Origin of the sequence: Limnohabitans sp. (assembly GCF_040400975.1) — a bacterium.
Taxonomy (GTDB): domain Bacteria; phylum Pseudomonadota; class Gammaproteobacteria; order Burkholderiales; family Burkholderiaceae_C; genus Limnohabitans_A.
The window spans coordinates 1-378,515 of record NZ_JBBAPF010000001.1 but is presented as its reverse complement, the minus strand read 5'-3'; the positions used below and the strand labels follow the sequence as shown (position 1 = coordinate 378,515).

Sequence of the window (378,515 nt, the reverse complement as noted above, 5' to 3'; positions counted from 1 at the left end):
ACGACGTGTTGGACGACCTGGGCACGTTGGTTGAGAAGTTAGGCGGCCAAGTGCACGTTCTGGCGGCCGAACGCATGCCCACAACCACGGGGGTTGCAGCAAGTTATCGCCACTGAAGCCGCCAAGCCCCCTCACCATGGCATTCGTGGATGGTTTTTCCAATCAGTTCACGGGCCCGCTCAAACTCGGACGCTTGACCATCGTCAAAAACTTATCGAGGTCAGATTTTGAAGATGCCGCATGGCTTGACCGTTAACCTACCTGCCAAATAAACCTACTTGGTTATAATTTGCCATGGAGAAAAGTACCCCTCACTGCAAGCTGGCCGTTGTCCAGGCGCTGGTCGAGGGTGGTCATGTCAGGGCGACAGCGAGCGCGTTCAATGGGGCTCTTGAGATGGGCATCAGCGACTTGGCCGGAATGTGTGCTGTCGTTATGTCTCTGACTTCTGCCAACTTCTACAAGAGCATGACGACCCATGCGGATCACCGGATTTGGCAGGACGTGTACCACGCCAAGACCTCCAGCGGCGCTGAGGTGTATCTCAAGCTGACTGTCATCGACGACGTTTTGATTGTTTCATTCAAGGAGCTGTGACCATGAAATGCCCATGCTGTGGAGCGGCTGAACTGATCCACGATACCCGCGACATGCCCTATGTCTACAAGGGCGAAAGCACCACCATTCCCGACGTGACCGGTGATTTCTGTCCTGCCTGCGGTGAAGTCGTTTTGAGCCGCGAACACGGCGACCGATACAGCGAGTTGCTTGGGGTGCATCAAAGGCAAGTGAATGCTGCTTATGTTGACCCCAGCTACATTGCCAAAGTCCGCAAGAAGCTCGACCTGGATCAGCGTGAAGCTGCCGATATTTTTGGCGGTGGTGTGAATGCGTTTTCTCGTTACGAGAACGGCAAGACCAAACCGCCGCTGGCTTTGGTCAAGTTGCTCAAGGTGCTGGATCGCCACCCCGATTTGCTGAGCGAGGTCAGAGCTGCGTAAAGCCCTCCATTGATCTGGCAGAGGATTTGCGCAATGGTGGATTGGCGCAGCACCTCACAGATCAGGATGTTGGCATCCTGAACGATCGCTCAATCACTCATGTTGCTTTGAATTTGGGCTTCGCAATCGCCCACCCGGTAGCGCCAGAATCCTCCGTGCGGTCCGACCAATGCCTTGCCCGTGCTGCGGGGGTTTTCCTGTCCGGCAATACGCTCGTCCATAAAGTCAACGATGCGCCGCGCCATCTGTTTGTCGAGCTTGCGCAGCTGGCCTTTGGCCGTTTCGGCGTATTCAATTGTCCAGGCCAAGGTCTCGTCTCACATCGGCAGCGGAATGGACCTGTTCCTTCCCTTGACGGACACGCGCAAGCACATCGGCAGCGAGGTAGTAGTCTTCCATTTCTTGGATGCCCTGCTCGATGATTTCGCGCAGGTAAAAAGCCTTGGTGCGCCCAGTTTGGGATGCGAGATAGTCAAGCCTTTGCTCGGTCTCTGGAGCAAGACGAATTGAAGTTGCCATATCAAATCCTCCAATGAATACATGTATTCAATGTATCACAAGGAGCTTATCTTGGCCACCTCATGCGCTGAGCGGTAGCCCCCCCCCCACGCCCTTCACATACGCCAACAACTCCACAAAAAACGGATGGCGACAAAGCGTGGACGAATCGCCCACCAGCAACAACTTGCGCCGTGCGCGGGTCATGCCCACGTTCATGCGGCGGATGTCGGACAGGAAGCCGATCTCGCCTTGGGGGTTGCTGCGCGTCAAGGTGATGGCAATGATGTCGCGCTCTTGGCCCTGAAACGAATCGACGGTGCCCACGCTGAGCCTGCGTTGCAGCAGCAAGTCGTTCAGCACGGCGCTGTCTTCGATGGCGTCTTTCAAATAGTTGATTTGGGCGCGGTATGGTGCAATGACGCCGATGGTCAGCGGGCGCTGATCTGGGTCGGTGGGTTCGCCTGGTTCCGACAGTTTGGCCAGCAGCTGCGCCAGGCGCTCCAGTAGCAAGTGGACTTCTTCGGGGTTGGCGGTTGAACGGCTTTCGGGAATGGCCAGTTCTTCATAGCCGCAGCCTGCCGTGTCGATGAATTCCACGGGCAGGTCGGGCGAAAAACGTGGGTCATTAAAGCGCGTGTCGTAAGCGGCCAAGTCAGCATGGCGCACGCTGGCGTGCGGCACCAGCTGGCCGCCATAAAACTTCTCGGAGCTGAAGCCCATGATGTGCGCGTGCATGCGGTATTGCACCTTCAGCATGCGGGCCGTGCCCGGTTGGCGCTGGATGCACTTTTCAAACAGGGTTTCGCGCAGGCCTTCGCGGGCGGCTTTTTCGCTTTTGACGGTGGGTGGCAGCTGGTGGTGGTCGCCCGCCAACACCAGGCGCTGGCCCTTGGCAATCGGAATCCAGCAACCCGGCTCAAGGGCCTGGGCGGCTTCGTCGATGAAGACGGTCTCAAAGCCCAGGTGGCGAATGGCGCGGTGGCTGGCACCCACCAGCGTGCTGGTGATGACTTGCACCGATTCGAGCACGTCTTCGGTCATGAAGCGCTCCAAATCGTCGGCGGCTTGGCGCAGCGTGCGGGCTTCTTCCTTTAGCCATAGGCGGCGCTGTCGTTCCTCAAAACCAAAGTTGCGAACGCGTTCACTGGCAGCTTCTCGGTGCTGTTCAGCGGTTTGGCGCATCGCATGCATCTTGGCGTAGCTGGCGTGGGCCATCACCCCAGCATCCAACGTGTGTTTGAGCAGCAGTTCGGATACGCGGCTGGGGTTGCCCAGGCGGATCACATTCACACCGCGCTCGGCCAGCCTTTCGGTCAGCAGGTCCACGGCGGTATTCGAGGGGGCGCACACCAGCACGCGCCGCTCGCGGCGAATGGTTTCCAAAATGGCTTGCACCAGCGTGGTGGTTTTGCCCGTGCCGGGCGGGCCGTGGATGATGGCCACGTCTTGCGCCGTGACCACATGGCGCACAGCGGCCAGCTGCGAGTCGTTGAGCGCACTGGGGTAAAACAGGTCGTCGGCTTGGGACTCGCGAAAGCGGGCTGCCTGAGCACCCAGCAGCACGTCGCGCAGTTCGGCCAGGCGGTTGCCGTGGGCGACCATGACCGCGCTCAGGGCCTGGTTCATCTCGCGGTAGCTGACCTCGTCAAAGGTCAGGTCAATGCCTAGGGTGCTGCCGTCCCGCACCCAGTCGGGCAGCGCTTCTTTGGTGGTGGCCACCAGCAGCTTGTTGCGCCGCACGCGGGTCACCACGCCGCTGACCACGGGCCGGTCAGGCCCAGAGTAGCCGGGCGCACTGCTGAACAGCGCAGCCGCCGCCCCCACTTGGAACAAATGCAGGTCTTGCCGATGCGCCGGGCGCTCCAGCTCCAGCACCACCTTGCCCCCAAAACCAATGTCTTCTTGGGTGATGGTGACGGGGTACCAAGTCAGGCCACGCCGACGGCGCTCTTTGATGCTGGCACTGGCGTTTTTGAGCTTGAACTGCGCCTGGTCTTCCTGTTGCTCCAGCCGCATGAGGGCACGCACATGGCGTAACTCGTGTTCAACAGAAAGATGTGCAGTGGGGGTGGGGTCTTGGTCGGCCAAAAGGGAACGCAAAGGGAAAAAAGGGTGGACGCGACTCTAACCCAATGGGATGGTCTTTAACTCTGCACCTTGTGCGTGACGAATTTCACAAGGCCCTCACTGGCTTCTTCGATCAAATCCAGCACATGCTCAAAGCCCTGGTCTCCACCGTAGTAAGGGTCGGGGATGACCGAGGCCTGTGTGGTGAGCAAAAACTCCGCCAAGCCCCGGATCTTGTGTTGGTGCTGCGCGGGGCATCTTTCTTCCAAAAGGGCGCGGTTGTCCCAATCCATGGTCAAGAGCAAATCAAAGGTTTCAAAGTCTCTGTCCACCACAGGCCTGGCCCTCAGGTGCGCCAGCTCGTAGCCTCTTTTGAGGGCATGCTTTTGGCTGCGTTCATCGGGTGGTGCGTCGGGGTGAAAGTTGTGTGTGCCTGCCGAATCCACTTGGACTTTGTGCAAAAGGTTTTGCTCAGCCAGCCGTTTGAAGAAAACCGCTTCGGCTGTGGGGCTTCGGCAGATGTTGCCCATGCAGACAAACAGGATTTTGTAAGCAGTTTCGTTCATGTCGTACCGGGTGCTGGGTGGGTGGGGTCAAAAACTTGACCAAAGCAATCGCGGGAAACTCGGATCATCCACTCTGTTTGACATCGCCCGCCTGGGCAGAAGCAGGCAAGCCAAAGACCCGGTCGAAGCACCAAGTGAACGCGATGGCATAAAAGAAAAAGAACGCCAGCAGGCCCAAGTTGGCCAGCAAGGCGGCGGTGAGCGAAATGTCCAGCCACAGCGACATGACGGGCAAAAGAATGATGACCAAGCCGCCTTCAAAACCCGCCCCATGGGCCAGCCGCCTGACAAAGGAGCGGCCACGCACCGATTGGCGCGACTCCCAGCGCTCAAAGAGCCAGTTGAAGACGTAGTTCCACGTCAGTGCAATGCTCGACAAAACGACCGCCAGGCCCAATGTGGAGGCGGGCGACTTGTCAAAGGCCAGGCTCAACACAGGCCCGACCACGGCGATGGCAATGGCCTCGTACAACAAGGCTTGCGCAACGCGTCGGGTGGTGGGGGTCATGTTGGGGATCGCATTGAATGCGCTCACTGCCGCGCCGTGCGCACATTGGGCGGCAATGCACCCGGTGCGCTGGTGCGCCAGGGGTTGATGTCCAGCCCACCACGGCGGGTGTAGCGGGCATACACCGTGAGCTTGGTGGGTTTGCAGCGCGTCCAGATGTCCATGAAGATGCGCTCGACGCATTGCTCATGGAACTCGTTGTGGTTGCGAAAGCTCACGATGTATTGCAGCAAACCCGCTTGCTCGATCTGCGGGCCGCTGTAGGTGATTTGCACGCTGCCCCAGTCGGGCTGGCCCGTGACCAGGCAATTGCTTTTGAGCAAGTGGCTGATCAGGGTTTCACTGACCGGCTGCTCGTCTTGCTTGGCCGTGAGCAAGTCGGGCGCGGGCTGGTAGCGGCTGCACTCGATGTCCATGCGGTCGAGGTTCAGGCCGTCGAGCTCGTGCACGGGCTCGGCGTCAAACTGTTCTTGCAAAAGCAGCTTCACGCCCACGCTGGCCTGCATCGCGCCGCCGTGCCATATGGCCGCGCTGATGTCGCGGCGGATCATGTCGCGCACCACGTCGGCACTGTCCAGCCGGGTGTTGTTGAAGCTATTCAGATACAGCTTGAAGGACTTGCTCTCCACAATGTGCGTGCTTTCGGCCGGCACGGTGATGTGCGCCAGTGCGATCTGCGGTTTACCTTTGGTGTTGAGCCACGACAGCTCAAACGCGGTCCACAAGTCAGCCCCAAAAAACACGGGCTGCCCGGTGACGCCGATCTCGGCCCGCTTGGTGGCGCGGGGGATGGGGAACAGCAAGCTGGCGTCGTACTGGTCGACGTAGGCGCTGGACTTGCCGAGTTGGGATTGTTCTGGGGAGTTCATGCTCATGCTCGCACCTTGCGACGGAACACCAAACGGTCGGGTTCAGAAACGGCCGGGTCGTAGCCATAGCCTTCCAGGTCAAAACCCAGCAGGCCTTCGGGGTGGCTGATGCGGTTTTGAATGGCATAGCGGGCCATCAAGCCCCGCGCCCGTTTGGCGTTGAAGCTGATGATTTTGTATTTGCCGCCTTTGAAGTCTTCGAACACGCACTCGATCACGCGGGCCTTGAGGGTTTTGCGGTCGACCGACTTGAAATACTCTTGCGAGGCCAGGTTGACGATGACCGGAGTTTTGTCTTGGGCCAGCTGGGCGTTCAGGTGCTCGGCAATTTGCGGCCCCCAAAACTTGTACAGGTTGCTGCCCTTGTCGGTCTGCAGCGTGGTGCCCATCTCAAGACGGTAGGGCTGCATCCAGTCCAGCGGGCGCAGCACGCCGTACAGGCCACTCAAAATGCCCACATGGTTTTGCGCCCAGTCCAAGTCTTGCGCTGACAGGGTCTTGGCGTCCAGGCCTTCGTACACGTCGCCATTGAAGGCCAGCACGGCCTGCTTGGAATTTTTGGCGGTGAACTTCGGCGCCCAGGCTTCGTAGCGGGCCACGTTCAGGACCGACAGCGCGTCCGACAAGTCCATCAACTCGGCGATTTGCTGAGGCGACTTTTGGCGCAGCACCTCAATGAGGGCCTGCGATTGCGGCACAAACTGCGGCAGCGTGTGCGGCACGCCCGCAGCGGGGGTTTCGTAGTCCAGAGATTTGGCGGGTGACAATAAGAACAACATGCTCGACATCCTTTACCTGGACGATTATCTCGCCATCGTGCACAAGCCTGCGGGCTGGCTGGTGCATCGCACCCCGCTGGACAAGGGCGAAACCCGCTTTGTGCTGCAAACCCTGCGCGACCAGATCGGGCAGCATGTCTGGCCCGTGCACCGGCTCGACAAAGGCACCAGCGGCGTGCTGGTGTTTGCGCTGAGCGCCGAGGTGGCGCGCACGCTGGGCCTAGCTTTTGAGACCGGAGAGGGTCTGCACAAAATCTACCGCGCCGTGGTGCGTGGCTGGCCCGCCGACGAGGGCCTGATCGACCACCCCTTGAAGCGCATGCCCGATGACATGCGGTCTGAACGCGAAGAAATCCAGCCAGCCCAAACCCGTTACAGCACCTTGCGCCGGGGCGCGCTGCCCATTGCGCAAGGCGAATTCACGAGCCTGCGCTGGGCCGAGGTGGCACTGCAACCCATGACCGGCCGCCGCCACCAACTGCGCCGCCACATGAAGCACATCGCCCACCCGATATTGGGTGACGCCACGCACGGCAAAGGTCCCCTCAACCGCGCGGTGGCAGATTTGATCGGGTTGCAACGGCTGTGGCTGCATGCGCAAAGCCTGCAGCTGAACCACCCTGTCTCTGGCCAGCCGCTGGTCATCGATGCGCCATTGCCTGATGAATGGACACTTTGGGACGCATTTCGAAAATGTCCGAGTGCGGGCAGTGATTGATGTCACGCAGAGGATAAGCCTTGCCTCTTGATCTGCCTAAGATCGCACGTCTTGCGTTGGGATTGCTCCGCAAATCTCCCTGCCAAGCTGGCTAAGCCAGCGCCATTCTTGCCACCACCCACCTTCCCCCACACCATGAGTTTGCTGTTCACCCCCTTCACCTTCAATGCGCCCTCTGGCCCCCTCACCCTGCCCAACCGCATCGTGGTCGCCCCCATGTGCCAATACTCGGCCGACAACGGCCAAGCCACCGACTGGCACCTGACGCACTGGACCAACTTGCTCAACAGCGGCGCGGGCCTGTTCACCATCGAGGCCACGGCCGTGTCGGCGGTGGGTCGCATCAGCCCTGGCTGCTTGGGCCTGTGGGACGACGCCACGCAAGCGGCGCTGGGTGACAAACTGCACCGTGCCCGCCACTTGGCGCCAGCCATGCCCGTGTGCATCCAGATCGGCCATGCAGGCCGCAAGGCATCGAGCGCAGCCCCTTGGGACGGCGGCATGCTGATCGCCCCCGAAAACGGTGGCTGGCAGCCCGTGGCCCCCAGCGCCCTGCCCCACCTGCCCAATGAAGCGGCCCCCACAGAGATGAGTCTGGCCGACATCGCACAACTCAAGGCCGACTTTGTCAACACCGCCCGCCGCAGCCACGAACTGGGCATTGAGGCCATCGAGTTGCACGCCGCGCACGGTTATTTGCTGCACGAGTTTTTGTCGCCTTTGTCCAACCAGCGTACCGACGTGTATGGCGGCTCGTTTGAAAACCGCATTCGCTTGCCAATGGAAGTCTTCAAAGCCGTGCGCGAGGCCTTTGGTGGCACGTTGGGCATGCGCATTTCGGGCACCGACTGGGTGGACGGCGGCTGGACGGTCGAAGAAACCGCCGAACTGTCCGTGCAGCTCAAGCAAGCCGGGGCGCAGTTTGTACACATTTCGTCGGGCGGTGTTTCGCCTTTACAAAAAATCGTCTTAGGGCCGGAGTACCAAGTTCACTTGGCCAAAGCCGTGAAAGCCGCTTCTGACCTGACCACCATCGCCGTGGGCCTGATCACAGAGCCTGCCCAGGCCGAAGCGGTGCTGCAGCGCGGCGACGCCGACTTGGTGGCGCTGGCCCGTTCTTTCTTGTACAAGCCGCGCTGGGGCTGGGAAGCGGCGGTGGCGCTGGGCGGCACGGTCGACTCACAACACCAGTACTGGCGCAGCTTGCCCCGCGAAGCCAAAAACATTTTCAACGACTCAAAAATTGGCATGCGTTGATTTTTAAAACCCACCGACAAAGAGAGACAAACATGACAACTCGTCGCCAATTTTCCAAACTGCTGGCCCTGGCCAGCCTGTGCGCCCCCTTGGCTTTGATGGCCCAGGCCTTCCCCAGCAAGCAGATCACCCTGGTGGTGCCTGTGCCACCAGGCGGCTTGGTCGACACATCGGCCCGCTTGATCTCGGAGCCTTTGGGCCGTTTGATCGGCCAATCGGTCGTGATTGACAACAAGGGCGGTGCCAGCGGCAACTTGGCTTACCAACAAGTGGCGCGCAGCCCCAAAGATGGCCACACTTTGTTGGTGTCGTACTCGGGTTACCACATTGCCAACCCCATCCTCATGAGCAAACTGCCATGGGAGTTGAAAGATTTGACACCCGTGGGCCTGATCACTGTGGCCACCAACGTGGTGGCGGTGCACCCTTCGGTGCCTGCCAACAACATGCGTGATTTCATCGCGTTTTTGAAGCAAAACCCGGGCAAGCTGAACTACGCGTCTCAAGGCAATGGTTCGGTCTCTCACATCGGCACCGAAATCTTCAAGCAGCAAACGGCCGTGGATTTGGTGCATGTGCCTTACAAGGGTTCGGGCCAAGCCATTGCCGACGTGTTGGCGGGCCAGGTGCAGGTGTTCATGACGACACCGCCCTCGGTGATGCAACACATCCAGGCGGGCAAGCTCAAGGCGCTGGCGGTCACAGGCAAAAAACGCCACCCCGGCATGCCCCAAGTGCCCACCATGGCAGAGGCGGGTTACCCCAATATTGACCTGGAAGCTTGGGTGGCCCTGTACGCTCCAGCGGGCACGCCCACAGCCACCGTGAACCAATTGGCCGATGCCGTCAAACGCAGCTTGGACTTGCCCGAGAGCAAGCAGCGGGCCGACCAAGCGGGCATTGAGGTGCGCTTTCTCGCCCCCGCCGACATGACCAAACTGCTGGACCGCGAAATCGCAGACTGGACCCAGGCCATCAAGACCGCCAACATCAAGTTGGACTGAAAAAAAGCCCCGAAAGTTCGGGGCTAAAAGTTTGGTAGGTCGGTGGCTTCAGCCCCGACACTGCGGGCTGTGACGTAGGCTGCATGTCAAGGCTAAAGCCACCGACCTACGGGATACCGGTGACCAAGATTCAAACTTCAGCGTGCCGGATCAAGAAGCAGCAATCAGCTGCTTGGCCAGCGCATGCAAACGCGTGCCGGATCGGGTCAAATCGGTGACAATGCTGAAGTGGTTGAGACCTGCCAAGTCTTCGCAAACGGGCACGGTCTTGGGGCCCCAAGCTTGGTGAATCAAACGGTTGTGGCGCAAAAACTCGGGGCTCTCGTCACCCCCAGCCACGGTGTACAAAACGCCTTGACGTGGGCGCTGCCATTTGGCGGGGCTGGCCATGCGCACATGGGTCGGGGTGATGCGCAGGTCGGCCTGCACAAACGGCGTTTTGCGAATGGGATCCAAGTCAAACAGGCCCGAGATAGACAGGGCTTTGCGCACCAGGCCAGCGGGCAAATCGCGGCCAACTTTTTTCCAGTCGCAGCCAAGCAACATGGCCGCCAAATGACCCCCTGCTGAATGGCCCATCACGCTGATGTTCTTGCGGTCACCACCGTGCTCGGCAATGTGCCGCCAGACCCAAGCGGTGGCCTTGGCCATCTGCAAACCGATGTCGGGGATGGTGACGGGATGCTCGAGCGTACCGGGGCACAAGGCGTAATTGACCACCACCACACAGGCCCCGATGTCGCGCAAGGCTGGGGCCACAAAAGAGTGGTCTGATTTGTCGAGGCTGCGCCAGTAGCCGCCGTGGATGAAGATGACCACGGGCGCGTTGGCGTCTTGGGCAGGGAAGATGTCCAGCGTCTCGCCGGGGCCGTCGCCATAGGGCAAGTCAAGTGTTGACTTCAGTTGGGCGCGGGCGCTTGCCGATGCGTTTTGCCAATGGGCAAAGTGGTCAGCAAAGTCGGGCACCAAGGCCCGGTTGTTGTACATGCGATCGTGCCATTCGGCATTTTTGACGGCCATGCGGGTCTCCTTGAGATCAGATTTTCATTTCCAGACGCAACTGCACATTGCGCCAGTTGCGGTCGGTGGTGCGCGAGGACTCTTTGTAGGTGCCGTTGTCAAAGGTGCTGGCCGTGATGTAGTCGCGCGGCTGCAAATTGCTGACCGTCAGACGGATGGCGCTGGCGGGCGAAATGCGCCACAACCCATAAACATCGGCCACCCGTTTGACGCCTTGGTAAAAGAACTGCTGCTCGGTGCGGCGCGTGTCGTAGTCGGGGTTCCAATTGAGGTTGCCGCCCAAGGTCAGAGGAATGCGGCGAATGCGGTAATCGGCGCCCAAATTGGCCGTCATGTCAGGCTGTTGGTCCAGCCGGTTGTTGGGGCCGGGCACTTGCCTGACTTTGGAGCTGAAGAAGCTGACGTTGCTGCGGATGTCGATGGGCAAAGCATCGGTAATGGCTTGGTTGAGCCGGAACTTCGCTTCCAATTCCAGGCCTTGGGTCGATGCATCGCCAATGTTGATGGGGGAAGACACCCAACGGGCTTGATTCGGTGCCCAAAACAACCCCGTTTGCTCGCTCACGGTGTAACGAATCAGGTCGCTGATTTCACGGCGAAAGACGTTGGCACTGAGCACGCCGCCACCGGTCAGGTAGCGCTCAAAAGCCACATCGATGCCCGTGGCCATCTCAGGCCTGAGGTCTGGGTTGCCAATGCGGTCAGGACGGGTGGGTCGGCTGACCTCTTCACCCGAACTCACGGGACGGGCCATGAGGTTGTGCAAAGTGGGAGTGCGGTAGCTGCGGGTTAAGCTCATGCGCACCTGGTCGCGCTTGGCGGGGTCGGGTTTCCACAAGGCATGCAGCAAAGGGGTCCAAACAGAACTGGTGTTGGATTTCAGGCCCGAGGTGTCGGTCGCCTCGGTCGTGATGGCCTCGTAGCGCAGGCCGGTGTGGGCAGACCAATGGCGGTTGATTTTGAACTCGTCTTGCGCATAGGCGGCCCAGCGCATGGTGCGGGCCGTCAAATCGCCCGCGTTGTCATCGAGCAAGCCCCGGGCCTCTTCCACCCGGCGCACGCCTTCCAGTTCCAAGCCACTGACCACTTGGTGGCCGTTGTCCATGGCACGGGTCCACTTGCTGCTCAGGCTGCCGGAGCGATCGACAAAGTTTTGGAATTGCGTGGTGTTTCGTAACAAAGGGGGCGAGGCGCTGGGCGTGGTCAGGGTTTGGTCCAGACGCAGGTCGTACTCTGAGTGGCCCACACCGAAGCGCACTTCCAAGCGGTCATCGGCCGACAGGCGCTGGGCCCATTGACCGTTGAGACGCGCCATGGCAAAACGGCTTTGGTTCAGGGTTCGGGCCGCTTCAGAAGCCACAGCACCGGTGTCCAGTCGATCGGCTTGGATCAGGCCATTGCCCGTGAAATCCGAATACACCACAAAAGGGGTCAAGGTCAGGGTCTTGCCTTGTTCGCCCCGCCATTGCAGGCGCGCGTTGGCGTGCATGGCTTGGCGATGCCCCAGCGACTCGTTGTTGCGCGTGCTGTTGCCCAACACATTGGAGGAGATCACCGAGCTGCTCGAATCAGGTCTGTATTGGTCGGTCACCGACATGGTGAGCGTGCCCGTCAGGGGCTGGATGTTGAGGTTGTGCACCCAATTGAGCAAGGTGGAATCGTGGCCGTACTCGCGCGAGCGGGTGATTTTCAAATCATCGGGGTTGGCCTTTTGGCCTTCGCGCAACACGATGTTGATGGTGCCCGCAATGGCGCGAGCGCCTGTTTCTGCCGTGGGTGCCCGCAAAATTTCGATGCGCTCGACCTGTTCAGGCAACAAGCTGTCGATGGAAAAGCCTGGCGGCAAGCGCTCACCGTCAAGCAAGATTTGTGTGAAACCACCGCCCAGGCCGCGCATGCGGATCGCACCACCACGGCCGGGAGCGCCCTGCACCGTCACGCCGGGCAGGCGTTTGAGCACTTCGCCCAAATTGGCATCGCCTTGTTTTTGGATTTCTTCTCGGCCAATGACAATTTTGGCCACCGAGGACTCTCGACGCGTTTCGGTGTCGTTGTTGCGGTTGCCCCGCACCTCCACCTGGCCCAGATCGGTGGCCGTGGCGGCCCCTGCGGGAAGGTTGGCGTTTTGCGCCAAGGCAAGCCCAGGAAGAACGGCAAAGCCTGCCATGGCCCATTGGAGGGCCATCACAAGCGGTTTCAGACAGTGGTTTGTAGAGCGGTGCATGCTGCGATTTTGACAGGGGCCTGCGACTGTGGCGTGTCGCCCCCGTATAACCCAGCCCGCTCAGTGATCAATCGCCCGACTTGAACAAAGCGGCCACTTTGCGTTTGGGCTTGATGTTGGCTGAAATCGACGACCTGGCTGACCTGGGCGTGCTGGGCTCCCAACTCGGGGGCGTGTCTGCAGCCGCTGGCTCGTAAGGCTTTTGGAAAAACGGATCACGGTTGATCGGCGCTGGGCGGAATCCGCCGCGTCGCTCATTCGGTGCGTCCAAAGCATCTCGGGGGTCGTGCTCCCGGCGACGGCCTTCAGAGGCGCGTGAGCGAGGGCGGTCTTCTGGCCGTTCGCCCCACTTTTCTGGCGGTGGACCTGCGGGACGGGTGTCCAGCTGCAGGGTTTCGACCTCCAGCTTTTTCTTGATCAGCTTTTCAATGTCACCCACCAAACGCGTGTCCGACGGGCTGACCAAGGTGACGGCCAAACCCGAAGCCCCGGCGCGGCCTGTGCGGCCAATGCGGTGCACATAGTCTTCGGCGTTGAAAGGCACGTCAAAGTTGAACACCGCTGGCACGTCCTTGATGTCCAGACCGCGCGCGGCCACATCGGTACACACCAGCAAATCGACTTCGCCTTTCTTGAAGGCCTCTAAGGCTTTCAGGCGCTCGTCCTGGCTTTTGTCGCCATGCAAAGCGGCAGTGCGCAAGCCTTCGCGCTCCAAAGAACGGGCCAAGCGGCCGCAGCCGAGCTTGCTGTTCACAAAAATAAAGGCTTGCTTGATGCCCCGGTCGTCGAGCACTTTGCGGATCACGCGGCGCTTGTCGTCGTCTTGTGCGGCGTAAAAACGCTGCTCTACCGTCGAAGCGGTTTCGTTGGGACGGGCCACCTCGATGGTGATCGGGTTTTGCAGGTAGCTGCCGGCCAGACGCTTGATCTCGGGCGAGAACGTGGCCGAGAAGAGCAGCGTGGTGCGCTGCTTGGGCAAAAAGCTCAGGATGCGCTGCAAGTCGGGCAAGAAGCCGATGTCCAGCATGCGGTCGGCTTCGTCCAGCACCACATATTCGACCTGGTTGAGCACCGCATTTTTGGCCTCGATGTGGTCCAGCAAACGGCCTGGAGTGGCCACCAGCACCTCGACGCCTTGTTTCAGCTCCAGGGTCTGGGGCTTCATGTCCATGCCACCAAACACCACTGCGCTGCGCAGCTGGGTGTACTTGGCGTACATCTTGATTTGTTGAGCGACCTGGTCGGCCAGCTCACGTGTGGGCAAGAGCACCAAGGCGCGCACCGGGTGACGGGCGGGTGAGGTGGAGGGGTTTTCGTGCTTGAGCAGGCGCTGCAGCAAAGGCAGCGAAAACGCTGCGGTTTTGCCAGTGCCCGTTTGGGCTGCGCCCATGACATCCTGGCCTGTCAATACCACCGGAATGGCTTGGGCCTGGATAGGGGTCATGGATTCGTAGCCCATTTCGGCCACGGCTCGTGCCAGCGTCGGGGCCAGCGATAAATTGGAAAAAGAGTCGGTCATTAACCCGGTATTGTCGCATTTTGGGCTGAAGGGCCCAAAACAGGGTTTGACCCTCAGGTTTTGGGCAGCGTGACGCCGACTTGGCCCTGGTACTTGCCGCCCCGGTCCTTGTAGCTGGTCTCGCACACCTCGTCGCTCTCCAAGAAGAGCACCTGCGCGCAGCCTTCACCCGCGTAAATTTTGGCGGGCAGTGGCGTGGTGTTGCTGAACTCCAGCGTCACATAGCCTTCCCACTCGGGCTCAAACGGTGTGACGTTGACGATGATGCCGCAACGGGCGTAAGTGCTTTTGCCCAGGCAAATGGTCAGCACATTGCGGGGAATGCGGAAATATTCGACCGTGCGGGCCAGCGCAAAACTGTTGGGCGGGATGATGCAAACGTCGCCTTCGATGTCCACAAAACTGCGTTCATCAAAGTTCTTGGGGTCCACCACGGTGCTGTAGATGTTGGTGAACACTTTGAATTCAGGTGCGCAGCGGATGTCATAGCCGTAGCTGCTGGTGCCATAACTGACGATTTTCTGGCCAGCCGCGTTTTGGCGAATTTGGCCGGGCTCAAACGGCTCAATCATGCCGTGCTGTTCGGCCATGCGGCGGATCCATTTGTCGCTTTTGATGCTCATGTTTCAACCTTGGTGATTTGCCCGCATTTTAGAGCCCGATGCGCCAACCTGGTCATCGCACACAGACAGACCCTTCGACGCCCTGGCCTTGTGGCGCCCCCAGAGCAAGCCTGTGGACTTGGGTCGCGCACTGGACAAGAAGGCGCCCGGACGGATTGAATAACGTATACGATATCCAAAAACCTCACCCCACACCATGCTGCCTTGGATCAACGCCGACTCCTCTGATCGCCTCAAAACGATGCGAGACACTTCGCTGGCCAAGTTGGTTCGCGAGGACTTGCTGGAACACATCCTGAATGGGGACATCAAGCCCGGCGACCGCATCAGCGAGCCCGATGTGGCCAGCCGTCTTCAGGTGTCACGCGTGCCCGTGCGAGAGGCCTTGCGAGAGTTAGAAAGCTCCGGGTTGGTGGTCTCACGCAAACATGCGGGTGTGTTTGTCCGTGCCATCGAAGCCAAGGAAGTGCAGGACTTGTACGAAATCCGCAGTGTTCTGGACAGTTTTGCAGGCGCCAAAGCCGCCCAGTTGGCCACAGAACCCAGGCAGGAATTGGCCCAGGCCTTGGAGGCGTCGATCGCGGTGATGCAAGCCGCCCAAAAACAAGCCAATTTGGCCGCTTACTACTCCGAAAACCTGCACTTTCATTGGTTGATTGTGCAAGCGGCACACAACGAACAGCTGAGTCACACCTACCAAGAAGTGGTGCAAAAACTGCATTTGGCCCGCTTGCAAAGCTTGTCGCACGTGGCGGGCATGAAAACGTCGATCGCTGAACACCAAAGCATCACCCAGGCCATCGCCCAAGGCGATTCACAGCGCACCAAAGACATGCTGGCCACGCACGTGAGCAGCGCTTATGCCCGTTTGAAACAAAGCATGCCGACAGCCAGCATGCCAACCATCACCAACCCGAAGGAGACAACATGAAACGACGTACCCTGATCCAAGCAGCCCCTTTGCTGATGAGCCTGCCGGGCTTGGCCAGCGCGCAAGCGGCTTACCCGAATCGCCCCATCAAATACATCGTACCCGTGGCAGCGGGTGGCGGCTCCGACATGATTGGCCGCCAAGTTTGTGAGCGCCTGAGCAAAGTGCTTGGCCAAAGCATCGTGGTGGAAAACCACGGCGGCGGCGGCGGCGTGATCGCCTCGCAAATGACCACCAAAGCCGCACCCGATGGTTACACCTTGATGCAAGGCTATGTCGCGACGCACGGCACAGCGCCCGCCACCCGCAAACTCAACTACGACCCGATCAAAGACTTCACGCCCCTGGGCATGATCGGCACCACCCCCAATGTGCTGGTGGTCAACGCGAATACGCCCGTTAAGGACGTCAAGGAGTTCATCCAGTACGTCAAGAAAAATCCCGGCAAGTTCTCCTACGGCTCGGCTGGCGCAGGCTCCTTGACCCATTTAACGGCCGAGTTGTTCAAACTCCAAACCGGCGCTTTCATGGTGCACATCCCCTATCGCGGCATTGCACCCGCCACCACCGACCTCATCGCTGGGCAAACCCAAGCGATGTTCCCTGGACTGGCGGCCGCTTTGCCGCACATCCGCAGCGGACGCGTGCGTGCATTGGCCGTGACGGGCAACCAACGCCACCCGGCTCTCAAAGATGTGCCCACCATGGAAGAGGCCGGCCTCAAAGGCTTCGATGCCCAGCAGTGGTATGGCGTGGTAGGCCCGGCCGGCATGCCTGCGCCCATCGTCAAACAAATCAACGACGCCATCGCCCAGGTGCTGGCACAACCCGATTTCCGGGACAAGCTCAGCGCCGAAGCCGTGGAGCTGACACCCATGACCCCCAACCAATTCCTCGATTACATGAAGCGCGATTTGGCCCGCTGGACCGAACTGGCCCGCGAACGCAAGATCAACCTGGACGCCTGATTTTTTTGAAACCCTGACTGGACTGCATATGACGATCAATACCGCGGTGGCCGCTGACCACAACGCGCCCCCCATCACCGCCGAACTCGCCAAGTTCGTGGCCGAACACCCCTCCAAAGGCTGGAGCGATGCGGTGGAACACGAAGCGCACCGCACCTTCTTGAACTGGCTGGGCTGCGCCATCGGTGCGGCGAAACACGAGGCCGTGGAGTCGGCCTTGGCTGCTGTGAACATGCTGGCTCCCGCGCAACAAGCCACCATCGCCGGCCGTGCCGAACGCGTGGACATGGCCAATGCGGCCTTGCTCAACGGCATCTCTTCGCACACCTTTGACTTTGACGACACCCACCTCAAAACCATCATCCACCCTGCAGGCCCCGTGGCCTCGGCGGTGATGGCTTTGGCCGAAACCCAAAACAGCTCAGGCCGTCAGGTCATGGACGCGCTGGTGCTGGGCATTGACGTGGCTTGCCGCATGGGCAATCTTGTTTACCCACAACACTACGACCGCGGTTGGCACATCACGGGCTCGACAGGCACCTTGGGTGCGGCTGCCGCGTGTGCACGTTTGCTGGGCCTCAATGCACAGCAAACAGCCATGGCTTTGGGCATTGGGGCTTCGCAGCCCGTGGGCCTGCGCGAGCAGTTTGGCACCATGACCAAGCCCTTTCACCCCGGTGGCGCGGCCCGCGCTGGCTTGATGTCGGCCCTCATGGCCAAGCATGGCTTCACGTCCAGCGCCCGTGCGCTGGAAGCGCCGCGTGGCTGGGCACAAGTCTTGTCCACCAAATACGACTGGCGCGAGGCGCAAGACGAATTGGGCCAGCGTTTTGAAATCAGCTTCAACGCCTACAAGCCCTTTGCCTGCGGCATCGTGATCCACCCCAGCATCGACGCGTGTGCCCAACTGCGCGCGCAAGGCGTCAAAGCGGAAGAAGTCAAGAGCATCGAGCTGCGCGTGCACCCGTTGGTGCTGGAGCTGACCGGCAAGAAGACACCCCAAGACGGCTTGCAAGGCAAGTTCAGCGTGTACCACGGCTGTGCGGTGGGCCTGATCTTTGGGCGTGCGGGCGAAGAGGAGTTTTCAGACCACATCGTGCGTCGCGAAGACGTGGTGAGCCTGCGCGACAAGGTGCAAGCGGTGGTGGACACCTCGGTGCGCGAAGAAAGCGTCTACGTCACCGCCCACCTGAACGATGGCCGCAGCGTGAAGGTGCATGTGGAACACGCCATTGGCTCTTTGCAAAAGCCCATGACCGATGCCGACTTGGAAGGCAAGTTCCACGATCTGTCTGATCCGATTTTGGGTGCCGAGCGTGTCAACGCCATTTTGAAGAGCTGCTGGAATTTGGGCCAAGCGCCCAATCTGCAAAGCTTGCTGGCCTTGCTCAAGCCCTGAGTTGATCAGCGCTCAACAAAAAGCCGAGGCCTTACAGCCTCGGCTTTTTTCATTCAGCGTCACTGGGGTCTTGGCCCAGCCAGGCTTGAAAGCCTCAGCGCGTCACACGACCCTGCACGCCCTGCACCAGGTAATTCATGTTCAAGATCTGAACATCGCTCAGGCTTTGGCCCGCAGGTACCACCAGCTTGCCCTCGTTGTCGGTGATAGGGCCTGCGAAGGGCAGCAACTTGCCCGTGCCAACCAGCCTTTGCTTGGCCAGCACTTCGTCCTGAACGGGCTTGGGCACTTTGGGGCCGAATTCGCCCACTCGGATCATCCCGTCCTTGATGCCGCCCCACACATTGCCCGAAGTCCAGGTGCCGGACAAAGCAGCCCTGACACGTGAGGTGTAGTAGTCGCCCCACTGGTGCGTCACCGCGATGATCTGCGCGTCAGGCCCAACTTTGCGCATGTCAGAGTGGTAGGCCACGGCCAACTTGCCGCGCTCTTGCGCCGCCGCCATGACGGCAGTGGAGCCGGTGTGGAACGCGATCACGTCCACATCTTGGTTGAACAAGGCCATGGCCGCTTCGCGCTCTTTGGGTGGGTCAAACCAAGCGTTGAGCCAGAGCACCTTGACGGTGGCTTGAGGGTTGACCGAGCGCATGCCCAATGTGAAAGCGTTGATGCCTTGCAAGACCTCGGGTATCGGAAAACCGGCCACATAACCCGCCACGTTCGTTTGGCTCATGCGCCCAGCGGCGATGCCCGCCAGATAGCGGCCCTCGTAATAGCGGGCATTCGACGCGGCCACGTTGGGCGCGGTTTTGAAACCGGTGACCGACTCGAACTTCACGTTCGGAAAATCTCTGGCTACCCGCAGTGTGGGCTCCATGTAGCCAAAACTGGGTGTGAAGATGATCTGGTGGCCCTGGCTAGCGAGGTCGCGGATCACGCGCTCAGCGTCTGCACCTTCGGGCACATCGGCCACAAAGGTGGTCTTGACCTGATCGCCCAAAGCCCGCTCAACCGCCTTGCGGCCCTCGTCGTGCTGGCGCGTCCAGCCCGCTTCGGTGATGGGCGAGACATAGACAAAACCGGCCTTGATGGGGGCGGTGGATTTGGCTGGCGCTGTGGTGGAAGTTTGTGCCTGAACGGCAGATGATAAACAACAGGCGGCCACGAGCGTGGCTGCGAGGTTTTTATACATGGTAGTCCTCTACATGGCCCCGGGAATGGAACAAAACAAAGCCCGCCGGGGCGGCGGGCTTCGGGGTGGGATTCTAACTGCAGCCTAATCCCCATAGAACGTCTGGATTGCGTTCAGTACAAAAACACCAAGTCATGACCACCCGGTCAATCCCTCGCATCAAGCCCTTGGCATCCTGCCTGTTCTCAAAGCATGCGCCCAGTCATGCCGCAGGCGTTGTTCTGCCAAAAGTGCCATGGATTCGTGGTCATAAGGCACGCTGATCAACTCGCAACGCCATCGCCCATCCGATTTTTCGAGCACCGCATAACGGGCATCAGGGCTGCCGTTTTCAATGCGATGAAAGGAACTGAAGGGATGCGGGTGGTCGTCTTCAAAGGCAGGCAAACCGACACTGCCCGGGTTGACGATCAGCAAATCAGAACCGCAACGCACAGACCTTGGCACATGGCTGTGGCCACAGGCCAGCAAAGTGATGTGCCCTGGAACAAGTCCTGCCAATCGTTCTTCAATCTCTGCCAAGCTGGCCAGACGGGCCGATTCACCCACAGGGGTTTCCAGCAAATACTCGACATCGCTGCGAGGACTGCCATGGCACAGAGCGACATCGTCACCCAAATGCTGGGGCCACATTTGTGCTTGGTGCAAACGGGCGTCACACGGATCCGCGTGTTCCGCCAACCAATGGCGGGTCATGGGATTCAATTGCTTGGACGTGAAAGCATCGGATGAATTTTGACGCTCGATGGGCACACGCAACACCTGCCGTTCATGGTTACCTGCGACGTGCAACCAAGGCAAATTTTTCAGCCGGTCTGCGGTCTCAAGGGGCAGCAATGGGCCACTCAAGCTGTCACCCAAATTCACCACACACTGAATTTTTCGATGACTCATGTCGGCAATCACGGCCTCCAAAGCAGCCAAATTGCCATGAATATCTGAAACAAATGCCAAACGCATCATGAGCCTCGCTGGTGTTGTCAATCTTGCTCCGCAAACCCCTGAAAGCAAATCTTGAGTTCATGCATCCAGCGGTGCTTGTCTGCCTCGGGCGCAAAGCTGGCCTCGATGCTGTTGGCGGCCAGCTTGTAGGCTTGTTGGGCGCTCAGGTGCAGCGCGGCAAAGGTCTGCACATAGTTGTCGTTCAAGTAGCCGCCAAAGTAAGCAGGGTCGTCCGAGTTGATGGTGACGCACAGCCCGGCGTCCAGCATCTGGCCCAGGTTGTGGTCGGCCAGATTTTTGAACACGCACAGCTTGAGATTGGACAGCGGGCACACGGTGAGCGGCATGTGGCTGTTGGCCAAGCGTTGCATCAGCGCGGCATCGTGGATGGCTTGCACGCCGTGGTCGATGCGCTCCACTTTCAACACATCGAGTGCGCTCCAGATGTAAGCGGGCGGGCCTTCCTCGCCCGCATGGGCCACGACGTGCAGGCCCCGCTCGCGGGCGCGGGCAAAGGCGCGGGCAAACTTTTCGGGCGGGTGGCCCAGCTCGCTGGAGTCCAGCCCCACACCGATGAAGTGTTCGCGCCAGGGCAAGGCTTCTTCCAGCGTAGCCAGCGCGTCGTCTTCGGACAGGTGGCGCAAGAAGCACAAGATCAAATCGGCGCTGATGCCCAACTGCGTCTGCGCGTCTTGGCAGGCGCGGTGCAGGCCTTCGATGACCGCGCCCAAGGGCACGCCCCGTGCAGTGTGGGTTTGCGGGTCAAAAAACAGCTCAGCCCGCACGACGTGGTCGGCAGCGGCTTTTTGAAAATACGCCCAGGCCATGTCGTAAAAGTCCTGCTCGTGCAGCAACACGCTGGCCCCGGCGTAATACAAGTCCAAGAAGCTTTGCAGGTTGGTGAAGGCATAGGCACTGCGCAAGGCGGCCACATCGGCATAGGGCAGCTGCACGCCGTTGCGCTGGGCCAGGGCAAAGATCAGTTCGGGCTCCAATGAGCCTTCGATGTGGATGTGCAACTCAGCCTTGGGCATGGCGCGCAGCAACTCAGGCAAGCGCGCGGAAGGGATGGCGTGGACTTTGAACATCGTCAATCCTTGAAAAATTGGGACCGAATGATAGCTTCATCCAGCCGATCAAAGCGTGTGTTGTGCCGTTCGGTCAAAGGCCCATGACCGGGCATCACTTGGCCTTCAGGCCCGTAGCCGACGGCCTTGAATTTCCAATGGCCACCGACCCATTTGAAGTTGCCCACGTGCAAGCCCGAAGGGTCGTGTAATGCGCAGGAGGCTTCGGTCAACAGTGTCAAAAGGCTGGTGGACATGTAGCGCTTTCGGGGAGCATGAGCACTCAAACCAACTTGTCCACGGCACGTGAAAAGCTGACCTTCTTTTGGCTGAAGGCCTCGTGTTGCTCCTCCACTTTGTCCAGCTCATACAGGTAATTGACCATCAGGCCACCTGACTGCTGCAGCCCCTTTTTGGACAGGTCAGCGGCCCAATTGATTTGGTGCAAGGTCGCGCCATTGCTGAGGTGGAACTTGCCCACCGCATCGCCCCGGGCTTCGGGCGTTTTGTGCATGAGGTATAGCGCGCACAGACGCATGAGCGCGGTTTTTTCCACCTCATCGCAGCGATCGGGGTGCCAGCCCGCCTTCAGGCGTTCGGCCCAACTCAGGCCACCCAGCAACAAGGTTTTTTGGGCTTCTTGCCATTTGCGCGAATGCACAGCGCTGAGCTTGTCTTCGGGCAGGGGCGCACCCGAGTCGAGCCAGGCACTGAAGCCAGGAATGGGCGAAAGGGTGCAAAAGGTTTTGAGAGAGGGCATCTCTTCGATCAGTTTTTGCGCCACGCGCTTGATCAAAAAATTGCCCAAAGACACGCCTTTGAGGCCCGGCTGGCAATTGCTGATGGAGTAAAAAATCGCCGATTTGAAACTCTTGGCTTCGCCCACAGGTGCTTGCTTGTTGATCAGTCCTGCGATGTCTTTGGCAATGCCCGGCACCAGCGCCACCTCCACAAAAATCAAAGGCTCCCCCGGCAACTGGGGGTGAAAAAATGCAAAGCAACGGCGGTCCGGCTGCAAGCGACGGCGCAAGTCGTCCCAGCCATCGATGGCGTGCACCGATTCATGCTCAATGATTTTTTCGAGCAACTGCGCGGGCGAATTCCAGGTGATTTGGTGCAGCTCCAAAAAGCCGGGGTTGAACCAAGAGCTGAGCAAATGGTGCATGTCCGCGTCGGTGGCCCGAAAGGCGGGATGGTCCTTCAGGTACGACAACAGCGTCTGGCGCATCTTCAAAATCGTGGCGGTCCCGGCAGGCGCCCGGTTGACCCGGCGCAGCAGCTCTTGCCGAGGCGGCTCCACGGTCTGGAACAAATGGATGAGGCTGGCTTCATTGCGCTCGGTGTTGTAGCGGTTGGCGGCATCCATCACCATCGCCGGGTCTGGATTGAACTCGTTGGACAAGTGGTGAAAAAAGTCTGTTTGACTGCGCTTGTCCAGATGCTCGTAGTTGTCAATCAACTTGATGGCCATGCTTTGCGCATTGGCCTCACCCCGGGCGCTCAAGAGCTTTTTGGTCGCTTGCTTGGCGGCGTCGAGTTTTTTGTTTTGAATGAAGCGTTCCAGCATGGTGCCCTCTTGGGAAGCATTGTTCTGTCCAATGTGGCCAGAAACCAAAACTCAGCTTACACGGTCACCGAAGTCCTTGGGGGAAATGGCGCACATGCACTGCCGATCAGGTTTTTTGAAAATCAGCCCGCTCCATCCACCATGACACCGCGAACCCGGCCACCAGGCCCCAAAAAGCTGCGCCGATGTTGAACAGCCCAATGTCGGCCACCGTGACCAGCAAACTCACCAATGCGCCGAGTGAGAACTTGCCTGCACCAAACGAAGCCACAAACGCGCCCTGCAGCACGCGCAGCATGGCCAAGCCACCCAGCACCATGATGAACTCTTTAGGGGCCGCCAGCATCAGTCCGGTGAAGGTGGGCGCCATCAGGCCAAACAACAGCGCCAGCACGCCAAACATCAAGGCACCTGTGTAGTGGCGCGGTTTTTCGCCCGACGAAGTGAGCAAGCCGTTGGTTGGACCGGTCAAGCAAGTGCTGACAGCACCGAACACCGCACTGACGGCTGCACCCACACCACAGGCCACAGCGATCATGTTGACAGGGGGCTCATGTCCTGCGCTTTTGAGCACCGCAACGCCCTGCCCGTTTTGCACCACCAACACCGTGATGGCCAAGGGCACCACCAGCTCCAACATGGCGGCAAAGGACCACACCGGGGCCTGAATCACCGGTTGTGCCAAGGCCAGTTGGCCGACGGCAGCGCCATCCAAGCGGCCTGACAGCACCACCGCCAAAGCCCCCACCAGCAAAGCGCCAATGACGGGTGGCAGGCGCTTGCCCCAATCGGCCTTTGCCGACAGCAACAAAAACACAGCCACCATCGGGGCTGCGATGGCCACATCGCTTTCCAAAGCCCGCACGATGTCCAGACCAAAACGCAAGAAGACACCCGCCACCATGCCCATGACGATGGGCATGGGCAGGGCTGCCATGACGCGCTTGACCCAGCCGCTCAAACCCAGCACCAGCACCAAGGCACTGGTCAGGTAAAACGCCCCGATCACCTCGGCAAAACTCAGGTGCTGCAAGGCTGGCCCCACCAGCACAGTGCCGGGAATCGTCCAGCCAAAAGCCAAGGGCGTGGTGTAGCGCCAGCTCATCAACAAGGTGACCAAGCCATTGACAAAGAAAACACCGAACACCCAAGACGCCAATTCTTCAGGTGACAAGCCACCCCGCGTGCCGACCGACAAAATGACGGCCACTGGCCCGGTGGCCGCAAAAATAAAACCGATCAGCCCATTGGCGGCATAGGTGCTGCCAAAGTCCGACAGGATTTGCCGCCAGCTTCTGCGAGCGACGGCAGGGTATTCCATGTGTTTGAACACAACAAAGGCCTCTGAGAGAACGACACACCTTCAGGGTATCAAAAAAACCGCACAGGACTCCGTCTTCATCGTTCCAAAAAACACTTTTAAAACCATAAAAAAGCCGCCCGTTTTGCAACGGGCGGCTGGTCAGATCAGATCACAGTGAAGGGATCAGATCACTTCTTGCCAGGGATCTTGCCTTCCACGCCCTTGACGTAGAACATCACGCCGCCCAGGTACTTGTCGTCAGCCACCGCATCCTTGGCCAACATTTCCTTGCCGGACTGGTCCACGATCGGGCCTTTCCAGATGTGGAAGCTGCCGTCTTTCAGGCCAGCCTTGATCTCGGCGATGCGCTTTTTAGTGTCTTCTGGCACGTCAGCGGCCACGTTGACCATCTCGATCGCGCCTTCTTTCACGCCCCACCAGCTGGTGCCGGTGCTCCACTTGCCTTCGAGGGCTTCACCCACGGCCTTGACGTAGTAAGGACCCCAGTTGATCACAGCCGAACCCAGGTGAGCCTTGGGGCCGTAGGCGGTCATGTCGGAATCCCAACCAAAGGCACGCTTGCCCATTTTTTCAGCGGTTTGCAGCACAGCCGACGAATCGGTGTTTTGCATCAGCACGTCAGCGCCAGCGTTGATCAGCGAGGTGGCGGCTTCAGATTCTTTCGGTGGGTTGAACCACTCGTTGACCCAGACCACTTTGGTCTTGATCTTGGGGTTCACCGACTGCGCACCCATGGTGTAGCTGTTGATGTTGCGGATCACCTCAGGAATTGGGATCGAGGCGACCACACCCAGGGTGTTGGTCTTGGTCATCTTGCCTGCAATCACACCCGCCATGTACGCGCCTTCGTAGGTGCGGCTGTCGTAGGTGCGCATGTTTTCGGCGGTTTTGTAGCCGGTGGCGTGCTCAAACTTGATGCCTTTGTTGTCAGCGGCGACTTTGAGCATGGGCTCCATGTAGCCGAATGTGGTGCCAAAGATCAGCTTGTTGCCTTGGGCCGCCATGTCGCGGATCACGCGCTCGGCGTCAGCGCTTTCTGGCACTTTTTCAACGAAAGTGGTGACCACTTTGTCGCCGAAAGCTTTTTCGATTTCTTTGCGGCCGTTGTCGTGCGCAAAGGTCCAACCGCCATCGCCCACAGGGCCGACATAGGCAAACGCGATCTTCAGGGGCTCGGGCTTGGCAACCGCAGCTGGGGCAGCGGCCTTGGGCGCCTCTTCTTTTTTGCCACAACCGACCAATGCGGCGGCTGCCACAGCGGTCAGGGCCACCATCTTGACGATGGAGCGCTTGGAGATGTCTGTCATGTCAGTTCCTTTAAACAGGGTTACAGGGGTTGGAGAAAACGCAGATTATGAACCGGGGTAAAAGGGCTTACCCAAAGACGCCGGCATGTTGACCCGAATCCAAGTAGGGTTACGTGAGATCAGGGCCAGCACCACAATGGTGGCAATGTAAGGCAGCGCCGACAGCAACTGACTGGGCACCTCAACGCCCATGCCTTGCAAATGGAACTGCAGCATGGTCACGCCGCCAAACAGGTAGGCACCCAGCAAGACGCGTGCCGGACGCCAAGTGGCAAAAGTGGTCAGGGCCAAAGCAATCCAGCCTTTGCCCGCCACCATGCCTTCGACCCACAAGGGCGTGTAGCTCACAGAGATGTAAGCCCCCGCCAGCCCGCACAAAGCGCCGCCCGCCACCACCGCCGCCAGGCGAATGAGGCGCACTGGATAGCCCAATGCGTGTGCAGAAGCCGGTGATTCACCCACCGCCCGAAGCACCAAACCGGTGCGGCTTCGGTACAGGAACCAGATCAGTGCCAAAACCAACAAGATGGCGCCGTACACCAAGGGGTGCTGTTTGAAGAAAGCGGGGCCCAGCAAAGGAATGTCGGCCAGAAAGGGGATCTCGTAGTTCGGCCGCTCTGGCAACTTCTCTTGGACATAGCCAATGCCCACAAAGGCAGAAAAGCCCACCCCAAACAGACTCAGCGCCAGCCCGGTGGCGTACTGGTTGGTGTTGAGCCAAATCACCAGTACACCGAAGATGGCGGCCAGCAACGCACCCGCACCCATGCCCGCTGCAAAGCCCAGCCAGTCGTTGCCGGTGTGCACCACACAGGCAAAGCCCGCAATGGCCGCGCACAGCATCATGCCCTCGGCCCCCAGGTTGACCACGCCGGCCTTTTCATTGATCAGCAAGCCCAAAGCGGCGATGGCCAGCACCGTACCCGCGTTCAGGGTGGCTGCGATCAGCAATGCATACGACTCCATCACACGCCTCCTTTCTTGGCAGCAACCCAGCGCAAGCGGTAGGCCACCAAGGTGTCACACGCCAACAGGCAAAACAGCAGCAAACCCTGGAACACACCCGTGATCGACTTGGGCAGGCCCAAGCGCGATTGCGCCAACTCGCCGCCGATGTAGAACATGCTCATCAGCACGGCTGACAGCACCATGCCTGCTGGATGCAAGCGCCCGACAAAGGCCACAATGATGGCGGCAAAACCATAGCCCGCAGGCACGTAAGGCGTGAGCTGCCCGATGGGCCCGGCCACCTCCAAAGCGCCCGCCAGACCCGCCGCCCCGCCCGAGACCAAGAGCGCCACCCACAGCGCCTTGCGCGAAGAAAAGCCGGCATAACGTGCTGCATCCGGGGCCAAGCCACCCACTTGCTGGGCAAATCCCGCCCGGGTGCGGAACAGAAAAATCCACAACAAAACCGCACTCACCAACGCCAAAAGCAAGCCAATGCTTGCGCGGGAACCGTCCATCAAACGCGGAATTTGCGTCACTGACGCAAAAGTTTTGGACTGGGGAAAATTAAACCCATCTGGATCTTTCCAGGGTCCGAATACCAAGTAGTTCAGAACCATGACCGCCACGTACACCAGCATCAGGCTGACCAAAATCTCGTTGGCATTGAAGCGGTCACGCAAAAAACCCGTGATGCCCGCCCAAAACATACCGCCCAAAACACCTGCCAAAAGCACCGCCAGCACGATCCAGCGGCCCGTGTCTTTGTCCGCTAACAAGGCCACGCCCCCTGCACACACCGCGCCCATGACAAACTGCCCCTCGGCACCAATGTTCCAGACATTGGACCTGAAGCACACGGCCAAACCCAAGGCGATGATCAACAGCGGCGTGGCTTTGACCATCAACTCGCCTATGGCGTAGGTGGTTTTAATGGGCTCCCAAAAGAACATTTGCAAACCGCGCATAGGATCTTTGCCAAGCGCCATGAACAGCGCCACACCCAAGAGCACCGTGATCACCAGCGCCAGAACAGGCGAGGCATAGGTCCACAGACGCGAAGCCTGGGGCCGCAATTCAAGCTTGAGCATGCTGAGCCTCCTGGTCTTGACTTGTGGTCTCAGGCCACAAGCCACTCATCCAATCGCCGATCAGTGCCACCGTGGCCTCGGTCCGCGCCACCGAAGGCGACAAGCGCCCCTTGGCGATCACATGCAAACGGTCAGACAACTCGAACAATTCTTCCAACTCCTCAGACACCACCAGCACCGCGCAACCCGCGTCGCGCAGCGCCAAGATTTCGGCGCGGATCTGGGCCGCCGCGCCCACGTCCACGCCCCAGGTGGGTTGCGAGACGATGAGCAGTTTTGGGGCCGCACTGATCTCGCGCCCCACAATGAACTTTTGCAAATTTCCGCCCGACAGCGACTGCGCTGCGGCGTCCGGTCCAGAGGCCTTGACCTTGAAGCGGTCGATGATGCCGCGCGCCTGATCGGCCAACGCCCCCATGCGCACCCAGCCGCCCGCACCCACGGACTCGCTTCGCGTGAGCAACAGGTTTTGCGACAGGCTCAGGGATGGCACAGCCCCCCGACCGAGCCGCTCTTCGGGCACAAAGTGCAGGCCCATTTGCCTGCGCGGCATCGGCCCCCAAGCCGCCACCGGCTGACCCAACAAACGCACACTGGCTGCGCCGCACTGCTCGCCTGCGCGGGTGTCTTCACCCGACAAGGCCCACATCAACTCCTTTTGGCCATTGCCTGACACGCCGGCCAGACCCACCACCTCGCCCGCACGCACCTGCAAACTGATGCCGTCCAGGTCCACACCAAACGGGTCTTGCCGCGTGAGACTCAGGCCCTTGACCGACAAGACCACGTCGCCAGGCGCACGCGCCACATGCTGCAAGGCCGGGGGCTCGGCCCCGATCATCAAACGGCTGAGCGAGGCGTTGGACTCTTCACGCGGATCGCACACACCCGTGAGCTTGCCGCCGCGCAACACCGTGCAAACACTGCACAGTGCCCGAATTTCATGCAGCTTGTGCGAGATGTACAAAATGCTCACGCCCTGGCTGACCAATTGGTGCAGCACCACAAAGAGTTTCTCCACCGCCTGCGGTGTCAGCACCGAAGTGGGCTCATCCAAAATCAAGAGCTTGGGCTCGGTCAGCAAGGCGCGGATGATCTCCACCCGCTGCATCTCGCCCACGCTCAGGGTGTGCACCGGGCGTTCGGGTTCGAGGTCCAGGCCGTACTCGTTGGCCTTGGCCACGATGCGCTCGGTCACTTCGGCCAGGCTGAGCGACTTGTCCAGCCCCAGCCAGACGTTTTCGGCCACGGTCAGCGTGTCAAACAAGCTGAAGTGCTGGAACACCATGCTGATGCCCAGCTTGCGCGCTTCTTGCGGGTTGCGGATGTTGACGGGCTGACCGTTGAACACCACCTGGCCTTCGTCGGGTTTGACCGAGCCGTAGATGATTTTCATCAGGGTGGACTTGCCCGCGCCGTTTTCGCCCAGCACGGCATGGGCCTGGCCGGGCATCACGGTCAGCGACACGTCCTGATTGGCCACCACGCCCGGGTAGCGCTTGGTGATGCCTTGCAAAGACAAGAGGGGTGTGGTCATGTCGGGTTCAAGGGGTTCGGATGAGGTAACTGGGCTGCGCTGATTTTCACCTGTTCGCGCAGCCACCGGGCTGCAGCCGATGCATGGCTGCGCTCGTGCCAAAGTTGGTAATACACCATCTTGGGAAAAGCCACTGGACAGGGCAGCAAGCTCAAGCCGCGGGGCGCATCGGGGCCTTGCATAAAGCGTTGGCAATACTGCCGCCCCGTGGTCAGGACTAGCAAACTCGATGCCACCATGCGTGGCATCAAACCAAAGTGGGCACAGCGCGCCGAAACATTGCGCACCAGCCCCAACTGGTCCAGGTGTTCGTCGATCACCCCGCGCCACCCTGGGTAAGCGGGCGTGGGCGCAATGTGCTCGCAGGCCAGCCAGTCGTCCTGCGTCCAGCCCCGGCGCACCGCCGGGTGCTTGCTGCTGACCAGGCAGGCCACCTCGTCTTCAAACAGCTGAGCGCGGTGAAGTTCTTCGCTGGGCTGAGCCCAGTTGCCAATCACCACGTCGATCAGGCCTTGGCCCAGGTCGTGCGCGTATTGGGCCTGGGCCGACAAGGCATGCACCTCGACCCGGCAATGGGGCGCCAGCGCCTTGACGCGGGCCATGACAGACGGCAAGAACAAAGGGTCCAGCGTATCGCTGGCCGCGATGCGAAAAGTCTCATGCGCTTGGGCAGGCTCAAACACCCGGGCCGGAGTAAACAGACCTTCGGCCGCCTGCAGGATCTGCGAGACGGGGGCCAGCATCTTCAGGCCCTCATCGGTGGGCACCATGCCGGTGCCTGAGCGCACCAAAATCGGGTCGCCCGTCAACTCGCGCAGGCGTTTGAGCGCCACGGACACGGCAGGCTGCTGCTGGCCCAAGCGCATGGCGGTTTTGGAGACACTGCGTTCGGTGAGCAAGGTGTGAAGGGTGCGAATGAGTTGAAGGTCGATCTTGTCGAAAAGATGCGGCTGCTTCATGTTGGATTTCAGATAAGCGTTATGGCATCAGACCCATAGGTGAACCCCGGGTTTATCCTAGGATCAGAGGATCCTGAAAAGTGATTTGCCATGTCAAAAACGCTTGTCTCCTCTCTGAAATCTGCGCCGCTTGTGTCCAGTCCATTGCGGTTCTGGCATCGCGGTCAATTGATGAACCCGGGCAATGTACCACCAGACCGAACCCTGCTCGACCTCCTGCGCGAGGACCTGCGCCTGACGGCCACCAAAGAGGGCTGCGCTGCGGGCGACTGCGGGGCCTGCACCGTGGTGGTGGCCGAAGCGGTGGATGGGCGTTTGCAATACCGCGCCGTCAACAGCTGCATCAAACCCGCCCACGCCATCGACGGCCTGGCCCTGTGGACCGCCGCCGATCTGGCCCAGAGCGACGGCAAGCTGCACCCGGTGCAGCAGGCCATGGTCGCGTGCCACGGCTCGCAATGCGGCTTTTGCACACCGGGTTTTGTGATGAGCCTGTTTGCGCTCTACCAGCGCACCGTGGCCCAAGGCCAGGCCGCGGACAAGCACAGCGCCCATGAAGCCCTGTCGGGCAACTTGTGCCGCTGCACTGGCTACCGGCCCATCGTGCAAGCCGCTTGCAGCCTCCAGGCCGATGCCGCGCAGGCCGTGGATGAACAACCCATCGTGGCGGCGCTGCAAAAGCTCGCGACCACCGAAAAAACCGGCGGCAACTACCTGCGCCCCAACACCCTGAGGGCTTTGCTGCAAGCCCGCGCCCAGCACCCCCAAGCGCAGCTGATCGCCGGGGCCACCGACGCCGGGCTGTGGATCACGCAAGGCCTGCGCCGCCTGCCGCAAATCATCGACCTGACCCGCGTGGCCGAGCTGCGCCGGGTGGAGCGTTACCCGCAGCACATCGCGATCGGTGCTGCCGTGAATTTGCAAGACGCGTTTGAGGCGCTGGCCGCCGACCGACCGGTGATCGCGCCCTTTGGCGAGCGCTTTGCGGGCTGGCCGGTGCGCCAGTCTGGCACGCTGGGCGGCAACGTGGCCAACGGCTCGCCGATTGGCGACAGCATGCCGCTCTTGATCGCGCTGGGCGCACAGGTGGTGCTGATGGCTTGGAGAAAAGGACGCGCTGTGCACCGCCATGTGCAACTGGACCGGTTCTACACCGGCTACCGACAAAGCCTGCTGGCCCCGGACGAGGTCTTGGCTTGGGTGGTGGTGCCCCGCCCTGCCCCGGGCGAATGGCTGGGCGCTTACAAGGTGTCAAAACGTCAAGAAGACGACATCTCGGCCGTGTGTCTGGCTTTGCAACTGCAGGTGAATGCGGGGCGCATCACCGCCGCCCGCATCGGCGCGGGTGGGGTGGCCGCCACGCCTGCGCGTGCCGTAAAGACCGAGGCCACGCTGATCGGCCAGCCTTGGAAAGAAGCCACTTTACAAGCCGCACAGACCGCCATTGCGGATGAGTTTTCGCCGCTCAGCGATTTGCGCGCCAGCGCCGATTACCGCCGAACCATCTTGGGCCAACTGCTGCGCCGCGCTTGGTTGGAGAGCACCGGCCAAGCCACGGTTCGCTTGGAGGACCTCGCATGAACACGAATGCCCCAACCGCCAGCACCCACCGCTTCCACGAAAGCGCCAACGCGCAGGTGCAAGGCCGCGCCAGCTACATCGACGACCTGCCACTGGTCGAAGGCACGCTGCACGCCGCGCCCTTGATGAGCCCCTTGGCCAACGCGCAACTGATCGCCATGGACCTGGAGGCGGTGCTGGCAGCGCCAGGTGTGGTGGGCACGGTCACCGCGCAAGACATCCCGGGTGACCCGCTGCTGGCCACCTTTGTGCACGACGAGCCCATTTTTGCCGGGCCACAACTCATGCATGTGGGCCAGGTGATGGGCTTGGTGCTGGGGGACAGCCACACCCAAGCGCGCCACGCCGCCCGCCAGATGCGTCTGCAAACCACACAAGCCACTCCCCTGCTGCACGCCCGCGAGGCCATGCAAGCGGGCAGCTTTGTGCTGCCCAAGGTCACGGTGCAACGCGGTGACGCCACCGCGGCCTTGAACGCCGCACCCCACCAATTGCAAGGCTCGCTGGAGATCGGCGGGCAAGAACACTTTTATTTGGAAAGCCAGATCGCTTACGCCATCCCGCAAGAGAACGGCCACTGGCTGATCCACAGCGGCACGCAGCACCCGGGCGAGGTGCAGCATTGGGTGGCGCATGCGTTGCACATCCCGCTGTCACAGGTGCGCGTGGTGTGCCGGCGCATGGGTGGGGGCTTTGGCGGCAAAGAAACGCAGGCCGGGCACTTGGCCGTGTGGGCGGCGCTCGCCGCGCACAAATTCGGCCGCCCGGTCAAGATGCGGCTGGACCGGGGTGACGACATCCTGATCACCGGCAAGCGCCACCCCTTCAGCCATGACTGGCAGGTGGGCTTTGACGCGCAGGGCCGCGTGCTGGGGCTCGATTCGGTACAACTGGCCCATTGCGGCCACAGCGCCGACCTGAGCGGCCCAGTGGCCGATCGCGCGATATTTCACACCGACAACGCCTACTACCTCAGTGATCTTCACATCGCCTCGCACCGCTGCAAGACCCACACCCAAAGCCACACCGCGTTTCGCGGCTTTGGTGGACCGCAAGGCGTGCTGCTGATCGAGACCGTGATGGGCGACATCGCCCGCCACCTCGGTCTGGACGCACTCGATGTGCGCCTGGTCAATCTGTACGGTCTGGGCGAGCGCGACACCACGCCTTACGGCATGAAGGTCGAAGACAACATCTTGCACCCGTTGATGACGCAACTGGCCGAGCGCTGTGACTACCGTGCGCGGCGGCAAAACATCACAGATTGGAACGCCCAGCACAGCGTGATCAAAAAAGGTCTGGCGCTCACCCCGGTCAAGTTCGGCATCAGCTTCACCGCCACGCAGTTCAACCAAGCGGGTGCGGTGGTCTCGGTCTACACCGACGGCAGCGTGCGGGTGAACCACGGCGGCACCGAAATGGGCCAGGGCCTGCACACCAAGGTGTGTGGCTTGGTGGCCCGTGTGTTGGGCTTGCCCGCCGCTCAAGTGCACGCCAGCGCCAGCGACACCGACCAAGTGGCCAACGCCAGCGCCACGGCGGCTTCCAGCGGCACCGACCTCAATGGCCGCGCCGCCGAAAACGCCGCGCTTCAGGTGCGCCACAACATCGCCAGCTGCATCGCCAAGCTGGACAACTGCAGCGCCGAAGCCGTGCTTTTTGAAGGCGGCCAAGTCATCACACCGGTGCGCCAGCGCAGCTTCCCCGAGGCCGTGCAATATGCCTACGGCCAGCGCGTGCAGCTCTGGAGCGACGGTTTTTACGCCACGCCCAAAATCCACTACGACCGCACCACCCTGACCGGCCGACCCTTTTATTACTTCGCCTACGGCGCGGCCTGCAGCGAAGTGGCCATCGACACCTTGACAGGCGAGTACCGCGTGCTGCGCACCGACATCCTGCACGACGTAGGCCATTCGCTGCACCCCGAGATCGACATCGGTCAGATCGAAGGCGGCTTCGCGCAAGGCCTGGGCTGGCTCACCACCGAAGAGCTGGTTTGGAACGCCAAGGGCGAGCTGCTCACCAAGGGCGCGAGCACCTACAAAATCCCCACCGCCGCCGACATGCCCGCGCAGCTGAACATTGAGCTGTGGCACGAGGCCAACGTTGAGGGCAACGTGGGCGGCAGCAAAGCCGTGGGCGAGCCGCCCTTCATGCTGGCCATCAGCGTGGTGGAGGCGCTGCGCGACGCGATTGGTGTCACCCGACCCGGCAGCACCCCGATTAGACTGAACACCCCCGCCACCCCCGAGCGCGTGCTGAACGCTATCCTCGCCCCATGAAAACTTCTAATTGGGGTCATTTAATTGGGGTCAGATCCCAATTAATCCAACTTGAATTGACCGACCGATGACGGCCCTTCCCCCTGTTTCCAATTGGCAAGCTTGGCGAGCCAGCCTCCTGTGGTTCCCCGACCCGTCCAAGCCGCAAGTTCAGCACGAAACCGACGGCCTGCTGGTCACAGCTCAAGAACCCGATGGCATCGTCCGCGTCCAGGCCATCGGCCCCTACCGCGAGTTGGCTCCACACTACCCCGACCTGCCCACCACCCACTGGCCCGACCGGTGCATCGCCCCTGGCTTTGTCGATCTGCACATCCACTACCCGCAAACCGATGTGATCGGTTCGCCCGCCGACGGCCTGTTGCCTTGGCTGGAGCACTACACCTTCCCGCACGAAAAACAGTTCGGCAATCCGGCGTATGCCCAGGAAGTGAGCGCGTTTTTTCTGGACGAGTTGATGCGCCACGGTGTGACCACCGCCCTGTGCTTTGCCACCGCCCATCCCGAATCGGTCGATGTGTTCATGGCCGAGGCGCAAAAGCGCCGCCTGCGCATGATCACCGGCAAAGTGCTGCAAGACCGCCACAGCCCCGACGGCCTGCGCGACACCGACACGGCTTTGAGCCTGCGCCAGACCGAGGACCTGATCCGTCGTTGGCACGGCGTGGACCGCTTGGGCTACGCCATCACACCGCGCTTCGCACCCACCAGCACGCCAGCCCAGCTCCACGGTGCCGGCGAGATCGCGCAGCAATTTCCCGATGTGTGGATCCAATCGCATGTGGCGGAAAACTTGGATGAAATCCGCTGGGTACACGAACTCTTCCCCGATGCGCGCAGTTATCTGGATGTGTACGACCGCGCGGGCCTTTTGCAACAGCGCTCGGTGTATGCGCACTGCATTTACCTGGACGACACCGACCGCCGCCGCATGGCCGAGGTGGGTGCGACCGCCGCCGTCAGCCCCACCAGCAACCTGTTTTTGGGCAGTGGGTTCTTTGACTACACCTCATCAGACGCAGCCGGTCTGCGCTACGGACTGGCCAGCGATGTGGGCGGCGGCACCAGCTTCAGTCCGTTTCACACCATGCACGCGGCCTACACCGTGGCCAGACAAAACGTCGGCCGACCCGGCATCAGCTTGGCACCCGAACACCTGTGGTGGCAACACACGGCGGGCGCTGCCGCCGCGCTCGACCTGAATGGCCAAGTCGGCAACCTCTTGCCCGGCTGCGAAGCCGACTTTGTGGTGCTAAACCCCCAAGCCACGCCGCTGCTGGCACGCCGCACCGCACAAACCGAGACCCTGGCCGAATGGTTGTTTGCGATGATCGTTCTAGGCGATGAACGCTTGATTGCGCACACGGTCATCCAAGGCCAAAGTGTGAAGCCCAACCCATAGCCCAGCGACTTCAGCCCCACAAAAAGCGGACTCGCCTTGTCAGACAATACGGCATGAGCGCCGAGAACGAACACCCCATCATCGACCCCTATGCAGCCCAGCGCGCGTCCGTGCGCCGCGGCATTGCGCAATTTCAAGAACGCCTGCAGGCCGCCGGCCATGACTTCAGGGATCCACCACCCGAGCCCACCTCGTGCTGCGGGCGAGGTTGCAACGGTTGTGTGTGGGAAAGCTACGATGCGGCGCTGATGTTTTGGTACGAGGATGCTGGGGCTTTGCTGGCTTAAGGGCATCCAGCCCTCGTTGGATCAAACAGAGGCTGGCTGTTGGAACACCCGAATGCGTGGCGCAATCGTGTCAGTGAGCGTTCTCGCGGCCTGACGCATGTCGTACTCGGTTTGAAGGTTCAACCAAAACCGAGGCTCCATATTGAAAAACAGCCCCAAGCGCAAGGCAGTGTCTGCCGTAACGGGACGGTTCCCATTGACCAGATCGCTGATTCGGCTCGGCGAAACATCAATGTCAGCGGCCAGCTGACGCGCAGAAATGCCCATGGGCTTCATGAAGTCTTCCAACAAGATTTCACCAGGATGAATTTCGTCAAGTAATTCGGTCATCTTCAACTCCTCAGTGGTAGTCCACTATTTCGACTTGGTAAGCCCCGTTGTCGTGCCAGACAAAACAAATACGCCATTGGTCGTTGATCCGGATGCTGTGTTGTCCTTTTCGATCATCCTTCAAGGCCTCCAAGTGGTTACCGGGAGGGACTCTCAGACTGACCAATTCCGTGACAGCATGTAATTGCAAGAGCTTTCGCCGTGCCACCCTTTCGATTTTTCGGAAGCGGGGAACGGGCTGACTTTTGAACAAAGCTTCGGTATTGCCGCAGATGAACGAATGGATCATGTCTAAATTTTATTCCGCAATACGGAATCCGTCAAACGGATCTACTGTAAATCAGACCTCGGGCATCAAGTTCTGTATGACCTGCACGAATGCAGGCCTCACCAGCCGGCCCACTTCATGCCCATCGCGCAACAGCACCAGCGTGGGCCAGAGCTTGACCCGGTAACTGCGGCCCAGCGCACGGCCCGGCCCGTCTTCGATTTTGAGGTGCAGGCAGGGCGTCTGCGTGGCCAAAGCTTGCGCGATCAAGGGCTGAGCTGCACGGCAGTGGCCGCACCATTCGGTGCCAAACTCCAGCAGCACAATACCGGGCAGCGCCTGCACCTCGGCCAGGCTGGGCGCTTCGATGGCGCTCAAGTAAGGTTTGAAAGAGCTCATGGCTGGAACTCGATGGTGCTGAACAGTCGGGACACGGTGCCCCGCAACCACTGCAGGCAGGGATCTTTGTCAAAACGGGTGCTCCAATGCATCGACACGGTGAAGTCGCGCAGGGGCAACTCTGGCTCGATCAGGGCCAGCGCCCCGGCCTCGGCAAAGCCTTGCGCAAAAATGCGTGGCATCAAGACCGCCAAATCGCTGCTGCGCACAATGCCGGGCAGCGACAAGAAGTGGCTCACCGTCAGTCGCAAACGGTGCTGACAATGCATCAACTCGAGGATGCGCAGCGTGTCCGAGTGGGTGCGCACAGCGGCAAACTCCAACTCGGCCAGCAAAGCCTGTGCTGCTTCGGGCGCTGTACGTGCTTTTTCAAGTTGCGCCCAGCGCCGCGCCACCGGATGGCCTTGGCGCATCAGCACCACATAACGGTCATTGATCAAGGGTTGCTGCAAGGTGTCGCTCACCTCGGGCAAAAAACCCATCGCCAGGTCCAACTGGCCATTGTCCAGCGCGGGGGCAATTTTGTCGTGTGGCAGCGCCAAGGTTTCGAGCCGCATGCCTGGCGCGTGGCGTTGCAGCGCCAAGACCAGCTCGGGCAAAAAACGCGCCTCGCCAATGTCGCTCAGGTGCAGACGCAGCACGCGGGCCGAGCGCTGCGGGTCAAACACCTGCGAGACATTGAGCGCATCTTCAATGGTGCCCAGCGCCAATTGCACCGCCTGCGCCAGTCGGTCGGCCCGCGGGGTGGGCCGCACGCCCGCGCCGCTGCGCTCGAACAAGGCATCGCCCAGCACCGCCCGCAAACGCGCCAGGCCCTGGCTGGCCGCTGGCTGCGACATGCCCAGCTGGTGCGCGGCCAGGCTCACGCTGCGCGTGCGCCAGACCGCGTCAAACAAACGCAAGAGGTTCAGGTCCAGGTCTTTGATATTCATTTAGCGCATACCGTTTATTCGGAATATTTTATGCACTTATACGTAAAATGGTTTTGTCTGCCCCAATGCAGGAGCACACCCCGTGGGCGATGGTTTCTGAGGGCGTGTGACACGCCCATCGCCCACGGGGTGGGCTCCTACACAAAGGGAATGCCAGCGGGCGAATCAACGCAAGGAGCAGCTGTGGAAGTTTCATTTCACGAAGAAATCAAGGCCCTGCGCATGGGCGCGGGCAAGGTCTTTCATGGCGAGGGCATCCTGGCCATTACCAAGGGCCTGCTGCAGTCGGGCGTGAGTTATGTGGGCGGCTACCAAGGCGCGCCGGTCTCGCACTTGCTCGATGTGATGGTGCAGGCCAAGCCCTACATGGACGAGCTGGGCGTGCATGTGGAAGCCTGCTCGAACGAAGCGTCTGCTGCGGCCATGCTGGGCGCGTCCATTCACTACCCGATTCGCGGCGCAGTCACCTGGAAGTCGATTGTGGGCACCAACGTGGCGGCCGATGCGCTCTCCAATTTGTCATCGCCCGGCGTGACGGGCGGTGTGCTGATCGTGGTGGGCGAAGATTACGGCGAAGGCGCCAGCGTCATTCAAGAGCGCACGCACGCCTATGCGCTCAAGTCGGGCATGTGCCTGCTCGACCCCCGGCCCGAGCTGGGCCAGATGGTCAGCATGGTCGAGCATGGTTTCAGGTTGTCTGAAGCGTCCAACATGCCGGTGATGATGGAGCTGCGCATCCGCGCCTGCCATGTGCGCGGCCAGTTTGTGGCCAAGGACAACCAGGCCCCCAAGCTGTCCAAAAAACACTTGATCGACGAGCCCGCAGGCTTCAACTACATGCGCCTGGCGCACCCGCCTGTGACCTTTGCACAAGAAAAGCGCAAAGTCGAGCACCGCCTGCCCGCTGCCCGCCAATACATTGCCGAGCAGCGCCTGAACGAACACTTTGAAGGCACGACCCACCGCCACCTGGGCCTGATCGTGCAAGGCGGTCTTTACAACACGCTGATGCGCACCCTGCAGCAGTTCGACCTGGCCGATGCCTTTGGGGTGACCAGCTTGTCGGTGCTGGTGCTGAACGTGACCTACCCGCTGGTGCCCGACGAACTGGTGAATTTTTGCAAGGACAAATCGGCGGTGCTGCTGCTCGAAGAAGGCCAGCCCGAATACATCGAGCAAGAACTGGCCCTGATGCTGCGCCGCCTGGACCTGCAAACTCCGCTGCACGGCAAAGACATGCTGCCCTCGGGCGGCGAATACACCGCCGAGATCATGGCCCAAGGCCTGCTGAAGTTCTTGGACCGCCACCAAGCCGACGCCGTGCCCGAGGCCACACGCCAATGGCTGGCCACCAACGGCGAGCGCCGCCAGCAAGTGCAAACCCTTTTGGGCAGCCCTGTGCCCGCACGGCCGCCCGGCATGTGCATCGGTTGCCCCGAGCGGCCGGTGTTTTCTGCACTCAAACTGGCACAACAAGATGTGGGCCCGGTGCACATCGCAGGCGATATTGGCTGCCACGCACTGGCCACCTTTGAGCCTTTTTCTTTTGGCCACTCCATCCTGGGCTATGGCATGAGCCTGGCCAGCCGGGCGGGCGTGTCGCCCGTCATGAAGCGCCGCGTCCTGTCGGTGATGGGCGACGGCGGCTTCTGGCACAACGGCTTGCTCACCGGCGTGCAAAGTGCCTTGTTCAACGGCGACGACGCGGTGCTGCTGATTTTCAAAAACGGTTACACCTCGGCCACCGGCACGCAAGACATCATCAACACGCCGACCGACATCGCCAAGCAACTGGCGGGCGACAAACGCCAGAGCATGGTGCACACCAACCAGACCATCGAGTCCACCCTGAAAGGCCTGGGCGTGCAATGGCTGCGCACGGTGCACACCTATGAAGTGAGCCACATGCAGGCCACGCTGACCGAGGCCTTCACCACCGAGTTCCAGGGCCTGAAGGTGATCGTGGCCGAAGGCGAATGCCAGCTGGAGCGCCAGCGCCGCATCAAGCCCTGGCTGGCATCGCTATCGTCCAAAGGCGAACGGGTGGAACGTGTGAAATACGGCGTGGACGAGGACGTGTGCAACGGCGACCACGCTTGCATTCGCCTCTCGGGCTGCCCCACCCTCACGCTGAAAGACAACCCCGACCCGTTGAAAGTCGACCCGGTGGCCACCGTGATCGACGGCTGCGTGGGCTGCGGCCTGTGCGGCGAAAACGCGCATGCGGCCACGCTCTGCCCTTCTTTTTACCGCGCCGAAGTGGTGCAAAACCCCAAGCTGCACGAGCGTCTGTGGGCCCGCTGGCAAGGCCTGGCCACACGTTGGCTGCAACCTGCTTGAAACGCCCATTTCAGAGACTCACACCATGACCCAACCGATTTCCATTTTGCTGTGCGCTCTGGGCGGCGAAGGCGGCGGCGTGCTGGCCGACTGGCTGGTCGACGTGGCCCGCCACGCCGGCCACCCGGCGCAAGCCACCTCCATTCCCGGCGTGGCGCAACGCACCGGGGCCACCACCTATTACCTCGAGGTCTACCCCCTGCCGCACAGCCAGCTACAAGGCCGCTTGCCTGTGCTGGGCCTGAACCCGCTGCCGGGCAGGCTCGATGCGCTGGTGTCATCCGAGTTGCTGGAGACCGCACGCCAGATTGGCAACGGGCTGGCTTCAAACGACCGCACGCTGGTGATCAGCGCCTCATCGCGAGCGCTGACCACCGCCGAAAAAATGACCATGGGCGACGGCCGCCGCCCCGAAGGCCCGCTGCTCGATGTGGTGGCCGCGCACAGCCTGCGACACCATGTGATGGACATGGCCAGTCTGTGCCAGCAAAGCGGCACCATGGTCAGCGCCGTGATGCTGGGCGCCATTGCAGGCAGCGGCTTGCTGCCTTTTACACGCGGACATTACGAAACGGTGTTGGCAGGCCCGAGCAAAGCGGCGCAAGCCAGCATGCGCGGCTTTGCGCTGGCTTTTGATCTGGTCACGCGCCAACGCGAACAGGCGCAGTATGTCGAGCATGTGATGAAGCCTGCCTTGGCTGCTCCCTCTTCATCGGCTGCCCTGCCTGCCGATGTGGCCGCCAAGTTTCCAGCCGTGCTCCACCCCTTGATGGGCTTGGCACACCAACGATTGGTCGAGTACCAAGGCACCGCTTATGCCCGCCTGTATGTGCAGCGGCTCGAACGTTTGATGGCAACCGAATCCGCTTCAGCCAACGACACCTGCCCCGTCACGTTGGAGGCCACCCGCTGGTTGGCCTTGTGGATGGCGTTTGACGACATCATCCGCGTGGCCGATCTGAAAAGCCGCGCCAGCCGCTGGGACCGCGTGACGCAAGAAGTCAAGGCCCAAGATGGCGACGTGCTCAAGGTGTACGACCACTTCAAACCCGGCGTGCCCGAGTTGGCAGCCTTGTTGCCACAGGGCTTGGCCAACCGGCTGCTGCGCTGGGACCGGGCCCGCGTAACCCATGGCAAAACGCCTTGGTCCATGCCCCTGAAGGTGGCACGCCATGCGCTGTGGGGCATGGCCAGCTTGCGCCTCTTGGCCAGCCTGCGCGTGCTGCGCCCGCTGGGCAGCCGCTATGCCACCGAACAAGCCTTGATCGAAGAATGGTTGGGCGGCATCGAAGCCGCCACGCGCCTGTCACCCGCGCTGGGTCTGGAGCTGGCGCGTTGCGGACAGCTCATCAAAGGCTACGGCAGCACCAACGAGCGCGGCAAAGACAACCTGCTGCACATCCTGCGCCATGTGTGTGGCCCAGCCTCTCAAGTGCCTGTGGTCGAGCAAGCCGAGGCCGTGGCCCGCATCCGCAACGCAGCTTTGCAAGACGAAGCCGGTCAAGCGCTCGACCAGGCCTTGCTGCAACACGGTGCGCCAGCCCGCCCAGTCAAGGAACAACCCGTGCTGTGGATGAAAAATCCAAGGCTTAAAAAAGTCTGAAGCCTCAAGGACTCACACGCCGGCCAACTCGCGCAGGGCCTGCGGGTTAGGCAGGCCCAGCACGCGCCCGCCGCCGCTGATCAGCTGGCGATCGCGCAAATGGCGCAGCACGCGTGAAAACGTTTCTGGGGCGATGCCCAGTTGGGCGGCAATCGTGCGCTTGCGCTCCGTGAACTTCACGGCCAAGCCCCCCAAAAGTTCGTCCGGTTGGGCATGGCGCAACAGCCATTCGGCACAACGTGCATCGGCGTCTTTGGCCAAGCGGCTCACACCCATCTCGGTTTGTTGACGCTGCGAACGCGCCATGTCCATGAGCAGGTTTTTCGAGTCCTCCGGCAGCGCCTGCACCTGGGCCACAAAGTCCTGCACGGGCACGTTTTGCAATTGGATATCGGTTTCGGCCAGCGCATCGACCGCATGCGGCAAACCCAACAGACCCGAAGCCGCCTCCAGCCAGAACGGACCTTCGACCACACCCAGCTGATGGGCCATGACACCTTCGACCATCACCCCCAAGACCACCCGGCCCTGCAAAATGTGCAAGAGGTGTTCAACCGGTTCACCCCGGTGCAGCAACACGGTGCCTGCCGTCAGTGCAAAGGGCACAGTGCCCAGAGCGGCGGCAGAAAAAGGTGAATGGGGCAAGGTGTCGTCCAACATGATGGCCCCGAATGTGCCAGAGCACAGGACCTGCTGGTTTGACACACATCAACAGGGCGCAAGGCCATGGGCATCGCAGGCTTTCACAGCCTGCACCGAACCCCATCAGACCACCAGGATCGCCCGAAAATCGTTCACATTGGTGTGCGTGGGCCCGGTGATGACCAAGTCGCCCAAGGGCTCAAAGAAGCCATAAGCGTCGTTGCGCTGCAAATGATCGGCCACTTTATGCCCCAAAGCGGCAGCGCGCGACAGCGTATCGGGGGCCACTTGCGCCCCGGCGTTGTCTTCGATGCCGTCGATGCCGTCGGTGTCAGCCGCCAGTGCCCACACACCCGCTTGGCCTTGCAGGGCCTCCGCCAGGCCCATGCAAAACTCCCCTGCCCGCCCGCCGCGCCCGCGTGGCGTGCCCGCAAGCTGGGGCTTGATGGTCACGGTGGTTTCACCCCCACTCAAGATCACGCAGGGCTTGGTGAACGGCCCCAGACCCTTGGCAGCGGCACGGGCCAGCGCCGCGTGCACCTTGGCCACTTCGCGCGACTCGCCCTCGATCTCGTCGCTCAGGATGTAGGCATTCAGCCCCATGGCGCGCGCAGCAGCCGCTGCAGCCTCCAGCGACTGCTGGGGCGTGGCAATCATGTGCACGCTGTGTCCCGCAAACACCGGCGAGCCGGGCTTGGGTGTTTCCCAAACACCCGACTGCAAGGCCTGCAGCACCGAATCGGGCACGCTGATCGCATAACGCTTGAGAATGGCCAGCGCATCGGCGCAGGTGCTGGCATCCGGCACGGTGGGGCCACTGGCGATGATGGAGGGGTCGTCCCCCGGCACATCGCTGATGGTGAGCGTGACCACCCGCGCAGGCGCGCAAGCTGCCGCCAGGCGCCCGCCTTTGATGCGCGAGAGGTGTTTGCGCAGGCAGTTCATTTCAGAAATATTGGCCCCACTGGCCAACAGCTGGCGGTTGATGTCTTGCTTGATTTGCAAGTCCATGCCGTCAGCTGGCAAGGTCAGCAGCGACGAGCCGCCGCCCGAGATCAAGCACAGCACCAGATCGTCTGCGGTCAATCCTTGCGTGAGTTCCAAAATGCGCTCAGCCGCCTGCAAGCCCGCCGCATCGGGCACGGGGTGGGCTGCCTCGACCACTTCAACGCGCTCGGGCAAACCTGCCGGACGTGGCGGCGTGTGGCCGTAGCGGGTGACCACCAGACCCGACAGTGCCGCATCCAAAGGCCACAGGGCCTCGACCGCCTGCGCCATCGCGCCCCCGGCTTTGCCTGCACCCAGCACCAAGGTGCGCCCCTTGGGGGGTGTTGGCAAATGGGCGGCGGTGTTGTGCAGGGGCAAGGCACGCTGCACCGCCACATCGTAGAGGTGGCGCAACATGGTTTGGGGGTCGGTCATGGGTGTATCGGTTCAGGCCAAGAAAACCAGAGGATAAAGGGTTTCGCGCTTGCCAAAATCATGCCCATGGAGAGCAAGCCCTTCAATCGGCCGTGATCTTGGCTTCCTGGATCACACGACCCCAATAGGCCAACTCTTTGCGGGTGTAGTCGCCCAACTGTGCCGGCCCCATGTGCTCAATCAAAGTCCCCGCGTCTTCGGCTCGCTTTCTCAACTCTGGCGAGGTCAGAATCTTGGCGATCTCGGTGTTGAGCATTTGCACCACTTCGTTGGGTGTACCCGCAGGCGCATACAGGGCAAACCAAGAATCAAGCGTGAAATCCTTGAGGTCCACCTCGCGGGTGGTGGGCACCTGAGGCAATGAGCTCAGGCGTGTGGCGCTGGTGACCGCCACACCTTTGAGCTTGTCGGCCTTGATGTGTTGAACCACCGAGGCCGGCGTGGTGATGAAGAGGTCAACTTGGCCACCCAGCAAATCCTGCACCGCCGGTCCAGCGCCCTTGTAAGGCACATGGGTGATCGAGGTACCGGTCATCTGCTTGAAGAGTTCAGCCGCGATGTGGTGAATCGAGCCATTGCCCGATGAAGCATAGTTGAGTTTTCCCGGATTGGCCTTGGCAAAGGCGATCAGTTCGCGCATGTTGTTCACAGGCAAGTTACCTCTGATCGCAAACAATTGAGGCGCACGGGTGAGCAAGGAAACAGGTGCGAAATCCTTGATCGGATCCTAGCCCGTCTTGCTGAACAAATGCGGATTACCCACCTGGAAGCCGCTGTAGGCTAACAACAACGTGTAGCCATCTGGCCTGGCCTTGGCCACCAGTTGGTTGCCGATGTTGCCTGAGGCCCCTGGCTTGTTGTCCACCACCACCGCTTGTCCCAACGCTCGTGACAAGGGCTCGGCGATCAGCCGCGCCGTGAAATCGGTGGTGCCACCAGGTGCACTGGGCACCACGATGGTGATGGGCTTGTCCGGGAATTTCCCCTGGGCCATTGCGGCCTGACCACAAACCAGGGCCATCACGGCCCCTGCGGAGCTCATGATCCATTGACGTTTTTGCATGTTTGTCTCCTTGTGTGAAAAATAACGGAACAGAAAAGGACGGGGTGCAGCCTGGCGGTCACAACTCAATCGGTCGCACGCAACCATCGTGTCAGCGCGGATGTCACGGCTTCTGGTTGCTCGATCGTTGAGAGGTGGCCGCAGGACTCGATCACCTGCAGCTCAGCCCCGGGAACGCATGCGGCCATGGCCTCGTGGTCGGCCAACGGGGTGACAGGATCCTGCCGGCCACACATCACCAGTGTGGGAACGCGAACCTGCGCCAGATCGGCATGTGAATCGGGTCGGCCCAGCATGGCCGTCTGTTGGTTGAACTGCCCCACGGCACCCACACTGCGGGCCATGCCGCCCATCAATTCACCAAGTGCTGCGTTGCCGACATGGGCCGGCAACAACCAGCGTGATGGCAGCTCGGGAATCAGGGCCTCGATACCGCCCTGTCGCACCGTTGCGATGTCCTTGTGACGGCCTTCACGCCGCTGAGGGTGATCGGCCACCGCCGTGGTGTCGATGAGCACCAGACGTTCGATTCGGGGAAGTGCGCGGCGGATCGCTTCAAAAGCGACATAGCCGCCCAAGGACAAACCAATCCAGGTGAAGCGCTGGGGCATCGCCGATAGAACCTGCTCGGCCATGCCCGCCATCGAATCGTGTTCACGAAAAACGAACACACTGCAGTCGTACGCTGATTCAAGCGCCGCCAACTGATGCGCATAGAGCCTCTCGTCAGTCATGTGTGCGCAGGCCAGCGCCAATGCGGGTCGTCGGGTCATGGCAGTCTCACTTTCCAGGGAGTGCTCACGCCAACTCGGAGATTTCGATCAGGTTGAAGTCCGGGTCGCGAACATAAACCGAGCGGATTTTTTGTGTTGCCCCTGTGCGCATCACCGGCCCTTCAATGATCGGCCAAGGCGCGGCGTGCAAACGCTCGATCACTTGCGCCAAAGGAACCGAGGCGATGAAGCACAGATCCAATGCGCCAGGTACCGGCAGATGCGCCTTGGGCTCGAACTCTGAGCCCTGCACATGCAAATTGATCTTTTGGTTGCCAAACTTAAAAGCTCGGCGTTCGACAGGTGGCGTACCCCCAACGAAACTCTCAAGCTGCATACCCAGCACGCGGGTGTAAAAATCCACGCAAGCGGCTTCACGGGCAGTCGTCAACACCAGGTGGTCGAGGTGATCAATCATGAGAACTCCTTAATTAAGTGCGCCACCGATTCGGGCGCGGGATGCAAATCCGTGATCAGGCCACTCTTGGCTACCTGTCCTGGGACTTCGCGACCGACGATGGCAGGCAGCTGGCGTGCAATCGGCAGCAGGCGCTGAAGGTCGATGCCGGTGTCGCAGCCCATGGCATCGAGCATGTGAATGGCATCTTCGCTGCAGATGTTGCCGCTGGCCCCGGGCGCATAAGGGCATCCCCCCAGCCCGCCCAGCGAGCCATCGAAGCGGTCGATGCCCGACTGCACCGCCGCCAGTACGTTGGACAGGCCCATGCCACGGGTGTTGTGAAAGTGCAGCGTGAGCTGTAAGTCGGGGAACTTCTGGCGCAGGGCCTCGCACATGGCGGCCACCTGGCGTGGCTGCGCCATGCCGGTGGTGTCACAGATGGTCAAACCGCGCACACCCAGATCGGCAAAGCGCTGCGCCCAGCCCATCACTTCAGACTGCGGCACCTCACCTTCCATCGGGCAACCAAAACAAGCCGACAAAGACACATTGATGGGCACCTGCGCGCCAAAACGTTCGATCACTTCGCGCAGGGCGACGAAACTGTGTTCACGCGGCATGCGCAGATTCGCCAGGTTGTGCGTCTGCGAGGTGGACATGACCAGGTTGAACTCGTCTGGCTTCACCTCCATCGCCCGCTCGGCGCCGCGCAGATTGGGCACCAGCACGGTGTACTCGACCCCTGGCACCCGCTGGATGCGGCCCATCACCTCTTCGGCATCGCGCAGCATCGGAATGGCCTTGGCTGAGGTGAAAGAGGTCACCTCAATCTTGGCGTAGCCACACTGGCTCAAAGCATCGATCAGGGCAATCTTGGCTTCGGTGGCCACGAACTCGGGCTCCATCTGGAAACCGTCACGCGTGACCACCTCATTGAAATGAATCCGCTGTGTCATGCCTGACCTCCCACAATGCCGCGTTCGTGCAGCTCGGTAATTTGTTGCGGGCTCAAACCCATCTCCGCGAGGATCCGATCGGTGTCCTGCCCCAAGTGAGGTGCATTTCGCCGGTGGCTGCCCGGCGTGCGCGAGAGCTTGGGCACCACGCCCGGCACCACCAAGCTGCTGCCATTGTCCATCTGGACTTGCTGCAGCATGCCGCGCGCGGCGTAATGCGGATCGGTCGCGATGTCAGACACGCTGTATATTTTTCCGGCTGGCACCGAGGCCTGCTCCAGCGCCTCAAGGACCACCTGCACCGGGCGCTGCGCGGTCCAGGCACCAATCGCATCATCGAGCTCTTGCACCCGCGCCACACGCCCGGCGTTGTCGGCCAAGGTCGGATCAGCTGCCATATCGGGGCGGCCAATCAGGGCCATGAGCCGTTTGAAGATGCTGTCGCCATTGCCAGCGATGAGGGCATAAGCACCGTCTTGACAAAGGTAGGCGTTGGTGGGCGCGATGCCCGGCAACGCACTGCCCGCCGCTCCCCGCACCGCACCAAAGGCACTGAATTCGGGCAGCAGGCTTTCCATGCAGTTGAAGACAGCCTCGTAGAGCGCCACATCGATCACCTGACCTTGGCCGGTCGCATGCCGGTGCTGCAGCGCCAGCAAAATGCCAATGACGCCGTGCAGGGCCGCCAAAGTGTCACCGATGCTCACCCCCACCCGTACCGGGACACGGCCTGGCTCGGCCGTGAGGTGGCGCAAGCCGCCCATGGCCTCACCGATCACCCCAAAGCCGGGACGGTTGCGGTATGGACCTGTCTGTCCGTAGCCACTGATGCGCAGCACGATCAGGCGCGGGTTGCTGGCCACCAGATCTTCCGGTGCCAGCCCCCAGCCTTCCATGGCGCCGGGGCGAAAATTCTCGATCAAGACATCGGCTTCCTGGGCCAGTTGGCGCACCAGGGCTTGCCCTTCTGGCATGCGCAGGTCCAGCGCCAGCGAGCGCTTGTTGCGCGACTGCACTTGCCACCAGACCGAGGTATCGTCCTTGAGCATGCGCCATTTGCGCAGCGGGTCACCGCTGACGGGGGGCTCGATCTTGATGACCTCGGCACCGAAGTCGGCCAGGGTCTTGGCGGCGAAGGGGCCAGCAATCAGTTGACCCAACTCCAACACCTTCAAACCTGCCAAGGCACTGGGTGGGACCGATGCATGGGAAGATGGCTTTTGCGTATTCATACCCCGCAGTGTGCCGCGCAGGAGGGAAGGGGTCTATTTATTCCTTGATCAGTCAGCCTTCGCATTTTGCGAAGGCATATGCAGAAAATCCCTGAATTTTTGGACGACCGAATCGGCTTCCTTGGGGATCGCCACTTTCAGGCGCCGATGCGCCCAGGCATCGGTCAGAGGGCGCCAACCCAGCTTCATGGCTCGAACAATGGGCATCGCCGCCCGTTTGGGCAACAAAGCAATCCCCAAACCCGACACGACCATGTGACCCACGGCATCAAAGCTGCGCACCTGCATGCGCAATTTCAAAGTCCTACCCGCCGCCATGGCTGCACTTTGCTGCTGCTGCAACAGGGCGGCACCCGGGTTCAGACTGATCCAAGATTCGTCCAAGGTGTCCACAAAAGTGACCGCTGATTGGGCCATCAAGACATGGTCGCGCGGCAGGATCAACACCAACTCATCCATGCGGAAGTCCCGTACATCCAAACCCTCCGTATGCGGACCCTCTACAAAAACACCCACATCGGCTCGCCCCTCCCGCAAGGCCAACACCACCTGTTCCGAAACTTGCTCCTCCAAATCTATTTGCAGTTCTGGATGCAGGCCGCTGTACTCGGCGATCAAAGGGGGTAAAAACTGGTTGATGGCCGCTGTTCCCGCAAACAGCCTCAAATGCCGTACAACGCCCAGTTGCAAATCGGCCAATTCGGTCACCAAACCCTCCATTTCCTGCAGCAGTGTCAGGCCACGTCGCATGAAGATGCGCCCTGCTGCCGTCATGGTCAAGCCACGCGAATGCCGATCAAACAACTGGCACCCGATGGCGGCTTCCAACTCCCTTAGGCGACGACTGGCTGCTGGCAAGACCAGGTTGCAGTGACGCGCGGCCGTGGTCAGACTGCCCGTCTGAGCACACAGCACGGTCAATCGTATAGACACAAAATCGAATCTGGCCAGGTTGTAAACGGGTGATGCCATGGCGAAGCCTCAGGAAGATGCAAATCAATGCATTTTGACCTGAGGCCCATCCAACAAGCCGATGTCATCAGTGCCTGACCAGACACACGACAACATCAGCGTTCATGAACACCTCAATCCGCGTAAACGCCAGCAGCCCTGATGACTGGTGCCCACTTGGCCACTTCAGACATCACAAAATTTTTGTGCCCTGCAGGGTCATTGCGTGCATCTGTGATCACGGTGGCGCCACCCCCTTCTTGTTTGCGGATGAAGTCCGGGTCTTTGACGGCCGCCTTCAGGGCGTCATTGAGTTTCCTCAAGACCGGCGCAGGTGTGCCCTTGGGGGCGTACAAGCCTTGCCAGATGGTGACTGAAAAGTCCTTGAGTCCAGCCTCTTGCATGGTGGGTGAGTCTTTGAGGGCCGCGGCCGTCAATCGGGTGGGCGTGGTCACTGCGAATGACTTGACCTTTTTGCCTTCGATCTGCGGGATCGTGGTGGTGGTCTGATCGCACATCAAGTCGACCTGCCCGCCAATCAAATCGGTCATCGCAGGTGCTGTGCCTTTGTAGGGCACCGAAGTCATGTCCACCTTGATGGTGGATTGGAACAACATGCCGCACAGGTGCGAGGCCGATCCGGGCCCGGCGTTCGCGATGTTGATCTTGCCCTTGTTGGCTTGAATCCACCCCAACAGCTCGGTCATGTTGTTGGCTGGCAAACTGGGACGACCGATCAGGTTCATCGGGTTTTCGCTGACCAGACCGATGTACTCAAAGTCTCTTTCCACGTTGTAAGGCAAGTTGCGGAAAAAAGTGGGCAAGGTGGCCTGAGCAATGTGGGTGAACAGCAGCGTGTAGCCGTCGGCTGGGGCTTTGGCCACTTTGTTCGCGCCGATCGAGCCCGATGCACCTGCCGCATTGTCGATGACGATGCTGTGGCCACCCATGAACTTGCTCATGGATTGGGCCAAGTCACGCGCCGCCTTGTCGGTTGGGCCACCCGCCGCATAGGGCAAAACGAAGGTGATGGATTTGTTGGCGACAGGGTAATCCTGCGCCATCACATTGACAGAGGCCATGGCCGCACAGGCCAAGGCGATGGAGAGGAACTTGGAGCTCATGTTCAAACCTTTCGTGAGTAAGGGACGCAAAAAAATCGATCGGCCTTGCCAATGGCATGCGACGCAAAAAACGGAGGCAAAGACATCAAACCAAGGCCTTGCAAACGGCCGCCGTGACTTCGGCGGTGCGGGCTTTGCCACCCAAATCGCCGGTGTGCAATGCGGGATTGGCCGTGACGCTCTCGATGACGGCCATCAAGCGCTGCGCAGCGGCAGGCTCGCCAATGTGCTCAAGCAACATGACCACCGACCAGAACGTACCTACCGGGTTGGCCAAGCCCTTGCCCATGATGTCAAAGGCCGAGCCATGGATGGGTTCAAACATGCTGGGGTAGCGGCGCTCGGGGTCGATGTTGCCGGTGGGCGCAATGCCCAAGCTGCCCGCCAACGCGGCTGCCAGATCGCTCAGAATGTCGGCATGCAGGTTAGTGGCCACGATGGTGTCCAGGGTCGCCGGACGGTTGACCATGCGGGCCGTGGCAGCGTCCACCAATTCCTTGTCCCACTTCACGTCGGGGAACTCTTTGGACACCTGCACGGCGATCTCGTCCCACATGACCATGGCATGGCGCTGGGCATTGCTCTTGGTCACCACCGTCAGCAGTTGGCGTGGGCGCGACTGGGCCAACTTGAAGGCGTAGCGCAAGATGCGCTCCACCCCGGTGCGGGTCATGATGGACACATCGGTGGCCGCCTCGATCGGATGGCCTTGGTGCACACGACCGCCCACGCCCGAGTATTCGCCTTCGGAGTTTTCGCGCACGATGACCCAGTCCAGGTCCTTGGGGGTGCAGCGCTTCAAGGGCGCGTCGATGCCGGGCAGGATGCGCGTGGGACGCACGTTGGCGTACTGGTCAAAGCCCTGGCAAATTTTCAGGCGCAGGCCCCACAGGGTGATGTGATCGGGAATGTGCGGGTCACCGGCCGAGCCGAACAGGATGGCATCTTTGTCACGCAAGGCATCCAAGCCATCGGCGGGCATCATCACGCCGTGCTGGCGGTAGTAGTCACCACCCCAGTCAAAATTTTCAAACTCAAACGTGAATTGGCCACAGGCTTTGGCCAAGGCTTGCATGACTTCTTGCCCTGCGGGAACGACTTCTTTGCCAATGCCGTCTCCGGGGATGGTGGCGATGCGGTAATTTTTCATGGGGTACTGCGTTGAAAAGGAAAAAATCAAGGGTTCATTGTGTGACGTCAAACTCTCAACAAAAGCCATAAAATTCAATTCATCGTTAACTTTAATTCAACAATGGAACCCCGCCTGCAAGCCGCCGATCTGGGCTTTTTTTCCGCTTTGGCCATGGCCGGAAGTTTGAGCGCAGCCGCGCGAGAGATGCACATCACGACCGCCGCCGTCAGCAAACGCCTGTCGCAAATGGAGTCGCGCCTGGGTGTGCCCCTGGTCAACCGCACCACAAGGCGCATGAGCCTGACGGTGGAAGGCGAAACCGTGCTGCGCCACGCACGCAGCATCCTGGCCGAGATGGCCGACCTGGAGCAGCAGCTCGGTGCCAGCCGCTCCACGCCCAGCGGCCTGTTGCGGGTCAATGCGACCTTGGGTTTTGGGCGCAGCCACATCGGTCCGCTGATCAGCCGCTTTGTCCAGCAATACCCGCAAGTCGATGCACAGCTGCAGTTGTCGGCAGACCCTCCGTCACTCACCGACGATGCCTTTGATGTCTGCATCCGCTTTGGTCCACCGCCTGACACACGCGTCATCGCACGCAAAATTGCCGACAACCAACGGCTGCTGTGCGCATCACCGGCCTATGTCGCCCTGCATGGCGAGCCCAAAACACCCGCCGACCTGGCTCAGCACAACTTCATCAGCATTCGCCAAGGGGGGGAGGCTTATGGGGTGATCAAACTCGCCAAAGGCAGGCAGGGCAAAGCCGAGACGGTCAAAACACGCGGCAATTTGACCACCAACGACGGCAGCATTGCCGTGCAATGGGCGCTGGACGGTCACGGCATCTTGCTGCGTGCGGAATGGGACATCCGGCACCATTTGGCGCAAGGCCAACTGATTCAATTGATGCCCCAGTTCCACACACCCGATGCCGACATCTATGCCATTTACCCTGCGCAACACAAGTCTGCGGCCAGGGTCAGGGCCTTTATGGACTTTGTGGCCGAAGCGTTCAAGACAGCACGCACGGAACGCCCACCCCGCACCCCTAAAATCTGAGCTTCAGCACAGCCCGGTACGCTCGGCAACGCGGTGCTCGCCCTCCCCGCCTCGTGCGGACATCAGGGGATTCGGCCGCGACTTGTTTCACCACTCGCCCAGGACAAGTCCATGCCCACTTTGCTGATCCACCGCGCCCGCTGCATCGCCACACAAGACGATGCCAACACCGAACTGAAAGACGCCTCACTTCTGATCCGCGACGGCCGCATCGAGCGCATCATCCCGGCCAGTGAAAACGTCGACGAGCTGCTCACGCAAGTGGACGAGGTAATCGACGCTCGCCACCATGTGGTGGTGCCTGGCCTGATTAACACGCACCACCACATGTACCAGTCACTGACGCGGGCGATACCGGGCGTGCAAAACGCCGAGCTGTTCAGTTGGCTGAAGGGCCTGTACCCGATCTGGGTGGGCCTCACGCCCGAAATGGTGCGTGTATCAGGTCAAGTGGCCATGGCCGAGCTGCTGCTGAGCGGCTGCACCACCAGCAGTGACCACCTCTACATTTACCCCAATGGCGTGCGGCTGGACGACAGCATCGAAGCGGCGCACACCATCGGCATGCGCTTCACCGCCACACGCGGCAGCATGAGCGTGGGCGAGAGTCAAGGCGGTTTGCCACCCGACCGCGTGGTCGAGCAAGAGCCCGCCATCCTGAAAGAAACCCAGCGCTTGATCGAGACTTGGCACGACGCGAGCTTTGGCTCGATGACGCATGTGGCCGTGGCCCCCTGCTCGCCCTTCAGCGTGAGCCAAGACCTGATGCGTGAATCGGCCAAGCTGGCCCGCGCCCACGGCGTGCGCCTGCACACCCACTTGGCCGAAAACGACCACGACATTGCCTATACGAAAGAAAAATTCAATTGCACCCCAGCGCAATACGCGCAAGATTTGGGTTGGGTGGGTGAGGATGTGTGGCACGCCCACGGTGTGAAGCTGGACGAAGATGGCACCTACCTGTTCGCCAAAACCCGCACCGGCATCGCCCACTGCCCCTGCAGCAATATGCGCTTGGCCAGCGGCATCTTGCCGCTGCGCAAAATGCTGAACGCCGGTGTTCCAATTGGCCTGGGTGTGGACGGCAGCGCCAGCAACGACGCGGCGCACTTGCTGAACGAAGCCCGCCAGGCCATGCTGCTGGCGCGTGTGGGCCGCGCTTTAGAGCCGTTTGGTTGTGACCACGGCCCCGCCGAGATGACACCCCGCGACGCCCTGCGCTTGGCCACACGCGGCGGCGCCGAGGTGTTGGGCCGCGCCCATGAGTTGGGGCAAATTAAAGCGGGCTATTGCGCCGACATCGCCCTGTTCCGCACCGACACGCTCAGCATGGCGGGCGGCGCGGTGCACGATCCGGTGGGGGCGCTCTTGCTGTGCGCGAGCGACAACGCCGACTACACCCTCGTGAATGGCCGCGTGGTGGTGCGTCAAGGCCAGATCACCACCGTGGACATGGGGCCACTGATCGAGCGTCACAACCAGCTGGCGATGCAACTCGCCTTAGCTGTGAGTTGAACTAAGCGGACATACCCGCCAGCTCAACAGATTTGTAAAGCTTGAAGTTGCGCATGACCGTTTACATGCGCTCGGTTTAGGTCTGCTTGAATTCTGACGGCGCACACGCCAATTGCGTGCTGAGCTTGGCCAGTTGCTCAGGGCGTGATGCGTCACCATCGGATCGCGCCAATGCACATGCCGAAGATGCCAATTTGCTGTCCAAAAGTTCCACACACGAAGGCTTCGATGGATGCTGTGTCGGCTCTTGTTGTGCTTTAGCTAAAATAGCCATTTATCGGAGTTCACGCCATGCAAATCACCGCCACAGAAGCCAAAAACCGTTTTGGCAGCATTTGTGCTCTCGCCAAGCGTGAGCCTGTTTTTGTGGAAAAGGCGGGCCAGATCGATACCGTCATCCTGTCAGCCGATCACTACCGCGCTTTGCAAGCCAATCAAAACAACACCAGCCTGGCGACGCGAAAAAAAGAATTTGAAAATGAATTTCGTGACTGGATTGCAGCTCAAAACAGCTGGGTCGAAAAACACGGTATCCCGGGTGCAGACCTGCGCCCTTGGTGAACCGCGATGGCTCAGTTTGACGTTTATGTGAACCCCAGTAAAAGCGCTGCAAACGGCATTCCTTTTGTGGTTGTGGTGCAAAGCGACTTGCTTGATGCTTTGGCCACGCGCTTGAGCATCCCTTTGGCCTCCATTGAATTTTCTGAAAAATCTCCGGAAAAACTTTGCCCAATGGTCATGGTCAATGGCCAAAGCCTGCGTGCCTTGGCACACTATTCAGCGCCCTTGCCCACGCGCAGTTTGCGCGAACGGGTGGGCAATTTGGCACCGCAAGCCAGCCTTTTGATTGCAGCAATGGACGTGGTGGTCTCAGGTGTTTAAGCAGGACACTCGAATTGAGTGTGCGGTGTGGACCCCGTATCCAGTGGCCAGGTGCTTGGAATGGCGGTGTTGATGGACGCTATGGAGCGCTAACGTCAAAATTGGCAGTGTTGACAAAATTGGCAGACATAATCGGTGCATCCCGAGCCATGCACGCCCGTGTGTCGCACTCGCCAACTTCTGATGACCGACCTGCGCCATGCACCGCACCATTTTTGACACCCACATCGTCAACACCGCCCTTCGCGGCATATCGTTGGCATTTCTCAAAGTCACAGGCTGGAAGGTCGAGGGCAGTTTGCCTGCCGGTGTCACCAAATGCGTGGTCATTGCGGCGCCGCACACCAGCAACTGGGACCTGCCCTACACCCTGATGGTGGCGTATGTCTTGCGCCTGCAGATTTACTGGATGGGCAAAAGCAGCATCTTCTCTTTCCCCTTTGGCCCGGTCATGCGCTGGCTGGGCGGCATTGCGGTCAACCGCTCGCAAGCCTCCAACCTGGTGGACTCCTGCGCACAAGAATTGGTCAAAGCCGAAGGCTCGGTACACCTGGTGGTGCCCCCCGAAGGCACCCGCAGCAAAACCCGTTACTGGAAAACCGGCTTTTATTACATCGCGCTGCAAGCGCAGGTGCCCATCGTGATGGCCTACATGGACTATTCGCGCAAGCTCAGTGGCCTGGGGCCTTTGTTTTACCCCACGGGCGACATCGAGAAAGACATGATCGCCATCAAGGCGTTTTATGCCCCATTCAAGGGCAAGAACGCAGAGCAGTTCGAGACGCCGCCCGAAAACCCCTGAGCCTTGAAACTCAAGGCCACTCATGGGCCTTGACTGCGGCAGATCGGTCAACGTCGACATGGCTACTCGGGGCCATGTCGCTTGTTGTCTCAATCGGTCTTGGCCCCTGCCACAAACCAGCGCCCGATCATGGCGCGCTCTTCTTCGGTCATGCCCGTGGCGTTGCCCATGGGCATTTGCTTGGTCACCGCCACTTGCTGGTAGACGTTTTGCGCGTGCTGCTTGAGCTGTTCAGGGCTGTCCAGACGCACGTTTTTCATCTGCACCTGCGCGTTGTGGCAACTCAGGCAATGCTTGTCAACCAGCATCTGCACCTGGGCAAAGCTCACCGGTGCCGCAGGGGCAGCCGAGGCCACGGGGGTAGCCGGCTTCAAGGCCACGATCACGCCCAAAATCATCACCACGCCCACCGCCGCAAAAGGCCAAGGGTTGGATGCACGGCCCAGGTGGAAGGCGTGGCGCTGCACAAAGAACTGGCGAATCAAGGCACCGGCCAGCATCATCACAAACAGCAGCACCCAGCGGTGTTCGTGGGTGTACAAAAAGCTGTAGTGGTTGCTCAGCATCGCGAAGATGACGGGCAAGGTGAAATAGGTGTTGTGCACGCTGCGCTGCTTGCCGCGCTTGCCGTGGATGGCCAAAGCGTTGGCGTCATAGGTTTCGCCGCTGGTCATGGCCGCCACCACTTTGCGTTGGCCAGGGATGATCCAGAAGAACACGTTCGCGCTCATGGCAGTGGCGATCATGGCGCCGACCAGCAAGAAGGCAGCACGGCCTGCAAACAGTTCATTGGCCAGCCACGATGAAAAGGCCACCACCACGATCATCAGTCCCGCCACGATCAGCTCACCGTTTTGGCGAAAGCCAAACACCCGGCAAATGATGTCGTACACGAACCAAAAGGCCACCAACAAACCCACAGCGGCCGAGCCGGCCACCACAGGCGTCCAGTCCATCAAGGACTTGTCGATCAAGAACGTGCCCGCGTTGTAGAGGTACATCACCGTGAAGAGCGCAAAACCGCTCAACCAAGTGGAGTAACTTTCCCAATAAAACCAGTGCAGTTTGGTGTGGATCTTTTTGGGGGCCACCATGTATTTTTGGGGGTTGTAAAAACCACCCCCGTGCACCGCCCACATCGCGCCGCCCACGCCTTTTTCAAGCAGGTCGGGTGAATTGGGTTTTTGCAGGTTGTTGTCCAGAAAGACAAAGTAAAACGAGGAGCCAATCCAGGCGATGGCGGTGATGACATGCACCCATCGCAGCAACAAATTGGCCCATTCCAAGAAATACGGTTCCATCAAGGATTCTCCAACCCCCTCACCACCGCGGGCCCTGTGAGCGGGTATTCGGCCGCGAACATGTTCTAGGGTGAACCTGCGCCGCTGCGACCAGTGCACCGAAGTGTATACAGTTTACGTTTGGGATTCCAGTACCCCCAAGGCTTGGCGGCCTAGGGGAAACCAGCATCCCACAGTCAAAGTGACTGCAAGAGTTGCGCCGCCACGGCCACGGCAATGACTTCGGGCTCCTTGCCCGTGATACCGGGCACGCCTATCGGGCAGGTGATGTGCGCGATTTCGGCGGCACTGAACCCCCGGTCTTCCAGGCGGTGCCTGAATGTGGCCCATTTGGTCTGGCTGCCGATCAGACCCACAAAGGGCAAGTCGCCCTGCTCCCGCTGACGTTTCAAGCACGCGATCACGATGTCCAGGTCTTCGGCATGGCTGAAACTCATGATCAACACACGGCTGCCCGAGGCCAGATCGGCCACCGCAGCCTGCACCGGGTTGGAGTGTTCGCAGTCCACACCGTCGGGCACGTCGGCCGGAAAAATCTCGTCACGGCTGTCAATCCAACGCACGGCAAAGGGCAAAGGCGTCAAGGTCTCAACCAAGGCTTTGCCCACATGCCCACCACCAAAAAGCGCCAATGGGCTGCGCTGAGGCACCCACTGCTCTCGCAGGCGGGGCAAATCGGCCGCGCTGACTGGCTCAAAAGACAAATCCACCGCGCCACCACAGCACTGCCCCAGACTGGGCCCCAAGACTTGGCTCAAATGGTTTTGCACAGGCTGCCCAGACAAAATGAGCCGGGCATGCGCCAAGGCCTGAAACTCAAGATGCCCGCCGCCAATGGTGCCCAGCTCGCCCTGCGCAAACACCACCATCCAGGTGCCTGGCCCCCTGGGAACAGAACCTTTGTTCGCCACCACGGTCACCAACACGGCCGGCTCCCGCGACAAACGCCTCCATGCCTCATTGATCCAATTCACAAAGTTCCCATCCTTCATCAGAGACTCGCCAAGTTTGCCAGCCAATGCCACAATCACGCGAGCAAACGCTGAGTATGCCAAGGAGTCACATCGGTCATGACACACCAGACACGAATAAACCGCACTTTATGTGCCCGCATCGGCACGGCTCTGGGGGCCATTGGCTTGATCGGGTTAAGCGGCTGCAGCACGCCGCCTGCGCCAGTCCAGCAAGCTGTCACCGTTCCAGCTCAACCGGCGGTCTTGCCAGCGGTCTTGCCAGAGCCCCCACCACGCCCTTTCGTAGCCATGCCCGAACGCCTGATTCCGGAAACGCCGGCTTTCAGCCCTCCTCCCCCAACGGTCAAAAAATCTCTGGCACGCACTGCCAAAGAATACCGCCACGATGCCGCCAGCCATTTGTACGCCCAACACCAACAGCGCATCCTTAAAGGGCGCTTACCACCCATGCTGGAAGCCGTGGGCGTGATCAATGTCAACATTGACCAACGGGGCAGTGTCAAAGCCATCCAGTGGCAACGTGCCCCCAAGCATGCGCCACAGGTGATGCGAGAGATTGAACAAATGGTCAGAGCCGCAGCTCCCTACCCGGTGCCCTTGCACATGAGCCAGGTCACCTACACCGACGTGTGGTTATGGCACAAGAGCGGCAAGTTTCAGCTCGACACCCTGACCGAGGGACAGGACTGAAGACTGCGGCTCGGGCCCGAAGTTCGCGGGCCCAAGGGCTGAGACTTAGGAAGAAGCCAGTTGGCCTGCCTTGGCTTTGTCACGGGCCAGGGCCTCGCGGTCACTGCGGCGGCGAAAGACCATCGTCACCAAACTGCTGCTGATCACGATGAACAACGAGTACAGCACCGGGATCAGCAAGATGTCTTGCTGCATGGTGCCCGCAAAGCTCAGGGTCACGATCAACACTGCCAAGGGTCCATTCTGGATGCCCGTCTCCAGCGCGATCGTGCGGCTGCGGTTGGCATCTTGGCGCAGCAGCCTGGACAAGGCATAACCCAAAGCCATGCCAATCAAACCCAATCCGATGGCTGCAAAGTACACCACGAAAGGCGTCGTGGCCAGCAACTGGTGGTTGCGCGGAATCCAAGTCACAACCAAGAACAATATCACCATGATGCCCAAGAAGCCGCCCAACAACTCGATGGTGGCACCGATGTTGGGGCTCATCTTGCGCAAGCCCATGCCGATCAAGGTGGGTACCAAAAGCACCACCAACACCTGCGCCACATTGCTGGCCGGGATCTTGAAGTCACCGCTGATGCCAGCAGCCTGAGAGTAAAACTCCAGCAATGCAGGCACCATGACCAGCGCCACCAATGTCGACACGCTGGTCATCATGATGGACAGGGCCAAAACGCCCTTGCTGAAATAAGTGAAGATGTTCGAGGTGGTGCCACCCGGCATGCAAGCCATCAAGATCAGGCCGACCGCCAGCGCAGGTGGCAAGTCCAAAAGCACCGCCATGGAAAAACCCAGCAGCGGCATGATGCCGTACTGGCAAAAAACCCCCACCAACACGCCTTTGGGTTTGCGAAAAGCGATCAAAAAGTCGCGCCAGGTGAGCGATGCGCCCATACCGAGCATGATGATCATCATCATCACGCCCAGCAGTTTGGTTTCAAATTCGGTGACCATATCAAACTCCGCTGTGGCGCTCAGGCGCGGTTGAATTCATTTTTGACTTCGGCTTTCAGGTCCTTGCGCAGCACCTTGCCAATCGGGGACTTGGGCAGCTCGTCGCGCAACACGACTGAGCTTGGACGCTTGTACGCGGCTAGGTGTTGCTTGCAGTGCGCGAGCACGTCTTCGATGCTCAGTTGCCCAGCATGGTCGGGGTTCGGCACGACATAGGCGCGAACGGCCTCACCCGTGCGATCGTCGGGCGTACCGACCACCGCCACCTCAAGCACGGCGTCCATCTGCGCGATCACATCCTCCACTTCGTTGGGATAAACGTTGAAGCCCGAGACCAACACCATGTCTTTCTTGCGATCCACGATGCGGAAAAAGCCCTCGTCATCCATCGACCCGATGTCGCCCGTAGCGAACCAGCCGTTCTGCATGACGTGGGCGGTTTCGGCCTCGTTTTGCCAATAGCCTTGCATCACCTGCGGACCACGCACCCAGATCTCGCCAGGCTCGCCCACGGGCACGTCTTGACCGGTCTCAGACACCAAACGCACATCGGTGCCCGGTGCTGGAATACCGATGCTGCCCAAGCGGGGCTCACCACTCAATGGGTTGAAACTCACCACGGGCGAGGTTTCGGTCAGGCCATAACCTTCTGCAATGGGTGTGCCCGTCACCTCGCGCCAGCGTTGCGCCACCGCGCTGTGCAAGGCAGTACCCCCCGCGATTGAAGCCTTGAGGTGCTTAGGGGGATAAGCCAAAAACCACTCTTCATTGAGCAAGCCATTGAACAAGGTGTTCACGCCAGTCATCCAGGTCAAAGGGTAGTTTTCAACGGCACGTTGGAGGTTTTGCACTGGGCGCGGGCTGGGCACCAAAATGTTGTGTGCACCAATGGACAAGAAGCCCAACAAATTGGCCGTGAACGCGAAGATGTGGTACATGGGAAGCGCCGTCAGCACGCACTCTTTGCCAAGGCTCATGTGGGTCGCACCCATGGCCAGCATCTGCTGCACGTTGCTCAGCAAATTGCCGTGGCTGATCATGGCGCCCTTGCTCACACCCGTGGTGCCACCGGTGTATTGCAGCAGGGCCAGATCGTGCGGCTGCAAGTCTTGCCAATAGTTTTGGGCAGGCTGCTGTGTCAGTGTGACGCTGCCCAAAGCCAAGGCAGCCTGCAAACGCACATGCGGCACGGTCACGGGGGGCAATACCTTGCTCCAGACCTTTTGTACACCCCGGATGATGCCGCGCGGAATCACAGGGAAAAATTCGGGCACGCCCGCCAGCACGATGTGCTGCACACCCGTTTGCGCCAGCACCTCTGGGAGCTTGTCGGCAAACATGTCAACGACCACCAAAGCCTTGGCTTGGCAGTTGTTGAACTGGTGCACCATCTCATTGACGGTGTACAAGGGGTTGGTGTTGACCAGCACGCAACCGGCTTTGAGCACACCAAAAGCCACCACCGGAAAGGACAGGCTGTTGGGCAACTGCACCGCCACACGGTCGCCCCGGGCTAAACCCAGTGTGCCGCGAAGGTAGCTTGCAAACGCGTCCGACAAAGCATCGACTTGCGCAAAACTCAAACTCCCATTCATGCCGTTGGGCACCACGCAGGTGAAAGCCGCATTGGCCTCACTGTCGCGCGCCCAGCGGGTGCAGTGGTCGTGAATGAAGTGCGCCAAATTGTGGTGGGTGCTGGCGGGCAAATCAGGGGGAATGCCGACCTGGGGATAAACCGCTGACCACGGACGATGCGCGCTAGCGCTGTCGGGGTTGATGTTCATAGAACTCCTTGAATGGACCAGATGAGCTCATGCATGCACTCTGAAAAGGCAGCACATCGGGTCTTGTTGTGATTGTCTTTTTGGCGTTGTCAACGCTGCTTACAACGAGCCGCCATTATTCACGCAATCGGCGGTCAAACAGGGCGTAAGCACCCAACAATGACGGGTGTTTTCCCTGAGCAAAAACCTTGGCTTAAGAAGGTTTGATTTGTTCATGGGCTGCATTGGGCAGCCAGCTCAAAATCAGGCAGGTGGTCAAAGAAAAACCAGCCAACAAAAGCAGTGATTGACCAAAGCCCATGGCTTTGACCACCGGCCCCAAAGCCCAGACAGACAAGGAGCTCACGCCAAACGAAACACCCAGGCGCATGCCCGATACGCGCGAGCGCAAGCGATCGTCCACATACCGGGCAATCATGTAGTCGGTGAAAGGGATGGCGCCAAAGATGAACACCATCACGCCCGTCAATGCCACAAACAACCACCAACCTTGCGCTTGCGACGCGAAAACCAACATGGGGATCTGCGCCAACACCATGAACAGGAAAAAGGGTTTCAAGGCAAATCGGTTGATCAAGTGACCCACGATCAACTGAGCCAACGAGGCAACGGCGTAAACCACGGCCAACAGCAAGCCCAAAGCAGCAGGATCGTCCATCACCCCCACAAAGCGTTCCGTCAGCAGCAAGCCATTGCCATTGGTGGTGAAGTTGAACAGCACGCTGCTGGTCACTGCGGCTGCTGTCATCACCACCAGCGCACGCGCCAGCATGGGCGCAGGCAGGCTGACCTTGGCGCCGCCCTTGCGTTTGGCAGGCGAAGACACCTCAGGCGGGCAGGTACGTGCAAACAAGAGGCCGCACAAGAGTGCTCCCACGCCGGGCACCACAAAAGCTGCACGCCAACCGAACCACTGGATCAAAAAGCCCGTGAGCAAAGCCGCCACGGCCACGCCCAAATTACCCGCCAAGCCGTTGAAGCCGATCGTCGCGCCAGGATTGGACGAGCGCTCCAGCAGCATGGGTATGCCCACCGGGTGATAAATGGCGGCAAACACGCCGATCAGCGTCAGGCAAGCCGCCAACTGCCAGGGCGTTTGCACGAAGGCCGTCAAGATAGCGGCTGCGCCAATGCCAAAAAAGAAGATCAGCATCATGCTGCGGCGGCCCCACAAATCGCCCAAGCGACCGGCGGGCAAAGAGCCCAGACCGAACATGAAAAACGCCCCTGCACCATAGGGCATGAGGTCTTGCCATTGAGCCAGTCCCATGTCGGCCGCGATGGTGCTGACCGCCGCTGCAAAAATCAGCAAAAACAAATGGTCCAGCGCGTGAGCGATGTTCAGCAAGCCCCGCACCACGCGAGGGTGGTCAGCCACAACTTCGGTCACGGAAGTGTTCACGCTTTGAACGCCTTGGCCAGAGCCTCAGAGTTTGGTTTGTGTTGGTAAAACAGCTGCCGCCGGTTCATCCAAGGGGGTGGATGATTGGGCCTGCACCAAGGGCTCGGGGGCAAAACACATCTTCTCGCCATCCCAACGCTGGCCGCACCAGCACACGCCTTCGGAATTGATGATGCAAGTGCCGGTGCCGCAGCACCGTGGATCGTCTGACATGGATCTGCTCCTAAAAATCAAACCCTCACAGGCCTGCGCTTGCCTTGGCTTTTTCGCACGCCATCAGGATGCGCTCGGGCGTGGCTGGGGCGTCCATGTAGACCACCGCCTTGTGGTCGGCGCTGGCCGCCACCGCATCGCGCAAGGCAAAAAAGGCCGACAAGCCCAACATCAAAGGTGGCTCGCCCGTGGCTTTGCTGTTGAAAGGCGTGGGCTTCAAGTTGGCGTTGTCGAACAAGCTCACATTGAAGTGCTCTGGGATATCGCCCGCCACCGGAATCTTGTAAGTGCTAGGGCCATGCGTGAGCAGCTTGCCCTTTTTGTCCCAAATGCACTCTTCCATGGTGAGCCAGCCCATGCCTTGCACATACGCACCTTCGATCTGACCTTTGTCCAGCGCAGGGTTGATGCTGCGACCCACGTCGTGCACGATGTCCACCGCCTTGAGCCACCACTCGCCGGTGCGGGTGTCAATTTCCACTTCGCTCACGGCAGCGCCGTAGCAGTAGTAATAGAAAGCACGGCCATTCAGGGTCGCGAAGTCGTATTTGATTTCAGGTGTCATGTAGAAACCCGTCACCGACAAGCCCACACGTTCCATGTACGCTTGCTTGGTCACATCGGCCCACTTGACGGACTTGCCACCGCCGTGCAGCTCGTTGTTAGAGAAGCTCACCTCTTCGGCGGCGCAGCCCAGCATGCGGGCCGCCACAGGCTTCAAGCGCTCACGCATTTGCGCGGTGGCGTTCATGATGGCCGCGCCGTTGATGTCGGCACCGCTCGATGCGGAGGTTGCCGAAGCGTTGGGCACTTTTTGCGAGTCGGTGGCGGTGATGCGCACATGGCCGACGCTGATGCCCAGACCATCGGCGCACACCTGCGCCATCTTGGTGTTGAGGCCCTGGCCCATTTCGGTGCCACCGTGGTTGCAACTGACCGAGCCGTCCATGTAAACCACCAGTAGCGCGCCGCCTTGGTTCAGGTGGGTGGCGGTGAAGCTGATGCCAAACTTCAAGGGCACCAAGGCCATGCCGCGTTTGCGGGTTTTGTTCTTGGCGTTGAAGGCTTGCACTGCGGCGCGGCGTTCGGCGTATTTCGACTCCTGCTCCACCTGGTCGATCACCTGGTCACACACCCAATCTTCAATCAACTGGTTGTACTGGGTGGTCATGGTGTCGGGCGTGCCGCTGATGGCGGGGTCTTTGTAGAGGTTGAGCTTGCGCACTTGCAGTGGGTCTTTGCCCAAAGTCATGGCGATTTCGTCCATCACCGTCTCGATGCCGAACATGCCTTGGGGACCGCCAAAGCCCCGGAAAGCGGTAGCACTTTGGGTGTTGGTTTTGCAGCGGTGGCTGACCAGCTTGAGCGCTGGCAGGTGGTAGGTGTTGTCGATGTGCAAGCAAGCGCGGTCGTTCACCGGGCCCGAATAGTCGGTGCTGTAGCCGCAGCGCGACATGAGCGTGATGTTGGCGCCCAGTACGCGGCCGTTGTCGTCAAAGCCCACTTCGTAGTCGATGCGGAAATCGTGGCGCTTGCCGGTGATGGTCATGTCGTCGTCGCGGTTCACGCGCAGCTTGACGGGTTTTTGCAGCTTGTGAGCAGCCAGCGCGGCGCTCTGGCTGAAGATGCTGGCGTTGCCTTCTTTGCCACCGAAGCCGCCCCCCATGCGGCGGCAGATCACCTCCACATCGTTGGTGTGCAAGTTCAGGGCATGCGCGGCTTCGCGCTGGTTGCCGTCGGGGTGCTGGGTCGACACGTACAGCGTGAGCTGTCCGTCTTCCTTGGGCACCGCGTAGGTGATCTGGCCTTCCAGGTAAAACTGTTCTTGCTGACCGGTGTTGGTGCTGCCTTTGATTTTGTGGGGCGCGTTGGCAATGGCCGCTGCGGCGTCACCGCGCGTGATGCCCTTGGGCGGCATGATGAAGCTGTTTGCCGCCATCGCGTCTTCGATCGTCAAGATGGGCGTGAGTTCTTTCACCAGCACCTTGGCTTTTTTGGCGGCTTCGCGGGCGTAGAGCATCTCGCGCGCCACGACCACGGCCACGGCCTGGCCGACAAACTCGACCTTGCCAGCGGCGAGGAAGGGGTCATCGTGGATGATGGGGCCGCAGTTGTTTTCGCCGGGGATATCTTTGGCGGTGTAGACGGCAACGACGCCGTGTTCTTTGAGTATGGCGGCGCGGTCGATGCCGTCGCCAATCAACTCGCCATGCGCCACGGGCGACAAGATGAGTGCGGCATACAAAGTGCCCGCGTGCTCAGGGATGTCGTCGATGTAAGTGGCCGAGCCGGTGACGTGCAAGTGCGCTGACTCATGCACCAGCTCTTTGCCCTGCTGAACGTCAGAAGCAGGCAACAGGTTTTTGATGGGGGTAGGAGCGTTCATTCAAGCCACCTCTTTCTGTTCTTCAATGAATTCAAGCACCAGGTTGCGGGCGACCAAGGCGCGGTAGGCCCATGTGGCACGCAGACCGTCGCGGGCAGTGAAGCTGGCGGCAATCGCGGAGTCCAGATCGGAGGCTTTCACGTCCGAAGGCGACTTGCCCTCGAGCACGGCTTCAAGCTTGGGGGCTCGGCAAGGCGATGGGGCCAGGCCGTTGTAGGCCAGCTTCACGCCGCTCAGCTTGCCGCCTTTGAGCGTGTAGCTGATGGCCGCGCAGGTGGCCGAAATGTCTTGTTCAAAACGCTTGCTCACCTTGTGGGCGCGGAACACCTGGCCGGCCACGGGCTTGGGCAGTTCGATGGCTTCGATGAACTCACCGGGCTCCATCACGTTTTTCTTCATGCCGGTGTAGAAGTTATCCAGCAGCACCTTGCGGGTCTTGTCGCCCCGGCGCAGCACCAAGCTGGCGCCCAGCGCCATCAGGCAAGGCATGGTGTCGCCAATCGGCGAGCCGTTGGCGATGTTGCCCGCCAGCGTGGCAGTCGACCGGATGGGGGGCGAACCAAAGCGGCGCAGCACTTCGGTGAAGTCGGGGTAAGCCTGGGCCACCAGCGCTTCGACCTGCGTGAGCGACACGGCCGCACCAATGCGCCAGGCGCTGGCGGTCTCACTCACTTGACGCAGTTCTTTGACGTTGCCCAGGTACATGATGTGGTCGGGTCGGCTGAACTGCTTGTTCACCTGCAAGCCGATTTCGGTGCTGCCTGCCAAGAGCGTGGTGGTGGGGTTCTTGACCAGGTAGTCGGCCACTTCAGCCAAGGTGGCGGGCGAGACGAATTCGTTGCCTTTGCGGGTGCGCACCACGGGCTGCACGATGATGTCACCGTCCAGGCTGAGCGTGGGCACGCTGGCGCGTTTGATTTCTTTGAGCAGCGGCACATCGGCGCTGTCGTCGAGCTTGAGCGCCTCGGGCGTGGCACAAGCCTTGGTGGCCGATTCGATGATCGGCTTGTAGCCAGTGCAACGGCACAGGTTGCCGCTGAGCGAATCGGTGATCTGCTGGCGGTTGGGCATGGGCAGCACTTGCACCAGGTTCACCAAGCTCATCACGATGCCGGGGGTGCAAAAGCCGCACTGCGAACCGTGGCACTTGATTATTTCTTCCTGCACCGGGTGCAGCGTGCCATCGGCTTTTTTCAGGCTCTCGACGGTTTTGACCGATTTGCCGTCAAGTGAAGGCAGCAACTGTATGCAGGCGTTGGTCGCCACATAGTCCACGCCCGTGCCTGCGGCGTTGAGCTCGCCCACCATCACCACACAAGCGCCGCAATCGCCTTCAGCACAGCCTTCCTTGGTGCCGGTACGGTGCATTTGCTCGCGCAAATAGTCCAGAACGGTGGTGGTGCGGCGCTCGCCTTGGGCTTCGACGATGCGGCCGTCGAGCACAAAGCGCACGGTGTTGGTGACTTGGGTCATGGGAGGAGGGGGTAGGTAATCGGGAAAGCCTGATTTTAGAGAGGGAAAACCCGATGTGGGCTGCTTTTTCGACGAGAACGGGCAAATCAGCCCAATTACAACGAAGCTGCATCCCCATTGGGGCAGCTGTTGGGTACTTTGGCATCCACACCGTTGCGATATTTCCAAGGGGCCATGGCATCCCCGGCCCACAAACCCCTATTGGCTGCTCGGGCCTGTGCGTGAGCTGCGGCATAGTCTTGGCGCTGCCTGAGATCGATCTCACATTGAAACGCCTCGTAGTACCAAGCCGCGCCCTCTTGGACCATCTTCAGGTTCACATTGGCGCAGTCGGTCTTGAAAACTGTGCCCACCACCCTCTCGTAGCGGTCTTTTTGTGCGTAAGCAACGGTGACGGTCTGGCCCCAGACCATGGACGCCAAAGCCGCCCGAGATGGCTGGCCATAGGCCTGTTCCAGCTCGGGGGCATCGATGCTGGCAAGCCGAACGGATTCACCATCCACCGTGATCGTGTCGCCGTCATGCACCGAGGTCACCCTTCCCGTGAGGCGCTCCGTGCCCACATTCACGCCGCAATGCGTTGCAGCCGTTGGAGGCGCAAAACTGGCGCCATCACCCCCGCCACAGGCCGACAGAGCAACCACAAAAATGAGCAATAAAAGCCGCAACATGGCAAAAGCTTAGCCAAGTAGCCTAGCTGTGCCAAGCAAATCCTCAGGGGCCACCTAGAAACCCCAAACAATCGGGATCTGACCCCAATTGATTCAATCGGGATCTGACCCCAATTGATTTAATTGGGGTCAGATCCCGATTAATTTCAAGAGCCTCGATAGGTCGAATAGCTCCAAGGGCTGGCCAGCAGGGGCACGTGGTAATGCTGGTCTTCGTGGGCCACCCCGAAATCCAAGGACACGCGGTTCAGAAAATGGGGCTCGGGCAGCTCGACGCCTTTGGCCTTGAAGTAGTCGCTCACATTGAACACCAGACGGTAGGTGCCTTTGCGCAAGCTGGCGTGGTCGTAGAGCAAGCCGTCGGGGTTGCGACCATCATGGTTGAGTGTGAAGCTTTTGACCAAAGTGGCCTGCTCGCCTTGGGTGGTGTACAGGCTCACCTGCATGCCCGCAGCGGGGCAGCCGTGCATCGTGTCCAGAACGTGTGTGCTCAGTCCCATGGTTTTGCTCGCTTGTCTTGAATAAAGGTCAAAAAGGTGGTTTTGGCAAGACTTTGAATAGCCCCACAAACCGGTCGACCGAAGTGTATACAATTTTGCATTTGATGGCTATGATTTGAGTCAACCACACAAAAACACTTGGGCAACACCACCCCAAGGGACTGCGAGACATGGAAATTTCAACCACGCACCACATTGTCGAATCGCTGACCCGTGCCATCGTGGAGCATCGGCTTTTACCCGGCTCCAAACTGGCCGAGCAAAAACTGGCCGACCACTTTGGCGTCTCGCGCACGCTGGTGCGCCAAGCGCTGTTTCAGTTGTCCCAAAACCGCCTGATCCGTTTAGAGCCCGCACGCGGCGCGTTTGTGGCCGCCCCCTCGGTAGAAGAAGCCCAGCAGGTCTTTGCCGTGCGCCGCATGCTGGAAGCCGAAATGACCCGCGCTTTTGTGCAGCAGGTCACGCCCGAACAAATCGCCTCCCTCAAAGACCACATCAAGCAAGAGCGCGAAGCGGTGACGCAAGGCGACATCACGGGCCGCACCGAGTTGTTGGGCGACTTTCATGTGCGCATGGCCGAGCTGATGCATAACGATGTGCTGGCCCAGGTGCTGGGCGACTTGATCTCGCGCTGCGCCCTGATCACGCTGATGTACCAGTCGCGCAACGAAGCCGAGCACTCGACCGACGAACACGTGGCCATCGTGGCGGCGCTCGAGGTGCAGGACTCTGACTTGGCCGTGCGCCTGATGCAAGAGCACCTGTTGCACGTCGAAGCCAGCCTGACCTTTGACCGCAAAGTCCCCACCCACGACATTTCCCTGGCCTTGGCCTGAACCCATCGAGCACCACCCTTGAATAAGACCATGAGCATTTACGACAGCACCCTGACCTACCCCCGCGACCTGATTGGCTACGGCCGCCATGTGCCGCACGCCCAATGGCCGGGCGGCGCCCGCGTGGCGGTGCAGTTTGTCTTGAATTACGAAGAAGGCGGTGAAAACTCGGTGCTGCACGGCGATGCAGGCTCTGAGCAATTTTTGTCCGAGATGTTCAACCCCGCGTCCTTCCCCGAGCGGCACATCAGCATGGAAGGCATTTACGAATACGGCTCGCGTGCAGGCGTGTGGCGCATCCTGCGCGAGTTTGAAAAGCGCGGCCTGCCGCTCACCGTGTTTGGCGTGGCCACCGCGCTGCAAAAGCACCCCGAATTGACCGCCGCCTTCCAGGAACTGGGCTACGACATCGCCTGCCATGGCCTCAAGTGGATCCATTACCAAAACATCAACGAGGCCACCGAACGCGCCCACATGGCCGAGGCGATGGCGATCATTCAAAAGCTCACCGGTGAACGCCCCTTGGGCTGGTACACCGGGCGCGACAGCCCCAACACGCGCCGCCTGGTCGCTGACTTTGGCGGCTTTGAATACGACAGTGACTACTACGGCGAGGACCTGCCCTTCTGGATGAAAGTGCGCAGGTCAGACGGCACCGATGCGCCCCAGCTCATCGTGCCCTACACCCTGGACTGCAACGACATGCGCTTTGCGTTGCCCCAAGGCTATTCGCACGCCGACCCCTTCTTTCAGTACATGAAGGACACCTTTGACGCGCTGTACGCAGAGGGTGACCCGAGTGGTGACAACGCCCCCAAGATGATGAGCATCGGCATGCACTGCCGCCTGCTCGGCCGCCCCGGTCGCATCACCGCGCTGCAACGCTTTTTGGACCACATCCAGTCGCACGACAAGGTGTGGGTGGCCAGGCGCATTGACATTGCACGGCACTGGAAAGCCACACACCCCTACAAGGATTGAACATGGCCCTGACATTGGAACAACTCAACAGCGCCAGCCGCGAAAAAGCTGCGCAAATGCTCGACGGCCTGTACGAGCATTCGCCCTGGATTGCCGAGCAGGCGCTGAATGAACGCCCCTTCACATCGCTGGCGCACCTCAAGCACGCCATGTGCGAAGTGCTGGCACACGCCGGACGCGACGCGCAGCTGGGCCTGATCCGCGCCCACCCCGAGCTGGCGGGCAAAACCATGGTCAGCAAGTCGCTCACGGCCGAATCGACCAACGAACAAACCAAGGCGGGCCTGACCGACTGCACGCCCGAAGAGTTCGCCAAAATTCAAAAGCTCAACGCCGACTACAACACCAAGTTCGGCTGGCCCTTCATCCTGGCGGTGCGCGGCCCGCGTGGCGTGGGCATGAACAAAAAACAGATCATCGATGCCTTTGAACGCCGCCTGTTCGGCCACCCCGACATGGAGTTGCAAGAGTGCCTGCGCAACATCCACCGCATCGCCGAAATTCGCCTGAACGACAAATTTGGCGCAGAGCCCACGCTGGGCCACAGGGTCTGGGACTGGCAAGAACAACTGGCCCAACACAGTGACCCCGGCTTTGCCGAGTTGGGCCAACTCACCGTCACCTACCTCACCGACGCGCACCGCGCCTGCGCCCAGCGCATCACACAAAACATGCGCGACTGCGGTTTTGACGAGGTCTATACCGACGCCGTGGGCAACGTGGTGGGTCGCTACCACCCCGCCACAACGGGTGCCAAATACCTGATGACGGGCAGCCACTACGACACCGTGCGCAACGGTGGCAAGTACGACGGCCGCTTGGGCATCTTTGTGCCCATGGCCTGCGTGCAGCAGCTGCACCAGCAAGCCAAGCGCCTGCCCTTCGGCATCGAGGTCGTAGCCTTTGCCGAAGAAGAAGGCCAACGCTACAAGGCCACCTTTTTGGGCTCTGGCGCGCTCATTGGCCAGTTCAACCCCGCTTGGTTGGACCAGCAAGATGCGGACGGCATCACCATGCGCGCCGCCATGCAGCACGCGGGCTTGTGCGTGGACGACATCCCCAAAATCCAGCGCGACCCGGCGCAGTACCTCGGCTTTATCGAAGTGCACATCGAGCAGGGCCCGGTGCTCAACGAAGTCAACATCCCGCTGGGCGTGGTCACGTCCATCAACGGCAGCGTGCGCTACCTGTGCGAGGTCTTCGGCACCGCCAGCCACGCAGGCACCACCCCCATGGACCGCCGCCGCGACGCGGCATGCGCCGTGGCCGAACTGGCGCTGTACATGGAACAACGCGCCGCGAAAGACGGCGACAGTGTGGCCACCATGGGCCAGCTGCAAGTGCCCAACGGCTCGATCAACGTGGTGCCTGGCCGCTGCCTGTTCAGCCTGGACATGCGCGCGCCCACCGATGCACAGCGCGACGCGCTGGTGGCCGATGTGATGTCGCAATTGCAGGCCATTGCCGAGCGCCGTGGCGTGCGCGTGAAAACCGAGCTGACCATGAGCGCCGCAGCTGCGCCCAGCGCCCCCGAGTGGCAAGCGCATTGGGAACGCGCCGTGCGCGCCTTGGGTGTGCCGCTGTTCAAGTTGCCCAGCGGCGCAGGCCACGACGCGATGAAGCTGCATGAAGTCATGCCGCAAGCCATGCTGTTTGTGCGCGGCGAAAACGGGGGCATCAGCCACAACCCGCGCGAATCGACCACCAGCGACGACATGCAACTGTGTGTTGACGCCTTCACCCATGTTTTGAACCAACTCTCTCAGGAACTGTCATGAGCGCCCCCAACGTCAATCACTCACAACAATACGCACAACTCGACGCTTGGATCGACGCGCACTTTGATGAACAGGTCAAATTCATGCAGGCGCTGGTGCAAGTGCCCACCGACACCCCACCCGGCAACAACGCGCCCCACGCCGAGCGCACCGCCGAGCTGCTGGCCCCCATGGGCTTTGATGCAGAAAAGCACCCTGTGCCTGCCTCCGAAGTCAAAGCCTACGGCCTGGAGTCGGTCACCAACCTGATCGTGCGCCGCAAATATGGCGAAGGCAAAACCATTGCCCTGAACGCCCACGGCGATGTGGTGCCCCCAGGCGAAGGCTGGACACACCCGCCCTACGGCGGCGAAATCCACAACGGTGCGATGTATGGCCGCGCCACCGCCGTGAGCAAGTGCGACTTTTCCACCTTCACCTTTGCTACGCGTGCACTGGAATCACTCAAGGCCCCACTCAAAGGCGGTGTGGAACTGCACTTCACTTACGACGAAGAGTTTGGCGGCGAGATGGGCCCCGGCTGGCTGCTGGCCAAAGGCCTGACCAAGCCTGATTTGATGATCGCGGCAGGCTTTTCCTACCAGGTGGTCACCGCGCACAACGGTTGCCTGCAAATGGAAGTCACCGTGCAAGGCGAGATGTCGCACGCGGCCATTCCCGACAGCGGCACCGACGCGCTGCAAGGCGCGGTGCACATCTTGAATGCCCTGCTCGCGCTCAACACGCAATACCTCAAGGTCACATCCCAGGTCGAGGGCATCAGCCACCCCTATCTGAACGTGGGCCTGATCGAAGGCGGCACCAACACCAACGTGGTGCCCGGCAAAGTCAGCTTCAAGCTCGACCGCCGCATGATTCCCGAAGAGAACCCGGCCGAAGTGGAAGCCAGCATCCGTCAAACCATTACCGACGCCGCTACCAGCTTCAAGCCCCCACGCGGTGGCCATGTGCTGAAAGTGGATGTGCGCCGCATGCTGCTGGCCAACGCCATGAAACCCCTGCCCGGCAATAAGCCACTGGTGGACGCGATCCAGAAACACGGCAGTGAGGTCTTTGGTGAGCCCATCCCCGCCATCGGCACGCCGCTGTACACCGATGTGCGCCTGTACGTCGAGCGCGGCATCCCCGGCGTGATCTACGGCGCAGGCCCGCGCACTGTGCTCGAATCCAACGCCAAACGTGCCGACGAGCATGTGCAACTGGAAGACCTGCGACGCGCGACCAAGGTGATTGCCCGCACGCTGTTGGATTTGCTGGGCTGAAGGCAAATCTCTGAGGCGTACCCGTACGCCTCAAAGACACGCTTGACGAACAGGCCAAAGCTCACGCCTGCGGCCCCAACATGACGTCAACGGACAACTGCCATTACGGCTTGCACCAAGTGGCTTGGCAGCGCCTCGCCTCTAAAATGCAAACCTATGTTCGAACAAACCTTTAAAAATATCGATGACATCCTGCACAAAGACGCGGGGTGCACCAGCGAGCTGGACTACACCGAGCAATCCAGTTGGCTGCTGTTTTTAAAGTACCTCGACGCCCTCGAAGCCGATAAAGCCACCGAGGCGGTGCTGGAGGGGCGTGACCACCAATTCATCTTGAGCGAGCCCTACCGCTGGGCAGCATGGGCCGCCCCCAAAGGAGCAGACGGCAAGATCAACCACAACGCCGCCATGACGGGCGACGACCTCAAAGGCTTTGTCAACGCCAAGCTGTTTCCGTATCTGGCGGGCTTCAAGCAACGCGCCAGCGGGCCGCAGACCATCGAATACAAAATCGGTGAAGTCTTTGGCGAGATCACCAACAAAATCCAAAGCGGCTACAACCTGCGCGACGTGATCGACCGCATCGACGAACTGCGCTTTGGCAGCCAGGCGCAAAAGCACGAGCTGTCGCACCTGTACGAAGCCAAGATCAAAAACATGGGCAACGCCGGGCGCAACGGCGGCGAGTACTACACACCGCGCCCACTCATCCGCGCCATGATCGAGGTGATGCAGCCCCAAATTGGCGAACGCATTTACGACGCGGCCTGCGGCTCGGCCGGCTTTTTGTGCGAAGCCTTTGCGTACCTCAGCCCCAAAGCCACCAAGGCCGACGACCTGGACACCCTGCAAAAGCGCACCTTCTACGGCAAAGAGAAAAAGAGCCTTGCGTATGTGATCGGCATCATGAACATGATCCTGCACGGCATCGAGGCGCCCAACATCGTGCACACCAACACGCTGGGCGAAAACATCAACGATATCCAAGAGCGCGACCGCTACGACGTGATTTTGGCCAACCCTCCTTTCAGTGGGAAAGAGCGCAAAGAGGTACAGCAAAACTTCCCCATCAAAACTGGGCAGACTGCATCGCTGTTCATGCAGCACTTCATCAAAAGCCTCAAGCCCGGTGGCCGTGCGGCGGTGGTGATCATGAACACGTTCCTCAGTAACACCGACAACGCCAGCGTGGCCCTGCGCAAACAGCTGCTGACCGACTGCAACCTGTACACCGTGCTGGACTGCCCTGGCGGCACCTTTCAGGGCGCGGGTGTCAAAACCGTGGTGCTGTTTTTCACCAAAGGCGAGCCCACCCGCAAGACTTGGTTCTACCAACTCGACCCCGGCCGCAACATGGGCAAGACCAACCCGCTGAACGACGCGGACCTGGCAGAGTTTGTGCAGCTGCAAAAAACCTTTGCCGACTCGCCCAAAAGCTGGAGCGTGACCGCTGACAGCTTGAACCTGGACACGTTTGACCTGTCGGTGAAAAACCCGAACGGCGGTGAAGATGTGGTGCACCGCAGCCCGGCGGACATTCTGGATGAGATCGCGGCGCTGGACACCGAGGCGGCGCAAGTTCTGGCTAATATTGGCCAACTGCTGGCAGGAGCCCCCCATGACTGAAGACATCCGCTGGAAGCAACGCTTTCACAACTACACCAACGCCCTGCAAACCTTGACCGAAGCGATGGAGCTGGGACAACAACGCCCCCTGACCAAGCTTGAAAAACAAGGCCTGATTCAAGGCTTTGAATTCACTCACGAACTGGGTTGGAACGTGCTCAAGGACTACCTGGAAAGCAAAGGCTTCACAGGCATCATCGGCTCACGCGATACCACCCGCCTGGCTTTCAAAAATGCGCTCGTTGCGGATGGTGACGTGTGGATGGACATGATCAAAGACCGCAATCAGACATCGCACACCTACAACCTGGATGTGGCCGAACGCATTGCACAAGACATCCTTCAACGCTTTTACCCCGCCTTTGTGGCGCTGTCGGCCACCATGGTCGCACTGCGCGACGCACCAGACCCGCAAGCATGAGCGCTGACACCGCATTCGGCCTGAGCCCGAGCACACTGCAAAAAATCCGCGACACCCTGGCACAACACCCCCATGTCGAGCGCGCGGTCATCTACGGCTCGCGAGCCAAAGGCAACTACCGCCCAGGCTCCGACATCGACCTGACCTTGCACACTGCGGCGGGTGCGCAAATTGACCACCGTGAGCTGGGCAACATCCTCGATGAAATCGACGACCTGCTGCTGCCCTACACCGTGGACCTGTCGGTGTTTGAGCAACTCAACAACGACAGCCTGCGCGAACACATCGAGCGCGTGGGCCAGGTGTTTTATGTGCGTGGGGTTACGGGGGGGCGGGTGTGAAGGCGGGGTGGAAAACCAGGTCTCTGGGAGAGCTATTGCTCAAAACAGAAACAGTCAATCCGCTATCAGCGCCCGATGATGACTTCTCATACATCGATGTTTCATCTGTTTCCAACGAAACCTATGAAATTGAAGAGACACAGCGATTAAAAGGGAAAGATGCCCCAAGCAGGGCTCGACGGCTTGTCAAAGCTGGTGATGTGATCTTCGCGACCATTCGCCCAACACTCCAACGAATTGCGCGAGTGCCTGCAAGCCTTGACGGTCAAGTTTGCAGCACGGGCTATTTCGTCATGCGTCCTTGTCCCGAGTTGGATGCACAGTACCTTTTTTATTCGCTGTTCACAGAGCAGTTCATGAGCGGAATGGAGTCGCTTCAAAAAGGTGCGAGCTACCCAGCTGTGACCGATGCCGAAGTAAGGTCACAACAAATCAGTTACCCATCGCTACAAGAACAACGCCGCATCGTCACCCTCCTCGACGAAGCCTTTGCCGACATCGCCATCGCCAAAGCCAACGCCGAAAAGAACCTCCAAAACGCACGCGAATTATTCAACAGCCATCTCGATGCCATCGTTGTCCACGCACAAGAAAATGGCGAAATAGTTGCCTTGAGTGAGTTGGCCACCGACATCACCGATGGCGATCACATGCCTCCGCCGAAGGTTGAACATGGCTTACCGTTCATCACCATCGGGAACATCGATAAGCAGACAAGAAGCATCGATTTCGCAGATACGTTCAAAGTCCCTCGCGAATATTTTGATGGCCTGAAAGCCAACAAAAAGCCGATGCGCGGCGATGTGCTTTACACAGTCACAGGCTCATTTGGCATTCCCGTCTTGGTGGAGGACGATGCAGAGTTTTGCTTTCAACGGCACATTGGTCTGATTCGACCCAAAGCAGATGTTGACAGCACTTGGCTCCATTACCTGTTGCAATCACCGCAGGTGTTCAACCAAGCAGCCGATGGCGCTACCGGAACCGCACAAAAAACAGTGTCCCTCAAGGTTCTGCGTAATCTTCAAGTACCAAGGATTTTCCCCAAAGATCAATTAGCTCATGTCGAAACACTGAGAAGTGTCGAAGCTGAATGCCGCCGCCTCGAATCCATCTACCGCCAAAAACTCACCGCCCTCGACGACCTCAAAAAATCCCTTCTGCACCAAGCCTTCAGCGGGCAGCTTTGACGATGGGTAAAACCATTTTGTTGACATCAACAAAATGGTTGAAGGTAAGCACTCTTGATGTCCAGTCGGTGACAACTTGTCACCGACTGCAGCGATTCAACCGTGCGAGAAAAACGTCCAGTTGAACTGGTGACAAAGTGTCACCAGTTGCAAAGTTTCAGCCCCATAAAGTACGTTATTGACTGAATTCATGCGACATGAACGCCTGAGAAAGCGAAAAGCCCCGATGAACTCACCGAGGCTGTAACGCCGGCCGGGTACTCCCAACCCACTTGGCCGCAAGGATATCAAACAGAACGCGAGATTGACCAAACGTTGTCAATTCGACAACGTTGATGTATATTCGACAACATCGCTGTCAATTCAACATCAAATCATGAACGAATCCCAGCTCATCGAGGTTTTTGGCGGTCAGGCCCGATTCAAAGTGCTGCAAGCACTGTTTGCCGAACCGGGTCGGGGCTTTGGTCCGCGTGAGTTGGCTGCAGCATCAAGCATCGACCCCGGCAACACGGCGCGGTTACTTAAGCGCTGGACAGAGGCGGGCCTGGTGCAGCGCCGCCAGCAAGATGGCCTGCCCCGCTATTACGCCAGTACAGACCCTCAGTTGGCACCGTTGGTGACCCTCATGCAGCAAGACAGTACGCTAGTGCGTGCGCTGCGTGAAACCCTTGAGAAGCTGGTTGGGATCGAAGTGGCCTTGGTGTTTGGCTCGGTGGCCCGGGGTCAAGCCACAGCCAACAGCGATGTCGACGTGCTGATTCTGGGCACGGCTTCTGAACTCAAGGCCAACGCCGCACTCAGGCCTGCAGGTCGCCAGTTGGGCCGAAAAGTGCACGCCACTGCGTGTACGATAGAAGCATTCAGAAAACAGGTAATAGACCGTGAAAGCTTTGCCCAAGAGGTCGCTCAAAGCCCTCGCATTCCGCTGATTGGACATTTTGATGCTGCGATCTTTTCAGCGCCTGGCCAGTGAACCAGATGCCCCAGTCAAACAGCAAGCGACCAACACCAAAGACGCCCTCAAAAAAACCTGCTGCACCAGGCCTTCAGCGGGCAACTTTGAGTCCATTGGTTTACCCTGATGGGTTGGTCAGGGTCGTTCTATAAAATGAAGTCTATGGACCGCATCCAATCGATCAACCCTGCCCGCATTGCCTGGTGTTGTGCCGATCACGGCATCACGCCAGAGGCGCTTGCGGCTGAGGTAGGCATATCGACGGATCGTATGTCTGCTGTGATGCACGATGGCGAAGGATTGACCTTCAACCAACTGCGCAGCGTGGCCGATTTCTTTGGCCGTGGCGTGCTCTTTTTTCTGGAAGCGGAGCCGGTAGAGGCACCACAGGTCCACACGCCCCAGTATCGCACCCTGGCCAGCCAAAAGCCTGAACTCTCCCCTCGGCTCAAGAACCTAATCGAACGCGTTGAAAAGCAACGCCAGATTTTCCTGAGTCTGCAGGATGAGCTGGACAGCGACGCGTGGACGTCCTTTGAAGCACCCGACCTGCCCAGCCGCGATGTGGTCACTGCCGCCCGCCGTGTTCGCGAATGGCTAGGCTTGGGCGACAAAAACGATTTCGAGTCTTACCGAACAGCGGTCGAGGCCAAAGGCATTCTGGTGTTTCGCACCAACGGCTACAACGGCAAATGGCAGATCGCCAAGGAAAGCCCCATTGCCGGCTTTGCGCTGTACGACGAGCACTGCCCAGTCATCGTGGTCAAAAAAATGGCCAGCGAAGCCGCTCAAAACTTCACACTCATGCACGAGCTGGCCCATGTGCTGTTGCACAAGACCAGCTGGATCGACGAAGAAACCGACTTGCGCAGCAGCCAAGGCCGCGAGCGAGAAGCAAACCAGTTTGCCGGTCTGGTTTTGGTGCCAGACGCATTTCTCAAGCAAATCGACGACTTGAACCGCCCGGCAGAGGCGGCCATGCTGGACGAATGGCTCCGACCCCACCATTTGAAGTGGGGCGCGAGCACCGAAGTCATCTTGCGCAGGCTCATGGACGTGGGGCGACTGCCCCATGCTGTCTATGTGTCTTACCGTGAGTTGGTATCGGACAGAACCTATAACAACGAAGATCAGGGTGGGTCGCGCGCATACCGGTATCGCGAGCCCAGACACATGTTTGGTGATCGGTATGTGCGCACAGTGCTTGACTCCCTCAGCGCGCAGCACATCACGCTGTCCAAAGCCAGTGGCTACCTGGACGGCCTGAAGATTGCAGATGTGCACGCGCTGGAGCGGTTCTGTGCACACGCTTGACGCTTCATCCATCCTCCACGCGTGGGACAACTACCCACTCACCCAGTTTCCCGGTTTGTGGGTCTGGCTGGCAGGTGAGATACAGGCCCAGAGGCTGTCGATTCCTGCGGTCGCCCTTGAAGAGGTAGGTCACAAATCCCCCGATTGCGGCACATGGCTCAAGAACCAGAGCATTCGGAGCCTGCCCATGAGCAATGCTGTAGTCCAGGCCGCCAAGCAAATCAAGGATGACGTGGGCATCCAGAACGACAAGTACCACCCAAAGGGCGTTGACGAAAAAGACATCCTGATCATTGCCGCCGCACAGTACCACGGGGCAACCTTGGCCACCAATGAAGCACGGCAATCTTCCTCGCTGAAAGAGCCAACGAGACGGAAAATTCCGGCGGTGTGTGACCTGCCTGGTGTGGCCGTAGCGAACAAGAATTTTCTGGACTACATCCAGCAGTCTCAGCAGGTTTTCCGATAAGCATGAGCAAAAACGAAGCCGAAACCCGCGCCGAACACATCGACCCGGCCCTGGCCGCCGCAGGCTGGGGCCAGGTGGATGGCAGCCGCATCCTGCGGGAACACAACATCACCGCAGGCCGCCTCCAAGGCGCAGGCAAGCGGGCGCGGGCCGACATTGCGGACTATGTGCTGGTCTACCGCAACACCAAGTTGGCGGTGATCGAGGCAAAAGCTTGGGCCAAACCGCTGACCGAGGGCGTGGGCCAGGCCAAGAGCTACGCGGCCAAGCTGGCGATTCGCCACACCTATGCCACCAACGGCCAAAGCATTTACGGCATCGACATGCACACGGGGGCCGAGGCCGAAGTGGCCCGCTACCCCACGCCCGACGAGCTGTGGGACATGGCTTTTGGCGAGAGCGAGGCGCAAGCTGCCGCCTGGCGCAAACGCTTTGCCGCCGTGCCGCTCGAAGACAAAGGCGGCACCTGGATGGGCCGCTATTACCAAGAAAGCGCCATCACCCGCGTGCTGGAGGCGGTGGCCAACGGCAAAGACCGTGTGCTGCTGACGCTGGCAACAGGCACGGGCAAGACCTTCATCGCGTTTCAGCTGGCGTGGAAGCTGTTTCACAGCCGCTGGAATTTGAAGGATTGGAAAGACGGTACTGAACCCAGTCGCCGCCCACGCATTTTGTTTTTGGCCGACCGCAACATCCTGGCCGATCAGGCGTTCACCGCGTTCTCGCCCTTCCCCGAAGATGCGGTCGTGCGCATCGACCCCAGCGACATCAAGAAGAAAGGCCGCGTGCCCAAGAACGGCAGCGTGTTCTTCACGATCTTTCAGACCTTCATGAGTGGGCCTGGCGATACGCCCTACTTTGGCGAATACCCGCCAGACTTTTTTGACTTCATCATCATCGACGAGTGCCACCGGGGCGGCGCCAACGACGAAGGCAGCTGGCGGGCGATTCTGGAGTACTTCAGCCCCGCCGTGCAGCTGGGCCTCACTGCCACACCCAAGCGAACCATCAACGCCGACACCTATGGTTATTTTGGTGACCCGGTTTACACCTACTCGCTCAAGGACGGCATCAACGATGGTTTTTTGACGCCGTTTCGCGTCAAGCAGATCGTGACCACGCTGGACGATTACGTCTACACCGCCGACGACATGGTGCTTATGGGCGACGTGGAGGTAGGTAAGCGATACACAGAAAAAGACTTCAACCGCAGCATCGAGATCAAAGAGCGCGAGGCCTACCGCGTCAAGCTGTTCATGGACAGCATCGACCAGCGCGAAAAGACCATCGTGTTTTGCGCCACCCAACAGCACGCCCTGCTGGTACGCGATCTGATCAACCAGATCAAGACCAGCCACGCGCCCGACTACTGCGTGCGCGTGACCGCCAACGACGGCAAGCTGGGTGAGCAGCACCTGAGCCAGTTTCAGGACAACGAAAAAACGCTGCCCACCATCCTGACCACATCGCAAAAACTCTCCACAGGCGTGGACGCCCGCAACGTGCGCAACATCGTGCTGATGCGGCCAGTGAATTCGATGATCGAGTTCAAGCAAATCATCGGGCGCGGCACGCGCCTGTATGACGGCAAAGACTACTTCACGATCTATGACTTTGTGAAGGCGCACCACCTGTTCAGCGACCCGGAATGGGACGGCGAACCTGTGGAGCCCGAGCCACCCACCGACAAGCCTTTACCCCCAAGCTGGCAACCACAAGACCCGACCGAGCCACCCAAGGTGAGCATGCCGGGTGAAGACCGCCCGGCCAAGCTGGTGGTCAAACTGGCCGATGGCAAAACCCGCACCATCCAACACATCACATCCACCAGTTACTGGGGGCCAGACGGCAAGCCACTGTCGCCCGCGCAGTTTTTGGAAAGCCTGTTCGGCGCACTGCCCGAGTTCTTTAAAAACGAAGACGAACTGCGCACCCTGTGGGCCGACCCGACCACGCGCAAAGCACTGCTGGGCGGCTTGGCAGACAAAGGCTTTGGCCGCGACCCGCTGCGCGAAATGCAACGCATCATCGAAGCAGAAAAAAGCGACCTCTTCGACGTGCTGGCCTATGTGGCCTTTGCCCTGCCCACCGAAACCCGCGCCACCCGTGCAGATCGCGCCAAGGCTCACAACGCGGTGACTTATGGGCAAAAGCAACAAGCCTTCTTGGCCTTTGTGCTGGACCAGTACGTGAACCAAGGCGTGGATACGTTGGAGACTGAAAAGCTGAAGCTTTTGTTGAAGATGCGTTACACCGAGATCAATGACGCGATGGCGGATTTGGGGGATGCGGTGCAGGTGCGGCTGGCGTTTGTGGGGATGCAAAGATACTTGTATACGGATTGAACATGACGGCACCACACCACCTGATCCAAAGAGCAGCGCCATCTAAGCGAACACCTCTTCTAGAAGACCAAGCTAAGCACCTTGCCCAATTGATTGAACACCTGGCTAAAAGTGCCTGTGCCCATTTCGGTGTTCGCGACGTCAGTGAGTTACGGTGTGACCAGCATGAGGCTTTCTGCGAACTGCCCGCCTATGACATGTTTGTCGTTGGTGCCTATGCCTGTGGCTTTGTCATGAGAGATGCTCTTCCCAAAAATCCACTGGGAAAAATAGATAACCGACCACACGAAGCCATCGAATTGGTTGATCTTCCAACGCTTAGGCAGGTTGTCCATTTTCTGATCCGCGCCGAGCGCTGGTCGTTACCTTACGCAAGCGACATCCTGGGTGCCATGATCAATGGGATGCTGCCAGCCATAGCCGAGCGGCTACGAAGAGACGACAGCCTGTACGCACGTTGCTGAATTTTTCTGACTTTCCAATACCTGAACAAGTCGAACATCACCATGACATTTTTCTTGCTGAGCAACAACCCCATTTCAGAAGCGAAGAACGTGCCGAAAATGTCCATCAAGCAGGCTGGCTACACCGAGAATGAGGTCCGTGACTTGGTCGCATCAGACATAGGCAAGTTTTTCCCAGATTTAAAGACTGTCGCTACCGAATTCAGTCGGTGGGAGGACAGTTCACGCCGTGTAGACATATTGGCCATTGACAGGAAACGCAACCTACATGTCATTGAATTCAAGCGCGACAACGACGCGGCTCACGCCGAGTTACAGGCTCTTCGCTATGCGGCCATGCTGTCCGTTTTGAGCATCAATGACCTGGTGCAGGCAGGACTCAGCTACCGAAAAAAGAAAGACGCGGCCATCACCGAAGAGTCATGGAAAACCGAGTTGCTGGACTTTCTGGGCGAGAAGAACCTCAACGAAATTGAGTTGCCCGCCATACCTCGCATCGTCCTGGTGTCTAGCCAGTTCAACAAAGAGATCACCACCACGGTGCTATGGCTCAATGAACAGTTCGGCTCCACAGAGGAAGACGAGCCGGGGATGTACATCATGTGCATCGAGGTAGGCGTCTACGAATTAGGTGGCCAAAGGGTGCTGCACTTCGACCAAATCATCCCGATTTCACAGGCCGAGGAATATCAAGTCAAGGCCAGAGCCAAAGAAAAGGATTCCGCAAAAAAACAAGCTATGGCCAAGCGTGCAAGAACGGTCAACCTTCTGGAGGTCAGCGGAAAATTGCAAGTTGGCAGTCAAATTGTTTTGATAAGTGGAGCGTTCAAAACCCTCGTGAATATGACGCCTCAAGACCGCACGGCCTCTTTCGCCGGCAATGGGCGCTTCACATGGAGCGCAGACGGCCAGACCTACGACTCGCTCAATGCTCTCACCCGAGCACTATTTGAAAAACATGGGCAACAGATGGGCACGATTCAGGCAACCCAATATTGGCGTATGGATTCGAGCCAACACTCACTGGCAGATGAGGCTAATGCACTTGTTGTAACAGTGAAATAGCCCAACGACCAGAGACATGACACAGCGACCATCAAGCAGCGCAACATATTGTGTTCGCGATGCACTCGGCGAAATGTAGTAAGCAGATCGCAGCATCCTCAACAAGTTCTTCGAAGCCAGCACCTAGGTCCGCTACGATGACTTCGATAGGTATTGGTAGGATGTCGTAAGTACCAGATATGGCGATGCATTACAGGGAACGTAATATGGCTGACGAAGAGGAAATTCATCGGAATAAGCTCACGGGCAAGACCTATATCAGTCGGCAAGTACCAACGTTGAATGGGCCTCTTCGCATTGCCTCAAAGGTCGTTGACTCTGAAGGCGCCTATTACATGAGGGTGAAGAAGGAGGTTGTTCTTCGCCGCACACCTACTGCAAAAATTGAAATAGTTGCGAAGTTCCTTGAGGATGATCGAAAGCTGACAGTTCTCACTCTTCAGCAGTTCAACGGCAACAACGGTCAGCCACACAGAACAAACTTCTCTTTCGTTGGCAGTGAGATTCCAAAGCTCCTAGGATTTCTCAATGACATCGCTGAGGTGGAGTTCAAGCATACCGGTGCCGTGAACATCACGGACTCTGACCTACACAAACTCGTTCTCTCGAAAGCCCAAGCTGCATCCTTGGTTCACGACAATCAAGAAGTATTTTTAGAGGCGATCCGTGCTGAAGTCACCAAGGACGACATCGTCGCACTTGGGTATCGGAAAAAGCAACTTGGCATTTTTTCTCAACTACTAACCGATCCTGACTTCTTTGAGCTGTGCAAAAAGCAGAAGTCCATCAAAGGTGACGAATTGCTCTGGCAGGCATTTTTTGAAAAAAATCCATGGATATTTGGCTACGGGCTGAGCTACTTCTACGTAACGGGCTTCGAAGAGAAAAAGCTTGAACAATTTGTGCAAGGCTACGATCTGTTGAACAGGGGTAAGCGCGCCGATGCGGTGATGAAGACCAAGGGGATCATCAACTCCCTATGCTTTGCAGAAATCAAACACCACAACACAAAGCTGCTTGAAGCGGACTACTACAGAACAGGATGCTGGGCACCATCAAAGGAAATGGCAGGCGCCATCGCCCAAGTGCAGGCAACAGTGGCGATTGCCATGCACAAATTCCATGGAATGCAAAGAATATTGGATGACGATGGCGACCCCACGGGCGAAGAGGTCTTCAACTTCAAGCCACGAGCCTTCATCGTGATTGGCTCTTTGAGCGAATTCACAAGCGAGCATGGCGTCAACCAAGACAAGCTGCGTTCCTTTGAGCTCTATCGAACGAGCATCACAGGAATCGACATCTTGACCTTCGACGAACTCCATGAGCGCACCAAGTTCATTGTAGAAACGGCACAGCCATGATGAACTGGACCGCTCCATACAACCGCCTTTTTTCCTTGCTGGATCGGCAAGGCCCGACCTACCACAGCGGTCCTGCTTACATTCGCATCGCTCAGCAAGTCGCCCAAGACATCCCAAACTACAGGCAACTGCTGGATCAAAGGGCAAGCTTGGGCCAGAGCAGTTCACGGCGTGACTTTTACTGGGAAATCTTTAGAGCCTTTAGCGATGAACAGAAACTGCAGTTTTTCAAAATCTTGATCAATGAGCTTGAACCCCATGCCAAGGACGAGGTGGACGGAATCCGGGCCCTAGTTTTTGGAGGTGGATTTGCGGTTCCGGTAGCAGTGGTCCCCTTGGACTTGTGGAATTCCGAGAAGCTCAACAACAGTCTGCGCGACATTGATCATGCGATTGATGCACAACAGTTCAATCGTGCAGTAACGCTCGCCTATACCTGTCTTGAAGGTCTCTACAAAAGTTACGTGAGAAAGCACGTGCAAGTCAAGGCGGATCTCAACGATCTCATGCAGTTGTGCCGCGCGGTCAAGGATGACATTTCGGAAAAGCTCAAAACCCGCGGACCATTTCCGGTGGAAATTGTCAACGCGATTCCTACCATCACCAACGCTGTGGCCAACTCACGCAACAGTTTCAGCGAATCACACTTTGCTGATGATGCGCAGAAGTGGCTTGCCACGTTCGCAAGAGACATGACCAACTCCATTGGTCGGCTCCTGCTTCACTTCATTTGATGACGGCTTTTCGACAAAGGGGACGTTCAGCCTAGAAAGCTGACCGACAGCACCCAGCTTAAAGCTGACGATCAAACCCAATAAACGGGCATCAGTAACGAACTCTTCGTCTTTGATAATTCATCTACCCCCGTTTGATACCGACAAGCTGAGAGAAGCGCAGTTCTAGCAGCCAAATCAAACGCAGCAACCCGGTCACCCGGGTGCTGCGTTTTTACTTGTAAGCCCCCTCGGGCCTGCCCCTCAATACACCGGCTGGTGCAGCTTCAAACTCGCGATCACTTCCGCTGTCAGCGCAAAACCCGCGCCATACAGCGCCGCCAATTCCGCGCAACGCTTGGCAAACGCATCCACGCCTTGGCCATAGATGAACTGCAGCGCGCCACCCGTCCAAGCAGGGAAGCCGATGCCGAAGATCGAGCCGATGTTGCCGTCGTGCACCGAGGTCAGCACGCCTTCTTGCAGGCAGCGTGCGGTCTCTACCGCTTGGCGGTACAGCAGGCGGTCTTTGATGTCTTGCTGGCTATAGGCCACATCGGCTTTTTCAAAGCGGGTTTTCAGCTCGGGCCACAGCACTTTTTTCTGGCCAGCGGGGTAGTCGTAAAAACCACCGCCTGCGGCGCGGCCGGGGCGCTTGAGTTCTTTGACCATGCGCTCGACCAGCAGCTCGCCGGGTGTGGCGGTGTGGGTTTTGCCTTCTTTGGCAAAGTCTTCGCGGGTTTGGTCCAGCACATGCACCGACAGCGACAGCGCGGTTTCGTCCAGCACAGCCAGTGGCCCGACGGGCATGCCCACTTGCATGGCCAGGTTTTCGATCACGGGGGCGGGGATGCCCTCGCCCAGCATGGCCGCGCCTTCCATCACAAAGGTGCCAAAGGTGCGGCTGGTGTAAAAGCCGCGCGAGTCGTTCACCACAATCGGCAGCTTGCCCAGCGCCTGCACGTAGTCGTATGCGCGGGCGATGGTTTCGTCGTCGGTTTGTGCACCGCGAATGATCTCCACCAGCTGCATCTTGTCCACCGGGCTGAAGAAGTGGATGCCGACAAACTTTCTTGGATTGGCGCTGGCCGTGGCCAGGCCGCTGATGGGCAAGGTGGAGGTGTTGCTGGCAAAGAAGCCGCCTTCGGCGAGCATGGGCTCGGCCTCTTGCGTCACCTTGGCCTTGAGTTCGCGGTTTTCAAACACAGCCTCAATGATCAGGTCGCAACCCTTGAGGTCCGCAGCGCTGGCCGTGGGCTGGATCAATGACAACAAAGCCGCTTGTTTGTCCGCAGTCATGCGGCCTTTGTTCACGCGTTTTTGGGTGAGCTTGTGACTGTAGGCCTTGCCTTTTTCAGCGGCCTCTTGGCTCACATCTTTGAGCACGGTAGCAATGCCCCGGATGGCTTGTGAATAGGCAATGCCCGAGCCCATCATGCCTGCACCCAAGATGCCCACCTTTTGCGGTTTGTAGCGCGGTGCAGCCTTGGGGCGGCTTTGGCCGCCCTTGATGCTGTTCATGTTGAAGAAGAAGGTGTTGATCATGTTGCGCGCCACCTGGCTGGTCATGAGACCTGCGAGGTAACGGCTTTCGATGCGCATGGCGGTGTCAAAGTCCACCATCGCGCCTTCGACCATGGCGGCCAGCGCCGCTTCAGGCGCAGGGTAAAGGCCACGTGTTTTTTGCTTGAGCACGGCCGGGGCCACGCTCAACATGCCTGCGATCTTGGGGTTGCTGGGTGTGCCGCCGGGCATTTTGTAGTCCTTGCGGTCCCACAGGTGCTGGGCGGCTTCGGGCTGGCCTTGGGCTGCCGCGATGTGCGCCAGAGCGCGGGGGCGCAGCTGGTCGTCACTGGCCACCAGTTCGTGCACCAGGCCGAGCTTTTGCGCTTCTTCGGGGCCAAAGAGTTTGCTCTCCAGCACATAGGGCTGCGCGGCCAGCAGGCCCAGCTGGCGCGTCATCTTGGTGATGCCGCCAGCGCCGGGAATCAAACCCAGCGTGACTTCGGGGAGGCCAAACTGTGTTTTGGGGTTGGCGGTGGCGATGCGGTGGTGACCGATCAAAGCCACTTCCCAGCCGCCGCCCAGCGCCGCGCCATTCAGGCAGCTGACCACCGGCACGCCCAGCGTTTCGAGGGTGCGAAAGCTTTTCTTCATGCTTTCGATCTCGGCATAGACACGGACACCGTCAGAGGCTTGCGAGCGCATCACGCCCTTGAGGTCGGCGCCCGCAAAAAAGGTGGACTTGGCCGAGGCCAGGATGACGCCTTTTAAAGACGCCTTGTCTTTGGCCACCTGCTCGGCCGCTTGGGCCAGATCGGCCTGCCATTGCAGGCACATGGTGTTGACCGGCGAACCCTGCTCGTCAAAGGTGATGGTGGCGATGCCGTCCGCCAGTTCATAGCGCAGTGTTTTCAAAATCATGATGGTGTCTCCCCGGTCAAACGCGTTCAACGATGGTGGCAATGCCCATGCCGCCGCCCACACACAAAGTGGCCAAGCCGTAGCGCAGTTGGCGGCGGTGCAACTCGTCAATCAGGATGCCCAAAATCATTGCGCCTGTGGCCCCCAGCGGATGGCCCATGGCAATCGCGCCTCCGTTCACGTTCACCTTGTCGTGCGGCACATGCATCTCTTGCATGAACTTCATGGGCACAGCGGCAAAGGCTTCGTTGATCTCGAACAAATCGATCTGGTCAATCGTGAGGCCCGCCTTGGCCAGCGCCTTGCGGGCAGCGGGCATGGGGCCTGTCAGCATGATGGTGGGGTCAGCGCCCGACAAAGCCACTGACACGATGCGGGCACGCGGTGTGAGGCCATGGGTTTTGCCCGCGGCTTCCGAACCGATCAGCACCGCCGCCGCACCGTCCACGATGCCGGACGAATTGCCTGCGTGGTGCACATGGTGGATGCGCTCGACCTGCGGGTAGCGCTGGAGGGCCACTGCGTCAAAGCCCATGGCGCCCAGTTGTTCAAACGAGGCTTTGAGGCCGCCCAGTGTTTCCACCGTGGTGCTGGGTTTGATGAATTCGTCTTGCGCCAGGATGACCTGGCCGAGCTTGTCTTTGACAGGCACGACAGAGCCATCGAAGTAACCCGCCGCACGCGCGGCCGTGGCGCGCTTTTGCGACTCGACCGCGAAAGCGTCGACATCGTGACGACTGAAGCCGCTCATGGTGGCGATCAAATCGGCGCCAATGCCTTGGGGCACAAACAGCGTGGCGCTGTTGGTCTCGGGGTCTTGCGCCCATGCGCCGCCGTCCGAGCCAATCGGCACACGGCTCATGCTCTCCAGGCCCCCGGCCACGACCAGGTCCTCCCAGCCGCTGCGCACCTTCATGGCCGCGGTGTTGACCGCTTCCAGGCCCGAGGCGCAAAAGCGGTTGAGCTGCACGCCCGAGCAGCGCCAATCCCAGCCTGCAGCCAAGGCAGCCACTTTGGGGATGACCGCGCCCTGCTCGCCAATGGGCGAGACCACGCCCATGACCACATCGTCCACCGCAGCGGTGTCCAGGTCGTTGCGGCTTTGCAGCTCGCGCAACACGCCTGAGAGCAGGCTGATCGGTTTGACCTCGTGCAGGCTGCCGTCTTTTTTACCCTTGCCACGCGGGGTGCGTATGGCGTCATAAACAAATGCTTCGCTCATGCTGTCTCCTGGGGGTCATCAGGGGGTTTGCCCTGTGTTGCGGGGGTTTTTAAACAGTATAGACTTTTACCAAGCAAACGCTTTGTATAAATCTTTAATCTTCAGTCCAACAGGTGACAGCCATGATCGAACGCACACTTTTCAACGCTGACCACGAAGCCTTCCGAGACAGTTTTCGCCGCTTCATGGACAAGGAAATCGCCCCCCACCACGACGCCTGGGAAGAGCAGGGCTATGTGGACCGCGCCGTCTGGAGCAAAGCCGGTGAAAACGGCTTTTTGTGCATGACCCTGCCCGAGGCCTACGGTGGCTCGGATGCCGACAAGCTGTATTCGGTGGTACAGATGGAAGAACTCTCACGCGCAGGCTTCACTGGCATTGGCTATGGCCTGCACAGCGAGATCGTCGCGCCCTACATCTTGCATTACGGCACCGAAGCCCAAAAGCAAAAGTACCTGCCCAAGCTGGCCAGCGGCGAGATGGTGGGCGCGATTGCCATGAGCGAACCCGCAGCGGGCTCGGACCTGCAGGGCGTCAAAACGACAGCGATGCTCCAGCCTGATGGCACTTACCTGATCAACGGCAGCAAGACCTTCATCACCAACGGCTGGCTCGCCGACCTGGTGATCCTGGTGGCCAAGACCGACCCGGCCGCCGGAGCCAAGGGCACCAGCTTGTTTTTGATCGAGCGCGGCATGCCGGGCTTTGAAAAAGGCAAGCGCTTGAAGAAGCTGGGCCTCAAAGCGCAGGACACCTCCGAATTGTTTTTTGACAATGTGAAGGTCAGCGCCGACCAGCTGCTGGGCGGCACGGCCATGCAGGGCAAGGGCTTCATTTGCCTGATGGAGCAGCTGCCTTGGGAGCGTTTGCAAATCGCGATTGGTGGGATTGCCGCTGCACAAGCGGCCATCGACTGGACGGTGCAGTACGTGAAAGACCGCAAGGTGTTTGGTCAAGCCGTGGGCAACTACCAAAACACCCGCTACACCCTGGCCGAATTGCAGACCGAGGTTCAGGTGGCGCGTGTGTTTGTCGACAAATGCTCTGAACTGCTGCTGCAAGACCAACTCGACACCGCCACCGCCAGCATGGCCAAGTACTGGTGCTCGGACCTGCAATGCAAGGTGATGGACGAGTGTGTGCAACTGCATGGCGGCTACGGCTACATGTGGGAATACCCCATCACCCGCGCCTATGCCGACGCCCGCGTGCAACGCATCTACGGCGGCACCAACGAGATCATGAAAGAAGTGATCTCGCGCAGCATGGGTTTGGCGGGCCGCTGATCGCATGGCTGAGTTGGCTGAACCCAAACGCGCACGCGGTCGCCCACGCAAGACCGAGGGCGAGCGCGACGACGGCAACCGGCGTCAGGCGCTCATCTCGGCAGCAGCGCAGCTGTTTCACCGCAAGGGTTATGACGCCACCAGCACACGCGAAATCGCAGCGCTGGTAGGCATGCAGCCGGGCTCGCCGTTTTATCACTTCGGCAACAAACAAGACCTGTTGTTGGCGGTGATGGTCGAAGGCATGAAGCAGGCCAGCCAGCGCCAAGAAACCGCCCGCGCGGGTCTGCCGGATGACCTGCCGCCACGCGAACAACTGCGTGCCCTGATCCGCAACCAGTTCGATGTGCTGCTGGGGCCCGACAGCGATTTCATCCCGGTGATGCTGTACGAATGGCGATCACTCAATGCCGAGCAGCGCCAGACCATCACACAAATCAAAGACGACTACGAAGCCGCCTGGTCGCCTGTGCTGCAAGCGCTGCACGCCAGTGGCCAATTGCAGGCCCCGGTGCAGCTGGCGCGTTTGATGATTTTTGGCGCACTGAACTGGGCGGTGCAGTGGTATCAGCCGCCAACTCCAACAGCAGCCAACCGTGCAGCCAAAGCATCCCCCCAAACAACGCCCAAAAGCCCACCACGCGCCTCGCTGGACGATTTGACCGATGCCGCACTGGCCTTGTTTTTGAGAGACCCCACATGACCACACCCACGCCTTACCGATCTGTATTTGCACCCGGGCTCCTCAGGGGCCAAGTGATCCTGGTCACGGGCGGCGGTTCGGGCATTGGCCGCTGTACCGCGCACGAACTGGCCAGTCTGGGCGCACATGTGGTGCTGGTGGGCCGCAACCCCGACAAACTGACAGCCACCGCGCAAGAGATCGTGGGTGACGGCGGCCAGGCGAGTTGGCACAGCTGCGACATCCGGCGCGAGGACGATGTCAAAGCCCTGGTGGCTCAGGTGGTGCAGCAGCATGGGCGTATCCACGGCCTGGTCAACAACGCGGGCGGGCAATACATCTCGCCCTTGGCCAAGACCAGCGCCAAGGGTTGGCAAGCCGTCATCGACACCAACCTCACCGGTGGCTTTTTGGTGGCACGCGAGTGCTTCACTCAAAGCATGCAAGCGCACGGCGGCGCGGTGGTCAACATCGTGGCCGACATGTGGGGTTCCATGCCCGGCATGGGCCACAGCGGCGCGGCGCGGGCGGGCATGGTCAGTTTCACCGAAACCGCTGCATTGGAGTGGGCCGCGCAAGGCGTGCGCGTGAATGCCGTGGCACCGGGTTACATCGCCAGCAGCGGTATGGACCACTACCCAGCCGAAGCGGGCCCGATGTTGCGCGAAATGAGCAACACGGTGCCGCAAGGCCGCTTTGGCACCGAGGCCGAGACCTCGGCGGCCATTGTGTTCTTGCTCTCACCCGCCGCCAGCTTTGTGAGCGGCACCGTGCTGCGTGTGGACGGTGCCCGCCCGCAAATGCGCATGGGCTGGCAGCAAGCCGTAGCCAAGCCCGATGTGCAAACACGCGATGCGGTCAAACCGTTTAACGGCTTTCACCGCGCCGTCACACCCAAGGTATTCCAATGAATTTCGAATCCACCTGGAACCCCCACAGCCCCGTGGCGCAGCAAAGGCGCGAAGCGGCGCTGGCCCGCTTGGCGCAGTGGCAAGCTTTGCAAGAGCGGGCCGCAAAGGCCTCGTCCCAATCGAAACCGGTGTTCGACAAACGCGGGCAGTTGCTGCCGCGCGAACGAGTGGCCTTGCTGCTGGACCCTGGTGCGCCGTTCTTGCCGCTGTGTGCTTTAGCGGGTTTCATGCAGGACACCCCCGACCCCACCAAGTCGGTGCCCGGCGGCGGCATGATCGCGGGCATTGGTTTCATCACCGACGTGCGCTGCATGGTGGTGGCCAGCGACTCGGGCATCGAAGCCGGAGCCATTCAGGCACGCGGCCTAGAAAAGATTTTGCGGGTGCAAGAGCTGGCCCTGGAAAACAAACTGCCTTTTGTTCACCTGGTCGAAAGCGCCGGGGCCAATCTGATGCAATACAAGGTCGAGGGCTTTGTGTTGGGGGGCAGCTTGTTCCGAAACTTGGCGCGCCTGTCGGCAGCAGGCCTGCCGGTGCTCACGGTACAACACGGCTCGGGCACGGCGGGCGGGGCCTACATGCCGGGCTTGAGTGACACCGTGATCATGGTGCGCGGCAGGTCACGCGCGTTTCTGGCGGGGCCGCCTTTGCTCAAAGCCGCCACCGGCGAAGTGGCCAACGAAGAAGAGTTGGGCGGCGCCGAGATGCACACCAGCGTGTCGGGCCTGGGCGAATACCTGTGCGAAGACGACCGCCACGCGCTGGGCACGGCCCGGGATGTGGTGGCGCGTTGGGACTGGGCTGCGCACCAGGCACAGCGAGAGGCCAAGCCCCCACGCTGGGAAGCCGAAGAGTTGCTGGGCCTGATGCCTGCCCACCACCGCGAACCGATTGACATGCGCGAAGTCATCTTGCGGCTGGTGGACGACTCGGATTTTCTGGAGTTCAAGCCCCTGTTTGGTGCGGCCACCGTGTGCGCGCAAGCGCGCATCGGCGGCCATGCGGTGGGCATCATCAGCAACAACGGACCGATTGATGTGGCCGGCGCCAACAAGGCCACGCACTTCATCCAGTGGATGTGCCAACTGGGTCATCCCATCATTTACCTGCAAAACACCACGGGCTACATGGTGGGCAAAGACAGCGAGCAAGGCGGCATGATCAAGCACGGCTCCAAGATGATCCAGGCCGTGACCAGCGCCACCGTGCCGCAGATCACCATCCAGTGCGGCGCCTCGTTTGGTGCGGGCAATTACGGCATGTGCGGGCGGGGATATGCACCGCGCTTTTTGTTCAGCTGGCCGGGCGCTAAGACGGCCGTCATGGGCGGCGAGCAAGCCGCCCGCACCATGCAGATCGTGGCCGAAGCCGGCATGGCCCGCAAAGGCATCACGCCTGACCCCGACAAGATGCAGGCCCAGTTCGACAAGATCGTGGCCCTGTTCGAGGCCCAGGCCGACGCCTTCTACACCAGCGGTCTGGTGCTCGACGACGGCGTGATCGACCCGCGTGACACCCGCAGCGTGCTGAGCTTTTGCCTAGACACCTGCTTTGAAGCGACAGCCCGCCAACCCCGCGCCAGCACATTTGGCGTGGCGCGCATGTGAAACAAGCCCAACGGAGACCCACCATGCAATACACCCACGAACACCGCGAGATCCAGAACACGCTCAAGCGCTTCATCGAAGCCGAGATCAACCCCCATGTGGACGAATGGGAAGCGGCCGAGATTTTTCCGGCGCACGAGGTTTTCAAGAAGATGGGCAACTTGGGGCTCTTGGGCCTGACCAAGCCCGAGGCCTATGGCGGCGCGGGCTTGGATTATTCCTACAGCATGGCCATGGCCGAGGCGCTGGGGCACATCGATTGCGGCGGTATCCCCATGGCCATTGGCGTGCAGACCGACATGGCCACGCCCGCATTGGCGCGCTTTGGCAGCGACGAGTTGCGTGCGCAGTTTCTGGCCCCGGCCATTGCGGGCGACATGGTGGGCTGCATTGGCGTGAGCGAACCGGGTGCAGGCAGCGATGTGGCGGGCATCAAAACCGTGGCGCGCAAAGACGGCGACGACTACGTGATCAGCGGTCAAAAAATGTGGATCACCAACAGCCTGCAGGCCGACTGGATGTGCATGCTGATCAACACCGGTGAAGGACCCATCCACAAAAACAAAAGCCTGGTCATGGTGCCCATGCGCGAAAACGGCAAGCTGCTGCCCGGCATCGAAGTGGGCAAGAAGATCAAAAAGATCGGCATGAACAGCAGCGACACGGGCTTGATTTATTTTGACGAGGTGCGCGTGCCCCAGCGCTACCGCATCGGGGCCGAGGGGCAGGGCTTCATCTACCAGATGCAGCAGTTTCAGGAAGAGCGCCTGTGGTGCGCGGCCAGCACGCTGCAGTCGCTGACCAACTGCATCCAGTGGACGGTGGAGTGGGCGCAAGAGCGCAAGCTGTTTGGTTCCACCTTGGCCGACCAACAGTGGGTGCAGTTCAAACTGGCCGAACTCAAAGCCGAGGTGGAAAGCCTGCGCGCCCTGACCTACCAGGCCTGCGAGCATTACGTGGCCGGAGAAGACGTGACCGAATGGGCGACCATGGCCAAGCTCAAAGCAGGCCGTTTGAACCGCACTGTGCCCGACACCTGTTTGCAGTTCTGGGGTGGCATGGGTTTCACCTGGGAGAACAAGGTCTCGCGCATGTACCGCGATGGCCGCCTGGCCTCGATCGGTGGCGGCGCAGACGAGGTGATGCTCGGCATCCTGGCCAAGATGATGGGCATTGCCAAGCGGCAGCAGAAATGAGCAGCACTTTGTTGATCGAGCGCCAAGGCGCAGTCGAGACCTGGACGATGAACGACCCGGCCACGCGGAACGCCTTGAGCGACGCGGTGGTAGACGGTTTGCTGCAAGCCTGTGCGCGGGCCGCGCAAGACGCCACGCTGCGCATCGTGGTGCTGACCGGCGCAGGCGGTGCCTTTTGTGCGGGCGGCAGTTTGGGTGGCTTTGCCAACCTGATCGGCCAGCCCCTGCAGGCGGGTCAGACCGACCCGCTGCTGGCCATGAACAAAAGCTTCGGTGACCTGCTGCATGCTTTGAGCGCTCTGCCCCAGCTCTTGGTGTGCCGGGTCGATGGCGCGGCCATGGGCGGCGGCTTTGGCCTGGTGTGCTGCGCCGACCATGTGGTGGCCACAGCCCGCTCGGTGCTGGGCACGCCCGAAGTCACGCTGGGCTTGCCGCCAGCACAAATCGCGCCTTTTGTGTGGCAACGCCTGGGCGAGAGCGCCGCACGCCAATGTCTGTTGCAAGGCCTGAGCTACACCGCAGCACAAGCGCAACAAGTGGGCTTGGTGAACGAGGTGATCGAACAAGACACCGATGAAGCCTGGCAAAAAACGCTGACGCGCCTCATGCGTTCAGCACCCGGCGCGGTGGCCAGCACCAAACAATTGCTGCGGCAGCTGCGCGACCCGGTGCCAGATTTGCGCGATGCCGCTGCACAAGCCTTTGCGCACAGCTTGCGCAGCGCCGAGGCGGCTCAAGGCTTGGCCGCGTTTGCACGCAAACAGCCCGCGCCCTGGACACTTTCTGGCAAGGACACCGTATGACCACCAGCTTGTCTTCCACTTTGCCCCATAAGGTCACGAGATTGCTGATCGCCAACCGGGGCGAGATCGCCCTCCGCGTGATCCGCACCGCCCGCCTCATGGGCATCCAGACGGTGGCGGTTTATTCCGACGCCGACCGCGACGCCTTGCATGTGCACGAAGCCGACACCGCGTTCGCTTTGGGCGGCACCTTGTCGGCCGACTCGTATTTGCGCATCGACAAACTGCTGGCTGCAGCGCAGGCCACGGGGGCCGATGCGGTACACCCCGGCTATGGTTTTTTGAGCGAAAACGCCGAGTTTGCCCAAGCGGTGATCGACGCGGGCCTGACTTGGGTTGGGCCGCCGCCAGCGGCCATCCGGGCGCTGGGCAGCAAATCGGCCGCCAAGGCGCTGGCCCAACAACACGGCGTTCCTTGCCTACCGGGCTACTTTGGTGCGGACCAGAGCGATGCCACCTTCAAGGCACAAGCTGAGCAGCTGGGTTTGCCGCTGATGGTCAAAGCCGTGGCCGGAGGCGGCGGGCGCGGCATGCGCCTGGTCACCGACATGGCGCAGCTGCTGCCCGCAGTGCACAGCGCCCGCTCCGAAGCGCTGGCTGGATTTGGCAACGGCGACTTGTTGATGGAACGCGCCTTGCTGCGCCCCCGCCACATCGAGGTGCAGATCATGGCCGACCAGCACGGCAACTGCATCCACTTGGGCGAGCGCGACTGCTCGGTGCAGCGGCGGCACCAAAAGATCATCGAAGAATCCCCCAGCCCGGCCGTGACGCCTGCGCTGCGCGTACAACTCGGGCAGGCGGCGATTGCCCTCGCGCAATCGGCGGGCTATGTGGGCGCGGGCACGGTGGAGTTTTTGCTGGACGAAGCCCAAACTGACAAGCCTTTCTATTTGATGGAAATGAACACCCGCTTGCAGGTGGAACACCCGGTCACCGAAATGCTGACGGGCCTTGACTTGGTGGAATGGCAGCTGCGCATCGCGCGCGGAGAGCCGCTGCCGCTGGCGCAGGCCGATGTGAGCCTGCGAGGCCACGCCATCGAGGTGCGCTTGTGCGCCGAAGACGAAAACTTCACGCCGCAGACTGGCACGGTGCAAGCCTTTGCAGAGCCAGCAGGTTTGCGCTTTGACCATGCGCTGCATGTGGGCACGGTGGTCACGCCGCACTACGATTCGATGCTGGGCAAGCTGATCGCCCACGCGCCCACACGCGCCCAAGCCATCGACCGCCTGGGCACGGGCTTGGACCAAACCGCCTTGCTGGGCCTACCCACCAACCGCGCTTTTTTGGCCGCGTGCTTGAAGCACCCCATGTTCCGTGCGGGCGAGGCCTTGATTCCCTTCTTAGCCGAACATGCCGATGCGGTGCGCCAAAGCCTGCCAGCCACGAGCGAAGCCCGTACCGTGGCCACGCTGGCTGTGTTGTATGTCGGGCAAGCACCTGCAAACGCCATGCCCAGCCCCTTCACACGGCCGGTGCGCATGGGCATGGGTGCGGACACCCTCTCGCTGAACTTGCAGGAACGGGGTCAGGGACAAGTGCGCATCCAAACAGGCGATGCCACACACCAGGCCCGCGTGACGCGCAGCGCTGAGACGCTGCACATCGACCTGAACGGCCAGCGCTGGCATGCCCGCGCCGTCGCCTGCCAGGGCGCCCACACTGTGCAGTGGCATGTGCAGCTGCATGGCCCAGAAAACTTGGAGCTGTGGCTGAGCGACCAAAGCCACAGCGCACCCAGCACAGGCGCCAGCGCACAAGCCGTGCAGTCTTTGCGTGCGCCCTTCAACGGCAAGCTGATCGCGCTGCATGTGCAAGAAGGCCAAGCGGTCCAGCAAGGCGATGCCGTGCTGGTCATCGAATCCATGAAGCTCGAGCACATCTTGTGCGCCCCACGCGATGCGGTGGTGCACAGCCTTTCGGCCAACGTGGGCCAGCAAGTGGGCCCCGGCCAGGCGTTGGTGCAATGGAAGGACGCCGCATGAGCACCGCTGAACGCACACCCGACTTCACGACCGAAGACCTGCAAAGCCTGCAAGCCACGGTGGCGCGTTTTGCCAAACAGGCCATTGCCCCGCATGTGCCCGCCTGGGAAGAAGCCGGTCAATTTGACCGATCGCTTTACACCCAAGCTGCCGAGCTGGGTCTGCTGGGCTTGGGCTACCCCGAACACCTGGGCGGCACACCCGCCCCTTGGCGAGCGCGCAACTTGATGTCGCAAACCTTGGCACGCTATGGCGGCAGCGGCGGCGTCATGGCCAGCCTGTTCTCGCTCAACATCGGCCTGCCTCCGGTCATGGCGCATGGCAGTGCCGAATTGCAGGCCGAAGTGGTCCCCCCCGTGCTGCGCGGCGAGCGCATCGCAGCCTTGGCCATCACCGAGCCCGGTGGCGGCTCCGACGTGGCGGGCCTTCGCACCACGGCGCGTGCCGATGGCGCGGACTATGTGATCGACGGCGAGAAAGTTTTCATCACCTCGGGCTTGCGCGCCGACTGGATCACGCTGGCCGTGCGGACTGATGTGGCCAGCAAGGGTGCCAGCGGCATCTCCATGGTTTTGGTGCCCGGTGACACGCCCGGCATCTCGCGCACCCGCCTGCACAAAATGGGCTGGCACAGCTCCGACAACGCCCATCTGCGCTTTGACGGCGTGCGCGTGCCCCAGCGTTATCGGCTGGGCAACGAAGGCGCTGGCTTCAAGATGATCATGGGCAACTTCAATGGCGAGCGCTTGGCCATGTCGGCCATGGCGCTGGGTTTTGCGCAGGCTTGCTTTGACGAAGCGCTTGACTGGGCACGCCAGCGCCAGACCTTTGGCGCTGCATTGATCGAACGCCAAGCGGTCCGCCACAAACTGATGGACATGCAAATGCGCATTTCATCCACCCAGGCTTGGGTCGACGCCGTGACGCAACAAGCCGATGCAGGCCAAACCGGTGCCGAGTGGGTGGCGCAGGTGTGCCTGCTGAAAAACCACGCCACCCAAACCCTGCAGCACTGCGCAGATGCCGCCGTGCAACTGCTGGGCGGCATGGGCTACATGCGCGGCACCGTGAGTGAGCGGGTTTACCGCGAAGTCAAGGTGATGATGATCGGCGGCGGGGCTGAAGACATCATGAAAGAGCTGGCGGCCAAGCAACTGGGCTATTGAGACTTGGCTCAGACCACGCTCAAACGGTGCGAATCAGGCCGGTCTGGACTGGCCAGGGGGCAACTCGGAGCGAAACGCAAAAGCCATTTGCAGCATGCCGGCCAACAAACCCACCAGCACGCCCACTTGCACAGCCCGGTTGTAAGAACCCATGGCATCGAACACCAGACCGCCCCCCAAAGCCCCTATGAAACTGCCCAGCTGGTGGCTCATGAAAGCGATGCCGCCCAGCATGGCTTGCCAGCGCAGGCCAAAGGTTTCACCGATGTAGCCGGTCACCAAGGGGGCCACGCCCAGCCACAAAAAGCCCATGATGGCGGCGAACACCAGCGTGTTCTCAGGCGTTGGCACCGACAGAAAATACCAAGCCAGACCGAATGAGCGCAGCGCATAAATGCCGCCCAACAGCAGCAGCTTGTTGTAACGTCCACCCGCCCAACCGAAAAACAAGCTGCCCAAGACGTTGAAGCCACCAATCATGCCCAGCGCTTGGGCGCTGAGCATCGGGTCCATGCCGCACAAATCGAGGTAGGACGGCAGATGTGTGGTCAAAAAAACCAGCTGCATGCCACACACAAAATAGGCCATTGTCATCACCGCAAAAGGCGGGTGTTTCAAGGCAAACCGGGCCATGTCGAGCGCATTGTTTTTTTCGCCATGCGGTGAAGGCGGCACTGGCAAGGCGTCCACCCGTCCGGCATACCAGGCTGCAGGCAAGATGACCAAGGCCATGATGACGAAACCGCCCACGCCCACACGCCACCCATGGTCCTGCGACAGCAGCTGACCGATAGGCGCCGCCATCAATGCACCCAAAGAACCTGCGGCGGACACAATGCCCAGCACCGTGCTGCGCAGGGCAGGCGACACCGGTCTGGAGGCCACGGCCATGGCAATGGCCGATCCGTTGCAGGCCATGGCCGCACCAATGGCAAGCCCAGCGCCCAGAATCACGCCCAGCAAGCCCTGAGCCAGGCACAGCAAAGTCATGCCCAGGATGTACAGCAAAGCACCGGTCATCATGAGGGGTCGGTACCCGATGCGCACAGCCAACGCCCCGGCAAATGGCTGCAAAAATCCCCAGGCCAGGTTTTGCACCGCAATGGCCAATGTGAACTCGGACACAGAAATGCCGATGTCCTTGGTCAAGGCCGGCATGAACACACCCAGGCTTTGCCGCAAGCCCATGCTGACCGACAACATCAGCGCAGCGCCGATCAGGATGGGAAAGCCCGGGCGCAGTGCGGTCAAGAGGTTCATGGTGTGCAGTCGGTTGTGCTTGAGCACAATCTAACCGCAGAAGCTCAACACCAATGGCCTATTCGGGACAGGTCACCTGCAACACTCTGCGTTTCAGTCAAAAATGTCGTGCAATCCGGACTTCTTGCTTTTCAGTGAGCGACCAGACTCTCCGCACACTAGGGTTTTTTCTTAGATCGGCTCATCCTTTAGCCCCTCTTCTGACTCATAAAAAATCAGATAATTTAATAAAAATACTCTCACAAAAACTAAGCATGAAATCGCCCTTCAACTACAAACACTTGTATTACTTTTGGGTCGTGGCCAAAGAAGGCGGCATCACGCGGGCGGCCGACAAGCTCGACATGGCGGTGCAAACCGTGAGCGCGCAAGTGCGTGAATTGGAAAAATCGCTCGGTTATGCCTTGCTCAAGCCGGCAGGGCGTGGGCTGGTCTTGACCGATGCAGGCTTGGCTGCCATGCAACAGGCTGATCAAATTTTTCAGCTGGGTGAAGACCTGCCCTCGAAAGTGCGCGACGCCGTCAGCTCACCCACGGTGCGCTTGGCTGTTGGCATCTCGGATGGTTTGCCCAAACTGGTCGTACGCCAGTTGATGCAACCGGTCATGGGTGAGCCGCACCTTCGCTTGTTGTGCCATGAAGGGGAGTTTGACGAATTGTTGGGTGATCTGGCGCTGCACCGTTTGGATGTGGTGCTGTCGGACCGCCCTGCTCCCACCAATGCCAACCTCAAGCTTTACAACCATGCCTTGGGCTCATCGGCCGTGTCTTGGTATGGCAGCGCATCGCTGGTGAAAGCTGCGCGCAAAACATTCCCTGCCAGTCTGGCCTTGGTGCCCGTGCTGCTGCCCACTGAACACACCGCCGTGCGCACGCGCTTGGACCACTGGTTTGAGCACCAAGGCATACGCCCTCGCATCGTGGGCGAGTTCGAAGACAGCGCCTTACTCAAGACCTTTGGAGAAAGCGGCATGGGGGTGTTCCCGGCCGCCGAATGCATCCACGACGAATTGCTGGCGCACTACGCGGTGCAAAAACTAGGGGCCTGCGAAGGCGTGAAGGAAAACTTCTATGCCATCGGCACCGAAAAGAAAGTGCAACACCCGCTGGTGCAACGTTTGCTGCTGGCCAGCACCCTCAGCGCCCATTGAAGGCTGAGCTTGGCCTCCCGTCCATTCCCGGTTGAATCTCCGGGAATGGCCCTAGGCCCTTATGGTTTGGACGACGATGAGGAAGAAGAACGCACGCTCAGCAGCATGGTGATCGTCAAAATCGTCACCACCACACCCAGCGAGATGCCCACCGGGATTTTGAAGACGTCGATCAGGCACATCTTGGTGCCAATGAAGACCAGAATGACCGCCAAACCGTAGTTCAGCAGGTGGAACTTGCTGGCCACAGCTGCCAGCAAGAAGTACATGGCGCGCAGACCCAAAATAGCGAACACGTTGCTGGTCAACACGATGAAGGGGTCGGTCGTGATGGCGAAGATGGCGGGGATGGAGTCGACCGCAAAGATCACGTCGGTCAGGGCAATCAAGCAAATCACCATGAACAAGGGTGTCGCGATTTTCTGACCGTTCTCGATGGTCCAAAATTTTTCACCATCGTAGTCTTTGCTGACGGGCAAAATTCTGCGCAACAACTTGAGCGCAGGGTTATCGTCCAGGGAGGGCTCTTGACCAGCTGCCCACCACATCTTTACGCCAGTGAGGATCAGGAAAGCACCAAAAACGTACAAGATCCAATGGAACTGCTGGAGCAACCAGCCACCCACCAAAATCATGATGGTGCGCAGCACGATGGCCCCGATAATGCCGATCATCAAAACGCGCTTTTGGAATTGCGCAGGTACTGCGAAGTAGGTGAAGATCATCAAAAAGACAAATACATTGTCGACGGCCAGTGATTTTTCGATCAAGTAGCCGGTCAGGAATTCCAGCGACTTGGTGTTGGCCAATTCGAGCGAACCCGTGGTGTCCTTGATGGCCCACCAAAACAGGCCGTTGAACAAAAAGCTCAAGGCGATCCAGATCAGCGACCAATTGAGCGCTTCTTTGACGCCGATGTCGTGTGCGCCTTGCTTTTTCAGCACCACAAAATCCACAAAGAGCGACGCCAACACGATGGCCGCAAACGTCACCCACAGCCACAAGGGCGCCACGGTTTCCATAAACACCTTTCAGTTTGTTGTGATGACCCACCCACATCACTGCCTCAGCTCACCCATTCTTGCGGGTCATGCAAGGGCTGAAGTCTAGGGCAGAAACTGAAATTAAATACTGAATAAAATTGATTTTAAATTCGAAAAAAAGGGAGTATTCAACTGCTTTTTTTAAATGGCTTACGAACAGCACGGAATGGGTTGAATGCTTGCGCGTCACTGTGTTCAAAAACCATAAAAAAACCGCCAAAACCCATTCGGGTTTTGGCGGTTTCGAATCCGCTGACGCAGGTTTTTTATTTTTTGTCTGAGAAGTAGCCGGATGTGACCTTCCAGCGGCCATCGGTGATTTGCGACATGCGCGAGGCATTGCTGCCCAAACGCTTGGTGGGGCTGAAGGTCATCTCGCCAGTGCCGAAAATATCGGGCGGGATCACCATGGTGTCCATGGCCTTGATGATGCCCTCGGTGGTCACGTTGTTGCCGGCTTTCTCCACCGCGCGCAGGAAAGCGTCAATGGCGTTATAGCCATAGACCGAGAACACGGTCGGGTCTTCGTTGAACTTGGTCTTGTACTTGTTGGCCCAAAAACGGATGGGCTGTGCAGCCTCGTCCAGGTAGGGGTGCTGGGTGGACATGGTGGCATAAAAGCCGTTCATGGCGGGGCCACCCAATTTGTGAATCAGATCGGTATAAGCCGCGCTGGAGCCGAGGAATGTGGGGCTGAAACCCAAGCGACGCGCTGTGGCGATGCCGCCAATGGTCTCGCGAATGATGGTGCCCATGACCACAAAGTCGCACTTGGACGAGGCCAGCTTTTGCATTTGCGATGCAAAGTCGGTGGCGCCGCGTTTGTAAGTGGTGACTTCGGCAAACTGCATGCCGATGGACTTCAGACCCTCTTCGGCACCACGGAACACTTCCAGACCGAATTCATCGTCCTGGTGCATCGCGCAGATTTGCTTGGCGTTCTTTTCTTTGACCAAGATGGGCAAGCCCAGGCGCATTTGATCGTAATAGGTGGCGGCAAACGAGTACTTGAGCTTATGGAAAGGCTCGTACATTTCGCGCGCAGCCGTGACGGGGAAGAAGTTGATCACGTTCTTCTGGAACTGCACGGGCATGGCGGCCATGTTTTGCGCCGTGCCAATGTGGCCGATCATGGCAAAGATCTTGTCCTGGTTGACCAACTTTTGCGCGGCCAATACGGCGCGGCGCGGGTCATAAGCCGAGTCTTCCACCAGCAGCTTGAACTTGCGGCCATTGATACCGCCTTGCTCATTGGCTTCGTCCACGCGAAGCATCATGCCCAGGCGCACTTGCTTGCCAAAGCCCGCCAGCGGGCCGGACAAATCCTGAATCGAGCCGAGCGTGATTTCATTTTTTGTAACGCCCTGCGTCTGGGCCATGGCCGCGCCTGCGGTCAGGACCATCGCAGCGGCGACGAGGCTGAGTTTGATTTTCATATGGCAGGTCTCCTGTGGTGTAAAGGGTGATGAGGAAAGTGAGGGGAATCAGCGGTACATCGCCTCGATTTGGGGCGTGTATTTTTTCTCGACCAATTTGCGCTTGAGCTTCATGGTCGGGGTCAGTTCTTCGTCTTCGGCGCTCAGCTGGGTGTCGAGCAACCAGAATTTCTTGATCTGCTCGACGCGCGCGAATTTCTTATTGACCCGATCCACTTCGGTCTGGATCAGGTTTTGCACCTCGGCGCTGTGCGTGAGGCTGGCGTAGTTGGAGAAGGGCACATCATTGTCCTGTGCGTATTTCTCGACGTTCTCTTGGTCGATCATGACGATCACGGTCAGGTAAGGCCGTTTGTCGCCAATGACCACCGCGTCAGTGACATAGGGCGAGAATTTCAATTCGTTTTCCAACTCGCTGGGGGTGATGTTTTTGCCGCCTGCCGTGATGATGATGTCTTTCATCCGGTCCGTGATGCGGAAAAACCCTTCCTCGTCCACCACGCCCACGTCGCCCGTGTGCAGCCAGCCATCGGCATCGATGGTCTCGGCGGTTTTTTCAGGCAGGTTCAGGTAACCCATGAACACATTGGGGCCGCGCACCAAAATCTCGCCTGTCAACGGGTCCAAACGCATTTCGTTGTATTCGGCCGCTGGGCCGATCGAACCGGGCTTGATGCGGTCGGCGGGTACGCCCGTGGCTGCACCGCAGGTCTCGGTCATGCCCCAGACCTCCAGCATGGGCAAGCCCAGTGCCAAGTACCAGCGCACCAAATCGGGGGAAATGGGCGCAGCACCCGTGACCAAAAAGCGCGCGCGGTGGATGCCGATCATCTTGCGCACGTTGTTCAGCGCCAGCAAGCGGGCCACATGAAAACGCAGCTTGAGGCTGGCAGGAACCGGCTTTTGAGCCAAGACCAAATCGGCCACCTGCTGACCCACGCCAATGGCCCAGCCGTATGCAGCTTGCTGCAGCCCCCCGGCCTCTTTGAGGGCGATCATCACGCCCGAGTAAAACTTTTCCCACACGCGGGGCACAGCCGTGAACACGGTGGGTGCGATTTCGCGCACGTTTTCGGGCACGGTTTCGGGGTTCTCCACAAAGTTGAGTTTGGCACCGGTGTACATCGAGAAATACTCGCCCCCCATGCGCTCGGCAATGTGGCAAAGCGGCAAGAAGCACATGCACTCGTCGCGCTCATCTCGGGCAATCAAGGTGTTGTAGCCCCGCACTGTGAAAACCAGCCCGTGGTGGCTGTGCATGCCCCCCTTGGGTTTGCCGGTGGTGCCCGAGGTATAGACCAAAATGGCCAGCTCTTCGGGCTTGCAGGCAGCGCTGCGCTGCATGAGCATGTCGGGGTGTTGTTGGGCGTGCTCGCGGCCCAAGCTTTGCAGCTGTTTCAAGCTGATGACCATGGGATCCTGGAAGTCGCGCAGACCCTCCATGTCGAAAACCACGATCTTTTGCAGCAAGGGCAAGCTGTCACGCACGGCCAAGGCTTTGTCGAGCTGCTCGTCGTCTTCGACAAACAGCACGCGGGTACCCGAGTCTTCGCACAGGTAATGCACCTGCTCGGGCGCGTCGGTGGGGTAGATGCCGTTGGACACGCCTCCGGCACTGAGCACGGCCAGATCGCACAGCACCCATTCGATGTTGGTGTTGGACAAGATGGAGGCGGTGTGCCGCGCCTCAAAGCCAAGTGCCATCAGGCCATGGCCAATTTCGCGCACGGCTTGGGCGGTCTTGTCCCAAGTCCAACTGCGCCAGATGCCCAGTTCTTTTTGGCGCATCCAAATATTGGGGCCACGTGCGGCCACCGCATTCCAAAAAATGGCAGGGATGGTCTCTCCTGCCATGACGACATTTTTTTGTGGCGCAATGCCAGAGGTGTCCCAGAGTTGGCTCATGTTTTATCTCCAGGTTTTCTTCTTTTTCCAGCGGCGATCGGCACGCACGCCCTCTTCCTTCATGCCCAAGTAGAACTCCTTGATGTCCTCTTTTTCACGCAAACGGGCACAAGTGTCTTCCATCACGATGCGGCCGTTTTCCAGCACATAGCCATAGTCCGAGGCGTTGAGCGCCATGTTGGCGTTTTGCTCCACCAGCAAGATGGTGGTGCCGCGCTCGCGGTTGATGCGCACCACGATCTCGAAGATTTCTTTGGTCAGCTTTGGGGACAGGCCCAAGCTGGGCTCGTCCAGCAAGATCAGGTCGGGGTTGGCCATCAGGGCACGGCTGATCGCCAGCATCTGCTGCTGGCCACCCGAGAGCAAGCCCGCGTCTTGCACTGCCCGTTCGCGCAGGATGGGGAAATAGTTGTACACGGCTTCCATGTCGCGCGCCACGCCATCGCGGTCCTTGCGGGTGTAGGCGCCCATCAGCAGGTTGTCGCGAATCGACAGCAGCGGAAACACTTCGCGCCCTTCGGGCACATGCATCAGGCCGCTTTGCACAATAAAAGCAGGGTCTTGCGCGGTGATGCTCTGCCCCTTGAACTCGATCGAGCCCTTGCGCGGGTCGATGATGCCGCTGATGGTTTTCAAGATGGTGGTCTTGCCCGCGCCATTAGAGCCGAGCACGGTGGCGATCTCGCCGCGCCGCACCTGCAGGCTCACGCCACGAATCGCTTTGATCGGGCCGTAGGCACTCTCGACGTTGAGCAGCTTGAGCATGACATTCTCATCGGCTGCCTCAGGCGTTGTGCTCTGGGTCTGGGTGGCTGCGCTCATGCGGCACCTCCGGGCACATAGTTTTCGCGGCGCAAGGCAGACACGTCGTCCACCGAGCCCAGATAAGCCTCGATGACGCCGGGGTCGCTTTGCACCTGGCTGGGCGTGCCGGTGGCGAGTTCTTCACCCTGGCTCATGGCCAGCACGCGGTCAGACACTTTGGAGACCAAGCTCATGTCGTGCTCGACCATGAGCACGGTGATGCCCAGCTCATTTTTGATGTCCGAGATCCAGAACGCCATGTCGTCGGTTTCCTCGACGTTCAGACCCGAAGAAGGCTCGTCGAGCAGCAGCAGCTTGGGCTCGGTGCACAGGGCTCGGGCCAGTTCCACCACTTTGCGCACACCATAAGGCAGGCCCGCCACCATCGAATCGCGGTGGTGCTGCAAATCCAGGAAATCGATGACTTCCTCGACTTTTTCGCGTGCCTGGATTTCGGCGGCGCGGGTTTTGGCGCTGAAGAACATTTCACTCCACAAGCCCGTCTTGCGGTGCGTGTGGCGACCGATCAAAAGGTTTTGCAGTACGGTGGCGTGTTCGAACAGCTCGATATTCTGGAAAGTGCGGGCAATACCCAGACTTGCAATTTGGTGCGGCGGCTGATCGGTCAGGCGCAAGGTGCCCTGCGGCCCGGCATAGTCGATCACGCCCGTGGTGGGGGTGTAGATCCGGCTGATCAGGTTGAACACCGTGGTCTTGCCAGCCCCATTGGGGCCGATCAAGGTGAAGACTTCGCCGCGCTTGACGTCGAAGCTGACCTTGTTGACGGCCAGCACGCCACCAAAGCGCACGCTCAAGTCTTGGGCGGATAAAAGGATGTCTGCGTTCATTTCAGGCGGTCCGACTTCTGGAACGATTTTTGGCGCTTGAACAGGCCACGGCGGTAAAACGGGAACAGCTGGAACCAGGTGCGCACCTTGAGCCAGCGGCCATACAAGCCCATGGGTTCGAACAGCACAAAGGCGATCAAGACCATGCCGTAGACCGTGCCCTGCAAACCGGCGGCGCCGCCAATGGCGGCTGGTAAAAAGTCTTTGCCCAAAGAAATCAGCTGCGGCATGACGATCAAGAAGATGGCACCGAGGAACGCGCCGTGGATCGAGCCCAATCCGCCGATCACCACCATCAAGAGCAAGTCGATCGACTGGATGATGCTGAACTGCTCGGGCGAGAGAAACTGGATTTTGTGCGCGTACAAAGCACCGCCAATGCCCGCCAACGCCGCCGACAAGGCAAACGACAGCGTCTTGTATCGCGCCAGGTGGATGCCCATGCTTTGGGCAGAAATTTCAGAGTCTCGGATGGCCACAAAGGCTCGGCCCGTCGACGAGCGCAGCAGGTTCACGATGGCCAGCGTGGCCCCCACGGTGACCAGCAAGCACAGGAAATAAAACTCTTCAGTGCTGTCCAGCGTCCAGTCGCCCATTTTCGGGTAAGTGACCATCAGGCCCGCATTGCCGCCCGTGACGCTTTCCCAGCGGGCCATGCCTTCTTCGACAATGAAACCAAAGGCCAGCGTGGCCATGCCCAGGTAAATGCCTTTGACGCGCAGTGCAGGCAAACCCACGATGATGCCGACGATGGCCGAGAACACGCCCGCGCACACCAGCGCCAGCGGGAAAGGCACCCCGGCATTGACCATCACGGCCTGCGTGTAAGCCCCCACACCCAAAAACGCAGCGTGACCCAGCGAGAATAAGCCGGTAAAGCCCGCCAACAACATCAGGCCCAGGCCCACCACCGCATAGATCAGTACAAAGGTCAGCTGCGCCAGCCAATACTCGGCCACCACCCAAGGGGCGGCCACCAGAAACAAGCCCAGCAGGCTGTACCAAAACACATGGCCGCCGTGCTTGGCCAGCTTCACATCCTGGTTGTAGTCGGTTTTGAAGATGAAACGCATGCTGGGGCCTCAGACTTTCTTGCGCAATTGTTCGCCGAACAAGCCATTCGGCTTGAGCACCAGCATCAGCAACACCACGATATAGGGCGCGATGTCCTTGAAGCCCTCGGGCAGATAAAAACCCGAGAACGACTCGACGATGCCGATCACCAGACCGCCCACGATGGCACCGGGCAAACTGCCAAAACCACCCACCACCGCCGCCGGAAAGGCCTTCAGACCGATGAAACCCATGTTGGCGTGCACAAAGGTGATGGGGGCCAAGAGCAAACCCGCCACCGCGGCCACAGCAGCCGCCAAGCCCCAAACCAGACCGTTGATCTGCTTGACTGGGATGCCCATGTAATAGGCGGCCAATTGGTTTTGCGAGGCCGCCTGCATGGCAATGCCCAGCTTGCTGTACTTGAACATGGCAAACAAGCCCAGGCACAAAATGCCAGTGGCGCCGATCACCACCAATTGCTCTGACGCAATCACCAGACCACCTAAGCGCAAAACTTCGCCCGCATAGGGTACAGGCAGGGTGTGGGTGTCGGTGCCCACATCGGGAATCATGGTGATCAGGCCGCGCAGCACATAGCCCACGCCGATGGTGAGCATGACGATGGAGAAAGCTGGTTGCCCAAGGATGGGGCGGATGACCAAACGTTCGAGCAAGACCCCAAAAATGCCCATGGCCACAATGGCCGAGGGCACTGCAATCCAGAACGGGAAACCCAGCAGCGTCATGGCAGCCAGGCCCGAAAAGGCACCCACCATCATCAGGTCACCTTGGGCAAAGCTCACCGTTTCGGTGGCCTTGTAAATCAGCACGAAACCCAGGGCAATGAGTCCGTAAATACAGCCCTGGGCCACACCGCTGATCAGCAGTTGCAGCAATTGCACACCTGTCTCCTTTGGTTGAATGTCTTGCAACGCGCGTCAAAAGAGGGAGTCATGGAACCCACCGCATGAGGCCTCCAACTTTTACGAACGATCGTGCGATTATGGTTGTCTTAGAAGAGACTTTCCCTAGGGGTTGACCCCCATTACGGTCCATACACTTGGCTTCAATATCGCCCCATGACGCAATCCATTCGCATCGGTTCGGGCCTGGGCTTTTATGGCGACAACTGGGAACCCGTGGTGGCCAGCATCGAGCGCGGCCAAGTGCAATACATCGCCAGCGACCACCTGGCCGAACTCACATTGGCCATCTTGCAAAAAGATCGGCAACGCGACCCTGCTTTGGGCTATGCCCGCGATGTGGTGCCCATGCTGATGCGCCTGTGGCCTTTGATGCAGCCGCGCGGGATCCGATTCGTTTGCAACGCGGGCGGCCTCAACCCGATGGGCGCAGCGCGGGCGGTGCAAACGGCGCTAGCAGCCAAGGGCTGGCACCCGCGCATCGCGGTGGTCAGTGGCGACGATGTGCTGCCGCAACTGCAAACACCCGACACCCGCTTTGACCACCTGATGAACGGATCGGAGGTGACCAGCGTGCGCGAGCGGCTGGTCTTTGGCAACGCCTATTTGGGTGCACAACCCATCGTTGACGCCCTGGACCAAGGGGCCGACATCGTGATCACCGGGCGGGTGGCGGACGCGGCGCTGTTTCTGGGGCCACTGGTGCATGGCCTGGGCTGGAAACTGGCCGATGCGGCCACGCCCGAGGACTTCAACCGCTTGGCCCAGGGCCTGACGGTGGGGCATTTGCTCGAATGCTCGGGCCAAGGCAGCGGCGGCAATTTTGGCAGCCAAGGCCATTGGCAACAGATCCCTGACTTGGCACACATCGGTTACCCGATCGCCGAGGTCTTGGCAGACGGAACAGCCTTCATCACCAAAGCGCCCGGCACCGGGGGCTTGGTCAACTTTGACACCGTGCGCCAACAACTGCTGTACGAGGTGCACAACCCGCATGCGTATTTTTCGCCCGATGTGGTGCTTGACATGGGCCAGATCGAGTTGAACGAAGAAGGTGAACACCGTGTGCGTGTGACCGGTGCCCTGGGCCGCGCACCCACCGATCAGCTCAAGGTGGTGGCGGGCTTTCGCGATGGCTTCAAGGCCGAGGTCAGCTGGGGCTTTTCCTGGCCCGATGCTTGGGACAAGGTACAAGCCGCAGAGGCCATGATCCGCACACAATTGCAAGAGCGCCAAATGCCTTTTGACGAGCTGTTTGTCGAATACCCCGGCCTCAATTCGGCGCATGGCCCCCTGGCGCCTCTGCCGCCAGCGGCCGAACTGAATGAGCGGGCCGAGATTTGGGTGCGGATGGTGCTGCGCACACCCAGCAAATCGGCTGCAGATAGCTTTGGCCGATTGTTCCCCTGGATGGCGCTGAGTGGACCGGCTTTCACGTGCGGCTTTCAAGGCCTGAACAGCACGAGTGAATTGCTGGGCATCTGGCCCACCCTGATTCCACGCCAACGGGTGCCCGCCCAAATGGCGATCTTGGAGCCCAGCACATGAACACCACCCCTGTCGTCAAGATTCCACTGGCCCAGATTGCCCACGCCCGCAGCGGTGACAAGGCCGATTGGGTGGACTTTGGTCTGTTTGCCTGGAACGAGGCGGGTTACCGGATCCTTGAACGCGAAGTCACGGCTGCCAAAGTGCAGGCGCATTTCGCGCCCTGGCTCTCAGGCCAGGTCGATGCTTGGCCTCTGCCCAATATTTGGGCCCTGAAGTTCGTGCTGCACGGCGCACTGCAAGGCGGCGGGGCGCGCAACCTGCGCCTCGATAACCTGGGCAAAGCCATGGGCGCGGCGCTGCTGCGGCTGGACATTGAAATCAGTGCGCAAGAGCTGGCCCAAGCCCAAAAAACCACCCAGCGAATTGGTCAGTGAGCCCGCCTCCGCCAGCGAGGTGCATCAGGCAAAGCGGTACAAGTGCTGCGGATTGTCCACCAACAAGGCCTGTTGGCCTGCTGCATCGGGGACGATCATGGCGATCGCATTGACCAAGGCCGCGTCGTTCGGAATATGGGTGTGATTGGGGTGAGGCCAGTCGCTGCCCCAAACGCAGCGGTCACCGTGCGCACGCCACAACTGCTGCGCCAGCGCCACACCGTGGGTGTAGCGTTCATCCGGTGCAGCATGCGCATCGATGCGGTCTATGCCGCTGAGCTTGACCCAAAAATTAGGCGCATCCAGCAGGCGCATCAAGGCCTGAAAGTCCTCATGCTGCGCGCCCAAGCTTGCATCGACACGGCCCATGTGGTCAATCACCACAGGCACCTGGCTTTGCAACAGCCATGGTCCCAAATCATGGACCAAAGCCGACTCAAAATGAACCTGCAAATGGAGCCCATGGGCGGCCAAGCGGGGGGTCAGGGCCAAGACTTCGCGCACATCGGTTCCCGAGCCCAAATGACGCATGAAATTAAAGCGCACACCCCGCATACCGGCCAGGGCCAATCGGGCCAATTCGGCATCAGGCACATCGACAGGCACCAGCGCAACGCCCAGGTAACGGCCCTCACCGTGGGCGATCGCATCCTCCACCACGCTGTTGTCCATGCCATGCACCATGGATTGCACGATCACGCAGCGTTCAATGCCCAAAGTGCGGTGCAAGGCATACAAGGTGTCGCGCGGTGCCGGCACCGGGGTGATTTGGCGCAAAGGGTTGTAAGCAAAGCGCTCGGGGGGGCCGAACACATGGACATGCGCATCGCAGGCACCCGGTGGAGGCTGCCAGCCAGGTGTTTGTGGCTGCGCGTCGTAGGTCCTCACCGGCTGGGGCTGATCTTGTGAGGGGGTCATGTGGGGCCGTTCGGATGAATGAACAGGGTTCGGCGGGTGTTGCGAAACAGGGGTCGCACTCGGCTGCTCCACTGGGTGTGGCGCACGGCCAGCCACGGCTCGGACTCGGTCACTTGGGCACTCACCAGGTCATAACAGGCCACATGCAGGGGAAGCCCGGCAGGGCCATCTCGCCGCATCAAGCGGCGCGCCCTCAAGCAGCCAGGCACTTTGGACAAACCCGGCAAATGTTCTTGTTCGTACCAGGCGCGAAAATCATCTTCGCAACCATCAGCCACGTCGGTTTCGACCACGTAGTGAAAGGGGGCTTGAACCCTTGGCTGGGACACGCCAGGCCCCATGAGATCAGTCCCGGGCTCCAACGCTTCCCACATGGCACCCACAGGAGGGCTTGGACGCTGCTCAAGTGGACCTGACCAATAGTGCCGCCAAGCTTGCACATCGCCATGCCACGCGCGCCACGATTGCAGGTCTGGCAAAGCAGGCCTATGCCATGGGCCATCCTGATCGCAAAGCCAAATTGAACTCACATCACCTCCCTGTTGACCGACATCGACAGCCTTCGCCGGAGGCCAAGCCTGAAACATCTGAAAAACGCACAAATTCCGATCAAACCGTGGGTCGCCGACTCAAGAATCGAGGCGGATGTTGCGTGCCTTGATCAAGGCCGCCCACTTGCTCGTATCGGCCCTGAGCAAAGCAGCCATCTCCTCCGGTGTCGTGGCGCGTGGCTCCGCGCCAGACTGCAGCAAGCGATTGGCGACGGCGGGGTCGGCCAATGCCCGCCGCGTCGCCGCATTGAGCGCCTCGACGATCGGACGGGGAGTCTTTGAGGAGACAAAAAAGGCGTACCAATTGTTGGTGTCTACCGCTGGGAACCCCATCTCCTCAAAGGTTCTGACCTCGGGCAGTCCAGGGTGACGCACGCGCGAAGCCATGCCCAAAGCCTTGAGCCTGCCCGCCTTGATCTGACCCATCACTGCAGGCACATCGGCAAACACACCCGCCACCTGCCCGCCCAGCAAATTGGTCAATGCAGGCGCCATGCCGTTGAAGGGCACATGCAGCAAGTCCAACTTGGTGGCATCCTGCATTTGGAGCAAGGCTAAATGCGGAATGCTGCCCATGCCAGAAGACGCCATGGGAACCGGCACATTGGCGGCTCTGGCCCTTTGGACAAAATCGACGGCATCAGTGGCCGGGTTTTGCGCACTGGTGACCAGCACCTCCACGTTGTTGACAACCAAAGACACCGGCGTGAAATCGCGTACCATGTCATAGGGCAGTTTGTCGTAAAGCGCTGGATTGATGGCCGCGGCTCCCACGCTGGTGATCCACACAGTGCTGCCATCGGGTTCACCTTTGAGAGTCTCCATCGCACCGATCGCGCCGTTGGCACCCGGCTTGTTGTCGACCAGCACCGGACGCCCCAGTTCTCGCGACAAGGTTTCTGCCAATGTCCGCGCCACAAAATCCACCGGACCACCCGGGGCAAACGCCACGATCAAACGCACGGGTCGGTTGTTGATTTGCGCCCATGAGATGCCACCAAAACTGGTCGCCAATGCACCCGCACTGGTGCGCTGCAACCACTGTCGCCTGGAAATTTCTTGGCCCATGTGTGTCTCCTTTAGGTGTATGAATGGATGAGTGAGATATCAGCCGCAGCGCACGGTCATGCCACCGTCGACCACAATTTCAGTGCCGGTGATGAACCGCGCGTCTTCTGAGGCCAAGAACAGGGCAGCACTGGCACTGTCGCGCCCGTCACCCATGAAGCCCAAAGGGATCCTGGCCAGACGCTGTTTCAACAGCGCCTGCACATCACCACCCGAACGCTGGCCTGCCAGCCGAGACTCGACCATGGGGGTGTGCAACTGGCCCGGCACCACGGTGTTGACCCGGATGTGGTCTGCTGCGTGCTGTATGGCCATGACCTTGGACATCTGAATCACGCCGGCTTTGGCGGCTGCGTAGGCCACTTGGGCGCTGCCGGTCCAGCGTATGCCCGATGTCGAGGCCATGTTGACAATGGCGCCACCTCCGCGCGCTTTGAGCAAAGGCAAGGCATGCTTGCACGTCAAAAAAACACTTTTGAGGTTGAAGTTCATCTGAGCATCCCAGATGTCCTCGCTCATCTCCAAAGGGCCGCCAGGGGCTGACCCGCCCACATTGTTGATGAGGATATCGAGCCCTCCCAAACGCTCTGCGCAGGCGTGGACCATGCGGTTCACGCTGGCACTGTCCGTCACATCGCACTGAAACGGATGAATGGCGTGCGCATGCTCACCCGCCAAAGCCAGCGTCTGCGCCAAGCGCGAGGGATCGAAGTCAACCGCCCAGACCTGAGCGCCCTCTTGCGCCAAACGAACTGCCATGGCCCGCCCATTGCCCCAACCTGGCCCGACGCACCCAGCCCCTGTGACCAAGGCCACTTTGTTTGCAAATCTCATGCTCGAAAATCTCATTCCATAAGTCGCACAGTGTGCGGTGGTGACATGACCCTGTAAATGACAAAATGGCTATACCAGCTATAGAGTTATTAAATGGATGGATCAGGCCATGGACTTGCGACAACTTGAATCTTTTGCCATGGTGGTTGACAGCGGCAGTGTGAGTCGCGCAGCAACCGCTCTGCACTTGAGCCAGCCCAGCATCAGCCGTCAACTCAGTCTGCTCGAGGCGGACCTCGGGCAACGCCTGTTTGAGCGGCATGGGCGGGGGGTGCGTCCGACACCCGCCGGCCAAGCCCTGCTGGTGCATGCACGCAACTTGCTGGAAGGCGCGCGCCAAGCAAGACGCCAGTTGATGGACATGAACGAAGAACCCAATGGACGCGTGGTGGTGGGCTTACCGCACCGCGTAGCGACGGGCCTGTGTGTGCCCTTGGTCGAACGTTTTCGACAAACACTGCCGAACGCCATGATCAGCATCAGCGAAGGCCTGAGCCTGTCGCTGCGCGAAGACCTTTTGCAGGGCCGAATTGATTTGGCTTTGTTGTTTGACCCCGCCCCCACGCCCTTGATCGTCAGCGAACCGCTGATGCGTGAGAGGTTGATACTGGTGGCACCAGAAGGCACCCCCCTCAAATCCAGGATGTCCCTGGCAGAACTGGCACAGGTGTCCATGATTTTGCCCTCCGCCCCCAATCCGATCCGCAGCTTGGTGGATGCGGTCTTGCTGCCCCGCAGAATCGGCTTGCAAATCGTGGCCGAAGTGGGTGCTGTTCACAGCGCCATCGCTTTGGTGGAGCATGGGGTGGGCTGCTCCATCTTGCCGCAGAGCGCACTGTTGATGGCCCAGCAGGCGAAGCGTTTACCCACCGCCCTGATCGGGCCACCGGCCCTGTGGAATCGACTGGTGCTGGCCATGCCGGCCGCGCGTCCGCTTTCACGGTTGCAGCAAGCCACAGCAGCGCTACTGCGTCAGATGGACTTTCGCCAAACCTACTGACGAGCCACCAAGCACAACTTGTTCGGTGCTCAGACCCGCTCAATGATCAGTGCAATGCCCTGACCCACACCGATGCACATGGTGCACAGCGCATAGCGGCCCGCAGTTTGCTGCAGGCGATTGATGGCGGTGGTGGCCAAACGGGCACCGGATGCACCCAGCGGGTGACCCAGGGCAATCGCGCCACCCCAGGCGTTCACGCGGGCGTCGTCGTCTTTCAGGCCCAACATGCGCATCACGGCCAGGCCTTGTGCTGCAAAAGCTTCGTTCAACTCGATCACGTCCATGTGGTCAATGGTCAGACCAGTTTGCGCCAACACCTTGAGCGTGGCGGGCGCTGGGCCAATGCCCATCACGCGCGGGGCAACCCCTGCCGTGGCCATGCCCACGATTCGGGCCTTGGGCGTCAGGCCGTTTTTGGCGGCGGTGGCTTCGTCGGCCAGCAGCAAGGCACACGCACCGTCATTCACGCCAGAGGCATTGCCGGCGGTCACGGTGCCATCAGGGCTTACCACACCTTTGAGCTTGGCCAGCGCTTCCAGGCTGGTTTCGCGAGGGTGTTCGTCGGTGTCCACCAGGATGGCGTCGCCCTTCTTCTGGGGGATGCTCACGCCCACAATCTCACGTGCCAAATGCCCGGCCTTGATGGCGGCCACGGCGCGCAGTTGGCTGTTGTAGGCCATCAGGTCTTGCGCTTCGCGCTCGATCTTGTAATCGGTGGCCACGTTTTCTGCCGTCTCGGGCATGGAGTCCACACCGTACTGGGCTTTCATCAGTTTGTTGATGAAGCGCCAGCCAATGGTGGTGTCGTACACGGCGTTGGCGCGGCTGAAGGCGGTTTCGGCTTTGGGCATGACAAACGGGGCGCGGCTCATGCTTTCCACGCCGCCGGCAATCATCAAACCCGCTTCGCCCGCCTTGATGGCGCGGGCGGCCGTGCCAATGGCGTCCAGGCCCGAGCCGCACAAGCGGTTGATGGTGGCGCCGGGCACATCGATCGGCAAACCGGCGAGCAAGCTGGCCATGTGGGCCACGTTGCGGTTGTCTTCACCGGCTTGGTTAGCGCAACCGTACAGCACATCGGTCACGGCGGCCCAATCCACATTCGGGTTACGGGCCATCAGGGCACGCAGGGGCACCGCGCCCAGATCGTCGGTGCGCACGCTGCTCAAGGCACCGCCGTAACGGCCAAAGGGGGTACGGATCGCATCGCAAATGTAGGCTTGGTTCATGTGTCTGGTCTCTTCAGGGTGTAAAACGTGCATTATATTGCATGCACCGCGGGTGTTCTGTGACATTCTAGGGGGGCTTTGCGGGCTGGGGTGAGCTGTTGATGACTGCACACGGAAGAGGTGTCTCCCGTTTGGCCGCAAGGCGGGATGGCGGCGTTGGCCTGCATCAGAGGACCTTTGTACAAGGCAAAAATGTCAGTTTTTGTCCGCAAGGCGGGACGGCGGCGCTGGCCGGGCTCAGAGGCGCTTCGCTTTGCCACATCGCCCGACCAGCGCCGCCATCCCGCCTTGCTCGGGTGTTGGTGATTGTGCCCTGTCGCGTTTTAAACCCTCCGCGAAACGCCCACGTGAAAGGCCGGGGTGCGGGGCCGGGGCGATGTGGCAAAGCGAAGCGCCTCTGAGCCCTGGCCCCGCACCCCGGCCTCTCACTCCCAAAGCTCCAACAGACAACAGGCCAACAGTTAAGAGACAATCCACCCCATGCTGATTCAACCCTCACAAGCCGATGTCCGGCGCTTTTTTTGCGGCGTCTATGCCAAAGCTAAAACCGCCGAAACGCTTGAGCCCATGGAAATGCTCGTCAGCCAATGGATCGACGAACACCCCGAATACCATGCCGAACTCTCGGACGTCGATGCCGCACTGGCGAACATGCTCAACGACGACCCCAACCGAAGCAACCCGTTCTTGCACCTCTCGATGCACCTGTCCATCAGCGAGCAATGCAGCATCGACCAACCCCGGGGCATACGCCAAGCGGTAGAACTGTTGACGCACCGTCTCAACTCGCTGCACGACGCGCACCACCAGGCCATGGAATGCTTAGGGCGCATGATCTTTGAAAGCCAACGCTCGGGACGCATGCCCGACGGCGAGTCCTACATTGCCTGCGTGCAACGCAATGCAACCCAAGACTGAAACCCAGAGATCACGGTCAAAGCCAACAGGCAACAAAAAACCCGCCAAGGCGGGTTTTTTTGTTTGAGGTGAACCCTAGATCAGCGGAAACGCGACTGGGGAACGACTTTCATCTCGCCATCCAAAGAGGCGATGTAAGCGGACATGGCCTTCAACTCGGCGTTGGTGAACTGCTTGGCAATACCGCCCATGACACCGTTGTTGCGTCCCCAGGTGGACTGGTTTTCAACTTTGTAGGACTTGAGGGCCACAAACAAAAAGTCTTTGTGCTGGCCAGCCAGCTTGGGGTAGCTGGGGTCGATCGGCTTGTTGAAGTTGTCACCGTGGCAAGAAATACACGCGCCTTTTTGCAACAGGGCAGCAACTTTGGCATCGGGTGCCTTGGGGGCTGCGGTAACGGGCTTGGTGTTGCCATGCTGCTCGTAGTAAGCGCCCAAATCAGCCATGTCCTGCTCGGTCAGGGTGTCGGCGATGCCACGCATGGTGGGGTGCTTGCGCTCGCCCTTTTTGTAGGCGTTGAGTGAGGCCACGATGTATTTGGCGTTTTGACCCGAAATCATGGGCACGCGGTAGATCTCGGGGAAGCTGGCTTGGTAGCCTTTGATGCCGTGGCAACCAATGCACATGGCAATTTTTTGTTCGCCAGCTTTGGCGTCGCCCTTGATCTCTTGGGCATGGGCGGAAAAGGCGGTCACAGAAGCGACAGCCAAGGCAAACATCGAGGTCAACAGCTTGTTCATTTTGCTCACACAATCAAATGATTGATAAAAATCAACTGCGGATTATATCGGGCTGGCCCTCATAATCCTGACAAACCCTTTGCCCTTTTCCGAGAACTTGTTCACATGAAATTCCAAGGTACCGAAAACTACGTCGCCACGCCGGACTTGATGCTGGCCGTGAACGCCGCCATGACCCTCAAGCGCCCTTTGCTCGTCAAAGGTGAGCCCGGCACCGGCAAAACCATGTTGGCCGAAGAAGTCGCTGAGGCCTTGGGTCTGCCCCTGCTGCAGTGGCACATCAAGTCCACCACCAAAGCGCAGCAAGGCCTGTACGAATACGATGCCGTGAGCCGTCTGCGCGACAGCCAGCTGGGCGATGAAAAGGTCAAGGACATCGAAAACTACATCATCAAGGGCGTGCTCTGGCAGGCTTTCACGTCCGAGACGCCTGTGGCCATCCTGATTGACGAGATCGACAAGGCCGACATTGAATTTCCGAACGACCTGCTGCGCGAGATCGACCGCATGGAGTTCTATTGCTACGAGACGCGCCAGCTGATCAAGGCCAAGACCCGCCCGCTGGTGTTCATCACGTCCAACAACGAAAAAGAATTGCCCGACGCCTTTTTGCGTCGCTGCTTCTTTCACTACATCAAGTTCCCCGAAGCGGACACCATGCGCCAAATCGTGGATGTGCACTTCCCCACGCTCAAAAAAGACCTGCTGGCCCTGGCCCTCAAAACTTTTTACGACGTGCGCGGCCTGCCGGGCCTGAAGAAAAAGCCCTCGACCAGCGAACTGCTCGATTGGCTCAAGCTGCTGGTGGCCGAAGACATCCCGCTTGAAGCCCTGCAAAGCGCAGATCAAAAGGTCTCGGTGCCGCCGCTGGTGGGAGCCTTGCTCAAAAACGAGCAGGATGTGACCTTGTTTGAAAAACTGGTCTTCATGAACCAGCGCAACCGCTGAGCCCATGCCCGCTTTCGCTGCACCCACCACGCTGAGCGGAACACATGTCCGGCTGGAGCCTCTGCACGCCAGCCATGCGGCCGATTTGCAAGAAGCGGTGCGCGATGGTGAGCTTTGGCAGCTGTGGTACACCGCCATCCCCTCGCCTGAAGGCATGGCCGCAGAAATCGAGCGTCGCCTGGCCATGCAAGCCCAAGGCAGCATGTGCCCGTTTGCCGTGATCGACCCAGCCAGCGGCTGCGCTGTGGGCATGACCACCTACATGAACATCGACGCGGCCCACCGCCGGGTTGAAATCGGCTCGACCTGGTACCGCCGCAGCGTGCAACGCACCCCGCTCAACACCGAAGCCAAGCGCTTGCTGCTGACCCACGCTTTTGAGCACCTGAACTGCATCGCGGTGGAGTTCCGCACGCATTTCTTCAACCATCAAAGCCGTCGCGCCATCGAACGCCTGGGCGCCAAGCTCGATGGCGTGCTGCGCAGCCACCAGATCAACACCCACGCTTTGAGCGCTGGCGCACTGCGCGACACCTGCGTGTACAGCATCATTGCCAGCGAATGGCCCAATGTGCGTGCGCACCTGGACTTTCAATTGAGCCGCTCAGACCCAAAGGACACCCGGTCATGCTGATCGATTTTTTCTACACCCTGCGTGCTGCCAAGCTGCCTGTCTCGGTGCGCGAGTATCTGACGCTGCTCGAAGCCTTGCAGGCCAATGTGGTCGGCCCGGCGTCTGACGCCTGCAGCATCGACGATTTTTACCACCTGGCTCGCACGGTGATGGTCAAGGACGAAAAGCATTTCGACAAGTTCGACAAAGCTTTCGGCGCTTATTTCAAGGGCGTAGAAATGCTGACCGACTTCACCAAAGAAGTGCCGCTGGATTGGCTCGAAAAAATCCTGCAAAAGGAACTCACGCCCGAGCAAAAAGCCGCCATCGAGAAGATGGGCTGGGACGAGTTGATGGACACGCTCAAAAAACGCCTGGAAGAACAAAAAGAACGCCACGAAGGCGGCAACAAGTGGATCGGCACGGGCGGCACATCGCCCTTTGGCAACGGCGGCTACAACCCGCAAGGCATCCGCATTGGCGGCAAGGGCGGAAACAAGAGCGCCGTCAAGGTCTGGGACCAGCGGGCCTACAAAGACTACGACGACAGCCAGGAGCTGGGCACACGCAACATCAAAGTGGCCCTGCGCCGCCTGCGCCGCTTTGCGCGCGAGGGTTCGCAAGAAGAACTGGACCTGGACGGCACCATCCGCAAAACCGCAGCCAATGCGGGATACCTGGACATTCTGATGCGTCCGGAGCGCCACAACAATGTGAAAGTGCTGCTGCTCATGGACGTGGGCGGCACCATGGACGAGCACATCGCGCGGGTTGAAGAAATGTTTTCGGCCGTCAAGGCCGAGTTCAAACACCTGGATTTTTATTACTTCCACAACTGCGTCTATGACTTCATGTGGAAGAACAACAAGCGCCGCTACGCCGAGAAATTTCCGACCTGGGACATCCTGCGCAAGTACAACAAGGACTACAAGCTGATCTTCATTGGCGATGCCACCATGAGCCCCTATGAGATTTTGCAAAAGGGCGGCAGCGTTGAATACAACAACGAGGAAGCCGGGGCCGAGTGGCTACAACGCCTGACGCACACCTTTCCGAAGTACGCCTGGATCAACCCCGAGCCGCAGGGCGTGTGGCAATACCGCCAGAGCATTTCCATCATCCAGCAGCTCATGAGCCAGCGCATGTTCCCCTTGACCTTGAAAGGCTTGGAAGATGCGATGCGTTTGCTGAGCAAATGACATGGTTTCAGCGCGGTCAATGTTGTTCAGCGCTATTGCTGTGTCTGTGCGGGTTTGCAAGCGTTTGGAGCATCGCTGCGCACGCTGAAAGCGTGCCGACACAGGTCTTGAAATCGGCCGCATCCTCACTGGCTTTTTCGTGGGTGGTGAAAAGCGAAGACGAAGAGGTACGCGACTTCCTGTTGCAGCACATGGAACTTCGGCGATACCAAGCCCTGAGCGATTTGGACGAAACCGAGTTGACTCGCTTGTTGGAAGACGCCGATGAACAAGCGCGCGAGTTACTGGCCACTCAAGGATTTTTCAACCCCCAACTGAGTTGGCAAAAAAACCCCGCACAAGGCCCCAGCCCACTGGGGCAGGTCACACTGGCCGTGGACACCGGACCACCCGCGCGCATCACCCAAGTGCAGTGGCAATGGTTGGGTGAGCTGACACAAGCACCCACCGGCCCACGGCAGCAAACGAGCATCCAAAAGCAATGGGGCTTGCCACCCGGCGCCCCCTTCACCCAAGCCGCTTGGAGCCAGGCCAAAAACAATGCCCTGCGGCAACTCGTCTCAGAACATTACCCCTGGGGCCGCGTGGCCGAGAGCGAGGCCCGGGTGGACGCCGAGACCAACGGGGTGGTGCTGCGCTTGACGCTGGACTCGGGTCCTGCTGTTCGCTTGGGCGACTTGAACATCACAGGCGCTACCAAATACGGCGCCTTGCAAGTGGCGCGACTGGCCCGTTTGCCCCCCGATCAGCCCTACCGGCAAAGCGATTTGCTGGAAGCCCAACAGCGTTTGGTCCTGAGCGGGTTTTACGACTCGGTTTTTGTCAGCCTTGAGCCTGAAGGCAATTTGGCACGGCCGCCGGTCAACATCGAACTCAAAGAGACCCTGCGCCAAAGATGGCTCTTGGGTGTCGGCGTACGCAGTGACAGCGGCCCTCGCCTGAGCGCAGAACACACACACCACAGCGTCCCGGGTTTGAATTGGCGGGCCGTCAGCCGTCTGGCGATTGACAGAGACCTGCAAACCATGGGGCTCGATCTGCTGGCCCCACCCGACAGCAGCTTGTGGCGTTGGAACACCTCGGCTCAGTTCAATCGCCAACTGCGCGACAACGATGTGATCAGCAGCCAACGTTGGCGTGCAGGCCGACTGCAAACCGGCCCACGGATCGACCGCTCCTACTTTGCGCAATACGACATGGCTTCACAGCAAAGCAATGCCTTGGGCAACCTGGAATCGGTCAGTGGCAACTTCGCTTGGACTTGGCGCAACTTTGACAGTCTGCCCTTTCCAAGCCGTGGATGGGGCTTGGGACTGGAGCTGGGCTCTGGCGTCAGCCTGGGCGCCGTCAGCCAGCCCTATGTGCGCTGGCTGGCCAAGGGCCTGAGTTTTTGGCCCCTGGGTTCCAACAGCGGTCGCTTGGCGGTGCGGGCCTCTATGGGCAGTGTGGTCAGCCAAGACACCCGGTACTTGCCGACCACCCAACTGTTCCTCACCGGTGGTGACAACACGGTGAGGGGTTACGCTTTGAACAGCATTGGGGTGGATCTTGGCCAAGGGCTCATCGGCGCTGGCCGGTACCTGAGCACAGGCAGTGTGGAGTGGCAACGCCCCTTGCGCTGGAATGGGCAAATGACCGATTGGGAAACCGCTGTCTTTGCCGATGCTGGCGCGGTCGCCAACGAATTGCACTTGCTTCGCACCCAAACGAGTTATGGCATCGGGGCACGTTGGCGCAGTCCAGTTGGCCCGGTGCGCATGGACTTGGCACACGCCCAAGCTTTGCAAAAATGGCGTTTGCATTTGAGTGTGGGCTTCACGTTTTGAACCCGTCGCCAGCTTCCGACACCATGTCTGCGCCACCATCGCCGCCGACTTCGAAGCACCCGGTGCCTGCGCGCCTTTTTCGGCGCGCCGCGAGATGGCTGGGTGCCTGGTCGCTGGGCACCTTGTCGGCCTTGTTGGGCCCAATGATCTTGGTGGTCTTGGGGGCTTCTTTGTGGTTTTGGGCGGGAACAGAAGGATCTTTGGGCACGGCCTTGAAATGGGCAGACAAGGCCTTACCCGCCGGGCAACATCTGACCAGCAGCGATGTGCAAGGCAGCTTGCGCCAAGGCGGGCGAATCGGCCAACTGGCGTGGCGTGCACCCCAGCTGCAAGTGCAAACCCAAGATGCCGACATTGCTATCGACTGGTCACTGCTTTGGAGGCAACCTTGGCCCGTGCAAAGTGTTCACCTGAAATCACTGCAAATCCAGGACCAGCGGCCAGCCAAGCCTTTGACCCCTTGGCTGGACTTGAACTGGCCGCTGCCGGTGCAAATGACCCTGAAAGTGGACCACTTGGATTGGCAGGGCGCCAACCCGGTGACGCTCTCCGGCATTCAAGCGCATTACGCCTATGACGGGCGAACACATATCCTGAAAGTGCCCAAGCTGACCTTGGCCCAAGGCCAATACAGCCTGCAAGCCAGCCTGCAAGGCGCGGCACCCATGGCTTTGAAACTGGACATGGAAGGACGGGTCAAAACACCCGCCATGGACGGCACACCCGCTTTGGCCTTGCTGCTGCACGCCTCTGCACAAGGCAACTTGGCTGGGCCACAGGCCCAACTCGAGCTCAGTGCAGAACTGTCGCCTGCGCCCGATCAACCGACTTGGCCACAAGGCAAAGCCCCCGTGCACCTGAGCTTGCAGGCCGATGTGCGGCCATGGCAACAACCTGCCATCGTGCAGGCCAAAGGGCAATGGCAGGCTTTGAACTTGGCCCCTTTGTGGCCTCAAGCCCCGCAGACCCACTTGAATGGCCAAGCGCAACTCAAGCCCGACGGCCCAGACTGGTCTTTGCAAGCCGAGCTGCGCAACCTGCTGCCAGGCGCTTGGGATGTGCAGCGACTGCCCCTGACCCAGTTGTCACTCCACGCACGCCACCATCAAGGCCTGTGGCAAGTGTTGCCATCACAGGCCCAGCTGGCAGGCGGCCAAATGCAAGTTCAGGCCGCACAAAGCGCTTCGGGCTGGACCGGCAGCATGGCGTTGTCTGGCATCCACCCGGCTCAGCTGCACAGCGCGCTGACAGGCCCGCCTATTCAAGGCCAACTGCAGGCACAAGACACAGGGTCTGGGCCGATAGGCTTTGATGCCCAGTTGCAGTCGGCCGCAGCACCGAACCAACCTGCCAAAGCCTTGTCCAAGCTGGGCCCCGCTTCTGGATTGCACTTTGAACAACTGGCACTGTCAGGCCATTGGCAAGACGAGGTCTGGCACATCGACGCACTCAAGCTGAATGCCCGACAAGCGGCCATGGAGGGGCGTTTCAAGTACTCGCCAAGGCAAAAATCACTTCAAGGTCAATGGTCTGTGCAACTGCCGGGCCTGCGCGCCAAAGCCGAAGGACTGCTGGCACCCCTGGAGGGCCAAGGCCAACTCGACATCGATGTGCAAGATGCTGCGGCCAGTTGGGCTTGGGTCCAAAAATTGCCGGGCTGGGGAGATCGGTTTTCTGCCCTCAAGGCCTCAGGCCCGGGGCAACTCCAAGCCCAATGGCAAGGCGGTTATGCGCAAGCCCAAACCCCTTTCAAGCTGAACGCTCAATGGCCCCGCCTGACGTGGCAAACGCCCCAACAAGCTGCTTGGGTCTTGGACCCAGGCCAGCTGCAGGTGGTGGGCACACCGCTGACCTGGCAAGCCCAATGGCAAAGTCTCTTGACCCAAGGCCCCGCCACATCCCGGTTGCAAGCGCGGCTGAGCGCTGCACGGCCCCATTTACAAAGCCACCAATGGCGGGGTTTGTTGGACAGCCTGGACCTTCAGGCGCTGGGCACCCAGCCGCAAGCCGCTTGGCGTTTGCAACTCCAAAAAGCCATGGCCTGGCAAGCCGATCTGGGTCCGTCGGCCTTGGCACTGAGTTGGTCCAACGCCCACTTGCAAGTGCAAGGGCCCTCACCGGGCAACAGCCGCGTGCAAGTTGAACCTGGCCATTGGCGTTCGGCCAGCACCGGACAAACACCCAGCGCCCAGTTCGCTGCCAGCTGGGAAGACCTGCCACTGAACTGGTTACCCAGCGCATGGCGCATGGACATCCCCAACGATGTTCTGCTGCAAGGCCAGTTGCAACTGACGCAAAACGCCGACACCACCCTCAAGGCCCAAATTCGGCGCAGCCGAGGCGACTTGCGCATCCAAACTGAACCCTCACCGGGTCAACCCACCGCAGCGGGTTTGCGCGAGGCCAGCTTGGTGCTGCAGATTCACAACGAACGTCTGCAGGCCGATCTGCAATGGGACAGCGAGCAGATGGGCCAAGCGCAAGCGCAAGTGTTCAGCACACTCAGCCGCACACCACAAGGCTGGCAGTGGCCCGCCCAGGCGCCCTTGCGTGGTTCGGTCAAAGCCCGCTTGCCAAAAATCGGCGCTTGGTCTGTTTTGGCACCCCCTGGATGGCGCGTACAAGGCACCCTGGACGCCCAGTTTGACTTGGTCGGAACCCGCAGCCAACCCCAATGGCAAGGGCGCCTCAACGCCGATCAATTGGCCGTTCGTTCGGCCGTTCAAGGGATCTCTTTTGACCAAGGCCAGATGCAAGCTCGACTGCAAGGCCAAGAACTGATCCTTGACCATTTGAGTTTGCGCGGAGCCGGCCCCCAGGGCGGCGACATTGCGGCAAAGGGCCGCATCCAGTTGGCACCGAGCACCCTGCCCCCTTCGCCCACCCAGACCTACCCTTTGCATGCAGCGCAAATGAGCTTGCAGATCGACGCCAAGTCTCTTCGCGTCAGCAACCGGGCCGACCGCCGATTGGTCGTGTCAGGACAAGTCACTGCCCAAGTGCAAAAGGGCCAAATGCAAATCAGGGGACTGCTCAAGGCTGACCAAGCCCTGTTCCTTTTGCCCGATGAAAGCACCCCCAATTTGGGGGACGATGTGGTGATCGTGCGACCTCACTCGCCCCGGCCAAACACCCCATCAACGAATCCCCCTCGGCCTGTCAATCCGTCTTGGATCGGTACTCCTGATGTGCGCGTGACGCTGGATCTCGGGCCCGACTTTCAGCTCCAAGGCAAAGGCCTGAACACGCGTCTGACTGGACAACTGGATTTGGTCAGCAACGCCAGCACCCAAGGCTTGCCACGCCTGCATGGCCAAGTGCGCACTTTGGGCGGCCGCTACAAGGCTTATGGACAACAACTCAACATCAGCACCGGGGTCTTGCGTTTCAATGGCGCCTACGACAACCCAGGCCTCGAGATCATCGCCTTGCGGCCCCATTTGACCCAAAGTGTTGGGGTGCAGGTTTCAGGCAGCGCCTTGCTGCCCCGCATCCGTTTGTATGCCGACCCGGATATGCCCGACGCCGACAAACTGGCCTGGTTGGTGCTGGGGCGCTCGGCGGCCAACGGCGGCGCCGAATCGGCGGTGTTGCAGCAAGCCGCCATGGTTTTGCTCAGTGGCAATGGCAAAACATTCAGCAGCGAACTGGCTGGCAACTTGGGACTGGATGAGATCAGCTTGGGCACCAGCACACGCACAGGAACCACCGCCACGGGCGCCGCCGTCACGCTGGGTAAACGCTTGTCACAGGACTTTTACATGGCCTACGAAGCCAGCTTGAGCGGCACGATGGGCAGTCTGTTTATTTTTTACGACATCTCTCGCCGACTCACGCTGCGCGCGCAGGCGGCAGAACAAAGTGCGCTGGATTTGATCTTCACCATCCGAAAGGATTGAAGGCGCAGCCACTTTTCTCCGTCACTCTGGCTGTGACTGAGCCCGCACGGTATTGAGGTAGCCATGCACCGCCGCACCCAACTCCTGGCGCGAAGCCTGACGCGTTCGATCGCCCCGAAAAAATTTATGCACACCTAAGGTAACATAAGGCGGAATTTGACAATTATGGCCATTACCTCAAAAAAGCGCCTTCAATTGATCTTCGCGCATTTTGGGCATTTCTCAAACCCATGTCTTTTCCGCAGATGAACAACCAGCCCTGGGGCCCCGAAGACGGCAAGCTTTTGCAAAGCCTCAGGACATCCGCCGGGATCGATGCCTTGGTTTTTGCGCGCACCAACACCATTTCTGCGGCCCAGCTTCAAGAACTGGAAAGCGGTGAGGGACGGAGCTTTTACAACGAGCTGATCAAGCGAAATACCGGTAACAAGCTGCTCAAGAAACTGGGCTATGTATTTCCCGTTGCAGCAGTTCAAGCAACACCTACCGCCCCTGAAAATTTACCCGCAATGCCTGCCCTTGAAACTCAAGCGCTTGCTCAAGCTGATTCAACTGCCAGCCCGGTTTCTTCCTCAGACGTCTACAAAAAATCTTCTCCCCATCCGTTTTTGAGGCATCCATTGCTGGTGACGGGTGGCCTTCTGTCCATGGGTTTCTTGGGCTTCTTGGGCATCCAGCACCAAGACCAGACACCAAGACCAATACCCGCCGTGCTTCAAAGTGAGAGCGGCCAACCGACTGCCCCAGCATCGGCAGCACCAATCACTGAATCACCAGCTGCTTTGGTGATCGCCTCTGCGCCGCAAGCGCTGCCCAAGACAGCCAGCCCTTCGCCTGAGGTGCCCGCGATCGCTGCACCTGACAGGGACCAACTGGCATCGATCGCGTGCGACGACCAACACAGAAAAAACAGCACATCGCACACCCCCAACAACCCACTGAAACCTGGCAGTTACATCTACATTGAGGCCAAAGCCGACAGCGCTTTGTGTGTGCTCGACAGTGACAACAAATTGTCCTTGCTCAACCTGAAAGCTGGGATGAACCAAACGGTCAATGGCCTAGCACCTTTTCTTGTGCACACCAGCAATTGGCAAGGACTGCAGATCTTTTTCCAAGGACGGCTTGTGCGAGCCGACCTTGGCGACAGTGCGCACCTCTTGCTGCAAAGCTTGCCATTCTGAGCCCACATCAACAGATGTTGGCGTTACGCCTCTTGGGCATTGACGGTCGTTACAATCTCAGCTCTGAAAGCCACCGTAGTTCAATGGATAGAACTCTCCCCTCCTAAGGGAGTGATACAGGTTCGATTCCTGTCGGGGGCACCACACTTGAATCCGCACATGTTCGACACGGTGCGGATTTCTTTTTTAAAACGCGATTTTTTCAGCCTCCAAGTACGCCAAGCTGATGTACTTGCCAATGTTGCCTGCAAAACCATCCATGGTTTGGGCACGTGAGGCAACGCGAGGGTCCTTCATGACCGCCGCTCTCGCTTCGGCCTCGGATTTGCCATCTTCCACCGCCTTGAGACTCGGCTCCCAGATACCGGCCATGAAGTCGCCATAGGTCTTGAGCAGATCTTGGCGTGCACGGCCATGCCCGGGCACCCAGAGCTGCTCTCCGGTGGCCGCCATCAAAGCTTTGTAGTACTTGAATGTGCCGGGGTAGGAGCCATCGTCCATGTTGGCAATGCGGTTGGTCATGGCGATGTCGCCCACGGCCGTTACCTTGTCTTGCACGATTTCGACGCTCAGGTCTGAAGGTGTATGGGCTGTGCCGTAGTGGTGCATGCGCAAACTCACATCACCAAACTGGATCACCTGGCCATGCTGGACGGCAATGTTAGGAATGACCACTTTCGTGCCGATGGTCGACTGGTTGGTCCAGCGCTCCATCAGGCTGCGCCAAAGATTGCCCTCCGCCCCCTTGAGCTTTTCAATGCTGCTGGCCAGAGAGTAAATGGGCAGCTTGTCGCCGTAGGTTTTGACAAAAGCATGGTTACCCAGCCAATGGTCACCGTGGTAGTGGCTGTTGAACACGGCCACCACGGGCTTGTCGGTCACTTGGCGGATCATGCGAATGGCCATTTGGCCAATTTGCAAGGACGCGCCCGAGTCAATGACCACCACACCCACGGAGGTCACGACAAAGATGATGTTGGCCATCATGCCCCGGTTCTGCGGGGTCGGAAATCCATCCGGTGAATAAATCATCCAGACATGTTTGGACAACTGCTGCGCCGGGATATCGACGACAGCAGGCCCCTCAATGAAGTCCTGGGCTTGTTGTGCAAACAAGCGGGCCTCTGGCAAGAGCGTCACACCCGCTACTGCAGTACTGGCCAACAGCAAATGTCTTCTTTTCATGCGAATTCCTTCAAGGGAAACAGCGCACCGATGCGCTGCGTCCCTTAAACCACGTAACCCTTGTTAGGCAAAGCACCGATGATTTTGGGGGTGTTGAGTTGGCGTGGTTTGATGCGACCGCCTTGGGCTTTGAGCCAGGTTTCGACCACTTCCCAGACCTGCTTGTTGCCCTGGTTGCGCGCTTCTTCGGCCACGGGGGCCCAGCCAGCGACCTTGTACTTTTTGCCCGCCTCGATCAACTGCCCCTTCAATCGCATGTCGCTGATTCGGTTGCCCGCCGTGCCCACTGGGTTACAGCTGTAAGTCAAGCCCCCCACACGCACCATGTCACCGCCTTGCTGGTAATAAGGGTCTGGGTTAAACAAGTTGTCGGCCACGTCTTCCAGCACGGTTTTGATGGTCTCGCCCGTCATCTCGGTCACGGTGGCAAACGAGTAAGTGGTGGCGGTCATGTCGAGCAACCACTCACGCGTGATGGCTTGGCCTGGCAACAGCGTGGTGCCCCAACGGAAACCCGGCGAAAACGCCATGTCGGCACCTTGCACAGCCATCAAGGCATCCACCAAGAGCTGGTCGCCTGTGCCGTTGAAGTTGCCGCGGCGGTAAAGCAAACCATCGGTCACGGCCAATTTTTCGGCCAGCTTGGATTCGTAGGGCGCACGGATCTTGTTGATCAGCACATCCATCTCTTTGTCGGCGGGCAGCATGTTGGAGAAAACCGGCAGCAGCTTGTAACGGAAGTCGCTGACCTTTTTGTCCTTAACTTCAAAGTCAAGCACACCCAAAAACTTGCCATTCGAGCCCGCGTTGGTCACCAAGGTCTTGCCGCCCTTGTTGGAAACAATCGTGGCCACGGGCATGCCATCGTGCGTGTGACCACCCATGATGGCGTCGATGCCACTGACCCGGCTGGCCATCTTCAGGTCCACGTCCATGCCGTTGTGGCTGATGACAACGACCACTTGCGCACCTTTGCCACGGGCCTCGTTCACCATGGCCTGCATGTTTTCGTCTTGAATGCCAAAGGCCCAATCGGCCACCATGTAACGCGGGTTGGCAATCGGGGTGTACGGAAACGCCTGACCGATGATGGCGCAAGGCACACCATTGATTTCACGGATCACGTAGGGCTTGAACACCGGGTCACCAAAGTCATTGGTCTTGACGTTTTGAGCCACAAAATCGATCTTGCCGGCAAAGTCTTTTTCGATGATCTCTTTGACGCGCTCCATGCCCAGCGTGAATTCCCAGTGGCCCGTCATCACATCCACACCCAGCAATTTGCAGGCGTCCACCATGTCTTGGCCGTTGGTCCACAGGCTGGTGCCTGAGCCTTGCCAAGTGTCACCACCGTCGAGCAGCAAAGCACCAGGGCGGCTGGCCTTCATGCGCTTGACGAGCGTGGCCAAGTGGGCAAAACCACCCACTTTTCCGTAGCGCTTGGCGGCCTTTTCAAAGTCCAAAAAAGTCAGGGCATGAGCCTCTGCTGTGCCGGGTCGGATTTTGGCCACTTGCAGCAAATGCTCTCCCACCAAATGCGGCAAGTTGTTTTGCATCGAACCAATACCCAGGTTGATGCTGGGCTCGCGGAAGTAAATCGGCTTGAGCTGAGCATGGCAATCGGTCATGTGCAAGAAAGACACATTGCCAAATTTGGGAATGTCGTACAGGCCATTGGCCGCGGTGGCGGCGCTGGCTTCGGCAAAAGAGCCCATGCTCATGCCAGCCATGGTGCCGGCGCCCATGACTTGGATAAATTCGCGTTTGGAGAGATTCATATTTGCAACCACTGATATATAAAGGTCCAAAAAACCCGGTCAAGCCGGGTTTCAGGGGTTATTGGTTCACAGGCGATTTGGGGTCGAGCAACAGACCCACAATGTGCCGAACCTGCGTCTCGGTCAAGATGCCCATGTGACCCGCACGGGGCATGTTGGAACAGGCGTTGTAGGCCTTGGAATTCCAGATCTTGCCCCAGGTGTACTCCACGATGGCCTTGCTGGCCGGGTCATCCGGGTTGGACACGCCACGGATCTTGCCGTAGTTGTACAAACTCGGGCCCAGCGTGCCATAAGAAATTTCTTTCTTGTCCATCTGATGGCAGTTGTAGCAATTGCCGCCGTTGACCGCGGTGGCCGAGTCGGTCCAAGTCAGGCCGCGACCGCTTTGGGCAATGACTTCGCCCTGCTTCCAGTCCCCGATGAATTTGCCGTCTGATGGCCACTTGATGGCTTTCATGTTGGCTTCTTCGATGCGCTTGGCGGTTTTGTCGTCGAGCGGTTTGCCCGCCACATCGGCTTCGCTGCACAAACGGTTGGTTTCGTCGGTGGCGGTGATGCGCTCCACTTTCACATGGCTTTGGTCACGGAAAGAGGCCTTGACGATCTTGTCGGTCAGCTCATTGAGCTCGGCCACAGAAGGGCCGGATGCGCAGCCCGCAGCCACCAAGGCTGCCGCAAGACTGGCCAATACGAGTTGGGTCTTTTTGTTCATGAGGTTCTCCTGATCTGATCAGCGCTTGATGGCCGGGGCAATCGAGGCGGCGCCTTTGGCGTTCACACCCAGATACGTGGACAAAGCCACGGTGGCATCACTGCCGAAACCGGGGTAGGGAAAACGTTGCTGGCGATAGCAATCGTTCAAACGCAACTGCATGCTCCACATCTGGCCGTTCGAGACCCGGTAGGCAGGCCAAGCCGCAAAGCCCACACCATCGCCTGGGTTCTTGGTCAGGATCGGCAAGTCTTGCAAACGGATGCGCTTGCCCTCTTCGCCGTGGCAAGAGGCACATGAGAAATCATGGGTACCACCGCGCTGAAAGAACAAGCGCTTGCCCACTTCATAAAAAGTTTTTTCTTGGGCGTGTGATTGCGACAAATTGAATTTAAGCCCCTTGGACTCTGCTGCGATCCAAGTGGCCAAGGCGGTCACGTTCGCCATTTCACCACGACCAAATGCGGTCTTGGAAATTTCAGCGGCGTTGAAGCCCTGCAAGGTTTCCATGCAAGTGACCAGACGCGACTCCAGATCCTGCATGCGCTGAGTGTCTGCAAAGAAACGGGGCAACTCGACAAAAACGCCTTTCACCACGCCCGGGCCTTTGCCCAGATCGCACTTTTCAAGTGAGGCATTTTTGGGCCCACGCGCTTTTTTCCAAAGGTCTTCGCCTTTGGCTTCATACAGGTCAGCGGGGTTGCCGTCTTGCAACATGGCGCGGTATTCGTCAATACCTTGGCTGGTTGTCTTCTGTGCCAAGGCGGGCCAAGCACAAATCGCCAAGGCCGCCACGAAGGAAAGGGTCGTTGAATTTTTCATGGTCACCTCTTTTGTTATTTTCAAACGCAAAAAGGGTGAAGTTATGGCTTCACCCTTTGCCATCTCATCGTTCGATCACGACACCGTGGCTTCGTCAGTGCGTGTGGCACCTCGGTTGTCTTTCCAGGTCACGGCAATCTTGTCGCCTGCTTTGGCGCCCTTGACAGCAAACTGCATGAAGGGGTTCTTGGACACTGCTGGACCCCACTCGGCGGTCAAGACGACTTTGCCGTTGTGGGTGGCGGTGACCTCCTGAATGAACCAAGCTGGGATCAGGTTGCCGGAAGCGTCACGCCGCTGGCCTGCTTCCATTTCGTGGGCCATGAGCACACGAACGGTTGCTTTGTCACCCGCTACTTGAGCACGAATGCGCATTGGATCTGCCATGTTTCTCTCCTAAATCTTTCAGTGAATCAATGAATGGACGGTGTCTGCAAGCGATTAACCGCCGCAACCACCCAAAGTGACTTTGACTTCTTTTTTAGCCCACAAAGCACGGCCGTCGTTCATGATGGCCACAGCGTAGACATCGGAAGACTGGCCCATCTTGGCGCGGGTCGAGAAGTTGGCATCGACGGCATCGGTCACGTTGAACATGGCGACCAATGCGGACGGGTTTTTCTCGACCATGATCAGCAAGTGCTTGACGCCGGGCAAGGACGTGCTGGCACCCAAGGGCACCACGGCACCGTTTTCAGCGATGTCCGGACCGGTGATGGTCACATCTTTGCTTTCAGCCATGCTCTTGGCACCCGCAGCGCGGGCGGCGTCTTGAACGGTTTTGGCATCGAATGCGGCTTTATTGACCGCGGCTTGTGCAAACTGTGGAAAGCCAGCGGAGGCCAAGAGGCCAGCCACAACAGCGCTTTGCTTGAGTGTCTCGCGACGGTTTTGCATCTGATATCTCCTTTGATGGTTGAGTGATGCTAAAGAAACTGGTTCAGCGGTACAACGGGGAACACCCGTATTATTTGCTGGCCCCCTTGGAAATCCATTCGGCCATCTGCTTGGCGTCTGCATCAGGCAGGGTTTGTGCGGGCATAGGGATTTGACCATAAACACCCACACCGCCGGCCTTGATTTTGCTCAAAATATAGTCGGTCTTACCGGCTTGTTTTTTGGCAATTTCGTTGAACCCAGGGCCCACGATTTTCTTGTCCACACCGTGGCAGGCGGTACAACTGTGCTTGTTCAGCAAAGCGATGACGGCCTTGGATTCATTTTTCTCTGGCTTGGCAGCTGCCACGGGGGCTGTTGCTGCTGCAGAGGCTACTGGCGTGCCGACTTTGGACTCTGGACGCGTCGTGTCTGCACCCCGCTGTGGTCCAACGATCCGGGTTTGCTCTTGCAAGTTGCCATGTGCGTTACGCGCAAACTCTGGCAAAAATGACGCCACTTTCGGCTCAGGCGTGCAGTCCTTCATGCAAATTTTGTTGTTCGTGTCGGGCTTTTTGACGCCTCCAAATTCATTACCGGGCCACATGGCGTGTGCAGTGGTCATGCCATTGCGGTTGGGCATGCGAGCCTGAACTTCAGCGATGTTTTTGTCCGACAAGACAAAGTTGTCGGGGACGATATTGCCCAGGTTCAACATGAAGGCTGTGACGGCATACACCTCTTCCGTGGTGAGCGTCTTGGGGTTGGTCCAAGGCATGGCCCGGTTGACGTAGTCCCACAAGGTGGACACCGTGGGCACCTTCATCAGGGTGGTTCGGCCTGGGTAGTCTGCGCGCTGTAAATTGGCCACACGACCGGTCTTGATGTCCTGGGCTGTCGTTCCACCCACGATGGGGCTGAAGACCTCATTGGATTCGCCAAAAACGCCGTGGCAATGGGCGCATTTGACCTCCCACACATCTTGACCTTTGGCTACCGAGCCGGAACCTGCTGGCAGGCCTTTGAAGTCGGGACGCACATCGATGTCCCACTTGGCTACTTCTTTGGCCGTGGCCTCGCGGCCCACGCCTGGAAATTGGGTGCTCTGCGCGCTGGCCAAACCAGCAGCAACCAGACAAACAACGGCTAAAACGGCATCACGAAAGTTGGACATTTTTCACCTCACCGTTTTCCTGCACCAACCAAGATTGGATGGCGTTGTTGTGATAAATGGATCGGGTGCCGCGCACAGCACGCAACTGTTGGTAAGTGGGCTGCACATGACCCGTTTCGTCTTGAGCACGGCTTTGGATGATGGCCGGTTTGCCGTCCCATACCCAGTTGAGGTTGAATCGGGTCAGGGCCTTCGACAACACCGGACTTTCCAAACGCGCTTGTCGCCAATTGCGCCCACCATCGGTGGAGACATCCACCCGTTTGATCTTGCCCTTGCCCGACCAGGCCAGACCTGTGATGTTGTAAAAACCTTTGTCCAGCAGCACCTGTCCGCCAGAGGGTGTTGTGACCACGCTTTTGACTTCTTGAATGTTGGTGTACTGGCGTTGCAGGCCGTTGGGCATCAAATCAATGTAGTGAATGGCCTCGTCTTTGGCGGCGTATGGCTTGTCACCCACCTCGATCCGTCGCAAGTATTTGATCCAGCTCACGCCTTGCACACCGGGCACCACCAGACGCAGGGGGTAACCGTTTTCGGGGCGCAACATTTCGCCGTTTTGGCCATAAGCCACGATAACTTCACCTGAGGTGATCAAGCTCATCGGAATGGTGCGGGTCATGGACGAACCATCTGCACCCTCAGCCAACACGAACTTGCCATTCTTAAGGTCGGCACCTGCCAACTCGAGCAAGGTGATCAGGGGCACGCCCGTGAACTCGCTGCAAGAGATCATGCCGTGCGTGTACTGCACCGTGGGCACCGCCACGTTACCCCATTCGGTCGCCGTATTGGCACCGCACTCGATGAAGGCAAAGCGCGATACCGAAGGCAAGCGCATGATCTCGTCCATGGTGAACACCATGTTCTTTTTGACCATGCCATTGATCATGAGGCGGTGCTTGGATGGATCGATGTCCCACCAACCTTGGTGGTGCCGTTCGAAGTGCAAACCACTCGGTGTGACGATGCCAAACAAGGATTGCAGTGGCGCAAACGACACCGAAGCTTGCGTGGTTTGTGTCAACCCGGGGCTTTGGCGGCGCTGCAAGTTGGCTTCGTACTGCGAAGGCTTGCCGTAGCCTTCTGTTGCCACACCCTGTCCCAAGCCTGTGGTGTGCTCCGGGAGGTTCAGTATATTGGGATCACCCCCTTCAGTCGGCACCGGATTACCTTGCGCCATGGCCATGGGCGCAGCGGCACCGGCAGCCGCAGCGGCAAAAGCGTTGCGGATGAAATCACGGCGGCCCTTTTTGCCCTCCGCGAAAACTTCCTTGACACCACTGGGTGTCAAGAAGTTCTCAGGTGCTTTTTGCACCCTGCCTGAATTGATGCTGTCTTCGTTCACACAAACTCCTGGTTTTGAGTGGGCCATCCCGACCATTTCCAAACTGCCACTCGCCGATACAACGAGACGAGTGGCAAGAGTCAGATGCCACACGATTCAAGCCCAAATGGTCATTAGGTTCGTATATTCGGATATGCGAATATATACGATAAGACCTGAATCTGAATCAGGGATTACACGGGGACAACAATCGACTCAGGGCAAACCCTGACTACTTGAATTTATAGTGATCGCGGTTGAGAACCGCGGCCACAGAAGTCACTTCTTCCGGAAACATGCCCATGTTCAGCTGGCTGTTGCACTGCTCGACCATGCCGCGTAAAAAACCCGCCGTATTGATTCGTCCTTGGGGTTTGTACATGGCACTCCCATCGCCCCCCACTTTGGACACATGGCAAGCCACGCACTTGTTTTCTGCGATCAATTTTTCACCAAGCTTGTAGTCGGCTTCTTTGAAGATTGCAGGTTGCGCCATGGCGGAGCTTGCCAAAGCCAAACCGACACCCAAGCAAGCCAAAATCTTGACGAATTTCATAGCAGAGTTCCCATAAAAAAACCGCTCAGGGCGCAAACCTTGAGCGGCAAACAAAAGCCACGAGTACCAATCGAGCTTTGAAATTGTCCATTAAAACAAGCCTCTTGGGCTTGTGATTACTTACCACCCGCCAAAATCCAGGTAGCCAAGGTCAGTGCATCGGCATCGCTCAAAGCGGCTTGTGCGGGCATAGGCACTGGGCCCCACTTGCCAGAGCCGCCAGCTTTGATGCTCTTGGCCAAAGTGGCAGCGGCATCTTTTTGCCCAGCGTATTTCTTGGCCACATCGCTGTATGACGGACCGACCATTTTTTTGTCAGCAGCATGGCAAGCCATGCAGTTGTTTTTCTTGGCCATGTCCAAGTTGGCAAAAGCAGGGGCAGAAGTCAAAGCAGCCACAGCGGCCACGGCAAAAATAAATTTCATCAAGAACTCCATCAATGGGGGGTTTGAATATAACCAGGCGCTAATTTAACCGAAATCAATGCGGATAAGAACAACCCAGACCCATTTCGGCGTCAGGGATTTTACTGAGGGCAGGCCACACAAAGACCCAAAGCCATCCCCAAAACGCGGCCATCGGACTCACTGAACCGCAGGCTGTTCGGGTTTGATCACCGCTTTCCCTGCAGCGGCCCAAGCATCAAAACCACCCGCAATCGATGAAACCTTCATCGGCGTCTAGCAAAGCGATCTCGCGGACATGGGCCTTGGCTTGCAGGACCAGATCGTGGGCAGTTTTCAGGATTTGCTGGGGGCCAGCAAGTCTTGCGGTTTGACCATGGGCCAACCGCGCTTGGCCCACCCGCTCATCCCGCCATGGACATAACGGATATTGGTGAAACCTTGTTCTTGCAGCGCCTGAGTCACAGCACGCGAGCGGCTTTGGGTATGGCAAATCAGCAAGACCGGCTGATCGGCTTGTTTGGGGATCTCGGCGACGCGTTGCGCCACCTGACTGGTGGGCAACAAGACCACGCCTTGCGCAACGCCGGTGGCGTGTTCTTGCGGCTCACGGATGTCAATCATCAAAACCTTGCCCGCCTCGTGCTCGGCGCGGGCTTGTTCCAAGGTCACATGGGGCAGTGCCACCTCTGGGCTGCAGGCTTGGAACAACAAAGACAACATCCCCAACGCCATCAGTACCCCGAACCGGCGCAAGAAAAAAACCACCATGGAAAACCCTTTAAATATTAGTCAAGGATTATATTTATTCACAGCGCAAAAGGCTGCTTCATTGCTGAAGTCTTGAAACTTCGCTTTCCCGCAAGTCGATACCCTCGTGGAGTGCGATTTTCTCTAGCGCGTTTTCAAACAGGGAACGCGCCGAACCGGAGATGGCCCGCAGATAAGAGTGCAAGTGCGAGTCCTCGGCGTTTTTGTTCAGGCACTCTTGGCTGTATTCCTCAAAACTGGCCAACTGGGCAATCAGCTCGGCCACATGCCTTGGGCATTCACACAGCACATTGGTCGAGATACCGGCCACGCGGCGCAAGGTCTGGTCTGAGTATTTGCGGCTGGCAATCACCGCGCCTTGGTCACCAAACTCCTGCGCCCGGCTGCGGTCCACAAACAAGATAGATTGCAGCAACTCGGCCAACTCACCGTCAGAGATCGGGTCTCGCCGCACGATCATGCCCGCCCGCTTCATGGACTGCACCACCACATCCGGGGCAAAGTTGTACAGCACGATGGTCTGGGCAAATGCGTGGCGCTGGGTCAAGGTCTGGATGGCAGAAAAAACCGTGTCTAGCAGCGAACTGACCCGGACCAGCAAGACCTGAGGCTTGTCAGACAAAGGCGCATGGCTGACCGAGGCCAGGTCCTCCAACACATCGGTGACCTGGATGCGGTGCTGGCTCAACACCGCAGCAAATTTGCTCGACTCCAACCGGTTGGCCAAACCCAAACCCACCACGGCCAAGCAGACCGGCAAGATCAACAATGGTGAAGGGCTTGTGGCGCGGGTGTCTTGACTCGCGAGGCGACGCAACTGCTCCAGATCCAGGTGAGCAATGGCCCCGATGCCGTGCCCTGCCCCAATCAACTGCTTGAGCAAAAGCGCCTTGGACACATCGGGTTCGCCAAACAGGCGTTGGTTGCCCTCGGTTTTAACCGGGCTGAAAGCACCGTAACGGGTTTGCCAAATGCGCAAGGTTGAAACCGGAATGGCTGTGGTCTTGGAGACAGCGCCGATGCGAAACAAGGGGCCAGAAGTTGAAGCAGTGGTCAAAGCAGCGCCTATGCGTAGGTATTGCGTAGATTTTATGATGAAAAAGAATTTATCATGAGGTTAATCATCATTTGCGTAGATAAATAATTCAAAATCCTACGCAAAGGAGCGTTAAGCCATGATTTCAAACCGAACCATCAATGCCTTGGATGTGTGCGTGGTCATCGCTGAGCTGCAGCACAAAGGCCGGGTCTCCACCACCACCTTGTCCAACCGCCTTAATCTGTCGGTATCCAACCTTGAGAGCATCCTCAAGCCACTCAAAGACCACCACATTGTCAGTGCCAACAAAGGGCCGGGCGGCGGCTACAACATCCAGGGCGACATCGCCTTGGTGTCCATGTGGGACATCGCCTCTGCTTTTGAAAACACTTTGGAACAGCAAGACAACGAGTCCGATGGTTTGTCTGCGCCAGCCAGTTATGAATGGGGTTTGGAGCAAGTGGTGATCGACACCTTGAGTCAATTCGTGCTGGCCGATTTCGTCGATCTGACGGCTGTAGAGACGCCAGTGGAAACCCCGATCCAAAACCGCTTCAAACTCAAGCCTCTGGCACCACCCCTGATTCCCAAAGCCCCCAATTCGGTGTTTCAGTTGTTCATGACCGTTTAGCGCATCATCTTGCGGGGTTGAGCAAAATGAATGGCCTCTGTCTGCCGATGTCAGCGCTGGCGCATGGCCAATACAGGCCACATCAGCAGCGCAGCCGCAACACCCACACCTGCGGCCATGCCCAGCAAAGCAGCCCAATCTACCCAATAAGTCATATCGACCAAGCTTGATTGGGTCATGGACGGCAAAGCCACAACGGCCACCAATGCCACCAGCACGGCCAGTGCAGCGAGCGTTGCGGGATTGACGCGCTTGAGCTTCTTGCGGTTGATCACCATCATCACGGCCCACATCAACACCAAAGGTGCCAGCGCGGGCAGCAGGCCCAAGGCCGTTTCGTAGGCGATGTTCATCGCCAGCCAAATTTCATACATATTCGTCTCCTGATGTCTTGAGTGTGCTTCAAACCCGTCCCTTGAGCGTTGCCATGTAGGCGGGCTTGAGCATGCGGTATTTCATCAGCCAGGCAAAGTAGCTCGCCTGCAGTGGCTCGATCATGGGCAGCGAAGGCGTGAGCTTGCCCGCGTAGTCGAACTCGATCAGCATGGCCGAGCCCTCTTTCACGATCAGCGGGCACGAGGTGTAGCCATCAAACTTTTGCCCTGGCGCACGGCCCGCGATCACGTCCACCAAATGCTCGGCCACGATGGGCGCGCTCTTTTTGACGGTGGCCGCCGTTTTGCCCCGTGGCGTGCCGTTCACATCGCCCACGCCAAACACATTGGGATAACGGCGGTGCTGCAGTGTTGCCTTGTCCACCTCCAACCAGCCGCCTGCAGCAAAGGGGCCCTCACGCCAAGCCAGGTCGGAATTCTTGACCGCATCGGGCGCACGCATGGGCGGCACCACATGGATGAAGTCGTAAGGCACCTCGGTGCTCGCGCCTTCGGGCGAAACAAAACGCGCCCGCTGCGCACCGATGTCGATGCCCTGCAGCTTTTGCGTGGTCTCAACCGCGATGCCCAAATCATTCCAGCGCGAGAGCACGTTGTCGTTGACCACCTTGACGCCAAACACATTGCCCAGCGCCGAGTAAAACGTGAGCTTGGACTTGTACAGCGTGCCCGACTGCGCCATGCGGTCGCGCAGCATGAAGGTCATCTTGAGTGGTGCACCCGCGCACTTGAGCGGCGTGGCCGGCAGCGTCAGCACCGCGTTGCCGCCCTTGCGCCGAAACGCGTCCATGCTGGCCCAAGTGGCCTGCGCCGCTTCGGGGCTGGGGTAGACGCTGGTCAAGCCCTTTTGGCCAATCGCGTTCACATCCATGCCCTCGATCAGCGACCAGTCCTGGTGTGTGCCCATGGCCACGACCAGGTAGTCGTACTTGACGCGCTGGCCTGAAGACGTGACCACTGTGTTGCTGGCCGGGTCCAGCTCGCTGACCATGTCCTTGATCCAATTGAGCTGCGGGGGGTGAAAGTCTGCATTGCGGTCGCGCACCTTGCTCACCGGCCACACGCCCGTGGCCACCAGGGTGTAGCCGGGCTGGTAGTTGTGTTCTTCCTTGCGGTCGATCAGGCTGATCTTGGCCCCGTCGAGCAAAGCATGGAGCCGGTTGGCCACAGCAATGCCACCCAAGCCACCGCCCAAAATCACGATGTGCGCCTGCGTTTTGATTTTGGCCGCCTGGGCAGCAGGCGCAGCACTGGCCAAAACGGCCGCGCCTGCCGAACCCAGCAGCCACTGGCGGCGGCTCAGCGCGGCGGTTGAAGCTCGGGTTAAATTGGGGCTGGGATTCGTTGCCATGGTGTCTCCTCTTGCAGAGAAGGCATCTTGGCAGCTTGAAACTCAGACGGCTTGAGGCACATCAATTCTTTGACAAGAACTGACATGTCTGAGATTGCAGACATTCGGTGCAAATGGGTGGCTGCTTTGCAGCGGAAGCGGCCGATCAGATCGAGGTAAAAAAGGTCAGCTACAAATCCCATGCTGAACAGGGTGCCCTTGCTTGGCATTCGTGCAATCCGAGTCATCACGTCATATCTCTATTTCCTCACACTTTTTTGCAGACTTCAGCCCCTCATATCGATAAATTGGCTGGGCGTTTAAGCGGTGCCCGTCTGGGCCGTGACCAGGGGATAAAAGCATGGTGTCAACACAATCACAAAAGGGGCAGTCAATCCGCACAAAAATTTTCTGCGGTGTTGACTGATCGTGTCTAAGATTGTTATCGTTCAGTAAGAAGTCCATTCAATCCATCACCAGTCACCTAGGGAAACCAGTTCACATGGTTGATGATTCAAAATGGGAGAACCATGTCCTCAAAGCTGAACGCGTCGATACCCGCCGGCATAATAATTGAAGGCAGCAGTGATTTAAACCCTACTCAATCGCATGACGAATTAAACCGTTTGCTACAGCGGTTGGGCCTCCAAGGGGCCACTCAGGTTAGGCAATCTGCTCAAAATGAAGACTACTTTTTTGAAGCTAGGCTCCAGCAGCGGTATTTCGATCTTTGGTGCCCGGGTTTTGACACACTGCAGGTACAAACGCGTGCGCCTGATTTTGCTTCTTCAGGTGCTCATGCTTTGGAACTCGAAATAGTTCTGACCATGCTGGCTGCGCCGCAGATCATGACTTTTAAAAGCGTGGCGCAACTCGAATCGCACATACGTGTCCGCGTCAACATCGCAAGGGCAGCAGCCAAAACCTCCTTGGCGTTCAACACCGAAGCTGCCGAGCGACCTTCAGAATACTGGCAAGGCGACTCCGAAAAGGGGTTTGTCATCCGGCAAGGTGTCGGTCTGGAAGAGGCCATCATCGCTGCCACCCAGCCCGAAATCACAGGCCGTCAATACGAGTTTTCTTGTTATCGAGCTGCAGAGTACTTGGTTTTGCTCGGTCTGGCCAAGGAAGCCAAGTTAGCCAACCCAACTTATTTACATGAGTTGGAAGCACAGTGTCGTCTGGCTGTGCCTAGGGCTGACCCATTCCATACCACCTATGTCTATGAATACGGTAGGCCTGAAAACCCAATCCCCATGCGCTATTACGTGCCGGGGGATCGTTTATGGTTCAAGAACCCCGACGATCGGTCCTCGGATGTCAAAGGTTTTGAAGGCTCATGGGTGTTTTACTTGGGTGGCGGTTTGTTCAGCAATTTTTGGCGACGAGACAAACCCTTTGACTTGACTTCTAAATGCCTCGAAATCTATCACTGGCGTGATGGTGCGCGCATCAATTCGAGCGGCGTTCTGTCAATGGATGAAAGCGAAGTTGAGCGACAGATAGAACTCACAAGGCAGTCCCCTGAAAAATTGGAGTCCGTGATGTCAAAAATGATGGTTTACCGGGATCCAGCAGGTGTTTACGCGAATGGAGGGTGCATTGACTCTACACGCGAGGTACCGCGCTCTTTGTTTTGAACGCCACCTGTTAAATTGGCACTCTCCACCTCTGTGAAAATTTTTCAAAGAAAAATAATGCTACTGCATCTTCGCTATTAACGATCTTTAAATGATTCCCAATTCAATAAATAGAAGAAAATTTGCGCAATTGTCTATTGCTGCGGGGGTTTCCCCCTTTATTCCGTATGGCCATAGCAAAAGCAACGTTAACGGTAAATTATTGATCATTGGAGGCGCCGAGGATCGCCTCAATGAACGAATTATTCTAAAAAAATTCATAGAGTTATCAGGCGGAAATCAGGCTAAACTTAAGTTTATTCTGGCAGCTAGCAGCGAGCCTTCCTCTGTATGGTCCAGCTATTCAAATGTATTTAAAAGTCTTGGCGCAAAAAACGTAGAGCCAATTGCTTTGCTATCACGAGAGGATGCATATAACCCTGATGTGGTATTAAATCTTCTAGCTGCTGACGGAATATTCATGACGGGTGGTGACCAAAGTAGATTGATGACGGAGCTATGGGAAACTCCTGCCTACCAGGCTATTCATCAAGTTTTTCATTTAAATGGGATTTGTATAGCCGGCACAAGTGCTGGTGCAGCTGTCATGTCACGTCAAATGATCTCGCAAGGGCAAGCTCCGATCATTACCCAGAAAGACGTCGTTTCATTTGACATAGGCTTGGGTTTAGTCAGCATGGCCATCATTGACCAGCATTTCTCTCAGCGCAGGCGTCTAACACGGTTGCTGTCTGCATTAGCCCAAAGGCCCGACTTACTTGGCGTTGGGATTGACGAAAATACTGGGCTTGTAATTACGCTCAACCAGTCTATAGAAGTGATTGGAGACGGTTCTGTGACTATTTTGGATGGAAGAGAGATGATTTCAAATTACGATGAAATTGAATCTCAAGAAAAGCTAGAACTACTTGGTGTAAAGATGCATTTACTTCCTAGTGGAAGTAGCTATCACGTAAAAGCTTATCGTGCAGAAGAAAAAAGAATCGCATCACTTTTAGACGCCATCAATTACTTAGTGCTTCCTGGGCCTGCTAGACTTTAAAGCCTAAATTCAACCGATGTGCTGAGCCACCAATTCATTATTGGGAAGCATTGAATCGCCCTGGGTTTTGAGGATGCTCCACACATTTATAAGATGGTGCTATGAGCAAGAATTCAAAAAGCGCTGCCCAACACAACAGGTCATTAATCTTTGACAGTGGACCAAGTTGGATTGAGCAGCGCGGCTACGGTCTGTCTATGTTCATGACTTTATGGCTGCTTTAAGCCTTACCCAGACATTGGGTGATGGATGTTGGATGTGCAGCGGGAGCGGCCTGTCAGCACCCAGCCTTCCAAGTTTGCAACCGGTCAAAAGCAAACTTCAAAATTAACCAATTAACCCGTTGTGTGCCCTTGATAAAGATGCACTTTCATCTGAGAGGCGCTCCCGCATTGCCTGGATCAATCTGAGTCTGGTTCTCGATCAATTGACAGGTTTCGGGCGCCAGCTCGGTGACAGCTTGATAGTGGCTCAGGTAAACCTTCCCGCTCAAGTGCTGTAGAAATTCAGTGGCTCGAAGTTTGTCCATGACCGGACCTTTGACCTCGCTCAGGTGCAGGCGCAGGCCAGCGCCGCGCAGCCGCTGGTCGATGGCTTCCAGGCTTTCGAGCGCACTGGCGTCGATATCGTTGATCGCCGAGCACTGAAGCACCAGATGTTTGAGCGCAGGCCTTTCGGCGACCAATGCATTGACTCGGTCTTCCAGTACGCGTGCATTGGCAAAGTAAAGACTTTCATCCACGCGCAGGCTGGCCAGCTGGGGGCTCACCGCCACTTCGTGGCGCAGGATGTTTCGGAAATGCTCGGTTCCCGGCACCAATCCGACTTCGGCGATGTGCGGGCGGCTGGTTTTGTAGAGGTAGAGCAACAGTGACAAACCCACGCCAGCCACCAGCCCGGCCTCCACGCCAGCAGCAAGTGTGACCAACAGGGTCACCACGACCGCTGCGAAGTCAGGGCGCGAATAGGCCCAGGTGCTGCGCAAGATATGCAGATCCACGAGGGACAGCACGGCCACCACGATGGTGGCCGAAAGAGTGGCCTGCGGCACGTAGTAGAGCGCTGGGGTGAGCAGCAAGGCAGCCAAGAGAATGCCCACGGCGGTGAAGATGCCCGCAGCAGGCGTCTGCGCACCGGCATCGAAATTGACGACTGAACGAGCAAAGCCGCCCGTCACCGGAAAGCCTCCTGTCAAAGCCGCGCCCAGGTTGCTCGCGCCCAGAGCGACCAGTTCGCGATCGGGCACGATGCGCTGACGGCGCTTGGCCGCCAGGGTCTGGCCAACCGAGACCGATTCCACAAAGCCCACCACGCTGATGAGCAAGGCCGGAACCGCCAGCTGCTGCCAGAGCGCCCAGTCCCAAGAAGGCAGCGTGAACGGCGGCAAGCCCTGGGGCACCGTGCCCACGATGCGCACCCCCTGCTCATGCCATTGGCTGACCCAGGTGAGCAGGGCCGTGATGGAGATGCCCGCTACGGGTGCCGCCTTCGCGAGGCCGTCTGCCAGCCTCGGCCCCATGCCCAAGCGCAGCAGCAGGGGCTTGACGCCGCGCCTGGCCCAGAAGAGGAAAGCGACGGTCCCCAAACCAATGGCCGCAGTCAGGCTGTGGGTGTGGGACGCCTGGCGCACCAGGCCTAACACCAGTTCAAAGAAGTTATGACCTTCCACCTTGACCCCCAGGATCACCTTGAGCTGGCCGGCTGCAATCAGCAGGGCCGAGGCCGTGATGAAGCCCGAGATCACTGGGTGGCTCAGGAAATTGGCCAAAAAACCGAGCCGCAGCAAGCCCATCAGCAGCAACATGGCGCCCGATATGAATGCCAGTGTGATGGCCAGTGCGCCGTAGGCGAGTGAACCCGCCTGAGCCAAATCGCCAATGGCCGTAGCCGTCATCAGCGACACCACGGCCACCGGCCCCACCGCCAACACCCTGCTGCTTCCGAACACGGCATACATCAGCAAGGGCACGATACTGGCGTACAAGCCTACCTGCGGAGGTAGCCCCGCCAGCGCTGCATAGGCTAGGCTCTGGGGGATCAGCATGACGGTGACGATGACTGCCGCCACCAAATCGCTTGACAAGGTGGTGCGGTCATAACCGCGCGTCCAATCGATCATGGGCAGCCGGGGCAGTCTTGGACTCATCTCAGACTACCGCGCCGCGTGTTGCTCGGGCCTTGGCCCAGCGGTCCAGCACTTCGAACACCAGCATGCCAGCGATCATGGCCACCACGAACAGCGCAGCCTTAGACTCGCCTGCGCCCATGGCGACGATGCCAGGGCCCGGGCAAAAACCCGCCAGGCCCCATCCAGCGCCGAAGGTCAGCGAGCCCAGCACCAGGCGCCGGTCGATGTCGCGCGAGGTGGGCAAGTGCATGGCCGACCCCAGGATGCTGCGGGTGCGCTTTTTAGCCACGGTAAAGCCCATGAGGCCCACCAAAACGCCACCGCCCATCACGAAGGCCAGCGAGGGGTCCCAGGTGCCAGCGAGATCCAGAAAGCCGATCACCTTGCCGGGGTCGGTCATGCCAGAAATAAGCAGGCCCCAACCGAAAAGAAGGCCGATGGCGAATTCAGAAATACGGTTCATGACATGCTCCTTGTTGTCAGATCAGGTGACGGATGACGTAGACCATGGCAAAGCCCGAGGCCATGAAGGCCATCGTGGCCACCAGCGAGCGCTGCGACAGCCGCGACAGGCCACACACCCCATGACCGCTGGTGCAGCCCGAGCCATAGCGTGTGCCCAAGCCGACCAGGAGGCCCGCCGCCACGATGGCGACGGTGCCTGCCTCGATGCGTGGCGCGCTGATCAGGCCAGGAGCCAGGAGCGACAGCGTGGCCGGGGCCAGCAGCATGCCCAGCAAGAAAAACACACGCCAGCTGGCATCGCTGCGCTTGGGCACCAAAAGGCCGCCCAGAATGCCGCTGATGCCCAGCACGCGGCCGTTGACCAAGATGAAGGCGGCCGAGGCAATGCCTAACAGGATGCCGCCAGCCAGCGCCGTCCAGGGTGTGAAGTGGGTCCAGTCAATATTCATTTTTTGCTCCTTGTGGTGGGGGTGGTGCAGAACTGTTGGAAAAGGGTGTTCATCACGGCCAGTGCTGAAGTGCTGGTCAGTTGGTAGAAGATGTTCTTGCCTTCTCGTCGGGTCGCAACCAGGTCCGCGTTGCGCAGCACGGTCAGCTGCTGAGACAGCGTGGGCTGCACGATGCCGAGGCTTGCTTCAAGCTCGCCCACGCACATCTCTTGTTGGGAAAGCTGGCAGCAAATGAGCAGACGGTCGGGGTTGGCAAGCACCCTCATCAATTCGCAGGCGCGTTCAGCAGCGGCCTGCATGTCTTGGAGATCGAGTGTGTCGGTGGTCATGGGTACGGGCTCTTGCCAGAGCTTTTATTAACAGCGATGACCATACTTTATTGACAAACAATATATTTGTCAATATACTATTTAAAACTTAACTGAAAGGATCGTTCCATGACCACCCATGCGCTGAAGCCCCAAGTCCACGGCATCTTTGACTCAGCCACTTGGACGGTAACCTACGTCGTCCACAATGGCCCGGGCTCGGCCGCCGCCATCATCGACTCGGTGCTGGACTACGACCACAAGTCCGGGCGCACCCGCACCACCTCGGCCGACAAGGTGATTGACTTCGTGAATGCCAACGACCTGCAGGTGCAATGGATCCTGGAGACCCATGCGCACGCCGACCACCTGAGCGCTGCCCCTTACCTGAAGGAAAAGCTTGGAGGGAAGATCGGCATCGGCGACCAGATCACGCGTGTGCAGAAGGTGTTCAAGGGCATCTTCAACCTGGAGCCCGAATTTCGACTGGATGGTTCGCAATTCGATGCACTGCTCAAGGACGAGGAAGAGTTCCGCATTGGCGAACTCACAGCACGCGTCATGGCGGTGCCGGGCCACACGCCCGCTTGCGTGGCCTACCAGGTCGGCGATGCGGTGTTCGGTGGCGACACCTTGTTCATGCCCGACGTGGGTACGGCCCGCTGTGACTTCCCCGGTGGCGATGCCAGGACGCTGTATGCGTCCATAGGCAAGATTTTGAGCCTGCCGTCCGAGACGCGGCTGTTCATGTGCCACGATTACCCGCCTAACAACCGCCCGGTGGCGTTTGAAACGACTGTGGCCGAGCAGCGGGCGAAGAACATCCATGTGCACGACGGCATCAGTGAGGCCCAGTTTGTGGAGATGCGCACCAAGCGAGATGCCACACTGGAGATGCCTGCGCTGATTTTGCCGGCGGTGCAGATCAACATCCGCGCTGGCGAGATGCCGCCCAAGGAAGCAAACGGCACGGCTTACGTCAAGATACCGATCAACGCGCTGTAAGACAGGGACGGGGCTCGTTGCTGGCCGCTTATCAAGCGGCCAGCGTTTGATCCAGTGCACAGCTGTCGTTACCAGGTCGCACCAGAGGCCCCCTGGCAATAGGTGAAGCAATTGACCTCGGTTGACGCATCCGCCGCGCTGCGTTGTTTCAGCGCTGCAACAGCACCTCGTTCGTGATTTCGTAGCGCCGCCCCTGTTTGTCGCAGGGCTTCAGGGCACCGTCGCGCACCAGGGCGCTGATTTCGCGACTCACAGTTTCGAGTTTGATGTCGAGCATGGCACCCATGTCTTCACGCGCAAAAAACGAGGTCATGCCGGGTTGGTCGGGATCGCGCATTTTCAGGGCCAAGGCGGCCACGCGTTGGCGGGCCGAGCCGAAGTTCAAATCGGCCAACCAGTCGTCGGCATCTTTCAGGGCTTGTTGCCACTTTTGCATCAGGCGTTTGTGAAGGCGCGGCGAGTTGGCCGACAAGTGGTGCAGCACCGACAGGGGAATGCGGCAAACGTGGGCTTCGACCAGGGCAATGGCTTCGGTGTCGTAGCGTGCAGTCGCCAAGGCCTCGAGACCGACCACGTCGCCTGTGCGCAGCACGCGCACGATGCGCTCGCGGCCGTCGGCGGTGGACCGCACCAGCTTGATCATGCCTTTGCGCAAGGTGAACACACCCAAGGCGGCTTGACCTTCGGTGTACAGGGGAGCGTCTGCAGCAAACACCATGTCATCGATGGGGGCGTGGATTTCGCCAAAATCCTGTTCGTTCAAGTCGGCAAAGAGCACCATGTCGCGGATGCCGCAATTGCGGCAGTCCGAGGTGCCTTTCCAGGCCGAGTCAATTTGAATGGGGATCATCTTTGAGGGAGCGCAAAAGGCAGTTACAAGGCTTTACGGCCCTGCGCGATGCGTTCTTCCAGATACGGGCCATAAAAGTCGGGCAAATAGGCGCCTTCCATGCGTTCGGCCACTTCTTTGCCTTGGGGCCCAAAAAAGAGCAACGTGGGTGCGATGGACACTTTCCAGGCTCGGGCCAATTGGTCGTGCGTGACGAGTTTGCCCCCGAAATCAACCACCGCCTGGGTGCTGCGCATGTCCACCTGCACGATGACCGTGCCGGCTTTTTGCATGGGCGACAGGTGACTGTGCCGGGCTTGGCGGCAAAACGCACAGCCGTCCAAGCTGACCATGACCACCAAAGGCTGCTTGTTTTGAATCGCTCGGGCCAACTCTTCTGGCAAAGATTGCGCTGCAGGCAATGTAGCGGGGCTGCGTTGGCCGAACGCGGGCCCCAAACCCAAGGCCAAGCCAGCCATCACCAAACAGTCACGCCTGCGCCATGCTGGGTGGGGTGGCAAAGAGGGTACTGACGGCATGGATTTAAGAAAGTGGACAATAGCGGGTTTTGCGTTGGCCACAGGATTGGACAACTCGGCCCCTATAAATATAAGAAACCAATGAATTATTGGAGAAATTCGTGAATCTCGCAAGCTTGATCGAAACTTGGGGTGACACCCAAGTATTGGCCATGGCCGGTGCCTTGGTGGGTTTCATTTTCGGTTTTGCGGCCCAACGCAGCCGATTTTGTGCCCGCGCGGCCGTAATCGAATGCTGCGAAGGTCAGGCGCGCGATCGGTTCAGCGTCTGGTGGCTGGCATTTGGGGCTTGCCTGGTGGGTGTGCAGGCTTTGGTGTTCATGGGTGGGCTCAAACCAACAGACGCCCGTTACATCGCCATGCCTGGCAGCATTTCAGGCGCTGTTTTGGGTGGTTTGTTTTTTGGCGCCGGCATGATCCTGACGCGAGGCTGCGCCAGCCGTTTGCTGATCTTGTCGGCCAACGGCAACATGCGTGCATTGTTGGCTGGTTTGGTCTTCGCGGTCACGGTTCAAGCCAGCATCGCGGGCTGGTTGGCTCCCGCTCGCAAAGCCTTGGCCGGTTGGTGGGCTGTGGATGGCGGCCCGTCGCGCGATTTGTTGCACATCACAGGGCTTGGCGCTACGGGTGGCCTGGCTCTGGCTTTGTTGGCATTGGCCACCGGTATTTACTTTTTCTTCAAAACACATCCCCAGCGCTGGGGCTTGGCCGTATTTGCACTGGTCACGGGATTGAGCATCGCTCTGGGCTGGGGTTTGACTCAGGCCATCGCGTCACAGTCGTTTGAAGCCATTCAAATCCAAAGCCTGAGTTTCAGCAGCGCATCGGCAGAAATGTTGATGCGGGTGCTGTCCAGCGCCACTTCACCCAGCGTGGGTTTTGATGCCGGTTTATTGCCCGCCACATTCATCGGCTCTCTGTTGGGGGCCATGGTGGGTGGCGAGTTCAAATTTGAAGGCTTCAAAACCGAAAACAAACTCGGCCATTACCTGACGGGCGCCGTGCTCATGGGTTTTGGTGCTGTGTTGGCTGGCGGCTGCACCGTGGGCGCTGGCTTGACCGGTGGGTCTATTTTCTCGGTCACCGCTTGGCTCACGCTGATTGCGATTTGGTTGGGTGCAGGTATTTCATGGCGCATCCACCGCAGCATGGGCTGGGCCATGTAAACACCCAACCAAAAAAAACGCCGCGAGTCTAGGACTGCGGCGTTTTGGGGTGAGGTCTTAGAGCATCAAGCCAGCGTGTCGGCCCAGATGTTTTGCGCCCAAGACAAGGCGTAGATGCCTTCCAGTTCGTTGGCGGCGCTCGAAACACCACCCGCGCCAGCCACAGCCACCATGGTCTTTCTCTCGGCATCGTAACGGTGCACGCTGGCCACATGAATCACATCTTTGCTGCTCACAAAGCTGTAGCAGGTGTTGTTGTACACCGGCATGTTGTTGACCTGTTTGCCCATCAACAAAGCAATGACCGCAGCCGCGCAGGTCTTGCCATGCTGGTTGGCCATGTGACCTGATTTGGGCATGCCCGGAGCAATCTGGATCGAATCGCCCAACACGTGCACGTTCTTGGCAGCTTTGGATTCAAAGGTTAAGAAATCGACTTCGCACCAGCGCTTGTTGGCCGTGGCCAATCCGGCGTTCACAGCCACATCACCGGCACGCATGCTGGGGATCACGTTCAAAACGCTGGCCTTGATGTCTTCGTTGAACTCAAACTTCAAGGTCTTGTTGGCCACATCCACATCGGTCACGTTGTGCTTGCCGCGGTACTCGATGATGCCTTTGTAGCGGTCGGTCCAAGCCTTCTTGAACAAAGCAGGCTTGGAGGTGACGTCGTCGTTGGCGTCCAAAATCAAGACTTTGCTCTTGGGTTTGGCTCTGGTGAAATAGTCGGCCACCTGGCAGGCGCGCTCATAGGGGCCGGGGGGGCAACGGTAAGGCGCCAAGGGAATGGACATGGCGAACACACCGCCATCTGGCATGGCTTCGAGTTGCTTGCGCAGCGTCAGCGTTTGCTCGCCCGCTTTCCAGGCGTGCATCACTTGCTCTTTGGCGCCGGCACGGTTCATGCCGGGCAAGGTCTCCCACATGAAATCGACACCAGGCGAGACAATCAAGCGGTCATAAGTCAGCTCTGTGCCGCCTGCCAATTTGACGATGCGCTTGTCGGCGTCGATGGTGTTGACACGGTCCTTGATCACCTTGACGCCGTGGCGCTTGGTCAGGTTGTCATAAGGGGTGGTGATGTCGGCCATCGTCTTGCTGCCACCGAGCACCAAGTTGGAGATGGGGCAAGAGATGAAGGCGCTGTTGGGCTCCACCAAGGTGACCTGGATTTTGTGGTCCGACCACATGCGCAGGTATTTGGCAGCAGTGGCACCGGAATAACCGCCACCGATGACCACCACCTTGGGGCCGCTGCCACCACCGATGGTGGCGCAGCCGGAAACCATGCCCATGGCACCCAAAGCGGAGCCGGTTTGTAAAAAATGACGACGTTGCATGATGTGTTCCTTATCGTTTTTGGGCCGCAAAATAAACCGCAATGGCTTCGATTTGCTCATCTGTGTAGCCCTTGGCGAGCTGGTGCATGATCGTGGCAGCAGGCACACGACCGGCTTTGTAATCTTGCATTTTCTTGACCATGTCGTTCTTGTTGGAGCCTGCCAACGAGATCATGCCGGGCTGCGCACGGCCATCGGTGCCGTGACAAGCGGCACAAGATGCCGCCAGGCTTCGCGCCTGCAATGGATCGATCTGGGCTTGCGCCAGACTCGACACGGCAACCAGGGTGGCCGCTGACAAAAGGTGCTTCATCTTCATGGGTTTTCCTCGATAAAAATCAATGCATGGCTGGTATTAGCCATCCAACTCAGGGGCGCAAATAAACAAAGCCTTGCTTGGCTTGCAATGTGGCCACTTCGGCCACGCCTGCTGGCACCACTTTGGCTTCCATCAACAACTTGTCTGCCGGAATTTTGCGTGACACCAAGGTGTTGTTGCAAACGCGAAACTCCACACCTTTGTTGGCCAAATCGCTCACGCCCCCCGCAAAGGCTTGGTCCATTTGGTTGACAGCGCCATCCAGCAAAAAGTCGATGCCTAAACCATGGGCCACCACCACGATCTTGACCTTGGGGTCGGCTGCCAAGTGGTTGCGTATATTGCCAATCGCCCGTGATGCCTGCGGAATGCCCTCACTCAGGTGGTAAACGACCTTGATATCGGCCCAGGACAGGGAAGTGACCAACAAGCCGATTAGCAACAACAGATTTCTTTTCATTCGTTTCTCCTTAAGTATGGATATTAGTCCCGTCAAGGGCAAATCTGTGCCCGTGAAAACCCGACTCCAAACTGACGCTTGTCTTTCAATCGGACTCGCTGGCAATTTGAACGCAGACCGCGCGGCAGAGCATGACTACCTGCTCATTGATGATCCGGTAATAAATTTGTACGCCATCACGTCGTTTGCCCACCACACCAGCTTGGTAAAGCGTGTTCAGGTGCTGCGACATATTGGGCTGGGTGGTGTCGATTTCGGCCAACAACTCGCCGACGTTTTTCTCGGCGTTGCACAGCGCACTGATGATGCGCAGCCGCATGGGCGCGGACATCACCCTAAACACCTCTGCGGCTTTTTCAAAGACTTCTTCAGAGTCGGTCAAAACGCTGTCGTCAACTTGGGCTTTGGCGGGCATGGGTCAATTCCATTGGTATGGGTTTTCGCCCGATTGTCCAATATCCAGGCGATGCTTCTTCAATTGCGCAGCCGGTTTCAGCCACTCAACACGGCAAAACACGGTCATGGCGCATTGTGGCCACTTTCAAACAGCCTGCAAACCACTGATTTGTTCTTTGCTTATGCACAGATTCAGCTAAAGCGGTCCATGTTGCGCCGTCAAACAGCGTTCAAGGGAATTTTCAGATAAGCCACCCCATTGGCCTCGGCAGGCGGCATCTCACCCGCCCGGATGTTGATCTGCACCGCCGGCAACATCAACACGGGCATGGCCAGCGTGGCATCGCGGACGCTGAAAAACAACGCCATTTATATCAGCCACCACCAATATCATGATCTGCATGGGGATTCACGCCGGTTTTCTTGTCTAAGATGTCCACATGACCCCCATCACTCCCCTCAGGCAGCGCCTGTTCTTGATTCTGGAGTTACAAAGCCAGCAAGACCTAAGAGCCGCGCGGGTCTTTTCTTGGGTGTTGACCTTGATGGTGCTGAGCAACGTGCTGGCGGTGATTTTGGAGTCGGTGCCATCCATTGAGGCGCAATACGGTCTCAGCTTGCAGCTGTTTGACCTGTTTTCGGTGGCTTTCTTCAGCATCGAATACCTGCTGCGCATCTGGACCGCCGCAGACCGCCCTCCCAAAAAGCACGCCACTGAAACACGCCGACGCCTGGCCTACGTCTTCAGTTTTCATGGCTTGGTTGATTTGTTGGCCATCCTGCCTTTCTTCTTACAAGCCTTGTTGCCGGGCCTGGATCTGCGCTTTTTGCGCATCATCCGCGTCATGCGCATCTTGAAGTTGTCGCATTACTCGACGGCACTCGAAGACCTGATGGCCTCGATCTATGCCGAGCGAGACGCTTTTGTCTCGGCGCTTTACCTCTTGGTCTTGTCCATCCTGATCACCTCATGCCTGATCTACTTTGCCGAGCACCATTTACAGCCCGACAAGCTGGGCACCATCCCTGACGCCATGTGGTGGTCCATCGTGACCATCACCACCGTGGGCTATGGCGATGTCACGCCGCTGTCGCCATGGGGCAAAGTGATTGGCGCGTTCACAGCCTTGTCGGGGATCTTCACCGCGGCTTTGCTCACAGGCATCGTGGCCTCTGCATTTGCTGCACGGGTCCGCACCCATGAACTGGAGTTCACCACTGAAGTCGAAGAACTCCTCAAAGACGGCCATATCGATGCCAAAGAGCAAAGAACCATTGAACATTTGCGCCACGAATACAACCTGACCGAAGACCATGCGCGGGCCATCGTGCGGCAAATCTTGGAAGAAAAGTCTTTGATGGCCCGAAGGGATTGAAGGCCCCTTGCCCAGCAAGTGCTGGGCCATGTTGGAAGCTCAGGCAGCCGGTTGACGCAAAGTCCGGCTGAGCAAAATGACCGGGATCAAACCCACCAGCACCAAAGCCAATGAGGGCAAAGCCGCTTCGCCCAAGCGCTCGTCACGCGCCAGTTGGTAGGCCACCACGGCCAGTGTGTCGCTGTTGAAGGGTCGCAGCACCATGGTGGCGGGCAACTCCTTCATCACGTCCACAAACACCAGCAAGGCAGCGGCGATGGTCGTGCGCTGAAGCAGCGGCGCGTGCACCCGGCGCATCAAGCCCCAGCCGGTCACGCCCAGCATGCGGGCCGAATCGTCCAAGCTGGACGGGATGCGGGCATAACCGCTTTGCACCGATTGCAAAGCCACCGCACAAAAGCGCACCAAATAAGCCCACACCAGGCCCAAAGACGTGGCCGTGATCCAGGCGCCCGCAGACGATGCGGGCCAAACTTGCTGAATCCAACCCAAGGGCAAGAGCAAGCCGACCACCACCACCGCACCGGGAATGGCATAACCCAGGCCCACCAACTGGATGGCCCCCTGGCTGATGCGGTCGGCGCGGGTGCGCACACTGAAGGCCAGCGCCAGCGCCACGCCCACGGCCAGCACCGCCGTGATGGCGCCCAGGCGCAAGCTGGTCCAGGCCCACTGGCCAAAGCGCTCCCAAGGCATTTCGGTCGTCTCGCCCACAAAGGCCCTGAGCATGATGAGCACAGGCAACACAAAGGCCAACAACACAGGCAAGCCACACACGCTCCAAGCCAGCACGCGGTGCATGCCGTGCAACTGCACAGGCTGCGCTTCGGCCGAGCCCTGGCGCGAGCCGCGCCCTTGGTTAAAGCGCATGCGCTTCTGGGCGCGTTGCTCCAGCTGCAGCAAGACCACCACCACCGCCAGCAACACCGTGGCCAGTTGAGCCGCAGCGATGCGGTTGTCCATGGACAGCCAGGCTTTGTAGATACCCGCCGTGAAGGTCTGGATGCCGAAGTAGCTGGACACACCAAAGTCGGCCAAGGTTTCCATGAGGGCCAGCGCCACGCCCGCAGCCACAGCCGGGCGGGCCAGCGGCAAAGCGATCTCGCGGATGCGGCGAGACAAAGGCGCACCCAACAAGCGGGCCGCTTCCATCAAACCCGAAGCCCGCTCGACCAAAGCGGTGCGGGCGAGCAAATACACATAAGGGTAAAGCGAGAGCGTGAACACCAGCGCCGCGCCCCAGACGCTGCGCACATCGGGCCACAAACGGCCTCGCAAACCCAGCGCTTCGCGCAAGGCCACCTGCAGCGGCCCGCTGAACTGCAAAAAGTCGGTGTAGGCATAAGCCACCACATAGGCCGGCATGGCCAGCGGCAAGAGCAGCAGCCACTCAAAAATGCCGCGCCCCGGGAAATCAAACAAGGTCACCAAGGCGGCCGTGGCCAGGCCCAGCACCGTCACACCCACCGCCACCATGAGGCACAAGCCCAGCGTGGTCAGCGCGTAATCGGGCAGCACGGTGGCCGCCATCTCGCGCAAGATGCTGGCGCTCTCGCCGCTCCACTGCAGCCAAGAACCGAGCACGGCCAAAACCGGCAAGGCCAAAGCCAGCGCCAGCAAAGCAAACAGCAAGGAAGGGAGACCCGACAAACGGCGGGCCAAAGTGGTCAGCATAGGCGTGGATTGTAGGAGCGCAGAACAACCTGCCTACAATCCAAGACATGTTTCTCGAACTGCGTCAACTGGACATCCGATACCCCGGCAGCAGCACACCCGCTGTGCACGGTGTGAACCTGAGCCTCAAGGCGGGTGACATTGGTGTCTTGATTGGACCTTCGGGCTGCGGCAAGACCAGCTTGCTGCGGGCTGTGGCCGGACTGGAGCCAGTTTCTGGCGGTCAAGTGCTGCTGTCTGACCGGGTGGTGAGTGACGCGCAACACACCGAACCGGCCGAGAGCCGCCGCATTGGCATGGTGTTCCAGGATTACGCCTTGTTTCCCCATATGGATGTGGGCCGCAATGTGGGTTTTGGCTTGGCGCACCTGTCCAAGACCGAACGCCAGCGCCGTGTGGCCGAGGTGCTGGATTTGGTGGGTCTGAATGGCGCCGACAAACGCTTTGCGCACGAACTCTCGGGCGGTCAGCAGCAACGCGTGGCCTTGGCCCGTGCTTTGGCCCCTCGGCCCGACCTGCTGCTGTTGGACGAGCCGTTTTCCAACCTGGACATCGACCTGCGTGAACGCTTGGCGCAAGAGGTGCGCAACATCCTCAAGGCTGCCCAAGCCACCGCCTTGCTGGTCACACACGACCAACTCGAGGCCTTTGCCATTGGCGATGTCATCGGTGTCATGAGCGAAGGGCAATTGCACCAGTGGGACGATGCCTACAGCCTCTACCACCGCCCCGCCACCCGCTTTGTGGCCGACTTCATTGGGCACGGCGTGTTCACGCCCGCCACGCTGCGCGAGGTGGATGGGCACATCATGGTCAGCACCCCGGTGGGCGAACTGCGCGATGTGGCCGAATGCCCCCTGCCCTGCGTGTTTGAAGACGGCCAATGCGACGTGCTCTTGCGTGCCGACGACATCGTGCACGACGACGACGCACCCGTGAAGGCTGAAATCATCCGCAAAGCCTTTCGTGGCTCCGAGTTTTTGTACACCCTGCGCTTGGCCAGCGGCGACTTGTTGATGGCCCATGTGCCCAGCCACCACGACCACAAGCTGGGCGAATGGATCGGCATCCGCGCCGAAGTGGACCACGTGGTGACCTTCAACCGCGCCTGCCCGGTCTCCGACCGAGACCTTTGCCAGATGCCTTGCGCCAAAGCCGAGGCGTGCGAGCACACCGACCCCAAATACCAACCCGTCAAGTTCGTCTGAAAGACTCGCCCCAACTTTGGTGGGCGGGGAGTCAACGGCCTAGGGGGCGTCCCGCAAAAGCATGATGTCTTGGCGCAAATCCTGCGCCCAAACCCGGCGGTCCCGTCCGTTGGCTGCTTGGGGTTCGCCAAAATGCACCACCGCCTCGATGCGGCTGGATTTCAGGGTTCGCCACATCGAGCCGATCAAGGTGTCGTCACCGATGTAACAAGGTGCAAAGCTCAGTTCACCGGTTTGGGCATCGATGAACTTCAGCGACATGGGCTGCACCGGGGCTTCGGCCTGAATGGCTGCCTGGATCAGGTTGGCGTGAAAAGGCAACAACTCGCGTCCATCGCTGGTGGTGCCTTCCGGAAAAACCGCCACCACGTCGCCGTTGCGCATCGCATCGGCCATGTCTTTGACCATGCGCAGCGCGTCTTTGCGGCTGGTGCGCTCGATGTACAGCGTGCCTGCACCCGTGGCCAACATGCCCACCAGCGGCCAGTCTCGGATGTCGGATTTGGAGACAAAACGGCAATGGCGCGCTGCATGGATGACCAAAATGTCGAGCCACGAGATGTGGTTGGCCACCATGAGCGTAGGGCCATTCACAACGGGTTGACCCAACACCCGCAGATGAACGCCCCACAAGGCCAAAAACTGCAGCGCCCAGGCTTGCACGCGCATCTCGCGCTGCTCGGGGCTGAGCTGGGGAAAGCGCACGTAAATGGTCCACATGCCCGTCAGCACATGCCACAAACCGCGCAGAAATTTCCAAACGGCGAGCAAAGAACCCATGCTGTCGCTGCGCCCCGCGATCAAGCGGCTTCGAAGGCCACTTCGCCGCCAACCACCGTGGTCATCACGCGACCAGGCAACTCGTAGCCTGAAAACGGCGTGCTCTTGCCCTGGCTGCGCAAGGCGGCATCGCCCACCAACCAATGCCCTTCGGTGGACAAGACGCAGACATCGGCTACGCCGCCCACGGCCAGATGACCCACCGAGTCTTGCAAGTGGCCCAGCGTGCTGCCCAACACACGGGCTGGATCGGCCGTGATGCGCGACAACACATCGGTCACGGGCACTTGGGCGTCTTGGCCCCATTTCAGGGCCAGGCTCCACAACAATTCCAAACCGCTCGCACCGGCTTCGGCTTCGGCAAATGGCAGGGCTTTGGCATCGGCATCGACCGGAGTATGGTCAGACACCAGCACGTCCAGCGTGCCATCGGCCAAACCCGCACGCAGGGCGTCGCGGTCGCGCTGCTGGCGCAACACGGGTGTCAACCGGGCGCGGCTGTCGAAGTAACCCATGTCGGCATCGGTCAGGTGCAATGAGTTGATGCTCACATCGGCCGTCACAGGTAAGCCCTCGGCCTTGGCCTGGCGCACCAGCTCGACACCTTGGGCACTGCTGATGCGGCACAGGTGCACACGGGCACGGGTACTGCGCACCAGCTCGAAAATGGTGTGCAGGGCAATGGTTTCGGCGGCCACCGACACGCCCGACAAACCCATGCGCGTCGCCAGTGGGCCGCTGGCGGCCACGCCCTTGCCCAGGTGCAGCTCTTGCGGGCGCAACCAGACGGTGAAGCCAAAGGTGCTGGCGTATTGCAAGGCGCGTTGCAGCACCTGGGTGCTGGGGATCGGCACTTCGGCCTGAGAGAAACCCACACAGCCTGCGGCCGTGAGCTGGCTCATTTCGGTCAACACATCGCCTTTGAGGCCCACCGTGAGCGCGCCCAAAGGCAGCACGCGGGCCAGGTTCAATTTTTCGGCGCGGTAACGCAGCATCTCGACCAAGCCTGGTTCATCCAGCACCGGCTGGGTGTCGGGCGGACAAACCAAACTGGTTACACCTCCCGCCACGGCAGCGGCCAATTCGCTCTCGAGCATGCCCGCGTGCTCTTGACCGGGCTCGCGCAAACGGGCCGCCAAGTCCACCAAACCCGGGGCCACGATGCAGCCCTTGGCGTCGATCACACGGTTGGGCGTGAAGCCGTCCGGTGCCTGGCCCATGGCCACGATGCGCCCGGCCGCAATCGCCACATCACCTGTTTGGTCAAAGCCGCTGGCGGGATCGATCATGCGGCCGTTTTGGATGAGAAGTTTCATCTTTTGTTCCTTGTCGGCTGATGGTTACGCGACGTTGCCCGCGACGATGCTCATCACCGCCATGCGCACCGCGATGCCGAAGGTCACCTGGGGCAAGATCACGCTTTGCTGGCCGTCCACCACCGCCGAGTCGATCTCGACCCCGCGGTTGATCGGGCCGGGGTGCATGACGATGGCATCGGGCTTGGCCAGTTGGAGTTTTTCAGGGGTCAGGCCAAAGCTTTGGAAATACTCTTGGCTAGAAGGCAAGAGCGCGCCGCTCATGCGCTCGTTTTGCAAGCGCAGCATGATGACCACGTCACAGCCCTTGATACCCTCTTCGAGGTTGTTGAAGACACGCACGCCCATTTGCGCCATGTCCGAGGGCACCAAAGTCTTTGGGCCTACCACCCGCACTTCGGCACATCCCAGTGTGGTGAGCGCGTGGATGTCAGACCGAGCCACCCGGGAGTGCAGCACGTCGCCCACGATGGCCACCGTGAGGTTGGCAAAGTCTTTTTTGTAGTGCCGGATGGTGTACATGTCCAGCAGCGCCTGGGTGGGGTGGGCATGGCGCCCGTCACCCGCGTTGACCACATGCACATGGGGCGCGACGTGCTGGGCGATCAAATAAGGCGCACCCGATTCGCTGTGGCGCACCACAAAAATGTCGGCGGCCATGGCGCTCAAGTTGGCAATGGTGTCAAGCAGTGACTCGCCCTTGGCTGCAGAAGAGCGTGCAATGTCCAGCGTGTAAACGTCGGCCGACAGGCGGGTGGCTGCGATGTCAAAGGTGGTGCGGGTGCGGGTGCTGTTTTCAAAAAACAGGTTGAACACGCTCTTGCCGCGCAAGAGGGGCACCTTTTTGACCTCGCGGTCGCTCACGCTGACAAAGCTCGACGCGGTGTCGAGGATGTGCGTCAGGATGTCTTTGGACAGGCCTTCGGTGGAGAGCAGGTGGATCAGCTCGCCGTTTTGGTTGAGTTGGGGGTTGTTGCGTTTGTAGAGCATGTTGTTTTCACCTCCGTCAGGCTTTGTTCTCCACTTCAAAACTGAACCGACCCGCATCGTCGCGGGCCAGCGCCAGCGATTGGGTCTCGGGCAGGGCCACACGGGCAGCGGCGAAGTCGGCCTGCACCGGCAGCTGACGCCCACCGCGGTCCACCAGCACGGCCAGCTGCACGCGGGCGGGGCGGCCGTAGTCAAAAATTTCGTTCAGCACGGCGCGAATCGTGCGGCCGGTGTAGAGCACATCGTCGAGCACCAGAATGTCGGCACCGTCCACTTCAAAAGGCAAATGGGTCTGGCCCCCTGCCGACAGGCCGCGCTGGGCAAAGTCGTCGCGGTGCATGACCGAAGACACCTGGCCCGACTCGCCGGTCAAGGCCAAATCGCGCTGCAAGCGCTCGGCCAACCAAGCCCCGCCGGAGGTGATACCCACCAAACGGGTGTGGGTGGTGCACAGGCTGCGCACACCGCGCAGCAGCTCCAGGTACAAAGCCTCGGCGTTCAGGGCCAGTGCGCTCATGGGATGTTCCTTAAAAATTGGTCCAGGATGATCGCCGCAGCGGCCGCATCGGCGTCTTTGGCCCCATAGGAATGGGCTTCGGTGGTGGTGTAGCGCTCGTCCACTTCATAGACCGCCAGGCCAAACCGGCCACGCAGCTGGCGACCGAACTTGCGGGCGCGCAAGGTGTTTTCGTGCTCGCCACCGTCGGGGTGGGTGGGTACGCCGATCACCAGCGCGTCGGGCTGCCACTCCTGGATGCGTTTGGCGATGTGTTCAAACCGGGCATCGCCCTCGGCGGCAATGGTGCCTTGCGGCGTGGCCGATTTCATCAATCGGTTGCCCACGGCCACACCGGTGCGCTTGAGGCCATAGTCAAAGGCCAGAAAACTCTGGTGTTGAGCCGGAACGGTGTTCTCGGGGGTGCAGCTCATGCGTGCCCCGCGTCAGGCGAGAGCATCCAGCTTTTGAGGCCCAGCAGGTCCAGGGCGCGGTCATAGCGCTCGGCCATGGGAACGTCAAAGATCACATCCACACTCGCAGGCACCGTGAGCCAGGTGTTTTCTCCCAGCTCGGACTCCAGTTGGCCCTCACCCCAAGACGCGTAACCCAAGGTAACCAAGACCCGGCGAGGACCGGCGCCAGAGGACAGGGCTTCCAGCACGTCGCGGGAGGTCGTCATCTCAAGGCCCCCTGGCACACTCAGGGTCGAGGCATACATGGGCCCAGCCTCTTTGTCGGCAGGCGCCATTTGGACGGGGTCGTGCAGCACAAAGCCGCGCTCGGTTTGCACCGGGCCGCCTTGCAGCACCGGGTTTTGCACCAAATCTTCGCGGCGCAAAGGCAAGTCCACCTTGTCAAACAAGAGGCGCATGCTGATGTCAGAGGGTTTATTGATGATCAGGCCCATGGCACCCCGGGCACTGTGCTCGCACATGTAAATGACACTGCGGGCGAATGTCTCGTCTTCCAACCCGGGCATGGCGATCAGAAAATGATGCTTGAGGTCGATGGAGGCACAATCGGTCATGCACCGATTTTAGCGGTCCTGCCCTCGCGGTTCGGACCACGGGTGCATTCCTTCATCCAACCCGGCATACCCTGATGGAAACCCCTTTTTCTTGTGGCCTGGTCTGGCTGCGCCGCGACTTGCGCGTGACCGACAACGCTGCGCTGTCGCAAGCCTTGAAGCATTGCCAGCGGGTGCATGTGGTGTTCGTGTTCGACACCGAAATTTTGGATGCCTTGCCCCGAGCCGACCGCCGGGTCGAGTTCATCCGCGAGTCGCTGGTCGAGGTGGATGCCCGTTTGCGCGACATGGCGGGCGATCCTCAAGCGGGCCTGATCGTGCGCCACGGCGTGGCCAAAGACAAAATCGTCAAACTGGCCCAGCACCTGCAGGCCCAGGCAGTGTTTGCCAACCACGACGACGAACCCCTGGCCCTGGCCCGTGACATCCAAGTGCGCGGCCACCTGGCCGACCACGGCATCGTGCTGCACACATTCAAGGACCATGTGGTTTTTGAACGCAACGAGGTGCTGACGCAGATGGCCAAGCCCTTCAGCGTGTTCACGCCCTACAAAAACGCCTGGCTGAAAAAAGTCACGCCCGAAGACCTGCAGGCCTACGAAGTGGCACCACTGGCCCAACGCCTGGCCCCGCGCCCCGACGACCTGGCGCATCCGGTGCCCAGCCTGGCCGACATCGGGTTTGAGCCCACCAACCTGCAGGCCCTGAAAATACCCACCGGCGAGTCGGGCGCGCAGGCATTGCTGCAAGACTTTTTGACCCGCATCGACCAGTACGAAGACACGCGTAACTTTCCGGCCGTCAAAGGGCCGAGCTACCTGAGCGTGCATTTGCGCTTTGGGACGGTGTCGATCCGCCAGTTGGCCCGTGAGGCGCACCCGCGCATGTTGGCGGGCAGCGTGGGCGCCAGTGTGTGGCTGTCAGAGTTGATTTGGCGTGACTTTTATGTGCAGGTGCTGCACAACTTTGCGCATGTGGGCCGGGGCCAAAGCTTCAAGCCCGACTACGACGCGATCCGTTGGGAACACGGCCCCCACGCCCACAAGCTGTTTGACGCCTGGTGCGAAGCGCGCACCGGCTACCCGCTGGTGGACGCAGCCATGCGCCAGATCAACCAAACGGGCTACATGCACAACCGACTGCGCATGGTGGTGGCCAGCTTTTTGGTCAAGGATTTGGGCATCGACTGGCGTTGGGGGGAAAAGTACTTTGCCACCCACCTGAACGACTTTGACCTGTCGGCCAACAATGGCGGATGGCAGTGGGCCAGCTCCAGTGGGTGTGACGCGCAGCCTTACTTCCGCATCTTCAACCCGATCAGTCAAAGCGAAAAGTTCGACCCAGAGGGCAAGTTCATTCGCCGATACTTGCCTGAATTGGCCAGTCTGCCCACCAAAGACTTGCATGCCCCATGGCTTGCCAAACCCCTGGAATTGCAAGCGGCAGGGGTGTTGATCGGCCAAACCTACCCGGCCCCCATCGTGGACCACGCCCAAGCCCGCGAGAAAACACTGGCCCGGTATGCGGTGGTCAAGAAAAGTGCAGACTGATCAGATGGCAACCATCTCGAAGTCTTCTTTGCGGGCCGCGCACTCGGGGCAGGTCCAGTTCATGGGCACGTCTTCCCATTTGGTGCCCGGCGCAATGCCATGTTCGGGGTCACCCTCGGCCTCGTCGTAAATCCAGCCGCAAATCAAGCACATCCAAGTTTTGTGTTCCATCACCGTGTCGCAATCAGAGAGTCGAATAGAATGTTTTGATTGTATCGGCCCTGCCCACCGGCAGCCCGCCAAGCGGACCCGAAGCCTCTGAGATTCGACTTTTGAATGACCGACTCCAGCCCCGAAACCCCCAACATTGAGCAGGTCCTGGCCGAAGAAGAATCGGCCTCCTTGGCTTGTGTGCTGTCATTCAACGCGAACGATCCCTGCGGCGCTGGCGGCTTGAGCTGCGACGCGGTGGCCATGGCTTCGGTCGGTGCCCACTGCATGCCGATTTGCACCGGCACCTATGTGCGCGACACCACCAGCATCACCGATTTCTACCCCTTGGACGACGAAGCCGTACACGACCAAGCGCGCGCCATGGCCGAAGACGTCCCGGTGCAGGTCATCAAGGTTGGCTTTGTCGGCACCCCAGAAGCTTTGTCGGTGATTGCCGAGCTGTCTGACGACTACGACGGTGTGCCCTTGGTGGCCTATATGCCCAACCTGTCTTGGTGGGAAGAAGACAAGATCGACGCCTACTTGGACGCTTTTCGCGAACTGCTCTTGCCCCAGACCAGTGTTCTGGTGGGCCACCACAGCACGCTGCGCCGCTGGCTGCTGCCCGACTGGAGCGGCGAGCGCAACCCCGGGCCCCGCGACATCGCCAAAGCCGCGGCCGAACTGGGCGTGCCTTACACCCTGGTGACCGGCCTGCCCCTGCCCGAGCAACACATTGACAACGTTCTGGCCTCGCCCGAAACCGTGCTGGGTCATGAAAAATTCGAGCGCATCGAGGCGGTGTTTGCAGGTGCAGGCGACACGCTCACCGCTGCGCTGGCCGCCTTGCTGGCCACGGGCATGGACCTGCCCGAAGCCACCAGCGAAGCCCTGCACTACCTGGACCGGTGCCTCGACGAAGGCTTTCGGCCCGGCATGGGCCAGGTCATTCCAGACCGGCTTTTTTGGGCATTGCCTGAAGACGAAGAAACAGACAATGAGGAAGGCCCGGAAGTTCACCCTGGCGCCGATTACTTTGAAGTGCCTTTCAACGAAACCAAACACTGAGAGCCCACATGACCGACCGCAACCAAACCCTTTTTGACCGCGCAGCCCAAGTGATCCCTGGTGGCGTCAACTCGCCTGTGCGCGCTTTTCGTGCCGTGGGCGGCACACCGCGCTTTGTGCAGCGCGCGCAGGGCGCTTATTTTTGGGATGCCAACGGCCAAAAGTACATCGACTACATCGGCTCTTGGGGCCCGATGATCTTGGGCCATGGCCACCCCGCCGTGCTCGAAGCGGTGCAAAAAGCGGCACTGGATGGCTTCTCGTATGGTGCCCCCACCGAGCGTGAAATCGAGCTGGCCGAAGAGATCCTGAAACATGTGCCGTCCATGGAAATGGTGCGCCTGGTCAGCTCAGGCACCGAAGCGGGCATGAGCGCCCTGCGCCTGGCACGCGGCGCGACCGGCCGCAGCAAGTTCATCAAATTTGAAGGCTGCTACCACGGGCATTGCGATGCGCTGCTGGTCAAAGCTGGCTCGGGCCTGGCCACCTTTGGCAACCCCACCAGCGCGGGCGTGCCGCCCGAAGTGGTGCGCGACACCTTGGTGCTGGAGTACAACAACATCAACGCGCTGGAAGAAGCATTTGCCTTGCATGGCAGGGAGTTGGCCTGCGTGATGATCGAGCCGATCGCGGGCAACATGAACTTTGTGCGGGCCAGCGTGCCCTTCATGAAACGCTGCCGCGAACTGTGCACCGAATTCGGCGCCTTACTGGTGTTTGACGAAGTGATGTCCGGTTTCCGGGTGGCCTTGGGCAGTGCACAAAGCGTTTATGCCGGTCTGATCCCCGGTTTCAAACCCGACATGACGGTGCTGGGCAAAGTGATTGGCGGCGGCATGCCACTGGCGGCCTTTGGCGGTCCACGCGAAATCATGCGCCAGCTGGCCCCCACCGGCCCGGTTTACCAAGCCGGCACCTTGAGTGGTAACCCGGTGGCCACTGCTTGTGGCTTGACCACGCTGCGCGAGATCGCCAAACCCGGCTTTTTTGACGCTCTGGGTGCACGCACCCAAAGTTTGGTCGATGGCCTCACGGGCGCTGCCGCTGCGGCGGGCGTGCCTTTTGCAGGCGATTGCCAGGGCGGCATGTTTGGCTTTTTCTTGTTGCCCGAACTGCCACAAAACTACGCCACAGTGATGACCAGCGACAGCCCCAAGTTCAACAAGCTGTTCCACGGTTTGTTGGACGGCGGCATCTACATTGCCCCCGCTTTGTACGAAGCAGGTTTTGTGAGTGCCGCGCACACCGAAGCCGACATCGCTGAGACCGTGCGGGTCGCGGCCGACGTGTTCAAGTCGCTTTGAGCCAGAACGTGGTGACACCATGAAGCGCCTGGCCTGCTTGTTTTGCGCCAGCACGGCCGCGCTGGCGGCCCACGCCGAGTTCGACGCCAGCCGCCTCTGGGTCAATGCCGGGTTTTACTCGGCGCACTTTGACACCCACAAAGGCTTGCGCAACGCCAATCCCGGCTTCGGCCTGGAATACCGCATCGACCCCATGTGGTCAGCCACCGCCGGGCGCTTTCGCAACAGCAACAACGCCGATTCGAGCTATGTGGGTGTTTATGTCCAGCCATGGACCTATGCCGGTGTCAAACTGGGCGCGGTGGCCGGGGCTTTCAATGGCTACCCGAATGCCTACAACGGCGACTGGTTCCCGGCGATCATTCCCACCGCCACCTTGGAAAGCAGCCACTGGGGCCTGAACGTGGCGCTGGTTCCACCGCTCAAAGACCGCCTTTACGGTGCGGTGAGCTTTCAGCTCAAGTACAGGTTTCGCACGGACTGAGGCGGGCAAGCCCTCCGACAGCACTAGACCGGATCGGTTCCAGACGCCATCGGTACAAAGCTGGCACGCGCCTCGGTGTTGAGTTGGGTGTTGAGCAACAACAACAGACTCAAAAACTGCTCGCGCTGGGCGTCATCGAAAGGACTCAACAGGGTTTCATATGCCTGCCGCACTGGCTGTTGCGCTTGACGAAGCAGATCAGCGCCCGCAGGTGTCAGCCGCACAGCCATTTGCCTGCGGTTGTCGGGTGAAACGGCGCGTTGGCAAAAACCCCGGTCCTCCAGACCCTTGATGACACGGAGCACTGTCACTTTGTCAAAAGCCAATGCCCGCGCCAAACTCGATTGGTCAATGCCCGGATGGTCTTGCATCACGCGCAGCACGCCATACTGCGCTGGCGTTAAGCCCAAGTCGGCGCAGGCCCTCTCAAAAATCGAGGCCGAGATCTGGTGCGCTCTGCGCAGCAAAAATCCCGGGCGCTGGTAAAGATCGTGTGTGGCCATGGGTCAGGGATTCTATGGATGAGGTGCTGGGGCCGATTCGTCAATAATCGTTGGCATACTAACGCATGGAAAGCCTGCCAATGAACCCTTCACGCCGACACGTCACTGCCCTATTGGGCGCCGGTCTTTGCATGGGGGCCGCGTCTCCTTTGGCACTTGCCCAAAGCGCCGCCAACCAAGGGCCGCTCAAACTGATCGTGCCTTTCACACCTGGCACGGGCATTGACCTGATCGCTCGCACCCTCGGCCCCAAACTGTCGCAGCGCCTGAACCGCCCTGTCGTGGTCGAGAACCGTGTGGGCGCCTCGGGCAACATCGGCACCGAAGCGGTGGTTCGCGCTGCCCCGGACGGCTCCACCCTGTTGGTGAGCGTCAACACACTGGTCATGAACCGTGCCCTCTACCCGGGTTTGAGTTTTGATGCGGTGAAAGACCTCGCAGCGGTATCACAAACCAGCTGGGGACAACTCTTGCTAGTCACCCCAGCGCAATCGGGCTACAAAACCGCTGGCGAGTTTGTCGCCGCGCTGCGCAAGCAACCGGGACGGCTCAATTACGCATCGCCCGGCGTGGGCACGCCGCACCACCTGTCGATGGAATTGTTCAAAAATACTGCCCAGGTTTTCTTGACCCACATCCCCTACCGGGGCACCGGCCCGGCCGTGACCGACCTGCTCGGCGGCCAAGTGGACGCCATGTTTTTGCCCATCCATGTGGCTTTGCCGCACATCCGTTCGGGTCGCCTGACGGCGCTGGGCATCGGCAGCGATAAGCGCCATGCCTTGCTGCCCGATCTGCCCACCCTGGCAGAAGCAAAGGCGGGCAATGTGAACGTGGACATGTGGTACGGCATCTTTGCCCCCAAAGGCACACCGGTCGACATCGTCAACCTCTACAACCGCGAAATCAACCAACTGCTCAGCGGCGACGACGTCAAAAAGGCATTTGTCTCGCAGGGCATGGACCCCAGCGGCAGCACGCCCCAAGCTTTTGCCCAATTGGTCGAACGCGATGCGGAACGCTGGGCGCGCCTCATCAAAGACCAGGGCATCAAAGCCGATTGATTCGGCTCAACCGAACCGGCACTTGCGTGCCACAGGCCCCGCTGGACGGGGCTTTTTTCATCCTGCGGGTGACATCAAATCCGCATGCATCGGATCGTAGGGGTACAGCCAATTGTTGCGTGATGCAGCAATGTTGCGGTCCTTGAAAGCTTGCTTCATTTGCTGCGCATCGGCGATGTGGTATAGGTCGCCCATTTCGGTGGACTCGCGCACCACCCGCGCTGCGCGTGGCGCACGGTGGTTTTGAAACACCTGCAAAGCCTGCGCCATGGGCATGTCCAGCGCCAAGGCCCGGCTCAGCACCGCCGCGTCTTCGATCGCCATGGCAGCGCCCTGCGCCATGTAAGGCAAGGTGGGGTGTACCGCGTCACCCAACAAAGCCACGCTGTTGGTGCACCAGTTCATCACCGGCTTGCGGTTGTTCAGGGCCCAGCGGAAGCATTGGTCACGGTCCACGTTGTCGATGGCCGCACGCACCATCGGATGCCAGCCGGCATAGTCTTGGTCCAGCTCTTCCCAAGGTTGGCGCGAGGTCCAAGATTCTTCCTCCCAAGGCCGCTCGACACAGCCCACAAAGTTGAGCACTTGGCCTGCGCGCATGTAATACATGACCGCATGGTTCTTAGGCCCGCACCAAATCGACGAGACCACAGGAGGTCGCAGTTCAGGCGCAATGCGTTCTATGGGGATGGCCAGACGCCAAGCCACCTGCCCGGTGAAAACCGGAGGATCGGCATCCACCACGTGCTTGCGCACCACCGACTTGATGCCATCCGAACCCACCACCAGATTCGCCCTGACCTGGCGACCGTCCTCGAACACGATCGAGGCACTGTGCTCGTCTTCCAGCACTTCGATCGCCCGGTAGCCCAACTGCAAAGCCTGAGGGTCCAGTTGCTCAACCACATCGAGCAAGGCTGCATGCAGGTCAACCCGGTGGATTTGGTAATAAGGATGTCCATGGCGCTGAGCGTGGTCTTCGCCCAGCTTGATCTCGTGTAACAACTCGCCTGAGTCAAAGCGCCGAAACTCAAATGCATTGGGTTTGACGGCTTGGGTTTCAAGGCTGTCTTTCAGGCCCAGGTGATAGAGCACTTTGACCGCATTGGCACTCATTTGCACCGCCGCACCGATTTCCCCCACATGACGCGCCTGCTCATAGATGCGCACACGGTGCCCATCGCGCAACAAACAAGCTGCGGCCGTCAAGCCGCCAATTCCTCCGCCGACCAGTGCGATGTCCATGGTTTGACTCCTGATTTATATCGTTAGCATGCTACCATAAGCACAACATCCTGGTCGCACCTGGCCTGCTATCGCATCAAGCCAAGATCCAACAACGCAGCAGCCCAAAGCGCTCAAATTCGCTGTCAAAGCTGACCATGCGCAGACCTTCGGCGTCGGTCATTGCAGCAAAACACCAGTCGGTCCACAGGCGGCTCGACAAAGCAAGGATAATCCTGCCTTGCATTCACGTCCGGACTGGGCGATTGCCCTGCCAACGAGAGCCCTCATGAAAAAGAACTTCCCCCTGCAAGCCGAAGGCAAGCACCCTGAACGAGTGCTGGAGGCCGTCAAGCACGACATCCGCAAATACTTCAAACGCGAGCGCAATCGGGACCTGCCCAAGGGCGTGGATTTTTGGGACTTTGACTGCAAAGTGGGCCCGAGCGCTGCAACCGCCCAAGTGGTGCGCGTCGGCGGTGTGATCGAAGCCGTGGACGCCGCCGCCAAAACCGGAGCCGCCTCGGTCTATGTAGAGATCATGAGCAAGCATGGGATGCGCGTGCTCAAGGCACAAGGGCTCGAAGGTGAGGAGGGCTGATCCCTGCGCAATCAACGCACTGTTACGGCGTGTCAGTTCCCGCGACTGATGCAGCCGCCGCTGCCCGCAACTTGTCTTTCTTGCTCAAGCGTGAACCTTTGATGCCCCCATTGCCGGGCGAAGGCGGTGGTGGGATTTCGGTTTGCTCAAAACCCGGCACTTGCTCCAACGCGAGTTCCAAGCTTTCGCGTTTCAGGATCAGCTGCCAGTGCGCCAGCGCGGCGGCCGTGACAAAGCTGACCGCGTCGCCATGGGCACCAGCGCGGCCGGTGCGGCCAATGCGGTGGGTGTAGTCGGTGGCCGAGCGCGGCAGGTCGTAGTTGACCACCACGGGCAGCATGGCGATGTCGATGCCGCGTGAGGCCAAATCGGTGGTCACCACCACGTCCCAGCGACCCGCCTTGAATTCGCTCAGCACCTCTTGTCTTGCGCCTTGGCTCATCTCGCCATGAAAAGGCGTGGCAAACACACCCGCCTTGTAGAGCTTGTTCGCCACATGCTCACAAGCGTAACGGGTGGCAACAAACACCAGCACTTGCTTCCAGCTGTTCTCGGTGATCAGATGGCGCAGCAAGGCGGTGCGGCTTTTCTCATCCACCGCAATCGCCCGTTGGGTGATGTCGGGCTGATGACCCTCAAAAGCCTCCACAGTGATGCGCAGCGGATCGCGCAGCAGCTTGGCCGCCAGCGCCTCTACCTCCAGTGCAAACGTGGCCGAGAACAGCAAGGTCTGTCGCTTGGCAGGCAGCACAGCCAGCACGCGTTGCAACTCGTCGGCAAACCCCAAGTCCAGCAGGCGGTCGGCTTCGTCCAACACCAGGTGCTGCACATCGGCCAGGCGCAAGGCGTTTTGGTCGATCAAGTCGAGCAAACGACCCGGCGTGGCCACCACGATGTCGGCACCGCCTCGCAGCGCCATCATTTGCGGATTGACCGAGACGCCGCCAAACACGGTGTTCACCTTGAGCGACTGCGGCAGCTTGTAAGCCAGGTTGGCCAACACATCCCCCACTTGCACCGCCAGCTCCCGCGTGGGCACCAGCACCAGTGTGCGCACCGGGCGGCGAAAGTTGGTCTGGCGTGGCGAGGCCAACAAATGCTGCACAAGCGGCAGCGCAAAGGCCAGCGTTTTGCCCGAACCGGTGGGCGCGGTGGCCCACACGTCGGCCGATTTCAGGACCGCTGGAATGGCCTCGGCTTGAATCGGGGTGGGGGCGTACAAGCCCATGTCACTCACAGCGCGTAAAAGCGCCGGGATCAAGCCGAGTTGTTCAAAGTTCAAAACAGTCCGATCAATGAGGCGAATCAATGGCGGAAGTGGCGCACGCCGGTGAACACCATCGCCACGCCCCGCTCGTTGGCCGCATCGATCACTTCTTGGTCGCGCATCGAGCCACCGGGTTGGGCCACACAAGTCGCACCCGCATCCACCACCACATCGAGGCCGTCGCGGAAAGGGAAGAAAGCGTCGCTGGCGACCACGGTGTTTTGCAGGCTCAACTTTGCAGCTTCGGCCTTGATGCTGGCGATCCGAGCAGAATCTAAGCGGCTCATCTGGCCTGCGCCGACGCCCATGGTCATGCCGTTTTGACAGAACACGATGGCGTTGGATTTGACGAACTTGGCCACTTTCCAGGCGAACAGCAAGTCGTGCAGTTCTTCGGGCGTGGGTTGCTTGACGGTCACGATCTTCAAATCGGTCAAAGCCAGTTCGTGCTTGTCGGCGCTTTGCAGCAAGAGGCCCGAGCCCACGCGTTTGGTCTCCAGCGCGTTGCGCACTTGGCCGTAGTTCGCTGGCAAGGCGATTTTCATCAAGCGCACATTGACCTTGCTCTTGAACACTTCGATTGCATCGGCACTGAAGTCGGGGGCCATCAACACTTCCACGAACTGTTTGCTCACCGCATCAGCAGCGGCTTTGTCCACGGGGCGATTGAAGGCGATGATGCCGCCGAAGGCGCTGGTGGGGTCGGTCTGGAAGGCTTTGCTGTAGGCCTCGAGTGCGCTCGCTCCGACCGCCACGCCGCAGGGGTTGGCGTGTTTGACGATCACGCACGCAGTGGCCTCGAAGCTCTTCACGCATTCCCACGCCGCATCGGCATCGGCGATGTTGTTGTAGCTCAGCTCTTTGCCTTGCAACTGCACGCCCGTGGCCAGCGAACCGGCCGCAGGGGCCAAGTCGCGGTACCAAGCGGCTTGCTGGTGGCTGTTTTCGCCATAACGCAGGTCTTGCACTTTCACGTATTGCTCGTTGAATTGGCCTGAGAACTGGGCACGCTCGGGCACATAGGCTTCGCTCAGCTTCTCAGCTTCGAAATTCACGCTCGACAGATAGTTGCTGATTGCGCCGTCGTATTGGCTGATGCGGTTGAACGCGGCTACCGACAGGGAAAAGCGCAGTTTGTCGCTGAGTTTGCATTGACCTTGAGCGTGCGTTGCTTTGAGCTCGGCGATCACGTCGGCGTATTGGCTCGCGTCGGTGACGATGCCCACATCTTTCCAGTTCTTGGCGGCACTTCTCACCATGGCGGGACCGCCAATGTCGATGTTTTCAATCGCATCGGCTAAGGTGCAACCGGGCTTGGCCACGGTGGCTTCAAAGGGGTAGAGGTTGACGATGAGCAGATCAATCGTGTCGATACCATGCGCTTGTAAAGCCGCCATGTGCTCGGGCGTGTCACGGCGCGCCAGCAGTCCGCCGTGCACTTTGGGGTGCAGGGTTTTGACGCGGCCATCGAGCATTTCAGGGAAGCCGGTGACCTCGGCCACCTCGGTCACGGGCAAACCTTTGTCGGCCAAGAGCTTGGCGGTGCCGCCGGTGGAGATCAGACCCACGCCCAGAGCGTGAAGCTGTTGAGCGAATTCGACGATGCCGGTTTTGTCAGAGACGGAGATGAGGGCTCTCATGGGAACTTTCTTCAGCTTTTATTTCAACAAATTGTGTTCGAGCAATTTTTTGCGCAAGGTGTTGCGGTTCAGACCCAGCCATTCGGCGGCGCGCGACTGGTTCTGACCCGCCTGAGTCATCACCACATCAAGCAAGGGCTTTTCGACCAGCTTGACCAGCATGTCGTACAGGCCTGTCGGCTCGGTGCCATCCAGGTCTCGAAAGTAGGTGTCCAGGTTGTCCCGGATGCAGGTTTCTATGGATTGTTGTTGTTGGCTCATTCGAATGTCTCCACAAACGGCTGCGCATGGCCAGCAGGCAGGCGGTCCATCTGGCTGGCCAGGCCATCCAGAAAGTTAGCCACCGCCGCCAGCTGATGCTGCGCCGTTTCGAGGGTGTTCATGTGTTCCCGGAAGGCTTCACCACCGGGCAGTGCACGCACATACCAGCCAATGTGTTTGCGGGCCGAGCGCACGCCGGTGTATTCGCCATACAGGCCATAGTGGTCTTGCAGATGCGCCAGCAAGGCGCGCCGGACCTCGGCCAACAAAGGCGGTGCCAGGTGCTCGCCAGTGGCCAAGAAGTGGGTAATCTGTCGGAAGATCCAGGGGCTGCCCTGGGCAGCGCGTCCCACCATGACCGCGTCGGCCCCGGTGAACTGGAGCACATCACGGGCTTTTTCGGGGGAGTCGATGTCGCCATTGGCCACCACTGGAATCTTGAGGGCCGCCTTGACGGCCGCCACGGTGTCGTACTCAGCAAAACCTTTGTAACCCTGCTCGCGGGTTCGGCCGTGCACGGTGACCATCTGCACGCCTGCGCTTTCAGCGGCACGGGCCAGAATCAGGGCATTTTTTTCAGCGTCGCACCAGCCGGTGCGCATCTTCAAAGTGACGGGCACGCCGTGGGGCAAGGCAGCCTCGACCACGGCTGAAATGATCTCCAGCGCCAGCGGCTCGTCTTGCATCAGGGCCGAGCCCGCCCATTTGCTGCAGACCTTTTTGGCCGGGCAGCCCATGTTGATGTCGATGATTTGCGCGCCACGGTCGATGTTGTAGCGCGCGGCGTCGGCCATCATCTGCGCTTCGGTGCCCGCGATCTGCACCGCGATCGGGCCGGGCTCGCCATCGTGGTTGGCGCGGCGCGAGGTTTTGAGCGAAGCCCACAGGTCTGGGCGCGAGGTCACCATTTCGCTCACGGCATAGCCCGCTCCAAACTGCCGGCACAGCTGTCGAAACGGCCGATCCGTCACCCCTGCCATGGGGGCAACGAACACGTTGTTCGGCAACAGGTAAGGGCCAATCTGCATGACGGGTGGGCGCTGTGAAATGGGGTTTGCTTAAAAATAAGGCACGATTGTAGTTGCTTAATATTTCAGCAACTGACAGCCAAATGTGTTAAGCACAGGGCCCAGCAAACGCCCTCTAAACACCGAATTCGATCGGGACAAAGCCAAGCATCAGGGCCATCGCTACACTCCTTGGATGGAAATTTGGCTCCACCACATCATGCAATGGCTGGCTTTGCCCGAGCACGGTCTGAGCACCGTGTTTGTGGTGGCTTTTGTGTCGGCCACCTTGCTGCCCATGGGCTCTGAGCCGGCGGTGTTTGGCTTGGTCAAACTCAACCTCGACCTTTTTTGGCCTGCCATTTTGGTGGCAACAGCGGGCAACACCTTGGGCGGCATGCTCAGCTGGTGGATGGGCTGGGGCACGCGGCATGCGGTCAGCCGTTGGCGCGACTCCAGCAGTCACGCCCGGGCACTGGTTTGGTTGGAAAAGTTGGGGCCCAAAGCCTGCTTGCTCAGCTGGTTGCCGGGTGTGGGCGACCCTTTGTGTGCGGTAGCTGGCTGGCTGAAACTGCCGTTTTGGCCATGCACGCTGTACATGGCCATTGGCAAGTTTTTTCGCTACCTGGTGATGACAGCCCTGCTGCTGTGGGTGTTTCCCGGCCAGCTGTGACGCTGGCCAAACCCCACAGCAACACGGCGCAGCCTCAGTCTTGAACGATCTTGCGCTCTTTGATGATCTGCGCAAAACGGCGCGCATCGGCTTTGGTGAGGGCACCAAACTCTGCAGGTGACATGGGCGTCGGTTCAGCGCCAATGCCTTTGATGGCCTCCACAGCACTGGGCACCATGAGGGCGCGGTTGATTTCGCGGTTCAGGCGGTCCACGATGGCCGCTGGCGTGCCAGCAGGCGCCCAGAAACCGTGCGATGTGCCGGCATCGAAATTCTTGAGCCCCAGCTCATTGAGCGTGGGCGCATCGGGGAACATGGACAAGCGCTGTGGCGAGGTGACGGCCAACAAACGCAGACGGCCAGAGCGCACATGCGAAAAGGCAATGCCCGGGTCCATCAAATAATCCACGCTGCCACCCAAGAGGTCTTGCAGCGCTGCTGCAGACCCGCGGTAAGGGATGTGCAGGGTGAAAATGCCCGCTTGCGATTTGAGCATCTCACCCGCAATGTGGGGGCTGGTGCCGTTGCCTGGCGAGCCATAGCTCATCTTGCCGGGATTGCGTTTGGCATAAGCGATGAATTCGGCATAGGTCTTGTAAGGCGCATCGCTGCGCACGACCAAAAACAACTGCAAACGCGCACCGGCAGCAACCGGAATCAGGTCCTTGTCGTGGTCAAAAGGCATCTTGGGTGTGACATAAGGCACGATGGAGGCGCCGCTGCCCGAGCTGCACAAAATGGTGTACCCGTCTGGCGCGCTCTTGGCGGCCAAGTCAGAACCAATGATGCCGCCGGCACCCCCGCGGTTGTCCACCACAATTTGTTGGCCCAAGGCTTGAGATACGGTATTGGACACGGCACGGGCGACCAAATCAGGCGATCCACCCGCAGGGAAATTCACAATCATGCGAATGGGTTTGGCCGTGGGCCAAGCCGCGCTTTGGGCCTGTGCGGTGCCAAAGGCGCCCAGTGCCAAACTCGAAACAGCGGCAAGGCCAAGTTGTCGGCGGCGTGGGTCATGGTGGTGGGTCATACGGTGTTCTCCGAATTCTTGAATAGAAAAAGCAGTGCGCAAAACAGCGGGATTGATTATGGGAAGAAATCAAGTGCCGCGCTACCCGGGAAAACCTTGCCCTCCTCAACAGGTGGCCTACTGCGTATCAGGCCACTGCATTGCGCAGAGGCAGGCCCTGCACCCAGCGGCTCAAATTGTCCAAAAACATCTGAGCTACGCGGTGTTCATTGCCATCCGAATGGCCCGCAGCGTGTGGCGTGACCATGACCTGGGGCATGGCCCACAAAGGGGAGTCTTGTGGCAAGGGCTCGTGTGCAAACACATCCAAAAAAGCACCGCCCAGCTGCCCGCTTTGCAAAGCCGAGGCCAAAGCGGGCTCGTCCACCACCTCGCCCCGGGCCACGTTCACCAGATGCGCCCCTGTGGGCAACAAGGCCAAGGCTTGGGCATTGACCAATTGACGGGTTTTGGGGGTCAGGGGGCAAGCCAAAACCAACCAATCGGTTTTGGGCAAAACCTGCTGCCAGTCCTCAAAAGTGACCATTTCAACGCTGTGGAGGTCTGTGGAGTTTGGGAGCTTGGCCTGCGCTTGCTGGCGCACGGCCACCACATTCATCCCTAAGGCTTGCAATAAGCTGCCCAGCTTTTGACCGATTGGGCCCCACCCGACGACTGTGGCCGTTTGGCCGGGCAAGTCACGGGGCATGCGCTCGCCCATCATGGGAATCCATTGCCGCTGTTGCTGCTCAGCCCACAGCAGCGGAAAGCGCCGAGCCAAGGCCAAGATGCCCGCCAAAGCCACCGTGGCCACCACTTGTGCATTGGCCCCGGACGAGGTGGAGACCTGGACGCCCTTGGCCAAAAGGTCGAGGTAAATCTGGCGGTCAGCACCTGCTGAATGGATGTGCACCCACCGCAAGGCGGGCGACTGGCGCAGCAAGGTGTAGACCTGTTGTAAAGCCGGGTGAATTTCGTGCTTGGTGGAAGTTCCAGTAACCTCCCGAGAGATGAAAGCCACATCACCATCGGTGCGTTGCGCAGCCACGGCATCTTCCAAGGCGATCAGCTCAAAAGAACGCTGGCCCATCGCAGCTGAAACCGTTGACCCCAGACGGGTAATCGACTGCCGGGACATGAAGATGCGCAAAGAGGTGTTCATGGCTGGGTCTGAATGCTGCGCTGGATCACTCGGCTTTGGCGCCCGAATCGCGCACGATGACACGCCACTTTTCATGCTCGCGCTGAACGAACTGACCAAACTGGGCCGGCGTGCCGCCTGCTGGGTCTGCGCCTTGCGCGATCATTTGCTGCTCGATGGCGGGCACTTGCAAGATCTCATTGACGGCTTTGTTGACCGTGCTGATCACGGCGTCTGGCGTGCCCTTGGGCGCAAAAAAGCCAAACCAAGAACCGGCTTCAAACTGGGAGAAGCCTTTTTCGACCACGGTGGGCACTTCGGGCATGGAGCGCGAACGCTTGAGTGAACTGACGGCAATCGGTTTGAGCTTGCCCGCCGTGATGTGCGTCATGACTGAAGGGATGGTGGCAAACATGAACTGGATGCGGCCTGCCAGCAAGTCTTTCAGGGCATCAGCCCCTTTGTAGGGGATGTGGGTTGCCTCAAAACCCACCCGCTTGGACAGCATGAAACTGGACAAGTGGGACGAGGTGCCGATGCCGGTTGAACCGTAGTTGAGCTTGCCAGGGTTGGCCTTGGCGTAAGCGACCAACTCTTCCATGGTGTTGGCGGGCACCGATGGGTGGATGACCAACACATTGGGGACATCTGCGATCTGAACAATGGGCATCAGATCGGTCAAGGGGTTGTAGGGCATCTTGCCGTACAAGGTGGGGTTGACCGCAATGGGTCCGACCGAGTTAACGATCAAGGTGTAACCGTCTGGTGCAGAGCGGACCACCAACTCGGTGCCCAAGTTACCACCCGCGCCGGGCTTGTTGTCGATCACAAAGGGCTGTTTGAGTTTTTCAGACAGCTGCTGCGTGACGGTGCGCGCCAAGATGTCGGTGGTGCCCCCGGCCGTGAAGGCCACCACCACTTTGACTGGTTTTTGGGGATAAGCCTGCGCCTGTGCCCAAGAGGGCAAAGCCATGGCCAGCACGGAAAAGCCGGCGGCCAGCCAAAGAGATGGGGAGTTCATGCGGATCTTTCGTTGGGTGTGAAAAAGCAATGGGCTCAGGTTTTGTAACTCGGGTCCATCCGGTCGAGTTTGCGCAGCAAGGCTGGCCATTCCATGAGGCCATAGGGTCTGCGGGTGCTGGGCTGGTAGTTGTTCCAGGTTTCCTCGAGCACATCGGGCGCAACTTTGACGAACGGCGTGTTGCAGGCCATGGCGGCCAGTTGGGCATGACACGAGAGTTCCAAGCGGTGCATCCAATTGAAGGCTTCGCCCACACTGCGCCCCACGGTCAGGGCACCATGGTTGCGCAAAATCAGGGCCTCACCCTGCCCTAGGTCTTTCACCAGCGAGGCCTGCTCGGCCAGATCGAGCACCACGCCTTGATAATCGTGGTAGCCGATCTTGAGGAAACGCATCGAAGTCTGGGTGATGGGCAAGAGACCGCATTCGAGCGACGACACCGCCATGGAAGCCCAGCTGTGGGTGTGGATGACGCAGTCCACCTCGGGGCGCGCCTCGTGCACCGCGCTGTGGATCACGTAACCGGCTTTGTTGATGCCGTAGTTCAAATCGCCAAAGTCGGGCTTGGACAGGATGTTGCCATCGTGGTCAATTTTGATGAGGCTGGACGCGGTGATCTCTTCGTACATCATGCCGTAAGCATTGATGAGAAAGGCACCGTCTTCGCCGGGCACCCGCGCCGAGATGTGGTTGGCCATCATGTCGGACATGCCGTAGAAGGCCACCAAGCGGTAGCAAGCCGCCAAATCCACACGAGCTTGCCACTCTGCAGGGGTGCAGCGCGCCTGCATCGATTCGATCTTCAAAAATCCATTTTCAACCATGGCAACTCCTTGCGGCTCAATCCAGTTTCACGTCGGCGCTCTTGACCAAGTTGACCCAGAACTTGGCATCTTCGGTCAAAAACGCCGCGAATTGATCGGGCGTGGTGGAAACCGACACATCGGTGCCTTCGCGGGCTAAAGCGGCTTTCACGGAGGGCTGGGCCATGGCCGATTGCGCGGCATCAAAGATGCGCTTCTGCACAGCGGGCGGAGTGCCCACAGGCACAAACAAGCCATACCAAAACTCGATCGCGTACTCGGGCAGTTTGGCCTCTTGCATGCCAGGCAAACCAGGCACCAAAGCCGAGCTGTTGCGCGTGCTGACGGCCAAGCCTTTCAAGCGACCCGCTTGGATCATGGGCAAAACCGAAGGCGGGGTGCCAAAGGTCACTTGGGTGTCGCCCGCGATCACCGACTGGACTGCGGGCGCACCCCCGCGAAACGGAATGTGCACCATGTCCACGCCCGTCAATTGGGTGAACAAAGCAGCCCCCAAGTGCGGCGCAGAGCCGTTGCCCGAGGTGGCGTAGTTGATCCTGCCAGGCGCTTGCTTGGCCCGCGCGATCAGGTCTTGCACCGAATTGATGCCGATGTTGGGGTTGACCGCAATCACCAAGGGTGAGGTGGTGACTTTGGTGATCGGCACCAAATCCTTAGGGGTGTAATTCAGCTTGGGGTTGAGGGCTGGATTGACCGAGATGCTGCTGGGGCTGGCCAACAAAATGCTGTAGCCATCGGGCGCGGCCTTGGCCACGTTTTCGGCCGCAATGCTGGAGCCCGCGCCAGCGCGGTTTTCCACAATGATGCTCTGGCCAATGGCTTTGCCCATGGCGTCGCTGATGGCACGGGCCACATAGTCGGCTGCGCCGCCAGGGGCAAAGCCCACCACCAACCGAATGGGTTTGTTGGGGTAGGCTGCGCCTTGGGCTTGCACACCCAGGCCGAAGCAAGAAAGGACCAAAGCGGAAATCAGGTTTCTTTTGTTCATGGTGTTGTCTCCTTCATTTTTAAGAGTCTCGGGCGGTGAGAAATCGGCTCAAGCAGCGCTGGCAATGCGCAGCACAATCTTGCCGGTGTGTTGGTTGCTTTCCATGTGCGCCTTGGCTTGGTCCAGTTGGTCAAAGTCAAACACTTGGTCCAACAGGGGTTTGATGCGCCCATCGGCAAAGGCCGGCAGGATCTGCTCAGCAAACTGGGCAATGCCATCTGCACGTTGAGCGGGTGTTCTGTTTTTGTTCGACACGCCATACAGACACAGCCGCTTGGCGTGCAGGGCCTCCAGGTCAATCGTGGCGTTGAGGGTGTTGTCGACATAACCCACAAATCCCAAACGCCCCTGAAACGCCATGCAGCGCATGCTCTCGGCAAAGACGCTGCCCCCTACGGTGTTGACCACCAGGTTGGCGCCTTTTTGATCGGTCGCCTGCAGCACGGCTTGGTGGAAATCGGCCGCACGGGTGCACAAGCCCAGATCCAGTCCAAGAGGCTTGAGTTGATCGAGTTTGGCCTGTGAGCCCGAAGTGCCGATGACTTTGGCGCCCAAGACCTTGGCCATTTGCAAACTGGCCACGCCCACGCCCGAAGACACGCCGTTGATCAGCAGCCATTGATCGGCTTGCAAGTGGCCTTGCAAGACCAGAAGGTCATAGGTCACCAAAAAGGTGAGTGGGATGGAGGCCGCCTGCTCCAGCGTCAAGTTGTCCGGCACGCGCATGATTTCGCGCACATCCATCAAGGCGTATTCAGAAAAAGCGCCCGGGCAGCGGCCCATGACGCGATCACCCACTTGCCAAGCCCCGGTGTCGCTGCCCAGCTGAACAATTTGCCCCGCCCCTTCCATGCCCGCAGGCTTGCTGCCACCTTTGCCGTGCAGGCCGTGACCAATGATCAATTCGCCGCGATTCAAAGCAGCCGCGTGCAACTTGACCAGCACCTGACCCGCGCCGGGTGCGGGCCTGTCCACCTCGCGCAACACCATGCTGCCTTGGCCTTCGCTGATGTTCATCCAATAAGATTTCATGAGGGACCTCATTCGCCTTTGAAGACGGGTTTGCGTTTTTCCATGAAAGCCTTGCGGCCTTCGGCGTAGTCGGCGCTGTCAAAGCAGCCGCGGATGAGTTGGGTGCACAAGTCCAGGTCCAACTCTGGCGAGGGTTTGAGGATTTCGCGCGTGATCGCCTTGGCCGCTTGAATGGTCAGGGGCGCGTTGGCCGCCAGGGCCGAGGTGTACTCGGCCAGCAACTCAGGCAAAGCCTCTGGGGGGCAAACCCGCGTGACCAAACCCAGGCTTTGTGCCTCTTGTGCGTTGATCTTGCGGGCCGTGAAAAACAGGTCTTTGGCCGCACCCGGGCCAATCAGATCGACCAGATTTTTCATGGCCGAGTAGCGGTAGCCCAAACCCAGGCGGGCCGCTGGCACCGAGAACACGGCGTCGCTGGCGGCGATGCGCATGTCGCAGCTGATGGCCACGTTGATGCCGCCACCGATGCAAAAGCCGCGAATACAAGCCAGCGTGGGCTTGGGGAAGTTGTAAATGCCCATGAGCGCGGTCTCGGCCATGTGCTCGTAGCGGGTGACCGCCTCACGCGCCGCACGCATGTCCTCGAACTGCGAGATGTCGGCCCCAGAAACAAAAGCTTTTTCACCTGCCCCGGTGAACACCACCAAACGCACACGGAGGTCGTGTTCGGCCTGATTCAACAGCACCGGCACGGCTTCCCACATGTCCACCGACAAGGCGTTGTGCCGCGCCACATTGTTGAACTGGATGAACAGCGTGCTGCCGTCCAGCCAGGTGTTGACCCGCTCGGTCGGCGAGGTGTAGACGACGTCGGTCATTCAGAATACTCCTTTGGATTTGAGTTGCTGCAGCACAGACGCATCGAGCCCGAGTTCGCCCAGAATTTCTTCGCTGTGTTCGCCGCGGCGCGGCGCGGCGCGGGCGATGGTGCTGGGCGTGCGTTCCAGCTGCACCGGTTGCCCCACCAAACGCTGCGGACCTTGGTGCACCGACACCACGTCTTTCACCATCTTCAAATGCTGAACTTGCGGTTCGTTGAACACCTCGTCCATGCTGTTGATCAAGCCACAGGCCACGCCGCCATCGTTCAAGCGCTCGATCCAATGAGCGCGATCTTGCCTGGCCAAACGTTCGTTGATCTCGGCGTTCAGCGCATCACGGTTGACCGAGCGGCTGGGTTTGTCGTGGTAACGCGGGTCGGTGACCCACTGGGGTGCCTCTAAAATATCGCAAAAGCGCTCCCAAATTTTGGAGCCAAACACCGCGATGTTCATGTAACCATCGCGCGCCTTGTAAACACCCGTAGGAATGCTGGTCGGGTGAAAGTTGCCCGCCTGCGTGGCCACTTCTTCATCAATCAACCAGCGCGAGGTCTGGAAATCCATCATGTAGACCATGGACTCGAGCAGCGAGGTGTGCAGCCATTGGCCTTGGCCTGATTTTTCGCGCTCGAGCAAGGCCACCAAAATGCCTTGCGCTGCAAAAATGCCCGCGCACAAATCGGCGATCGGGATGCCCACCCGCATCGGGCCCTGCTCGGCCAAGCCGGTGACCGACATCAAGCCGCCCATGCCCTGCGCAATCTGGTCAAAACCCGGCCTTGCGGCCAAGGGACCGGTTTGGCCAAAACCCGAGATGCTGGCGTACACCAGGCCGGGGTTGTCTTTTTTCAGGCTCTCATAGTCGATGCCCAAGCGGAACTTCACATCCGGACGGAAGTTTTCCACCACCACATCGGCCTTGGCAATCAACTGCTTGAGCAGGGCAATGCCCTCGGGCTCCTTCAGGTTCAGCGTGATCGAGCGCTTGTTGCGGTGGGTGTACTGGTAGTCCGAACCCTCTTGCCCACCCAGCGTGTCGTCGCCGCGCATATGCTCGGGCATTTGCACCTGCACCACATCGGCACCCCAGTCGGCCAGTTGGCGGCAGGCCGTGGGGCCAGCACGCACCTGGGTCAAATCGATCACCCGAAAGCGCGACAGCGCAGCGGAGGCGGGTTGGTGCGGCATGGACATCTCCGAACGATGAAATACGCTGTGGGATCAAGTGCGTGCACTTGCTGAAAGTGGTTCAAAGTGTGAACGTCAACCCCTAAAGTGTCAACACTTTCGATGGATTGTTGACACATTGGCGACGTGAATCGCACGATTTTGGCCATCTTCAGTTAGGATAAAGCCGTACAGATGCCGCTTTTTGAATGCCGCTTTTCCAACCCATTGCCCATGAACGCCGCCCCCGAAAAACCCGAACAAGGTTTGCCCGTTTTTGTCGCTGAGCAGCTCAAGCAGCTCATCTACAGCGGCGAACTCAAGCCCGGTGAGCGCCTGAACGAAGCGGCCTTGGCCCTGCGCATGGGCACCAGCCGGGGCCCTGTGCGTGAAGCCATCCGCATGCTGACGGGTTTAGGTCTGGTCACGGCCGTGCTCAACCGCGGTGTGTTTGTGCGCCAGATGTCGGTGAGGGAAATGCTGGAGCTTTACGACCTGCGGGCACTGGTGTTTGGCTTTGCCGCAGAACGCGCCACCGACCACGTGGCCGAAAGCCACAAAGCGCAGTTTGAGCAACTGCTGCAAGCCATGGATGTGGCTTGCGAGACCGAAAACGCCAACCTCTATTACGAGCTGAACCTGAAGTTCCATGCCCTTATTCTGCTGTTGGCCAACAACCAACGGGCCCAGGCCGCGTATGACGACATCATCAAAGAAATGCACCTGTTCAGGCGCGAGTACTTCAACGCACCGGGCAACATGCGCCAGTCCAACGCCGAGCACCGCATCTTGTACGAAGCCATCGTCAAAGGCTCCAAGGCCAAAGCCAAATCCACCGCTGAAAAGCATGTGCTCAAGGGACGCGAGCGCTTGCTGAGTAACATCGGCGGAACCACCCCGCTGGCGGGACTGTGAAGCGTCAGGCCTTGAGCCACGCATGAAAAAACCGCCTCTCAGGGCGGTTTTCTGTGGGTTTCTTGAGTGGCTCAGGAGCTGAACAAGAAGTTCATCACATCGCCATCCTTGACGACGTAGTCCTTGCCTTCGGCGCGCATCTTGCCTGCGTCTTTCGCACCTTGCTCACCTTTGAAGGAGATGTAGTCGTCAAACGCGATGGTCTGGGCGCGGATGTAGCCTTTTTCAAAATCGGTGTGGATCACGCCTGCGGCTTGTGGGCCGGTATCGCCCACGCGGATGGTCCAGGCGCGCACTTCTTTCACGCCCGCGGTGAAGTAGGTTTGCAAGCCCAGCAAGCCGTAAGCCGAGCGGATCAGGCGATTCAGACCTGGTTCGTCCTGACCAATTTCCTTCAAAAACTCCAGGCGGTCCGCGTCGTCCATCTCGGACAACTCGGCTTCGATCTTGGCGCAAATGGCCACCACGGGCGCGTTTTGCTTGGCCGCAAAGGCCTTGAGGCGGTCAAGAAATGGGTTGTTCTCAAAGCCGTCTTCTGACACGTTGGCCACGAACATCGCAGGCTTGGCGGTGATGAAGAAGAACTGCTTGAGTTCGACCCGCTCTTCTTTGCTGAAGTCGATGGTGCGCACCGGCTGGGTGTCGTTCAAGGCCGCCTGGCACTTTTCCAGGATCGCCATTTGCTTGACGGCTTCTTTGTCGCCAGAGCGGGCGATTTTGCTCACGCGGTGGATGGCTTTTTCAACTGCGGCCAAGTCGGCCAGGCACAGCTCGGTCTGAATGACCTCGATGTCGGCAATCGGGTCGACCTTGTTGGCCACATGGATCACGTTGTCGTCTTCAAAGCAGCGGACCACATTGACGATCGCGTCGGTCTCGCGGATGTGGGCCAAAAACTTGTTGCCCAGGCCTTCGCCCGTGCTGGCTCCAGCCACCAAACCGGCGATGTCCACAAACTCCACAATGGCCGGCACGATGCGCTCGGGCTCAACGATCAGGGCCAACTGCTGCAATCGGGGATCGGGCACCTCCACCACACCGGTGTTGGGCTCAATCGTGCAAAAGGGGTAGTTCTCGGCGGCAATGCCGGCTTTGGTCAGGGCGTTGAAAAGGGTGGATTTGCCCACATTGGGCAGACCCACGATGCCGCATTTGAGGCTCATGGAAGGCTTTCGGTGATTCGGGAAGAGATTCGAAAATGAACCGTCAATTTTAACGGCTCAGCCCCAAGGCGGGGCACCTGACCCACAGGCCTTTGAATCATCAGCATCAAAGCCCCAGCGGCCCAGCGCGTTGGGCGGCCTCCTTACAATGTGCAGATGGCTTCTCCCCCTGACATTTGCATCCGTGGCGCTGGCATCGTGGGCCGCACTTTGGCTTTGCTGCTGGCCCGCGAACGGCTGAACGTGGCTTTGGTCGAATCAACTCAGCCCAACCCAGCCCCCGACGTGCGAGCCTATTCGCTCAACGGCGCAGCCAAAGCCTTGCTGCAAGACCTGCGTTGCTGGCCCGAGCCCCCCGCAGTGACGCCCGTGCACCAAATGCAGGTTTGGGGTGACCAAGGCGGTCAGCTGAATTTTGGCGCGCAAGAACAAGGGGTGGGCCAGCTCAATTGGATGGTGGACGTGCCTGCACTGGAGGCCCTGTTGACGCAGGCCGTGCAATTTCAACCCCAGATCCAAGTGGTGCAGGCCCCGGTGGCTGCACCGCTCACGGTGGTGTGCGAAGGCCGCGCCAGCCAGACCCGCGCCGAACTCGGTGTGGGCTTTGACATCACGCATTACGAACAACACGCCGTGGCCTCCCGCCTCCTGTGCGAACGTGCACACGAGGGCATCGCCCGGCAATGGTTTGGCTGGAGCGCTGCGCCTGGCCTGGTGCAGCCGCAAGCCGAGGTGCTGGCCCTGCTGCCCTTGGGTGGCGAAGGTGGGCGCGAAGTCGCGCTGGTGTGGTCGGTGCACCCACTGCGAGCCCAAGAACTGATGGCCATGCCTGCCGAAGACTTTGCGGTGGCGCTGGCCTCGGCTTGCGAACACCGTTTAGGGAGCATGCAGCTGTCGGCCGAACGCGCCGTCTGGCCGCTGCAACTGGCACGCGCCGAGCGCTGGATCGGCCCGATGTCGGGCTCAGCCAAGCAGGCCTTTGCCTTGGCAGGCGACGCCGCCCACAGCTTGCACCCTTTGGCCGGACAAGGCCTGAACATTGGCCTGGCCGATGTCGCAGAGTTGGTCCGGGTGATAAAAGCCAAAGAGTTTTGGCGGCCCCTGCACGACATCAAATTATTGCGCCGTTACGAGCGCGCCCGTCAGGCTGATGTGCAGGCCATGGGCCTTGTGACCGATGGCTTGCAGCGCCTGTTTGCCCAGCCCGGCCCGATCTGGCAAAACCTGCGCAACTGGGGCATGCGCGGCTTTGACCGCAGCGGTCCCCTGAAACACTGGATGACTCAACGCGCGATGGGCCAAAGCGCCGACCGCGCCGACCGCTGAAGTGCCCGTGGCCCAGCCCCTTCCTTTTTTGAAAGCCCGTTCGATGAAGCTTGCCCCTCCCAATTTGGCCCTGATGTTGGTTGCCGCCGCGCTGTCTTGGGGCAGCATGGCCAACGTCATGGCCCAAGAAGCCACGATTCGCAAAAACCTGAGCGAGCGCCTGCCTAATTTGCCAAGAATTGACGAGATCAGCAAAACGCCCATGAACGGCTTGTTTGAAATTCGCATGGGCAATGAGGTCATGTACAGCGATGCCGAAGGCCATTTCCTGATCCAAGGCGCCTTGATCGACGTGCGGCAAAGGCGGAACCTGACCGAAGAGCGCGTTGAAAAGCTCTCGGCCATCGGCTTTGACCAACTGCCCCTCAAAGCCGCATTCACACAAGTGCGCGGCAATGGCAAACGCAAGCTGGCGGTGTTTGCAGACCCCAATTGCGGCTTTTGCAAACGGTTTGAAAAAGACCTGCAAAAACTGGACAACGTGACCATCTACCATTTTCTCTACCCCATCTTGGGCGAAGACTCGCGCACGAAATCCAAGAACGTCTGGTGCGCCAAAGACAAGGCCAAGGTCTGGAACGATTGGATGATCGGCGGCACCACGCCACCGAACGCCAACTGCGACACCTCGGCGATTGACACCATCGTGGCCTTTGGCCAAAAGAACCGCATCACCGGCACGCCTTTGTTGCTGTTTGCCGATGGCACCCGGGTGCCAGGCGCGGTGCCCATGGCCCAAGTCGAAAAAATTCTGGCTGACCTGAAATGAACACCCCACACACCGAAGACGCCACCTGGCGTTTGATCCGTAAAATGGGCTATGCCGGGCTCATTCCGTTTGTCTTTTTGGCTTTGTGCCTGTGGCTGGTGGGGCCCGACCTGCACCCCTATGTGGCTCTGGCCATGCAAGGCTATGGCGCTGTGATCGTGTCGTTTCTAGGGGGCATCCATTGGGGTGTCGGCTTTCGCAATGCGCTGATCGTGCGCAACGCACCGCGCATCCACTTCACTTGGGGCGTGGCGCCGTCGCTGCTGGCCTGGGTGGGCGTGATGATGCCCGCCTTTGCCGGCTTACCGCTGCTGGGTTTTGTGCTGATCGGCTGCTATGTCATGGACCGCCGCACTTGGCCAGCGGCGGGCCTGGCGCCTTGGCTGCCCATGCGCCTGCAGCTGACGACTGTGGCCAGCCTGAGTTGCTTTTTGGCCGCAGGTGCAACATGACCGCCATCCACTACACCGTTGAAGCCGCCAACCTGCATGCGCATTTGTTCCACATCCGCTTGACGATCGCCCAGCCACAAGCCACACAAACCGTGTCATTGCCCGTGTGGATTCCGGGCAGTTATTTGGTGCGTGAGTTTGCTAAAAACCTGCAAAACCTGAGCGCCAAACAGGGGCGCCGCTCCGCTGCCATCACCCAGCGTGACAAATGCACCTGGGACATTGCTTGCAAGCCCGGCCAACCTGTGGTGCTGAGTTACGAGGTGTACGCTTTTGACAACTCGGTGCGTACCGCTTGGCTCGACAGCCAGAGGGGCTTTTTCAATGGCACCAGCGTGTGTCTGCGCGTGCATGGCCAAGAAGATGCGCCGCACCAACTGCAGCTGACTGCCGTCAAAAGTCATCCCAACTGGCAGGCCGCCACGGGCTTGGCGCCGGTCAAGATTGATAAAAAAGGTTTTGGCCTGTACCAAGCCGCGCACTATGACGAACTGGTGGACTGCCCGGTGGAACTGGGCACGTTCTGGAGCGGCAGTTTTATGGCCTGCGGCGTGCCGCATCGCTTTGTGGTGGCTGGCGCCCTGCCCTCTTTTGACGGTGAGCGCCTCTTGGCCGACACGCAAAAAATCTGCGAAGCGGCCATCGCGTTTTGGCATGGACAGGGTAAGGCCGCGGGCAAAAAAACACCGCACAAAAACTACCTGTTCATGCTCAATGCTGTGCACGACGGCTATGGCGGACTGGAACACCGCAACAGCACCGCGCTGATCTGCAACCGCACCGATTTGCCACGCCAAACCAAGCCACATCGCAACGAGGGCTACACCACGCTGCTGGGCCTGATCAGCCACGAATACTTCCACACCTGGAACGTCAAGCAGTTGCGCCCCGATGCTTTTGCACGCTATGACTACACCCAAGAAAACTTCACCCAGTTGCTGTGGTTCTTTGAAGGCTTCACCAGCTATTACGACGACATCCTTTTGCGCCGCGCAGATCTGATAGACGACAGCACTTACATCCAACTGCTGGGCAAAGCCATCGCACAGGTGCAGCAAACCCCGGGCCGTCATGTGCAAAGCGTGGCGCAGGCCAGCTTTGACGCTTGGGTGAAGTACTACCGCCAAGACGAAAACACGCCCAACGCCACAGTGAGTTACTACACCAAGGGCTCGCTGGTGGCGCTGTGCCTCGATTTGAAACTGCGCAGCGAATTCAAGACCGAAGGCTACACGCTCGACACCGTGATGCGCGGTCTGTGGAGACGCTGCAAAGCTGGACCGATGCGCGAGCAGGACTTGCTGGACGAATTGCAAGCCCTCACCGGCCGCAGCTGGCAAAAGGAGATGCAGGCTTGGGTGCACAGCACACACGAGCTGCCGCTGCGCGAGTTGCTCTCAGCGCATGGCATCCAGGTGGAAGCCGAGACATCGGCCATGGCGCAGCGCCTTGGCCTGCGGGTGAACGAAGGCGCTGGCAGTGTCCTGGTCAAAGCCGTGCTGCGGGGCAGCGCCGCCGAAGCGGCCGGTCTGGCCGCGGGTGATGAATGGTTGGGCCTGGACGTGGGGGCCAAAGGACAAGGCGGCAGCTGGCGCTTGGGAAAACTGGACGAGCTGCCTGCCTTGATGGGTCAAGAGCGTCAATTGACAGCCTGGGTCTCGCGCGACAAACGCTTGTTGCGCTTGCGCCTGACGGTCCCGGCGCAAGCCAGCCAGTGGCGCTTGAGCATGCCCGCCGACCGCGCCACTGGGCAGTGGCCCCGCATCTGAAGCAGCCCCGTGCGACTCAAGCGCCTGACTTGAGCAGCACCACCAGCGCACCCGCACCGCCCTGGGCGGGCTTGGCCTGAACAAAGGCCATGACTTGGTTTTTTTGCACCAACCAGCTGTGTACCTTGGACTTGAGCACCGGCGTTTTGCCCGGTGAGCCTAAGCCTTTGCCGTGCACCACACGCAAACAGCGCAAACCCTGGCGGTGGGCCTGACGGATGAACTCCGTCAATGCCATACGCGCTTCGTCACTGCGCAAACCATGCAGGTCGATCTCGCGCTGAATTGACCAGTCGCCCTTGCGCAATTTGTGGATCACATCACGGCCAATGCCCGGGCGGCGAAAGCTCAGGGCGTCGTCAGTGTCGAGCAAAGTACTGGCGTCGAATTCGTCACTCAAACAGTCGCGCAGCACCGCTTCGTTGTCCAACTGGCGTTGGTGGGCAACAGGAGCCGGACTTGGCCCGGTCAAACTGACCTGGTCGTGGTCGGGCAAGCGCTGCACCTGCCCCACAGCCCTAACAAACAAATGGCTTTCAGCCTCGCGCTGTTTGGCCGCCAACGCTTGGGCAGCGGCCAAAGCTTGAGCTTGCGCTTGGACCTCGGCCAGTTTTTTCCGAACTTTTTTCAGGTCTTGCAGCGCATTGATTTTCACAAAAGGACTCCGGGCTGGGCATTCAGGGGCTGGGGCCAAGCACGCTCACACCGTGGGCGCGTCAAGCGCCACGGTTGCGCATCCAATCGGCTGTTTTGAAAAAGCTGGCGTTCAAGCGCTCGCGCAGCACCGGGTCGACGTTCAGCTCGCTCATGGCTTGGTCCATGCAGGCTAGCCACTGGTCACGCTCGAGCACCCCGATCGAAAACGGCATGTGGCGCATGCGCAAACGTGGGTGGCCAAAACGCTCTGTGTAGTGCTCAGGCCCACCCAGCCAACCGCACAAAAACCAAAACAGCTTGTCGCGGGCGCCATCCAAAGTGCTGCCGTGGGCGTCGCGCAGCGCTTTGAAGCCAGGCTCCATGTCCATCAGGTCATAAAAACGATCGGCCAATGCACGCACAAGGCCTTCGCCACCGATCCAGGCAAAGGGCGTTTCAAACGGCGGCTTGTCTTCCATGTTCATAAGACGCGATTGTGCAGTGTTGCAAAGGGCCCGGAGCCAGCGGGATCACTGCGCCGATTGGCGCAATGTCTGAACCACAGGTTGGCGCAAAACGCCGGCCAAGCTCAAGCTGCCCGCGCCCCAAGCCAACAAGGCACCCGCCAGGCCACCGGCCAAAGGCACCCACAAAGGCGGCTGCCAGGCGAACTCGAAAGCGTAACGCGCCAAGGCCCAACCCACGGCCAAAGCCATGGCACTGGCCATGAAGCCGGCCAACCAGCCGATGCCCAAAAGCTCGGTGCGCTGCACCTGCGCCAACAGGCTGCGGCCCGCGCCCAGCGCCCGCATGATGGCGTACTCGCGCTCACGCGCTTGGCGGCTGGCACCCACGGCAGCCAAGAGCACCATCAGGCCCGCAGCCAAGGTGAAGGCAAACAAAAACTCTACGGCTCGGATCACCTGGTCCATCACCCGCTGCACCTGCGCCAGCGTGCTGCGCATGTCCACGCTGGTGATGTTGGGAAACTCGTTGACCATGGCATTTTCAAAACCCGGCACCCCTTGCGGCGACTGGAACGCAGCCATGTAGGTCATGGGCAGGTCAGGCATGCTGGAGACGGGGAACAACATGAAGAAATTGGCCCGCATCGAACCCCAGTCGACTTTGCGCAGCGAGGTCACGCGGGCCTGGTGCGCTTGCCCGGCGATGTCAAAACCCAACAGGTCGCCCAGCTGAACCCCCAGCGCTTTGGCGATGCCCTCTTCCACACTCACACCGCCCACCTCTTCGGCTTGCCAACGTCCTGCCACCAGGGGGTTGTGCGCGGGCAACTCGGCGCTGTGCGAGAGGTTGATTTCGCGGTCCAAGAACCGCTTGCCGCGATCGGCTTCCAAATCATCTGGCCCCAAAACGCGGCCGTTGATGGCCACCAAACGGCCACGGATCATGGGGAACCAATCGGGGGACTGGACGCCCGCATTTTTCAGGTGTGCCAAAAACGGCTCGGCCTGCTCGGGCTGCACGTTGATGACAAACCGGTCGGGCGCGTTGACCGGGGTGGCTTGGCGCCAACTGGCGATCAGGTCGGTGCGCAGCAAGACCAGCAAAGCCAGCGCCAGCAAACCCACCGACAAAGCACTGACCTGCACCACCGCAAACACGGGACGTGCCGCCACTTGGCGCGTGGCCAGACGCAGCCAACGGGGGGCTGATTCGTCGGGCACCGAGCGGCGCAGCACCCACAAAGCCGCAGCAGCCAACGCGGCAAACACCAGCAGCGCCAGCGCAAAACCGCCCACCGTGATCAAGCCCAAGGTCAAGTTGCGGCTGACCATGAGCAAGGTCAAAGCAAAGCCGATCAAACCCATCGCCAACACCAAGCCTGATCGCACCTGCACGTTGCCTAAATCTCGCCGGATCACGCGCAGAGGCGGCACCTTGGCCAATTGCAACACCGGTGGCAAGCCAAAAGCCACCAGCAGCGTCAGGCCCATGGCCAAACCCATCCCGGCGGGCTGCCCACTGGCGCTGGGCAAATTGGCCTCGACCAAACCGGCCAGCAAAAACACAAAGCCCAAATGCACGGCATAACCGGCCAACACCCCCAACACGCTGGCGACCACGCCCGCGCCCAAAAACTCCAGGCCATAACTCAACGTGAGTGTGCGCTGGCTTTGGCCCAAAACACGCAGCAAAGCGCAGGCATCAAGTTGGCGTTCGGCAAAACTCCGCGCCGCCAAAGCCACGGCCACAGCGCAGAGCAAAGCCGCCAACAAAGCGACCAAATTCAAAAACTGCGAGGCCCTGTCCAAGGTTTGCCGCATCTCGGGGCGACCGCTTTCGAGCGACTCAACTTTGACGCCACGCACCTCAGGCTTGTCCACTTCCGCACGCGCCCAAGGCAAAAATTGGCCCACTGCCGCATCGTTGCCGGCCACCGCCATGCGCCAGCTCACCCGGCTGGCCGGCTGCACCAAACCGGTCGAAGCCAAATCGGCCTGGTTCATCATCACGCGGGGCGCAAAAGCCATGAAACCGGCCCCCCGATCAGGCTCGCGGGTGATGGTGGCTGCGATGCGCAAACGGCGCTCGCCCAGGCCCAGCAGGTCGCCGACCTGCACGTTCAAGGCTTCAAGCAAAGCCACATCGACCCAGACCTCGCCCTCAGGCGGAATGGTGGCCGCAGGCTGACCTGCAATTTCCAAGCGGCCACGCAGGGGGTAACCAGGCTCCACCGCTTTGAGGGCCACCAAGCGGGTGGGGGGAGGATTGGAGGATGGGCTGCTGGCCTCTTCTTTAGGCATGGCTCGCGCCATGGTCGGGAAACTCACATTGGTGTTGGTTTGCAAGCCCACCGCTTGGGCTTGGCGCACAAAAGCTTTAGGGGTGCGCTGGTCGCTCACCACCACCGCATCGCCACCCAAAAGTTGCCGAGCGTCGCGCCACAAACCCGACTGCATGCGGTCGGCCAAAAAGCCCACCGCCGTCAAAGCCGCCACAGCCAGTGCTACCGACAACATCAACAGACGCAACTCGCCCGCCCGCAGGTCACGCCACAACTGGCGGGCACCCAGCTTCAAACCATGCGTCCAAGATTGCTTGTTCATGCCCTGACCTTAACGCAGGGGCGAAGGTCTGGCAGGGCTGGGGGCTTGCACACGCGCTGTATGCGGTTGAAAGCATGGGGCCAGAAAACCAAAAAGCCCGCAGTCGTTGAACTGCGGGCCTTGAAATTTGGTGGTGATAGGTGGATTTGAACCACCGACATCAGCATTATGAATGCTGCGCTCTAACCAACTGAGCTATATCACCCGACTCGGTAGGCTGACGCCACCAAGCCCAAAATTATACACAAAAATCTTGATCCGACCGCTGCAGATGCGCCGACAATTGCCCAATGACCGATCACCTCTCTATGCCCCACGCCAGTGCCACCGAGGCTGCCCGCCTGATCTGGGCCCATTGGCAAACGGGCCAAGTGCTGAGCGCACTGCCCGAAGCCTGCTGTCCCATGACTTCCTCAGAGGGCTACGCCGCACAAGCCCAATTGCCGGTGGTGTCCGGCCGCAAGGTACTCGGCTGGAAAATCGCTGCCACCAGCGCGAATGGCCAAGCGCACATCAACGTGAGCGGCCCCATGGCTGGTCGCTTGTTGTCGGGCCAGGTGTTTGAAAGCGGCGTCACCGTCCCTTCAGCCGGCAACCGCATGCGCGTGGCCGAGCCGGAATTTGCTTTTGCCATGGCGCAAGACCTGCCACCGAAAGCAGCGCCTTACACCCAGGAGCAAGTCATGGCCGCCGTGGCCAGATTGCACCCGGCGCTGGAAGTGCCCGACTCGCGCATGGAGCCGTTCACCGCCGCAGGCGAGGCGCAACTGCTGGCCGACAACGCCTGTGCCCGCCACTTTGTGCTGGGTCCGGCCGCCCCAGATGTCTGGCGCGATCTGGACTTGAGCACCTACCCGGTGCAGGCCCAAGTCCAACACGGCAAGCAACTCAAGTACACCCGCGATGGCTCGGGGGGAAACGTGCTGGGCGACCCGCGCATCGCCCTGACCTGGCTCGCCAACCAGCTGTCGAGCCTAGGCATCACTTTGGAAAAGGGCCATGTGGTGACGACCGGCACCTGCATGGTGCCTTTAGAGCTGCTGCCGGGCGACAGCGCCAGTGCCGATTTCGGCCCGCTGGGCCATGTGAAGATGATTTTTTCGGAGGTTTAAACCATGTCAAAACCCACATTGGCCCTGATCGGTACCGGTGGCACCATCGCAGGTGCTGCCAGCGCCGCCTCGGTCAGCACCGACTACAAACCCGCCAGCCTGAGCCTGGCCGCCGTGGTCGACACGGTACCCGAGCTGCGACAACGCTATGGCATCGAAGTCACCCAGCCCATGCAGCTGGCCAGTTACGACGTCCGGCCCGAGGATTGGCTCCATCTGCATGCGGCCGTGATTCAAGCCGTGAACAACCCCGATGTGGTGGGCATCGTGGTCACACACGGTACCGACACGCTAGAAGAAACCGCCACTTTTTTGCACCTGAGCGTGGACACCGAAAAACCCATCGTGGTGGTGGGGGCCATGCGCCCCGCCACAGCCTATTCAGCCGATGGCCCAGCCAATTTGTTAGATGCCTGCAGTGTGGCCGCCTGCCCCGGTGCGCGTGGGCGCGGCAGCTTGGTGGTGATGAACGGGCGCATCCATTCTGGCCTGTGGGTGGGCAAACGCCATGTGAGCAGCATAGAAGCTTTTGACAGCCCACTGGCCGGAGCCTTGGGCGAAGTGGCCGACCAGGCGGTGCAGTGGTTCCGCGCCGCCAGGCGTGCTCCGACCGTGGCTTGGCAAAGGCCCACCACCTGGCCCAGGGTGGACATTGCTGTGGCCTATGCCGGGGTCGACGAGACCGCGATGCGCGCCTTTATAGCCGCTGGGGCGCTGGGCATTGTGCATGCCGGTTTGGGCAATGCCAACACGCCCACGGGGTACCGCGCCTTCATTCAGTCTTTGCCCGCGCAAGGCGTGCTGGTGGCGCGTTGCGCCCGCTTCATCACCGGCAGCGTGACGCGGGCCAGCATCTACGCCGATGCCCAACACGGCATCCTGACTGCAGGCCCCTTACCGCCGCACAAGGTGCGCATCGTCATGTTGTTGGGCCTAGCGCACGGCATGGACGGGCCCGCGATTCAAGCGTGGATCGACCAGATTTTGATGGCTGGCTAATTAGTGGGGCCGTTGACTCCAATACAACACCGTACCACTCACGCTGGCCATGACCATGAGGCCCACAAAGCCAGCACGGTAAGTGCCAAACAAGCCCGACAAAGCCCCGAACATAGGCGGCCCCATGACCACGCCCAAAAATGTGAAGGCCAGCGTGCCGCCTGTGGCCATACTGGCCATCCCTGGTGGTGCACGGCGGGCCACTTCGGCCAAATAGACGCCGTTCCAGCCAATGGCCGAGGCGCCAAAACCCACCAAAATGGCGATCACCAAGGCATGCGGCGTGTCGGTGGTCAAAAAGGCAGAGCCCAAAGCACAAACAGCCATCATGCTGGCCAAGAGCAGCAACATGCGCCGCGCCCCCAGCCAGCGGTCGGCCACATATCCCCAGGCCACACGACCACCAATGCCACCCAGCTGGGTCACGGACAAAGCCAAGCCGGCCGCCACCAAGCCATACGACAAATCGTCGTGCAGAAAGGTCACCAAATAGGTGGTAAGCGACAACTGCACCATCGAAAACATGAAAGAGCACGAGGCCATGGTGAGCAAGGCACGGTGCGCCAACACCATGCGGATTGGGTCGATCAAACTGCCCCAACGAATGCGCAGGTGAGCTTGCCGGTCGCTGTCCAAGTCGGCCCGCAAGCTCTGCGAGATCCCAGCGCACACCAGGCAAAGTGCGGCCACCACCAGCATGCTGAGCTGCCAATCGATGAGCAAGGCCAAGGGCGGCACAATCGCTCCCGCCAGCATGCTGCCCAATGGCACGCCGGTTTGTTTGATGGAAAAAACCAAAGACATTTGCGCTTTGGGTGTGGTGCGGGCCAACAGGTGCGAGCTGGCCGGGGTGATTGGGCCGTAGCCCAAGCCAATGAGCACGGCGCCCAAGACCATGGCCGGTAACCAGGGCACCGCACACAAAGCCAGACCCACTGCGCAGAGCACGAGCCCCCATTGGCTGACCCGGATGGCCCCCAGGCGGGCCACGGTGGCACCGCCCATCAAGGTGGCCACCATGGCACCAGCGTAGGTGACCGACACATACAAACCCACCAGTGCAGGCGACACCTGCAGAGTCTGCGCCACCACCGGCGCAACCACTGGCAATGTGAGCAAGGCCATGGCCACCATGGCCTGGATGACCAAGGTCAGTAGCAAGGGCCACCAGCTTTGCATCATGAAATCTCCCAAACAGGCGAGACGCAGACCCTCAGGCCCCAGCGCAGCGGAGCTGTCAATTGGCTTTGACGCCGGCCTTGATCAACAGACCGCCCAAGGTGTCGATCTCGTTTTTGAGGTGGTTGCGCAAAGCTTCAGGACGTGCTTGATCGACCGACACGGCCGAAATGCCCATGGCCTCTAGGCGCTGGCGCACTTCAGGATCGGTCACTGACTTTTGCAGCGCCGAGGTCAACTGGTCGAGCACCGGCTTGGGTGTGCCCTTGGGTGCATACAAACCAAATGAAATGTTGATGTCAAAACCATCCACGCCAGCATCGGCGATGGCGGGCACTTCTGGCAGCTGTGGCAAGCGTGCCTTGCCTGCTGAGGCATAGGCCTTGATCTTGCCACCCTTGACCGAGGGTACCGTGCCCGAAGTTTGGTCGCACAAAATGTCCACCTGACCGCCCATCAGGTCGTTCAGGGCCGGGCCAGTGCCCTTGTAGGGAATTTCATTGAGCTTGACGTTCAAGGCGTTCATCATCATGAGGCCGCACAAGTGCGAGGCCGAGCCCACACCCGCATGGGCCAAGCTGACTTTGGGTCCGTTGGCTTTCACGTAGGCCACAAATTCGTTCAAATTTCGCGCCGGAAAATCATTGCGCGTGACGATGACCATGGGGCCGCTGGTGGCGCGGCCAATCGGCTCAAAATCGTCGACTGGGTGATAGGGCAAACCTTTGTACATGGCCACATTGGTGGCATGGCTCACGTGGATCATCAACAAGGTGTAGCCATCGGGTCTGGCGCGCGCCACTTTGGCCGTGCCAATCGAGCCGGAAGCTCCTGCGGTGTTGTCCACCACAATTTGCTGGCCCAAGTGCTTTTGCATAGCCCCAGCAAAAACCCGGGTGATGGTATCGCCCGGTCCACCTGCGGCATAGGGCATGACCATGGTGATGGCGCGGTTGGGAAAGTCTTGTGCAGATACATGCAAGGCCGTAGCGGCCAACATGAGGGCCAATGCGCTGCGAACAAAACGGAATGTCATGGCGGTCTCCTTGAGGATTGTGAAAAAACGGATCAGGCCAGCAGACGCTGGCGAATGTCTTGAGGGTCCATCACCTGCAAAGGGAGCTCGCCCCCGTCCGGAATGCCCACTTGGGTGGCGTTCAGCAGCATGGAGACCATGACATAAGTACCGGACAAGACGGTGAGATCGACCACGGCTTGCTCACCCATGGCCGCGACGGCCTCTTGCCACAAGGCATCTGGTACGCGGTGGTTGAGCGACAACTGCACGCAGTAGTCGTAAACCAAGCGTTCGTCAGCTTGCATGTGGGTGGGGCGCTGGCATTGCTGCAAGTCGCGCATGACCGCATCGGACAAACCCGCCTTACGTGCGATGCGTTCGTGCGCCCACCATTCGAATTGGGCGTTGGAGATGCGCGCTTGGATCAAGATGGCGAATTCGTTCAAGCGCTTGTTCACCGAGGTGCGAAAACGCAAATAGTCCAGAAAATCAAAAGCACGCCGGGCCATGTCGGGGCTGCGCAACAAGGCGTTGTAAGGCCCGCCCAATGCGGCACTGGACACTTTGAGGATGTCATCGGCCAATGGCCGAACATCGGCCGCCAAGTCCTCGTAACGGATTTGCGAAAATCTCTCGATCATGGGGATGTGAGGGGGGATGACAAAGAAAAGACGTTAACAACAAGCTCCAGCTGACACAGTCGCCCAAATGACTGGTGCAACTGTGCACATGCCAGTGGATTAGGCGACACTGAGTTTCAGGACTTTTTTCATTTTCGAACGGATTCAATATGTTGAAATTTTTCTTTAACGCCGCACCCAACCCCATGAAGATTGCCTTGTTGCTGGAAGAGCTGGGATTGGCTTTTGAAGCCATTCCGGTCGACACACGGAAAGGCGAACAGTTTGCGCCCGACTTCTTGGCGGTCAACCCCAATGCCAAGGTGCCCGCCATCACCGATGGCGACACCACCGTGTTCGACAGCAACGCCATCTTGTTGTACTTGGCCGATCGCGAACAAAAGTTCATACCCAGTGTGGCCCAAGCCAAAGAACGCGGTGCAGCCCTGTCTTGGCTGATGTTCATCGCCAGTGGCATTGGCCCGTTTTCGGGCCAATCGGTGCACTTTCGCCATGCGGCACCCGAGCCCAAAGCCTACGCGCTGAACCGCTACGACTTTGAGGCCCACCGCCACTGGACCGTGCTGGAGAAACACTTGAGCCAGCACACCTACATGCTCGGCGAACACTACAGCATTGTCGACATGGCCCTGTGGGGCTGGGCGCGCCTGCTGCCCTATGTGTTGGGCACAGGAGACGCCACCTGGACCCAGTACCCCCACATCAAACGCCTGCTCGATGCGGTCAATGCACGACCCGCAGCGCAACGGGCTGAAGCTTTCAAAGCCCGTTACACCTTCAAAACAGAGATGGACGCCGAGGCCAAAAAGTTCATGTTTCCGCAAAACGAGCGTTTGCAAAATCCATGAAATGACCGCATGAATTTGACAGGCGGATGGCATTGGCATGTGCGAGCGTGGCGGTCCAAGCCACGCTGGTCGCCTGCCTGCGAGCAGATCAGCGATTGGTTGCTGGCGCAAGACATGCCTCGGCAACAATTGGTGTTGATTGGTGCCAGTGCGGGCTGGATGCTGCCCACGGCTTGGTTGGCGCAATTTGAAGAGGTCCATGCCTGGGACATCGACCCTTGGGCCCAACCGCTTTTTTATGCGCGACACGGCCGGCACCTGAAACGCCAAGGCAAAGCATTGCACCTGCACACCGGCGACGGTTTGGCCATATTGCCCGAACTGGTACGCACCCTGCCCAGCGCTTTTTTCTGGTTTGACAATGTGCTCGGGCAATTGCGCTTCACGGGCTTGCCTCTGAAAGAGACCACTCGCCGATTGGGCCAACTACAGCATCAGATGAAGGGTGTAGCCTGGGGCAGTTTGCACGACCGCATGTCAGGACCCCGGTTGCCAGACCACCCTTGGCCGCAGTCCAAAGCCGCTCTTGCAGGATGGGCGATGGAATCCAACCAAGGCCAAGATTGGCTGCGCAGCACAGGGGCTGTAAGCCCTTGGCTCGACCACCTGACAGAGCAGGTTCTGCCACAGGGCACACCCGTGCAGTACACAGCATGGCACTTCAAACCGGGCTACGCACATTGGCTTGAAATGGGTTGGTGCCCGCCAACCCTTTGATGCCGGCCTGAGCGCCGGTCACTTCAAGCTGGAGGGACCCTGCTCGAAGCTTTGTCCCAAGGCCAGAAGTTGCGGCGTTTCAATGACCGCGTTCAGGCCATCGAAGTCCAGCATTTTTTCTTGCCAGGGGCGCGTGGTCTGGTGCGTGTGCAAGCTGGCGTAATAGCCTTGAAGCGTGTGCAGCACCGCACGAGCAGTGCCGCCGGGGAAGATCACGATCTTGAAACCCCGCTCGCCCAGCTCGGTGGCGCTTTGCACCGGCGTCTTGCCGCCTTCGACCATGTTGGCCAAAAGTGGCACCCGCTTTGCAAACTGAGCGCAGGCGCGGTTCATCTGATCGTCCGAGCGCAGGGCTTCGATGAACAAGGCATCGACACCGCACTCCAGATAGCGCTCGGCCCGCTCCAGTGCGGCGTCCAGACCTTCCACGGCCACCGCATCGGTGCGGGCCAGAATCAAGGTCTTGGGGTCATGGCGTGCGTCCAGTGCTGCACGCAGCTTGCCCTGCATCTCGGCCACAGGCACCACGCCCTTGCCGTCCAGGTGGCCGCAGCGCTTAGGGAAGGTCTGGTCTTCGATCTGGATCATCGCGGCACCGGCCCGCTCGAAGTCGCGCACAGTACGTTGGGTGTTGAGCGCATTGCCAAAGCCAGTGTCCGCGTCCACGATCACGGGAATGTTCACCCGGTCGGTGATGTGGGCCAAGGTCTGCGCCACTTCGGTGGCGGTGGTCAGACCAATGTCGGAGCGTCCTAGGCGCGTATAGGCGATCGATGCACCCGACAAGTACACAGCTTCAAAACCGGCTTGCTGCGCGACCAGCGCGGTGAGCGCGTCGTACACACCGGGGGCGAGCAAGGCCTGATCTTGTTGCAAGCGCTGGGCCAAAGTGGTGTGCTGACTCATGGCGTGTCTTTCAAAAGTTGTTGTGCGGTATGTGCTGCGATGTGGCCGCCCGCGATGGCGCTGAGCAAGCCATTGCCCGACAAGTAGCCCCACACCGCCTGCCCCGACACACCCCGCGCTGCGCCGCCTGCGGCCAGCAAATTGGGCAAAGGCGTGCCGTCCTGGCGCAACACGCGGGCTTGCGCGTCGATGTCCAAACCGCCTTGGGTGTGGAACAAAGCGCCCGTGACTTTGATGGCGTGAAACGGGGCTTGCAAGGCGCGTTTGAACGTGCGGCCCGTGGCCGGGTCGGTGCCGGGTTGCACGGCGTTCAAAGTGGCTTGCAAAGCGTCTGGCGGGCAGCCGATCAGCTGTGCCAACGCCACCGCATCGCTCGCGTGCTGCACCGCACCCGCGCCTTGCGCCGCCACAAAATCCGGAAACCCTTGCGCAAAATTCAGCAGTGCATCGTCGAACACGTTCCAGGCCACACCTCCGGGTTGGGCCAGCACATGCACCGCCGCTTCGGAATAGCCCTGGGTTTCATCGTGAAAGCGTTGGCCTTGTGTGTTGATCTGCACACCGCCTTCCATCATCACCGCCCACGAGATCAAAGCACCTTGTGGCACGGCCCAAGAGCCGTGGCCTTGGTAAGCGCCCAAGTCGGCCAGGCGTGCGCCCAGTTGTTGACCCCAGGCGATCGCGCTGCCGTCGTTGCCCACATGACCCGCATAAGTGGCCTCGGCCATCTCGGGCAGCATCTCTTTCACCATGGCCGCAGCACCGCCAAAACCGTTGCAAGCCAAGATCACTGCATCGCAGCGGATGCGCTCGGTCTGGCCATCGGGCCGCACAAAACCCACCCCTTGGATGCGCTGCGCGGTGTCGGCCCACAGCTCTGTCACTTGCGCTTGCGTGAGCACCACCACGCCTGCAGCATCGGCTGCGGCTTGCAAGCGACTCATCAGACCCGCCCCGGTTTTTTCGGGCACCGCGTGCATGCGGTGGGCGCTGTGGCCGGGGTACAAAAAGTTGTCCAGCACCTGCCAGGGCAAGCCATGGTGCTGCGCCAGCGCGTCCATGGCCGGGCCGATATGCTGTGCATACGCCTGCACCAAATGCGGCGCGGCCTGACCGTGGGCCTTGGCCTGGATGTCAGCGGCGAACGCCTCCACGCTGTCGGTGATGCCTTGGACCTTTTGCGCTTGCGTGCAAGGCGCTGGCACAAAGCCAGACGACAAAGCGGTCGAGCCTGCGGCAAACGCATCGCGCTCCAGCACGACGCAGTCCACGCCCAATCCGTGCAAAGCCAGTGCCGCCGTGAGACCGCAAGCGCCAGCGCCCACGATGACCACCGGCGCCATGTCCTCGGACTGCAATTGGTCGGCCGGGCAAACCAGCGGCAGCGGCGCGTTCACGGCTTCAGCCCAGTTGTTTCAAAAATGTGGCGCTGTCCATCACATCGGCGACCGAACCCATGTCGGCCAGCGCGGCCTGGTGCGCGGCTTCTCTGAAGGCGGCGCAACCGTCCGACAACACAATGGCGTGGTAATCGCGCACATGCGCATCACGTACCGTGCTGGCCACGCCACCGTTGGTGACAATGCCACACACCACCAGCGTGTCAATGCCTGATTTTTTGAGTACCCAGTCGAGTTGCGTGTTGAAGAAGGCCGAATAAGCCACCTTGAACACCGACACATCCACCAGCGGGGCGAGCAAGTCCACATTGGCCTGGCCCCGGCTGCCCGGTGCAAAGTCGCCCTTGCGCAAAAACGGGCGGCGCTCTTTCAGGTGCGCTGAGATCATGGGCTCGCCCTGCGCGTTGGGCCACAGGGTGAACAAACTGGCGGTCACCAAACCACCGTGGGCTTTGATGGCCCGTGCCACCGGGGCCATGCGCTCGGGCAACTTCACCGCCTCAGCGCTCAAGGTGTTGCCCCGGGCATAAGCGCCGTCGGGTGCCAAAAAATCGTTTTGCAGGTCCACAATGACCATGCCCAGTTTGGCGTTCTTCAAGTTCATGCTGTGCGCTCCACCAACAAGTTGCCCAATTTGTCCACACGACCTTCAAAGCCGGGCTCCAACCACACGGTCGTGTCGGGCTGCTCCAAAATTGCCGGGCCTTGCACCACGGTGCCCACGGGCAGGCTCAAGCGCTCGTAGCGCTGTGCCGTCCACCACTGGCCCTGGTGGTACACCTGCTGCTCGCCCAATGGGGCCGTGCGGCCCTCGCCTTGCGGCGCCAGCACCGCCAAGTCGAACTTGGGGCGTCGCCCGATGCGGGCATAACGCAGGTTCATCACGCGGATCACCGGGCCTTGCAGCACACGGCCAAAGGCGTGTTGGTAGGCGGCTTCAAACGCGGCCAGCAATCCTGCCGCGTTCAAAGCTTCGCGCTTGAGGGGCACTTGCAGGGTATGGGTCTGACCCATGTAGAGCATGTCAAAGCTGATGACTTCGTCCACCCGCACAAAGTTGACTCCGGCAGAATCGAGGCGCACTTGGCAAGCCTCGGCCAAGCTGTCCACGCGCTCCAGCAATGCAGGCCAAGCCACATCGGCCAGGGCCACGTTCAGAGTCTGCACCGCGTCGTGGCGCATGTCGGCCATCACGCAGCCCAGCGCCGAAGTGACGCCCGGGTAACGCGGCACGATGCCGGTGGTCACGCCCACCTCCCGCATCATGGCGCAGACATGCAGACCGCCGCCACCGCCGAACGGCATGTAGGCGAACTGGCGCGGATCGTGCCCGCGTTCGATCGACACCACGCGGATCGCCCCGGCCATTCGGGCATTGGCCACCGTGAGGATGGCCTCGGCTGCGGCCAACGCCGTCAGACCCAAAGGCGCGGCCACATGCTGGGCAATGGCTGTTTCGGACAAGCCCGAATCGAGCTTTTGCAACAAGCCGCCACCCAGTGGCCGGTCGGCCGCAATGCGGCCCAGCAGCACGTTGGCATCGGTCACCGTGGGGCGGGTGTTGCCACGCCCATAACAGGCCGGGCCGGGAATGCTGCCCGCCGACTCGGGGCCCACTTGGAGCATGCCACCCGCATCGACCGAGGCGATCGAGCCGCCACCAGCGCCGATGGTCTCGATCTGGATCATGGGCGAGCGCACCACCAAGCCAAATTCGATGGACGTTTGCGCAGCCAGCGCCGCCTCGCCACCGGCTACCAAAGACACGTCAAACGACGTGCCGCCGATGTCGCCGGTAATGACGTTCTCAAAACCCGAAGCACGGGCAATTTCGGCGCAGGCCATCACGCCCGCCGCCGGACCCGACAGCGCGGTGCGCACCGGCACATCACAAGCCGTCTGGCGCGACATGACGCCACCATTGCTTTGCACAATCAGCAACTCACCGCCAAAGCCCTGGGCACGCAGGTCGCCATCGAGGCGCTGCAAATAGCTGCCCACCACGGGCTGCAAAGCGGCGTTCAAGGTGGCCGTGGAGCAGCGCTCAAACTCACGGATTTCGGGCAGCACTTCGCTCGCCGCCGTCACATAGCTGTTGGGCCAAATCTCGCGCACGGCCGCCACAGCGGCTTGTTCGTTGCCGGGGTTGGCATAGGCGTGAACAAAGAACACACACACCGCCTCGCAGCCTTCGCCCAACAGGGCGCGGGCTTGTTCGCGCACCTGGTCCAGATTCACGGGCGTGTGCAACTGCCCATCGGCCAACACGCGCTCGTCCACTTCCAAACGCCAAGCCCTTGGCACCACCGGCGTGTAGCTGCCGCGCAGACCCCAGGTTTGCGGGCGGTCGCGGCGGCGCATCTCCAGCACATCGCGGAACCCCCGTGTGGTGATGATGCCGGTGCGGGCGATCTTGCGTTCCAGCAAAGCGTTGGTGCCCACGGTGGTACCGTGCACGATGGTGGCGATGTCTTTGGCCCCTTCGGCACCGGTGGCCCCGGTGACTTTGGCGATGCCGTTCATGAAGCCCCGGGCTTCTTCACCCCGGGTCGATGGCACTTTCACGATGCGGGCCAGGCCGGTTTTTTCGTCCAACACAAACAAGTCGGTAAACGTACCGCCCACGTCCACGCCCACCACCCAATGGGGTTGGTTCAGAGAATGCCCACTCATGCTTGTTCCTTGGTGTAACCGAGTGCGCTGTCTTTGGCACGGTCTTGCGCCGAACGGTCAGCGGGTGCGCCCCAGCCGCCGCCACCGGGCGTTTGCAGACGCACGCGATCGCCCTTCTTCAATTGAATGCCCAGCATCTTGGACACCATGGGGGGTGATTTCCACTCGCCGTTCTGGCAGTACTCGAACACATTGGGCAGCGCAGGCTGGCCGCCGTGGATGCCTTTAGGAGCCGACTTGCCGCGCTCGCCAAAGATGAAAGCCTCGGCGCTGTCTTCGAGCAACTCGATCTCGTAAATCGCACCCAAGCCGCCCCGGTGCTGGCCATCGCCGCCCGAGCCCGAGCGCAAGGCCCACTGGGTGAAGCGCACCGGGTAGGCTGCTTCCAGAATTTCCATCGGCGGGATCGTGGCGGTCGAGATGGGCGCATTGCCGTGCGACAAGCCGTCGCCATCCGAATGGCCGCCGTGACCGCCGCCAAAAAAGCTGAACATCACCCAGCGCTGGCCATGTCGTTTGGCATCGGTGCGGTGGCCGGCGATCGACAAGGCGTTGATGGTCCCGTAGGCATGGGCCACCGCCCGCTGCGGATCGGCCAAGGCCGTGGCGCTGAAAATCACGTCGATCATGCGCAAGATGGTTTCGGTGTAGCCGCCCACTGGGCGCGGGCGCGAAGCGCTGATGACCAGACCCTCGGGAATCACAAAGTCCACCGCATCCAGCACGCCCGCGTTCGCCGGCACATCGGGGAAGACATGCTTCAAGGCCACATAACACGCCGCCACAGCCGTGGCACGCGAAATGTTCACCGGCCCTGCGCACTGCGCCGAGGTGCGCGAGAAGTCCAGCGTCAGCCGGTCACCGGCCACGGTCATGTCGAGCGCGATGGTCAACAACTCGTCTTTCACGCCGTCGTTGTCCAGCACGTCTTCAAAGCTGTAGCGGCCATCGGGCAAGCTGCCAATGTGCGAGCGCATCAGGCGCACAGCTCGGGTGCGCAGCTCAACCAGGGCCTGTGCCACTTTGGCATCGCCGTATTCGTCCAACAGCCCGTCCAAGCGGCGTGCGCCCAGTTCGAGCGCGGCCAGCTGGCCGTTCAGGTCGCCCCAAAGACTGTCGGGCAGGCGGGTGTTGGCGCGCAAGATGGCCAGCACATCATCGTCCAGCACACCGCCACGCAAGATGCGCACCGGCGGAATCTGCACCGCTTCTTGCCAGCATTCGGTGGCCGCTGGGTTGTAGTTGCCGGGCACCGCACCGCCCACGTCGTGCCAGTGCGCGGCCGATGCCAGAAAACAATACAACTGCCCGTTGCGAAAACAAGGCTTGACCAGCTTGAAGTCGTTGGCGTGCGTGCCGCCCTCATACGGGTCGTTGAATAACCACACATCGCCCGGCTGCATGCCGCCGCGCTCAGCGGCCACGCACATGGCCGCCCGCACGGCAAAGGCCATGGCGCCCACAAAAACCGGCAGGCCCGACTTGCCCTGAATCAGCGTATCGCCCGATTGCGCATCGTACAGGCCGTGACAAGCGTCGTGCGCCTCGGCAATGATGGGGTTGAAGGCGCTGCGGTAGAGCGTCGCGTCCATCTCGTCGGCAATTTGTTCGAGACGGCCGCGCAGAACGGCCAAAGTCACGGGGTCCATGGCTGTCGCGGCAGGAGAATGAGAATCGATCGGGTTCATGCGGGCTTTCTTCTTCGGAGCAGGGCTAACAAGCCGCCTGCATCGACCATGTCCATTAAAAAATCAGGAATCGGAGCACAGTCCAGACGCTGACCACAGGCGCGCATCACCACAGGCCTGTCGCCATCAAACCGCACCGCAATGCATTCGTCTGCTTCGATTTGACCGGCTTCAGGACAAGTCAAAAGCAAAAGCCCCAAGTTGAAAGCATTGCGAAAATAAAGGCCACTGTAGGAAGGCGCAATCACCGCTGCCAAGCCCAGGTGCCTCAGTACACCGGCAGCCTGCTCACGGGAAGAGCCGATGCCAAAGTTGGCACCGGCCACGATCACATCGCCCTCGCGCACGCCCGGGGCAAAGTCGCTTCGTACCGCCTCCAGACAGTGCTTGGCAATGACATCCAAACCATGCTTCATGTAAGCACCAGGAGCCAAGACATCGGTGTCCACGTCAGCACCCAAGCACCAGACCCTGGCGTTGTCAAATGTGCGCTGCTTCATGCCAGCACCTCGCGTGCATCGGTGATGCGACCGCGCAAAGCAGAAGCGGCGACCGTGTAGGGCGAGGCCAAATACACGTTCACACTGGCTGGGCCCATGCGGCCTTTGAAGTTGCGGGCGGTGGTGGAGATCACGGTAGCGCCATCGGGAAAAGTAGCGCCATAACCCGCACAGGCGCCGCAACTGTTGGGCAACACCATGGCGCCTGCGTCTTGCAAAGTTTGCATGACGCCTTCTTGTGTGGCTTGGGCTTGTTCACGTGCACTGGCTGGGGCCACCATCAGCTGCACACCTGGGGCCACATGCTTGCCTTTGAGCACCGAAGCTGCAGCGCGCAGGTCATCGATTTTTGCACCAGTGCAGGCACCGATGTAAGCGATGTTGGGCAGCACATCAGCGAATGCACCCACATCCCGTGTATTGGCAGGGCTGTGCGGAGCAGCCACTTGGGGACTCAGGACCGATGCGTCAAACCGGTATTCCTCCAAATCAGCGTCTTCGTCGGAGCACCACTGTTCGGCATTCACCAAATCAGCATCGCTCACGCCCACGCTACGCAGGTATTGCAAGGTGGTGTCGTCGGCCGCAATCAAACCAACTTGCGCACCCATCTCGGCGCTCATATTGGACAGCGTCATGCGCTCGGCCATCGACAGCGCCTGGACCGCAGGACCGGCAAATTCGACCGCTTGGTATTGACCGCCGTTCATGCCAAAACGCCCCACCATATGCAGCATCATGTCTTTGGCCGACACGCCCGATTGCAATCGGCCCGACCAATGCATGCGCAAGGTGCGCGGCACTTGCAGCCAAATTTGACCCGTCGCGCACACACCCAGCATTTCGGTGGCTCCGATGCCAAACATGTAGCAGCCAAATGCACCGCCAGTGGGCGAGTGAGAATCCCCCCCCACACACAACATGCCAGGCTTCAAATGGCCCCGCTCGGGCAGCACCACATGGCAAATGCCCTCGCTGTCGATGACGTTGGGCAGTTGCCAGACTTTGGCAGTATCCCGAGTGATTTGGATGATCTTTTGGGCATCCGCGTCTTGGGCCGGTACATAGTGGTCCAGCACCAAAACGACTTTGTTTTTGTCCCAAATCTCAGCGCCCAGTTCGTCCAGCATAGGCTTCAAACGACGAGGTCCAGAAGAGTCATGGAACATGGCCAGATCGACCTTGCAGGTGACCAACTCACCGACCGCCACATGGCTTCGCCCGGCTGCACGGGCGATCAGCTTTTGGGCCAAAGTTTGTGCAGGTTTTTGGCTCATTCAGGCTTGGCTCCTGCATACTGAACCACAGCCCGCCAACGCACAATTTCACTGTCGACAAATCGGGCAAACTCTTCGGGGCTGTTGCCCACGGGCGTAGCCCCTTCGTTTTCAATCCGACGCTTGACATCGGGCGACTGCACAGCGGCTCGCGATGCATCGGCCAAGCGCTTGGTCAATTCTGGACTCATGCGGCCGGGACCGAACAAACCAAACCAAGCGCTCGACTCGTACCCGGGCAAACTTTCACCAATGGCTTGCACCTCTGGGTAAGCTGGCAAACGTTTGGCACTGGTGACGCCCAGCGCCTTGAGCTTGCCCGCCTTGATGTGTGTTTGCACATTGCCCACGGCTGCAAACATCAAATCCACTTGACCGGCCAAGACATCTTGGACCGCCGGAGCGGTACCGCGATAAGGGATATTCACGATAAACACGCCCGACTGCATCTTGAAGGCATCGCCAGCCATGTGCAAAGACGAGCCCAAAGCACCAATCGCAAAGTTGAGTTGTCCCGGCTTGGACTTGGCCAACGCAATCAACTCTTTGATGTTGCTCGCAGGCACTTTGGGATGAGCCACAAGCACCGAGGGCGATGTCGACACCATGGTCAAGGGCGTGAAGTCCTTCACCGGGTCAAAGGGGAGGCTGGGGTACAAAGAGGCATTGATCGCGTGGCTGGTGAAACTCATGAGCAGCGTGTTCCCGTCTGGTGCTGCTTTGGCCACGGCATCTGCCGCCAAGTTGCCGCCTGCTCCAGGGCGGTTTTCCACCACCACCGTTCTGCCCAACTGAGGACCCAACACCTGAGCCAGTGTGCGCGCCATCGTATCGGTCGTACCGCCAGCCGGAGCACCCACCAAAATTCGGATGGGCGGTTGCGACTGGGCTTGCGCACAACACGCAAAAGCCAAGGCCGCCCCAAAGGTCAATGAACGGCGAGAAATCATTGGTTTTGTGGGCATGAAAACTCCTTGGAAGAGACGGGTAAAAATGAGATTGACGCCAAAAAGCGAGGGCATTCACCAGGTTTTGACCATGGGTCACATGCCCAAGTAAGCCCGCCTGAGGGTGTCGCTGGCCAACAATTCGCCAGGTGTTCCACTGAAACGGATTTGACCGTTTTCCATCACATACGCACGGTCAGCAATCTCCAGGGATTGGCCCACGTTTTGTTCCACCAACAAGATCGACAAGCCAGTGCTGCGCAGTTGAGAAATGAGACCAAACAACTCTTCGACCAACAACGGTGACAAGCCCAGAGACGGCTCATCCAAAATCAGCAAACGCGGCTCGGCCATCAATCCCCGGCCAATGGCAAGCATTTGCTGTTCGCCACCACTCAAGGTGCCTGCCAACTGGCTAACGCGCTCTTTGAGGCGCGGAAAGGTTTCGTAAACCTTGTCCAAGTTTTGCAGGCGACGCGCTCGCCCCCGTGTGAAGGCACCCAGCTCTAGGTTTTCATGAACGCTCAAATTCGGAAACACCTTGCGGCCTTCAGGCACTTGAATCAGGCCACGAACCACCACTTGACGCGAATGCAAACCGGTGATGTTGTGTCCGTCAAACTGCACCTGTCCAGCGCGGGTAGCCACCAAACCGCTCAGGGTCAAATTCAGCGTGGTCTTGCCTGCACCGTTGCTGCCCAGCAGTGCCACCAATTCACCTGGCATCACATGCAAATCGACCCCGCGCAAGACTTCGACCACGCCGTAGCCTGACTTGATGCCTTGAACATTCAAGAGGGCGCTCATACCGTGGACTCCTGTGCAACATGGGCTGATTGGCTTGATGCCGCGCTCTTTTGCAAACGCTCCGCCGTGCCATGGCCCAAATAGGCCTCTACAACGGCTTGGTTGTGGGTCACCTCAGCGGGAGTGCCTTGGGCAATCAGTTGACCTTGCGCCAGCACCCAGACCTCTTGCGCCAGGCTCATCACCGCTTGCATGACGTGTTCAATCATCAGCACCGTCACACCGCTTTGGGCAATGCCTTGCACCACGGGGATCATCTCGGCAATTTCTTGCGGGTTCAGGCCTGCCAGCACCTCGTCGAGCAGCAACAAGCGTGGACGCGTGGCCAGTGCACGGGCCAGCTCCAAGCGCTTGCGACCGGCCACCGTCAGGTCGCTGGCCAACTTATCCAGTTGTGGGCTCAGGCCTACTTGTTGGGCGACCGATTCGGCAAATTCAAGGGCCTGCGCACGGCCTGGTAAATGCAAGTGCGCTCCCACCGCGATGTTCTCGCGCACCGTTTGCGCCGCAAAAGGCTGCACGATCTGGAAAGTACGCGTCAGGCCCATGCGGGCATTCAGATGCGGCGGCTGGCCCGTGATGTCTTGCCCGTCGAATACGACCTTGCCAGTGTCGGGGATCAGGAATCCAGACATGAGCGCGAACAAGGTGGTCTTGCCAGCGCCGTTGGGGCCGATCAAGGCGCTCAGACGCCCTTCGGTCACCGACAGGCTCACGTTTTGCACGGCCTTCAAGCCGCCAAAGGACTTGCCCACGCCCTCGATTTGCAGCAGCGTGTTCACGATTTGTCTCCATCCGACTTGCTGCCACGCAACCATTGCAGCGGCGTGATGGTGCCCAGCCCCGCAATGCCGCGCGGCAAGAACATCACGATCACGATCAGCACCACGCCATAAATGACCATGTTGATGCCCGGCAACTGACCAAACAGGTTGCGCGTGAGGTCAGCCAAAATGTGCAAACTGACCGCACCCAGCAGTGGCCCCCACAAGGTGCCCATGCCGCCCACGATCGCCCCCACCAAGGCCTCGACCGAGGTGTGCGCCCCAAAGGCGATGGCCGGGTCGATGTACTGGAACACCTGGACATAAAACGCACCGCCTGCGCCCATCAGGCCGCCAGACAAAATGGTGGCGATCAGCTTGACGCTGAAGGGGTTCACGCCAATGGCACGGGCCGCGTCTTCGTTGTCGCGCACCGCTTGCAAGTAAGCGCCAAAGCGCGAGTGGCGCAGCCAAGCGGTGATGCACAGCGCCAGCGTGACCAAACCCAGCATCAGCCAGACGAATCCGGCGCGGCTGCCAAACTGCATGTTCGCAGTCGACTCTTTGAGCGGCAGCATCATGCCCACACCCGCTCCTGTAAAGGGCACCGAGGTGGCCAAAATTCGGAAGACTTCGGCAAAAGCCAGCGTGACCAGCGCAAAGTAAGAACCCTTGAGGCCATAGCGGAACGAGGCCGCACCCACAAAGGCCCCCACACCCGCCGCAAACACCATGGCCAGCGGCAAAGCCACCCAGGGGCTCAAGCCCCACTGCATCTGTGCGATGGCCTGCACGTAAGCGCCCGTGCCAAAAAACAGTGCATGGCCAAACGAAAACTGTCCGCCAAAACCACCCAGCACGTTCCACGCCTGCGACAACAGACACGCGTACAAAGACGTCATGACGAAGTTGAGCATCACGCCCGAGTCGGTGAACAAGGGCACCGCCCCCACCAGCACCACAAACAGCGCGATGTTGCGAAAGTCTTTCATGCCTTCGCTCCAAAAAATCCTTGCGGCCTGAGCAAAAGCACCGCAATGAAAATCACAAAAATACCCACTTGGCCCAGCGACTCACCCAGCAGCAAACCGCCCAGCGACTCGACCACACCAATGAGCAAACCACCGAGCAAAGCCCCGGTAAAACTGCCCATGCCGCCCAGAACCACGATGGTGAAGGCCACCAGCACAAAGCCGTTGCCCACTTGCGGGTTCACGTAATAGGCCGGCATCAAAAAGCAGGCCGCAGCGCCCAGACTGGCCAGGCCCAAACCAAAACACATGGCATACACATGGTCCACATCGATGCCCATCAAGCGTGCGCCTTGCTTTTCTTTGGATACCGCACGAATAGCACGGCCCAAATCGGTTTTCTGCACGATCAGCAAGAGCACAGCCGACACGACCAAGGCACCGGCAAAAGACACCAGTTTGGGCAGTGCAATGAAGGCCGGGCCGATCTCGACCGTGGTCAAGGTGTAGGCCGTTTCAATGGTGCGGGTGTCAGATTTGAAAAACAACAACGCCAGGTTTTCGAGCACGATCGAGAGGCCCAGCGTGACCAACAAAATGTTTTCGTCTTTGCCGTGGCTGGCGCGGTTGATGACCCCGCGCTGCAGCGCATAGCCCAACACAAACATGGCAGGCACCATGATGGGCAGGGCCATGTAAGGATCGACCCCGAACTGTTGCTTCAACATGTACACGCCATACAGCGCCACCATCAAAGATGCGCCATGCGCAAAATTGATGATGTGCAGAACGCCATAAATGAGCGTGAGGCCCAGCGCGATCAGCGCATACACGGCACCTGTGGTGATGCCGTTGAGCATCGAAGGAAACAGGATGTTGAAGTCCAGCATCGGGGTCTTTCAGGTCAGCGCATTCAGCCCTTGAGCGGGAAAATTGGCTCGATTTCGCGGTAGTCGCGCGGTACGATCACCTTGATGTCGCCTTTGTGGACCTGAGTCATCAAAGGCTGTGCGCCCATGTTCTGACCATTGACAAACTGCGTGGGGCCGTAGGGCATGATGTGGTTGGCGAACTTGCTGGAAGCCAGCGCGTCGATGATGGCGGCGCGGTCGGTGGACTTGGCGCGGTCGATCGCATCGGCCAACAAGCTCATGGCGGTGTAGGTCATGAACACTTCGTAGCTGAAGAACTGACCTTGCGCTTCCACGCGCTTGCGCAACTCGGCCGAGCGCTTGTCACGTGGATTGAACCAGTGATTGCAGTCGATGATGCCATTGGCCGCCTCTGGAAACTCCTTGACGAACTTGTAACTTGAAGCTGCGCCGCCCAGCACCGAGTAAATGGCTTTGGGCGTGATCTTTTGCTGCTGCAAGGTGCGCACCAACAAGGCGTATTCGTTGTAGTAGTTGGCCGGGATCAGGATGTCGGGGTTGACCTGCTTGATGCGCAGTGCGATGTTGTTGAAGTCACGCGTGGGGTTGGCGTGTTTGATGATTTCTTTCACTTCGTAGCCATACCCGGGCAGCTCTTTGGCCAGCAAGTTGGCCGTGCCTGTGCCGAACAATGACTCTTCGTGCACGATCATCACGGTGCGGGCGGGCTTGCCTGCGGCGGTGTTCAAAACGTGCAGGCTGGACACGGCCACTTCTGCGCATTTTCTGTAACCAGGGCCAAAGCGGAAGGTGTTTTTCAGGCCACGCTCGACGATTTGGTCAGCCACACCGACATCGACCACATGGGGCAAGTTGTATTTGGCTGCGGCTTGGGTGGTGGCCAAGCAAATGGCCGAGGCAAATGCCCCCACCACGGCGCTGACACCCGCTTCATTCATCTTCTCAATTTCGGCTGCACCCGCTTGGGGGTTGGATTGCGCATCGCCCAGCATGGCTTCAATCTTGGCACCTCCCAATGACTTGATGCCGCCGGCTTTGTTGATGTCTTCAATGGCCATCATCGCGCCCAAGCGGCACTGCTGGCCTGAATAAGCCAATGCGCCTGTGACCGGGTGCAGCACACCCACTTTGATGGGTTTGGGCTGAGCGCCTCCAACCAGCGGAAAAGCGAGCGCCGAGGCCGCAGCAGCGGACTGGCCCATGAAAGTGCGACGTGAGGTCATGAGAACATCCTTTAAGTAGGTCAATGAAAGTTGGCGGACAGCTCTTGGCTTACCCACACCTTGGCGTCGATGCTGCCAACGCGGGATAACTGCATCTGGTATTCGTACCGGTCCGGTCGGTACAAGCCATGCAGCCATTGGACGGGACGGTCGTCCTCGTCATAAATCAAACGCCGCACCGCCATCAAGGCCGATCCGACGGACACATCCAGATGCTGAGCCATGCCCACATCGGCCAGACGGGCCGAGATGGTTTGCTCGGCCCGGCCCACCTTGACGCCCGATTCTTCGAGCAACACCAAAATGGGTTTTTGCGCTAACTCGCGCTTGCCAAAGCCCGAAGAAATCGCATCGGGCACCCAAGTGGTGATGTGCGACAAGGGGCCTTCGGGCGTGCTGCGCACGCGCTCGGCTTTTTGCACCAAAGCCGCGCTGTGCAGTTTGAGCGCTGCGGCCACGTCTACCGGGGCGCGCATGCGCTCCACACTGAGCACCTTGACCTTGGTGCGCATACCCATGGTGACCAGGTTCTCCAGCAAACCCGTCAGGCGTGCCTGCTGGCCCGTAGCCATGGTCGAGGCTTGCATCTGCACCTCTTGAGCACGCGCCGAAACGGGCCGTGTGCCGCGCCCGGGTTCGCGCTGAATCAAACCCTCTTCGGCCAGCTGCGACAAGGCCCGGCGCACGGTGACACGCGCCACACCAAATTGACCCATCAAAGCCATCTCGCCCGGCAAGCCATGGTCAAAGCGACCTTCGCGCAATTGCTCACGCAGCACCAGATAGATTTGGTGGTACTTCGGCAAAGGCAGATGGGCATCCATGACCGCCATGGTCAAACAGTCCCATTGTCCTGTCAATAGGACATTCAGGTCTTATGCATAGAACATTTTCTCGGGAGTTTCCCTAGGTTCACACGCTTTGGGGCAGCCGCCCCCACGCCCAAAGCTTCACGCATAGCGCAAACGCAAATCGCGCTTGAGCAGTTTGCCGCTCGGGTTCTTGGGCAGTGCGTCAGTGAAGACCACGCGTTTGGGTGTCTTGAAACCAGCCATGTGCTGGGCGCAGTGCGCGATCACCGCCGCCTCGTCCAAGGTCTGCCCGGACTTGACCACGATCACGGCCGTTACAGCCTCCACCCATTTCGGATCAGGCAAACCAATCACCGCCACTTCGCTGACCTGAGGCAAGCGGTAAATCATTTCTTCGACCTCGCGGCTGGCCACGTTTTCGCCACCGGACTTGATCATGTCCTTCTTGCGGTCCACCACGGTGATGTAACCCTCTTCGTCGATCGTGCCCAGATCGCCGCTGTGGAACCAGTCGCCCTCAAACGCAGCTTGGGTGCGCTCGTCGTCGTGAAAGTAGCCCAGCATCAGGTGCGGCGAGCGGTGCACGATCTCGCCGACTTCGCCCACGGCCACGTCCTGCATGGCGTCGTTCACCACGCGGGTCTCGACGTTGCGCACCGCTTTGCCACACGAACCCAGTTTGCGCAGCTGATCCTCTGGGCCGAGCAGGGTGGCCAGGGGCGCGATTTCGGTCTGTCCGTACAGATTCCACAAGCGCACTTGGGGCAAGCGCGACGCCAACTCTTTCAGCACCTCCACCGGCATGATGGACGCGCCGTAGTAGCCCTTAGCCAATTGGGAGAGTTTGCCCGCATCCATGAGCGGCGAGCGCAGCAGCGCAATCCACACCGTGGGCGGCGCAAAGAAACTGGTGATGCCGAATTTCTCAATCATCGGCAATAGGTTTTCGGGCGTGGGCTTGGACGTGATCACATTGGTGCTGCCCATGTAAATGGCCGGGCCAAAGAACACATCGAGCTGGGCGCAGTGGTACAGCGGCAGCGCGTGCAGTGCCACGTCGGCCTCGGCAATTTCGGCGTCGATCACACAGCTGACGTACTGCCACATGACCGCGTCGTGCGTCAGTTGTGCGCCTTTGGGCGAGGACTCGGTGCCGCTGGTGTAGACGATCTGTGCCACATCAAAGCTGCCCAATTGCACCTCGGGCAAGACATCGGTGCAGGCCGCCAGCGCATCGAAGTTGTGCATGCCTGCCACGGGCTGGCTCGGGTCTTCTGAGGGCAGCCAGATGAATTGCTCAACTTTCGTATCGAGCTTGCTGGCGGCCTGCGCCAGCTCGGCCAGGCCACTGTCGGTGGCCAGGGTTTGGGCCCCCGCATGGCGCAAGATGTAAGCCACCTCTTCGGCCTTGAGCATGGTGTTGATGGGCACCATGACCGCACCCCGGCGGGCCAGCGCAAAACGCAGCGCTGCAAAACCATGCGAATTGCGGGCCAGCACCGCCACCTTGTCGCCTTCGGCAATGCCGGTGCGGGCCAAGCCTGCTGCAAGGCGCGTGACCAGCGCATCGAACTCGGCATAGGTCCAGGTCGTGGCACCGCACACGATGCCGGTCTTGGTGGGCAAGCGGATCGCGGTGCGGCGCAGGGCATCGGCAATGGTCTGGCGGCGAACAGCGGGATGGATGTTGGGGGACATGGTGGCGGTCATCGTGAATGCTCCTGCATCGATATGATCGGAAGATTGAACACCAGACCCGTGAGAATTCCATTGGCACTTCCCCCTCCCTCCCCCCGAAAACTGTCACATACGCGAACCGTGGTGTACCAAGGCTTTGACCGCGAAGACGGGCTTTGGGACATCGAAGCCCAACTGACCGACGTAAAAACCTTCAGCTTCCAGGTGCCCAACGAACGGCTTTTCCCCGGGGATGAGCCAATCCATAACCTCAAAATCCGCGTCACACTCGACAACAAGATGGTCATCCAGGACATCGCCACGTCGATGGACGACATCCCGCACCCCGAATGCACCGGCGCGCCACACAAGATGCACAAGCTCATCGGCTGCACCATGGGTCCGGGCTGGCGCAAGGTCATCAACCAACATGTGGGCGGCACCGAGGGCTGCACCCACCTACGCGAAATGCTGTTCAACATGGCCACGGCCGCTTTCCAGACCCTGCCTTCCGGCCAATGGCAGCGCCGCGAACTGGCCGGCCAGCCCCACCCCGAAATGACCCAAGCGCCCTATTTTCTGGGCCAATGCCACAGCTGGGCCTACGACAGCCCTACTGTGCAGAGGGCGTATCCGATGTTTTTCAAGCCGAAGGCATCTGAGAGCGCGGGAAACTGAGCTGGAGCTGGCCTGCGATAATCAGGCACTTCCAAAGCGCTTACGCGCTTTTCTTTTTTCACAGCCTCTGGATTTACACCATGAACCGCTGCACTATGGCCCTTTGCGGGCATGCTTTGTTTTGTCTTGGACCCATCACCTCCATGGATTCCGTGGAGGCCGAATGAGCAAGAAAGTCTTCATCAAAACCTTTGGCTGCCAGATGAACGAGTACGACTCGGACAAGATGGCTGATGTGCTGGGCGCGGCCCAGGGCTACGAGCCCACGCAAGACGTGGACGAGGCCGATCTGATTTTGTTCAACACCTGCTCGGTGCGCGAGAAGGCGCAAGAAAAAGTGTTCAGCGATCTGGGCCGGGTGCAGCACCTGAAAGCCAAGGGCGTGTTGATTGGCGTGGGCGGCTGCGTGGCCAGCCAAGAAGGTGCCGAGATCATCAAGCGTGCGCCTTATGTGGATGTGGTGTTCGGCCCGCAGACCCTGCACCGCCTGCCCGAGTTGCTGAACGAGCGGGAGCGCAAGCAGCGCCCACAGGTGGATATCAGTTTCCCCGAGATTGAAAAGTTTGACCATTTGCCGCCCGCCAAGGTGGACGGTGCCACGGCCTTTGTGTCGATCATGGAAGGCTGCAGCAAATACTGCAGCTACTGTGTGGTGCCCTATACCCGGGGCGAAGAGGTCTCTCGCCCCTTTGACGATGTGCTGGTCGAGGTGGCAGGCCTGGCCGCTCAGGGCGTGAAAGAGATCACCTTGCTGGGCCAGAACGTGAACGCTTACCGGGGCAAGATGGGCGGCACCGCTGAGATTGCCGACTTCGCGCTGCTGCTGGAGTACGTGGCCGACATGCCGGGCATCGAGCGCATCCGCTACGTGACCAGCCACCCGAATGAGTTCACCCAGCGCTTGATCGACGCTTACGAAAAGATCCCCAAACTGGTGAGCCATTTGCACCTGCCGGTGCAGCACGGCTCGGACCGCATCTTGATGGCCATGAAGCGCGGCTACACCGCCATGGAATACAAGAGCACGATCCGCAAGTTGCGGGCGATCCGCCCCGACATGTCACTCAGCAGCGATTTCATCGTGGGCTTTCCCGGTGAGACCGAGGACGACTTCAACAAGATGATGAAGCTGATCACCGACGTGGGCTTTGATACGAGTTTCAGCTTCATCTTCAGCCCCCGTCCCGGGACACCTGCGGCCAACCTGCACGACGAAACGCCGCACGCCGAAAAATTGCGCCGCCTGCACCACCTGCAAGCGACCATCGAAGCCAACGTGCAGCGCATTGGCGAGAGCCGCGTGGGCACGGTGCAGCGCATTCTGGTGGAGCGCCCTTCACGCAAGGACGCCACCGAGCTGGCGGGCCGCACCGAGTGCAACCGGGTGGTCAACTTTCCCGGCGGCCCGAACATGGACCGCCTGATCGGTCAGATGGCGGATGTGCGCATCACCCAAGGCCTGTCTCACTCGCTGCGCGGCGAATTGCTGATCAAGGATTGATCAGCTGGTTTTTCAGGATTCGCGCCCGACTTCGCGGATGTAGCGGCGGTAGTCGCCGTGCGCAATGGGCGTGCAGCCATCCACCGAGCGGTTGTACACATAGGTTTGCACCTGCTGGCCTTGCAGCGGGCCGCTGATCACCGTCACCACCTCTCGCCAGTAGTGTGATTCGGCGCGGTCACCGGGCACCATGCCTTCCACCCCATCCAAACGGGCCAGGTGTGCGTCATCGACTTCATAGACTTCGCCCGTGACCAAGCCATCGCCTGTTAGGAAACCGGGGTAGCGTCCCACGTCAAACAAGCGGCCAGGCACTTGGGCAGGGCCCATGAAGCGGGCACCGTGCATTTCCGCTTCCAAACGCAAACCAGGCATCAGAGTGCCGTAAATAAAGAGGGAGGTCATCTGTGGGTGGCCTGTGTGATCAACGAGGCATGCCGGGGAAGCCGCCGCCGCCCATCATGCCTTTCATGGCCCCCATGCGTTTCATCATCTTCATCATGCCGCCGCCGGACATTTTTTTCATCATGTCCTGCATCTGCTCAAACTCCTTGAGCATGCGGTTGACGTCCTGCACCTGAACGCCCGCACCTGCGGCGATGCGGCGCTTGCGAGTGGCTTTGATGAGTTCGGGTTTTTTGCGCTCTTGCGGCGTCATGCTGTGGATGATGCCTTGCTTGCGGCCGATGTCTTTTTCGACCTTGTCCATGTCCATGGAACCGGCCTTGGCCGTCAGCTGGCTGGGCAGCTTGTCCATCAAACTCGACAAACCGCCCATTTGCTTCATCTGCTGGATCTGGGCCAGAAAATCGTTCAAATCAAAACTGCCGCCGCTCTTGACCTTGGACGCCAGCTTTTGTGCGGCCTCCATGTCCACACCGGCCGTGACCTGCTCGACCAAGGCCACGATGTCGCCCATGCCCAGCACCCTGCCTGCGTGGCGCTCGGCGTCGAAGACTTCCAAGCCATCGATTTTTTCACTGGTGCCGGCAAACTTGATGGGAACACCCGTGATCTGGCGCACCGACAGGGCCGCACCGCCGCGTGAATCGCCGTCAAGTTTGGTGAGCACAATGCCCGTGAGCGGCAAGGCGTCGCTGAACGCCTTGGCAGTGTTGGCCGCGTCCTGACCCTGCATGGCGTCGACCACAAACAGGGTTTCGACGGGTTTGAGCTCGGCGTGCAAGGCCTTGATCTCGGCCATCAGGGCTTCGTCAATCGCCAGGCGACCGGCGGTATCGACCAGCAACACATCAAAAAAGTGCCTGCGGGCGTAGTCGATGGCGGCGCGGGCGATGTCGATCGGCTTTTGGTCGGGCGAGCTGGGGAACCATTCGGCCCCGGCTTGAGCTGTCACTGTCTTGAGCTGCTCGATGGCGGCGGGGCGGTACACGTCGCCAGAGACCGTCAGCACTTTCTTTTTGCGCTTTTCGATCAGGTGCTTAGCCAGCTTGGCGGTGGTGGTGGTTTTACCGGCACCTTGCAAACCGGCCATCAAGATCACGGCGGGCGGCTGCGCCGCCAAGTTGATGTCGGACACGCCCTCGCCCATGGTGGCGGCGAGTTCTTTGTTGACCACACCCACCAAGGCCTGGCCGGGCTTCAAAGAACCCATGACCTCCTGGCCCAGGGCTTTTTCCTTCACGCGCGCAATGAAGTCGCGCACCACCGGCAAGGCCACATCGGCTTCGAGCAGGGCCATGCGCACTTCACGCAGCATGTCGGCCACGTTCGATTCGGTGATGCGGGCCTGTCCGCTGAGGGTCTTGACGAGGCGTGAGAGTTTGTCGGTCAGAGCGGAGGCCATCGGGGAATCCAGAAAAAACCGGTTGAGCGTGTTGGCGAAACCCCAGTGGCTGCGCCCGAAAGGCTAAACTCGGCCCTATGATTTTAGCGAGTGCGCCCTTGTGGACGCTGCCCTTCTCGGCATTGGCAGCCCTGATCTATGCCTTGCCCGCTCTGGTGCCCAGTCGCCTGAGCGATGTGCACGCCCGACGCCTGCTCTGGCTGGCTTGGGGTATGCATGCCATCAGCCTGCTGGCGCTTTTGATGGGCCCGGTTCGCTTTGGCTTCGCGCCGGCCCTGTCGGTCACCGCGTGGCTGGTGGTCACGGCTTACATGATCGAGACCCAGTTTTTCCCCAAATTCAAAGCGCGATGGGCGGTAGGCAGTTTGGGTTCTGTCACCGTGGTGCTCGCTTGGATTTTTCCTGGCACCCTTTTGACCAACCAAGCCTCGGCTTGGCTACCTTTGCACTTTGCCTTGGGTTTGTCGGCCTATGGGATGTTTGCGGCGGCGGTGGTTCACGCTTGGATGATGACCCGAACCGAGCAAGACATTCGCCAAGCCCATGAAGGCTCAAGTGGTTTGCCTCTTTTGACGCTCGAACGCCTCACCTTTCGCTTTGTCACCGCGGGCTTTTTCCTGCTGACTGCCACGTTGGTTGCCGGCGCCCTGTTTGGGGAAGCCTTGTATGGCCAAGGCCACACGGAATGGCGGTGGGACCATAAGCGGGTATTCGCCTTGTTGTCATGGCTGACTTTTGCCACTTTGTTGGTGGGGCGCAGTCAATGGGGATGGCGTGGTCGACGCGCAGTCCGTGTGCTCTACATCGGCGCGGGCTTGCTGCTGCTGTCTTATGCAGGCTCGCGGTTTGTATTGGAAGTCTTGATTGGACGTGCTGTATGAAATACCTGATCTGGCTGCTGGTCATCTTGGCCGTGATCTGGGCAATCAAACGCAGCCGCAGGCCATCCAAGCCTGCCGAAGCCCCCAAGACCCCGAGCACAAGCCCTTCCAACATGGTCGGTTGTGCCCATTGCGGGCTCCATTTGCCGCAAGAAGAAGCCGTCGCCGGAACAAAAGGTCTGTATTGCAGCACCGAGCACCGCGCCGCCGCCCAAGACCGCAACCCCGTTTGATCTTCCTTGGCCTGACCCGTCGCCCTTGCTGAGTGGGTTTTTGCCTGAAACCTTGCCACCTTCTTTGACCGATGCACCATGCCCTGTTCACCCGCTGAGCCCCCTGCGATTTGGCTGGATGGCTGGTATGCACCTGCACAACGGATAGATTCCCCCAACTTTGGTGCCAGACCCGAAGGGGCATGCATTGACTTGGTGGTGATCCATTCGATCAGTCTGCCGCCTGGCCAATATGGTGGTCCACAGGTGCAGGCCCTTTTCACGAACCAACTGGACTGGGATGCCCACCCTTATTTCAAGCAAATAAGGGGTTTACAAGTCTCTGCTCATTTTTTCATTCGACGTGATGGCGCTTTGATCCAGTTTGTCAGCACAAAGGACCGGGCTTGGCATGCCGGACAGTCCGAATACCGCGGGCGCCCCCAATGCAACGACGACTCTGTCGGCATCGAGCTGGAGGGCCTGGAAGGCGATGTGTTTACTCAAGCCCAATATGTGCAACTGGCCCGCCTTTGCCAAGATTTGCATGACCATCACCCGATCGCCCACATAGCAGGTCATGAGCACGTGGCACCAGGCCGCAAGCAAGACCCCGGGCCTGGTTTTGCATGGGACCGCTTCAAAAGTCTGTTGAACTTTCCGAATTCGTACTTTCCCTAGGAATTCAAAGCCACAGTTTGAAAAAATATTTTTTAAATTTTTTATATCTTTCTGGCAATTTCATTGCTTTAAATTGTCAATTTCTAAATTTCAAACTCAGTCTTTCAAAGCCCTTGAAAGGCAAAGCCGGTCCAAAGGCTCACGGTTGTTGGCTTGGCTCCTAAAAACGCAGCTTTTAAAGCCTTTACAGCGTTTTTTTTCAGGCTCTGAAAATGGCTTCGAAATGCCTGTTTTGCAACCCAAGCCAGGAAGGGGCCAAAAAGCATCGGTACACTACCTGTAGTGGCTTGCAAGGGTCCCAGACACCAGATATAGTGTCTTAACAATTTTCACATTTGAAATAGCGCCCGGGTTCAAGCACTTGTTCACCCACCTCAAACAGACCATAAATTAGAAAAAAACCATGCAAACAGACCTCAATGTTTCATCTTCTGCATCTGGCCTGATGAACCAGTCCCTTCCTGACCGTGCAGGTCAGCCCTCCACACAAAGTCTGAACCAATACCAAATCATTCGCCGCAACGGTGCGGTCGTGCCTTTTGAACCCAGCAAAATTGCCGTCGCGCTGATGAAAGCCTTTTTGGCTGTGCACGGGACCCAAGGCGCTGCATCGGCCAGCGTGCGTGAGGTGGTGGAAGAGTTGACACAAAATGTGGTGCGTGCGCTGATGCGTTCACGCCCAGGCGGGGGCACCTTCCATATTGAAGATGTGCAAGACCAGGTCGAATTGGGTTTGATGCGCAGCAGCAACCATGAAGTGGCCCGCGCTTATGTGCTGTACCGTGAGCGACGTACCCAAGAGCGTGCTCAGCAAACCCAGCAATCCACCCCGAGCTCACAAGAGCCTACCTTGCACGTCATTGACCGAGGCCAACGCATAGCCCTCGATCTGGGTTACCTCAAATCGCTCATGGTTAATGCATGCGCAGGCTTGGGCAAAGACGTGAGCCCCGAGCCCATCGTGGCCGAAACCATGCGCAACCTTTACGACGGTGTGCCCATGGAAGAGGTTTACAAGGCGTCCATCTTGGCGTCGCGCACCCTGATCGAAAAGGACCCGGACTACACCTACGTGACAGCCCGTTTGCTGATGCACACCATCGCCAAGGAAATCCTGGGCAAAGAAGTGCCTCAGAGCCAGATGGCCGAGGAGTACATCAACTACTTCCCACAGTTCATCAAAAAAGGTGTGGACAACGACCTGCTCGATGAAAAGCTGCTGCAATTCGACCTGAAGCAATTGGCCGCAGCCCTCAAGCCCGAACGTGATTTGCAATTCGATTACCTGGGCTTGCAAACCTTGTACGACCGTTACTTTCTCCATGTCCGCAAAACTCGCATCGAAATGCCTCAGGCATTCTTCATGCGCGTGGCCATGGGTTTGTCGCTGAACGAGATCAACCGCGAAGCACGTGCGATTGAGTTTTACGAGATCCTTTCTTCGTTTGACTTCATGTCGTCCACACCCACCTTGTTCAACAGCGGCACTTTGCGTTCACAGCTTTCAAGCTGCTACCTGACCACGGTGCCCGATGACTTGGACGGTATATACGAATCGATCAAAGAAAACGCCCTGCTTTCCAAGTTCGCTGGCGGCTTGGGTAACGATTGGACACGCGTGCGTGCCATGGGTGCACACATCAAGGGCACCAACGGCGAATCGCAAGGCGTGGTGCCTTTTCTCAAAGTGGTCAACGACACCGCCGTAGCCGTCAACCAAGGTGGCAAGCGCAAAGGCGCGGTCTGCACTTACTTGGAAACCTGGCACCTGGACATCGAAGAATTCTTGGAGTTGCGCAAGAACACCGGCGATGACCGCCGACGCACGCACGACATGAACACGGCCAACTGGATTCCCGATCTGTTCATGCGCCGCGTCATGGAAAAAGGTAACTGGACCTTGTTCTCGCCTTCCGATGTGCCGGATCTGCACGACCTGTTCGGCCTGGCCTTCGAAAAAGCCTATGTCGCTTACGAGCAAAAAGCTGAGCGCGGCGAAATCAAGCCCAGCAAAACCATCCCAGCCACCGACCTGTGGCGCAAGATGCTGTCCATGCTGTTTGAAACCGGCCACCCCTGGATCACCTTCAAGGATCCATGCAACGTGCGCTCACCCCAGCAGCACGTGGGCGTGGTGCACTCTTCCAACCTGTGCACCGAAATCACGCTCAACACCAGCGACACCGAAACCGCTGTCTGCAACTTGGGTTCGGTCAACCTGTCACGCCACCTGAAGGACGGCGCAAACGGCAAAGTGATCGACCACGACAAGTTGAAGAAAACCATCACCATCGCCATGCGCATGCTGGACAACGTGATTGACATCAACTACTACGCCGTCAAGAAGGCCCGTGACTCCAACATGCGTCATCGACCTGTGGGCTTGGGACTGATGGGTTTCCAGGACTCGCTGTACGAGATGCGCACACCTTATGCTTCACAGGCTGCTGTGGAATTTGCCGACCAATCCATGGAAGCAATTTGCTACTACGCCTACTGGGCATCCACTGAGCTGGCCAAAGAGCGCGGTCAATACGCCACCTACAAAGGCTCTTTGTGGGACCAAGGCATCCTGCCTTTGGACACCCTCAAACTCTTGGAGCGTGAGCGCGGTGGTTATGTTGAGGTCGACCGCTCATCAACGCTGGATTGGGATGCGCTGCGCCAAAAAATCGCTGCCGACGGCATGCGCAACTCCAACTGCGTGGCCATTGCCCCCACTGCCACCATCTCCAACATCATCGGTGTCGATGCATCCATCGAACCTTGTTTTGGTAACTTATCGGTCAAGTCCAACTTATCGGGCGAATTCACCGTGATCAACGGCTACTTGGTGCGCGATCTCAAGCGCTTGGGTCTCTGGGATGATGTGATGGTCATGGACCTGAAACACTTTGATGGCTCACTGCGCCCGATCGACCGTGTGCCCCAAGAAATCAAATCGCTTTACGCCACCGCATTTGAAGTCGAGACCACTTGGTTGGTGGAAGCGGCAGCGCGGCGCCAAAAATGGATTGATCAAGCCCAGTCGCTCAACATTTACATGGCTGGCGCATCGGGTAAAAAGCTCGACGACACCTACAAACTCGCTTGGTTGCGTGGCCTGAAAACCACTTACTACTTGCGCACATCCAGCGCAACGCAAGTTGAAAAATCTACAGTCAATGCGGGCTCACACAATGCCGTGTCATCCTCAGTTATGAACGCTGCAGAGTCTGTTGCTGCAACGGGCCAAGCGTCCATGAACACTTCGCCTGCGACCGACGTCAAATTTGTTGCGATCGACGATGTTGGCTGCGAGGCTTGTCAGTGAATTGAAATACATCGCACTTGGCTGTAACGAACCAAGTGCGATGCAATTGCACAACACTTCTTGTGTGTTGTGCGCCCTAAAACGATTCACTCCTTTGCAATTTGTTGGCAAGCTTTCATAATTTAAGAACTGGAATTTTTATGCTCTCTTGGGACGATCAAGTCAAACCTGCTTTGCAACCCGCAATGCCTCCATTTCCTGGCGCAGACGCATCTGCTGCCATGGCATCGCCGTCCTCGACTTCTGGTTCCACAACGGCCGCGCCTCGCCGCATGAATGCAGCTGACAAGCGCATCATCAACGGTCAGACTGACGTCAATCAGTTGGTGCCTTTCAAATACAAATGGGCTTGGGAAAAATACCTCGCCACTTGCGCTAACCACTGGATGCCGCAAGAAGTGAACATGAATCGAGACATCGCCTTGTGGAAAGATCCGAACGGTCTGACTGAAGACGAGCGCCGAATGGTCAAGCGCAACCTCGGTTTCTTCGTCACTGCCGATTCTCTGGCTGCCAACAACATCACACTGGGCACTTACCGCCACATCACAGCGCCCGAGTGCCGCCAATTCTTGTTGCGCCAAGCCTTTGAAGAAGCCATCCACACCCACGCTTACCAATACATCACTGAGTCATTGGGTCTGGACGAAAGCGAAATTTTCAACGCCTACAACGAAGTCAAATCCATCCGTGACAAGGACGAGTTCCTGATCCCGTTCATCAACGTGATCATGGATCCCAACTTCAAGACCGGCACGCAAGAAACCGATCAAACGCTTCTCAAGTCCTTGATTGTTTTCGCTTGCCTGATGGAAGGCCTGTTCTTTTACGTGGGTTTCACGCAAATTCTGGCCCTGGGTCGTCAAAACAAGATGACAGGCGCTGCTGAGCAGTACCAGTACATCTTGCGCGATGAATCCATGCATTGCAATTTTGGCATTGACTTGATCAATACCATCAAACACGAAAATCCTCAGCTGTGGACTGCCGAGTTCAAAGCCGAAATCAAAGAATTGTTCTTGCACGCGGTGGAATTGGAATACCGTTATGCCGAAGACACCATGCCACGCGGCGTGCTGGGCATGAATGCTTCCATGTTCAAAGGCTACCTGCGCTACATTGCCAATCGCCGTGCGACCCAGATCGGCCTTGAGGCGCTCTTCCCCAATGAAGAGAACCCCTTCCCCTGGATGAGCGAAATGATCGACCTGAAGAAAGAGCGTAATTTCTTCGAAACCCGGGTCATCGAGTACCAAACCGGCGGGGCTTTGTCCTGGGATTGATCTTCTGAACACCTCTCAAATGTCCTCTCTCTTCAAGCCACACGCCTCATTGCCTTCGAGCCATGGGCGGTGTGGCTTTTCTGCGTTCATGGTGTTGAGTTCTTGCTCAGCACCATGGATCGCTTTGTGCAATCCAACAAGCACCAAGCGTTCCCTTTCCGTTGAGTTCTCAACTTGATCAAGGAGAAAATCATGGCAACTGCAAAAAAAGTAGCGGCAAAAAAAGCTGCTCCCGCAAAGAAGGCCGTCGCGGCCAAGAAACCTGTCGCTAAAAAAGTAGCTGCAGCCAAGAAACCAGCCGCTAAAAAAGCAGCTCCAGCAAAGAAAGCCGCTCCTGCTAAAAAAGCAGTTGCAGCCAAAAAGCCAGCCGCTAAAAAAGCAGCTCCTGCTAAAAAAGTAGCCGCAGCCAAAAAGCCAGCGGCCAAAAAAGCAGCTCCGGCCAAAAAAGCAGCGCCCGCTAAAAAAGCAGCCGCAGCCAAAAAGCCAGCCGCTAAAAAAGCAGCTCCGGCCAAAAAAGCAGCAGCCAAAAAGACTGCCGCTAAAAAGCCAGCCGCCAAAAAAGCGGTCGTGAAGAAAGCCGCCAAAAAACCAGCAGCAAAGAAGGCATCCAAAGCACCCGCTGCCCCTGCTGCACAAACGACTCTGAATCCTCAAGCTGCGTGGCCGTTCCCTTCGGCCGCCAAGCCCTGATTAGACCGTCTGGCGGTAGCCACAAAGCCCATCACTGGCAACAGTGTTGGGCTTTTTTCATGCGGGGTGATCCTCCAAGATTCAAAATCTCAAGGATAAAAGCTCAAAAGGCGGTATTGGGTAAACACCAGCAGAGGGTCGACCTCTACAGTCAAAGAGCCCTTCCAAACTTGGCCAGGGGACAAGACCTCCGGTGCTTGCGCTTCATCGGGCAAGAAAACACGGCGAACCACTGGGTTATTGAAACCATCCAAAAGTGACAACTCCAAAGACGTGGTGGCCACAACCATTGGACCTGTGTTGCGAAGCGTCCAGTTCAGCACAAATGATTCACCACTTTGGGCGAAACTCGCGCTCTCAATCACGATGGCTTTTGGGTTCAGCCATGGCTTCAAATGGCAATGAAGAGGACGACAGAGGGTCTCTAAAACGGGCCGGCTGTTGGGCCACAAGGCCGCAATCGCATGACGCTGAAGAAAGAAAGCTTGTCCCATCAACAACAAACCCAAGACTGCCGCTATGGCATACCAAACGATCCGCCCTTGCGCTTTTTTTTCTACAAAGTGAGATGCTGGCTGCGGAGGGACTTCTGGCTTGAATGTCGCTAAAGCCTCCGAAAAAGCCATCAAATCAGCACTGACTTCTTGATTCGGGGCAGCAGCATGGTCCGAACGGTCCTCTCGCCGCAAAAGCTCATCCAAAGGCACGCGGCTGACGGGGTCGACAGAAGCAGCCTCCAGCGCCTCACCAGCCAAGCGATCTGAAACATGGGGCAATTGAAGGGTGGTGGCAGGCACATCCAAGCCCGCGCCATTGAAGGCTTCTTGGCACCTTCCGCAGCGAAGCCACCCGTGTGCAGCTTGAATTTGTGCAATGTCTAAAGGGTAGACGGCAGCACAAGAGGGACAGCGGATGATCCTGGACATGACCTGATTGTAGTCAGGCGAAGGACATGTTCATGCCACGTGAGACTCGCCAGTCATCAAAATCCAGCCATCCTGGGTATCGCTCACTGCCAAGTGCACCCATTGCGCATGAGCGGCCTTGAATTCATCGGCTTGGCGCTCCAGAATACCGGCCAAAACCAGTGATCCACCCGGCCCCACATGCGCGCACAACAAGGGGGCCAGTACACGAAGCGGTGTGGCCAAAATGTTGGCCAAAACCGTTTGGTAATGGCCTTGGGCCTTGTCCGGCAGGCCTGCGCGCAGGACCACATGGTTGGCGACTGCGTTCAACTCGGTGGCGGTCACAGCCGCCTCGTCGATGTCCACGGCATCGATGTCGGTGGCACCGTACTTGGCCGCACCGATTGCCAAAATGCCCGACCCACAACCGTAATCCAGAACCCGTTGGTCATGCACGCCGTTTTGAGCAATCCAGCGCAAACACATGCGGGTGGTGGGGTGAGTGCCCGTACCAAAAGCCAAACCAGGATCCAGTCGGATGATCTGACGCGCCTGGGCAGGCGGCTCATGCCAGGTTGGAACGATCCAGAAGTCTGATGTCACCTCGACCGGCGCAAACTGAGACTGCGTCAAGCGCACCCAGTCTTGGTCCTCCAGTATCTCAATACCCAACAACTGACAAGCTTCAAAAAAATCTTGCGCAACCAGCAAAGCAGCCGCTTCTTTGGCTGCAGTTTCTTGTGCGAACAAAGCCACCATGCGGGAACGCTGCCAACCGTCTTTGGGTGGCGGCATGCCCGGCTCTCCAAACAAGGCCTGCTCGGCGGGTGTTTGGGCATCTGCGTCTTCCACAGAAACACTCAGTGCGTCCAGCGCATCGAGCGCATCGCTCAACACATCCACCCGATCTTCGGGGCACAACAGACTCAGCTCATACATAAGGGATCAGCGTTTGCGCTGGCTCAACCAGTGTTCCAGATAGTGGATGTTGGTTCCGCCTTGCATGAACTTAGCGTCCACCATCAACTCACGGTGCAATGGAATATTGGTTTGAATGCCCTCAATCACCGTTTCGTTCAAAGCCGTTTGCATACGGGCCAAGGCTTGCTCACGCGTATCGCCGTGAACGATCAGTTTGCCAATCATTGAATCGTAGTTGGGCGGTACAAAATAGTTGTTATAGACATGCGAGTCCACACGCACACCGGGCCCTCCAGGCATGTGCCATGACGTGACACGACCGGGCGAGGGCGTGAATTTAAAGGGATCTTCGGCGTTGACTCGACATTCGATCGCATGCCCGCGGATCTCAATTTGCCGCTGGGTAAAGGGCAACTTTTCGCCAGCAGCCACCATGATCTGCGTCTTGACAATGTCCACCCCGGTGACCCACTCCGTCACCGGATGCTCCACCTGCACACGTGTGTTCATTTCGATGAAGTAAAACTCACCGTTCTCATAAAGAAATTCGAACGTCCCAGCCCCCCGGTAATTGATTTTCTTGCAAGCAGCAACGCAACGGTCGCCGATCTTGTCGATCAACTTGCGTGCAATGCCAGGCGCAGGGGCTTCTTCAATCACTTTTTGGTGACGGCGCTGCATCGAGCAATCGCGCTCACCCAGGTAAACCGCGTTGCGGTGCTTGTCAGCGATGATTTGAATTTCTACATGGCGCGGGTTTTGCAAAAACTTTTCCATGTAGACCGCTGGATTGCCAAAGGCTGCACCCGCTTCTGCTTTGGTCATTTGCACCGCATTGATCAATGCCGCTTCAGTATGCACCACACGCATGCCTCGACCACCACCTCCGCCTGCTGCCTTGATGATGACCGGGTAACCGACCGACTTGGCAATGCGGCGAACCTGAACTGGGTCGTCGGGCAATTCACCTTCTGAACCAGGTACGCAGGGCACACCGGCGCGGATCATGGCCTGCTTGGCCGAGACCTTGTCGCCCATGATGCGAATGGATTCGGGTGTGGGGCCGATGAATTGGAAACCGCTCTTTTCAACCCGCTCCGCAAAATCGGCGTTTTCACTCAAAAAACCATAACCAGGGTGGATGGCCTCTGCGTCGGTCACTTCGGCTGCCGAGATGATGGCCGGCATGTTGAGGTAACTCAAGGCAGATGAAGCGGGCCCGATGCAAACAGCCTCTTCGGCCAATTTGACGTACTTGGCCTCTTTGTCGGCTTCGGAATAGACCATCACCGCCTTGACACCCAACTCGCGGCAAGCGCGTTGGATACGCAGGGCGATCTCGCCACGGTTGGCGACCAGGATTTTCTTGAACATGAAATCCCCGATGCTTTATTCGACGATGAAAAGAGGCTGACCGTATTCCACGGCTTGGCCGTTTTCACACAGGATCTGCGTGACGGTGCCGGACTTGTCGGATTCGATTTCGTTGAGGATCTTCATCGCCTCGATGATGCAAAGGGTGTCGCCTTCTTTGACCACGGAACCAATCTGAATGAAAGGAGCAGAGCCAGGGCTCGATGAACGGTAAAAAGTACCCACCATCGGCGATTTGACCGCATGGCCTGTCGCCGCTTCTGCTACTGCAGGGGTGTCAACGGCTGGGGCCGGTGCTGCCACCACTGGCGCAGCAACTACAGGGACAGCTTGCTGAAGCACCACTGGCGCTGCTGCGCCAACGCTTTTGACAATGCGGACCTTGCCCTCGGCTTCGGTGATTTCCAACTCGGAAACATTCGAGTCGGACACCAAATCAATCAGTGTTTTGAGTTTGCGCAAATCCATCAGATCCTCCCGGCTTGAAATACATGTAATGGATCGAATTTACACTAAATTTCAATAAAGGCCCCCAAAAATATCTGTTCTTGGTCATCTTGCACAAAAGCAAAGCCAAAAACAAGCCTAGGAGCATGCGGGATCTGTGCCCGCTTCACCAACGGGTCTTCAGGCAGTCGCTGCGCGCCATTGAAAGAGATCCTGATCGGTCAATTGCCCCATCTTTTGTCTCCAAATGCTGCCATCTGCTTTTAAAAATACCGTAAATGGCAAACCACCCACCGCATTGCCCAAAGATTTGGCCAAACTTGTACCTTCCAAGCCGGCCAAACCGACCGGGAAAGCCAAGGGTTGTCGCTCCAGGAAACGGCGCACAGCACTGGGCTGGTCAATGGCCAAAGCCACCACTTGATGGCCATTCGGGTTGTTTTCTCGCCAAAAGGTGTTGATCATTGGCAACTCTTCAATGCAAGGTGGACACCAAGTGGCCCAAAAATTCAAAAGCAAAGGTTTTCCCTTGAATTGAGCCATACCCAAACCTTCACCTGTTGGGGTCTCAAACTGCTGCGCCCACAGGGGATGGCTGGCGACTTGGGCCACAGGTTCAGGCTCAAAACGCCACAGGGCCAAACCAACGCCAGCCACCGCAGCGGCCGCACCTGCACCCCAAATCAAATGACGCCTGGAAGCATCTGCATTGAGATTGTTCATGGTTTGATTTTCTTTCATGCCGCCAACAGGCGCTTCAATGCAGCCAAATTCCCCCGGGGCGAGCGGCCTTGCGCATCGGGCAGCAAAGCCCCGCGCAAATCGTCCAGGTCGTATATTCGCAGGTGCACGCCCACATCTTCATTCAAGGCTTCACAGAAACTGTGCAGGCTGAGCACCTCAACATCCTCCCCGTGCAGGCCGCGCACAGTTTGTACTTCGTAGCGCTGGTTTTGGTTGATCAGGGCAATTTCGGCCGATTTCGGATCGTCACAAAACAAGGCCAAGTCCACATCGCAAAGGCGCGTGGCCCAGCCTTGCCAGACCGCCCCACCCAAATGAGGTCGAAATTCGCTCAAGCGCTCCATCCAACCCTTTGCCAATTCGCGCAAAGCCAGCAACTCACCCGGCTGCGTGTCGGCGCAAAACAAGGCGATGTAGTCGTGCACCTCGGCCTCGAGCACATCGTTGGTGGGCAAAGCGGTGCGGGTGGGCAGGCCCAGCTCTTTCAGGGCCCGGTGCTTGGCGGGGCCAAACGCCAGACCATCTTCGACCACCAAGCGGGCGGCGGTGGCGGCAATTTGTTGGGCAACATCGTTCATGGGGGCAGATTGTGCCTGCCTTGCCTGGAGGCTCCGAATGAACTGCGCAGTGTCGCCGCCTAAAATCGGTCCATGCATATTCATATTTTGGGCATTTGTGGCACCTTCATGGGTGGATTGGCAGCACTGGCGCGGGAAGCTGGGCATCGGGTCACGGGCTGTGACGCTGGCGTTTACCCCCCGATGAGCGACCAGCTGCGGGCTTTGGACATTGAACTGATCGAAGGTTTTGACGCCGATCAGATGACCCTCCAGCCCGACATTTATGTCATCGGCAACGTGGTCAGCCGCGCCCGCCTGACTGATGGCACTCCGAAGTTTCCGCTGATGGAAGCGATTTTGGAGGCCGGTGCCCCCTACACCAGTGGCCCCCAGTGGCTGTCCGAACATGTGCTGCAAGGCCGCCATGTGCTGGCGGTTGCGGGCACGCACGGCAAAACCACCACCACCTCGATGCTGGCCTGGGTGCTGGAGCAAGCTGGTTTGCAACCCGGCTTTCTGGTCGGCGGCGTACCGCTCAACTTTGGCGTCTCGGCCCGGCTGGGGAGCGGCAAGTCTTTCGTGATCGAGGCCGACGAATACGACACGGCTTTTTTTGACAAGCGCAGCAAGTTCGTGCATTACCGGCCGCGTACCGCCATCCTCAACAACCTGGAGTTCGACCACGCCGACATTTTTGACGACCTGGCCGCCATTGAACGCCAGTTTCACCACCTGGTGCGCACCGTGCCCGGCTCGGGCCGGGTGGTCGTCAATGGCCTCGAAGAAAGCCTGACCCGCGTTCTGGGCCAAGGCTGCTGGAGCGAGGTGCGCAGTTTTGGCTCAGCAGTGAGCGACTTTGTAGCCGAAGGCGAGCCCTCGCATTTCAAAGTCCGTCAGGTTGGAAAGCCCGTGGCCGAAGTGCAATGGGCCATGGGTGGCGTGCACAACCAGCTCAACGCACTGGCCGCCATAGCCGCCGCCGAGCACGTGGGCGTGAGCCCCGCAGTGGCGGCGCAAGCGCTGGCCAGCTTTGAAAACGTCAAGCGCCGCATGGAAGTGCGTGGCGCGGTGAACGGCATCACCGTCTACGACGACTTTGCCCACCACCCCACCGCCATCCGCACCACCATCAACGGTCTGCGCCGTCAGGTAGGTCAGGCGCGCATCCTGGCGATCTTTGAGCCGCGCAGCAACACCATGAAACTGGGCACCATGAAAGCCCAGCTGCCATGGAGCCTCGAAGAAGCCGATCTGGCGTTTTGTCATTCAGGCGGACTGGGCTGGGATGCCCACGCCGCGCTCGCACCCATGGGTCTGAAGGCGCAAGTGGGCGCCAACATTGACGATGTCGTCACCCAAGTGCTGGCTCAAGTGCAGCCCGGCGATCACCTGCTGTGCATGAGCAATGGCGGATTTGGCGGCATTCACGCCAAGCTGCTGACAGCCCTCAACGGCTGAGTGAACGACGCACCTTCACCGCATCCGACAGCACCTGCAACACAGCTTCGCTGTCGTCCCAGCCGATGCAAGCATCGGTGATGCTCTGGCCGTAAGTCAGCTGGGTCACATCGTGCTGTCCAGGCGTGAACTTCTGAGCACCATCCTTGAGGTGACTTTCGACCATGACGCCGAACACCTGCCGCGAGCCACCGCTGATTTGTGCGGCAATGTCTTTGGCCACTTCGATCTGACGCTCGTGCTTTTTGCTGCTGTTGGCATGGCTGCAATCCACCATCAAGGTGGCAGACAGCTTGGCGGCCTCGAGCTCCTTGCAAGCCGCAGCCACGCTCTGAGCGTCGTAGTTGGGGGCTTTGCCGCCACGCAAAATCACATGGCAGTCCTGATTGCCCTGAGTCTGCACGATAGCGACCTGACCGTTCTTGTGTACCGATAAAAAGTGGTGGCCACGGGCTGCCGCCTGGATCGCGTCGGTCGCGATCTTGATGTTGCCGTCGGTGCCATTCTTGAAGCCAATGGGCGCCGACAGGCCAGAGGCCAGTTCGCGGTGCACCTGGCTCTCTGTGGTGCGGGCACCGATGGCGCCCCAGCTGATCAGGTCGCCGATGTACTGGGGTGAAATCACGTCCAAGAACTCGCTCCCAGCCGGCAGGCCCTGGCGATTGATCTCGATCAGCAGCTGGCGTGCGATGCGCAGGCCCTCGTCGATTCTGTAGCTCTCGTCCAGGTAGGGGTCATTGATCAGGCCCTTCCAACCCACAGTGGTGCGGGGCTTTTCGAAGTACACGCGCATCACGATCTCCAGCGTGTCGGCATACTTATCGCGCACGGGCTTGAGGCGACGGGCGTAATCGAGCGCCGCTGCAGGGTCGTGGATCGAGCAAGGGCCGATGATGACCAACAGACGGTCGTCTTGACCGTGCACGATCCTCTGAATGGCTTTGCGGGTATTGGCGATCAAGGTTTCCGTGGCCGTGCCGGCAATCGGAAAAAACCGGATCAAATGTTCTGGCGGCGGGAGCACGGTGATGTCCTTGATGCGTTCGTCGTCGGTCTGGCCTTTGCGGTCGGCTGCATTCGGATACCAGCTCTCGGGGGCTGCGGTTTTGGCATTCATCGTGGACTCCTCAGATTGAAAAAACAGGTGAAAAAAAACCGCCGGGCTTTGGGGCTCCGGCGGTGTGTGTCGAGATGTTCGGGTGCTTATGCGCTCGCCTCTCGTCCGCCGGGGACTGAGAACCAAAAGTCAAAAAAGTAAAAAGCGATGCGCGAAAACATGGGATTCAATGTATCACAGCTTGATAACGCTTCCTGACAGGTCGGCCCAAGGGCAAACCCGCGGGGTCAAGCCGTGCCCCCCACGGTGAGACCGTCGATGCGCAAGGTCGGCTGACCCACGCCCACCGGCACGCTCTGGCCCTCTTTACCGCACGTGCCCACCCCCGAGTCGAGCTTCATGTCGTTCCCGATCATGCTGATCCTCTTGAGTGACTCGGGGCCGCTGCCGATCAAAGTTGCGCCCTTCACGGGGTATTGGATCTTGCCGTTTTCCACCCAATAGGCTTGGCTGGCCGAAAACACGAACTTGCCGCTGGTGATGTCGACCTGGCCGCCCGCAAAGTTGGTGGCGTAAAGGCCTTTTTTGATGCTGGCCACGATTTCTTCGGCGCTCTTGTCGCCGCCCAGCATGTAGGTGTTGGTCATGCGCGGCATGGGCACATGGGCGTAGCTTTCGCGACGGCCGTTGCCCGTGGGCTTGACGCCCATCAAGCGGGCGTTCATCGAATCCTGGATGTAGCCGCGCAGAATGCCATCTTCAATCAGCACGTTCTTTTGGCTGGCGTGGCCTTCGTCGTCCACGTTCAGCGAGCCACGGCGGTCAGCGATGGTGCCGTCGTCCAGCACCGTGACACCCTTGGCCGCAACGCGCTGGCCAATGCGGCCACTGAAAGCGCTCGAGCCTTTGCGGTTGAAGTCACCCTCTAGGCCGTGACCCACGGCCTCGTGCAGCAAAACGCCGGGCCAGCCATTGCCCAGCACCACCGTCATCTCACCCGCAGGCGCAGGGCGAGCTTCGAGGTTGATGAGCGCAGCCGAGACGGCTTCTTGTACATAACTCTCAACCATGGCGTCGTCAAAGTAAGCCAGGCCAAAGCGGCCACCGCCGCCCGCACTGCCGACTTCACGGCGACCATTTTGCTCAGCGATCACAGTGACCGACAAGCGAATCAAGGGTCGCACATCGGCGGCCAACGTGCCGTCTGCGCGTGCGACCATGACCACGTCGTATTCAGTGGCCAAACCCGCCATGACCTGCACCACACGCGGGTCCTTCGCACGGGCGATTTTTTCGACGCGGCCCAGCAAGTTCACCTTGGCCGTGCTGTCCAGCGTGGCCATCGGGTCCAGCGAGGGGTAGAGCGAGCGGCTGGCTGATATTTTGCGGGTGGGTACTTTGATGCGCTTGTTTTGAGTGGCCTGCGCGATGGTGCGCACCGTCATGGCCGCGTCCATCAGCGAGACTTCGGAGATGTCGTCCGAGTAGGCAAAGGCTGTTTTTTCGCCTGACACCGCACGCACGCCCACACCTTGGTCGATGCTGAAGCTACCGGTCTTGACGATGCCTTCTTCGAGGCTCCAACCTTCGGAGCGGGTGTACTGAAAATACAGGTCGGCATCGTCGACCTGGTGGGCTTGAATGGCAGACAGCGCCCGACTCAGGTGGGTTTCATTCAAGCCAAAAGGCTCAAGCAAGAGAGACCTGGCCGTGGCCAAGCGTTCGATGGTGGGTTCACGTGAAATCATGGCGTTCATTGTAGGCACGGAACAAGACCCTTGCATGATCCGGTGTGCGCATCGCACGAGAGGCCCGAAAAACCTGTCGGTTCCAAGTGGGCCCACATTCAGCGCTGTCGCATCAATTGCAGCAGGACTGCATCGTCCAACTGGGCCAAGCCCTGCACCATCGCCTGCCCAAACAGGTCTCGCGCCAAACGGCCCAGTGGCGGTTCGTAGGCAACTTCTTCGGCCGCAGAAACGGCCAGCCCCGTGTCCTTGGCGAGCAAACTGACATGCGCTCGGGGCTCAAAGTCTCCGGCCAAAGCCCGACGCATGCGGTCAGAGCCTATCCAGCTTTGACCACTGGAAGCCTCCATAACCGACAAGGTCACTGCCGGGTCCAGCCCCAAGCGCTCTGCCAAAGCCAAGGCCTCGGCAGCTGCGGCCAAGTTGACAGCGGCCAGCAAGTTATTGACCAATTTGGTACGCGCACCATCGCCAGCACGCACACCCACGCGAAACACCTGCTGACTCAAAGCAGCGAGCAAATTTTGGCTTCGCTGCCATACGGGTTCAGAACAGGCCACCATCAAACTCATGGCCCCCTGTCTGGCCCGCAAAGGGCCACCAGACATAGGCGCATCCATGCAATCCACGCCACGCTGGGCCAAACGCTCGGCTTGGGTTTGCACCGTCTTCGGGCCCAAAGTGGGGCAGAGCATCACCGTCTGGCCTGGTTCGAGTTCAGGGCCAGCGCCATCATCACCCCACAAAACCGACTCGGTTTGGTCGGCATCCACCACGGCGATCAAAAGCACACCATCGGGTGCCAGACTGTGGGCAGCATGACGTGGCGAAGTCAGTGGCACCGCACCATGCGCCAAAGCCTTCGCTTGGGCTTGGGCATCGGTGTCATAGACACCCACCGGCCAAGCCAAGTCTCGCAAACGGGCGAGCATGGCACCACCCATATTGCCCGCGCCTGCGACCACCACGGGCAAAAAAGCGTTCATGTTTGTACCAACTGCTTGGATTTGGCAATCGACATCAAAATTCCCAAAGCCAAGCCCAAGGTGACCATGGCCGTTCCCCCATAACTGATGAAGGGCAAAGGCACACCAACGACGGGCAAGATGCCACTGACCATACCCATGTTGACAAAGGCGTAGGTGAAAAAGATGGTGGCCATGCTGCCGGCCAACAAGCGACTGAACAAGGTAGGCGCTTGCATCGCAATGACCAAAGCTCTGTATATCAAAAAGAAAAAGCTGGCGAGCAAGACCAAGCCCCCCAACAGGCCAAACTCTTCGCCAAAGGCCGCAAAAATAAAGTCAGTGGTGCGTTCAGGAATGAACTCGAGGTGGGTTTGCGTCCCTTGCATGAAGCCTTTGCCCCACAGCCCACCCGAACCAATCGCGATCATGCCCTGAATGATGTGAAATCCCTTGCCCAGCGGATCCCGCCCCGGGTCCAGCAAGGTACACACCCTTTGCCGTTGGTACTCGTGCAAAACATGCCAATCCACGCCCGGTTGGCACAAGCTTGGCTCCATGATGACCAACACCACAATGCCGACCAAGCCCAAAAAAACCGGAGGCAAAATCCAACGCCAATGCAGGCCTGCAAAAAAAATCACCGCCAAACCCGCCGCCAGCACCAGCAACGAGGTCCCCAAATCCGGTTGCTTCATGATCAAGCCGACAGGCACCAACAAAATCACGATCGCCACAGCGAAATCAGACATCCTCAGCTGCCCTTCTCGCTTTTGAAACCAAGCTGCCAACATCAGCGGTAATGCGATTTTTAAAATCTCGCTGGGCTGTATCACCACCCCCAAATTGATCCAACGGGTGGAGCCTTTTTTGGTGATGCCAAACAGCGCCACAGCCACCAGCAGCAGCACACCCACGGCATAGATCGGTAAGGCCCAAGCCATCATTTTGGATGGCGGAATTTGCGCCACCACCATCATGATCACGCCCGCAATCAACATGTTGCGGCCATGGTCCACAAAGCGGGTGCCGTGGTCAAAACCGGCCGAATACATGACCAAAAGCCCCAAACCCACCAAACAGGCCACGACCAAAGCCAATGGACCATCAAAACCTTTAAACAAGCGCCAAAGCTGTTGGGCCACGGTGGGCTTTTGAAAGACGGACCCCTTGGACAAGGGTGGTTGTCGGGCAATCATGGCGGGCTAGGGCTCAGGCGAACTCGCCCTTGGGGTCTCTGCCCATCAAGGTTTGAACCGCTTGTTGGGCGCTGCACTTGCCATCGAGCAAGGCCACCACAGCCGCCGTGATGGGCATGTCCACGCCCAGCAATTGGGCCCTTTGCATCACCGTGCGGGCAGTGTAGACCCCCTCGGCCACATGCCCCAAAGAGGCCACAGCCTGGTTCAAAGTTTGTCCCTGGGCCAACAACAAACCCACCTTGCGGTTGCGGCTCAGATCCCCAGTGGCTGTCAACACCAAATCGCCCAAACCGGACAAGCCCATGAAAGTGTCAGTTTGAGCACCCAAGGCGATGCCCAAACGGGTCATCTCGGCCAGACCCCGAGTGATCAGTGCGGCCCGTGCGTTGAGGCCCAGATTCAGTCCGTCGCAAAGGCCCGTGGCAATGGCCAAAACGTTTTTAACAGCGCCGCCCACCTCCACACCCACCATGTCGTGGTTGGCATAAACGCGCAAAGAAGGGCCGTGAAATGCGTTCACCATGGCATCGCGCACGGTGGCATGCGGGCTTGCCGCCACCAAGGCTGTGGGTTGTTGACGCGCCACTTCCAGCGCAAAACTGGGGCCACTCAAGGCACCCGCACGCAACTTGGGTGCCACTTGGGCCTGAACCTCATGCGGCATCAGGCCGGTACCCGATTCAAAACCCTTGCACAGCCAAGCCACAGGCGCATCGGCACCCGCCAAAGACGTCAATACACCTCTCAAACCAGCCATCGGCGTGGCCACCACCAGCAAACATGCGGTGCTGGCGCACCTATCAGGACTGGACCACGGCTCAGAAGTAATGCGAACAGCGTCCGGCAGTCGAACACCGGGCAGGTAGCGGCTGTTTTCACGGGACTGCTGCATGGCGATGGCCTGCGCCTTGTCCCGAACATGCAGATCCACTTGATGCCCGTCCGGATGGCGACTGGCCGCCATGGCCATGGCGGTACCCCAAGCGCCGGCACCAATCACGCTGATGTGCATCACAGGGTGTCCGGGCAAAACCGATGTTTACTGCGGCAAAGATCCGGCTTGCTGTGCTTGTTGCAATTGCTGCTGCTCATACATGGCCTGGAAGTTGATTTCGGCCATGTGCACAGGCGGGAAACCTGCGCGGGTGATCAAGTCGGCCACATTGCCGCGCAAATAGGGGTAGACAATTTGTGGGCAGGCAATGCCCATGACAGGGCCCAGTTGGTCGTCAGGCAGGTGGCGAATTTCAAAAATACCCCCTTGCTTGCATTCCACCAAAAAGACCGTCTTGTCGTCAATTTTGGTGTGTACAGTGGCCGTCACACACACTTCAAAAACGCCTTCAGCCACGGGTGTGGCTTCAACGCCCAACTGAATGTCCACACTCGGTTGCTGCTGGTCAATCAAGATGGCAGGAGAGTTCGGCTGCTCCAGAGAGGCTTCTTTCAAGTAAACACGCTGGATCTGAAAAACAGGCGCTTGAACTTCGGTGTTGGATGGGGCTGCGGTATCGGTCATGGTGTTTCTCTGAGAAAAAGCCGCGGGCGAATGCCGCGAGATAGAAAGTCGAGATTATGGAGTAAGCCCGGCCAGCGCAGCGCCCAACAGCACTGATCCAGCCTGAGAAACACCCCCGGTCAGGCCGCTTGCAGCAAAGCTTGCAAGCCGCCTTTGGCATCCAGCGCCATCAGGTCGTCACAACCGCCCACATGGGTTGAACCAATGAAAATTTGAGGCACCGTGCGTCGACCCGTGGTTTGCATCATGTGGTCGCGCTGCACCGGATCGGTGTCGATGCGAATTTCTTCAATCTGCTCAACGCCTTTGGCCTTGAGGATTTGCTTGGCACGGGTGCAGTAAGGGCAAACGGCTGTGGTGTACATCTTGACGGATTGCATGTCAGAACCTTGCGAAATGGGTGATTCAAAACAGGGCGAAAAATCAGGCTTTTTCGGTGGGCATGCTGGCCGCCACCCAAGCACGAAGACCACCCGACAAGGATTGGACGTTGTCATAGCCCAGCTTGCGCGCGGCTGCCGCAGCTCGGGAAGAACGGGCACCCACCTGGCACACCATGATCACATGGGTGGACTTGTTTTTGACCAACTGGGCCAACTTTTCGTCGACTTGGGCCAAAGGCAAATTTTTGGCACCGATGACATGGCCACGTGCGAACTCATCGGGCTCACACACATCGATCACCACCGCCTTTTCGCGGTTCATCAGTTGAACCATGGCTTGGGGATCCAAGCCACTGCCTTTGGTCAAAGCGGGCAACATCAAGGCGACGCCCGAGGCCACAGCCACCAACAACAACATCCAGTTTTCGAGGAGAAAGTTCACAAATCAGACCTTTTGGGGCAAAAAAACAAAGGCCTGTCAGTAGGCCGCCAGCTCGGATTCTAAAATGGACAGCTTAAACCCTGTCTTCACACCTTAAAGCGCCCCTATTCACCATGTACAAAATTGTTCTCATTCGCCATGGCGAGTCCACTTGGAACCTGGAAAACCGATTCACGGGCTGGACCGATGTGGACCTGACCCCGACTGGGGTGAGCCAAGCCATGTCGGCTGGCCAACTCCTCAAAGCCGAGGGGTGGGACTTTGATGTGTGCTTCACATCGGTGCTCAAACGGGCCATTCACACACTGTGGTTCGCACTGGACGAAATGGACCGCACCTGGCTGCCCGTGGTCAAGGATTACCGCCTGAACGAGCGCCATTACGGCGCTTTACAAGGCCTCAACAAAGCCGACATGGCCAAAAAATTTGGCGAAGAGCAGGTGCTGGCTTGGCGCCGCAGCTACGACACACCGCCCCCCGCTTTGGAGGCCAGCGACCCCCGTTGTGAACGAGGTGACCGCCGCTATGCCCACGTCGAACCTCAAAACCTGCCCCTGACCGAATGCCTCAAAGACACCGTGGCCAGGGTGCTGCCCTGCTGGCAAGACACCATTGCCCCCCGCATTCGAAATGGCGAACGCGTTTTGATCGCCGCTCACGGCAACTCCATCCGTGCCCTGATCAAGTATCTCGACAACGTCTCAGAACAAGACATCGTGGGGCTCAATATCCCCAACGGCATCCCCTTGGTCTATGAATTGGACGCCGAACTCAAGCCGATTCGGCACTACTACTTGGGCGATGCGCAAGCAGCAGCCCAAGCCGCCGCCGCAGTGGCCAGCCAAGGTAAAGGCTGATCTTTCGGGGTCTTTACAGGAAATTACAGGCCCAGCCCGTCGCTTCAGGGCTTGCGGGTGTATATTGATTTGACCTTCACCGAACACGCACACGCACCATGGGACACAAACTCAAGATCGCCGGATGGCTCAGCATTGGCGCCTTGGCGGGCGCGCTGACCACTGTTTCATTGCAAACCGTGGCGCGTGGCAACATGGCTCCGCTGCCCTTGGAAGAGCTGCAGCAATTGGCGGCCGTTTTCGGCATGGTCAAAAGCGATTACGTAGAGCCGGTCGACGAGCGCAAACTCATCACCGAAGCCATCTCCGGCATGGTGGCCAGCCTGGACCCTCACTCCCAGTATTTCGACAAAAAGAGCTTCAAGGAGTTTTCTGAAGGCACGTCCGGAAAATTTGTAGGCGTTGGCATCGAAATCAGCCAAGAAGATGGTGTTGTCAAAATCGTCTCCCCGATTGAAGGCTCGCCAGCAGACCGCGCAGGCCTCAAAACCAACGACCTGATCACCAAAGTCGATGACACGCCACTCAAGGGCCTGCCTCTGAGTGAAGCGGTCAAACGCATGCGCGGTGAGCCCAAAACCAAGGTGGTCTTGACCGTCTTCCGCAAATCCGAAAACCGCACATTTCCGGTCACCATCATCCGCGAAGAGATCAAGACCCAATCGGTCAAATCCAAACTGATCGAACCTGGCTACGGCTGGATCAGGGTGTCTCAGTTCCAGGAACGAACCGTGGATGACTTCGCCCGCAAGGTCGAAGAAATGTACAAACAAGACCCCCAGATGAAGGGCATGGTGCTTGATCTGCGCAACGATCCGGGCGGTCTGCTGGATGCGGCTGTGGCCCTGTCTGCCGCCTTTTTGCCAGACAACGTCACTGTGGTCACCACCAACGGACAGCTTGAAGAGAGCAAGTTCACCTACAAGGCTTCGCCCCAGTTCTGGCGTCGCAACAGCACCAACGACCCCATCACCCGCATGACCCAAGCCACTGGCGGAGCCCTGAAAAAAATCCCACTGGTGGTGCTGGTCAATGAAGGATCGGCATCGGCCAGTGAAATCGTGGCAGGGGCCTTGCAAGACTACAAGCGGGCCACGCTGATGGGCAGCCAAACCTTTGGCAAAGGTTCGGTGCAAACCGTTCGTCAACTCGGCCCTGATACAGCGCTGAAAATCACGACAGCCCGTTACTACACCCCCAGCGGACGCGCCATCCAAGCCAAAGGCATCGTGCCTGACGTGATGCTGGATGAAACCGAAACGGGTAATGTGTTTGCGGCCCTGCGCACCCGCGAAGCCGACTTGCAAAAGCACTTGTCCAATGGCCGGGAAGCCGAAGAAAAGAAAGACCCTGCCCGCGAGCAAGCCCGCGAAGAAGCCATGAAAAAACTGGAAGAAGAGTCGCGTAAACCCTTGGCAGAGCGCCGCTTGCCCGAGTTCGGCTCTGACAAAGACTTTCAACTGGCTCAAGCCATCAGACAACTCAAGGGCCAGCCGGTCAAGGCCAGTACGACCTTGGCCGAGCGCAAAGCTGACAAGAAAGAGTGATCCGACACCTCGGATGGATCCCCTGAATGGATGACACCCAACTGCTGCGTTACTCGCGGCACATTTTGCTCAACGAATTGGGCATTGACGGCCAAGAAAAGCTCTTGGGCGCTCATGCTTTGGTCATTGGGGCGGGTGGCTTGGGTTCCCCGGTGGCCTTGTATTTGGGCAGTGCGGGGGTGGGGCACATCACGGTGGTGGACCACGACACAGTGGACGCCACCAACTTGCAACGACAAATTGCCCATACGCTGGACCGCGTGGGCCAATTCAAGGCCGAATCCGTGCGCACCGCCATTGTGCAGATCAACCCGGACGTCAGCGTCAATGCAGTCACGCAACGGGCCGACCAGGCTCTGCTGAACACCTTGGTGCCGCTGGCCGACGTGGTCATCGACTGCTGCGACAACTTTGAAACTCGACAAGCCGTCAACCTGGCTTGTGTCACCCACCGAAAACCCCTGGTCTCAGGCGCAGCCATCCGCATGGACGGGCAAGTGTCGGTGTTTGACAGCACCCAAACCGATGCGCCTTGCTATGCCTGCATCTTTCCGCCTGAGCAATTGCCCGAAGAAACCCGGTGCGCCACCATGGGCGTGTTCGCGCCGCTGGTCGGCATCATCGGCACCGTTCAGGCCGCTGAGGCCATCAAGATCTTGAGTGGCATGGGCAGCCACATGGCTGGGCGTTTGCTCATGCTCGATGGGCGCGAGTTGTCTTGGACCGACATTCGGATGCAGCGCAACCCGGATTGCCCGGTGTGCGCCTCTGCCAGAACCTGAATCCTATTGGCCGTCAATGCCTTGGCAAGCCCCGTGAAACCGCCTGAACACGGGCGGTGACATGGCCGCTTCAGAGGCAGAAAACACCCCTTTTTTCTCTTTTTGTGCCACCCGCTGTAAAGCCGCATAAGGGCCTCGGCCTGTTTTGAAACGGTAAGCCCAAGCCATCCCAGAGCGCACCATGTCGCCGCCCACATCCACGCCATCCACCGACAAGCGGCCCACCTGGCGGCCATAGTGGTCAAGCCCCAAATCGGTGACCAGAACCGACTTTCGAAGCGTCAGGCGAGTCATCGCATCGCGTGAGGCCTTGCCGCCGGGCTGGCAGATCTCGGGGGCATCGATGCCATCGATGCGCAATGTGACCGGCTCGGTTTGCCCGGACCGCACCATCAAAACCGTGTCGCCGTCCATCACCCAACTCACCCAAGCAGGCCAGGTCTCGGCCGCATGAAGCCCACAAGCCCCAAACCAACACACAGCCACCCAGCATTTGCAAAAGGCTTTCATGAGCGCAGCTTGGCCCGCTGGCCTTGGGTAAGAACGGTGCGTACCAAGTCAGCGATCAAAGTCAGACTTTGTGCAGGCATCAGAGGCATCAGGGTTTTCCGGGATGATGGTGGGTGAGAACAACTGTTCAAAACAAGATTACATTTTGACTTGATTAGCCCATTCTTTCGACCCGTTGATACCCCTCAAATTCAGGAGACTTTCATGCCAATTTTTCAACGCACGCCACGCCGGGTCTGGGTCTTGCTGCTGGCAGCCTTGTCCATGTCGGTGATGACCTCTGGGGTTGGGGCTCAAGACAAGCCACCCTTGAAAATTTTGGTCGGTTTCCCTCCCGGCGGCTCGGCCGATGTGCTCGCCCGCATGGTGGCCGATGCGCTCAAAGACGACTTTGGGCCCATCGTGGTGGACAACAAACCGGGAGCAGGCGGGCGCATCGCTTTGAACATGACCAAGGCGGCCAAACCCGATGGCCAAACCGTGATCATTTTGCCCAGCGGCCCCATGGTGCTGTTTCCCCACGTCTACAAAAAGCTGGACTACGACGCGGTGAAAGACTTCACACCGATTTCTCAAATTGCCCGATTCCAATTTGGTGTGGTTTCTGGCCCCGCCAGCAACGTGAAAACCGTGGCGGAAATGGTGGCCAAAGCCAAGACTGACCCTAACTCTGCCAGCTACGGCACGCCGGGCGCAGGCACCCTGCCCCACTTCATGGGCGTGTTGATGGAGCAATCGGCGGGCATCAACCTCAACCACATCCCTTTTCAGGGCGGCGCGCCAGCCAACACCGCTTTGCTGGGTGGCCACATCGGCTACAAATTTGACGTGGTCTCTGAAACCGCCGAAATGCACCGTGCAGGCAAAGTCCGCATCATCGCCGTGACAGGCAACCAGCGCGACCTGCAAGTGCCTGAAGTGCCCACCCTCAGGGAGTCGGGTGTCAACATGGACGCCACCGCCTGGTTTGCGATGTACGGCCCAGCGGGCCTCAGGGGTGAAACCCTGGCCCGGTTGGAAAAAGCCATGATGAAAATCGCGCGCGATCCCGCCACGAGAGACAAGATGGTCAAACTCGGCTACGAGGTCATTGGCTCCAACTCCGGTGATTTGGCGGCTGCACAACGCGCAGATTTGGCCCGCTGGGAAAAGCCCATCAAAGCCACAGGCGTGCAACTGGACTGAACACATGACACCCGCGAGCACCCCACGCCCCAACATCATTTTCATCGTGGCCGATGACCTCGGCTTTGCTGACCTCGGCTGCTACGGCGGCCGCGACGCGAAATTTGGCAAGGTCTCGCCCGTGCTCGACCAGTTGGCCGCAGGTGGCCTCAAGTTCACGCAGGGTTATGCCAACTCGCCCGTGTGCTCACCCACCCGCTTTGCGCTGATGACGGCACGCTACCAGTACCGCCTGCGCGGCGCGGCCGAAGAGCCCATCAACAGCAAAAGCAAAGGCAGCAAAGTGCTGGGCCTGCCGCCCGAGCACCCCACCTTGCCCTCCTTGCTCAAGGACAGTGGTTACCGCACGGCCCTGGTCGGCAAATGGCACCTGGGTTACCCGCCCCATTTCAGCCCCCTCAAATCGGGTTACGAAGAGTTCTTTGGTCCCATGTCGGGTGGGGTGGACTACTTCACCCACGCCAGCAACAACGGCACGCACGACCTGTACACCAACGAAGAAGAAAAGCACGAAGACGGCTACCTGACCGACCTGATCTCTCACAAGGCGGTGGACTTTGTCGAGCGGATGGCTCCTGGCGCTTTGCAAGGCACGCCCTTCTTTTTGAGCCTTCACTACACCGCGCCACACTGGCCCTGGGAAACGCGAGAAGACCATGCGCTGGCCGCTGAGGTGAAAGACAACCTGTTCCACCTGCACGGCGGCAACATCCACACCTACCACCGCATGATCCACCACATGGACGAAGGCATTGGGTGGGTGGTCGATGCGCTCAAAAAAACCGGCCAACTCGACAACACCCTGATCGTCTTCACCAGCGACAACGGCGGCGAACGTTTCAGCGACAACTGGCCTTTGGTGGGCGGCAAAATGGACCTGACAGAAGGCGGCATCCGCGTGCCTTGGATCGCGCACTGGCCCGCTGTGATTGCGCCGGGCGGCACCTCCACCCAGCACTGCATGACCATGGACTGGTCGGCCACCATGGTCGAGCTGGCAGGTGCCAAGGCCCATGACGACTTGCCATTTGACGGCGTGTCCATGCTGCCCGTGCTGCGCGATGCCAGTCAACAGTTTGAGCGCCCGCTTTACTGGCGCATGAACCACAGGGGGCAACGTGCATTGCGCCTGGGCGATTACAAATACTTGAGGGTGGACGGTAACGACTACCTGTTCAACATCCCCGCCGACGAACGCGAGCGCGCCAACCTGGCCCAGCGTGAACCCGAACGCCTGCAAGCCATGCGCGCTGCTTGGGAAGCTTGGGACGCCACCGTGCCCGCCATTCCCGAAGACGCCACCGTCAGCCTGGGCTACTCGGTCAAGGACATGCCCCAGCGCTGAAGCCCTGGCGGCTAAGATCGGGCATGGCTGACATGCAACGCTTCTTCACTTTTCGCCAGTGGCCACGCCTGACGGCACCGCTGGCCCGAACCGAGGTGCTGGCGGGGCTGACCGTGGCGCTGGTCATGGTGCCCCAGGCCGTGGCTTATGCGGGCTTGGCGGGCATGCCCTTGGTCACCGGGCTTTACACCTGTCTAATTCCGGCACTGCTGGCCGTGCTGTTTGGCAGCGCCAACCGCCTGTCGGTCGGGCCTGCGGCCCTGACCTGCGTGCTGATCGCCGCATCGCTCACGGGCATGGCCGAACCCGGCTCGCCCGAGTGGGTGGCGTTGGCGGTTTGGTTGTCACTGCTGTCGGGGGCCATCCAGCTGCTGCTGGGTCTGGGCAGCTACGGCTGGCTGATCAACCTGGTCAGTGCCCCAGTGATGATGGGCTTCACCCAAGCCGCTTCCTTGCTCATCATGGCCTCGCAAGTGCCGGGACTGCTGGGCGTCAAAGCCTGGAGCTGGGATGTACAAAGCTGGCCCGTATGGCTCAGCGGCTGGCCTGCGTGGTTTGGGCTGGGCAGCCTGGCCGTGCTCTTGCTGCTGCGCCACTTCAAGCCCCGATGGCCTGGCATCATGATCGTCATGGGCTTGGCCTCGGCCATCGCCTATGTCACCGATTACCAAAACCACGGCGCGGTAGTCGGCCTGTTGCCCTCAGGCCTGCCTGATTTTTATTGGCCAGCTTGGCCGGGGCTGGACACCCTCAACCAACTGTGGGTGCCCGCCATGGTGATTGCGCTGGTGAGCTTTCTGGAAACAGCATCGAGCGCCCGCATCGAATGCCGCCGCGACGGCAAACGCTGGGACGACAGCACCGAACTCTTCAGCCAGGGCCTGGCCAAAATAGCCTCGGCGTTTTCGGGCAGCTTTGCCACCAGCACCTCGTTTTCGCGCTCGGCCCTCATGCTCTATGCCGGCGCACGCTCGGGCTGGGCGGTGGTGGCCTCGGTGGGCTTTGTTCTGCTGGCTTTGCTCTTGCTCATGCCCGCGCTGCAGTTCGTGCCGCGTTCGGTCATGTCGGCGGCGGTGATTGTGGCGGTGCTCAACTTGTTCCAGCCTCGCCAGTTTTTGAACCTCTGGCGTGTGGGCCGCATCGAGACCATGACGGCTGGTATCACTTTTGCCATGACCTTGTTGACCGCGCCGCGCATTTACTGGGGCGTGATGACCGGGGTGCTGGTGGGCCTGAGCCACTTTTTGCACACCCGTCTGCACCCGCGCATCATCGAAGTGGGCCTGCACCCTGATGGCAGCCTGCGTGACCGGCATCTGTGGAAACTCTCGCCCTTGGCGCCCCAGTTGTACGCGCTGCGCATGGACGCCGAGCTGGACTTTGCCGCCGCCAGCGAGTTTGACCGCGCCATCACCGACCACTTGGCCCAGCACCCGGATGTGAAACATGTGGCCCTGTTTGCACAACCCATCAACCGCATCGACGTGACCGGTGTGGAAACCTTTGGCCAGTTGCACCGCCAACTGGCCAGCCGGGGCATCACGCTACACATCAGCGGGATCAAGCTGCCGGTCGAAACCACCTTGCGCAGAGCCGGCGAGCTGGTCGAGGGACGGCACCTCAAGCTCTACCGCACCGACGCAGAAGCCCTGCAGGCACTCAAAGAGCTGGACCCGCTGCCAGCCGACATCGCCGCAGCCGCGATTTGATTGGCAGCGCCGGTCAAGGCCTCAGGTCAACGCTTTTTCAAACTCCGACAAACGCTTGTAAATCGAGCGCAGCTCGGTGATGTCGGTCCAACGCTCGATCAGGTAAGAAAAGGCGTCGTTCACTTTGTTGAAGGCATTGCTCACCTGCTGGATGACACCCAGAGTGATCACGCCCGTGAACAGCGATGGCCCCATCATGAGAAAAGGAAAGATCACCATCACCTGGCTATACAAATTGCTCCACAGGTGAAAGTAAGCGTAGTGGTTGAACAGCCGGAAATTGTTCAGCCGCACCCCCATGAACAACTCCAAAACCGTGGGCAAGTGCATGCGGCTGCGCTCGTCCTCGGCGAACACCAAATCCTTGCGCAGGGCCGCTTCGGTTTTCTGGTTGTTGTACTCCAGCCCCGGCAGGCGAATGCCCACAAACCATGAAATGACTGTGCCGCCCAGGGCCGTGACCAGCGCCACCCAAAACAGCGAGCCCTCAAACTGCAACCAGGCAATGGCCATGCCCGCCGACAAAGCCCACAAAATCGGAATGAAGGACACCAGCGTGAGCAGCGCACGCACCAAGCCCAGACCCAAGTTTTCGGTCTGGCGGGCAAAGCGCATGCAGTCCTCTTGAATCCGCTGCGACGCACCCTCTACGTTGTCATCGGTGCCCTGCCAGCGCGGCAAGTAATCCTCGGTCATGGCCTGACGCCATCGAAAAGCGAAGTGGGAAGCCAGATACGTCTCGAGGCTGCGCAGCAACATGAACGGAAAAGCAATCCACGCAAACTGCAGCATGAAGCCCCAGAACTTCTCCAGTCCTCCGGCTTGCTCGGGCTTTTGCAAGAGGTCATAAAACTCGCCGTACCAAGCGTTGAGCTTGACGGTCTGCTGCACCGTGATGAACACCAGAGCCACCAAGACCAGCAAGCCACCCCAAGCCCACAAGGCCCATCGGCGGGAGAGGAAGAAACTGCGGAACATGGGCTCTTTCGGTCAGGGGTTAACGCTGTCCACCGTCTCGGTCTTGAAGTCGGCAGGCAGCACCACTTCGAGCAACTCCAGATCCTCGCTATGGCCCAGCTCGCGGTGACGAATGCCCGGCGGCTGGTGCACACAGGAGCCGGCCTCCAGCCGAACCGCTCCCTGGCCCTCGTATTCAAACTCGATCCAACCCTTGAGCACATAGACCAGCTGGAACTCGGTGTGGTGCAAATGCGGCTGACTGGAAAATTCATGCCCCCCAGCAGCGCGGATCACACTGGCCGTGACACGCCCTTGCGTGGCCTGATTGAGCCCCAAATCACGGTACTCAAAAAACGAGCGCAGACCACGCTCGAACCGCGCATCTTTGGCGTGGGTCACCACAAAACCTTGTGTCGTCATCTGCATCTCCTGAATGGGTCGCCACCCGAATGGGAGGGTGATGGGCTATCGTAACGGCTTGTACCGTAGCGGCCTGTCTGCAGGTGGACTCAGACCCTGGGCTGCACACCATAGGCGCGCATGGCCGCCTGGATTTGCGACGCCTCTGTGGTTTCATCCGGATTGAAACGGTAGCTGGGTGCCACGATGGGGGCCACCGATGTGACACGAATGACCAGCACGCTGTGGATGACAAAACGTTGGCCCACCATGGGAAGCAATGGCGCGGCCCATGCAGAGAATTCTGGGTCGGCTGCACGCACCGCGCGCGCCATGCCCAGCAGCTTGAAGCCCTTTTGCACGAAGACATCGACAAAACTCAGGCAAACCTTCGGCTGATGCGCGATGTTGCGGACTGAATGGGGTGAAGCGATGTTCGCCACCACCACATGCGCATCGTCGGCAATGGCCCAAACCTCTTTGGGCGAGACATTGGGCTGACCCTCGGCATCCACGGTGGCCAGCCAGCACAGCACGCTCCGGCGAGCGGCTTCTTGGACGGGTTCATGCAAAAGGGTCATCGGCACTCTCCTTCGTGTGAATCGCTCTGAGCTTGCGCATTTCCAGCAACCCAGCAAATCAGGCCTCATCGTATACCCTGATTCATTATTTGAATAACAAAGGCAACATTCCCATCTATCGATATCTCATCCAAGGCGCTTTTTGGCGTATCCGATGATTGACTTCGAAATTTTCGTTACTACAATAAATGAACCGATATGCACATACTTTGGGACCCCGATAAACGGCAAACCAATTTGGACAAGCACGGTTTGGACTTCATTGACGCCGTGATGGTGCTGGACAGCAAATATCGACTGGACGTGAAAAGTGTTCGAAACCTAGAACTGCGCACCCAAGCATTTGCCTATGTGTTTGATGTGCTGGCTGTACTGACGGTGGTGTATGTCTCGCGACAAAGCGCGATGCGGATCATCAGCTTCAGGCCCGCCAGTGAAGAAGAAAGGACCGCCTACCATGAGTGGCTCAAAAACGATTTCGATGACGCTCGATGAATTGCGCACAGCCTCGGCCCAGGGGAAAACGAAAACGCAGAAAAACCGAGTTGAGGCCTCAGCGCCCTATGTATGGGACGGCCAAAATGAAAATGAACGCCCGCTGACGCTTGAAGAAATGCAGGCGGGCATCGAGACCTACCGCAGACAACGCGGACGCCCCACAGGAAGCGACAAAGAATCCACCACCATCCGGATAGATCGCGATGTGCTGGCCGCCTTTCGCGCTGGCGGCCCTGGCTGGCAAACCCGCATGAACACCGCGCTGCGCGATTGGCTCAAGACGCAATCACCTGTTTGAGACTCAGACCTTCTAAAACAGTTTTCCGCTTGTTGACGCCAACCGGAAACTGTCCCCCAGTTGTTCCGTATTGGACCTGCGTCAACAGGTAACGATCCACCCCTCCAACGAATCAAACGGCGGCAAGCCGTATTGCGGGTGCCCGGCTTCGTGCCGTTGTTGCGCCCAAGCCGCTTGCATTAGGCAAAGGGTGGCGTCGAGCGCGTCGCCGCTGGCATCGTCGGCGAGACGCCCCAGCAGCGCATTGCTGGCCACCAGGCGCAGGCCCAGGTGGGTTTGGCCGCGCTCCAATGAGCTCAGCAGTTCACGCCGGGCAAGCAGGCGCTCGGGGGTTTGTTTGGCTTTGTCGTCGCTTTTGTAGCTGGTGTTGCCCAGCACCTCACGCGCCAGCAGGCCGGGGTAGGCCTCCAGCGCAACACGCCGGGCATCGCCCGCACACAGGCCGGGCAGGTGCACACCCGCTTGGCGCAACAGGGGCACGCCCGCGTGCAACATGTAGGCCACAGGCGGGTTGACCCATTTCATGGAGGGGCTGGAGCCTGCGGGCCGGTCGGCGGCGCGGTGCGCGAACTTGCCGCCTGCAGGGCGGGCGTTGCAAAACGCAGCAAACTGTTCGCGAATCTCAGCACGCTCCAAGTCGCAATAGTGGTCCATGCAGGCAGCCCAGTCAGTGGGCCAGCCCAAGGTCTCGACCAGCTCACGCGGCAGGCCAAAAGGCAAATCGAAACCGCCCACCCAATCGGCAGGCTGCGCCAGCCAAGCACCAAACGCAGTCAAGGTGTCCAAGGTTTGCAGGCCCTGCAACTGCACTCTGTCCCGCCGGACTTGGCCCAGCGCCAGCACGATGGGCTTGCGTTTGGAGGGGCTGCTGGAGAAGTCGCAGCCGATCAGATTCATGGTTCACTTCGCGACGAGGGCGTCGCGCCTTCAAGGCTCAGGCGCGGCCGATGATGGACGCGGTGGCCATCAGCTCTTCAAGCAGGGCCAGTGAGACTTTGCCCGACACGTTGTAAGGGTCCAACTCGGCACGCTCGGAGTATTTGAGCAAGATGTTGGTGTTAACGCGCGATGCGTCCACCTGGCCCATGGTCCAACCGCCAAAACGTCGCTCAGAAATTTCTTCGTAATGCAGCAAGACAACGTCTTTGTGGCGCGCATCTTTTTGGATGTGGCCATACAGTTCACTCACGGCGCTGCGTCCACCTTCGATGGCTTGCAAAAAGATACCGCCGCCATAGCAAAGGATGCCGGTGATGCCGGTGCTGGGGTTGAACTGGCGCGAACGCGTCAAAATCGCATCGATGGTTTCAGGGCGGTCATCCACCACACGGCTGGCGTAAAGCAGGCGTACCAACATGGTCAATCCTTTTTGGGAATCAATGACAAAAATTCGCGGCGCAGGTTCGGGTCTTTGAGAAAGGCACCGCGCATGACCGAGTTGATCATCTTGCTGTCCATGTCTTTCACGCCGCGCCAGCCCATGCAGTAGTGGCTGGCTTCCATGACGATGGCCAAACCATCGGGCTGGGTTTTGCGCTGAATCAAATCGGCCAGCTGCACCACGGCTTCTTCTTGGATCTGGGGGCGGCCCATGATCCATTCGGCCAGGCGGGCGTACTTGGACAGGCCAATCACGTTGGTGTGTTCGTTGGGCAAAACACCGATCCAGATCTTGCCAATCACCGGGCAAAAGTGGTGGCTGCAAGCACTGCGCACCGTGATGGGGCCAACGATCATCAGCTCGTTCAGGTGCTCGGCATTGGGGAACTCGGTGATCTCGGGGGCTTCGACATAGCGACCCTTGAACACCTCTTTCAGGTACATCTTGGCCACGCGGCGAGCGGTGTCGCCTGTGTTGTGGTCGTTGACGGTGTCTATCACCAAACTGTCCAACACGCCCGACATTTTGGCGGTCACCTCATCCAACAGTTTTTCCAATTCGCCGGGCTCAATGAACTCGGCGATGTTGTCGTTGGCGTGAAAGCGTTTGCGGGCAGCGTGGATGCGCTCGCGGATCTTGACGGATACGGGTACGCCTTCGTCGTCGGGCGTGGCGGCAGAAGCAGTCATGGCATCTGGGGGTTCATTAACATGGGGTTGATCCTAACAGCGATTGATCGACGCACAAGGATCAGGGGTTTGCCTTGTGAGCCCCTCAATAACGGTGCCCCGTGATGAAAAGCGCCAAGCGCATGAGTCCAAAAGCCATGCGGTCTCGCCAACGCTGGTGCCAATAGCGGTGCTTGAAGGACTCTTCCACAGGCGTGCTTTGGGTGGCGATCACCTCGCTCAAACGCAGGTGCAAATGTTGCGCAAACACGCCATCCGCCACCACCACATTGGCCTCGCGCGCCAACAAGAGGCTGAGCGGGTCCAGATTGGACGAGCCCACTGTGGCCCAGGGACGCTCATGGTGGGCATCGACCACGGCCACTTTGGCGTGCAAAAAACTGGCGTCGTACTGGTAAATCTCAACACCCGCCGCCAACAAAATCCCATACACAGGACGAGCCGCGTGGTATTGCATGAAGTATTCGTAGCGTCCTTGCACCAACAATCTCACACGCACGCCGCGCCGGGCGGCATGGACCAAAGCTTGGCGAAGCCTGCGGCCCGGCAAAAAGTAGGCATTGGCGATCACCACCTCATGGCGAGCTAGGCCAATGGCTTTGAGGTAAGCCCGCTCGATTTGGTTGCGGTGCAGCACGTTGTCGCGCAACAGCAAAGCCGCCCGACTCGAAGGCAAGGACCCGTCCGGCAAGGGGGGCGATTGCTTCCAAGGCAGGGGCAAACCTGCTGCTTTGAACGAGCGCCAAGCCTGCGGAATTTGTCGTTCTCGCGCATGCTGTGCGCCCTGCAAACGCCACCAAAGCTGCGCCATGCTGTCCTGGATTTTCCCCACCAACTCGCCCTGAGCACGAACCGCAAAATCAAGTCGCGGCCGGGCCAAAGTTCCATGGTGCGGGTCGTACCAGTCGTCCAAAATATTGATGCCGCCGCAAAAAGCAGTGTGACCGTCCACCACGCACAGCTTGCGGTGCAGCCGACGCCAACGACTGGGAATGAGCAAGCCCAAAGCGCCCAATGGGGAATAAATCCGGCATTCAACGCCGGCTTGTTCAAGTCTCGCGCGCCAGACATCGGGCAACTTGGGCGTGCCCACGCCATCCACCACCAACCACACCCGCACGCCCCGCAGGGCAGCCCGCTCCAGCGCTTCGGCTACACCGATGGCGGCCCCATGCACATCAAAAATATAGGTTTCCAACAGCACATGCGATTGCGCTTGGTCCAAGGCCTGAGTCAAATTTTCGAAATACGCTTGCCCCCCTTCGATCAATCGAATGTGGTGGCCATCGGTCAAGGCGGGGTTGTGCCGCATGCTCAATCGTTCCAGGCAAACTCTGCCACCAATGGCAAGTGGTCCGACATGCGTTGCCAAATCCGGCCCGTCGGTACCATGGCGTGCACCGGCGTCAGGCCTCGGGCGTACACATGGTCCAGTTGGTTCAAGGGCAGACGCGAGGGGTAAGTGGGCGTGGGCTTTTCGCGCCATTCACGAAAACCCGCTTGCGCCATGCGCCGGCCAAGGCCCGTTCCCCAGTCGTTGAAGTCGCCCGCCACCAACACCGGCTCATGGGCAGGAATGTCTTGCTCAATGTGCGCCAACAGGCTGACCACTTGGCGCACGCGGCTGGCAGGCACCAGTCCCAAATGCACCACCAGCACATGCACCACACGGTCAACGACTTCGACTTGGGTGTGCAAGAACCCCCGCTGCTCAAATCGGTGGTCCGAGATGTCGCGGTGTTGGTGCGTCAACACAGGCCAACGCGACAGCATCGCATTGCCATGTTCGCCGTGGCGCGTGATGGCATTGGTGCGGTAAATGGCCTCGTACCCCTCGGGCGCCAAAAATTCGGCTTGCGGCAAGCTCGGCCAATGAGCAAAAAATCGCTCTTCGCGTCGGTGCACGCTGCGCACCTCTTGCAGGCAAACCATGTCGGCATCCAACTGCTCCACAGCGTGGCCCAAGTTGTGGATTTCCAAACGCCGCGCAGGGCCCATCCCCTGCACACCCTTGTGGATGTTGTAGGTCGCCACCCGCAACACAGGGTGTTCATGGCGCTCGGGCTTCATGGCGACATGTCCGTCATATAGCGCGGCAACATCAATATGGCTTCGGCATTGGAGGCCGAAAAACAATGGTCGGCGGCGGCCTGCCAATCGAGCCATTGCCATTCGGTGTGTTCGCTGGGGCTCAAGGTGATCGGCATTTTTTGGGGCACACACAGCCCAAACACGCGCTCCGTGTTGCGGCTGACATCGGGGTGGTAGCGCCAGCGCCAAGCCGGGTAGATGTCGTACACATTTTCAAGCTGCCAATCTTGCAGATGGCAGTCAGGGTGTTGGGCATCCAGGCCGGTTTCCTCTTGAACCTCGCGAATGGCCGTCTCGACCCAAGTTTCGGCCCTGTGGTCTTTGCTGCCCGTCACAGATTGCCAGGTGCCTGCATCGGCACGGCGGATCAGCAAGACCTCGCGCTGTGGGGTGTAAATCACCACCAACACGGATTCAGGAATTTTGTAAATGGTTTCGTCCACAGCCTCATTCTAGGCAGCACAGGCCTTGGTAGGATGAGACCATGTCAAATACCAGCCAGACAAGCGCTTTGCCCGCACTGCTTCGCAGCCACCATTTGAGTGGCGGTCCCTCGGGCGAAACCATCGTTCATGAACTGTCTTACGAATGGACACCTGGCCTCCATTGGGTGTGCGGTGATGAGGGCTGCGGCAAAACCAGCCTATTGCGTTTGCTGGCGGGTGATTTGCCTGCACTTCACGGGACTGTGGACAGGCCATCGGATAGGGTGTTTTGGGCCGACTTGAAAGGCGGTGAACACGACCAGACCACCGTGCAAGCCTGCTGGGACCAGCTCAAAACGCTCTATCCCAACTGGCAGCACGCGCTTGAACAAGACCTCATCGAAGCCCTCGACATGGAACGGCACCGACACAAGCCATTGTTCATGCTGTCCACAGGCAGCCGCCGCAAAGTGATGCTGGTGGCCGCCTTGGCTTCGGGCGCCAGCATCACTTTGCTCGACCAACCCTTTGTCTCTTTGGACGCAGTTTCGGTACGCGTGATCAAGGATTTTTTGGCTGAAGCCGCTGCGCACCCCAGCCGCGCCTGGATCGTGGCCGATTACGAAGCGCCACAAGACTTGACACCCAACAGCGTGCTGGATTTGAGTCGACACAAGCACTGACCTTTCGAACCGCTCTTGAGCCGCGCGAGACGCCTTTGAAAAGTCAGGGCATATCCAGTGCATTGCGTGAGTTTTAGGGCGTTTCCACGCTATGCCCCATAATGCGTGCGTGAACGTTGTAAAAAATGTCACAAGTCAGGTGATCGGTCAGTTTCGCGCGCTACGGCGGCACTTTTCAGGTTTGTTGTGCTTTCGGGACCCCATCGCTTTTGTTTTCATGTGTTTTTCAGGAGTCCCCATGGGCAATAAACTTTACGTCGGCAACCTGCCGTACACCGTTCGCGACGAAGACCTGCAACAGGCTTTCGGCGAATTCGGCGCCATCACCAGCGCCAAAGTCATGATGGAACGCGACACCGGTCGCTCCAAAGGTTTCGGTTTTGTGGAAATGGGCAGCGATGCCGAAGCCCAAGCCGCGATCAACGGCATGAATGGCCAATCTTTGGGTGGTCGCAGCATCACCGTGAACGAAGCCCGTCCGATGGAGGCACGTCCTCCTCGTACTGGCGGCTTCGGTGGTGGTGGCGGTTACGGCGGTGGCGGTGATCGCTCCGGCGGTGGCGGCTACGGCGGCGGCCGTTCCGGCGGTGGCGGCTACGGCGGTGGTGGCGATCGCTCCGGCGGTGGCGGCTACGGCGGTGGCGGCGGCGGCCGCGGCGGCTACTAAGCCCTGCAAACCCCGCAAACGGCAGCAATGCCGTTGCAAATTTTCTGGCTCAGTGTCAAGCTGAGCACAGGCATCAAAGGCTTCAAGACCTCGGTTTTGAAGCCTTTTTTGTGGGCCTATTTGCTCACTCGTGGCTTATTCGTCTGCAAAGAAGTCAGAGTCTATTTTTTTCAGTTGATAGGTGGCTGTAATTGAAACGCCCAGGTCGTGCTCAATCATCAATTGCGCCAATCGAACACCGTCGATCAAAACAATCCTGTAGGAACGACTGTTTTTTACTGCAGCCACCGCTGCTGGCGTAAAAGTACTCGTGGTGATAAATACGCCTTTACTCGCACCTTTGGCATCAAGTGCTCCCTTAAAGTCACGAATGGGGCCCTCACCCACAGATCCTTCCCAGCGTTTTGCCTGGATGTAAATAGCATCCAAACCAAGTCGGTCCTCGTTGATAACGCCGTCAATACCGCCGTCACCAGATCTACCAACGGCTTTACCCGCTTCGATTTGACTGCCGCCGTACCCCATATTGAGAAGCAACTTAACCACCAGTCTCTCGAAAAATTCTGGACTGCATTGCTTGATGATTTCAATCAACTCATCCGCCAACTCTTGCGACATTTCCGCATGCGCACGCTCTAAAACCTCTTCTGGGGATGCACTGGCCACGGATTCAGCCGCATCAACCGCCGCAGTTTTAGATGCCAAGATGGGCTGAGTCGACTGGGGAAATTGCTCAAGTAAACGAAGATCAATTTTGGTGGGATGTGTCGACAAAACTTGCCGACCTCTTTCGGTGATGACAATCACACCCCTCCTCGGCTGATCGATGAGCCCGGCTTTTTTGAGGTGTGTTTTTGCCCATGCCAGGCGGTTGTAAAAAAGAGGAGCGCGTCCACTTGGAAGCATCTCAGCCCATTCAGATTCCGAGAGATTAAATTGCTGACCGATCGTCAACGTGGCATCCCTGATTGCATGCTCTTTGTCGTCTGCTATCAAATTCATCAATGGAAGCATCAAACTCTGGAAATCAGGAATCGGCATGTTTGTCTCAGTAAAAAAGGGTGCGACTCCAAGAATCGCACCCTTCAATTTAGCATCAAAAATTATTATTGCTTGACCGCATCCACATTGCGCAGGCGGATGTGCAATTCGCGCAATTGCTTTTCGTCCACCGGGCTTGGCGCTTGCGTGAGCAAGCACTGAGCACGTTGTGTCTTGGGGAAGGCGATCACATCACGAATCGACTCTGCACCGGTCATGAGCGTGACGATGCGGTCCAGACCAAAGGCCAAACCGCCGTGCGGAGGCGCACCGTATTGCAGGGCGTCGAGCAAGAAGCCAAACTTGAGTTGGGCTTCTTCGGGCGTGATCTTCAACGCGTCAAACACTTTTTGCTGCACGTCAGCGCGGTGGATACGCACGGAGCCACCACCCATTTCCCAGCCATTCAACACCATGTCGTAGCCCTTGGAGATGCACTTCTCGGGCGCGGTGACCATCCAGTCTTCGTGGCCGTCTTTGGGCGCGGTGAAGGGGTGGTGCACGGCGGTGTAACGCTGGCTTTCGTCGTCGTATTCGAACATCGGGAAGTCCACCACCCACATGGGGGCCCAGCGGTCTTCAAACAGGCCGTTGGCTTTGCCGAAGGCGCTGTGGCCAATCTTGATACGCAGGGCACCGATGGCGTCGTTGACGATTTTCTCTTTGTCGGCACCAAAGAAGATCAGGTCGCCGTTTTGGGCACCCGAGCGCTCCAGCACAGCCGTCAAGGCCGCGTCGTGGATGTTCTTCACGATGGGCGACTGCAAGCCATCACGACCTTTGGACAGGTCGTTGACGCGGATGTAGGCCAGGCCCTTGGCACCGTAGATCTTGACGAACTCGGTGTAGGCGTCGATCTCACCACGGCTGATGCCGCCGCCTTCGACCGAGCCATTGGGCACGCGCAGGGCGACCACGCGGCCGCCCTTCATGTTGGCGGCACCCGAGAACACTTTGAAGTCCACATCGCCCATGACGTCGGTCACTTCGGTGAACTGCAGTTTCACGCGCAGGTCAGGCTTGTCCGAGCCGTACAGGTGCATGGCGTCTTGGTAGGTCATGACCGGAAACTCGCCCAGGTCCACGCCAATGGTCTTCTGGAACACGCGTTTGATCATGCCCTGGAACATGTCGCGGATTTCTTCTTCGGTCAGGAAAGAAGTTTCGATATCGATCTGGGTGAATTCGGGCTGGCGGTCAGCGCGCAGGTCTTCGTCACGGAAGCACTTGGTGATTTGGTAATAACGGTCATAGCCCGCCACCATCAACAACTGCTTGAAGAGCTGGGGCGACTGGGGCAGCGCAAAGAACTGGCCGTCGTGGACTCGGCTGGGCACGAGGTAGTCGCGCGCACCCTCAGGCGTGCTCTTGGTCAGCATGGGGGTTTCGATGTCGACAAAGCCGTTTTCGTCCAAGTACTTGCGCACTTCCATGGCCACTTTGTAGCGCAGCATCAGGTTGTTTTGCATGTAGGGGCGGCGCAGGTCCAGCACGCGGTGCGTGAGGCGGGTCGTCTCCGACAAGTTGTCGTCATCGATTTGAAAAGGGGGTGTGACCGATTCGTTCAAAACGATCAGTTCGTGGCACAGCACCTCGATCTTGCCGCTCTTAAGAACGTCGTTGCTGGTGCCCTCAGGGCGCGCGCGCACCACACCTTTGATCTGCACGCAGTACTCGTTGCGCACGTCTTCGGCCACTTTGAACATCTCGGGGCGATCCGGGTCACACACCACCTGCACATAACCTTCGCGGTCTCGCAAGTCGATGAAAATGACACCGCCATGGTCACGGCGACGGTTGACCCAGCCGCACAGGCTCACGGTTTGGCCAGTCAGGGCTTCGGTCACTTGACCGCAGTAATGGGAACGCATGGACATGTTGTACTCTCTGAAATCGGAAAAACAGTTCGGTGAAAAAGCGGCTCAGGCAGCAGGTGGTTTCAAGGCGTCGGCGCCTGGCTTGGGACCACGGATGGGAGGCACCATGACCCCCATGGAGATGATGTACTTGAGGGCGTCATCCACGGTCATATCGAGTTCGACCACGTCGGCTTTGGGCATCATCAAAAAGAAGCCCGATGTCGGGTTGGGCGTCGTCGGCACATACACACTGACCATGGGCTGGTTCATGTGGGTGGCCACCTCACCGCCTGGGGTGCCCGTTAAAAAAGCCACGGTCCACGAGCCTTGCCGGGGGTATTGCACCAACAGCGCCTTGGAGAAGGCATGGCCGCTGCCCGAAAACAAGGTGTCGGCCACCTGCTTGACGCTGGTGTAGATGCTGCGAACCACGGGGATGCGGTTCATCATGCCGTGCCATTTGCGCAGCCACCATTGGCCAAACATATTGGCCACAAACACCCCCGTGGCAAAAATGAACACGGCCACAATGGCCACACCCAAACCGGGCACACCACGCAGGTATTCGGCATTGGCATGAATGCCTGGAATCAGGGTGTCGGCCGCATGAAGCACTGCCCGGAAGATGGCGTCCAGCACGCCCACCAGCCACATGATGACCCACACCGTGATGCCCATGGGCAGCCACACCAACAAGCCAGTGATGAAGTATTGTTTGAAGCTGCGGTTTTTCATGAGGGCAATCGGTGAGGGGCGGAACTCAGTGAAACTGAACCAGCTTCAATGGCAGGCGCAAGAAGCCGCGCAGGCTCCGGCACTGCTGGAAGTGGTCGAGGCAGGCGTCGCGTCACCGCCCGCAGAAACGGCAGGCGCAGCTGCAGGCGATGCCACTGCGTCGGCCGTTGCAGGGACTGTGGTGGCTGCCGAGCCTCCGCCTTTGAAATCGGTGGCGTACCAGCCCGTGCCTTTGAGTTGAAAGCCTGGGGCTGTGAGTTGTTTGTTGAATTTGGGCGCTCCGCAAACCGGGCAATCGGTCAGGGCCGCGTCGCTCATTTTTTGCAAAACATCCTTGGCATGGCCGCAGGCGTCGCATTTGTAAGCGTAAATGGGCATGGAAAAAGCCTTTGAAGGTGATGCAAGAAAACCTTCAATTATAGGCTTGGCTGAGTCATCACGACCCAGCGGCCATCGGTTCAAGGTCGCGCCCAGGCTTGGCGTTCAGCGAACCGCTGAATCGTGGGCAGAGTGGCCCAAAGCACTGGCGATGGACTGACCCCGGTTGGGGAAAATCGTGGGTGTCAGGGAGCCCAGCAACATGCCAAAGATGGAAGCGGCCAAACCCAGCAAGTTGGCAGGTATCAGGGTATCGGGTATCCAAAAGTTGAACACCAGCCAAGTGCCCACGCCCAACACCACCGAGAACAAAGCGCCCTGGGTGTTGGCACGCCGCCAGAAAGCCCCCGCAACCAAGGGCACAAATGCGCCGGTCAAGGTCACGTTGTAAGCGTTTTGCACCATTTCATACATGGTGCTCGTGCTGTTCATGGCAAACAACAAGGCGCACGATGTGAAGCTGACCAATGTCACCCGCAAAAGCAGCAAAAACTGGCGATCGCTCATGCGGGGCACGAAAGGCTTGAGCACGTTTTCGGTGAAAGTGGCGGTGGGCGCCAACAAAGCGCCACTGGCGGTGGACAAAATGGCCGAGAGCAAAGCGCCAAAGAACAAGATTTGCGCCCACATGGGCATCTGTCCCAAGACCAAGTCGGGCAGGATGCGCTGGATAGCGCGAGCGTCTTCCGATTCGAACAAGGCCTTCAGTTCTGGGTGAGCGATCAAGGCCGCGTAGGCGATATACAAAGGAATGAATGCAAAAACAAAGTACATCATGGCACCAATGACCGTGCCACGAACTGCGGTTTTTTCGTCTTTGGCACTGGTCATGCGCTGGAAGACGTCTTGCTGCGGAATGGAGCCAAAAGCAAAAGCAAAAAAAGCACCGGCCATGGCCCACCAAGCCGCAGCGTCCATGTCCGACGGGAACATGTCGAACTTGCCGTCGGCTGCTGCTTGAGCAATGACTTTGTCAAACCCTCCGGCGTTGCCCCCTACCAACAAGGCCACCGCCATCAGCCCCACCACGATCACCACCGTCTGAAACAAGTCGGTGAAAGCCACCGACCACATGCCGCCAAACACGGTGTAGACCAGCACGACGGCTGCGCCCATCATGATGGCGTGGTTCAGGTCAATGGCACCCGAGGACAACACATGGATGACCAAACCCAGCGCCGTCAGTTGCGCCGAAGTCCAGCCCAAATAAGACACCACAATCGCCACACTGGTCAAAACCTCAACCGACTTGCCGTACCGCACCTTGTAAAAGTCACCAATGGTCAACAGGTTCAGACGGTAAAACAGCTTGGCAAAGAGCAAAGCGGCCAGCACCAAGCACACCGTGGCGCCAAAGGGGTCGCCAGGAATGCCATTCAAACCGTCTTTGGCAAAAGTGGCCGAGACCGACAACACCGTTTCGGCACCGAACCAAGTGGCAAATACCGTGGCCACGTTCATGTAAAGCGGCAAACTTCGGCCTGCCACCAGATAATCCTTGGCCCCATGGACCCTGCGTGCTGCAAACAGACCAATGCAAATGGTCACTGTCAAATAAGCGATCACAAAAGTCAGCAACACCTTCGTACCCTCCAGATATCAAGAATCACATGAACAGTTGCAAATGCATGGCAAGTTGCAAAACTGCCAAGGAGACCACAAAACCAAGCCCAGCGTAAATCAGGGTTTGCAGCAGTTTGTTGGTTCTGCGCTGCTCCGCCAACAGGTGCTCGATCTGCGTCGCATCGTTCGAACGCGGTTGCTTGAGGTAATCGCTCAGCAAACGCGGCAACTGGGGCAATAACTTGGCGTAGTGCGGGGCCTGGGCTTTGAGCTCCTCCCAGAGCTTTTTGGGTCCGATTTGCTCCAGCATCCAGGTTTCCAGAAAAGGCTTGGCCGTGCTCCACAAATCCAGCTCAGGGTCCAGATCGCGACCCAAGCCTTCGATGTTGAGCAAGGTTTTTTGCAGCAGAACCAGCTGCGGCTGGATTTCAACTTGAAAACGGCGTGAAGTCTGAAACAGGCGCATCAACACCATGCCCAAAGAAATCTCCTTGAGGGGGCGATCAAAGTAAGGCTCGCACACCGCGCGAATGGCCGACTCCAGCTCATCGACCCGCGTCTCGGCGGGCACCCAGCCGGACTCGATGTGCAGCTCGGCCACGCGCTTGTAGTCACGGCGGAAAAACGCAGTGAAGTTTTGCGCCAGGTACTCCTTGTCGTACTCGGTGAGCGTGCCCACGATGCCAAAGTCGAGGGAGATGTAACGCCCAAAGGTCTCGGGGGCGAGGCTCACCTGGATATTGCCCGGGTGCATGTCGGCGTGGAAGAAACCGTCGCGAAACACTTGCGTGAAAAACAGCGTCACACCATCGCGGGCCAGCTTGGGGATGTCGACACCCGCTTCGCGCAAACGGTCGACCTGGCTGATGGGCACGCCGTGCATGCGCTCCATGACAATGACCTCGGGGTGACAAAAGTCCCAGATCATCTCGGGGATCAACACCAAATCAATCCCTTGCATGTTGCGCCGCAACTGTGCGGCGTTGGCAGCTTCTCGCACCAAGTCCAGCTCGTCGTGAAGGTATTTGTCAAACTCGGCCACCACCTCTCGGGGTTTGAGGCGCTTGCCGTCGGTGCTCAGACTTTCGACCCAACCCGCCATCATGCGCATGAGGCTGAGGTCTTTGTCGATGACGGGCAGCATGCCTGGGCGCAAAACCTTGACCGCCACTTCACGCACTTCGCCCGATTTGCCGCGCAAGGTGCCAAAGTGCACCTGCGCGATCGAGGCACTGGCCACGGGTTCGCGCTCAAAGGTTTCAAAAATATCGTCAACCGGACGGCCAAACGCCCGCTCTATCGAGGCCACAGCAATCTCAGAGCTGAAAGGTGGCACACGGTCTTGCAGTTTGGCCAATTCTTCGGCGATGTCGGGGGCCAATAGATCACGCCGGGTCGACAACACCTGACCAAACTTCACAAAAATGGGGCCAAGCCGCTCGAGCGCTTCCCGCAGGCGTACCGCCCTGGGCGAACGCAGGTCACGTCCTACCGACAAAACTCGGGCCAGCAGGCGAATCCAGGGCTTTTGAAAGCTCGACAACACCAACTCGTCCAGGCCGTAGCGCAAGACGATGAAAACAATGAAGGCACCGCGCCCGAAACGGCCCCAGCGCATCATGCTGCGCTGCCGGTGCGCAGCCCAGAGCCTGGGCGCTGGGCGACAAAACTGCGCAAAGCCGTCATGGCCTGACGGGCGGCTTGAGCCAAGGTGTGCGCAGGGGCATCCCCGATCAGGCGCGCCAAATCCTCCTCAGCGTCCCAACGCACATGGTCGATCAACCAGTTGACCTCAGCGGCCAGTTGGACATCGCCTTCGATCCGAACTTTGGGTTTGTCACCCCGCGCCAGGGCCGAAGCCAAAGAAACGGGTGACTCTTCGGTCACCGTCAAGCGCAGGTCAAAACCCTCAAAGTGCCCCCTGGCCAGCAATCCCGCAGGGGTTGGCGTCAGCTGCAGCTGCACACGCTCCCAAACCAGCTCGATGCGCTGGCCTTTTTGACGGGCCAAACGGGCCATGGCTTCAGGCTCGCTCATCAAGACATGGTTCAGAAACAGCACCATGCGGTTGACCGCTTCGTCAACCACCCATTCAGGCGGCTGGAAGGAGGTGTTGAATTGGTGGGCCATTTGGCCGGCCAGGTCGGGTAGCGCCTGAGCGGCCCATGAAAAAGGGGACTGTGTTGCCATAGTCCCCGATTATTCCCGAAAGTCCCAGCCCCGAAGCATCAGGGCTTTATGGCACGGGGTTCACTGCAAGGCTTGCACGCCTGCCACCAACCAGCCGCCGCCTTGCTTGGATTTGCTCATGTTCCAGACTTCGCGGAATGGGCTGGGGCCGGAAGCCGCGTCTTCGCGGATCATGCCGTTGAACTCGACACTGGCCAAGTAAGCGTCAGCCTGCTCTTCGATACCCAACAGTTGGGCGTCAAGCATCACCACTTCGGTCTTGTTGGGCTGACCGGGGAACTGGGCTTCACGCTCGGACAGCTGGTTGCGGATCTCCACCACCATGGCGTCGGTCATCATGGAGCGCAATGCGCTGATGTCCGAACGGTCCCAGGCATCTTGCAAAGTCACAAAGTTGCGCTTGGCAGCGGTGACGAAGCTGTCCACATCAAAGCCTGCAGGGATGCCCCAAGTTTGCGAACCATTCAAGTTGGCACCGATGCCAGAACCAATCATGGAGCCAGTCGATTGCGATGCAGCCGAACTGTCAAAGCGGGTGTTTTGACCCTCCCATGGGCGGGCCGAAGCGTCGTTGCCTACGTTGTTGGGGCTGTACTGCTTGTAAGTGGCGGGGTTTTCTGCCGAGGCACCAGCACCTTGGTAGGCCAAGCCACCCGACTGAGCTGCACCCCCGCGGCGGGCACGCAAGATCATGCCGATCACGGCGACAACGGCTACACCGATCAACAAGGCCATCAAGATGTTGCCAAAGGCTTCACCCATGCCCAGCGAACTGGCCAACCACGCCAAACCCAGACCAGCGGCCAAACCACCCAGCATGGCGCCCCAAGGCTTCTTGGGCGCTGCGGCGGCAGGGGCTGCAGCAGGTTTTGCGGCGCTGGTGGGCGCGGCATTTTGAGCCGGTGCGGCAGGTGTTTGTGGCGCAGCGTCGCGCTTGGTCACTTGGTTGGATTGCTGCCCTACGGACTTGCCGCCACCCATGCGACGTGCGGCCTCTGCGTTCAGACTGCCCAAGGCCATCACGCCAGCGATCATCAGGGTCAAAAGTTTGTTGTTCATGGTGTCTCCAACTCAAGAAATACAGGTTTTGGGCGTCAACATTTAATGCCCATGTGTAAGGCTACCACCCCCGCCGACAAATTGTGAAAGTCCACATGACCAAATCCTGCATTTTTCATAAGGCTTTTCAAATCCTCTTGGCTGGGGTGCATGCGAATCGATTCGGCCAGGTATCGGTAGCTGTCGGCGTCACCCGCTACCAGCTTACCCAATTGAGGCAGTATTTTGAAGCTGTACCAGTCGTAAGCTTTTTCCAGCGGCTTGGCCACCTTGGAAAACTCCAGCACCAGCAATTTGCCGCCAGGCTTGAGCACGCGGCACATTTCCTTGAGGGCCACATCCTTGTGCGTCATGTTGCGCAGGCCAAAGGCGACGCTGACCACGTTGAAATGGCCATCTGGAAAGGGAAGCTTCTCAGCATCACACACTAAAGTGGGCAAAGCCAAGCCGTGGTCAACCAAGCGATCACGCCCGGTAGACAGCATGGCTTCGTTGATGTCGGTGTGCACCACACGGCCTGAAGCGCCCACTTTTTTGGCGAAAGCCATCGACAAGTCGCCCGTGCCGCCAGCGATGTCCAGCACCTGATCGCCCTCTTTCAGGTTGGCCACCTGCACGGTGTAGGCCTTCCAGACGCGGTGCAAGCCCATGGACATCAGGTCGTTCATCACGTCGTATTTGGAGGCGACCGAGTCGAACACGCCACGCACGTGCTTGGCTTTTTCTGTTTCGTCGACGGTTTTGAAACCGAAGTGGGTGCTGCTCATGCCAACGTCCTCAATGCTTGTGACCGCAGCTACCGCCTGCTGAAGCTTCGATCATGGGCGCGTCCCGGCTCATGCCGGCGGCTTGCAGACGGTCTTCGTACTGTTTCCACAGGGCCGCTTCCTGGTCGCCCAGAAAATACAGGTATTCCCAAGTGAACAGGCCCGACTCGTGCCCATCGGTGAAGGTGGGTTTGACCGCGTAGTTGCCCACGGGTTCGATTTCGGCAATGCCGACCTCGCGCTTGCCGGTTTGCAGCACTTCCTGACCGGGGCCGTGGCCTTGAACCTCGGCCGAGGGCGAGTACACGCGCATCAGCTCGAAGGGGATGCGGAACTGCGCACCGTCAGAAAACCTAATCTCCAGCACCCGGGTCTGACCGTGCAAGGTCAGCGACTCAGGGTGGGGCATGTCTTTTTTCAATCCGGCCATCTTTTGCTTTCGAAATCTTGCTGTCGGCTTGCGCCCTGGGCTTAAACCAGCACGCGCTCGATGCCGCCTGCATTGGCAGCACCCACGTACTCGGACATCCATTCTTCGCCGAGGATGTGCTTGGCCATCTCGACCACGATGTAGTCGGCTTCGAGCAGGCCATTTTTCATGTCGTCGCCAAAGCGCGACAAACCCTGCAGGCAGCTGGGGCAGCTGGTCAGGATTTTCACGTTGGCCTGAGGCGCCAGCGCACCGCTGCTGCGCAGGGCGGCTTCGCCTTTGAGCAGCTCTTCTTCCTTGCGAAAGCGCACCTGGGTCGAGATGTCCGGGCGCGTCACGCCCAAAGTGCCCGACTCGCCGCAGCAACGCTTGCTTTCCAGCACGTTGTCACCCATCAAGGCCTTGACGGTCTTCATGGGCTCTTGCTGCTTCATGGGGCTGTGGCAAGGGTCGTGGTACAGATAAGCCCCGCCTGCGCCCAGCTTCATGCCTTTTTCGAGCAGGAACTCGTGGATGTCGATGATGCGGCAGCCGGGGAAGATCTTGTCAAACTGGTAGCCCTGCAGCTGGTCATAACAGGTGCCGCAGCTGACCACCACGGTCTTGATGTCCAGGTAGTTGAGCGTGTTGGCCACGCGGTGGAAGAGCACGCGGTTGTCGGTGATGATTTTTTCGGCCTTGTCGAACTGGCCCGAGCCTTTTTGCGGGTAACCGCAGCACAGGTAACCCGGAGGCAACACGGTCTGCACACCCACATGCCAAAGCATGGCCTGGGTGGCCAAGCCCACTTGGCTGAATAGGCGCTCCGATCCGCAACCGGGGAAGTAAAACACCGCTTCTGATTCAGAGGTGGTGGCTTTCGGGTTGCGGATGATGGGCACGTAATCGTTGTCTTCGATGTCCAGCAAAGCTCGCGCGGTTTTCTTGGGCAAGTTGCCCGGCATCTTTTTGTTGATGAAGTGGATCACCTGCTCTTTGATGGGCGCGGTGCCCACCGATGCAGGCGGTGCGCTGGTCTGCTTGCGGGCCACGCCCTTGAGCAAACCGGCCACAAAACGCTGCGCCTTCATGCCCACGCCCACCATGGCGGCACGCGCCAGCTTGATGGTCTCGGGATTGGTAGCATTGAGCATGAACATCGCTGCCGCGTTGCCGGGACGGAAACTCTTTTGCCCCATCTTGCGCAGCAGGTTGCGCATGTTCATGGACACATCACCAAAGTCAATATTGACCGGGCAAGGCGTCAGGCATTTGTGGCAGACGGTGCAGTGATCGGCCACGTCTTCGAACTCTTGCCAATGCTTGATGGAGATGCCTCGGCGGGTTTGTTCCTCGTAAAGAAAAGCCTCAACCAACAGCGAGGTCGCCAAAATCTTATTGCGCGGGCTGTAGAGCAAATTGGCACGCGGCACATGCGTGGCGCACACGGGTTTGCACTTGCCGCAGCGCAGGCAGTCTTTGACGCTGGCGGCAATGGCGCCAATGTCCGACTGCTGCATGATCAAGGACTCGTGGCCCATCAGGCCAAAGCTGGGCGTGTAGGCGTGCGTCAAATCGGCGGCGTGCACATCGTCGCCCAAACCGGCCAAGGCCGCACCGCGCAGCAGTTTGCCTTTGTTGAAGCGCCCCTCAGGATCCACTTTGGCTTTGTAGGCGGTGAAGTTGGCCAACTCGGCGTCGGTCAAAAACTCCAGCTTGGTGATGCCAATGCCGTGCTCACCCGAAATGACGCCGTCTAGGCTGCGGGCCAGCACCATGATGCGGGCCACCGCTTCGTGCGCGGTTTGCAGCATCTCGTAGTTGTCGGAGTTGACGGGAATATTGGTGTGCACATTGCCGTCACCCGCGTGCATGTGCAGCGCCACCCACACGCGGCCCTTGAGCACGCGCTGATGGATGGCATGGACTTCGTTCAGGATCGGCAAAAAGGCTGAGCCCGAGAAGATATTCTGGAACGCCGGGCGGATTTGCGTCTTCCAACTCGCGCGCAGGCTGTGCTCTTGAAGCTGAGGGAACAGCGCATCCACGTCAGTCAACCAGCCTTGCCATTGCGCCTGCACCTCGCGCACCACCGCCAAGGCTTGCGCCACACGGTCTTCAAGCAGTTCAGCCGAGGCGATCTCGTTGGCGTCGTCATGCTTACCCAAAGGCAGGTTACCCCGCTCCAAAAAAGCTTCGATTTCGCGGCAGAGCTTGAGCTTGTTCCGCAAGCTCAGTTCAATGTTGATGCGCTCAATCCCGTCCGTGTATTCGGCCATGCGCGGCAAGGGGATCACCACGTCTTCGTTGACCTTGAAGGCGTTGGTGTGGCGCGAGATGGCAGCTGTCTTTTTACGGTCTAGCCAGAATTTCTTGCGGGCCTCGGGGCTGATGGCGATGAAGCCTTCGCCACTGCGCGAATTGGCAATGCGCACGATCTCCGAGGTGGCCTTGGCCACGTCGTCAGCGTTGTCACCGGCGATGTCGCCGATCAACACCATCTTGGGAAAGCCACCGCGCTTGCTCTTGGTGGAGTAACCCACCGCCCGCAAATAACGGTCGTCCAAGTGCTCCAGGCCCGCCATGACGGTTCCAGTGCGCCTTTGCTCGGCAAACATGAAGTCCTTGATCTCGACGATGCTGGGCACCGCCTCTCGGGCGTGGCCAAAGAACTCCATGCACACCGTGCGGGTGTGGGTAGGCATGCGGTGCACCACCCAGCGGGCGCTGGTGATGAGGCCGTCGCAGCCTTCTTTTTGCACGCCGGGCAGGCCGCTCAAGAATTTGTCGGTCACGTCTTTGCCCAAGCCTTCCTTGCGGAAAGTCTTGCCCGGGATCACCAGGGTTTCTGTGCGGATCGGGGTTTTGCCGTCGGCTTTGAAGTAGCGCAGCTCAAAAGTAGCGACCTCGGCGTCGTGGATCTTGCCCATGTTGTGGTCCATGCGCACCACATCCAGCCATTCGGCGTCGGGCGTGACCATGCGCCAGCTGGCCAAATTGTCGAGCGCTGTGCCCCACAAAACCGCTTTTTTGCCACCCGCGTTCATGGCGATGTTGCCGCCCACACAGCTGGCTTCGGCCGAAGTCGGGTCCACCGCAAAGACAAAACCGCCGCGTTCGGCCGCATCGGCCACGCGCTGGGTCACCACACCGGCTTCGGTCCAGATGGTCGGGATCTTGTGGGCGATACCGGGCAGATCGAGCATCTCGATCTCGGTCATGGCTTCGAGCTTTTCGGTGTTGATGACCGCGCTCTTCCAAGTCAACGGGATCGCACCACCGGTATATCCCGTACCACCGCCGCGCGGGACGATGGTCAGACCCAAATCGATACAGCCCTTGACCAGCCCCGCCATTTCGGTCTCGCTGTCGGGGGTCAGCACCACAAAGGGGTATTCCACGCGCCAGTCGGTGGCGTCGGTCACATGGCTCACACGCGAGAGGCCGTCGAACTTGATGTTGTCTTTGGCCGTGAGGCGCCCGAGAGTCTTTTGCACCTGGCTGCGCAGCTTGGCCATGCGGGTGAAACGCTCGCTGAACTGCGACACCGCCAAGGTGGCCATGTCCAGCAACTGCACCACCAAGGCATCTCGGTGGGCATCTGCCGCGGGTGTACGCCGCTTTTGCACCTCCGACAAACGGTGGTGCAAGGCTTCCACCAGCAGTTTTCGGCGGGCCGGGTTGTCCAACAAGTCGTCTTGCAAGTAGGGGTTGCGCTCGACCACCCAAATGTCACCCAAGACTTCGTAAAGCATGCGGGCAGATCGGCCCGTGCGGCGCTCTCCCCGCAGTTCATTCAACAGATCCCAGGCCGACTCGCCCAGCAAACGCAGAACGATTTCGCGGTCTGAAAAGCTGGTGTAGTTGTAAGGAATCTCACGCAAGCGCGGCGCATCGGCGTCGGCTTGCATCAAAAGTTGGAGCGTATTGGGTGCATTCATGGGTTTGGCGCAATCAAATGCGTCGCTGAAGACGCTGTCAGCCAGACCCGGGAAAGTGTCAATCCGGCTGATGTTGGATGTTAACGCAGTGCAACAATCACGCGCAGAGGGTGGGGGCACCTGTCTCCCAAGCGTCTGAAGTCATGGAAAGTACGGGTTGTCACAAAAATTTCATGGCGTTTTAATCATTTAGCAACACTTATCAGCGCCAATGGATGTCACTGCATCCATGGTTTTGATTTTTGGTTTTACCCCTAGGAGCCCACATGAAACTCAAACTGACCCTCACTGCCCTCACCCTTGGTTTGTCGGGCTTGACTGCCCAAGCCCAAGTTGAAATCCAATGGTGGCATTCCATGGGCGGCGCCTTGGGCGAATGGGTCAACGACCATGCCAAAGACTTCAATGCCAGCCAGACACAGTACAAAGTGGTGCCTACATTCAAGGGCAGCTACGACGAATCGATGACGGCGGCCATTGCGGCATTTCGCTCGGGCAACGCACCACACATTTTGCAAGTTTTTGAAGTCGGCACCGCCACCATGATGGCCAGCAAAGGGGCCATCGTGCCTGTGGGCAAAATCATGGCGGACGCTGGCGTCAAGTTCGACCCCAAAAATTATGTGCAGGCGGTCGCGGGTTACTACACAGCACCCAATGGCCAAATGCTGAGCTTTCCATTCAACAGCTCGACCACCGTCTTCCACTACAACAAAGATGCCTTCAAAGCCGCTGGTCTGGACCCTGAAAAGCCTCCAACAACCTGGCCAGAAGTGGCATTGGCGGCCGGAAAACTCAAAGCCAGTGGCCACAGGTGCCCTTTCACCACCAGCTGGGTGAGCTGGACCCAGCTCGAGAGCTTCTCGGCTTGGCACAACACCGAGTTTGCGACCAAAGGCAACGGCATGCGCGGCATTGACGCCCGCCTGACTTACAACACACCGCTGCACGTGCGCCACATCGAGAACTTGGCCAACATGTCCAAAACCGGCTTGTTCGTCTACAAAGGTCGTGGCAATGCGGCCGATGCGGTGTTTGTCTCTGGTGAATGCGCCATGATGACCGGGTCCTCCGCGCTTTACGGCAACATCAAGCGCAACGCCAAGTTCGCCAGCGGCATCAGCACTCTGCCTTACTACCCCGATGTGGCCGGTGCACCGCAAAACACCGTGATTGGTGGGGCCAGCCTGTGGGTGATGTCGGGCAAGAAGGCCGACGACTACAAGGGTGTAGCCCAGTTCTTTGCCCACCTGTCCAAACCCGAGGTGGACGCACGCAGCCATCAGCGTACCGGCTACTTGCCTTTGACACCCACCTCGTTCGAAATGACCGACAAGAGTGGCTTTTACAAGCAAAACCCGGGCACCGATGTGTCGGTCAATCAAATGATCCGCAAAACGACCGACAAGTCGCGGGGTATCCGCTTGGGCAATTTCGTCCAGATCCGCACCATCAACGACGAGGAACTCGAACAAGTGTGGGCAGGCAAGAAGTCCCCCAAAGAGGCCTTGGACACGGCCGTCAAGCGTGGCAACGAGCAACTGGAACGGTTCGAAAAAGCCAACAAGTGAACTTATCCTGGGCCACTTGCTGCCCAGCATGTGTTTTGAAAGCAGGGCCCTTGGGTCCCTGCTTTTTCAGTTTTTTAGCTTGTCTGAACTGAGCCCCCATGGAAAAACGCGTTCGATTCCAATCCCGATGGTTGCCTTGGCTGCTCATAGCGCCGCAAATGGCCATTGTGCTGGTGTTCTTTTTCTGGCCCGCAGCTCAGGCCTTGTACCAAAGCGTGTTGTCCCAGGATGCTTTTGGCATCAGCACCGAATTTGTCGGCATGGAGAACTTCGAGCGCCTGTTTGCGGACAGCACTTACATTGAATCCTTCAAGACCACTGCATTGTTTTCTGTGTTGGTGGCTTTTTTTGGCCTGAGCATTTCGCTCGTGCTGGCCGTCATGGCCGACCGGGTACTCAAGGGTGCCGCCATCTACAAAACTTTGCTGATTTGGCCTTACGCCGTAGCCCCCGTAGTGGCGGGCGTGCTGTGGTTGTTCATGTTCGCGTCGCCCATGGGCGTGATCGCTTTTTACCTGCGCTCGGTGGGCATCGAGTGGAACCACCTGCTCGATTCGGGCCATGCCATGACGCTGATCGTGGTGGCCGCCGTTTGGAAGCAGATTTCCTACAATTTTCTTTTCTTTCTGGCAGGACTGCAGTCCATCCCCAAATCCTTGCTGGAGGCGGCCGCCATCGACGGGGCCAGCCCTTGGCACCGCTTTTGGACCATCGTGTTTCCATTGCTTTCACCCACCACGTTTTTCCTCCTGGTCATCAACGTGGTGTATGCCTTTTTTGACACCTTTGGCATCATCGACGCCACCACCCAAGGTGGCCCGGGCAAGGACACCGCCATCCTCGTCTACAAGGTCTATTACGACGGCTTCAAGGCGCTGGACATGGGGGGCTCGGCCGCTCAATCGGTGATCCTGATGTTGATTGTGGTGGCGCTGACGGTGGTGCAGTTCCGTTTTGTCGAGAAAAAAGTCCAGTACTGAGCCCGCCCCATGATTGAAAAACGCCCTGGCCTCACGGTCCTGTCCCACCTGGTGCTGATCCTGGGGGTGGTGATCGTGGCCTTCCCGCTGTACCTGACCTTTGTCGCCTCGACCCAAAGCGCTGCCGACATCGCCCAATCGGTGCCCATGTCCATGTGGCCCGGTAGCCACGCCCTAGAGACCTACAAAACCGCCTTGTTTGGCGGCGAAACCAGCGCAGGCAGCCGCATCCCTGCGGCAGCGCCCATGATGTGGGTCAGCCTGGTCAGTGCACTGGTGATTGCCATTGGCAAGATCGTCATTTCTTTGCTGTCGGCTTTTGCCATCGTTTATTTCCGGTTCCCTTTGCGCAATCTGGTGTTCTGGATGATTTTTGTCACCCTGATGCTGCCGGTCGAGGTGCGCATTGGGCCTACCTACGAAGTGGTGGCCAACCTGGGCATGCTCAACAGCTACGCGGGACTGACGGTGCCACTGATCGCCTCGGCAACGGCCACTTTTTTGTTCCGACAATTTTTTTTGACGGTGCCGGATGAGCTGGTCGAAGCAGCGCGCATGGATGGGGCGGGACCGATGCGTTTTTTCATCGACATCTTGCTGCCGTTGACACGCACCTCGATCGCGGCCCTGTTCGTGATCCAGTTCATTTATGGCTGGAACCAATACCTGTGGCCGCTTTTGGTGACGACCAACGAAGACATGTACCCGGTGGTCATGGGCATCAAGCGCCTGATCGCGGGCGAGGCTTACACCGAATGGAACGTGGTCATGGCCACGGCCATTTTGGCCATGCTGCCCCCGGCGCTGGTCGTGATCCTGATGCAAAAATGGTTCGTCAAGGGCCTGGTAGACACGGAAAAATAATGGCCTCCATCACCCTCTCCCACATCCTCAAAACCTACGGCGCGGGCGACAAAGCCAACACCGTCATCCACGACCTGAGCGCCGAGATCGCGCACGGTGAATTCGTGGTCATCGTCGGGCCTTCGGGCTGCGGCAAGTCCACCATGCTGCGCATGGTGGCGGGCTTGGAAGACATCTCAGGCGGGACGATCGCCATTGGTGAGCGGGTCGTCAACGACCTGGAGCCCGCCGAGCGCGACATCGCCATGGTGTTTCAGAACTACGCGCTGTACCCACACATGAGCGTGTTTGACAACATGGCCTATGGCTTGAAAATCGCCAAGGTGCCCGTGGACGAGATCAAGGCCCGGGTGGACAAGGCAGCGGGCATTCTGGAACTCTCCCACCTGCTGCAGCGCAAACCTCGAGAGCTTTCGGGCGGCCAGCGCCAGCGCGTGGCCATGGGCCGCGCCATCGTGCGCCAGCCACAGGTGTTCTTGTTTGACGAGCCACTGTCGAATCTGGACGCCAAACTGCGTGCCCAAACGCGGCTGGAAATTCAAAAGCTCCACCGCGAACTCGGCATCACCAGCCTGTTTGTCACGCACGACCAGGTCGAAGCCATGACCCTGGCCCAGCGCATGATCGTGATGAATGGCGGGCACATGGAACAGTTCGGCACGCCCGAAGAGGTGTACAACCGCCCCGCCAGCACCTTTGTGGCCAGCTTCATTGGCTCACCCCCGATGAACTTGCTCCAACAAGCGCCGGACACCCCAGCAGGCCGCATCCTGGGCATTCGCCCCGAGCACATGGACATCACGCCCACTGGCTGGCCTTTGCAGGTGGAAACCGTGGAATTGCTTGGGGCCGAACGCTTGGTCCACGCACGTTTGGGCACTGAAAGCCTAACCCTGCGCCTGGACGCATCGCTGCCCGCCCCATCGGCTGGCGAGTCCTTTTGCATCACCCCCCGCGCGGACAAACTGCACTGGTTTGACGCCAAAACGGGCCAACGCATCACCACCGCATGAACCCCACAGCCGTCACTGCCGTTGGCGCCCTCCCCGCTTGGCCTTACCCGCTCTGGATTGCGCATCGGGGCGCGGGCAAGCTCGCCCCAGAAAACACCCTGGCCGCATTTCGGCTGGGGGCTGCGCACGGTTACCGCATGTTCGAGTGCGACGCCAAGCTCAGCGCCGACGGGGTGGTGTTCTTGATGCACGACGCCGCCCTGGAGCGCACCACCAACGGCCAAGGCATTGGCGGTGAGCTGCCCTGGCATGCCCTGTCGCAGCTGGACGCGGGCAGCTGGCATTCACACTCCTTCGCTGGCGAAGCCCTGCCCACGCTCGAAGCGCTGGCACGCTTTTGCCAAGCCAACGGCCACCTGCTGAACATCGAGATCAAGCCCACCCCGGGCACCGAGTCCGCCACAGGCGAAGCCGTGGCGCGTGTGGCCGCCCGTCTGTGGGCCGGCGCTGACGTGCCGCCACTGTTGACGTCATTCAAACCCGATGCATTGGCAGCTGCACAAGCCGCCGCACCCGAGCTGCCTCGCGGCCTGTTGGTCGACACGCTGTGGACCGGATGGCTTGAAAAAGCCCAAGAACTCGGGTGCGCGGCCCTGGTCGCCAACCACGCCCTGTGGGACTCAGCCCATGTAGCCCGTGTGCACGGCGCAGGCATGCGCTGCCTGAGCTACACCGTCAACGATGAATGGGTCGCCCAGCACCTGCTGGCATTGGGCACCGACGGGATCATCACCGACCGGGTGGATCTGTTTAGCCCCAGTTGACTCAGTCGAGCTTGGCCCCCGACTTTTGAACCACCGCCGCCCATCGCGGCATTTCTGCCGTCAGGAATTTGGCAAAGTCATCTGCCCCCAAAAACGCCGGATCTGCCCCTTGCGACACCATGCGTGATCGGATGTCGGCTTGGTTCATCACCGCTTTGAACGCGTCACTGAGCTTGTTGACCACGTCTTTGGGCGTGCCTGCCGGGGCCAGAAAACCATAAAAGCCCACCACTTCGAAATTGGCAATACCGGTCTCGATCACGGTCGGTATGTCGGGCAGTGCCGGGTTGCGCTCACGGCTGGTCACCGCCAGAGCCCGCACCTTGCCCTGCTTGTGGTACTGCGCTGCTTGGGGAATGCTCTCGGCCATGAATTGAACTTGCCCCGCCATCAGATCGGTGAAAGCCGGTGCGCTGCCCCGATAGGGAATGTGGACCATGAACAGCCCAGTGGCCGACTTGAACATCTCAGGCACCAAGTGGCTGCTGCCACCGTTGCCGGCGGAACCGTAATTGATTTGGCCAGGGCGGGCCTTGGCGTAAGTCACGAATTCCTGCAATGAATTCACGGGCACTTTGGGGTTGACCATCAAGGCCAAGGGTTGCATGGCCGTCCTGGCCACTGGGACAAAATCGCGCAATGTGCTGTAGGGTAACTTGGTATAGAGCGCCGGGTTGATGACCATGACACCCGTGTTGGCGAGCATGAGCGTATGGCCGTCGGGGGCAGATCGCATCACCTCTTGCGCGCCCACCGTACCGCCAGCGCCCGCTTTGTAATCCACCAAAACGGGCTGGCCCAGCTGGGTCTGTAGCCGATCGGTCAATAAACGGGCATGTTGGTCCAAAGGTCCGCCCGCAGGAAAACCCATCACCACGCGTATGGGTTTGGTTGGAAATGCCCAAGCGCTATTGAGAACCAGAGCCAAGCCCAAACCGCCGATGTTGAGCCAAGTGCGTTTTTTGAAGCACAACATGATTTGTCCTGTTCTTTGATTGCTTTTGAATAAAAAATCGGATGGGACTCAACGGGTGATCCACGCTCGCTGCATGAGCCATTCGACCGTCGCAGCCACCAACACCAACACCATGTAAGTGCTCATTTTTCCGTCTTGACCGTGCAGCCACAAACCCAGCAGCAGCACGCACACGCCGCTCAGCGCATGCACCCACATCCGGTGACGCATCGGCTTGGCATTGGCGCCCATGACCCAACGGCCCGCCAAAGGCATGAGCACAGCCATGGCCAAAGCAGGCAAGACAAAGCCCAGCAGGTGAAGCCCCAACAAGCCCAAGCTCATAAAAACTCTTCCTTTTTCAATGGCAAGCACCCAAGCGGTAAAGCCAAGGCCCAAATTGTGCCTCCAAAGTCACGTCAGAGGGACTACGCCTCGATGGTGTCAAGCAAAGTTGACACACTGTGCCTATAATCCCTTTCATGGCTGTCTGGACCCTCGGTTTGAACCACACCACCGCGCCGCTGGATCTGCGCGGTCGGTTCGCGTTTGCCGTGGACAAACTGGTGCCCACCTTGCACGGCTTGCGCCGTGACTTGGCCAACCGCATTGCACAAGAGCCTGAAGCGGCTATTCTTTCGACCTGTAACCGCACCGAAATTTATTGCGCCGCCGACCAGGCCGCCACCAACGACACCCTCAGATGGCTGGCTCAAACCGGTGGCGTCAGCGCCTCAGAACTGCACGCTCACACCTATTTGCTGGAGGGCAACGAAGCCGCCCGCCATGCTTTCCGCGTGGCCAGTGGCCTGGACTCCATGGTGCTGGGAGAGGCCCAGATATTGGGTCAGCTCAAAGACGCCGTGCGAGCGGCAGAACAAGCCGGCGCTTTAGGCAGCACACTGAACCAACTTTTCCAGCGCAGTTTCGCGGTGGCCAAAGAGGTCCGCAGCTCCACCGAGATCGGCGCCCATTCCATCAGCATGGCGGCCGCGTCGGTACGACTGGCCAGCCAGCTCTTTGAAGACCTGAAGGACATACGCATCCTGTTCGTTGGCGCTGGAGAAATGAATGAGTTGGTGGCCACACACTTTGCAGCCAAACAGCCCAAAGGCATGACCATCGCCAACCGCAGCTTGGACCGGGCGGAGTTGCTGGCCCACCGCTTTGGGGCCGAAGTCATGCCCTTGGCCGACTTGCCAGAACGCCTGCATGAATTCGATGCCGTCATCAGCTGCACGGCCAGTACCTTGCCCCTGATCGGTCTGGGTGCGGTCGAGCGGGCCCTGAAAAAACGCAAGTACCGCCCCATGTTCATGGTCGATCTGGCCGTGCCGCGCGACATCGAACCCGAAGTCAAGTCGCTGGATGACGTGTACCTCTACACCGTGGACGATTTGGCCAGCGTGGTGCAATCCGGCCAAGCCCATCGACAAGCGGCGGTGGCCGAAGCCGAGGTCATCATCGATGCGGGCGTGCAAAGCTTCATGGACTGGATGGGCCAGCGTTGCGCCGTGCCACTGATCCAACAACTGCAAAACCAAGCCGATGCTTGGCGCGAAGCCGAACTGGCCCGTGCCCGCAAACTCCTGGCCCGGGGCGACGACCCGATCGCCGTGATGGAAGCCTTGTCCAAGGGCCTGACCCAGAAAATGCTGCATGGTGCATTGGCAGAACTGCGCGGCGCCCCGCCAGAACTGCGGGAACAGAGCATGCAGACAGTACAACGCGTTTTCCTGCGCAAAGAGCGCTAGCGACGCCTGTCTTGAGCCTGGTCTTGGCGCCAAACCGGCAATTGGCGTCCCCACCAGACCCCTTGTCTTTGCTCGCAACCGACGAGCCTCCCCGCAAAGCAGCGACCCCGATCAAACCGCCCCCATGAAGCCCTTCCTCATCCAACAACTCGAGCGCTACGCCCTGCGCTTGACCGAATTGGACTTTTTGCTGTCCCGCGAAGACATCATGGCCGACATGACGCAGTTCCTGAAGCTCTCGCGTGAACATGCAGAGGTCAGTGCCGTAGCGTCGCGCTTTGCCCGCTTTCAGCAGCGCAAAGCCGACCTGGCGGCCGCCCAAGCCCTGTTGGATGAGACAGACATGCGCGAGATGGCCGAAGAAGAAGCGGCCAGCGCCAGCGCCGAGTTGCAAAGCCTGGAAGCTGAACTGCAGCGCATGCTGCTGCCCAAAGACCCAGACGATGCCCGTCCGGCCTTTGTCGAAATCCGTGCAGGCACGGGGGGCGACGAGTCGGCCCTGTTTGCCGCCGACCTGTTGCGCATGTACACGCGTTACGCCGAAAGCCAGGGCTGGAAGTGCGAAATCGTCTCGGAATCGCTGAGCGACCTGGGTGGTTACAAGGAAGTGGTGGTGCGCATCGAGGGCGACAGCGTTTATGGCGCACTCAAGTTCGAGTCGGGCGGCCACCGTGTGCAGCGCGTGCCCGCGACCGAAACCCAAGGCCGCATCCACACCAGCGCCTGCACTGTGGCGGTGCTGGCCGAGCCGGACGAAGCCGAAGCCATCAAGATCAACCCGTCGGATTTGCGGATTGACACCTACCGCGCCAGCGGCGCGGGTGGGCAGCACATCAACAAAACCGACTCGGCGGTGCGCATCACCCACTTGCCCACCGGCATCGTGGCCGAGTGCCAGGACGGCCGCAGCCAGCACAGCAACAAGGCTCAGGCCCTGAAAGTGCTGACGGCCCGCATCCAGGAAAAAGACCGGGCCGAACGCGCCGCCAAAGACGCCGCCGAACGCAAAAGCCTGATCGGCAGCGGCGACCGCAGCGACCGCATCCGCACTTACAACTTTCCGCAAGGTCGTCTGACCGACCACCGCATCAACCTGACTCTGTACAAACTGCTCACCATCATGGAAGGCGATTTGCAGGATGTGGTCCACGCCTTGCAAAGCTACGAAGCTGCCGAACAGCTGGCCGCGCTGGAAATCGGGGCCACCGCCTGATGCACACCGCTGCCACCGTGGATCAATGCTTGCGCCAAGCCCAATCCCTGGATTTGGCCCGGGTAGACGCACAGATGTTGCTGCTGCACAGTCTGCAACGCCCGCTGCACGACCGCGCCTGGCTGCTGGTCCATGACAGCGACACCTTGTCGCCAGCGCAAGAAGCCGCGTGGCAAGACGCACTGCAGCGCCGCCTGCAGGGTGAGCCCGTGGCCTACATCACTGGGCGCAAGGACTTCTTTGGCCTGACCTTGGCAGTGGACGCCCGCGTGCTGGACCCGCGCCCCGACACGGAAATTCTGGTCGAATGGGCGCTGGAACTGCTGCCTTCGGGCCAAACAGCCCGCGCCCTGGACCTGGGCACAGGCAGCGGGGCTGTGGCGCTGGCCCTGCAGCACCAGCGCCCTGCCGCGCAGGTGACTGCGGTGGACGCCAGTGCCGGCGCCTTGGCCGTGGCAGGTGCCAACGCCCAACGCTTGAACTTGCCGGTGCATTGCGTGCTCAGCCACTGGATGGACGACGTGCCGGGCCCGTTTGATTTGATCGTCTCCAACCCACCCTATGTGGCCGAAGGCGACCCGCATCTGGCCGCCCTGACCCATGAGCCCCTGAGCGCCCTGACAAGTGGTGCTGATGGTCTGGATGACATCCGTCAGATCATTGCCCAAGCCCCCAGCCGCCTGGCCCCGGGCGGCTGGCTGCTGCTGGAACACGGCTGGGACCAAGCAGCCCCGGTGCAGGCCCTGCTGCGCAGCGCCGGTTTCGAGGAGGTGCAGTCACGCCGCGATCTGGACGGCATCGAGCGCTGCACCGGTGCGCACCTGCCCCACGGCATCTGAACTTGAGGTCTGCCTGAGCTTTGAGCTTGCCAGGCACGCAGGTGACAGGCGTAGCGGTCCATGGGTGTTCTCCCCGTTGCATCACCGTGACAATTGCTCCAGCATGTGGGGTCAGGTTATTCACAGCTACAGGAAAAACACCATGAACTTCATGCCTTTCAAACTCATCAAAACGCTTGTCACTGCCAGTTGTGTACTGGCTTGCGGCTTGGTGGCCGCGCAAACTTACCCCAGCAAACCCATCAGTCTGGTGGTACCTTTTGCGGCTGGGGGCCCCACCGACATCGTGGCACGCACACTGGCCGCCACCATGAGCAAATCACTGGGCCAGACCGTTGTGGTGGAAAACAGGGTAGGCGCAGGCGGCACTTTGGCCGCTGGCTTCGTGGCCAAAGCCAACCCCGACGGTTACACCTTCCTGATCCACCACAACGGCATGTCGACCGCGCCTGCGCTGTACCGCAAATTGGCCTACAACCCCATGACCGACTTCGAGTACGTCAGCCAGGTGGTGGATGTGCCGATGACGATGCTGGGCCGCAAAGACCTGCCAGCCAAGAACATGCAGGAGCTGAGCGCCTACGTCAGAGCCAATGCCAAAAGCATCAACCTGGCCAATGCAGGGCTAGGGGCGGTCTCTCATTTGTGCGGCATGCTGTTTCAGCAGGCCCTTGGGGCGGATCTGACGACTGTGCCGTTTTCTGGCACCGCGCCTGCGATGAATGCCTTGCTGGGCGGCCAAGTCGATCTGCTGTGTGACCAAACCACCCAAACTACACAGCACATCAAGGCCGGCACAGTGCGGATGTACGGTGTGACCACCAAGCAGCGCATCCGCGCGCTGCCCGAATCACCCACGCTCATCGAAGGCGGCCTGAGGGATTTTGAGGTCATCGTGTGGCACGGCGTGTACGCCCCCAAAGGCACGCCCGCTGCTGTGATCGACAAAGTGGGTTCGGCCATCCGCGCCAGCCTGAAAGACCCTGCGTTTTCAGCTCGCATGGCTGATCTGGGGGCCGAGATCGTGCCAGAGTCCAAACAGTCGCCCGAAGGTCTGCGCAACTGGCTGCAGTCTGAAATCAACAAATGGGGTCCTGTGATCCGCTCAGCAGGCGTTTACGCCGACTGAGCACTCTGCCGGCCCTAAGCCACGTCTCTGGCCTGAGCTGAAATCTCGATGAGGTACAGGCTGGGGTCACCCGCAAGGGGCGACCCCTACGCGCAGTGCAGGTTTTCAAACGGGGTGATAATCCCCTTCATTCGAAATCGGCCCCAATCGGAGTAAAAAACATGAGCGACACCCAACAACGCATCGACGAACTCGTCAAAGGCAACGACATCACCCTGTTCATGAAAGGCAACGCCAACTTTCCCATGTGCGGTTTTTCGGGTCGTGCCATCCAACTGTTGAAAGCTTGCGGCGTGGACCCCAAGACGGTCAAAACCGTGAACGTGCTGGACGATGCAGAAATCCGCCAAGGCATCAAGGAATACAGCAACTGGCCCACCATCCCACAGCTCTACGTGAAGGGCGAGTTCATCGGCGGCTCGGACATCATGATGGAAATGTACGAGTCAGGCGAGCTGCAACAGGTCATCAACGGCCAAGCCTGATCGACCAAGGGCCGCGGCCCCATCACAGAACAGCCACCCCATCGGGTGGCTTTTTTGATCTCAGCCCCTTCTCAATCCACCGCTTGCAACCACCCACTCTGCGCCGCCAGAACCGCCTGCGGATAGGCGCTTTGCCCTCGACTGCCGTTGTAGCGCCCCAGCGCCATGAAAATGTCGCCCCGCTCCCGATCCAAGTAGTGGCGCAAGATGACGCAACCAAAGCGCAGATTGGTCTGCATGTGGAACAGGCGGCGGTCGTCGCCGTCGCCAATCAAGCGCGACCAAAAGGGCATGACCTGCATGTAGCCGCGTGCCCCGGCGCTGGAAATGGCGTATTTGCGAAACGCGCTTTCAACCTGCACCACGCCCAGCACCAGTGACAGGGGCAGACCTGCACGACGTGCTTCGTACCAAAGGGTTTGCAAGAACTCTTGCCGCTCGGTGGGGTGTTTTTTGTAGCGCGACAGACGCTGGCTGCTGGCTACTTGCCACTGCGCATAAGCCTGCTGGTCATAGGCGGTGGGCAACAGGGGTTCAGGGGGAGCAGCCGCAGCCACGGCCGCGCTCAGGGCCGAACGCACGGCATGCGACAGAGGTTCTTCAATTTGCCGTCCGGCGTGTGCCAGCCCAGCGGGCAAGACAGCGCCACACAGACTGAGCAAACAAGCCCGGCGGCTGGGCAAGACCGGGCGCGTCATGGGCTGGGGAAGCGTGCGGTTCAGGGGGCCAAACGCCCCCTGAGGTGACCCAGGATGTCAGCGACAGCCACTTTGCTGGATTCGGCATCGCGGCGGTGCTGGTACTCGACCAGACCGTCTTTGAGGCCCTTGTCGCCAATGGTCACGCGGTGCGGTACGCCGATCAGCTCCCAGTCGGCAAACATGGCACCTGGGCGCTCGCCCCGGTCGTCCAAGATCACGTCCACACCGTCGGCCAGCAATGCGGCATAGATGCGCTCTGCCTCAAGCTTGACGGCCTCGCTGCGGTCCATGCCGATGGGGCAAACCACCACGGTGAAGGGCGCAATCGCGTCGGGCCAGATGATGCCGCGCTCGTCGTGGTTTTGCTCGATGGCGGCGGCGGGCAAGCGGGTGATGCCGATGCCGTAGCAGCCCATCTCCAAATACTGAGGCTTGCCGTTTTCGTCCAGGAAAGTGGCGTTCATGGCCTTGGAGTATTTGGTGCCCAGATAAAACACATGGCCCACTTCGATGCCTCGCTCAATGGCCAGTTCGCCCGCGCCGTCGGGCGACTTGTCGCCTGCCACCACGTTGCGGATGTCGGCCACCAGCGCAGGCTCGGGCAGATCGCGGCCCCAGTTGACACCGGTGATGTGGAAGTCTGGCTCGTTGGCACCGCAGATCCAGTTGGCCATGACGGCCACGTCGCGGTCGGACACCAGGTGCACAGGCTTTTTCAGATTCAGGGGTCCGAGGTAACCCGGCTTGCAGCCAAAGTGGTCTTCGATCTCGGTCAGGGTGGCAAATCGGAAGCCGCCTTCCATGCCAGGCAGTTTACCGACCTTGACTTCGTTCATGTCGTGGTCGCCCCGCAGCAGGAGCAGCCAGACTTGGGATTTGACGATCTCGCCCTGCTCATTGAGGGTGTCGGTGGCCAGCACCAAGGATTTGACCGTGGTGGACAGGGGTATGTTCAACAAGGCCGCGACGTCTTCGCAGGTGCTCTTGCCGGGCGTGGGGGTTTTGGTCAGGGCTTGCGTGGCCGCGCCGCGATCTTGCCGGGGGGCCAGGGCCTCGGCTTTTTCGATGTTGGCGGCGTAGCTGCTGCTGGGGCAGTACACGATGGCGTCTTCGCCGGTGGCGGCGATCACTTGAAATTCTTCGCTCAAATCGCCGCCAATGGCGCCGCTGTCGGCAGCCACGGCGCGGTAGGTCAGGCCAAAGCGGTCAAAGATCTTGCGGTAAGCCCCGGCCATGACCTGGTAGCTGGCTTTGGCGCTCGCCATGTCGCGGTCAAAGCTGTAGGCGTCTTTCATGGTGAACTCGCGACCGCGCATCAAACCAAAACGAGGACGGCGCTCGTCGCGGAACTTGGTCTGGATTTGATAAAAGTTTTTGGGCAGTTGTTTGTAACTGCGCACTTCCTGGCGCACCACGTCGGTCACGACTTCTTCGCTGGTGGGCTGGATCACAAAATCTCGGCCATGGCGATCCTGGATGCGCAGCAATTCGGGGCCCATTTTGTCAAAACGACCTGTTTCCTGCCACAACTCGGCCGGCTGCACCACCGGCATGGTCATCTCAATGGCGCCTGCGCGGTTCATCTCTTCGCGAACAATGGCTTCTACCTTGCGGATCACGCGCAAGCCCATGGGCATGTAGTTGTAGATGCCTGCGCCCAGCTTTTTGATCATGCCGGCACGGGTCATCAGCTTGTGGCTGACCACTTCAGCGTCGGCTGGGGCTTCTTTGAGGGTGGAAATGAGGAACTGGGAGGCTTTCATCGCGGCGGGCTAACTCAGCAGGGGGATCAGGGAAACATCCAAGAGCAAGCGCCTGTGCGGCGTGCATAATGGACACAATTTAAAAATTTGAGGTTGATTATGCTTGACCGTGAAGGCTTTAGGCCGAACGTCGGCATCATTCTGCTCAACCAGAAAAACCAGGTTTTCTGGGGCAAGCGCATCCGCACCCACAGCTGGCAGTTTCCGCAGGGTGGCATTGACCGGGGTGAAAGCCCTGAACAAGCCATGTTCCGTGAACTGCACGAAGAAGTGGGGCTCCAACCGGAGCATGTGCGCATCGTGGCCCGAACCCGTGACTGGTTGCGCTATGAGGTGCCAGACCGCTTCATCCGACGGGATGCACGCGGTTTTTACAAGGGCCAGAAGCAAATCTGGTACCTGCTGCAGATGGTCACGCACGACCACCACTTGAACCTGCGCGCCACCGACCATCCCGAGTTCGACGCTTGGCGTTGGAACGACTACTGGGTACCACTGGATGTGGTGGTGGAGTTCAAACGCGGCGTTTACGAAATGGCCTTGACCGAACTGGCCCGTTACCTGCCCCGGCAAGACAGACAAAACCGCTATTTGCGGGGTGGCAACCGGGGTCCACGCGATGGCATGGACTCAGACAACGGCCAGAACGGGCCAATGGACATACAGCCACCGATGCACATGGAACTGCCGCCTGGCGCCAGTTTCGACCCCAACCCCCAAGGCTAAGGCAGCATCTGGCTCATCGGGACAAAATCAGGTTGTCCCGATGCACCATCTCGGGCTCTGCAGAGTAGCCCAACAATGCCTCGTAGTCGTGAGAAGGTTTGCGACAAAGCAAACGCGCTTCGGCACTGGCATAGTTGGCCAGACCCCTGGCAATTTCCAATCCTTGTTCGTCTTTGATGGCAATCACATCGCCGCGAGAAAAATCGCCTGCCACGCCCGTCATGCCAATGGGCAGCAAACTTTTACCTTCGGTCAGCACCTTGTGCGCCGCCCCTGCATCAACGGTCACAGAGCCACGCATTTGCAAATGATCAGCCATCCACTGCTTACGGGCTTGCTGTTTGGCGGTTTGGGCCACCAGCAAGGTGCCCATGTTGTCGCCTTGACACAAGCGCAACAGGGCATCGGGTTCGCGGCCCCAAGCAATCACAGTAGAAGCACCCGAACCAGCAGCCCTTTTGGCCGCTAAGATTTTGGTGATCATGCCGCCCCTGCCCAAACTTGAGCCTGCACCGCCGGCCATGGCTTCAAGCGAGGCATCCCCCGCACGGGCTTCGTGGACAAAAGTGGCAGAAGGGTCTTTCCGGGGATCGGCGGTGAAAAGGCCTTTTTGATCGGTCAAGATGATCAGCAAGTCGGCCTCGATCAAGTTGGCAACCAAAGCACCCAAGGTGTCGTTGTCACCGAATTTGATTTCATCGTTCACGACCGTGTCGTTTTCGTTGATCACGGGCAGCACGCGGTGCTGCAAAAGCGTCAGCAAAGTCGAACGCGCATTCAAGTAACGCTCACGATCGGCCAAATCGGCATGGGTGAGCAACACCTGGGCACTGCCCATGCCGTTTTCACGCAGCTTGGTCTCGTACATCTGCGCCAGGCCCATCTGACCCACAGCGGCGGCGGCTTGCAGGGCGGGCACCTCAATCGGGCGGGTCGTCCAACCCAGGCGCTTCATGCCTTCGGCAATCGCACCACTGGACACCATGACCACCTCTTTGCCTTGGGCACTGAGCAAAGCCATCTGACGGCACCATTCGCCAATCGCGTCTTCGTCCAGGCCGCGCCCTTCGTTGGTCACCAGGCTGGAGCCCACTTTGACAACGATGCGGCGGGCATCAAGCAAAAGGAGGGATGCGGCAGAAGAGGTCATCGAAGGTGTACGTTGGCGTTGAAAGGCGGAAACAGGGTGCGTTGATGCGGGAATGCGCCCTGTTGAACCGTTTTAATCGGTACCCGAAGGCATCGGCTTGAAGCGCGGATCGTCGGCATCGGGCTCTTGCGGCTTGTCCTGTTCGGTGAATCGGGGGTCGATGTCCACAACGCCCTGCTCAATGATTTGCTGGGCACGGATGTGCTTGTAAATCTCTTTGATCAAAGGCTCGCAGCCCTCGCGAGTCAGGGCCGAAATCTGGAAAACCGGGCCTTTGTAGCGCATGCGCTTGATGAAGTCCTTGACGCGGGCTTCGCGCTCTTCGGCAGGCACCATGTCCAGTTTGTTAAGCACCAACCAGCGCGGCTTGTTGTACAGGCCGGGATCGTATTTCTTGAGTTCAGCCACGATGGCCTTGGCTTGCTGCACCGGGTCGACGTTCTCGTCAAACGGGGCAAAGTCCACCACATGCAGCAGCAAGCGGGTGCGCTGCAAGTGGCGCAAAAACAAATGGCCCAGACCTGCACCTTCAGAAGCGCCCTCGATCAAGCCCGGCACGTCGGCCACCACAAAGCTTTGCTCAGGCCCAACACGCACGACGCCCAAGTTGGGGTGCAAGGTCGTGAAAGGGTAATCGGCAATTTTGGGGCGGGCATTGGACACCGCCGCGATGAAGGTAGATTTGCCCGCATTGGGCATGCCCAAGAGACCGACATCGGCCAGCACCTTCAATTCGAGTTTGAGCTCTTTCTTTTCACCCAACCAGCCTGGCGTTTTCTGGCGCGGGGCGCGGTTGATCGCGCTTTTAAAGCGCATGTTGCCAAAACCACCATCGCCACCCTTGGCGATCATGATGGTTTCACCTGGCACCAACAATTCATAGAGCACTTCGCCTGTTTCGGCGTCGGTGATGATGGTGCCCACAGGCATTTTCAGAGTGATGTCGTCGCCAGCGGCACCGAACATGTCGGAGCCCATGCCGTGTTGGCCACGCTTGGCCTCGTGGCGACGCGAATAGCGGTAATCGACCAAGGTGTTCAGGTTGATGTCGGCAAATGCGAACACATGCCCACCTCGGCCGCCATCGCCTCCGTTGGGGCCACCAAATTCCTTATACTTTTCATGACGGAACGAGACGCAGCCGTTCCCGCCGTCACCTGCGGCGATGTCAATATAGGCTTCGTCAACGAACTTCATGAGATTTCCAGTGTAGCTGGACCCCGTGCCTCAATGCACGCAAGTCCTGAAAAGCGAAGAGCCCCGGCTTGCGGGGCTCCTCTTCGCCATGGGCGCGACAGGCTTAAACAGCCGGTGTCACATTGACCGTGTGCTTGCTGAGCTCACCCTTGGTCGAGAACGACACGTGGCCGTCAACCAAAGCGAACAAAGTGTGGTCTTTGCCAATGCCGACATTGCTGCCCGCATGGAACTTGGTGCCACGTTGACGAACGATGATCGAGCCAGCGCTGATCAGTTCACCACCGAAAGCCTTGACGCCGAGCATTTTTGGCTTGGAATCACGACCGTTGCGCGTAGAGCCGCCGCCTTTTTTCTGTGCCATGACCTATTCTCCTCAGGCAGAGATCGCGCCAATTTGCAGTTCGGTGAACTGCTGGCGGTGACCCTGACGTTTCTGATAGTGCTTGCGACGGCGCATCTTGAAGATGTGCACTTTGTCGTGCTTGCCATGTGCCAAAACTGTGGCTTTGACCGTGGCGCCGGACACCAGGGGCGTGCCGATCTTGAGTTCAGCGCCGGTACCGACAGCCAAAACTTGATCAATCACGATTTCCTGGCCAACGTCCGCAGCAATCTGTTCTACTTTAATTTTTTCGCCAGCGACAACACGATACTGTTTGCCACCGGTTTTTATGACCGCGTACATAAATGACCTCTTTGAATGGAAGTTTCCAAGGGCTAATCCCCAAGGAACCCGAGATTTTAGCACGCAACGCCTTGTCCAAGCAAATCTTCAAGCCCAAGCTTGCACCCAAAGCAACGCAGACATTGGCTTTACCTATAATGGACGCCACCCCAGACAAGGCTTGAAAAGCGCACTTGTCGCCCCGGCATCGCCGGGTAACCCATCCGGATTGTCCATTTGTCAGCCTCAGAACACAGCTCAGCTGCTGCCCTTGAACTGGTAGCCCACGACATGGCCGCTGTCGACCGCGTCATTGCCCAACGGCTTGATTCAGGCGTTCCTTTGGTCGGTGAAGTGGCCCAATACATCATCTCTGCGGGTGGCAAACGGTTGCGTCCGGTTTTGCTGCTTCTGACCTGCGGAGCTTTGGGCTACACCGGCAACCAGCGCCACAACTTGGCCGCCGTTGTTGAATTTATCCACACCGCCACTTTGCTTCACGACGATGTGGTGGACGAATCCACTTTGCGGCGTGGTCGTCCCACTGCCAACGAAAATTTTGGCAACCCCGCCAGCGTTCTGGTGGGCGACTTTTTGTATTCGCGCGCTTTCCAAATGATGGTGGATGCCCAAAGCATGCGGGTGATGCAAACCCTGGCCGACGCCACCAACGTGATCGCCGAAGGCGAGGTGCTGCAACTGATGAACATGCACGATGCCTCGCTGAACGAAGACGGCTATCTGCGCGTGATCCGATCCAAAACCGCCAAATTGTTTGAGGCCAGCGCTCGATTGGGCGCTATTTTGGCGGGCAGTGAAGCCTCGATCGAAACCGCTTGCGCCGACTATGGCCAAGCCCTTGGCACGGCCTTCCAAGTGATCGACGATGTGCTCGATTACGAAGGCAATGCCGCAGAAATGGGCAAAAACCTGGGTGATGACCTGCGCGAGGGAAAAACCACCCTGCCTTTGATTTTGGCCATGCAGCGCGGTAACGAGGCACAAAGGCAGACGGTTCGCGAAGCGATCGAGACAGGCAGCGTCGACAAAATCACCGAAATTGCCGCCATTGTCAGAGCCACTGGCGCCTTGGAAGCGACGCGCAATGCCGCTGCTGCCGAGGCTCAACGCGCCATCGATGCGGCCATGCTGCTGCCTGACAACCCACACCGCACAGCCATGGTCAATCTGGCCTCCCAATTGCTGAATCGACGCACTTGATTGCCATGCGAAGCCTCTCATGTGCAATTGGGGTGCTGCTCAGCCTTGGCACCCTGAACGCGTTCGCCGCCACGCCCAAATGGGACGCCATCACCCTGAACGATCAGGGCATGTTTTACATCGATGCACACACCATCAAGGATGAAGGCGGCCGCAAGGTTTTGTGGAGTGCCGTGGATTACAAAAAGCCGCAAAGCACGGCTGATGGCGTCGCGTATTTGTCTGTCCAAACCCAGCTGCAAATCAATTGCAAAGCCAAAATGGCTCGGGTGATGCACGTGACCTACTACAGCGGCCCCATGCTCACCGGCAAGCAAGTTGGCCGCCAAGGCATGCTCCACGAGTGGCTTGACATTGACCCGACCTCTGCCATTCAAAAAATCGCTCGCCGAGTTTGTTGAGCTTGTCGCGTTGGTGATCCCCCAAGCTGCCCAAGCTGTGTGATATTGAATCCTGTCCCTTGGCGGTTCCCGAGGGATCCCATCAACAGGAGACAACATGCGATCACTTCGCCAAAAATGGCATCACTTGTGCACTCTGGGTTTGTTCGGGCTGCTGGCCTTGGGCGTCCAGACCTCGGTGATGGCCCAAGCCTATCCCAACAAACCCATCAAAATGATCGTGCCGTTCCCTGCCGGCGGCACCACAGACATCGTGGCCCGCATCGTGGCCCAGCGCATGAGCGAATCCATGGGGCAACCCGTGACCATCGACAACCGGGGTGGTGCTGGCGGTGCCATTGGTGCTGACTTGATGGCCAAAGCTGCGCCAGATGGCTACACCATCATGATGCACAACCTGTCCTTTCCGCTGGCATCGGTGGCACAGACCCTGGCCAACCGCTCACCCTTCAACGTGGACACCGACTTTGCCGGGGTGTCGATTGCAGTCTATGTGCCTTTTGTGTGGACCTCCAGTCCCAGCGTCCCTGCCAAAGATTTGAAGGAGTTGGCCGCACTGTTGCGAGGCAACCCTGGGCTGCAATACAACTATGGCTCGACCGGTCCTGGCTCCACCATGCACGTATTGGGCGAGGCCTTCAAAAAGGAAAGCAAGATCAACATCACCCACATCCCGTTCAAGGGGGCAGCCCCACTGAAACAAGAACTGCTGGCAGGCCGCCTCCAAATCGGTGGCGATCAGTTGTCCTCCTCCTTGGCCGAGATCAAGGCCGGCACACTCAAGGCTTTGGCCACCACGGCATCCAAACGCATTCCAGGTCTGCCTGAAGTTCCCACGGTGAGAGAGCTGGGCTTTCCCAACCTCGAGCTGGAAGGATGGAACGGCGTCTTTGCACCTGCCAAAACACCCAAGGACATCATCGACCGCCTGAACAAAGAAGTCATTGCAGCCGTTCGACACCCCGATGTGGTCAAGCGACTGAACGATTTGGGCGCAGAGGGCGTTGGTTCAACTCCAGCCGAGCAAGATGCGATGCTGCGGCGGCAAATGGACCAATTCCGCGCCATCATCCGCGAAATGCGCCTCGAGTGAATCGGCAGTCTGGCAACCTCGCCCAAAGCTCAGGCGCGGTTGCCTTGCGTCAACCACCACACCAGCAACTCTGAGCAGTCCTTGCCATCCAATCCGCTTTGCGCAGCGGATTCAAATTGCTGCAAAGCGAGTGCGGTCAGGGGCATGCTGCGTTGTACCGTTTGGCCTTGGTCCAACATCGCTTGCATGTCTTTGCGCATCGTTGCCACGTTCACGGTGATTTGATCGCTTTTTTTCTCCGTCAAAGTTTTGGCAATCATCGCGCCCCGGACCTTGAGCATGTTGGGCCCACCCGAGGAATCCGACAAAATGTCGATCACTCGCTGCGGGTCCAAGCCCAACGGCTCTACCAATGAAAGCGCCTCACCCAATGTTTGCCAATACACCATCAATGGCAGATTGACCGCCAACTTCATGGTTGCACCTGATCCATGTGGACCGACATGCTCCACACGGCGGCAAATGACGTCCAGCAAAGCGCGCACGGCGTGCAAGTCCTGCTGGGCACCTCCCACAAATCCAAGCAGCTTGCCTTCTTTGGCCGGTCCCACACTGCCGCCGACCGGACACTCTAAAAAGCGAGCCCCCAGTGCTTGAATCCGCTGCGCCATTTCTTGGGGTTTGGCAGGTCGCACGGTGCTCATGTCAATGAAGGTTTTGTCCATCACACGGCCGGACAAGAGGCCAGTTTCAGTGCCATACACCTCGTCCAAAGCCGCCTCGTTGGTCAGCAAGGTGATCACCACATCCACCGACTCGGCCAAAGCCTTGGGCGATTCAGCCCATTTGGCGCCAGCGGCCAACAAAGGCTGCGCCCGCTCTGCCGTGCGGTTCCAGACCGTCAGCTCATGGCCCAAAGAGAGCAACCTCGAGCCCACGGCAGCACCCATTTTCCCAATCCCTGCAATGCCAACTTTCATACTTGTCTCCATCGGTGGCTAAAAAATCAATTTTGAAGCCGTTTGCCACTGGTGTGTGTATGAAACGTCCTTGACCCTGGCCACATGATGGCGCTAAAAATTTTGGCCCCCGTCCTGCTCAAGCCTGCTTGCCATTTACAAACCACCAGTTCTTGCTCATGATTTAATACTTTTAAATTAATTCAAGAGGTCAGCATGGACCCAGCACCCGCACGCCACAAAACGGTTTCGACGACAGAAGATGCCCCGGTGGTGACTCTGGTGCAACAACTGCTGGAACAGGCCGTGGCGCTCAAGGCATCGGACCTGCATTTCGAGCCGTATGAGCACCAATACCGGGTGCGCATGCGTATCGACGGAGAACTGCGCGAAGTCGCCTTTCCTCACATGGCCTTGAGAGACCGACTGGCCTCGCGCATCAAAGTGATGTCGCGCTTGGACATCGCTGAAAAACGCGTGCCTCAAGACGGTCGCATGAAGCTGAATTTGACAGATGGTCGGGAGTTGGACCTGCGGGTCAGCACTTTGCCCACGCTCTTCGGAGAAAAACTGGTCGTCAGGGTACTCGACTCGGCTCAAGCCCAACTGGACCTTCAGCGCTTAGGCTACGAACCCGAAGACCTGGAGCGTCTGCTGACAGCGATCCGAGCCCCGCACGGCTTGGTGCTGGTGACCGGCCCCACAGGCTCAGGCAAAACACAATCTCTGTACGCCTGCCTGAACCTGCTCAACACCCCTGAAGTGAACATTGCCACCGTGGAAGATCCGTGTGAGATCCAACTCGCCGGCATCAACCAAGTCAATGTCCAAGACAAACCGGGCTTGACTTTTGCCGTGGCTTTGCGTGCCTTTTTACGGCAAGATCCGGACATTTTGATGGTGGGCGAAGTGCGTGATCTGGAGACTGCGAACATCGCCATCCAAGCGGCGCAAACAGGGCATTTGGTGCTGTCAACCTTGCACACCAACGATGCGCCCGCCACCTTGGTACGCTTGCGCAACATGGGCACCGCGCCCTACAACATCGCCGCCAGTGTGAGCCTGGTCACTGCACAGCGCTTGGTGCGCTGCCTGTGCCCCCATTGCAAACGGGCCACCCACCTGCCCATGACCATTTTGCGCAAGGCAGGTTGGCCCGAGTCCATGTGCACCAACGAGACCGTGCAGGTTTTCGAGGCGGTCGGTTGCGCGCTTTGTCACAAAGGTTTTTCAGGGCGGACCGGCATTTTCCAAGTCATGCCAGTGAGCCGCGTCATGCAAGACTTGGTGTTGCAAGAAGCAAGCATACAAGACATGTCGCAACAAGCCCGGCGTGAGGGTGTGAACAGCTTGCGCATCGCGGGTTTGCGCAAATTGTTACAGGGCATCACCTCGCTGGACGAGGTCTTGGTGGCCACACGGGACGGCACATGAAAGCCCCCGGGTCTCAAGGTACCGGCGCGACTTTTCGCTGGTCGGGTCGCGACTCTCAGGGTCGCCCCCAAAGCGGCACACTCCAAGCCTTGCATGCCGACCTGGCCAGGGCCCAGTTGCGCCGTCAGGGGATACAAAAAGTACAAGTGCAGCGCGTTTGGTGGCACCAACCTGACGGCATCAAAAGCAAAGACCTGGCCACCATGACACGGCAGTGGGCAGCCATGCTCAAGGCCGGGGTGCCCGTGGTGCAAGCCCTGGCCATGCTGTGCCAAAGCATGACGCACAAAAGCTTGGTGCGGGTCATGCAAACGGTTCTGAGTGACGTGGCATCCGGGGTTGCTCTGCACGACGCCTTGGCTCAGCACCCCCGAGTTTTCAGCAGCCTGTTTGTGCACATGGTGCAAGCAGGCGAATCAGCGGGCATCTTGGACGAGATCATGGAGCGCTTATCACAAACCCTTGAGAAGAACGAAGCTCTGCGCTCCAAAATCCGCTCTGCGCTGATGTACCCCATCGCCGTTTTGCTGGTGGCCACTGGCATTTTGGTGCTGATTTTGATGTGGGTGGTTCCCGTTTTTGAAGACGTGTTTCAGTCCTTGGGTGCGCCATTGCCGTGGTCCACCCAGGTGGTGGTGAGCCTGAGTGATTCGCTGGTACAAACTTGGCCCGTGGTCTTGGCCATGCTGGCGCTGCCCATCTGGGCGGCACAGCACACGGGGCCAGCGGCCTCCCGCTTTCGCTTGTGGGCCGCACAATGGTTTTTAAGATGGCCAGTTCTGGGGCCGCTTATGACCACTTCGATCGTGGCACGATGGTCACAGACCCTCTCCGCCTTATTGTCTGCGGGTGTGCCATTGAGCGAAGCTTTGGGGCCAACGGCCCAAGCATGCGATCATCCGGTTTACGAACGCGCCACTTTTCAGTTGCAACGGCGGGTGGTGCAGGGGAGCAGTTTGAGCGAGGCCATGGGGCAAACAGAACGCTTTCCGGCGATGATCGTGCAGTTGTGTGCAACAGGCGAAGAAACAGGCGCTTTGGACGCTTTGCTGGGCAGAGCGGGGAGCCTGATGGTCACCGAACTGGACGACCAGGTCAATGGCCTGACCAGCTTGCTGGAGCCCCTGATCATCGTAGTGCTGGGGGGGTTGATTGGCGCTATTTTGGTGGCCATGTATTTGCCTATTTTCACTTTAGGAAAAGTTTTTTGACATGATCGACGGCATCTTGGCACTCGGTTTGGCGGGCTTACTGGGCCTGGTGGTCGGGAGTTTTCTGAATGTGGTGATTCACCGCCTGCCTCTGATGTTGCAGGCCCAGTGGGACGCCGAAGCCATGGCCACGCCACCAAATGCTGCGAGCTTTAACTTGGCGGTGCCTCGCTCCCATTGTCCCCATTGCCATCACCCCTTGAGATGGCAAGACAACATCCCTATTCTCAGCTTCATCGCCTTGCGTGGGCGATGCGCGCATTGCCAAGCACCGATCGCCTGGCGATACCCGGCCATCGAACTGATCACCGCTGGATTGTTCGTTGGGGTGATGGCGCAGCACGGTTGGGGGTTTGAGGCCATGGCCTGGGCCGGTTTTTCTGCGGCTTTGCTTGCACTGGCAGCCATCGATGCTGACACGCGTTTGTTGCCCGATGCCATCACCCAACCCTTGGTCTGGGCCGGCTTGCTGGCTGCCAGTCTGGGACTTTCAGGAATTGGCTTGCACGAAGCACTCTGGGGCGCTGCTGTCGGTTACCTGTTTTTGTGGGCTGTCTTTTGGCTGTTCAAAGGCTTGACGGGCAAAGAAGGCATGGGCCAAGGCGATTTCAAATTGCTGGCAGCTCTAGGGGCTTGGCTGGGCTGGCCTGCATTGCTGTCTTTGGTGCTGATCGCTTCCTGCATAGGGGTCTTGGGTGGATTGAGTTTGAAATGGCGGGGACTTTTGTCAGAGAATGGCGAAATGGCTTTTGGGCCCTACCTTGCCCTTGCAGGCCTTTGGGTCATGGCGCTTGGCCCCCTGCCCTGGATTTTGATCTGATCACATGAGTCAAAGCATGACCTCTCGCACTTGGCGAATCGGCCTGACTGGCGGCATTGGCTGCGGCAAAAGCACTGTGGCTGACATGTTCGCAGCCCGAGGGGCGGCCGTGATCGATGCCGATGCGATTTCCCGCAGTCTGACTGCGCCTGGTGGGCGCGCCATGGCCGCCATTGCACAAACTTTTGGGCCCCAAGTGGTCGATGCCCAAGGCGCGATGGACCGTCCAGCCATGCGCAGCATGGTGTTTCAAAACCCCCAAGCCAAACAACAGCTGGAGGCCATCATCCACCCCTTGGTCGGCCAAATCACGGCCGAGCAGACCCAAGCGGCGCTGCAAAAGGGTCTGCGCGTGCTGGTGTTTGACGTGCCTTTGTTGGTCGAGTCGGGCGAACGCTGGCGCAAACAGGTGGACCGGGTGATCGTGGTGGACTGCAATACCGAAACCCAGCGACAACGGGTGATGGTACGCAGTGGTCTGGCTGCTGAAGAAATTGACCGCATCATGGCCCTGCAAGCCTCCCGTTCTCAGCGCTTAGCCTGCGCCGACACGGTGATCTTTAACCAAGGCTTGAGCCTGACCGAATTGCAAACCGAAGTGGCCCAATTGGCCACTGACTTCGGGCTATGATGGCGGCAATGGAAGACGCTGCGTGATACTGTACGAATACCCTTTTAACGAACGCATCCGCACTTACCTGCGCTTGCAACAATTGTTCAACCGCTTGGGCCAATTGATGGGCCGCACAGACGCGTTGGACCACCACTTTGCCCTGACCACTTTGTTCGAAATCATCGAGGTGGCCACACGCTCCGAGCTCAAATCCGACGTCTTGAAAGATCTGGAACGTCAACGGCAGCTCTACAACAGCTATCGTGGCAACCCCGCCATTTCCGAGAAGGCCCTGAGCGGTGTGATGGACCAACTCGATGAGCACTTCGATGCGCTCAACCAGGTCACTGGCAAGATTGGTCAAAGTCTGAACGACAACGATTTCCTGATGGCCTTGCGCAGCCGCGCCGTGATTCCGGGCGGCACCTGCGAATTTGACCTGCCCGCCTACCACGCCTGGCAACACCACAGCGCAACCAGTCGGGCGCACGATCTATCGCAATGGGTCGAACCTTTTGGCCCCTTGGCCCTCTCCGTGAAGTTGCTGCTGCAAATGCTGCGCGAATCGGGCAGCAGCCAAAAGGTCATGGCGACCGCAGGACAACTACAACAAAACCTGCCCCAAGGGCGCAACTTTCAGCTTCTGCGCCTGAAAATCGACGACAGCTTGGGCATCACCCCCGAGATCAGCTGCAACCGCTTGTTGGTGGTGATCCGCATGATGCGCCAGCACAGCGACGGCAAATTGGTGGCCAGCACCGAAGACGTGCCCTTCGAGATGACTTTGTGCGCATGAGCGATTCGAGCCCGCCGCAACCCCATTTTGCGCCCCGCCAAGTGCGTTGCCCGGCCTGCGCAGGCAACAGCCTTTACAGCGCAGCCAACCCCTACCGCCCGTTTTGCAGCGCACGCTGCAAGGGTGTGGATCTGGGGGCCTGGGCTAGCGAAGAATTCAAACTGCCCGACGACACCCCGCCCGACGAGACATTTGGCGATCCGCGATTGCAGTGACAAGAGGTTCAGGCGTGCGTCGGCCCGCTGAAGCCGCGCTCTTGGGCCAACCAGGCCAACACCGGCACTGTGCCCGGTAGCACAGGTACCACGCCAACAGGCAGCGTTTGCCAAGCATGTGACTGCGCTTCACGCATCTGCAATTCGCCCTGCCAGTCCCACACCTTGCAAAAGTGCAGACGCACCAAGGCGTGCGGATAATCAACCATCTGGGTTTTCCAAATTTGCGCTGGCCCGATGATGATGCCCAGCTCTTCCTGAAGTTCACGGCGCAGGGCTTGCTCGACCGACTCGCCAGACTCCAGCTTGCCGCCCGGGAACTCCCAATAGCCCGCATACACTTTGCCTTCGGGGCGTGAGGTCAGCAGAAAATGACCATCGGCATGCAACAACACGCCCACAGCCACATCCACCACGGAGCGCTCAGCCTGGCCCGCACTCAGGTCTTGCCGCTCCCGCTCACCATCGGCGACCAACAAGCCTTGGTTCATGCGCGGTCCGATTGGCGGCCCATCATGTCGCGGGCAAATTGGTAGGCCACTCGGCCACTGCGCGAGCCGCGCTCCAAAGCCCAGAGCAGCGCATCAGGACGGGCGGCTTCGATTTGTGCGGGTGTGGCACCCAAGGCGCTGAGCCACTGGCCCGCAATCGTCAGGTACTCGTCTTGCGAGAAGGGGTAAAAACTGATCCACAGACCAAAACGCTCAGACAAGGAAATCTTCTCTTCCACACCTTCCCCGGGATGCACCTCACCGTCGTCGGTGTGCTTATAGGTGAGGTTTTCGCTCATGTACTCGGGCAAAAGATGACGGCGGTTGCTGGTGGCATACACCAACACATTGGGCGTTGAGGCGGCCACAGTGCCGTCCAAAATCGACTTGAGCGCCTTGTAGCCCGGCTCACCGTCTTCAAAGCTCAGGTCGTCGCAATAGACCACGAACTTTTCAGGGCGGCCCGCCACCACGTCGATGATGTCGGGCAAGTCGGTCAGGTCTGCTTTATCCACTTCAATCAAACGCAGGCCTTGCGGAGCGTAAGTGTTCAGACAAGCCTTGATGAGCGAAGACTTGCCAGTGCCTCGGGCGCCGGTGAGCAGTACGTTGTTGGCAGGGTGGCCGTGCACAAACTGCTCGGTGTTGCGCTGCAGCTTTTCCTTTTGGTCGTCGATTTCCTTCAGGTCGGCCAGCGTCATGGCCGCCACATGGCGCACCGGCTCGAGCACACCGTGGCCGGACGAGCGCTTGCGGTAGCGCCAGGCAATGGCCTGCGTCCAGTCTGGAGCAGACAGGGGCTGGGGCAGGACCGACTCGATGCGGTCCACCAGCTGACTGACTTTGGCCAGCAGATGGTCCAATGCAGAGGATGCAGTAGGGGCAGGTGAATTCATGAACGGTAATCCGCGTTGATGGTGACGTACTCGTGGCTCAGGTCGCAGGTCCACACGGTGTCGCTGGCGTTGCCCCGGCCCAGACCTACTCGCACGGTGATCTCGCTGCCCTTCATGACGCGCTGACCGTCTTCTTCGCGGTATTCTGCCCGGCGGCCGCCGTGCGAGACCACATGCACATCGTCCAAATGCAGCTCGATCAGGCCCTGGTCCAGATCTTCAATACCCGCGTAACCCACGGCCGCAAGAATGCGGCCGAGGTTCGGGTCGCTGGCAAAGAAAGCCGTTTTGACCAAGGGCGAATGCGCGATCGCATAAGCCACTTGGCGGCACTCTTCGCCCGTACGCCCGCCTTCGACCTGGACCGTGATGAACTTGGTAGCGCCTTCGCCGTCGCGCACGATGGCATGCGCCAACTGGCGGGCCACATGCATCAGGCCCTGCAGCAAGGCCTGGGCATCGGCACTGTCCAGTGATGTGATGGGCGCGTGACCCACCTTGTGCGTGGCGATCAACATGAAGGAATCGTTGGTCGAGGTGTCGCCGTCGATGGTGATGCGGTTGAACGAGCCATCGGCCAGTCGCTTGGCCAACTCGGGCAACAAGGCCGGGGCGATGCAGGCATCGGTGGCCACAAAGCCCAACATGGTGGCCATGTTGGGGCGGATCATGCCCGCGCCCTTGCTGATACCGGTGATACTCACGGTTTTGCCGCCCACTTGCACCTGCACGCTGGCCGCTTTGGGGACGGTATCGGTAGTCATGATGCCTTCGGCGGCCTTGGCCCAGTGGGCAGCTTGCACGTCGGCCAAGGCAGCAGGCAGGCCCGCTACGATGCGACCCACGGGCAGCGGCTCCATGATCACCCCAGTGGAGAAAGGCAGCACTTGCCCTGGCGTGCAGTGCAGCAAACCAGCCAGGGCCTCACAGGTTTGACGTGCATGGGCCAGGCCTGGGGCACCGGTGCCCGCGTTCGCATTGCCGGTGTTGATGACCAAGGCCCGCACAGCATTGCCCGCAGCCAGGTGCTCACGGCAAACCTGCACAGGCGCGGCGCAAAAGCGGTTGCGGGTGAAAACGCCCGCCACGCTGGCGCCTTCGTCCAGCAAAAAGACTGTGAGGTCTTTGCGGTTGGCTTTGCGCACACCCGCTTGGGCGATGCCGATGCGCACGCCCGCAATGGGGCTCAGTTGTGCGGAGTCCAGTGGGGGCAAATTCACGGGCATAAATTTCTTTCAGGAAACAAAGAACATTTCAGTCTGCTCACGGAAAAAACGGGCCGAAGCCCGTTTTGCTGGTTCGCTGCCATCAAACGAGTTTGCCGTGGCAGTGCTTGAACTTTTTTCCGCTGCCGCAGGGGCAGGGATCGTTGCGACCCACTGGCCCAAAAGTTTGCGGGCCCCCCCCTTGATCGCCCGCCACGGTTTGAGCCTGCCCCGTTTCATCAGGAGCGCTGTAAGTCACGTTGCTGATCTTCTCGGCACGTTCTTCGATTGCTTGTGCAGCCTGCTGAATCTGGTCACCAGACTCGATGCGCACGGTCATCAGGGTACGGGTCACTTCATTCTTGACCCCATCGAGCAACTGACCAAACAGCTCGAAGGCTTCGCGCTTGTACTCTTGCTTGGGTTGCTTTTGTGCATAACCGCGAAGATGAATGCCCTGGCGCAAGTAATCCAGTGAACTCAGATGCTCTCGCCAATGGGTGTCGATGCTTTGCAACAAAATCATGCGCTCAAACGAGACAAAACTGTCACCGCCCGCCTGATCCAATTTGGCTTGGAACTGCGCATGGGCTGCAATCACCACCATCTCCAAGATGTCTTCCTCGGCAATGGCGCTGGAGTCTTGAACTTTGGCCTGGAGTTCCAGCTTGATACCCCATTCATCGGCCAGCACTTTTTCAAGTCCAGGCAAGTCCCATTGTTCTTCCACCGACTCAACGGGCACATACTGGCGCACCAAATCGGTAAAGCAACCCTCGCGCAAGGCTGAAATCGGGCCGTGCATGTCTTGGGCATCCAGAATGTCGTTGCGCTGCTGGTAAATCACCTTGCGCTGGTCATTCGAAACGTCGTCATATTCCAGCAATTGTTTGCGGATATCGAAGTTACGGGCTTCCACTTTGCGCTGAGCGCTTTCGATGCTGCGCGTCACGATGCCCGCTTCAATGGCTTCGCCCTCAGGCATTTTCAAGCGGTCCATGATGGAGCGCACCCGGTCACCCGCAAAGATCCGCATCAAAGGATCGTCCAAGCTCAAATAGAAGCGCGATGAACCCGGATCACCCTGACGGCCAGAGCGACCTCGCAGTTGGTTGTCAATGCGGCGAGACTCGTGGCGCTCGGTGGCAATGATGCGCAACCCGCCCAAGGCCTTGACTTGCTCGTGCACCACTTTCCATTGTTCACGCAATTCGTGGATGCGCGTTTGACGGGCGTCTTCGGGCAAGCTCTCATCGCTTTCAATGGCTTGCACGTCTTTTTCGATGTTGCCACCCAACACAATGTCGGTGCCGCGACCCGCCATATTGGTGGCAATCGTGATCATGCCGGGACGACCGGCTTGGGCCACGATGTCCGCCTCGCGGGCATGTTGCTTGGCGTTGAGCACTTGATGAGGCAACTTGTGCTGGTTCAGCAGCTGGGAAATCAGCTCGGAGTTTTCAATCGAGGTGGTACCCACCAACACAGGCTGGCCGCGTTCGTGGCATTCGCGGATGTCAGCAATGGCCGCGTTATAGCGTTCCTGTGAGGTCTTGTAGACACGGTCCAATTGGTCTTCACGTTGGCTCTTGCGGTGTGGCGGGATCACAACCGTCTCCAGACCGTAAATTTCCTGGAACTCATACGCCTCAGTGTCGGCCGTGCCCGTCATGCCGCCGATCTTGTTGTACAGGCGGAAATAGTTCTGGAAAGTGATGGACGCCATCGTCTGGTTTTCGGCCTGGATCTCCACACCTTCTTTGGCTTCAACGGCCTGATGCAGGCCGTCGCTCCAGCGGCGACCGGTCATCAAGCGTCCCGTGAACTCGTCCACGATCACGATCTCACCTTCCTGCACCACATAGTGCTGGTCTCGGTGGTACAAATGACGCGCACGCAAAGCGGCATTCAAATGGTGCATCAACGTGATATTCGCCGGGTCATACAGGCTGGCGCCCTCAGGGATCAAGCCCATCTGAGAAAGCACAGCCTCGGCTTTTTCGTGACCGTCTTCGGTCAAGAACACCTGATGAGACTTCTCATCAACCGTGAAGTCACCGGGCGTGATGATGCCCTCGCCGGTCCGAGGATCGGCTTCGCCCTCTTGCCGGGTGAGCAAGGGCACTACTTGGTTCATGGCCATGTAAGTGGCCGTGTGGTCCTCGGCCTGTCCACTGATGATCAAGGGCGTGCGGGCCTCATCGATCAAAATTGAATCCACTTCGTCGATGATGGCGAAGTTCAAGGGGCGCTGAACACGATCATGGGCCTCATAGACCATGTTGTCGCGCAGGTAATCGAATCCGTATTCGTTGTTGGTGCCGTAGGTGATGTCGGCCTTGTAGGCCGCTTGCTTTTCTTCGCGTGGCAACTGAGGCAAGTTGATGCCCACCGTCAGTCCCAAGAAGTTGTAGAGCTTGCCCATCCACTGGGCATCTCGGCTGGCCAAGTAATCGTTCACGGTGACCACGTGCACACCTTTGCAAGCGATCGCATTGAGGTAGGCAGGCAGTGTAGATGTCAAGGTTTTGCCCTCGCCAGTCCGCATCTCGGCGATCTTGCCATTGTGCAAAGCGATACCACCGGCCAACTGCACGTCAAAGTGGCGCATTTTCATCACCCGCTTGGAGCCCTCACGCACCACGGCAAACGCCTCTGGCAACAAGGCGTCCAAACTCTCTCCGGCCGCAGCTCGGTCTCGAAAGCTTTGGGTCTTGGCCCTCAACTCTTCGTCGCTCAGGCTTTCCAGGCCAGCCTCAAGGGCATTGATGCGCTCAACGGTTTTGCGGTACTGCTTGAGCAACCGGTCATTGCGGCTGCCGAAAATTTTGGTGAGGAATGGGATGGCCATATCAATTTGATCCACCATCAGCAAAGGTGCCGAAAGAAAGACCGTCTATCCTGTCTGCTTAAGAGTTACTTGAAAAACGGGTGGCACTGACGCGCTGCCATTTCACCCTGCCAAGCCCGCACAACTGGCTGCTTGGACAACCCAAACATTTTAGCGCTTGGATGCGCATCACCTGGCCATTTGCCCTTATCGACTTTGGCCTGCTGGATAATGACTGGAAACGATTTTTAGATATGCAAAGACGCCATCAAGCCATCCCCTTGCAGCAAGCGGCCCAAGAATCCCCCACCTTGGCCTCACTGATGGATCGGGTGCAAGACTCTTCCCTTCGCTTACAGGCAATCAAGAGCCTATTGCCCGGACCTTTGCGATCCAGCATACAAGCCGGCCCCTTGGAAGAGGGTTGCTGGTGTCTGCTGGTCGCTTCCAATGCGGTTGCGGCCAAATTGAGGCAGTTGCTGCCTGCATTGCAGTCCCATTTGGTTCAACAAAATTTGGGCGTCCTCTCGATCCGCATCAAAGTGCAAAACCGATGAAATGAGGTTGCGACAAAGCCCCATGAAAAAAGCCCTGAGCTTGGAAGATCAGGGCTTGAATGATGGTGCCGCTTGTCGGATTCGAACTGACGACCTACCGCTTACAAGGCGGGTGCTCTACCAACTGAGCTAAAGCGGCACGGGCCAAATTCTAACTTGCTCTCGACCCATCTAGGGGTGGAAGCGCAATTTTTTTACTTGACCCTCTTGAGCGTCGGACGAGGTGAACCCGATGTCGATGGCGGAGGTGGTACATCCTCTGCGTCCGCTTGGACCGAATCTGCGGTACCAACGGCAGACAAAACCGGGGAATCAACGGGCTCATCGCTGACAGGGAAAGCCATACCTTGCCCATTTTCTCGGGCGTAGATGGCCATGACCCGGTGAATGGGCACCATGATTTCACGCGGTTTTCCACCAAAACGTGCTTTGAACTCAATGAAGTCGTTGCCCAATTTGAGTGAACTGGTGGCATCCATGCTGACATTCAGCACAATTTCACCGCCTTGGACGTATTCGCGCGGCACCTGGACAGAAGCATCTACTTTGACGGCCACATAAGGCGTGAAACCATTTTCAGAGCACCAATCGTACAAAGCACGAATAAGGTATGGCCTTGTCGATGGCAGTTCCGTAGTGCTGATCATGCTGGTTCCCTCGCCTGCATCGTTGTCCTGTCCAAGTTCACATCACTTACGCATGACCTTTTCCGAAGGCGTCAGCGCTTCGATATAGGCTGGACGCGAAAAAATGCGTTCTGCATACTTCAGTAAAGGAGCGGCATTTTTGCTCAACTCGATGCCGTAGTAATCCAAACGCCACAACAAGGGTGCGATCGCGACATCGAGCATCGAGAAATTGTCGCCCAGCATGAACTTGTTCTTCAGGAAAACAGGGGCCAATTGCGTCAAGCGATCACGGATGTGTGAACGCGCCTTTTCGAGTGCCTTGTCATTGCCCTTGAGCGAGCGGTTTTCCAAGGTCAACACGTGTGCGAACAGCTCTTTTTCAAAATTGAGCAAGAAAAGTCGAACCCGTGCGCGATCAACCGGGTCACCCGGCATCAACTGGGGGTGAGGAAAGCGCTCATCGATGTACTCGTTGATGATGTTCGACTCATACAGGATCAGGTCGCGCTCAACCAAGATGGGCACCTGTCCATAAGGATTCATCACATTGATGTCTTCGGGCTTGTTGTACAAGTCCACGTCACGGATTTCAAAATCCATGCCTTTTTCAAAGAGCACAAAGCGGCAGCGGTGAGAAAAAGGGCAAGTGGTTCCGGAATAAAGCACCATCATGGTGGAGGCTCCTCAAAAAATCAAAAAGAGTGGGAGGTCCAAAGACCTGCCACTCCAAAGGACCCGGCTGAATCGCCGGGTGAGAGATCAATTACTTGACGTCTTTCCAGTATGCCGCATTCAAGCGCCAGGCAATGAAAGTGAAGAGGGACAAAAAGATCAGAACCCAAACGCCGATCTGCACGCGTTGATTCTGAGCTGGCTCAGCCATCCACTGCATGTAACCGACCAAGTCACCAATGGCTTGATCGTATTCCAGTGGGGTCATCGTGCCAGGCTTGACCGTCTTCCAACCTTTGAAAATCTGGACTTTTTGTCCTTTTTCATCTCTTTCTTCAAAGACAGGCTCACGCTCGCCTTGAAGCTCCCAAAGGGGGTTGGGCATGCCGACGTTGGGGTAAGCCAAGTTGTTCCAACCGGTGGGCTTGGTGTCATCACGGTAATACGTGCGCATGTAGGTGTACAGGTAATCTGCACCCGTACCGCCTGGGCCCGAACGCGAACGCGCCATCAAAGTCAAGTCTGGTGGATTCTTACCGAACCAATCTTTGGCTTGCACCGGGTCGATGGCCACTTTCATGGTGTCGCCCACACGGTCGGTGGCAAACATCAGGTTGTCTTTGATTTGCTGATCGGTCAAGCCGATGTCTTTCAGGCGGTTGTAACGCATGAAAGCAGCCGAGTGACAGTTAAGGCAGTAGTTGGCAAACAGCTTGGCGCCATTTTGCAGGGCTGCCAAATCGTTGGTTTTCTTGGGCGCCTTGTCCCAGGCGATGCCACCGCCGCCAGCGTGGGCAGCAGCCACCATACCCAGGGCCATCACAAAGCCGAGTGCGAGTTTCTTGAGGTTTTTCATGTTCTTGAATCTCCGGGATCTCAGTGAGGCGTGAAGGTCACGCGGTCAGGCACCTGTTTGAACGTGCCCAGCTTGCTCCACCAAGGCATCAACAGGAAGAAGCCGAAATAGAACAAGGTACCCACTTGGGATACGCGCTCACCGATGGGCGAAGGTGGCTTGACACCCAGATAGCCCAAGATCAGGAAGTTGATGACAAACACGGCATACACATATTTGTGCCAGTCGGGGCGATAGCGAATCGACTTGGCAGGGCTGTAATCCAGCCAAGGCAAGAAAAACAAAATGATCACAGCGGCACCCATGACCACCACACCCCAGAACTTGGCGTCAATGGACAAGAGCAGCACACAAATCACAATGGTTGCCCCCACCAAACCGCCTTTGAGCAAAGTTGGCAGTTTGCCCTTGGCCACAGCCAAGAAAGCACCCACCACCACGCACAAGACCAATACGTACATCATCTCAGTGGTGATGGCACGCAGCATGGAATAGAACGGTGTGAAGTACCAAACTGGAGCAATGTGCAAAGGTGTGGTCAGCGGATCAGCTGGAATGAAGTTGTTGTATTCGAGGAAATAACCACCGAATTCGGGGGCAAAGAACACCACCGCGCTGAAGGCCATCAGGAACACGCTCACCGAAAGGATGTCGTGAACCGTGTAGTAAGGGTGGAAAGGAATGCCATCCAATGGGTTGCCCTTGGCGTCTTTTGGTGCATTCGCTGCCTTGATCTCCACACCATCGGGGTTGTTGGAGCCGACTTCATGCAGCGCAATGATGTGTGCCACCACCAGACCCAGCAGGACCAATGGCACCGCGATCACGTGGAAGCTGAAGAAACGGTTCAAAGTGGCGTCGCCCACCACAAAGTCGCCGCGAATCAGCAAAGCCAGGTCAGGACCGATCACGGGCACAGCCGAGAACAAGTTGACGATCACCTGAGCGCCCCAGTAGGACATTTGACCCCAAGGCAGCAAATAGCCCATGAAGGCCTCGGCCATGAGCACCAAGAAAATGGCGCAACCGAAAATCCAGACCAACTCGCGGGGTTTGCGGTACGAGCCGTACATCAAGCCGCGGAACATGTGCAGGTAAACCACCACAAAGAAGGCAGAGGCACCTGTGGAGTGCATGTAACGGATCAGCCAACCCCAAGGCACATCGCGCATGTTGTATTCGACCGAAGCGAAGGCCAAAGCGGCGTCTGGCTTGAAGTGCATGGCCAAGAAAATACCGGTCACGAGTTGACTCACCTACACCAACAACGACAAAGCACCGAACACATACCAGATGTTCAGGTTTTTGGAGGCGTAGTACTCAGACAAATGCTCTTTGTACAGCTTGGACGCCGGAAAGCGGTTGTCTACCCAATTGAGCAGCTTTTCCCCAGCAGGGGCGTTCGGAGAGATTTCTTTGAATTCAGCCATGTTGTTCTCCATCAAGCCTTCTTGTCTTCACCAATGAGCAACTTGGTGTCTGACAGGTACATGTGTGGTGGCACTTCGAGGTTATCGGGTGCGGGCTTGTTTTTGAACACGCGGCCAGCGAAGTCAAAGGTAGAACCATGACAGGCGCACAAGAATCCGCCATTCCAGTCATCGGGCAGCGATGGCTGAGGACCTGTCGCGAACTTGTCGGCTGGCGAGCAACCCAAGTGGGTGCAAATGCCCACAGCCACCATGATCTCGGGCTTGATCGAACGGTGCTGGTTTTTCGCGTATTCGGGGGTAGGGTAAGCGGTCCGCGCAGAAGTGGGGTCGGCCAACTGAGCTTCGGTTTTTTTCAGGGATTCGATCTGCTCGGGCGAGCGCTTCATGATCCACACAGGTTTACCACGCCATTCGACCGTGAGTTTTTCACCTGGGTTCAAGGCAGAGATATCCACCTCAACGGCCGCACCGGCCGCTTTGGCACGTTCGGAAGGTTGAAAACTGCTGACGAAGGGGGTGGCCACAAAGCCGGCGCCTACGGCACCAGCGCAAGTGGAGGCAATCAGCCAGGTCCGCTTGCTGTTGTCGACTGGGGTGTCACTCATGGGAATCCTCTAGCGAGTCGTTATCAGGGTCAACCCGAGATTGTAGCGGAGTGAAACAGACAACCGACTTACAACTCAATAGGCCTCAGGATGAATGGGTCACAATCCAACCCCCAACACACTATTGAGGATTTTTAATGTCATTTGCTCAAGAATTCAAAACATTTGCACTCAAAGGCAATGTGGTCGATTTGGCCGTAGGCGTCATCGTAGGGGCTGCTTTCGCCAAGATCGTGGACTCATTGGTGGCCGACATCATCATGCCTGTGGTCAGCTTGGTCTTTGGTGGCCTCGACTTTGCCAATTACTACTTGGCCCTGTCGGGGCAAGCCGCCAACCTGCCTTTGGCTGAGGCCAAAAAACTCGGCGCGGTATTTGCATATGGCAACTTTGTCACTGTGGGTTTAAATTTCTTGATTTTGGCCTTCATTATTTTCGTGATGGTTCGCCAGATCAACCGCCTCAAGTCACGTCAGCCTGTCGACGCCGTCCCCGAAAAAGCCCCAGAGCCACCCGAAGATGTAGTCTTGCTGCGTGAAATTCGCGACAGCTTGAAACATCCATCCTGATCACCCAAGCCTCTGAGTGGGTGACGAAAAAACGCCCGCAGCTCAAGTGGCGTCTGTGACCCGATGCCGAGCCATCCGAATGGCTTGGACCATGCTGCTCGCATCGGCCTTTCCTTGGCCCGCCAAGTCCATGGCCGTGCCATGGTCAGGGCTGGTGCGGATCAAAGGCAAGCCCAATGTGACATTGACCCCCTGCTCCACACCCAAGTACTTCACCGGGATCAGGCCTTGGTCGTGGTACATGGCGATCACCACATCAAACTCACGGTAACCGTCCGGCCTTTGGCGTGCCCGCATGAAAACCGTATCCGGCGCAAATGGACCCTGCGCATCGATGCCCTCCGTGCGGGCCGCTGACACGCAGGGCTGCAAGATCTCGATTTCTTCTCGGCCAAACAGCCCACCCTCGCCCGCATGCGGGTTCAGGCCTGCGATAGCGATGCGCGGCTTTCGACCCAGCAAAGGCGTCAGCGCATGGTGCGTGATCCGCAAGGTTTCCAAAACTCGGTCACCGGTGATGGCGTCCAAGGCCTCACGCAAAGACAAATGGATGCTGACCAGGACTACACGCAATTCGTCATTGGCCAGCATCATGCGAACCGGCATTTGCGTCAACGTCACCCCGGCGTGGCGAGCGGACTCAGCCTGCAACAATTCGGTGTGCCCCGGGTACTGGTCATAGGGCGGTCCTGCTGCATGCAAAGCCTCTTTGTTCAAAGGGGCGGTGACCACGGCCGAAATCTCGCCACGCAGCGCTGCACGGGTGGCCCACAACACCGCCTCACCCGCCAAGCGACCCGATCGGGCATCGATCTGCCCCCAAGGCAATGGGGGCGCCACGGGCACCACCTGCATCACAGGCAAACACCGTGGCGGTACATTCAAGGCTTGTGCCGGGGACTCGATCTCGCAGACCGGAAAACAAGGCGCCCCTTGCACCAAAGACATGGCACGCCGCATCAGGTCCACATCGCCTGCCACAAAACAACCCCGAGTCAGCTCCGGTGCGGTGATCCACGCCTTGGCAATGATTTCAGGGCCGATACCGCAAGGGTCACCGGGCGTGATGGCGATGGGCAAGGTCAATCCAGGCAAACTCATACAACACATTACCCGTCAGGCCGGGTTGTCGATCTCGATGAATTGGTGCTCGATGCCCAGCAATTGGGCCACATGGGCGCCCAGCGCAGGCGCACCGTAGCGTTCTGACGCATGGTGGCCACAAGCCAAAAACGCAACCCCCGTTTCGCGCGCCAAATGGGCTTGCGGCTCGGAGATTTCACCGGTCAGAAATGCGTCCACACCCTGTGCAATCGCAGCCTCAAAATAGCCTTGAGCCCCGCCCGTACACCATGCAACACGGCGAACCACTCGACCATCATCGCCCACGCACGTGACATGCCGGCCCAAAACACCGGCCACATGCTCGGCCAAATCTTGGGCACATGACCACGAAACCAAGGGCGCACCGACAAAGCCAAGGTCTTGCTCACCAAAGCGGCCGTCTGACTGGAAGCCCAGCAATCGGCCCAACTGGGCGTTGTTGCCCAGTTCGGCATGCGCATCCAGCGGCAAGTGGTAGGCAAAAAGATGGATACCATGGGCCAGCAACAAACGCAGCCTCTCGCGCATCCAACCTGTGACGCGCCCATCTTGACCCCGCCAGAACAAGCCATGGTGCACCAAGATGGCATCGGCATTGGCGGCGATGGCTGCCTCGATCAAAGCCCGGCTGGCGGTAACGCCGCTCACCAAGCGTTTGACCGCACGGTCCCCTTCGACCTGCAAGCCGTTGGGGCCGTAGTCGCGGAATTTTTCAGGTTGAAGCAAAGCATCCAAAGCTTGGCCCAGAGTTTTGGCATCGGTCATGGCTTGAGATTGTGGCCCAGGTCGCAAACACCAAGGTTGAAATCGGTGATTCAGCATCCAAGAACGGCGATGCGATCGAATCAAGGACAATCAGCAACCATGAAAAGAATTTGGTCATTATTTTCACAATGGGTCACCGTTTTATTGGCCATTTGGTTTGTGGTGGCCACATTGCAGCCCGGTTGGTTGCGAGGCACACAGGCCTCCATGGCAGGCATGACCTTGTTGCAAGCTCCGCCTGCGGCCAGTGGCAGCAGGCCGGTTGGCAGTTTGAGTGCCCCCGCTCAAACTGCCTCACCCGCCGTGGTGAGCATCAACACCAGCAAGGGCAAAAACAACAACGCCCAGGGTCAAGACCCATGGTTCCGGTTTTTCTATGGTGAGCAAGACGAACAAAACCCTGCAGGCTTGGGCAGCGGTGTCATCGTCAGCCCCGAGGGTCACATCCTGACCAACAACCACGTCATTGAAGACGCAGACGATATCGAAGTGGTGCTCAGTGACGGGCGCAAAGCCATGGCCAAAGTGATTGGCACCGACCCCGACACCGACTTGGCGTTGCTTCAAATTCCGCTGACCAACTTGCCCGTGATCGTCTTGGGCCAGACACTGGACATGCAAGTGGGTGATGTCGTGCTGGCCATTGGCAACCCCTTTGGTGTCGGTCAAACCGTGACCTCAGGCATCATCAGCGCTTTGGGCCGCAGCCAACTGGGCATCAACACCTTTGAAAACTTCATCCAAACCGACGCTGCCATCAACCCCGGCAACTCAGGCGGCGCCTTGGTCGATGTCAATGGTCACCTGATGGGCATCAACACCGCGATCTATTCCCGTTCAGGTGGCAACATGGGGATTGGCTTTGCCATCCCGATTTCGACAGCCAAACAGGTCATGCAAGACCTGCTGAAGAACGGCAAGGTGATTCGCGGCTGGATCGGGGTAGAGCCACAAGACCTGTCCGCCGAACTGGCTGAAAGCTTCAAACTGCCTCTGGTCGGGCCCAATGCTTTGCGATCGGGCGTGGTGATCTCTGGTGTTTTGCAAAACGGCCCCGCGGCCAAAGCAGGGATTCGCCCGGGAGATGTCATCATACGTGTCGGCACGCAGCCTGTGGGCAATGTGTCTGAGCTTCTTAACCAGGTCGCCAGCCTCACCCCCGGTGTACCTGCAGAACTGGTGATCTGGCGTCAACAAACGCAGTTGTCTTTGCGCCTCACCCCAGCCGAAAGGCCTTCGCCCAAACGCCAAGCCCGTTGAAGGCTCTCGCTTGGCATTCAAGCGGCTTCGTCGGCACTTGTGTCAGGGGCTTGGGTGTTTTTGATGAAAATTTGCGCCGCCCAAATGCCCAACTCATAAAGCAAGCACATGGGAATGGCCAAGGCCAACTGTGAGACCACATCCGGCGGCGTGACAATGGCCGCAATGACAAAAGCCAAGACCACGAAGTAGCCCCGGAACTCTCTGAGCTTTTCAACGGACACCACGTTCATGCGGGCCAAGACCACCACAGCCACAGGCACCTCAAAAGCCAGACCGAAGGCCAGAAACATGGACAACACGAAACTCAAATAGGCCTCAATGTCAGGCGCAGCGGTGATGCTCTTGGGGGCGAAGCTCTGGATGAAGCTGAACACCTGGCCAAACACAAAGAAATAACAGAAAGCCACCCCCACAAAAAACAGCAAGGTGCTGGACACCACCAAAGGCATGACCAGCTTCTTTTCATGGCTGTAAAGACCGGGTGCAATGAAGGCCCAGAGCTGGTACAAAACCACCGGCAATGCAATGAGAAAGGCGCTCATCAACAAAATTTTGAGCGGCACCATGAAAGGCGAAATCACCGAAGTCGCAATCAAAGTCGCGCCTTTGGGCAAATGCACCACCAAGGGGGCGGCCAAAATGTCGTAAAGATTGCCAGGCCCTGGGTAAATCGCCAAGGCGGCCGCCGCAAGAGCCACCGCTGCGACGGCCCACATCAACCGGTCACGCAACTCGATCAAATGCGCCACAAAAGGTTGCTCTGAACCTTTGAGTTCGTCGTCGGGCTGGGGAGGGGTTTCAGACATGTGGTGGGTCAGTCAAACGGGCGCACAACAAGCGCGCCAGCTTCAAAAGGAATTGAGAGGCTTGGGCCGATAACGGGCCACACGAGCAGCACCCGACAGGGCTTTGGTCCGCACCCCTGAACGGGCTTTGTACCACTGGGGCATCGCACCCCGCTTGAGACGCCAGTTCTTCTCGGGACGTTTGTAGTAGGGCGGTGGCGACTCGATGGCAGGCAAATCGCTGCTCAAGCCCGATGTGGTGTCTGCCCAGTCTTTTTCAAAATCAGAGGCCGTGGTTTGAACCGACTGCTCCACATCTCGGGCCGCCGTCTCCATGGTCTCTTTCATTTTTTTGAGTTCTTCAAGGTCCATCGACCGGTTGACCTCGGCCTTGACATCCGAAACGTAACGCTGCGCCTTGCCCAAAAGTGCCCCCAGTGTGCGTGCGACTTTGGGGAGTTTCTCGGGGCCGATGACGATCAACGCCACCACCCCGATGAGGGCCATTTTCGAAAAACTTAAGTCCAGCACAGTGAAACGTTCAATCGTTCAAAAAATCAAGACTTGGTCTTGGCTTCGACGTCGATGGTGGTTTTTTCGGCCTGAGCGGGGGCAGAAGCGGTCACCTGACCTGCAACGGGCGCCGCCTCCTCAGCTTTTGTGCCGCCCTCCTTCATGCCGTCCTTGAAACCTTTGACTGCGCCGCCCAGGTCAGAACCCATGTTCTTGAGCTTTTTGGTGCCGAACACCATGATCACGATCAACAGCACGATCAGCCAGTGCCAAATGGAAAAAGTACCCATGAAAATCTCCTGTTAATGCTCGGATTCTAAGGGGATAGACACCCCGCATCTGATCGGCCCTGATGAATGAAGGATATGAGGGACAAAGCCCAGATCTCAAGCCCTGTCAGCCCCGCAACCAAGGACGCGGCCCGCCCATGACGTGCATGTGCAGGTGGTGCACCTCTTGGCCCCCTTCGGCCCCGTTGTTCACCACGATCCGGAAACCGCCTTCGGGGTAGGGCTTGCAACCCTCTTGCAAGGCCAACTTGGGGGCCAGGGTCATCATGTGGCCCATCAGACCGGCATGTTCAGGGGCCAGGTGCGCCATCGATGGGATATGGAGCTTGGGGATGATCAGAAAATGGATGGGCGCCCAAGGCGCGATGTCATGGAAAGCGAACACGTGCTCGTCTTCATACACCTTGCGCGAAGGGATCTGGCCCGCGATGATTTTGCAAAAAATACAGTTGGCGTCGGTCATGGCTTGGATCAGTTTCAAAGTCAAAAAATCAGTCATTCACCGGGCGCTGCCCGTTCAGGCGCACCATGCCCAGCACAATTCGGTACAAAAACCAGATGGAAATGGTCACCCAAGCCAGCCAGCCGGGAAAGACAAAGAAAAACCACAGCGGAAACGTCACCAAGTACAGCACAGCCGCCCAGATCACGGTGCGGATGCGGTAGCTGAAATGCGTGCGCTCCCAACCCGTCACATCGCCCTTTTTGACCGCATCGATGATGAGCGCCACCACCAACAAGGCCGGGCCCATCTGCGCACCGGGAAAGACGGCGCTCACCGCCACGATCAGGTGCAAGATGTAGCTGACCCAGCTGATGGTGCGGGTGCTGTCGTCAATGGCTTGGTCGTCCATGGCTTATTCACCCAGGCGCTCACGTTCCTGCACTTTGCGCAGGGCTTTTTCTTCCAGGCCGCTCAGGCCTTCGCGGCGGGCCAGTTCGTTGACCACGTCGGCGGGCGTCAGGCCATAGTGAGCCAGCGCAATCATGCTGTGGAACCACAAATCGGCCACTTCATAGACCAACTTCGACGCATCGCCGCCGTGGTCCACATCCTTGGCGGCCATCACGGTTTCGGTGGCTTCTTCACCGATTTTCTTCAAAAAGGCGTCCGGGCCCTTGTGCAGCAAGCGGGCCACATAGCTTTTCTCGGGGTCGCCGCCGTTGGCCGGTTTGCGGCTTTCGATGATGGCGGCCAGACGCACGAGCGTCTCTTCAGAAGACGGGGCCAAGGTGTCGGTAGAACTCATCGCGTTCACTTGTAAATGGTTTCAGGGTCCTTCAGGACCGGGTCAACAGCCTGCCAGCCGTCGGGCTGCAAGCTCTGGAAAAAGCAACTGTGGCGACCCGTGTGGCAGGCAATGCCGGGCTCGTGACCCAGCTGGGTCACTTTGAGCAGCACCACATCGTTGTCGCAATCGATGCGGATGTCGTGCACCGTCTGCACATGGCCCGACTCCTCGCCCTTGAACCACAGCTTGTTGCGCGAACGGCTGAAGTACACCGCCCGCTTGAGCTCGGCCGTCTTTTGCAGCGCCTCGCGGTTCATCCAGGCGAACATCATCACGTCGCCTGTGTCTTTTTCTTGGGCAATCACAGGCACCAAGCCTTTGTCGTCCCATTTGATTTGATCGAGCCAGTTCATAGGTGAGTGATCTTAAGACATTGGGGTGTCAGGACAGCAGGCGCACCCCAAGGTCTTGTCGGGTTGCACAAAACATCCATTGGTTGCAAAATACAACGAATCAAGGAGAAGCACCATGGCTGTTGCAATGAAACTATCTGACGAGTTGGTCGAAGACGCCAAACCCTACGCCGCCGCAGAGCACCGCTCTGTGCCTCGGCAAATCGAGTACTGGGCACGCATCGGCAAAGCCGTGATCGACAACCCCGACATGCCTTTGCGCCTGATCCAAGACACCATGCTCTCGCGTGAAGAAGTCAAAGCCGGACTGGCTACGCCCTATGAGTTTGGCTGATGCTGCAAGTCAGCGCCTCGCCATCGTTCAACCGGGTAGCCAAAAAACTGCATGCCCGCGACAAAAAAACACTGGATGAAGCCATCAAAGCCATTCTTCAAAATCCGCAGCTGGGCGAAGAAAAGAAGGGCGACCTTGCGGGTGTTTTTGTTTACAAGTTCAAGCTGAACGGGCAAGAAACTCTGCTGGCCTATGAACTGCAACCGCACAAAACAGCCCCCATTCAAGCCATGCTGCTGGCGGTCGGGCCACATGAAAATTTTTATGTAGGGTTGAAGCGTTGATGGTCAGTGACTGAGCTTTGGCTTGAACACCCACAGATCAGTCAGTGTATTGGGCCAACGACAGACTTGTGCATGAACACACTGTGGGGGTCTTCCGTGTAGGCGCCAAACGGGCCTCGGCGGCTGTAACCAAGCCGCTCATAAAGGGCAATGGCTTCGGGTTGAAGGTAACCCGTTTCGAGCATGAAAAGATGGCAGCCACGGGCCTGGGCCTCTGCTTCCAGAAATAGCAAAAGCGAACGGGCGATGCCTCTGCCGCGGTGGCTGGGCAGCGTGAACATTCTCTTGAGTTCCCCGTATGCGGGCTCGATGACGATGGCCCCACAAGCCACCGCCTGGCCCGATGGATCGCGAGCGACCGCAAAGATGACATGGGGCTGCGACAGGGCAGACAGGTCGATGCCGTGGTGACTCTCTGCCGGATAAAGCGGCTTTTGGTACGCGTCCAACTGCTCAATCAGCGCAAGGACTTCGGGCTGATTGGCGGGCTCTGTGGCGATGTGCATGAAGTGTTGGTTCACACCGCCTCTTGGCAGCCGTGCTGCTTCACAACCCGTTCGGTGGATGCAGGGAACTTGATCAACTTGGCTGCAGGACGACGAGGACGGGCCACCAACTCACCCCCGCAGTTGGGGCACTTGCCCGCCAGCACGTTCTCTGCGCATGACGCGCAGAAGGTGCATTCGAAAGAGCAAATGCGTGCTTCCGTGGAATCGGGGGAAAGGTCTTTGTCGCAACATTCACAGCTCGGGCGCAATTGAAGCATGTTGTCATCCGCAGTTCAGTTTGTTGTCAATCACCGTGCATACCCCTCAAGTCGCTCTTGAAGGCTACCCGTGTGCAACTCGAAAAGATTGTTGTCGAAATCGTAGAAATACAAAGAGCGCCCTTCTCCCTCCACACGCGGACGTGGGGGCTTCACCTCCACACCTGCGGCATCAGACCGCTTGTGGCCACTTGATTTGCAACTTGCGATGGCTGACAAGACAGTCGCGCAGATAGAGGTTGATGAGGCTTTGGTAAGGAATGCCTGCCTCTTCAGCCATGCTTTTGAAATACGCCACAACGTCCTCAGAGAGCCGCATGGTGACGGGCTTCTTCAGCTTTGATGCGTATGGATTTTTGCGGGCCTTCAGCTTGGAGAGGTCGTATTCAGCTTTCATGTCTAGCCACCTTGGTAGAACGCGCTTTCGCGCTGAGTTGCCTTGCGAGCGGAGATGATGCGGATGACCTCGCCATGTTCGCGCTCGCAATGACAGACGAGGAGCAACTTCGCGCCGGAGCTCATGCCCAACATCAGAAAGCGATCCTCGTCTGATGAGTGCTCTTCATCGAAGAACTGGACAGCGAACTCGTCGTAAAAGACGGACCTCGCCTCATCGAAAGAGACTTGGTGCTTTTTGAGATTGGCCGCTGCCTTGGGCGGATCCCATTCGAACTTAATCATACATACATTGTATGTATCATATTTCGGGTGTCAAGGTGCTGTTCCGGCTGAGAACCTTACGTTTGAGCTAACCGCCCCGCCCTTGCGTCTCTGTTTGAGCGAGGGGTTAGGCCGCATTCGGCGCGGGCTCTGACGGAATGACTGTGGCGTACTCGCCATTGAGATTCGCAAGTGCCATGAAACCCAGGTTGCCGGGCACATTAGATACATTTTTTGTACCAAATGGCTGCAAGCCGCTTGCACCTTAGATGACAGATTCATATGCCGTAATTTTGTACAGGTATAAATTTGCCAAGGCTTTACAAGCGCACGGCGATACCGCGCTCGCGCATGCGCGCTTTGGCCTGCTGCACGGTGTATTCACCGTAGTGAAAGATGCTCGCAGCCAGCACGGCGTCTGCACCGCCGATGCTCACGCCATCAGCCAAGTGGTCCAGGTTGCCCACGCCGCCCGATGCAATCACAGGCACGCTGACGGCGTCGCTCACGGCGCGGGTCAGTTGCAGGTCAAAGCCGCTTTTGGTGCCGTCGCGATCCATGCTGGTGAGCAGGATTTCGCCCGCGCCGTACTCGGCCATTTGGGCGGCCCAGGCCACCGCGTCCAGCCCGACATTCTTGCGGCCGCCGTGGCTGTACACGTCCCAGCCGGGGCCCATGGGCAGACCCTGGGTGCCGATGCGCTGCTCGTCTTCAGCGCTGCGGCGCTTGGCGTCGATGGCGACCACGATGCATTGCGCGCCGTATTTGGCAGACGCTTCGCGGATGACTTGCGGGTTGGCAATGGCAGCCGAGTTGAAGCTGGTTTTGTCAGCACCTGCATTCAGCAAGCGACGCACGTCTTCCACCGTCCGCACACCGCCACCGACGGTGAGCGGAATGAAGACTTGGCTGGCCACGGCTTCGATGATGTGCAGGATCACGTCGCGCCCGTCGCTGGTGGCGGTGATGTCCAAAAACGTGAGTTCGTCAGCGCCCTGCTCGTTGTAGCGGGCCGCGATTTCGACCGGGTCGCCGGCGTCGCGCAGTTCTACAAAGTTGACGCCCTTGACCACGCGACCGCCGGTCACGTCCAAGCAAGGGATGATGCGTTTGGCGAGCATGGAGACTTCTCTTTTTGATGATTCAAGGGTTGCGCACTTGCAAGCGCTGCCAGCCCGCCCAGCGCCCACCCGCAGGCAAGGTGATGGGTGTGTAGACCTGGGCGGCTTCGACGCACAGCATGTGCCGCCAGCCGTCGTCGGGCATGTCGGCCAGGCGCTTGCTCAGCTCTTGCGCAGGGTTCCAGACCACGGTGTGGGCCCAGCTGGGGCTTTGGCTGATCTGCAGGGTCTCGTTCAGCGTCATGGGCTTTGGCCCGGCTTCGTAGACGCGGTCAAACTCGGCGGCAAAGCGGATCGTGTCGGCAGCGGGCGCGTGGGTGTCGGTGAGTGAATCCCACTCGGGCTGGCCGCCCAAGCCCTTCAGCGTGGCCTGCGTCACGTCGGGCACGGCCAAATAGGTGTGCAGTGCGCCAGAGAACGCCAGCGCTTGGGTGTCTGTGTTGTGCACGTCCAGCGTCAGTTGCAAGGCCCCCGGACTCAGGTCGATGCGCAGCGCCAAGGCAAAGGCTTGGGGCCACCAGGCGTGGGTCTGAAAGTTGTCGTTCAGGCGCAGCGTGAGGCGGGCACGCTCTGCGCCCAGATCGGGCGCGTCAGCCTGCCAAGCCACGTTGCGGGCAAAGCCGTGTTTGGGCAAGCGCTCGGCCAGCGGGCCGCGTTGGTTGAATTGCGGAAAACACACCGGCACACCGCCCCGAATGGCGGCTTGGCCGTCCATCACGCTTTGGGGGCTGAGGTAAAGACGCTCTTGCCCGCTCGACACCCAAGACAGCACATGCGCGCCGTGCAGTGCCACCAGCAGGCGGTCGCCTTGCGGCAAAGCCAACTCGCAAGCGGACAGGCCTGCGAACGCGGTGTCGCGACAAGTGGCCTGATCGCTCATGTGAAGTTGAGGTGAAAAAAGTCAGCCGTTGAGTTCGTCGGCGCGTTGCTGCGCCAGCACGAAGTCGAGGTCGCCCGAATACACGGCGCGGCCACAGATCACGCCTTCCACGCCTTCGTCTTCCACGGCGCACAGCTGCTCAATGTCGGCCATGTTGGACAGGCCGCCCGAGGCGATCACGGGGATGGTGAGGGCTTGGGCCAACTTGACGGTGGCGTCGATGTTGATGCCGCTGAGCATGCCGTCGCGGCCAATGTCGGTGTAGATGATGGACTCGACGCCCCAGTCTTCGAACTTCTTGGCCAGGTCGACCACTTCATGGCCAGTCAGCTTGCTCCAACCGTCGGTGGCCACTTTGCCGTCCTTGGCGTCCAAGCCCACGATGATGTGGCCGCCAAAGGCGGTGCAGGCGTCTTTCAAAAAACCAGGGTTCTTAACGGCGGCGGTGCCTATGATGACGTAGCGCATACCGTTGTCGATGTATTTTTCAATCGTATCCAGATCGCGGATACCGCCACCCAGTTGCACCGGAATGTCGTCGCCCACGGCCTTGAGGATGGACTTGATGGCCCCGAAGTTTTGCGGCTTGCCCGCGAACGCGCCGTTCAGATCCACCAGGTGCAAGCGGCGTGCGCCTTTTTCAAGCCAGGTTCGGGCCATGGCAGCGGGGTCTTCCCCAAAGGTCGTGGCTTGGTCCATATCGCCCTGCTTGAGGCGAACGCAGTGGCCGTCTTTGAGGTCAATGGCGGGGATCAGAATCATGGCGGGTTAAATGCAGGTGAAGGAAGCAAAACGGCAGTGAAAACTTCTCAAGGCTGCCAGTGGAGGAAATTGCGGAACAAGGCCAAACCTTGGGCCGCACTTTTTTCGGGATGAAACTGGGTGGCAAAAATGTTGTCACGGGCAATCGCGCAAGCAAAGCGGCCGCCGTAATCGGTCTGGGCCGCGCTGTGCGCCGGGTTGGCCACTTGAGTGTAGAAGCTGTGCACAAAATAATACCAGCTGCCGTCCTCGACGCCTTGCCACAGGGCATGCGCTGCTTTGTCTTGCCAGACCTGGTTCCAGCCCATTTGCGGCACTTTGTAGCGGGTGCCATCGGGCTGGATGCGTCCGGCCAAATCGAATTTGACGACACGGCCGGGGATCAGGCCCAAACCGGGCGTGTTGCCCTCGTCGCTGTGGTCCAGCAGCATCTGCATGCCCACGCACACACCAAACAAGGGTTTGCTGGCCGCAGCTTCAAGCACGGCGTCCAGCAAACCCGACTCGCGCAGCTCGCGCATACAGTCGGGCATGGCGCCCTGCCCTGGCAAAACCACGCGGTGCGCATCGCGCACCACTTGCGGATCAGACGTCACGGTGACCTCGGCATGGTCCACGCTGGAGGCGGCATACATCACCGCCTGCGCCACGCTGCGCAGGTTGCCCATGCCGTAGTCCACAACTGCGACGCGGTTGACGCTCATGCTCAGAGACTTCCTTTGGTGGAAGGGATCACACCCGCCGAGCGGGGATCAAGCTCCAGGGCGGCACGCACAGCGCGGGCGAAGGCCTTGAAGATGGTTTCGCACTGGTGGTGTGCGTTCACGCCTTTGAGGTTGTCGATGTGCAGCGTGCACAGCGCGTGGTTCACAAAGCCCTGGAAGAACTCATACACCAGTTGCGTGTCGAGCGTGCCCAGCGAGCCGGAGGTGAAGTTCACGTCCATGTGCAAACCGGGGCGGCCCGAAAAGTCCACCACCACACGGCTCAGCGCTTCATCGAGCGGCACATAAGCATGGCCATAACGGCGAATGCCTTTTTTGTCGCCCATGGCCTGCGCAAAGGCCTGCCCCAGGGTGATGCCGATGTCTTCCACAGTGTGGTGGCCGTCGATGTGCAAGTCGCCTTCGCACGCAATGTCCAGATCGATCAAACCATGGCGGGCGATCTGGTCCAGCATGTGGTCCAGAAAACCGATGCCCGAAGCCAGCTTGGCCTGGCCCGTGCCGTCCAGGTTGATGGCGACGCGAATGTTCGTCTCGGCGGTCTTGCGGGTGACGGCAGCGGTGCGGTTCATAAGGAGGCTTTCAGAGCGGCGAGGAGTAGGTCGTTTTCTGCGGCGGTACCCACCGTCAGGCGCAAGCAGTTGGCCAGCAATGGGTGCATTTTAGAAATGTTCTTGATCAACACACCGTGTGCCTTCAGACCGTCAAAGGTTTTGGCGGCATCGGGCACGCGGGCCAAAATCATGTTGGCTTCGCTCGGGAAAGGCTTTACGCCGGGCAAAGCAGTCAGTGCTTGCATCAAACGGGTGCGCTCTTGGCGCAGGTCTTGGGCCTGCGCGGCAAACACCTCGGCATGCTCCAACGCAAACATTGCACACTCGGTGTTGAGCACACTGATGTTGTAGGGTGGGCGCACTTTGTCGACCTCTGCCACCAAAGCCTTGGGGCCGATCATGTAGCCCAGTCGCACACCGGCCAGGCCAAACTTGGACAGCGTGCGCATGAGCAAGACGTGCGAATGGCGCGTGATGCGATCGATGTAACTGCGGCTGGCAAAGGGCTGGTAGGCTTCATCCATGACCACCAGGCCGCCTTGTGCGCCCTGAGCCAGCACGATCTTTTCGATCGTGTCGTCGTTCCACAGGTTACCAGTGGGGTTGTTGGGGTAAGCCAGGTACACGATGGACGGCTTGTGCTCGGCAATCGCGGCCAGCATGGCGGCTTCGTCGAGTTCAAAGTCAGGTGTCAGCGGCACACCGTGGAAGGCCAGGCCTTGCAGCTGGGCGCTCATGGCGTACATCACAAAGCCAGGCAGCGGGGACAGGATGCTGGCCCCAGGCAAGTCGCAGGCCATGGCCAGCAAGGAGATCAACTCGTCGGAGCCGTTGCCCAGCATGATGTCAAAGCCTTCGGGCATGCCCGCGTAACCTGCCAGCGCATGGCGCAGCTCGTTCACACGCTCGCCGGGGTAGCGGTTGAGTGCCAGTGCGCCCAGGCGCTCACCCAAGGCCTTTTGCAAATCGGCGGGCAGGCGGTGCGGGTTTTCCATCGCGTCAAGCTTGACCATGCCCACCGAGTCCTGGATGGCGTAGGCGTGCATGGACTGCACGTCCTGGCGGATGCGTTGCATCAGTGTCGGGCTGACGGTCATTTCGGCTCTCTCATCGGGGGAACAGGATTCAGACGCATTTCGGCAGCGCGGGCGTGCGCTTGCAGGCCTTCACCGTAGGCCAGCTCGGCAGCAATGCGCCCCAGAGGCTGCGCACCGGCTTGGCTCACTTCAATGAGGCTGCTGCGTTTTTGGAAGTCGTACACGCCCAGCGGCGAGGAGAAACGCGCCGTGCCGCTGGTGGGCAAGACGTGGTTGGGACCCGCACAATAGTCGCCCAGCGACTCGCTGGTGAAAGCGCCCAAAAAGATGGCCCCGGCATGGCGCAAGAGCGGCTCCCAGCGGTGCGGGTCGCGGCTGGAGACTTCGAGGTGCTCGGGCGCAATCCGGTTGCTGATGGCGCAGGCTTCTTCCATATTGCGCGTGAGGATCAGCGCGCCCCGGTCGTTGAGCGATTTGGCAATGATCTCGCGGCGCGGCATCTCGGGCAGCAGCCGGTCAATCGCGGCCTGCACTTGAGCGATGTAGGCCGCATCGGGGCAGAGCAAAATGCTTTGCGCCAACTCATCGTGCTCGGCCTGGCTGAACAAATCCATCGCCACCCATTCAGCGGGGGTGCTGCCGTCGGCCAAGACCAGAATTTCTGAAGGGCCCGCGATCATGTCGATGCCCACGGTGCCAAACACGCGCTTTTTGGCGCTGGCCACATAGGCGTTGCCGGGGCCGGTGATTTTGTCCACTTTGGGGATGGTGACCGTGCCGTAGGCCAGCGCCGCCACGGCTTGCGCGCCCCCCACCGTGAAGGCGCGCGTGACGCCCGCCACACAGGCAGCCGCCAGCACCAGCGGGTTGCGCACACCTTGCGAAGGCACGACAACGCCGTCCCTGCGAGCTGGCGTGGGCACCACCATGATGATCTCTTGCACCCCGGCCACATGGGCAGGGATGGCGTTCATCAACACCGACGAGGGGTAAGCGGCTTTGCCCCCGGGCACATAAATGCCCACGCGGTCGAGCGGCGTGACTTTTTGGCCGAGCAGCGTGCCGTCTTCGTCGCGGTAGCTCCAGCTCTCGCCCGACGCTTTCTTTTGCGCTTCGTGGTACTGGCGCACACGGGCGGCAGCGGCTTGCAGCGCTTCACGTTGTGCGGCAGGCAAGCTGTCCAAAGCGGCTTGCAACTCGGCCTGGGTAATCTCCAAGGCCTTCACATCGGCCGCTTGCAGGCCGTCAAAACGCTGGGTGTACTCCAGCACGGCCGCGTCGCCACGCTGCTGCACATCGGCCAAGATGTCGGCCACGCGCTGCTCGATGGCGGCGTCGGTGTCGGCAGACCAATGCAGGCGAGCCGCGAAGGCCGCTTCAAAACCGGCGTCGGCCGTGTTCAGTTGCAAAGGTTTGGCGTGCAGGGCCATCGAGTCCATGGGGGTCAGTCCTTCTTCACTGCGCCCGCAAAGGCGTCGATGATGGCGCGAATCGGCGCCTGCTTGAGTTTGAGCGCGGCCTGGTTCACCACCAAACGCGAGCTGATGTCCATGATGCGCTCAACCTCGACCAAATGGTTGGCCTTGAGGGTGTTGCCGGTGGAAACCAGATCGACGATGGCATCGGCCAGGCCCGTGAGCGGAGCCAGCTCCATGCTGCCGTAAAGTTTGATCATGTCGACATGCACGCCCTTGGTGGCAAAGAAATCTCGGGCAATCGCGGTGTACTTGGTCGCCACTTTCAGGCGAGAGCCGGTGCGCACCGCACTGGCGTAGTCGTAGTCAGCACGCACCGCCACACTCATGCGGCATTTGGCAATGTTCAGGTCCAGCGGCTGGTACAGGCCTTGACCACCGTGCTCGATCAAGGTATCTAAACCCGTCACACCCAAATCTGCGCCGCCGTATTCCACATAAGTAGGAACGTCGCTGGCGCGCACCAGCACCACGCGCACGTTCGCTTGGTTGGTGGGCAAGATCAGCTTGCGGGATTTCTCGGGGTCTTCCAGCACCTCGATGCCTGCGGCTTTGAGCAGCGGCAGGGTTTCGTCAAAAATGCGTCCTTTGGACAGGGCCAGCGTGATCATTTCACCCTTTCGATGTCAGCGCCGAGTGCGCGCAATTTGGCTTCCATGCGGTCGTATCCCCGGTCCAGGTGGTAGATGCGCTCGACCGTGGTTTCACCATCGGCCACCAAACCGGCGATCACCAAGCTGGCCGAAGCGCGCAAGTCGGTGGCCATGACGGTGGCCCCTGAAAGTTGAGGCACGCCTTCTACCACCGAGACCTTGCCGTCAATCTGGATGTGCGCGCCCAGGCGCACCAGTTCGTTGACGTGCATGAAGCGGTTTTCAAAAATTGTTTCGGTCACTTTGCTCGCGCCTTGCGAGATGCAGTTGAGCGCCATGAACTGCGCTTGCATGTCGGTCGGAAAGCCCGGGTATTCGGTGGTGCGAAAGCTCTGGGCCTTCAAGCGGCCTTCAGATTTGACACGGATGAAGTCCTCACCGGCTTCGATGGTGGCACCAGCCTCTCGCAGCTTGTCGATGACGGCATCCAGGTGGTCGGCACGGCCGTGGCGCAGCACCACGTCACCGCCAGTAGCCGCTACAGCACACAAGAAGGTACCCGCCTCGATGCGGTCGGCCACCACCTGGTGCTGAGCGCCATGCAGGCGTTCTACACCCTGAATGCGGATGCGGCGTGTGCCATGGCCTTCGATCTTCGCGCCCATCTTGATCAGCATCTCGGCCAGATCGCCGATTTCCGGCTCTTGCGCGGCGTTTTCCAGCACCGTCTCACCTTCGGCCAAAGCTGCGGCCATCATGAAGTTTTCGGTACCCGTGACGGTGACCATGTCGGTGGTGATGTGCGCACCTTTCAGGCGCGTGCGGCCCTCGGGCAAGCTGGCCAACATATAGCCGTGTTCCACCGTGATGATGGCACCCATGGCCTGCAGGCCCTTGATGTGCTGGTCCACGGGGCGCGAGCCGATGGCGCAGCCGCCGGGCAGAGACACTTTGGCGCGGCCAAAGCGGGCCAACAAAGGGCCCAGCGCCAGCACCGAGGCGCGCATGGTTTTCACCAACTCATAGGGGGCTTCGGGGTTGTTCAGGCCGCCGGCATCCAGGGTGACCCGGCCATCATCGTGGTGCTCGGCTGTCACGCCCATGTTGCGGATCAGCTTGAGCATGGTCGAGACGTCTTGCAGACGCGGCACATTGCTCAAGGTGATGGGCTCGGCTGTCAGCAGCGCGGCGCACAGTTCGGGCAGGGCTGCGTTTTTGGCACCCGCCACATCGAGCGTGCCTTGCAGGCGCTTACCGCCGCGAATTTTCAGTTTGTCCATGGGTCAGTGGGGTCTTGCGTTGTCGCCAAAGGCGTTCAATGGTTTTGCGCGGCCCATTCGGCAGGCGTGTAGGTTTTCATTGACAAGGCGTGCACCTCGTCGGTGTGCATTTTTTGGCCCAGCGTGGCGTAAACCCGCTGGTGCCTGGCGATAGGCCGCATGCCTGTGAAAGCTTCGGATACCACCACCGCGCTCCAGTGGCGGCCATCGCCGTCCACAATCAGGTGGGTGCAGTCGAGCCCTGCGGCGATGATGTCTTGAAGTTGCTGTGCGTTCATGGGGATTCTCAGCTCCGGATTTTGTAGCCGATGCGCAAAAGATGAAGGGTCAAGCCGCTGATGAGCGCCAAGGCGGTGCCCACCACCGCCAGGCTGAGCCAAGGGGAGACATCGCTTTGACCAAAAAAGCCGTAACGGAAGCCGTCGATCATGTAGAAAAACGGGTTCAGGTGGCTGAGCTTTTGCCAAAACGGCGGAAGCGAATGGATGGAATAGAACACGCCCGACAAAAAAGTCATGGGCATGATGATGAAGTTCTGGAAGGCGGCCATTTGGTCAAACTTGTCAGCCCACAGCCCGGCAATCACACCCAAGGCTCCCATCATGGCGGCGCCCATGATGGCAAAGGCCAAAATCCACAGCGGGTTGACGAAGGTGATGTTGACCATCCAACCCGTGATGAGGAATACGCCCAAGCCCACGGCCAGGCCGCGCACCACCGACGAGCCCACATAGGCCACAAACCAGCTGCGGTGCGACAGGGGCGTGAGCAACAAAAACACCAAGCTGCCCATGATCTTGCTTTGCACCAGACTCGACGAGCTGTTGGCAAAAGCGTTTTGCAGCACGCCCATCATCATCAGGCCCGGCAGCAAAAACGAGGTGTAGGGCACGTTGTCGTACACCTTGACGTGGTCTTCGAGCACATGGCCAAAAATCAGCATGTACAACACCGATGTGAGCACGGGCGCCCCGACGGTTTGGAAAGCCACCTTCCAAAAGCGCAGGACTTCTTTGTACAGCAGCGTTTGCCATCCCGTCATGCCAAAGCCCCCGGGGCCAATTGTTTGCGGTTCATGACTTCCAGGAACACGTCTTCCAGGTCGGCCTGACGGATCTCCACGTCTTCCACCACCAAGCCCGCAGTGCGCAGGGTGGCCAAGTGGTTTTCAATCTCGACCGCGTTGTGTACCGGCAATTGCACGATGCGGCCCGTGACGCGTGCGATGGCAGCGACGGCAGGTGGCAAGTCGCCGTCGAGCTTGAAGCGCAGCACCTGGCTGGTGGCCGAGCGCAACAGATCAGACGTGCGCTCCAAAGCCAGCAACTGCCCACGCTTGAGCATGGCAATACGCCCGCACAATGCCTCGGCTTCTTCCAGGTAATGGGTGGTGAGCAAAACGGTGTGGCCTTGCTTGTTGAGTTTGGCGATGAAGGCCCACAGGGTTTGGCGCAGCTCCACATCGACCCCAGCGGTGGGTTCGTCCAGAACAATGACGCGCGGCTTGTGTACCAAGGCCTGCGCCACCAGCACACGGCGCTTCATGCCGCCCGAGAGTTGGCGCATGTTAGAGCCCGCCTTGTCGGTCAGGCCCAAGCTGTCCAGCAGCTCGTCGATCCAGGCCTCGTTATGACTGACGCCGAAATAGCCCGACTGGATGCGCAGCGATTCGCGCACCGTGAAAAAAGGGTCAAACACCAGCTCTTGCGGCACCACGCCCAGCAGGCGGCGCGCAGTGGCGTAATCGGTTTGCACATCGTGGCCGTGCACCAGCACGCGCCCAGTGGTAGGGCGGCTCAGACCCGCCAAGGTGCTGATCAGGGTGGTTTTGCCTGCGCCATTGGGGCCGAGCAGTCCAAAGAATTCGCCCTCTTCCACATCAAAGCTGACCTGGTCGAGGGCTTTGAACGCGGCTGCGCCTGCCTGTCTGGCCGGGTAGATCTTGGAGACGGATTGGAAAGAGAGCGCTGGCATGGAAGGGGTCTATTTTAAGTGCTGGCATGCACACCCCGGGGTGGATCAAGGGGATCCAGGCCAAACGGCTTGGAAAGCAAGCACTCAGGCCGGTTGCAGCAGGTCCAAGACCCCATATAAACGGGCCAACTCCAGCAAACGCGGCGACATGCCCTCAACGCGTAAATCACTGCCCTTTTGGGTCAGCACCCGGCGCAAACCCAAAAGCACCGCCAAAGCCGAGGAATCAAAATCCGTCAGGTCGGCGGCATCCAACACCACTTGTGGCGGCAAGGCTGTGGGCAATTGCGACACCCACTGCGCGAGGCAGGCGTTGGCCTGATCGTGCAGCAAGGCAGCGGGCAACTTCAGTGGCGTCATGTCAATGAGGCTCAAGCCGGTTTGGCGTTGGTCTTGTTGCGTGCTGACAAGCTGGCGATCAAAGCATCGATGCCCCCAGCGTTGATCTCTTTGGTGAATTGGTTGCGGTAATTTTCAACCAGCCAAACACCCAATACGTTCAGGTCGAAAATCATCCAACCCGCACCTTGACCCGCTGTTTTTTCGAGTCGGTAATCGAGCTGTATGGGGTCACCCTTGCCACGGACCTCGGTGTTGACCACCAAGTTTTTATCATCTTGGCCTCGACGCAAAGGCTTGACCACCACCACTTGGTCGGTGATTTGACTGAGTGCGCCTGCATACGTGCGCACCAGCAGGGTTTTGAACTCGTCTTGCAAGCGCTTTTGCTGCTCAGGCGTGGCACTGCGCCAAGCGGGGCCAGTGGCCAAAGCGGTCATGCGCCGAAAATTCACATGCTGCATCAATTGGCTGTCCACCAATTGCATGACTTTTTGGATGTCACCACTGCGCAACGCCTTGTCGGCCTTGATGGTGTTCAGCGTCTCATTGGTGATGCGCTGTACAAACACATCGGGGGCTTCCTCTGCGGAAGATGCTGCCGAGGCAAAACACGCCAAAACCAAGGCACAGGCCATGGCCGACCAAGAGCGGCGGCTCAATAAGAAAAAGGAGGAAGTGGTGAGCATGGCGTGACTATAAAACCAGATGCAAAAAGCAATGTGAAAAACTGTAAGCGATCCGTCAAGGCTTGGATGACGACTCGTTGTAGTCAAAGCTGGGGGGCGGATTGCCGTCGTGGATGTCATTCCGTCTTTTTTGTAAATAACCATCGCGAACAAACGAGTACGGATCCAAAGAAGATGCCTTGATGGCATCTACCGTCTTGAGCAAGCCCGCGCGCATGTCCACCAAGCGCGTCACCAGCAAAGCATTGCGGGTGGCATCATCCGCCAAACTGTTGGTCACATTGCCCTGCATGTCCACCGGGAACGCCAAGGCGTCGCGCAAGGTAGAAGGACCAAACAAGGGCAAGACCACATAAGGGCCAGGCTGAACGCCCCAATAGCCCAGTGTCTGTCCGAAGTCTTCACGACGCTTCTCGATGCCCATTTCGGTGGCGACATCCAATATGCCGCCCAAACCCATGAAGGTGTTGACATTGATACGCATGAAGGTCTCCACCGTGGCTTGACCTTTGAGTTGCAAGGCGCTGTTGACCATGGACCAGACATCGCCCAAGTTGCCCATGAAGTTGCTCACCCCGGTGCGTACCATGTTGGGCAAGACCTTCACATAGAGCTGAGCAGCTGGCTTGAGCGCGACGGTGTCGATCGCATCGTTGAATTGGTAAATGCTGCGGTTCATGGGCTCCCAGGGGTCGCGGGCATCGGCACTTTTCACGGTGGCGCAGGCTTGCAACAGCAGCAGCATGCCCACCCCCAACAACAGGCTCAAGCGTCTGGCAACTGCTCTCATGGCTTTTGTCCCTCCGATGATTTTTCGGCTTGGTTGAACAAGAATTGGCTGATCAGGTTTTCTAGGATCACGGCCGATTGGGTGGATCCAATGCGGTCACCTGCGGCCAGGTTTTTCTCGTCGGCTCCGGGCGAGACGTCCAGGTATTGCTCACCCAACAAGCCGCTGGTCAAAATCTTGAGAGAACTGTCTTGCGGAAAAGCGTGCTCGGTTTGCAAGCTCAAGGTCACTTTGGCTTGAAAAGATTCGCCATCGAATTCGATGGTTTTGACGCGCCCCACCACCACACCCGCACTTTTGACGGCGGCGCCGGGCTTGAGTCCACCAATGTTGTCGAACTTGGCCGTGACCTCATAACCCTTGTTAAAGCTCCAGGTCAACAAGTTGGCCGCCTTGAGCGCCAAAAACAGCACGGCCACAGCGCCGAGCAACACAAACAAACCGACCCACACATCATTTTTTGAACTTTGCATGCCGTCCTCCTCAAATGCTGAACATCATCGCTGTCAGGATGAAATCCAGTCCCAACACCGACAAAGAAGAAACCACCACGCTGCGCGTGGTGGCGCTGGCCACACCTTCGGGGGTAGGCTTGGCCACGTAACCCTGTAGCAAGGCAATGAAGGTCACGGCCACACCGAACACCACGCTCTTGATGATGCCGTTGCCCACGTCCTTGAACACATCCACACCGCCTTGCATCTGGCTCCAGAAAGAACCGGCATCTACGCCGATGAGCAGCACGCCCACCACGTAGCCGCCCAAAATGCCCACCGCACTGAACACGGCCGCGAGCAATGGCAAGGCGATGATGCCGCCCCAAAAACGAGGCGCCAAAATGCGCTGCACCGGGTCAACGGCCATCATCTCCAGCGCCGTGAGTTGTTCACCCGCACGCATCAAACCAATCTCGGCCGTGAGCGACGCACCCGCGCGCCCTGCAAACAACAAAGCCGCCACCACTGGGCCCAACTCACGCACCAAACTCAGCGCCACCAACAGGCCCAGCGCTTCAGCGGAACCGTAGCGCTGCAAGGTGTAGTAGCCCTGCAGGCCCAAAACAAAGCCGACAAATAAACCAGAGACGGTGATGATCGCCAACGAATAGTTGCCCAAAAAGTGCACCTGATCGCGCACCAAACCAAAACGCTTGAGGGCTACGCCCGACATGCCCAGCAATTTGAAAAACAAGCGTGCAGCAAAACCCCAATTGGCCAGCAACTGTCGGGTGTGGGCGCCCAAGGCCCCAAGCAAGGAGACGATCAAGACGAGCTCCCATAATCTTGCGCCGCATGGGGAGCCGGGTAATGGAAAGGCACTGGACCATCGCTTAAAGCGTGCACAAACTGGTGGATCAGCGGGTCGGTGCTGGCCCGCAACTCGGCCGGCGTGCCCTGGGCGGCCACACCGCCGTTGGCCAAAATCACCACATGGTCGGCAATCTCAAAGGTTTCCGTCACATCGTGCGACACCACCACGCTGGTGATGCCCAAGCTGTCGTTCAAACGGCGAATCAATCGGGCCGCAGTGCCCAAAGAAATCGGATCGAGACCGGCAAAAGGCTCGTCGTACATGATCAAGTCAGGGTCCAACGCAATGGCGCGGGCCAGGGCCACGCGGCGGCTCATGCCGCCGGAGATCTCTGAAGGCTTCAAGTCACGCGCACCGCGCAAACCCACGGCATCGAGTTTCATCAACACAATGTCGCGGATCAGGTCTTCTGACAAGGCCGTGTGCTCGCGCAGAGGAAAAGCCACGTTGTCGAACACACTCATGTCGGTGAAAAGCGCACCGAACTGGAACAGCATGCCCATGCGGCGGCGGGCAGCGTACAGCTCGGCCTGGTGCATGGGGGTGATGTCGTCACCGTCAAACAGCAACTGGCCCGCGCTGGCGCGAATTTGCCCGCCAATCAGGCGCAGCACCGTGGTTTTTCCGCCACCCGACACACCCATCAGGGCCGTGACTTGTCCGCGCGGCACATTGAAGCTCAAGTTCTTCAAGATGACACGGTCGCCGTACCCGAAGCTCAGGTCGCGCAGTTCAACAAGTGGTGGTCTAGATGTGGGGTTCATGAAAAAACAAAAGCCGGAGGGGTCCGGCTCTTGCGATGTTAGACACTCCCGGACAAAGGCATACAAGCCGGGAAATTCTAGGGATTTTACCTAGAACCAATGTTCTTCATCGTGGCAGGTCACTGGCTCCCATCAGGAATTCGTCCACAGCACGGGCTGCCTGGCGGCCTTCGCGGATCGCCCACACCACCAGCGACTGACCGCGGCGCATGTCGCCAGCGGCAAACACCTTAGGCACATTGGTGGCGTAACCGCCTGTGAAATCGGTGCTGGCCTTGGCATTGCCGCGGGCGTCCTTGTCGATGCCAAAGGCGTCAAGCACGGTCGCCACCGGGTTGGTGAAACCCATGGCCAGCAAGACCAAGTCGGCTTTGTGCTCTTTTTCGGTGCCTGGCACTTCGACCATCTTGCCGTCTTTGAATTCGACATGAACCGTGGTCAACCCGGTGACTTGGCCTTTTTCACCCATGAACGCTTTGGTCGAGATGGCAAATTCGCGTTGCAACAGACCTTTTTCGGCGCTTTCTTCGTGGCTGGAGCTGGTGCGCAGCTTCATGGGCCAGTAGGGCCAAACCAGCGCCTTGTTTTCTTTTTCGGGTGGCTCGGGCATCACCTCGAACTGGGTGACGCTCACAGCGCCATGGCGTGTGCTGGTGCCCACGCAGTCGCTGCCGGTGTCACCGCCGCCGATCACGATGACGTGTTTACCGTCCGCACGCAATTGGCCTTTGAGCTTGTCGCCCGCGTTGACCTTGTTTTGCTGAGGCAGGAACTCCATCGCAAAGTGGATGCCTTCCAGATCGCGGCCGGGCACGGGCAAGTCACGCGACTGCTCGGAGCCGCCGGTGAGCAACACGGCGTCAAAGTCTTTTTTCAGTTGTTCAGCACTGACGGTTTCCTTGGCCCAGTTGGTGACCTTGGAATCCTTGGGCCACTCGCCCACCAAGACGCTGGTGCGGATCTTCACGCCTTCGGCTTCAAGCTGCTGGACGCGACGGTCGATGTGCGTTTTTTCCATTTTGAAGTCAGGGATGCCGTAACGCAGCAAGCCACCTACGCGGTCGTTTTTCTCATACAAGGTCACGTCGTGGCCTGCACGGGCCAGCTGCTGGGCTGCGGCCATCCCAGCAGGACCTGCACCAATGATGGCCACGGTTTTGCCCGTCTTGACCTTGGCAGGGCGTGGCGTGACCCAGCCTTCGGCCCAGGCGCGGTCGATGATGGCGTGCTCGATGGACTTGATGCCCACCGCATCGTCGTTGAAGTTGACCACGCAAGCAGCCTCGCAAGGTGCGGGGCAAATGCGGCCGGTGAACTCAGGGAAGTTGTTGGTGCTGTGCAGCACCTCGATCGCGTTTTTCCAGTCACCTTCAAACACCAGGTTGTTGAAGTCCGGAATGATGTTGTTGACCGGGCAGCCGTTGTTACAAAACGGTGTGCCGCAGTCCATGCAACGCGCCGCTTGTGTTTTGGACTGCTCTTCGGTCAGCCCGATCACGAATTCGCCGTAATTTTTGAGGCGCTCGGTGACAGGCTTGTAGCCTTCTTCGATGCGCTCAAATTCCATGAAGCCGGTGATTTTTCCCATGATGCTTTTCCTTCAATCTTGACGTTCGGCTCAGGCGGCCACAGGCTGGGCAGCCTTGCTTGCGTTCGCCGCTTTGCGTGCGTTGATCTCGCCCAAGGCGCGCTTGTATTCGTTCGGGAAGACCTTCACGAACTTGGCGCGTGCCGTGGTCCAGTTGTCCAGCAATTCGCGGGCACGCTGGCTACCGGTCCACTTGTGGTGGTCTTCCAGCAGTTTCCTCAGTTGTGCTTCGTCGGTCTGATCGCGGTGCCAGACCTTGCGGTCCACTTGCGCTTCTTGCTCGGCCACGGCCAGCACCTTTTCCATGCTGACCATGGCGGTGTTGCAGCGCGAGGCGAAGTCGCCGTCTTCGTCGTAGACGTAAGCGATACCCCCGCTCATGCCCGCACCGAAGTTGCGGCCGGTCATGCCCAACACAGCCACCGTACCGCCAGTCATGTATTCGCAGCCGTGGTCGCCTGTGCCTTCGACCACTGCAGTAGCGCCCGACAGGCGCACCGCAAAGCGCTCGCCGGCCACGCCCGCAAAGAAGGCCTCACCGGTGGTCGCGCCGTACATGACGGTGTTGCCCACGATGATGTTTTGCGAGGCCACGCCACGGAACTCCAAGCTGGGGCGCACCACGATGCGGCCACCCGACAAACCTTTGCCGGTGTAGTCGTTGGCTTCGCCAATCAGGTACAGCGTGATGCCCTTGGCCAAGAAGGCCCCAAAGGATTGGCCGCCCGTACCTTCGAGCTGGATGCGCAGGGTGTCGTCGGGCAAACCTTCGGGGTGAACTTGGGTCACCGCACCGGACAACATGGCACCGACCGAGCGGTTCACGTTGCGGGCGACTTCCATGAACTGCACTCTTTCGCCCTTGTCGATGGCGGCGCGGCTCTTGGCGATCAGCACGTTGTCGAGGGCTTTTTCCAGGCCATGGTCTTGCGTGTCCACATGGCGCACGGCCACGGTGGAGGCCACTTGCGGCACGGCCAACAGGCGACCAAAGTCCAGGCCCTTGGCTTTCCAGTGTTCCACACCGCTCTTCATGTCGAGCAGGTCGGCACGGCCCACCAGGTCATCGAACTTGGCAATGCCCAGCTGGGCCATGATCTGACGCACTTCTTCGGCGATGAAAAAGAAGTAGTTCACGACATGCTCTGGCTTGCCGGTGAACTTGGCTCGCAAGATGGGGTCTTGCGTGGCCACGCCCACGGGACAAGTGTTCAAGTGGCACTTGCGCATCATGATGCAGCCCTCGACCACCAGCGGTGCTGTGGCAAAGCCGAATTCGTCCGCGCCCAGCAAAGCGCCGATGGCCACATCACGGCCAGTCTTCATCTGCCCGTCAGCCTGCACACGGATGCGACCGCGCAAACCGTTGAGCACCAGGGTCTGCTGGGTTTCTGCCAGACCGATTTCCCATGGCGAACCGGCATGCTTGACAGAGGACCAAGGCGAAGCGCCCGTGCCGCCGTCATGGCCCGCGATCACGACGTGGTCGGCCTTGCACTTGGCCACACCGGCAGCGATGGTACCGACGCCGATTTCAGACACAAGCTTGACGCTGATGTCGCTGTGCGGTGCCACGTTCTTCAGGTCATGGATCAGTTGGGCCAAGTCCTCGATGGAGTAAATATCGTGGTGCGGCGGTGGCGAGATCAGACCCACGCCTGGAACCGAGTGGCGCAGCTTGCCGATATAGTCAGACACTTTACCGCCGGGCAACTGACCGCCTTCACCAGGCTTGGCACCCTGGGCCATCTTGATCTGGATTTGGTCGGCGCTGTGCAGGTATTCGGCTGTCACACCGAAGCGGCCAGAGGCCACTTGTTTGATGCGCGAACGCAGCGAATCACCGGCGGCCAGAGGCATGTCGACTTCGACGTTTTCTGCACCGATCACGCTCTTCAAGGAGTCGCCCAACTTGATCGGGATGCCTTTGAGTTCGTTGCGGTAACGGTTGGCGTCCTCACCGCCTTCGCCGGTGTTGCTCTTGCCGCCAATGCGGTTCATGGCCACGGCCAGTGTGGCGTGCGCTTCGGTGGAAATCGAGCCCAGCGACATCGCACCGGTGGCGAAACGCTTGACGATCTCTGCCGCAGGCTCGACCTGCTCTAGCGGGATGGCTTTGGCCGGGTCGATCTTGAACTCGAACAAACCGCGCAGCGTCATGTGGCGCTTGCTTTGGTCGTTGATGATCTGCGCGTACTCTTTGTAGGTGCTGAAGTTGTTGGCACGGGTGGAGTGCTGCAACTTGGCAATCGCGTCGGGTGTCCACATGTGTTCTTCACCACGGGCACGCCAAGCGTATTCACCGCCTGCATCCAGCATGGTGGCCAGCAGAGGGTCGTCGCTGAAGGCAGCGGTGTGCATGCGGAAGGCTTCTTCGGCGATCTCGAAAACGCCAATGCCGCCGACGCGGCTGGAGGTGCCGGTGAAGTATTTGTCAATGGTTTCGGTGTTGATGCCGATGGCTTCAAACAACTGCGCACCGCAATACGACATGTAAGTCGACACACCCATCTTGGACATGATCTTGGACAAGCCCTTGCCGATCGCCTTGATGTAGTTGTAGATGGCTTTCTCAGCGGACAAATCGCCGGGCAGCTCTTTGTGCAACGCAGCCAGGGTTTCCATCGCCAAGTAAGGGTGAACAGCTTCAGCACCGTAACCAGCCAGCACCGCAAAGTGGTGCACTTCGCGGGCTGTACCCGTCTCGACCACCAAGCCAGCGGTGGTGCGAAGACCTGCAGTGACCAAGTGCTGGTGGATGGCCGACAAGGCCAGCAGTGCGGGCACGGCGACCTGGGTGGTGCTCACGCCACGGTCGCTGATGATCAGGATGTTGTGACCACCCTTGATGGCGTCCACGGCTTCGGCGCACAGCGAGGCCAGCTTGGCTTCCACACCTTCGCGGCCCCACAACAAGGGGTAAGTGATGTCCAGTGTGGCGCTCTTGAACTTGCCTTTGGTGGCTTGGCCAATGTTGCGCAACTTGGCCATGTCTGCAAAATCAAGGATGGGCTGGCTGACTTCCAGGCGCATCGGCGGGTTGACTTGGTTGATGTCCAGCAGGTTGGGCTTGGGGCCGATGAAGGACACCAGCGACATCACAATCGCTTCGCGGATCGGGTCAATCGGGGGGTTGGTCACTTGCGCGAACAACTGCTTGAAGTAGTTGTACAGCGGCTTGTTCTTGTCGGACAGCACCGCCAAAGGGCTGTCGTTGCCCATGGAGCCAATGGCTTCTTCTCCAGCAGACGCCATGGGGGCCAACAGGAACTTGATGTCTTCTTGTGTGGTGCCAAAGGCTTGCTGAAGGTCGAGCAAAGGCACATCAGAAGCAGGCGCGACAGCGGCTTCGGCGACGTCGTCGAGCTTGATGCGCAGGTTTTCGATCCACTGCTTGTAGGGCTTGGCGCTGGCGAGACCCGCCTTCAACTCTTCGTCGTTGATCATGCGGCCTTGTTCCAGATCGATCAGGAACATCTTGCCCGGCTGCAGACGCCACTTGCGCACGATCTTGCTTTCGGGGATCGGCAACACGCCGGTTTCCGAACCCATGATGACCATGTCGTCGTCGGTGATGATGTAGCGAGAGGGGCGCAGGCCGTTTCGGTCCAGGGTGGCACCAATCTGGCGACCGTCGGTGAACACGATGGAGGCGGGGCCGTCCCATGGCTCGAGCATGGCAGCGTGGTATTCGTAGAAGGCCTTGCGGCGCTCGTCCATGGTGGTGTGCTGTTCCCAAGGCTCGGGGATCATCATCATCACGGCCTGGCTGATGGGGTAGCCCGCCATCGTCAGCAGTTCCAGGCAGTTGTCAAAGGTGGCGGTATCGGACTGACCGGCGAAACTGATGGGGTAGAGCTTTTGCAGGTCGGCGGCCAATACGGGCGAAGACATCACGCCTTCGCGGGCCTTCATCCAGTTGTAGTTGCCCTTGACGGTGTTGATCTCGCCGTTGTGCGCCACATAGCGGTAGGGGTGGGCCAATGGCCACTCGGGGAATGTATTGGTGGAAAAGCGCTGGTGCACCAAGCCCAGAGCCGAGACGCAGCGCTCATCTTGCAGGTCCAAGTAATAGGTACCCACTTGGTCGGCCAGCAGCAAGCCCTTGTAGACCGCTGTGCGGCTGGACATGCTGGGGATGTAGTACTCGTTGCTGTGCGTCAGGCGCAGGTTCTGGATGGCGGCGCTGGCGGTCTTGCGGATCACATACAGCTTGCGCTCGAGGGCGTCTTGCACGATCACGTCGGCGCCACGGCCGATGAAGATCTGGCGCATGACCGGCTCTTTATCGCGCACCGTGGGCGACATGGGCATGTCGCGGTTCACGGGCACATCGCGCCAGCCCAGCACCACCTGGCCTTCGGCCTTGACAGCACGCTCCAATTCTTGCTCGCAAGCCATGCGTGAGGCGTGCTCCTTGGGCAAAAACACCATACCCACGCCGTATTCGCCAAATGGTGGCAGCGCCACGCCTTGCTTGGCCATTTCGTCGCGGTACAGTGCGTCGGGCAACTGAATCAGGATACCGGCACCGTCGCCCATGAGTGCATCCGCACCCACCGCACCCCGGTGGTCCAGGTTTTCCAGAATCTTGAGCGCTTGCGTCACGATGGCGTGGGTCTTGTGCCCTTTGATGTGGGCCACAAAGCCGACACCACACGCATCGTGCTCGTTGGCGGGGTCATACAAACCGGTCGATTCGAAATGTTCTTTTGCACTGGCCGAAGTCATGGGCGCTCCTAAGGGTTTTCACGCAGAGTGGCGAGTGTAGTGCACAGCAGCATCCATGCCAAACTTTTTAATTGGGGTCAGATCCCAATTAATTTGGCTTTTGATTTGAGCTTGATTTAATTGGGGACAGATTCAATCTGCCGTCTTTTTAGCAGGTCGCCCCGCCTTGCCTGGCATCAGGCGTCGCGACGTGCTCTGTTGCAACTCACCCACAAAATCAGCCGAACCCAGCGCCCAGCCCGACAAGGCACTTTGGGTAAGTTGGTCTTTATCGCGCTGAACCAGGCCCGTCTGCACCAGCGCAGCATAAGCCGCCTCTCGGGCAAATGGCGTGTTCCCCAGGCCCCAAAACAGGGCGTGCGGGGTCACCCATTTGGCGCTCACCAGCCCAATACAGTGCCTGTGGCTGGACCATTTGAAGTCAGCCGCTTGCCCCACCATGCCCGCCCGAACCGGGTTCAGGTCAATGTAGACCATGCACGCCAAAAGATAACGCTCACTCTCAATGAGGTTGCTGCGGTAGCGCCCTTCCCACAGCGTGCCCGTGCGTTGGTGCCGCAAATTGAAATAGCGCACATAGGCCCGACCCACCGCCTGCATCATTTGCGGCAGGCCTTCATTGGTTTCGGGCGTGAGAAGCAAATGGAAATGGTTGTCCATGATGACGTAGGCATGGATGGCCACCTTGAAAGTTTGCGCATGCTCTTGCCAGAGAGCAAGCAAACGCTCACGGTCCGCATCATCGCGCACGATGGGCTGGCGGTCGTTGCCACGCTGAATGACATGGTGCGGGTAAGCGGCAACGGTGAGGCGGGGCTGGCGGGCCATGGGGACTCCCTTGGAATAGACCCGCAGTTTAATTGGGATCTGACCCCAATTATTTTGACCCCAATTATTCAGATTGGGACATTCACCTGCCACTGATATATGAACCCGCCTTGCAAAGTGGGCAGTGCACATACGAGACCCACAGCCCGAAGAGCCGTGCGCCTGTTTTCACATGCTCAATGCATCGGGTAGCGGCTGCCTGCCAGAGACGCCAGCCCGAATTGAACGAGCAAGGCCTCCAGCCGCTCACGCGCATTGCGTTTGTTTTGCCCGGTGTATTTGGCCAGGATCAGTTCGTTCTTCATGCTGTGTTCCCAGCCCACCAGCTCAGTCACCGTCACTTGGTAGCCCTGTGACTCCAGATACAGGCAACGCAACACATTGGTCAGTTGACTGCCCACTTCGCGGGTGTGCAGCGGGTGACGCCAGAGCTCGGCCAAAGGCATGCGCTGTAAATTGAGCGCCTTGTTCTGGTTCAGCGCCCGGGCCAATTCGGCCTGGCAGCAAGGGACCAGCACCATGTATTGGGCTTTCTTTTGCAGGCCAAAGGCGATGGCGTCATCGGTGGCGGTGTCGCAGGCGTGCAGTGCGGTGACCACATCGATCTGGCCAGGCAGCGCGTCGCTGTGCGCAGATTCGGCCACGCTCAGATTGAGGAACTTCATGCGCTCAAAGCCCAGCCGCTGGGCCAGCGCTTGAGACGACTGCACCAGTTCGCTGCGGGTTTCGATGCCGTAGATCGTGCCTTGGCCCAGCGCTTTGAAAAACAGGTCGTAAATGATGAAGCCCAGATACGATTTGCCTGCGCCGTGGTCGGCCAGCGTGGGGCCGGTACCGCTGGCGGGCAACTCTTTGAGCAGCTTTTCGATGAACTGGAACAGGTGGTAGACCTGCTTGAGCTTGCGACGCGAGTCCTGGTTGAGCTTGCCTTCGCGGGTCAGGATGTGGAGCTGCTTGAGCAACTCGACCGACTGGCCAGGCCGAACTTCGGGCGGCAGCTGCGATGCCGCGTTGTCGATGGCAGGTCGTTTTTTCATGGGCTAGGGCCCACATCCAGCTTTTTCCAGCCTTCAGCCCCCAGCTTTTCCAGGGTCTTGATGTTGGTCTCGTAAATCATCTCGGCTTCGGGAAAAGCCTCTACCGCCCGGTCGATGCTTTCCTCGCGCAGCAGGTGCAGCGTGGGGTAAGGCGAGCGGTTGGTGAAGTTGCCAATGTCGTCCGGCTCGGTGTCGGCAAACTGGAACTGGGGGTGAAAACTCGCGACCTGGAACACACCTTCCATGTCCAGCTCTTGCAGCACCGCATCGGCTTCGTCCAGAAAGTCGTTGAACTCCAGAAAATCCTGCAGCATCTGCGGCACGATCAAGAGCACAGTTTCACGCTCTTCGGCAGACATGGCGGCCAGCGCCTGCAGCTGCTCAATCAGCTCATCGCGCAAGCCTTCCAGGCCTTTGGCCTCGCTCAGCACGTAATGGATCTGGCCCTTGACGTGCGGGGCTTTGGCAAAGGGGCACAGGTTCAGGCCAATCACGGCGCGTTCAAGCCAGCGCACGGTGTCGGCAATTTCGGGGGTGTTCAGATCGGTCATGGGCGAGATTGTGCCTGTGGCACAGGGTCTTATCAGGAAGACTCATCCTCGGGCAGGCAGCCCAGGTGTTGTCGTTTTTAAATGCACGCCGCCCTGCCCGCTGGCAGCGATGACGGTCAGATATTCCGCTGCAGAGGAATGCACAAGGGAGACTTCTGTCTTTTTGCGCCCGGGTTTGCCGTGGCTGGAACATCGCCCACTCATGCGTCCCCCTCCAATTCGCGTTCGATTTCCTCGATGGTCGGAAGGCTGGACTCCAGACTCTCGGGGAGTGCTCGGGTGAGCTCGAAACTGGAAACACCTATGGGCTTGTCCATGCCGCGCAGCGCATATTCCGCCAGCACTCGGTTAGGTTGCTGGCAAAGAATCAGCCCGATGGTAGGTCTGTCGCTTTCATGGCGCAGCCGATCATCCACCACGCTGCAATAGAAATTCATCTTTCCCGCATATTCAGGCTTGAAATCACCGCGCTTGAGGTCAATCACCACATAGCAACGCAACTTCAAGTGATAAAAAAGCAAGTCGACATAAAAATCCTGATCGCCAACATCGAGATGGTATTGACGTCCAACGAAGGCAAAGCCCTGCCCCAGCTCCAGCAAAAACTTTTCCAGATGCGCGATGAGGCCGGTTTCCAGTTCGCGCTCATGAAAGCCGGACTCCAGCGTCAGAAAGTCAAACAGGTAGGGGTCTTTCAGGGTTTGCTGCACCAGGTCTGAATCGGGCAACGGAAGCCGCCTGTCAAAGTTGGTGGTGGCTCGCCCTTGGCGCTGATGCGCGGCCACTTCGATCTGCATGACCAAAATGTTGCGGCTCCAGCCATTGGCCAGGCAGGCCTGCATGTACCAATGGCGGGTGGGCAGGTCCTTGACCTTGGCCATGAGCTCGGTGTGGTGCCCCCAGGGAATGGACTGAACCAAGTCAGCCGGGAAAAGTGCCGCAGCCTGTGACACTTTTTCCCCGGGATCAATTTGTGCCACAGCTTGTGGCACAAATTCCAAGTACGGATATTCGCGGTAAAAAGCCAGCATCCGTTTGATGTTGCGCTCGGAAAAGCCCTTTTCCTCCGGCAATTCGTTATGCAAATCACGCGCCAAACGCGGAATCACCCCAGCCCCCCAGCCTTCTTGCTGTTGGCGAGCGTGAATCAAAGCGCCGATGTCCCAATACAGGCGAATGAGCTCGGCATTGACGGCCAACACAGCCCGCGTTTGCCCATGGCGCACGCGTTGCTTGATGTCGCCGAGCAGTGAAGCGTAATCAGCGGAGACGAGAGGGGCGGGTTGGTCAGTCATTGAAAACGGCTTCAAGCAGGCGTGAGTTTGATGAACTTAATACGCACAACGCACATGAAAAATGGAGGTGATTTCTTGTCAAATTCCTTGAGTAGTAAAAATCTCATCAAGCTGCGGGTTGCTGTTAATCAGCAGCAGCTTTTTGATAGTGGCGGCCTTGTTGATCTCCAGGCGCACGAAATGCTCGCCACCAGCCGAAGACTGCTTGCGGATCAGTTGGATGCGCCCGAATAGCCCGCCGTGCTTTTCCGCAAACTTCGCCAGACCCACTGCTTTCTCAAAGTTATCGCTAAGACTCGGGTCGTGGGGCTCAAGAATGTCGATGACCAGTTCGCTGCCGACTTTACGCACCACGACCAAATCCGGAAACATTGGTCGCACATCACCGCCGGTCTCATACGGAACCTCCAGCGACCACGGCTTACGGTCCAGATTGCGCAACCAGCCGACCACTTCAGGCTTAGCCAGTTCTTCCTTCAACACCTCCGCTTCCCAACTGCCCAGTTCGGCACGGAACTGACCGTTCCCTTCCACATACAGATGGCGCTCCCAGAGGGGATCGGTCGGCAGTCGCTTGAAGTCGATGGATGCCGGTAATTGCCATGGCACTTCGTTGGGCTTGGCCGTAGCCAGCCGCAACTTCTCGTAGTTGATGCGCCGCTGCTCCTTGAGTTTGTAGATGGCCTTCTTGTGCTGATCGTAAAGACCATCGAAGGCTTTCTCTGCCAACGATTCCAGCACTGCCATTTCTGCCGCGTTGCGCGCCAGGACGATGGCCTCAACCTTGACTTCCAACGCATCCCGATCTGAGTGGGCGCGCCAATACTCCATTTGCAAACCATGGCTAAAGGAACGTCCAGCCTCTTCGAACAGCCGATCAATGTCCACGTCCGAGGCATCAATGTGATAGTCCGCAGTCGGCTCAGCTACGCCCGTTCCGTTATTGACAGCCAAGGTCCGCAGGCCAACCTGTGTGATCGCTTTGGCCGCCGCATCAAACTGGCCTGCCGCCTTGATCGCTGCAATGCGTCGCCCCATCCACTCAACAATCTGCTGCTTGGTTTGGCCCCAGGCATCGTCATCAATCTCATCGATCGTCAAACTACGAGAGACGGCCATATACCGACGCAACGGACTTTGTGCCCGAGCGGCATTCACACGGTAAGTGATCAATTCGTCGAGAGCCGCAAAGATGAACTCGCAGCCCTCACGCCGCTTGAGGACCACCAAATTGCGGCTGGACCCTGTTTCGGCGGGCGGCACATCTTCCGCGTTGTGAAGCGAAGCCACCACGCTTTCCACGGCCTCTGTATCAAAATAAGGCAAAAACAGATGCACATCGTTGAGCGCGGCATCCTTTTCGATACGGCGTGCCAGCGGTGTGCGCACCATTCGGCCCAGTAACTGGGCGATGTAGGTGTGATCCTCCGCTCGGCGGAACGACATCATCACCTCGGCGCGCGGGCAATCCCAGCCGGTGGACAGGCTGGTCTTGAAGAACACCACACCGATGTTCTTGTCCGCGTCAATCCGTGAGGCTTCCACCTTGCGTACGCGGCGACCGCCCACGTCCAGGTCGCCCGTGTCGTGCATCGCGTGGGCGATTTCGCCTTCGTTCAGGCGACGGCCAATGGCGCTCTCGATCACGGTCAGCGCCGCGCCGAGATCTGTCTTGGTAAGTTGTCGGTCGGACCCGTTTTCGACCTGAACCACCAGCACCGGCCAGATGGTTTGCTCTTTTTCTTCATGGCAGTACGCGCCCCAGGCGGCCGTCATCTGCCCCCAGCGCCGGGCAGCCTCCTCCAGTAGCGCCATCTCGGCTGTTGTGGCAGATTCCGGGTGGTGGATCAGAATGCGGTCTTTCAGCAGACCGGACTTGCGCACTTCTTCTGCGGGAACCGCCACCTTGTGAGTGGTCACGGTGTGCTCGGCATTCGCAATCAAATCCAGGAATCGCTTCGGTGTGGCAGACACCCCAATCACCATCGGCATCTTGACCAGGCCAACCTCGGGGTAACCCAACAAGAAGCGCTGCATCAAGGTCTGCGCAGCCTGCGCACCCTTGCCCGAAGTCATGCCACGGTGCGCCTCGTCGATCACCACATAAAAGCGGTCGGGCATAGCGCGCGCGGTGTTGGTCAGCGTTTCCCAGATCAGATGCTGTCGTCCATCGCCGCGGTTGGTCAGCGGTTGATTGACGGCCAGCTTCTGCGTGTTGATGAAATAGATGCGCCCACCATCCAGCCGGGGCGCGTCAAAATACGCATCGATGGTGATGAGCTGGTTGACCCGGTACACCTTGTCCGACTTGCTTTCGATCTTGAGCTTGGTCTGCTCGTTGAGCTCGGGCATGTCCGACACCCACAGGATCACGGCATCCGGTTGGGGTGCCCAATCCAGCGGCCAAGCCAACTGGTCATCAGGTTCATCCAATATAGCCTCAAACAGCGCCGTCATCATGATCGTCTTGCCGCTGCCAGTGGCGGCAGAGAAGGCCACCACATGCTGGTCCTCAGACGACACGCCTTGACGAGCCTTCACCAATGCCTTGCGCAAATCATTCAGCGCGTCTTTCTGAAAATCGAACAGCGTGACCTTCATGCCCGCGCTCCCTGTGTGTCGGTGTGACCGGCAGCGCGGTCCTGGTTCTTGTTGATCATGAAATTGAGCAGGTAATCGCGGTACAACTGCACCACCGCCAGGCCGGGGTTTGCCTTGCCCGCCACCTCGCGCACGTCCTGCGCCATGGTTTTGAAGGATTCATCCGCGTCGGTGACGATGAACACCTGCGACAAGCCGGTGCGCCCATCAAGCGACTTGAGCAAACGGCCCATGCGGGTTTCATCCAGCAACACCACGAAATTGCTGCATTCCGGCGCAAACAGCACCGGCTCCGGCTCGCCGCGCTTCAGCTCGGGTCGCGGACCTACGGCACCAGCCTTCAGCCACAGCAGCGGCAGGATTTCGTGGAAGGCGCGGCGCAGCGACACGCGTTCGCGCTCAAGAAAATCCAGCTTGAAGTACGCGAGGTTGGCCGCAAAGCCCGAGCTCATCGGACGCTTTTCTTCCTCCGGCACCAGTATCGGCCCGAGCAGCTCCACCACCAGAGACTTCAACTGGTCGAACACACGCTTGACGGGTGTGACGATGTAGAAGTCGGTGATGTGCTCTTGTCCGTCGAGTGCCTCCAGCCAATCTTCTGCGGCTGCCGGGTCAAACAGCACCGTGGCCTTGTGGTCCTCCGACACGATGAAGGGGCACGGATCTTTCACCAGCGTCTGCGGCAGGCCATCGATCAGTGCCACCACCTGCTTCTTCTTGGGCAGTGTGTCGAGCTGCGCCGGATCGACAAAGCCGATCTGCGTGAAGCTGCGCGCTTTCTCACGCTCCACCGTTTTGCCGGTCAAGTATTCGCCGGTCAACACAGAGCCATCGTCCCGCTTGCCTAGGATGGTGTACTTGCTGCGCGGCCAGGTCACCGAACGGCAGATGCCTTGTGCCTCCCACTCTTCATCGCCGGGTTGCAGGCCGCGGGCGCCCAGTGCCGCAGCCTCCTCGGCGGAGACTTCGTTATTGGTGACCAGGATGCAGCGGCGCTGACCACCATCGGTGGCGTTGAGCAGGTTGACGGCATTGAGCGTGGTGCCGCTGCCGGCGAAGAAATCCAGGACGAGTGCTTTTTGATTGTTGCCTAAGATGGTGGAGAGGGTGTCTTTAACGGCATAAAGTGACTTGGGAAACTCAAAAGCTCGATTTCCAAGCACTTGCCGAATTAAGCCGGAGCCGTATGTACCGGCGTCGTGCAGAGTACGGTGCCAGACAGTTTTAGCGCGCTTGGGCGCATCCGATTGGTCTGCGTATTCAAGAACCGCAGGCCCGCCCTCCCACTCATACCCTGTAACAAGCAACTCACCACGCTCGATCTCTGAAATAGGGCCTCTCTTAAGATAGTTGACTGACCAACTGACTCGATCCTCATCAAAGCGTCCGATCTTCACGAATCCCTTGCGCTTGAGCTCAAGCAACTTGCTGGGCTTCACTTGCCATGTCCCCAGTGATCCATCTGATCTGATTGGCCATGCCTCTGCCTTAGTCCTGCTCGGATTGAATGCATTGGCTTGTTGACGAGTGAAATCGCCGCGAGTGATTTTTTCCTCGACAGTCTCCCCCACCCCAAGAATTTCCCCAGTCTCAGGATTGAGAAAAATTGGATAAACAAGCCCAGGACGATTAAACGGCGCTGCGTTGGTGCCGCGGCGAAGCAAACTTGCCCACGGAGTTTTCTTCTTTGTGCTGGTATCGCTATTCAGAAAATCGTCGGGAGTCGGTACGGCTGATGCTCTACCCAAATAGACGTAATGTGCATACTCCTCAACACGGGCCAGCCCTTGCTTGGCCACGCCTCGCGCAGTAATAACAATCGTAGCCATCTGACGGTATGCCTCCGGAAATTCCCGTTCCAGCAGCATCCCAAGGTGATGTACCTCGTGTTCGTCAATCGTGACGATCAGCACGCCGGTGTCCGGCTTGAGTAGCCGCTTGGCCAGCTTTAGCCGCTTTTCCATGAAGGCGAGCCATTTGCTGTGCCGCCAGCCATCGTTGCCGTCCACGTAGTCGTTGTTGTATTTCCAGTCGCGGGCGCCGGTGTTGTAGGGTGGGTCGATGTAGATGCAATCCACCTGACCGGCATACAGGTAATCCAGCAGCTGTAACGCGTGGTAGTTGTCGGCCTCGATCAGCGTGTGCCAGGGGGCATCTACCGGGCCGTTGGCCACGGAATCCACTGGCATCAGCGCGGGGAAGATCGGCTCACCAAACTCCCGCACGACCAGCAATTCATCCACCGGGAACTGCACCGGCTCTGACGCTGCGCGGGTCGCTTCGCTGGGGTGCGTCTCGTTGCTGGGTTTAATGCAGGTGGCCAAGCCCGCGTGGATGGACTTGACTTGCCAAACATCTTTCAGCGCACCCTGACGGCGACAGACCAAATCGCCTTTACGTGGCTTAGCACCATGCAGCGGCAACAACTCGGGCAGGTGGTCTTCAAACACCAAGCCGAATTTCTTTTCTCTGGCAGCATTCGCCCATTCGGTAACCAGGCGCTCGCGCAGGCGTGAATCGCTTATTTGAGCGATGAGGTCATGGATGGCAGACAAGTTTTCTCCTTTGATGCGCCTGATTCTCTAAACGGCAGAACACTCATCGTTTTAACAATTTAGCAATATTGGCATGTATGCAACTGGATCAGTATTCACTCACAGATCAAGCCAGCAATTTGCCCACTCACGTAACTCGTCCTCGATTGTAGAGATTGAAACACGTTAGGTTTAACGGTTGGCACCACCAGCAAGACAGACCACTCACAATTTTCGCCCAACAGCCCAAGCCAACCCCGCCCCCACCGCACAACAGCCCACCGTGACCAGCGGGGTGAGCTGCCAGCCGCCCGCTTGCGCCGCCACGGCCGCCACCACGGGCGGCCCCACAAACTGGCCCAAGGCCGAGAGTTGCTGCACCCAGCCCACGGTGGTGGCCACTTGTTGCTCGCCCGGGGCCAGACGCACCGCCAGGCTGAACAGCGTGCCCGGCACCAAACCGCCCATACCCGAGAACAGCAGCACCCCGGTAAAACGCAACCAAGGCAGGCTTTCAGTAAAGGGCGCGAAGGCCACCGTGCTGCCCAGCGCCATGGCGCCAAAGCCCAGCCACAGCGTGCTGCGGGGTGCCCAGCCGCGCTGCAGCAAGCGGCCCGATGCCATATTGCCCACGATGTTAACGGCCGCTGCCAAGGCCGTGAGCACACCCAGCAGCGCACCGCCAACACCTGCGGCAGCGTAAATAGACGGCAAGAAACCCACCACCGCCAGCCACTGGCCCGAGTACATGCCAAAGGTGAGTGCTACGAGCCAGGGGCCACGGGCGCTCAAGGTGCGGCGCAGGCGCTGCCAGGCACCAAGCCCCGCTGCGGCTGTCTGGACCAAGGGGTCGGCGGGCACGCTGCGCCACAACCACGCGGCCATGGCCAGCGACACGGCGGCAAACAGCCACCACCAAGCGCCCCAACCCCAAACCGGAATGAACAGCGGCCCGGCCAGCAAAGCCAGCGCTGTGCCGGTGGGCATATAAGCGCCCCACACGCCCAGCATGCCGGACAACTGCGCGGGCGGCACCAGGCGGCGAATCAAAGCCGGTGCGGGCAAAGCCACCAGCAAAAAGCCCAAGCCTTCGATGGCCCGCAGGGCCAGCAAAGCGGTGACCGAGGTGGCGAAGGCGCCCAATCCACTGGCCAGCGCCAGCAAGCACAAACCGCGCACCATGCTGCGCTTCAGACCCATACCGTCGGCCAACAGGCCCATGAACACCGCCAGGCTCATGCCGGCAAGTTGCACCATGGACAAGAGGAAACCGGACTGCACCAGCGTGAGGCCCAGCTCGGCCTGCAGCGCGGGCAAAGCGGGTGGCAACTTGCCCACCTGCAAAGCCGCCACGCCGCCCGCGAGCACGACCAGCCAAGCGGCGCGGTGGGCGCTCACCGAGCTCACAACAACTTGCGCCCCGTCAGGCGTTCGTGCTCGCGCAGGGCGAAGCGGTCGGTCATGCCGGCGATGTAGTCGGCCACCGAGCGGTGCAGGTTGGCGTTGGCGGCAAAGTCAGCGGACATTTCAGCAGGCTGGGCCACGTAAGCGGCGAACAACTCGCGCACCACCTGCTGTGCCTGCCCGGTGGTGTGCATGACCTGCGGGTGGCGGTAGAGCTGCGCAAACAAAAACTTTTTGAGCTCGCCGCTGCGGGTCTTCATGCCCGGGCTGAAAGCCACCAGCGGCCCGGCCAGACGGGCCTCGGCCAGCGTGCGCACACCCGCATTCGCCACGGCCTGGCGGGTGGTGTCGATCACGTCGTACACCTGGTCACTGAGCATGCGGCGAATGGTTTCGTACAGAACGCGGCGCGGCTTTTCCGACAAGCCCGGGTGTTCGGCCAAAGTCTGTTGGTGGTAATGCCCAAACAGTTCCACCTGCAGCAGTTGTTCGATGCTGATCAGCCCGGAGCGCACGCCGTCGTCGATGTCGTGCGCGTTGTAGGCAATCGCGTCGGCCAGGTTGCACAGTTGCGCTTCCAGGCTCGGCTGAGTGCGGTCGATGAAACGCCGTCCAACGCCACCCGGTTCGGTCTGTTCCAGATGCTCGGCATTGGGCCGCGAGCAGTGTTTGAGCACACCCTCGCGGGTTTCGAAGCTCAGGTTCAGGCCGTCGAACTCGGGGTAGCGCTCTTCGAGTTGGTCGACCACGCGCAGGCTTTGCAGGTTGTGCTCAAAGCCGCCGTGCTCGGCCATGCATTCGTTCAGCGTGTCTTGTCCAGCATGTCCAAATGGCGTGTGGCCCAGATCGTGCGCCAGCGCCACGGCCTCAACCAAATCTTCATTCAGGCCCAACGCCCGGGCAATCGATCGGCCCAGTTGAGCGACTTCGAGCGAGTGCGTGAGCCGCGTGCGGAACAAGTCGCCTTCGTGGTTCAGAAAGACTTGCGTCTTGTAAACCAGTCGCCGGAATGCGGTGGAGTGCACGATGCGATCGCGGTCGCGCTGGAAAGCGTTGCGCGTGGGTGCTGGGGCTTCGGCATACCGTCGGCCCCGGCTGTGCGCCGGGTCGCAAGCCAGCGCCGACAAGTTGGCCTGTGGCTGGCTTGAACCCACGGGCAAATCCAGTGACTCGGCAAACATGTCTCAGGCGCAGCAGGCGTTGATGACCTCGCGCACCATGGTGTCGGGCGCACCGCACACGGTGGCTTTGCCGGGGCCGTTGAGCACCACAAATTGGATGTCGCCACCGATGGCTTTTTTGTCCAAGCGCATGTGTTCGATGTAATGGCCCGCGTTGTCGGCCGCCTCAATGACGGGGCCGCGCACCGGCAAGCCTGCACGCGCGATCAAGGCCCGCAAACGCGCCACAAAAGCGGCGTCGACTTGGCCTAGGCGATGCGACAGCTCGGCCGCCATGACCATGCCGCAGCCCACAGCTTCGCCGTGCAACCAGACGCCAAAACCCAAACCCGCCTCGATGGCGTGCCCAAAGGTGTGGCCAAAATTCAGGATGGCCCGCAGGCCCGCTTCGCGCTCGTCTTGCCCGACCACCCAGGCCTTGATCTCGCAACTGCGCTGGACGGCGTGCGCCAGCGCGCTCGGGTCTTGGGCGATGAGCGCATCGATGTTGGACTCGATCCAGGCCAGGAAATCCATGTCGGCAATCGGGCCGTATTTGATGACCTCGGCCAGGCCCGCGCTCAGCTCACGCGGGGGCAGTGTGGCCAGGGTGTTCAAATCGCAAACCACCCGCACCGGCTGGTAAAACGCGCCGATCATGTTTTTGCCCAGCGGGTGGTTGATGGCGGTTTTGCCGCCCACCGACGAATCCACCTGCGACAAGAGCGTTGTCGGCACCTGCACAAAGGGCACACCGCGCATGTAGCTGGCCGCCGCAAAGCCGGTCATGTCGCCCACCACGCCGCCGCCCAATGCAAACAGCACCGTCTTGCGGTCGCAGCCTTGGCCCAGCAGCGCGTCAAAAATCAGGTTCAGGGTCTGCCAGTCTTTGTGCGCCTCGCCATCGGGCAACACCACGGTGTGTACCTGATGGTAATGCGGGGTGATGGCGCTGCGCAAAGCGGCTGCGTACAGTGGCGCAATCGTGTCGTTGGTCACGATCATGGCGGTCTTGGCCTTGGGCAAACCGGTCCAGCTTGCAAGGCTGCTCAGCAAGCCTTGGCCAATCTGGATGTCGTAACTGCGGTCGTCCAAGGAGATGGCGACTGTTTGGATGGGAGAGGTTTGGAGGGAGGATGTGGACTCAAACATAGACCCCAAGTGTAGGGGCTTTGGGCCTGGAGGTCAGACGCCTTATGGGCCAGCCGTGGGGGTGAGTGGGGAGGCAGGGTCTGCGTGTACGGCGGGCGCGTTCGCTGTCAAATGACCCGCCAACTCCAACTGCATCAGGATCATGTTGACCAAGGTGGCCACCGAAGGTCGACCGGTCTCAATGACAAAATGCGCGACCTCACGGTACAGCGGGTCCCGGATGTCGTACAGGTCTCGCAGGCGCTTGAGCGGGTCGTCGACTTGCAACAAAGGCCGTGCATGGTCATGGCGCACACGGCGAAACACGTCCTCTGGTGTGGACCGGAGGTAAATCACCTGACCCCGTTCATGCAGATGTTGGCGGTTGACCTCGCGCAAAACTGCGCCTCCGCCAGTGGCGATCACGCCTTGGTGCGTGCGACTCAGGTCGTCCAAAACCTCTTGCTCGATATCGCGAAAACGATCTTCTCCCTCTCGCGCAAAAAACTCACGAATAGCACACCCCAAGCGGTGCTCGATCACATGGTCAGAATCCACAAAGGGCAAGCCCAAGCGGCGGGCCAGTTGCCTGCCGATGGTGGTTTTTCCCGAGCCCGGAAGGCCCACAAAGATGATGCGCACGTGAAATCTCTGGATAAAAAAGCCCGATGGGCCAAGTCCGCCCACAAGTCGAACAAGTGTATTCGACCCTCTGCCAACACTTGAGGAACTCAGGGATCCGTCAGGGTGCAGCTGCCACCGGGACATCGGCCATCACACGGGGCGTCAAAAAAATCAGCAACTCGCTGTTGCGCTGCGCCCGGTCCCGATTTTTGAACAACCAACCGAGGCCCGGCACACGGCCCAAGCCGGGCACTCTGGCCTCGTTGTCCCGATCGGTCTCTTCGAAAATGCCACCCAACACCACCGTGCCCCCATCTTCCACCCTGACCTGTGTTTTGACGTGCTTGGTGTTGATGGCAAAGCCCGCCGGGGTGATCTGGCCCACGCTGTCGCGGTTGACATCCACATCCAGCACCACCGAACCGTCTGGGGTGATTTGCGGGGTGACCTCCAGCTTCAAGTTGGCTTTGCGAAACGTGATCGATGTGGCGCCACTGGCCGAAGCCGTCTGATAGGGCAACTCGGTGCCTTGTTCGATCAAGGCTTTGGTCTGATCCGCCGTCACCACCCGGGGGCGCGAGACCACCTTGCCCCGCCCATCGGCTTCCAGAGCCGAGATTTCGACATTGATGAAACGGTCTGCCGCCGCATTGAACAAGGACACGGCAAAAGTGGACGGTGTTTGAAGGGTTTGACCCGCATTGCCTGCCGGTAACCTGACCTGATTGCCGGTCACCACCCCAGGCCCTACCACTGCATTGGTCGCACCCAAGGCCAAAGTGTTGCTGTTGCCATTGAGTTGCAAAGGCATGGCCAAGCCAGCACCCAAACGCGCCCCCAAGGATTCACCAAATTGCCGCTCCGCCTCGACGATGCGGGCCTCGATCATGATCTGCCGAATCGGCACATCCAAGCGCTGAATCAAGGCCTCCACATGCACCAATCGCGAGGGCACATCGGACACGAACAATTGGTTGGTACGCGGGTCAAACAACACACTGCCTCGAGCGCTCAACATGCGGCCTGCTACGCCACCGACCCCACCACCAGGCGCACCGCCTTGCAAGCGCTGAGCCAAATCACCGGCCCGCGCGTGCTTGAGTCGGACAGGCAGTATGTGCAAGGGACTGACCGCCTCTAAAGCCGAGCGGGATTCAAGTTGTTTTCTTTCCCGGGTGGCCCATTCGTCTTGGGGCGCCACCCACAGGACCCGGCCATCCAGACGGTAAGCCAAGCCCTTGGCCTGCAGCACGATGTTCAAGGCTTGGGGCCAAGGCACATCAGACAAGCGAACAGTCACTTGCCCGCCCACCCCCTCTGCGGCCACCAGATTCAGGCCCGAAAAATCGGCGAACACCTGCAACAAGGTTTTGAGGGGCACATCCTGAAAATTCAGGCTGATGACCTGATGCGCCTTGGGCAAGTTGGAATCGGGAGAGGCAGCGACTGCGGAAGCAGTTGCCAATGAGGGTACAGGGGATGCGGTGGACGCAGACGTTTGTGCCATCAGCCCTCCGGGGTTGGCACACGCCAACCAGGGCAGCCAAGCCCAACACCGCACGCCATGATGACCCAGTGGCTTGGTGATTTTCATGGTGCCCTTGCCTCCATCTGAAAGGTTTGCACGCGACCTGCGGGGTCTCGCACGTGGATGTCATCCCGCCCTATGCGCCAGACCCTGTGGCCTTCCAGGCTGATTTGTCGACCCTCTTGCGTGCGAAACCAATGCACGGCGTTGGCCACGACAGCTTCTGCCTGATCACCCTGACGCCAGACGCCGATCAAGCGCAAGGGCAACATCGGCCAGCGCTCCGGCTCGCTCGAAAACAGCAGCTCTTTGGGTGGGACATCACCAAGCGCTGTCGAATCGGGCAACAACCCAACGGCCGCCCCTGTGGCCGGCGTCACGACCATTTGGGTCTCTCGTTCCTGTGGGGGTGTCATGGAAAAAGGCATGTCAAAAACCGATGCCACATGCTCCAGAAGCAGCACCTGAGGCGAGGCAGGCACTCCCCCTGCAAACACCGCGTTGTGCGGGGTGCTGCCCCTCATGCCGGGGCTGAACCAGGCGCGCCAGACCACTTCAATGTCCACGTTTTGCTTGTCTGCGCTGGGCAGCACCCTCAAACGGTCCATCGACCAGACTGCCCCCGTGCGGACAAGTGACGCCCAGGCGCCAGCCCAGTTTTCATAGCGGGCCTGCAAGCGCAATGACATCGCTTGACTTGGCAAAGGCGCACTCGCTGCCTCGCTCACCGGCTGCATCAGCATGAGCTTGACCTGGTGTTGGGCCAAAGTGTTTCGCAAATAGGCCCACACTTGTTCTTGCTGGTCCCAGCTTGGCAAACGGTGGACGTCATCGGACATCAACGGGCCACTGGCCTTGGGGCGCGGGCTGGGCACGGCAGACAATTGGGCACGCAAGACCTGCACTTCGCTTTTGATTTGCGCATGGGCTTGCCAAGTTGGTGCATGCAGCCACACGCCCAAGCCCCAAGCCAGCACACATGCCATCACGGCGAACCCCCAACGCCGAGTCCACCAGCGCCAGTGCGCCTGAAAGCGAATGCCCCAGTCTGGCCCACCCACAGTCCAGGACACCCATTTGGCCTGCAGCCACATCCGCGTGTTCATGGTGGAGTCCCTTGGGCCTTGCTTTGTGCGGGTGCTGCCATCGGCTTGAAGGTGGGCCATGAACTGACCCAGACAAATTCAAGCCCCGCAGCATCCTTCAAACTGTCCAGTGCTGGCCCAGCTCGGACGGAGACGCTGGTTTGGCGAAACCGTTCGGTTGAAGATGTGCTTGGTGCGAGACCTTTGACAGAACTTGGGGCCGCATGCCGAGCCTCATGGGGCCCCACATTGGGAGCCATCGTTAGGACCGGCGACTCAGGCCAGGCCGCTTGTAACTGCTCAGTCAGCCTTTGCCGAGAGGCGTTCAAGGCGTCAAAGTCTCGGCTCCAGCCGCTAAGCTCCAATTTTCCGGGCGCCAGTTGCAAACGCACCAGTCGCCAAGAATCTTCTTGGGCCTCGCTGAGCAGGGCTTGGTGGAGTGCCATCCATGTTTGGTTTTGCTCTAAAACTTGCCCAAGGTGTTGCGTTTGCTGTCGGCTGCTCTCGCTGGCTGCCGCTTGTTGCTGCTCATGCTTCAACTGTTGGTTGGCCTGGCCCCACTGGGCCTGCAATTGGGCTTGTTGCAGGCGTAAACCTTGCGTTGATTTCTCCAATGAAAACAAGCTTGCGAGAGCCATCAAAGCTCCCGCCATCAGGCCCACCAACGAGGTGGTGATGCGGTGCCGCCTTCTGCGCTGCCGGTGAAGCGCCGGGTAGTTGAGCAGATTCCAGGACAAGCTCATGTCCAAGCTTTCAATGCCAAACCCGCAGCCACCAAACGAGGTCCTGCCGAGGTTTGCAAGGCATCTCGCAGCCCTGCATCAAAGCTCGAAGGGTTGACCATGGCTGCTGCCTTGGCCTGGGTGTCCGGAAGCAGCGCAAGCTCAAATTGCCAGTCCTGCGCTGGACGTGTCAACAAAACAGACATACCGCCAGACAAACAAGAAGCGGCTCTGTGGGCGGCCTGCAACTCGGGCTCCATACTGGCCAACTGCCAGTCTGCACCGCGTATGCATTGGTTGAATTGCTCTACCGTACTTTGAGCGCAAGCCACCCACTGCAATTGCGCCACCACCCCATCGGCGAGTGGATCAGCTTGCCAATCAAAGCTGACCAGTTGGGGCTCAAGACCCAAGGCACGCGCAGCCTCAAGCTGAACTTCGGCTTCACAGTCTGATGGTTCCAAACCCACGGGAACGGCCAACATACCACTGACCACTTGCCCCATGGGCAAACCCATGTTGACGCGGTGGCGTCCCTGAAACGCACCACGGGAGCTGCCAATTTGGCGCAACCCATGGGACACGCCCAAGACACTTTGATCTTCCAAATCGCCTGCAAAGTACTGAACGGTGTGCACGCCCATCAATGGCGAGGCCTCCTTGCTCAGGCCAAGCAAAAACCACCCCTTCTGTGCGGGTGCCAAGCCCCAAGCTTGCTTGACGGCTCGCATTCGCAGCCGCTGCTGAAGCCATGACGCTAACTGCATGCTTTGCCCCCCTGACAAGTCTTCAAAAGTCTGTCCGAACATGTTTTGTAACATGAATACGGGTTTTGTCCTTATTTTTTTAAAACCAAATAGCTCATTCATTTGGATGGACAGACCATGGCAAGCATGTACTTTTTTATAATGTGGAGCCGCCTGTACTTTGCAGTCCGCACCCAGCACACACCTTATGCTCACCAAAGACAAGCCAGCAACACCCCCCCAAAACCCCGCCAAAGCCGAGACATCCTCGAGTTGGATAGCGTTGACATTCAAGGTGTGCGTTTGGGCTGTGGGCTTGCTGGCGGCAGGTCTGGCCAGCCTCTTGTTGGTGGTAGGTGTGGCCATGGTCATGGCCTACCCCAACCTGCCCGATATTTCTGACCTGGCCAACTACAAACCCAAATTGCCGCTTCGTGTGTTCACGGCCGACGGCCAGTTGATGGGCGAGTTCGGTGAGGAGCGCCGCAACCTCACCCCCATCAAAGACATTCCCAAAGTCATGAAAGACGCGGTTTTGTCGATCGAAGACAACCGTTTTTACCAACACGGTGGTGTCGACTACCTGGGCATTTTGCGGGCTGGTATCGCCAACATGGGCCGCCTCAAAAGCCAAGGGGCATCCACCATCACCATGCAAGTGGCCCGCAATGTTTACCTCTCGTCTGAGAAAACCTACACACGCAAAATTTATGAAATTTTGTTGACCTACAAGCTGGAGCACCTGCTGACCAAAGATCAGATTCTGGAGATCTACATGAACCAGATCTTCTTGGGCAACAGGGCTTATGGCTTTGCCTCGGCCTCAGAAGCTTACTTTGGCAAACCGCTCAAGGACATCACCATCGCCGAAGCCGCCATGCTGGCAGGCTTGCCCAAAGCGCCCTCGGCCTTCAACCCCATCGTCAACCCCAAACGCGCTCGATCGCGCCAGCTCTACATCATTGAGCGCATGGAAGAAAACGGCTACATCACCGCCAAACAGGCCGCGGTGGCCAAAGCCGAGCCCTTGCGCCTGAGGTCTGCTGCCGACCGAAAAAATTTGCATGCGGAATTTGTGGCCGAAACCGTTCGGCAAATGGTCTATTCGCAGTACGGCGAAGAGACCTACACACGCGGCATCAATGTTTACACCACGGTGCAAGCGGCCGAGCAAATGGCCGCCTACCGCGCTTTGCGGCAGGGTCTGATGGACTATGAACGCCGACAGGTTTACCGCGGCCCCGAAAAATTCATCCAACTGCCCAACGACCCCAAACTGGCTGAAGAAGCCATCGATGACGCCTTGGAAGACCACCCGGACAATGGCGACGTGATGTCTGCCGTGGTGTTGCAGGCGTCCCCCACCAAAGTGGTGGTGGTTCGACAAAACAGCGAGCAAATCACCATCACTGGCGCTGGATTGACGCCGGCGCAATCCGGCTTGTCGGACAAAGCCCCATCTGCCAAGCAAATCCGCAAGGGTGCCGTGATCCGAATCGTGCAAGCGGCCAATGGCAACTGGGAAATCACCCAACTGCCCGAAGTCGAGGGCGGCCTGATCGCCATGACGCCGCAAACCGGTGCCATCCGCGCTTTGGTCGGTGGATTTGACTTCGCCAAAAACAAGTTCAACCACGTCACCCAAGCATGGCGTCAACCGGGCTCCAGCTTTAAGCCATTCATCTATTCGGCCTCACTCGAAGCGGGTCTACGCCCGGCCACCATGATCAACGACTCGCCCCTGTTTTTTGACGGCGGTGTGACCGGCGGCCAACCCTGGGAGCCGAAAAATTACGACGGCAAGTTCGATGGCCCCATGAGCATGCGCACCGGCTTGGCCAAATCGAAAAACATGGTTTCAATCCGCATTTTGCAATCCGTCGGGCCACGCGCCGCCCAGGAATGGGTCACGCGTTTCGGTTTTGACGAAGACAAGCACCCGCCCTACCTCACCATGGCGCTGGGTGCGGGCTCAGTGACGGTGATGCAAATGGCCACGGGCTATTCGGTGTTTGCCAACGGCGGCTATCTGGTGCGCCCCCACCTGATCACCCGGATCACCGACTACAAAAACCGGGTCCTGGTGGAGAGCCCACCCCAAGCCCCCGGCGAGAACGTGCCACGCGCCATTCCCGAACGCAACGCCTTTGTGATGAGCAGCTTGCTGCAAGAAGTCACGCGTTCGGGCACTGCAGCGCGGGCGCAATCGATGCTGAAACGGCAAGATGTCTATGGAAAAACAGGCACCACCAACGATGCCATGGATGCCTGGTTTGCAGGCTACCACCCCAACATGGCCGCTGTGGTCTGGATCGGTTACGACACACCACGCAAACTGGGTGATCGCGAAACCGGTGGCGGCCTGAGTTTGCCGGTCTGGATCAAATTCATGGAGACCGCTTTGCAAAGCCAGCCATCGACCACACTGCGTGTGCCAGAGGGTGTGGTGCAATCTGGTGGGGACTGGGCTTACGCGGAGTTCACAGGCGATGCCGGGGTCAGCGCTTTGGGCATGGAGCCAGGTGGCAGCGGCTCTAAGGCGAGCAGCATGCCCCCTGTCGAAGAGAAAAAGCGCATCTTGGACTTGTTCCGCCAGTGAGCCTGCGCAAGAGTGCCAGGCGTGTCAGGGCTTGAACAGCAGCGCACGCCCCGACTGCTCAGATGCGTAGCGCGACAAGCTCTGCCAAAACTCGCCTTGGCCCTTGGTGTCTTGCCAAACCGTGCCGTCGAACTTGTAGTGGAACCCCCCGCAGCGTGCAGCCAGCCACACCTCGTGCAGGGGCTTTTGCAAATTGACAATGATTTGACTGCGGTTGGGGAAGGTTAAGGTGACCATGCCCCCCACACGCTGGTTGTCAATGTCCACATTGGCATCGTCGTTCAGCAGGTCGCAGCTGTTTTCTATCCCAGCCAGCAGGCGTTCAGCTTGGTCCAAAAATTCGAGGTCGGTCATTACAATCGCAGCATGTTGAAGGTATCGAAGATTCTAGTCACCACGTTTGTCCTTGTTGGCAGTGCGGCCGTATTGAGCGGTTGTGGCCAAAAAGGGCCTTTGCGCGCACCAGATTCACCGGCCTCTGTCAACCGTGCTTCACTGACCCAGTCACTGAATCCTTGGCACGACCCATCCACGGTACAAATTCAGCGTCGGGCGTCTGAAACATCCACCCCAGCGACAACGCCACGTCCTGCTCCGTCGATGGCACCCGACACCCTCTTTTTGATCTCACCTTCGGCCTCTGATGCCGTCACACGATGAACGCTCCTGCCGCTCCCCACACCTTGCCTGGACAACCGCACATCGCCTACCAAAATAATGGACTGATGGTGGAAAGCGTGCGCTTGTCTGACTTGGCCCAGGCGTACGGCACGCCATTGTTTGTGTATTCCAAAGCCGCCATGTTGTCGGCGCTGGCCGCCTACCAGCGCGGCTTTTCCGGCCGGAAAGCACAAATTTGCTACGCCATGAAAGCCAACTCCAGCCTAGCGGTGTTGCAGGTCTTTGCCGATGCCGGATGCGGCTTTGACATCGTCTCTGGCGGCGAGCTGGCCCGCGTGCTGGCCGCAGGCGGCGACCCGGCCAAAGTGATTTTTTCGGGCGTGGGCAAAACCCGCGCTGAAATGCAGCAAGCGCTGCAAATTGGCATCGGCTGCTTCAATGTGGAAAGCGAAGCCGAACTGGATGTGCTCAGCCAAGTGGCCGTCAAGGCAGGCAAACGGGCCCCGGTCAGCCTGCGCGTGAACCCCAACGTTGACCCCAAGACGCATCCCTATATTTCAACGGGCCTCAAAGGCAATAAATTTGGCATCGCGCATGAAGACACGCTGCGCGCTTACCGCCACGCCGCCAGTTTGCCGGGTTTGCACGTCGTAGGCATCGATTGCCACATCGGCTCGCAAATCACCGACACCACGCCTTATCTGGACGCGATGGACCGCGTGTTGGACTTGGTGTCAGAAATTGAAGCCGCAGGCATTCCGATCCACCACATCGATTTTGGTGGTGGCTTGGGCATCAATTACAACGGCGACACTCCCCCTGAGGCCGATGCCCTGTGGGCACAACTCTTGGCCAAACTCGATGCCCGCGGCTACGGCCAGCGCCAGCTCATGATCGAGCCAGGCCGCTCCTTGGTGGGCAATGCCGGCGTGTGCCTGACCGAAGTCATGTACCTCAAACCAGGCGAACAAAAGAACTTCTGCATCGTTGATGCCGCCATGAACGACCTGCCCCGCCCTGCCATGTACCAAGCCTTTCACCAGATCGTGCCGGTGACACAGCGCAACGCAGCCGATGGCGGCGACAGCGTGGTGTACGACGTGGTGGGCCCCGTGTGTGAAAGCGGTGACTGGATCGGTCGTGACCGCTCATTGGTGGTGCAAGCTGGCGACACGCTGGCGGTGCTCTCAGCTGGTGCCTATTGCATGAGCATGGCCAGCAACTACAACACCCGTGGACGCGCTGCAGAGATCCTGGTCGATGGCTCCAACGCCCATCTCATTCGCCAACGCGAGTCGGCATTTGACACCTTCGCGCTGGAGCAGCTGGTCTAAGCACCCTGTTCAGATGGGCCTGGGCATTTTCAGCAAACGCCACCCCAACAAGCCCGCCAAAATGGCGGCATACACCAGCACTTCGTCAAAGTCCTGTTTGCCCGCACGCATCCACCAAAAGTGCAAGACGGCCAGCACGGCAACCAGGTAAACGCCACGGTGCAGCAACTGCCAACGCCGACCACCCAGCCAGCGCATGGCGCGGTTAAATGAAGTGGCGGCCAGCGCCAGCAAGATCACATAGGCACTGAAACCCAACCAGATGAAAGGGCGTTTGACGATGTCTTGCAGGGTGTCGACCACATCCAAACCCATGTCAAACCAGGCATAACTCAGCATGTGCAAGCTGGCATAGGCAAACACCAACAGGCCCAACATGCGTCGAAACCTGGCCAACTCGGGCCATCCCAGAAGGTTTCGCAATGGGGTCACGGCCAACACGACACACAAGCCACGCAAGGTCCAGTCACCGGTGGCCCGAATCAAGGCCTCTGCAGGGTTGGCGCCCAATTGGTCTTGCACCGTCTGCAGCACAAGCCAGGCCAAGGGCATCAAACCCATCAGCAACAACGCCCACCAAGCGGCCGGGTGACGCAGCGCCGCTCTCATGCCCTCAAAAACATGGCTGGTTTGCGCATCAGAAGAACTTTTTCAAGTCCATGCCCGCGTACATCTGACCCACCTGTGTTTCGTAGCCATTGAACATCAGGGTCTTGCGCTTTTTGGCCAACAAGCCGTCCTCGCCAATGCGACGCTCGGTGGCCTGACTCCAACGCGGATGGTCGACGAGAGGGTTCACATTGGAGTAAAAACCGTACTCTTGGGGTGCCGATTTTTCCCATGAAATCACCGGTTGTTTTTCCGTGAAGCGGATTTTGACCAAACTCTTACCGCTCTTGAAACCGTACTTCCATGGCACCACCAAACGCAGGGGTGCGCCGTTCTGCTTGGGCATGACTTCGCCGTACATGCCAAACGCCAACATGGTCAACGGGTGCATGGCCTCGTCCATGCGCAGCCCCTCCAAATAAGGCCAATCCACCACGCCACCCCGAACTCCGGGCATGGTTTTAGGGTCGGCCAAAGTCACAAATTCCACGTACTTGGCGCCTGGCAAAGGCTCCACGCGGCGAATCAAATCGGCCAGCGAATACCCTATCCAGGGGATCACCATGGACCATCCTTCGACACAACGCAGGCGGTAGATGCGCTCTTCCATGGCGCCCCACTTCAACAAGTCCTCCAGATCCACTCGGCCTGGCTTCTTGACAAGACCCTCGATCTCTACGCTCCAAGGGTCGGTTTTGAGCGTGTGCGCCCGTTTGGCCGGATCGGCTTTGTCGGTGCCAAACTCGTAAAAATTGTTGTAGGTCGTCGCGTCTTTGTAGGGCGTCAATTTGTCCATGACCACACCACCTGGCAGCTTGGTGGGCACAGAAGCCAAGGGCGGCAACTGCCCCGGCCGAGCCATCTGCGCCCGCGCATCGCGCACGCCCCAAGCGGCCAATGCCAAGCCCGCCGAACCCATGGCCGCTTGGCGAATCAGCGCCCTTCGCTGCAAATAGACCGCTTCTGGGGTGATCTCACTGGACACAGGGTGCTGAAAACCAGAGCGAGAAGATAAGAAGATCATGGATGAACCTTTAAAGTCACGCTGTGATTGTGAACTTTTCAACCATGGCCTGCAGAATCCAGCGATTTCCAAGATCATTTTCGCACCGGGCTGGGTGGTCATGCGCACCACACAGGCCATTGACTTGGCTGTCCAGTCTTTCAAGACTGGAATGCTCAAGGGGCCTACAGGCCCCTTGGTGTTTCAGAGTGTGCCGTAGCTGTGCAGACCGCTCAGGAACATGTTCACCCCCAAGAAAGCAAAGGTGGTGATGCCCAAACCCACCAAGGCCCACCAAGCGGCCACAGTGCCACGCAGGCCCTTCATGAGGCGCATGTGCAGCCAGGCGGCGTAGTTCAGCCAGACGATCAGGGCCCAGGTCTCTTTCGGGTCCCAGCTCCAATAACCGCCCCAGGCCTCGGCCGCCCACAAGGCGCCCAGCACGGTGGCGATGGTGAAGAAAGCAAAGCCCACGGCGATGGACTTGTACATCACATCATCGAGGATTTCATAAGACGGCAAACGCTCGGCGATGCGGCGCCGCCCAGCCAAAATGCCCGCCACGATGAAGGCGGACACACCAAAGTAAACCATCCAATAGCTGCTGGTCTGGTCGTTGGCGGATTGGCGGAACACCACCGGCTCAAAGCACAGCACAATCCCCAGCAGCCACAAAGGTGCCAGTTTGTACCAGCGGGTTTCGGTCGCTTGTTGCTTGATCAGGTAGGCAAATGCCACCATGGCCGCCAAGGCAAAGGTGCCGTAACCAATGAAGTTGGCGGGGACGTGAACCTTCATCCACCAGCTCTTGAGGGCGGGCACCAAAGGTTGAATCTCGTGGGCTTCACGCACCAAGGTGTACCAAAGCAAAAAGCCGACGGCCGCACTCACCACCAACATGACGAATGCGCCCAGAGCACGGGTCTTGTATTGCTCTTCGTAGTACAGATAAAAAGCCGCCGTCATCCAGCAAAACATGATGAAGACTTCGTACAAGTTGCTGACCGGGATGTGCCCGATATCGGGTCCCAACTGGTGGCTTTCGTACCAGCGCACCAAGGTCCCGATCAGGGCCAAGCCCACCGCCACCCAGGCCATGCGCGAGCCCAAAGACTCCATCGCGTCTGCCTGACCCCGGATGAATATGCCGGCCCAATAAAAGACGGTGCTGATGAAAAACAGCATGCTCATCCACAGGATGGCCGACTGGCTGGACAGGAAATACTTCAGCAAAAACACTTGCTCAGATCGGGCCAGATCACCTTGATACAGGTAAATGGCCCACAAAGACAGGCCCGTCACCACCAACATCAAAGTGCGCAAGGGTCGCCAAAACCAGGCCAACCAAATGGCCGCAGGCAAGCTGCCGATCAGGATGGCCTGCTCGTAAACGTCCATGGCATGCTGGTAACGGGTGAATGCAAACACCGTACCCAACAGCGCCAACAGGGCAAAACCCCAATCCAGCGCCGAACGGCTGGAAAAATAGCCTGGATTCAAAGTGACAGTGGTCATGGTGCTTTCTCGGAGCGGCCCAACAATCGGGCGGTCAGTTGGTCAAATTCACGGTCCACGTCCATGGTCTTGCGGTTGGACGACAAAGCCATGCTCGCTTGGGCTCCACCGCCTTGCGGCGACAACCAGACCCACAAGCGACGGTCTCGAACATACAGCATTGCAAAAATACCCAGGATCAAAAGGGCACACCCCAAGTACACGATGGATTGGCCGGGCGCTCGTGCCACCTGGAACACACTGGCTTGCACCTGCTTGAAATCCTTGAGCAAAAACGTCATGGGTGCTGGGTAAAACGGCGCATCCGACAAAGCCAAGACCGCCTGTGTCATGAAGCCCTGAACTTGCTCTGGCGGCATCGGTTTGGCGCCCGCTTGCTCGCGCGCCACGCTGTCCAGTTCAAACAAGGCGCCGTTCAAAATGCGGACAAACATTTCGCCCGCACGGGCGCGCTCGGCCTCGGGCACATTGGACTCCAAGAAGTCTGCCAAGGCCTGCAATCCCGAAACCTGCTTGCCCTGCACCTGCTCCAAACCCGCAAACAGGCCCAAAGAGCGGGCTGCCGAGTCGGCCAGTTGCTGGGTCAATTCGGGGCGTTGTGGGTCCACCGCCTTGCGGGCGTAACGCTGCACTGCACGATTGCGCAGCTCGGGCGTTTCAAGCGCAGCGCGCAAACGAATGAAACCCGTCAACTCGCTGTTTTCATCGGCAGGTGGTCGCAAGTAACGGAAAGGCTCGCTGGGCGTCTCGCGCATGCCCAGCAAAAATACAGGCACACCATCGCCCGTGTCCACGGGCAACATGTAATTGTTGTACTCGCGCGCTTGGCCTGCGCCATCGCGCAGCTTGTAACTCACACTGGGGCCCACATTGCGCAGCTCTTTGGTTTGCGTGGTTTTGTTGCCCGCCCCCAAACGTTCATCGATGGCGCTACGCAGATCGACCTTGCGCACGTCCACCGCCGTGCCCTGGGGGCCTTCGCCACCCGACATGTTCTCGACGTTGATCACGCGCAGCCCGGTGAACTCCAAGCTCATTTTCTCATTGCCATTGGTCAAATCCGTACTGCCGCCGATGGTGCCTTCCACTTCGAAAGACTTGGTGGCTGCCGCCATCGGCACGGCTTGCAAAGTGACCTGCGAGCCACCATCGTCAAAGCTGGACTGGTAGATGTTGATGCCCTTGAAGCTGGCCGGGTGGTTGACCTCGACACGTGCCTCGCGCTTCTTGCCCGTGGCCTTGTCGTGAATGATGATGTCGCTGGCAAACAGCTTGGGCATGCCGGTCGAGTAGTACTCGACGATGAACTTTTTCAGCTCGATGACAAAGGGCAGCTCTTGCAGCAAGATGCCATTGGACTGGTTCAAAATCGCCGTCCCCGACGCTGTGTCCTCGGCCACCAGCAAATTGCCCCGAAAAGCCAGGTTGCGCTCAGACAATCGGTGCTGCGCAGGCACATCGGCAATCAAGCCACCACCGTTGTAAATTTCCTTGCCGCCAAACCACATCTGGGCGCGCACCATCAGGTCGCCGTCGAGCAAGCCGCCCACACACACCAGCACGATGGCCGAGTGCGCCGCGATGTAGCCAATCTTGTTGGCCGCGCCGGCCTTGGCCGCCAGCATCCAGCCCTTGCCCGCCGGGGTGTCGCGCTCTTGCAGTTTGACTTTCCAACCGCCTGTGGCCAGCAAGGCCCCCAGGCGTTTGGCGGCAAGCTCAGGCGCTTCGTTCAAATGGCCTTCGGCCTTGTGGTGAAAGGCTTTCAGGCTCTGTTCGCGGATATTTTCTTTGTAGTTTTTGAGGTCCACCAAGATCTTGGGGGCATTGCGGGCAATGCACAAGCTGGTGCTGATGACCAGAAATGCCAGGATCAACAAAAACCACCAGGCGCTGTAGACCGAGTTGAGTTTGAGTGTGGCAAAGAGTTCAGCCCAAAACGGCCCAAATTGGTTGATGTAGTTGTTGGTGGGCTCGTTTTGCTTGAGCACCGTGCCGATCACTGAGGCGATGCAAATGACCGTCAACAGCGAAATCGCAAACCGCATGGACGACAGCAATTCGATCACAGCCTGCCCTCGGGGCGAGCCGCGCTCGGATTCGGGGCTGGAAGCAACAGTCGTCATGGGTTGTTTGAATAAATTGACCAGCCCAAAGAGGGGAAGAGGAGAGCGAGAGAAACAACAAAGGCCGGAAAACCGGCCTGGGTACGCGTCATATCAGCCGATACTTAATTGTGCCGCAGGTTCTGGGCCTTTGGCACAAAACCCCCAAATGGGTACAGGGCAAAACCGCCGTACCCGAGGCACTCGGCTGAGCAACGGTCAGCGAAGACCCGCGATGTAGTCCGACACCGCCTTGATTTCGCGGTCGTTCATCTTGGCCGCCACTTGGGTCATTTGCAGATTGTTCTTGCGAACACCTTCGCGGAACTGGACCAGCTGGGCAGCGGTGTACTCGGCATGCTGACCCGCCAGGCGAGGGTACTGAGAAGGCATGCCCGCACCGTTGGGCGAATGGCAGCTCACACAGGCGGCGATTTGGCGGTCTGGAATGCCACCACGGTATATGCGCTCACCCCAGGCCACGGTCTCTTTGGCGTTGGCAAAACCGGGCTTGGCTTGCTTGGAGGCCAACCAAAAAGCGATGTTGCGCATGTCGTCATCGCTCAGCGCAGCGACCATGCCACCCATCACGGCGTTGGCACGCTTGCCTGATTTGTACTCTTGCAATTGCTTGAGCAGGTATTCGGGGTGTTGCTGGGCCAACTTGGGATTGGCTGGCGTGCTGGAGTTGCCGTCTGCAGCATGGCAAGCCACACAGGCTTGGCTGAAGATGGCTTCGCCTTTGGCCAGGTCGGGCTTGGCAGCCTTGGTGGCGGGGCCAGCGGCCAGCGCAGAACCAGCCACCAAAGCGGCTGACAGAGCAGTGATCAAGAGAGAGGAAATCGACTTCATGGCGTGATCCAAGAGTTGGCGCAAAACTCAAGGATTCTACAATGAGGTCCGCGTCAGTTTCCTGACGACCGAAGGTATCCCTGATTTATGAGCTCCCGCCCCCATGTTCGTGTTCCTGCCAGCCCACCCAAAGCTGCCAAAGCCACTCCGGCTGCGGCTCCTGCGGCGCGCAATAACCCCGCAGCAGTCACGCCCATGGGCTGGATGCACACCGCACGTTTCTTGACCACAGCGGCGCAACTGCACCACTTGCCCGCCATGGACACGCCTGAAATCGCCTTTGTGGGCCGCTCGAACGCTGGCAAATCCACCTGCATCAACACCCTGACGCAAAAGAAGCAACTGGCCTTTGCCTCGAAAAAGCCAGGCCGCACCCAACACATCAACCTGTTCGCTTTAGGCAAACAAGGCGTCACCGATGCCGTGTTGGCCGACCTGCCCGGCTACGGCTACGCCGCTGTGGCCAAAATGGACAAGCTGCGTTGGCAGCAGGTCATGGCCAACTACTTGGTCAGCCGCGAGAACCTCAAGGGCATTGTCATGATGTGCGATCCGCGCCATGGCCTGACCGAACTCGACGACATCTTGCTGGAAGTGATCCGTCCGCGCGTCGAAGAGGGCCTGAAGTTCCTGATCATTTTGACCAAAGCCGACAAGCTGACCCGCGCCGAGCAAGCCAAGGCCTTGTCGATTGCGCGACTGCAAGCCGGCGGTGGTGAGGTGAAACTCTTTTCGGCCTTGAAAAAACAAGGCGTGGACGATGTCGCCCAACTGCTGTGGGACTGGACCCATCCCGCCGATGGCGCTGTGGCTTCACTCCAAGCCGCCGAACCACCCGAAGAAGAACCCGAAGCCTTGGGCGAGTGAGCGAGTGAGCCCGCGCCGGCGATCGCCACGGACCTGAACTTGCCACTGCGCCAACCCAGAGTGATCCCCTGTGCCCCACTGTTCAAGCGCTCACCCAGACATTCAGACCTGGCAACAAGCCCTGCCACATGGCATCACTTTGAGCTGCCGTGCTTGTGGCGAGCCCGGCCGCCCTGTGCTGCTGTTTTTGCACGGCTTCCCAGAAGGGGCCTGGGTCTGGGACCCTTTGCTGCTGCATTTTTCCAGACCTGAAAACGGCGGCTACCGCTGCTTGGCCCCCAACCTGCGCGGCTACGAACGCTCCAGTGCCCCAGAGGACGTCAAAGCCTACCGGGCCAAACACCTGGTGCAAGACATCGCAGCGTTGATCGACACCCCCTGCACAAGCCCCAATGGCAGTGCGCCACTGGCCGCCCTGATTGCCCACGACTGGGGAGGGGCGGTGGCCTGGAGCTTGGCCAACCAGCACCCGGCTCTCTTGCAAAAACTGGTCATCCTCAACTCGCCCCACCCAGGACCTTTTTTGCAAGCCCTGCAAAACGACCCTGCACAAATAGCGGCCAGCGCTTACATGAACTTTCTGGTTCAGCCCGAGGCAGCGGCACAGTTAGCAGCCAATGACTTTGATCGCCTGTTTGGATTTTTAACGGGCCACGACGCGTCTTTGCAATCGCTCAGTACCCAGACCACCGCCTTCAGCCCCGACTGGCTCACGCCCGCAGTCAAGGCGCAATACCGCCAAGTTTGGCAACACGGCCTGCAAGGCGGCCTCAACTACTACCGCGCTTCGCCCCTGCGCCCAGCCACCGCCAAAGACCCGGGCGCCAGCGCCGTGCAGATTCCGCCCGAAGCGCTGCGCATCGAAATGCCCACGCTCGTGCTGTGGGCGCAAGACGACGTGGCGCTGCTGCCCTGCCTGACCGAGGGCTTGGACCAGCACATCGCCGATTTGACGCTCGTGAACATTGCCAACGCCACCCACTGGGTGGTGCACGAACAGCCACAGCGGGTGATCGATGAAATCGCGGTGTTTTTGAAGGCACCTACTGCGCCCTCGCCCTGAACCCCATTCTCGAAAAAGGGCGGCCAAGCCCTCAGCGATTCAATAAAAGCCCGGTTCACCCTCGGGCCGGGTTTTGAATCGCTTGTGCACCCAGTAATACTGCTCGGGCATGGTGTCAATCACCGCCTGCAAAGCACGGTTCATCTGGGCCGCGTCGGCCTGCGAATCTGGCGTCGGAAAGTCGGGCCAGACAGGCCCCACTTCCAAGCAATAACCCTGCGGTGTCAGCCGGGTCGCCGCTGTCAACACCTGGGCCCGGCCCAGCCGCGCGAAACGAGACAAAGACGGCACCGTGGCGGCCTGAACGCCATAAAAGGGCACAAAAACAGAGTCTTCACGCCCAAAATCCATGTCTGGCAACAGGTAGAGCTTGTCACCCTCTCGCAGGCCCGACACGATTTGCTTGACCCCTTGCTGTCTGAAAAACAACTTGATGCGCCCAGAACGGTTGCGCCCTTGGCGCACCCACTCGTCCAATACCGGATGGCGTTGCCGCGTGTAAATGCTGGCCATGGCCACGCCCTGCAACAAGGTCAGCACCGTGCCTCCAGCATCCATGCCCACAAAATGCGGTGCCAGCATGACCACAGGCTGCGCGCCCTGCAGGGGAGACAAGTCGCCCTTGACCGTCAAGCGCCTGCGCAGCACATCGACAGAACCATGCCAAAGCCAAGCACGGTCTAACAAAGACTGCGCCAGCACCACAAAATGACGCCTCGCCATGTGACCCCGCTGCCAGGCGCTGAGCTGAGGGAAACACACCCTTAAATTGACCCGCACAATGTGCCGCCTTGAATGGGCTAGGACAAACAGTGCATGCCCCAATAGCCAGCCCAAGGCCCGCAAAATCGGCAAAGGCCACAGCGCCAGAAAACGCATCAACAGGGGCAGCCACTTCATCACAACTCTAGGCGCGGCGCTTTGTATCGCGCGTAGCCCCACAAATACTGCTGCGGGCACGCCCGCACCATGGTTTCCATCGCTTGGTTGATCTGCACCACGGCCGTGTCCAAATCCGACGACAAATCGTGGCCCATCGTGCGCGTATGCAAGCGATAACCGCGCCCCCAAGACAAGCGCTCCCCCCAAATCAACACCACCCGAGCCCCGGTTTGCAAAGCCAAGCGGGCGGCCAGGGTCATGGTGTAAGCCGGTTTGCCAAAATACGGCACCCACTGGCCCATGCCTTCAGGGGGCACCTGGTCGGGCAACAAACCCACGGCCTCGCCTGCGCGCAAGGCCTTGATCATCTGACGCACCCCAGCCAGGGTGGTGGGCACTGCCTGCAAACCCGGCCGATCGCGCGCCAAGGCCATCACCTCATTCAGGGCCGCATGCCGCGCAGGACGGTAAAGCACCGTCAATTGGCCATATTGGGCACCGAATCTGAGCGCCAAGGCCTGGGCTGTGATTTCGAAGCAACCCATGTGCGGCGTTAAAAACAACACCCCCTTGCCCTGCGCATAGGCCTCGGCAGCAGCTTGGTCACTGGCCCATTCCAAATGCGGCGTGCGACCCAACCACAAACGCGGCAACTCGGCGGTCATGCGGCCCGCTTGACCCACCGCCCCGAGCACTGCCCGCCAACCCAGGCCCGCCTGCCGGGCATTGTCCAAAAAGCGGCGACGGTAAGACCCTGAAAAAATCCAAGCCAGCCAGCCCCCCGCGCTGCCCAAAGCATGCAAGACCCCAAGTGGCCAACGAGAGAAAAAACGAAACCAACGCAACATGGGGGGTGATTTTGCCCCAGCGCCAAACGCTCTACCTGTTTCCCCCGTCCGACTACCTGTTCAACGCTCCATCTTGGCCACCCATGCTGATCTAACATTCATAAAGGCCAAACCGCCAGATTCTGGCGAAGTCCGCAACCCCTGGGAAAAGCCCATGAAAACATCCGAAAACCCACAAAACTACTTCAGCACCAGCCAAGCCGCCAAAGTGCTCGGCCTGTCGGTCGGCACCGTCCAGCGCATGGTGCAAAACGGGGTCTTCAAGGCCTTTGTCACCCATGGAGGTCACCGCCGCATTTTGTCCACCTCCTTGAACGACTACTGTCAAAAGCAAGGCGTCAGCACCAGCGCCCCGGCGCCAGCGCAGCCCGTGGCCCATTTTTTCGTGTTGCACGACAGCGCACACATGAGCCCGGCCGTCAGCCGTCTCAATGCATGGGCGTGCGTCACGGTGATGACCCATCCACTGGATTTGATGGAAATAGGCCAAGAGCAAGCGGTATTGTTTGTGGACGCCCGCCTGGCCTGGCTGCACACCTCGCCCGCCCACTTGCACAACGCCAGAATGCAAAACACCCACATCATTCTCTACAACAGCAAACACTTGCCCGCCAACAGCCTGTTCACCGAGAGCCAGAATTTGCACCTGTTTGCTGGTGACATCAGCACCGACCTGGTCGACGGCTACCTGTTGTGCCTGCAGCAACTGCAAGCCCAAACCACCCGCTGCCACTGAAATCAAAGACTTGTTTGTTGCCCGGGTCTTGAATTGACCTCAAAAGCCCTTATCATTAGCACTCGATGGAGATGAGTGCTAACAAACACCCGCTCCACAGATTTCACCAGCACCCCACCAGGTGCTTTTGTTTTTAACTCTTGTTTCAAATCTAGGAGATTCCATGAAACTGCGTCCTTTGGGCGATCGCGTGATCGTCAAGCGTATCGAAAGCGAAACCAAAACAGCATCAGGCCTCTATATTCCTGATTCCGCTGCAGAAAAGCCCGATCAAGGTGAAGTTTTGGCCGTCGGCCCCGGCAAAACCAACGACAAAGGCGAGACCAAAGCCCTGAGCGTCAAAGTCGGCGACCGCGTGTTGTTCGGCAAATACAGCGGCCAGACCGTCAAGGTGGGTGGCGACGAGCTGTTGGTCATGAAAGAAGAAGACCTGTTCGCGGTCGTGGAATAACTTGCGGGACAGACCGACCAATGCGCGCAGCGCCCGCTCGCTCTGTCCTCAACTGATCAAATCAATTTAATTCAGGAGCTACAAAAATGGCAGCAAAAGACGTAATTTTCGGCGGCGAAGCCCGCGCACGCATGGTTGAAGGCGTGAACATTTTGGCCAACGCGGTCAAAGTGACTCTGGGCCCCAAGGGCCGCAACGTGGTTCTGGAGCGTTCGTTTGGCGCCCCCACCGTGACCAAGGACGGTGTGTCCGTGGCCAAGGAAATCGAACTCAAAGACAAGCTGCAAAACATGGGCGCGCAAATGGTCAAGGAAGTCGCTTCCAAGACCTCTGACAACGCCGGTGACGGCACCACCACTGCGACCGTGCTGGCCCAGGCCATCGTGCGCGAAGGCATGAAGTACGTGGCCGCCGGCATGAACCCCATGGACCTCAAGCGCGGCATCGATAAGGCGGTTGCCGCCCTGATCGAAGAGCTCAAGAAGGCCACCAAAGCCACCACCACCTCCAAGGAAATCGCCCAGGTCGGCTCGATTTCTGCCAACAGCGACTCCAGCATCGGCGAAATCATCGCCAACGCCATGGACAAAGTGGGCAAAGAAGGCGTGATCACCGTGGAAGACGGCAAGAGCCTGAGCAACGAACTCGACGTTGTCGAAGGCATGCAGTTTGACCGCGGCTACCTGAGCCCTTATTTCATGAACAACCCCGAAAAACAAGCGGCTGTTTTCGACAACCCATTTGTCCTTCTTTACGATAAGAAGATCAGCAGTCTGCGCGACTTGGTTCCCATTTTGGAACAGGTTGTCAAGACCAGCCGCCCACTGTTGATCATTGCCGAAGATGTTGAAGGTGAAGCTTTGGCCATGCTCGTCATGAACATTCTTCGCAGCGGCTTGAAAGTTGCAGCTGTCAAGGCCCCCGGCTTCGGCGACCGCCGCAAAGCCATGCTGGAAGACATCGCCATCTTGACCGGCGGCAAAGTGATCGCTGAAGAAGTGGGCCTGACCCTCGAAAAAGTGACACTGGCCGATATGGGCCAAGCCAAGCGCATCGAAGTGGGCAAGGAAAACACCATCATCATCGACGGCGCAGGCGCTGCCGGTGACATCGAAGCGCGCGTCAAGCAAATCCGCGTGCAGATCGAAGAAGCCACTTCTGACTACGACCGCGAAAAGCTGCAAGAGCGCGTGGCCAAGTTGGCTGGCGGTGTGGCCGTCATCAAGGTCGGCGCTGCCACCGAAGTCGAAATGAAGGAAAAGAAAGCCCGCGTGGAAGACGCCCTGCACGCCACCCGCGCTGCGGTGGAAGAAGGCATCGTGGCTGGTGGTGGCGTGGCTTTGCTGCGTGCACGTCAGACCGCTGGCACCATCAAAGGCGACAACGCTGACCAAGACGCCGGCATCAAGCTGGTGCTCAAGGCCATCGAAGCGCCTCTGCGCGAGATCGTGTACAACGCCGGCGGCGAGCCCTCGGTGGTGGTGAACGCGGTGTTGGCCGGCAAAGGCAACTACGGCTTCAACGCCGCCAACGACACCTACGGCGACATGATCGAGATGGGCATTCTGGACCCCACCAAAGTCACCCGCACGGCTTTGCAAAACGCCGCGTCTGTGGCCTCTTTGATGCTCACCACAGAGTGCATGGTTTCGGAAGCCCCGAAAGACGACGCCCCAGCCGGCGGCGGCATGCCTGACATGGGCGGCATGGGTGGCATGGGCGGCATGGGCATGTAAATGCCCCGCGGTCTGGACTGAGGGTTTGCGCCCTCACCCAGCCAAGATCAAAGCCTCGCAAGGTGAAAGCCTTGCGGGGCTTTTTTCATTCAGACATAAGCGTGCAAACGGCCGCGCTGATCGTAAGTGGTCAAAAATGGCAGGGCACTGGGCAAGCGGTCTTGGCAAGAACTGCGGTGAACCAAGGGCATCAATGGCTTGGCTGGTGCTTGCAAACGCTGCCGGTCATACCGGCGGCGGCTTTCTGGATGACCGAGCACCTCCCAAGCGCCATTGAGCCGGGCCATCTTGGCCGCTGCAGCCCAGCCCTCACCCTCTTGCCTGTCCGGGTGGTAGCGTTTGGCCAAAGCGCGGTAAGCCGCCCGAATGACATCCGGCTCGGCTTCGGGTGCAACCCCCAACTCGGCATAAAGGTCCATGGTCTTGTCCATGGCTTGAATTATGGAATTGGAATACCTTGTTTGTATATAAATTGGTAATTTAATCGTATCAAAGTGTTAAATTTAATACCAACCAAGGACGCCATGGGGCTGTGACGCCTCAGCGCATCGCATTCATGGACGCCAGCAAGGCGGCCGTAGACGGGTCCAGCCCGGTCACATCACCCGAAGCCATGCGCGCATGGATGTCTTTGGCCAGCACCTTGCCCAGCTCCACGCCCCATTGGTCAAAGCTGTTGATGCCCCAGACCGCGCCGCTCACAAATACACGGTGCTCCTGCAAGGCAATCAACGCCCCGAAGCTGGTGGGTGTGAGTTCATCGAGCAGCAAGAAGGTGCTGGGTCGGTTGCCGGGAAAGTGCTTGTGGCCGCCCTCATCGGCTTGGCCCAACATCAGCGCCTGCGCCTGCGCGATCACATTGGCCAACAGCAGTTCGTGGTGGTCTTTCAGGCTGTGCGTGGGCTTTTTCACGGCAATGAACTCCAGCGGCACCACATCGGTGCCTTGGTGCAGCATCTGAAAGTAAGCGTGTTGCCCATTGGTGCCCGGCTCGCCCCACAGCACGGGTGAAGTGCCGTACGGCAATGCATGCCCGTTGCGGTCCACCTGCTTGCCGTTGCTCTCCATCTCAAGCTGTTGCAAATACGCGGGCACTCGGCGCAAAGCGCTGTGATACGGCGCAATGCTGCGGCTGGTGTAGTTCAAAAAGTTGCGGTACCAAACATCGAGCAAGCCCAAGCGCACAGGCAGGTTTTGCACCAAAGGCGCTGTCTGGAAATGCTGGTCCATGGCGTGCGCCCCGGCCAGCAAATCCCTGAAACCCTTGGCACCAATGGCGATCGCCACCGGCAAGCCAATGGCCGACCACAGCGAATAACGGCCCCCCACCCAGTCCCAAAAACCAAAGGTCGTGGTGATGCCAAAGTCAGTCGCCGCCGCCACGTTGGTGGTCAGCGCCGCAAAATGGCGCGCCACATCGCTGCCGCCTTGTGCCTGAAACCAGCCCAGCGCCGAGCGGGCGTTGGTCATGGTCTCGAGGGTGGTGAAGGTTTTGGAAGCGATCAAAAACAGCGTGTGCTCGGCCTTCAGCCCCTTGAGCACCGCAGCCAACTCATGGCCGTCCACGTTCGACACGAAATGGAAGCGTTTGCCCTCGATCACAAAATCCTGCAGCGCCACCACCGCCATTTGCGGCCCCAGGTCAGAGCCCCCAATGCCGATGTTCACCACATCGGTGATCTGCGCATCGGCACGGATGGTTTCGGCATAGGCCAGCATGGTTTGGAGTGTGGCGTGCACCTGCGCCAGCGGCTTGGCCAATTCACCCGTCAGTGAGCCTTCGGGCTGGCGCAACAGCCAGTGCATGACGGCGCGGTCTTCGGTGGTGTTGATGTGCTCACCGCGAAACATGGCATCGCGGTGCTCACTCAGGCCGGTCTGGCGGGCGAGCTCTTGCAGCAGGGCTTCTGTCGCCGCGTCCAGATGGTTTTTCGACAAGTCGGCAAACACATGCGGTGCGGTCTGGCTCAGGGACGAAGCGCGGTGGGCATCTTGCGCAAAAGCGGTGCGCAAATCAAAACTTATGCTCTGGGCTGCATGGGCCTTCAAGTTTTGCCAGGCCGGGGTGTGGTCACAGCGCATGCCTCAGGCTTTCTGCATCAAATCTTCGAGCTTCACCGCATCGGCGCAAAAAGCGCGGATGCCTTCGGCCAGCTTCTCGGTGGCCATGGCGTCTTCGTTGAGCGCCAAGCGGAAAGCGGCTTCGTCATAGGCCACAACCGGCAAGTCCAGTGTTTGGGCGGCTTGTGCGTCAAGCGCCAAACCCAGCGGGGCATCGCTGGCGGCCAGCTGCGCCAGCAGCTCGGGGCTGATGGTCAGCAAATCGCAGCCGGCCAGCGCCTTGATCTGGCCGATGTTGCGAAATGACGCGCCCATGACTTCGGTGGCGATGCCGTGCTTTTTGTAGTGGTTGAAGATGGCCCGCACCGACTGCACGCCGGGATCGTTCACACCCGACATGGCCGCTTCGTCCCAGGCGGCACCTGCGGACTTCTTGTACCAATCGTAAATACGGCCCACAAAAGGCGAAATGAGTTGCACCTTGGCCTGGCCACAGGCCACCGCCTGGCAAAACGCAAAGAGCAGCGTCAGGTTGCAGCGGATACCTTCGCGCTCAAGCTCGGCCGCGGCCTGAATGCCCTCCCAAGTCGATGCGATCTTGATCAACACCCGCTCACGGGGGATACCCTGCGCCTCATACAGCGCCATGATGCGACGCGCCCGCGCCACGGTGGCGGCGATATCAAAGCTCAATCGGGCATCGACCTCGGTCGACACACGGCCCGGAATGGTGTTCAGAATCTCGCAGCCAAAACGCACCAACAGGTGGTCCATCACCACGTCCAGTGGCTGACCCCGATGGGCGGCCACGGCTTCGGCGAGCAAGGGCGCGTATTCGGGCTTTTGCACCGCCTTCAAGATCAATGACGGGTTGGTCGTCGCGTCTTGCGGCTGGAACTGCGCCAGCTGTTTGAAGTCGCCGGTATCTGCCACCACCGTGGTGAATTGTTTGAGGGCGTCAAGTTGGTTCATGGCAATTGTTGTGAAAACTGGATTGAATTATCCTTGAAACAAAGTTACATTTTGAGCCCCACTCATGTAACTCAATAACAACATGGCGTTTGATCTGGTTTTCTTCGGCGGCACAGGCGACCTGGTCTGGCGCAAACTCATGCCAGCCCTCTTCCAAGCCTATCGCCACGGCAGTCTGCCCGAAGAGGGCCGCATCATCGGTGTGGGCCGTGACGATCTGAGCGACGAACAATACCGCCAGCAAATCCAGTCACGTTTTGACCAAGTGGACGGGGACAAGCGCCCCAACAGCGAGGAATTCGCCCGCTTTGCCAGCCTGCTTTGCTACGTGCGCATGGACTTGTCCAAACCCGAGTCTTACGCGGCCTTGTCAACCCGCTTGGCCGAGCGCGAGACCGACAGCGTGGTGATGTATTTGTCCACCGCACCCAGCCTCTTCACCACTGTCTGCGAGCAGCTCGCCGCCAATGGCCTGAACACCGCCAAGACCCGCATCGTGTTGGAAAAGCCACTGGGTCACGACCTGGCCTCCAACCGCGCTATCAACCACGCGGTGGGACTGGCCTTCAAAGAGCAACAGATCTTCCGCATCGACCACTACCTGGGCAAACCTGCGGTGCAAAACCTGTTTGCCCTGCGCTTTGGCAACGCCCTCTTTGAGCCCCTGTGGCGGCGCGAGCATATCGCCAACATCCAGATCACGATGGCCGAAGAACTGGGCGTGGAAAAACGCGGCGGCTTTTACGAGACCACAGGCGCGCTGCGCGACATGGTGCAAAACCATGCCCTGCAGCTGCTTTGCGCCATCGCGATGGAGCCACCCATCAACGCCCACGCCGACGCGATCCGCGACGAGAAACTCAAGGTGCTGCGCGCTTTGAAGCGCTGGACACCTGAAACCCTGAGCCAGCATGTGATCCGTGGCCAGTACAGCGCAGGCAACATCGAAGGCAAAGCGGTACCGGCCTACCGCGAAGAGCCCGGCGTCAACCCCGCCAGCAGCACCGAAACTTTCGTAGCGCTGCGCACTGAGATTGCCAACTGGCGCTGGGCCGGGGTGCCGTTTTACATCCGCACGGGCAAACGCATGGCCTCGCGTGAAGCGCACATCGAAATCAATTTCCGCCCCACCCCGCACGAAATTTTCAAAAGCCCGATGGGTCACGCCAACAAACTGGTCATCCACCTGCAACCCAAAGACGGTTTGGAGTTGCACCTGTTGGCCCAAGGCCAAAGCAAACGCAGCGAGGGCGTCAGTGGCGCCACCTTGAGCCCGGTGCACTTGGACCTGGACTTTGACAAGCGCTTTGGCAGCCAACGGGTGGGCGCTTACGAGCGCTTGCTGCTCGACGTGCTCGATGACCGTCTGAACCTGTTTGTGCGCAGCGACGAACAAGAAGAAGCCTGGCGATGGGTCGAGCCCATCTTGCAGCACTGGAAAAACGACACCATCGGTCCCCGCCCCTACGCCGCTGGCACCTGGGGTCCCAGCGCGTCCAGCGCCATGATCGCGCGCGACGGCTTTTGCTGGTCCGAAGAAATCTGACAAGGAGACGCCCCATGCTCGACCGCATCAAAGCCTGCCTGCCCTCCTTGGCTCCGGCCGAGCAACGCGTGGGCAAGCTGGTCCTGGCTGACCCACGGGCGTTTGCCAAACTGCCGGTGACCGAGTTGGCCGACCGCGCCCATGTCAGCAAACCCACCGTGGTGCGCTTTTGCCGCAGCGTGGGTTACGACGGCCTGTCCGATTTCAAGCTCAAACTCGCGGGCAGTGTGAGCGAAGGTGTGCCCTTCATCCACCGCAGTGTGGACGCCGATGACAAAACCAGCGACATCGCCGTCAAGGTCATCGACAACACCGTGGCGGCATTTTTAAAGTACCGCAACGAGGCCAGCTCTTTTGCTTTAGAGCATGCGGCGCAAGCCTTGGCCGCCACTCAAAAAACCCATCGCCGCATCGAGTTTTATGGCGTGGGCAATTCGGGCATCGTGGCGCAAGACGCGCAGCACAAGTTCTTTCGCCTGGGGGTCAACGCCATCGCCTACAGCGACGGCCACATGCAGGTCATGAGCGCCTCCATGTTGCAGCCCGGCGACTGCGCCGTCATCATCTCCAACTCGGGCCGCACCCGCGACCTGATGGACGCTTGTGACATCGCCAGAAAACAAGGCGCCACCACCATCGTCATCACCGCCAGCGGCTCACCCCTGGCCAGCGCCGGGCACATCCACCTGACGGCCGACCACCCCGAGGGCTATGACAAATACAGCCCCATGGTCTCGCGCCTGCTGCACCTGCTCATCATCGACATCCTGGCCACCACCGTGGCCCTGCGCATCGGGGAAGAACTTCAACCGGCCCTGCGCGACATGAAGAAGAACCTCAGCAGCAAGCGCTACACCTGAGACTCAGGCCGACAAGCCCCCATGTGCAGCCGCATGCTGCCCCGGTAAAATCCAGCTTTTGCCAGCCTGCGCAGGGCTTGGCCACCACGGGGGCTGATTGGCCACCCGCACGACCTTCAGGACCCCTTGTGACCTACGCCAACGAAACCCGGCGCCGCCGGACTTTTGCCATCATTTCTCACCCCGACGCGGGTAAAACCACGCTGACCGAAAAACTCTTGCTGTTCTCGGGCGCGATCCAGATCGCCGGCTCGGTCAAGGCCCGCAAAGCCTCGCGCCACGCTACGTCCGACTGGATGGAAATCGAAAAGCAGCGCGGCATCTCGGTGGCATCGTCCGTGATGCAGATGCTCTACCGGGACCATGTCATCAACCTGCTCGACACGCCCGGCCACAAGGACTTTTCAGAAGACACCTACCGCGTGCTCACCGCCGTGGACTCGGCCCTGATGGTGATCGACGCCGCCAACGGCGTGGAAGCGCAAACCCGCCGCCTGATCGAGGTTTGCCGTCAACGCGACACGCCCATCATCACCTTTGTGAACAAGATGGACCGCGAAGTGCGCGACCCGCTCGACATCCTCGACGAGGTCGAGCGCGAACTGGGCATGCCTTGTGTGCCCATGACCTGGCCCGTGGGTCAAGGCAAGAGCTTCGGCGGCATTGTCAATCTGCGCACGCAGGCCATGACGGTGTTTGACTCGGGCTCTGAACGCTTGCCGCAAGACTTCGAAACCATCCCGCTCATCGAGCAAGCCCAATTGGCCAAGCGCTTTGGACTGGAATGGCAAACCGCCATGGACAGCATGGAGCTGGCCACCGGCGCATCGCCTGCGTTTGACGAGGCGGCATTTTTGGCGGGCAAACAAACCCCCGTGTTCTTTGGCTCCGGCGTGAACAACTTCGGTGTGATGGAAGTGCTCGACGCGCTGGTCGATTTGGCCCCCGCGCCCCGGCCCCGCACCAGCAACCTGCTGGTCAACAAGCAGCCCGTGGTCAAAGAAATCCAGCCCGAAGACAGCGCATTCTCTGGCGTGGTGTTCAAGGTGCAAGCCAATATGGACGCCAACCACCGCGACCGCATCGCCTTCGTGCGCATGGCGTCGGGCAAATACACACCGGGCATGAAGCTCAAGGTGCAGCGCACTGCCAAAGAACTGCGGCCCACCAGCGTGGTTACCTTCCTCTCGCAACGGCGCGAGGCGGTCGATGAAGCCTATGCGGGCGACATCATCGGCTTCACCACCCATGGCGGCGTGCAGCTGGGCGACACCATCACCGACGGCGCGAATTTGCAATTCACCGGCTTGCCGTTTTTTGCGCCCGAACTCTTCATGACCGTGATCCTGAAGAACCCGCTGCGAACCAAGCAACTGCAAACGGGCCTCGACCAACTCGGCGAAGAAGGCGCGATCCAGGTCTTTAAACCCGAAATCGGCGGTCCCATGCTGCTGGGCGCGGTGGGCCAGCTGCAGTTTGAAGTGGTGCAACACCGCCTCAAAGCCGAATACGACTGCGATGTACGTCTTGAAGGCTGCCAGTACACCGGCGCCCGCTGGATCACCGCCGACACCCCGGCCGAGCTGCGCGAATTCACTAACGCTTACCCGCAGCGCATGTCGCTGGACGCGGCAGGCACCTTGGCCTATTTGTGCACCAGCCCCTACGACGTGCGCCTGGCGCAAGAGCGCTTCCCCAAAATCCACTTTCACCCCCTGCGCGAGCATGCCGGCTTGGCCTTGGGCTCAGCGGGCTGAAGTGGCGAGCCCGAGTTCGACACTTTGACCCCCATTTAGGCTGTTTTCGAGGGTCGGGGTCTAT

377 protein-coding genes, 3 tRNA genes and 4 pseudogenes are annotated in these 378,515 nt (G+C 59.3%); 135 read left to right on the top strand and 249 right to left on the bottom strand.

Annotation, left to right across the window (positions count from 1 at the left end; all coding sequences use genetic code 11):
- Window positions 1–294 precede the first annotated feature (294 nt).
- Both ABWQ00_RS01915 and ABWQ00_RS01910 read left to right on the top strand, forming a co-directional pair.
- The gene (locus ABWQ00_RS01915) at window positions 295–597 is read left to right on the top strand and encodes a type II toxin-antitoxin system MqsR family toxin (RefSeq protein WP_353236969.1); all 303 of its coding nucleotides are present in this window, start codon (window positions 295–297) and stop codon (window positions 595–597) included.
- Window positions 598–599: 2 nt separating this feature from the next.
- The gene (locus ABWQ00_RS01910; RefSeq protein ID WP_353236968.1) at window positions 600–1,001 is read left to right on the top strand and encodes a type II toxin-antitoxin system MqsA family antitoxin; all 402 of its coding nucleotides are present in this window, start codon (window positions 600–602) and stop codon (window positions 999–1,001) included.
- 89 nt (window positions 1,002–1,090) lie between these two features.
- On the opposite strand, the gene ABWQ00_RS01905 is transcribed toward ABWQ00_RS01910, so the two are convergent.
- From ABWQ00_RS01905 to yaaA, 7 genes are all read right to left on the bottom strand, one after another.
- Window positions 1,091–1,309 carry a type II toxin-antitoxin system RelE family toxin gene (locus tag ABWQ00_RS01905; RefSeq protein ID WP_353236967.1) on the bottom strand — a complete coding sequence of 73 codons (219 nt, stop codon included), beginning with the start codon at window positions 1,307–1,309 and terminating at the stop codon, window positions 1,091–1,093.
- Window positions 1,293–1,520 (bottom strand): type II toxin-antitoxin system RelB family antitoxin, encoded by a 228-nt coding sequence (gene relB, locus ABWQ00_RS01900; protein WP_353236966.1) that lies wholly within the window; start codon window positions 1,518–1,520, stop codon window positions 1,293–1,295. Before relB ends, ABWQ00_RS01905 begins: the two co-directional genes overlap by 17 nt.
- 60 nt (window positions 1,521–1,580) lie before the next feature.
- A complete protein-coding gene (locus ABWQ00_RS01895; protein ID WP_353236965.1) occupies window positions 1,581–3,590 on the bottom strand; it encodes an AAA domain-containing protein in 2,010 nt (669 codons plus the stop codon).
- Window positions 3,591–3,646: 56 nt separating this feature from the next.
- Window positions 3,647–4,135, bottom strand: coding sequence for a low molecular weight protein-tyrosine-phosphatase (locus ABWQ00_RS01890; RefSeq protein ID WP_353236964.1), 489 nt, complete (start codon window positions 4,133–4,135; stop codon window positions 3,647–3,649).
- Between the two features lie 64 nt (window positions 4,136–4,199).
- Window positions 4,200–4,643 (bottom strand): PACE efflux transporter, encoded by a 444-nt coding sequence (locus tag ABWQ00_RS01885; RefSeq protein ID WP_353236963.1) that lies wholly within the window; start codon window positions 4,641–4,643, stop codon window positions 4,200–4,202.
- Between the two features lie 23 nt (window positions 4,644–4,666).
- Window positions 4,667–5,512, bottom strand: coding sequence for an NADPH-dependent 7-cyano-7-deazaguanine reductase QueF (queF, locus tag ABWQ00_RS01880; RefSeq protein ID WP_353236962.1), 846 nt, complete (start codon window positions 5,510–5,512; stop codon window positions 4,667–4,669).
- A 2-nt stretch (window positions 5,513–5,514) separates the two neighbouring features.
- Window positions 5,515–6,291, bottom strand: a complete 777-nt coding sequence (gene yaaA, locus ABWQ00_RS01875; RefSeq protein ID WP_353236961.1) for a peroxide stress protein YaaA — start codon at window positions 6,289–6,291, stop codon at window positions 5,515–5,517.
- On the opposite strand from yaaA, the gene ABWQ00_RS01870 reads away from it, so the two are divergent.
- The 3 genes from ABWQ00_RS01870 to ABWQ00_RS01860 all read left to right on the top strand — a co-directional run bounded on the left by ABWQ00_RS01870 (window position 6,290) and on the right by ABWQ00_RS01860 (window position 9,270).
- Window positions 6,290–7,009 (top strand): pseudouridine synthase, encoded by a 720-nt coding sequence (locus tag ABWQ00_RS01870; RefSeq protein WP_353236960.1) that lies wholly within the window; start codon window positions 6,290–6,292, stop codon window positions 7,007–7,009. The two genes, yaaA and ABWQ00_RS01870, sit on opposite strands and share 2 nt — an antisense overlap.
- 135 nt (window positions 7,010–7,144) lie before the next feature.
- Window positions 7,145–8,266, top strand: coding sequence for an NADH:flavin oxidoreductase/NADH oxidase (locus ABWQ00_RS01865; RefSeq protein WP_353236959.1), 1,122 nt, complete (start codon window positions 7,145–7,147; stop codon window positions 8,264–8,266).
- A gap of 32 nt (window positions 8,267–8,298) precedes the next feature.
- On the top strand, window positions 8,299–9,270 hold the full coding sequence (locus tag ABWQ00_RS01860) for a Bug family tripartite tricarboxylate transporter substrate binding protein (protein ID WP_502908052.1): 972 nt from the start codon (window positions 8,299–8,301) through the stop codon (window positions 9,268–9,270).
- A gap of 150 nt (window positions 9,271–9,420) precedes the next feature.
- Here ABWQ00_RS01860 and ABWQ00_RS01855 read toward each other — a convergent pair whose 3' ends face one another.
- From ABWQ00_RS01855 to dcd, 4 genes are all read right to left on the bottom strand, one after another.
- Window positions 9,421–10,290 carry an alpha/beta hydrolase gene (locus ABWQ00_RS01855; RefSeq protein WP_353236958.1) on the bottom strand — a complete coding sequence of 290 codons (870 nt, stop codon included), beginning with the start codon at window positions 10,288–10,290 and terminating at the stop codon, window positions 9,421–9,423.
- A gap of 16 nt (window positions 10,291–10,306) precedes the next feature.
- Window positions 10,307–12,475 (bottom strand): TonB-dependent receptor plug domain-containing protein, encoded by a 2,169-nt coding sequence (locus tag ABWQ00_RS01850; protein WP_353236957.1) that lies wholly within the window; start codon window positions 12,473–12,475, stop codon window positions 10,307–10,309.
- Window positions 12,476–12,581: 106 nt separating this feature from the next.
- Window positions 12,582–14,033, bottom strand: coding sequence for a DEAD/DEAH box helicase (locus ABWQ00_RS01845; protein WP_353236956.1), 1,452 nt, complete (start codon window positions 14,031–14,033; stop codon window positions 12,582–12,584).
- Window positions 14,034–14,086: 53 nt separating this feature from the next.
- Window positions 14,087–14,656, bottom strand: coding sequence for a dCTP deaminase (gene dcd, locus ABWQ00_RS01840; protein ID WP_019425458.1), 570 nt, complete (start codon window positions 14,654–14,656; stop codon window positions 14,087–14,089).
- A 196-nt stretch (window positions 14,657–14,852) separates the two neighbouring features.
- On the opposite strand from dcd, the gene ABWQ00_RS01835 reads away from it, so the two are divergent.
- The 3 genes from ABWQ00_RS01835 to ABWQ00_RS01825 are packed head-to-tail and all read left to right on the top strand — an operon-like array spanning window position 14,853 to window position 17,954.
- Complete coding sequence (locus tag ABWQ00_RS01835) at window positions 14,853–15,587, top strand: GntR family transcriptional regulator (RefSeq protein ID WP_353236955.1); 735 nt, start codon at window positions 14,853–14,855, stop codon at window positions 15,585–15,587.
- Entirely contained in the window at window positions 15,584–16,555 is a 972-nt protein-coding gene (locus tag ABWQ00_RS01830) for a Bug family tripartite tricarboxylate transporter substrate binding protein (RefSeq protein ID WP_353236954.1), read from the top strand. Before ABWQ00_RS01835 ends, ABWQ00_RS01830 begins: the two co-directional genes overlap by 4 nt.
- A 28-nt stretch (window positions 16,556–16,583) precedes the next feature.
- Window positions 16,584–17,954 (top strand): MmgE/PrpD family protein, encoded by a 1,371-nt coding sequence (locus ABWQ00_RS01825; RefSeq protein ID WP_353236953.1) that lies wholly within the window; start codon window positions 16,584–16,586, stop codon window positions 17,952–17,954.
- Between the two features lie 94 nt (window positions 17,955–18,048).
- On the opposite strand, the gene ABWQ00_RS01820 is transcribed toward ABWQ00_RS01825, so the two are convergent.
- The 11 genes from ABWQ00_RS01820 to ABWQ00_RS01770 form a co-directional block, all read right to left on the bottom strand.
- Window positions 18,049–19,146 (bottom strand): BMP family ABC transporter substrate-binding protein, encoded by a 1,098-nt coding sequence (locus ABWQ00_RS01820; protein ID WP_353236952.1) that lies wholly within the window; start codon window positions 19,144–19,146, stop codon window positions 18,049–18,051.
- A 159-nt stretch (window positions 19,147–19,305) separates the two neighbouring features.
- Window positions 19,306–20,106, bottom strand: coding sequence for a metallophosphoesterase family protein (locus ABWQ00_RS01815; protein WP_353236951.1), 801 nt, complete (start codon window positions 20,104–20,106; stop codon window positions 19,306–19,308).
- A 20-nt stretch (window positions 20,107–20,126) separates the two neighbouring features.
- The gene (locus tag ABWQ00_RS01810; RefSeq protein WP_353236950.1) at window positions 20,127–21,176 is read right to left on the bottom strand and encodes an adenosine deaminase; all 1,050 of its coding nucleotides are present in this window, start codon (window positions 21,174–21,176) and stop codon (window positions 20,127–20,129) included.
- A gap of 2 nt (window positions 21,177–21,178) precedes the next feature.
- On the bottom strand, window positions 21,179–21,412 hold the full coding sequence (locus ABWQ00_RS01805; RefSeq protein WP_353236949.1) for a hypothetical protein: 234 nt from the start codon (window positions 21,410–21,412) through the stop codon (window positions 21,179–21,181).
- Window positions 21,413–21,438: 26 nt separating this feature from the next.
- Complete coding sequence (locus ABWQ00_RS01800) at window positions 21,439–22,722, bottom strand: malonyl-CoA decarboxylase (protein WP_353236948.1); 1,284 nt, start codon at window positions 22,720–22,722, stop codon at window positions 21,439–21,441.
- Between the two features lie 106 nt (window positions 22,723–22,828).
- Window positions 22,829–24,043, bottom strand: a complete 1,215-nt coding sequence (locus ABWQ00_RS01795; RefSeq protein WP_353236947.1) for a benzoate/H(+) symporter BenE family transporter — start codon at window positions 24,041–24,043, stop codon at window positions 22,829–22,831.
- A 170-nt stretch (window positions 24,044–24,213) separates the two neighbouring features.
- Entirely contained in the window at window positions 24,214–25,353 is a 1,140-nt protein-coding gene (locus tag ABWQ00_RS01790; RefSeq protein ID WP_353236946.1) for a BMP family ABC transporter substrate-binding protein, read from the bottom strand.
- Between the two features lie 45 nt (window positions 25,354–25,398).
- Window positions 25,399–26,319 carry an ABC transporter permease gene (locus ABWQ00_RS01785; protein ID WP_353236945.1) on the bottom strand — a complete coding sequence of 307 codons (921 nt, stop codon included), beginning with the start codon at window positions 26,317–26,319 and terminating at the stop codon, window positions 25,399–25,401.
- Window positions 26,319–27,392 carry an ABC transporter permease gene (locus ABWQ00_RS01780; RefSeq protein ID WP_353236944.1) on the bottom strand — a complete coding sequence of 358 codons (1,074 nt, stop codon included), beginning with the start codon at window positions 27,390–27,392 and terminating at the stop codon, window positions 26,319–26,321. Before ABWQ00_RS01780 ends, ABWQ00_RS01785 begins: the two co-directional genes overlap by 1 nt.
- A complete protein-coding gene (locus ABWQ00_RS01775; RefSeq protein ID WP_353236943.1) occupies window positions 27,379–28,929 on the bottom strand; it encodes an ABC transporter ATP-binding protein in 1,551 nt (516 codons plus the stop codon). Before ABWQ00_RS01775 ends, ABWQ00_RS01780 begins: the two co-directional genes overlap by 14 nt.
- The gene (locus ABWQ00_RS01770; RefSeq protein WP_353236942.1) at window positions 28,926–29,888 is read right to left on the bottom strand and encodes a LysR family transcriptional regulator; all 963 of its coding nucleotides are present in this window, start codon (window positions 29,886–29,888) and stop codon (window positions 28,926–28,928) included. The genes ABWQ00_RS01775 and ABWQ00_RS01770 overlap by 4 nt, the downstream gene beginning before the upstream one ends.
- A 171-nt stretch (window positions 29,889–30,059) precedes the next feature.
- Here ABWQ00_RS01770 and xdhA (ABWQ00_RS01765) point away from each other — a divergent pair, with 171 nt between their 5' ends.
- From xdhA (ABWQ00_RS01765) to ABWQ00_RS01750, 4 genes are all read left to right on the top strand, one after another.
- Window positions 30,060–31,469, top strand: coding sequence for a xanthine dehydrogenase small subunit (xdhA, locus tag ABWQ00_RS01765; protein ID WP_502908050.1), 1,410 nt, complete (start codon window positions 30,060–30,062; stop codon window positions 31,467–31,469).
- Complete coding sequence (gene xdhB, locus ABWQ00_RS01760) at window positions 31,466–33,754, top strand: xanthine dehydrogenase molybdopterin binding subunit (RefSeq protein ID WP_353236940.1); 2,289 nt, start codon at window positions 31,466–31,468, stop codon at window positions 33,752–33,754. The genes xdhA (ABWQ00_RS01765) and xdhB (ABWQ00_RS01760) overlap by 4 nt, the downstream gene beginning before the upstream one ends.
- Before the next feature lie 67 nt (window positions 33,755–33,821).
- Window positions 33,822–35,156: a guanine deaminase gene (gene guaD, locus ABWQ00_RS01755; protein ID WP_353236939.1), complete on the top strand. Its 1,335-nt coding sequence runs from the start codon at window positions 33,822–33,824 to the stop codon at window positions 35,154–35,156.
- A 53-nt stretch (window positions 35,157–35,209) separates the two neighbouring features.
- Window positions 35,210–35,443, top strand: a complete 234-nt coding sequence (locus ABWQ00_RS01750; RefSeq protein ID WP_353236938.1) for an oxidoreductase-like domain-containing protein — start codon at window positions 35,210–35,212, stop codon at window positions 35,441–35,443.
- A 21-nt stretch (window positions 35,444–35,464) separates the two neighbouring features.
- Here the strand turns inward: ABWQ00_RS01750 and ABWQ00_RS01745 are convergent, their stop codons facing one another.
- The 4 genes from ABWQ00_RS01745 to ABWQ00_RS01730 are packed head-to-tail and all read right to left on the bottom strand — an operon-like array spanning window position 35,465 to window position 37,372.
- Window positions 35,465–35,773, bottom strand: coding sequence for a HigA family addiction module antitoxin (locus ABWQ00_RS01745; protein ID WP_353236937.1), 309 nt, complete (start codon window positions 35,771–35,773; stop codon window positions 35,465–35,467).
- A gap of 10 nt (window positions 35,774–35,783) precedes the next feature.
- Entirely contained in the window at window positions 35,784–36,062 is a 279-nt protein-coding gene (locus ABWQ00_RS01740) for a type II toxin-antitoxin system RelE/ParE family toxin (protein WP_353236936.1), read from the bottom strand.
- A 51-nt stretch (window positions 36,063–36,113) separates the two neighbouring features.
- Window positions 36,114–36,440 (bottom strand): thioredoxin family protein, encoded by a 327-nt coding sequence (locus ABWQ00_RS01735; protein ID WP_353236935.1) that lies wholly within the window; start codon window positions 36,438–36,440, stop codon window positions 36,114–36,116.
- Complete coding sequence (locus tag ABWQ00_RS01730; RefSeq protein WP_353236934.1) at window positions 36,437–37,372, bottom strand: LysR family transcriptional regulator; 936 nt, start codon at window positions 37,370–37,372, stop codon at window positions 36,437–36,439. Before ABWQ00_RS01730 ends, ABWQ00_RS01735 begins: the two co-directional genes overlap by 4 nt.
- A 183-nt stretch (window positions 37,373–37,555) precedes the next feature.
- Here ABWQ00_RS01730 and ABWQ00_RS01725 point away from each other — a divergent pair, with 183 nt between their 5' ends.
- A complete protein-coding gene (locus ABWQ00_RS01725) occupies window positions 37,556–39,712 on the top strand; it encodes a thiamine pyrophosphate-dependent enzyme (RefSeq protein WP_353236933.1) in 2,157 nt (718 codons plus the stop codon).
- A gap of 25 nt (window positions 39,713–39,737) precedes the next feature.
- Window positions 39,738–41,315: an indolepyruvate oxidoreductase subunit beta family protein gene (locus ABWQ00_RS01720; RefSeq protein ID WP_353236932.1), complete on the top strand. Its 1,578-nt coding sequence runs from the start codon at window positions 39,738–39,740 to the stop codon at window positions 41,313–41,315.
- A 12-nt stretch (window positions 41,316–41,327) separates the two neighbouring features.
- Here the strand turns inward: ABWQ00_RS01720 and ABWQ00_RS01715 are convergent, their stop codons facing one another.
- From ABWQ00_RS01715 to ABWQ00_RS01670, 10 genes and pseudogenes are all read right to left on the bottom strand, one after another.
- On the bottom strand, window positions 41,328–41,975 hold the full coding sequence (locus ABWQ00_RS01715; RefSeq protein ID WP_353236931.1) for a Crp/Fnr family transcriptional regulator: 648 nt from the start codon (window positions 41,973–41,975) through the stop codon (window positions 41,328–41,330).
- A 105-nt stretch (window positions 41,976–42,080) separates the two neighbouring features.
- Window positions 42,081–43,379: a glycerate kinase type-2 family protein gene (locus ABWQ00_RS01710; protein WP_353236930.1), complete on the bottom strand. Its 1,299-nt coding sequence runs from the start codon at window positions 43,377–43,379 to the stop codon at window positions 42,081–42,083.
- An 82-nt stretch (window positions 43,380–43,461) separates the two neighbouring features.
- A pseudogene (locus ABWQ00_RS01705) lies at window positions 43,462–44,421 on the bottom strand (Bug family tripartite tricarboxylate transporter substrate binding protein).
- Window positions 44,422–44,507: 86 nt separating this feature from the next.
- Window positions 44,508–45,215, bottom strand: coding sequence for an alpha/beta fold hydrolase (locus ABWQ00_RS01700; protein WP_353236929.1), 708 nt, complete (start codon window positions 45,213–45,215; stop codon window positions 44,508–44,510).
- A gap of 25 nt (window positions 45,216–45,240) precedes the next feature.
- A complete protein-coding gene (locus ABWQ00_RS01695) occupies window positions 45,241–45,633 on the bottom strand; it encodes a VOC family protein (protein WP_353236928.1) in 393 nt (130 codons plus the stop codon).
- Window positions 45,630–46,571, bottom strand: coding sequence for a hydroxymethylglutaryl-CoA lyase (locus ABWQ00_RS01690; RefSeq protein ID WP_353236927.1), 942 nt, complete (start codon window positions 46,569–46,571; stop codon window positions 45,630–45,632). The genes ABWQ00_RS01695 and ABWQ00_RS01690 overlap by 4 nt, the downstream gene beginning before the upstream one ends.
- Window positions 46,568–47,803, bottom strand: coding sequence for a CaiB/BaiF CoA transferase family protein (locus tag ABWQ00_RS01685; RefSeq protein WP_353236926.1), 1,236 nt, complete (start codon window positions 47,801–47,803; stop codon window positions 46,568–46,570). Before ABWQ00_RS01685 ends, ABWQ00_RS01690 begins: the two co-directional genes overlap by 4 nt.
- A gap of 48 nt (window positions 47,804–47,851) precedes the next feature.
- Window positions 47,852–48,775: a LysR substrate-binding domain-containing protein gene (locus ABWQ00_RS01680; RefSeq protein WP_353236925.1), complete on the bottom strand. Its 924-nt coding sequence runs from the start codon at window positions 48,773–48,775 to the stop codon at window positions 47,852–47,854.
- Between the two features lie 113 nt (window positions 48,776–48,888).
- On the bottom strand, window positions 48,889–49,878 hold the full coding sequence (locus ABWQ00_RS01675) for a tripartite tricarboxylate transporter substrate-binding protein (RefSeq protein WP_353236924.1): 990 nt from the start codon (window positions 49,876–49,878) through the stop codon (window positions 48,889–48,891).
- Between the two features lie 85 nt (window positions 49,879–49,963).
- Window positions 49,964–51,028 (bottom strand): tartrate dehydrogenase, encoded by a 1,065-nt coding sequence (locus ABWQ00_RS01670; protein WP_353236923.1) that lies wholly within the window; start codon window positions 51,026–51,028, stop codon window positions 49,964–49,966.
- Between the two features lie 102 nt (window positions 51,029–51,130).
- On the opposite strand from ABWQ00_RS01670, the gene ABWQ00_RS01665 reads away from it, so the two are divergent.
- The 5 genes from ABWQ00_RS01665 (at window position 51,131) to ABWQ00_RS01645 (ending at window position 55,268) form a co-directional block, all read left to right on the top strand.
- Window positions 51,131–52,069: a LysR family transcriptional regulator gene (locus tag ABWQ00_RS01665; protein ID WP_353236922.1), complete on the top strand. Its 939-nt coding sequence runs from the start codon at window positions 51,131–51,133 to the stop codon at window positions 52,067–52,069.
- A gap of 111 nt (window positions 52,070–52,180) precedes the next feature.
- Window positions 52,181–53,584 carry an 8-oxoguanine deaminase gene (locus ABWQ00_RS01660; RefSeq protein WP_353236921.1) on the top strand — a complete coding sequence of 468 codons (1,404 nt, stop codon included), beginning with the start codon at window positions 52,181–52,183 and terminating at the stop codon, window positions 53,582–53,584.
- Between the two features lie 291 nt (window positions 53,585–53,875).
- On the top strand, window positions 53,876–54,145 hold the full coding sequence (locus tag ABWQ00_RS01655; protein WP_353236920.1) for a prevent-host-death protein: 270 nt from the start codon (window positions 53,876–53,878) through the stop codon (window positions 54,143–54,145).
- Between the two features lie 6 nt (window positions 54,146–54,151).
- Window positions 54,152–54,466: a CcdB family protein gene (locus tag ABWQ00_RS01650; RefSeq protein WP_353236919.1), complete on the top strand. Its 315-nt coding sequence runs from the start codon at window positions 54,152–54,154 to the stop codon at window positions 54,464–54,466.
- 199 nt (window positions 54,467–54,665) lie between these two features.
- Entirely contained in the window at window positions 54,666–55,268 is a 603-nt protein-coding gene (locus ABWQ00_RS01645) for a lysophospholipid acyltransferase family protein (protein ID WP_353236918.1), read from the top strand.
- An 89-nt stretch (window positions 55,269–55,357) separates the two neighbouring features.
- Here the strand turns inward: ABWQ00_RS01645 and ABWQ00_RS01640 are convergent, their stop codons facing one another.
- Both ABWQ00_RS01640 and xdhC read right to left on the bottom strand, forming a co-directional pair.
- A complete protein-coding gene (locus ABWQ00_RS01640; RefSeq protein WP_353236917.1) occupies window positions 55,358–56,569 on the bottom strand; it encodes a urate hydroxylase PuuD in 1,212 nt (403 codons plus the stop codon).
- A gap of 176 nt (window positions 56,570–56,745) precedes the next feature.
- Window positions 56,746–57,561, bottom strand: a complete 816-nt coding sequence (xdhC, locus tag ABWQ00_RS01635) for a xanthine dehydrogenase accessory protein XdhC (RefSeq protein WP_353236916.1) — start codon at window positions 57,559–57,561, stop codon at window positions 56,746–56,748.
- 78 nt (window positions 57,562–57,639) lie between these two features.
- Here xdhC and ABWQ00_RS01630 point away from each other — a divergent pair, with 78 nt between their 5' ends.
- Entirely contained in the window at window positions 57,640–58,233 is a 594-nt protein-coding gene (locus ABWQ00_RS01630) for a hypothetical protein (RefSeq protein ID WP_353236915.1), read from the top strand.
- Window positions 58,234–58,278: 45 nt separating this feature from the next.
- Here the strand turns inward: ABWQ00_RS01630 and ABWQ00_RS01625 are convergent, their stop codons facing one another.
- The 8 genes from ABWQ00_RS01625 to uraH all read right to left on the bottom strand — a co-directional run bounded on the left by ABWQ00_RS01625 (window position 58,279) and on the right by uraH (window position 67,619).
- A complete protein-coding gene (locus ABWQ00_RS01625; RefSeq protein ID WP_353236914.1) occupies window positions 58,279–59,190 on the bottom strand; it encodes a bile acid:sodium symporter family protein in 912 nt (303 codons plus the stop codon).
- Window positions 59,191–59,210: 20 nt separating this feature from the next.
- Window positions 59,211–60,974, bottom strand: coding sequence for an AMP-binding protein (locus ABWQ00_RS01620; protein ID WP_353236913.1), 1,764 nt, complete (start codon window positions 60,972–60,974; stop codon window positions 59,211–59,213).
- A gap of 193 nt (window positions 60,975–61,167) precedes the next feature.
- Entirely contained in the window at window positions 61,168–62,376 is a 1,209-nt protein-coding gene (locus ABWQ00_RS01615) for an MFS transporter (protein WP_353236912.1), read from the bottom strand.
- Window positions 62,377–62,400: 24 nt separating this feature from the next.
- Entirely contained in the window at window positions 62,401–62,589 is a 189-nt protein-coding gene (locus ABWQ00_RS01610; RefSeq protein ID WP_353236911.1) for a hypothetical protein, read from the bottom strand.
- Between the two features lie 25 nt (window positions 62,590–62,614).
- Window positions 62,615–64,975: a xanthine dehydrogenase molybdopterin binding subunit gene (gene xdhB, locus ABWQ00_RS01605; protein ID WP_353236910.1), complete on the bottom strand. Its 2,361-nt coding sequence runs from the start codon at window positions 64,973–64,975 to the stop codon at window positions 62,615–62,617.
- Complete coding sequence (gene xdhA / locus ABWQ00_RS01600) at window positions 64,976–66,448, bottom strand: xanthine dehydrogenase small subunit (protein ID WP_353236909.1); 1,473 nt, start codon at window positions 66,446–66,448, stop codon at window positions 64,976–64,978. It abuts the gene before it with no gap.
- Between the two features lie 95 nt (window positions 66,449–66,543).
- Window positions 66,544–67,119 (bottom strand): thermonuclease family protein, encoded by a 576-nt coding sequence (locus ABWQ00_RS01595; RefSeq protein WP_353236908.1) that lies wholly within the window; start codon window positions 67,117–67,119, stop codon window positions 66,544–66,546.
- Window positions 67,120–67,265: 146 nt separating this feature from the next.
- Complete coding sequence (uraH, locus tag ABWQ00_RS01590; RefSeq protein WP_353236907.1) at window positions 67,266–67,619, bottom strand: hydroxyisourate hydrolase; 354 nt, start codon at window positions 67,617–67,619, stop codon at window positions 67,266–67,268.
- Window positions 67,620–67,789: 170 nt separating this feature from the next.
- Between uraH and ABWQ00_RS01585 the strand changes: the two genes are divergently transcribed.
- The 16 genes from ABWQ00_RS01585 to ABWQ00_RS01510 all read left to right on the top strand — a co-directional run bounded on the left by ABWQ00_RS01585 (window position 67,790) and on the right by ABWQ00_RS01510 (window position 84,767).
- On the top strand, window positions 67,790–68,455 hold the full coding sequence (locus ABWQ00_RS01585; protein WP_353236906.1) for a GntR family transcriptional regulator: 666 nt from the start codon (window positions 67,790–67,792) through the stop codon (window positions 68,453–68,455).
- Between the two features lie 30 nt (window positions 68,456–68,485).
- Window positions 68,486–69,436 carry an allantoinase PuuE gene (gene puuE, locus ABWQ00_RS01580; protein WP_353236905.1) on the top strand — a complete coding sequence of 317 codons (951 nt, stop codon included), beginning with the start codon at window positions 68,486–68,488 and terminating at the stop codon, window positions 69,434–69,436.
- Between the two features lie 2 nt (window positions 69,437–69,438).
- Window positions 69,439–71,214, top strand: a complete 1,776-nt coding sequence (gene uraD / locus ABWQ00_RS01575; protein WP_353236904.1) for a 2-oxo-4-hydroxy-4-carboxy-5-ureidoimidazoline decarboxylase — start codon at window positions 69,439–69,441, stop codon at window positions 71,212–71,214.
- Window positions 71,211–72,476 carry a M20 family metallopeptidase gene (locus ABWQ00_RS01570; RefSeq protein WP_353236903.1) on the top strand — a complete coding sequence of 422 codons (1,266 nt, stop codon included), beginning with the start codon at window positions 71,211–71,213 and terminating at the stop codon, window positions 72,474–72,476. Before uraD ends, ABWQ00_RS01570 begins: the two co-directional genes overlap by 4 nt.
- A gap of 156 nt (window positions 72,477–72,632) precedes the next feature.
- Entirely contained in the window at window positions 72,633–74,102 is a 1,470-nt protein-coding gene (locus tag ABWQ00_RS01565; protein WP_353236902.1) for a class I SAM-dependent DNA methyltransferase, read from the top strand.
- The gene (locus tag ABWQ00_RS01560) at window positions 74,095–74,523 is read left to right on the top strand and encodes a nucleotidyltransferase substrate binding protein (RefSeq protein WP_353236901.1); all 429 of its coding nucleotides are present in this window, start codon (window positions 74,095–74,097) and stop codon (window positions 74,521–74,523) included. Before ABWQ00_RS01565 ends, ABWQ00_RS01560 begins: the two co-directional genes overlap by 8 nt.
- Window positions 74,520–74,864 (top strand): nucleotidyltransferase domain-containing protein, encoded by a 345-nt coding sequence (locus ABWQ00_RS01555; protein WP_353236900.1) that lies wholly within the window; start codon window positions 74,520–74,522, stop codon window positions 74,862–74,864. Before ABWQ00_RS01560 ends, ABWQ00_RS01555 begins: the two co-directional genes overlap by 4 nt.
- A complete protein-coding gene (locus ABWQ00_RS01550) occupies window positions 74,861–76,054 on the top strand; it encodes a restriction endonuclease subunit S (RefSeq protein WP_353236899.1) in 1,194 nt (397 codons plus the stop codon). The genes ABWQ00_RS01555 and ABWQ00_RS01550 overlap by 4 nt, the downstream gene beginning before the upstream one ends.
- Window positions 76,055–76,430: 376 nt before the next feature.
- Complete coding sequence (locus tag ABWQ00_RS01545; RefSeq protein WP_353236898.1) at window positions 76,431–77,030, top strand: nucleotidyltransferase domain-containing protein; 600 nt, start codon at window positions 76,431–76,433, stop codon at window positions 77,028–77,030.
- A 144-nt stretch (window positions 77,031–77,174) separates the two neighbouring features.
- The gene (locus tag ABWQ00_RS01540; protein WP_353236897.1) at window positions 77,175–78,326 is read left to right on the top strand and encodes an ImmA/IrrE family metallo-endopeptidase; all 1,152 of its coding nucleotides are present in this window, start codon (window positions 77,175–77,177) and stop codon (window positions 78,324–78,326) included.
- Complete coding sequence (locus ABWQ00_RS01535; protein WP_353236896.1) at window positions 78,289–78,795, top strand: DUF4411 family protein; 507 nt, start codon at window positions 78,289–78,291, stop codon at window positions 78,793–78,795. Before ABWQ00_RS01540 ends, ABWQ00_RS01535 begins: the two co-directional genes overlap by 38 nt.
- A gap of 2 nt (window positions 78,796–78,797) precedes the next feature.
- On the top strand, window positions 78,798–81,140 hold the full coding sequence (gene hsdR / locus ABWQ00_RS01530) for an EcoAI/FtnUII family type I restriction enzme subunit R (RefSeq protein WP_353236895.1): 2,343 nt from the start codon (window positions 78,798–78,800) through the stop codon (window positions 81,138–81,140).
- Between the two features lie 2 nt (window positions 81,141–81,142).
- A complete protein-coding gene (locus tag ABWQ00_RS01525) occupies window positions 81,143–81,604 on the top strand; it encodes a hypothetical protein (RefSeq protein ID WP_353236894.1) in 462 nt (153 codons plus the stop codon).
- A gap of 42 nt (window positions 81,605–81,646) precedes the next feature.
- Window positions 81,647–82,669 (top strand): hypothetical protein, encoded by a 1,023-nt coding sequence (locus ABWQ00_RS01520; protein ID WP_353236893.1) that lies wholly within the window; start codon window positions 81,647–81,649, stop codon window positions 82,667–82,669.
- A 206-nt stretch (window positions 82,670–82,875) separates the two neighbouring features.
- Window positions 82,876–84,033: a Shedu anti-phage system protein SduA domain-containing protein gene (locus tag ABWQ00_RS01515; RefSeq protein ID WP_353236892.1), complete on the top strand. Its 1,158-nt coding sequence runs from the start codon at window positions 82,876–82,878 to the stop codon at window positions 84,031–84,033.
- Complete coding sequence (locus ABWQ00_RS01510; RefSeq protein ID WP_353236891.1) at window positions 84,030–84,767, top strand: hypothetical protein; 738 nt, start codon at window positions 84,030–84,032, stop codon at window positions 84,765–84,767. Before ABWQ00_RS01515 ends, ABWQ00_RS01510 begins: the two co-directional genes overlap by 4 nt.
- 243 nt (window positions 84,768–85,010) lie before the next feature.
- On the opposite strand, the gene ABWQ00_RS01505 is transcribed toward ABWQ00_RS01510, so the two are convergent.
- Together ABWQ00_RS01505 and ABWQ00_RS01500 are read right to left on the bottom strand one after the other, a co-directional pair.
- Window positions 85,011–87,164, bottom strand: coding sequence for a 3-hydroxyacyl-CoA dehydrogenase NAD-binding domain-containing protein (locus ABWQ00_RS01505; RefSeq protein ID WP_353236981.1), 2,154 nt, complete (start codon window positions 87,162–87,164; stop codon window positions 85,011–85,013).
- Window positions 87,165–87,186: 22 nt separating this feature from the next.
- On the bottom strand, window positions 87,187–88,392 hold the full coding sequence (locus tag ABWQ00_RS01500) for an acetyl-CoA C-acetyltransferase (RefSeq protein WP_353236890.1): 1,206 nt from the start codon (window positions 88,390–88,392) through the stop codon (window positions 87,187–87,189).
- Window positions 88,393–88,514: 122 nt separating this feature from the next.
- On the opposite strand from ABWQ00_RS01500, the gene ABWQ00_RS01495 reads away from it, so the two are divergent.
- From ABWQ00_RS01495 to ABWQ00_RS01460, 8 genes are read left to right on the top strand one after another with little or no spacing between them, the layout of a single operon-like run.
- The gene (locus tag ABWQ00_RS01495) at window positions 88,515–89,678 is read left to right on the top strand and encodes an acyl-CoA dehydrogenase family protein (RefSeq protein ID WP_353236889.1); all 1,164 of its coding nucleotides are present in this window, start codon (window positions 88,515–88,517) and stop codon (window positions 89,676–89,678) included.
- A 4-nt stretch (window positions 89,679–89,682) separates the two neighbouring features.
- Complete coding sequence (locus ABWQ00_RS01490; RefSeq protein ID WP_353236888.1) at window positions 89,683–90,381, top strand: TetR/AcrR family transcriptional regulator; 699 nt, start codon at window positions 89,683–89,685, stop codon at window positions 90,379–90,381.
- Window positions 90,378–91,271 carry an SDR family oxidoreductase gene (locus ABWQ00_RS01485; RefSeq protein WP_353236887.1) on the top strand — a complete coding sequence of 298 codons (894 nt, stop codon included), beginning with the start codon at window positions 90,378–90,380 and terminating at the stop codon, window positions 91,269–91,271. Before ABWQ00_RS01490 ends, ABWQ00_RS01485 begins: the two co-directional genes overlap by 4 nt.
- On the top strand, window positions 91,268–92,878 hold the full coding sequence (locus ABWQ00_RS01480) for an acyl-CoA carboxylase subunit beta (protein WP_353236886.1): 1,611 nt from the start codon (window positions 91,268–91,270) through the stop codon (window positions 92,876–92,878). Before ABWQ00_RS01485 ends, ABWQ00_RS01480 begins: the two co-directional genes overlap by 4 nt.
- Before the next feature lie 23 nt (window positions 92,879–92,901).
- On the top strand, window positions 92,902–94,074 hold the full coding sequence (locus tag ABWQ00_RS01475; protein WP_353236885.1) for an acyl-CoA dehydrogenase family protein: 1,173 nt from the start codon (window positions 92,902–92,904) through the stop codon (window positions 94,072–94,074).
- Entirely contained in the window at window positions 94,071–94,877 is an 807-nt protein-coding gene (locus ABWQ00_RS01470) for an enoyl-CoA hydratase/isomerase family protein (protein WP_353236884.1), read from the top strand. The genes ABWQ00_RS01475 and ABWQ00_RS01470 overlap by 4 nt, the downstream gene beginning before the upstream one ends.
- A complete protein-coding gene (locus tag ABWQ00_RS01465; protein ID WP_353236883.1) occupies window positions 94,874–96,865 on the top strand; it encodes an ATP-binding protein in 1,992 nt (663 codons plus the stop codon). Before ABWQ00_RS01470 ends, ABWQ00_RS01465 begins: the two co-directional genes overlap by 4 nt.
- The gene (locus tag ABWQ00_RS01460) at window positions 96,862–98,031 is read left to right on the top strand and encodes an acyl-CoA dehydrogenase family protein (protein ID WP_353236882.1); all 1,170 of its coding nucleotides are present in this window, start codon (window positions 96,862–96,864) and stop codon (window positions 98,029–98,031) included. The genes ABWQ00_RS01465 and ABWQ00_RS01460 overlap by 4 nt, the downstream gene beginning before the upstream one ends.
- A 33-nt stretch (window positions 98,032–98,064) precedes the next feature.
- Here the strand turns inward: ABWQ00_RS01460 and ABWQ00_RS01455 are convergent, their stop codons facing one another.
- Window positions 98,065–99,291: an MFS transporter gene (locus ABWQ00_RS01455; protein WP_353236881.1), complete on the bottom strand. Its 1,227-nt coding sequence runs from the start codon at window positions 99,289–99,291 to the stop codon at window positions 98,065–98,067.
- 254 nt (window positions 99,292–99,545) lie between these two features.
- Here ABWQ00_RS01455 and ABWQ00_RS01450 point away from each other — a divergent pair, with 254 nt between their 5' ends.
- Window positions 99,546–100,442 (top strand): LysR family transcriptional regulator, encoded by an 897-nt coding sequence (locus ABWQ00_RS01450; protein ID WP_353236880.1) that lies wholly within the window; start codon window positions 99,546–99,548, stop codon window positions 100,440–100,442.
- Between the two features lie 59 nt (window positions 100,443–100,501).
- Here ABWQ00_RS01450 and ABWQ00_RS01445 read toward each other — a convergent pair whose 3' ends face one another.
- The 7 genes from ABWQ00_RS01445 to ABWQ00_RS01415 all read right to left on the bottom strand — a co-directional run bounded on the left by ABWQ00_RS01445 (window position 100,502) and on the right by ABWQ00_RS01415 (window position 108,436).
- A complete protein-coding gene (locus ABWQ00_RS01445; RefSeq protein ID WP_353236879.1) occupies window positions 100,502–101,464 on the bottom strand; it encodes a TerC family protein in 963 nt (320 codons plus the stop codon).
- 287 nt (window positions 101,465–101,751) lie between these two features.
- Window positions 101,752–102,921: an ABC transporter substrate-binding protein gene (locus tag ABWQ00_RS01440; RefSeq protein ID WP_353236878.1), complete on the bottom strand. Its 1,170-nt coding sequence runs from the start codon at window positions 102,919–102,921 to the stop codon at window positions 101,752–101,754.
- Between the two features lie 48 nt (window positions 102,922–102,969).
- Window positions 102,970–104,826 (bottom strand): AMP-dependent synthetase/ligase, encoded by a 1,857-nt coding sequence (locus ABWQ00_RS01435; protein ID WP_353236877.1) that lies wholly within the window; start codon window positions 104,824–104,826, stop codon window positions 102,970–102,972.
- A 3-nt stretch (window positions 104,827–104,829) separates the two neighbouring features.
- Window positions 104,830–105,648, bottom strand: a complete 819-nt coding sequence (locus ABWQ00_RS01430; protein ID WP_353236876.1) for an ABC transporter ATP-binding protein — start codon at window positions 105,646–105,648, stop codon at window positions 104,830–104,832.
- The gene (locus ABWQ00_RS01425) at window positions 105,645–106,478 is read right to left on the bottom strand and encodes an ABC transporter ATP-binding protein (protein ID WP_353236875.1); all 834 of its coding nucleotides are present in this window, start codon (window positions 106,476–106,478) and stop codon (window positions 105,645–105,647) included. Before ABWQ00_RS01425 ends, ABWQ00_RS01430 begins: the two co-directional genes overlap by 4 nt.
- On the bottom strand, window positions 106,475–107,551 hold the full coding sequence (locus ABWQ00_RS01420; protein WP_353236874.1) for a branched-chain amino acid ABC transporter permease: 1,077 nt from the start codon (window positions 107,549–107,551) through the stop codon (window positions 106,475–106,477). The genes ABWQ00_RS01425 and ABWQ00_RS01420 overlap by 4 nt, the downstream gene beginning before the upstream one ends.
- Before the next feature lie 9 nt (window positions 107,552–107,560).
- Complete coding sequence (locus ABWQ00_RS01415) at window positions 107,561–108,436, bottom strand: branched-chain amino acid ABC transporter permease (RefSeq protein ID WP_353236873.1); 876 nt, start codon at window positions 108,434–108,436, stop codon at window positions 107,561–107,563.
- A gap of 177 nt (window positions 108,437–108,613) precedes the next feature.
- On the opposite strand from ABWQ00_RS01415, the gene ABWQ00_RS01410 reads away from it, so the two are divergent.
- On the top strand, window positions 108,614–110,005 hold the full coding sequence (locus ABWQ00_RS01410) for an acyclic terpene utilization AtuA family protein (protein WP_353236872.1): 1,392 nt from the start codon (window positions 108,614–108,616) through the stop codon (window positions 110,003–110,005).
- Window positions 110,002–110,382, top strand: a complete 381-nt coding sequence (locus ABWQ00_RS01405) for an AtuA-related protein (protein WP_353236871.1) — start codon at window positions 110,002–110,004, stop codon at window positions 110,380–110,382. Before ABWQ00_RS01410 ends, ABWQ00_RS01405 begins: the two co-directional genes overlap by 4 nt.
- Before the next feature lie 24 nt (window positions 110,383–110,406).
- Here ABWQ00_RS01405 and ABWQ00_RS01400 read toward each other — a convergent pair whose 3' ends face one another.
- The 4 genes from ABWQ00_RS01400 to ABWQ00_RS01385 form a co-directional block, all read right to left on the bottom strand.
- Window positions 110,407–111,300 carry an amidohydrolase family protein gene (locus ABWQ00_RS01400; protein WP_353236870.1) on the bottom strand — a complete coding sequence of 298 codons (894 nt, stop codon included), beginning with the start codon at window positions 111,298–111,300 and terminating at the stop codon, window positions 110,407–110,409.
- The gene (locus tag ABWQ00_RS01395) at window positions 111,297–111,629 is read right to left on the bottom strand and encodes a hypothetical protein (RefSeq protein WP_353236869.1); all 333 of its coding nucleotides are present in this window, start codon (window positions 111,627–111,629) and stop codon (window positions 111,297–111,299) included. The genes ABWQ00_RS01400 and ABWQ00_RS01395 overlap by 4 nt, the downstream gene beginning before the upstream one ends.
- A gap of 300 nt (window positions 111,630–111,929) precedes the next feature.
- Window positions 111,930–112,919, bottom strand: coding sequence for a Bug family tripartite tricarboxylate transporter substrate binding protein (locus ABWQ00_RS01390; protein ID WP_353236868.1), 990 nt, complete (start codon window positions 112,917–112,919; stop codon window positions 111,930–111,932).
- A 39-nt stretch (window positions 112,920–112,958) separates the two neighbouring features.
- A complete protein-coding gene (locus ABWQ00_RS01385) occupies window positions 112,959–113,753 on the bottom strand; it encodes an SDR family NAD(P)-dependent oxidoreductase (protein WP_353236867.1) in 795 nt (264 codons plus the stop codon).
- Between the two features lie 109 nt (window positions 113,754–113,862).
- Between ABWQ00_RS01385 and ABWQ00_RS01380 the strand changes: the two genes are divergently transcribed.
- Complete coding sequence (locus ABWQ00_RS01380) at window positions 113,863–114,753, top strand: LysR family transcriptional regulator (RefSeq protein ID WP_353236866.1); 891 nt, start codon at window positions 113,863–113,865, stop codon at window positions 114,751–114,753.
- 29 nt (window positions 114,754–114,782) lie between these two features.
- On the opposite strand, the gene pcaF is transcribed toward ABWQ00_RS01380, so the two are convergent.
- Window positions 114,783–115,985, bottom strand: coding sequence for a 3-oxoadipyl-CoA thiolase (pcaF, locus tag ABWQ00_RS01375; protein ID WP_353236865.1), 1,203 nt, complete (start codon window positions 115,983–115,985; stop codon window positions 114,783–114,785).
- A gap of 483 nt (window positions 115,986–116,468) precedes the next feature.
- Between pcaF and ABWQ00_RS01370 the strand changes: the two genes are divergently transcribed.
- A complete protein-coding gene (locus tag ABWQ00_RS01370; protein ID WP_353236980.1) occupies window positions 116,469–116,903 on the top strand; it encodes a DUF1841 family protein in 435 nt (144 codons plus the stop codon).
- A gap of 80 nt (window positions 116,904–116,983) precedes the next feature.
- Here the strand turns inward: ABWQ00_RS01370 and ABWQ00_RS01365 are convergent, their stop codons facing one another.
- Window positions 116,984–117,643, bottom strand: a complete 660-nt coding sequence (locus ABWQ00_RS01365; RefSeq protein ID WP_353236864.1) for a c-type cytochrome — start codon at window positions 117,641–117,643, stop codon at window positions 116,984–116,986.
- A gap of 105 nt (window positions 117,644–117,748) precedes the next feature.
- Here ABWQ00_RS01365 and ABWQ00_RS01360 point away from each other — a divergent pair, with 105 nt between their 5' ends.
- The 7 genes from ABWQ00_RS01360 (at window position 117,749) to ABWQ00_RS01330 (ending at window position 127,456) form a co-directional block, all read left to right on the top strand.
- Window positions 117,749–118,591 carry an AAA family ATPase gene (locus ABWQ00_RS01360; protein WP_090141562.1) on the top strand — a complete coding sequence of 281 codons (843 nt, stop codon included), beginning with the start codon at window positions 117,749–117,751 and terminating at the stop codon, window positions 118,589–118,591.
- Between the two features lie 4 nt (window positions 118,592–118,595).
- On the top strand, window positions 118,596–119,225 hold the full coding sequence (locus ABWQ00_RS01355; protein WP_353236863.1) for a GNAT family N-acetyltransferase: 630 nt from the start codon (window positions 118,596–118,598) through the stop codon (window positions 119,223–119,225).
- Window positions 119,219–120,403, top strand: coding sequence for a vWA domain-containing protein (locus ABWQ00_RS01350; protein ID WP_353236862.1), 1,185 nt, complete (start codon window positions 119,219–119,221; stop codon window positions 120,401–120,403). Before ABWQ00_RS01355 ends, ABWQ00_RS01350 begins: the two co-directional genes overlap by 7 nt.
- A 107-nt stretch (window positions 120,404–120,510) precedes the next feature.
- Window positions 120,511–122,229, top strand: coding sequence for an autotransporter assembly complex protein TamA (locus ABWQ00_RS01345; RefSeq protein WP_353236861.1), 1,719 nt, complete (start codon window positions 120,511–120,513; stop codon window positions 122,227–122,229).
- 23 nt (window positions 122,230–122,252) lie between these two features.
- Window positions 122,253–126,128: a translocation/assembly module TamB domain-containing protein gene (locus ABWQ00_RS01340; RefSeq protein WP_353236860.1), complete on the top strand. Its 3,876-nt coding sequence runs from the start codon at window positions 122,253–122,255 to the stop codon at window positions 126,126–126,128.
- Window positions 126,129–126,358: 230 nt separating this feature from the next.
- A complete protein-coding gene (locus ABWQ00_RS01335; protein WP_353236859.1) occupies window positions 126,359–127,312 on the top strand; it encodes a hypothetical protein in 954 nt (317 codons plus the stop codon).
- A 69-nt stretch (window positions 127,313–127,381) separates the two neighbouring features.
- Window positions 127,382–127,456: transfer RNA gene (locus tag ABWQ00_RS01330), tRNA-Arg, on the top strand.
- 42 nt (window positions 127,457–127,498) lie between these two features.
- Here ABWQ00_RS01330 and ABWQ00_RS01325 read toward each other — a convergent pair.
- The 12 genes from ABWQ00_RS01325 to ABWQ00_RS01270 all read right to left on the bottom strand — a co-directional run bounded on the left by ABWQ00_RS01325 (window position 127,499) and on the right by ABWQ00_RS01270 (window position 137,977).
- Window positions 127,499–128,497 carry an MBL fold metallo-hydrolase gene (locus ABWQ00_RS01325; protein WP_353236858.1) on the bottom strand — a complete coding sequence of 333 codons (999 nt, stop codon included), beginning with the start codon at window positions 128,495–128,497 and terminating at the stop codon, window positions 127,499–127,501.
- Between the two features lie 44 nt (window positions 128,498–128,541).
- Window positions 128,542–130,275, bottom strand: coding sequence for a thiosulfohydrolase SoxB (gene soxB / locus ABWQ00_RS01320; protein ID WP_353236857.1), 1,734 nt, complete (start codon window positions 130,273–130,275; stop codon window positions 128,542–128,544).
- A gap of 58 nt (window positions 130,276–130,333) precedes the next feature.
- Window positions 130,334–130,990 (bottom strand): sulfur oxidation c-type cytochrome SoxX, encoded by a 657-nt coding sequence (gene soxX / locus ABWQ00_RS01315; protein ID WP_353236856.1) that lies wholly within the window; start codon window positions 130,988–130,990, stop codon window positions 130,334–130,336.
- Between the two features lie 18 nt (window positions 130,991–131,008).
- Complete coding sequence (gene soxA, locus ABWQ00_RS01310; RefSeq protein WP_353236855.1) at window positions 131,009–131,812, bottom strand: sulfur oxidation c-type cytochrome SoxA; 804 nt, start codon at window positions 131,810–131,812, stop codon at window positions 131,009–131,011.
- Between the two features lie 75 nt (window positions 131,813–131,887).
- Window positions 131,888–132,199, bottom strand: coding sequence for a thiosulfate oxidation carrier complex protein SoxZ (gene soxZ, locus ABWQ00_RS01305; protein ID WP_026039671.1), 312 nt, complete (start codon window positions 132,197–132,199; stop codon window positions 131,888–131,890).
- Between the two features lie 54 nt (window positions 132,200–132,253).
- Complete coding sequence (gene soxY / locus ABWQ00_RS01300) at window positions 132,254–132,709, bottom strand: thiosulfate oxidation carrier protein SoxY (protein ID WP_353236854.1); 456 nt, start codon at window positions 132,707–132,709, stop codon at window positions 132,254–132,256.
- A 70-nt stretch (window positions 132,710–132,779) separates the two neighbouring features.
- Window positions 132,780–133,862 carry a c-type cytochrome gene (locus tag ABWQ00_RS01295; RefSeq protein ID WP_353236853.1) on the bottom strand — a complete coding sequence of 361 codons (1,083 nt, stop codon included), beginning with the start codon at window positions 133,860–133,862 and terminating at the stop codon, window positions 132,780–132,782.
- Entirely contained in the window at window positions 133,846–135,237 is a 1,392-nt protein-coding gene (soxC, locus tag ABWQ00_RS01290; RefSeq protein ID WP_353236852.1) for a sulfite dehydrogenase, read from the bottom strand. Before soxC ends, ABWQ00_RS01295 begins: the two co-directional genes overlap by 17 nt.
- A 184-nt stretch (window positions 135,238–135,421) precedes the next feature.
- Window positions 135,422–135,745 (bottom strand): hypothetical protein, encoded by a 324-nt coding sequence (locus ABWQ00_RS01285; RefSeq protein WP_353236851.1) that lies wholly within the window; start codon window positions 135,743–135,745, stop codon window positions 135,422–135,424.
- 116 nt (window positions 135,746–135,861) lie between these two features.
- Complete coding sequence (locus tag ABWQ00_RS01280) at window positions 135,862–136,170, bottom strand: c-type cytochrome (protein WP_353236850.1); 309 nt, start codon at window positions 136,168–136,170, stop codon at window positions 135,862–135,864.
- A gap of 315 nt (window positions 136,171–136,485) precedes the next feature.
- Entirely contained in the window at window positions 136,486–136,920 is a 435-nt protein-coding gene (locus tag ABWQ00_RS01275; protein WP_353236849.1) for a rhodanese-like domain-containing protein, read from the bottom strand.
- Between the two features lie 58 nt (window positions 136,921–136,978).
- Window positions 136,979–137,977, bottom strand: coding sequence for a MerR family transcriptional regulator (locus tag ABWQ00_RS01270; RefSeq protein WP_353236848.1), 999 nt, complete (start codon window positions 137,975–137,977; stop codon window positions 136,979–136,981).
- A gap of 118 nt (window positions 137,978–138,095) precedes the next feature.
- On the opposite strand from ABWQ00_RS01270, the gene ABWQ00_RS01265 reads away from it, so the two are divergent.
- Window positions 138,096–138,590: an RrF2 family transcriptional regulator gene (locus ABWQ00_RS01265; RefSeq protein ID WP_353236847.1), complete on the top strand. Its 495-nt coding sequence runs from the start codon at window positions 138,096–138,098 to the stop codon at window positions 138,588–138,590.
- Window positions 138,591–138,640: 50 nt separating this feature from the next.
- Here the strand turns inward: ABWQ00_RS01265 and ABWQ00_RS01260 are convergent, their stop codons facing one another.
- Together ABWQ00_RS01260 and ABWQ00_RS01255 are read right to left on the bottom strand one after the other, a co-directional pair.
- Window positions 138,641–138,964, bottom strand: a complete 324-nt coding sequence (locus tag ABWQ00_RS01260) for a hypothetical protein (protein ID WP_353236846.1) — start codon at window positions 138,962–138,964, stop codon at window positions 138,641–138,643.
- Window positions 138,965–138,992: 28 nt separating this feature from the next.
- The gene (locus ABWQ00_RS01255) at window positions 138,993–140,336 is read right to left on the bottom strand and encodes an NAD(P)/FAD-dependent oxidoreductase (protein ID WP_353236845.1); all 1,344 of its coding nucleotides are present in this window, start codon (window positions 140,334–140,336) and stop codon (window positions 138,993–138,995) included.
- 509 nt (window positions 140,337–140,845) lie between these two features.
- Here ABWQ00_RS01255 and ABWQ00_RS01250 point away from each other — a divergent pair.
- The gene (locus ABWQ00_RS01250; RefSeq protein ID WP_353236844.1) at window positions 140,846–141,955 is read left to right on the top strand and encodes a TGL-type protein-glutamine gamma-glutamyltransferase; all 1,110 of its coding nucleotides are present in this window, start codon (window positions 140,846–140,848) and stop codon (window positions 141,953–141,955) included.
- A 91-nt stretch (window positions 141,956–142,046) separates the two neighbouring features.
- Window positions 142,047–142,997: a cyanophycinase gene (locus ABWQ00_RS01245; protein ID WP_353236843.1), complete on the top strand. Its 951-nt coding sequence runs from the start codon at window positions 142,047–142,049 to the stop codon at window positions 142,995–142,997.
- A 370-nt stretch (window positions 142,998–143,367) separates the two neighbouring features.
- Here the strand turns inward: ABWQ00_RS01245 and ABWQ00_RS01240 are convergent, their stop codons facing one another.
- Genes ABWQ00_RS01240 through ABWQ00_RS01225 form a run of 4 tightly spaced genes read right to left on the bottom strand, consistent with a single transcriptional unit; the run spans window position 143,368 to window position 146,368 of the window.
- A complete protein-coding gene (locus ABWQ00_RS01240) occupies window positions 143,368–145,116 on the bottom strand; it encodes a SulP family inorganic anion transporter (RefSeq protein WP_353236842.1) in 1,749 nt (582 codons plus the stop codon).
- A 28-nt stretch (window positions 145,117–145,144) separates the two neighbouring features.
- Window positions 145,145–145,588: a DUF6691 family protein gene (locus tag ABWQ00_RS01235; RefSeq protein ID WP_353236841.1), complete on the bottom strand. Its 444-nt coding sequence runs from the start codon at window positions 145,586–145,588 to the stop codon at window positions 145,145–145,147.
- 16 nt (window positions 145,589–145,604) lie between these two features.
- Entirely contained in the window at window positions 145,605–146,039 is a 435-nt protein-coding gene (locus ABWQ00_RS01230; protein WP_353236840.1) for a YeeE/YedE family protein, read from the bottom strand.
- Window positions 146,036–146,368 carry a metalloregulator ArsR/SmtB family transcription factor gene (locus tag ABWQ00_RS01225; RefSeq protein ID WP_353236839.1) on the bottom strand — a complete coding sequence of 111 codons (333 nt, stop codon included), beginning with the start codon at window positions 146,366–146,368 and terminating at the stop codon, window positions 146,036–146,038. Before ABWQ00_RS01225 ends, ABWQ00_RS01230 begins: the two co-directional genes overlap by 4 nt.
- Before the next feature lie 108 nt (window positions 146,369–146,476).
- On the opposite strand from ABWQ00_RS01225, the gene ABWQ00_RS01220 reads away from it, so the two are divergent.
- Window positions 146,477–147,352, top strand: a complete 876-nt coding sequence (locus ABWQ00_RS01220; protein ID WP_353236838.1) for an MBL fold metallo-hydrolase — start codon at window positions 146,477–146,479, stop codon at window positions 147,350–147,352.
- A gap of 148 nt (window positions 147,353–147,500) precedes the next feature.
- Here ABWQ00_RS01220 and ABWQ00_RS01215 read toward each other — a convergent pair whose 3' ends face one another.
- Both ABWQ00_RS01215 and ABWQ00_RS01210 read right to left on the bottom strand, forming a co-directional pair.
- Window positions 147,501–148,202, bottom strand: coding sequence for a Crp/Fnr family transcriptional regulator (locus ABWQ00_RS01215; RefSeq protein WP_353236837.1), 702 nt, complete (start codon window positions 148,200–148,202; stop codon window positions 147,501–147,503).
- A gap of 23 nt (window positions 148,203–148,225) precedes the next feature.
- Window positions 148,226–148,720, bottom strand: a complete 495-nt coding sequence (locus ABWQ00_RS01210; protein ID WP_353236836.1) for a thioredoxin fold domain-containing protein — start codon at window positions 148,718–148,720, stop codon at window positions 148,226–148,228.
- 101 nt (window positions 148,721–148,821) lie between these two features.
- On the opposite strand from ABWQ00_RS01210, the gene ABWQ00_RS01205 reads away from it, so the two are divergent.
- Window positions 148,822–149,886: a YeeE/YedE family protein gene (locus ABWQ00_RS01205; RefSeq protein ID WP_353236835.1), complete on the top strand. Its 1,065-nt coding sequence runs from the start codon at window positions 148,822–148,824 to the stop codon at window positions 149,884–149,886.
- Between the two features lie 65 nt (window positions 149,887–149,951).
- Here ABWQ00_RS01205 and ABWQ00_RS01200 read toward each other — a convergent pair whose 3' ends face one another.
- The 5 genes and pseudogenes from ABWQ00_RS01200 to ABWQ00_RS01180 form a co-directional block, all read right to left on the bottom strand.
- On the bottom strand, window positions 149,952–151,226 hold the full coding sequence (locus tag ABWQ00_RS01200) for an FCSD flavin-binding domain-containing protein (protein WP_353236834.1): 1,275 nt from the start codon (window positions 151,224–151,226) through the stop codon (window positions 149,952–149,954).
- Window positions 151,227–151,236: 10 nt separating this feature from the next.
- Window positions 151,237–151,545 (bottom strand): c-type cytochrome, encoded by a 309-nt coding sequence (locus ABWQ00_RS01195; RefSeq protein ID WP_353236833.1) that lies wholly within the window; start codon window positions 151,543–151,545, stop codon window positions 151,237–151,239.
- 49 nt (window positions 151,546–151,594) lie between these two features.
- Window positions 151,595–152,005: a DsrE family protein gene (locus tag ABWQ00_RS01190; protein WP_353236832.1), complete on the bottom strand. Its 411-nt coding sequence runs from the start codon at window positions 152,003–152,005 to the stop codon at window positions 151,595–151,597.
- A gap of 85 nt (window positions 152,006–152,090) precedes the next feature.
- Window positions 152,091–152,420: an ArsR/SmtB family transcription factor gene (locus ABWQ00_RS01185; protein WP_353236831.1), complete on the bottom strand. Its 330-nt coding sequence runs from the start codon at window positions 152,418–152,420 to the stop codon at window positions 152,091–152,093.
- Between the two features lie 200 nt (window positions 152,421–152,620).
- Window positions 152,621–152,749 (bottom strand): annotated as a pseudogene (locus tag ABWQ00_RS01180) (MBL fold metallo-hydrolase); the annotation flags it as partial.
- A gap of 92 nt (window positions 152,750–152,841) precedes the next feature.
- On the opposite strand from ABWQ00_RS01180, the gene ABWQ00_RS01175 reads away from it, so the two are divergent.
- Entirely contained in the window at window positions 152,842–153,777 is a 936-nt protein-coding gene (locus ABWQ00_RS01175; RefSeq protein WP_353236830.1) for an ion transporter, read from the top strand.
- Window positions 153,778–153,816: 39 nt separating this feature from the next.
- Here ABWQ00_RS01175 and ABWQ00_RS01170 read toward each other — a convergent pair whose 3' ends face one another.
- Window positions 153,817–155,451, bottom strand: coding sequence for an ABC transporter permease (locus ABWQ00_RS01170; protein WP_353236829.1), 1,635 nt, complete (start codon window positions 155,449–155,451; stop codon window positions 153,817–153,819).
- A gap of 47 nt (window positions 155,452–155,498) precedes the next feature.
- Here ABWQ00_RS01170 and ABWQ00_RS01165 point away from each other — a divergent pair, with 47 nt between their 5' ends.
- Window positions 155,499–156,659, top strand: coding sequence for an ABC transporter ATP-binding protein (locus ABWQ00_RS01165; protein WP_353236828.1), 1,161 nt, complete (start codon window positions 155,499–155,501; stop codon window positions 156,657–156,659).
- Between the two features lie 39 nt (window positions 156,660–156,698).
- Here the strand turns inward: ABWQ00_RS01165 and ABWQ00_RS01160 are convergent, their stop codons facing one another.
- Genes ABWQ00_RS01160 through ABWQ00_RS01135 form a run of 6 tightly spaced genes read right to left on the bottom strand, consistent with a single transcriptional unit; the run spans window position 156,699 to window position 161,271 of the window.
- Window positions 156,699–157,439: a lysophospholipid acyltransferase family protein gene (locus ABWQ00_RS01160; protein ID WP_353236827.1), complete on the bottom strand. Its 741-nt coding sequence runs from the start codon at window positions 157,437–157,439 to the stop codon at window positions 156,699–156,701.
- Between the two features lie 20 nt (window positions 157,440–157,459).
- On the bottom strand, window positions 157,460–158,755 hold the full coding sequence (locus tag ABWQ00_RS01155) for a dihydroorotase (RefSeq protein ID WP_353236826.1): 1,296 nt from the start codon (window positions 158,753–158,755) through the stop codon (window positions 157,460–157,462).
- Window positions 158,756–158,779: 24 nt separating this feature from the next.
- The gene (locus ABWQ00_RS01150) at window positions 158,780–159,745 is read right to left on the bottom strand and encodes an aspartate carbamoyltransferase catalytic subunit (RefSeq protein WP_353236825.1); all 966 of its coding nucleotides are present in this window, start codon (window positions 159,743–159,745) and stop codon (window positions 158,780–158,782) included.
- A gap of 16 nt (window positions 159,746–159,761) precedes the next feature.
- Entirely contained in the window at window positions 159,762–160,262 is a 501-nt protein-coding gene (gene pyrR / locus ABWQ00_RS01145) for a bifunctional pyr operon transcriptional regulator/uracil phosphoribosyltransferase PyrR (RefSeq protein ID WP_353236824.1), read from the bottom strand.
- On the bottom strand, window positions 160,259–160,675 hold the full coding sequence (ruvX, locus tag ABWQ00_RS01140; protein ID WP_353236823.1) for a Holliday junction resolvase RuvX: 417 nt from the start codon (window positions 160,673–160,675) through the stop codon (window positions 160,259–160,261). The genes pyrR and ruvX overlap by 4 nt, the downstream gene beginning before the upstream one ends.
- Entirely contained in the window at window positions 160,672–161,271 is a 600-nt protein-coding gene (locus ABWQ00_RS01135) for a YqgE/AlgH family protein (RefSeq protein WP_353236822.1), read from the bottom strand. Before ABWQ00_RS01135 ends, ruvX begins: the two co-directional genes overlap by 4 nt.
- Window positions 161,272–161,345: 74 nt before the next feature.
- Between ABWQ00_RS01135 and ABWQ00_RS01130 the strand changes: the two genes are divergently transcribed.
- Entirely contained in the window at window positions 161,346–162,821 is a 1,476-nt protein-coding gene (locus tag ABWQ00_RS01130) for a cryptochrome/photolyase family protein (protein WP_353236821.1), read from the top strand.
- Here ABWQ00_RS01130 and ABWQ00_RS01125 read toward each other — a convergent pair whose 3' ends face one another.
- Window positions 162,822–162,992 carry a rubredoxin gene (locus tag ABWQ00_RS01125; RefSeq protein WP_019427587.1) on the bottom strand — a complete coding sequence of 57 codons (171 nt, stop codon included), beginning with the start codon at window positions 162,990–162,992 and terminating at the stop codon, window positions 162,822–162,824. It lies immediately after the preceding gene.
- Between the two features lie 105 nt (window positions 162,993–163,097).
- Here ABWQ00_RS01125 and thiD point away from each other — a divergent pair, with 105 nt between their 5' ends.
- From thiD to ABWQ00_RS01110, 3 genes are read left to right on the top strand one after another with little or no spacing between them, the layout of a single operon-like run.
- Window positions 163,098–164,042, top strand: a complete 945-nt coding sequence (gene thiD / locus ABWQ00_RS01120; protein ID WP_353236820.1) for a bifunctional hydroxymethylpyrimidine kinase/phosphomethylpyrimidine kinase — start codon at window positions 163,098–163,100, stop codon at window positions 164,040–164,042.
- 8 nt (window positions 164,043–164,050) lie between these two features.
- Window positions 164,051–165,346 carry a glutamate-1-semialdehyde 2,1-aminomutase gene (hemL, locus tag ABWQ00_RS01115; RefSeq protein WP_353236819.1) on the top strand — a complete coding sequence of 432 codons (1,296 nt, stop codon included), beginning with the start codon at window positions 164,051–164,053 and terminating at the stop codon, window positions 165,344–165,346.
- A 19-nt stretch (window positions 165,347–165,365) separates the two neighbouring features.
- A complete protein-coding gene (locus tag ABWQ00_RS01110; RefSeq protein ID WP_353236818.1) occupies window positions 165,366–165,830 on the top strand; it encodes a hypothetical protein in 465 nt (154 codons plus the stop codon).
- A gap of 23 nt (window positions 165,831–165,853) precedes the next feature.
- Here the strand turns inward: ABWQ00_RS01110 and ABWQ00_RS01105 are convergent, their stop codons facing one another.
- On the bottom strand, window positions 165,854–166,333 hold the full coding sequence (locus ABWQ00_RS01105; protein WP_353236817.1) for a MarR family winged helix-turn-helix transcriptional regulator: 480 nt from the start codon (window positions 166,331–166,333) through the stop codon (window positions 165,854–165,856).
- 131 nt (window positions 166,334–166,464) lie between these two features.
- Here ABWQ00_RS01105 and ABWQ00_RS01100 point away from each other — a divergent pair, with 131 nt between their 5' ends.
- Window positions 166,465–167,397, top strand: a complete 933-nt coding sequence (locus tag ABWQ00_RS01100) for a tripartite tricarboxylate transporter substrate binding protein (RefSeq protein WP_353236979.1) — start codon at window positions 166,465–166,467, stop codon at window positions 167,395–167,397.
- Window positions 167,398–167,454: 57 nt separating this feature from the next.
- On the opposite strand, the gene ABWQ00_RS01095 is transcribed toward ABWQ00_RS01100, so the two are convergent.
- Both ABWQ00_RS01095 and ABWQ00_RS01090 read right to left on the bottom strand, forming a co-directional pair.
- On the bottom strand, window positions 167,455–168,642 hold the full coding sequence (locus ABWQ00_RS01095; RefSeq protein WP_353236816.1) for an FAD-dependent monooxygenase: 1,188 nt from the start codon (window positions 168,640–168,642) through the stop codon (window positions 167,455–167,457).
- 76 nt (window positions 168,643–168,718) lie between these two features.
- A complete protein-coding gene (locus ABWQ00_RS01090) occupies window positions 168,719–168,868 on the bottom strand; it encodes a hypothetical protein (protein WP_353236815.1) in 150 nt (49 codons plus the stop codon).
- Between the two features lie 42 nt (window positions 168,869–168,910).
- Between ABWQ00_RS01090 and ABWQ00_RS01085 the strand changes: the two genes are divergently transcribed.
- Window positions 168,911–169,222, top strand: a complete 312-nt coding sequence (locus tag ABWQ00_RS01085) for a DUF6172 family protein (protein WP_353236814.1) — start codon at window positions 168,911–168,913, stop codon at window positions 169,220–169,222.
- 22 nt (window positions 169,223–169,244) lie between these two features.
- Here the strand turns inward: ABWQ00_RS01085 and ABWQ00_RS01080 are convergent, their stop codons facing one another.
- From ABWQ00_RS01080 to dusB, 4 genes are read right to left on the bottom strand one after another with little or no spacing between them, the layout of a single operon-like run.
- Window positions 169,245–170,504, bottom strand: coding sequence for a DEAD/DEAH box helicase (locus ABWQ00_RS01080; RefSeq protein WP_353236813.1), 1,260 nt, complete (start codon window positions 170,502–170,504; stop codon window positions 169,245–169,247).
- A gap of 23 nt (window positions 170,505–170,527) precedes the next feature.
- Window positions 170,528–172,129 carry a bifunctional phosphoribosylaminoimidazolecarboxamide formyltransferase/IMP cyclohydrolase gene (gene purH / locus ABWQ00_RS01075; protein WP_353236812.1) on the bottom strand — a complete coding sequence of 534 codons (1,602 nt, stop codon included), beginning with the start codon at window positions 172,127–172,129 and terminating at the stop codon, window positions 170,528–170,530.
- An 18-nt stretch (window positions 172,130–172,147) separates the two neighbouring features.
- Complete coding sequence (locus ABWQ00_RS01070) at window positions 172,148–172,390, bottom strand: Fis family transcriptional regulator (RefSeq protein ID WP_353236811.1); 243 nt, start codon at window positions 172,388–172,390, stop codon at window positions 172,148–172,150.
- Complete coding sequence (dusB, locus tag ABWQ00_RS01065) at window positions 172,387–173,418, bottom strand: tRNA dihydrouridine synthase DusB (RefSeq protein ID WP_353236810.1); 1,032 nt, start codon at window positions 173,416–173,418, stop codon at window positions 172,387–172,389. Before dusB ends, ABWQ00_RS01070 begins: the two co-directional genes overlap by 4 nt.
- Window positions 173,419–173,593: 175 nt before the next feature.
- Between dusB and ABWQ00_RS01060 the strand changes: the two genes are divergently transcribed.
- Entirely contained in the window at window positions 173,594–174,070 is a 477-nt protein-coding gene (locus tag ABWQ00_RS01060) for a YqaA family protein (RefSeq protein ID WP_353236809.1), read from the top strand.
- Window positions 174,071–174,104: 34 nt separating this feature from the next.
- Here ABWQ00_RS01060 and ABWQ00_RS01055 read toward each other — a convergent pair whose 3' ends face one another.
- The 8 genes from ABWQ00_RS01055 to ABWQ00_RS01020 all read right to left on the bottom strand — a co-directional run bounded on the left by ABWQ00_RS01055 (window position 174,105) and on the right by ABWQ00_RS01020 (window position 182,097).
- The gene (locus tag ABWQ00_RS01055; RefSeq protein ID WP_353236808.1) at window positions 174,105–175,103 is read right to left on the bottom strand and encodes a Bug family tripartite tricarboxylate transporter substrate binding protein; all 999 of its coding nucleotides are present in this window, start codon (window positions 175,101–175,103) and stop codon (window positions 174,105–174,107) included.
- A gap of 127 nt (window positions 175,104–175,230) precedes the next feature.
- Complete coding sequence (locus tag ABWQ00_RS01050) at window positions 175,231–176,244, bottom strand: D-2-hydroxyacid dehydrogenase (protein ID WP_353236807.1); 1,014 nt, start codon at window positions 176,242–176,244, stop codon at window positions 175,231–175,233.
- Window positions 176,245–176,269: 25 nt separating this feature from the next.
- Window positions 176,270–177,244 (bottom strand): Bug family tripartite tricarboxylate transporter substrate binding protein, encoded by a 975-nt coding sequence (locus tag ABWQ00_RS01045; protein ID WP_353236806.1) that lies wholly within the window; start codon window positions 177,242–177,244, stop codon window positions 176,270–176,272.
- 35 nt (window positions 177,245–177,279) lie between these two features.
- Entirely contained in the window at window positions 177,280–178,068 is a 789-nt protein-coding gene (locus tag ABWQ00_RS01040; RefSeq protein ID WP_353236805.1) for a class II aldolase/adducin family protein, read from the bottom strand.
- A 16-nt stretch (window positions 178,069–178,084) separates the two neighbouring features.
- Window positions 178,085–179,056 (bottom strand): Bug family tripartite tricarboxylate transporter substrate binding protein, encoded by a 972-nt coding sequence (locus ABWQ00_RS01035; RefSeq protein ID WP_353236804.1) that lies wholly within the window; start codon window positions 179,054–179,056, stop codon window positions 178,085–178,087.
- A 48-nt stretch (window positions 179,057–179,104) separates the two neighbouring features.
- Complete coding sequence (locus tag ABWQ00_RS01030; protein WP_353236803.1) at window positions 179,105–180,088, bottom strand: zinc-binding dehydrogenase; 984 nt, start codon at window positions 180,086–180,088, stop codon at window positions 179,105–179,107.
- Window positions 180,089–180,096: 8 nt separating this feature from the next.
- Window positions 180,097–180,906: an enoyl-CoA hydratase gene (locus ABWQ00_RS01025; RefSeq protein WP_353236802.1), complete on the bottom strand. Its 810-nt coding sequence runs from the start codon at window positions 180,904–180,906 to the stop codon at window positions 180,097–180,099.
- Window positions 180,907–182,097 (bottom strand): CaiB/BaiF CoA transferase family protein, encoded by a 1,191-nt coding sequence (locus tag ABWQ00_RS01020; protein ID WP_353236801.1) that lies wholly within the window; start codon window positions 182,095–182,097, stop codon window positions 180,907–180,909.
- A gap of 213 nt (window positions 182,098–182,310) precedes the next feature.
- On the opposite strand from ABWQ00_RS01020, the gene ABWQ00_RS01015 reads away from it, so the two are divergent.
- Window positions 182,311–182,991 (top strand): GntR family transcriptional regulator, encoded by a 681-nt coding sequence (locus ABWQ00_RS01015; protein WP_353236800.1) that lies wholly within the window; start codon window positions 182,311–182,313, stop codon window positions 182,989–182,991.
- Between the two features lie 71 nt (window positions 182,992–183,062).
- Here the strand turns inward: ABWQ00_RS01015 and ychF are convergent, their stop codons facing one another.
- Window positions 183,063–184,154, bottom strand: a complete 1,092-nt coding sequence (ychF, locus tag ABWQ00_RS01010) for a redox-regulated ATPase YchF (protein WP_353236799.1) — start codon at window positions 184,152–184,154, stop codon at window positions 183,063–183,065.
- A gap of 156 nt (window positions 184,155–184,310) precedes the next feature.
- Here ychF and ABWQ00_RS01005 point away from each other — a divergent pair, with 156 nt between their 5' ends.
- From ABWQ00_RS01005 to ABWQ00_RS00990, 4 genes are read left to right on the top strand one after another with little or no spacing between them, the layout of a single operon-like run.
- A complete protein-coding gene (locus tag ABWQ00_RS01005; protein WP_353236798.1) occupies window positions 184,311–185,480 on the top strand; it encodes an FAD-dependent monooxygenase in 1,170 nt (389 codons plus the stop codon).
- A 43-nt stretch (window positions 185,481–185,523) separates the two neighbouring features.
- Entirely contained in the window at window positions 185,524–186,249 is a 726-nt protein-coding gene (locus ABWQ00_RS01000; RefSeq protein WP_353236797.1) for a DsbC family protein, read from the top strand.
- Window positions 186,246–186,701: a DUF3429 domain-containing protein gene (locus tag ABWQ00_RS00995; protein ID WP_353236796.1), complete on the top strand. Its 456-nt coding sequence runs from the start codon at window positions 186,246–186,248 to the stop codon at window positions 186,699–186,701. Before ABWQ00_RS01000 ends, ABWQ00_RS00995 begins: the two co-directional genes overlap by 4 nt.
- Window positions 186,698–188,470 carry a M61 family metallopeptidase gene (locus ABWQ00_RS00990; protein WP_353236795.1) on the top strand — a complete coding sequence of 591 codons (1,773 nt, stop codon included), beginning with the start codon at window positions 186,698–186,700 and terminating at the stop codon, window positions 188,468–188,470. The genes ABWQ00_RS00995 and ABWQ00_RS00990 overlap by 4 nt, the downstream gene beginning before the upstream one ends.
- A gap of 16 nt (window positions 188,471–188,486) precedes the next feature.
- Here the strand turns inward: ABWQ00_RS00990 and ABWQ00_RS00985 are convergent, their stop codons facing one another.
- The 4 genes from ABWQ00_RS00985 to ABWQ00_RS00970 all read right to left on the bottom strand — a co-directional run bounded on the left by ABWQ00_RS00985 (window position 188,487) and on the right by ABWQ00_RS00970 (window position 192,382).
- Window positions 188,487–189,125 carry a Smr/MutS family protein gene (locus ABWQ00_RS00985; RefSeq protein ID WP_353236794.1) on the bottom strand — a complete coding sequence of 213 codons (639 nt, stop codon included), beginning with the start codon at window positions 189,123–189,125 and terminating at the stop codon, window positions 188,487–188,489.
- A gap of 61 nt (window positions 189,126–189,186) precedes the next feature.
- On the bottom strand, window positions 189,187–189,591 hold the full coding sequence (locus tag ABWQ00_RS00980) for a group II truncated hemoglobin (protein WP_353236793.1): 405 nt from the start codon (window positions 189,589–189,591) through the stop codon (window positions 189,187–189,189).
- A 45-nt stretch (window positions 189,592–189,636) separates the two neighbouring features.
- The gene (locus ABWQ00_RS00975; protein ID WP_353236792.1) at window positions 189,637–192,177 is read right to left on the bottom strand and encodes an ABC transporter permease; all 2,541 of its coding nucleotides are present in this window, start codon (window positions 192,175–192,177) and stop codon (window positions 189,637–189,639) included.
- 128 nt (window positions 192,178–192,305) lie between these two features.
- Window positions 192,306–192,382: transfer RNA gene (locus ABWQ00_RS00970), tRNA-Met, on the bottom strand.
- Window positions 192,383–192,467: 85 nt separating this feature from the next.
- On the opposite strand from ABWQ00_RS00970, the gene ABWQ00_RS00965 reads away from it, so the two are divergent.
- Together ABWQ00_RS00965 and ABWQ00_RS00960 are read left to right on the top strand one after the other, a co-directional pair.
- Window positions 192,468–193,289, top strand: coding sequence for a 2-keto-4-pentenoate hydratase (locus ABWQ00_RS00965; RefSeq protein WP_353236791.1), 822 nt, complete (start codon window positions 192,468–192,470; stop codon window positions 193,287–193,289).
- 3 nt (window positions 193,290–193,292) lie between these two features.
- Window positions 193,293–194,288, top strand: coding sequence for an asparaginase (locus ABWQ00_RS00960; RefSeq protein WP_353236790.1), 996 nt, complete (start codon window positions 193,293–193,295; stop codon window positions 194,286–194,288).
- On the opposite strand, the gene ABWQ00_RS00955 is transcribed toward ABWQ00_RS00960, so the two are convergent.
- Genes ABWQ00_RS00955 through ABWQ00_RS00945 form a run of 3 tightly spaced genes read right to left on the bottom strand, consistent with a single transcriptional unit; the run spans window position 194,289 to window position 197,126 of the window.
- Window positions 194,289–195,470 (bottom strand): MFS transporter, encoded by a 1,182-nt coding sequence (locus ABWQ00_RS00955; RefSeq protein WP_353236789.1) that lies wholly within the window; start codon window positions 195,468–195,470, stop codon window positions 194,289–194,291.
- Between the two features lie 55 nt (window positions 195,471–195,525).
- Window positions 195,526–196,503: a tripartite tricarboxylate transporter substrate-binding protein gene (locus ABWQ00_RS00950; RefSeq protein ID WP_353236788.1), complete on the bottom strand. Its 978-nt coding sequence runs from the start codon at window positions 196,501–196,503 to the stop codon at window positions 195,526–195,528.
- Between the two features lie 32 nt (window positions 196,504–196,535).
- The gene (locus tag ABWQ00_RS00945; RefSeq protein ID WP_353236787.1) at window positions 196,536–197,126 is read right to left on the bottom strand and encodes a carboxymuconolactone decarboxylase family protein; all 591 of its coding nucleotides are present in this window, start codon (window positions 197,124–197,126) and stop codon (window positions 196,536–196,538) included.
- A 149-nt stretch (window positions 197,127–197,275) separates the two neighbouring features.
- Between ABWQ00_RS00945 and ABWQ00_RS00940 the strand changes: the two genes are divergently transcribed.
- Window positions 197,276–197,974 carry a glutathione S-transferase family protein gene (locus ABWQ00_RS00940; RefSeq protein WP_353236786.1) on the top strand — a complete coding sequence of 233 codons (699 nt, stop codon included), beginning with the start codon at window positions 197,276–197,278 and terminating at the stop codon, window positions 197,972–197,974.
- A gap of 9 nt (window positions 197,975–197,983) precedes the next feature.
- Entirely contained in the window at window positions 197,984–198,691 is a 708-nt protein-coding gene (locus tag ABWQ00_RS00935) for a hypothetical protein (RefSeq protein ID WP_353236785.1), read from the top strand.
- An 18-nt stretch (window positions 198,692–198,709) separates the two neighbouring features.
- Here the strand turns inward: ABWQ00_RS00935 and ABWQ00_RS00930 are convergent, their stop codons facing one another.
- From ABWQ00_RS00930 to ABWQ00_RS00860, 15 genes are all read right to left on the bottom strand, one after another.
- Window positions 198,710–199,597, bottom strand: a complete 888-nt coding sequence (locus ABWQ00_RS00930; RefSeq protein WP_353236784.1) for an isocitrate lyase/PEP mutase family protein — start codon at window positions 199,595–199,597, stop codon at window positions 198,710–198,712.
- Window positions 199,594–200,994, bottom strand: a complete 1,401-nt coding sequence (locus ABWQ00_RS00925; RefSeq protein ID WP_353236783.1) for an FAD-dependent oxidoreductase — start codon at window positions 200,992–200,994, stop codon at window positions 199,594–199,596. The genes ABWQ00_RS00930 and ABWQ00_RS00925 overlap by 4 nt, the downstream gene beginning before the upstream one ends.
- Before the next feature lie 4 nt (window positions 200,995–200,998).
- Entirely contained in the window at window positions 200,999–201,601 is a 603-nt protein-coding gene (locus ABWQ00_RS00920) for a cysteine hydrolase family protein (protein WP_353236782.1), read from the bottom strand.
- A complete protein-coding gene (locus tag ABWQ00_RS00915; RefSeq protein ID WP_353236781.1) occupies window positions 201,598–203,670 on the bottom strand; it encodes a hydantoinase/oxoprolinase family protein in 2,073 nt (690 codons plus the stop codon). The genes ABWQ00_RS00920 and ABWQ00_RS00915 overlap by 4 nt, the downstream gene beginning before the upstream one ends.
- Window positions 203,667–205,358 carry a hydantoinase B/oxoprolinase family protein gene (locus tag ABWQ00_RS00910; protein ID WP_353236780.1) on the bottom strand — a complete coding sequence of 564 codons (1,692 nt, stop codon included), beginning with the start codon at window positions 205,356–205,358 and terminating at the stop codon, window positions 203,667–203,669. The genes ABWQ00_RS00915 and ABWQ00_RS00910 overlap by 4 nt, the downstream gene beginning before the upstream one ends.
- Window positions 205,355–205,858, bottom strand: coding sequence for a LeuD/DmdB family oxidoreductase small subunit (locus ABWQ00_RS00905; protein ID WP_353236779.1), 504 nt, complete (start codon window positions 205,856–205,858; stop codon window positions 205,355–205,357). The genes ABWQ00_RS00910 and ABWQ00_RS00905 overlap by 4 nt, the downstream gene beginning before the upstream one ends.
- Entirely contained in the window at window positions 205,855–207,135 is a 1,281-nt protein-coding gene (locus ABWQ00_RS00900; RefSeq protein WP_353236778.1) for a 3-isopropylmalate dehydratase large subunit, read from the bottom strand. Before ABWQ00_RS00900 ends, ABWQ00_RS00905 begins: the two co-directional genes overlap by 4 nt.
- Window positions 207,132–208,100 (bottom strand): Bug family tripartite tricarboxylate transporter substrate binding protein, encoded by a 969-nt coding sequence (locus ABWQ00_RS00895; protein ID WP_502908045.1) that lies wholly within the window; start codon window positions 208,098–208,100, stop codon window positions 207,132–207,134. Before ABWQ00_RS00895 ends, ABWQ00_RS00900 begins: the two co-directional genes overlap by 4 nt.
- Before the next feature lie 78 nt (window positions 208,101–208,178).
- Window positions 208,179–208,889: an ABC transporter ATP-binding protein gene (locus ABWQ00_RS00890; protein WP_353236777.1), complete on the bottom strand. Its 711-nt coding sequence runs from the start codon at window positions 208,887–208,889 to the stop codon at window positions 208,179–208,181.
- Window positions 208,886–209,674 carry an ABC transporter ATP-binding protein gene (locus ABWQ00_RS00885; RefSeq protein WP_353236977.1) on the bottom strand — a complete coding sequence of 263 codons (789 nt, stop codon included), beginning with the start codon at window positions 209,672–209,674 and terminating at the stop codon, window positions 208,886–208,888. The genes ABWQ00_RS00890 and ABWQ00_RS00885 overlap by 4 nt, the downstream gene beginning before the upstream one ends.
- Window positions 209,668–210,645 carry a branched-chain amino acid ABC transporter permease gene (locus ABWQ00_RS00880; protein ID WP_353236776.1) on the bottom strand — a complete coding sequence of 326 codons (978 nt, stop codon included), beginning with the start codon at window positions 210,643–210,645 and terminating at the stop codon, window positions 209,668–209,670. The genes ABWQ00_RS00885 and ABWQ00_RS00880 overlap by 7 nt, the downstream gene beginning before the upstream one ends.
- Entirely contained in the window at window positions 210,642–211,514 is an 873-nt protein-coding gene (locus tag ABWQ00_RS00875; protein WP_353236775.1) for a branched-chain amino acid ABC transporter permease, read from the bottom strand. The genes ABWQ00_RS00880 and ABWQ00_RS00875 overlap by 4 nt, the downstream gene beginning before the upstream one ends.
- 23 nt (window positions 211,515–211,537) lie before the next feature.
- Complete coding sequence (locus ABWQ00_RS00870; protein ID WP_353236774.1) at window positions 211,538–212,740, bottom strand: ABC transporter substrate-binding protein; 1,203 nt, start codon at window positions 212,738–212,740, stop codon at window positions 211,538–211,540.
- Window positions 212,741–212,760: 20 nt separating this feature from the next.
- Window positions 212,761–213,564 carry a GntR family transcriptional regulator gene (locus ABWQ00_RS00865; RefSeq protein WP_502908053.1) on the bottom strand — a complete coding sequence of 268 codons (804 nt, stop codon included), beginning with the start codon at window positions 213,562–213,564 and terminating at the stop codon, window positions 212,761–212,763.
- Window positions 213,565–213,690: 126 nt separating this feature from the next.
- The gene (locus tag ABWQ00_RS00860; RefSeq protein ID WP_502908044.1) at window positions 213,691–215,262 is read right to left on the bottom strand and encodes an acyl-CoA synthetase; all 1,572 of its coding nucleotides are present in this window, start codon (window positions 215,260–215,262) and stop codon (window positions 213,691–213,693) included.
- Between the two features lie 60 nt (window positions 215,263–215,322).
- On the opposite strand from ABWQ00_RS00860, the gene ABWQ00_RS00855 reads away from it, so the two are divergent.
- Together ABWQ00_RS00855 and miaB are read left to right on the top strand one after the other, a co-directional pair.
- The gene (locus ABWQ00_RS00855; RefSeq protein ID WP_353236772.1) at window positions 215,323–215,907 is read left to right on the top strand and encodes a DUF2889 domain-containing protein; all 585 of its coding nucleotides are present in this window, start codon (window positions 215,323–215,325) and stop codon (window positions 215,905–215,907) included.
- Window positions 215,908–216,070: 163 nt separating this feature from the next.
- Window positions 216,071–217,408: a tRNA (N6-isopentenyl adenosine(37)-C2)-methylthiotransferase MiaB gene (gene miaB / locus ABWQ00_RS00850; RefSeq protein ID WP_353236771.1), complete on the top strand. Its 1,338-nt coding sequence runs from the start codon at window positions 216,071–216,073 to the stop codon at window positions 217,406–217,408.
- A gap of 12 nt (window positions 217,409–217,420) precedes the next feature.
- On the opposite strand, the gene ABWQ00_RS00845 is transcribed toward miaB, so the two are convergent.
- Window positions 217,421–217,813, bottom strand: coding sequence for a gamma-glutamylcyclotransferase family protein (locus ABWQ00_RS00845; protein WP_353236770.1), 393 nt, complete (start codon window positions 217,811–217,813; stop codon window positions 217,421–217,423).
- Window positions 217,814–217,832: 19 nt separating this feature from the next.
- Window positions 217,833–219,215: a signal recognition particle protein gene (gene ffh / locus ABWQ00_RS00840; RefSeq protein WP_353236769.1), complete on the bottom strand. Its 1,383-nt coding sequence runs from the start codon at window positions 219,213–219,215 to the stop codon at window positions 217,833–217,835.
- 77 nt (window positions 219,216–219,292) lie between these two features.
- Between ffh and ABWQ00_RS00835 the strand changes: the two genes are divergently transcribed.
- The 3 genes from ABWQ00_RS00835 (at window position 219,293) to ampD (ending at window position 220,989) form a co-directional block, all read left to right on the top strand.
- Complete coding sequence (locus ABWQ00_RS00835; RefSeq protein ID WP_353236768.1) at window positions 219,293–220,096, top strand: cytochrome C assembly family protein; 804 nt, start codon at window positions 219,293–219,295, stop codon at window positions 220,094–220,096.
- Entirely contained in the window at window positions 220,093–220,329 is a 237-nt protein-coding gene (locus ABWQ00_RS00830; protein WP_353236767.1) for a PP0621 family protein, read from the top strand. The genes ABWQ00_RS00835 and ABWQ00_RS00830 overlap by 4 nt, the downstream gene beginning before the upstream one ends.
- 78 nt (window positions 220,330–220,407) lie before the next feature.
- Window positions 220,408–220,989: a 1,6-anhydro-N-acetylmuramyl-L-alanine amidase AmpD gene (gene ampD, locus ABWQ00_RS00825; RefSeq protein WP_353236766.1), complete on the top strand. Its 582-nt coding sequence runs from the start codon at window positions 220,408–220,410 to the stop codon at window positions 220,987–220,989.
- 104 nt (window positions 220,990–221,093) lie between these two features.
- On the opposite strand, the gene ABWQ00_RS00820 is transcribed toward ampD, so the two are convergent.
- On the bottom strand, window positions 221,094–221,255 hold the full coding sequence (locus ABWQ00_RS00820; RefSeq protein WP_353236765.1) for a hypothetical protein: 162 nt from the start codon (window positions 221,253–221,255) through the stop codon (window positions 221,094–221,096).
- 137 nt (window positions 221,256–221,392) lie between these two features.
- Between ABWQ00_RS00820 and ABWQ00_RS00815 the strand changes: the two genes are divergently transcribed.
- The 3 genes from ABWQ00_RS00815 to ABWQ00_RS00805 all read left to right on the top strand — a co-directional run bounded on the left by ABWQ00_RS00815 (window position 221,393) and on the right by ABWQ00_RS00805 (window position 226,275).
- Window positions 221,393–224,302: a ribonucleoside-diphosphate reductase subunit alpha gene (locus ABWQ00_RS00815; RefSeq protein WP_353236764.1), complete on the top strand. Its 2,910-nt coding sequence runs from the start codon at window positions 221,393–221,395 to the stop codon at window positions 224,300–224,302.
- A gap of 140 nt (window positions 224,303–224,442) precedes the next feature.
- Window positions 224,443–225,585 carry a ribonucleotide-diphosphate reductase subunit beta gene (locus ABWQ00_RS00810; protein ID WP_353236763.1) on the top strand — a complete coding sequence of 381 codons (1,143 nt, stop codon included), beginning with the start codon at window positions 224,443–224,445 and terminating at the stop codon, window positions 225,583–225,585.
- 192 nt (window positions 225,586–225,777) lie between these two features.
- The gene (locus ABWQ00_RS00805; RefSeq protein WP_353236762.1) at window positions 225,778–226,275 is read left to right on the top strand and encodes a histone H1-like DNA-binding protein; all 498 of its coding nucleotides are present in this window, start codon (window positions 225,778–225,780) and stop codon (window positions 226,273–226,275) included.
- An 89-nt stretch (window positions 226,276–226,364) separates the two neighbouring features.
- On the opposite strand, the gene ABWQ00_RS00800 is transcribed toward ABWQ00_RS00805, so the two are convergent.
- From ABWQ00_RS00800 to ABWQ00_RS00775, 6 genes are all read right to left on the bottom strand, one after another.
- Complete coding sequence (locus ABWQ00_RS00800; RefSeq protein WP_353236761.1) at window positions 226,365–227,201, bottom strand: zinc-ribbon and DUF3426 domain-containing protein; 837 nt, start codon at window positions 227,199–227,201, stop codon at window positions 226,365–226,367.
- A 30-nt stretch (window positions 227,202–227,231) separates the two neighbouring features.
- Window positions 227,232–228,122, bottom strand: coding sequence for a 50S ribosomal protein L11 methyltransferase (gene prmA / locus ABWQ00_RS00795; protein WP_353236760.1), 891 nt, complete (start codon window positions 228,120–228,122; stop codon window positions 227,232–227,234).
- Window positions 228,123–228,128: 6 nt separating this feature from the next.
- On the bottom strand, window positions 228,129–229,478 hold the full coding sequence (gene accC / locus ABWQ00_RS00790; RefSeq protein WP_353236759.1) for an acetyl-CoA carboxylase biotin carboxylase subunit: 1,350 nt from the start codon (window positions 229,476–229,478) through the stop codon (window positions 228,129–228,131).
- A 15-nt stretch (window positions 229,479–229,493) separates the two neighbouring features.
- Entirely contained in the window at window positions 229,494–229,946 is a 453-nt protein-coding gene (gene accB, locus ABWQ00_RS00785; RefSeq protein ID WP_353236758.1) for an acetyl-CoA carboxylase biotin carboxyl carrier protein, read from the bottom strand.
- A 159-nt stretch (window positions 229,947–230,105) separates the two neighbouring features.
- On the bottom strand, window positions 230,106–230,666 hold the full coding sequence (locus ABWQ00_RS00780; RefSeq protein ID WP_502908043.1) for a TlpA disulfide reductase family protein: 561 nt from the start codon (window positions 230,664–230,666) through the stop codon (window positions 230,106–230,108).
- On the bottom strand, window positions 230,663–231,247 hold the full coding sequence (locus ABWQ00_RS00775) for a hypothetical protein (protein ID WP_353236756.1): 585 nt from the start codon (window positions 231,245–231,247) through the stop codon (window positions 230,663–230,665). Before ABWQ00_RS00775 ends, ABWQ00_RS00780 begins: the two co-directional genes overlap by 4 nt.
- Window positions 231,248–231,319: 72 nt before the next feature.
- Here ABWQ00_RS00775 and mpl point away from each other — a divergent pair, with 72 nt between their 5' ends.
- Window positions 231,320–232,687: a UDP-N-acetylmuramate:L-alanyl-gamma-D-glutamyl-meso-diaminopimelate ligase gene (gene mpl, locus ABWQ00_RS00770; protein WP_353236755.1), complete on the top strand. Its 1,368-nt coding sequence runs from the start codon at window positions 231,320–231,322 to the stop codon at window positions 232,685–232,687.
- On the opposite strand, the gene ABWQ00_RS00765 is transcribed toward mpl, so the two are convergent.
- The 8 genes from ABWQ00_RS00765 to ABWQ00_RS00730 form a co-directional block, all read right to left on the bottom strand.
- Entirely contained in the window at window positions 232,677–233,804 is a 1,128-nt protein-coding gene (locus ABWQ00_RS00765) for a 3-deoxy-7-phosphoheptulonate synthase (protein ID WP_353236754.1), read from the bottom strand. The genes mpl and ABWQ00_RS00765 overlap by 11 nt on opposite strands.
- A 227-nt stretch (window positions 233,805–234,031) precedes the next feature.
- Window positions 234,032–235,492, bottom strand: a complete 1,461-nt coding sequence (tldD, locus tag ABWQ00_RS00760; protein ID WP_353236753.1) for a metalloprotease TldD — start codon at window positions 235,490–235,492, stop codon at window positions 234,032–234,034.
- Between the two features lie 98 nt (window positions 235,493–235,590).
- A complete protein-coding gene (locus tag ABWQ00_RS00755; protein WP_353236752.1) occupies window positions 235,591–236,478 on the bottom strand; it encodes an NAD(P)-dependent oxidoreductase in 888 nt (295 codons plus the stop codon).
- Window positions 236,475–237,656, bottom strand: coding sequence for a rod shape-determining protein RodA (gene rodA / locus ABWQ00_RS00750; RefSeq protein ID WP_353236751.1), 1,182 nt, complete (start codon window positions 237,654–237,656; stop codon window positions 236,475–236,477). The genes ABWQ00_RS00755 and rodA overlap by 4 nt, the downstream gene beginning before the upstream one ends.
- 13 nt (window positions 237,657–237,669) lie before the next feature.
- Window positions 237,670–238,671 (bottom strand): NAD(P)H-dependent glycerol-3-phosphate dehydrogenase, encoded by a 1,002-nt coding sequence (locus ABWQ00_RS00745; RefSeq protein ID WP_353236975.1) that lies wholly within the window; start codon window positions 238,669–238,671, stop codon window positions 237,670–237,672.
- Window positions 238,672–238,698: 27 nt separating this feature from the next.
- Window positions 238,699–239,178, bottom strand: a complete 480-nt coding sequence (gene secB, locus ABWQ00_RS00740) for a protein-export chaperone SecB (protein WP_353236750.1) — start codon at window positions 239,176–239,178, stop codon at window positions 238,699–238,701.
- A 119-nt stretch (window positions 239,179–239,297) separates the two neighbouring features.
- Window positions 239,298–239,558 (bottom strand): glutaredoxin 3, encoded by a 261-nt coding sequence (gene grxC / locus ABWQ00_RS00735; RefSeq protein ID WP_353236749.1) that lies wholly within the window; start codon window positions 239,556–239,558, stop codon window positions 239,298–239,300.
- Between the two features lie 43 nt (window positions 239,559–239,601).
- On the bottom strand, window positions 239,602–240,003 hold the full coding sequence (locus tag ABWQ00_RS00730) for a rhodanese-like domain-containing protein (RefSeq protein WP_300557706.1): 402 nt from the start codon (window positions 240,001–240,003) through the stop codon (window positions 239,602–239,604).
- 113 nt (window positions 240,004–240,116) lie between these two features.
- On the opposite strand from ABWQ00_RS00730, the gene gpmA reads away from it, so the two are divergent.
- The 3 genes from gpmA to ABWQ00_RS00715 all read left to right on the top strand — a co-directional run bounded on the left by gpmA (window position 240,117) and on the right by ABWQ00_RS00715 (window position 243,189).
- Window positions 240,117–240,860, top strand: a complete 744-nt coding sequence (gene gpmA / locus ABWQ00_RS00725; RefSeq protein ID WP_353236748.1) for a 2,3-diphosphoglycerate-dependent phosphoglycerate mutase — start codon at window positions 240,117–240,119, stop codon at window positions 240,858–240,860.
- A gap of 98 nt (window positions 240,861–240,958) precedes the next feature.
- Window positions 240,959–242,407 carry a S41 family peptidase gene (locus ABWQ00_RS00720; protein WP_353236747.1) on the top strand — a complete coding sequence of 483 codons (1,449 nt, stop codon included), beginning with the start codon at window positions 240,959–240,961 and terminating at the stop codon, window positions 242,405–242,407.
- Window positions 242,408–242,433: 26 nt separating this feature from the next.
- Entirely contained in the window at window positions 242,434–243,189 is a 756-nt protein-coding gene (locus ABWQ00_RS00715; RefSeq protein WP_353236746.1) for a HesA/MoeB/ThiF family protein, read from the top strand.
- 3 nt (window positions 243,190–243,192) lie between these two features.
- Here the strand turns inward: ABWQ00_RS00715 and ABWQ00_RS00710 are convergent, their stop codons facing one another.
- Complete coding sequence (locus tag ABWQ00_RS00710; RefSeq protein WP_353236745.1) at window positions 243,193–243,699, bottom strand: thermonuclease family protein; 507 nt, start codon at window positions 243,697–243,699, stop codon at window positions 243,193–243,195.
- Between the two features lie 204 nt (window positions 243,700–243,903).
- On the opposite strand from ABWQ00_RS00710, the gene ABWQ00_RS00705 reads away from it, so the two are divergent.
- From ABWQ00_RS00705 to ABWQ00_RS00695, 3 genes are read left to right on the top strand one after another with little or no spacing between them, the layout of a single operon-like run.
- The gene (locus ABWQ00_RS00705; protein ID WP_353236744.1) at window positions 243,904–244,884 is read left to right on the top strand and encodes a Bug family tripartite tricarboxylate transporter substrate binding protein; all 981 of its coding nucleotides are present in this window, start codon (window positions 243,904–243,906) and stop codon (window positions 244,882–244,884) included.
- 4 nt (window positions 244,885–244,888) lie between these two features.
- Window positions 244,889–246,229, top strand: a complete 1,341-nt coding sequence (locus ABWQ00_RS00700; RefSeq protein WP_353236743.1) for a sulfatase family protein — start codon at window positions 244,889–244,891, stop codon at window positions 246,227–246,229.
- A gap of 23 nt (window positions 246,230–246,252) precedes the next feature.
- Complete coding sequence (locus tag ABWQ00_RS00695; protein ID WP_353236742.1) at window positions 246,253–247,938, top strand: SulP family inorganic anion transporter; 1,686 nt, start codon at window positions 246,253–246,255, stop codon at window positions 247,936–247,938.
- Between the two features lie 21 nt (window positions 247,939–247,959).
- Here the strand turns inward: ABWQ00_RS00695 and ABWQ00_RS00690 are convergent, their stop codons facing one another.
- The 3 genes from ABWQ00_RS00690 to ABWQ00_RS00680 form a co-directional block, all read right to left on the bottom strand.
- A complete protein-coding gene (locus ABWQ00_RS00690) occupies window positions 247,960–248,916 on the bottom strand; it encodes a putative transporter (RefSeq protein WP_353236741.1) in 957 nt (318 codons plus the stop codon).
- A 12-nt stretch (window positions 248,917–248,928) separates the two neighbouring features.
- The gene (locus ABWQ00_RS00685) at window positions 248,929–249,318 is read right to left on the bottom strand and encodes a cupin domain-containing protein (RefSeq protein WP_353236740.1); all 390 of its coding nucleotides are present in this window, start codon (window positions 249,316–249,318) and stop codon (window positions 248,929–248,931) included.
- A gap of 89 nt (window positions 249,319–249,407) precedes the next feature.
- Entirely contained in the window at window positions 249,408–249,878 is a 471-nt protein-coding gene (locus tag ABWQ00_RS00680) for a pyridoxamine 5'-phosphate oxidase family protein (RefSeq protein WP_353236739.1), read from the bottom strand.
- 198 nt (window positions 249,879–250,076) lie between these two features.
- On the opposite strand from ABWQ00_RS00680, the gene ABWQ00_RS00675 reads away from it, so the two are divergent.
- Window positions 250,077–250,373 (top strand): BrnT family toxin, encoded by a 297-nt coding sequence (locus tag ABWQ00_RS00675; protein WP_353236738.1) that lies wholly within the window; start codon window positions 250,077–250,079, stop codon window positions 250,371–250,373.
- Complete coding sequence (locus ABWQ00_RS00670; RefSeq protein WP_353236737.1) at window positions 250,336–250,674, top strand: BrnA antitoxin family protein; 339 nt, start codon at window positions 250,336–250,338, stop codon at window positions 250,672–250,674. The genes ABWQ00_RS00675 and ABWQ00_RS00670 overlap by 38 nt, the downstream gene beginning before the upstream one ends.
- A gap of 81 nt (window positions 250,675–250,755) precedes the next feature.
- Here the strand turns inward: ABWQ00_RS00670 and ABWQ00_RS00665 are convergent, their stop codons facing one another.
- The 6 genes from ABWQ00_RS00665 to nudB all read right to left on the bottom strand — a co-directional run bounded on the left by ABWQ00_RS00665 (window position 250,756) and on the right by nudB (window position 255,278).
- Window positions 250,756–251,571 (bottom strand): DUF429 domain-containing protein, encoded by an 816-nt coding sequence (locus ABWQ00_RS00665; protein ID WP_353236736.1) that lies wholly within the window; start codon window positions 251,569–251,571, stop codon window positions 250,756–250,758.
- A 37-nt stretch (window positions 251,572–251,608) separates the two neighbouring features.
- Window positions 251,609–252,031, bottom strand: coding sequence for a BLUF domain-containing protein (locus ABWQ00_RS00660; protein WP_353236735.1), 423 nt, complete (start codon window positions 252,029–252,031; stop codon window positions 251,609–251,611).
- A gap of 2 nt (window positions 252,032–252,033) precedes the next feature.
- Window positions 252,034–252,744 (bottom strand): GTP cyclohydrolase I, encoded by a 711-nt coding sequence (folE, locus tag ABWQ00_RS00655; protein ID WP_353236734.1) that lies wholly within the window; start codon window positions 252,742–252,744, stop codon window positions 252,034–252,036.
- Window positions 252,745–252,829: 85 nt separating this feature from the next.
- On the bottom strand, window positions 252,830–254,056 hold the full coding sequence (clsB, locus tag ABWQ00_RS00650; RefSeq protein WP_353236733.1) for a cardiolipin synthase ClsB: 1,227 nt from the start codon (window positions 254,054–254,056) through the stop codon (window positions 252,830–252,832).
- A 2-nt stretch (window positions 254,057–254,058) separates the two neighbouring features.
- Entirely contained in the window at window positions 254,059–254,814 is a 756-nt protein-coding gene (locus tag ABWQ00_RS00645; RefSeq protein ID WP_353236732.1) for an endonuclease/exonuclease/phosphatase family protein, read from the bottom strand.
- Entirely contained in the window at window positions 254,811–255,278 is a 468-nt protein-coding gene (gene nudB, locus ABWQ00_RS00640; protein WP_353236731.1) for a dihydroneopterin triphosphate diphosphatase, read from the bottom strand. Before nudB ends, ABWQ00_RS00645 begins: the two co-directional genes overlap by 4 nt.
- Window positions 255,279–255,319: 41 nt before the next feature.
- Between nudB and ABWQ00_RS00635 the strand changes: the two genes are divergently transcribed.
- Both ABWQ00_RS00635 and rbp read left to right on the top strand, forming a co-directional pair.
- The gene (locus ABWQ00_RS00635) at window positions 255,320–255,943 is read left to right on the top strand and encodes an ABC transporter ATP-binding protein (RefSeq protein ID WP_353236730.1); all 624 of its coding nucleotides are present in this window, start codon (window positions 255,320–255,322) and stop codon (window positions 255,941–255,943) included.
- A gap of 238 nt (window positions 255,944–256,181) precedes the next feature.
- Window positions 256,182–256,610 (top strand): RNA-binding regulator, encoded by a 429-nt coding sequence (gene rbp, locus ABWQ00_RS00630; protein WP_353236729.1) that lies wholly within the window; start codon window positions 256,182–256,184, stop codon window positions 256,608–256,610.
- Between the two features lie 135 nt (window positions 256,611–256,745).
- Here the strand turns inward: rbp and ABWQ00_RS00625 are convergent, their stop codons facing one another.
- The 11 genes from ABWQ00_RS00625 to ABWQ00_RS00575 form a co-directional block, all read right to left on the bottom strand.
- Complete coding sequence (locus tag ABWQ00_RS00625) at window positions 256,746–257,651, bottom strand: restriction endonuclease (protein ID WP_353236728.1); 906 nt, start codon at window positions 257,649–257,651, stop codon at window positions 256,746–256,748.
- Window positions 257,652–257,716: 65 nt separating this feature from the next.
- Window positions 257,717–259,528 (bottom strand): aspartate--tRNA ligase, encoded by a 1,812-nt coding sequence (aspS, locus tag ABWQ00_RS00620; protein ID WP_353236727.1) that lies wholly within the window; start codon window positions 259,526–259,528, stop codon window positions 257,717–257,719.
- 45 nt (window positions 259,529–259,573) lie between these two features.
- Entirely contained in the window at window positions 259,574–260,245 is a 672-nt protein-coding gene (locus tag ABWQ00_RS00615; protein WP_353236726.1) for a DUF502 domain-containing protein, read from the bottom strand.
- A gap of 45 nt (window positions 260,246–260,290) precedes the next feature.
- On the bottom strand, window positions 260,291–260,623 hold the full coding sequence (locus ABWQ00_RS00610; RefSeq protein ID WP_353236725.1) for an FmdB family zinc ribbon protein: 333 nt from the start codon (window positions 260,621–260,623) through the stop codon (window positions 260,291–260,293).
- 105 nt (window positions 260,624–260,728) lie between these two features.
- Window positions 260,729–262,204 (bottom strand): high affinity choline transporter 1, encoded by a 1,476-nt coding sequence (locus ABWQ00_RS00605; RefSeq protein WP_353236724.1) that lies wholly within the window; start codon window positions 262,202–262,204, stop codon window positions 260,729–260,731.
- Window positions 262,205–262,229: 25 nt separating this feature from the next.
- A complete protein-coding gene (gene ubiB / locus ABWQ00_RS00600; RefSeq protein ID WP_353236723.1) occupies window positions 262,230–263,807 on the bottom strand; it encodes a ubiquinone biosynthesis regulatory protein kinase UbiB in 1,578 nt (525 codons plus the stop codon).
- Window positions 263,804–264,376, bottom strand: coding sequence for a hypothetical protein (locus ABWQ00_RS00595; protein ID WP_502908042.1), 573 nt, complete (start codon window positions 264,374–264,376; stop codon window positions 263,804–263,806). Before ABWQ00_RS00595 ends, ubiB begins: the two co-directional genes overlap by 4 nt.
- A gap of 60 nt (window positions 264,377–264,436) precedes the next feature.
- Window positions 264,437–265,435 (bottom strand): Tim44 domain-containing protein, encoded by a 999-nt coding sequence (locus ABWQ00_RS00590; RefSeq protein ID WP_353236721.1) that lies wholly within the window; start codon window positions 265,433–265,435, stop codon window positions 264,437–264,439.
- A gap of 35 nt (window positions 265,436–265,470) precedes the next feature.
- Entirely contained in the window at window positions 265,471–266,202 is a 732-nt protein-coding gene (gene ubiE, locus ABWQ00_RS00585) for a bifunctional demethylmenaquinone methyltransferase/2-methoxy-6-polyprenyl-1,4-benzoquinol methylase UbiE (RefSeq protein WP_353236720.1), read from the bottom strand.
- A 10-nt stretch (window positions 266,203–266,212) separates the two neighbouring features.
- Window positions 266,213–266,632, bottom strand: coding sequence for a gamma-butyrobetaine hydroxylase family protein (locus ABWQ00_RS00580; RefSeq protein ID WP_353236719.1), 420 nt, complete (start codon window positions 266,630–266,632; stop codon window positions 266,213–266,215).
- Window positions 266,633–266,673: 41 nt separating this feature from the next.
- Complete coding sequence (locus ABWQ00_RS00575; RefSeq protein ID WP_353236718.1) at window positions 266,674–270,552, bottom strand: DUF3683 domain-containing protein; 3,879 nt, start codon at window positions 270,550–270,552, stop codon at window positions 266,674–266,676.
- A gap of 266 nt (window positions 270,553–270,818) precedes the next feature.
- On the opposite strand from ABWQ00_RS00575, the gene ugpB reads away from it, so the two are divergent.
- The 5 genes from ugpB (at window position 270,819) to ugpQ (ending at window position 275,744) form a co-directional block, all read left to right on the top strand.
- Window positions 270,819–272,123, top strand: coding sequence for a sn-glycerol-3-phosphate ABC transporter substrate-binding protein UgpB (ugpB, locus tag ABWQ00_RS00570; RefSeq protein ID WP_353236717.1), 1,305 nt, complete (start codon window positions 270,819–270,821; stop codon window positions 272,121–272,123).
- A gap of 98 nt (window positions 272,124–272,221) precedes the next feature.
- Window positions 272,222–273,103, top strand: coding sequence for a sn-glycerol-3-phosphate ABC transporter permease UgpA (gene ugpA, locus ABWQ00_RS00565; protein WP_353236716.1), 882 nt, complete (start codon window positions 272,222–272,224; stop codon window positions 273,101–273,103).
- 9 nt (window positions 273,104–273,112) lie between these two features.
- The gene (gene ugpE / locus ABWQ00_RS00560; protein ID WP_353236715.1) at window positions 273,113–273,967 is read left to right on the top strand and encodes a sn-glycerol-3-phosphate ABC transporter permease UgpE; all 855 of its coding nucleotides are present in this window, start codon (window positions 273,113–273,115) and stop codon (window positions 273,965–273,967) included.
- Window positions 273,967–274,980 (top strand): sn-glycerol-3-phosphate ABC transporter ATP-binding protein UgpC, encoded by a 1,014-nt coding sequence (gene ugpC / locus ABWQ00_RS00555; protein ID WP_353236714.1) that lies wholly within the window; start codon window positions 273,967–273,969, stop codon window positions 274,978–274,980. Before ugpE ends, ugpC begins: the two co-directional genes overlap by 1 nt.
- The gene (gene ugpQ, locus ABWQ00_RS00550; RefSeq protein WP_353236713.1) at window positions 274,977–275,744 is read left to right on the top strand and encodes a glycerophosphodiester phosphodiesterase; all 768 of its coding nucleotides are present in this window, start codon (window positions 274,977–274,979) and stop codon (window positions 275,742–275,744) included. Before ugpC ends, ugpQ begins: the two co-directional genes overlap by 4 nt.
- A 1-nt stretch (window position 275,745) precedes the next feature.
- Here ugpQ and ABWQ00_RS00545 read toward each other — a convergent pair whose 3' ends face one another.
- Both ABWQ00_RS00545 and ABWQ00_RS00540 read right to left on the bottom strand, forming a co-directional pair.
- Complete coding sequence (locus tag ABWQ00_RS00545) at window positions 275,746–276,720, bottom strand: Bug family tripartite tricarboxylate transporter substrate binding protein (RefSeq protein ID WP_353236712.1); 975 nt, start codon at window positions 276,718–276,720, stop codon at window positions 275,746–275,748.
- Between the two features lie 48 nt (window positions 276,721–276,768).
- On the bottom strand, window positions 276,769–277,044 hold the full coding sequence (locus tag ABWQ00_RS00540) for a hypothetical protein (RefSeq protein WP_353236711.1): 276 nt from the start codon (window positions 277,042–277,044) through the stop codon (window positions 276,769–276,771).
- Window positions 277,045–277,181: 137 nt separating this feature from the next.
- On the opposite strand from ABWQ00_RS00540, the gene hemA reads away from it, so the two are divergent.
- From hemA to grxD, 5 genes are all read left to right on the top strand, one after another.
- Window positions 277,182–278,453, top strand: coding sequence for a glutamyl-tRNA reductase (hemA, locus tag ABWQ00_RS00535; RefSeq protein WP_353236710.1), 1,272 nt, complete (start codon window positions 277,182–277,184; stop codon window positions 278,451–278,453).
- Window positions 278,454–278,577: 124 nt separating this feature from the next.
- Complete coding sequence (gene prfA / locus ABWQ00_RS00530) at window positions 278,578–279,666, top strand: peptide chain release factor 1 (protein ID WP_353236709.1); 1,089 nt, start codon at window positions 278,578–278,580, stop codon at window positions 279,664–279,666.
- Window positions 279,666–280,505, top strand: coding sequence for a peptide chain release factor N(5)-glutamine methyltransferase (prmC, locus tag ABWQ00_RS00525; protein ID WP_353236708.1), 840 nt, complete (start codon window positions 279,666–279,668; stop codon window positions 280,503–280,505). The genes prfA and prmC overlap by 1 nt, the downstream gene beginning before the upstream one ends.
- A gap of 151 nt (window positions 280,506–280,656) precedes the next feature.
- Window positions 280,657–281,634 carry a tripartite tricarboxylate transporter substrate-binding protein gene (locus ABWQ00_RS00520; RefSeq protein ID WP_353236974.1) on the top strand — a complete coding sequence of 326 codons (978 nt, stop codon included), beginning with the start codon at window positions 280,657–280,659 and terminating at the stop codon, window positions 281,632–281,634.
- A 161-nt stretch (window positions 281,635–281,795) separates the two neighbouring features.
- On the top strand, window positions 281,796–282,119 hold the full coding sequence (grxD, locus tag ABWQ00_RS00515) for a Grx4 family monothiol glutaredoxin (RefSeq protein WP_090043594.1): 324 nt from the start codon (window positions 281,796–281,798) through the stop codon (window positions 282,117–282,119).
- 71 nt (window positions 282,120–282,190) lie between these two features.
- Here grxD and ABWQ00_RS00510 read toward each other — a convergent pair whose 3' ends face one another.
- Window positions 282,191–282,817 (bottom strand): lytic transglycosylase domain-containing protein, encoded by a 627-nt coding sequence (locus ABWQ00_RS00510; RefSeq protein ID WP_353236707.1) that lies wholly within the window; start codon window positions 282,815–282,817, stop codon window positions 282,191–282,193.
- 20 nt (window positions 282,818–282,837) lie between these two features.
- Window positions 282,838–284,583, bottom strand: coding sequence for a proline--tRNA ligase (locus tag ABWQ00_RS00505; RefSeq protein WP_353236706.1), 1,746 nt, complete (start codon window positions 284,581–284,583; stop codon window positions 282,838–282,840).
- 99 nt (window positions 284,584–284,682) lie between these two features.
- Between ABWQ00_RS00505 and ABWQ00_RS00500 the strand changes: the two genes are divergently transcribed.
- Window positions 284,683–285,309 (top strand): RNA pyrophosphohydrolase, encoded by a 627-nt coding sequence (locus ABWQ00_RS00500; RefSeq protein ID WP_353236705.1) that lies wholly within the window; start codon window positions 284,683–284,685, stop codon window positions 285,307–285,309.
- A gap of 13 nt (window positions 285,310–285,322) precedes the next feature.
- Here ABWQ00_RS00500 and proB read toward each other — a convergent pair whose 3' ends face one another.
- The 4 genes from proB to rplU form a co-directional block, all read right to left on the bottom strand.
- Complete coding sequence (gene proB, locus ABWQ00_RS00495; RefSeq protein WP_353236704.1) at window positions 285,323–286,459, bottom strand: glutamate 5-kinase; 1,137 nt, start codon at window positions 286,457–286,459, stop codon at window positions 285,323–285,325.
- 72 nt (window positions 286,460–286,531) lie between these two features.
- On the bottom strand, window positions 286,532–287,656 hold the full coding sequence (gene cgtA, locus ABWQ00_RS00490; protein ID WP_353236703.1) for an Obg family GTPase CgtA: 1,125 nt from the start codon (window positions 287,654–287,656) through the stop codon (window positions 286,532–286,534).
- 103 nt (window positions 287,657–287,759) lie between these two features.
- Complete coding sequence (gene rpmA, locus ABWQ00_RS00485) at window positions 287,760–288,020, bottom strand: 50S ribosomal protein L27 (RefSeq protein WP_353236702.1); 261 nt, start codon at window positions 288,018–288,020, stop codon at window positions 287,760–287,762.
- Window positions 288,021–288,032: 12 nt separating this feature from the next.
- A complete protein-coding gene (rplU, locus tag ABWQ00_RS00480) occupies window positions 288,033–288,344 on the bottom strand; it encodes a 50S ribosomal protein L21 (protein WP_019426390.1) in 312 nt (103 codons plus the stop codon).
- A gap of 2 nt (window positions 288,345–288,346) precedes the next feature.
- On the opposite strand from rplU, the gene ABWQ00_RS00475 reads away from it, so the two are divergent.
- From ABWQ00_RS00475 to ABWQ00_RS00460, 4 genes are all read left to right on the top strand, one after another.
- On the top strand, window positions 288,347–288,508 hold the full coding sequence (locus ABWQ00_RS00475) for a hypothetical protein (protein ID WP_353236701.1): 162 nt from the start codon (window positions 288,347–288,349) through the stop codon (window positions 288,506–288,508).
- A gap of 106 nt (window positions 288,509–288,614) precedes the next feature.
- Window positions 288,615–289,544, top strand: a complete 930-nt coding sequence (locus ABWQ00_RS00470; RefSeq protein WP_353236700.1) for a polyprenyl synthetase family protein — start codon at window positions 288,615–288,617, stop codon at window positions 289,542–289,544.
- Window positions 289,545–289,549: 5 nt separating this feature from the next.
- Window positions 289,550–289,945, top strand: coding sequence for a surface-adhesin E family protein (locus ABWQ00_RS00465; RefSeq protein WP_353236699.1), 396 nt, complete (start codon window positions 289,550–289,552; stop codon window positions 289,943–289,945).
- 97 nt (window positions 289,946–290,042) lie between these two features.
- Window positions 290,043–291,038, top strand: a complete 996-nt coding sequence (locus ABWQ00_RS00460; RefSeq protein ID WP_353236698.1) for a Bug family tripartite tricarboxylate transporter substrate binding protein — start codon at window positions 290,043–290,045, stop codon at window positions 291,036–291,038.
- 29 nt (window positions 291,039–291,067) lie between these two features.
- Here the strand turns inward: ABWQ00_RS00460 and ABWQ00_RS00455 are convergent, their stop codons facing one another.
- Window positions 291,068–291,958, bottom strand: a complete 891-nt coding sequence (locus ABWQ00_RS00455; RefSeq protein ID WP_353236697.1) for an NAD(P)-dependent oxidoreductase — start codon at window positions 291,956–291,958, stop codon at window positions 291,068–291,070.
- 195 nt (window positions 291,959–292,153) lie between these two features.
- Between ABWQ00_RS00455 and ABWQ00_RS00450 the strand changes: the two genes are divergently transcribed.
- The 6 genes from ABWQ00_RS00450 to ABWQ00_RS00425 are packed head-to-tail and all read left to right on the top strand — an operon-like array spanning window position 292,154 to window position 297,026.
- A complete protein-coding gene (locus ABWQ00_RS00450; protein WP_502908041.1) occupies window positions 292,154–293,371 on the top strand; it encodes a GspE/PulE family protein in 1,218 nt (405 codons plus the stop codon).
- A complete protein-coding gene (locus ABWQ00_RS00445) occupies window positions 293,368–294,582 on the top strand; it encodes a type II secretion system F family protein (protein WP_353236696.1) in 1,215 nt (404 codons plus the stop codon). The genes ABWQ00_RS00450 and ABWQ00_RS00445 overlap by 4 nt, the downstream gene beginning before the upstream one ends.
- Window position 294,583: 1 nt before the next feature.
- Window positions 294,584–295,402: a prepilin peptidase gene (locus tag ABWQ00_RS00440; protein WP_353236695.1), complete on the top strand. Its 819-nt coding sequence runs from the start codon at window positions 294,584–294,586 to the stop codon at window positions 295,400–295,402.
- A gap of 16 nt (window positions 295,403–295,418) precedes the next feature.
- Entirely contained in the window at window positions 295,419–296,033 is a 615-nt protein-coding gene (gene coaE / locus ABWQ00_RS00435) for a dephospho-CoA kinase (RefSeq protein ID WP_353236694.1), read from the top strand.
- Window positions 296,034–296,055: 22 nt separating this feature from the next.
- On the top strand, window positions 296,056–296,811 hold the full coding sequence (zapD, locus tag ABWQ00_RS00430) for a cell division protein ZapD (RefSeq protein WP_353236693.1): 756 nt from the start codon (window positions 296,056–296,058) through the stop codon (window positions 296,809–296,811).
- Window positions 296,808–297,026, top strand: coding sequence for a DNA gyrase inhibitor YacG (locus tag ABWQ00_RS00425; protein WP_353236692.1), 219 nt, complete (start codon window positions 296,808–296,810; stop codon window positions 297,024–297,026). Before zapD ends, ABWQ00_RS00425 begins: the two co-directional genes overlap by 4 nt.
- Window positions 297,027–297,034: 8 nt before the next feature.
- Here ABWQ00_RS00425 and ABWQ00_RS00420 read toward each other — a convergent pair whose 3' ends face one another.
- The 4 genes from ABWQ00_RS00420 to secA all read right to left on the bottom strand — a co-directional run bounded on the left by ABWQ00_RS00420 (window position 297,035) and on the right by secA (window position 302,469).
- The gene (locus ABWQ00_RS00420; RefSeq protein ID WP_353236691.1) at window positions 297,035–297,517 is read right to left on the bottom strand and encodes an NUDIX domain-containing protein; all 483 of its coding nucleotides are present in this window, start codon (window positions 297,515–297,517) and stop codon (window positions 297,035–297,037) included.
- Window positions 297,514–298,413 carry an ATP-binding protein gene (locus ABWQ00_RS00415; protein WP_353236690.1) on the bottom strand — a complete coding sequence of 300 codons (900 nt, stop codon included), beginning with the start codon at window positions 298,411–298,413 and terminating at the stop codon, window positions 297,514–297,516. Before ABWQ00_RS00415 ends, ABWQ00_RS00420 begins: the two co-directional genes overlap by 4 nt.
- Window positions 298,410–299,639: a bifunctional glutamate N-acetyltransferase/amino-acid acetyltransferase ArgJ gene (gene argJ, locus ABWQ00_RS00410; protein WP_353236689.1), complete on the bottom strand. Its 1,230-nt coding sequence runs from the start codon at window positions 299,637–299,639 to the stop codon at window positions 298,410–298,412. Before argJ ends, ABWQ00_RS00415 begins: the two co-directional genes overlap by 4 nt.
- A gap of 82 nt (window positions 299,640–299,721) precedes the next feature.
- A complete protein-coding gene (gene secA, locus ABWQ00_RS00405) occupies window positions 299,722–302,469 on the bottom strand; it encodes a preprotein translocase subunit SecA (protein WP_353236688.1) in 2,748 nt (915 codons plus the stop codon).
- Between the two features lie 233 nt (window positions 302,470–302,702).
- On the opposite strand from secA, the gene ABWQ00_RS00400 reads away from it, so the two are divergent.
- Window positions 302,703–303,005, top strand: a complete 303-nt coding sequence (locus ABWQ00_RS00400; RefSeq protein ID WP_353236687.1) for a hypothetical protein — start codon at window positions 302,703–302,705, stop codon at window positions 303,003–303,005.
- 63 nt (window positions 303,006–303,068) lie between these two features.
- On the opposite strand, the gene ABWQ00_RS00395 is transcribed toward ABWQ00_RS00400, so the two are convergent.
- The 6 genes and pseudogenes from ABWQ00_RS00395 to petA all read right to left on the bottom strand — a co-directional run bounded on the left by ABWQ00_RS00395 (window position 303,069) and on the right by petA (window position 307,200).
- Window positions 303,069–303,144: transfer RNA gene (locus ABWQ00_RS00395), tRNA-Thr, on the bottom strand.
- Window positions 303,145–303,199: 55 nt separating this feature from the next.
- The gene (locus ABWQ00_RS00390; protein ID WP_353236686.1) at window positions 303,200–303,652 is read right to left on the bottom strand and encodes a ClpXP protease specificity-enhancing factor; all 453 of its coding nucleotides are present in this window, start codon (window positions 303,650–303,652) and stop codon (window positions 303,200–303,202) included.
- A gap of 42 nt (window positions 303,653–303,694) precedes the next feature.
- Window positions 303,695–304,306, bottom strand: coding sequence for a glutathione S-transferase N-terminal domain-containing protein (locus ABWQ00_RS00385; protein ID WP_019426373.1), 612 nt, complete (start codon window positions 304,304–304,306; stop codon window positions 303,695–303,697).
- A gap of 91 nt (window positions 304,307–304,397) precedes the next feature.
- Window positions 304,398–305,162: a cytochrome c1 gene (locus tag ABWQ00_RS00380; protein WP_353236685.1), complete on the bottom strand. Its 765-nt coding sequence runs from the start codon at window positions 305,160–305,162 to the stop codon at window positions 304,398–304,400.
- A 20-nt stretch (window positions 305,163–305,182) separates the two neighbouring features.
- Window positions 305,183–306,592: pseudogene (locus ABWQ00_RS00375) on the bottom strand (cytochrome b).
- Window positions 306,593–306,603: 11 nt separating this feature from the next.
- Window positions 306,604–307,200 (bottom strand): ubiquinol-cytochrome c reductase iron-sulfur subunit, encoded by a 597-nt coding sequence (gene petA / locus ABWQ00_RS00370; protein WP_353236684.1) that lies wholly within the window; start codon window positions 307,198–307,200, stop codon window positions 306,604–306,606.
- A gap of 137 nt (window positions 307,201–307,337) precedes the next feature.
- On the opposite strand from petA, the gene mscL reads away from it, so the two are divergent.
- Entirely contained in the window at window positions 307,338–307,769 is a 432-nt protein-coding gene (gene mscL / locus ABWQ00_RS00365) for a large conductance mechanosensitive channel protein MscL (protein ID WP_353236683.1), read from the top strand.
- Window positions 307,770–307,811: 42 nt separating this feature from the next.
- Here the strand turns inward: mscL and pdxA are convergent, their stop codons facing one another.
- The gene (gene pdxA / locus ABWQ00_RS00360; RefSeq protein ID WP_353236682.1) at window positions 307,812–308,870 is read right to left on the bottom strand and encodes a 4-hydroxythreonine-4-phosphate dehydrogenase PdxA; all 1,059 of its coding nucleotides are present in this window, start codon (window positions 308,868–308,870) and stop codon (window positions 307,812–307,814) included.
- Between the two features lie 15 nt (window positions 308,871–308,885).
- The gene (locus tag ABWQ00_RS00355) at window positions 308,886–309,638 is read right to left on the bottom strand and encodes a Nif3-like dinuclear metal center hexameric protein (protein WP_353236681.1); all 753 of its coding nucleotides are present in this window, start codon (window positions 309,636–309,638) and stop codon (window positions 308,886–308,888) included.
- Between the two features lie 99 nt (window positions 309,639–309,737).
- Here ABWQ00_RS00355 and ABWQ00_RS00350 point away from each other — a divergent pair, with 99 nt between their 5' ends.
- Window positions 309,738–310,898 carry a S1C family serine protease gene (locus ABWQ00_RS00350; protein WP_353236680.1) on the top strand — a complete coding sequence of 387 codons (1,161 nt, stop codon included), beginning with the start codon at window positions 309,738–309,740 and terminating at the stop codon, window positions 310,896–310,898.
- Window positions 310,899–310,915: 17 nt separating this feature from the next.
- Here ABWQ00_RS00350 and tatC read toward each other — a convergent pair whose 3' ends face one another.
- The 7 genes from tatC to hisI form a co-directional block, all read right to left on the bottom strand.
- Window positions 310,916–311,707: a twin-arginine translocase subunit TatC gene (tatC, locus tag ABWQ00_RS00345; protein ID WP_353236679.1), complete on the bottom strand. Its 792-nt coding sequence runs from the start codon at window positions 311,705–311,707 to the stop codon at window positions 310,916–310,918.
- 42 nt (window positions 311,708–311,749) lie between these two features.
- The gene (gene tatB, locus ABWQ00_RS00340; protein ID WP_353236678.1) at window positions 311,750–312,217 is read right to left on the bottom strand and encodes a Sec-independent protein translocase protein TatB; all 468 of its coding nucleotides are present in this window, start codon (window positions 312,215–312,217) and stop codon (window positions 311,750–311,752) included.
- A gap of 26 nt (window positions 312,218–312,243) precedes the next feature.
- The gene (tatA, locus tag ABWQ00_RS00335; RefSeq protein WP_353236677.1) at window positions 312,244–312,489 is read right to left on the bottom strand and encodes a Sec-independent protein translocase subunit TatA; all 246 of its coding nucleotides are present in this window, start codon (window positions 312,487–312,489) and stop codon (window positions 312,244–312,246) included.
- A gap of 106 nt (window positions 312,490–312,595) precedes the next feature.
- A complete protein-coding gene (locus ABWQ00_RS00330) occupies window positions 312,596–312,952 on the bottom strand; it encodes a histidine triad nucleotide-binding protein (protein WP_353236973.1) in 357 nt (118 codons plus the stop codon).
- A 28-nt stretch (window positions 312,953–312,980) separates the two neighbouring features.
- Window positions 312,981–313,343 carry a DUF4870 family protein gene (locus ABWQ00_RS00325; RefSeq protein ID WP_353236676.1) on the bottom strand — a complete coding sequence of 121 codons (363 nt, stop codon included), beginning with the start codon at window positions 313,341–313,343 and terminating at the stop codon, window positions 312,981–312,983.
- A 3-nt stretch (window positions 313,344–313,346) separates the two neighbouring features.
- Entirely contained in the window at window positions 313,347–313,739 is a 393-nt protein-coding gene (locus tag ABWQ00_RS00320; RefSeq protein WP_353236675.1) for a phosphoribosyl-ATP diphosphatase, read from the bottom strand.
- 5 nt (window positions 313,740–313,744) lie between these two features.
- Window positions 313,745–314,134, bottom strand: a complete 390-nt coding sequence (hisI, locus tag ABWQ00_RS00315) for a phosphoribosyl-AMP cyclohydrolase (protein ID WP_293749935.1) — start codon at window positions 314,132–314,134, stop codon at window positions 313,745–313,747.
- 115 nt (window positions 314,135–314,249) lie between these two features.
- Here hisI and ABWQ00_RS00310 point away from each other — a divergent pair, with 115 nt between their 5' ends.
- Complete coding sequence (locus tag ABWQ00_RS00310; RefSeq protein ID WP_353236674.1) at window positions 314,250–314,468, top strand: TA system antitoxin ParD family protein; 219 nt, start codon at window positions 314,250–314,252, stop codon at window positions 314,466–314,468.
- Window positions 314,468–314,752 carry a type II toxin-antitoxin system RelE/ParE family toxin gene (locus tag ABWQ00_RS00305; RefSeq protein ID WP_353236673.1) on the top strand — a complete coding sequence of 95 codons (285 nt, stop codon included), beginning with the start codon at window positions 314,468–314,470 and terminating at the stop codon, window positions 314,750–314,752. Before ABWQ00_RS00310 ends, ABWQ00_RS00305 begins: the two co-directional genes overlap by 1 nt.
- Before the next feature lie 41 nt (window positions 314,753–314,793).
- On the opposite strand, the gene ABWQ00_RS00300 is transcribed toward ABWQ00_RS00305, so the two are convergent.
- The 39 genes and pseudogenes from ABWQ00_RS00300 to ABWQ00_RS00115 all read right to left on the bottom strand — a co-directional run bounded on the left by ABWQ00_RS00300 (window position 314,794) and on the right by ABWQ00_RS00115 (window position 354,022).
- Window positions 314,794–315,273 carry a GNAT family N-acetyltransferase gene (locus ABWQ00_RS00300; protein ID WP_353236672.1) on the bottom strand — a complete coding sequence of 160 codons (480 nt, stop codon included), beginning with the start codon at window positions 315,271–315,273 and terminating at the stop codon, window positions 314,794–314,796.
- Complete coding sequence (locus ABWQ00_RS00295) at window positions 315,270–315,518, bottom strand: DUF1272 domain-containing protein (RefSeq protein ID WP_353236671.1); 249 nt, start codon at window positions 315,516–315,518, stop codon at window positions 315,270–315,272. The genes ABWQ00_RS00300 and ABWQ00_RS00295 overlap by 4 nt, the downstream gene beginning before the upstream one ends.
- A gap of 30 nt (window positions 315,519–315,548) precedes the next feature.
- Window positions 315,549–315,674, bottom strand: a pseudogene (locus ABWQ00_RS16315) (FosX/FosE/FosI family fosfomycin resistance thiol transferase); the annotation flags it as partial.
- A 16-nt stretch (window positions 315,675–315,690) separates the two neighbouring features.
- Window positions 315,691–315,915, bottom strand: a complete 225-nt coding sequence (locus ABWQ00_RS00290) for a BrnA antitoxin family protein (RefSeq protein WP_353236670.1) — start codon at window positions 315,913–315,915, stop codon at window positions 315,691–315,693.
- Between the two features lie 2 nt (window positions 315,916–315,917).
- Window positions 315,918–316,199 (bottom strand): BrnT family toxin, encoded by a 282-nt coding sequence (locus ABWQ00_RS00285; protein ID WP_353236669.1) that lies wholly within the window; start codon window positions 316,197–316,199, stop codon window positions 315,918–315,920.
- A gap of 299 nt (window positions 316,200–316,498) precedes the next feature.
- Window positions 316,499–317,299 carry an imidazole glycerol phosphate synthase subunit HisF gene (gene hisF / locus ABWQ00_RS00280; RefSeq protein ID WP_353236668.1) on the bottom strand — a complete coding sequence of 267 codons (801 nt, stop codon included), beginning with the start codon at window positions 317,297–317,299 and terminating at the stop codon, window positions 316,499–316,501.
- A 22-nt stretch (window positions 317,300–317,321) separates the two neighbouring features.
- A complete protein-coding gene (locus ABWQ00_RS00275) occupies window positions 317,322–318,179 on the bottom strand; it encodes a D-hexose-6-phosphate mutarotase (protein ID WP_353236667.1) in 858 nt (285 codons plus the stop codon).
- Between the two features lie 21 nt (window positions 318,180–318,200).
- A complete protein-coding gene (hisA, locus tag ABWQ00_RS00270; RefSeq protein WP_353236666.1) occupies window positions 318,201–318,941 on the bottom strand; it encodes a 1-(5-phosphoribosyl)-5-[(5-phosphoribosylamino)methylideneamino]imidazole-4-carboxamide isomerase in 741 nt (246 codons plus the stop codon).
- A gap of 47 nt (window positions 318,942–318,988) precedes the next feature.
- Window positions 318,989–319,645, bottom strand: coding sequence for an imidazole glycerol phosphate synthase subunit HisH (gene hisH / locus ABWQ00_RS00265; RefSeq protein WP_353236665.1), 657 nt, complete (start codon window positions 319,643–319,645; stop codon window positions 318,989–318,991).
- 2 nt (window positions 319,646–319,647) lie between these two features.
- The gene (hisB, locus tag ABWQ00_RS00260; protein WP_353236664.1) at window positions 319,648–320,238 is read right to left on the bottom strand and encodes an imidazoleglycerol-phosphate dehydratase HisB; all 591 of its coding nucleotides are present in this window, start codon (window positions 320,236–320,238) and stop codon (window positions 319,648–319,650) included.
- Window positions 320,235–321,317 (bottom strand): histidinol-phosphate transaminase, encoded by a 1,083-nt coding sequence (gene hisC / locus ABWQ00_RS00255; RefSeq protein ID WP_353236663.1) that lies wholly within the window; start codon window positions 321,315–321,317, stop codon window positions 320,235–320,237. Before hisC ends, hisB begins: the two co-directional genes overlap by 4 nt.
- The gene (gene hisD / locus ABWQ00_RS00250; protein WP_353236972.1) at window positions 321,314–322,687 is read right to left on the bottom strand and encodes a histidinol dehydrogenase; all 1,374 of its coding nucleotides are present in this window, start codon (window positions 322,685–322,687) and stop codon (window positions 321,314–321,316) included. The genes hisC and hisD overlap by 4 nt, the downstream gene beginning before the upstream one ends.
- A gap of 14 nt (window positions 322,688–322,701) precedes the next feature.
- The gene (gene hisG, locus ABWQ00_RS00245) at window positions 322,702–323,343 is read right to left on the bottom strand and encodes an ATP phosphoribosyltransferase (RefSeq protein WP_299514817.1); all 642 of its coding nucleotides are present in this window, start codon (window positions 323,341–323,343) and stop codon (window positions 322,702–322,704) included.
- Window positions 323,340–324,605: a UDP-N-acetylglucosamine 1-carboxyvinyltransferase gene (murA, locus tag ABWQ00_RS00240; protein ID WP_353236662.1), complete on the bottom strand. Its 1,266-nt coding sequence runs from the start codon at window positions 324,603–324,605 to the stop codon at window positions 323,340–323,342. The genes hisG and murA overlap by 4 nt, the downstream gene beginning before the upstream one ends.
- A 35-nt stretch (window positions 324,606–324,640) precedes the next feature.
- Window positions 324,641–324,883 carry a BolA family protein gene (locus ABWQ00_RS00235; protein ID WP_353236661.1) on the bottom strand — a complete coding sequence of 81 codons (243 nt, stop codon included), beginning with the start codon at window positions 324,881–324,883 and terminating at the stop codon, window positions 324,641–324,643.
- Window positions 324,884–324,891: 8 nt separating this feature from the next.
- Window positions 324,892–325,647, bottom strand: coding sequence for an ABC transporter permease (locus tag ABWQ00_RS00230; protein WP_353236660.1), 756 nt, complete (start codon window positions 325,645–325,647; stop codon window positions 324,892–324,894).
- The gene (locus ABWQ00_RS00225) at window positions 325,644–326,579 is read right to left on the bottom strand and encodes an ABC transporter ATP-binding protein (protein ID WP_353236659.1); all 936 of its coding nucleotides are present in this window, start codon (window positions 326,577–326,579) and stop codon (window positions 325,644–325,646) included. Before ABWQ00_RS00225 ends, ABWQ00_RS00230 begins: the two co-directional genes overlap by 4 nt.
- An 84-nt stretch (window positions 326,580–326,663) precedes the next feature.
- The gene (locus ABWQ00_RS00220; protein WP_353236658.1) at window positions 326,664–326,939 is read right to left on the bottom strand and encodes an STAS domain-containing protein; all 276 of its coding nucleotides are present in this window, start codon (window positions 326,937–326,939) and stop codon (window positions 326,664–326,666) included.
- 11 nt (window positions 326,940–326,950) lie between these two features.
- Window positions 326,951–327,607, bottom strand: coding sequence for an MlaC/ttg2D family ABC transporter substrate-binding protein (locus ABWQ00_RS00215; protein ID WP_353236657.1), 657 nt, complete (start codon window positions 327,605–327,607; stop codon window positions 326,951–326,953).
- 55 nt (window positions 327,608–327,662) lie between these two features.
- Window positions 327,663–328,397 (bottom strand): MlaA family lipoprotein, encoded by a 735-nt coding sequence (locus ABWQ00_RS00210; RefSeq protein WP_353236656.1) that lies wholly within the window; start codon window positions 328,395–328,397, stop codon window positions 327,663–327,665.
- Window positions 328,394–328,870, bottom strand: a complete 477-nt coding sequence (mlaD, locus tag ABWQ00_RS00205; RefSeq protein ID WP_353236655.1) for an outer membrane lipid asymmetry maintenance protein MlaD — start codon at window positions 328,868–328,870, stop codon at window positions 328,394–328,396. The genes ABWQ00_RS00210 and mlaD overlap by 4 nt, the downstream gene beginning before the upstream one ends.
- Window positions 328,871–328,880: 10 nt before the next feature.
- On the bottom strand, window positions 328,881–329,663 hold the full coding sequence (gene mlaE / locus ABWQ00_RS00200) for a lipid asymmetry maintenance ABC transporter permease subunit MlaE (RefSeq protein WP_353236654.1): 783 nt from the start codon (window positions 329,661–329,663) through the stop codon (window positions 328,881–328,883).
- Complete coding sequence (locus tag ABWQ00_RS00195) at window positions 329,660–330,472, bottom strand: ABC transporter ATP-binding protein (RefSeq protein ID WP_353236653.1); 813 nt, start codon at window positions 330,470–330,472, stop codon at window positions 329,660–329,662. Before ABWQ00_RS00195 ends, mlaE begins: the two co-directional genes overlap by 4 nt.
- 106 nt (window positions 330,473–330,578) lie before the next feature.
- Complete coding sequence (locus ABWQ00_RS00190; RefSeq protein WP_353236652.1) at window positions 330,579–332,060, bottom strand: glutamate synthase subunit beta; 1,482 nt, start codon at window positions 332,058–332,060, stop codon at window positions 330,579–330,581.
- Between the two features lie 30 nt (window positions 332,061–332,090).
- Window positions 332,091–336,791 (bottom strand): glutamate synthase-related protein, encoded by a 4,701-nt coding sequence (locus tag ABWQ00_RS00185; protein WP_353236651.1) that lies wholly within the window; start codon window positions 336,789–336,791, stop codon window positions 332,091–332,093.
- A gap of 132 nt (window positions 336,792–336,923) precedes the next feature.
- Complete coding sequence (locus tag ABWQ00_RS00180; RefSeq protein WP_353236650.1) at window positions 336,924–337,619, bottom strand: transposase; 696 nt, start codon at window positions 337,617–337,619, stop codon at window positions 336,924–336,926.
- 176 nt (window positions 337,620–337,795) lie between these two features.
- Entirely contained in the window at window positions 337,796–338,656 is an 861-nt protein-coding gene (locus ABWQ00_RS00175; RefSeq protein ID WP_353236649.1) for a class I SAM-dependent methyltransferase, read from the bottom strand.
- Window positions 338,653–339,207: a DUF1415 domain-containing protein gene (locus ABWQ00_RS00170; RefSeq protein WP_353236648.1), complete on the bottom strand. Its 555-nt coding sequence runs from the start codon at window positions 339,205–339,207 to the stop codon at window positions 338,653–338,655. Before ABWQ00_RS00170 ends, ABWQ00_RS00175 begins: the two co-directional genes overlap by 4 nt.
- Before the next feature lie 200 nt (window positions 339,208–339,407).
- Window positions 339,408–340,502, bottom strand: a complete 1,095-nt coding sequence (locus ABWQ00_RS00165) for a PDDEXK nuclease domain-containing protein (protein WP_353236647.1) — start codon at window positions 340,500–340,502, stop codon at window positions 339,408–339,410.
- Window positions 340,503–340,580: 78 nt separating this feature from the next.
- The gene (locus ABWQ00_RS00160) at window positions 340,581–343,103 is read right to left on the bottom strand and encodes a DEAD/DEAH box helicase (RefSeq protein WP_353236646.1); all 2,523 of its coding nucleotides are present in this window, start codon (window positions 343,101–343,103) and stop codon (window positions 340,581–340,583) included.
- Window positions 343,100–345,658, bottom strand: coding sequence for a site-specific DNA-methyltransferase (locus tag ABWQ00_RS00155; RefSeq protein WP_353236645.1), 2,559 nt, complete (start codon window positions 345,656–345,658; stop codon window positions 343,100–343,102). The genes ABWQ00_RS00160 and ABWQ00_RS00155 overlap by 4 nt, the downstream gene beginning before the upstream one ends.
- Before the next feature lie 204 nt (window positions 345,659–345,862).
- Window positions 345,863–347,044 carry an MFS transporter gene (locus ABWQ00_RS00150; protein ID WP_502908038.1) on the bottom strand — a complete coding sequence of 394 codons (1,182 nt, stop codon included), beginning with the start codon at window positions 347,042–347,044 and terminating at the stop codon, window positions 345,863–345,865.
- Window positions 347,041–348,222: a deoxyguanosinetriphosphate triphosphohydrolase gene (locus ABWQ00_RS00145; protein ID WP_353236643.1), complete on the bottom strand. Its 1,182-nt coding sequence runs from the start codon at window positions 348,220–348,222 to the stop codon at window positions 347,041–347,043. Before ABWQ00_RS00145 ends, ABWQ00_RS00150 begins: the two co-directional genes overlap by 4 nt.
- Window positions 348,223–348,225: 3 nt before the next feature.
- Complete coding sequence (gene aroB, locus ABWQ00_RS00140) at window positions 348,226–349,353, bottom strand: 3-dehydroquinate synthase (protein WP_353236642.1); 1,128 nt, start codon at window positions 349,351–349,353, stop codon at window positions 348,226–348,228.
- Between the two features lie 42 nt (window positions 349,354–349,395).
- On the bottom strand, window positions 349,396–349,974 hold the full coding sequence (locus ABWQ00_RS00135) for a shikimate kinase (RefSeq protein ID WP_353236641.1): 579 nt from the start codon (window positions 349,972–349,974) through the stop codon (window positions 349,396–349,398).
- 100 nt (window positions 349,975–350,074) lie between these two features.
- A complete protein-coding gene (locus ABWQ00_RS00130) occupies window positions 350,075–351,550 on the bottom strand; it encodes a type IV pilus secretin PilQ (protein ID WP_353236640.1) in 1,476 nt (491 codons plus the stop codon).
- Window positions 351,547–352,590 carry a hypothetical protein gene (locus ABWQ00_RS00125; RefSeq protein ID WP_353236639.1) on the bottom strand — a complete coding sequence of 348 codons (1,044 nt, stop codon included), beginning with the start codon at window positions 352,588–352,590 and terminating at the stop codon, window positions 351,547–351,549. Before ABWQ00_RS00125 ends, ABWQ00_RS00130 begins: the two co-directional genes overlap by 4 nt.
- Entirely contained in the window at window positions 352,587–353,306 is a 720-nt protein-coding gene (locus ABWQ00_RS00120; RefSeq protein WP_353236638.1) for a hypothetical protein, read from the bottom strand. The genes ABWQ00_RS00125 and ABWQ00_RS00120 overlap by 4 nt, the downstream gene beginning before the upstream one ends.
- Before the next feature lie 2 nt (window positions 353,307–353,308).
- Window positions 353,309–354,022 carry a type IV pilus biogenesis protein PilM gene (locus tag ABWQ00_RS00115; protein WP_353236637.1) on the bottom strand — a complete coding sequence of 238 codons (714 nt, stop codon included), beginning with the start codon at window positions 354,020–354,022 and terminating at the stop codon, window positions 353,309–353,311.
- Between the two features lie 223 nt (window positions 354,023–354,245).
- Here ABWQ00_RS00115 and ABWQ00_RS00110 point away from each other — a divergent pair, with 223 nt between their 5' ends.
- A complete protein-coding gene (locus ABWQ00_RS00110) occupies window positions 354,246–356,636 on the top strand; it encodes a penicillin-binding protein 1A (RefSeq protein WP_353236636.1) in 2,391 nt (796 codons plus the stop codon).
- Between the two features lie 24 nt (window positions 356,637–356,660).
- Here the strand turns inward: ABWQ00_RS00110 and cyaY are convergent, their stop codons facing one another.
- Window positions 356,661–356,990: an iron donor protein CyaY gene (gene cyaY, locus ABWQ00_RS00105; RefSeq protein ID WP_353236635.1), complete on the bottom strand. Its 330-nt coding sequence runs from the start codon at window positions 356,988–356,990 to the stop codon at window positions 356,661–356,663.
- A 12-nt stretch (window positions 356,991–357,002) separates the two neighbouring features.
- On the opposite strand from cyaY, the gene lptM reads away from it, so the two are divergent.
- Window positions 357,003–357,296 (top strand): LPS translocon maturation chaperone LptM, encoded by a 294-nt coding sequence (lptM, locus tag ABWQ00_RS00100; RefSeq protein WP_353236971.1) that lies wholly within the window; start codon window positions 357,003–357,005, stop codon window positions 357,294–357,296.
- Window positions 357,293–358,591 (top strand): diaminopimelate decarboxylase, encoded by a 1,299-nt coding sequence (gene lysA / locus ABWQ00_RS00095; protein ID WP_353236634.1) that lies wholly within the window; start codon window positions 357,293–357,295, stop codon window positions 358,589–358,591. The genes lptM and lysA overlap by 4 nt, the downstream gene beginning before the upstream one ends.
- A gap of 9 nt (window positions 358,592–358,600) precedes the next feature.
- Here lysA and msrQ read toward each other — a convergent pair whose 3' ends face one another.
- From msrQ to ABWQ00_RS00070, 5 genes are all read right to left on the bottom strand, one after another.
- Window positions 358,601–359,200 carry a protein-methionine-sulfoxide reductase heme-binding subunit MsrQ gene (gene msrQ, locus ABWQ00_RS00090; RefSeq protein ID WP_353236633.1) on the bottom strand — a complete coding sequence of 200 codons (600 nt, stop codon included), beginning with the start codon at window positions 359,198–359,200 and terminating at the stop codon, window positions 358,601–358,603.
- Window positions 359,201–359,228: 28 nt separating this feature from the next.
- Entirely contained in the window at window positions 359,229–360,224 is a 996-nt protein-coding gene (gene msrP / locus ABWQ00_RS00085) for a protein-methionine-sulfoxide reductase catalytic subunit MsrP (protein ID WP_353236632.1), read from the bottom strand.
- A gap of 183 nt (window positions 360,225–360,407) precedes the next feature.
- Entirely contained in the window at window positions 360,408–361,718 is a 1,311-nt protein-coding gene (gene ccsB / locus ABWQ00_RS00080) for a c-type cytochrome biogenesis protein CcsB (RefSeq protein WP_353236631.1), read from the bottom strand.
- Window positions 361,715–363,841 carry a cytochrome c biogenesis protein ResB gene (locus ABWQ00_RS00075; protein ID WP_353236630.1) on the bottom strand — a complete coding sequence of 709 codons (2,127 nt, stop codon included), beginning with the start codon at window positions 363,839–363,841 and terminating at the stop codon, window positions 361,715–361,717. The genes ccsB and ABWQ00_RS00075 overlap by 4 nt, the downstream gene beginning before the upstream one ends.
- Window positions 363,842–364,039: 198 nt before the next feature.
- Entirely contained in the window at window positions 364,040–364,672 is a 633-nt protein-coding gene (locus tag ABWQ00_RS00070) for a c-type cytochrome (RefSeq protein ID WP_353236629.1), read from the bottom strand.
- An 87-nt stretch (window positions 364,673–364,759) separates the two neighbouring features.
- Between ABWQ00_RS00070 and yihA the strand changes: the two genes are divergently transcribed.
- Window positions 364,760–365,539 (top strand): ribosome biogenesis GTP-binding protein YihA/YsxC, encoded by a 780-nt coding sequence (yihA, locus tag ABWQ00_RS00065; protein ID WP_502908036.1) that lies wholly within the window; start codon window positions 364,760–364,762, stop codon window positions 365,537–365,539.
- A 70-nt stretch (window positions 365,540–365,609) separates the two neighbouring features.
- A complete protein-coding gene (locus tag ABWQ00_RS00060; RefSeq protein ID WP_353236628.1) occupies window positions 365,610–366,602 on the top strand; it encodes an alpha/beta fold hydrolase in 993 nt (330 codons plus the stop codon).
- A gap of 39 nt (window positions 366,603–366,641) precedes the next feature.
- On the opposite strand, the gene ABWQ00_RS00055 is transcribed toward ABWQ00_RS00060, so the two are convergent.
- Both ABWQ00_RS00055 and ABWQ00_RS00050 read right to left on the bottom strand, forming a co-directional pair.
- Window positions 366,642–367,502, bottom strand: coding sequence for a lysophospholipid acyltransferase family protein (locus ABWQ00_RS00055; protein ID WP_353236627.1), 861 nt, complete (start codon window positions 367,500–367,502; stop codon window positions 366,642–366,644).
- Window positions 367,502–368,332 carry a lysophospholipid acyltransferase family protein gene (locus tag ABWQ00_RS00050; RefSeq protein ID WP_353236626.1) on the bottom strand — a complete coding sequence of 277 codons (831 nt, stop codon included), beginning with the start codon at window positions 368,330–368,332 and terminating at the stop codon, window positions 367,502–367,504. Before ABWQ00_RS00050 ends, ABWQ00_RS00055 begins: the two co-directional genes overlap by 1 nt.
- A gap of 154 nt (window positions 368,333–368,486) precedes the next feature.
- Here ABWQ00_RS00050 and ABWQ00_RS00045 point away from each other — a divergent pair, with 154 nt between their 5' ends.
- The 3 genes from ABWQ00_RS00045 to groL all read left to right on the top strand — a co-directional run bounded on the left by ABWQ00_RS00045 (window position 368,487) and on the right by groL (window position 371,255).
- A complete protein-coding gene (locus ABWQ00_RS00045; protein WP_502908035.1) occupies window positions 368,487–369,068 on the top strand; it encodes a helix-turn-helix domain-containing protein in 582 nt (193 codons plus the stop codon).
- A 163-nt stretch (window positions 369,069–369,231) separates the two neighbouring features.
- The gene (locus tag ABWQ00_RS00040; protein WP_353236624.1) at window positions 369,232–369,519 is read left to right on the top strand and encodes a co-chaperone GroES; all 288 of its coding nucleotides are present in this window, start codon (window positions 369,232–369,234) and stop codon (window positions 369,517–369,519) included.
- 86 nt (window positions 369,520–369,605) lie between these two features.
- Window positions 369,606–371,255: a chaperonin GroEL gene (gene groL / locus ABWQ00_RS00035; RefSeq protein WP_353236623.1), complete on the top strand. Its 1,650-nt coding sequence runs from the start codon at window positions 369,606–369,608 to the stop codon at window positions 371,253–371,255.
- 89 nt (window positions 371,256–371,344) lie between these two features.
- Here groL and ABWQ00_RS00030 read toward each other — a convergent pair whose 3' ends face one another.
- The 3 genes from ABWQ00_RS00030 to tal all read right to left on the bottom strand — a co-directional run bounded on the left by ABWQ00_RS00030 (window position 371,345) and on the right by tal (window position 374,288).
- A complete protein-coding gene (locus ABWQ00_RS00030; protein WP_353236622.1) occupies window positions 371,345–371,686 on the bottom strand; it encodes a J domain-containing protein in 342 nt (113 codons plus the stop codon).
- Window positions 371,687–371,795: 109 nt separating this feature from the next.
- Window positions 371,796–373,337 (bottom strand): glucose-6-phosphate isomerase, encoded by a 1,542-nt coding sequence (pgi, locus tag ABWQ00_RS00025; RefSeq protein ID WP_353236621.1) that lies wholly within the window; start codon window positions 373,335–373,337, stop codon window positions 371,796–371,798.
- Window positions 373,338–373,340: 3 nt separating this feature from the next.
- On the bottom strand, window positions 373,341–374,288 hold the full coding sequence (tal, locus tag ABWQ00_RS00020) for a transaldolase (RefSeq protein WP_353236620.1): 948 nt from the start codon (window positions 374,286–374,288) through the stop codon (window positions 373,341–373,343).
- An 82-nt stretch (window positions 374,289–374,370) separates the two neighbouring features.
- Here tal and zwf point away from each other — a divergent pair, with 82 nt between their 5' ends.
- The 3 genes from zwf to ABWQ00_RS00005 all read left to right on the top strand — a co-directional run bounded on the left by zwf (window position 374,371) and on the right by ABWQ00_RS00005 (window position 378,451).
- Window positions 374,371–375,834, top strand: a complete 1,464-nt coding sequence (zwf, locus tag ABWQ00_RS00015) for a glucose-6-phosphate dehydrogenase (RefSeq protein WP_353236619.1) — start codon at window positions 374,371–374,373, stop codon at window positions 375,832–375,834.
- 14 nt (window positions 375,835–375,848) lie between these two features.
- The gene (locus tag ABWQ00_RS00010; protein ID WP_353236618.1) at window positions 375,849–376,694 is read left to right on the top strand and encodes a MurR/RpiR family transcriptional regulator; all 846 of its coding nucleotides are present in this window, start codon (window positions 375,849–375,851) and stop codon (window positions 376,692–376,694) included.
- 128 nt (window positions 376,695–376,822) lie between these two features.
- Window positions 376,823–378,451: a peptide chain release factor 3 gene (locus tag ABWQ00_RS00005; RefSeq protein WP_353236617.1), complete on the top strand. Its 1,629-nt coding sequence runs from the start codon at window positions 376,823–376,825 to the stop codon at window positions 378,449–378,451.
- The last annotated feature ends 64 nt before the right edge of the window (window positions 378,452–378,515 follow it).

Excerpts from the sequence above, each read along its gene's own strand:
- ABWQ00_RS01915 (WP_353236969.1), top strand. The coding sequence starts at position 295 with ATGGAGAAAAGTACCCCTCACTGCAAGCTGGCCGTTGTCCAGGCGCTG.
- ABWQ00_RS01910 (WP_353236968.1), top strand. The coding sequence starts at position 600 with ATGAAATGCCCATGCTGTGGAGCGGCTGAACTGATCCACGATACCCGC.
- relB (WP_353236966.1), bottom strand. The coding sequence starts at position 1,520 with ATGGCAACTTCAATTCGTCTTGCTCCAGAGACCGAGCAAAGGCTTGAC.
- ABWQ00_RS01890 (WP_353236964.1), bottom strand. The coding sequence starts at position 4,135 with ATGAACGAAACTGCTTACAAAATCCTGTTTGTCTGCATGGGCAACATC.
- ABWQ00_RS01885 (WP_353236963.1), bottom strand. The coding sequence starts at position 4,643 with ATGACCCCCACCACCCGACGCGTTGCGCAAGCCTTGTTGTACGAGGCC.
- queF (WP_353236962.1), bottom strand. The coding sequence starts at position 5,512 with ATGAACTCCCCAGAACAATCCCAACTCGGCAAGTCCAGCGCCTACGTC.
- ABWQ00_RS01870 (WP_353236960.1), top strand. The coding sequence starts at position 6,290 with ATGCTCGACATCCTTTACCTGGACGATTATCTCGCCATCGTGCACAAG.
- yaaA (WP_353236961.1), bottom strand. The coding sequence starts at position 6,291 with ATGTTGTTCTTATTGTCACCCGCCAAATCTCTGGACTACGAAACCCCC.
- ABWQ00_RS01865 (WP_353236959.1), top strand. The coding sequence starts at position 7,145 with ATGAGTTTGCTGTTCACCCCCTTCACCTTCAATGCGCCCTCTGGCCCC.
- ABWQ00_RS01860 (WP_502908052.1), top strand. The coding sequence starts at position 8,299 with ATGACAACTCGTCGCCAATTTTCCAAACTGCTGGCCCTGGCCAGCCTG.
- ABWQ00_RS01855 (WP_353236958.1), bottom strand. The coding sequence starts at position 10,290 with ATGGCCGTCAAAAATGCCGAATGGCACGATCGCATGTACAACAACCGG.
- ABWQ00_RS01850 (WP_353236957.1), bottom strand. The coding sequence starts at position 12,475 with ATGGCCCTCCAATGGGCCATGGCAGGCTTTGCCGTTCTTCCTGGGCTT.
- ABWQ00_RS01845 (WP_353236956.1), bottom strand. The coding sequence starts at position 14,033 with ATGACCGACTCTTTTTCCAATTTATCGCTGGCCCCGACGCTGGCACGA.
- dcd (WP_019425458.1), bottom strand. The coding sequence starts at position 14,656 with ATGAGCATCAAAAGCGACAAATGGATCCGCCGCATGGCCGAACAGCAC.
- ABWQ00_RS01835 (WP_353236955.1), top strand. The coding sequence starts at position 14,853 with ATGCTGCCTTGGATCAACGCCGACTCCTCTGATCGCCTCAAAACGATG.
- ABWQ00_RS01830 (WP_353236954.1), top strand. The coding sequence starts at position 15,584 with ATGAAACGACGTACCCTGATCCAAGCAGCCCCTTTGCTGATGAGCCTG.
- ABWQ00_RS01825 (WP_353236953.1), top strand. The coding sequence starts at position 16,584 with ATGACGATCAATACCGCGGTGGCCGCTGACCACAACGCGCCCCCCATC.
- ABWQ00_RS01820 (WP_353236952.1), bottom strand. The coding sequence starts at position 19,146 with ATGTATAAAAACCTCGCAGCCACGCTCGTGGCCGCCTGTTGTTTATCA.
- ABWQ00_RS01815 (WP_353236951.1), bottom strand. The coding sequence starts at position 20,106 with ATGCGTTTGGCATTTGTTTCAGATATTCATGGCAATTTGGCTGCTTTG.
- ABWQ00_RS01810 (WP_353236950.1), bottom strand. The coding sequence starts at position 21,176 with ATGTTCAAAGTCCACGCCATCCCTTCCGCGCGCTTGCCTGAGTTGCTG.
- ABWQ00_RS01805 (WP_353236949.1), bottom strand. The coding sequence starts at position 21,412 with ATGTCCACCAGCCTTTTGACACTGTTGACCGAAGCCTCCTGCGCATTA.
- ABWQ00_RS01800 (WP_353236948.1), bottom strand. The coding sequence starts at position 22,722 with ATGCTGGAACGCTTCATTCAAAACAAAAAACTCGACGCCGCCAAGCAA.
- ABWQ00_RS01795 (WP_353236947.1), bottom strand. The coding sequence starts at position 24,043 with ATGGAATACCCTGCCGTCGCTCGCAGAAGCTGGCGGCAAATCCTGTCG.
- ABWQ00_RS01790 (WP_353236946.1), bottom strand. The coding sequence starts at position 25,353 with ATGACAGACATCTCCAAGCGCTCCATCGTCAAGATGGTGGCCCTGACC.
- ABWQ00_RS01785 (WP_353236945.1), bottom strand. The coding sequence starts at position 26,319 with ATGGAGTCGTATGCATTGCTGATCGCAGCCACCCTGAACGCGGGTACG.
- ABWQ00_RS01780 (WP_353236944.1), bottom strand. The coding sequence starts at position 27,392 with ATGCTCAAGCTTGAATTGCGGCCCCAGGCTTCGCGTCTGTGGACCTAT.
- ABWQ00_RS01775 (WP_353236943.1), bottom strand. The coding sequence starts at position 28,929 with ATGACCACACCCCTCTTGTCTTTGCAAGGCATCACCAAGCGCTACCCG.
- ABWQ00_RS01770 (WP_353236942.1), bottom strand. The coding sequence starts at position 29,888 with ATGAAGCAGCCGCATCTTTTCGACAAGATCGACCTTCAACTCATTCGC.
- xdhA (WP_502908050.1), top strand. The coding sequence starts at position 30,060 with ATGAACCCGGGCAATGTACCACCAGACCGAACCCTGCTCGACCTCCTG.
- xdhB (WP_353236940.1), top strand. The coding sequence starts at position 31,466 with ATGAACACGAATGCCCCAACCGCCAGCACCCACCGCTTCCACGAAAGC.
- guaD (WP_353236939.1), top strand. The coding sequence starts at position 33,822 with ATGACGGCCCTTCCCCCTGTTTCCAATTGGCAAGCTTGGCGAGCCAGC.
- ABWQ00_RS01750 (WP_353236938.1), top strand. The coding sequence starts at position 35,210 with ATGAGCGCCGAGAACGAACACCCCATCATCGACCCCTATGCAGCCCAG.
- ABWQ00_RS01745 (WP_353236937.1), bottom strand. The coding sequence starts at position 35,773 with ATGACCGAATTACTTGACGAAATTCATCCTGGTGAAATCTTGTTGGAA.
- ABWQ00_RS01740 (WP_353236936.1), bottom strand. The coding sequence starts at position 36,062 with ATGATCCATTCGTTCATCTGCGGCAATACCGAAGCTTTGTTCAAAAGT.
- ABWQ00_RS01735 (WP_353236935.1), bottom strand. The coding sequence starts at position 36,440 with ATGAGCTCTTTCAAACCTTACTTGAGCGCCATCGAAGCGCCCAGCCTG.
- ABWQ00_RS01730 (WP_353236934.1), bottom strand. The coding sequence starts at position 37,372 with ATGAATATCAAAGACCTGGACCTGAACCTCTTGCGTTTGTTTGACGCG.
- ABWQ00_RS01720 (WP_353236932.1), top strand. The coding sequence starts at position 39,738 with ATGACCCAACCGATTTCCATTTTGCTGTGCGCTCTGGGCGGCGAAGGC.
- ABWQ00_RS01715 (WP_353236931.1), bottom strand. The coding sequence starts at position 41,975 with ATGTTGGACGACACCTTGCCCCATTCACCTTTTTCTGCCGCCGCTCTG.
- ABWQ00_RS01710 (WP_353236930.1), bottom strand. The coding sequence starts at position 43,379 with ATGACCGACCCCCAAACCATGTTGCGCCACCTCTACGATGTGGCGGTG.
- ABWQ00_RS01700 (WP_353236929.1), bottom strand. The coding sequence starts at position 45,215 with ATGACCCGACGACCCGCATTGGCGCTGGCCTGCGCACACATGACTGAC.
- ABWQ00_RS01695 (WP_353236928.1), bottom strand. The coding sequence starts at position 45,633 with ATGATTGATCACCTCGACCACCTGGTGTTGACGACTGCCCGTGAAGCC.
- ABWQ00_RS01690 (WP_353236927.1), bottom strand. The coding sequence starts at position 46,571 with ATGACACAGCGGATTCATTTCAATGAGGTGGTCACGCGTGACGGTTTC.
- ABWQ00_RS01685 (WP_353236926.1), bottom strand. The coding sequence starts at position 47,803 with ATGAATACGCAAAAGCCATCTTCCCATGCATCGGTCCCACCCAGTGCC.
- ABWQ00_RS01680 (WP_353236925.1), bottom strand. The coding sequence starts at position 48,775 with ATGGCATCACCCGTTTACAACCTGGCCAGATTCGATTTTGTGTCTATA.
- ABWQ00_RS01675 (WP_353236924.1), bottom strand. The coding sequence starts at position 49,878 with ATGAGCTCCAAGTTCCTCTCCATCGCCTTGGCCTGTGCGGCCATGGCC.
- ABWQ00_RS01670 (WP_353236923.1), bottom strand. The coding sequence starts at position 51,028 with ATGAAAAATTACCGCATCGCCACCATCCCCGGAGACGGCATTGGCAAA.
- ABWQ00_RS01665 (WP_353236922.1), top strand. The coding sequence starts at position 51,131 with ATGGAACCCCGCCTGCAAGCCGCCGATCTGGGCTTTTTTTCCGCTTTG.
- ABWQ00_RS01660 (WP_353236921.1), top strand. The coding sequence starts at position 52,181 with ATGCCCACTTTGCTGATCCACCGCGCCCGCTGCATCGCCACACAAGAC.
- ABWQ00_RS01655 (WP_353236920.1), top strand. The coding sequence starts at position 53,876 with ATGCAAATCACCGCCACAGAAGCCAAAAACCGTTTTGGCAGCATTTGT.
- ABWQ00_RS01650 (WP_353236919.1), top strand. The coding sequence starts at position 54,152 with ATGGCTCAGTTTGACGTTTATGTGAACCCCAGTAAAAGCGCTGCAAAC.
- ABWQ00_RS01645 (WP_353236918.1), top strand. The coding sequence starts at position 54,666 with ATGCACCGCACCATTTTTGACACCCACATCGTCAACACCGCCCTTCGC.
- ABWQ00_RS01640 (WP_353236917.1), bottom strand. The coding sequence starts at position 56,569 with ATGGAACCGTATTTCTTGGAATGGGCCAATTTGTTGCTGCGATGGGTG.
- xdhC (WP_353236916.1), bottom strand. The coding sequence starts at position 57,561 with ATGAAGGATGGGAACTTTGTGAATTGGATCAATGAGGCATGGAGGCGT.
- ABWQ00_RS01630 (WP_353236915.1), top strand. The coding sequence starts at position 57,640 with ATGACACACCAGACACGAATAAACCGCACTTTATGTGCCCGCATCGGC.
- ABWQ00_RS01625 (WP_353236914.1), bottom strand. The coding sequence starts at position 59,190 with ATGGTCACCGAATTTGAAACCAAACTGCTGGGCGTGATGATGATGATC.
- ABWQ00_RS01620 (WP_353236913.1), bottom strand. The coding sequence starts at position 60,974 with ATGAACATCAACCCCGACAGCGCTAGCGCGCATCGTCCGTGGTCAGCG.
- ABWQ00_RS01610 (WP_353236911.1), bottom strand. The coding sequence starts at position 62,589 with ATGTCAGACGATCCACGGTGCTGCGGCACCGGCACTTGCATCATCAAT.
- xdhB (WP_353236910.1), bottom strand. The coding sequence starts at position 64,975 with ATGAACGCTCCTACCCCCATCAAAAACCTGTTGCCTGCTTCTGACGTT.
- xdhA (WP_353236909.1), bottom strand. The coding sequence starts at position 66,448 with ATGACCCAAGTCACCAACACCGTGCGCTTTGTGCTCGACGGCCGCATC.
- ABWQ00_RS01595 (WP_353236908.1), bottom strand. The coding sequence starts at position 67,119 with ATGTTGCGGCTTTTATTGCTCATTTTTGTGGTTGCTCTGTCGGCCTGT.
- uraH (WP_353236907.1), bottom strand. The coding sequence starts at position 67,619 with ATGGGACTGAGCACACACGTTCTGGACACGATGCACGGCTGCCCCGCT.
- ABWQ00_RS01585 (WP_353236906.1), top strand. The coding sequence starts at position 67,790 with ATGGAAATTTCAACCACGCACCACATTGTCGAATCGCTGACCCGTGCC.
- puuE (WP_353236905.1), top strand. The coding sequence starts at position 68,486 with ATGAGCATTTACGACAGCACCCTGACCTACCCCCGCGACCTGATTGGC.
- uraD (WP_353236904.1), top strand. The coding sequence starts at position 69,439 with ATGGCCCTGACATTGGAACAACTCAACAGCGCCAGCCGCGAAAAAGCT.
- ABWQ00_RS01570 (WP_353236903.1), top strand. The coding sequence starts at position 71,211 with ATGAGCGCCCCCAACGTCAATCACTCACAACAATACGCACAACTCGAC.
- ABWQ00_RS01565 (WP_353236902.1), top strand. The coding sequence starts at position 72,633 with ATGTTCGAACAAACCTTTAAAAATATCGATGACATCCTGCACAAAGAC.
- ABWQ00_RS01560 (WP_353236901.1), top strand. The coding sequence starts at position 74,095 with ATGACTGAAGACATCCGCTGGAAGCAACGCTTTCACAACTACACCAAC.
- ABWQ00_RS01555 (WP_353236900.1), top strand. The coding sequence starts at position 74,520 with ATGAGCGCTGACACCGCATTCGGCCTGAGCCCGAGCACACTGCAAAAA.
- ABWQ00_RS01545 (WP_353236898.1), top strand. The coding sequence starts at position 76,431 with ATGAACGAATCCCAGCTCATCGAGGTTTTTGGCGGTCAGGCCCGATTC.
- ABWQ00_RS01540 (WP_353236897.1), top strand. The coding sequence starts at position 77,175 with ATGGACCGCATCCAATCGATCAACCCTGCCCGCATTGCCTGGTGTTGT.
- ABWQ00_RS01535 (WP_353236896.1), top strand. The coding sequence starts at position 78,289 with ATGTGCACGCGCTGGAGCGGTTCTGTGCACACGCTTGACGCTTCATCC.
- hsdR (WP_353236895.1), top strand. The coding sequence starts at position 78,798 with ATGAGCAAAAACGAAGCCGAAACCCGCGCCGAACACATCGACCCGGCC.
- ABWQ00_RS01525 (WP_353236894.1), top strand. The coding sequence starts at position 81,143 with ATGACGGCACCACACCACCTGATCCAAAGAGCAGCGCCATCTAAGCGA.
- ABWQ00_RS01520 (WP_353236893.1), top strand. The coding sequence starts at position 81,647 with ATGACATTTTTCTTGCTGAGCAACAACCCCATTTCAGAAGCGAAGAAC.
- ABWQ00_RS01515 (WP_353236892.1), top strand. The coding sequence starts at position 82,876 with ATGGCTGACGAAGAGGAAATTCATCGGAATAAGCTCACGGGCAAGACC.
- ABWQ00_RS01510 (WP_353236891.1), top strand. The coding sequence starts at position 84,030 with ATGATGAACTGGACCGCTCCATACAACCGCCTTTTTTCCTTGCTGGAT.
- ABWQ00_RS01500 (WP_353236890.1), bottom strand. The coding sequence starts at position 88,392 with ATGAGCGAAGCATTTGTTTATGACGCCATACGCACCCCGCGTGGCAAG.
- ABWQ00_RS01495 (WP_353236889.1), top strand. The coding sequence starts at position 88,515 with ATGATCGAACGCACACTTTTCAACGCTGACCACGAAGCCTTCCGAGAC.
- ABWQ00_RS01490 (WP_353236888.1), top strand. The coding sequence starts at position 89,683 with ATGGCTGAGTTGGCTGAACCCAAACGCGCACGCGGTCGCCCACGCAAG.
- ABWQ00_RS01485 (WP_353236887.1), top strand. The coding sequence starts at position 90,378 with ATGACCACACCCACGCCTTACCGATCTGTATTTGCACCCGGGCTCCTC.
- ABWQ00_RS01480 (WP_353236886.1), top strand. The coding sequence starts at position 91,268 with ATGAATTTCGAATCCACCTGGAACCCCCACAGCCCCGTGGCGCAGCAA.
- ABWQ00_RS01475 (WP_353236885.1), top strand. The coding sequence starts at position 92,902 with ATGCAATACACCCACGAACACCGCGAGATCCAGAACACGCTCAAGCGC.
- ABWQ00_RS01470 (WP_353236884.1), top strand. The coding sequence starts at position 94,071 with ATGAGCAGCACTTTGTTGATCGAGCGCCAAGGCGCAGTCGAGACCTGG.
- ABWQ00_RS01465 (WP_353236883.1), top strand. The coding sequence starts at position 94,874 with ATGACCACCAGCTTGTCTTCCACTTTGCCCCATAAGGTCACGAGATTG.
- ABWQ00_RS01460 (WP_353236882.1), top strand. The coding sequence starts at position 96,862 with ATGAGCACCGCTGAACGCACACCCGACTTCACGACCGAAGACCTGCAA.
- ABWQ00_RS01455 (WP_353236881.1), bottom strand. The coding sequence starts at position 99,291 with ATGAACCTCTTGACCGCACTGCGCCCGGGCTTTCCCATCCTGATCGGC.
- ABWQ00_RS01450 (WP_353236880.1), top strand. The coding sequence starts at position 99,546 with ATGAAATCGCCCTTCAACTACAAACACTTGTATTACTTTTGGGTCGTG.
- ABWQ00_RS01445 (WP_353236879.1), bottom strand. The coding sequence starts at position 101,464 with ATGGAAACCGTGGCGCCCTTGTGGCTGTGGGTGACGTTTGCGGCCATC.
- ABWQ00_RS01440 (WP_353236878.1), bottom strand. The coding sequence starts at position 102,921 with ATGAAAATCAAACTCAGCCTCGTCGCCGCTGCGATGGTCCTGACCGCA.
- ABWQ00_RS01435 (WP_353236877.1), bottom strand. The coding sequence starts at position 104,826 with ATGAGCCAACTCTGGGACACCTCTGGCATTGCGCCACAAAAAAATGTC.
- ABWQ00_RS01430 (WP_353236876.1), bottom strand. The coding sequence starts at position 105,648 with ATGAGCGCAGCCACCCAGACCCAGAGCACAACGCCTGAGGCAGCCGAT.
- ABWQ00_RS01425 (WP_353236875.1), bottom strand. The coding sequence starts at position 106,478 with ATGAACGCAGACATCCTTTTATCCGCCCAAGACTTGAGCGTGCGCTTT.
- ABWQ00_RS01420 (WP_353236874.1), bottom strand. The coding sequence starts at position 107,551 with ATGCGTTTCATCTTCAAAACCGACTACAACCAGGATGTGAAGCTGGCC.
- ABWQ00_RS01410 (WP_353236872.1), top strand. The coding sequence starts at position 108,614 with ATGACGCAATCCATTCGCATCGGTTCGGGCCTGGGCTTTTATGGCGAC.
- ABWQ00_RS01405 (WP_353236871.1), top strand. The coding sequence starts at position 110,002 with ATGAACACCACCCCTGTCGTCAAGATTCCACTGGCCCAGATTGCCCAC.
- ABWQ00_RS01400 (WP_353236870.1), bottom strand. The coding sequence starts at position 111,300 with ATGACCCCCTCACAAGATCAGCCCCAGCCGGTGAGGACCTACGACGCG.
- ABWQ00_RS01390 (WP_353236868.1), bottom strand. The coding sequence starts at position 112,919 with ATGGGCCAAGAAATTTCCAGGCGACAGTGGTTGCAGCGCACCAGTGCG.
- ABWQ00_RS01385 (WP_353236867.1), bottom strand. The coding sequence starts at position 113,753 with ATGAGATTTGCAAACAAAGTGGCCTTGGTCACAGGGGCTGGGTGCGTC.
- ABWQ00_RS01380 (WP_353236866.1), top strand. The coding sequence starts at position 113,863 with ATGGACTTGCGACAACTTGAATCTTTTGCCATGGTGGTTGACAGCGGC.
- pcaF (WP_353236865.1), bottom strand. The coding sequence starts at position 115,985 with ATGAACCAAGCCTACATTTGCGATGCGATCCGTACCCCCTTTGGCCGT.
- ABWQ00_RS01365 (WP_353236864.1), bottom strand. The coding sequence starts at position 117,643 with ATGAACAAGCTGTTGACCTCGATGTTTGCCTTGGCTGTCGCTTCTGTG.
- ABWQ00_RS01360 (WP_090141562.1), top strand. The coding sequence starts at position 117,749 with ATGAAATTCCAAGGTACCGAAAACTACGTCGCCACGCCGGACTTGATG.
- ABWQ00_RS01355 (WP_353236863.1), top strand. The coding sequence starts at position 118,596 with ATGCCCGCTTTCGCTGCACCCACCACGCTGAGCGGAACACATGTCCGG.
- ABWQ00_RS01350 (WP_353236862.1), top strand. The coding sequence starts at position 119,219 with ATGCTGATCGATTTTTTCTACACCCTGCGTGCTGCCAAGCTGCCTGTC.
- ABWQ00_RS01340 (WP_353236860.1), top strand. The coding sequence starts at position 122,253 with ATGTCTGCGCCACCATCGCCGCCGACTTCGAAGCACCCGGTGCCTGCG.
- ABWQ00_RS01335 (WP_353236859.1), top strand. The coding sequence starts at position 126,359 with ATGTCTTTTCCGCAGATGAACAACCAGCCCTGGGGCCCCGAAGACGGC.
- ABWQ00_RS01325 (WP_353236858.1), bottom strand. The coding sequence starts at position 128,497 with ATGAAAAGAAGACATTTGCTGTTGGCCAGTACTGCAGTAGCGGGTGTG.
- soxB (WP_353236857.1), bottom strand. The coding sequence starts at position 130,275 with ATGAATCTCTCCAAACGCGAATTTATCCAAGTCATGGGCGCCGGCACC.
- soxX (WP_353236856.1), bottom strand. The coding sequence starts at position 130,990 with ATGAACAAAAAGACCCAACTCGTATTGGCCAGTCTTGCGGCAGCCTTG.
- soxA (WP_353236855.1), bottom strand. The coding sequence starts at position 131,812 with ATGAAAAATTCAACGACCCTTTCCTTCGTGGCGGCCTTGGCGATTTGT.
- soxZ (WP_026039671.1), bottom strand. The coding sequence starts at position 132,199 with ATGGCAGATCCAATGCGCATTCGTGCTCAAGTAGCGGGTGACAAAGCA.
- soxY (WP_353236854.1), bottom strand. The coding sequence starts at position 132,709 with ATGCAAAACCGTCGCGAGACACTCAAGCAAAGCGCTGTTGTGGCTGGC.
- ABWQ00_RS01295 (WP_353236853.1), bottom strand. The coding sequence starts at position 133,862 with ATGTCCAACTTTCGTGATGCCGTTTTAGCCGTTGTTTGTCTGGTTGCT.
- soxC (WP_353236852.1), bottom strand. The coding sequence starts at position 135,237 with ATGGCCCACTCAAAACCAGGAGTTTGTGTGAACGAAGACAGCATCAAT.
- ABWQ00_RS01285 (WP_353236851.1), bottom strand. The coding sequence starts at position 135,745 with ATGAAATTCGTCAAGATTTTGGCTTGCTTGGGTGTCGGTTTGGCTTTG.
- ABWQ00_RS01280 (WP_353236850.1), bottom strand. The coding sequence starts at position 136,170 with ATGAAATTTATTTTTGCCGTGGCCGCTGTGGCTGCTTTGACTTCTGCC.
- ABWQ00_RS01275 (WP_353236849.1), bottom strand. The coding sequence starts at position 136,920 with ATGGTGGTTTTTTTCTTGCGCCGGTTCGGGGTACTGATGGCGTTGGGG.
- ABWQ00_RS01265 (WP_353236847.1), top strand. The coding sequence starts at position 138,096 with ATGATTTCAAACCGAACCATCAATGCCTTGGATGTGTGCGTGGTCATC.
- ABWQ00_RS01260 (WP_353236846.1), bottom strand. The coding sequence starts at position 138,964 with ATGTATGAAATTTGGCTGGCGATGAACATCGCCTACGAAACGGCCTTG.
- ABWQ00_RS01255 (WP_353236845.1), bottom strand. The coding sequence starts at position 140,336 with ATGGCAACGAATCCCAGCCCCAATTTAACCCGAGCTTCAACCGCCGCG.
- ABWQ00_RS01250 (WP_353236844.1), top strand. The coding sequence starts at position 140,846 with ATGTCCTCAAAGCTGAACGCGTCGATACCCGCCGGCATAATAATTGAA.
- ABWQ00_RS01245 (WP_353236843.1), top strand. The coding sequence starts at position 142,047 with ATGATTCCCAATTCAATAAATAGAAGAAAATTTGCGCAATTGTCTATT.
- ABWQ00_RS01240 (WP_353236842.1), bottom strand. The coding sequence starts at position 145,116 with ATGATCGATTGGACGCGCGGTTATGACCGCACCACCTTGTCAAGCGAT.
- ABWQ00_RS01235 (WP_353236841.1), bottom strand. The coding sequence starts at position 145,588 with ATGAACCGTATTTCTGAATTCGCCATCGGCCTTCTTTTCGGTTGGGGC.
- ABWQ00_RS01230 (WP_353236840.1), bottom strand. The coding sequence starts at position 146,039 with ATGAATATTGACTGGACCCACTTCACACCCTGGACGGCGCTGGCTGGC.
- ABWQ00_RS01225 (WP_353236839.1), bottom strand. The coding sequence starts at position 146,368 with ATGACCACCGACACACTCGATCTCCAAGACATGCAGGCCGCTGCTGAA.
- ABWQ00_RS01220 (WP_353236838.1), top strand. The coding sequence starts at position 146,477 with ATGACCACCCATGCGCTGAAGCCCCAAGTCCACGGCATCTTTGACTCA.
- ABWQ00_RS01215 (WP_353236837.1), bottom strand. The coding sequence starts at position 148,202 with ATGATCCCCATTCAAATTGACTCGGCCTGGAAAGGCACCTCGGACTGC.
- ABWQ00_RS01210 (WP_353236836.1), bottom strand. The coding sequence starts at position 148,720 with ATGCCGTCAGTACCCTCTTTGCCACCCCACCCAGCATGGCGCAGGCGT.
- ABWQ00_RS01200 (WP_353236834.1), bottom strand. The coding sequence starts at position 151,226 with ATGCAACGTCGTCATTTTTTACAAACCGGCTCCGCTTTGGGTGCCATG.
- ABWQ00_RS01195 (WP_353236833.1), bottom strand. The coding sequence starts at position 151,545 with ATGAAGATGAAGCACCTTTTGTCAGCGGCCACCCTGGTTGCCGTGTCG.
- ABWQ00_RS01190 (WP_353236832.1), bottom strand. The coding sequence starts at position 152,005 with ATGAAAAGAAATCTGTTGTTGCTAATCGGCTTGTTGGTCACTTCCCTG.
- ABWQ00_RS01185 (WP_353236831.1), bottom strand. The coding sequence starts at position 152,420 with ATGCCCGCCAAAGCCCAAGTTGACGACAGCGTTTTGACCGACTCTGAA.
- ABWQ00_RS01175 (WP_353236830.1), top strand. The coding sequence starts at position 152,842 with ATGACCCCCATCACTCCCCTCAGGCAGCGCCTGTTCTTGATTCTGGAG.
- ABWQ00_RS01170 (WP_353236829.1), bottom strand. The coding sequence starts at position 155,451 with ATGCTGACCACTTTGGCCCGCCGTTTGTCGGGTCTCCCTTCCTTGCTG.
- ABWQ00_RS01165 (WP_353236828.1), top strand. The coding sequence starts at position 155,499 with ATGTTTCTCGAACTGCGTCAACTGGACATCCGATACCCCGGCAGCAGC.
- ABWQ00_RS01160 (WP_353236827.1), bottom strand. The coding sequence starts at position 157,439 with ATGGGTTCTTTGCTCGCCGTTTGGAAATTTCTGCGCGGTTTGTGGCAT.
- ABWQ00_RS01155 (WP_353236826.1), bottom strand. The coding sequence starts at position 158,755 with ATGAAACTTCTCATCCAAAACGGCCGCATGATCGATCCCGCCAGCGGC.
- ABWQ00_RS01150 (WP_353236825.1), bottom strand. The coding sequence starts at position 159,745 with ATGCTCTACAAACGCAACAACCCCCAACTCAACCAAAACGGCGAGCTG.
- pyrR (WP_353236824.1), bottom strand. The coding sequence starts at position 160,262 with ATGAGCGCACTGGCCCTGAACGCCGAGGCTTTGTACCTGGAGCTGCTG.
- ruvX (WP_353236823.1), bottom strand. The coding sequence starts at position 160,675 with ATGAGCTGCACCCCCGAGAACACCGTTCCGGCTCAACACCAGAGTTTT.
- ABWQ00_RS01135 (WP_353236822.1), bottom strand. The coding sequence starts at position 161,271 with ATGACCGATTGTGCCTCCATCGACCTCAAGCATCATTTTCTGATCGCC.
- ABWQ00_RS01130 (WP_353236821.1), top strand. The coding sequence starts at position 161,346 with ATGGAAACCCCTTTTTCTTGTGGCCTGGTCTGGCTGCGCCGCGACTTG.
- ABWQ00_RS01125 (WP_019427587.1), bottom strand. The coding sequence starts at position 162,992 with ATGGAACACAAAACTTGGATGTGCTTGATTTGCGGCTGGATTTACGAC.
- thiD (WP_353236820.1), top strand. The coding sequence starts at position 163,098 with ATGACCGACTCCAGCCCCGAAACCCCCAACATTGAGCAGGTCCTGGCC.
- hemL (WP_353236819.1), top strand. The coding sequence starts at position 164,051 with ATGACCGACCGCAACCAAACCCTTTTTGACCGCGCAGCCCAAGTGATC.
- ABWQ00_RS01110 (WP_353236818.1), top strand. The coding sequence starts at position 165,366 with ATGAAGCGCCTGGCCTGCTTGTTTTGCGCCAGCACGGCCGCGCTGGCG.
- ABWQ00_RS01105 (WP_353236817.1), bottom strand. The coding sequence starts at position 166,333 with ATGGCCACACACGATCTTTACCAGCGCCCGGGATTTTTGCTGCGCAGA.
- ABWQ00_RS01100 (WP_353236979.1), top strand. The coding sequence starts at position 166,465 with ATGGGGGCCGCGTCTCCTTTGGCACTTGCCCAAAGCGCCGCCAACCAA.
- ABWQ00_RS01095 (WP_353236816.1), bottom strand. The coding sequence starts at position 168,642 with ATGGACATCGCACTGGTCGGCGGAGGAATTGGCGGCTTGACGGCCGCA.
- ABWQ00_RS01090 (WP_353236815.1), bottom strand. The coding sequence starts at position 168,868 with ATGCAAGGCAGGATTATCCTTGCTTTGTCGAGCCGCCTGTGGACCGAC.
- ABWQ00_RS01085 (WP_353236814.1), top strand. The coding sequence starts at position 168,911 with ATGAAAAAGAACTTCCCCCTGCAAGCCGAAGGCAAGCACCCTGAACGA.
- purH (WP_353236812.1), bottom strand. The coding sequence starts at position 172,129 with ATGAGAGCCCTCATCTCCGTCTCTGACAAAACCGGCATCGTCGAATTC.
- ABWQ00_RS01070 (WP_353236811.1), bottom strand. The coding sequence starts at position 172,390 with ATGAGCCAACAACAACAATCCATAGAAACCTGCATCCGGGACAACCTG.
- dusB (WP_353236810.1), bottom strand. The coding sequence starts at position 173,418 with ATGCAGATTGGCCCTTACCTGTTGCCGAACAACGTGTTCGTTGCCCCC.
- ABWQ00_RS01060 (WP_353236809.1), top strand. The coding sequence starts at position 173,594 with ATGGAAATTTGGCTCCACCACATCATGCAATGGCTGGCTTTGCCCGAG.
- ABWQ00_RS01055 (WP_353236808.1), bottom strand. The coding sequence starts at position 175,103 with ATGACCCACCACCATGACCCACGCCGCCGACAACTTGGCCTTGCCGCT.
- ABWQ00_RS01050 (WP_353236807.1), bottom strand. The coding sequence starts at position 176,244 with ATGAACACCTCTTTGCGCATCTTCATGTCCCGGCAGTCGATTACCCGT.
- ABWQ00_RS01045 (WP_353236806.1), bottom strand. The coding sequence starts at position 177,244 with ATGAACTCCCCATCTCTTTGGCTGGCCGCCGGCTTTTCCGTGCTGGCC.
- ABWQ00_RS01040 (WP_353236805.1), bottom strand. The coding sequence starts at position 178,068 with ATGGTTGAAAATGGATTTTTGAAGATCGAATCGATGCAGGCGCGCTGC.
- ABWQ00_RS01035 (WP_353236804.1), bottom strand. The coding sequence starts at position 179,056 with ATGAACAAAAGAAACCTGATTTCCGCTTTGGTCCTTTCTTGCTTCGGC.
- ABWQ00_RS01030 (WP_353236803.1), bottom strand. The coding sequence starts at position 180,088 with ATGAAATCTTATTGGATGAACATCAGCGAAGGCCAAGGCAGCATGGTG.
- ABWQ00_RS01025 (WP_353236802.1), bottom strand. The coding sequence starts at position 180,906 with ATGACCGACGTCGTCTACACCTCGCCGACCGAGCGGGTCAACACCTGG.
- ABWQ00_RS01020 (WP_353236801.1), bottom strand. The coding sequence starts at position 182,097 with ATGCCGCACCAACCCGCCTCCGCTGCGCTGTCGCGCTTTCGGGTGATC.
- ABWQ00_RS01015 (WP_353236800.1), top strand. The coding sequence starts at position 182,311 with ATGAACGCCGCCCCCGAAAAACCCGAACAAGGTTTGCCCGTTTTTGTC.
- ychF (WP_353236799.1), bottom strand. The coding sequence starts at position 184,154 with ATGAGCCTCAAATGCGGCATCGTGGGTCTGCCCAATGTGGGCAAATCC.
- ABWQ00_RS01005 (WP_353236798.1), top strand. The coding sequence starts at position 184,311 with ATGGCTTCTCCCCCTGACATTTGCATCCGTGGCGCTGGCATCGTGGGC.
- ABWQ00_RS01000 (WP_353236797.1), top strand. The coding sequence starts at position 185,524 with ATGAAGCTTGCCCCTCCCAATTTGGCCCTGATGTTGGTTGCCGCCGCG.
- ABWQ00_RS00995 (WP_353236796.1), top strand. The coding sequence starts at position 186,246 with ATGAACACCCCACACACCGAAGACGCCACCTGGCGTTTGATCCGTAAA.
- ABWQ00_RS00990 (WP_353236795.1), top strand. The coding sequence starts at position 186,698 with ATGACCGCCATCCACTACACCGTTGAAGCCGCCAACCTGCATGCGCAT.
- ABWQ00_RS00980 (WP_353236793.1), bottom strand. The coding sequence starts at position 189,591 with ATGAACATGGAAGACAAGCCGCCGTTTGAAACGCCCTTTGCCTGGATC.
- ABWQ00_RS00975 (WP_353236792.1), bottom strand. The coding sequence starts at position 192,177 with ATGAACAAGCAATCTTGGACGCATGGTTTGAAGCTGGGTGCCCGCCAG.
- ABWQ00_RS00965 (WP_353236791.1), top strand. The coding sequence starts at position 192,468 with ATGACCGATCACCTCTCTATGCCCCACGCCAGTGCCACCGAGGCTGCC.
- ABWQ00_RS00960 (WP_353236790.1), top strand. The coding sequence starts at position 193,293 with ATGTCAAAACCCACATTGGCCCTGATCGGTACCGGTGGCACCATCGCA.
- ABWQ00_RS00955 (WP_353236789.1), bottom strand. The coding sequence starts at position 195,470 with ATGATGCAAAGCTGGTGGCCCTTGCTACTGACCTTGGTCATCCAGGCC.
- ABWQ00_RS00950 (WP_353236788.1), bottom strand. The coding sequence starts at position 196,503 with ATGACATTCCGTTTTGTTCGCAGCGCATTGGCCCTCATGTTGGCCGCT.
- ABWQ00_RS00945 (WP_353236787.1), bottom strand. The coding sequence starts at position 197,126 with ATGATCGAGAGATTTTCGCAAATCCGTTACGAGGACTTGGCGGCCGAT.
- ABWQ00_RS00940 (WP_353236786.1), top strand. The coding sequence starts at position 197,276 with ATGTTGAAATTTTTCTTTAACGCCGCACCCAACCCCATGAAGATTGCC.
- ABWQ00_RS00935 (WP_353236785.1), top strand. The coding sequence starts at position 197,984 with ATGAATTTGACAGGCGGATGGCATTGGCATGTGCGAGCGTGGCGGTCC.
- ABWQ00_RS00930 (WP_353236784.1), bottom strand. The coding sequence starts at position 199,597 with ATGAGTCAGCACACCACTTTGGCCCAGCGCTTGCAACAAGATCAGGCC.
- ABWQ00_RS00920 (WP_353236782.1), bottom strand. The coding sequence starts at position 201,601 with ATGAACTTGAAGAACGCCAAACTGGGCATGGTCATTGTGGACCTGCAA.
- ABWQ00_RS00915 (WP_353236781.1), bottom strand. The coding sequence starts at position 203,670 with ATGAGTGGGCATTCTCTGAACCAACCCCATTGGGTGGTGGGCGTGGAC.
- ABWQ00_RS00910 (WP_353236780.1), bottom strand. The coding sequence starts at position 205,358 with ATGAACCCGATCGATTCTCATTCTCCTGCCGCGACAGCCATGGACCCC.
- ABWQ00_RS00905 (WP_353236779.1), bottom strand. The coding sequence starts at position 205,858 with ATGAAGCAGCGCACATTTGACAACGCCAGGGTCTGGTGCTTGGGTGCT.
- ABWQ00_RS00900 (WP_353236778.1), bottom strand. The coding sequence starts at position 207,135 with ATGAGCCAAAAACCTGCACAAACTTTGGCCCAAAAGCTGATCGCCCGT.
- ABWQ00_RS00895 (WP_502908045.1), bottom strand. The coding sequence starts at position 208,100 with ATGCCCACAAAACCAATGATTTCTCGCCGTTCATTGACCTTTGGGGCG.
- ABWQ00_RS00890 (WP_353236777.1), bottom strand. The coding sequence starts at position 208,889 with ATGAGCGCCCTCTTGAATGTTCAAGGCATCAAGTCAGGCTACGGCGTG.
- ABWQ00_RS00880 (WP_353236776.1), bottom strand. The coding sequence starts at position 210,645 with ATGAAAGACTTTCGCAACATCGCGCTGTTTGTGGTGCTGGTGGGGGCG.
- ABWQ00_RS00875 (WP_353236775.1), bottom strand. The coding sequence starts at position 211,514 with ATGCTGGACTTCAACATCCTGTTTCCTTCGATGCTCAACGGCATCACC.
- ABWQ00_RS00870 (WP_353236774.1), bottom strand. The coding sequence starts at position 212,740 with ATGACCTCACGTCGCACTTTCATGGGCCAGTCCGCTGCTGCGGCCTCG.
- ABWQ00_RS00865 (WP_502908053.1), bottom strand. The coding sequence starts at position 213,564 with ATGGATGCCCATCTGCCTTTGCCGAAGTACCACCAAATCTATCTGGTG.
- ABWQ00_RS00860 (WP_502908044.1), bottom strand. The coding sequence starts at position 215,262 with ATGACCGCCACCATGTCCCCCAACATCCATCCCGCTGTTCGCCGCCAG.
- miaB (WP_353236771.1), top strand. The coding sequence starts at position 216,071 with ATGAGCAAGAAAGTCTTCATCAAAACCTTTGGCTGCCAGATGAACGAG.
- ABWQ00_RS00845 (WP_353236770.1), bottom strand. The coding sequence starts at position 217,813 with ATGACCTCCCTCTTTATTTACGGCACTCTGATGCCTGGTTTGCGTTTG.
- ffh (WP_353236769.1), bottom strand. The coding sequence starts at position 219,215 with ATGGCCTCCGCTCTGACCGACAAACTCTCACGCCTCGTCAAGACCCTC.
- ABWQ00_RS00835 (WP_353236768.1), top strand. The coding sequence starts at position 219,293 with ATGATTTTAGCGAGTGCGCCCTTGTGGACGCTGCCCTTCTCGGCATTG.
- ABWQ00_RS00830 (WP_353236767.1), top strand. The coding sequence starts at position 220,093 with ATGAAATACCTGATCTGGCTGCTGGTCATCTTGGCCGTGATCTGGGCA.
- ampD (WP_353236766.1), top strand. The coding sequence starts at position 220,408 with ATGCCCTGTTCACCCGCTGAGCCCCCTGCGATTTGGCTGGATGGCTGG.
- ABWQ00_RS00820 (WP_353236765.1), bottom strand. The coding sequence starts at position 221,255 with ATGCTTTTTGGCCCCTTCCTGGCTTGGGTTGCAAAACAGGCATTTCGA.
- ABWQ00_RS00815 (WP_353236764.1), top strand. The coding sequence starts at position 221,393 with ATGCAAACAGACCTCAATGTTTCATCTTCTGCATCTGGCCTGATGAAC.
- ABWQ00_RS00810 (WP_353236763.1), top strand. The coding sequence starts at position 224,443 with ATGCTCTCTTGGGACGATCAAGTCAAACCTGCTTTGCAACCCGCAATG.
- ABWQ00_RS00805 (WP_353236762.1), top strand. The coding sequence starts at position 225,778 with ATGGCAACTGCAAAAAAAGTAGCGGCAAAAAAAGCTGCTCCCGCAAAG.
- ABWQ00_RS00800 (WP_353236761.1), bottom strand. The coding sequence starts at position 227,201 with ATGTCCAGGATCATCCGCTGTCCCTCTTGTGCTGCCGTCTACCCTTTA.
- prmA (WP_353236760.1), bottom strand. The coding sequence starts at position 228,122 with ATGTATGAGCTGAGTCTGTTGTGCCCCGAAGATCGGGTGGATGTGTTG.
- accC (WP_353236759.1), bottom strand. The coding sequence starts at position 229,478 with ATGTTCAAGAAAATCCTGGTCGCCAACCGTGGCGAGATCGCCCTGCGT.
- accB (WP_353236758.1), bottom strand. The coding sequence starts at position 229,946 with ATGGATTTGCGCAAACTCAAAACACTGATTGATTTGGTGTCCGACTCG.
- ABWQ00_RS00780 (WP_502908043.1), bottom strand. The coding sequence starts at position 230,666 with ATGAAAGAAAATCAAACCATGAACAATCTCAATGCAGATGCTTCCAGG.
- ABWQ00_RS00775 (WP_353236756.1), bottom strand. The coding sequence starts at position 231,247 with ATGAACGATGTTGCCCAACAAATTGCCGCCACCGCCGCCCGCTTGGTG.
- mpl (WP_353236755.1), top strand. The coding sequence starts at position 231,320 with ATGCATATTCATATTTTGGGCATTTGTGGCACCTTCATGGGTGGATTG.
- ABWQ00_RS00765 (WP_353236754.1), bottom strand. The coding sequence starts at position 233,804 with ATGAATGCCAAAACCGCAGCCCCCGAGAGCTGGTATCCGAATGCAGCC.
- tldD (WP_353236753.1), bottom strand. The coding sequence starts at position 235,492 with ATGATTTCACGTGAACCCACCATCGAACGCTTGGCCACGGCCAGGTCT.
- ABWQ00_RS00755 (WP_353236752.1), bottom strand. The coding sequence starts at position 236,478 with ATGAACGCTTTTTTGCCCGTGGTGGTCGCAGGCGCGGGCAATATGGGT.
- rodA (WP_353236751.1), bottom strand. The coding sequence starts at position 237,656 with ATGATTGCCCGACAACCACCCTTGTCCAAGGGGTCCGTCTTTCAAAAG.
- ABWQ00_RS00745 (WP_353236975.1), bottom strand. The coding sequence starts at position 238,671 with ATGCACATCAGCGTGATTGGTGCCGGCGCTTGGGGTACCGCCATGGCC.
- secB (WP_353236750.1), bottom strand. The coding sequence starts at position 239,178 with ATGACCGATACCGCAGCCCCATCCAACACCGAAGTTCAAGCGCCTGTT.
- grxC (WP_353236749.1), bottom strand. The coding sequence starts at position 239,558 with ATGCAATCCGTCAAGATGTACACCACAGCCGTTTGCCCTTACTGCACC.
- gpmA (WP_353236748.1), top strand. The coding sequence starts at position 240,117 with ATGTACAAAATTGTTCTCATTCGCCATGGCGAGTCCACTTGGAACCTG.
- ABWQ00_RS00720 (WP_353236747.1), top strand. The coding sequence starts at position 240,959 with ATGGGACACAAACTCAAGATCGCCGGATGGCTCAGCATTGGCGCCTTG.
- ABWQ00_RS00715 (WP_353236746.1), top strand. The coding sequence starts at position 242,434 with ATGGATGACACCCAACTGCTGCGTTACTCGCGGCACATTTTGCTCAAC.
- ABWQ00_RS00710 (WP_353236745.1), bottom strand. The coding sequence starts at position 243,699 with ATGAAAGCCTTTTGCAAATGCTGGGTGGCTGTGTGTTGGTTTGGGGCT.
- ABWQ00_RS00705 (WP_353236744.1), top strand. The coding sequence starts at position 243,904 with ATGCCAATTTTTCAACGCACGCCACGCCGGGTCTGGGTCTTGCTGCTG.
- ABWQ00_RS00700 (WP_353236743.1), top strand. The coding sequence starts at position 244,889 with ATGACACCCGCGAGCACCCCACGCCCCAACATCATTTTCATCGTGGCC.
- ABWQ00_RS00695 (WP_353236742.1), top strand. The coding sequence starts at position 246,253 with ATGGCTGACATGCAACGCTTCTTCACTTTTCGCCAGTGGCCACGCCTG.
- ABWQ00_RS00690 (WP_353236741.1), bottom strand. The coding sequence starts at position 248,916 with ATGTTCCGCAGTTTCTTCCTCTCCCGCCGATGGGCCTTGTGGGCTTGG.
- ABWQ00_RS00685 (WP_353236740.1), bottom strand. The coding sequence starts at position 249,318 with ATGACGACACAAGGTTTTGTGGTGACCCACGCCAAAGATGCGCGGTTC.
- ABWQ00_RS00680 (WP_353236739.1), bottom strand. The coding sequence starts at position 249,878 with ATGACCCTTTTGCATGAACCCGTCCAAGAAGCCGCTCGCCGGAGCGTG.
- ABWQ00_RS00675 (WP_353236738.1), top strand. The coding sequence starts at position 250,077 with ATGCACATACTTTGGGACCCCGATAAACGGCAAACCAATTTGGACAAG.
- ABWQ00_RS00670 (WP_353236737.1), top strand. The coding sequence starts at position 250,336 with ATGAGTGGCTCAAAAACGATTTCGATGACGCTCGATGAATTGCGCACA.
- ABWQ00_RS00665 (WP_353236736.1), bottom strand. The coding sequence starts at position 251,571 with ATGAATCTGATCGGCTGCGACTTCTCCAGCAGCCCCTCCAAACGCAAG.
- ABWQ00_RS00660 (WP_353236735.1), bottom strand. The coding sequence starts at position 252,031 with ATGTTGGTACGCCTGCTTTACGCCAGCCGTGTGGTGGATGACCGCCCT.
- folE (WP_353236734.1), bottom strand. The coding sequence starts at position 252,744 with ATGACTGCTTCTGCCGCCACGCCCGACGACGAAGGCGTACCCGTATCC.
- clsB (WP_353236733.1), bottom strand. The coding sequence starts at position 254,056 with ATGCGGCACAACCCCGCCTTGACCGATGGCCACCACATTCGATTGATC.
- ABWQ00_RS00645 (WP_353236732.1), bottom strand. The coding sequence starts at position 254,814 with ATGAAGCCCGAGCGCCATGAACACCCTGTGTTGCGGGTGGCGACCTAC.
- ABWQ00_RS00635 (WP_353236730.1), top strand. The coding sequence starts at position 255,320 with ATGTCAAATACCAGCCAGACAAGCGCTTTGCCCGCACTGCTTCGCAGC.
- rbp (WP_353236729.1), top strand. The coding sequence starts at position 256,182 with ATGGGCAATAAACTTTACGTCGGCAACCTGCCGTACACCGTTCGCGAC.
- ABWQ00_RS00625 (WP_353236728.1), bottom strand. The coding sequence starts at position 257,651 with ATGCCGATTCCTGATTTCCAGAGTTTGATGCTTCCATTGATGAATTTG.
- aspS (WP_353236727.1), bottom strand. The coding sequence starts at position 259,528 with ATGTCCATGCGTTCCCATTACTGCGGTCAAGTGACCGAAGCCCTGACT.
- ABWQ00_RS00615 (WP_353236726.1), bottom strand. The coding sequence starts at position 260,245 with ATGAAAAACCGCAGCTTCAAACAATACTTCATCACTGGCTTGTTGGTG.
- ABWQ00_RS00610 (WP_353236725.1), bottom strand. The coding sequence starts at position 260,623 with ATGCCCATTTACGCTTACAAATGCGACGCCTGCGGCCATGCCAAGGAT.
- ubiB (WP_353236723.1), bottom strand. The coding sequence starts at position 263,807 with ATGATGCGCTGGGGCCGTTTCGGGCGCGGTGCCTTCATTGTTTTCATC.
- ABWQ00_RS00595 (WP_502908042.1), bottom strand. The coding sequence starts at position 264,376 with ATGGCAACACAGTCCCCTTTTTCATGGGCCGCTCAGGCGCTACCCGAC.
- ABWQ00_RS00590 (WP_353236721.1), bottom strand. The coding sequence starts at position 265,435 with ATGAACAACAAACTTTTGACCCTGATGATCGCTGGCGTGATGGCCTTG.
- ubiE (WP_353236720.1), bottom strand. The coding sequence starts at position 266,202 with ATGAGCAGCACCCACTTCGGTTTCAAAACCGTCGACGAAACAGAAAAA.
- ABWQ00_RS00580 (WP_353236719.1), bottom strand. The coding sequence starts at position 266,632 with ATGGCCGGATTGAAAAAAGACATGCCCCACCCTGAGTCGCTGACCTTG.
- ABWQ00_RS00575 (WP_353236718.1), bottom strand. The coding sequence starts at position 270,552 with ATGAATGCACCCAATACGCTCCAACTTTTGATGCAAGCCGACGCCGAT.
- ugpB (WP_353236717.1), top strand. The coding sequence starts at position 270,819 with ATGAAACTCAAACTGACCCTCACTGCCCTCACCCTTGGTTTGTCGGGC.
- ugpA (WP_353236716.1), top strand. The coding sequence starts at position 272,222 with ATGGAAAAACGCGTTCGATTCCAATCCCGATGGTTGCCTTGGCTGCTC.
- ugpE (WP_353236715.1), top strand. The coding sequence starts at position 273,113 with ATGATTGAAAAACGCCCTGGCCTCACGGTCCTGTCCCACCTGGTGCTG.
- ugpC (WP_353236714.1), top strand. The coding sequence starts at position 273,967 with ATGGCCTCCATCACCCTCTCCCACATCCTCAAAACCTACGGCGCGGGC.
- ugpQ (WP_353236713.1), top strand. The coding sequence starts at position 274,977 with ATGAACCCCACAGCCGTCACTGCCGTTGGCGCCCTCCCCGCTTGGCCT.
- ABWQ00_RS00545 (WP_353236712.1), bottom strand. The coding sequence starts at position 276,720 with ATGTTGTGCTTCAAAAAACGCACTTGGCTCAACATCGGCGGTTTGGGC.
- ABWQ00_RS00540 (WP_353236711.1), bottom strand. The coding sequence starts at position 277,044 with ATGAGCTTGGGCTTGTTGGGGCTTCACCTGCTGGGCTTTGTCTTGCCT.
- hemA (WP_353236710.1), top strand. The coding sequence starts at position 277,182 with ATGGCTGTCTGGACCCTCGGTTTGAACCACACCACCGCGCCGCTGGAT.
- prfA (WP_353236709.1), top strand. The coding sequence starts at position 278,578 with ATGAAGCCCTTCCTCATCCAACAACTCGAGCGCTACGCCCTGCGCTTG.
- prmC (WP_353236708.1), top strand. The coding sequence starts at position 279,666 with ATGCACACCGCTGCCACCGTGGATCAATGCTTGCGCCAAGCCCAATCC.
- ABWQ00_RS00520 (WP_353236974.1), top strand. The coding sequence starts at position 280,657 with ATGCCTTTCAAACTCATCAAAACGCTTGTCACTGCCAGTTGTGTACTG.
- grxD (WP_090043594.1), top strand. The coding sequence starts at position 281,796 with ATGAGCGACACCCAACAACGCATCGACGAACTCGTCAAAGGCAACGAC.
- ABWQ00_RS00510 (WP_353236707.1), bottom strand. The coding sequence starts at position 282,817 with ATGACGCGCCCGGTCTTGCCCAGCCGCCGGGCTTGTTTGCTCAGTCTG.
- ABWQ00_RS00505 (WP_353236706.1), bottom strand. The coding sequence starts at position 284,583 with ATGAAAGCCTCCCAGTTCCTCATTTCCACCCTCAAAGAAGCCCCAGCC.
- ABWQ00_RS00500 (WP_353236705.1), top strand. The coding sequence starts at position 284,683 with ATGCTTGACCGTGAAGGCTTTAGGCCGAACGTCGGCATCATTCTGCTC.
- proB (WP_353236704.1), bottom strand. The coding sequence starts at position 286,459 with ATGACCTCTTCTGCCGCATCCCTCCTTTTGCTTGATGCCCGCCGCATC.
- cgtA (WP_353236703.1), bottom strand. The coding sequence starts at position 287,656 with ATGAAGTTCGTTGACGAAGCCTATATTGACATCGCCGCAGGTGACGGC.
- rpmA (WP_353236702.1), bottom strand. The coding sequence starts at position 288,020 with ATGGCACAGAAAAAAGGCGGCGGCTCTACGCGCAACGGTCGTGATTCC.
- rplU (WP_019426390.1), bottom strand. The coding sequence starts at position 288,344 with ATGTACGCGGTCATAAAAACCGGTGGCAAACAGTATCGTGTTGTCGCT.
- ABWQ00_RS00475 (WP_353236701.1), top strand. The coding sequence starts at position 288,347 with ATGACCTCTTTGAATGGAAGTTTCCAAGGGCTAATCCCCAAGGAACCC.
- ABWQ00_RS00470 (WP_353236700.1), top strand. The coding sequence starts at position 288,615 with ATGGCCGCTGTCGACCGCGTCATTGCCCAACGGCTTGATTCAGGCGTT.
- ABWQ00_RS00465 (WP_353236699.1), top strand. The coding sequence starts at position 289,550 with ATGCGAAGCCTCTCATGTGCAATTGGGGTGCTGCTCAGCCTTGGCACC.
- ABWQ00_RS00460 (WP_353236698.1), top strand. The coding sequence starts at position 290,043 with ATGCGATCACTTCGCCAAAAATGGCATCACTTGTGCACTCTGGGTTTG.
- ABWQ00_RS00455 (WP_353236697.1), bottom strand. The coding sequence starts at position 291,958 with ATGAAAGTTGGCATTGCAGGGATTGGGAAAATGGGTGCTGCCGTGGGC.
- ABWQ00_RS00450 (WP_502908041.1), top strand. The coding sequence starts at position 292,154 with ATGGACCCAGCACCCGCACGCCACAAAACGGTTTCGACGACAGAAGAT.
- ABWQ00_RS00445 (WP_353236696.1), top strand. The coding sequence starts at position 293,368 with ATGAAAGCCCCCGGGTCTCAAGGTACCGGCGCGACTTTTCGCTGGTCG.
- ABWQ00_RS00440 (WP_353236695.1), top strand. The coding sequence starts at position 294,584 with ATGATCGACGGCATCTTGGCACTCGGTTTGGCGGGCTTACTGGGCCTG.
- coaE (WP_353236694.1), top strand. The coding sequence starts at position 295,419 with ATGACCTCTCGCACTTGGCGAATCGGCCTGACTGGCGGCATTGGCTGC.
- ABWQ00_RS00425 (WP_353236692.1), top strand. The coding sequence starts at position 296,808 with ATGAGCGATTCGAGCCCGCCGCAACCCCATTTTGCGCCCCGCCAAGTG.
- ABWQ00_RS00420 (WP_353236691.1), bottom strand. The coding sequence starts at position 297,517 with ATGAACCAAGGCTTGTTGGTCGCCGATGGTGAGCGGGAGCGGCAAGAC.
- ABWQ00_RS00415 (WP_353236690.1), bottom strand. The coding sequence starts at position 298,413 with ATGAATTCACCTGCCCCTACTGCATCCTCTGCATTGGACCATCTGCTG.
- argJ (WP_353236689.1), bottom strand. The coding sequence starts at position 299,639 with ATGCCCGTGAATTTGCCCCCACTGGACTCCGCACAACTGAGCCCCATT.
- secA (WP_353236688.1), bottom strand. The coding sequence starts at position 302,469 with ATGGCCATCCCATTCCTCACCAAAATTTTCGGCAGCCGCAATGACCGG.
- ABWQ00_RS00400 (WP_353236687.1), top strand. The coding sequence starts at position 302,703 with ATGCAAAGACGCCATCAAGCCATCCCCTTGCAGCAAGCGGCCCAAGAA.
- ABWQ00_RS00390 (WP_353236686.1), bottom strand. The coding sequence starts at position 303,652 with ATGATCAGCACTACGGAACTGCCATCGACAAGGCCATACCTTATTCGT.
- ABWQ00_RS00385 (WP_019426373.1), bottom strand. The coding sequence starts at position 304,306 with ATGATGGTGCTTTATTCCGGAACCACTTGCCCTTTTTCTCACCGCTGC.
- ABWQ00_RS00380 (WP_353236685.1), bottom strand. The coding sequence starts at position 305,162 with ATGAAAAACCTCAAGAAACTCGCACTCGGCTTTGTGATGGCCCTGGGT.
- petA (WP_353236684.1), bottom strand. The coding sequence starts at position 307,200 with ATGAGTGACACCCCAGTCGACAACAGCAAGCGGACCTGGCTGATTGCC.
- mscL (WP_353236683.1), top strand. The coding sequence starts at position 307,338 with ATGTCATTTGCTCAAGAATTCAAAACATTTGCACTCAAAGGCAATGTG.
- pdxA (WP_353236682.1), bottom strand. The coding sequence starts at position 308,870 with ATGAGTTTGCCTGGATTGACCTTGCCCATCGCCATCACGCCCGGTGAC.
- ABWQ00_RS00355 (WP_353236681.1), bottom strand. The coding sequence starts at position 309,638 with ATGACCGATGCCAAAACTCTGGGCCAAGCTTTGGATGCTTTGCTTCAA.
- ABWQ00_RS00350 (WP_353236680.1), top strand. The coding sequence starts at position 309,738 with ATGAAAAGAATTTGGTCATTATTTTCACAATGGGTCACCGTTTTATTG.
- tatC (WP_353236679.1), bottom strand. The coding sequence starts at position 311,707 with ATGTCTGAAACCCCTCCCCAGCCCGACGACGAACTCAAAGGTTCAGAG.
- tatA (WP_353236677.1), bottom strand. The coding sequence starts at position 312,489 with ATGGGTACTTTTTCCATTTGGCACTGGCTGATCGTGCTGTTGATCGTG.
- ABWQ00_RS00330 (WP_353236973.1), bottom strand. The coding sequence starts at position 312,952 with ATGACCGACGCCAACTGTATTTTTTGCAAAATCATCGCGGGCCAGATC.
- ABWQ00_RS00325 (WP_353236676.1), bottom strand. The coding sequence starts at position 313,343 with ATGGACGACCAAGCCATTGACGACAGCACCCGCACCATCAGCTGGGTC.
- ABWQ00_RS00320 (WP_353236675.1), bottom strand. The coding sequence starts at position 313,739 with ATGAGTTCTACCGACACCTTGGCCCCGTCTTCTGAAGAGACGCTCGTG.
- hisI (WP_293749935.1), bottom strand. The coding sequence starts at position 314,134 with ATGAACTGGCTCGATCAAATCAAATGGGACGACAAAGGCTTGGTGCCT.
- ABWQ00_RS00310 (WP_353236674.1), top strand. The coding sequence starts at position 314,250 with ATGGCTGTTGCAATGAAACTATCTGACGAGTTGGTCGAAGACGCCAAA.
- ABWQ00_RS00305 (WP_353236673.1), top strand. The coding sequence starts at position 314,468 with ATGCTGCAAGTCAGCGCCTCGCCATCGTTCAACCGGGTAGCCAAAAAA.
- ABWQ00_RS00295 (WP_353236671.1), bottom strand. The coding sequence starts at position 315,518 with ATGCTTCAATTGCGCCCGAGCTGTGAATGTTGCGACAAAGACCTTTCC.
- ABWQ00_RS00290 (WP_353236670.1), bottom strand. The coding sequence starts at position 315,915 with ATGAAAGCTGAATACGACCTCTCCAAGCTGAAGGCCCGCAAAAATCCA.
- ABWQ00_RS00285 (WP_353236669.1), bottom strand. The coding sequence starts at position 316,199 with ATGATTAAGTTCGAATGGGATCCGCCCAAGGCAGCGGCCAATCTCAAA.
- hisF (WP_353236668.1), bottom strand. The coding sequence starts at position 317,299 with ATGCTCGCCAAACGCATCATCCCTTGCTTGGACGTGACCGGCGGTCGC.
- ABWQ00_RS00275 (WP_353236667.1), bottom strand. The coding sequence starts at position 318,179 with ATGAGCGATCAGGCCACTTGTCGCGACACCGCGTTCGCAGGCCTGTCC.
- hisA (WP_353236666.1), bottom strand. The coding sequence starts at position 318,941 with ATGATTCTGATCCCCGCCATTGACCTCAAAGACGGCCACTGCGTTCGC.
- hisH (WP_353236665.1), bottom strand. The coding sequence starts at position 319,645 with ATGAGCGTCAACCGCGTCGCAGTTGTGGACTACGGCATGGGCAACCTG.
- hisB (WP_353236664.1), bottom strand. The coding sequence starts at position 320,238 with ATGAACCGCACCGCTGCCGTCACCCGCAAGACCGCCGAGACGAACATT.
- hisC (WP_353236663.1), bottom strand. The coding sequence starts at position 321,317 with ATGACCGTCAGCCCGACACTGATGCAACGCATCCGCCAGGACGTGCAG.
- hisD (WP_353236972.1), bottom strand. The coding sequence starts at position 322,687 with ATGGCCCTGCACGCCAAACCTTTGCAACTGAACACGGCCGACGCCGGT.
- hisG (WP_299514817.1), bottom strand. The coding sequence starts at position 323,343 with ATGATCACGCTGGCCCTGTCCAAAGGACGCATTTTTGACGAAACCCTG.
- murA (WP_353236662.1), bottom strand. The coding sequence starts at position 324,605 with ATGGACAAACTGAAAATTCGCGGCGGTAAGCGCCTGCAAGGCACGCTC.
- ABWQ00_RS00235 (WP_353236661.1), bottom strand. The coding sequence starts at position 324,883 with ATGAACGCACAGCAACTTCAAGACATCATCGCCGCAGGGCTCGACTGC.
- ABWQ00_RS00230 (WP_353236660.1), bottom strand. The coding sequence starts at position 325,647 with ATGACGGGATGGCAAACGCTGCTGTACAAAGAAGTCCTGCGCTTTTGG.
- ABWQ00_RS00225 (WP_353236659.1), bottom strand. The coding sequence starts at position 326,579 with ATGCCAGCGCTCTCTTTCCAATCCGTCTCCAAGATCTACCCGGCCAGA.
- ABWQ00_RS00220 (WP_353236658.1), bottom strand. The coding sequence starts at position 326,939 with ATGACGCCACTGAAGTTGCCCGCTGCCTTGCTGCACGATCAGGCCAAC.
- ABWQ00_RS00215 (WP_353236657.1), bottom strand. The coding sequence starts at position 327,607 with ATGCTCACCACTTCCTCCTTTTTCTTATTGAGCCGCCGCTCTTGGTCG.
- ABWQ00_RS00210 (WP_353236656.1), bottom strand. The coding sequence starts at position 328,397 with ATGAGAGCAGTTGCCAGACGCTTGAGCCTGTTGTTGGGGGTGGGCATG.
- mlaD (WP_353236655.1), bottom strand. The coding sequence starts at position 328,870 with ATGCAAAGTTCAAAAAATGATGTGTGGGTCGGTTTGTTTGTGTTGCTC.
- ABWQ00_RS00195 (WP_353236653.1), bottom strand. The coding sequence starts at position 330,472 with ATGAACCCCACATCTAGACCACCACTTGTTGAACTGCGCGACCTGAGC.
- ABWQ00_RS00190 (WP_353236652.1), bottom strand. The coding sequence starts at position 332,060 with ATGGGAAAAATCACCGGCTTCATGGAATTTGAGCGCATCGAAGAAGGC.
- ABWQ00_RS00185 (WP_353236651.1), bottom strand. The coding sequence starts at position 336,791 with ATGACTTCGGCCAGTGCAAAAGAACATTTCGAATCGACCGGTTTGTAT.
- ABWQ00_RS00180 (WP_353236650.1), bottom strand. The coding sequence starts at position 337,619 with ATGGCCCGCCAGCCCCGCCTCACCGTTGCCGCTTACCCGCACCATGTC.
- ABWQ00_RS00175 (WP_353236649.1), bottom strand. The coding sequence starts at position 338,656 with ATGAAAAAACGACCTGCCATCGACAACGCGGCATCGCAGCTGCCGCCC.
- ABWQ00_RS00170 (WP_353236648.1), bottom strand. The coding sequence starts at position 339,207 with ATGACCGATCTGAACACCCCCGAAATTGCCGACACCGTGCGCTGGCTT.
- ABWQ00_RS00165 (WP_353236647.1), bottom strand. The coding sequence starts at position 340,502 with ATGACTGACCAACCCGCCCCTCTCGTCTCCGCTGATTACGCTTCACTG.
- ABWQ00_RS00160 (WP_353236646.1), bottom strand. The coding sequence starts at position 343,103 with ATGAAGGTCACGCTGTTCGATTTTCAGAAAGACGCGCTGAATGATTTG.
- ABWQ00_RS00145 (WP_353236643.1), bottom strand. The coding sequence starts at position 348,222 with ATGTTTGCCGAGTCACTGGATTTGCCCGTGGGTTCAAGCCAGCCACAG.
- aroB (WP_353236642.1), bottom strand. The coding sequence starts at position 349,353 with ATGTTTGAGTCCACATCCTCCCTCCAAACCTCTCCCATCCAAACAGTC.
- ABWQ00_RS00130 (WP_353236640.1), bottom strand. The coding sequence starts at position 351,550 with ATGAAAATCACCAAGCCACTGGGTCATCATGGCGTGCGGTGTTGGGCT.
- ABWQ00_RS00125 (WP_353236639.1), bottom strand. The coding sequence starts at position 352,590 with ATGAACACGCGGATGTGGCTGCAGGCCAAATGGGTGTCCTGGACTGTG.
- ABWQ00_RS00115 (WP_353236637.1), bottom strand. The coding sequence starts at position 354,022 with ATGCGAGCCGTCAAGCAAGCTTGGGGCTTGGCACCCGCACAGAAGGGG.
- ABWQ00_RS00110 (WP_353236636.1), top strand. The coding sequence starts at position 354,246 with ATGCTCACCAAAGACAAGCCAGCAACACCCCCCCAAAACCCCGCCAAA.
- cyaY (WP_353236635.1), bottom strand. The coding sequence starts at position 356,990 with ATGACCGACCTCGAATTTTTGGACCAAGCTGAACGCCTGCTGGCTGGG.
- lptM (WP_353236971.1), top strand. The coding sequence starts at position 357,003 with ATGTTGAAGGTATCGAAGATTCTAGTCACCACGTTTGTCCTTGTTGGC.
- lysA (WP_353236634.1), top strand. The coding sequence starts at position 357,293 with ATGAACGCTCCTGCCGCTCCCCACACCTTGCCTGGACAACCGCACATC.
- msrQ (WP_353236633.1), bottom strand. The coding sequence starts at position 359,200 with ATGAGAGCGGCGCTGCGTCACCCGGCCGCTTGGTGGGCGTTGTTGCTG.
- msrP (WP_353236632.1), bottom strand. The coding sequence starts at position 360,224 with ATGATCTTCTTATCTTCTCGCTCTGGTTTTCAGCACCCTGTGTCCAGT.
- ccsB (WP_353236631.1), bottom strand. The coding sequence starts at position 361,718 with ATGACCACTGTCACTTTGAATCCAGGCTATTTTTCCAGCCGTTCGGCG.
- ABWQ00_RS00075 (WP_353236630.1), bottom strand. The coding sequence starts at position 363,841 with ATGACGACTGTTGCTTCCAGCCCCGAATCCGAGCGCGGCTCGCCCCGA.
- ABWQ00_RS00070 (WP_353236629.1), bottom strand. The coding sequence starts at position 364,672 with ATGAAGTCGATTTCCTCTCTCTTGATCACTGCTCTGTCAGCCGCTTTG.
- yihA (WP_502908036.1), top strand. The coding sequence starts at position 364,760 with ATGAGCTCCCGCCCCCATGTTCGTGTTCCTGCCAGCCCACCCAAAGCT.
- ABWQ00_RS00055 (WP_353236627.1), bottom strand. The coding sequence starts at position 367,502 with ATGAAGTGGCTGCCCCTGTTGATGCGTTTTCTGGCGCTGTGGCCTTTG.
- ABWQ00_RS00050 (WP_353236626.1), bottom strand. The coding sequence starts at position 368,332 with ATGTTGCGTTGGTTTCGTTTTTTCTCTCGTTGGCCACTTGGGGTCTTG.
- ABWQ00_RS00045 (WP_502908035.1), top strand. The coding sequence starts at position 368,487 with ATGAAAACATCCGAAAACCCACAAAACTACTTCAGCACCAGCCAAGCC.
- ABWQ00_RS00040 (WP_353236624.1), top strand. The coding sequence starts at position 369,232 with ATGAAACTGCGTCCTTTGGGCGATCGCGTGATCGTCAAGCGTATCGAA.
- groL (WP_353236623.1), top strand. The coding sequence starts at position 369,606 with ATGGCAGCAAAAGACGTAATTTTCGGCGGCGAAGCCCGCGCACGCATG.
- ABWQ00_RS00030 (WP_353236622.1), bottom strand. The coding sequence starts at position 371,686 with ATGGACAAGACCATGGACCTTTATGCCGAGTTGGGGGTTGCACCCGAA.
- pgi (WP_353236621.1), bottom strand. The coding sequence starts at position 373,337 with ATGCGCTGTGACCACACCCCGGCCTGGCAAAACTTGAAGGCCCATGCA.
- tal (WP_353236620.1), bottom strand. The coding sequence starts at position 374,288 with ATGAACCAACTTGACGCCCTCAAACAATTCACCACGGTGGTGGCAGAT.
- zwf (WP_353236619.1), top strand. The coding sequence starts at position 374,371 with ATGGCGTTTGATCTGGTTTTCTTCGGCGGCACAGGCGACCTGGTCTGG.
- ABWQ00_RS00010 (WP_353236618.1), top strand. The coding sequence starts at position 375,849 with ATGCTCGACCGCATCAAAGCCTGCCTGCCCTCCTTGGCTCCGGCCGAG.